This is a genomic window from Sphingobium vermicomposti (genome assembly GCF_011762025.1).
In the GTDB taxonomy this organism is placed as follows: Bacteria; Pseudomonadota; Alphaproteobacteria; order Sphingomonadales; family Sphingomonadaceae; genus Sphingobium; species Sphingobium vermicomposti.
The window spans coordinates 340,807-794,951 of sequence record NZ_JAASQR010000002.1 but is presented as its reverse complement, the minus strand read 5'-3'; the positions used below and the strand labels follow the sequence as shown (position 1 = coordinate 794,951).

Here is a 454,145-nt window from a genome sequence, read left to right as displayed (position 1 = left end):
GCGGTTGCTGGATGCGGGCAGTCCCTTTCTGGAAATTGGCCAGCTGACCGCCAACGGCATGCATCATGGCGAGGTGCCGGGCGCCGGCATCATAACGGGTATCGGTCGCGTCGAAGGGCGGCAGGTGATGATCGTCTGCAACGATGCCACGGTGAAGGGCGGCACCTATTATCCGCTGACGGTCAAGAAGCATCTTCGCGCGCAGGAGATTGCTTTGGAGAACCGGCTGCCCTGCGTCTATCTGGTCGATAGCGGGGGCGCGAACCTGCCCAATCAGGCGGACGTATTTCCCGACCGGGAGCATTTCGGGCGCATTTTCTATAATCAGGCGCAAATGTCCGCGTTAGGCATCCCGCAGATTGCCTGCGTCATGGGTAGCTGCACGGCAGGCGGGGCCTATATGCCCGCCATGTCGGACGAGACGGTGATCGTGCGCAATCAGGGGACGATCTTTCTGGCGGGGCCGCCACTGGTCCAGGCGGCAACCGGGGAGGTTATCAGCGCCGAGGATCTGGGCGGTGGCGACCTGCATGGGCGCAAGTCCGGCGTGGTGGACCATGTCGCCGAGAATGACGAACATGCACTGAGCATCGTGCGGGACATTGTATCGACGCTTCAGCCTGCGCCGACTATCGACCTTAATCTTCGCGACCCGGTGCCGCCAAGATTTGATCCGCACGACCTATATGGCGTCGTTCCGCAGGATGTGCGCGCGCCTTATGATGTTCGCGAAGTTATCGCCCGGATCGTGGATGGCAGCGAATTTCATGAGTTCAAGGCGCTGTATGGGACCACGCTGGTGTGCGGGTTCGCGCATATCTGGGGCATGCCGGTCGCGATCCTGGCGAACAATGGCGTGTTGTTCAGCGAAAGTGCGGTCAAGGGCGCGCATTTCATCGAATTGGCCTGCCAGCGGCGCATACCGCTGCTGTTCCTCCAGAACATCTCCGGCTTCATGGTTGGGGGCAAATATGAGGCGGAAGGCATTGCGAAACACGGGGCCAAGCTCGTGACGGCGGTGGCGACGGCGAGCGTTCCCAAGATTACGGTGCTGATCGGCGGCAGTTTTGGCGCGGGCAATTATGGCATGTGTGGGAGGGCCTATAGCCCGCGTTTCCTGTTCACATGGCCCAACAGCCGCATATCGGTGATGGGGGGCGAACAGGCGGCGAGCGTGTTGGCGACGGTGCATCGCGATGCCGAAAAATGGTCGGCGGAGGAAGCGGAAGCCTTCAAGGCACCCATCCGCCGGAAATATGAGGATGAAGGCAACCCCTATTACGCCACGGCGCGGCTATGGGATGACGGCGTCATCGATCCTGCCCAGACGCGCGATGTACTGGGTCTGGCCTTTGCTGCGACGTTGAATGCTCCTGTTTCCGAACGCCCGTCGTTCGGCCTGTTTCGGATGTGACCATGATCCAGTCCCTCCTCATCGCCAATCGTGGCGAGATCGCGTGCCGTATCATCAGCACTGCGCGGCGCTTGGGTATCCGCACTATTGCCGTTTATTCGGACGCGGATGCCCATGCGTTGCATGTCCGATCCGCCGACGAAGCGGTGCATATTGGGCCATCGCCAGTGCGGAAAAGCTATCTGCTGGGCGACCGCATCATCGAAGCGGCACGGCAGACGGGGGCTGAGGCGATCCATCCGGGCTATGGTTTCCTGTCGGAAAATGCGGCTTTCGCGCAGGCTGTGATCGACGCCGGGCTGGTCTGGGTTGGCCCCAATCCCGGCAGCATCACCGCGATGGGCCTGAAGGACGCGGCCAAAAAGCTGATGCAGGATGCCGGGGTGCCTACGACGCCCGGCTATCTGGGAGAGGATCAAAGTCCCGAACGGCTGCGGGCGGAGGCGGACGCGATTGGCTATCCGGTGCTGATCAAAGCGGTGGCAGGCGGCGGCGGCAAGGGGATGCGGAAGGTTGATAACGCGTCGGATTTTGCCGATGCGCTGTTGTCCTGTCAGCGGGAGGCGGCGTCTTCCTTTGGCAACGATCAGGTATTGCTGGAAAAATGGGTGACGAACCCGCGCCATATCGAGGTGCAGGTATTTGGCGACCGGCACGGCAACGTCGTCCACCTGTTCGAGCGCGACTGTTCGCTCCAGCGACGGCACCAGAAGGTCATCGAGGAAGCACCTGCGCCGGGGATGGATGCAGATACGCGGGAGGCGATCTGCCAGGCGGCAGTGCGCGCGGCCAAGGCGGTCGATTATGTCGGCGCGGGGACGATTGAGTTCATCGCCGATGGCTCCGAAGGGCTGCGGGCGGATCGTATCTGGTTCATGGAAATGAACACGCGGCTTCAGGTCGAACATCCGGTGACCGAGGAGATTACCGGGCAGGATCTGGTCGAATGGCAGTTGCGCGTGGCGTCGGGCGAGCCGTTGCCCAAGGCGCAACATGAATTGTCGATCAACGGCTGGGCAATGGAAGCGCGGCTTTATGCAGAAGATCCGGCCAAGGGATTCCTGCCATCCATAGGCAGGCTTGAGCGGTTCGACATCGGGCCAGCCTATCGTGTCGATACGGGGGTGGAGCAGGGGTCGGAGATATCGTCATTCTACGATCCGATGATTGCGAAGCTGATCGTCTGGGGGCCGGATCGCGACGCAGCGCGGTTGAGCCTGGCCGCGACGTTGGAGCGAACCGTGATATGGCCGCTCAAAACCAATGCCGGTTTTCTGGTGAAGGCGTTGCATCACTCTGACTTTGCGCAGGCGCGGCTGGATACGGGATTGATCGGGCGTGAGGGTGATGCGCTGTTGCCAGCCGCCTTGCCATCGGCAGCGGCTTTGGAGGCGGCAGCGGCCAGGCTTGCCGCGCCGGGGCCGATGGCGGGCTTTCGCCTGAATGCGGAGCCGCGGCAGGACGGCTGGTTCCTGCTGGATGGAGCGCCGGTGAAGGTTGCTTTGTCGGCTTCGGGCGAGTGTAAAGCTGGGCGCAGCGTGATCGTCGCGGAAAATGGGCAGAGCTGGCTGCTGACGCCATGGCGCGCTGGAGGGCAGGGGGGCGGCGAGGCGTCCGATGGCGCGATCCTGTCGCCGATGCCGGGGCGGATCATATCTGTGGCCGTGACGGCGGGGGATAAGGTGACGAAGGGGCAGAAGTTGCTGACGCTGGAGGCCATGAAGATGGAGCATAGCCTCGTCGCGCCATTTGACGGGACGGTCGCTGAACTGAACGGCGCGGAAGGCGGGCAGGTCAGCGAGGGCGCGCTGCTGGTCAGGATAGAGAAGGCGGTGGAAAACTAATGGCGGGCAGGTTTTTCGATCAGTGGACGGTCGGTCAGACCATCGCCCATGAAATCCGGCGCACCGTGACAGAGACGGACAACCTCCTCTTTTCCACGATGACGCATAATCCCCAGCCGTTGCACATTGATGCGGAGGCCGCGAAGGCGAGTGAGTTTGGCCAGATACTGGTCAACGGCACCTTCACCTTTGCGTTGATGATCGGGTTGTCCGTCGGCGATACGACATTGGGGACGTTGGTCGCCAATCTGGGCTATGACAAGCTGGTCATGCCCAAGCCGGTTTTCCTTGGCGACACGTTGCGTGCCGAGACCGAAGTGGTGGAATTGCGCGCCAGCAAGTCCCGGCCCGGCGCGGGTGTCGTCACCTTTTCGCATCGCATGCTGAACCAACGCGATGAGATTGTGTGCCAATGCCTGCGCATGGCTTTGATCAAGGGGAGCGGCGCGTGAGGTTGCGGTCTTTACTGTTCGTGCCGGGCGACCGCCAGGACCGTTTTGCCAAGGCGGAAGCGAGCGGCGCGGATGCGATCATCCTGGACCTTGAGGATTCGGTTTCTGCGCAGGCGAAGGCGCGCGCCAGAGAGGCTGTCGCGGCCTATCTGGCGAAGGACGCCCCTGTTCGCAGGCTGGTGAGGATCAATCCGGTCGATAGCGCCTGTTGGCAGGACGATCTGGCCTGCGCGGTTCATGCCGACGCTATTGTTCTGCCAAAGGCGCAGGGCGCGGCCACGGTGGAAATGCTGGCGGCGTATATGGCTCCGCATCTGCGCATTTTGCCGATTGCGACCGAAACGCCGCAGGCGATCTTTGAACTGGGAAGCTATGGCAGGGTCGCGGATCGGCTCTGTGGCCTGAGCTGGGGGGCGGAAGATTTGCCAGCGGCGGTCGGTGCTGTGTCCAGCCGCAACCCGGACGGGTCCTTCACCGCGCCCTATGAGATGGTGCGTTCGCTCACCCTGTTCGGCGCTCATGCGGCGGGCGTTGCGGCGATTGAGACTGTCTATCCGGCGATAGATGACCTTGCAGGGTTGAAACGCTACGCGACGCGAGGGGCCTATGATGGCTTTACCGGTATGCTGGCCCTGCATCCCGCTCAGGTGCCGGTGATCAACGCCGCCTTCACGCCTAGCCAAGCGGAAGTCGATGCCGCGCGCCGCATCGTGGATGCCTTTGCAGCTGCGCCGGAGGCCGGTGTTCTGAGGATCGACGGCAAAATGGTCGATGCCCCGCACCTTGCCCAGGCGCGGAAGATATTGATGCGTGCACGGGAGAATGAGTGTTGAACATTGATAATGTTGTCGCGGCGATCGTGACGGGCGGCGCATCGGGCCTGGGGCTGGCAACGGCGCGCAAGCTGGCCGCGGAAGGCGCGAAGGTCGCGATTTTCGACATGAATGAGGAAGCTGGGCGACGGGCGGCTGAAGAGATTGGCGGCATTTTCGTGAGCGTCAATGTGGCGGACGACGCCAGCGTGGATGCCGGATTGGCCGCCGCTCAGGAACGGCATGGGGTGGCCCGCATCCTGGTCAACTGCGCGGGCGTCGCGCCAGCCGTGAAGACGGTGGGCAAGGACAATGTGCCGCACGCGCTCGATGTTTTTGCCCGGACGATATCGGTCAATCTGGTCGGCACGTTCAACATGATATCGAAATTCGCCGCTCGTCTGGCCGCCGCTGACGAGATCGACGGCGAGCGCGGGGTCATCGTCAACACGGCGTCGGTCGCAGCCTATGACGGACAGATAGGTCAGGCGGCCTACAGCGCATCAAAAGGGGGCGTCGTGGGCATGACGTTGCCGATTGCGCGCGATCTGGCCCAGCACAAGATCCGCGTGATGACCATCGCGCCGGGCATTTTCCTTACGCCGATGCTCGAAGCTTTTCCGCAGTCCGTGCAGGACGCCCTGGGGGCAATGGTGCCGCACCCGGCCCGGTTGGGGAAGCCCGCCGAATATGCACAGCTTGTCGAAGCGATCATACGCAATCCGATGCTGAACGGCGAGGTGATCCGGCTTGACGGCGCGATCCGCATGGCACCGCGCTGATCGGCCTGTCTGGCTATAAGTTTAGCGGCCCGATTTCCGTTTGCCCGACCAATAGGTCAGGCGTTTTTTGATATCGCGTTCAAAGCCGCGCTCATTGGGTGTGTAGAGCGGGTCGGGATGAGTGTCGGCGATCTGTTCAGGATAAAATTCCTGCCCTGAAAAGGCGTCGGGATGATCATGATCATATTGATAGCCGACATGATAGCCCAGTTCCTTCATCAAGGCGGTCGGGGCATTCAGTATATGCTTGGGCGGCGGCAAAGACCCTGTCCGGCGGGCCAGTTCCATCGCGCGGTCCAGCGCCAGATAGGAGGCATTGGATTTGGGAGCGGTCGCGACATAGGTGATGGCCTGTGCCAGAAACAGCCTGCCTTCGGGGAGGCCGACCCGCTCGAACGCCTGCCAGGCCGTGATCACCTGAACCATTGCCTGCGGGTCGGCCATGCCCACATCTTCAGACGCGGCGCAGGACAGCCTTCTGAAGATTACCGCTGGATCTTCCCCGCCCACCAGCATGCGGGCCGCCCAGTAAAGCGCCGCGTCCACGTCGCTGCCGCGCAGGCTTTTGTGGAAGCAGCTGAGCAGATTGAAATGCTCTTCCTTCCCCTTGTCATAGAGCGGCGCGCGCGATTGGATGATCGACGCGAGCTGATCAGTGTCGAGCGGCGCGTCAGGCGTCAGGCTCATAAGTTCTTCGCACAGGCCGAGGAGATAGCGGGCGTCGCCATCCGCCATGGCGACGAGCGCGTCGCGCGCATTGGGGACGAGGGGCAGGGGCTTGGCGTAATGCTGTTCTGCGCGAGCGATGACGCTAGCCAGGTCTTCGGTGCCCAGGCGATTGAGGGTGAAGACTTTCGCCCGAGACAGAAGGGCGGACACGAGGCTGAAGCTGGGATTTTCGGTGGTCGCGCCGATCAGCACGAACGTGCCGTCCTCTATCGCCGGGAGCATCGCATCCTGCACGGGGCGGGAAAAGCGGTGAAGTTCGTCGATGAAGACGGCGGTGGGACGGCCTCCGCTGTCACGCAGCGCCGATGCGGCGGCTATCGCCTTGCGCAGATCGGCGATGCCTGTCGAGACGGCTGAGAGCTGGATGAATTCATATCCTGACTCCGCCGCGATCAGCCGCGCAATGGTGGTCTTGCCTACGCCGGGTGGCCCCCACAGGACGAAGGATGACAGCCGCCGGTTTCTCAGCATTCGGCCTAAGGGGCCGTCGGGAGATAGAAGATGTTCCTGCCCGATGACGTCAGCGATGGATGATGGCCGCAGGGTTTCAGCGAGCGGCTTCGACGCGCCATGGCTGAACAAGCTGCCGGTCATGGAACCGGGCTGGACCGTGGCGTCGCGCCCTGGCTGCGTTGGCGGATGACGCGGAGATAGGTGTCCACCAGCGCGTGATTTACCTGGTCCCAGCCATAGCGTTCCGTCTGGGCAATGGCGGCGGCTCCTGCCTTTTCGCGGCTATCGGCGTCGTTGCAATAGGTTGTGAGCGCGTCTGCAAAGGCACCGATGGCACCTGGTCGGATCAGTCGGCCTGTCTTGCCTTCGCTGACCAGGCTTTCGCTGCCGGTCGCGCGGGCGGCGACGGTGGGTAAGCCGCAGGCCATCGCTTCCAACGTCACATTGCCGAAGGTTTCGGTTATCGACGGGTTGAACAGCATGTCCATGCTGGCCACGGCCCGACCAAGGTCCGCGCCCTGCTGAAACCCTGTAAAGACCGCATTGGGAAGCCGGTTTTGAAACCATTCGCGCGCGGGTCCGTCGCCAACGACCAGCACCTTGTGCCGGACCTGACGCTGGGCGAGCTGGTCGATGGTATCGGAAAAGACGTCCAGTCCCTTTTCCATGACGAGCCTGCCAATAAAGCCGATGGCGGGTTCATCATCGGCGATGCCCAATGAGCGTCGCCAGGCGGGATCGCGGCGGGCGGGATGGAAAATGTCCCGGTCTATGCCGCGCGTCCAGATGCCGACATCATAGCTCATCCGCTGTTCGCGCAGCAGTTGCGCCATGGATTCCGATGGCGCGACAATCGCGTCGCAGCGCCTGTAGAAGCGGCGCAGCATGGATTCGATCGTCGATTCCAGGAAGGCGAGGCCATAATAGCGCGGGTAGGTTTCAAAGCGGGTATGGACCGACGCGACTGCGGGCAGGCCTGACTTTCGCGCCCAGCTGACAGCGCGATGACCCAGCGGGTCGGGACTGGAAACGTGAACAAGGTTGGGGCGGAATGACTGCAAGTCCCGGCGGACCTGGCGGGACATGCGGTAGGATACGCGATATTCCCGGCGGCCCGGCACGGGGAAGGACGGCGCGCTGACCAGTTCGCCAGCCGGTTCAAAGGCGGGGGTGTCGGTCGTGGGCGAGTAGACGCGGACCGCCGCTCCCTGGCGCAGCAGATAGTCGACGAAGCGATTGAGCGCCTGGTTCGCGCCGTCCCGCACATAATTGTAGTTGCCGCTGAACAGCGCGACGCGAAGGCCGGATATATTCATCTGTCGCCCCTTAACCCAGCCAAACGCAAAACCCAAGGGAACCCCGCCCGCCGCTGGGATTTTTGCAATTGCCAGTGACGACTGATGTCGTTTGTGCCGCGCAGGAGAGCAGGCGGATGACCGAAGGATTTCGAAGAGGAATGAGGGTCAAGTGGAACTGGGGACAGGGCGTCGGTCGGGGGCGTGTTGCCGAGCGGTTTGATCGGCCGGTTGAACGCACTATCGAAGGGGCGCTGATCCGGCGTAACGGGTCCAGCAGGAACCCTGCCTATCTGGTCAGTACCGATAATGAAGGCGAAGTCCTGAAGCTGGGGTCTGAACTGAGCCGCGCCTGATCGTCCGCCATCGCCAAGCGATCAGGGTCATGCCATAGGAACGCTATGGCGGATCACCTTACTATCGAGGCGCTGTTGACCGGCGCGCCGGTTCCATTTCGTGATGGCGACTATAGCGCGATTGCGAAGCAGCCGGTGACTGGTGCGGTGCGCGTCGGCTGGCTGGGGCTGGAGGGGGACAAGGTTGCTGATCCGGTCCACCATGGCGGCTGGGACAAGGCCATCCATCTTTATCCGCAGGATCATTATGACTGGTGGCAAGACCGCAAGCCTGGCCATCCGCTGCTGAACGCCCCCGGTGCCTTTGGCGAGAATATCGCATCGCGCGGCATGACGGAGGACGAGATATGCCTGGGCGATCGGTTTTCGCTGGGCAGCGCCGTCGTTGAAGTGAGCCACGGGCGGCAGCCATGTTGGAAGCTGGATCATCGCTTCGGCGAACGGGGGGTGATGGCCGCGATGGTGAAAACGGGGCGTTGCGGCCTGTATTTTCGGGTGCTGCGCGAAGGGGAGGCCGAGGCGGGAACCCAGATGCAGCTTTTGGAGCGCGTGCTGCCGGAATGGCCCGTCGCTCGTGTCTTTCGCTTGCTGATCGGTGGCGGGCATAAGGTGGAGCCTGAGGCTGTGCGCGCGTTGGCGGAAATTTCTGTCCTTGCCGAAGCGTGGCGGGAGCGCGCCCGCAAGCTATAAGGGCATGGGGCCACAGCCGATGCCCGCTCGCGTCCTGACATACTGGCATCTGGTAAGGGACGGAGCAGCCCCCTATAGCTGGATCATGGCATCAACCGAAAAGAAGAAATCATTCAAGGTCCGGCGCGCAGGCCTGCCGACCCGCGATCAGGTGATGGAGTTCATTGCTTCGTCCGACCAGCCCGCAGGCAAGCGGGAAATTGCAAAGGCTTTCGGCCTTCACGCGCAGGACAAGATCGCGCTCAAGGCGCTGCTCAAGGATATGGCGGACGAGGGGCTGATCGACGTCGGCCCTGCGCGTGCCTTTCATAAAATGGGCGGAGTGCCGAAGGTGACGGTGCTTCGCATCGTCGATGTCGATGGCTCGACGCTGATCGGTACGCCGGAACGGTGGGAAGCCGAAGGCCAGCCTGCGCCACGGCTGCGCGTGGTGGAACGCGGCAAGCGGGGGGCGCTGACCATTGGTGATCGTATCTTGGCCCGGACGGAAGAGGCTGGACGCGGTTTCGTCGCTCACCCGATGAAGAAGCTGGCCAAGGCCAGCGAGGAACTTCTGGGCGTGGTGGAAGAAGGCGATGGCGGCAAGCTCTGGCTGCGCCCCGTGGACAAGCGCATCCGCAAGGACACGCCCATCAGTGACGTCGGCAGTGCGAAACCCGGCGACCTTGTGCTGGCCGAGCCGGTCGGCAGGCCGCCGCGAATCAGCGCCCGCGTCACCGACATATTGGGCGATCCTTTTGCTCCGCGCAGTTTCAGCCTGATCGCGATCCACAAGCATGGCATTCCCCATGTTTTCCCCGAACGTGCGGAGGAAGAAGCGGTCACCGCCTCCGAGTTGCCGCTGCATGAGGACAAGCGGGAGGATCTGCGCCATCTGCCCATCGTGGCGATTGATCCGGCGGACGCGCGCGATCATGACGACGCGGTCTGGGCCGCGCCGGATGACGATCCGTCCAATCCAGGCGGCTATCGCGCAATCGTCGCCATCGCCGACGTCAGCTATTATGTCCGACCGGGCAGCGCACTCGACAAGGAAGCGCGCAAGCGGGGGAACAGCGTCTATTTTCCCGACCTCGTGGTCCCGATGCTGCCGCATCAGCTGTCGTCGGACATGTGTTCGCTTCGGGCCGAAAAGGACCGGGCCGCCATGGCGTGCCACCTGGTGGTCAATGCTTCGGGCAATGTCACGAGCTGGCGCTTTTCCCGCGCCGTCATCCGTGTCGCAGCGGTGATGGCCTATGAGGATGCACAGGCGGCAATCGATGGCGAGCAGGAGAATATTCTGCTCGAACCCGCGTTGAAGCCTTTGTGGGAATGCTGGAAATTGCTGCGCAAGGCGCGGGAGAAGCGCGAGCCGCTGGCGCTGGACCTGCCCGAAAGACGCGTGGTGCTGGACGAGCATGGCAAGATCGTCAGCGTCGCGGTGCGCGAGCGGCTCGACGCGCACATGTTGATCGAGGACTATATGATTGCCGCCAATGTTGCCGCGGCAAAGGCATTGGAGGCGAAGAAGGCCCCGATCATGTATCGGGTGCATGAACCGCCGAGCCGCGAAAAACTGGTCGCGCTCAAGGACTTTCTCGCGACCTTCGACATGGAATTTGCACTGGGTCAGGTCATCAAGCCTGCCACCTTCAATCGGTTGATCGACCGGGTGAGGGACCTGGAAGAAAAACCGCAGATCATGGAGCAGATACTGCGCAGCCAAACGCAGGCCTATTACAGCCCGCAGAATATGGGGCATTTTGGCCTGTCGCTTGGATCATATGGGCATTTCACGTCACCGATCAGGCGTTATGCGGACCTGCTGGTCCATCGCGCACTTGTTGGTGCCTATGGAATGGAGCTTCCCGCACCCAAGGGCGGCGTCATCCCAGAGAAGACGGCGCTGAGCGGCGAAGATTTCGAGAATATGGGCCGCATTGGCGAGATGATCAGCCAATATGAGCGCCGCGCGATGGAGGCGGAGCGAGAGACCATCGACCGCTATGTCGCGGCATTCCTGGCCGCGCATGTGGGCGAGTTGGTGGAAACGCGCATCACCGGCGTTCAAAGCTTCGGCTTTTTCGCCTCGGTCGAGGGGCTGGGCGGTGATGGCTTGGTGCCGGTGTCTACGCTGGGGGACGAGCGCTTCTTTTATGATGAGGCCGCTCGCGCGCTGGAGGGGGTCGAGAGTGGGGATCGTTACTCTTCGGGGCAACGCCTATCGCTGCGGCTGGTGGAGGCGGATCCGATCAACGCGGTGTTGCGCTTTGAATTGCCCGATGCCCCGCCGCAGCGGCCAAGTTTCAAGAAGGACAGGATGCGCCCGGGGATCAAGCGGGGCCGTCCGATGAACATCCGTCATGTCGGGGCAAAGCGGGGCAAGCACCGGCGGTAATTTTTGCCCTGATGGGCGTCAGCTCAGGCTGTCGATGGTTTCGGCGTCCAGGCCACCGGGGATGATCATGATCGGGCAGGGCAGCTTGCCTGCGTCCGCGCCCGCGAAGTGGGAGACCAGCGCGCCGGGCGGGCCGCTGGCCGCTGCGCCAAGGACGAGCGCGGCGACGTCGGTCATTTCTTTCAGCGTCTCGCGCACGATGGCGACCGGATCACCCTGTCGCACGGTAATGCTGGGCCGGATGCCGGATTCCTCCGTCAGCGTGCCCGCTGCGCTGGTGACCAGCGCTTCGGCACGCTGCACCGCTTCGTCTTCCATCGTTGCCTGCACGCCGCCCCATTGGACGAACTCGGCAGGCGGAATGAGCGCGAGGATGCGAATGGCACCCGCAGTCTTGGCAGCGCGACGGGCGGCGAAGCGCAATGCGGTCTCCGCTTCGGGTGATTCGTCTACGACGACCAGATATGTCCGCATGCAATGAAACCCCGGATCGGGAGCAGGCCGACCAGCGCCGCTCTTGTTTCTTGAACCGATTTGGAAAATCTTGAACCGGTCTGGTGAGATGTGGCTCATTATCGCCAGCGATGCAAGGCGTGGCCTTGACCGTTCCGTCCAAAGAGGGAAAACGGCTGACAACGCCGCCCCACGGATCGGAAAGAAGAGAGGCCTTCGCTCATGAGCAAGAAAATCCAGATGCCCGCACTGTCGCCCACGATGGAAGAAGGAACGTTGGCGAAGTGGCTGGTGAAGGAGGGCGATACCGTTTCGTCGGGTGACCTGCTGGCGGAGATCGAGACCGACAAGGCGACGATGGAGTTCGAAGCGGTGGATGAGGGCAAGATCGCCAAGATCCTGGTCAGCGAAGGTTCTGAGGGCGTGAAGGTGGGAACCGTCATCGCGATCATCGCCGAGGAAGGCGAAGATTTGGCCGAAGCCGCGCAGAATGACGCAGCCGCGCCCAAGGCCGGCGCCACGCCCAAGAAGGCTGAAGCGGCCTCGTCTGCCCCCGCCGCTGCTCCGGCTCCCAAGGCGGATGCCGTGCCTGCCAAGCAGGATGGCGCGCGTGTAAAGGCAAGCCCGCTGGCGCGTCGGATGGCGGAGCAGTCCGGCATCGACCTGGCCAGCCTTAAAGGCAGCGGCCCCAATGGGCGCGTGGTGAAGGCCGATCTGGAAGGCGCTGGAAAGAGCGCGCCCGCGACCGCTCAGGCCGCTGCGCCTGCCGCCGCTGCGCCAACGCCGGTCGCTCCGGCAGCGGCCCAGGACTTTGGCATCCCGCATGAGGTCGTCAAGTTGAGCGGCATGCGCAAAACGATTGCGCGCCGCCTGACGGAATCGAAGCAGCAGGTGCCGCACATCTACCTGACGGTGGATGTTCAACTCGATAGGTTGTTGAAGCTCCGGTCGGAGCTTAATGCCGGACTGGCGAGCCGTGGCGTCAAGCTGTCGGTCAACGATCTGCTGATCAAGGCGCTGGGCGTCGCGCTGGTGCAGGTGCCGGAATGCAATGTGCAGTTTGCAGGCGACCAGATGCTACAGTTCAAGCGCGCGGATGTTTCCGTCGCCGTGTCCATTCCCGGCGGCCTGATCACCCCGATCATTACGGAGGCGGACAGCAAGAGCGTTTCGGCTATCTCGACCGCGATGAAGGACCTGGCCAGCCGGGCCAAGGACGGCAAGCTGGCACCGCAGGAATATCAGGGCGGCACGGCGTCGCTGTCCAATATGGGCATGTTCGGCATCAAGCAGTTCGAAGCCGTCATCAATCCGCCGCAGGGCATGATCATGGCCATCGGCGCGGGTGAGAAGCGACCGTTCGTCGTGGACGACGCGCTTCAGATTGCGACTGTCATGTCGGCCACCGGCAGTTTCGACCATCGCGCCATCGATGGGGCGGACGGCGCGCGGCTGATGCAGATATTCCGGGAACTGGTTGAAAATCCGCTTGGCATGCTGGCCTGATGGCCCGGCCCGACGAGACGCCGCCTGACCTAAGTCCGGCGGTGCGGGTCATCGCCATGCCCGCCGACACCAATCCTTATGGGGATATTTTCGGCGGCTGGCTGATGAGCTTGATGGACTCCGCCGCTGGATCGGTGGCGGCCCGGCACAGTCATGGGCGCGCCGTCACCATCGCGGTGGAAGGCATGACCTTCCTGCGTCCGGTGGTGGTTGGCGACGAGGTTTCGGTATTCGCCACGCTCAAGTCGGTGGGGCGCACGTCGATGAAGATCGACGTCGAAGCGTGGCGCCGGACGCGTCATGACGACCGATCCTACAGGGTCACTCAGGCGACCTTTACCTTCGTGGCGATCGGTGAGGATCGCCAACCCCGTTCCGTGCCGCCCTTGACGCCACCGGCGGCCGCTTGATGTTCCTGCGCAAAAGGAAAGTTTACCATGGCTGAGAATTACGATCTCATCGTTCTGGGCTCCGGCCCTGGCGGCTATGTCGCCGCGATCCGCGCTGCCCAACTGGGGTTGAAGACCGCCATCGTGGAGCGTGAAAATCTGGGGGGCATCTGCCTCAACTGGGGCTGCATTCCTACCAAGGCGCTGCTGCGGTCGGCTGAAATCTACCATTATATGCAGCATGCCGGGGATTATGGCCTGGCCGCGGAAAAGATCAGTGCGGACATCGAAGCCGTGGTGAAGCGGTCGCGTGGTGTCGCCAAACAGCTTAATCAGGGTGTTACGCACCTGATGAAGAAGAACAAGATCACCGTTCACATGGGTGATGGCAAGCTGACCGGGAAGGGTAAGCTGTCCGTGACCAAGGACGGAAAGACGCAGGAACTGACGGCGAAGAACATCATCCTCGCCACAGGCGCGCGGGCGCGCGACCTGCCCGGCACCCCTGCCGATGGCAAGCGGGTGTGGACCTATCGCCATGCCATGACCCCGCCGGAAATGCCGACCAAGCTGCTGGTGATCGGGTCTGGCGCGATCGGTATTGAATTTGCCAGCTTCTACAATGACATGGGCGCGGACGTGACGGTGGTCGAGATGATGGACCGTGTCGTGCCGGTGGAGGATGCGGACGTGTCCGCCTTCCTTGAAAAGGCGCTCAAGAAACAGGGCATGACCATCTTGACCGGCGCTGGCGTCAGCGACATTCAGGTGGGTGCAAATGGCATCAAGGCGAAGCTGAAGGACAAGGCCGGCAAGGAAAGCGCCGCCGAGTTCAGCCACATGATCGTCGCGATCGGGATCGTGCCGAACACTGCCGACATCGGCCTGAAGGAACTGGGCGTCGCGGTGGACGATCGTGGATTCCTGAAAACCGACGAGATGTGCCGGACCAATGTCGAGGGGTTGTGGGCGATTGGCGACATCACCGCGCCGCCATGGTTGGCGCACAAGGCGAGCCATGAAGGCGTGATCGCCGCCGAAGCCATTGCTGGCAAACATCCCCATGCGATGGACCCGCTCAACATTCCGGGCTGCACCTACTGCCATCCGCAGATCGCCAGCGTCGGCCTGACCGAAGCCAAGGCGAAGGAAGCGGGCTATGAGGTGAAGGTTGGCATGTTCCCCTTCATCGGCAACGGCAAGGCGATTGCGCTGGGCGAGGCGGAAGGATTTACGAAGACGGTATTCGACGCCAAGACCGGCGAGTTGCTGGGCGCGCATATGGTCGGCGCGGAAGTGACGGAAATGATCCAGGGATTCACCGTCGGCAAGACATTGGAAACGACGGAGGCGGACCTGATGCACACCGTATTCCCGCACCCCACCATTTCGGAATCGATGCATGAAAGCGTGCTCGCCGCTTATGGCAGAGCTCTCCATATCTGATCGTCGCGCATGGCGAAGGGGCGGGATGGCTTTGGCCGTTTCGCTCCTTTTCGTTTTCCTGATCGCGCTGCTTCAACAATCGGGCGCGGCTGATGCGTTCAACCTTGCGGGGATGCGCGTAGCTGGCGCGGCGCGGGAGATGCAAGGCGGTGGCGTCACGACAGCAGTGATGCAGGCCGTGTCGATGGCGGGGGGAAGCGTCGGTCGTTTGTTGTTGTTCAACATCGCCCTTGTCGGGTTGCTGTGGCAAAGGCAGCGGTTTGCGGCTCTGTGGCTGACCTTCACCATGGCGGGTGGCACTTTGCTCAACCTGGGCCTCAAGCAGCTTTTCGCCGCGCCGCGCCCGGATCTGCTGCCGCATCTGGACATCGTTAACAGCTACAGCTTTCCCAGCGGACATGCGGCGGGCAACATGATCCTGTTCGGCGCGATTGCGATGCTCATCACCCGACGCGCTGCCTATATGGTGTGCGGCGTCATCATCCTGCTGATCGGGGTCAGCCGGACCTGGCTGGGCGTGCATTGGCCGACTGACGTTCTGGCAGGATGGATCGTCGGGCTGGGCTGGCTTGCTTTCTGCCGGTGCTGGCTACCAGCGGGGGGACGGGAGGAGCAGCGCGTCGCTCAAGCGGTCATGGGGGGGCATACCGTCGGTGGTGATAAAGCCGTGAACCCAGAAGCTGTCGAAGGCGCTGGCCATCGCCACGGCGAGCAGCAGTAGCGCCGCCGCTGCAAATATCGGGCGAGCACCCCGCACGGCTGTTTCGGGCATGATTGCCAGCAGCAGGAGCGGGAGGAGGGGCAGGAAATAGCGGCCCTGCGTTCCCTGTATATAGTCAGCACCCAGCGGCGTGCCGGTCAGATACATCGCTGTTTCGATGAGCAGCGCGCTGCCCCCTGCCACGGCGATCCACCAGAGGCGTTGCGCGATACCAATCTGCACACCCGATCCGCTGAGTACCCCAGCGCCGATCATCAGCGCGGCGAGAGGATAGGCGGCGAGTGGCAGCAATATGGCATTCCACCCGAAGCGCCCGACGATTTGAAGCGCATAAACGGGCGCGCGATCCACTACGCTGGAATAGAGGATGCGCACATAGGCGAACGGGTCGGCCAGGATCACAGCGAGTTGATCGGCCAGCGGCGCGGTCATGGCATGTTCGCCGGTTTTGCGCGAAGCGATGTGGTAGAGCGCCTGGCTTCCGCCCGACATTTTCATCCACGCGATGAAGGCAATCGCACCGACCGCCATCGCCGCGATCAGCAGCCATGGGCGCAGGTCACGGCGCGTTTCCGGCCAGTTCAAGCCAGCGGCCATCAGCGGCAGATAAACGCCCTTTGCAAGGGCCAGCAACGGAGCGGCGGCCAGCAGGCCGATGGATCGTGTCGGGGTGGCACCCATGAATGCGACCCGTAGCGCAAGAGCGAGGCCCAGGAAGCCCATGCCGTTGATCACCGCGTCCGGCGATAGTGATCCTGTTTGGTAGCTGAATGTCGGCAACAATGCTGTCGCGAGCATCGCGCTACGTCCGAACGGCAGCAGGGAAAGCGCTAGACTCAGCAGGGCCAGACCCGCCAACGCATTAACGATGCGTCCGGTATAGAAGCTGCCCAGTCGGGGCAGGCCCGCCGCGTCGCCCAGCATCAGCCCAACGGCACCGGGTGCATAGAGGCTGGGCGCGTAGCTGGCGACGTTGGGGAAATCGGCGAAGCTGGTTCCCGGCCGGGCACCGTCCGCTTGCCACGCCTTTGTCAGCATGTCTGGGCTAAATTGGCGAAGGGTGGCAGGCACGTCGGTCGGGAAATCCACGCCATGCAAGTCCACTGCGGCGCTGGGCAATTCCGCGCCGATCATTGCCCCACGCGTTTGCGCGAAAACGCCCCCTTCGCTGAGAAGGAGTGCCTTCATATAATGCTGGTTTTCGTCGGGGGCCTGAAATGGCGGCGTGATCAGGGCGAAGAACAGGGTCGACAGGTAGATGGCGGCCAGCAGCCATTGCTGCATGCGCGTGGCGGGCGCGGAAAAGGGCAGGTTCGCTCGTCGCGTTTCAGCCGTCGATAATCGCTCGTTTCGCAAGGATGGCGTCCCCCTGATCGCATGTTGGGCAGGGAGGTTAACGCCTAGGCCTTAATATTTCCGATGCGTTGCAAAAGATTACAGGGCTGAAGCTATTTCCGTGGCAAGCCAGGTGGGCAGGGTGGCGGGATCGATATTTTCCACACGCCGGAGTTCGATTGAGAGGCCAAGGTCGGGCAGGGCGGCTCGCTGGCGCTTTTCATCGGCCTCCGTGAGGGGAACAGCGACGAGACGGCGATTGATCTTGCTGCGATAGTGCATTCGGGCGGTGTTTTCCTGCCCGACATAGCAGCCCTTGTCATAGTCGACGCCGCCCAGTTCCTGGGCATTGGTTTCCAGCCAGAGGACCTGATCCTGCCCTAGTTCGCCGACGCCTTCGAAAATGCCGAGCGACAGGCGGTGCGCACGGAATGCGGCGGCAGCGTCGCCCGGAGTCGCCGGAGCGAGCCAGCGATGACCCAGCGCAGGGAGGCGGGGGTCGAGGGGCTTGTCGCTTTGGTCAAGGGACCAATGGACGGCGAGGTCGTCTTCACGAGCGACCGTGACTTTGCGGCGCAGGCGGTAGAGGGTCAGACGCCGGGCGAGTGCGTCTGCCTGCGCGGCTTCGCAATCTATCAGCACGTCATCGCCATCGGCCCAGAGGATGAAGTCGAACAGCGCCTTGCCCTGCGGGGTCAGCAGCCCGCCCCAGCGAGGATCATCGGCTTTCAGGGTGAGGACGTCGCGCGTCAGAAGGCCTTGAAGGAAGGTCCTTGCCTCTTCCCCTGAAATTCTGAGGATCGCGCGGTCGGTGAGGGTGGTGCCGGTCATCGGCTTTAGGTAGGACAGGTGCCGAACATATCCAAGCGGCGAGCATCCCCATGTCCCAGACTTTTGACCTGATCCTGAAGAATGGCACCGTCCATACCCCCGGCGGCGCGGAAAAAGCGGACATCGGGGTGCGCGCGGGCAAGATCGCGGCGGTCGGGACCGGACTGGGCGACGCGGGCGAGGTGATTGACTGCGCGGGCCTGGACGTGTTGCCCGGCTGCATCGATAGTCAGGTGCATTTCCGCGAGCCGGGGCTGGAGCATAAGGAAGACCTTGAATCGGGTAGCCGCGCGGCTGTGCTGGGCGGGATCACTGCGGTCTTTGAAATGCCCAACACCAATCCCAACACCGACAGCGCGGAGCGGGTGAGGGAAAAGCTGGATCGCGCGCATCATCGCATGTGGTGCGACCATGCCTTTTATGTCGGGGCGACAGCGGACAATGCCGAGGCGCTGAGGGAATTGGAGCGCATTCCCGGCACTGCGGGGGTCAAGATATTCATGGGCGCATCGACAGGCAGCCTGCTGGTCGATGATGACGACGCCCTGTCGCGGGTTCTGGCCAGCGGGACACGCCGCGTCGCCATCCATGCCGAGGATGAGGCGCGGATGAATGCGCGCAAGGACCTTCGGGTCGAGGGCGATTCGTCATCACATCCCGTCTGGCGCGACGATGAAAGCGCGATGATCGCGACCAAGCGGATCATCGGCCTTGCCCGGAAAGCACGGCGGCGCATCCACATTTTGCATGTGACCACCCCGGCGGAGCTGGAATATATTGCCGGGAACAAGGATATCGCGACATGCGAGGTGACGCCGCAGCATCTAACGCTGGCGGCGGAGGACGCCTATCCACGGCTGGGCAGCTATGCGCAGATGAACCCGCCGATCCGATCCGCGGCGCATCGCGACGGGCTGTGGCACTGGCTGGCGCAGGGGGTGCCCGATGTTCTGGGCAGCGACCATGCCCCGCACACGATTGAGGAAAAGGCAAAGCCCTATCCCACCAGCCCCAGCGGCATGCCCGGCGTGCAGACGCTGGTGCCGTTGCTGCTCAACCATGTGGCGGAAGGACGGTTGTCGCTGCGCCGCTTCATCGAGCTAACCTCTTCGGGGCCGCAGCGGGTGTTCGGGCTGGTTGGGAAGGGGCGCATCGCGCTGGGCTATGATGCCGACTTCACGGTGGTCGACCTTAAGAAGCGGTGGACCGTTGGCAGCGACTGGCTGGCTTCGCGCTGCAACTGGTCGCCCTTTGAAGGGATGGACCTGACCGGCAAGGCTGTCGGCACCATCGTGCGGGGCCATCGCGTGATGTGGGAAGACGCGCTGGCCAACGAGGCGGTCGGTGAGCCGGTCCGGTTTGAAGCGACCGAGTTTTCCTAAACTGGGGAAAGCCGGTTGCGGCGGGCGGCGGTGAAGCCGTCTCCCGCGAAGACAATGAGGCCCAGCCAGATCAGTGCGAAGCTAGCCATCTGTCCGTGCGACAGCTTTTCACCATAGAGGAAGACGCCGCACAGAAATTGCAGCGACGGCGCGAGATATTGCATCAGGCCCAGCGTCGCCATCGGCAAACGATGTGCCGCCATGGCGAAAAGGACGAGCGGAATAGTGGTGAGAGCGCCCGACGCGATTAGCAGCCACGTGACATGGGCGCTGGTGCCCAGGCTGATGCCGCCATGCCCTGATAGCCATAGCAGATAGGCCAGCGCGAAAGGCGTCAGGATCAATGTTTCCACGCCCAGGCCAGCCATTGGCGCCACCGGCGTCATCTTGCGTATCAGTCCGTAGAAGGCAAAGCTGAGCGCCAGGCCCACGCTGATCCAAAGGGTGGTGACTGCTGCGGCTGCCATGATGGCGACGCCCAGTGTTGCGATCGCGATGGCAAGGATTTGCGCGCGTCGCAGCTTTTCCTTGAGCACCAGGACGCCCAGCGCAACATTCACCAGCGGATTGAGGAAATAGCCAAGGCTGGCGGCGATCACATGGTCGCTATTGACGGACCAGACATAGATCACCCAGTTGATGCCGATGAATAATGCCGACCCCATAAGCGGGAACAGCAGCTTGCGGTTTCGAAGGGCGCTGGATAGCGGGCCAAGGCCGCGCCGTGCCGCCAGCAGGCCAAGGATCAGCACCAGCGACCAAAGGACACGTTGCGCCACGACTTCGACCGGGGCCACTTCATGCAGCAGCTTGAAGAATATGGGGAGCAATCCCCACAGGCCATAGGCACCCAGAGCCGCGAGCATCCCCGCCCGCAGTTCGGGATTATGTTCGTTCAGAAAATGCCCCCACCGGCGAAAAGCCGCAACGCACCGAAGGCGGCGACGATCAGGCAGAAGTTGCGCCCGCTGTTCCTGCTGGACGCCATGCCGATCAGCGCGCCCAGCAGGGCAAGCGGCACAAGCAGCCAGTTGAGGATCGCCACGAACGGCAAGATCGCAGGGATCATCATGACAAGGGTGGCAAGGCCGATCAGAACCGAAAGTATGTTAAGCATTATCGACACATGGCCATTCCGACGCCCAAGGGCAAGGCAGTGGTGAATGTCGGCATGCAAAGAATGGCACGGCGGAAATATTTGGCGATTTACCAAAAAGCCTAACGGAAAATTAACCTGCGTTCTTCATCCCCTGTTTACGAAGGAGTGAAGCTATGGTGCGTTTCCCAACTGCCTGTGCGGCGGCGTTTTTGTTGATCCTGCCTTTGGGAGGATGCGGCAAGGGCGACAAGGATGCCGATCTCAACGCGCTGGACGCCCAACTCACTAACGACGCCGTCGATCCTGCCTTGAAAGGCGCTCTGGCCGGGCAGATCGTGGTCGACCCCAATCTGACCAGTCAGTCGAACCGCAATGCGGTTCGTCCGGCTGACCGGCCAGCCAATGCCGCGCTGCCCGTATTGAAGGGCGACGCCGCCCAGGCGCTTGCCGAATCGGTGAAGCTGGCTGGCGGCAAGCTGCTTGCCACGCCCGCCCCGGCGACGGGCGAGGCGATGGAATCCACAACGACGCTGGCGGCGCTGGCCCGTGAACAGGCCCAGCCGGGCGGTAACGCCTATTGCCGCAAGAAACTGGTCTACGGCATGCAGTGGGCGAGCCGCTTGCCGGACCCCTTCACCGTCTATCCCGGTGCGCAATTGATGGAAGCGGCGGGCGCGGAAAAGGATGGCTGCACCCTGCGCGCCGCAACCTTCGTCACGCCGGTGCCGCGCCAGAGCGTCATGGATTTTTACTATACGCAGGCGCGCAGGTCCGGGTTTGAGGCCGAACACCGGATATTGGGCGGTGACCATGTGCTGGGTGGCACGCGCAAGGATGACGGCGGCGCGTTTCTGTTGCTGTTCACCGATGCACCGGGCGGCAAGACCAGCGTCGACATCATTGCCGACAACGGGCGCTGAACGGTAACGCCGGGGGCTGAAAGATCGCCCCATTTCCTTTGTCGCGTTTTCCCTCTAGGGCGGCGGCATGAATAATATCCTTCTCGTCATGGGTGGCGGCGCTGTGGGCGCGCTCGGGCGCTATCAGCTTGGCCGCCTGTCGGGCCATTTGCTTCCCGCCGCCCTCTGGCCATGGGGGACCTTTGCCGCCAACCTGCTGGGCGGTTTTGCCATGGGGATAGTCGTCGGTTGGCTGGCGCGGTTCCACGCCGCGCCGGGCGAATCCCTTCGCTTGCTGTTGGCGGTAGGGCTGCTCGGCGGTTTCACGACATTTTCCTCCTTCAGCCTGGAAATGGTGCTGATGATCGAACGGGGACAATTTGGCATGGCCATTGGCTATGCGGCCTTTTCAGTCGTCGGCGCGGTTGCTGCGTTGATTGGCGGCCTCAGCCTGATGAGGGCATTCGCATGAAGGGACGTCCGCCAGGCAAGCCGTCGGGACCCGCGCGAGGCGGTCGGAAGCCGGGCGGCAGCGCTGCCCCTGACAGAGCGCGGGGTGCGGCGAAGGCTGCGCGTGCGCGCAAGTCCGATGGACCCAAAGCCGCTTCGAAGGCGCCAGCCAAGTCTTTCGGGGCAAAGGCTCCGGTGGCTAAGGTGCCCGCGGCCAAGGCTCCGGTTGCAAAACCTTCTCCTGCAAAGGGCGTGTCCCTGGACGTTCGCCAGTTTCGCGTGGGCGCAGACGATGATGGCATCCGCCTTGATCGCTGGTTTCAGCGGCATTTGCCGGACATCGGCTTCAACACCGTCTCACGCTGGGCGCGTACGGGGCAGTTGCGGGTGGATGGCGCGCGGGCAGCGCCCGGCGATCGGGTTGCCGCAGGGCAGAGCATACGTGTTCCGCCCGCCGAGCCCAAGGCTGCGGAGGCGGCCAAGCCCCGTCGCGAACGACCGGGGCTGAGTGACGATCAGACTGCTTTCGCGCAGGGCATGGTCATCCATCGCGATGCGCAAGCCATTGTCATCAACAAGCCGCCGGGCCTTGCGACCCAGGGCGGGACCAAGACCGACGAACATGTCGATGGCCTGCTGGACGCGCTGGAGTTTGAGCTCGAACAACGGCCTAAATTGGTGCATCGGCTGGACAAGGATACGTCCGGCGCGCTTCTGGTCGCGCGGACGGCGCGGTCGGCAGCTTATTTTGCCAAGGCCTTTTCAAGCCGCACCGCGCGCAAGGTCTATTGGGCGATCGTGATCGGCGTGCCGTCTATCAATGACGGTATGATAGAATTGCCCATCGCCAAGCAGCCGGGCACCGGGGGCGAGAAGATGCATGTGGACGAGGAGGAGGGACTTCCTTCCCGGACGCGCTATCGTGTGATCGAGCGGGCGGGCAACCGTGCCGCCTGGGTCGAGTTGCAGCCGCATACCGGCCGCACCCATCAGCTGCGCGTGCATATGGCGGCGATCGGTCACCCCATTGTCGGCGACGGCAAATATGGCGGCAAGGACGCTTTCCTGTCTGGCACGATCAGCCGCAAGATGCACCTTCATGCCCGGCGCATCCGGGTCGATCACCCCGATGGCGGGCGCGTGGATGTGCGGGCGGATTTGCCCGAACATTTCGCGGCGAGCCTTATTTCATTGGGATTCGAGCTGTCGGCGGGCGACCTGCCGCTGGACGAGGAAGTGGAGCGCAAGCCGACGCGCGAGGATGAAAAGAAGATCGCCCGCGCTCATGCCAAGCAGGTCCGCAAAGGTCGTCGCGGTGAGCGTCGTTCGCGTGGACCAGGCGAGGAACGGGATTTTCGCAAGAGATGACCAATCGCCTGGCCGTTTTCGATTGCGACGGCACTTTGGTGGACAGCCAGCACAGTATTTGCGCCGCCATGGCCCGCGCCTTTGAAGGCGAAAAACTGACCGCACCCGATCGTGTAGCCATATTGTCAGTGGTTGGGTTGTCGCTGCCGCTTGCCATCGCGCGGCTGCTGCCCGAAGCCGAGCCGGACTTTCACGATCATCTGTCGGAACGCTATAAAAGCGCGTTCCAGCAGCTGCGCCGCGAATGCGCGGTTTCAGAGCCGCTCTATCCGGGCATGGCGGACTTGATCCGCGACCTGGATACCGACGGTTGGTTGTTGGGCGTTGCGACGGGGAAATCCGATCGCGGGCTTGGCCTGTGCCTGGAGCATCATGGCATAAGCGGGCATTTCGTGACGCTGCAAACCGCAGACCGGCATCCGTCCAAACCGCATCCTTCCATGTTGTTGACCGCCATGGCCGAGGCGGGCGCTTGTCCCGAAACGACCGTGATGATCGGGGATACCAGTTTCGACATAGAGATGGCCATTGCCGCGGGGACGCGGGCGCTGGGCGTCGGCTGGGGCTATCATGAGCCTGCGGCGCTTATGGCGGCGGGTGCCGACGGCGTGGCCATGGACAGCAGCGAATTGCATCGCCATATCCTGGCCCAATGACCGACATTCCCCCTCCGCCGCCCGTTGATCCTGAAAAAGTCGCTCGCCAGCGATTCTTTGCGCTTGGCCTTTTTCGGTTGTCCGGTGCGATCATCGTGATGTTCGGATTTCTTATCCTGATGCAGCGATTTGGCTGGGTTCAGGGCGGGAAGGCCAAGGCGATGGGGGCGATCTTCGTGATGGTCGGCCTGTTCCAATTTGTCGTCGTGCCCCGCCTGCTGCTGTCTTTGTTCAATAAGCCCGCGCCCCACCAGGCGGAGGAACCGCATCAGTGAAGCGCTTTTACAAGCAAGCTGCCATCGTCGAAGGCGAGGCGGGTTTTGGAATCCAGCTTGACGGTCGCCCAGTGCATACGCCAGCGCGCGCTCCGTTGACTTTGCCCAGTGCGCGTTTGGCCGAAGCGATTGCCAGCGAGTGGCAGGAGCAGGGAGATAGTATCGACCCGCGCTCCATGCCATTCACGGGTCTGGCCAACGGCGCGATTGACCAGATCGCCACTAATATCGAAAGCTTTGCGGCAGGGATCGCGCGCTACGGCGAGAGCGACCTGCTATGTTACCGGGCGGAGGGGCCAAGCGAACTGATCGCCCGCGAAGCAGCCGCATGGGACCCGCTGCTGGAATGGGCTGGGCGGCGTTATGACGTCACTTTCCGGGTGACGCAGGGCATCATCCCTGTTGAACAGCCCGCAGCGACGCTGGAGCGATTGGGCGCGGCCGTTGGGGCATTTGATGCGTTCACGCTAGCCGGGCTATCGACTTTGGTCACGCTGTCAGGGTCGCTGGTGTGCGGTCTGGCCATCGTGGATGGTGGCCATGATGCGGATGCCGTCTGGTCAGCGTCTGAAATTGACGAGGCCTGGGAGGTTGAGCAGTGGGGCGAGGATGCCGACGCCGCTGCCCGGTCCGCTCTGCGCCGCGCGGAGTTCAGCATGGCGCGTGCCTTTTGCGATCTGGCGCGCGGCTGATCGTCCGGATTTAGCGTCAGGCAGCGCCTGACGTCAGCTTGTTCGCGTAGAGTAATCGTCCTTGGCCCAGAAGGCCCAGAAGCTGTGGCAGCATGTGCCTAGCGACGGCGAAGCAGCCTTCGCTGCGGCCGATCTTGCCCCAACTGGCGATGTGATTTTCGCTGACATAATCGGCACCATGGATGACGATCGCGCGCATTTCGGCGTTGTTATTCTGCGGGTCAAGCCCGGTGAGCCGCATGGCCCGTCCATGTTGCCCTTCGTAAATCATGCCGGTTTTATACGCCCCCGCGCTGCTGGCGAGAGAATTGGGTTCATTGGAAAAGCTTTGCAGCCAGCCCGAATGTTCTGGATCGGACCCCCTGCCGTGGGAAACCAGGTAGGAACTGGCATGGCCTCCCACCAGATCGACGATATGGAAGCGCAACTCCCGCGAGGGGGCGTTGAAGTCAGCCAGCGCTACCCGGTCGCGAAGTTCGAACATATGCTGATGCTGATCCAGCGCCGCTTTGGCGCGCGCAAGCAGTTCTGCATAGGGTTGATTGGCCAGTGGTCCCGCGGGGCGTGGCTGGGGTCTGGGCAATGGGGGTGTCACTGGCGTTGCACGCCCGACGCTGTCGGCCAGAAACGAGAGAGCGAACCCGCTTAGTGCGAATTTCGTAAAATTACGGCGATCCATGGCATCCAATATAACAATTTCGAAGCCTTCCTCCAAGTGGAGGGGTAAACGGCTGGCCGCCCTTGCGTGGCGGGCGGCCAGCCTTTGCTTCAATTTATCGCATTGTCTGCATCATCGGTGCTGCGGTCCAGGCGCGCCGTCATGCCGGTGGCCGCGGCGTCGTCCTGTATCTGCTGAAGTTCCGAAACCGTCGGGGGTGGAGCCGGTTCGGGCGCGGTGGTGGTGTTGCTGGGCGGGGGCAGGGGTGCCTCCGGTTCCTCTATGATGACATTTTCAACCGGCGGTTCGACCATGTTATTGACGACCGGCGCCTCATCCTTTTTTCCGCAAGCGGACAGGGCAAGGGCGCCGGCAAGTGCGGCCAGGGCGATGATGCGCATGGGTTCAGTCCTTTGATGCAATGGTGGCCGACGGCGCGGCGGTGGGGTCAAGTCGACGGCTCGACGCTTCGATTTTCTGGGCGAGCAGCTTGTCCCAGCCATAGGGGTCGGAACGGAAGTTCATCGTGCCGTTGCTGCTGGCGTAAGCCGTCCAATAAAGCAGGTAGACGGCCACTTGCTGAGGCAACTGCACCCGCTGTGTCTTGCCGGTGTCGATCATGGTCTGGACCTTGCCGGCAAGGTCGGGATTGCTCGCCACCATCAGTTCGGCAAGCGGCACCGGCTTTTCCAGCCGGATGCAGCCATGGCTGGCGAGTCGGTCATAGCTGGCGAATTTGGCGCGGGCGGGCGTGTCGTGCAGATAGACGGCGAAGGGATTGTTGAAATCGAACTTCAGGCGACCGAGCGCGCTGTTCGGGCCGGCGGGCTGCACGATCCGCTCACCTGTTTCCGGCGTGCCGACGATCTTGTAGCCCTGCCGCTGCAATGCGGCGCGCCCCTTGGGCCATAATTCCTTCTTCGCAATTGATGCGGGGACGTTCCAGGGTGGATTGACGACGATCGAATGGATGCTGGATGTCAGCATGGGGGTCGCATTATCCGGGGAGCCGGTGACGGCACGCATGGAGGTGACGGGCTGATCGCCTTCGAACAGGGTCAGCACGGCGGCGGCGATGTTTACCTGCACGCGGTTGACCGGCAGTTGGCGGGGCATCCAGCGCCACCGTTCCATATTGGCCATGATGGCGGCGATGCGGTCGTCCACGGATACATTGAGCTCGCGCAGCGTGCGCGTGTCCAGCAGGCCAGTGGGGTTGAGGCCATAGCGGCGCTGGGCGCGCTGGATCACATCCACCAGCTTTTCGCCGGGCTGAACGCTTTTGTCCTCTATGGCAATACGCTGGCGAACCGTGTCAGGCGATGATTTGGCCGTGAGCGCGGGCCAGCCGCCATCATCCCGAATGCGTTCATAGGTGACCAAGCCGCGACGCAGCCCATCATAGCCCGAATAGGGGGGCGTGAGACCGGCCACCCACTGAGGCAGGCGGTCTTCGGTGACTGCGCGGATAAGTCCGGGACGCGGATCGAATGGCTCTGGGCGCAACGCCCAGACTTCCAGAAATTCAGCGGTTTCCACCCGGCCCGTGCTCAATGCCTTTGCCCGGTCAAGAACCGCGGCGACCAGCGCTTCGCCGGTCAAGCGGTTGGTGGGCCTGCTGCGGGCCATCAAGCCTTCCTTCGTGCCGCCCTTCAACCAGTCATTGAGCCAGCCTTCCTGGGCAGAGGATAGAGGCGGGATCGGGACTGACGGCGCGACCGGGACAGGTGGCGGGACCACAGGCTGGTCGGCGGCGGGGAGGGTGGGTGCCACCGCAGGAGGCTGCGCAAACAGGGGCGCGGCCGACAGGCCCAGAAGGGAAGCGGCGGATAAGCGGATCAAATTGAGACGGTTCATGCAGGACCAGATAGCGCAAAGCCCCTGTTGTTCAAACTCGGCTTTCCGAAAAATATGATCCACGCGGCCCCGCTGGGCGCAAATCACGCCGCAACGGGGCCGGACCACATCTTCAGTGCGTCGTTGTGAGGGGCGCTGTGTCGGAACTGCGGGTCATCACTTTTGCTGCAATCAGCCCTGCCGCTACTAGAGCAATGAAATCGCTGAACGCGAGGTAAAGCATATATCCCCAAGGCGCATGGTTGAAGACCGACTGTCCGATATGAACCCAGAGCACTGCGGCGATGGCGAAAAGAATGGTGGTGCGGGCACGGCTTCCAAAATCGGCGGCCACGAAGCGCAGTGCCAGCGCGATCAGAATGCCGACGACCAGCGCCAGGATGAACCCGCCGATCAGGGCGGCGCTGTCGGTAACGGGAAAGCCGCTGCTATTGTAAAAGACGGTGGCGACTGGGCCTTTGCCGTAGAGGATGGTGCCTTGAGCCGTCGCGGGATCAGGGATGATGTAAACCCCTGTGCCATTAGGATTGAGCGCCTGCGCCATGGCAGCCTGCAAGTTCGCGCTTGCCTGTTCATCGGCCCGATGAAAGGCCAGCGCGCTGAGCGGCGTGCCCCAGAATATGAAGCCGATGATATACATGGCGATGCCGCCTACGACGCCGCCTGCGATTGTTCTGACCATATGCGCTCCTGTCCCTGTTGCGTTTGACGCTGAAACCAGAACGCGGGCGCGGTCATATCTTTCCAGAGGGATGGTCAGTCGGGTTTGCGCGCGGCCTTTTCCGTGATGCCGGACACGCCTTCGCGCCGGTCCAGCTCGTCCAGTACGGCGTCGAGCGGGATATCGAGATCGCCAAGCAGGATCAGGAGATGGAACAGCAGGTCCGCACTTTCACCGACAAGGCCGTCCCGATCCGCCGCCATGGCAGCGATGACGGCTTCCACCGCTTCTTCGCCGACCTTTTGCGCGATTTTGGCACGGCCACGCCCCGTGAGTTTCGCGACATAGGATAGCGCGGGGTCGGCGGTTCGCCGTTCGCTTATGGTTTTTTCGAGGTCGAAGAGGGTTGAGCGCATGATATCCATCAAGCCTTAGGTAGCGCAGGCGTCAACTAAAAGTTGATTTCAGCCCGTGCGGACCGGGACACCGGCTGCTGCCAGCGCCTGATGTGCTTCCGCCACAGTATGCTGTCCGAAGTGGAAGATGGAGGCCGCAAGGACCGCGCTGGCATGGCCTTCGATCACGCCTTCGACCAAATGCTGGAGCGTGCCCACGCCACCGCTGGCGATGACCGGGATCGACACAGCATCGGCAATGGTGCGGGTGAGGGCTAGGTCGTAGCCCGCCTTCGTCCCGTCGCCGTCCATCGAAGTGACCAGCAATTCGCCCGCGCCCAGCTTCGCCAGGCGGATCGCATGTTCCACCGCGTCGATGCCCGTCGGCTTGCGACCGCCATGGGTGAAAATTTCCCAGCGGCCAGGAGCCACCATCCGGGCATCGACCGAACCGACGACACATTGGCTGCCAAAACGGTCGGCGATGTCGGCGACGACTTCTGGCCGAGCGACGGCGGCGCTGTTCACCGCGACCTTGTCCGCCCCGGCGAGCAGCAGGGCGCGCGCATCATCGGGGCTGCGAACGCCGCCGCCCACGGTCACGGGCATGAAGCAGACCTCTGCGGTCCGGCGAACGACGTCCAGAATCGTGCCGCGCGCTTCATGCGTTGCCGTAATGTCGAGGAAGCATAGCTCGTCGGCTCCGGCGGCGTCGTAGACGCGCGCTTGCTCCACCGGGTCGCCCGCATCGCGCAGGTCGATGAAATTGACGCCCTTGACGACGCGGCCATTTGCGACGTCGAGGCAGGGAATAACGCGGGTGCGGACGGTCATGACGTCAGGTCCATCACGCGGCGGCCCTTGCAATCGCCAGCGCGGCTTTGAGATCGAGCCGCCCGTCATAGAGCGCACGCCCAGTGATGACGCCTTCAATCCCTTCCTCCGTGTGGAGGCTGAGCACGCGAATGTCGGCAATGCCAGCCACCCCGCCGCTGGCGATGACGGGGATATTGGTCGCGCGGGCGAGATCCAGGGTCGCGTCGATATTGCACCCCTTCAGCAGACCGTCGCGGCCCACATCGGTGAAGAGAAGGCTGGCAACGCCTGCATCCTCAAAGCGGCGAGCAAGGTCAGCGACTGGCATGTCGGATTTTTCCGCCCAGCCGTCCGTCGCGACGAAGCCGTCGCGCGCGTCGACAGCAACGACGATGCCGCCGGGGAAGTCGCGGGCTGCCGCCTTTACGAATTCGGGGTCCTTCAACGCCGCCGTGCCGATGACGATGCGCGACACGCCAAGGTCAAACCAGCGCTCCACCGCTTCGCGATTGCGGATCCCGCCGCCCAGTTGAACATGGCCGGGGAAGGCGGCGACAATGCGCTCTACAGCATCGGCGTTCACGGCGCGGCCAGCGAAGCTGCCGTCGAGGTCGACGACGTGCAGATGCTGCGCGCCCGCTTCGGCGAAAAGCAGCGCCTGGGCTGCGGGATCATCGCCATAGACGGTGGCGCGGTCCATATCGCCTTCGGCGAGGCGCACGACCTGTCCGGCCTTGAGATCGATGGCGGGGAAAACGATCAGGGACATGGTTCTACCGATTGGTTGTGCCGAATACGCCCCTGCGATGGCGGGTGCGTGGATCGGGCGCTGACATTAGGCTCCTGTCGCGGGAGGAGCGCGAAATTTCACCTTTCGACCCGGCCAGAGTCACGGACGCCACTCCAGGAACCGGGACAGAAAGGACAGGCCGTAGCTCTGGCTCTTTTCCGGGTGGAATTGGCAGCCGATCACCGTATCGCGGGCGACGGCGGCAACCAATGGGCCGCCATGCACCGTCACCGCCGCGACATGCGCGGGGTCTGCGGCTTCGAAATGATAGCTGTGCAGGAAATAGGCTTCGCCGCTGACCAGAAGCGGGGGCGTCCCCTGCAGGATTACATCGTTCCAGCCCATATGCGGCACCTTGACGGTCGGATCGGCGGGTTCGATCAGCCGCACTGTGCCGGGAATCCAGCCCAACCCGTCATGCCGCCCGAATTCTTCGCCTGCATCGGCAAGCAGTTGCATGCCCACGCACACGCCCAGGAACGGCATGCCGCGACGATGAACCGCGTCGTTCATCGCATCGACCATGCCGGGAATTGCCACCAGCGCATCGCGGCACGCGCGAAATGCGCCGACGCCCGGCAGCACGATGCGATCTGCCTTGGCCACGACGTCGGGATCGCCGGTGATGACCACATCGTCCGCCCCAGCCTTGCGCAGGGCATTATAGACCGAATGAAGGTTGCCTGCGCCGTAATCGATCAGGGCGAGCGCGCTCACAGCATCCCCTTGGTAGAGGGAATGGCGTCGGCCTTGCGCGGGTCGATTTCCACTGCCTGCCGGAGCGCGCGGGCAAGCCCCTTGAAACAGCTTTCGACGATATGATGATTGTTGCTGCCGTAGAGATTTTCGACATGCAACGTGACGCCTGCGGCCTGGGCGAAGCTGTGGAACCAGTGTTCGATCATCTCGGTATCCCATTCACCGAGTCGCTGGACGGTGAAGGGTGCCTTGAACACCAGCCAGGGTCGGCCCGAAATATCGAGTGAGACGCGTGTCAGCGTTTCATCCATCGGCGCATAGGCGGTGCCGTAGCGGGAAATGCCCCGCTTGTCGCCCAACGCCTTGGCCACTGCTTCGCCAATCGCGATCGCTGTGTCTTCGGTCGTGTGATGCTGGTCGACATGCAGGTCGCCCAACGTCTTCACATCCATGTCGATGAGGGAGTGCCGCGACAGCTGCTCGATCATATGGTCGAGGAAGCCTATCCCGGTGGACACGGCATAGATGCCGGTGCCATCCAGGTTGACGGTCACGTCGATCTGCGTTTCCGCAGTGTTGCGGTGAATTTCGGCCGTGCGCATGATGCGCCCTATACCCAAGTGAGCGTGCTATGCAATGTGCCCCGCGCACTTGACCCGCCGCGCCGCGCCGTTAGGACATTGCCCCATGAGCGACGACCTGCCTGACAGCCTGATTCCCTATGATGAAATCGTCCAAGAGGCGCTGCGGGCCGTGGTGGGCCGCGTGCTGGGCGAGGTGGAGCGATCCGGCGGCCTGCCGGGCAGCCATCATTTCTACATCACCTTCAAGACGCAGGCCGTGGGAGTCGACATCCCCAAGCAGTTGGCCGAACGTTTTCCTGATGAAATGACGATCGTCCTGCAGAACAAATTCTGGGACCTGAAGGTTGGCGAGGACGCTTTCGGCGTTAGCTTGACCTTCAACCAGGTGGCTTCGCATCTTTATATTCCCTTCGCCGCGATCACCGCATTCGTCGATCCGGCTGTCAACTTCGCGCTTCAGTTCCAGGCGCAGGCGGACGAGATGCCCGAACCCCATGAGGAAGCGGAAAACGACATGCCTCAGGTCAAGGCCGAGGACGGGTCCAATGTCGTCACGGTTGATTTCGGCAAGAAGAAATAAAGGCTGGCGGAGCCGTGCTCCGCTCCCCAAATTGGTGGCGTCCCGGCTGTAACAGGGGAGCGCGCCTTGACCGATATTCGCATCGAAACCGACAGCATTGGCCCGATCGACGTGCCGACAAGCGCCTATTGGGGCGCGCAGACGCAGCGTAGTATCGAAAATTTCCCATTCGGGCCGGAAGAGCGCATGCCTGTCGGCATCGTCCACGCGCTGGCCATCGTCAAGCAAGCCGCAGCCCGCATCAACCGGACGCATGGGTTGGACCCGGCGATTGCCGATGCCATTGAGGCGGCGGCAGAGGGCATTATTCAGGGTCGGCATGACGACCAGTTCCCGCTGGTCATCTGGCAAACCGGCAGCGGCACCCAGTCGAACATGAACGTCAATGAAGTGATCGCGGGCATCGCCAATGAAGCGATAACGGGAAAGCGCGGTGGCAAGGTTCCGGTCCATCCCAACGACCATGTGAACATGAGCCAGTCGTCCAATGACAGCTTTCCGACGGCGCTCCACATCGCGGCGGCGCGGGCGGTCACGGATGCCCTGTTCCCAGCGCTGGACCGGCTGCACCAGTCGTTGGACGAGAAGGCGCAGGCATGGGCGGATATTGTGAAGATCGGCCGCACGCATCTTCAGGACGCGACGCCCATGACGCTGGGGCAGGAGTTTTCGGGGTACGCCCATCAACTTTACCGCTGCCGCAAACGGATTGAGCCCGCCGCGTTGCACGGCATGATGGCGCTGGCGCAGGGCGGCACGGCGGTCGGCACGGGGCTGAACGCGCCCGACGGGTTCGATGCGGACGTCGCTCGCGAGATCGCGACGATTACCGGCCTGCCGTTCCGCCCAGCCGACAATAAGTTCGAAGCGCTCGCGTCCAACGATCCTCTGGTGCATTTGTCCGCCACTCTCGCGACGCTGGCCGTGGCGCTCACGAAAATCGCGAACGACATTCGCCTGTTGGGCAGCGGTCCGCGATCGGGGCTGGGCGAACTGGATTTACCCGCCAATGAACCAGGCAGCTCGATCATGCCGGGGAAGGTCAATCCTACCCAGTGCGAGATGCTGACCATGGTCGCCGCTCAGGTCATTGGCAATCATCAGGCAGTGACCGTGGGGGGGATGCAGGGGCATCTTGAACTCAATGTGTTCAAGCCGATGATCGGGGCGGCGGTGCTGCGGTCCATCCATCTGTTGAGCGTTGGCATGGACAGTTTCGCTCAACGATGCGTCGAAGGGCTGGAGGCGAATGAAGGACGTATTGCCGAACTGGTAGATCGGTCGCTGATGCTGGTCACCGCCCTTGCGCCGGAGATCGGTTACGACAATGCCGCGAAGATCGCCAAACATGCTCATGCCAATGGTCTGACATTGAAGGAGGCGGGATTGGCTCTGGGCCTTGTGGATGAGCAGAGCTTTGATCGGTTGGTGCGGCCGGAAAATATGGTGTGACCATGGCGGAACCCCGCGAGGTTCGATACATTGACCCGGTATGAAGAAGAAGCCCTCCACTCAGCCGCTTGTCACCGTCCGCCCGCCGCGCAAGGCGGGCCTTTTGCGAAAGGCGGCTCGTCTTGGCGCTACCATCGTTGCCGCGCGCGTTGCGGCGGCGACCGGCAAGAAGGGCGTGGTGGGTATTGTCGCAGGCGTCGGAGCCAAGCGCGTCATCATGCGCCATCCGTTGGGCGCGCTATTCGTGACGGGCGCGTATCTGGCGGGCAAAGCCTATGAGGCTAAACGCGAGGTCGATCGTAAGCGGTCAGTGCGCGCCTTGCCGGATAAGAGCGGAGAAGCCGTACTGATCGAAGCGCCCGTCAAGGCACGGCGCGGCAAAGCCTAAAGGGCAGATTGCCAAGTCTTTATCGCTTCTATCGGCCAGCCCAGCATCAATATGTTGAGCGTCAGATTGTCGCGGATAACATAGAGGGCGATCAATTCCATCGCGACGGCGGCGAGCACGGTGACGGCAGTTGGCGCGCGCGCGGCAAAGAGGAATCCAAGCGTCATCATTCCAATGTCACTCATCGAATTGAGGATGGTGTCGCCGCTATAGCCCAGCGCGATGGTGGCGGTGCGGTAGCGGTCAATGATGATCGGTGAATTTTCGAGAATTTCCCACGCGGATTCGATGGCTACGGCCAGTGCCAGGCGCGGTCCCATCGGCTGACGGCGCATCAGCAGGCGGGCGACGGCATAAAAGAGGAAGCCGTGAATGATGTGGCTGAGGCTGTACCAGTCGGCGATATGCTGGCTGTTGCCGCTGTCGAGCGCGCCGTGCCACAATTCGACCCGGCCACAGGTGCAAATCAGCGGGCGCGCCATCAGATATAGCAGCGCGCCTGCGACGATTGCGATAATTGCGGCGGTGATAAAGCCGCGTCGGTTGCGGGCCTGTTTGCTTCTCGACAATTTTCTTCCCCCTTCGGCCTCTTGCCAAATCGCGCTTGCGGCGTCACTAGCGGCCATGGCCGACAGCATCCCCACCGAAGCGCCCGATTTCAAGCGGCGCGGCGTGCTCTTCGTACTTTCGTCGCCTTCGGGCGCGGGCAAGTCCACTATTGCGCGCAAATTGCTGGCCGCGGAGCCGGACCTTGCCATGTCCGTGTCCGCGACCACTCGTCCGATGCGACCGGGAGAGGTTGAGGGACGGGATTATCATTTCGTCGATCTGGAAGAGTTCCGGCGGATGACGACGGATCATGAGTTTCTGGAATGGGCGCATGTGTTTGGCCAGCGCTATGGCACGCCACGCGCGCCGGTCGAAGAGATGCTGAAAAGCGGGCGCGACGTCCTGTTCGACATTGATTGGCAAGGCGCTCAGCAGCTGCACCAGATTGCCGGTGGCGACGTCGTGCGGGTGTTCATCCTGCCGCCGTCGATGCAGGAATTGGAGCGGCGCCTGCGCGGGCGGGCGACGGATACTGAGGAAGTCATCGAAGGCCGGATGTCCCGCGCCGCCAACGAGATCGCGCACTGGGACGGATATGACTATGTTCTGTGCAATGTCGATGCGGATGACTGTTTCCAGCGGGTTCAGACAATCCTGCACGCCGAACGCATGAAGCGCAGTCGGCAGACGGGCCTGATCGGTTTTATCCGCAAGCTCAGCCGCTATCATCAGGACGATTGAGGCGGAGGCGCGCTGAGCGTCACGCGTCGAACCCGGCGGGGTCCACCCAATCCGGGTGGACAAAGGCCAGCACCTTGAACAGCGTTCCCATCGCGTCGTCTGCGGTCAGCCGGTGGCGGGCGGCTTCCACCTCTGCAGCGCGGGCCGGCGTGGTGCGGGAAAGCTGATCCGCCCTGGCGTCGATCCCCAACTGACGCAGGAAGCTGCCCTGGCTGACGGGCCCGAGCACGCGCAGCCCGGCCTGTCGGGCCATGTTGCCGATCATGGTGAAGTCGACATGGGTCGTAAGGTCGCTTTCGCCCGGATCGACAAAGGGATCGACGAAGCCATGTCCGCGCACGGCCTGCAACGTGTCACCGATTGCGGGGCCTTCATAGCCATAGTCGATGATGATCGCCGCGCCCCCCTGCCGTGCGATTCGGGATGCGAGTTCCAGGGCGATCGCTGCTCCCGCCATTGGCAGTTCGAGGATGGAGCCTTCCAGGGCGTCGGCCGCCATTGACGGGATGCCTGATTCCACGCGTCGATAGCCCGGCATGGGCAGGAAATGGTCGCTGTCTTCGGTGGTGGAGCGGATCACCACGCGTTCGCGCCACTCATCCCCCGCGCGGACGATCTGGCGGACGGGGAGGGCGTCGAAAAATTCGTTGGCGACGACCAGCAATGGAGCATCGCCGGGCAATCCGGCGACGTCATCGCAATGCCTGACATTAGGGATGAGTGCCCGCTGACGTTCCCGCAGGGTGGGGCTGGTTTCCACGAAGCGGACTTCAGGAGTGAAGTCGACGCTGGCCATGGCGCGCAGCGCGTCGGATGCGAGCGTGCCGCGTCCCGGACCTAGTTCAGTGTAAAGGGCGTGGGGACGGCTGCCCGAACGCATCCAGATGTCGGCCAGGCAAAGGCCCACAAGTTCCCCGAACATCTGGCTGATTTCCGGGGCTGTGGTGAAATCGCCCGCGACGCCCAGCGGATCGCGGGTGCCATAATAATGCTGGTTGGCCTCCGCCATATAATGGGCGATCGAAATCGGCCCACCGGAGTCGATCTGCCGAGCGAGCCGATCGGCCAGTTTCAGCGTGTCAGCTGACACTCGCGGTGCCCGCAATGGGTTCCACGCGCACGCGACGGCCCTTTGCCGTGACGATCAGATACAGGCCGCCCAGGATCATCGGGACGCACAGCCATTGGCCCATGTGCAGGCCAGTGCGCGCGGCGAACTCCATGAGCTGGGCGTCGGCTTCCCGGTAAAATTCGACGCCGAAGCGGAAGAGACCGTAGCCGAGCAGGAAAATGCCCACGAGCATGCCGGGCTTGTAGCGCGCTCGCGTCTTCCAGAAGGCGAACGCAAGGATCAGGAACAGCACGAGACCTTCCAGAAGGGCTTCGTAAAGCTGGCTGGGATGACGGGGGAAGGGGCCGCCGGTCGGGAAGATAATTCCCCAGGAAACGTCGGTTTCCTTGCCCCACAATTCGCCATTCACGAAATTGGCGAGGCGACCGAAGAAAAGGCCGAAGGGGACGCAGCAGGCGACATAATCGTGGATGCGCAGCCAGCTCAGCTTTTCCTTGCGCGCCATGTAGAGCACGGCCAGCGACACGCCGATGACGCCGCCATGGAAGGACATGCCGCCATTCCACAATTTGAAGATGTCGAGCGGATTGGCAAGGATTTCGGGCTGATAGAAGATCACATAGGCCAACCGCCCGCCAATGATGATGCCCAGCGTCGCATAGAAGATCATGTCGTCGGCATGTCGCCGCGCCATCGGCGATCCGGGTTGTGCCACCAGTTTCAGCAAATACCAGTAGCCGACGAGAATGCCCGCCAGATAAGCGAGGCTGTACCATTTCAGCGTGAAGAAGCCGAGATCGAGCGCGACGGGGCTGAGGCCCAGCTGGTCAAAATGGATCGCGGTGGAAGCTGCAGCGGCAATGTCTAGGATCAAGTCGGCGTACCCCGTGGCAAATGTGACCCCGCCATAGATCAGGTAGGGGGCTGTAGGAAAGGGGCAATGGCGCGGTATTCAGGTGTCAGAGATCGCGTGCCGGAAGGACGAAAAAGCGCCATTTTCTTACAATCGCTGTTTCTACTTCATGGACGTTCGTCACAGGGGGGGGCGCGCGTTGATCAGCCTATTTGGATTGAGGGCGGGATCCGGGATCAAGGTCGGGATGAGGTTGATGGGCGAGCGTCTGCCGGGCTGGTCTCGCCCGTCTCTGCCAGCCATTGCCGCGCCTCGGCTTCATCGCTGAATATCCTGATCAAAGCATTGGCCGCCACACGCTCGGCTTGAAGCTTGTTGAGCACCTGGCTGACTACGATGGCAACGCGACCCTTTGGCTGCATGATTTCGGCATCCGACATCTTGGCGAAGGCGCGCATGACTTCAGCTGATTGCGTCGGTTGGCCGCGGCTATCGTGCAGCATTGTAAAAGGCCTTCCGTCTGCATTCAGCCGGGTCAGAATGGCGGTTAGCTCACGCTCATAGCGGGCGACTTCTTCTACGTCCCAAAAGCCGCCGGTCCGCTGGATCAGCATACGCGATTTTTCGTCAAACTCGATCTTGTACACGGATTTTTCGCCCCTGCCTGTTTCGCTCCGGTTTGGATGCAGAGCTGCTATTCATATTGCTTAGGTCATCAGCAGAACGTTGATGCGCCACAAATGTTCAACAGGCAAATCGTAAATAAAAGCATCCAGAATGGACCCATCGCCGGGAACATCCGCAATCTGACCTTTACGTCCTTTTGTCCGGGCAGGATAAGGCAACAAAAAAGCCGCCCGGTGAGGGGCGGCTGTTCTGTTTGATCGCAGGAAGGAAGATCAGGCTTCTTCGGCCGGGGCTTCTTCAGCTTCCACGGCGATTTCGCCGGGTTCGGCGTTCGGGTCATAGTCTTCGGTGAAGCCAGCCTCGTCCTTTTCGAACAGGTCAGCCATCACGTTAACACCCTGTGCCTGCAGTTCGGCTTCTTCCGGCGAGCGAGCGACGTTCACCGTGATGGTGACGGCGACTTCCGGGTGAAGTGCGACCTTGACGTCGAATACGCCCAGCGTCTTGATCGGGCGTTCCAGCACGACCATTGCCTTGGTGACGTTGGTCACGCCATCGGCGTGCAGCGCTTCCACCACGTCGCGGACGGCGACCGAACCATAAAGATGGCCGGCGTTGGACGACTGGCGGATCAGGACGATCTGCTTGCCGTTGACGCCTTCGGCAGCCTGTTCAGCGTCGCCACGGCGGGCGGCGTTGTCGGCTTCGATCTTCGCGCGGTTGGCTTCGAAGACCCTTTTGTTGGCGTTGTTGGAGCGCAGCGCCTTCTTGTTGGGCAGCAGGAAGTTACGTGCGTAACCGTCCTTCACGGTGACGATGTCACCGATAGCGCCCAGCTTCTCGATCCGTTCGAGGAGAATGATTTCCATGAGTCTTACTCCCTCACTTCACGATGTAGGGCAGCAGGCCCAGATGACGGGCGCGCTTGATGGCCTGGGCCAGCTCACGCTGCTTCTTTGCGGATACCGCAGTGATGCGGCTGGGGACGATCTTGCCGCGTTCGGACACGAAGCCCTGCAGCAGACGAACGTCCTTGAAATCGATCTTCGGCGCATCCTTGGCGGCGAAGGGGCAGCTCTTGCGGCGGCGGAAAAACGGGCGTGCCATGTTTCAGTTCTCCTTATTCGCCAGCCGGGGCTTCTTCGCGATCGCGGCGCGGGCCACGGTCACCACGATCTTCACGCGGACCACGATCGCCGCGCGGGCCGCGATCACCACGTTCGGAACGCTCCTGCTTGCGCATCATGACCGACGGACCAGCTTCCAGCTCATCGACCTTGATGGTCATGTAGCGAATGATGTCTTCGTTGATCTGCGTCTGGCGTTCCAGCTCGGCAACCACGCCGGCGGGGGCGTCGATGTTCAGCATGACATAGTGCGCCTTGCGGTTCTTCGCGATCTTGTACGCGAGCGAACGCAGGCCCCAGGTTTCAACCTTGGTCACTTTGCCCTGCATATCTTCGACGATCTTGGTGGCGGTTTCCGCCAGCGCGTCCACCTGCGCCTGTGCCAGATCCTGGCGCGCAAGGAACACATGCTCATAAAGAGCCATGGTATTGCCTTCTCTGTTGGCCGATCGCTGACGCGCGCCCCATGCGCAACGCCCCTCCGGCTGTCGTCTCAAGCATTCTTTCGCAGCGATCCGAGTCACCTCGGGCCGTGCGAAGCGGCGCCTATGACGGAAACGCGGCGGGTTGGCAAGGAGGAGTTGAGCTGTTCCCGCCCACGAAAACGCCTCCGGGGGAGGAGAAACCCCGGAGGCGTTCGCCATTTGGCGGTGAGGGCAGGTCCTAGCGGATGACGCTGCCGATGACGGCACCGATGATGCCGCTGGTGATGGCTACCAGCACCGCGTCGTTGCCCGACCGGACCCAATGGTAGCCGCGCGGCGGTGCATTCAGGCGATAGTCGCGATAGTTGTTGACGACGCGATAGTTGCGGGCATCGCGGCGATCGAAACGTTGACCCTTGGCCCAGCGGCGATTGTCGTTTTTGCGGACGACATGCTTTTGTTTGTAGACGGTCTTCTGCTTGAAGGAAGCGCGGCCATGGGGGCTATGCTTCACGACGCGGGTGACTTCGCGATGGGGGGCGGCCTGGGCCTGGGTGGCCAGCAGGGGGCTGGCGACCATGGTGGTTGCGGCCAGGCTCATCAGCAGTTTCTTGATCATCTCACTTGCTCCTTGTCTTGGTCTTTTGCGCCTGTGTTGCGGCGTTGAAGACAGGTTTAGGAGAAAGTTGTCGCGAGAATGTGCCGGATGAGGCCGCTATTGTCTTGAAGTGTAACCGTCATTCATGGCGAAGCGCGTCGATGGGATTGAGCGCCGCAGCCCGTCGCGCCGGGAAATAGCCGAAGACAACGCCGATTGCCGCCGAAAAGAGGAAGGCGATGACGTTGACGCGGACGTCGAAGATGAAGGGCACCTGCATCAGCGGCGCTATGGCGACCGAAGCCGCGAGCGCCAGGAGCAGGCCGATAAGGCCGCCGAGGCAGGACAACACGATCGCTTCGACCAGAAATTGCATCAGCACTTCGCGCGCCACCGCGCCTATGGCGAGGCGGATGCCGATTTCGCGCGTGCGTTCCGTCACGGAGACCAGCATGATGTTCATGATGCCGATGCCGCCGACCAGCAGGGATATGGCCGCCACTGCAGCGACGATCTGGGTCAGGATGGTGGTGGTGCCGGTCAGGGTGTCGCTGATCTGCTTGGTGTCGAAGACGTTGAAATTATCCTCTGCGCCGGGCTTCACCTTGCGACGGTCGCGCATCAATTCTTCCAGGCTGGCCTGGACGGTGGAGGTGTCATAGGCGTCGTCGACCGCAATCATGATCTGGCTGATGTCGCGGTCGCCGGTGAAGCGGCGCTGGACGAACTTGATGGGCATGACGACGACATCGTCCTGATCGCCAAAGCCGCCCTGGCCGCGCGTCGCCAGCGCGCCGATCACCTGGCACGATACCCCTTTGATACGCAGCCGCTTACCGACCGGATCGCTGCCCTGAAAAAGGTTGGTGCGCACCGTGTTGCCGATGATGCAGACGGGCTTTCCGGCCTCCTCCTCCTCCGGCATGAAGAGGCGGCCCGTGTCCGATTTCCAGCTTTGCACTTCGAAATAGGACGCGGTGGTGCCGTAGACGGTGGTGGACCAGTTGCTGCCTTCGTAGATCGCGGTGCCGCTGGACTGGACCAGGGGGGCGACGGCGCGCACGCCAGTCAACTGGTTTTCGATCGCGGTGAGATCAGCGGGCTTGAAAGCGGGCGGGCGGGGACCGCCGCCGCCGCGGCCAAAGCCCTGACCGGGGCGAAGCTGAAGCACGTTGGCGCCGAGCGAGCTGATCTGTTCCCGCACGGCGGCGGTCGCGCCATTGCCTAGCGTCACCATGGTGACGACCGCCGCCACGCCGATGATGATGCCCAACGTCGTCAGGAAACTGCGCAGCTTGTGCCGGTTGATCGCGCGGAAGGCGAGGATGATGGTGGTGCCTAGCATCCTGATACTTTGCAGAACGCGCTGGGGTTGGGATAGTGCGGACAGAGGTTCAAGCGCTCACACCTTCTTCGATCCGCTCCACATGCCCATCCTTGAAATGGACGAGCGTGCGCGCATAGGCGGCCATGTCGGGTTCGTGCGTGACCATGATGACGGTGATGCCGACGTCGCGATTCAGGCCTCTCAGCAATTCCATGATTTCCAGCGAGCGTTCCGAATCGAGATTACCGGTAGGTTCGTCGGCCAGCAGCACGGCAGGTTGCGTCACGAGGGCGCGGGCGATGGCGACGCGCTGTTGCTGGCCGCCGGAAAGCTCTGCTGGGGTGTGGTCCCACCAGTCCTTTAGCCCGACTTTGTCGAGCGCGGCCATGCCCGCTTCATGGCGAGCCTTCCGGTCTTCCCCGCGATAGAGCAGGGGCAGTTCGACATTTTCCAGCGCGGTGGTGCGGGACAACAGGTTGAAGCCCTGGAAGACGAAGCCGAGATAACGGCGGCGCAGCAATGCGCGCTGGTCGCGGTCGAGCGTTTCGACATGGCGGCCCTTGAACAGAAATTCCCCGTCCGATGGGACGTCCAGGCATCCCAGGATATTCATCGTGGTCGACTTGCCGGAACCCGATGGCCCCATGACGGCGACGAAATCGCCCTGCTGAATGTCGAGGTCGATGCCCTTGAGCGCCTGAAAGGCAGTGGGGCCGGAGCCGTAGACCTTCGTCACGCCGCGCAGGGAAATAATGGGGTCGGCGGCCATCGGTCAGTTTCCGTTCTGGCGGCCGGTTCCGCGCGGCTCGCCCGCCGAAGGAGCTGCGGAAGCGCGGTTGCGGGCCGGGGGCTGTGCGCCCTGACGATCGTCCCGACCATTCTGATCTTCCGCTGGCGCTTCCTGCCCGGCGGCAAGCTGGCCGGTGATGACGCGCATGCCCGGTTTCAGATTGCCGCCGGTGATGGCGGTCCGAACGCCGTCGCTGGCACCGACCACGACCTGAACGGCCTTGGGCTTGCCGTCCTCTCCCACGACGTAGACGGTCTGGCTGCTACCCGCGCCGAAGCTGACCTGCCGGTTGTTGTTGCCCCGGCGGAAGCGGCGGCTTGGCACGATCTGGCTGGTGATGCCCCCGCCCTGGTCCGCATTGGTGCTGGGCTTGAAGCGCAGCGCGGCGTTGGGGACGAGCAGGGCGTCCTGAAGCTGTTGGGTAACGATGTCGGCGGTGGCGGTCATGCCGGGGCGCAGGATCTGATCCTTGTTATCGACCGCCAGGACGGCGGTGTAGGCGATCACGGTCCCGGTCGTGCTGCTGGTGCTGGCGGTGCCGCCGCTGGACGAGGTTGAGGATGCGCTGCCCGATGCGTTCGAGCCGACATTGACCCGCGTCACCCGCGCCGGAAAGCTGCGGCCGGGAAAAGCGTCGACATTGAAGGTGGCGGCCTGGCCGTCCTTCACCTGGCCGACATCGGCCTCATCGACCGACACTTCGACCTCCATCTGCGTCAGATCTTCCGCGATGGTGAAGAGGACGGGGGCGTTGAGCGATGCCGCAACGGTCTGGCCCGGTTCAATATCGCGGGACAGGACGACTCCTGTGACGGGCGAGACGATCTGCGCGATCGACAGGTTGGTCTGCGCCGTCGAAAGCTGCGCGCGCGACACGTCGACCTGGGCCTGCGCGGCGCGAAGGGAGCCGAGCGCGGATTGATAGTCGGCGCGGGCGGCGTCAATCTCTGTCTTGGCAGGGACGCGACCGCCGGAAAGCCGATAGACGTTAAGCTGGCGGTCGAGCGTCGCTTTAGACAGCGCAACCTGCGCCTGTGCCTGCGCGACGCTGGCCTGGGAGGCGGTGACCTGCGCCCGGTTCTGCGTCACGCTATCGACGAGGCGACGGGTATCGAGTTCGGCCAGCCTTTGGCCCTTTGTCACGCGGTCATTCACATCGACATAGACGGCTGTGATCTTGCCGGATTGCTCCGATCCCACATCGACCTGATTGATGGGTTTGAGGTTTCCGGTCGCGGACACGGTGACGGTCAGGTCCCCCCGGCGCACTTCCCGCGTGGCGTAATTGGGCTGGTCATCGCCGGAAAAGCAGCGAGCGACGAGCAGGACGAGGATCAGCAGCGCAAGGCCGATAGTGCCGCGCACAACCCATTTGCGCCAAGGCTTTGCGGGTTTTGCCCCCAGGAAATCATCGAGGTCCTGATCTTTGGTCACATCGTTGCTCATGCGGGCGAGTTTTCCATATTCTGCCAGCCGCCGCCCAGCGCGCTGTAAAGCTGGGCGATGGCGAGCGCTTCGGCACCTTGCGCGGCGGCAAGGCTGTTGCGCGCGTTCAAGAGGGTGGTTTCGCTGGTCGAAAGCGTCTGGAAGTCGATAAGGCCTGCTTGATACTGGCTGCGCGCCAGGATTGCGGCATTGTTGGACGCTTCGAACGCGGTGCCAAACTGCGCCTTGCGGGCGCGGGCGCTGTTGAGCGACGCGACGGCGTTTTCGACATCTTCCAGCGCAGTGAGCACATTCTGTTTATAGGCGGCGAACGCGCCTTCCGCCGCTGCGCGCTGGGAGCGCACCTGAGATGCGAGGCGGCCGCCGTCAAAGATTACCTGCGCGACATTGGCGAAGATGCCGCCAGTGATGACGTCGAACAGGCTTTTGAAGGAAGCCGCGCTGGTGCCGATATTCCCGCTGATGCCCAAGGCCGGGTAAAGCTGCGCCTGGGCGACGCCGATCCGCGCGGTGGCGGCGGCAAGGGCGCGTTCTGCCGAGCGCACGTCCGGGCGCTGGCGCAGTGTGTCGGCGGGGATGCCCGTGATCACGCTGACGGATGCAGCGGGGATGGGAGCGGGGCTTTCCAGCGTCCGGGTCGCGTCGCCGGGGGCCTGGCCCGTGAGCACGGCGATGCGGTTGAGGCTGCCGCGCAGGCTGGCTTCAAGCTGGGGGATGGCCGCCCGTGTCTGGGCCAGCTGGGCACGGGCCTGCTGTTCGTCGAGCGACGACACCAGTCCCGCCTGCAACCGCCATCCGGCGATGTCGAAATTGTCCTTCTGAATAGCCTCCGTCTCGCGGGCGATGCGCAACTGTTCCTGCGCGAGCCGGGCCTGGACATAGTTGGTCACGAGTTCGGCGATGATCGTCACGCGCACATTGGCGAGGTCGTAGCCGGATGCGGCGAGGTCTGCCCGCGCGGCTTCGGAAGAGCGGGCCAGTTCGCCGAACAGGTCGATTTGCCAACTGGCATTGGCACCCAGCGTGTAGCGATTGCTCCAGCTATCGGCACCGCCGGAAATGATGTTGCCATTGTCATCCACCCGCGTGCCGCCGCCCCGGTTGGAATAATTGCTGCCAGCACTGCCGGACGCGTTCACCTGGGGCAGGAAAGCGGCGTTCGTCTGACGCAGCGATTCCCGCGCCTGACGGAGGCGTGCCTGCGCCTGCACGATGTCGAGGTTGCTGGCGACCGCCCGGTCGATCAGCAGGTCGAGCGCCGGATCGCCGAGCCGGGTCCACCAGTTCGCAAGCGCGCCTTCATCGACGGGGGCGTTGTTCCCCTGAATATAGGTGGCTGGCACGCCCAGCGACGCGGGCTGGGGCGGCCGATAGTCGGGTCCGGCGGCGCAAGCCGATAGCGTCAGCGCGGCTGTGGCAATCCAGGCAATGCGATATCGCACCTTTTCCTAGCACTCCGTCGTCGTTAAAGGGGCCCGCAGACATTTTGCGGGGGGCTGCGGGATGACGCATCGGATAAGTGCCGAAATCAAGGTGGCGTCTCAATGCTAATAATGTCGTAAAGTGTAACGGTCTTGAAAAGTGGCGCTTTTTCGGGCGTCCTTTGGTCAAAGGGTGGATGATGAGGGCATTTGTTTTTCCGGGGCAGGGCAGCCAGTCGGTAGGCATGGGCAAGGCGCTGGCGGAAGCCAGCCCGGCGGCGAAGGAGCTGTTTCAGGAGGTCGATGACGCGCTGAACCAGCATTTGTTCCGCATCATGGTGGAAGGACCGGACAGCGACCTGACGCTTACCGAAAACGCCCAGCCCGCGATCATGGCTAATGCGCTGGCAACGTTGCGGGTGATGCAGAAGGAAGGCGGCTTTTCCCTTGGCGAAAAGGGCGATTTCGTCGCTGGGCACAGTCTGGGCGAATATAGCGCCCTGTGCGGGGTCGAGGCGTTTGACATTGCCACCACGTCCCGGCTGTTGAAGCTGCGCGGGCAGGCGATGCAGGCTGCTGTCCCGGTTGGCGAGGGTGCGATGGCGGCTTTGCTGGGCGCGGACATTGAAAAGGCGCAGGCGCTGGCCGATGCCGCTGCCCAGGGGGAAGTGTGCACCGTCGCCAATGATAATGATCCGAGCCAGGTGGTCATTTCCGGCCATCGCGGCGCGATCGAGCGCGCGGTTGCGCTGGTCAAGGATCATGGCATCAAGCGCGGCGTACTGTTGCCCGTGTCTGCGCCGTTCCACTGCCCGCTGATGCAGCCCGCCGCCGACGCCATGGCGGAAGCGCTGGGCAATGCGAAGATCAACACGCCGCTGCTGCCCGTCTATGCCAATGTGCTGGCCAGCGCGATCGCCGACCCGGACGAGATTCGCTTGCGTCTGGTAGAGCAGGTGACCGGTCGGGTGCGATGGCGTGAATCCGTCGCGGCCATGTGGGAAGCGGGCGTCACCGACTTTGTGGAACTGGGGGGCAAGGTGCTGGGGCCGATGATCAAGCGCATTGCGCCGGACGCGACCGTACGCAGCGTCGTGACCATGGACGATGTCGAAGCCGCACTTGGCGCTTTCTGAAAGATATAAGGATAAAATCATGTTCGATCTGACAGGCATGACTGCTCTGGTGACGGGCGCTTCGGGCGGGATTGGGTCCGCCATTGCAAAGGCGCTGGCGGCTCAAGGGGCCACGCTGGCGCTTTCGGGGAGCAATGAGGACAAGCTGAAAGCCTTTGCAGCGGAACTGGGGGGCGATCACAAGACGCTGGTTTGCAACCTTTCCGATCCGGCGGCTGTAGATGGGCTGGTCGGGCAGGCGGTCGAGGCTCTGGGTGGCAAGATCGACATATTGGTCAACAATGCCGGTATCACCCGCGACAATTTGATCCTGCGGATGAAGGACGATGAGTGGTCCGACGTGATCTCCGTCAATCTGGAAGCCGCATTCCGCCTGGTGCGGGCCGCTGCCAAGCCGATGATGAAGGCGCGTTTTGGCCGCATCATTTCGATCACGTCGGTCGTTGGCGTCACTGGCAATCCGGGCCAGTCCAACTATGCCGCGTCCAAGGCGGGCATTATCGGCATGTCGAAATCGCTGGGCCAGGAACTGGCGAGCCGTGGCATCACCGTGAATTGCGTGGCCCCGGGCTTTATCCGGTCGGCCATGACCGACGGACTGAACGATACGCAAAAGGGTGCGATCCTGCAGAAGATACCCGCCGGCGACCTGGGCAATGGCGAAGATATCGGCGCTGCGGTCGTATATCTGGCCAGCCGCGAGGCCGGTTATGTCACCGGCCAGACGCTGCATGTGAACGGCGGCATGGCGATGGTGTGACAGGATCGGGCGCGCGCCACCGACAAGGCAGTGCGCGTCTGGCTATTTGCATCAACGTCACATTGTGCCATCGGAACGGTTGACAGGGGGCAGAAATCATCCTTTTCGATCATCTCTTGCCTCTTGCCTCTCACGGGGCTTGGCTCTAGGGCATGCCTTAACAATTATTCATAACCTCAACGATACCCAGTAAAAAGGACCACTCATGAGTGAGACCGCGGATCGCGTTAAGAAAATCGTCGTCGAACATCTGGGCGTGGAAGCCGAAAAGGTGACCGAGGACGCAAGCTTCATCGACGATCTGGGCGCAGACAGCCTGGACATCGTTGAGCTGGTCATGGCGTTCGAAGAAGAGTTCGGCGTCGAGATTCCTGACGATGCGGCTGAAAAGATCGCCACCGTCAAGGATGCGATCGATTATATCGACAGCAAGCAGTAAGAGCGTTTGGCGGCTGGCCCGGACAGGTGCTGGCCGCAACGTTTGAAGAAAATGGCTCCCTCCTGTCCGGGAAAACCGGACCTTGGGGAGCCTTTTTGTATCTGGACCGCCGTTCACAAGCGCTTCGCAAGCCGCTAAGGAACGGCGCAAGTTCGTGAAGTTTTTCGGAGCAGATATATGCGTCGCGTCGTTGTAACCGGCCTTGGCATGGTGAGCCCTCTGGGTGGAGATGTCGAAACCACGTGGAAGAACATCATCGCGTCCAAATCCGGCGCGGCGAGGATCGAGCGTTTCGACCCCACAGAATATAAGTGCCGTATCGCCTGTGAGGTGAAGCCCGCAGACCATGAATATGGCTATGATCCGGCGCTGGACGTGGATCACAAGATTCAGCGGCAGGTCGATCCCTTCATCGTCTACGGCATTTCCGCCGCTAGCCAAGCGCTGCGCGACGCGGGCCTGGACGATATGAGCGAGGAAGAGCGGCTGCGCGCCGGTTGTTCGATCGGGTCGGGCATTGGTGGGTTGCCGGGCATCGAAAGCGAATCGCTGGTGCTCGCCAACAAGGGGCCGAGCCGCGTCAGCCCGCACTTCGTTCATGGTCGGCTGATCAACCTGATTTCGGGTCAGGTCTCGATCAAATATGGCCTGATGGGTCCGAATCACGCGGTCGTCACTGCCTGTTCGACCGGTGCCCATTCGATCGGCGACGCCGCGCGGATGATCGCGATGGACGATGCCGACGTGATGCTGGCGGGTGGTGCGGAAAGCGCGATCTGCCCCATCGGCATCGCCGGTTTCGCTCAGGCCCGCGCGCTATCGACCGCTTTCAACGACACGCCGGAAAAGGCGAGCCGTCCCTATGATGTCAACCGCGATGGCTTTGTCATGGGCGAAGGCGCGGGCGTCGTCGTGCTGGAAGAATATGAGCACGCGAAGAAGCGCGGCGCGAAAATCTACGCCGAAGTGATCGGTTATGGCCTGTCGGGCGATGCCTATCATGTGACGGCACCGCATCCCGAAGGCAGCGGCGGCTACCGCTCGATGGAAATGGCGCTCAGGAAATCGGGCCTCAGCCTGTCCGACATCGACTATGTGAACGCGCATGGCACATCGACACCGCTGGGCGACGAGTTGGAACTGGGCGCAGTCAAGCGGCTGTTCGGTGACAATCTGTCGACTATGTCGATGAGCAGCACCAAGTCGGCCATCGGCCATTTGCTGGGCGGCGCTGGCGCAGTGGAAAGCATCTTCTGCATCCTGGCCATGCGTGACCAGATCGTGCCGCCAACGCTGAACCTGGACGAGCCGAGCGAAAGCTGCGCGGGCGTCGACCTGGTCCCCCATGTCGCCAAGGAGCGGAAGGTGCGCGCCGTGCTGAACAACAGCTTCGGCTTTGGCGGCACCAATGCGTCGCTCATCATGAAGGCGATCTGAGGCCATTTTCATGCGACGGCTAGGCTTTAGCATCTTGCTGGTCGGCCTGGCCGTCGCTGCCTTTGTCGCGTTTCGGTTCATTTATGGCTGGACCGAAACGGGGCCAGCGACGAGCGACATTAATATCGTCGTGCCTGAAGGGGCGTCGATCGCCGATGCGGCGGTGCTGCTCAAGCGGAACGGGGCGGTGCGTTCCGCCGACGCCTTCCTGACGCGGACCAAGCTGTTCGGCCGGGGGAAGTCGATCAAGGCAGGCGAGTTTCTGATTCCGAAGGGCGCGAGCAATTCGGACATTTTCGCGATCCTGCAGGGCGGCAAGACGCTGACCCGGCTCGTCACCATCCCGGAAGGCATGCCTTCGATCCTGGTCTATGAGCGGCTGATGGCCAATGAGCAGTTGACCGGGACGATCAAGGTCCCTGCCGAGGGAAGCGTGCTGCCCGATAGCTATGCTTTCGACAAGGGGGAGAGCAGGGCGGCGGTCCTGAAGCGCATGCAGGATGCGATGACGCGGACGCTGGCGAAGCTGTGGGCGGACCGTGCGCCGGATGCAGTCGTGAAGACGCCGCAAGAGGCGATTATCCTGGCCAGCATCGTGGAAAAGGAAACCGCCATCCCGAAGGAGCGGCCCACGGTCGCGGGGGTTTATGGCAACCGGCTGAAAATGGGCATGATGCTGCAGGCGGACCCGACGATCATCTACCCGATTACAAAGGGAAAGCCGCTGGGCCGACGCATCAACAAGTCGGAAATCACTGCCGTCAACGATTACAACACTTATGCCATGACCGGCCTGCCCAAAGGACCGATCGCCAATCCGGGCAAGCTGTCGATCCTTGCGGTTTTGCAGCCGGCGAAAACCAAGGCGCTCTATTTCGTCGCGGATGGGAAGGGCGGCCACATCTTCGCCGAGACGCTGGAACAGCATAACCAGAATGTGCGGAAATGGTTCGACATTCGACGTGCGCGCGGGGAACTATAGGGCATCCGCGCGGACATCATGGTCGTTAGAACCTGCTTCGAAAAACGCCCTAAGCGTGTTCGGAAAAGATCAGAAATGGCAGGTCGAGCGGTTGATAGGCGAAGCCCAGCATAGAAAGGGCGGCGGTGATCTGGCCCCTGTGATGGGTAGCGTGATTGAAGACGTGAAGCAGCGCGCCTGACATCGGCAATGTCCGCATCTGCCCTGTCGTCATGGTGTAGCGAAGATCGTCGGCGAGTGCTTCTTCATCGAGGCTTGCTATATATTCGGGCCAGCGCGCTGTCGCGGCGATCAGGCGCGATGCCAAAGCGGTCCGATTGCTTTCCATCTCTGCGTCAAGCGGCAGGGTGGCCGTGCGACCCTGCGTGAATCTGGGATACCAAATCTCGCTGTCTGTCAGCAGCAGATGATTCAGGGTTCCGTGTATCGACCGGAAAAATAGCCCGCATGGCTTGTGGTAAAATTCGTTCGGGATCGGCGCTATAGATGTCAGAAGCCGATCGGTTGCCCAGACATGATATCGCGCCATCTGGGCAAGCTGGTCTTTGGCTGAGACGGCCATGAATCTCCCTCGCTGTTGCGCCGGGTAAGTGGCGTCAACGGCTCTGCCAGGCGAGGGATAGAATAGGGGCCTCTGCCAGTAAATGCATGTTTCGAAAAACGCCTAGTTTCTGTCGTTGCGGCGAGCGGTCGCTTTGGAGCGGTCGCGTTCTACGACGCTGATGATCTTGCCATAAGCGCGGGCGAGATTTTCGTGGTGCTGCCTTATGAGATCGCACGTCGCGTACGCGGCGCTGAACTGTTCCAGCCGCTGCTGGCTCTGGAGATGCGTGATTTCCGCCATCAATATTTCCTGACAGTAGCTGGCGGGTGGCGAGAAACATGGGCTGCGGAGCGTTTGACGTCGCCAGTGATGATCTTGTTCTTCAACAGCTTTCGAACCTCGTCAGCTTCCCGACCGTCAAGCAGGACCACTCGTGAACCACCAGACGCCAAGGGTTCGATTGTCGAAATGCGGAAATTGTGAGTGGCGCAGAGCTTTTCGATCTCAGCCACGCTGACCGACATGTTGATGGCCCTGCTCATGATGCGCGGCCCTCTCCGCCGAACGGATAGGGGGCGAAAGCCGTCCCGCCCTTGACCGCGCCGGACCTGTAGGGGTGGCCATGTTCACGAATGCGACGGGCATAAACGCTGGCGCGAGAGCGATGCGTGGCCCGCGCCACGGTGCAGGACGACGCCTGTTCCTTCAAAAGCTCGATCTGTTCGTTTTTCAGTAAATAGTTGAGATCTTCCATGGGCGGACTCCTGCGGCAAGCGGGAGCGCGATGGTCTCTCTGTCAATGCGAAGGCTTGCGGGCTGGTTTCGCTCGATGAAACATTCCTAGCACGATCTCTTCAGCCTGTCGCACCAATTCGCAATTTGTTTCTGTTCAATGGTTGAACTGTCACGGTGGAAATGATCTCATTCACCTCAATATGCCTTTTGCCCTGAGGTGCCGGGCGTAGGCCGTTTGCGCTACCGCGATCGCAAATATGATGGCCGGAAAAATCGCGGTCGCTGCACCCTTTACGGCTAGCAAGTCCGTGCCAAGGAAGCTGTATCCGAACTGCACGATCACCGCGATCACCGACAGCAGAAACAGGCCGACAGCCGCCGCCTTGCGCATGAGCAGCAGGGTGGCGCCCAGCGTTCCTGCGCTCACCGCAACGGCATAGGCGGCCCACGCCCAGCCGGGCATCTGGGCAAATATCTGTGCGGTATAGGGGTCGTCCTTCGCCAAGGTTGAAAGATCGGCGTCATATTGGAGGATGAAGGCGACGAGGCCCATCAGATTCCAGCCGAGCAGAATGAGGCCGAGGATATTGACGGATCGTGACGGGCGCATCTGTGTTTCCTCACCCAATGGCCGCTTGTCGCCTTGGGATGGGTGCATCATATATGCGCCTGACCTGGCGGGGAAGCGCTGCCGCGACAAGGAGATTTCATGATGCTGGGACGTGCCATACCTGAAGTAACGCTGAAAACGCGCGTGCGGGATGAGAGCGTCGGCGGCCCCAACCCGTTCCGTTGGCAGGATGTCGAAACGGGAGAGCTGTTCAAGGGCAAGCGCGCCGTTGTCTTTTCCCTGCCCGGAGCGTTCACACCGACCTGTTCGACCGAACAATGTCCCGCCTTCGAGCGATATTATGACGAGTTCAGGGCGCTGGGTGTCGATGACGTCTATTGCATATCGGTCAATGATGCGTTCGTGATGTATCAGTGGGGCAAGCATCTGGGGGTCAGGAACGTCAAGCTGCTTCCCGATGGGTCAGGTGATTTCACGCGCCGAATGGGGATGCTGATCAAAAAGAACCATCTGGGCTTTGGCGATCGCAGCTGGCGTTATGCGATGGTCGTCGATGACGGGAAGATCGTGGCCTGGTTCGAGGAGCCAGGGATCAACGATATCGGCGAGGATGACGACCCCTATGGAATGAGCAGTCCTGAGCCGGTGCTGGAATGGTTGAAGGCGCACCAGGCTGACTGAACGTCCGGCATTCGCGCCGATCGTCGTGACGGCGTTGATGGGCGCGGAGGATTTTGCCTGGGCTGACGGTTTGCGGCGGGCGCATTTCCCGCCGGATCGCAATGTCGTGCCAGCGCATATCACGCTGTTTCATCATTTGCTGCCGTCGATCCTGCCGGAACTGGCGACGCGGATAAGGCAGCTATGCGTGGGGCCGGCTCCGGTGGCGTCGCTGGCCAAAGTCATGCTGCTGGGGCGGGGGGTCGCCTATCAGGTGGAGAGCGGCGATTTGCTGGCCATGCGTGATGAACTGGCGCAGGCCTTTGCCGGGCTGTTGACGCCGCAGGACCAGGCGCGGCCCCGGCTGCACCTGACCGTACAGAACAAGGTGCCACCGGAACAGGCGCGCCAACTGGCGGCTGAACTGAGCGCAGGGTTCCGGCCGCGACGCCTGCGGATCAGTGGGCTTGCGGCGTGGTTCTATCGCGGCGGGTCGTGGGAGCTGGCCATGAAGGCGAGTTTTCGGGGGTAGGCTTGGGCAGGGATTTCCCTACAAGTGTGGAACTGGGCTCCTGCCTTCGCAGGAGCACAATTATCCTTCAGGCGAGGCCGACTTCCTTGAGCGGTATGGCGGGGTCGGCAAGCTGTACCTGATCGAGCAGCGCGCCCGACAGGACATGCGCGCGGCCCTGGACATAATCCTTGACCGCATTGACGCAATCGAGCGCGATCACCTTGCCCGCTTTCAGATACAGCACGGAAAAGCTGCGGTTTGCAGGATCGCCGCGCAGGATCGTGTGGTCATGGCCGATGGACAGGCCGACCGTCTGAAGTTTCAGGTCATATTGGTTGGACCAGAACCACGGCACGGCGTCATAGGCGTCTTCCTTGCCCATGATGTGGGCAACGGCAGTCTTTGCCTGATCATTGGCGTTCTGGACCGATTCAAGGCGGATCTGAGCGCCGCGCGCGAAGCGGTTCGCATGGGACGCGCAGTCGCCAACGGCATAGATGTCGGGCAGACTGGTGCGGCAATATTCATCCACATCGACGCCATTGCCGCCCGCCGCGCCGGCAGCGATCAGCGGGCCGGTTTCCGGGATGATGCCGATGCCGACGATGACCATGTCGGTTTCGATCCGCTCACCATCCTGCATCAGTACGGCTGTCGCCTTGCCATCTATCACTTCGATGCAGTCCATCTTTGCGCCGGTGCGCAGGTCGACGCCATGGGCGCGATGTTCCGCTTCGTAGAAACGGGACAGGTCTTCGCCCGCGACGCGAGCGAGAACGCGGTCCAGCGCTTCGAGCACAACAACCTTCTTGCCCAATTTGGTGAGGACGGCAGCGGCTTCCAGGCCGATATAGCCGCCGCCGATGACGGTGACATGTTCGATCTGGTCAAGCTTTGCCATCATCCCGTCTACATCGTCGCGACGGCGGACGGCATGGACATTGGACGCGTCGGCGCCGTTGCAGGTCAGCATGCGCGGGCTGCCGCCGGTGGCCCAGATCAGCTTGCCATAGCCGATCTGTTCGCCGCCCGCGGTCAGGATATTCGCTTGCGCATCAACGGTTTTGACCCGATGGCCCAGGAGCAGGTCAATCTTGCGTTCGGGCCAGAAACTGGCGGGGCGAATGAGGATGCGGTCGAAGCTCTTGTCGCCCGCAAAATATTCCTTCGACAAAGGAGGGCGTTCGTAAGGCGGGTCCTTTTCATCGCCGATCATCGCGACCGAACCTTCAAAGCCCAGTTGGCGCAGGGAGATTGCCGCCTGTGCACCGGCATGACCGGCGCCCACGATCACAACATCATAATGGTTCATCGGCCCCCGATCCTCTCCAAGTCTGTCCCGCGCCGTCATTGGCGCGCTTTGCCGAGGCTGGCAAGGGCTGGCGGCGAAGATTGCCGGTTTGCCGCCGCTTCGCCGGTGGCGTGGCGATGGCCAGATGTGGCATAGGGCGCGTCATAAAATAGGGGATTCGCACGCATGCCCATGCAGGAAGAATACACCGGTCAGCGCGCCGATGCTGCGCATGGGCCGCTTCCATCGCTCGCGCTGGGGGCATTGGGCGTGGTGTTTGGCGATATCGGCACGTCGCCGCTCTACGCGCTGAAGGAAAGTTTTGTAGGGCATCATCCGCTGGCGGTGGACCCGGCGCACATCTATGGTGTGCTGTCGCTGATCTTCTGGACCATGATGCTGGTCGTCACGGTCAAATATGTCTTCATCGTCCTACGGGCGGACAATGATGGCGAAGGTGGCAGCATGGCGTTGCTGGCGCTGATCGGCCGAAGGTTAGGGGACACACGATGGACGCCCGCCATCATAGCCCTGGGGGTGCTGGCGACGTCCCTATTCTATGGCGATGCGATCATCACCCCGGCGATTTCGGTGCTGTCCGCCGTGGAGGGATTAACCGTGGTCGAAGCGGGACTGACCCCGCTGGTGCTGCCGATCGCCATCGTCATCCTGATCGCGCTGTTCGTGATCCAGGGTTTCGGAACGGCCAAGGTCGGCGCGCTTTTCGGGCCGGTCATGGCGGTGTATTTCGTGACGCTGGCGGTGTTGGGGATCGCCAATATCCTGCGTCACCCGGAAATTTTCCAGATCGTGAATCCGGCCTGGGCGCTGCATTTCTTTCAGATCGACCCCCAGCTGGCGTTCCTCGCGCTAGGTTCGGTCGTGCTGGCGGTGACGGGTGCCGAAGCGCTCTATGCCGATATGGGCCATTTCGGTCGCAAGGCGATCAGCATCGCCTGGCTTTATGCGGCGTTGCCCTGTCTGATGCTCAACTATCTGGGGCAGGGGGCGTTGTTGCTGGACAATCCGGCAGCGGCTCAGAACCCATTCTTCCTGCTCGCCCCCGAATGGGCGCGGTTGCCGCTGGTGATATTGGCGACAATGGCGACGGTGATCGCGAGCCAGGCGGTTATTTCCGGTGCTTTTTCGGTTACGCGCCAAGCGGTTCAGCTGGGGTTCCTGCCCCGGCTTCGCATTCTGCACACCAGCGCTTCGGCGGCGGGGCAGATTTATGTGCCGCTGATCAACTGGGCGCTGCTGGCCTGTGTCATCATGCTGGTGCTGGGCTTTGGCAGTTCCAGCGACCTGGCGGCGGCCTATGGTATTGCGGTGACGGGCACGATGGTCATCACGACATGCATGCTGGGCGTGCTGACATTCAGCGTGTGGCGCTGGAATCCGCTGATCGCTGGGGCCGTGACCGGGTTGTTCCTGATCGTCGATGGCGCCTATTTCCTGTCCAACGCGACGAAGATACCTGACGGCGGCTGGTTCCCGCTGATGGTCGCGGCGATATCCTTCCTGGTACTGACGACATGGGCGACGGGGCGGCGGATCATGCGCAACGCGTTGCGTGAGGATGCCATGGACCTGGACCTGTTCATCCGATCGGCAGGATCTTCGCTCAAGCGCGTACCAGGCACGGCGATCTTTCTGTCTGCTTCGGGCGAAGGCGTGCCGCCCGCAATGCTCCACAATGTGAAGCACAACCGTATCTTGCACGAACGCAACATCATCCTGACAGTGCGTACCGAAGAAGTCCCGCATCTGCCGTTCGACGGGCGCACCGAAGCGCAGGATTATGGCCAGGGATTCTTCCGCCTGGTGCTGCGCCATGGCTTCATGGAGAATGTCGACGTGCCCGCCGCGATGAAAACGGTGCGCGACTGTGGAGGGCCGATCGGCGTTTCGGATACCAGCTATTTCCTGAGCCGCGAGACGCTGGTGCCTTCATCGCGGCCGGGCATGGCGATCTGGCGCGAGCGATTGTTCGCGTGGATGGTCCGCAATGCGGAAAGCCCGATGGCGTTTTTCAAGCTGCCCACGAACCGGGTCGTGGAGCTTGGATCGCAATTGGAGATATGATCGGGAAGATGTTGGTAGCGGAGGAGGGACTTGAACCCCCGACACGCGGATTATGATTCCGCTGCTCTAACCAGCTGAGCTACTCCGCCCCAAGGGCTGCGCTGGGCGGTCCAGCCCTGCGGTGAGGGCGCGCTATAAGCAGGGTGATGGGCGGGGTCAACGGGGTTTGATATGCCCCTGCAAATTCTCGCGCTGCGGATAGGGCGGCTATGGACGGGATGCGGCAATATTTTTGGCACAGTCCGGGATCGGCGCGCATTTTAGCCCTTGCAATCACGTCGGTGCATTGCACTAATGTTGCAACGCACAACCGGCGGTCGCCGCCAAGGGAGGATCGACGCCTTGCCCTTCCACGAAATGTTTGAACCCGACGGTTCGTTACGTTCCTGTTATGGGGAGGTGCAGAATTGGGTGGAACGGACGGGCATTGCCGGACTCAATCACCGGATGGACGAGGCAGAGGCGATATTTCGCCGCATAGGCATCACCTTTGCCGTCTATGGTGAGGGGGGTGACCCGGAAAGGCTGATCCCGTTCGACCTGTTGCCCCGCATTTTCACCGCGCAGGAATGGCGCGTGCTGGACCGGGGTATCCGTCAGCGGACACGGGCGCTCAATGCTTTTCTGCACGACGTCTATCATCGCGGCGAAATCGTGAAGGCGGGGATCATGCCCGCCGACATCATCTACCAGAACAGTGCCTATCTGGCGGAGATGGCGGGCTTTACGCCACCGGGCAAGGTCTACAGCCACATCGTCGGGATCGACATCGTCCGCACCGGCCCTGCGCGGTTCGAAGTGCTGGAGGATAATTGCCGCACGCCGTCGGGCGTGTCCTACATGCTGGAAAATCGGGAGATCATGACGCGCATGTTTCCTGAGCTTTTCGCGCAGGGAATCGTGGCGCCGGTCGATGATTATCCCGCCGAATTGCTCAAGAGCCTGAAGGAAGTCGCGCCGCCCGCCTGCAAGGGTGATCCGGTGGTCGTGCTGTTGACGCCGGGCGCGCTCAACAGCGCCTATTATGAACATAGTTTTCTGGCGGACCTGATGGGCATCGAACTGGTCGAGCCTGCCGACCTGTTCGTGGATCAGGACAGGGTGTGGATGAAGACCACGCTCGGGCCTAAGCAGGTGGATGTCATCTATCGCCGGATCGACGACGAATATCTCGATCCGCTGGTATTCCGGCCCGACAGCATGTTGGGCGTTCCGGGCATTTTCAACGTGTATCGCAATGGCGGAGTGACGCTGGCCTCTGCGCCCGGATCGGGCATCGCGGACGACAAGGCGGTTTACATCTATGTGCCGGAGATGATCCGTTTCTACCTGGGGGAGCAGCCCATTCTGGAGAATATCCAGACGTGGCAATGTTCCAAAGCTGACGAGTGCGCTTACGTGCTGGAGCATCTGCATGAGCTGGTCGCGAAGGAGGTTCATGGATCGGGCGGTTATGGGATGTTGATCGGTCCCAAGGCCACGCGAGACGAGGTCGCGGCCTATGCCGATCGCATCCGCGCCAATCCCGGCGGGTTCATCGCTCAGCCGACGCTGGACCTGTCGATGGTGCCAACGCTGGGACCGGCGTCGGTGGTGGGCAGGCATGCGGATTTCCGGCCCTATTGCCTAGTGGGCAAGCAGATCCGACTGGTGCCCGGCGGGCTTACCCGCGTGGCGCTGACCGAAGGGTCGCTGGTGGTCAATTCCAGCCAGGGGGGCGGGGTCAAGGACACATGGGTGTTGCAGGATTGATGGAGATGAAAGTCAGAGGCCTCTCATCTCCTTTCGGGCTGACCTTGTCGAAGCCCTTCCCATCTTTTGAAGACTGTAAAATCCTTCGACAGGCTCAGGGCGAACGGGAGAAAGGGGAGGGATCGGACCCATGCTGAGCCGGACCGCCGAAAATCTGTTCTGGATGGCGCGTTACATGGAGCGCGCCGAGGCCACGGCTCGCCTGCTGACCATGGGGCAACGGATGGCGATCCTGCCCGGTGCTCATCACCGGGACGAATGGCGGTCGGTCGTGCGCGCCACGGGCAATGGCCATAACTTTCCCGAAGGCACGCAGGTGACGGAAAGCGACGCGGTATCGCATTTGATGCTGGACCTGGACAATCCCAGCTCCATCCGATCCTGCCTGCTGAAGGCGCGGGCCAATGGCAAATCGGCACGCACCATGTTGACGCAGGACATGTGGGAGGCGCTGAACGAAGGATGGCGCAAGCTGGACAGCTATGATGTCGGTGAGGCGCGGCGGCAGCTTCCCACACTGATCGATTGGGTCAAGACACGGGTCATGACGTTTCGGGGAGCCGCGCATTCGGGGCAGCTGCGCAACGAAGGCCATGATTTCCTGCGGGTCGGTTCGGCCCTAGAGCGGGCGCAGATGACGTTGCGGCTGCTGGACGTGAAATATTATGTGCTGCTGCCAGAAACCGAAGTGATCGGCGGCAATCGCGACCATTATCAATGGACGTCGGTGTTGCACGCTTTGTCGGGATCACGGGCCTATCATCACGTCTATGGCGGGACTTACACGCCTTGGCGGATAACCGATTTCTTGATGCTCAATCGCATGTTCCCGCGGAGCGTCGCCTATTGCTACGACCAGATGGCCTACCGGCTGAACCGTCTGGCCGGGTGGCATGACAGCCGCGGTTCCTGTCACGACACGGTGCGGCGGATGGTAGCCGACCTGGAGCAGTCGGACAGCGGAGAGATTTTTCGGGTCGGATTGCATGAAACGGTGCAAAGCGGGCTGGAGATGACCGATCGGTTGGGCGGAGAAATCGCCCAGACATATCATTTTGGATGAAGGGACAGGCGGGTCATGAAGCTGATTGTCCGCCATCAGACGACCTACCATTATCAGGCTTCAGCCGGGCGCGTTGCCATGCGCCTGAAGCTGATGCCGGTCGACACGGCGATGCAGCAAGTGCTGGAATGGCAGGTCAGCGTGAACGGCGAGCCTGTCGATGGATTTCGCCGCAACAGCTTTGGCGAGATGGAGGCCATCTGGATTCGCCACGACCGGCTGGACAATGCGGTGGTCGTGGCCGAGGGTATTGTCGAAACGCACGATAAAAGCGGTGTTCTGGGACCTCAGCAGGGTAGCTTGCGCCCCGATTATTTCCTGCGCGAAACGCCGCTGACGGGCATGTCGGATGCGATCAGGGACATGGCCCTATCGCTGCCGTGCGATGGCGGGATGTTGACGCGGCTGCACGATTTGAGCGCTGCTGTCGGCAATGCGGTCGCCTATCGCAGCGGTGTGACGACGTCCAGGACGACGGCGGCCGAGGCGTTCGCGCTGGGCGCAGGGGTGTGCCAGGACCATGCCCAGATATTCATCGCGGGCGCGCGCGCCATGGGGGTGCCCGCGCGTTACGTGACGGGCTATTTGCTGGCGCAGGAGGGAATGGCGCTGCATGAGACCCACGGTTGGGTGGAGGCATGGGTGCCAGACCTTGGCTGGGTGGGTTTCGACCCGTCCAATCGTGTGTGCGTGACTGATCATTATCTGCGCCTGGCGTCCGGCCTGGACGCGGACGATGCTGCGCCCATCCGGGGCTCTGTCACGGTGGCGGGCGATATCTGGATTGACGCGGACGTCCGTATCGCGCAGGCGGAGGATGGGGTGGAGGATCGGCAGCTGCAACGGCAGCTGCAACGGCAGCAACAACAATGTGCCCAGCCATCCATCCCGCTGAGTATCAAGGCAAGATAGGAGCCCGATGGGCGATGACCTATTGTGTGGCGGTTCGCGTGGATCAGGGGCTGGTCATGCTGTCCGACACCCGCACCAATGCGGGCATGGACAATATCGCGCGTTTTCGAAAGAGCTTTACCTACAGCGTCGCAGGTGAACGCGCGATCACGCTGATGTGTTCGGGCAACCTGTCGATCACCCAAGGGGTGAAGGCGATGCTGGGCCGCGCGATCAAGGATTCGCAGCTCGATCCTGACATTGAAAGCATCCTGAATTGCGCGACCATGCACCGGGTGGCGCAGTTGGTTGGCGATGCGATGTGCGAGATGCAGCATCATTACCGCAGCACCATCGAAATGCAGGGATCGGGCGCGGACGCATCCATCCTTGTCGCGGGGCAGCGACGGGGCGGCAAGCAGCGCCTCTACCTCGTCTATTCAGCCGGCAACTTCATCGAAGCGACGGAAGACACGCCATTTTTCCAGATTGGCGAGCATAAATATGGCAAGCCGATCCTGGACCGCATCGTCCGGCGCGAGACGACGTTGGAGGATGCGACCAAGGCGGTTCTGGTTTCGATGGATTCGACCCTGCGGTCGAATCTGTCCGTAGGCATGCCGTTGGACCTCACCGTCATCGAACGGGATCAGTTTGATTTTCGGGTCCGCACTCGAATCGAGGCGGATAACGAGGAATTTCAGCTGCTCTCGCTCGGCTGGTCGGCGGCGCTGCGCAAGGGGTTTGAGGACCTTCCCAACGTGCTGGGGTGAATTGCACGCGCACAGTCCATGCGCATGGTATGAACGGGTTGGCTCAGCGCAGAAAGATTGAACTTCCCGTTCCCAAGCAAATGCATCGGGCGGTTGGGCTTGCGTGTCCGCCGTTGCAGCCTATTTCATCGCGACGAACGAATCTGAAAGCCGGGGACATTTGATGACCGCAAGCCATTCCACTCGCATGCTGATCCTGGGATCGGGACCTGCGGGCCTTTCCGCCGCCATTTACGGCGCGCGCGCTGGTCTGGCCCCCATCGTCGTGCAGGGCATGCAGCCGGGCGGGCAGCTGACCATCACCACCGATGTTGAAAATTATCCCGGCTTCCGCGACGTCATCCAGGGACCGTGGCTGATGGAGCAGATGCAGGCGCAGGCCGAGCATGTCGGCGCGAAGATGATGTACGACCAGATTGTCGAGGTTGATCTGTCCGAGCGACCGTTCCGGCTGAAGGGCGACGGCGGCACCGTCTACTATGCGGACAGTCTGGTGATTTCGACCGGCGCGCAGGCGAAATGGCTGGGTGCGGAAGGCGAGCAGTTGTTGCAGGGCAAGGGCGTATCGGCCTGCGCGACGTGCGATGGATTTTTTTATCGCGGCAAGAAGGTGGTGGTGATAGGCGGCGGCAATACCGCTGTCGAAGAAGCGCTCTACCTCACCAATCACAGCCATGACGTGACGCTGATCCACCGCCGTGATTCGCTGCGCGCGGAGAAGATTTTGCAGCAACGGCTGTTCGCTCACCCGAACATCAAGGTGCTGTGGAACCAGAAGATCGAGCGTTTCGTGGGTGGTGGCAATCCTGAAGGCTTGGTGGGCGTCGACCTGATCGACACGGTGACGGGCAAGGCGTCCCATATTGAGACAGATGGCGCATTCGTGGCGATCGGTCACCAGCCCGCAACGGAATTGTTCGCGGGCAAGCTGCCGATGGACGAAGGTTATCTGCTGGTGGAACCGGGCACGACCCGCACCAACATTCCCGGCGTCTTTGCGGCGGGTGACGTCAGCGACAAAATCTATCGCCAGGCGGTGACGGCGGCGGGCATGGGCTGCATGGCGGCGCTGGACGTGGAGAAGTTTCTGGCGGAAGCCGATTTTGAGGCGATGGCCGCGGAATAAGACGGGCGACCGGCTGGGTCGGGCCGTGCGGGCGCTGGATTCCAGCGCTTGGACTGGGTTCCTGCCTTCGCAGGAGCACGGACGGGTGTGGGGGCAAGCCGCCGCTCCCCGTTAGGCGTGTCCTGTTCCCGTCTGCGCAGGAACACGGGGTTATCGCGGTAGCTTTGCCTGAGCGAAGGCCACCAGCGTGCCGAAGGTTTCAAAGGTTTCGCCATCAATATCGTCATCCTCGATCAGGATGCCGAGGCGATCTTCCATCTCGGTGAGCAGGCTGGCTACGGCCATGGAGTCCAGTTCGGGAAGGGCACCGAAAAGCGGCGTGCCGCTGTCGAAGGCGTCGGCGCGATCCTGCGACAATGCCAGCACGTCTCGCAAAAGGGCGCGCACCACCGTTTCGATATCGCTTGTCCGGTCGACCGGCATTGTTTGTTCCGCCCGCATGATGGGCTTACCTAATCGTTCAGCCTCTAGCCGACAAGGGCGGAAATGGCGGTGCGGGCGGCGGGAAGCCAGGCCGAGGCGAAGCGGGGGTTGAAGAAGTCGAGACGGTGAAGGACTTCACGTCGGTCCATCCATTCCGCCTTATAGGCATTGTCCCCGGTGCCATAGTCGATCCGCTGAACCCCGTCAGTGTCGATGGCATGGGCGAACATAGCGTGGCTGAGCAATGTGCCGGGAGAAGCGCCATCGAACGCGCGATCATGGGCCAGTTTGTGGATCAGAGCCGTGCCATTTTCGACCGACCAGAGCTGCGTCGCGACGGGCTGGCCATGGAGGCGCGCGAACCCCAGGCGCAGGGTTCCTGCAGCGGCTTCCCGTCCCGCGAGCGACCGGAGGAAGGTGAGGCCGGGTTCGGGTTGTTTCCAGCTGCTGGCGTGAACGGTGATATAGTCGCGCCACAAGGCGTCGTTGATGTGCTGCCCGATATCGATGGTGAAGCGACTGGCGCGTGCCTTGCGCTGCAATTGGTTGCGCAGGCGGCCGGGGCGGTCAGCCCAATAGGCGGCGAAATCGCGACCGTTGAGATCCAGCAGATGGCGACCGCCCATTGGCCGACGCACGGCGAACCAGCCCGCACGGCGGAAAGCGTCGAGCAGTAGGTCGGCGTGATCGGTAACGGGATAGAGGTCGATATGCGCGCTGGCGGCGATCAGGTGCGCGGCCATGACTTCGACCAGCCGTCGCCGGGTTTCTGCGCAAGGATCACCGATGAAGACCGGCGACCAGGAAAAGCTGTACCAGTTGGCGAGCGCGCTCAAGCGCCGCTCGGTGGGGGACAGAAGGAACAGCCAGGCTTCATTGTCGCCTTCCATCGTGTGAAGGATGCGCACCGGCATTTTGCCGAAACAATGGGCGTGCAGCGATTCGAACCAGTCGATCCGGTCGAACAGCGATGGGGTGGAGGCGCGGTCCATCCGTCCTGCCAGCGCATCGCGAGCATGGGCGACCGTGCTATATTCCCTTGCGACCAGCAAACCACTATCTCCCCGTCACCCTGGCCATGTAGGTGAAAAGTCTGGAAATGGAGTTAAGCAATCGCCTGGAACGCGCACCGGTCGTCATCGATGGCGCGGAAGTGTGGCCTGTTGACCATCTGTTGTTGCGTGGCGACGTCACCCGACCGGCGCTGGACGGGCGGTCGGGGACGCAGAATTACGCAGAACTGGAAGAAACGCTGGGACGGCTGGCGGGCTGGCTCGCTGGGTTCGGGCTTGAGCGCGGGGCAAGAGTTGCCAGCTGGATGGCGAAAGGGCCGGTTGCCGCGCTGATGCCGCTTGCCGCGCCCCGCGTGGGGCTGGTCCATGTTCCGATCAATCCGTTGCTGCGGCATGCGCAGGTCGCCCATATATTGGCCGACAGCGGCGCGCGTCTGCTGATCGGGACGGCGGCCCGGATCGACACGCTGGCGGCCGTAGATGTGCCGGATGAGTGCCGCCTGCTGCGTGAGGACGACGCCGCCTGCGCGATGAGCGGAGGAGACGCGATCGGGCCGTCCGATGCCGCGCCGCAGGACCTCGCCGCCATCCTGTACACCAGCGGATCGACCGGCAGGCCCAAGGGCGTGATGCTGAGCCATGCCAATTTGTGGCTGGGCGCTGCATCGGTGGCCGATTATCTGGGGCTAAGCGCGGAGGACAGGACGCTTTGTGTGCTGCCGTTCAGTTTCGACTATGGGCAGAATCAGCTGCTTTCGACGTGGTTCGCAGGCGGATGCGTCTATCCGCTCGACTATCTGACGGCGCGTGACGTCATGAAGTCGGTAGAGCGGCGCGATATCACAACGCTGGCGGGGGTGCCGCCGTTATGGGTGCAGCTGACCGAACTGAACTGGCCATCCGAAGTCGCGGCGAAGCTGCGGCGGATCACCAATAGTGGTGGGGCGCTGACTCGCCCTCTGGTGGCGAATCTGCGCGGCCTGTTTTGCAATGCCGACATCTATCCCATGTATGGGCTGACGGAGGCGTTTCGGTCCACCTATCTGCCCCCTGCACTGGTGGACAGCCATCCCGATTCGATGGGGTCAGCGATCCCGCACGCGGAAATATTGGTGGTGCGGCCCGATGGCAACGTGTCTGCCGATAACGAACCGGGAGAGTTGGTGCATTGTGGTCCGCTGGTCGCGCAAGGCTATTGGCAAGATGCGGCGCGCACTGCCGAGCGCTTCCGCCCTGCGCCGTCTGCGTCGCGCTATGGCGGTATGGCCGTGTGGTCCGGCGATACGGTGCGGCGCGATGGCCAAGGCCTGCTGTATTTCATCGGCCGCGACGATGCGATGATCAAATCGGCGGGCAACCGCATCAGCCCCACGGAGATTGAGGAAGCGGCGGCCGCCGTGCCGGGCGTAGCGGAAGCAGTGGCGATGGGCATCAAGGACGAGCGACTAGGACAGGCGGTGCTGCTGCTGATCCGATCCGCCGACCCGCTGGCGGAGGAGCAGGTGGAGGCGCGGCTGAAGGCTGAACTGCCCAATTTCATGCATCCGCGCACGATCTTGAGGCGGGAGGAGTTTCCCCGCACGCCTAATGGAAAGATAGACCGGGTGGCATTGATGGGGGAGTTTGACCGATGAAGCCAATGGGCCCGATCCCGCCATTCTTTACCGGCGAAGGGGGCATGCTGCTGATCGGCGGCTGTGGCGCGGCCAGCCTGGTGGAGGAGGCGGGGGACACGCCGCTGTTCGTCTATGACATGGGTGTCGTTCAGCGTCAGGTGCAGGATTGGCGTGACGCCATGCCGTCGATGCTCTCGCTTCATTATGCGGTGAAGGCCAACCCTTATCCACCATTGTTGCAGCGGATGGCCGGAATGGTCGACGGCTTTGATGTGGCGTCGGGCGGCGAACTGGGGCGAGCGCTGGAGGCGGGGATGGACCCTGCGCATGTCAGCTTTGCCGGGCCGGGGAAGCGGGATGATGAGTTGATCGCGGCGATCGACTCAGGCGTCACGATCAACTTGGAATCGGAAGGGGAAGCGCGGCGCGCCATCACCATTGCCAGGCAGCGGGGGCGCACGCCCAGGCTAGCCGTTCGCGTCAATCCCGATTTCGACCTGAAAGGGTCTGGGATGCGGATGGGCGGCGGGGCCAAGCCCTTTGGCGTGGATGCCGACCGGGCGGCGGCGCTTGCCCGGTGGCTGATCGATGCGGGTGCGGACTGGCGCGGATGGCATATCTTCGCCGGGTCGCAGGCTCTGGATGCCGCAGCCTTGATCGAAACGCAGGCGGCGACGCTGGCATTGGCGGCGCGGCTGTCGGACGCGGTGGGGGCTACGCCGCCGCTGGTCAACCTGGGCGGGGGATTTGGCATTCCGCATTTCCCCGGTGACGTGCGGCTGGATATCAGGCCGATCGGCGAAGCGCTGGCGCGGGTGCTGGAAGCGCGGGCCGATATTTTGGCGGGCAGCGCGTTCGCGATGGAGCTTGGCCGCTGGCTGGTGGGCGAATGCGGGGTCTACCTGACCCGCGTGGTCGATGTGAAAGTCAGCCAAGGCGAAACATTCGTGGTGGTGGATGGCGGGCTGCATCATCAGCTTGCCGCCAGTGGCAATTTCGGCACCGTCGTCCGGCGCAATTATCCGATTGCTGTGGCCAATCGCTACGGGGAAAGTCCGGCGGAACAGCCGGTCACTGTCGTGGGCTGTCTGTGCACGCCGATGGACAAGCTGGGCGATAAGGTGGCGCTGCCGACCGTGGAGGAAGGCGACCTGATCGCGCTGTTTCTGGCAGGCGCATATGGCGCGTCGGCTAGCCCGGCGGCCTTTCTGGGGCACCCCAACCCCTTGGAACTGTTGATTGGATGACGCCGGGGACGGCTGAGGCCTAACCCAATCTTTACCCTTTGAGTGCAAGAAGAAGCCCAAAGCCCATGGCTTGATGGTCCGCCTGCCCGTGCAGCGGCCATCCCGCGCGGCTGCACGAAGAGGTGAAGATATGCGTTTCCTGTCTGTTTCCCGGGCTTTGATCGGCGCAGCGATCCCGGCGGTCGCGCTTTCAGCTTGCGCTTCGGGGGGCGGTGGGCCGCAGCTTCCGCCTGCGTCGTTCGTGTCGCAGGAAGAAGGGCCGGGCGAGCAATATGTGATCGGTCCGCTCGATGACCTGACAGTGTTCGTGTGGCGCAATCCCGAATTGGGCGCGAAGGTGCAGGTGCGGCCCGATGGCCGCATCACCACGCCGCTGGTCACCGACATGGCCGCTGTGGGCAAGACGCCCAAGCAGCTGGCCGAGGACATGAAGGTGGCGCTCACCAAATATATCGAAAATCCGTTGGTGTCGGTGATCGTCAACAATTTCTCCGGCACCTTCAGCCAGCAGGTGCGGATTGTCGGCGCGACGGAAAAGCCTGCGTCCATTCCCTATCGTGCGAACATGACGTTGCTTGACGCCATGATATCCGTCGGGGGTCTGAGCGAATATGCGGCGGGCAACCGCGCCCGGCTGGTCCGTTTCAACAAGGATGCGGGCAAGCAGCAGGAATTTAACGTCCGTATCGGCGACCTGTTGAAGCGCGGCGACAGCAAGGCGAATGTCATGCTGGCGCCCGGCGATGTCATCATCATTCCCGAAAGCATGTTCTGATATGGCGGGTCTTTACGACGAGCTGCTGATTGTCCTGCATGGCATCTGGACCCGGCGCTGGCTGGCGCTGGCGGTGGCGTGGGGCGTGTGCATGCTGGGCTGGCTAGGCGTGGCGTTGGTCCCCAACAGTTATGAAAGCAAGGCGCGGGTCTATGTGAACACCCAGTCGCTGTTGCAGGACAAGGTGGGCATCACCCAGGTCCAGTCGCAACAGGACCTGGACCGTGTGCGCCAGACGTTGGCCAGCACCGGCAATCTGGAACGGGTGGTGAAGGAAACCGACCTGAACCAGACGGTCAGCGGTCCGCGCGACGTGGCGGCGAAGATCACGACGCTGCGCGAGGGCATCACCGTGATGGCGCAGGCCGACCCCAGCATGATCGACATCAGCGCAAAGTCAGCCGACTCGGGCCTTTCCGATGGCGCCAATGCACGCATCGCGCAGCAGGTCGTCCAGAAGCTGATCGACATCTTCCAGGAAGCGAACCTGTCGTCCGACCGGGTGGAAACCAAGCAGAGCCTTGCATTTCTGGACCAGCAGATTACCGAGCGCGGCAAGCAGCTGGCCGGTGCCGAACAGCGCCGGGTCGAGTTTGAGCAGCGCTATGCGGGCGTCCTTCCGGGCGCTGGCTCAATTGGGCAGCGCATGGACGCGGCCCGGATGGAGATCAACAATATCGAGTCGCAACTGGCGCAAGCGCAAGGGGCACTGAGTGCCATGAACGGGCAGTTGGCGGGTACACCCCAGACGTTGCCGGGCACGGGTGCTTCGGGCGGTCCGTCCGCTCTGGCGCAGGCGCAGGGCGATCTGGCGGGCATGCGTGCGCGGGGATGGACCAGCAGCCACCCGGATGTGATCGCGGCCCAGCGGCAAGTCGATGCGCTGCGCAAGCAGGGCGGCGGCGGCGGCGCGGGGGGTGGCACGCCCAACCCCGCCTATCTTTCGATCAAGTCGATGCAGGCCGAGCGTGCAGCGACGGTTCAGGCGCTTCAGACCCGCAAGGGGCAGTTGCAGTCGGACCTTGCCGCCATGTCGTCGCGCCAGACCGATGAGCCGGGCCTGGCCGCCGAGCAGGAGAAGCTCGACCGCGACTATGAGGTGCTCAAGACCCAATATGACAAGCTGCTCGCCGACCGCGAGGAGATTCGCCTGCGCGGGGACGTGAAGACGGAGACGGGCGCGGTGCAGTTCCGCGTCGTCAACCCGCCAAGCGTCCCGACCGCGCCAATCGCGCCTAACCGACCGCTGTTGCTGGTCGGGGTGTTGATCCTGGGGATCGGCGCGGGCGTCGGCACGGCCTTTGCCGTGGGGCAGCTTAAAGGGAGCTTCCCGACGGCCGCGCGGCTGGAGCGGGTCATCGGCCTGCCGGTGATCGGGTCGATTACCCAGACGGTCAGCGCTGCGCAGAGAGCGGTCGAAAAACAACGGCTGAAATGGTTCGCGGGCGCGACTGGCGGATTGGCGGCGGTATGCATGCTGTTGGTCCTGGTCGAATTCATCCAGCGCGGCATGGCCTGAAAGAGAGCGGCAAGATGAATAAGCATAGCTCCCTCTCCAACGGTTCGCTGATTGAGCGAGCGACGGAGATATACGACTTTACCGCCGCATTGCGCGGCCGCGCCGCGCCGGACGTGGACGTTCCCGCCGAAGCTCTGGCGGCAACGGTTCCGGCGGTTGAGACGGCTTCGTCAATCGGTGCCGGTGCAGCTGTGCAAGCGCCGGAATGGACCGGGCCGGTCCAGCCGATCGATCGCATCGCCCTGGCGGAGGCAGGCTATTTGCTCCCCGACGGGCCTGTGAGCGCGATGAGCGAGGAATTCCGCTTGTTGAAGCGCGACCTTCTGTCCCAGTTGGCGGGTGATCCGCAGGGCAATTACATCCTCGTCTGTTCGGCCCATAGCGGAGAAGGCAAAAGCTTTTGCGCGATCAATCTGGCGCTCAGCCTGGCGGCGGAGAAGGAGCGGGAAATCCTGTTGGTCGACGCCGATTTCGGCAAGCCCGGCATTCCCGAAGCGCTGGGCCTGACCAGTGGGCCGGGCCTGATGGATGCCCTGGCCGATCCCACCATATCCGTGGAAGATTGCATCATCCGCACCGATCTGTTGTCGCTGTCTGTGCTTCCAGCCGGACGGCGGAGCAATAACGATACGGAATATCTGGCGTCCAGCCGGACGCAGGCATTGCTAAATCGACTGACGGAGGGGCGACCCGACCGTGTGATCATATTCGATTCGCCGCCGTTGCTGGCCGCTTCGGCTGGCGCAGTGCTGGCGAGCCATGCCGCCATCGCATTGCTGGTGGTGCGGGCCGACGAGACGAGCGAGAGCGCGCTGCGTGACGCGGCGGGCATGTTGAAGGGGGCGGGTCAGGTGCAGCTGTTGCTGAATGGCGTCAGCTTTTCGGGCACCGGGCGGCGCTTTGGCAGCTATTACGCCACGGAGGGCGCGGGCGAATGAAGCTGCAAGTTTTTCTGATGACCGCTGGCGTCATGGCGTTGGGCTTGGGCGCGCCTGCTCATGCGCAGGAACGCAGGGTCGAGGTCACGCCCTATCTGGGCATCGATCAGGTGGTGATGGCACCGCTGAACGGCGATGGCGAGGTTCTGACCTACACCAACGTCACGGCGGGCGCGACCGCCAGCATCAAGACGCGGCGGATGGAAGCCGTCGCCGACGTGCAATATAATCACAGCTTTGGCTGGGGTGACGCCGCGACCGATCAGGATGTGATCAGCGGCATCATTTCGGGCCAATATGGATTGGCGAGCGGCCTGACGCTGAATGCGGGCGCGCTGGCCAGCCGCATTCGCACCGACGGCTTTTCGGGCGCGGCGACGCTGAATGACAGCCAGACGAGCCAGATTTATGCAGGCTATGCCGGGCCAGCCTATGCAGCGTCATTCGGCGACATCGACGTATCCGCCTCATATCGGCTGGGCTATGCCAGGGTTGAAGAGGATGCGGGCGCGGACTTTGGCGGCGTGGGGCTGTTCAACGAATCCGTTTCGCACAGTCTTGCCGGGTCGGTCGGAGTCGCACCGGGCGTGTGGCTGCCGCTGGGGATCGTCGCCAGCGCTGGCTATGATCGCGAAGATGCCGACCAGCTGGACCAGCGGTTCGAGGATAAATGGGGTCGCCTGGACGCCACGCTGCCGGTTTCGCCCACGGTGGCCCTGGCGGGCGGGATCGGTTATGAAAATATCAAGGTCAGCCAGCGTTCGCCTGTGCTGGACAGCAATGGTTTGCCGGTCGTATCCAACGGTCGTTATGTCACGGACGACAGCTCACCGCGTCAGCTGATCTACGAATTTGACGACATCATCTGGGACGCGGGCGTGCTGTGGCGACCTAACCGCCGCACGTCGTTGGAAGCGCGCGTGGGCGAGCGTTATGGCGGCATGACCTATAGCGGCAGCTTCGTGTGGCAGGGCCGTAATAGCAGTGTCGCACTGGTGGTTTTTGATGGCATCGACAGCTTTGGTCGGATCATCACCTCCAACGTCGCCGCCGTTTCCGGCAGCAGCCTGGATGTCGTGCGCAATCCGTTCACGGGCGACTTCACCGGCTGTGCCTTTTCGGAAACGGGCGGCGGCCAGTGCTTCAACGACGCGCTGTCGGGCGTCACCAACGCCAATTTCCGCTATCGCGGCGTCGCGGCCCAATATGCCGCACGGCGCGGGCCGTGGGGGATGGGCGTCGGCGTGGGCTATTCACAGCGCAAGTTCCTGACGCCGTCGGGCCAGGGCGTGCTCGTCAGGGGATCGAAGGACCAGAACTGGTATGGCACCGGGTCGCTCACCTATGTGATCGACAGCCAATCCAGCATCGATAGCGCCGTTTACGCAAATTATTTCGATGCAAGCGGCGCACGTCTGGATGTGCTCAACCTGGGCGCGTTCACCAGTTACAACCGCCTGATCAACCGCAATCTGCAGGCATCAGCGTCGCTGGGCATAGACAGCGCCAAGGCGGATGAACTGGATGCGTTGATCACCGCGATGGGCCAGATCGGCCTGCGCTACAGCTTTTAACCCGGCCGGGTGGAGACGACGAATGTACGATCAATTCTACGGATTTGAGGGCCGCCCCTTCCAGCTGACGCCGGACCCGCATTTCTATTTTGAAAGCGCGACGCATCGCAAGGCGCTGTCCTATCTGGGTTATGGGCTGGCGCAGGGTGAAGGCTTCATCGTCATCACCGGCGACATCGGCGCGGGCAAGACGACGCTGGTCGGGCACCTGATGGCGACGATCGACCCAGCGCGGCTGACCGCCGTCAAGATTGTGTCGACGCAGGTCGGCGGCGACGACATGCTGCGACTGACGGCGCAGAGCTTTGGCCTGCCGGTCGATGGCATGCCCAAGGCGCAGATCCTGCGCCAGGTCGAATCCTACCTCCATGCGCAGGCGCGGGCAGGCCGTCGGTCGCTGCTGATCGTGGACGAGGCGCAGAACCTGTCCGTTTCCGCGATCGAGGAACTGCGGATGCTGTCCAATTTCCAGCTGGGCGGTCATTCGTTGCTGCAGATATTCCTGCTGGGCCAGCCGGAATTTCGCGACCTTATGAAATCTCCCCATCTGGAGCAGCTGCGCCAGCGCGTCATCGCGACCCATCATCTGGAACCGATGATGGAGAGCGAGGTTGAGCCGTACATCCTGCACCGCCTGTCGGTGGTCGGGTGGAACGGTGATCCATCCTTCACGCCGGATGCCTTTGCCGCCATCTATGCCGCGACCGGCGGCGTGCCGCGCCGGGTCAACGTGCTGGCCAGCCGCGTGCTGCTGCTGGGCGCGCTTGACCAGCTGTCGGAAATCGATGCCGAGGCGGTGGCTGCGGTCGTGGCCGATATGGGCGCGGACAGCGATGCCGCGATGGAGCCGGTGCGCCCGTCGGTGCTCGACTGTGTCGAAGAGGATGATGTGACGCCGGCTCCGGCCCCGCCGCAAAAGGCGGTGGAGGCGAATGAAGCCGTCGCGCTGAGGGCGGAGGTCGAGGCGTTGCGCGCTCGCCAGCCGGAACCATCGGTCACGCTGACGGATGAGATCGCGACGCTGCGGGCCGAACTGAACCGGCTTCGCGCGGGGCAGGCGGAGATTCAGGCCGTAGATCCCGAAGCGTTGAAGGATTGTTTCACCCTGATCGAAGAGCGGCTGTCGTCGCTGGAATTCCGCGTTGGTGAGCAGGATACGGCGCTGCGCCGCGTCTTGACGCTGCTGGTGGAATGGGTGGAGCGCGAACAGCGCATGGGCGATCCGCAGCACAGCGCGGCGGCCTGATCTGTTATATCACGATGATGCAGAATGCCCTTTCGGTCGATGTCGAGGATTGGTTCCACGTCGGCGCTTTTGAGCGGACGATCCGGCGCGACGATTGGGCCGGGCTGCCCCATCGGGTGGAACGCAATACCGATGCGGTGCTCGACCTGTTTGCGCAAGCCGGGGTCAACGCGACTTTCTTCACGTTAGGCTGGGTGGCGGAACGCTATCCCGCGCTGATGGAGCGTATTGCGGCGGCTGGGCATGAGGTGGCGAGCCATGGTTACGACCATGCGCGGGTTTTCACTCTATCCCCCGAAGAGTTTCGCGCCGATTTGCGCCGGTCGCGCGCGTTGTTGGAAGACGCCAGCGGGCAGGCTGTCACAGGCTATCGCGCGCCCAGCTTTTCCATCGACCAGCGGACGCCATGGGCGCACATCATATTGGCGGAGGAAGGCTATGCCTATTCCAGCAGCGTCGCGCCGATCCGGCATGACCATTATGGCTGGCCCGAATCGCCGCGCTTTGCGTGGAATCCGGTGCCGGGGTCCCCTCTGGTCGAATTGCCGGTGACGACGGCTGTCTTGGGCCGACATCGGCTGGCGGCTGGCGGCGGAGGTTTTTTCCGGCTGTTGCCCTATGCCTTTTCCCGCTGGGCGATCGGTCAGGTCAATCGGCAGGAGCAGCGGCCCGCCATCATCTATTTCCACCCTTGGGAAATTGACGTGGATCAGCCCCGGATCACCGGCGCGCCGCTGCGGTCGCGCATCCGCCACTATACCAATATTCCGGTGATGGCCGACAAGCTGCGGCGGTTGACCCGCGATTTTGCCTGGACGCGGGTGGATGCGCTGCTGCCTCAGGAAGCAGGGCGCACGACATGATCGCCGCCGATCTGGCCGTTACTACGCTGAACCTTCGCGATCCGGTTCAGGCGCAGGCCGCCGACGAATTTGTGATGGGCAGGGCGGACGGCACGCCATTCCATCGTCCCGCTTGGCTGAACGCCATCGCCAGCGCGACCGGCAACCCGGCGCATATGCTGGCGGCGGTTGCTCCATCCGGGAAGATCAGGGGGCTTCTCCCCCTCACTCATATGAAGAGCCGGCTGTTCGGTCAGGCGTTCGTGTCCTCTGGCTTTGCGGTGGATGGCGGCGTTCTGGCGGAAGATCTGCGCGCAGCCCAAGCGCTGGGCGCTGCGGCGCAGGACCTAGCGCGCCGGGGGGTGGGGTCGGTCGAATTGCGTGGAGGGGCTGCTCCGTCGGATGAGTGGGTACGGCATGAAGGGAGCCATCTGGGCTTTTCCCGCCCAATCGCGGTCGATGATGAGGCCGAACTGCTCTCCATTCCGCGCAAGCATCGGGCCGAATTGCGCAAGGCGCTCGCCAACCCGGCGCTGCGTATGGAGACCGGGCGGACCAAGCGGCTGATCCGGGACCATTATCGCGTTTTCTCTGAAAGTGTCCGCAATCTGGGCACGCCGGTATTCCCCGCGCGCCTGTTCCGCGAGGTTTTGGACCAGTTTGGCGACGATGCTGACATGCTGGTCATTTATGAAGGGGACCGTCCGGTATCCGCGGTTTTGACGCTCTACCATCGCGGACGGGTCATGCCGTTCTGGGGTGGCGGCGTCGCCGACGCCCGGCGGCTGCGGTCCAACGAGCTGATGTATTACCGCCTGATGGGCCATGGCCGGACGCGGGGCATGACGACCTTCGATTTTGGCCGGTCCAAGACAGGCAGCGGTCAGGCGGCGTGGAAGAAGAGCTTCGGCTTTGATCCGGTCCCGCTCGCCTATCACAGCTGGTCGGCGGGGGGCGAACGGCGCGACATCAATCCCAATAGCCCAGCCTATCAACGGCGGGTGGAATATTGGAAGAAGCTGCCGCTGCCGATCGCCAACCTGATTGGTCCCTGGATCGCGCGGGGGCTGGGATGAGCGGCGAAGTCCTGTTCCTGTGCCACCGTATTCCCTATCCGCCCGACCGAGGGGACAAAATCCGGTCCTATCACATGCTTCAGCGGATCGCGGAAGTCGCGCCGGTTCATGTCGGCTGCTTCGCCGATGATGAGCGCGACATGGGCTTTGCCGCCGATATGGCAGCGTTGACCGCCAGCCAGTGCGTGTTGCCGCGTGACCGATGGCGTGTCGCCGCTGGCCTGTGCGGTCTTGCCCGGCGGCAGCCCATGCTGGTGTCGCTGTTCGATCATCCGGGGCTGCATCGCTGGGTCGGCCAAGTGCTGCGTGAACGACCGATCAGCGCCGTCTTCGCCTATTCGGTCCAGATGGCGCATTTCGTCCCGCTGCTGTCGCCCGACATTCGGTTCGTCATGGACTTTGTCGATTTCGACTCCGCCAAATATGCCGCCTATGGCGCGCAAGGCGCAGGTCCGATGAGCTGGGTTCACCGCCGCGAGGGCAGGCTGCTGCTGGATTTCGAGCGCGCCACCGCCGCCCGCGCCGACATCAGCGCTTTCGTCAGCGAGGCGGAGGCGGAGCTGTTTCGCGCGGCAAGCGGGCTGGCACCAAGCCAGGTGAGGGCGATCGACAACGGCGTTGCGCTCGATTATTTCGATCCTGCGGCCAGCTTTTCTTCGGTCGAGGGAGGCGAAGGCCCCCTGATCGTCTTTACTGGCCAGATGGACTATCGCCCCAACATCGAAGCGGTGGAAGCGTTCGCGTGGGGCGCTTTCCCTATCATTCGCGCGCGCTATCCGCAGGCGCGCTTCGCCATCGTCGGCCGCAAGCCCACGGCGCAGGTGGAGGCGCTGGGCAAGCTGCCCGGTGTCACAGTGACAGGATCCGTGCCCGATGTACGCGGCTGGCTGGCGGCGGCGGATGTGGTGGTCGCGCCGCTGACGATTGCGAGGGGCGTTCAGAATAAGGTGCTGGAGGCGATGGCCATGGCGCGGCCGGTGGTCGCATCCTCCGATGCCGCCGAAGGCATAGACGCCAGCGACGGCGCGCATCTGCTGATCGCGGACGATCCTGCGGAACAAGCGGCGAAAGTCATGTCGCTGATCGCGGACCCGGTCGCGGCAATGCGGCTGGGACAGGCGGCGCGGGTGCGGATGGAACAGCGCTATCGTTGGTCGGCGACGTTGCAGGACCTGCCCGCGATGCTGTTTGGCCAGCCTGCAGATGATGCGCGCGCCGCATGACTGAACGCGCGCTTTCCCTGCACCGTTTTTCAGGTCTTCATCTTTCGGGGTGGCGTGGGCATCTGGCTGCGGTTGCTATTGTCTGGCTGGCAATTCTGGCGCTGTTCCATCGCGACGCGGGCGGGATGGTGTCGATCTGGTGGAATGCCTCCACATTCGAACATTGCCTGTTCATACCGTTCCTGATCGCCTGGCTGGTGCAGCAGCGCTTGCCCGGCCTGCGCCGGATGCAGCCGGTCGCCTGGACGCCGGGGCTGATCTGGCTGGCGTTGGGGGCGCTGGCCTGGCTGCTGGGCGCGGCGGCAGGGGTTGCGCTGTTTCGTCATGTTGCGCTGATCCTGATGATGCAGGGGGCGGTGTTGACGCTGCTGGGTCCGGCGGTTTCGCGCGCGCTGCTCTTTCCGCTGTTCTACGCATTTTTCATGGTGCCTTTTGGCGAAGAGATTGTCGCGCCGTTGCAGATAGTGACGGCGCGCCTGTGCATGTTCTTCCTCAGCCTGTCGGGCGTGCCCGCCCATATGGACGGCATCTTCATCACCACGCCCACCGGCTATTTCGAAGTGGCGGAGGCCTGTTCCGGGGCGAAGTTCGTCATTGCGATGACCGCCTATGGCGCGTTGGTGTGCAACGTCTGTTTCACCCGCTGGACCCGGCGTATCCTGTTCATTACCGGCGCATTGTCGCTGTCGGTGCTGGCTAACGGGGTTCGGGCCTATGCGACCATCCTTGTCGCTCATTTTACCAGCATCGACGCCGCCGCAGGCTTTGACCATGTGCTGTATGGCTGGGTTTTCTTTGCGATCGTCATGATCATCGTGATGGCCGCAGCATGGCCGTTTTTCGACCGAAAGCCCGGCGACCCCTGGTTCGATCCCGAACGGCTGGGCCATCCCGCCACTGGGGTGGTGTCCGCTATGGCTGCGACACTCATTGCGCTGGGCCTGATCCTTGCCGCGCCGCTGTGGCTTGCGGTCAGCGCGGCGGCCAGCGAACCGTTGCCGGGCGCGCCCGCCTTGCCGGTGGTAAAGGGATGGAGCCTCTCAAGCGAACCCGCGCGCTATCCGTGGAAACCGCGTTTCGATGGGGCCGATCACTTGGTCACCGCCCGCTACCGCAAAGCTGACGGCCAGACGGTCGACCTGGCCATCGCCAGTTTCGCCCGGCAGGACGAAGGGCGCGAGCTTGTCGGCTTTGCGCAGGGCGCAGCCGATCCTGATCAGGGTTGGACATGGTCTTCGCCCGCCAAGGCTCCCGCCGATGCGCGCGGAGAACAGATCACAGCACCCGGCCCGGTGATCCGACATGTGGTAAGCTTTTACAGGGTTGGCGACGGCGCGCTGATCGGCAGCGCGCCGCGCGTCAAACTGGCGACGATGAAGGCCCGGATGTTGGGCGGCGACCAGCGCGCGGTTGCCATTTTGGTTTCCGCCGAAGTGGGGCAGGGCATGCCCGCCGACGCCACCATTGCGCAATTCCTGTCCGATCTGGGTGATGTGAAGGAATTGGCTGACCAAAGCCTCGGCATTCGCTAAGGCCAGTTCGCATGTGCGGGATAGCGGGCATTTTTCACCTAGAGACGGCCAAGCCGGTCGACCCGGCGCGCGTGCGCGCCATGCTGGACGTGATGCCCCATCGCGGCCCGGACGGCAGCGGTATCTGGACCGCGCCCGGTGTCGGACTGGGCCATGTGCGCCTGTCCATCATCGACCTTGGCGGCGGCGCGCAGCCGATGCTGACCGAGGATGAAAGCCTGGCGGTTACGTTCAACGGCGAGATCTATAATTTCGCCGAAGTCCGCGCCGAGTTGGAGGCAAAGGGGCACATATTCCGAACAGACAGCGATACCGAAGTCATCCTGCACGGCTATCGCCAATGGGGCGAGGCCTGTGTCGAGCGGTTCAACGGCATGTTCGCCTTTGCCCTGTTCGATGCGCGGGCGCAGGCATTGTGGCTGGTGCGCGATCGGCTGGGGGTCAAGCCGCTCCATTATGCGCTGCTGTCGGACGGCAGCCTGATATTCGGTTCGGAACTCAAGGCGCTGTTGGCTCATCCTTTGCTGCGGCGGGCGCCTGACCTGTCGGCGGTGGAGGATTATATGGCCTATGGCTATGTCCCCGGCGACGCCTGCCTGGTCGCCGGAGTGCGCAAGCTGGGCGCGGGGCAGACGCTTCGCATGGTGCGTGGGCGGCCCATGCCCCAACCGCAACGTTATTGGGACGTGAGCTTTGCCGAACGCAGCAAGGCGAAGCCCGAAGCGCTGGAGGAAGAACTGGTCGCGCTGATGCGGCAGGCGGTGCGGTCGCGCATGGTCTCTGACGTGCCGCTGGGCGCTTTTCTGTCCGGTGGGGTCGATAGCAGCAGCGTCGTTGCGCTGATGGCGGAGGCATCGACCCAGGCGGTCAAGACCTGCACGATCGGGTTCGACGTCGCATCGTTGGACGAGACCGCCTATGCCGACCGGATCGCGCGGCGGTTCGCCACCGACCATCGCGAGCGCATAGTGTCCCCGGACGATTATGGCCTGATCGACACGCTCGCATTCCATTTCGATGAACCCTTTGCCGACGCATCCGCGCTGCCCACCTACCGTGTTTGCGAGCTGGCGCGGGAGAAGGTGACGGTGGCGCTGTCGGGTGATGGCGCCGATGAAGCCTTTGCCGGTTATCGCCGTCATCGTTTCCAGATGCAGGGGGAACGCATTCGCGCGCTGATCCCGCCGTCGGTGCGCCAGCCGCTGTTCAGCGCGCTGGGGCGCTGGTATCCAAAGGCCGACTGGGCACCGCGCGCGTTACGCGCCAAATCGACGTTCCTTGAATTGGCGGGGGAAGGTGGGGAGGCCTATGCGGCTTCGGTCGGCGTCACGCCCTACGCCCTGCGACAACGCCTGTTTGGGCAGGATATGCGATCGCGTCTGGCGGGCTATCGCGCCGAGGATCGCTATATCCGCGCCATGGCGGAGGCCCCGGCGCGCGATGCACTGGACCGCGCGCAATATGCCGACATCCGCATCTGGTTGCCCGGCGACATATTGACCAAGACCGACCGCATGAGCATGGCTGTGGGGCTGGAAGCGCGTGAACCGCTGCTCGACCACCGGCTGGTGGAATTCGCCGCCCGCCTGCCGGTTGCCCAGCGCATCCGGGGCAATAGCGGCAAATATATATTGAAAAAGGCGATGGAGCCTTATCTGCCGCAGGACATCCTCTACCGCCAGAAAATGGGGTTCGTGACGCCCATCAGCAATTGGTTTCGCGGGCCATTGGCGGGGGAAGCGAGCGCGATTGCGGGCGGATCGGCGCTGGCGAAGACCGGCTGGTTCGATACGAAGATGCTGGGCAAGGTGGCGGCAGATCACAAGTCCGGCGTTTCCGATCATGGTCGCCTGCTCTGGCAATTACTGATGCTGGACAAGGCGCTGGGGCGGCTGTTCGGCCTTTGAGAAGGCTGGCACAGCGGGACATCTACGCTTGCAACCCGCACGGGCCGGTGCCAACGGGTCGATCAGCTAATGGCTTTCAGGGACGATAGTGACAGTCTCCAAGGAAATAGTGCGCGCGCGCCTTTACCTCCTGTGTCTCCTGGGAGACCTGGCGGGCCTGTTCCTGTCTTTCCTGCTGGCTAATCGCCTGGCGCTGGGCGCGTTCCTGGGCGAGCCGGGCAAGCCGCATGGGCTGGTCATGTTTTCGATGATCGCGCCGCTTTACATCCTGCTGGCGGTGCAGGGCGGGGCCTATGGCATTCACATGCTGGCCAATATCCGCCGCGGGATTTTCCGGGGGCTGCTGGCGCTGGCGCAGGCGGCGCTGCTGATGCTGCTGATCGTCTATCTGGGCAAGATCGCGGAACAGCTTTCGCGGCTGACCTTCATCACCGGGCTGGGATTTTCGGCGTTGAGCGTGGCGCTGGTCCGCATCGCTATCAGCCGTTTGGGCGCGCGCCTGCTGGGTGAAGTGCCGCATCTGACCGCCGTCATCATGGATGGCGTAGAGATTGAGACCCGCCCGCATATGGAGGTGATCGACGCCGACGCCGCCAATTTGCATCCCGAACGGCATGATGCCGACATGGCCGCGCGCCTGGCTGCCGCCGTGGGCATGGCGGAGCGTGTCATCGTCGCCTGCCCGATGGAGCGGATGGCGGAGTGGTCAATAGCGTTGAAGTCGCTGTCGGCCCGTGGCGAAATCGTCGTGCCGGAATTGTTGCGCTTTGCGCCGGCGCGGGTGGATGAATTTGACGGGCAGCCGACCATCATCGTGGCGGGAGGGCCGTTCCAGTTCCGCGACCGGATCATCAAGCGTATCTTTGACATCGTGGTCGCCACCGCCGCGACGATTGCCCTGTCGCCGTTGCTGGTCGCCGCCGCGCTCGCGATCAAGCTCACCAGCCCAGGCCCCATCCTGTTCAGGCAGCCGCGCATCGGTCGGGACGCCCGGTCGTTCAACATCTACAAGTTCCGGTCGATGCGGGTGGAGGCGAGCGACAGCAAGGCCGACCGCCTGACCGCTCGCGATGATGACCGGGTAACCGCCATAGGGCGCTTCCTGCGCCGCACCAGCATCGATGAATTGCCACAGCTATTCAACGTGTTGCGCGGCGACATGAGCATCGTTGGGCCACGCCCCCACGCTGCGGCGGCGAAGGCGGGTGACAGCCTATATTGGGAGGTCGACGAACGCTATTGGGAACGTCATTGCATAAAGCCGGGCATGACCGGACTGGCGCAGGTGCGTGGGCATCGTGGGTCGACCGACCATCATCAGGACCTGATCGACCGCCTCCAGTCCGACCTGGAATATGTGACTCAATGGTCGATCTGGCGCGACCTGCGCATCATTTTCGCCACCATTGGCGTCGTAGTGCATCACAAGGCCTATTGATGCGCGGCTTTGACCTTTTCCTCTGCGCGGTCCTGCTGCTGTCCATCGTGGCGCTACTGTGGCCGTTCTTCTTCTATCCGTTGATCCTGCGACTGCTGCCGGATGACCCGGAACAGCCGGAGCAGGGGCCGCGCCCCACCGCTTCGCTGCTATTCTGCGCCTATAACGAAGCGGCGGCGATGCCGGAAAAGATAGCCAATATAGAGGCAATCAAGCAGCGGCATCCGCAATTGGAGATACTCGCCTTTGACGACGGGTCTTCAGACGACACGGCGGCGCTGATCGCGCGGCCGCCCGATCTGGTGACGCTGGTGCGTGGTCCCGGTCGCAGTGGCAAGGCGCATGGCATGAAGCGGCTGGCGGCGCAGGCGACAGGCGAGGTCCTTATCTTCACCGACGCCAACGTGCTGCTGGACGCGGACGCCATCGACAATCTGCTGGCGCGCTATGCAGACCCGGACGTGGGCGGCGTGCTGGGATCGCTCCACTATGTGGGGGAGGGAGAGAGCGCGACCGCGTCGGTCGGGTCGCTCTACTGGCGTATCGAGGAACGGTTGAAGGATGAAGAATCGCGCACCGGCAATGTGTTGGGAGCGGACGGGTCGATCTTTTCCATTCGCCGCGCGCTCTATCCCGAATTTCCTGACAGCGTGCTGGATGACCTTACCGTGTCGATGGCGGTGGTTTTCGCGGGCAAGCGGCTGGTAAAGGCGAAGGACGTGATCGCCCGCGAACGGCTGGTGACGGGCCGGGGAGATGAATATCGGCGCAAGGTGCGCATCGCCGCCCGTGCCTGGCACACCCACATCCATTTGCGACCGCAGCTTAGGCGCATGGCCGCGATCGACCGTTTCAAATATGCCTCTCGCAAGATCGTGCGCTGGTTCGGCGGCCTGTTCATCCTGACGGGTGCATTCGCCGCGGCGGTGCTGGCTTTTCGCATTTCGCCGGTGCTGGCGGTGGGTGGAGCGGTGTTGGGATTGATCCTGATCGCCATCGGGCTGCGCGCCAAAGGCGGGCTGATAGCGGCGGTCGTCGATATATTCGTCGCCTATGCTGCAACGTTACAGGGCGTGATCAAGGCTATGAGGGGGCGGACCGTCACCATATGGAATCCGGCCAAGTCGCGTTGATCCCCCTCGCCAAAACGGCGGCATATTGTATAGGCCGTCCCTGTCTGTTCATCGGAGCCGAGGCGTGATTACTTTCCAGCGGGTGGCAAAGGCCGTCGGCAAACATCTGACCCGGACCATATTGATGGCCCGCAAGGCGCTAGGCGCGCGGGCCCATCGCGCCTGTCCTGCATGCGGGCAGACGGTCGTGGGCTTTTTTCGTTATGGTGAAAATGCCGAATGGGGATGCCCCGGCTGCGGGGCCTCGCCCCGCGAGCGGTTGATGAACCATCTGATCGCCACCAATGTCCTGTCGGTCCCTTCAGCGGGCGCGATCCTGCACATGGCGCCCAACGAAGCGAGCCTTGTGCGCCGCTTTTCCGCCGCTGCCGATTATGTGCCAGCAGACCTCAATCCCGACCGGTATAGCGTCCCGGCGATGCGGCGCGTCGACCTGATGGCCCTGGCGGAAATGGATCGCTATGACCTTTTTTACGCCAGCCATGTGATGGAACATGTGCCGGATGATCATCATGTCCTGCGCAATATTCATAGTGCGCTGAAAGCCGGGGGCGAGGCCTGGTTGATCGTTCCGCTGTGGGACAAACCGACCGAGGATGGCAGTTTCGACATCCCCCCGCGTGAGCGCGAGCGCCGATTTGGCCAGTGGGACCATGTCCGCCAATATGGTCCCGATTTTGCCGATCGCATCCGCGCGGCGGGATTTGAGCTGGAGGAAATTGACGCGAGCGGCATCGATGCCGACGTGCGTCATCTGTTCGGGCTGGACGACCGGCTGTTCCGCGCGCGCAAGCCCGGCGGAACCGCATAGCCGTGGGTCAGCCCGGTGGCACGGCGGTCACCCGGTTGGAAGGGTCGGCCCGCATTCTGGCCATGGTCAAGCTGGCCAATGTCGGGTTGACGCTGATCTGGGGTTTTGCCGTCACCTATGTGTTCGTGCGCGCCCTGCCGTTGCGCGAATTTCAGTCGTTCCTGCTGCTCGTCGCGTTCGGCAATTTCACCATTTCGGCGGAGTTCGGCCTTACCAGCATCATCTATGCGCGGCTGCGGCGGCACTGGCTGGGCATCAGGGAAGAGGGGGCGGGCCAGTTCCGGCTGGAGGAAATGGGCGTGCTGTTCCTGTTCCTTGGCCTGTTGATTGCCGGGGGGCTGGCCATCCTGCTGATCGCGCTGGCATCCGGCGGGATCGACACGACGATGCCGGTGCTGTTCATCCTCTTTTTCCTGTCCGCCTGCGTCAACCTTCCCGCCTTGCTCGCCAAGCGGGCACTCGCCGCCGTGGATGGCAATTTCCTGTGGGAAGCACTGGATTTCATGCGGCGGGTGGTGACGATCACGCTGCTGCTCTTCATCTTGCAGGGGCTTGATCCGCGCGTGTCGGTGGCTTTGCAACTGGGCGTCAGCCTTTGTGTCATTGGATGGGCGATCATGCTGGTTCATGCCCGGCTGGGGATGACCGTCCGGCACTGGTTCGCCTTTCGCGAGGGCGGTGGTCATGTGCGTGCCCATTATCTGCGCGACATCGGCGCATCGGCCATGTTCACCATGTCGGAAATCATTGCGTATAATGCGCCCTATTTCACCATCGCGCTGGCGACGCAGGACGCGCGCCCGATGCTGCTGTTCGACTTTTTCTTCAAGATGTCGCGGGCGCTGTCCATGTTCGTTCGGGCAGCGGTGGAGGCTGCTCTGCCGCGCATCACGCGGGCCTTTCACGCGGACGACCGTGGCCGGTTGAGGCAACTGCTGACGCGTGCGCTGGGCGCGGGTTTTGTTTTCGCGCTAGGCGTTTCGGTCGCGCTGGGCCTGGCGGGGACCTGGATTTTCGGGAAGCTGTTTGACGGGCGGGCCGCGATTTCATCGCTGGACCTGCTGCTGGTGGACGTGGCGCTATTTGCACTGACGATCATCTGCGTTTCGGTTTACGTCCAGGCGGCGCTTGGCCGGTTCGCGCATCTGCTGGGCCGATCGCTGCCTTTCCTGGCAGGGTCGCTGCTCAGCGTTCCGCTGGCGCTGTTGCTGCGGGATCGGTTCGATATCGCCTTCCTTTCATTTTACACAGCCACTTTGGTGCTGGGTGCCATGCTCCATGCGCTGTCGCTCCGCCGGTTGTTGGATGACAAGCGGTGAAGGTCGCGATGGTCGATCCGTCGCTCTTTACCGGGCGCTATGACGACAGCCTGTGCACGGCGCTGGCAGAAGAGGGGCAGGATGTGACGCTGCTGGGCCGCCCGATGCGATCGACCGACGCGATCGTGCCGGAAGGCTATGAATATGCGCCCCGCTTCTTTCGCCACAGCGAAGCCCTGCGCGCCAAGCTGGGGGAAGGGAAAGCGTTCCGCCTTATCAAGGCGGTGGAATATGGCGCGACGGCGGCGCTGGGCGCACTTGGTGCGCTGGAACGATCGGATGTCGTTCATTTTCAATGGCTGCCACTTGCGCCCGCCGATCGGATATTGCTCCGCCGTTTGAAAGGACGAACGGCGCTGGTCCATACTGTGCACAATGCGGACGCCTATCATGCTGACGCGGGGGTGCAGGGGCGGGGCTATCGCGCGCTGCTGGATCAATTCGACGTGCTGATCGTCCATGGCGAAACGACGCGGCGTGCGCTGGAGGGCCAGGGCGTGCCCCCGGACCGCATCCATGTGACGCCGCATCCGCCGATGCGCCTGGCAAGGGCGGGGGCGCAGGATCTGGCGGCGGTGCCTGATCCGACGGTGCCGAGGTTGCTGTTTTTCGGTACGATCCGTCCCTATAAGGGCGTCGACCTGCTGATCGAAGCCTGCCTTTCACTGTGGCGGTCGGGCCTGGCCTTTGATCTGGTGCTGGCGGGCAAGCCGTTCATGGACATCAATCCGTTGATCGATAGCGTGCGCGCCGCCGGGTTCGGCGACCGGCTGATCACCGACCTTGGCTTCCTGACCGAAGGCCGACTGGACGCGCATATGGCGAAGGCTGACATCATCCTGTTCCCCTATCGGCACATCGATTCCAGCGGGGCTTTCTTGTCGGCGCTGCACCATGGCAAGGCGATCGTCACGTCCGATGCGGGCATGTTCGCCGCGCTTCCAGAGGGCGTTGCGGTGCGCACGCCTGCCGGAAATGCGCCCGCGCTCGCGCAAGCCCTCTTGCGGCTCATCGAAAGCACGGCCATCAGACAGGCGGCAGGCGCAGAGGCGCGCGCCTATGGCGAGACGATGGGCAGCTGGAAGGACATGGCGTTGACGACGATCGGCATCTATCGCTCCGTGGTGACGTCACAGGCATGAACCGCTATATCCGCGAACTGACCGACCGCACGCTGGCGCTTCGCCTCGCCGTTTCCGGGCGCATCCATCAATATCCCGAAATCCAGGCATTGCGGCGCTTTCTGTCCGCTTTTGCCATCGACTGCGTGTTCGACGTGGGCGCGAACCGCGGACAATATGCGACGATGCTACGCAAGGATGCGGGGTTTGCCGGCACGATCCTGTCCTTTGAACCAAATCCCGATATTTTCGCCGAACTGTCACGCCGCGCATCCGGGGACGCCCGATGGCATGTTTTCAACCTGGCCCTGTCCGATTTCGACGGCGCGGCTAGATTCAACATCATGGCGGCGGATCAGTTCAGCTCTCTGGAAAATCCGTCCGAGGGGCAGGATGCGATTTTTGCCGACCGCAACCGGGTGAGCCGGACGGTGGAGATGCAGTGCCGCCGGATCGATAGCCTGCTGCCCGAGCTTCAAGCGGCTCACGCCTTCACCCGACCGTTTCTGAAAATGGACACGCAGGGGCATGACCTGTCGGTATGCGAAGGGGCAGGCGACCTGCTGGCGCAGATAGCCGGGGTCCAGACCGAACTTGGCGTCCGCCCCATCTATGAAGGCGGAACCAATTATCGCGCCATGATCGATTGGTTGGCGGACAGGTCTTTCCGGCCGTCCGCATTTTTCGCGAATAATAAGGGGCATTTTCCGCTGCTGGTGGAAATGGACGGTATTTTCGTCAACCAGGCGCTGCTGCCGCAGGGCGCTTGATGGAGACCGCAGCTCGCTTTGTCGATGCCCGACGCCTGCTTCTGGCAGGGGCCATCGGCTTGACGCTCTGGCTGGGCGCGACTTTCCTTTGGCATGTGACCTACCGGCAGGGCATCAGTCTGGCAGTCATCATGTTCCTGGACCAGGATTTCCCTGCTTTGTTGGGCGGGCTGCTGCTGCTGACGCTGGCAGCGCCGTTCGCGGGGGGGATGGGCCTGCGGCTGCCAGCGCCACGCGCGCGCATCATCGTGCCGCTGATCTTGCTGTTCGGGTTGGTCGCATGGGCCGGGCATTATTGGCTGTTCCAGAATTACGCGATTTCGCGCGATGAAGAGGTTGCCCGGTTCGCCGCTGCCTATATGCGCGAAGGGCTGTTCGCCCGGCCGATTCCAGTGGAATGGGAGCCTTATCGCCGGGCAATCATGCCTGAATTCTTCTCCCCCTTTGGCGCGGCAGATTATTGGACGGCGGCCTATTTGCCGGTGAACAGTGCAATACAGGCGATGTTCTGGCAGTTGGGCGACCCGAACATGGCGGGACCAGCACTGCTGATTGCTGGGCTGTTTGCCCTGTGGCGGGTCGCGCTCCACCTGTTTCCGACGCGGCCTGACGCGGTGTGGGTGACCATGTTGCTCGCTTTGTCGTCCGCCCAGCTGTGGGTGACGGCCATGACGCCCTATGCCATGACCGGCCATTTCGCGCTCAACATGGTGTGGCTGGCGCTGGTGCTGCGTGGCGGCGTGGTCGGACATGTCAGCGCAGGTGCTGTTGCGCTGGTGGCGGCAGGGCTGCATCAATGGCATTTTCCGCCAATCTTCATCGCGCCTTTCATCCTGTGGATGCTGCTGGCCCGGCGATGGAAGGCGGCGGCCTTCCACGTCATCGTTTTGGTGGCAATTGTCGTCGTCTGGGCAAAGCTGTGGCCCGGATTTTTGGTGGAGATATTGGGGCCACCGTCCGATATCCGCCCTTCCGCAGGGGTGGCGGACAAGGTTGGCAGCTTGTTCGAACGGCTCGGCGATCGTTGGCAGCCGCTGGTGAACCTCAGCCGTTTTGCCGCCTGGAACAACATATTGATGGTGCCGCTCGCTACGCTGGGCGTGTTCGCGATGCAGTGGCGGCGCGCGATCAAGGGGCAGGAAATTGCCCTGCCGCTGGCGCTGGGCTGTTTTGCCGGATGCGTGCTGGCGTTGGCGCAGGGCTATGGCTGGGGCTTTCGCTATGCTCACGGTTTTATCGGCCCCTTCTGCCTGCTGGCGGGGCTGGGTTGGGCGCGCTTTCGTCCGGCGGCGATGCGGCCGATCTTCATCGGTGTCGCGGTCACCTTGATGGCCAGCGCCTTTCTGGTCTGGCGCACCCATGTCTTTGTCGCGCCCTACGCCGCCAGTCATCGCATGATCGACGCGTCGCAGGCCGATGTGGTGCTGGTTGACCCGCGCGGGGGGTTGTACGTAACGGATTTGGTGCGGGGCCGTGATGGCGTGCCGGGGCGGCCCATGGTCATGAACCTTGCCATGTTGACGCTGGATCAAGTCGATCAGCTTTGCGAGAAATATGTGGTCGAGCTGTTTGACCGCGCCGAGTTCCGCCCGCTGGGCGTTCCTTTGGCGCGTTGGAACCTTGGCAGGATGGACGCGCTGCGGGCGCATATGAAGGAAGTGGGCTGTGACAAACCTGTGCTGCCGCCTTTGCCCGAAACGATGGAGGATGCGTTCAACGCTTCCGGCGATGTGCTTTGACGATGGCGGAAAGGGACAGGGTCAGGGTTTAACGCCCTTCATATAAACCCGCTTTCCGCCGATCCACGTTTCCAGCACTTGCGTGGCCCGGATGTCCGCAGGACGCGAGACTGAGATATCCCGGTCGATGATCACGAAATCGGCGCGCTGCCCTGGAATCAGGCTGCCGAACCGCTTTTCCGCAAATCCCGCGAACGCTGCCTGCCGGGTATAGCTGTCCAGTGCGGCTTCGAAGCTGACGCGCTGTTGCGGCATCCATCCGCCTGCGGGCTGGCCCGTGCCGTCCTCCCGGCTCATCGCGACAGCCATGCCGATGAAAGGATTGAGCGTTCCGGTCGGCACGCCCGACCCGAAGGCTACGGGAACGCGATTGTCCAGCATAGCCTTCCACGCATAAGCGCCGTTAAGCCGGGTTTCGCCCAGCCGGGCCGTCGCCATGCGCCAGCCAGATGCCGCTTGGACAGGCTGCATAGACGCGATGATGCCGTTCTGGCCAAAGCGCGGTAGGTCCGAGGGATCGACAATCTGCGCCTGTTCGATGCGCCAGCGCCGGTCGCCCTTATAGGTCAGGCTCAGTTCGGTGATGGCGTCGAGCAGTTCGCTGTTCGCCGCATCGCCGACCGCATCGACCGCGATCTGGAAATTGTCCATCGCCGCTCGGCTCATCATGTTGCGCAGCGGGGTCGAGGGGATCAGCTCCAGCCCGCGCTGGCCGGGAGCGTCGGCATAGCCAGCCTTCAGCCATGCACCGCGCGATCCCAGTGCGCCGTCCACCGTCAAGTTGAGGCCACCCATCCGCAGATGATCGTCATACAGCCAGGGCGTGGGTTCCGGCCCGGCGATCATGACCATATTGTCCAGGCCCAGCGCGTAGGAGATGATCCGTACGCGCAGCGCACCCCGGTCGGCCGACCGGCGAAACGCCTGCCAATCCTCTATGCTGGTACCCATGTCGGCAATGGCGGTGACGCCGTTCGCCAGCAGCGCCTGCTGCGCCTTTTCCAGCGCGATGTCCCTGTCCTTGGGCGCGGGCGGCGGGGCGGCTTTCTGGATCAGCTCCATCGCCCTATCGACGAAAACGCCCGACGGCTTGCCACCCGCCATCTCAATCCGCCCGCCGGGCGGTGCCTTGGCCGTGGCGGTGATGTTGGCGGTGCGCATCGCAAGGCTGTTGGCCCAGCCTGCATGGCCATCAACATGCTCCAGCCATACAGGCACGTCGCTGACCGCAGCATCCAGGTCGGCAGCGGTAGGGAAACGGCCCAGCCCCCAGCTTTCCTGGTTCCAGCCGGTTCCGATGATCCATTTGCGGGCCGGATTGGCGGCCGCATAGGCCCGAATCTTCGCCTGCGCCTCCTCCAGTGAGCCTGTGCCCGACAGGTCCAGCGTGATGAACGCCAGGCCCATGCCCATGACATGACCATGCGCATCGATCAGGCCGGGGATCAGCGTCTTGCCCCCCGCATCCAGCTTGAAGTCGGGACCCTTGGGCCAGACTTCGCCTTTCTTCAGCTTTTTCTTGCGCGGCGGGTCCTGATAGCGGCCCGGCAGCAGTTTTTCGACCTTGCCCTCATCATCGATCAGCAGCGCACCGAAGCGCACGATCTTTCCGCTGGCGTCGAGGGCGATGCCGTTCACATTGTCGATGACGCCGGACGCCAGCGCGGGAACGGGAAGCGCGAGTGCGGCCAGCGCCGCGATCAGTCTTTGCCTCATGCGCGGGTGATCCGGCGGACCAGCGCGCTCGTGTCCTGCCGGTTACCGCCCATAGCCTGAACGTCGGCGTAGAATTGGTCGATCAGTGCGGTCACGGGCAGTGTCGATCCGTTGGCGCGCGCTTCCTCCAGCGCTAGTCCCAGATCCTTCCTCATCCAATCCACCGCAAAGCCAAAATCGAAACTGTCCTGCGCCATCGTTTTCCAGCGGTTGTCCATCTGCCAGCTTTGCGCCGCGCCGCCGGAAATGGCGTCGAATACCTTATCCTGGTCCAGATCGGCTGCCTGAGCGAAACGCAGCGCCTCCGCCAAACCCTGCACGACGCCTGCAATGCAGATCTGGTTCACCATCTTCGTCGTCTGGCCCGCGCCTGCGGTGCCGACATGGACGATCCGGGCGGCATAGGCCTGCATCACGATTTTTGCCGCATCGACGGCTGGCGCGGTGCCACCGCACATGATGGACAGCTTGCCATTTTCCGCGCCTGCCTGTCCGCCAGAGACGGGGGCATCGACGCAGTGCAGGCCCAGGCTTTCTCCCTCAACGAACAACTGCCGCGCGATCCGGGCGGAAACCGTCGTGTGATCGATGAAGAGGCCGCCCGGCTTCATGGTGCGGAACGCGCCCTCGCGGCCCAACGTGACCTGCGACAGATCATCGTCCGTGCCGACGCAGCTAACGACGATTTCGGCATCTTCCGCTGCCTTGGCCGGGCTGACCGCCACCTCGCCGCCATAGAGTTCGACCCACCGTTTCGCCTTGCCGATCGACCGGTTGTAAACGGTAAGGCTGTGCCCTGCCTGCGCCAGATGCCCAGCAATCGGGCCGCCCATGACGCCCAGGCCTATAAACGCGATATTAGCCATATGCCTCGTACAATTAGCGCCCGTCCTTTCCGCCATAAGGGCTGTTTTCCGCGAGGGCCAGTTCCTTCCGCGTTAAATTTCGGCTAGGGGGCGATCCCATGAACACCTTGAGCAAGATCGAAGGCGCGTTGCCGCTGCCCGTTACCGTCGATGACATATTGGCGGCGCGCGTGCGGATTTCGGGCGCGGTGGTGCATACGCCGACGCTGATCAGTCAGACATTGTCGACGATGCTGGGCTGCAAGGTTTATCTGAAGTTCGAAAATCTGCAGTTTACCGCTGCCTACAAGGAGCGCGGCGCACTGAACCGCCTGTTGCAGCTGGGCGAAGATGCCAAGCGAACGGGCGTGATCGCGGCGTCGGCGGGGAATCATGCGCAGGGCCTTGCCTATCATGGCCGCCGTCTGGGTGTGCCCGTGACCATCGTGATGCCAAAGACGACGCCGACGGTGAAGGTCACGCAGACGCAGGGGCACGGTGCGACGGTCGTGTTGCATGGCGAAAAGTTTGACGACGCCAACGCATATGCGCGCCAGCTGGCAAAGGATCAGGGGTTAACCTTCGTCCATCCCTTTGACGAACCCGACATCATCGCCGGGCAGGGTACCGTCGCGCTGGAAATGCTGGAGGACGCGCCGGAAATCGACACGCTGATCATCCCCATCGGCGGCGGCGGCCTGTTTTCGGGCATGGCGACGGCGGCCAAGGCGATGAAGCCGGACATCTGCGTCTATGGGGTGCAGGCGGATCTTTATCCGTCCATGTACAGCCATATCAAAGGCGCGAACCTGCCCTGCGATGGCGACACGCTGGCTGAGGGCATTGCCGTCAAGGAGCCGGGCGAACTCACCCGCCGCATCGTCGAACGTTTTGCCGACGACGTGCTGCTGGTCAGCGAGCGCGATCTGGAAGAGGCGGTGAGCCTGTTGTTGCAGATTGAAAAGACCGTCGTGGAAGGCGCTGGCGCGGCCGGGCTTGCCGCCTTGTTGACGCACAAGGAATTGTTCGCGGGGCGTAATGTCGGACTGGTCTTGACCGGCGGCAATATCGACACGCGCCTGCTGGCCAATGTGCTGCTGCGCGACCTGGCCCGTTCCGGGCGGTTGGCGCGGTTGCGCATCATCCTGCAGGACCGACCGGGCGCGCTGTTCCATGTCGCGCGCATTTTCGATCAGGAAGCGGTCAATATCCTCGAGCTGTCGCATCAGCGGATCTTCACCAACCTTCCGGCCAAGGGGTTGAGCCTGGACGTCGAATGCGAAACGCGCGACGGCGCTCATCTTGACCGGTTGCTCGCGGCACTGCGGGAAGCGGGCTACGAAGTGGCACCGATCGAGGTGGCTTGATCGACGAACTTCGGGTGATCCGATTTTCGTGGTAAATGTCCTTTTCACAGACGGCGGGGGGCGGCATAGTTGCCCCATGATTCAAGCATCACGCAGGGTCGGGACGGAGACAGTGGCTTGACCGCACCTTTTCGCTTTCCACGGTTCTTCGTGACCAATCCCAGCCCCTGCCCTTATTTGCCGGGGCGGAGCGAACGCAAGGTTTTCACCGAGCTAAACGGTGACAATGCGTCGGAGCTTAATGACGCGCTGGGCCGCATCGGATTTCGTCGTAGCCAGAATGTTGCTTACCGGCCAAGCTGCGCGGATTGTTCCGCCTGCGTTTCCGTTCGTGTTGTGGCGGATGAGTTCGAGCCTAACGCGAGTCAGCGCAAACTTATTCGCCGCAACAGCGATCTGATTGTCACCGCGTGCAAGCCCTGGTCGACCGAGGAGCAGTTCGAACTGCTGCAGCGTTATCTGCGCGCGCGTCATCCGGGCGGCGGCATGACCGAAATGGACGAGATGGATTTCGCCGACATGGTCGAACAGACCCCGGTGGAAAGCCATGTCGTCGAATATCGCGAGCCTGGCGAAAATGGCCGCCCCGGCAAACTGGTTGGCGCCTGTCTTACCGACCGGCAGGGCGATGGCCTGTCGATGATCTACAGCTTTTTCGATACAGAGCTGGAGCATCGCAAGGGCCTGGGTAATTACATCATCATGGACCACATCTTGCGGTCAGCCAAGGCGGGGCTGTCCTACGTCTATCTGGGCTATTGGGTCGAGGGATCGCAGCGGATGCAGTATAAGGTCCGCTATCACCCGCTGGAAATGTTGAGCCGCAGCGGCTGGGTCCGCTTCGATCCGCAGGCACAGGCGCAGGCGATCCGCAGTGCCGTATCGCGTGACGAGCCTCCGCTGCCCTTCGAATTGGGCGGAATTTTCAGGAAGTAGATTCCTTCACCGGGCTGCTGCTTTCTTCCCGCATCATTCCCGCAAGAGGTCGTCAACAATCAGCTGAACGATCACGTCGCCAAGATGGCGCGCCGCCTGTCGGATGGGGATGGTCTCCCTTCGACAGGCGATGCGGTCCCGCTTATTTGCAGTTACAATCCCGGTGCGCTTTTCGGTGTGCGTGGTGACGCGGAGCGGCGTTACTGGTCACATAGGTGCGGGTCGTGGTCATGACGGGTTGAACGACGATGGTCGTGGTCGTCGGGCCGGGATAATAATAGCCGTTGGCATAATAGCCGGGCGCATATGTGGTCGTGACCATGGGTTGGCCCGCGCCGCCCTGGCGGATGACTTGGGGGGCAGCCGCGTAGGGCGGAGCGTCGTAGTCGACGCCATAGTTGCTGCGCGCTTCGCCTTCGAAGCGGCCTTCATATTCGCCGCTGTAGGTCCGGCCTTTCTCATCGCGCCAGGTGCCGGTCCAGCGGCCCTCATATTCATGAGGGGGCGGCGCGTCGGACATAGTGACGTCATCGTCGTAATCCGCGCCATAAGGAGGATCGCGTCGGTCATCATTGTCCCACCGGACATCGCTACGATGGTCCCTGACCCGGCCCTGATCGTCGGTCATCACCGCGTCATCATAGTAGCGCGACCAGCGATATCCGGTCTCTGGCGCGGGCAATCCATAAGCGCCGTAATTGCCGATCCGATATGCCGGGCTGATCCAGTAGGACGGCAGCACATAGCCAACGACAGGCCGACGATATGCTGCCCAGCCGCCCGGCGCGCGCCATCCCGCAAACCAGCGGGCTTGAACGCGCGGACCCGATCGGTGAACGGTCCTGCCCGAAAAGCCGGCCTTGCCCATCATTGGCAGTGTCGCGCCAGCTGGGGCGGATTCGCCTGCCATTGCCGGAACGCTAAGCCCCAGCGCCAGTCCAGTGCTTGCCAGCATGATGCTCCAGATCCGCATGCTCAACTCCCCGTCATATCGGGCGCGCGTCAGTCCGCGCGCAGTTAACAGCTTGTTTAGCATGGTGATCCGTATCGATCCACGCGAGCCAGCGGCGCTCCTGTCCCGAATCGGGGCAAGGCACGGTCAGGCGATGCGCGGGGCGATCTGCGTTACTAGCGCTTCCAGTCCGGCCTGATCGGCAGCGTTAAAGCGCGCCATGACGGGGCTGTCCAGGTCCAGCACGGCGACCACGCATCCTTTTAGCGTCACCGGGATCACGATTTCCGAAGCGCTGGCTACATCGCAGGCGATATGTCCGGGGAAGGCGTGGACATCCTTCACCAATTGCGTTTCGCCTGACGCCGCTGCCGTGCCGCAGACGCCGCGTCCCAATGGGATGCGGATGCAGGCGGCCTTGCCCTGAAAGGGGCCAAGCACCAGCTCTTCCCCGACCATTCGATAGAATCCCGCCCAGTTGAGGTCCGGTAGAAACTGCCAGATGAGCGCCGCGACATTGGCCATGTTGGCGATGACGTCCGGTTCGTCCCGCGTGATCGCATCGGCTGCGGCGAGCAGGTCGGCATAGATCACTGCCTTGTCGGCATTGGGCGAGGGGGAGAAATCGAACATGGGTCGGATATAGAGGTTATAGCGCGCATCTGCCAAATCTAGTCGAATTTCACCCGGCCTCGGCCTTGCTTCACTGAGCTGCGTGCCTTCTTGGCATCAACCCGGCGCGCCTTGGCGGCCTTGCCGGGCTTGGTCGCCTTGCGCGCTTTAGGAACGATGGTCGCCTCACGGATCAGTTCGATCAGTCGCGCCAGCACTTCCTGCCGGTTCAAAAGCTGTGAGCGGGACCCTTCCGATCGCAAGATGAGGACCCCATCGATCGTCATCCGACGGCCGGAGATTGCGGCCAGCCGGTGCTTGACGGCTTCGGGCAGGGACGGGCTATTCGCGACGTCGAACCGAAGCTGCACCGCGCTGTCGGTGGTGTTCACATGCTGGCCACCCGCGCCCGTCGAACGTACGAAGCTTTCGAACAGTTCGTCCGCGTCGATCGATATCGAGCGGGTGATGGGGATGAGCGGCAAGGGCGCTAGACCCCTGCTTCATCCAGATATTCAGGCCCGAACCCGGCAGCGGCGAAGCTGGCGGGCAGGGGCGCAGTCGCTTCGACGGGAGGCTTTGACCCGCGAGGGATGCTGAGGAAACGGCTGTGCAGCATCATCGCCCCCGCACCGTCTCCATAGACCGGGTCACCCGCGATGCTGATACCAAGGCCGTGCAGCGCATGGCTGCGAATCTGATGCGTTCGGCCCGTCCGGGGCGTGAACAGCAGGAGCGAACGGCCATCTTTTTCCGCAAGCATTCGCCATTCCGTCAGTGCCGCCTTGCCATCGCTGGCGGCGATCATCCGCCACCCTTCGGCCGCGCTGCTGACCTTTTTCAGCGGCAGGTCGATGGTGCCGCTGGATTGATCCGGCACGCCTTCCAGCACGGCGATATAGCGTTTGGTGACGGTGCCTGCCTCAAATTCGGCGGCATAGCGTTTATGTGCCTTGGGGTTACGGGCAAGGGCTAGGCAGCCGCTCGTATCCCGGTCCAGTCGATGGACAGGCAGCGGCCAGCGCTGAAACCCGAAGGTCAACGACGACAGGTGATTTTCAAGGCTAAGCGATCCGTCACGCGGCGCATCGACCGGCAAGCCGGAGGGCTTGTCCAGGATGATGGCTTCGCCATCGATAAACAGGACTCGGTCATGAAGCAGGGTCAAGAATGATGGTCCAATAGCAAGGGATGACGATTGACGGGTCTGGGGCTTCCTATAGGGCGTGAAAGCCATGGACAATAGGGGGAGCAGCAGCGGGGCCGGAACGGCACCGTCGGAATGGGTGCCGGGCGGCGGACGACTTGAATGGGTCGACGTGGCGCGGGGCGTCGGCATCATCGCCGTAGTCGTGGGTCATGTGTGGACGCAGGGACCCGTGCGCGATGCGGTCTACAGCTTCCACATGCCGCTTTTCTTCCTGTTGTCGGGCCTGTTGTCGCGCGCGCAGCCGCCCGGAGCTTTCACTCTTCGCCAATTGGGATCGCAGATGCGGCCCTATGCCGCTTTTCTGGCGCTGTTGATCGTGGCGGATCAGATCGTCGAGCCGTTGAAGGGGCATCGCCCCATTTTCGACCAGTGGCCTCAGGACATGCTGCCGGTGTTGCTGGGCGGTTCGTGGCTGCGGGGGCCATATACCATCTTCTGGTTCGTGCCGTGCCTGATGGCTGGCCGCATCCTTTTTAACATGCTGCTGGCGCGGTGGCGCGACCCGCTCGACAGGCGGTGGGCATGGGTGATTCTACCGCTTCTGCCCATCGCCTACATATTGGGCTGGATTACCGACGCTTCGGTGCTTGGCTTGTTGAGCGTCCCCATGGCGCTTGTGCTGCTGTGGGTCGGGGCGGCCTGGCAGAAAGTGGCCTGGCGGCGATGGATGTGGTGGCCGCTGGCGGCGCTATCGCTGGGCGGGTTGTCCGGCCTGCTGCCGACCCTGAACATGAAAGCCGCGGATTATGGTGCGCCGTTGCTGTCGATCGGATCGGCGGTCGCGACGTCGCTGCTGCTGTTCCGCTTTTCGGTACGGGTCGGGCCATTCGGCGGTTGGCTGGCGGGCGTGGGCCGTGCTTCGCTCGTCATCATGTATCTGCATGTGGCGGTGATCCATTACTTTTCGCCGATACTGGGCAAGCCGTGGCTGCTGACCCTCGCCGTGGCGCTGCCGATGGGTGCCTATCACCTCATGAAGCGCAGTGCCGTAGGCCGACGCATCTTCCTGTAGCCTATCAGGCGATGATCAGCCCGAATGCGATGTGGCCGCCCGCCTCCGGGGGGAGGGGAAGGAGGCGGGCGGCCGTCGGCCCGTCGGGGTTGGACGGGCCTATTCGCTATCGACCAGGACGATTTCGGCGTCTTCCAGTGCGGTGATGGTGAAGGGCTTTCCGCCGATGATTGCCGCGCCATCGCGCGCTTCGAAAAGCTGGCCGTCAATCTCTATTCGCCCGGTTGCAGGCACCAGATAAATATGACGTCCTTGGGCGCTGTCATAGGTCACACTTTCCCCCGCCTTGATCGTGCCGCCCAGCAGGCGGGCGTCGGCGCGGATGCGGAGCGCTTCCTTGTCCTCATCATGACCGCTGGCCAGGATGACCAGCTTGCCGGATCGATCCCCCTTGGGGAACGGCTTTGCCCCCCAGCTTGGCGATCCACCTGTTGCGCTGGGGATTACCCAGATCTGGAAGAGCGTGGTCGTTTCATCTTCCAGATTATATTCGGCGTGGCGGATGCCTGTCCCGGCGCTCATGACCTGCACGTCGCCTGCTTCGGTGCGGCCCTTATTGCCCAGGCTGTCCTGATGCGTGATCGCGCCGGTGCGGACATAGGTGATGATTTCCATGTCGCGGTGAGGATGGGGCGGAAAGCCGGATTGCGCCGCGATCTCATCATCGTTCCACACCCGGATCGCGCCCCAGCCCATCCGGGCGGGATCATGATAATCCGCGAAGGAAAAATGGTGCCGGGCATTGAGCCAGCCATGATCCGCATGGCCGAGGGAGGCGAAGGGGCGGCGTTCAATGCTGTTCTGCACGATGTTGCTCATCTGCTGTGCCTTTCAATGCGCTGCCGGAGCTTCCGGCTTGCTTTCCGCCAATCTAGCGATCAGGATCGTTTCTTAAACAAGCAGCATTGAAACGGATTGTTTCCCTTATGCGTCTCCCCGATCTGGAAGCCTGGGCGATGTTCGCCGCCGTGGTAGAACATCGCAGCTTCACTGACGCCGCCAAAGCGTTGAGCGTTTCGAAGGCCACCGTGTCAAAGGCCGTGACGCGGCTGGAACAGCATCTCGACACCAGCCTGTTCGCCCGGACCAGCCGCCGTCTAGCGCTGACTGAAAGCGGTAAGCGGCTGGCCGATCACGCCGCCCGCATCCTTGCCGAAGGACAGGCGGCGGAGGAGGCGGCGCGTCAGGAGACGACCGAGTTGAGCGGGACAGTGAGGCTGGGCGCCCCCATGACCTTTGGCCTGTTGCGCGTGGCACCGCTGATTGCCGAGTTTACGAAGCTCCACCCCGGCGTGGACGTCGATCTGCACCTGTCCGATGCGCGGATCGACCTGATAGAAATGGGGCTGGATGCGACCATCCGTATCGCCGACATGCCCGATAGTTCACTGCGCGCCCGGCGGCTGGCGGACATGCATGTGCATGTTGTTGCGTCCCCGGCCTATCTCGATGAACGCGGGCGTCCAGCGCATCCGTCAGACCTTAGCGGCCATGATTGCCTTTGCTATTCCAATGCGCCTACGCCCGACGTCTGGCGCTTTGTAGGACCGGGGGAACAGAATGTGGCGGTGCAGGTCCGTTCCCGCATCACGGTCAACAGCGGGGAAGCGATGCTGCCCGCATTGCTGACCGGGGTAGGGATTGCCCGGCTGCCCGATTTCATCGTCGGCGCTGCTATTGCCGCGGGCGATCTGGAGGAAATACTGATCGACTGGCGACCGCCGCCGCTGGGTCTGCACCTGGTTACGCCGCCATCGCGATTGCGTTCCGGGCGGGTCGAAGCGTTGCTGGATTTCATCACGCGCAACCATGGCTGCTGACGGTCAGAGGGTGAAAATTGGTTCTCAGCGGCATTTGAATCAGTCTGTCATTAAAGCGTTGTAAATAGATTCAAATTCCCGCGACTCGTGGATTTCTGCGGGTTAGCGAAAAATTAACCTTTGTCCTTCAGAAGTTTTTTGGTTAATGAATTGGAGCAGACGCCGTTCTTCGGGGTTTACGGGATCTGCAAGGACAGGGGCTTCATATGCGCGTTCTGCTAATCGAAGATGAACCGACCACGGCCAAGGCGATTGAGCTGATGCTCACGACCGAAGGCTTCAACGTCTATACGACCGACCTGGGCGAGGAAGGGCTCGATCTGGGGAAGCTGTATGACTATGACATCATCTGCCTGGACCTGAACCTGCCGGATATGCACGGCTACGACGTGCTGAAGAAGCTGCGCGCGGCCAAGGTGCAGACGCCGGTGCTGATCCTTTCAGGCATTGCAGAGATGGACAGCAAGGTGCGCTCGTTCGGCTTTGGTGCCGACGATTATGTGACCAAGCCTTTCCATCGCGAAGAGCTGATCGCCCGTATTCACGCGGTCGTTCGCCGGTCGAAAGGCCATTCACAATCAGTCATCCGTACCGGCAAGCTGGCCGTCAACCTTGACGCCAAGACGGTGGAGGTGGACGGCAACCGCGTCCACCTGACGGGTAAGGAATATGCGATGCTGGAGCTTTTGTCGCTCCGCAAAGGCACGACGCTGACCAAGGAAATGTTCCTGAACCACCTATATGGCGGGATGGACGAACCGGAACTCAAGATCATCGACGTCTTTATCTGCAAGCTGCGCAAGAAATTGGCGCTGGCTTGTAGCGGCGACAATTATATCGAGACCGTCTGGGGACGCGGCTATGTGCTGCGCGACCAGGACGAAGCGCTGGACGTTGCGACTAAGGTCGCCTGATCCAGGCATCGATAGTGGAATTGAAGGCCAGCTGTCCTTGGGGCAGCTGGCCTTTTCTATGCGTTCGTCATACCGACAAAAATGGGCCGGTGACCTGATGATCACCGGCCCCCAGTCAGGCAAAGGGCGGAAATGGCTGAAAGCCGGGGGTCGTGGGACCGCCCTTAAAGGCGTTATTCGCCCGTCTGACTGGAAGAGGTTGCACCTGATGCGGCGGCATCAGCGTGACCCGACAGGTGGCCACCGGCGTCAAGCGCCGCCGCCCCGTTCAGTGCGCCCGTGGCGCTGCCGGATGCTGACTTTGCGCTGTTGGCCGCAGCGCGCGCATGATCTCCGGCGGTGTGAGCCGTAGCGTTCGCCTTGCCCTGAGTAGTGGCTGCGGCGCTGGCGGCACGATCGCGGGTGGCGCTGACGGTACCGACGGCGTGGTCGCGCGCACCACCGGCTGCTTGGGTCACATCAGCCGTGCCTATCGTGTCAGCGGTTACATTGCCATTGGCTGAGCCGGTAAGGGAACCGGATGCGCTCCCGCTCCTCGCCTTGCCCTTGCGGGTGATGGTACCGTCCGTCGAACCGTCTGCGCGGCCCTGAGCCGATCCGCCCGCGCTGACCCGACCATTTTGCAGGTCGACGGCGCGATCCACGCCAACGCCGCCCGAGCCGCCCAACGTTCCGCCCAACGAGCCGCCGACGCCGCCAAGGCCTCCGCCCAGCCCACCGCCGAGGCCGCCTCCGCCGCCCAAAAGCTGCGCCGAAGCGGGAGCCGCCGTCATCGCGGCGAGGCAGGCAGTGGCCAGAATGAACTTCGCTTTCATCGATCGTCTCCTCATTTGTTTGTCGATCCGATGGCAGAACAACGAGGGCGCCGTTGGGTTTCATCCCAGCAACTGAGAGAAATCGTGCAAGATACTGTAATTCAGTTCAAATTTCTGCACTGGCCGCAGACGATTCCACGTCCGAGGCGGCGGTCCGCCTTGTTCTTGCGCGTCGCTTCGGCGGCCAGCGCTGTCAGGCTTCCGGTCGCCAGCAGGCGGCCCGCAACCAATGGTGCGGCAAAGGACGTACCTCGCACGCGGCCCTTGCCGTCCTCGATTCGCGCCGCGTTCATGTCGGCGCCTGGGGCTGCGAAGTCGATGTGCCGCGCTCGGCCCGCTTCGGGTAGCAGACGCCCGCGCCCGTCGATCCCCGTCACGGCGACGACTTCGGGATAGGAGGCGGGGTAGGCCGGGGGGGCTGCCGGGCCGTCATTACCCACGGCTGCGACGACCGTCACGCCCTTGCTTTTGGCCAGCCGGATCGCCCCTGCCAGCAGGGGATTGTCAGGGCCGACCAAGCTGACAGTCGTCACATCGACCCCGCGCGCCGCCATCCAACCCAGCGCCCGTGCAATGGCAAATGCGCTGCCGCCCGCGGGGTCATCGCCATAGACATCAGCAACGAGCAAAGGCGCGCCGGGCGCAGCGCCCCGGATCATGCCGGTGCCGCTGATCAACGACGCGACGGCTGTGCCATGGGCGCTGGCGCGGGGTGATCCGCGCGCGAACCCCCGCTGCTCGACAGGGCCAGATAGCGATGGGTGGCGGGCGACGCCGCCATCTATCAGTCCAGCGACGCGGCCTTGGGGCGATCCACCGCCTGCCAGGGCCGCTGTCTCCATCAGCAGCACAGGTGTTCCGCTGGGAAAATAGAGATTGTCTGCGCTGGGCTGGGCTTCGGGAGCGATTGAACGGACCTGCTTGAGGGCGCGGATCAAAGTATGGCCCTGGGGGACGACCAGCCGGGTGACCGATAGGCCCAGGCCCTCGACGACTTCGCTTTCGACGCCATAACCTGCTTTCCGCAGCGCCTCGACACTGGAGGCGGTGGCACCGGTTAGCAATATCACGCCCCGACGCGCGGGTTGCCGCCTCTCGTCCAGTTCGATGCTGTCGCCGTGTTGCCTTAGCAGCGCGCGGATGCGAGCATCCCTGGATGACATCAAACGCTCTGCGAGCCGCGCGGGGGATAGCCGGTCGAGATCAGCTTGAGTCAGAGCGCCTTCGGCGCGCTCCTGCACATGTGTCAGGGCACGGTCTATTCCCAACGTGTCGCCAGCGGACGGCAGTAGCTGCGCCTTGGCACTGGGGCCTGTCAACAGCAGGATAGTGAGGATCAAGGCCCGCGTGGATTTCATGTCGCTCTCTTCAAATCTTTGCCGTTTGGACGTGGACAGCCAGGTCGTCTCGTCGTCAAAATGAGCCATCGTCCGAATATTTCCGATAAAGGAATAAGATCAGGGATGAAACGTTCGCCGCCAGCCGTTTCATCCCTGACGGCAACAGGAGAGCAGATGTCATTTGAGAGTGATCTGTTGGCGATCCTTCCCCGGCTGCGCCGCTTTGCGGCGAGCCTGTCGCGCGACCGCGCCGACGGGGATGACCTTTGCCAGGCGGCGGTCGAAAAGGCGCTGAGGGCACGGGACCAGTGGCAAGCTGGAACGAGACTGGACAACTGGATGTATCGGATCATGCGCAATCTGTGGATCGATGAAGGCCGGTCGCGGCAGCGCGCTGCCCGCACTTTCGCGCCGGAAGAGGCGGGGGAGCATGTCGGTCACGCGGGCGACCGTGATGTTGAAGCGCATATGATGCTGGGGGATGTCGATCGCGCGATGAACGCATTGCCCGACGAGCAGCGGGAAGCCATCGCTCTCGTGCTGGTAGAGGGCCTGTCCTACAAGGAAGCTGCCGATGTTCTGGGCATTCCCATGGGCACCTTGACGTCACGATTGGTGCGGGGGCGCGGCGCTCTTCTTGAATTGCTGGGGGAAGCGGCATGACGAACATTGACGAAGCGATGCTGATCGCGTGGGTGGACGGGGAATTGGATGAGGTCACCCGCAGGCGTGTGAACCGCGCCGTGGCGGACGATCCCGCGCTGGCGGCGCGTCTGGAGATGCACCGCCGTCTGCGCCACCGGCTCTCGGATCATTATGCGCCGATTGTGAGCGAGCCGGTTCCATCTGCCATGGAGGCTCCCCTGCGGGAGAGCGCGAAGGTCGTGACCATGCCCCAGCCTGGCGGATCGCGTTGGCGCAACTGGGGCATGAGTGGGGCGATCGCCGCTAGCCTGCTGTTGGGCGTCGCCGTCGGACAATGGACTAACCGTGCGGACGGTCCCGTGTTGGTAAGGGACGGGGCGATGCTGGCCGGGGGACAGCTTAAATCTGCACTGGATACGCAACTGGCTTCGGCGCAGGATGGCGCGTCCATCCGCATCGGCCTGAGCTTTCGCCGGAAGGAGGGGGGCTGGTGCCGCAGCTTTGATGGCGATGTAGTGGCAGGCGTCGCATGCCGGGAGGGAGAGGGCTGGCGGATCCAGCAACTTCTGCCGGGCGGCGATGAGCGCGCAGCCTATCGGCAGGCTGCATCTGGCGATCCCCGGATCATGGCCACGGTCGACGCTTTGATCGCGGGCGATCCTGCCGATGCGCGGCAGGAAGCGGCGGCGAGGGCTGGGGGTTGGCGCTGAACTTAATGCGATAGGAAATCAGGTCTGGAGAAACCAGCGCTCTGTCCCTTGCAGCCCCAGCGCGCTCAATTTTCCGCTTCGCCAGGCTCCCGTATCGATGCCGATGCGGTTGGACTGCTCATCCACGTCATCGGAGATGCTATGGCCGTGGACGATCATTCGCCCATGATCGCCGCCATGGGTCAAAAATTCGCCTCTGATCCAGCGCAAGTCAGCGGGACGCTGGGCATCCAGCCGCACACGCGGACGAATGCCCGCATGGACGAACAGATAATCGCCGATCGTCAGCATGTCTTCAAACTGGTCAACGAAATCGACATGGTCGCGGGGTATATGCGCCAGCATCCATTGCGCCAGTGCGCTATCGTCCATCGCTGCGCATTCCCTGACGGGTAGGCCGTAACTCGACAGTGTTTCGACGCCGCCGATGCGGCGGAAAAATCCGGCATGTTGCGCGCTGCCGCTAGAGGCGGCGATGAACAATTCCTCATGGTTACCCTTGATGAAGCTGACATTGTCCACCGATTGCGCCAGGGTCATTGCGCGGTCGATCATTTGTGCCGATTGCGGACCACGATCAATCAGGTCCCCCAACAAGATCAGTTGGCGGGGTAGGGGTGGACGGTTCGCTTCGTCCTGCGCGATCATGTCCATCAGCCGGTCGAACAGGTCCAGCCGCCCATGGATGTCGCCAATGGCATAGACCCGGACGTCGTCGCCCACGCTGGAAAGCGTGTTTCGCGGCTGTGGACGGCGGCGAAGAAAATTCAGCATGGCGGCAACCGCTCGAGCTTCATGTTGTCAGTGTCGCACGGCTTTACAGCCGAGGCAATGTCACACCCTGCTGCCCCATATATTTGCCGGCGCGATCGGCATAGCTGACTTCGCAGGGTTCATTCCCCTTCAGGAACAGAAACTGGCACGCACCTTCGTTGGCGTAGATTTTCGCGGGCAGCGGGGTGGTGTTGGAAAATTCCAGCGTCACATGACCCTCCCAGCCCGGCTCCAGCGGGGTCACATTCACGATGATGCCGCAGCGCGCATAGGTGGATTTGCCGAGGCAGATCACCAGCACGTCGCGCGGCACCCGGAAATATTCCACGGTGCGCGCCAGTGCGAAACTGTTGGGCGGAATGATGCAACAGTCGGTCTTGCGGTCGACAAAGCTGTTTGAAGCAAAATCCTTGGGATCGACCACGGCGCTATCGACGTTCGTGAAGATCTTGAACTCGTCGGCCACGCGGGCGTCATAGCCGTAGGAAGACAGGCCGTAGCTGATGCACCCATCGCGCCGCTGACTTTCGACAAAAGGCTCGATCATGTTGCTGGACAGGGCCTGTTCGCGGATCCACTTATCGGACAATATCGACATGAATATCTAGCTTTTCCTGTGAGGAGTGATGCCCAAGTCATTGGGACCAAATGCGAATGGGAGGAGGGAGGTTACGTTATGTTCCACTATCGCGTCACCATCCACTGAAGCGCAATAGATGGCGATTGGGCGGTCGGCCACCTGCTGGGCTTCGTTCAGAATCTGACGGCACCGGCCACATGGAGTGACGACATGGTTTCTAGGGGCGTCATCGGGCCAGTCGGTCGGCCCGCCAACCACGGCGATGGCGTTAACGTCGGCGAACCGTCCCCGCGCATTGGCCGCCGCCAACGCGACAGTTTCGGCGCAAAGCGACAGTCCCAGGCTCGCATTTTCAAAATTGGCACCAGCGATGATCTCTCCATCGGTCAGCCGCACAGCCGCGCCGACCGAAAAACGGCTGTAAGGCGCATAGCCATTTTTTCGGGCCGCGCGCGCCGCTTCTATCAGTCGGCTGACGTCATCCTCCATCGCGTTCATGGTGCCACAACACCCCATCTGACAGGCCCTTCGATACCGTCGATATGCCGCATGTCATTGGCTGTCCACATGACCCATTTGCGGGTCGCATAATCGGGGGGAAAGAAGTCGCCTTCCAGCCACAGCGTCCGGTTGATGCCGGACGCGATATCATAATGTTCCTCGAAATCGGGTGAGATGTTGAGCAGGGCAGGCTTACGCGCATTGCTTTCGACGAGATTTACCAGCGTATTGAGTTCCGACAGCACCGCGTCTCGTTCCGGCCGCTCTGCGCAAGCGGGGGTGAGCGTCAGGCGAATGACAGGAGGCAGGGCGGCATTGTCGCGCGGCACGGTTGTCACGAATCGGGTCGCCTGTTCTGCCGCGCGCTTGCAAAGGCTGAAGTCCAGCGAAGCGCCATAGCGCAGTCCTGCCGACCGAGCGGCTGACCAGTTGCGGGCAAAGGCGGGATCGCGGCCCTCCGCGCCTTTGGCCGCGCGAATATAGGCGAAATCGACCCCATTTGCGGCCAGCGTTCCCCAGTCGATCGGGCCATTGTCCGCGCTGACCGCGACGCCTTGCGTCGGATAGACGTCGCGGTCAGGTGCCCAATCGCGCGCATAGAGCCACAGCCCCCCCGCCAGCAGGGCGAGGACAGCGGCACCCGCCAGAATGCGGGCCAGATACCGGCCTGTGGAATGCTGACGGATGATGTCCCCCTCTAACCCTTGATATGCAGCACGCAAATCAGCGTGAACAGGCGTCTGGCCGTGTCGAAATCGACCTTTATCTTGCCGTCCAGCCGTTCAATCAGCATTTCTGCCGCGTCATTGTGGATGGCGCGCCTGGCCATGTCCACCGTTTCGATTTGCTGAGGCGAAGCATGGTTGATCGCCTGATAATAGCTGTCGCAGATGGCGAAATATTCGCGGATGGGCCTGCGGAAACGACCGAGGCTGAGGATGATCGCCTCCAGCGGTTCTTCATCATCGCGCTTGATTTCGATGACTAGCCGCCCTTCCTCCACGCGCAGCATCACGCGATAAGGCCCTGCATAACCGTCGGCATGGACACGCTGTGGAGCGAAGAAATTATCTTCCAACAGGTCGAAAATGGCTATGCGCCGTTCCTGTTCGACATCGGCGCTGCGCCACAGGATCGTCCGCTCGTCGAGCGTGATATCTATGATGCGCGGATCGGCCATGATGCCGATGGTGAGTGCGGCGGCCAGCGGGGAAAAGCAAGGCCGGATAAGTCAGAAGAGTTCTCCACAGCTTTGCCCAAGGGAACGCGGCTTCCCGCTTGCGCTGGACCTCTGCCCGCGCGATGAGGGGCGCATGGTCGAATTGGTGCAGATGAACCCCGCCGTGGAAACAGGCGTCACGGAGCTCCCCCGCAATGTGGAGGCCGAAGCCGCGCTGCTGGGCGCGCTGATGATCGACAACCGCATTGCCGAAGATGTGCAACTGAGGCTCAAGCCTGAGCATTTCTTCGAACCACTTCACGGCCGCGTCTATGAAGCCGTCATGAAGCTTGTGGAACGTGACATGGTCGCGAACCCGGTGACGCTGAAACCGATGTTGGAGCAGGACCCGGCGCTCAAGGAACTGGGGGGCGTTGGCTATCTCGCGCAGTTAACCGGCAACGGCGCGGCGCTGCTGGGCGCGCGCGATTTCGCCAGCCAGATCTATGATCTCGCTCTCTTGCGTCAGCTTGTGAATGTTGGACGTGAACTTGTTGAAAATGCTCTTGATACGAGTGAGGATGTCAATCCCCGCGAACAGATAGAGCAGGCGGAGGTCGCCCTTTATAAAGTGTCCGAAGGGGAAGGAGAGGTCGGATCGGTCAAGAGCTTTGCGACCGCCACGACCATGGCGGTGCAGGTGGCCGAGCGAGCGCTCAACAGTGGCGGCCATGTGTCGGGAATCACCACAGGTCTCAACAGCCTGAACGAAAAGATCGGTGGCCTTCACAATTCGGACCTTATGATCCTGGCGGGCCGTCCGGGTATGGGCAAGACGTCGCTCGCGACCAACATCGCCTATAATGCAGCCTCACGCTGGATGCGCGATCATGCTGACGGCATTCCGCCGGAAAAGAATATGGGCGCCAAGACCGCATTTTTCAGCCTTGAAATGTCGGCGGATCAGCTGGCGACCCGCGTTCTGGCCGAACAGTCGGGCATCAGCGGCGAAGCTTTGCGCATGGGTAAGATCAGCCGCGCCGATTTTCAGAACCTGTCCCGCGCCGCCCGTGAGCTTCAGGAATTGCCGCTATTTATCGACGATACGCCGGGCCTGACCATCGCCGCCCTGCGCACCCGCGCCCGCCGGTTGAAGCGCCGCCATGATGTCGGCCTCGTCATCGTCGATTATCTTCAACTGCTGCAGGGAACTGGAAAGAGCAGCGACAATCGCGTTCAGGAAATCTCGGAAATCTCGCGTGGTTTGAAGACGTTGGCGAAGGAACTTAACGTTCCGGTTCTGGCGCTGTCGCAGCTGAGCCGCGCGGTCGAACAACGTGAGGACAAGCGCCCGCAGCTTTCGGATCTGCGCGAATCCGGCTCGATCGAGCAGGACGCGGACATGGTCTGGTTCGTATTCCGCGAAGATTATTATGTGGCGGCCAAGGAACCAGGGAACAAGGAAGGCCCCGACCATCTGGAATGGGCGCAGGAGATGGAGCGCATCTATGGCCTGGCCGAACTGATCATCGCCAAACAGCGCCACGGTTCCACCGGGCGCATCCGCATGAAATTCGACGCCAAGATCACGCGCTTCTCGGATCTGGCCGAGGGCGGCTATATGGGCGATTACGAATGAAGCACGACGGGTTAGCCCGACACTAGCGCCTGGAATATCAGCGCCAGGCCGACCAGGCTGACTCCATAGGCGAGCGTCCTGATGACGGGCACCCCCATGCCGTACAGCGGCAGATAGGCAGCGCGCGCGCCGAGCCACAGCCAGCCACCCAGCGCCGTCGTCTCGGTCGCCTTGTCAGCGACGACCACCCCGAATAGGCAGATGATGGCGATGGGATAGGTTTCCAGGAAATTCGCTTGAGCGCGCACCAGACGGCCCGCCACTGGAGCTAACGGCGGCAAGGATTCGTCCCGCGCGCCCATGTTCCACTTGGTCCCATATTGCTTCGTCTTGAGATGCGCTGCCGCAAAGATATGCACGAGCAGGAGCGCGCAGCTCCAGGCGAGAATCTTGATCTCAATCGCCATGACAGTCCCCTTTGATTGACTGGCGCATAATAGGGGATGTTGTGGCTACGTCATCCTGCTTGTGACGGCTGGCGCATTTTGAGGCGGCAGACAGAAAATCCTCCCCGCGCGCTTAGCACAGGGAGGATTTTATATTACCAGATGAAGCCTGAGGCCTTTGAGCCTTTAGAACACAGGCTGATTGGCCGGATCGTCCGGGTCGCCCACAGGCGCGGGCAGCGGAGTTACGGGCGTATGAATTCCGCATTCTACCTTGTCCCAACCACGCCAACGACCCGCGCGCGGGTCTTCGCCCGGCAGGACCTTCGACGTGCAGGGTTCGCATCCGATCGACAGATAACCCTGTGATTCCAACGGATGGCGCGGCAGCTGGTGCTGCTCGAAATATGCTTCAAGGTCTGTCTTCGTCCAATCACCCAAGGGATTGATTTTCAGGCGACCGTCTTCGATCTCAAAGCGCGGGAGGTTTTGGCGCGTTACCGACTGGAACGCCTTCCGCCCCGAAATCCAGGCGTCGAGCCCGTCCTTCGCGCGATGCATCGGCTCCACCTTGCGGATTTCGCAGCAGCCGTCGGGATCGTAAGACCAGCGCAGGCCGGTTTCGTCCTTTGTCGCCAGCACGTCGGGCAGGGGCGTGACTGCCCGGCTGTCGGTAAAGCCGAAAGTGCTGATCAACGTGTTACGATAATCCAGGGTTTCGGAGAACATCTTGAGCGTATCGACAAAGATTACCGGTACATTCTTGTCCGCCATTGCCACCAGATGGAGCAACACAGCACTTTCCGTGCCGAAAGACGACACAACTGCGACATTGCCCGCCAGCCCTTCGGCAAAGACGGTCTTGAGCATCGACAGCGTATCGACGCCTTCGAAACGCGCGTTGAGGGCGTCGGCTTCCGCCTGGGTAAAGGCGGGCCGCGCGTCGATCACATCAAGCTGGCGGGCAGGTTCAGCCATTCACATTCTCCGGGTGCCGTTTCGCCCAAACAGGGCGGCGGCCATCGACGGTCTTTTGATAGACGTCGGCATAACGATTGAGCGCACGCTCTGCGGCGTCGTCGTCCAGCGCCTTATCGGGCCGGAAGCTGTCAAAGCCACAGCGCCGCATCGCGACAAGCTGGTCCACCAGAACGTCGCCGACGGCGCGCAGTTCACCGGCATAGCCTGCTTCCCGCAGTATACGCGCGGCCGAATAGCCGCGACCGTCGCCGAAAGCAGGGAAGTTGACTTCCACTAGTGACAGCCGATCAAGATAGGGCAGCAGTTCACGCGCATCTTCGCCCGCTTCGATCCTGACCGCCGTCGAATTGGACTGGCCGGTGAAGGATTCGACCGTCACCGCCGGTTCCTGCGTTGCTTCGCCTTCGCGGAAGGAAAGGAACTCAACCATAGATCGCCTCCTTGAAGGGCTTCATGCCAAGACGGCGATAGGTGTCGAGGAAGCGTTCGCCTTCCTCTCGCTGGGCCAGATAGAGGTCGGTCACCTTCTCGATCGCGTCGACCACACCGTCCTCGGAGAAACCCGGGCCGGTGATCTGACCGACGGCGGCGTCCTCCGCGCCCGATCCGCCAAGCGACAGCTGGAAATTCTCCACGCCTTTACGGTCCACGCCCAGCACGCCGATATGGCCTGCATGGTGGTGGCCGCAAGCATTGATGCAGCCGGAAATCTTCACCTTCAGCTCGCCCAGATCCTTCTGCTGCTCAATGCTTGCGAAGCGCTCCGACAGCTTTTGCGCCAGCGGGATCGACCGTGCATTGGCCAGGCTGCAATAGTCGAGGCCAGGGCAAGCGATGATATCGGTGATGAGGTCCAGATTGGCTTCGGCCAGACCTGCGGCATCCAGCTTCTGCCAGATGGTGTAAAGGTCCGCCTTTTTCACATGGGGTAGGACGAGGTTCTGCGCATGGGTCACGCGCAGTTCGTCGAAGGAATAGTTTTCGGCAAGCTCGGCCGCCAGCTCGATCTGCTCTGCCGACGCGTCACCCGGAATGCCGCCGCGCGGTTTCAGGCTGATGTTGACGATCGCATAGCCGGGCTGCTTGTGCGCCGCGACCTGCCGGTCCGCCCACAGCGCAAAGGCCGGGTCGGAGCGGTCGAGGTCGTCGCTCAGGCCCTGCTCATAAGCTGGGTTGGCGAAGAAAGGCCGGATGCGATTCAGCTCTTCGGTCGGCGGGTTGAGGCCGAGAATCCGCATGTGGGCGAACTCTTCCTCCACCTGCCGCTTATATTCATCGACGCCTAGTTCATGGACCAGGATCTTGATCCGCGCCTTGTACTTGTTATCGCGGCGACCGTAGCGATTGTAGACGCGCAGGCACGCTTCCAGATAAGATATAATCTCATCTTCCGGTACGAAGTCGCTGATTTGAGGCGCAACCATGGGTGTCCGGCCCATGCCGCCACCGGCATAGACCTCGGCACCGATCTGTCCGTCGCGCTTCACCAGCTTCAGACCGATATCGTGAAGCTTCATCGCGGAACGATCTTCCTCGCTCGCGATCACCGCGATCTTGAACTTGCGCGGCAGATAGGTGAATTCAGGGTGGAAGGTCGACCATTGCCGCAGCAGCTCCGCCCAGGGGCGCGGATCAGCCACTTCGTCGGCCGCTACACCGGCATATTGATCCGACGAAATGTTGCGGATGCAGTTGCCGCTGGTCTGGATCGCGTGCATCTCGACCGTCGCCAGTTCGGCCAGGATTTCCGGCGCATCGGCCAGCTTGATCCAGTTATACTGAAGATTCTGGCGCGTCGTAAAGTGGCCATAGCCCTTGTCATATTTCGCAGCGATCTCGCCCAGCTTTCGCATCTGCTTGCCCGAAAGAGTGCCATAGGGGATCGCGACGCGCAGCATATAGGCGTGCAGCTGAAGGTAGAGGCCGTTCATCAGGCGCAGCGGCTTGAACTGATCCTCGGTCAGCTGGCCCGCGAGGCGGCGCTGCGTCTGGTCGCGAAACTCTTCGACCCGCGTGTCGACGATCGACTGGTCATAGCTGTCATAACGATACATGGTTCAGATCACCCAGTTGCCGGCGTCGGCGTCATTCGGTTTTAGCGTCAGGTCGGGGCGCACGGTCGGCCCCAGAGCACGGATGCGGTCCTTAATATGTGCAGGCCGCACGCCTTCGTCCGTCACGGTGGCGTCGATCACATAGGGTGCGACGACCCGCAAAGCGGCTTCTTCCGCACCTGCCAGTTCCTCACCCTTGTCACCGACGTCCACCGAATCGGCCAGCTGGCGTGACCAGCCGTCGCCGGCCCACCAGATGACGTCGCCGGTGCCCAGGTCATTGCCCGTCAAAATCTTCACGAAAGCATCTCCGCCCCATTGTTCATTTGCGCGGCCAAACCGGCCAGCGCGTCCTGCGCCAGCGCATAGGCCGCCACGTCGCCCACGACAATCAATGCCGGGCTTTTCACCTTTTCCCGTACGACCATGTCGCCCAGGTCGGCCAGCAGTGTACGCAGCGTCCGCATGTCCGCGCGTGTGCCATTTTCCAGCACGGCAACCGGAATCGCGGGCGACACGCCGTCAGCGATCAGCTTGTCGGCGATATCCGTCGCCGTTGCCACGCCCATGTAGATGACGAGCGTTCGGCCATGTCCTGCCAGCCCGGACCAGTCCTGATCCGTCAGACCCTTGCACTGACCCGCTACAAAGGTAACGGCGCTCGCCGCTTCACGATGGGTGAGGGGCAGCTGCGCCTGCGCGGCGCAGCCGATCGCGGCGCTGATGCCGGGGACCACCTCCACCGGTACGCCTGCGGCGCGGCACGCTTCCAACTCCTCACCACCGCGTCCGAAGATGAAGGGGTCGCCCCCTTTTAACCGCACGACACCGCGCCCGGAGAGCGCAAGGTCGATCAGAAGCGCGTTTATACCTTCCTGCGGCAGGGAATGGCGGCTGCGTTGCTTGGCGACGGAAATCAACTCGGCATCCGGCGAAGCCATTGCCAATATTGCATCGGATACCAGCCCGTCATGCACGATCACCTGCGCTTCGCCGATCAATCGCGCGGCGCGCAGAGTCAGAAGGTCCGGGTCGCCTGGGCCCGCGCCGACGAGGTAAACGGTGGAAGGGGCAGCTTTAGCCATGATGGCCAGATGGCGGAAGCGCGTGGCTGTTTCAATTCAGAATGCTTTGTCCGCCACGTAGGAAAATTTGGGAGGGGCCGCAGCTTCACCCAAAAATGGGAACGAACGGCGAGCGTTCAGTCGCCCATGGCCTTGATATCGATATCCTTCAGGCCCACGCCGATAGACGCGCGCGGCTGCTCAATTTCAACGGAAGCAACGGGATAGGCGCAATAATCCGCCGCATAATAAGCGCTTGGCCGATGATTGCCGGAAATCCCCACTCCGCCAAAGGGAGCGGAGGAAGAAGCGCCATTAGTCGGGCGGTTCCAGTTGACGATCCCGGCTCGGACATTGGCCCAGAACTGGTTATATTGTTCGGGCGATCCCCCGATCAGCGAAGCGGACAGCCCATAGCGACTATTGTTGGCTTCTGCGATGGCGGCGGCGAAATCAGGCACGCGGATGACCTGCAGCAACGGTCCGAATAATTCGACATCAGGCCGCTCTTCCATCGCGGTGACGTCGATGATTGCGGGGCTGAGGAAAGGGCGATCTTCAACGGGGCGCGCCATATGCTTGATGGGGCGTCCGCCGTGGCTCATCAGATAAAGGAAGCTTTCGGTCAGCTGATCCGCGGCCCGATTGTCAATGACTGGCCCCATAAAGGGGGTTGGATCGGCGTGTGGGTGATCGACAATGAGGCGGTCGGCAATCTTTTTGACCTCACCGATCAATGCGTCGGCCAGTTCCTGCTTGACGATCAACCGGCTTGCTGCCGTGCATCGCTGGCCGCTCGACAGGAAAGCGGATTGCACCACCAGCACAGCCGCGCTCGCTATGTCGGCGGTGTCCCATACGATGACAGGATTGTTGCCGCCCATTTCCAGGGCCAGAATCTTGCCCGGATCGGTTGCGAATTGTTGGTTTATCGCGATGCCGGTATGCGCCGATCCAGTAAACAGGATTCCGTTCACATCGGGATGGGCAGCAAGCGCTTTTCCTTCGTCCGGCCCGCCCAGGACCAGCCGAAGGCTATCTTCGGGGACCCCCGCTTCATGGAAAAGTCGGACCAGCATTTCGCCAACGGCGGGCGTATGTTCAGATGGTTTGAACAGCACGCCATTGCCTGCCAGTAGGGCGGGCACGATATGCCCGTTGGGCAGATGGGCGGGGAAATTATAGGGGCCAAGCACCGCCATCACGCCATGAGGTTTATGCCGCACGGACTGACGAGCGCCCAGGGCCGCTTCCAATCGCCGCTGGCCGGTACGTTCCGAATAGGCCGCAACGGAAATATCGACCTTGTTCATCACCGCGGTGACTTCGGTTCGCGCATCCCACAACGGCTTGCCCGTTTCGCGCGCAATCAGGTCGGCCAGTTGATCTTCATTGGCGCGAACCACGTTGACGAAGCGGCGAAGCGTTTCGATGCGATAGGCGACCGGTTGCGCCGCCCAGCGCGGCCAAGCCGCGCGGACGCGAGCGACCTCCGCCTCCACATCACTCGGGGTTCCTTGCCACAGGAGAACGCCAGTGGCGGGTTCGGTTGAAGTCAGCGTTGCGGACATGCCATCGATATGGATGATATCGGGCGGTTAGGGAAGGGAGCCAGCCACCGGCAACACGCTTCCGCATCGCTTTTTATTCGTTGATGGCTCATCTCTCGGCTTGCGGGATGCTGACGGTGCGGCGATATGAAGACGGAGCCAAGCCAATGCTTGGGACAAGGAGGTCAAGGCTTTTCCTTTGAAGCCTTCAACAAGCTGAGGATGCAGGACGGGTGAGCGTATTTGCCGACGGCTATTGGTGGTCTCCTGATGGCCTGCGTCTCCATTATCGCGACTATGCTGGCGGGTCCGATGGGCGGCCGCCGCTCCTTTGCCTGCCCGGCCTGACCCGCAATTCCAGGGATTTCGAGCCGCTTGCCGAAAGGCTTGGCGGACATTGGCGTCTGATCTGTCCCGACATGCGGGGGCGCGGGGAAAGCGCGCAGGCGAAAGACCCGATGACATATGTTCCCCTGACCTATCTTCAGGATATCAGCCGACTTTTGAGCGACCTTGCAATCACCCGCTTCGTCGCCATCGGCACGTCGCTGGGCGGTCTGATCACCATGCTGATCGCCGCGACGCATCGCGAATGGCTTGCCGGAGCCGTGCTGAACGATGTGGGACCCACGCTGGAGGAAGTGGGACTTGCGCGAATCAGGGCCTATGTTGGCGTGGGGCAATCGCACCCAAGCTGGGTTCATGCGGCGCGCGCGTTGGAAGACACGAACCGCGACATCTATCCCGCCTATGGTCTTGAACAATGGCTGGCGATGGCGAAGCGTCTCTATCGGCTGAGCAATGGAGGGCGGGTGGTGCTGGACTATGACATGCGTATTGCCGAACCGCTGCGCGTCGCGGGCGGAGAAGGCGGCGTCGACATGTGGCCCGCCATGGCGTCCTTCCGCGATATCCCCACGCTGATCCTGAGAGGAGAGCGTTCGGATATTCTTGGCGTCGAAACGACTGAACGAATGGTGCGGGAAATCGGCGCTGGCGCAGCACTGGCAACCGTCCCCGGCGTGGGGCATGCGCCCGTACTGGGTGAGCCGGAGGCGGCAAGCGCCATCGACCAGTTGCTGGCGCGGGTACTTCATGGCTGATCCGTCGGGGGCGCCGCCACGGCTGCTCCATATCCATGGCAGCTTCACCCTGGGGGGCAAGGAAGCGCGCGCTGTTCGCCTGATGAACCTGTGGGGCGGGCGGGCACATCACAGCATCGTCAGTGCGGACCCCGACGCCATGGATGCGCGCGCTGCGATCGATCCCGCGATCCATGTCGACTTTCCGCCGTCTCCACCGCTCAAAGGCCGCCCCAACCCAGCGCGTTTCCGGGCTATCGGCCGGCTCCTGTCCAACTTCGACCTGGTCCTCACCTATAATTGGGGAGCGATGGACGCGGTCATGTCTCACCGCCTTTGCGCGCCATTCATGCGCCTGCCGCCGCTCATTCATCATGAGGATGGCTTCAACGCGGATGAGACGGCGGGCCTCAAGGCGCGGCGGACCCTATATCGTCGTCTGGCCTTGGGGGGTAGCTTTGCGGTTGTCGTTCCTTCGATCAGGCTTGAACATATCACGCGGCATGTCTGGCGTCAGCCTCACTGCAGGATACACCTCATCCAGAACGGCATCGACGTCGCGCGTTATGTGGCCACGCCCGCGCCGGATGCGATCCCCGGCCTCGTTCGCTCTCCCGGCAAATTGCTGGTGGGCACCCTTGCCGGCCTACGCCCGGTCAAGAACATCCCCCGCCTGATCCGCGCGATTGCGCCTCACCGGGACCGGCTTCAACTCGTTGTAGTGGGGGAGGGGCCGGAGCGGCAGGCGATTCTCGCCGAAGCGGAGCGCCATGGGATCGACGACCTCCACATGGCGGGCTTCCTGCCTGACCCATGGCGCTATGTCGGACTGTTGGATATTTTTGCGCTTTCATCCGACAGTGAGCAGTTTCCCATTTCGCTGGTGGAGGCGATGGCGGCAGGCCTGCCCGTCGCATCGATGGATGTCGGCGATGTCGCGCAGATGGTTGCCCCTGAAAATCGCGCTTATGTGGTGGCCGACGAACAGGGGCTTTCCCAGGCGCTGGAGACGCTTAGCGGCAGCGCGGAACTGCGGGCGCGGTTGGGTGCAGCGAACCGTGCGCGGGCATGCCGCGACTTTGATGAAGCCACGATGGTGGAGGCTTATGCTGCGCTTTATGGGGAGGCACTTTCCAGTCCGCATATTTTGCGGTAGGGGCGCGCGTAACTTTCGTCATCGGGTTCAAAAGCTGCTATAGCGCGACTTTCAATGGCCCGGGGACCCAGCAGTTAATGCGCGGGAGATTGCGTTGTTTAAGGGTTTGAAGCCCATCATATATGGTGGCCGCGAAGTCTGGCCGCTGGTCGAAGGTGGCAAGGGCGTGGCCGTGTCCAACCATGCCAGCTCTGGCGCGTGGGCTGCTGCGGGCGGGATCGGAACCGTGTCCGCAGTCAACGCCGACAGCTATGACAGCATGGGCAATGTCATTCCGCAAATCTATCATGGCCGCACTCGGCGGGACCGTCATGAAGAATTGGTGGCCTATGCCATCGACGGCGCAGTCGAACAGGTGAAGCGCGCTTTTGAGATTGCCGGGGGCAAGGGCGCGATCAACATCAACATACTTTGGGAAATGGGCGGCGCGCAGCGTGTGCTGCACGGCGTGCTGGAAAAGACGCGCGGCATGGTGGCGGGCGTCACCTGCGGCGCTGGCATGCCTTATAAGCTGAGCGAGATCGCGGCCTCCTATGGAGTCAGCTATCTTCCGATCGTCAGTTCCGGTCGTGCATTCCGGGCACTCTGGAAGCGCGCCTATTCCAAGGCGTCGGAATGGCTGGCGGCGGTGGTCTATGAAGATCCCTGGCTCGCTGGCGGGCATAATGGCCTTTCGAATGCGGAAGATCCGCGCGAGCCGCAGGACCCTTATCCGCGCGTGAAGGCGTTACGCGACACCATGCGCGAAGGCGGTATTTCGGACGATGTGCCGATCATCATGGCTGGCGGCGTCTGGCACCTTAAGGATTGGAACGACTGGATCGACAATCCTGAGCTTGGCAGTATCGCATTCCAGTTCGGGACGCGCCCCCTGTTGACGCAGGAAAGCCCGATCCCGCAGGAGTGGAAGCAAAGGCTGACCCAACTCGATCAGGGCGACATCCTGCTTCACCGCTTTTCGCCCACGGGCTTCTACAGCTCGGCGATCCGCAATCCGTTCCTGCGCCAGCTGGAAGCGCGTTCTGAACGGCAGATCCCGTTCAGCACCGAGCAGGCCGGGGATCATACCCACCAGCTTGACGCAGGGGTCAAAGGCAAGAATTTCTGGGTGACGCGCGGCGACCTTTTGCGCGCACGCGAATGGGTTGGGCAGGGGTTTACATCCGCTCTCAAGACGCCGGACAACACGCTGGTCTTCGTCAATGAGGAGGAAAGGGCCGAAGTCCGCAAGGATCAGACGGACTGCATGGGTTGCCTCAGCCAGTGCGCCTTTTCCAGCTGGATGGATAGCGAGACGAATTCTACAGGCCGGCTCGCCGATCCGCGCAGCTTCTGCATCCAGAAATCGCTGCAGGAAGCGGTGCATGGCGGCGACCTCGACAAAAATCTGCTGTTCGCGGGTCATGGAGCCTACAAGTTCAAGCAGGATCCATTTTATTCTAATGGGTTCGTGCCGACGGTGAAGCAGTTGGTCGATCGCATATTGACGGGCGATTGATGGCCGATATCCCAGGTCTTGCCGTGCTGCATTATCACACGCCACATTTTGATGTCGTGCGTCCAGGGCAGTTTGTGCTTTGCGCCGTTTCGGGCGAGCGGATTGATCTGGATGACCTGAAATATTGGAGCGCAGAGTTTCAGGAAGCCTATCGCGGCCCGGTGGAAGCGACGCATTCGATACTCCAGCATCGTGCGGCTTTGGTCTAACCAGTTGGTCGGGCGGACCTATGTCCGTCTTCGACAGCGTTGGGGGAAGATAATCCCGGTTTCTCGGCTTATTTCTCGACTTTGATGGTTCCTTTTCGGTTCCCGGTCGGTTATACTTTCTATCAGGCGACGTAGATTGCCTATAAGGAAGGATGCTGGACGATGTCGCGGATAGACGTTTTTGGCGATCGACTTTGTGTCGTTACCAGCCTGCTGATTGTGGGTTGGTTTATATATAGCGTCGCGTTTTGAACGTCCCGCAGCCCGTTGATGGGCCATATTTTGCGCGTAATGGGCGTTTTCCGCCTTCCTGATTGCACCAAAACATCCTGTTTTAAGCGTACCCAGTTAATGTCTCGGCCTTGCCATCAACGGTCGATAGCCATCCCTGTGTAGAGCTGCGTCAGCGAACGCTGTCCTGAGGGGTTATGCGCAACCGCTTTGCTCTCACCGCCCCGGATTAACTTCAGCGAAAAACGATAGTTTTGCCGCCATTCAAGAGCACCCGGCGGTCAGCGATCCAACCGACCGCCCGCGCCAGAACCTGAGCCTCTATATCGCGGCCGATGCGGATCATATCTTCCGCCGTGGCGCGATGGTCGACGCGCTCTACCGCTTGTTCGATGATCGGACCTTCATCCAAGTCAGCAGTTACGAAATGAGCAGTCGCGCCGATTAGCTTCACGCCTCGCTCATGGGCGCGGTGATAGGGACGTGCGCCCTTGAAGCCCGGCAGGAAGCTGTGATGAATATTGATGCAGCGGCCCGAAAGGCGCTCCACCAGATCCTCCGACAGCACCTGCATGTATCGAGCAAGGATTAGATAATCGGATCTGGTTCGGTCAAAAATATCTATTAAAGCAGACTCCTGCTCTGCCTTGTTACCATTGGGCGGCAGCTCATGATAGGGAATACCGTGCCATTCAGTGATCCGCCGCATGTCGGGATGATTGGACACAACGCCCATGATGTCGATGGCCAGCGTCCCAGTCTGCCAGCGATGGAGCAGGTCGGCCAGACAGTGTGACCCCTTCGACACGGCGATCAACATGCGCGGCCGCTCATCCGATGGCGTTAGATTCCAGTCCATGCCGAACTGTGCTCCGACCGCAGCGAATTCAGCGCTTAGCCTGTCCGTATCCGCCATCCGTTGGTCCGCCGGTTCAAACGCCACGCGCATGAAGAAGCGCCCGGCTTCCCGGTCGGCATATTGCTGGCTGTCAGTGATGAAGCCGCCACGTTCGGCGAGAAACCGGCTGACTGCGGCGACGATGCCCACGCGATCCGCGCAGACAAGGGTCAGGACCCAGGAAGGGACAACCGGATTGTTCAAGAAGCGCCTCCGCAAAGTGTCGCAAAGGCCGTTGCCCTATGCGGGCAGCATGATCAAGCCGTTACGGTCATGCCGTGCGGACTGGGTCACTGAATATTTTGGTGCCGTTTGCACACACCGAAAGTCGAGGATCATGGCGAGCGCGCCTGGCACGCCTGTTTTTACATCTTGCGGGGCATGCATTCCGCTCCAGCGGCCTTGATAGAGCCGCAAAGGCGCGCAGCTTCGGCGCTGCTGGCGAGCGGTCCAGCCTGGAGCCTGGTCACGGCACCGCCCTTGACGATATAGACCTGATAGTCGGACAGTCCACCGACCTTGGCCTTTAGCCTGGCCCACAGTGCGCGAGCGCGGCCTTCTTCGCTGAACGCACCCAACTGCACCCGCCACGGTCCATTCGCTGCCGGAGCGGGAGTTGCAGACTTGGCGGGTGCCGTTTTGGCAACTGGCGTTGGAGGGGTTGCCGTAGACGTGGCGACTGCGACCCGCGGTTTGGCCGCATCCTTGACTGGAGCGGCGGGCCGCGTCGGGGCTGGCGGGGACTTCTTCTCGCGGGCGGTAACGGGGGCCAGCGCGGCGATGTCCTTGCTTTGATCTGCCTGGGCCATGGTGGTGCCCTGCTGTCGCTGCGCTGCCGGAATATATTTGTCCATTTGCTTGAGGCTGGCGGTTGCCTGAGACAAACCCGCCGCCGAAGCGCGGGTCATCAGCGCATAGGCGCGCGCCCAGTCTTTGGCCAACAGGTCACCGTTAAAAAGCGCGGTGCCGACGATATATTGCGCGCGCGGTTCGCCCCGGTCGGCGGCGCGTTGCAGATAGGGAAGGGCGTTTGCGCGTTCGCCCTGCTGGAACATCAGCAGGCCGAGGTTATCTTCCGCCCGCTTATGTCCTTGTACAGCCGCCTTGCGATACCATTCTATCGCGCTCTTCATGTCCGTGGGCACGCCGCGCCCCAACTTGCTGGCCTGCCCCATATTGAACTGGGCGTCGGGATCGCCCGCCTGCGCCAGTGGCAACCATTCCGTCACCGCCTTGGCATAATCGCCCTGCTGCCAGGCATCGACGCCGGCTTTTACATCAGCCGCCGCTGGCTGCGCCAGAGCTAGCATCGTTCCTGCGGCCAGCGCGGCCCAGATCTGCTTCATGTATAATGCTCCCACAGGACAGCTTTGTCGCAACCTATGATCGAACAAGGTTAAGGGCAACTTAGCAACAAGGGCTAGTTGCAGGGCATATGGCGCTTGTCCTCGTTGCAGGCGAGGCCGCAAAACAGATTAACCAAATCTTAGGCGCGGTCGTGGCATTCCCTTGGGTCATTGGAAATCGGGGGGAAAATTGCGTGCGCATACTCGCATTGGCATCGCAAAAGGGTGGTTCTGGCAAGACCACATTGTCCGGCCACCTGGCCGTGCAGGCTCAGAGAGCCGGGGCCGGGCCGGTTGTCCTGATCGACATCGATCCGCAGGGTTCACTGTCCGATTGGTGGAATGAGCGCGAGGCGGAGTTTCCTGCATTCGCCCAGACCACAGTGGCCCGGCTTGCCGCCGACCTGGAAATATTGCGCCAGCAGGGGTTCAAACTGGCCGTCATCGACACGCCCCCGGCAATCACCATGGCGATTCAGAGCGTCATTTCCGTGGCAGAACTGATCGTAGTTCCCACACGACCCAGCCCGCACGACCTGCGCGCCGTCGGTGCTACCGTCGATTTGTGTGAGCGAGCGGGCAAACCGCTGATCTTCGTTGTCAACGCCGCCACCCCCAAGGCGCGGATAACATCGGAAGCCGCCGTTGCCCTGTCGCAGCACGGCACGGTCGCTCCGGTCACGCTGCATCACCGCACGGATTTCGCGGCTTCGATGATTGATGGCCGCACGGTCATGGAGGTTGATCCCAAAAGTCGTTCCGCTGGAGAGGTGGAGCAGTTGTGGACCTATGTTTCCGACCGTCTGGAAAAGAATTTCCGCCGCACTGTCTTTTCGGTGCCCAACAGCGGGGCCGGGGCTGCCGGTGCGCTTCGTCCGGCTTCCGCTGGCTTCGGCCGCCGCGTCGTTGGTCAGTAAGGGGGACGAAAGATGGCTGAACCCAAACCGCTCGCTTCCCTGACCTCCGGGCTTCTTGCCCGTAAAGGAGCTGCCCAGCCCGCCATGCGCCGTCCTGTCATGGGCTTTGGTGGCCAGGCTGCAGTAGCGATCATGCAGGATGATCTTGGCTGGAATGACATGGGCTTCGATGTGACGGAGCCTGAGCCAGCACCCGCTGAACCCAGGTCTGTAGTCGGCCTGACGCCGATGACGGCTCCGGTCGCTGCCGCCCCTGTGCCCCAGGTGATGGTGGAACGTGAAGAGCTGGCGGAGCGCGTCAAGGAATCCGTGGTCGTCAAAGCCCCTGCGCCGCGCGCCGCGCCGAGGGGGCGGAAGGCGGCATTTACCTTACGTCTGGACGAGGAACGGCACCTGCGGCTTCGGTTGGCCTGCGCTGTCGGCGGGCGGTCCGCGCAGCAGATCGTCACCGAAGCGCTCGACACGCTTCTGGCCTCGTTGCCCGACATCGACCGTCTGGCGCAGCAAGTGCCCGGCGACCGCAAGAACTGAAGAAGAGGACCACAGCATGAAACGCACGGCTTTCGCGAAAGCAGCGGCTTCGTCGCTGATCTTGGCAGTAACCATGGTGGGCTGCGCCGGATCGGCTTTCCGCCCGTCCGCCGCAGCGCCGCAGCAGAGCAGGAACGGCCACGTTGCCGCGACGGAAAAGGCTTTGGCAAAACGCGATGGAGCAATGGCGGTCAAGGCCGCGGAAGCTGCTGTTGCCGCCGATCCGCGCAACCCGGCCTATCGCCAGTTGCTGGGCCGTGCCTATGTGGCCAGTGGACGCTTCGCGTCTGCCGAAACGGCTTTGAGTGACGCCATGTCGCTGGGCAACCAGGACGCGCGAACGATCGTCAGTCTGGCGCTGGTAAAGGCTGCTTTGGGCAAGAGCGAAGCCGCACGCGACCTTTTGGCGGCTAATGCCGACATTGTGCCCGCGGGTGATTATGGTCTTGCCATGGCGATGGCAGGGGATGCCAATGAAGGCGTGCGCATCCTGTCCGCAGCGATCCACGACCCATCGGCGACGGCGCAGACGCGGCAGAATCTGGCCTATGCCTATGCACTGGCGGGCCGCTGGAAAGATGCGCGCGTGATTGCTGGATTTGATCTTGAACCGACCGCCGCCAACCAGCGTATTTCGCAATGGGCACAGAGCGCGGCTCCGATGTTCGCGACGCAGCGCATTGCTCTGTTCATGGGCGTGAATGTCGACAGCACGGATGCAGGCCAGCCGGTCGCCCTGGCCCTCGCGCCAGATCAGGCTCCGGCCACATCAGCGCCAGTCGAAATGGCCGCGAACGAAGCCGCGGTGCCGGCGCAACATATCGCGGCGGTCGAAGCAGCAGCTGAGGATGCGCCTGCCATCGATCATACTTTGCCTGACGTTGCCGCTACGCCCGTGGCGGCACCTTACGCCGCACCCAAGCCCGCGTCGCGCGTGACTGCTGCGGCGATGCGCCCGCTCCGACCGAAGGTTCGTGCTGCGGTTCCCGTCAGCAACTGGGTGGTTCAGCTCGGGGCCTATGACAACGCCGCCATCGCAAAGGAAAAATGGTTCGCTTTGGCGCGCCGCAACAGTGCGCTGGCCGAGCGGCCTGTCCTCACGAGCCAGATCACACTCAATGGAGCAACTTTCTCACGCCTGGCGGTAAGTGGTTTTGGCGATAGGGCAGAAGCGGCGGCGCTGTGCCGTTCGATCCGCGTGCAGCGTGGGCAGTGCTTTGTGCGTGAAACGGCTCCCGGCGCAACGGTCCAGCGCTGGGCGCTGTCGGCCAAAGCACGCCAGTTCGCTTCCCGTTGATGATCGGGGTCGGCCTGTTGCTCAGGTCACCCCGCATCCTCATAGAAGCTGCAATTGGGCCTGATCAAGCGGAGGACGGAACAGGTCCGTTCGCAACGTCAGGCGCTCTCCTGAAAATCCCGCGCGTTTCCGGGCCTTGTGGAAGCGCGTGCGGATCAGATCGGCCCACACACCTTGACCGCGCATCCTGGTGCCGAAACCGGGATCATTGTCACGGCCACCACGCATATCCCGAATGATGGCCATCACCTTTTCGGCCCGATCGGGATAGTGCTCCTTCAACCAGGCGCGAAAAAGCGGCGCGACTTCGTGAGGAAGGCGCACTGGAATGAACGTCGCCTCACGCGCTCCAGCAGCAGCGACTTTCGCGATGATCGATTCGATTTCATGATCCGTGATGGCGGGGATGATCGGCGAAAGGCTGGCGGTCACCGGCACGCCCGCTTCGGCCAGCTGGCGGATGGCGTCGATGCGGCGGAGTGGATGGGCGGCACGCGGTTCCAGCGTGCGAGCGACTTTGGCATCCAGCGTGGTAACGGATATCATCACCGCCACCAGCCGGTCTTTTGCCATGGCGGAAAGCAAGTCCAAGTCGCGCAGCACCCGATCGGACTTGGTCGTTATGAACAGTGGGTGACGGCATTGTGCCAGCACCTCGATACATTGCCGGGTGATATTCCATTCGCGCTCGATCGGCTGATAGGGATCGGTATTGGTTCCCATGGCGATCGGCGCGACCCGGTAGGATTTCTTCTCCAGTTCTTCGCTTAACAGCCTGGCGGCGTCAGGCTTGGCGAAGAGGTGGGTTTCAAAATCCAGGCCAGGCGACAGATCGTGATAAGCATGGGTCGGCCGCGCGAAACAGTAGATACAGCCATGCTCGCATCCGCGATAGGCATTGATCGACTGGGTAAAGGCAATGTCGGGTGACCTGTTGCGCGAGATAATCGTGCGGGGGCGCTCGACCGTCACTTGGGTGCGAAGGCGCGGTCTTTGTCTATCGACCAGATCAACCTCGTCCAGCCAGTCGCCATCAGCTATGTGCTGGACAAGATTGAACCGCTGGCTTTCGCCGTTCAACGTCGCGCCTCTGCCTTTTTCAACCGCCATGAGCGATTAGAACATATAGAGAACATGTTTGCAAGCGCTGGCGTCAGCGCTCCGTCAGGCGGGGCATGAGTTCGACGAAGTTGCAAGGGCGGAAGCGGCTGTCGAGCTGGCTCGCCAATATGCCGTCCCAGGCATCCTTCACAGCGCCAGTCGATCCGGGGAGGGCGAAGATATAGGTCCCTCTGGCGACGCAGGCGGTGGCGCGGGATTGGATGGTGGATGTGCCGATGGTCTGGAAGCTGAGCCAGCGGAACAGCTCGCCAAAGCCTGGTATCTCCTTATCCTGAACCTGCGCCAGCGCTTCCGGGGTGACATCGCGACCGGTCACGCCCGTGCCGCCGGTGGTGATCACGCAGTCGATCTGCGGGTCGTCTATCCAGGCGTGGAGATGCGCGACGATCGCGGCGCGGTCGTCCCGTTCGATCCGGCGCTCGGCCAGAATGTGGCCAGCCGTCATGATCCTGTCGGCCAGCGCGTCGCCGGATTTATCCTCTGCCGGGCCGCGTGTGTCGGACACGGTTAACAGAGCGATGCGCACCGGCACGAAAGGCCGTTGTTCATCGATCGGCATTAATTCGAACCGCTCGCCATACCAGGCGCATCGATCCCACCATTCTGGCTCAGACGCACCAACTTCACGCCTTTGGAATTGGGGAAGGTTGGCCACATGCCTTGTGCCATGCCGGTCAGGCAATCGGCGCTGCCCTTCGCCTGGATCTGATACATCCAGTAGTTGCGCATCACCGTATTCACATAGGCGCGCGTTTCATAATAAGGCAGGGATTCGATGAACAGCAGCGGGTCGCCATTGTCCTTCACTTCCCTGTTCCACCGCTCAACCGGGACCGGCCCGGCGTTATAAGCGGCCATCACCTTGGGCAGCAGCCCGCCCGTCGCGCTCATGTCGCGCAGCTTTTCCAGATAGCGCTGACCATATTCCATATTGGTGGATGGCACGAATAACTCAGCCGGGGACGATAGCCCCATGTCGCCGCCGGTGCCGGGCAGGACCTGCATTAGCCCTCTGGCTCCGGCGCTGCTGACGACATCGCTGCGGAAGCCCGATTCCTGTAGCGTATGGGCATAGATGAGCGACGGGTCGACCCGCCAGCCGCCATCGGGTCGCCATTGTGGCGTGGGGAAGCGGGCGAAGCTGTCCGGCTGTTTCCCGGCGGGACCATTATGGGCGAGCCAAAGCTGAGTCGCGGGCAGGTTAAGCGCGCCCGCCAGCCCAAGTAGCGCATCATATTGTCCTGCGCCGCCCAACTTTGCCTGATGGCGAATAAGTTCATCCGCCTTGCTACTCCGTCCCACCGCCGTCAGAGTGACGGCTGCACGGACGTTGGGACTGTCCTTTAATTGCCGCCATTCGTCCGCACCGAACCGAGTGGCGACATTCGCGTCGCCAGCGGGCATGCCCAACGTTTCCCGGGCGAGCAGGCCGTAGAAAGTTTCCTCATTGCGCGCGGCGGTCTTGAGCAGGTTTTCCACCTTTTCCGCCTGTCCGCAAACCATATAGGCCCGCGCTGCCCAATATGCTCCGGCGGCGCGCATGTCCGCATTGCCAGCCATAGCGGCGACATTAGCAAAGGCGGGGGCGGCGGTTACGCAATCATTCTGACGCCATGAAGCAAGGCCCGTGGTCCAGTAGGACTGGACCGCCCAGTCGCCGCCAGCGCGCGTTTCCAGGGCGCGGGCAGCCATGCGCCGCGCGTTGGTGTCGTCATTTTCGATGTAATAGGACCAGGCGATCCGCTGGCGCGCTTCGGTCAGGCCTTCGGGCGTCAGGCCCGCTTCACCGCTGGCGAGCAGCGTTTCGGCCCCCGCAGGGTCGTCATTCTTGATGTAGGGGAGGATTTGCCCGACGAGCGCCTGGGCGAGAAGGTCGGTTTTGACCGTGCTGATATATTGGCGACGCGGGGCCGACCCCAGCCAGACCATTTTCTGCACCTGTGGAAGGTCGGGCAACATGGTCGCACCACGCTTTTCGGCTAGGCGCGACAACTGACCGGCATCCGGCAGCCAGGACGCCTTGTTGATCAGGTCCAGCAGGTCGAACAATTCGACTCGCGGCGAATCCTTCGCCAGATATAGTTCAGCCAGCGCGACGGGGCGGATGATATCCTGGGAATCAAGCGACAGGATCATCGCCTTGGCTTCCGTCCATTTCTGGGCGGTCAGGGCCGAGAATATCGCACTATAGCGGGCCTTGTCGCCATCGCTGATATCGAACGGGGCGTGAGAAGATGTCCAGGAGGTGGACATTCCAGGAGCGGTGTCTGCTGCTGCAGGCAGTGCGGCAAAAGCGCCCATAGCGGCCAGGGCCAGGGTGGACGAACGGGCTAGGACGCGAATCACCGGTGCTTTTCCTCGATCAAGCTTTGCAACGTTCGCCAGCATTCCGCTTTCGCTGCAGGCTGCCCCAACAGCAGGCGGGGATGGAAGGTGGCGACGGCGGATACAGTGCCGCCATCCTGGTTGAGATAATGTAAACCTTGCACCCCATTCGTGTCTTGGACGGGGCGACCATCATGATCGGGAAGCAGGGTACGGATGGTGCGATCGCCCAGGATAAGCAGGCGACTGGGGGCGGCGAGTGAGACCAATGCGCGCATCCGGTCGGCGGCGGCGTTCAAGTCCGACGCTTCCACCATCCCACCGGGCGGGCGCGATAGCAGCAGCGAAGCCAGGCATATGTCGCCACGCGAAAGCCCTATGGCGGCGAGCATGGCGTCGAACAGCTTTCCTGCTCGGTCGGAAAGCAGTGTCCCGGCAGCCATGTCGGCAGGATCGGGCATGTCGGTGATCACCATCAATGGTGCCTTTGCCTTTCCCTGCGGCAGGATAGGCGTTCCGGTCCAGCGCCGCTCCGGCTGTCCTGGATCGTTGGCAATCCAGGACAGAAATGCCTCCAGCGTGGCGGGCCTGTCACGGGGGGCGGCCTGGGTCGGCGATACGACCGGTTGAGCAGGTCCAGCGGGCCGCAACCAGTCGACCGGCGCTTCGGCCGTCGCACAATCGACACCCGCCAGTTCCCACCAGGCCATATAGGCGCTGGCGGCCGCCGCTACATCAGGCTGCAATAATCCCCGCATCGATCTTCTAGGGCCAGAGGTTGACGCCGTGGTCAAGAATCTTCATCGGCAGGGATGGCAAAACGTTTGAGTAATGCGGCGACCGGACAGGCTGAGGGAACCAGCCGGAACGCCTGATGGAGGACATATGAGCGAACGGGAATCGATGCCTTATGACATCGTCATCGTCGGCGGGGGACCGGCGGGGCTGTCCGCAGCGATCCGGCTGAAGCAGCTGGCGAACGAAGCGGGGCAGGAACTGGCGGTATGCGTGCTGGAAAAAGGGTCCGAAATCGGTGCCCATATTCTGTCGGGCGCAGTCATCGATCCCAAGGCGCTGGACGAATTGCTGCCTGACTGGCGCGACATGGGCTGTTCGCTCGCGGAGACCCGGGTCAGCGACAACCAGCATTGGTTCTTGTCCAAGCGCGGCAAATTTTCCATGCCGCACATCGCCCTGCCCGGATGGATGCACAACAAGGGCACCTATACCGGTTCGCTGGGCAACCTGTGCCGCTGGCTGGCTGAGCAGGCCGAAGGGCTGGGCGTCGAAATTTTCCCCGGCTTTGCGGCTGCTGAAATCCTCTATCATGAAGATGGATCGGTGAAGGGCGTCGCCACCGGCGACATGGGCATCGATCGCGAAGGCAATCGCAAGCCCGATTATCAGCCGGGCCTTGAGCTTCACGCCAAATATACCTTCTTTGCCGAAGGTGCGCGCGGCCACCTGACCAAGATATTGAAGCGCCAATTCCACCTGGACGCCGATTGCGAGCCACAGGTCTACGGACTGGGCATGAAGGAATTGTGGGACATCGACCCTGCCAAGCATAAGCCGGGCCTGGTCATCCACACCCAGGGTTGGCCACTGAGCGACGCTTATGGCGGCGGTTTCCTGTATCATCAGGCTGGTGGTCAGGTCGCACTGGGTTTTGTGGTGGGCCTTGGATATCGCAACCCGCATCTTTATCCGTTTGAGGAATTTCAGCGCTGGAAGCAGCATCCTGAGATCCGCAAATATCTGGAGGGTGGCCGCCGTGTGTCCTACGGCGCACGCGTGATCAACGAAGGTGGCTGGCAGTCCATCCCGAAATTGGCATTCCCCGGCGGCGCGTTGATCGGCTGCTCGGCGGGCTTCGTCAATGTGCCCCGGATCAAGGGTACGCATACCGCGATGAAGTCGGGCATGCTGGCGGCTGAATCGGCCTTTGCCGCGATCAAGGCTGAACGTGGCGGCGACGTGTTGCAGGATTATGAGGATAATCTGCGGACAAGCTGGATCGCGAAGGAGCTTCAACTGGTCAAGAATGCCGAACCGCTGCTTTCAAAGTTTGGCGGCACCGTCGGCACGCTGCTGGCAGGCATCGACATGTGGATGCGGACGCTCAAGATCGGGCTGCCCTTCACGATGAAGCACAAGCCGGACAATGAGAAGATCTGGCGTAAGGAGCAATGCGCCAAGATTGATTATCCCAAGCCTGATGGCGTCATCAGTTTCGATCGCCTGTCTTCCGTGTTCCTGTCGAACACCAATCATGAGGAAGATCAGCCGGTCCACTTGCAGTTGAAGGACGCGACAATTCCGATCAGTTACAACCTGCCCCTTTATGATGAACCGGCACAACGCTATTGTCCCGCTGGCGTCTATGAAGTGGTCGGGCTGGAAGAAGGCACGCCGCGTTTCCAGATCAACGCTCAGAATTGCGTCCACTGCAAGACATGCGACATCAAGGACCCGACCCAGAATATCAACTGGGTCGTCCCGGAGGGCGGCGGAGGACCCAACTATCCCAATATGTAGGCGGCATTTCCTTTACACTCTTCCGCTGCTGATGCTGCCGGGGGTGGCCGGCGCATCAGTGGACCGGACGAGCGCGATGCATGCCTATGCGCGCGGTCGCCTTGCGGACAGTGATGGGGCAGCGGCGCTGGCGTTGGACAATTACCGCCGGGCGCTGGCCGCTGACCCCGATCAGTTGGAAATTGCCCGGCGGTCCTATTTTCATGCCCTGATCAGCGGCGACATGGCGCTGGCGATGCGGTCAGCCACGCTGCTGGATCGTGATGGCGTCCTGCCCAGGGACGGCGCGTTGCTGTTCCTGTCGGACGCTCTCAATCGCAAGGATTGGCAGGCCGCGCACCGATTGACGGATCGGATCGTCGCTGAATCCAATTTCGCTTTCCTGGGGCCGATCCTGCGCAGTTGGATCGCCTTGGGTGAGGGCAAGGCGGCTACTGTCGAAATCACAGGCACCGACCGCTTCGCATCGCTGATCAGGCGCTATGCCGATGAACATGCCGCGATGCAGGCGCTGGCGCGCGGCAATGTGGCAGAGGCAGAGCCAGCGATCCAGCGCGCGCTGCAGTTGCGTACGGTCGATCTAGCCGAATTGCGCCTTTCCTTCGCGGCGCAGCTGGCTGGTCAAGGCGCAAAGGTTCAGGCACTCACGCTGCTGCCTGCGAACCAGGCAAATTACGCCAGAGCGCGAGACCGACTGGAAAAGGGGAAAGGGGCGGGTGCAGCCGGAAAGCCCCTGACGCCCAGCCAGGGCTATGGGAGGCTTTTGACACGGCTGGCGACGGACATCAGCACCGATGAAGCGACGCGGATATTGGGCATCCGGCTCGCCAGGACCGGCAGCTTTGCCAATCCGTCCGGCGCGGACAGCCGGATCGTGCTGGCCCAGTTGCTGAGCGAGGCTGGCTATTCGCACTCCGCGCCCGCCGAAGCGCGCAAGGTTCCTGTCGATGGCTGGTTCGGGACTTTGGGCCAGGGTGCGCTGGTGGATGCGCTGACGCGATCGGGCGACAAGGGCGCGGCGATCAGCCTCGCGCGCACGCTCGCCACTGCGCCGGGAGCGGAGGCTGAACGGCATGTCCGGCTTGGCACGTTGCTGGCCGACGCCGACGATTTCAGCGGCGCTGCAAAGGCTTTTCGTGATGCGCAGGCGCGCTATGCGCCCGATGCGGTCCCGTGGGCGCTACTGCTGTTCGAGGGCAGCGCGCTGGAGCAGGGCGGGCAGTGGGACGATGCGCGCGCCGTGCTGGAACGCGCGGCCAGGATCGCGCCGGACGAGGCGCTGGTGCTCAACTATCTTGGCTATGCGCAGATTGAGCGGCGGCAGAATGTGGACGCCGCGCTGGCGCTTTTGAAGAGAGCCAGCGCGCTCAAGCCTCAGGATGCGTCGATACTGGATTCGCTGGGCTGGGCGCATTTTGTGGCGGGCAATGTGAAGGAAGCGGTGCCGGTGCTGGAGCGCGCGGCGGCGGGCGCGCCGGGCGATGCGACCATCAATGAACATCTGGGCGACGCATTATGGACGGCGGGCCGTCGCTTCGAGGCGCGCTATGCGTGGAATGCTGCGGCTGTGTTTGCTGAAGGCGATGCGGTCGCCCGGCTGGCGTCAAAGGCAAGGGAAGGATGGAAACCGGAATATGCCGCACGCTGACGCGAACCTGCTCCCCAATGCCATTTCTGATGACGGAGAATTGACCGAAATTGCTTACGCCAAGGTCAACCTGGCTCTTCATGTCCGGGCGCGGCGGGAAGATGGCTATCACGCGCTGGAAAGCCTGTTCGTATTCGCGGGTGACGGGGATGTTCTGACCGGCAAGGCAGCGGATTCGGGCGCGATCACCTTGAACATAGAGGGCCCTTTCGCCGATGGGCTCGATAGCGGCGGCGGTAATCTGGTCATGAAAGCGGCTCAGGCGCTGCGCGAATATCTGGGTGAAAGCCGAGGTGCAGCGTTAACGCTGGTCAAGAACCTGCCGGTGGCGTCCGGCATCGGCGGCGGATCGGCGGACGCAGCGGCGACGTTGCGGCTGCTGGGACGCTTGTGGAATGCGCACATCCCAGCGCCGGACCTGGAACGGATCGCCTTGTCACTGGGATCGGATGTGCCCGCTTGCCTTGCCAGCGTCACCCAGATGGTGCGTGGACGCGGTGAGGTGCTGGAAGACGTGGATCTGCCGGGCCTGGCGGGAACGCCCATGCTGCTGGTCAATCCCGGCGTCGGCATATCGACGGCGCGCGTGTTTCAGCGCTGGGATCAAGTCGACAGGGGCGCGTTGGCGGCGGAGAGCCTGGAAAGGCTGATCGACGGCGGGCGCAATGACCTGGAACCTGCTGCCGTTGCGATGGAGCCGGTGATAGCGGATGTTCTGGCCGAACTAAGGCAGAGCCCCGGCGTTCGGCTGGCCCGCATGTCCGGGTCGGGCGCGACATGCTTTGCCCTGTTCGATGATGAGGCCGATGCCGATAGCGCGGCGATCGACATTAAGGCGCGGCAAGCAGGCTGGTGGATCATGGTAACGAGGATCAGAGCGGCGTGAGCGAGGCTTTTACCCATGTCGATGGCGGGGAACTGGACCTGCTGATCATCGCTGACCACGCTTCGGCTCATGTGCCCGACGACGTCGATCTTGGCATCGATCCGGCGCTGCTTCGCGACCATATCGCAGTGGACATTGGCGTGGCGGAGGTCAGCCACCTGATTGCCGATCAACTGGGTTGCACTGCGGTTCTGGGCGGCATTTCCCGGCTTGTGATCGACCTCAATCGGGAAGATGATGCCCCCGGCCTGCTCCCGGTGATGAGCGACGGGCACGCGATTCCCGGCAACCGCCACGCGGACCTGGCCGATCGGATGATCCGTTTCCATCATCCCTATCATCATCATATTGAACGGGTGCTGGAGGCGATGAACAGTCCCTTCATCCTATCGGTGCACAGCTTCACCCCGCGCTTGGCCAGCGATCCGCATCAGGAACGGCCATGGGACATCGGGATCCTCTACAATGAAGACGACCGGGCCGCGCGCATCGCCATCCCTTTGTTGGAACAGGCGGGCCTGATCGTGGGCGACCAGCTTCCCTATTCGGGCAAGCTCCTTAACGCGACGATGAACCGCCATGCCGAAGCGAATGGCATTCCCTATCTGGGCATTGAAATGCGCCAGGACCTAATCGCGGATGTGTTGGGACAGCGCCGCTTTGCTGGCATATTGGGTCCAGTGGGGCTGGAATGCCGCAATAGCCTTGCGTGACTCGCGGCTTTTTGAAAGAGAGACGCGCGCAAGAAGGGTAGGTTTATGTCTCATACGTTCGATAAGTCGAAACTGCCGAGCCGTCATGTCTCGGTTGGTCCAGAGCGGGCACCGCATCGCAGCTATTATTATGCGATGGGCCTCACAGAGGAAGAGATTAGCCGACCCTTCGTAGGCATTGCGTCTGCAGGCAATGACAGCGCGCCGTGCAACACCACGCTGGACATGCAGGCCGACTGGTGTCGTCAGGGTGTGAACGAAGCGGGGGGGATGCCGCGCCGGTTCAACACCATCACGGTGACCGATGGCATCGCCATGGGGCATCAGGGCATGAAAAGCTCGCTCGCCAGCCGTGAGGTTATTGCGGATTCGGTGGAACTGTCGGTGCGCGGCCACTGCTATGACGCGCTCGTCACCTTTGCCGGTTGCGACAAATCCCTGCCGGGCATGATGATGGCGATGCTGCGCCTGAATGTTCCGTCGATCTTCGTTTATGGTGGGTCGATCCTGCCGGGCCGGTTCGAGAATCGCGACGTCACTGTCGTCGATGTGTTCGAAGTGGTCGGCAAATATGCGGCGGGCGCTTGTCCGCTGAAGGATGTGATTGCGCTGGAGAAGGTCGCATGTCCCGGTCACGGCGCATGCGGCGGACAGTATACCGCGAACACCATGGCATGTGTCGGCGAAGCAATCGGTTTGTCCTTGCCCAACAGCAATATGGCGCCTGCCCCTTACAAAAGCCGTGAGGACGTGGCAGTCGCGGCGGGGCGTCAGGTGATGGAACTGCTGGCGAAGAATATCCGTCCACGCGACATCTGCACCCGCGAAGCTTTTGAGAACGCGGCGCGCATCGTCGCGGCGACGGGCGGATCGACCAATGGTGCGCTGCATTTGCCCGCTATGGCGAACGAGTGCGGCATCGATTTCGACCTGTTCGACGTTGCCGCTATCTTCAAATCGACGCCTTATATCGCTGACCTGAAGCCGGGCGGCAAATATGTTGCCAAGGATATGTACGACGCGGGCGGCATCTACATGCTGATGAAGACGCTGTTCGACAACGGCTTGCTGCATGGTGACTGCATGACCGTTACCGGCAAGACGATTGCCGAGAATATCGATGAAGTGACCTGGAACCCGGAACAGAAGGTCATTTACGACGTGAAGTCGCCGATCACGCCGACCGGCGGCGTCGTGGGCCTCAAGGGATCGTTGGCGCCCAATGGCGCGATCGTGAAGGTCGCGGGCATGCACCGCCTTCAATTCGAAGGGCCTGCGCGGGTTTTCGACTGCGAAGAGGAGGCCTTCGTCGCCGTGGAATCGCGCGACATCGCCGAAGGATCGGTCATCGTCATCCGTTATGAAGGCCCCAAGGGTGGGCCGGGCATGCGTGAGATGTTGTCGACCACCGCAGCACTTTATGGCCAGGGCATGGGTGAGAAGGTGGCGCTGATCACCGACGGGCGCTTCTCCGGCGCGACGCGCGGCTTCTGCATCGGCCATGTCGGCCCGGAGGCGGCCGAAGGCGGGCCGATCGCATTGGTAGAAAATGGCGACATCATCGCCATCGATGCTGAAGCAGGCACGATCGACCTTAGGGTCGATGAGGCGGTCTTGGCGGAGCGTCGCAAGGCATGGGCGCCCCGGCAGAATGATTATCAGGCGGGTGCGCTTTGGCGCTATGCGCAGAATGTGGGGCCAGCCTACAAGGGAGCGGTGACGCATCCCGGAGCCAAGGCCGAAACCCATGTTTATGCGGATATCTAAAGCTTTGGCGGGGGCGGGGCTTCTGTGCCTCGCCTTGGCTGGCTGCGATGGTAGTGGTGGAACGGCGGCGGACCAGCAACCGACGTCCAGCTTGGCGAGCAGCACGGGTGGGATAGCTGACTGCGCCATAGGGGTGGCGGCTGACTGGAGCCGGAGCTGTCCGGTCGAGCGCACTGGCGATCTGGTGACAGTGCGTCATCCCGATGGCGGTTTCCGCCGCTTTCATGTGGTGAAGGATGGACGCGGTCTGGTTGCGGCCGATGGTGCCGAACAAGCGACAGTGACGGTGACGGGCAAGGATCAAATCGAACTCAGCGTCGGTGAAGACCGCTATCACCTGCCCGCGACGATGGCGGCGGCGCAACCGTGACACTCGCTTCGGTCCTGACCGCAGCGCAAATGCGTGACGCGGAACAGGTCGCCATGGCGGCTGGCGTGACAGAATATGCCCTGATGGAAAGGGCTGGCGCGGCGGCGGCGGAGATCATCTGGCGCGCGGGCGCTAAACGCGATCTGCTGGTGCTGTGCGGGCCGGGTAATAATGGCGGCGACGGCTTTGTCATTGCCCGGCTGCTGCGCGCTCGCGGCGTGCCAGTGCGCGTGGCGGCGCTGGGCGAAAGTCGCACCGAATCGAGCCGCACAGCGCGCGCAGCCTGGAACGGGCCGATCGAACCGCTGGCGGATGCGGCTCCAGCCACCCAGATGGTCGATGCCCTGTTCGGCACTGGCCTTTCACGCGGCCTTGATACGGCGGTAGCGGATCAACTGGCTATGCTGACCGCCCAGGCCAGCTTCAGCTATGCGATCGACCTGCCGAGCGGCGTGGAGACGGATAGCGGTGCGCTGCTGTCGCGGGTCCCGGCCTTTGGCATATGCATCGCGTTGGGAGCGCTTAAACCCGCGCATCTGCTATACCCCGCCGCCGGATGTTTTGAACGGCTGCTATGCGCCGACATCGGGACTGAAGCGCCGGACAGGATATGTCGGCTGGAGCCTCCCGCACTAGCCATACCCGCAGCCGCCGCGCATAAATATAGTCGTGGGTTGGTCGCTATTGTGGGCGGTGCGATGGCGGGAGCGAGCCGCCTCGCCAGCCATGCGGCAGCGCGATCGGGCGCGGGGATGGTGCGTCACATCGGGCTGGAATCGCCAATAGGCGGTCCCGATGCCATCGTCGCGCTTCAGGGTGACGAAGCAGATGAAGTTACTGCCCTGCTGAGCGATCAGCGGTTGGCTGCGGTCGTCGCTGGGCCGGGGTTGGGTCGGGATGATAGGGCCAGGGCCCGGCTGGCTTCGGTGCTGACTTGCGGTCGTCCGCTCGTGCTGGATGCTGACGCGCTGACGCTGCTGGGCGAGGAAAACGCCTCGGCTGTTCCTGCGGGTTCCATCTTGACCCCGCATGAGGGAGAATTTGTGCGCCTGTTCGGCGACCTGCCCGGCAGTAAGATCGACAAGGCGCTGAAAGCGGCGCGACGGTCCGGCGCGGTGATCATCTACAAGGGCGCGGACTGCGTGATTGCCGCTCCGGATGGCCGGGCCGCCGTTGCCACTGGGGCGTCATCCTGGCTTTCTACCGCAGGCACCGGCGACGTTCTGGCGGGGCTGGTGGCCGGTCGGCTGGCCGTGACCGGCGACCCATTCCGGGCAGCCTGCGAGGCGGTGTGGCTGCACGGGGATGCTGCACGGCGCGCAGGGGCCGCGTTCATCGCCGACGATCTGATCATGCAATTCCCAGCCGTTATCGCCAGTCGCTTGTGACTCCGACCGATAATGACATCATCCTCCGCATCGCCGCCAAGGGCGATGGTGTGACCGCGGATGGACGGCATGTGGCGCTGGCTGCTCCAGGAGATCGGCTGTCTCCCGACGGCGTGCTGCAGCGCGGGCCGCATCATGTTGATCCGCCTTGCATCCATTTCCCGGCCTGTGGCGGGTGCGAACTTCAGCATTTGGACGAAGCCAGCCTTGATGATTTTGTCACAGCGCGCGTCACTGGTGCGCTGGCAGGACAGGGGGTGGAACCAGCAATCGTGCTCGCGCCGCACGTCTCTCCCCCTCGCACGAGGAGGCGGGCATCGCTGCGGGCAGCACGGTTAGGCCGGAAAGTCACTATCGGTTTCGCAGAATCGGGCAGCCACACGCTGATCGACCTCAGCATGTGCGAGGTTCTGGACCCGCGGCTATTCGCATTGATCGCGCCGTTGCGGTCGCTGCTGGGACTGTTGTTGCCGGACAAGCGGGCGGCGCATGTGCGTATGTCGCTGGTCGATCAAGGCATCGACCTGTTGCTGGAGGGTGTTCGGGTTGAGGGGCTGGCCGCTGACGAGGCACTGCTGGATTTCGCGTCGTCCCATCAACTCGCGCGTCTTACGATCGACGAGGGGGAGGGCCGGCAAGCGCGCTGGGAGCCAGAGCCGGTGACGGTTCGTTTCGGCGGCGTCGCCGTAGCCTTCCCGCCTTTTGCTTTCCTTCAGGCCACGCCCGATGGCGAAGCGGCCCTGGTTGAGACGGTGCGTCAGGCATTGCCACCGCAGGACGCAATCGCCGATTTATTCTGCGGCCTCGGCACCTTTGCGCTGGCTTTGGGAGAGGCGCGTCCGGTCTATGCGGCGGAGGGTGCCCGTGATTTGGTCCTGTCGCTCAAGGCAGCCGCCAACCGGGCGCAGAGGCGACTGGCTGTAGATCATCGCGACCTGTTCCGTCGTCCGCTGTCGCCGGACGAGCTTAACCGCTTCGCTGCCATCGTTATCGATCCGCCGAGAGCGGGCGCGCGCGAGCAGGTGATGCAACTCGCCGCCTCGACCGTACCGACCATTGCCTATGTTTCATGTAATCCGGCCAGCTTCGCGCGTGATGCAGCCCACTTGGTAGCAGGGGGATACTATCTGGATAGCGTGAAGCCGGTGGGGCAGTTCCGCTGGTCGACACATGTCGAACTGGTCGGGATTTTCCGGCGCGGATAAAATTTGTCCCCCGCCGTTGTTACGGCGAGGGATAGGCACCCTCTCCAAAGGGGAGCTTGAGCCTTTTAGCCCAGCTTGATGACAGTTGCGCGACGGCGCGCGGGAACGGGGTCGGCATAGAGGCTGGCCATCGGCTCATCTTCCACCTCGACAACCGCCTCCGACGTGAAGCCGTTGAAACCGGTGCGCATTGCCGCGCCATAGGCGCCCAGCATCCCGATTTCGACATAATCACCCGCCTGCACGTCATCGGGCAGCATGAATGGGCCAACCATATGGTCCATGTCGTCGCAGGTCGGGCCGTAGAAGGAAAAGCCGGTCAGTTCCGCTTCGCTTTCATCGTGGCGCAGCAACGCCACCGGGAAACGCCAGCCGATATGCGCGGCATCGAACAGCGCGCCATAGGCACCGTCGTTGATGTAAAGCTCCCTGCCCCGGCGACGTTCGACGCGGACAATGACGGAACTATACTCTGCCGACAGCGCGCGACCGGGCTCGCACCATAGTTCTGCGGAATAGCTGATCGGCAGGCTTTCGAAGCCACGATAAATGGCGTCGAAATAAGCCTCCAGCGCTGGCGGTTCCATGCCTGGATATACCGATGGGAAGCCGCCGCCGACGTCGATGATATCCACCGTAACGGCTGCATCGACGATGGCAGCGCGGACGCGCTCGATCGCATCGCTATAAGCCTGCGGGCTCATCGCCTGGCTACCGACATGGAAGCAGATGCCGAGCGCATCCGCTGCCTGACGAGTGGCCATCAGTAATTCGCGGGTTTCGCCGAGTTCAACGCCGAACTTGGATGCGAGGCTGAGTTCCGAATGTTCGGACGAGACCCGCAAACGAACGCAGAGTTCCAGATCGGTGGCGTCACAGGTGGCGCGCAGGATCTTTTCCAGCTCATCGATCGTGTCGAGCGAGAAGGTGCGCACGCCGTGAGTGTGGTAAGCCTCCGCGATTGCTTCCTCAGCCTTCACGGGGTGCATGAAGCACAGCTTGGCGTCGGGCAGCGTTTCGGCGACGAGGCGGACCTCGGCGATCGAAGCTACATCATAATGCGTGATTCCGCTGTCCCACAAGGTCCGGAGCAAGTCCGGCGAAGGGTTAGCCTTTACGGCATAGAGCGAGCGCCCCGGAAACTTCTCAGCGAAGAATCGAGCGGCGCGGGCCGCAGCCTGCGGGCGTATCAGCGTTACCGGTGCTGCCGGTTTGAGGGCGGTCGCTACCCCCAGCGCGCTATGGTGCTTGTGCAACTCAAGGGACCTCCAGTGTAGTTCAGGGCATTAAAGCTGCCTTGCGGTGGAAGTCCCATGGGGCAGCGGAACGGCGATATATGCGTAGGGGTCCGCCCTGTAAAGCGCATGTGCAAATTTTGTTGCGCGCGCATCTGCAGGATGTGCCTCAGGAGAGACGGGACTTGAAATCCTCGTACGAAAACTGGCGGATTTGCTTGAGCTCGTCGGTTTCAGAGTTCCACAGCCAGATGTCCGGTAGTGGTACGCCGTTGAAGGTGTTGGTCTTCACCATTGAGTAGTGAGCCTGATCGAGGAAGGCGATCCGCTGTCCCGGAGTCGCGCCGCCGGGGACTCGATAGTCGCCGATGATGTCGCCTGCGAGGCAGGAGGGGCCGCCGAGTCTGGTGGCGGGGCCTTCCGTTTCTTCGTTGAGCATGGCGGGGCGGTAGGGGGCTTCGATCACGTCGGGCATGTGGCAGGTGGCGGAGATATCGGTGATGGCGACTGGCATGCCATTGTCGATGACGTCTAGGATTTCGCCGATGAGGATTCCGGCGTCGAGGGCCATGGCTTCGCCGGGTTCTAGGTAGAGTTGGAGGCCGGTTTTGGATTTGATTGCAAGAAGGAAAGCTACAATTGAATCGCGTTGGTAATCGGCGCGGGTGATGTGGTGTCCGCCGCCAAAGTTAAGCCATTTCAATGAGTTAACGTGCGGCATTATGCGTGATTCTATCGCGGCCCAGGTGCGTTCCAGGGGGAGGAAGTCCTGTTCGCACAAGGAGTGCATGTGGAGGCCGTGGATGCCCTCCAGATGTTCTGCGCGGAGTTGGTCGATGGGGAAGCCGAGGCGGCTGTGGGGCTGGCAGGGGTCGTATTTCGCGACTTCCCCTTCTGCGTGGAGGGGGTTGATGCGCAGGCCGATGTCGAAGACGTGCCCGGCGGCGCGGGCGGCTTCGATGACGCTCGCCATACGCGTGATCTGGCCGGGGCTGTTGAAGATGACATGGTCGGAGATTTTGAGGATTTCGGCCAGGTCTTCGGCTTTGTAAGCGGCGCAGTAGGTTGCGACTTCTCCGCCATATTCTTCGCGGCCCAGACGGGCTTCATAGATGCCGGAGGCGCAGACGCCGTCGAGATATTCCGCCACTACGGGGCCGAGCGACCACATGGAGAAGGCCTTGAGCGCGCCCAGCACCTTGATGCCCGCGCGGTCGCGGATGTCGGCCAAGATGGCGAGGTTGCGGCGGATCGCGGCCTCGTCCACCACGAAGGCGGGCGAGGCGACGCGGTTCAGGTCGAAATGCGCGAAGGCGGCGGGGTCGCCGGCTTTGGTTTCCATAAGTCCATCCCCGCCGCCCTGAGCCTGTATAGGTGCGGCTATACTTTGGAGAAAGTGAAGGGCTTCGACAGGCTCAGCCCGAACGGAGGTGGGGGCGCTGGGGTGGCGATCCTGGAGGGTCGTCAGAAGTCCAGCGGCTTTTCCAGTTCCTTTACCTGCCAGGGCAGGCCGTGCTTGTTCAGCATGTCCATGAAGGGGTCGGGATCGAACTGTTCGATGTTGAACACACCCTCTCCCTTCCATGCGCCGGTCAGCATCATGGCGGCGCCGATCATCGCGGGGACGCCGGTGGTGTAGCTGACCGCCTGATTGCCGGTTTCGGCATAGGCGTCTTCATGGTCGCAGACCTGATAGAGATAGACGGTCTTTTGCTGGCCGTCCTTTTCGCCGGTTGCGATGTCGCCGATGTTGGTCTTGCCCTTGGTCGTGGAGCCGAGGCTCGACGGTTCGGGGAGGACGGCTTTGAGGAACTGGAGGGGAATGATCTCCTTGCCTTCGTACATCACCGGGTCGATGCGGGTCATGCCGACATTCTGGAGCACTTCGAGATGCTTCAAATAAGCGTCGCCGAAGGTCATCCAGAAGCGGATGCGCTTGATTTCAGGGTAGAATTTGGCGAGGCTTTCCAACTCCTCATGATACATGAGGTACATGTTCTTTTCGCCGACCTGGTCGAAGTTGAACGCCTGCTTGTGCTTGAGCGCCGGGCCTTCGACCCACTTGCCGCCTTCCCAATGGCGCGAGGGGGCGGTGACTTCGCGGATGTTGATTTCCGGGTTGAAGTTGGTGGCGAAATGCTGGCCATGGTCGCCGCCATTGCAGTCGAGAATGTCGAGCGTGTCGATCCGGTCGAGCAGATGCTTCTTGATGTAGGACGCAAAGACGCTGGTGACGCCGGGGTCGAAGCCGGAGCCGAGCAGGGCCATGATGCCTGCTTCCTTGAAACGGTCCTGATAGGCCCACTGCCAGCCATATTCGAACTTGGGGGTGTCGCGCGGCTCGTAATTGGCGGTGTCGAGATAATCGACCTTGGTCGCCAGGCAGGCGTCCATGATGTTGAGGTCCTGATAGGGCAGGGCCAGATTGACGACGAGCTTGGGCTGAACCTGTTCGATCAGGGCGATGGTGGCGGCGACGTCGTCGGCATCCACCTGCGCCACGTCGATGGTGACGCCGGTGCGGGCCTTCACCGATTCGGCGACCTTTTCGCAGCTGATGAGGCGGCGGCTGGCAAGGGTGATGTGGCTGAAAATGTCAGCATTCATGGCCATCTTGTGAACCGCGACAGACCCGACGCCGCCTGCGCCGATGACCAGAACCTTGCTCAATTCCACTGCTCCATGACTATAGCGCGCGGCCCGCGCGAAAGCGCCCATATAGGGGCTGCGCGTTACAGCGCAAAGTCAGTCTGTCACCTTCCGTTCGGCCTGTGCCTGTCGAAGGGCTTCACCTCCGTTAAGAAAGGAAAGGGCTTCGACTAGCTCAGCCCGAACGGAGGTGGGGTGGTCTTGATCCATTTAGCTTGTGCTTAGAAGCTCGCGCCGTCGACCTTGTTTATGGTGAGCGCGTCGATGTCGACATCCGGCACGCAGCGCAGGTTGATGGCGCGGACTGGCCCGTCCGGGGAGTTGCCTTCCGCGAAGGATTGCGTGCCGCAGATACTGCAGAAGCGGTGCGTGATGTTGTGTTTGTGGAAATGATAGTCGGTCAACTGGTCCGCGCCGCTGTCGAGGGTGAACTGGTCGGCGGGGACGAAGGTGAGGAGGAAGCCCTTGCGGCGGCAATGGGAGCAGTTGCAGGACATGGCCTGCGTGGGGGCGTCGGCGACGACGGTGTAGGTGACTGCGCCGCAGTGGCAGCTTCCGGTATAGGGCATGGGAGTATCCTTTGGCGGTGTTGACCAGTAACTTCCGTGGCATAGCTCGGTCATTGACGCAGCAATCATAATAACGTCATTCTTGCGCCAGATCGACCTTGGGGTGTCATGCTAAAAGAACTCGACGCAATGCTCGATATGCCAATCACGCTTTTCGTCGTTTTGGCAGTCGGCGCTATAATCGGCATCGCTTTTGAAAAGGCATTCGCTGCCGCAGACCGGGAAAAGCGCCGGGCATATTGGCGTGGGCGAAATTCCGCTAAGAAAATCACCTCAAGAACCCGATTTACCTCCGTATCTTCAGTCGAAACTGCCCAATCGCGGGATTCAACTCAAGTGGCGGCGGAGCAACTGAAAGTGGTCATGAATGCAGATTTTCAATCGCGAGCGTTACTGAACAAACCGGAACGCCGTTTACTTGATTGTATTGACCAAGTGCTTGCGGACGAGTGCCCCGGATGGCGCGCAATGGGCCAGGTGTCCTTGGGCGAAATTCTTTATAGCCGGGATAAAGACGCTTTTTGGGCAATCAATGCCAAGCGAGTCGATTTGTTGATTGTTGACCGGGATTGCCGACCGTTACATGCCGTGGAGTTTCAAGGTACGGGACATCACGGGAGCCCGGAAACCGCCGCTCGCGATGCCATAAAGAAGGAAGCATTGCGTCGCGCCGGTATCGGCTATGTGGAAGTCGTTAGCGGGAACACGCCAGCGGAGGTGCGCGATATGGTTCGTAAGCTGGCCAACGTGCATAAAGTAAAACCAGCGCCGCCTGCCGCCTAGCTGCTTAATTGCCCGGCGCAACGGCCAACAGCGAGGGCAGCCAGACTAGGTCTAATGGGTTATGACCAAAGCCGTTTTTCGCTGGTTTATGGCTAAAGACATACTCCGTGATTGCAGTGCGTGCCCTGATGGCAGCGTGATAGTTTCGCCTTCTATCATGCGAAGGAGGCTGCCTTGCCAGAGGATCCCAACCAGATTTCAGGCGCGGAAGACAGGCGCGATTTCCTGAAGACTTGCGGGCGGTTCGCCGTGACCGTTCCCCCGGCTGTCACCATATTGTTGTCGACGTCGCTGTCGTCGGAAGCGATCGCCAAGTCCGCAGGCGGCGGTGGTGGCGGTGGTGGTCCGAAGGGCAATAACGGCGTGGGCAATGGTCCCGATCCACAACCGCCCGGCAACCCGCCGATCAACGATGGTCCGGGCACCGGTCCGGGCAATCCGGGCAGGCGCAACAAGATCTGAGCGCGATCATGGGGGCGGCCTGCTGAGCGGTGGAGATGATGCTGCGTCTTTCACAGGGCACATCCATTGTCTTCATCGACGGGCAGCCGCTGATCTTTTCGCCCGGCAGGCAGGCGCTTCTGGGGATGAACCAGATCGCCGGTTATATCGGCTGCCGCCTGGAAGACGGCATTCCGTTCAAGCAGCTGGCGCAGGAAGTGTTGGAACGTGGCTTTGCCGAACCAAGGGCGATGCTGCGCACCGAGTTGGCCAACTGGTCGCTGCAGGGGCTGGTCAATGCCTGTGACCCGCCGCCATCGTCGCGGCCTCTGTTTATCCAGCGCATTTCGATCGGCGGCATTGGCTTTGCCTTGCGCTATCATGCGGAGAGTCTGGCGGCGTGTGTGGCGCCGCTTTTTGCTCATCTGGAAGCGGAGGATGCGTCCGCCAGCGTCATTTATGAGCTATGGCAGGATGACGGATTGGCGTGCCTGAGCCGCAATGGCGAACCGGCATCGGTCATGCGGCCTGCGCAGGTCGGGCCTGTCATCAAGGCCAGGATTGCCGACGATATTCTGAAAGATCAGCGATGGCTGATGGCACTGCATGCCGGTTGCCTGCATCGAAACGGCAAGGCGCTGTTGATCCTGGGAGAACCGGGGGCGGGGAAGACCACCCTGACGTCATGGCTGACGGGGCAGGGATTTGCCTATGGCGGCGATGACATCACGGTCGTCAACAGCGATGGCCGGGTGCAGGGGCTGGCTTTCCTGCCGTCCGTCAAGGCGGGTGGGTGGAAGCTGCTGGAGCCGGTTTACGACGATCTGGCGCAATTGCCGGTGCATGTCCGGCCCGACCGCAGGCGCGTTCGATTTCCAAAGCCGCGCGAGATGGCGGACAGTGAGCTGGTCGAGATTGGCTGGATCATCAAGTTGCGCCGGGGGGATGCTGGCCCGGCAAGGCTGGAACCGATGGCGTCGGCAGTGGCGCTCAAGCATCTTTTGGCCGAAGCGGCTTCACAGGGTGAGGGGCTGGAACGCGGCGCGCTCGATGTGATGATACAGGCGGTTGCGGCGGCGGAGTGCCGTCAGTTGCATTATAGGCAGTTGGAAGATGCGTCCGCGCTGTTGATGCGATTGTGCGACGATGAATCGGCTTGATCGGCTGCAGGGCCTGCTGGCCTGTCTGGATGGCGACCTTCCCCAACAGGATGATTGGCCCGGCATCATCGAACTGGCCAATCATTCATTGTGCACGCCGATGGTGGCGAGCCAGCTGGAGGCGGCTGGTCGATTTCCGGCCCTTCCGCCCGATCTGCAGCGGTTCCTGCGGGAGGTCCACGTTCGTAATGGAGAGCGAAACCGGCGGCTTTTGCTGCAATTGGACGAAGCCGCCACGATCATGAATGCGGTGGGCGTGGAGCCGATATTGCTCAAGGGCACTGGCTGGCTGGCGGCAGCCAAGGAGGAACAGCGGGCTGACCGGCTGCTCACCGACCTGGACCTGATGGTGCCGCCAGAAGGATTTCATGACGTCGTCGATGCGCTGGTCCGGGCCGGGTATAGGCCGGAAACGGCGGCGGTTCGCCCTGATGTGCCGCTGGTCCTGCTGCGCCCGGAAGATGCCGGGACCATCGATCTGCATAGCGAATATGGCGGGGCGACGACGTTGCGCTTTCGTCATGCGGACCTGACCGTGGGCGGGACGCGGTGCCGCCTGCCGGGCAGTGTTGCCCACCTTCCCCCTCCGGTGGGCAGCATGGCCATTTTGCTGTTGCATGACCAGTTGAAGGGCAGGGATTATCTGAGGGGGCGGATCGACCTTCGTCACATGCTGGACATGCGGTCTTTGGCGGCGGGGTTCGGCCCTGCCGAATGGGAGAGTTTGGACCGGCTGTTTCCGCCAGGCTATGCGCGGGGCGCGGCAAGGACGCAGTTGTTGACCGCGCATAAATTGCTGGGGCTGAGCGTTCCCGATGCCATGATCCGCGACATCCGGGCGCAGCTGCAATATTGGCGGCGCATGATCCAGGTGCGTTGGCCGGTGAGCGCCCTGATGCTGACGATGCTGTCCCTGTGTGACCCGCAATATCTGGCGGCGCGTCGGCGATGGCGGCTGGCGAAGGGTGGGGGCGCGTCGAGCAGCAGGGCCACCGGACGCGCGTGGTTGCCCCGCCGGGGGAGCGTGGCGCGGTTGCTCAGTTGGAGGGAAGTGGGGAAGATTTGAGTGGTACGCGGCTTTAGCTGATGAGTTGCCGCAGCCCCTCCACCGTATCCGCCTCCGCCGCTGGTTTGTCGCGCCTGATCCGGGCGATGCGGGGGAAGCGCATGGCCAGGCCGGATTTGTGGCGCTTGCTGTCGTGGATGCTGTCGAAGGCGACTTCGAGGACCAGTGTCTTTTCTACTTCGCGCACCGGGCCGAAGCGGTTGACTGTGTTGGTGCGGACGAAGCGGTCGAGCCATTTCAGTTCCTCGTCAGTGAAGCCGCTATAGGCTTTGCCGACTGGGAGCAGTTCGCCCTCTTCCGTCCAGCAGCCGAAAGTGTAGTCCGAATAGAAGGACGAGCGTTTGCCGTGGCCGCGCTGGGCGTACATCATCACGCAGTCGGCGGTCAGGGGATCGCGTTTCCATTTATACCAGAGCGCGGCTTTGCGACCGGCGACATAGGGGCTGTCCCGGCGTTTTAGCATGACGCCTTCGATGGCGGCGTCGCGGGCGCCTGCGCGGATGTCGGCGAGGGTTTCGAAGTCGGGGGCGGTGATGAGGGCGGATATGTCGAAGCGGTCGGGGTTGAGGGTCGGGACGAGGGTTTCGAGGCGGGGGCGGCGTTGCTCCCAGGGGAGGGGGCGGAGGTCTTCGTCGGCGTGGAGGAGGATGTCGTAGAGGCGGACGAAGGCGGGATAGTCGGCCATCATCCTGGCGGTTACGGCTTTGCGGCCAAGGCGTTGCTGGAGGGCGTTGAAGCTGGCTGCAGAGCCTCCATGCTTTTCGGCGCCCTGAAGCTCGCCTTTGACGAGGAGTTCGCCGTCGAGGACCGCGTGGGCGGTGAAGGCTTGCGCGATCTCCGGGAAGCTGCCGCTGATGTCGTCTCCGGCGCGGCTGTAGAGGCGGGTTTCGGTGCCGGTGCCGACGATCTGGATGCGGATGCCGTCCCATTTCCACTCGGCGGCATAGTGGGTCAGGTCCACGCTGTCGGCTTCGAGCGGGTGGGCGAGCATGAAGGGGCGGAAGAAGGGCGTGCCAGCCGGGTCGGGGCGGCCGGACCTGCCTTCGGCCCAGTCGAACAGGGCGGTGTAGGGCGGGGAGAGGGCGTGCCAGCATTCCTCCACATCATCGACGTCGAGGTTGAAGGCCTGGGCGAAGCCGGTCTTGGCGAGGCGGGCGGAGATGCCGACGCGAAGGCCTCCGGTGGCGAGCTTCAGGAGGGCGAAGCGGCCTGAGGCGTCGAGGTGATCCATCATCTGCGCGAGGGTATCGGCGGCGGCGGCGCGGCTGACGCTGTGCAGGCGGTCGATGATGGCGGAGAGGGTGAGGGTGGCGTCGTCGATCTCCAGCGGTTGATCTTCGCGCTTGGGCCAGAGGAGGGCGACGGTTTCGGCGAGGTCGCCGACATAGTCTCGGCTCATTTCGTAGAGGACCGGGTCGGTGCGGGCGCGGATCATTTCGCCGATGGCGGAGGCTTTGACGGCTTTGATGTCGAGGTTGCCGGTGAGGGTGGCGAGGGCCCAGCCTCGGTCGGGGTCTGGGGCGGTGCGCATGTAGGCGGCGATGAGGTCCAGCTTGCCGTTGCGGGAGCGGGTGTAGACCAGGCCGTCGAGGAGTTGGGAGAATTGCCTCATAGATAAGGGAAGGGCTTCGACAGGCTCAGCCCGAACGGGGGTGGGGGTGGTGTGTTGATCATCAACCCTCGTCCTCGTCTTCGCGGCCTACCAGTTCCAGGGCGCGGGCGCGCATCTGGTGGGTCATGCACCAGTGGAGCAGGGCTTCTTCGCGGCCGTGGGTGATCCAGGTTTCGGTGGGAGCGACTTCGCGGATGGTGCTGGTCAGTTCGTCCCAGTCGGCATGGTCGGAGATGACGAGGGGTAGTTCGACGTTCTTTTGCCGGGCGCGCTGGCGGACGCGCATCCAGCCTGACGCCATGGCGGTGATTGGGTCGGGCAGGCGGCGGCTCCAGCGGTCGTTGAGGGCGGAGGGGGGCGAGACGATGATGTGGCCGCGCATTTCCTTGGTCGGGACGCCGGTGGCGGGGCGGAGTTCTCCGAGGTCGATGCCGAAGTCGGCGTAGAGCGCGCACATGCGTTCCATCGCGCCGTGGATGTAGATGGGGTCGTGGTGACCGCGCGCGCGTATTTCGCAGATGAGGCGCTGGGCCTTGCCCAGGGCATAGGCACCGACGAGGACGCTGCGGTCGGGATGGGCGTGGAGCGCGGTGAGCAGGCGATCGACTTCGCTGCCGGTGTCGGGGTGGCGGAAGACGGGGAGGCCGAAGGTCGCTTCGGTGACGAATATGTCGCAGGGGACTGGCTCGAACGGCTTGCAGGTGGGGTCGGGGCGACGCTTATAGTCGCCGGTGACGACCACCCGCTCGCCCGCATGTTCGAGCAGGATCTGCGCGGAACCCAGGACATGGCCTGCGGGGATGTAGGATATGTCCACGCCACCCATGCGGACTTGTTCTCCATAGGCGACGGGCGTGCCGCTGGCGGTGCCGTAGCGCAGCGCCATGATGGCGAGCGTTTCCTGGGTCGCCCAGACATGGCCGTGGCCGCCGCGCGCATGATCGGCATGGCCGTGGGTAACGAGCGCGCGTTCGGCGGGCTGGGATGGATCGATCCAGGCGTCCGCGGGGCGGACGTAGATCCCGGTCGGGTGTGGTTCGATCCAGTGAGGCATGTTCGTGTAGAAGATGAGAGCGGGGCTTTAGGTTCCGCGAGGGGCTTCATGAAGGCGTAACCGAACCGTCATCCCGCCGACATGGCGCGGTCCTAAACGGTCGGGAACGACTGGCAGAAGGAAGCGCGGCATATGGCATCTGCGGCACATCGGAACATCACGCGCGCCGTGCATCGGCATCGGCATTTGTCGAAACAGGGATTGCTGGAGCGGGCCTTCACCTTCGCGTTCCGGGGTCTGGTCTATGCCCAGATATGGGAAGACCCGGAGGTGGACATGAACGCGCTGGCGATTACGGCGGACTGTCATGTCGTCACCATCGCTTCGGGCGGGTGCAATGTGCTGAGCTATCTGACCGCCGATCCGGCAAAGATTACGGCGGTGGACCTGAACACGGCGCATATCGCGCTCAACCGGCTGAAGCTGGTGGCCGCACGAACATTGCCGGATCATGCGGCGTTCCATCGTTTCTTTGCCAAGGCCGATTGCCGGGACAATGTGGCGGCCTATCGCGCGCATGTCGCGCCCCATCTGGACGAAGCGACGCGGCGCTATTGGGAAGGTCGCGACCTGATCGGGCGGCGACGGATCGGGGGATTTGCGCGGGGCATATACAGGCATGGGCTGCTGGGCCGCTTCATCGGCGCGGCGCACCTGCTGGCGCGGCTGCATGGCGTCGATCCCCGGCGCATGCTGGATGCCCGGACGATCGAGGAGCAGCGCCTGATTTTCGACGCTGAAATCGCCCCGGTGTTCGACAGCGCCTTCATGCGGTGGCTGACCGGCCAACCGGCTTCGCTGTTCGGGTTGGGCATCCCACCGGCGCAATATGAGGCGCTGGCGGGCGATGAACGGATGGACGCGGTGCTCAAGGCGCGTCTGAGGAAGCTCGCCTGCGACTTTGATATCACAGACAATTATTTCGCCGTGCAGGCGTTCGGACGCGGCTATGCTGGCGGTGAAGGGCCTTTGCCGCCCTATCTGCGATCGGACAACCATGCTGCGGTGGCAGGGCGGACGGGGCGGGTGGACGTGCGGCATGCGAACTTCACCGACTTCCTCGGCTCGCAATCGGCAGGTTCGGCTGATCGCTATGTGCTGCTGGACGCGCAGGATTGGATGGACGATGCGCAGTTGAACGCGCTGTGGGCGCAGATCACGCGCACGGCGCGGCCAGGAGCGCGGGTGCTGTTCCGCACCGCCGGGGAACCGAGCATCCTGCCGGGCCGCGTCGATGACGCGCTGCTGTCGCGCTGGGACTATCGAGCGGAGGAATCGCGTGGGCACACGGCGCGCGACCGGTCGGCCATCTATGGCGGCGTGCATCTCTATGTGCTGAAGGACGCGTGATGAGCGGGGGGCATGATGGGCTGATGGACAGCGTTTACCGGCGTCAGCGCCACATTTATGACCTGTCGCGCAAATATTATCTGCTGGGGCGAGACGATCTGATTGCCGAACTAGCGCCTCCGGCTGGCGGGGCGGTGCTGGAAATCGGGTGCGGGACCGGGCGGAACCTGATCGCCGTGGGACGCGCATGGCCGCAGGCGCGGCTTTACGGCGTCGATATTTCCGAGGTGATGTTGGAAACGGCGCGAAAGGCCGTGGCGAAAGCGGGCATGGCGGACAGGGTCGTGCTGGTGCAGGGGGATGCATGCGGGTTTGACGCGGCGGCGCTGTTCGGGCGTCAGGCGTTCGAGCGGGTGTTCATCAGCTATGCGCTGTCGATGATCCCGAACTGGGAAAGCGCGCTGCGGCAAGCGGCGCAGTGCGTCGCGCATGGCGGCAGGCTGGAGGTCGTCGATTTCGGGCAGCAGGAGGGGTTGCCTGCCCTTTGGAAACAGGCGCTGTTCGGGTGGCTGGCGAAGTTTCATGTATCGCCGCGCGCGGACCTCAAACGGGTGATCGAGAGGCTGGCAGTGGATGTGGGCGGGTTCCCGCATAGTCGGGCGCTGTATCGCGGCTATGCGGTGCGCGGGGGATTGATCCGGGTTTGAGTGGATCCAGAGCGCGAGTGCTGCTGCGTGGGTATGGAGCTTAGTTCAAACCGACGGACTGGGCTCCTGCCTTCGCAGGAGCACGGCGCGGGTGGCGTCAGGCGGCCTTCTTGAGTTCCAGTTCCAGCCGGTCCCAGATTTCGACGAGGGCCTGGACCAGTTCCTGCATCATTTCGACCGTGTGGGCAGGGCCGGGGGTGAACCGCAGGCGTTCCGTGCCGCGTGGGACGGTGGGATAGTTGATCGGCTGCACATAGGCGCCATATTCGGCGAGCAATATGTCGCTGATGCGCTTTGCCTTTACCGGATCGCCGACCATCAGCGGCACGATATGCGTGACCGAAGGCATGACCGGCAGACCGGATTCCGCCATCAGCCGCTTGAGCGTTGCGGCGGCGGCCTGCTGGCCTTCGCGTTCGTCGTTAGACTGTTTGAGGTGACGGACGCTCGCCAGCACGCCTGCGACCAGCACGGGCGAAAGCGATGTGGTGAAGATGAAGCCCGGCGCATAGCTGCGGATCACGTCCACGATCATCTGGTCGGCGGCGATATAGCCGCCCATGACGCCGAACGCCTTGCCCAGCGTTCCTTCAATGATGGTCAGCCGATGCGCGACTTCATCGCGTTCGGAAATGCCGCCGCCACGGGGGCCATACATGCCGACCGCATGAACTTCGTCCAGATAGGTGAGCGCGTTATATTCGTCAGCCAGGTCGCAGATCGCGGCGATCGGCGCGACGTCGCCGTCCATCGAATAGACGCTTTCAAAGGCAATCAGCTTGGGCGCTTCGGGATCTTCCGCTTCGAGAAGTTCGCGGAGGTGATCGAGGTCATTGTGGCGGAATACGCGCTTTTCACAGCCCGAATTGCGAATGCCCGCGATCATCGAGGCGTGATTCAGTTCGTCGGAAAAGACGATGCAGCCGGGCAGCAGCTTGCCAAGTGTGGAGAGCGCCGCTTCGTTCGAGACATAGCCCGACGTGAACAGCAGTGCCGCTTCCTTGCCATGCAGATCGGCCAGTTCGCCTTCCAGATCGACATGATAATGGGTGTTGCCGCCGATGTTGCGGGTGCCGCCGGAGCCTGCGCCGACATCGTGCAGCGCCTCTTCCATGGCGGCGACGACCTTGGGATGTTGACCCATGGCCAGATAGTCGTTCGAGCACCAGACGGTGATCGGTTTTGGGCCGTTATGACCGTGGAAGCAGCGGGCATTGGGGAAGGAACCCCGGTTGCGCAGGATATCGATGAACACTCGATAACGGCCTTCTTCATGAAGCCGGTCAATCGCCTGTGCGAAGATATGCTTGTAATTCACCTGACGCCCTAGTCCCTTGTGGCCCGCATCCCCTCTAGCGGGCCGTTTACCTGCTGCGCCGCCCTATTACCAGCGATAACCGTTCGCAGCGCCAGGGAGAAATAGCTAGCATATTGATAGAGGAAGTTGGGAGTGGACCAAAGGTCCCACCCCCTAGAGTGCTTCCATCTCGTCAATTCCGAAGTCCGACAGCGCGGTGGCGAGCGTGGCGACGCTGCCGTCGAGGCGGGTGAACACGGCCTTTCCGGGCGGAGGCGATGAGGGCCAGGACTGCCCCTGCGTCAGATAGGCGATGCGCCGAGCGATGCCTTCGCCGCCATGGACAAAGCGCAGCGGACGGGGCGCGGCGGCGGCAAGTTCCGCCTCCACCAACGGGAAATGGGTGCAGGCAAGGACGACGATATCCATCCGGTCGCCGCCCGGCTGTTCCAGAAGGCCTGCGAGCGCATCTTTCGCAATGGCGGGGTCGAGCGGTTCGCCGCGCAGCTTTGCTTCGGCCAGTTGGACCAGCGCAGCCGAACCATGGCGCAGGACGGTGCAGTCGGCCCCGAATTCGGCGGCGAGCCGGTCGACATAGGGCTGGCGCACGGTGGCGTCGGTGCCGAGAACGCCGAAGACGCGGCTTTGCGACATCAGCGCGGCGGGCTTGATCGCCGGGACCGTGCCGACAACGGGAATGTTGAGCGCGGCGCGCACGGCGGATAAGGCGATGGTCGACGCGGTGTTGCAGGCGATCACCGCCAGACGGGGGCGGAAACGTTCCACCAGCCGACCCAGCAAGGCAGGCACACGGGCGGCGATTTCCGCCTCGCTCTTGGTCCCATAGGGGAAACCGGCGCTGTCGGCGGCATAGACGATCGGCGCGGTCGGCAACAATGCGCGCGCCGGGGCGAGGATGGATAGCCCACCGACGCCGGAATCGAAAAATAGCAGGGGGGCGGATGGTGCGACTTTCATTATGGGGCACATGTCGCGGGTGAGGGTGGGGCTGTCAACATTGGGTTCCTGTTCCTCCCTATGCCAGATGCGCGGGGAGGATTTGTTTCGGGGTGGGCAGCTTCACCATTGCCCCCGGCGACGGCAACGCTATGGTCGCGCCGCAATCATTTCGGCGAGATTATGAACCCTCCCTGGCTAATTCCCGCGACCGTCCTGCTGATCGGCTATCTGCTCGGTTCCATTCCCTTTGGGCTGTTGTTGACACGTATGACCGGGGCGGGCGACCTGCGGCAGATCGGGTCGGGCAATATCGGCGCCACCAACGTGCTGCGGACCGGGCGGAAAGGGTTGGCGGCGGCTACCTTGCTGCTCGACCTGATAAAGGGCGCTGCTGCCGTGCTGATCGGTGCGGCGCTGATCGATGGCGGCGGGCCGATGGCGGGCGCGATGGCCTTTATCGGCCATTGCTACCCGGTCTGGCTGCGCTTTGCCGGGGGCAAGGGGGTCGCGACGATGATGGGGGTGATCACGGCGCTCCACTGGCCCGCCGGGATCGTGTTTGCCCTGGTGTGGCTGGCGGCGCTGTTCGGCACGCGATGGTCGTCGGTAGGCGGCATGGCGGCGGCGGTCAGCGCGCCGGTCGCCATGTGGTTCATGGACCGGATCGACCTGGTCCCCGTGGCGCTGGCGCTCGCGCTGATCGTGCTGTGGCGGCACAGGGCGAACATTGCCCGCTTGGCAAAAGGCACGGAACCCAAGATCGGAGCCGCCAAGGGGTGAGCGAGCAGGAGAGGTTCGATCGCCTTCGCCTGATCCGGTCTCCACGGATCGGGCCGGTCACTTTCAGGGAGTTGATTGCGCGCTTTGGCACGGCGGCAGAGGCGCTTCGTGCGGTGCCTGAACTGGCGGCGCGTGGCGGGGGCAAGGGCAGCGTGGCCGACGCCGCAGTCGTGGAGCAGGAAATCGCGCGCAGCCGCGCTGTGGGTGGCCGCTATCTGCTGATGGGGGACGCCGATTATCCGTTTTTGCTGGACCAGATGGAAGGCGCGCCGCCTGCCCTGATCGTGCGGGGCGATGTTACGCTGGCCACGCGGCAGTGCGTGGCGATGGTGGGCGCGCGCAACGCTTCGGCGGCGGCTTGCCGGTTCGCCCGGACGCTGGCGCAGGATCTGGGGCACCGGGGTGCTGTGACGGTGTCCGGGCTGGCGCGGGGGATCGATACGGCGGCGCATCAGGGATCGGTCGCTACCGGGACGATCGGCGTCATCGCCTGCGGGATCGATGTCGTCTTTCCGCCGGAAAATGCCGCGTTGCAGGAGCAACTGGCGAATGAGGGATTATTGGTGACGGAGCATCCGCCCGGAACGCAGCCGCTCGCCCGGCACTTTCCGGCGCGCAACCGGATCATAGCAGGGCTGAGCGCCGGGACGGTGGTGGTCGAAGCGGCGCCGCGTTCCGGGTCGCTGATTACGGCGCGGCTGGCTGCTGAGGCGGGGCGTGAGGTGATGGCGGTTCCGGGATCGCCGCTCGACCCGCGTGCGCAGGGATGCAACCAGCTGATTCGCGAGGGCGCGACGTTGGTGCAGGACGGCGCTGACGTCATGGAAGCGATAGGCGGGATTGATGTGCGCATGGTGCGGCAGGGAAGCCTGAACTTCGCAGGGGAGCCTGTGTCGGCTGACGTGGCCGCCCGCGACCGCGCGGAGGTGACGGGCCTGCTGGGCCATGCGCCCGTGCCGGTCGATGAGCTTATCCGCCTGTCCGGCCTTAGCCCCGCCATCGTGCAGACGGTGCTGCTGGAACTGGAGCTGGCGGCGCGGCTGGAACGCCATGCGGGTGGCAAGGTGAGCCTGTCATGATGCTATTGACGTCGCCTGCTATCGGCTTCCAGACTCGCGCGTGTACGTGAGAGCACTTAAAAGACCGGGGCATTAATGCAGCTTGTTATCGTTGAATCGCCAGCCAAGGCGAAGACCATCGAGAAATATCTGGGCGGGGATTTCCACGTTCTCGCCAGCTATGGCCATATCCGCGACCTGCCGCCCAAGGACGGATCGGTAGACCCCGATGCGGGCTTTGCCATGAGTTGGGAGAATTATGGCGACAAGGGCAAGCAGCTCAAGGCCATTACGGACGAGGCGAAGAAGGCGACCCGATTGATCCTGGCGACTGACCCTGACCGTGAGGGGGAAGCGATCAGTTGGCATGTGCAGGAAGTGCTGCGGGCGAAGAAGGCGCTGCCTGCGACGGTGGACCGCGTGACCTTCAACGCGATTACAAAGGCTGCGGTGCTGGACGCGATGGCGAAGCCGCGCGCGCTGGATGAGGATTTGATCGACGCCTATCGGGCGCGGCGGGCGCTCGATTATCTGGTGGGCTTCACGTTGTCGCCGGTGCTGTGGCGCAAGTTGCCGGGGGCGAAGTCTGCCGGGCGGGTGCAGTCGGTCGCGTTGCGGCTGGTAGTCGAACGTGAGCGCGAGATTGAGAGCTTTGTCGCGCAGGAATATTGGTCGGTCGCGGCTGAAATGGAGCAGGGCGGGCAAGGCTTTACCGCGCGACTGGTGCGTTGGAAGGGCGAGAAGATCGACCGGCTGACCATCGGCAAGGAAGGCGACGCCATGGCCGCTAAGGCGGATGTGGAGGCCGGGCGCTTTACGGTAGAAAAGGTCGAGACCAAGCCGGTTTCGCGCAATCCTCCCGCGCCGTTCACGACTTCGACGTTGCAGCAGGAGGCCGCGCGCAAGCTGGGCTTTTCCGCCAGCCATACGATGCGGATCGCGCAGCAGCTCTATGAGGATGGCGCGATCACTTACATGCGTACCGATGGCGTGCAGATGGACGGCAGTGCCATTTCCGCCGCGCGCAAGGCGATTGCGGAGCGTTATGACGGCGGTTACCTGCCGGAAAAGCCGCGCCAATATCAGACCAAAGCCAAGAATGCGCAGGAAGCGCATGAGGCCATCCGTCCGACCGAGTTTAACCGGGACAAGGTGGGGTCGGGCGATCATGCGCGGCTGTACGACCTGATCTACAAGCGGGCGCTGGCGAGCCAGATGGCTTCGGCGCGGTTGGAGCGGACGACGATCGATCTGGTGGATGGCACGGGCCAGCATGGGCTGCGGGCGACGGGTCAGGTGGTGATCTTCCCCGGCTTCCTGGCGCTGTATGAGGAAGGCCGCGACGACAGCGAGGATGATGATTCAAAGCTGTTGCCGCGCATGGCCGAGGGGGACACCCCAGCCAAGAAGAAGGTGACGGCGGAGCAGCATTTCACCCAGCCGCCGCCGCGCTTTTCGGAAGCATCCTTGGTCAAGCGGCTGGAGGAGTTGGGGATCGGGCGTCCGTCCACCTATGCCTCGACGCTGCAGGTGCTCAAGGACCGCGACTATGTACGGGTCGAGAAGAACCGCTTTTTCGCGGAGGAGAGCGGGCGGTTGGTGACGGCGTTCCTGGAGCGATTCTTCGAACGCTATGTGTCCTATGACTTCACCGCGGGCCTTGAGGACGAGCTGGACGAGATTTCTGGGGGCCGTGCCCAGTGGCAGGAAGTGCTGGAGGCATTCTGGCGCGACTTCAAGCCCAAGACCGCCGAGGTGATGGAGCAGAAGCCGTCCGACATCACGGCGGAGCTGGACAAGTTTCTGGAGCCGATGCTGTTCCCGCCCAAGACCGACGGCAGCAACCCGCGCGCTTGCCCGATGTGCGGCGACGGGCAATTGTCGCTGCGCGGTGGCCGGTTTGGCGCGTTTATCGCCTGCTCCAATTATCCTGAGTGCAAATATACGCGCAAGTTCGGACAGCCCGGCGGTGCCGACGGGGGCGAGGACAAGGGGCCGGAGGTGCTGGGTCAGCATCCCGAAACCGGGCAAGACATCGTTCGCAAATCCGGGCGCTTTGGCCCCTATATCGAAATGGGCGAGGGGAAGGAGGCCAAGCGTGGCTCCATTCCCAAGGATCTGCCCGATGGCGAAATGACGTTGGAATGGGCGGTGAAGCTGCTGAGCCTGCCGCGTGAGGTTGGGCTGCACCCGGAAACGGGCAAGCCGATTGTTGCCAATATCGGGCGGTTTGGGCCGTATCTGCTGCATGACGGCAAATATGGGCGACTGTCATCGACGTCGGAGATTTTCGAGGTCGGGATGAACAGCGCCGTGGTGAAGCTGGCCGAGGCGGCGACGCGCGGGCCACGCAGCGCCGGGCGTGAGCCGTTGAAGGTGCTGGGCGCGCATCCGCGCACCGAGGCCGAGATCAAGCTGATGGAGGGTCGCTATGGCGCCTATGTCACTGACGGCACGACCAATGCGACGCTGCCCAAGACGATCGACAAGGATGCGTTGACGCTGGAGGAAGCGGCCCAGTTGATCGACGCGCGGGCTGCGGCGGCTCCGGCGAAGAAGGGGAAGAAGAAGGCGGCCCCTAAAAAGGCTGCGGCGAAGAAGTCGACCGCCAAGAAAGCACCGGCTAAAAAGGCAGCTGCGAAGAAGAAGGAAGCGGCGGAGTAGACGCTATCTCTGCTCGCCCTGTTTGAGCGAGACACGTGTCTCGCTCAAATGTCGAAGGGCCTTACTTTTCTTCCAAGAGAAGTGGAGGGCTTCGACAGGCTCAGCCCGAACGGGCGTTGGGTGGGCTTGAATGGGTTGGGTGGGTGTGAATGGGTTGGGGTGCGCTACTCCACCCAGTCCAGGCCGATGTCGCGATAGATGAAGCGGTCGTCTTCCCAATCTTCCTTCACCTTGACGTGGAGGTAGAGGTGGACTTTGACGCCCATCAGCTGGGCCAGCTCTGCGCGGGCCTTTGATCCGATTTCCTTGAGGCGTTGACCGCCCTTGCCCAGCACGATAGCGCGCTGGCTGGAGCGACCGACGAGGATCTGCTGGTGGATTTCGACCGAGCCGTCCTCCCGTTCCTTATATTGTTCCGTATCGACGGCGGCGGAATAGGGAAGTTCGGCGTGGAGCTGGTGATAAAGCTGCTCGCGCGTGATTTCGGCGGCCATCATTCGGTCGGTGGCGTCGGACACCTGATCTTCGGGGAAGTGCCAGGGACCTTCGGGCATGGCGGCTGCGAAGGCGGTTTTCAGTTCGGGCAGGCCGTCGCCGGTCTGGGCCGATATGAAATAGGTTTCGGCGATGTCCAGTTGTTCATAGAGCCGCTGGGTGTGAACCAGCAGCTTTTCCTTGATGGCGATATCGACCTTGTTGAGGATCAGCCATTTTTTTTCCGGGCGCGCGGCGAGAGCGGAGATGATCGGTTCCATCTTGGAACCAAGACCCGCTTTGCCATCGACGATCAGCGCGATGAGGTCCGCACCCTGCGCGCCACCCCATGCGGCCTGAACCATGGCGCGGTCGAGACGACGCTTGGGCGCGAAGATGCCCGGCGTGTCGACCAGCACCATCTGCGTATCGCCTTCGATCGCGACGCCCATCACGCGGGTGCGGGTGGTCTGCGCCTTGGGACTGGTGATCGCGACCTTTTGGCCGACGAGTGCGTTGACCAGGGTGGATTTGCCCGCGTTGGGCGCACCGACGATGGCGACGACGCCGCAGCGTTGTTGAGGTACTGAAACTTCCAAATTCTACTCCGTTCGCGCTGAGCCTGTCGAAGCGCCTTACTTTTCTTTGTTCGAGCGCGCCAACATGGAGATCAGTTTCCAATCCTCACGGATCAGCGCCAGTTTCTTGGCTCGGCTCCAGCCCTTGATTTGGCGCTCTGCTTCCAGCGCCTCCATACGGGTTCCGAACTGCTGCGACCAGACCAGTTTTAGAGGTCTTCGGTTTTCGGTGTAGCCTGGGGTGGCACCTGCTTCATGCTGGGCGATGCGGGTTTGCAGATCATCCGTGTGGCCTGTGTAGAAGCTGCGGTCGGCGCAGTGGAGCATGTAGGTCCAGAAGGGCATGAGTACGCTCAGAAAAAGGAAGGCCCTTCGACAGGCTCAGGGCGAACGGGGTGGGGGCGGCGTCTCTATGTGGAGAGCTTATCCAGCAGAGCCTGCGCTGCTGCTGTTTCTGCTTCCTGCTTGCTGCTGCCGGTCGCGCTGGCTTCGCCTGCGCCCTTGATGGAGACGGTCACGGTGAACCGCAATGCGTGATGCGGGCCTGAGCGGTCGGTCAGGGCATATTCGGGCGGTTTGCGGCGGTTTGCGGCGGCCCATTCCTGAAGCGTGGACTTGGGATGTTTGGGTGCGCTTTCCTGTGTGTCGACCCGGCTGCCCCACAGGCGGCGGACGAGGGCGCGTGCTTCGTCCAGTCCGGCTTCCAGATAGAGGGCGCCGATCAATGCTTCCATGACGTCGCCCAGCACATTGTCGCTGTCGGTGGCGCCGTCGTCGCGGGCCTGTTTGCCCAGGATGAGATGGGTCGGCACACCGGCTCCGCGCGCGACTTCGGCGCAGGTTTCGCCGGAAACGAGCGCGTTGAAGCGGCGGGAAAGCTTGCCTTCCGGTTCAGTGGGAAAGCGATCGTAAAGCCATTCGGCGATGAGCAGGCCGAGGATTCGGTCGCCCAGAAATTCCAGCCGCTCATAATTGACGGCGTTGGCGCTGCCATGGGTCAGCGCCTGGGTGAAGGCGACCGGATCTTTGGGCGCGCGCCCGATCAATCCGGCGAGCCAGCCAGCCGTGTCGGGCTTCGTCAAAAACCTTCCCCGATGCGGTTCCAGCGCGCTGCGGTGAACCAGGTCCAGGGGAGCAGCCAGTTGGCGCTGCCGTCGGTGGAGAAGACCGAGACCATCGCCTTGCCCACCAGATTTTCCTGGGGGACGAGGCCGATGCCGCCGCCTTCGACAGCGGGGAAGCGGCTGTCGGCGCTGCGATCGCGATTGTCGCCCATCATGAACAGATGGCCTTCGGGCACCAGCACAGTGTCACGATCATCGGCCACGCCATCGGGAACGAGGTCGAGCACATTGTAGCTTTTCCCACCGGGCAGCGTTTCACGATATTGCGGATAGCGGCACTGCCTGCCGCCATTGGCCGCGTCTTCCTCAAACTTTGGCCGGTAGCAGGGCGATGGGCTGCCTTCCTTTGCGGCGGCGTCCAGCATGTTGGGCGAAACCGGGATGACGAGGTCGGCGACCTTCTGTTTCGGGATGGCCTGACCATTGAGGTAGACCGTGCCGCCCCGTACCGAGATCATGTCGCCCGGCAGGCCGATCACGCGCTTGATATAATCGTTTTTCTGGCTGGGCGGTGCCTTGAACACGGCGACGTCGCCCCGTTCGGGCGTAGAGGCGAACAGGCGGCCCGGAATCAGCGGCAGGTTGAACGGCAGCGAATAGCGCGAATAGCCATAGGGCCATTTGGCGACGAGCAGATAATCCCCGATCAGCAGGCGCGGCTGCATCGATTCCGACGGAATGTTGAAGGGGGAGACGATGAAGCTGCGCAGAACGAAGACGAACACCGCCAGCTTTGCGAGAAACCAGATGAAGTCCCGCGTTTCGGATTTTGCGCTCATGCTATGTCGTCTAACCCTTCATTCCGCCTTGAAAACAGGCCGACGCGGCTTTTGCTGCCTGGGAAACCCGGCGTCAAGCGCAAGGGGCGGTGCAATGATCGACAGGCTTGGCTAAGAGGGGCAGGAATCGACGGGTGCGGCGTCGATACCGATCAACGGCAAAGAGGATTCCCTTGTCCATGTCCAGCCCTGCACTGGAGGCCATCGCGGCGCTTCCCCAGGTGGAACTCAAGTCCATTTTCACGGCGGATCCCGATCGGCTGACCAAATTCACGCTCACCCAGGGGCCGATCCGTTTCGATTGGTCCAAGACGCACCTGACCGATGAACTGCTGGACGGCTTTGTAAAGCTGGCCGGGGACAAGGGATTTGCTGCCCAGCGCGATGCGCTGTTCGCGGGCGAGCCGATCAACAATAGTGAGGGCCGCGCCGCTGAACATCCAGCGGAGCGGGGCGAGGGCAATGCGCAAAGCGTGTCCCGCGCCAAGATGTTTCATGCCCGGATGCGGGCGCTGATCGATGCGATTGAGGGGGAGGCGCTGGGGCCGATCCGTCACATCCTGCACATCGGCATCGGTGGGTCCGCACTAGGCCCGGACCTGATCATCGATGCACTGGGTGGCGATGGTGCGCGTTATGACGTGGCGATCGTGTCCAATGTCGATGGAACGGCGCTGGAGCGCGCGATTTCGCGCTTTGATCCTGAGGCCACTTTGATCGCGGTGGCTTCCAAGACCTTTACCACCACCGAAACCATGCTGAACGCGGCCAGCGCGATAAACTGGATGGTCGAAAGTGGGGTCGAGGACCCCTATGGCCGGGTCATCGCCCTGACGGCATCGCCGGAAAAGGCGATTGAATGGGGCGTGGACGAAACCCGCATCCTTCCCTTTTCCGAAAGCGTGGGGGGGCGCTATTCGCTCTGGTCATCCATCGGTTTTCCGGCGGCGCTGGCGCTGGGCTGGGATGCGTTCGAGAGTTTGCTGGAAGGCGCGGCGGCGATGGACCGGCATTTCCGCCTGTCCCCGATCCATGCCAATGCGCCGCTGATCGCGGCCTTTGTCGATCAATATTATACGCGGGTCGTGGGATGCCAGACGCGCGCGCTGTTCGCTTATGATGAGCGGCTGCGGCTGCTTCCATCTTACCTCCAGCAGCTGGAAATGGAGAGTAATGGCAAGAGCGTGACCCGCGACGGCCAGCCGGTCGATGGACCCAGTGCGCCGATCACCTGGGGCGGGGTGGGCACCGATGCGCAGCATGCGGTGTTCCAGCTGCTGCATCAGGGGACGGTGCTGACGCCGGTCGAATTCGTTGCCTCCATCGAGCCGGGCCATGCGCTGGACCCGGCGCATCACAGGGCGCTGTTGGTCAACTGTTTCGCGCAGGGCGCTGCGTTGATGCAGGGGCGGGCGAATGATGCCGATCCGGCGCGGGCCTATCCCGGCAACCGTCCGTCGACCACGATCCTGCTGGATGATGTGACGCCGGACGCGCTGGGTGCGCTGATCGCCTTTTATGAGCATCGCACCTTTGCCAATGCCGTATTGATGGGGATCAACCCGTTCGATCAGTTCGGCGTGGAGCTGGGCAAGGAAATCGCGAAGTCGATCGAGACGGACGGCCCCAAAGGGTTCGATCCATCGACGATGGCGCTGATCAATCTTGCTTTGGGTGGCGCGGCCTGAACGCGAAAGTCTTTGTAACTTCGGTGGGACGCCGCCATATCGCGGCTCATCCCAGCGGAGGCAGGCATGAGCGATTATGATTTCGACCTTTTCGTCATCGGCGCAGGTTCGGGCGGCGTCCGCGCTTCCCGCGTTGCCGCCGCGCATGGCGCGAAGGTCGCGGTGGCGGAGGAATATCGGGTCGGCGGGACCTGCGTCATCCGTGGCTGCGTGCCCAAGAAGCTGCTGATCTATGGCGCGCATTTCGCCGAGGATCTGAAGGATGCGCGCCGTTTCGGGTGGAACGTGCCGGACTGCGGCTTTGAGTGGAAAGTGCTGCGCGACAATGTGCTGGCCGAAGTCGACCGGCTGGAGGGACTCTACAAGAACACCCTGGAAAGCCACAAGGTCGAGATGATCCCGGAGCGCGCGACCATCACCGGGCCGCATTCGGTGAAGCTGTCGGGCGGGCGCGAAGTCACCGCGAAATATATCCTGATTTCCACGGGTGCCTGGCCTGTCGTGCCGGACCTGGAAGGGGCCGAGCATGGCATTACCTCCAACGAAGCCTTCCATCTGGAGGATGCACCCAAGCGGATCGTGATCGTGGGCGGCGGCTATATCGCCAATGAGTTTGCGGGGATTTTCCATCAGCTTGGCAGCCATGTGACCATCGTCAACCGGTCGTCGGTGCTGCTGCGCGGATATGATGAGCAGATCCGCGACCGGCTGCTGCAAATTTCCACGATGAAGGGTATCCAGTTCCGCTTCAATGCAGAGATGGAGCGGATAGAGAAGAATGCGGATGGCACGCTGTGCATCCATTTCAAAAGTGGCGATCCGATCCCCTGCGACACGGTGATGTTTGCGACGGGCCGCAAGCCGCATGTCGAGGGACTGGGGCTGGAAAGCGCGGATGTGGAACTGGACGACAAGGGTGCGATCAAGGTCGATGAGTATAGCCGCACCAGTTGCGAGAGCATCTATGCGGTGGGCGACGTCACTGATCGGCTGCAACTGACGCCAGTGGCCATTCGGGAAGGCCACGCCTTTGCCGACACGGTGTTCGGCGACAATCCGCGCACGGTGGATTATGCCTGCGTGCCGTCTGCCGTGTTCAGCCATCCGCCGCTGGCCGGGGTGGGGCTGACCGAAGCGCAGGCGAAGAACAAGCTGGGCACGGTCAAGGTCTATACGTCGGACTTCCGACCGATGAAGAATGTGCTGGCGGGCCGGGACGAACGGGCGCTGTACAAGATGGTGGTGGATGCGACGACCAACCGGGTCGTGGGGCTTCACATGATCGGACCTGACGCGCCGGAGATACTTCAGGCGGCGGCGATTGCGGTCAAGGCGGGGCTGACCAAGCAGCAGTTCGATGACACGGTTGCGCTGCATCCCAGCATGGCCGAGGAACTGGTGCTGTTGAAATAGACGCTATTGCGACGCGACGAAGGTTACCACCAGAGCGTCGCGCCATGCCGCCTGGGCTGGATCAATCGGGTGGATTTCGGTGACGCCGTGCAGGATACGGCGGTCGTCGATCAATATGCTATCGCCCGGCGTGGCCAGGGTGAATTCGCCGAGCGGCGTGCCATCGGGCGCGCCGATGCGGGTGACGCCTTCGCGGACGTTGCATCGTTCGACCAGCATGACGAACACCCAGTCCACGCCGTCGCGGTGCAGGCCTTCAGGTGTGGGGCGGCCGACCTGGCCTTCGCCCGTTTCGATGCGGAACTGGTGCATTTCGACATGCCAGGGCCGTTCCCCCGTCGCGCCGAAGCTGGACGCGCAAAAGGCGAAGATTGCCTGCATGACGCCATTGTCGATGGTTGCCTGCGCCACCGGATCGAACCAGCGCTGCACGTCTCCGTTCAGGACATTATAGTCGCGGCTCTGGAAATGCGGCTGATGCGGTTTGCGCGTGAAGCGGCCACTTTGACAATGGAATGCCGCATGGAGCCTGCGGCGATAGCGCCCGCCATCGGCCATGTAGAGGTCGGGGCCAAGATCATCCCAACTGCGCGCGAAGGCATGCCAGTCAGGATCGTTGACCGCCAGTTGCGTCAGCATGTTGTCGCCTGCCACGCGCGCATAGCCGTCGCGAGCGAGATCAGCCTGTAATTGCTTGCTGTGCGGATCGAGGATGAAGCCGGATGCCATGCCCTTCAGCCGATCCAGTAGGGGACGATCTGCCGATTGTCGGGATCGACGCGGATCGGGCGGTCGGCGGGAGGAAAGGCGCGCTGGTCGCAGCTTTGGCGGGCGCACAGGCGACAGGTGATGCCGATGGGGGTGGCTGCGCCCTCCATCTCCAGTTGCAGGCCATCGGCATAGACGAAGTTCGCGGCATGGGCGACCTCACACCCCAGCACGACGGCATAGCGGCGGGGCGTGCGCGAATAGCTGCCGGATGGCTTTACCAGCCCCTTGGCCATGGAGACATAACGGACGCCGTCGGGCGTTTCGCCTAGCTGCACATTGATGCGGTCGGGAATGGCTACGGCTTCATGAACGTTCCAAAGCGGGCAGGCTCCGCCGAAGCGGGCGAATTGCAGCCGGGTGGCGCTGTGCCGCTTGGTGATGTTGCCCGCCATGTCCACGCGGCAGAAAAAGAAGGGGATGCCCCGCAGGCCCGGCCGTTGCAGGGTGGACAGGCGGTGGCAGGCTTGTTCGAAGCTGACGCCGAAGCGCCCTGCCAGACGGTCGATGTCATGGCGCACTTCCCGCGCCGCCGCGCGAAACTGGGCGTAGGGCATCAAGAGCGCGCCCGCCGCATAATTGCCAAGGCCGATGGTGAGCAAGCGGTCGGCGCCTTCCACCGGCAGGGCGGCGCGGTTGACCACATCGGCGATGACCGCCTGTCCCTCCAGCATCATCAGTTGATGCGACAGCATGAACTTGCGGCTTTCGGTGGGCAGCGCCGCGTTGACGAACAGTCGCCGATCGGCTGCGGAATAGGAACGCAAGGCTGCGCCGGGCGTGTCCGCGATCAGCGTTTCGATGCCGTGGCGACGAGCCAGCGCCTCGACCAGCATGCCTTCGTCCAGAACCTGTCCAGCCGTGAAGCTGGCGGCCATGTCTTCCGCCAGACAGTCGAGGGCATGGACGTAGTTGCCCGCCTCATGAAACCAGTCGCGCGCCGCTTCCCATGGCAGGCGCGCCTGCACCTCATGATCGTTGGCAATCGCCTCCTCGATCATGTTGATGCGTTCATTGGCGCGCATATGGGCGTTGTAGAGGTCGATGTAGCGCGCGGCGAATTCGGGGAATTGCAGGTGGAGCTTTTCGACCCGCTCAGGTTCCATCAGCGGGCCGGGCAGCTCAGGATGGGCCAGGGCATAGGTAAATGCGCCCAGCAATTGTTCTTCTTCCCGGCTGTCGAAACTGGCCCAATCGGTCGGAAATGCACTGGCGACGGCGGCCTTGACCTTGGCGGTTAGGGGGCGGTCGTCATTTTCCAGCTGGCTGAGATAGGAGACCGAAATCCCCAGCGCCTGCGCCATGGTGGCCTGGTCCATGCGGTGGTCCAGCCTCAGCTGTCGCAGCCGCGGACCTGCGAAAATGCGATTGCCTCGTGCCATGTCCCGCCCATAATTTGCAAAATCGTGATTTGCAAATTGGCAAATTTGCATTTGCGAAAAAGGTGAAAGCAGGGAAAGGGGGCAATATAGCCGACCGTGCCGTCACCGGAGAGATATTCTATATGTCGAAGCTCGCCATCATCGAACAGCTGGAAGCCAAGCGCGACGCCGCTCGCCTGGGCGGTGGCCAGCGCCGCATCGACGCGCAGCATGCCAAGGGCAAGCTGACCGCGCGGGAGCGGCTGGACGTCTTGCTGGACGAAGACAGCTTTGAAGAGCTGGACATGTATGTCGAGCATAATTGCGTCGATTTCGGCATGAACGAACAGCATATTCCGGGCGACGGTGTCGTCACGGGATCGGGCACGATCAACGGTCGCCTCGTCTATGTCTTCAGCCAGGACTTCACCGTCTATGGCGGCGCAGTGTCCGAACGGCATGCGATGAAAATCTGCAAGATCATGGACATGGCGCTGAAGGTTGGCGCGCCGGTGATCGGCCTTAACGATTCCGGCGGCGCGCGCATTCAGGAAGGCGTTGCCTCGCTGGCGGGCTATGCGGAGATTTTCCAGCGTAACGTGCTGGCGTCGGGCGTGGTGCCGCAGATCAGCGTGATCATGGGCCCATGCGCGGGCGGGGCGGTCTATTCGCCTGCGATGACCGACTTCATCTTCATGGTGAAGGATTCGAGCTTCATGTTCGTGACCGGTCCCGACGTGGTGAAGACCGTGACCAACGAGGTCGTGACGCAGGAGGAACTGGGCGGGGCGGTGACGCATACGACCAAGTCCGGCGTGGCGGACGTGGCGTTCGAAAATGATATCGAGGCGCTGCTGGCGACCCGCGATTTCGTGGACTTCCTGCCTGCGTCCAACAAGGAGCCGGTGCCTGAGCGGCCTAGCGCGGACCCGTGGGACCGGATGGAAGCGAGCCTGGACACGCTGGTCCCTGCCAATGCGAACCAGCCCTATGATATGCATGAGCTGATCCGCAAGGTTGTGGACGAAGGCGACTTTTTCGAGGTTCAGCCTGCCCATGCGGGCAACATCCTCTGCGGTTTCGGGCGGATCGAAGGCAAGACGGTTGGGATCATCGCGAACCAGCCGATGGTTCTGGCAGGCGTTCTGGACATCAACTCGTCGAAGAAGGCGGGGCGGTTCGTCCGCTTCTGCGATGCGTTCGAGATTCCGATCGTGACCTTTGTCGACGTGCCGGGCTTCCTGCCGGGCACCGCGCAGGAACATTCGGGCATCATCAAGCATGGTGCAAAGCTGCTGTTCGCCTATGCCGAGGCGACCGTGCCGAAGATCACCGTCATCACGCGCAAAGCCTATGGCGGCGCTTATGACGTTATGAGCTCCAAGCATCTGCGCGGCGACCTGAACTATGCGTGGCCGACTGCGGAAATCGCGGTGATGGGCGCGAAGGGCGCGGTGGAGATCATCTTCCGTGGCAAGACGCCCGACGAGATTGCGGAAAAGACCAAGGAATATGAGGACCGCTTCGCCAATCCGTTCGTAGCGGCAGGCAAGGGCTTCATCGACGAGGTGATTCAGCCGCATTCGACCCGCAAGAGGATCGCCCTGGGCCTGCGCAAGTTGCGCAACAAGAGCCTGGAGAATCCGTGGAAGAAGCACGACAATATTCCGTTGTGACAAGTTCCCCTCCCGCAGGCGGGAGGGGTTAGGGGAGGGCGTGCCCCTCTCAACCAACGTTACCGCTGCCGGATCGGACAGGCCCTCCCCCGTCCCCTCCCGCAAGCGGGAGGGGTGATAGAAGATGAAACTCGGTCGCTTGAACCATATCGGCGTGGCGACGCCTTCGCTGGAAGCCAGCATCGCTTATTATCGCGACGTGATGGGCGCGACGATCACGCACGAGCCGTTCGACCTGCCGGCGCAGGGCGTGAAGGTTTGCTTCGTCGATACGCCGGGTGAAAATGGCACCGAAGGCACGCAGATCGAACTGATCGAACCTTTGGGTGAGAACAGCCCGATCCATGGTTTCATCGCCAAGAACCCGGCGGGCGGGCAGCATCATATGTGCTATGAGGTGCCCGACATATATGAAGCCAAGGCCTGGTTCGAAGGGCTGGGCAAGAAGGTGCTGGGCGAACCGCGTATCGGTGCGCATGGCACTTTGATCTTCTTCGTGCATCCCAAGGATATGAACGGGGTGCTGACGGAGATCATGGAGACGCCGAAAGAGGCGCATTGAATTCACCCCTCCCGCCTGCGGGAGAGGAATTGGATGGGTAGGGACAAATGACCGACAAGCCGACGCTGGATCAGTGGGCGACCGCCGCCGCCAAGGAAGTGAAGGGCAAGGATTTGAACTGGGAGACCCCGGAAGGGATCACCGTCAAGCCGCTCTATACTGCTGAGGATGTGACCGTCGAGCCGGGCCTGCCGGGTTTTGCTCCCTTCACGCGCGGGGTGCGCGCGTCCATGTATGCGGGGCGTCCCTGGACCGTCCGGCAATATGCGGGCTTTTCCACCGCCGAAGAATCCAACGCCTTTTATCGTCGCAACCTGGCTGCGGGGCAAAAAGGGCTTTCGGTCGCTTTCGATCTCGCTACCCATCGCGGTTATGACAGCGACCACCCGCGCGTCGTGGGCGACGTCGGCAAGGCGGGCGTCGCGATCGACAGCGTCGAGGATATGAAAATCCTGTTCGACGGCATCCCGCTCGACAAGATGTCGGTTTCCATGACGATGAACGGCGCGGTGATCCCGATCCTGGCCTTCTTCATCGTCGCGGGAGAGGAGCAGGGGGTCGAGCGCAAGCTGCTGGACGGGACCATTCAGAACGACATTCTGAAGGAGTTCATGGTCCGCAACACCTATATCTACCCGCCTGAGCCATCGATGCGGATCATTTCGGACATTTTTGGCTATACCAGCCGTGAGATGCCCAAGTTCAACAGCATCTCCATTTCCGGCTATCATATGCAGGAAGCTGGCGCGACGCAGGTGCAGGAGCTGGCCTTCACCATTGCGGACGGCGCGGAATATGTGCGTTACGGCGTGGCGTCGGGTCTCGATATCGACAAGTTTGCGGGGCGGCTGAGCTTCTTCTTCGCGATTGGCATGAACTTCTTCATGGAGATCGCCAAGCTGCGCGCGGCGCGCGTGTTGTGGCATCGGGTCATGACGAAGCTGGGCGCGCAGGACGAGCGTTCGAAGATGCTGCGCACCCATTGCCAGACGTCGGGCGTGTCGCTGACCGAGCAGGACCCCTATAACAACGTTATGCGCACGACCATCGAAGCGATGGCGGCGATGCTGGGTGGCACGCAGTCGCTGCACACCAATGCGCTGGACGAAGCAATCGCGCTGCCGACCGACTTTTCGGCCCGCATTGCGCGCAACACGCAGATTGTCATCCAGGAAGAGACGGGCATGTGCAATGTCGTCGATCCGCTGGGTGGCAGCTATTATGTCGAGGCGTTGACCCAGCAGCTGGTGGACGCGGCGCAGGAGATCATCGACCGCGTGGAATCCGAAGGCGGCATGGCGAAGGCCGTTGCGGCAGGATGGCCCAAGGCGATGATCGAGACGGCGGCGGCTGCCCGTCAGGCACGGGTCGACCGGGGCGAGGATGTGATCGTCGGCGTCAACAAATATCGTTTGGCGAACGAGGACCTGCTCGAAACGCTGGAGGTCGACAACAGCAAGGTTCGCGAGGCGCAGATCAACCGTATCAACCGGGTCAAGGCGGAGCGTGACGAGGCGAAGTGCCAGGCCGCGCTGGAATCACTGCGTCAGGCCGCTGCCGGTCCGCAGTCGATTGAGAACAACCTGCTTGCCCATGCGGTGGAAGCCGCGCGTGCGCGTGCGACGCTGGGCGAGATTTCCTCCGCGATGGAGGACAGCTTCGATCGCTATGGCACGGTGCCGACGCCGGTGAAGGGCGTTTATGGCAAGCCCTATGCGCAGGACAGTCGCTGGAAACAGGTTCTTGACGGCGTGCAGGCCGTCGAGCGGCGCCTCGGTCGCAAACCGAAACTCCTCATCGCCAAGATGGGACAGGACGGCCACGACCGGGGCGCCAATGTGATCGCGTCCGCTTTCGGGGACATGGGCTTCGACATCGTGTCAGGTCCCTTGTTCCAGACCCCGGAGGAAACGGTGGTTCTGGCGCTGGATAGCGGCGTGGATGTGGTGGGCGCTTCGTCGCTGGCCGCAGGGCACAAGACGTTGATCCCCGAACTCATCAGGCAGCTTCGCGAAAAGGGGCGCAACGACATCAAGGTGATCGCGGGCGGCGTCATCCCGCCGCAGGATTACGACTATCTCCGTGACGCGGGCGTGCAGGGCATTTATGGACCGGGTTCGAATGTCGTGGAATGCGCTGCGGATGTGCTGCGCCTCCTCGGCCACAACATGCCCCCCGCCGGGCTGGAGGAAGCCGCTTGACCCAGACTGCTGCCCGCACCGACTGGACCCGCGACGAGATTGCCGCGCTGTTCGACCTGCCCTTCAACGACCTGATGTTCGAAGCGCAGTCGATCCATCGCGCGAACCATCCGCGCAACGAGGTGCAGCTATCGACTCTGCTGTCGATCAAGACCGGCGGTTGCCCGGAAGATTGCGGCTATTGCAGCCAGTCGACCGAGGCGGAAAGCGGCTTGAAAGCCACCAAGCTGATGGACGTGCAGGCTGTGCTCCAGTCGGCGGCGCAGGCCAAGGACCATGGTTCGGGCCGGTTCTGCATGGGCGCGGCGTGGCGCAATCCCAAGGAACGGGACATGCCCAAGCTCATCGAAATGGTGAAGGGCGTGCGCCAGATGGGCATGGAAACCTGCATGACGCTGGGGATGCTGTCGTCGACCCAAGCGAAGCAGCTGGCCGATGCGGGGCTGGATTATTATAATCACAATATCGACACCTCGCCGGAAAATTACGCCAACGTCATCACCACCCGGACCTTTGAGGACCGGATCGAAACGCTGGAAAATGTGCGTTCGGCGGGCATCAATGTGTGCTGCGGCGGGATCGTCGGCATGGGCGAGACGCGGTCGGATCGGATCGGCTTCCTTCATGCGCTGGGCACCATGCCGCATCCCGAAAGCGTGCCGATCAACGCGCTGGTGCCGGTGGCCGGGACCGTGCTGGGCGACATGCTGAAGGACACGCCGCTCGCCAAGATCGACGAGGTGGAGTTTGTCCGCACCGTCGCCGTAGCGCGGATCGTGATGCCGCAGTCGATGGTGAGGCTTTCCGCGGGGCGCGAAAGCATGAGCGAGGCGTGTCAGGCGCTTTGCTTCATGGCGGGGGCGAACAGCATCTTCACCGGCGATAAGCTGCTGACCGCAGCCAATGCCGGGGATGACAAGGATAGCGCGCTGCTTTCCAAGCTCGGGCTGATGCCGATGATGGCGCAGCCGCATGGGCATTTGGAAGCGGCGGAATAATTCAACACCCGTTTGCCCTGTTCGAGCGAGCCACTTGTCTCGCTCGAATGTCGAGGGGCTGCACTTCTTCTTCCAAGAGGAGGAACGGGGCTTCGACAAGCTCAACCCGAACGGGGTGAGGGTAATGGAATAGGACTGGGGCAAGGACAGATAATGGCAATCACCAAGATCCTGATCGCGAACCGTGGCGAAATTGCGTGCCGCGTCATGCGCACGGCCAAGAAGATGGGCATCAAGACCGTAGCGGTCTATTCGGACGCGGACTCCCGCGCGCCTCATGTGCTGATGGCCGACGAAGCGGTGCATATCGGCCCGTCACCTGCCGCCCAGTCCTATCTGATCGCCGAAAAAATCATTCAGGCGTGCAAGGATACGGGCGCTGATGCTGTCCATCCGGGCTATGGTTTTCTGTCGGAGCGCGAGAGCTTCCGCAAGGCGCTGGACGCCGAGGGCATCATCTTCGTTGGCCCGCCCGCCAATGCCATCGCCGCGATGGGCGACAAGATTGAATCGAAGAAGCTGGCCAAGGCAGCGGGCGTCAATGTCGTGCCCGGCTATGTCGGCGTGATCGAGGATACCGAGCATGCCGTCCGCATCTCAAACGAGATCGGCTATCCGGTGATGATGAAGGCATCGGCCGGCGGCGGCGGCAAGGGCATGCGCCTTGCCTATAGCGAGCAGGATGTCCGCGAAGGCTTTGAAGCGACCAAGCGCGAGGGCCTGAACAGCTTCGGCGATGACCGCGTGTTCATCGAGAAGTTCATTGAAAGCCCGCGCCATATCGAAATCCAGGTCCTGGGCGACCAGCACGGCAACATCGTCTACCTGAACGAACGCGAGTGCTCGATCCAGCGTCGCCACCAGAAGGTGGTCGAGGAAGCGCCTTCGCCCTTCGTTTCGCCGGAAATGCGCAAGAAGATGGGCGAGCAGTGCGTGGCTCTCGCCCGCGCCGTTGGCTATTTCAGCGCGGGCACGGTCGAACTGATCGTGTCGGGCGCGGACAAGACCGGCGAGGGTTTCTACTTCCTGGAAATGAACACCCGTTTGCAGGTGGAACATCCGGTGACCGAAGAGATCACCGGCGTCGACCTGGTCGAACAGATGATCCGCGTCGCCAATGGCGAGGAACTGAGCTTCCGTCAGGAAGATGTGAAGATCAACGGCTGGTCGATTGAGAACCGCGTCTATGCCGAAGATCCCTATCGCGGCTTCCTGCCTTCGACGGGTCGCCTGATCCGTTACAATCCGCCCGAAGCCGTTGACGGGGTGCGCGTTGATGACGGCGTGGTCGAAGGCGGCGAAGTGTCGATGTTCTACGACCCGATGATCGCCAAGCTGATCACCTGGGCACCGACCCGCCTGGAAGCCATCGACAAGCAGATCACTGCGCTCGACCAGTTCGAGATTGAAGGGCCGGGCCACAATATCGATTTCGTTTCGGCGCTGATGCAGCATGAGCGGTTCCGTTCGGGCAATATCACCACCGGCTTCATCGCGGAGGAATATCCCGAAGGCTTTACCGGCGCGCCGGCGTCCGAGACGCTGCTGAAGCGCTTGTCCGCGATTGGCGCTTTTGCTGCGATGGCGCAGGCCGATCGCGCTCGCCGCATTGACGGACAGCTTGGCAAGAAGCTGCGCGCGCCGACCGGGTGGCAGGTGAAGATCGGCGATGTCGTGCATGACGTTTCCATCGATGGTGACGACGTGACCGTCGATGGCGAAGCGATTGACATGGCGCTGGAATATACCCCCGGCGACCGGCTGATCGAGGCTGAGTTCGGTGAGGACGATCTGGCGGTGAAGATCGCGCCGGTCCGCTCCGGCTTCGTGCTGACGGCCCATGGTGCCAGCCACAAGCTGCGCATTCTGCCCGCCCATGCCGCGCCCCATGCCAAGCACATGATCGAAAAGATCCCGCCTGACCTGTCGCGCTTCCTGATCTGCCCGATGCCGGGCCTGCTGGTCGCACTGAACGTCAACGAAGGTGACAAGGTCGAGGCTGGCCAGCCGCTGGCGGTAATCGAGGCGATGAAGATGGAGAACATCTTGCGCGCCCAGAAGTCCGGTGTGGTGAAGAGCGTGTCAGCGGCACAGGGTGAAAGCCTGCCGGTGGATGCGATCATCCTCGAACTGGAATAAGGTCGACGCCATAAGGTCCAGCGCGTGGGGGAAAACCCCTTCCGCGCTGGATCGCGCCCGCTCGTTCGACAAGCATTCAGCATCCGAAGGCACCTCGACGGGCCGAAGGGATAAGGCTATCGCGGCGCGATGACCGCTTTCACTGCTCCGCTGCGCCTGCGTCTGGATAGCGATGCGCTCGTGTCGAACTGGGCCTGGTTGAAGCACCGCAGCGGTGCCGCTGCCTGTGGCGCGGCGATCAAGGCAGACGGCTATGGCGCGGGCGCGGTCGAGGTCATGCGCCGCCTGATCAAAGCGGGCTGCCGCGACTTTTTTGTGTCCAACTGGGCAGAGGCCGCCATGGTCGAGCCACTGCTGGAACAGGGTATTTCGCTCGCCGTGCTGCATGGCGTGCGGGATGAGGACATGGCCGTGGCGCTGTGTTCGCGGGCGCGTCCGGTGTTGAATACGCCGGTCCAGATCGCGCGCTGGAAAGCGGCGGGCGGTGGCCCATGCGACGTGATGGTCGATACGGGGATGAACCGGCTGGGTCTCGACTGGCGCGCCGATGTCGCGGCGCATTTGGCGGGGCTGAAGGTGGAAACGCTGATGAGCCACCTTGCTTCGGCAGATGACGATACGCCGCTTACGGCCACTCAACTGATGCGCTTCAAAGAACTGACGCGGCATGTGCCTGCCGCCCGCTATAGCCTGGCGAACAGCGCGGGCATATGTCTGGGCGAAAGCTATGCGTTCGATCTGACGCGGCCCGGAATCGCCCTGTATGGCGGTATCCCTCGTTCCGAAGCCGAGGGCCTTATACGGCAGGTCGTGTTTCCGCAGGCGCAGATATTGCAACGGCGGCTGGTGCTTGCAGGCGACACAATCGGTTATAACGCCACCCATGTGGCAGCGCGCGACATGGAAATCGCCGTTCTGAACCTGGGCTATGCCGATGGATATTTAAGGGGCTTTTCCGGGTGCGGGCGGGTGTCTTTCCAAGGCGTCGGCATGCAGGTCGTGGGACGTGTGTCGATGGACCTGATCGCCGTCGATGTCAGCGAGGCATCCCATGTCGCGGAAGGTGACTGGCTGGAAATCGACTATGCCCTTCCGGCGGCTGCGGCCATTTCGAACCTGTCCCAATATGAATTGCTGACGGGTCTGGGGCCGCGATTCGACCGGGTTTGGAGCTAGAGTGGAGGAATTGCCCCGTTCGGCCTGAGGAAGGAGAGCCCATCGACAGGCTCAGGGCGAACGGGGGAAGTGATTTCGATGTAGCGCTCGTTGATTGAGAGCGCGCCGGTGAGGCCAAAAGAAAGGCCGCCGATCTCAGGGAAGAGAGCGGCGGCCTGTTTTGTTCAAGCGATCAGATCAGCGCTCAAGGCACATGGATACGCCCATGCCGCCGCCGACGCACAGGGTTGCCAGACCCTTCTTCGCGTCGCGCTTCTGCATTTCATAGAGCAGGGTGGTCAGCACGCGCGCGCCCGATGCGCCTACGGGGTGACCGATCGCGATCGCGCCGCCGTTCACATTGACCTTTTCCGGGTCCCAACCCAGTTCCTGACCGACCGCCAATGCCTGCGCCGCGAACGCCTCATTGGCTTCGATAAGGTCAAGGTCGGCGAGTGACCAGCCAGCCTTCGCCAGTGCGTTGCGCGTGGCCGGAGCCGGGCCGATGCCCATGACCGCAGGATCAACGCCGCAGGTGGCAAAGCTGGCGATTCGCGCCAGGACAGGAGCGCCACGCCGGGCCGCTTCTTCCGCGCTCATCACCACCAGCGCAGCAGCGCCGTCGTTGATGCCGCTAGCATTGCCGGCCGTTACGGTGCCGTCCTTCTTGAACGCCGGGCGCAGGGCCTGCATCGCATCGAATGTGGCCCCCGCGCGAATATACTCGTCCGCATCGACGATGGTGTCGCCCTTGCGACCCTTGACCGTGAAGGGCACGATTTCATCCTTGAACCGACCCGAAGCGCGGGCGGCTTCAGCCTTGTTCTGGCTGGAGGCGGCGAACCGGTCCTGCGCTTCGCGGCTGATCTGATATTTTTCCGCCAGATTTTCAGCGGTCACGCCCATATGGTAATTGTGAAAGGCGTCGGTCAGGCCATCATGCGTCATGGTGTCGATCAGGGTGATCGGTCCCATCTTTGCACCGGCGCGCAGATATTGGGCGTGCGGGGCCAGCGACATGCTTTCCTGACCGCCCGCGACCATGATGCGCGCATCGCCAGCCTTGATCGCCTGCGCGGCGAGAGCAACGGCGCGCAGACCGGAACCGCACAGTTGGTTAAGGCCGATGGCGGTCCGTTCGACGGGAATGCCGGCGTTCACAGCTGCCTGACGCGCGGGGTTTTGGCCCTGGCCTGCGGTCAGAATCTGGCCCAGAATGACCTCATCGACCTCTTCGGGCGATACGCCAGCCTGAGTAAGCGCGGCGATGATGGCGGCGCGGCCGAGTTCGTGGGCGGGGGTGGAGCCGAAGGCCCCCATGAAGCTACCTACAGCGGTGCGTTTGGCGGCGGTGATGACGATGTCTGACACAGTCCCAATCCTTGATCATGATCCAATTTTGGGGTCGCCTTATCATCATCCACCATGGGTGGAAACCCATTCAGACAGGGGATTCCACAACAGGGTGCGCGCCTTGCCGCCCACAATCATGCCGACATGGCCAAGGTCCAGGGTGAAGCCTCCATTCAGGGTCGGAGCGGCACTTGCAGGGACGATTCGGTCCGTGGAAGATCGGATCGAAAGCGTAGGGCAGGCAAGCGCGTCGGGGTCTACCTGGCCGCCGCCGACTCGCCATTTCAAACGGCCGGGCTGGTTCGCGCCATAGAAGTTTTCGAACAGGTCCCGACCTGCGGCGAAGCTGAGCGGTGCGCCGCCATTGGCCCAATCTTCAACGGCTAGAAACGTATGTTCCGCATCCGATCCTGCTGCCATGGACGCGAAAGCGGCATATTTCTGGATGGTGCGCGCCGGATCGAGCGCCCAGAAACCGGATTGAAGCACTTCCATCGGAACATAGCCGAGCTTTTCGCAGGTCGGCCTGGCGCTCTTCCAAAGTGACGCGATCACTTCGCGGTCAGCGGGAGGGAAGCCGTCAAACTGCCATGGTGCGGCGATTGTCGCCACCCCCTGCACCTCCATGACGGCCGCCGCGCCCAGCGCCAGGCTGCCGCCGAGGCAATAGCCCACCAAAATCGGCGGGCGAGGCAGGGCTGCGAACATGGGCAGCAGCCGATCGGTGACATGGCCGTCCAGCCCCAGATCCGTGTCGTCCTTCGTCGGGCGGCCCCATTCGACAAGATAGGCATCATGGCCTGCTGCAGCCATGTGGCGCAGCATGGATCGCCCTTCCGACAGGTCGAGCACCTGCGGCGGATTGATCAATGAGGGCACGAAAACGACCGGCGCACGGCCATTGTCGCGGCCAAAGCGCAGCAATTTTGCACTCCCCGCAGTTGCGAAAGGCTTTGGCACGGGAGGAGGGGCAGGGCGGACCGCTTCCTGATATTTGCGTAATCCCTGAAACGCCAATCGTCTCAAATCGGGATTAGCTTCAGTTTCGCGCCATAAAATACTGAGAAACAGGGGTAATGGCCGCGGCCCATGTTGCGGCGCGGCAAGGCTATGTGCTAATGCGGAAACTACAGGTGTGGGAGAGGAATCCATGGCCAAAACCAAGACCGCCAATCTATCCGATCCGGTCATTATCAAGAAATATGCGAACCGACGGCTCTATAACACGGAAACGTCGAGTTACATCACGCTTGATCTGCTGTCGCAAATGACTCGTGAGGGGCGCGAGTTCGTGGTCGTGGACGCAAAGACCGGCGAGGATATCACGCATAATGTCCTGACCCAGATCATCATGGAGGAAGAACAGCGGGGCACGAACATGCTACCGGTGAATTTCCTGCGCCAGCTGATTTCCATGTACGGCGATTCGATGCAGTCGATGGTGCCGCAATATCTGGAATCGTCGATGGACGCGTTTCGCAAGAACCAGATGCAGTTTCAGGAAGCCATGAAGGGCGCTTTTGGCGGCGGCCCCCTGGCCGAGATTGCGAAGCGCAACATGCAGATGTTCGAAGCGGCGGCGACTGCCTTTGGAAGCGCGCCTGGCATGCCGGGGGTTCCCGGTGCCGCACCTGCGCCCGCCCCAAATGCGGCGGCGTCGGAAGAGAGCAAGGATGATGAGATCGCGCTGTTGAAAGCGCAGCTCGCCGCGTTGAATGCCAAGATCGACAAGCTGAGCTGAGGCGCGCGTTCGGGGTCGACGGGACGGCGCGCTTCGCTTATGGCGCGCCATCCTTTAGAATGAAGATCAAGGTCGGTCCCCATTGAAGCACGCCCTTTCCGTTACCCGCGAACAGGATTTCGCCGCCTGGTATCAGGCCGTCATTTCTGAAGCCGACATGGCGGAGGAAAGCGGCGTGCGCGGGTGCATGGTCATTCGCCCATGGGGCTATGGCATATGGGAACGCATTCAAAAGCTGCTGGACGATCGCATCAAGGCGACCGGCCATGAAAACTGCTATTTCCCGCTCTTCATCCCGCTTTCCTATTTTGAGAAAGAGGCGGAGCATGTCGATGGCTTTGCCAAGGAAATGGCGGTCGTCACGCACCACCGCCTGATCCAGAAGGATGGCAGGCTGGTGCCCGACCCAGAGGCCAAGCTGGAAGAGCCGCTGGTCGTTCGTCCCACGTCCGAAACAGTGATCGGCGCGGCCTTTTCGCGATGGGTGCAGAGCTGGCGCGATCTGCCGGTGCTGATCAACCAGTGGGCGAATGTCGTCCGGTGGGAAATGCGCACGCGCATGTTCCTGCGCACCGCCGAATTCCTCTGGCAGGAAGGGCATACCGCTCACGCCAGCGTCGAAGAGGCGGTGGAAGAGACGATGAAGATGCTGGAAGTCTATCGCAGCTTCGCAGAAGAATGCGTGGCGATGCCGGTTATCGCGGGCGAAAAGCCGGAGAATGAGCGATTCCCCGGCGCGGTGGCGACCTATTCCATCGAAGCGATGATGCAGGATGGAAAGGCGTTGCAGGCGGGCACGTCCCATTTCCTGGGGACGACATTTTCATCGGCGCAGAACATCAAGTTCCAGAATGCCGAGGGGCAACAGGAGCTTGCTCAGACGACGAGTTGGGGCATGTCCACCCGCATGATCGGCGGGCTGATCATGGTGCATGGGGATGATGACGGGCTGCGCGTGCCGCCGCGCCTTGCCCCCTATCAGGTCGTTGTCGTCCCGATGCTGCGCGATACTGACGAAGATGCGGCGATCATCGCCTATTGCGACGATCTGGTGACCGCGCTCAACAAGCAGGATATTTTCCGCGAACCCATGCGCGCGCTGCTCGACCGGCGCCCGGCCAAGGCCGCGAACAAGCGTTGGGGCTGGGTGAAGAAGGGCGCGCCGATCGTGATCGAAGTGGGCGGCCGGGATGTTGCGGGCGGTAATGTGTCCGTCATTCGGCGCGACCGCCTCTATCGCGAGGATGGCAAGCTGGACAGCAAGATCGTGGCGAAGGACGCCTTCATCGGTCAGGCCGCATCCATGCTGGAGGAAATCCAGCAGGCGCTTTTTGCCGACGCTCAGGCACGGTTGAATGGCAGCATTGATCGGTCGATCACGTCACTCGACGCGCTCAAGGCCTATTTCGCGGCCAGCAAGAAGCAGGGCTGGGCGCTGGTGCAATGGGCAAAGCCGACCGGCCCCGCGCTCGACAAGGTCGTCGAATGGCTGAAGGGTGAAAAGCTGACGCTGCGTAACGTGCCGGTCGATGCTGAAGCTGCCGATGGCGCGTGCATCTTTACTGGTGAGAAGGCGGTGGAGCGGGTGCTGGTGGGGCGCAGTTACTGATTATTCCCTCGGACTAAGGGGTGGGGTGAGCGAAGCGAGCCTGCTGTGCAGGCTGCCCACCCCCGGCCCCTCCCGCCTGCGGGAGGGGGGCAACATGGCTGTTACAGCACATATTTGCTGAGGTCGGTGTTGCGTGCCACGTCGCCTAGCTGCTTTTCGACATAGGCGGGGTCGATCACCAGAGTTTCACCCGCGCGATCTTCGGCATCGAAGCTGACATCTTCCAGCAGTTTTTCCATGACGGTTTGAAGCCGCCGGGCACCAATATTTTCCACCTCTCCATTCACCTCGGCAGCGATCCGGGCGACGGCGCGGATGCCATCGGGCGTCAGGTCGATGGTGACGCCTTCGGTCGCCAGCAGTGCGCGATATTGCGCGACCAGGCTCGCCTTGGTGTCGGACAGGATGGCGACGAAGTCGTCTTCGGTCAGGGCCTTGAGTTCCACGCGGATCGGCAAGCGGCCCTGAAGTTCCGGCAGCAGGTCGCTGGGCTTTGCCACGTGAAATGCACCCGACGCGATGAACAGGATATGGTCGGTCTTGAGCGGGCCATATTTGGTCGAAACCGTCGTGCCTTCAATCAACGGCAGCAGGTCGCGTTGCACCCCTTCACGGCTGACGGAACCCCCGCGCACATCGCTGACGGCGATCTTGTCGATTTCGTCCAGAAACACGATGCCGTTCTGTTCGGCGCTGGCGATGGCGACGCGGGCGACATCGTCCTGATCCAGCCGCTTTTCCTGTTCTTCCTCAACCAGCTTGTCCCAGGCTTCGGCCACGCGCAGCTTGCGGCGTTTTTTCTGGGTCTGGCCAAACGCCTTGGACATCATGTCGGACAGGTTGATCATGCCGACCTGTCCGCCCATGCCGGGAATCTCCATCGGCATGGAGGGGCTGTCGGCGACCTCCACCTCTACCTCGACATCGTTCATCTGGTTGCCTTCGATCCGCTGGCGGAAGGATAGGCGGGTGGCTTCACTCGCTTCCTTGCCGGTGAGCGCGTCGAGCAGACGCGCCATGGCCGCTTCGGAGGCGGCTTCGCGCACGGCCTCGCGTCGGCGGTCCTTTTCCAGCCGTACCGCTTCCTCGACCAGGTCGCGAACAATCTGCTCCACGTCGCGGCCTACATAGCCGACTTCGGTGAACTTGGTGGCTTCCACCTTCACGAAGGGCGCGTCGGCCAGTTTGGCCAGACGGCGGCTGATTTCCGTCTTGCCGCAGCCTGTGGGGCCGATCATCAGGATGTTTTTCGGCGTCACCTCATCGCGCAGATCAGGCGAGAGTTGCAGGCGACGCCAGCGGTTGCGCAGGGCGACGGCGACGGCGCGCTTTGCATCGGCCTGCCCGATGATGTGCGCGTCCAGCGCGGCAACGATGGCTTTGGGGGTCAGGTTGTCGTTCATAATCTGTTTCAGCATCCGTTCGCCCTGAACGTGTCTAAGGGCATGTCGTGACTTGAAGAGAGAAGGAGGGCTTCGTGATTTGGACGAGACAGGCGGCTCGTTCAAACAGCCCGAACGGGAATCAGGAGGTAGAGGCCAATTCTTCGACCACCAGCTGGTCGTTGGTATAGACGCAGATTTCCGCCGCCACGGCCATCGCCTTGCGCGCCAGGGTTTCGGCATCTTCCTCATATTCCACCAGTGCGCGAGCAGCGGCGAGGGCGAAATTTCCACCGGAGCCGATCGCCGCGACGCCGCCGATCGGTTCCAGCACATCGCCATTGCCGGTCAGGATCAGCGTCACTTCCTTATCGGCGACGATCATCATCGCTTCCAGATTGCGCAGATATTTGTCGGTGCGCCAATCCTTGGCAAGTTCGACAGCGGCGCGCATGAGCTGGCCATTATGCCGCTCCAGCTTTGCCTCCAGCCGCTCGAAGAGGGTGAACGCGTCGGCGGTCGCGCCTGCGAAGCCGCCGATGACAGATCCGTCATGCAGGCGGCGGACTTTCCGGGCGTTGGGCTTCATCACGGTCTGGCCCATGGAAACCTGCCCGTCGCCCGCGACGATCACTTTTCCATTTTTTCGTACCGACATGATGGTGGTCCCGTGCCAGACGGGGAAGCTGCTGGAATGTTGGTCGTTCATGGCGCGGCATATGGTGGTGAAGGGGCCGCCGCGCAAGCGTCACGCGATACCGCGCCAGGACGTTTCATTTGGCCGATGGAAATGTGACGAGCGGTTCGGGAACCAACGCCGGTTAATTGACATTGTGCAGCGCAACACGGATCATGTCCGGCCAATGAATAGAGGTAGCATATGTCTCTCAAGACCAGAGCCAGGGAGAAGGTCGAGCGGGCGGGGATCTCCAACTATTCTTTCGACGATGACGTGCTGGTGATGTGCGGCGTCCGCTATACGCTTGCCGCATGCCGTTGCGGAGAGCCGGACTGCGATGGCGTTCGCCTGGAAAGAAACGCCGCGATGCTCAATCCTGCGCTTCAATAGAAAGGGTGGGGCGTTGGCCCCTGCCTTAATGCATCGCGTCCTTGCCCGCGCGGCCCACGGATTCAATGTCGCGCCCGGCACCCTGCACCATGTTGCAGGCCGTGACTGAGGATAGGATCAACCCGGCAAGCAGCAGGGCAATGGTCTGACGCATGGAATGGACGCTCCTTTATGACGCGCCTTCTATAGCCAGCGCTTAAACGGCGGGCAAAGCCATTTTTGGGAGCTATTCTGCTCCATGCTTGACAGGAACAGACCTGGGTGCCAATGGCCGCATCCTCCTTTCAGGGGGCGCGTAGCTCAGCGGTAGAGCACACCCTTCACACGGGTGGGGTCACAGGTTCAATCCCTGTCGCGCCCACCATGGCATCAGCGCCATGGCAGGAAATATAATTTCCCCGCATTGATCTTTTCATCCGCGCCGCGTTAATCCTTTGCGTCTCTATTATGGGCCGCCGCCGTGTGGCCAGGCGAAAGGATGACGATGTCCGCGACTATCAACAGCGGCGTTGCGATGGGGGCGCTGCTGGCGCTGACCACGGTGTCGGCACATGCGGGCGAGGCGCTGACGCTGGAGCGCGTCTTTGCCAGCCCTGACCTTTCCGGCCCACAACCCCGCGCCCTGAAGATATCGCCTGACGGCGCGCTTATCACGCTGTTAAAGCCGCGAGCGGATGAGAAGGAACGGTTGGACCTGTGGGCAATCGACAGCGCGACCGGCGCGGAACGGATGCTGGTGGATTCGAAGAAGACGGGTAGCGGAGCCGATCTGTCCGAAGCCGAAAAGATGCAGCGGGAACGTGACCGTTCGGTGGCGGGCAGCACGGGGATCGTCAGTTATGATTGGGCACCCGATGGCAAATCGATCCTGGTTCCGGTGGATGGCGATTTGTACCTGGCGGGGCTGGATGGGGATGTCACGCGTCTGACCCAAACGCCTGACGGGGAACTAAATGGCGTCGTCAGCCCCAAGGGCGGCTTTGTGTCGTTCGTGCGTGGCGGCAACCTGTTTGTCCAACCCATTGGCGGGAAAGAGCGGCAGTTAACGCAGGGTGCCAGCGACACAGTCAGTTGGGGCGTGGCGGAGTTCGTCGCGCAGGAGGAAATGGACCGCCGCACAGGCTATTGGTGGTCGCCCGACGATGGGATGATCGCCGTGGCCCGCGTCGATGAAAGCCCTGTGGGGATTGTCACTCGCACCGCCATCGGCGGCGAAGGGACCAGGGTCTACCAGCAGCGCTACCCTGCCGCCGGGTCACCCAACGCATTGGTCGAGCTGTATGTGATGAAGGCCGACGGATCGGGGCGGGTGAAGGTCGAGCTGGGCAGGGATGCCGACATTTACCTTGCCCGCGTTAACTGGTCCAAGGATGGCAGGACGCTCTATGTCCAGCGGCAGAGCCGGGATCAGAAGACGTTGGACCTGCTGGCGGTTGATCCTTTCACGGGCAAGGCCAGGACCGTGCTGACGGAAACGGCGAAGAGCTGGATCAACCTTTCCAACAATTTCCATAGCCTTGGCGACGGCAGCTTCCTCTGGTGGTCGGAAAAAAGCGGCCATGGTCATCTTTACCATGTGAAGGGGCAACGATGGACCGCGCTTACCGGTGGCGACTGGGAGGTCCGTGACCTGGTCGGCGTGGATGAGGGGAAGGGCGTCGTCTATTTTACCGGCAACAGGGAAACGCCGCTGGAGCAGCAGCTTTATGCTGCGCCGCTTAACGGCCATGGCCCCGTTCGCCAGCTGACCAGCAATGGCTGGTGGAACGACGCGGTGATGGACGGGACGGCGACGCGTCTGGTGGTGTCCCGTAGCAATAGCGATCATCCAAGGCAGCTTTACCTTGCCGACGTCGATGGGAAGCGGGTCCGCTGGCTGTCCGAAAACGCGATCACGGGGGATCATCCTTATGCGCCCTACCTCGCCAGCCATGTTCCGACCCGTTTCGGCACGGTGAAGGCGTCGGACGGATCGACGCTTTACACCCGCATCATGACGCCACCGATTGAGCCGGGGAAGCGCTATCCCGTCTTCATGATCCATTATGGCGGGCCAGGGGCGGGGCGGGTCGTTACCAACCAGTGGAACTCGCCCGTCTATCAATATCTGGTCGATCGCGGCTGGATCGTCTTTGCCATCGACAATCGCGGCACGCCCGATCGCGGCAAGGCTTTCGAGGATCATCTGTACCGGGCCATGGGCACGGTCGAGGTCGACGATCAGTTGAAGGGCGTCGAGTGGCTCAAGTCGCAGCCCTTTGTCGATCCGGCGCGGATCGCAACCTATGGCTGGTCCTATGGCGGCTATCTGTCGCTCAAATTGCTGGAAAAGGCACCGGGCGTATTTTCCGCCGCCGTCGCGGGCGCGCCCGTCACGCGGTGGGAGCTATATGACACTCACTATACCGAACGCTATCTGGGCATGCCGCAGGATGAACGCAGCGCTTATCCGGCGGCGGGCGCGGTGGACGACGCGGTGAAGATCAAAGATCCCTTGCTGGTCATCCACGGCATGTCCGACGACAATGTCGTGTTCGACAATGCAACGGCGTTGATTGCGAAGATGCAGGCCGCCGCCGTTCCGTTCGAAATGATGGCCTATCCAGGACAGACCCATCGCGTGGGCGGGCCGGGCATCAGCGTTCATCTGTGGCGCACGATAGAGGATTTCCTGGCCCGGCACGGCGCAGACCCGGCCCCGCGCACCGACTAAGAAAGACAGGCTTGGCCGGGGCAAAGCCGCTTCATGCTGGACAATTTCGGCTGCGCCGCTATGGCCCGCACTCCGCAATTTTGCATGGAGTGGAGTCTTTAGTCATGGGTTACAAGGTCGTCGTCGTCGGTGCCACGGGCAATGTGGGCCGCGAAATGCTGACCATTCTCGCTGAGCGCGAGTTCCCGATTGACGAGATCGCGGCGGTAGCTTCGTCCCGGTCGCACGGCACCGAAATCGAATTCGGTGACAGCGGCAAGATGCTCAAGTGCAAGAATATCGAACATTTCGACTTCACCGGTTGGGACATTGCGTTGTTCGCCGCTGGCTCTGGCCCGACGGCTGAATATGCGCCCAAGGCGGCTGCGGCTGGCTGTGTCGTGATCGACAACAGCTCGCTGTATCGCATGGACCCGGACGTGCCGCTGATCGTGCCGGAAGTGAATCCCGACGCGATCGACGGCTACAAGAAGAAGAACATCATCGCCAACCCCAACTGCTCGACCGCGCAGATGGTCGTGGCCCTGAAGCCGCTGCACGATGCTGCGACGATCAAGCGTGTCGTCGTCGCGACCTATCAGTCGGTTTCGGGTGCGGGCAAAGAGGGCATGGATGAGCTGTTCGAGCAATCGCGCAACATCTTTGTCGGCGATTCGGCCGTGGCCAAGAAGTTCACCAAGCAGATCGCCTTCAACGTGATCCCGCACATCGACGTGTTCCTGGACGATGGTTCGACCAAGGAAGAATGGAAGATGGTCGCGGAAACCAAGAAAATCCTCGATCCCAAGATCAAGTTGACCGCGACCTGCGTCCGCGTGCCGGTCTTCGTCGGCCATAGCGAAGCGATCAACATCGAGTTCGAAAATGAGATTTCGGCGAGCCAGGCGCAGGACATCCTGCGCGAGGCCCCCGGCATCATGCTGGTCGATAAGCGCGAGGATGGCGGCTATGTCACGCCGGTCGAGTGCGTGGGGGATTACGCCACCTTCATCAGCCGCGTGCGTGAGGATTCGACGATCGAAAACGGCCTGTCGCTGTGGTGCGTCAGCGACAACCTGCGCAAGGGCGCGGCGCTCAACGCGGTGCAGATCGCAGAGCTGTTGGGCCGCCGTCACCTCAAGAAGGGCTAAGTCCCTTTGATGATCCCCGGCGCTGTCGCAGTCTGGAAAGCAATTCCAGTCGCGCAGCGCCGGATGATCCTGCTGCTGGTCGCCGCCATCGGCGTGGCGAATATCAACCAGCCTTTTCCTGAACTGGCCCCGTTGCAACATGGGCCGACATTTGCCCTGGCGCTTGCCGCGCCGTGGCTGCTTAATCGCTGGTCACTGTCCAACGGTGCGGTCGCATATGTGTTGGCGTTCCTGCTGCTGCACACGCTGGGCGGGCGCTACATATATTCCTATGTCCCATATGACGATTGGGCGCGTGCCATCAGCGGGCATGATATTTCCACCACTCTGGGCTGGCGTCGCAACGGCTATGACCGGTTCGTCCATTTCGCCTTCGGGTTGCTGCTGACGATCCCGATTGCGCAGGTCGCCCGCCGATATGGCGGCATGCGCCCGCGTTGGAGCTTGAGCTTCGCCTTCATTGCGGTGGGCTTTATTGGTGCGCTCTACGAGATTTTCGAATGGCTGCTGACCCTGGTTGCTGCCGGAGAAACTGCTGACTGGTATAACGGCCAGCAAGGCGATGTCTGGGACCCGCAGAAGGATTTGGCTGCGGCACAGATTGGTGCGGCGCTCGCATTGCTGCTGCCCGGAGCGCGCGGCCCTCGACAAGCCGGGGGCTAATCCATATCGGATGGGGGCCAGCCAAGGGATAGCCGATGACCGACCTGCATTTTGAAAAGCATGAGATTGAAGGGCTGGGGGGGCTGCCCATCGCCGTGCACATCGCAGGCGAGGGACGGGACCTTGTGCTGATCCATGGTTATTTTTCGAACGCCGCCACCAACTGGATACGTTACGGACATGCAGCAAGGCTGGTAGAGGCGGGCTTTCGCCTGATCCTGCCCGACCTTCGCGGACATGGTGAAAGTGGAAAGCCGCATGATGCCGCTGCCTATCCACCAGATGCGCTGACCGACGACGGACTGGCGCTGGTCGATCAGTTGGGCCTGACCGACTATGATCTGGGCGGCTATTCGCTGGGCGCGCGCACGACGGTGCGCATGCTTGCCCGTGGCGCTACGCCGCGCCGCGTGATCCTGGCGGGAATGGGGCTACGTGGCCTGGTCCACACGCTGGACAATGGCGGCTATTATCGCAACGTCCTTACCAATTTGGGGAGTTTCGAACGGGGTACATCTGAATGGATGACGGAAGCCTTCCTGAAGACGACCAAGGGCGATCCGGTCGCGATGCTTCACATCCTCAACACCTTTGTGGATACGCCCGCCGAAACGGTCAGCACCTTTGCTCAGCCGACGGCAGTCATCTGCGGCACCGACGATCAGGATAATGGCGTGGCGCAGGAACTGGCCGATATTCTGCCCAAGGGCCAATATATCGAGGTTCCCGGCAATCACATGAACGCCGTCACCCGCAAGGAATTGGGGCAAGCGATGGTGGATTTCCTCACCGCCTGAGTGGCACTTTAGCGGAAGGGCGGCTCGTTGAACGCCCGCAGCTTCCGGCTGTGCAGCTTGGGTCCTTCCTGCCGCAACAGCTCGCAGGTCATCAGTCCGACGCGAAGATGCCCGGCGATCGCCTCCTCATAGAAGCGGTTGGCCTGGCCCGGCAGCTTGAGTTCACCATGGATCGGCTTGTCCGACACGCATAGCAGCGTTCCATAGGGGACGCGGAACCGGTAGCCCTGCGCCGCGATGGTTGCCGATTCCATGTCGATCCCGACCGCGCGCGACAGGCTGAAACGTAGCGCTGAGCTGGAATAACGCAGTTCCCAATTGCGGTCGTCGGTGGTGACGACGGTTCCGGTGCGCAGGCGACGCTTGAAATCTTCCTCGCCGCTTCCGCCCAGCACCGCCTGCGCGGCTTTGGCGAAGGCGACCTGGACTTCCGCGATGGCGGGCACGGGAATTTCAGGCGGAAGCATCGCGTCCAGCACCTTGTCATCGCGCAGATAGGCGTGGGCAAGGACATAGTCGCCGATCCGCTGGCTGGGCCGCAGGCCGCCGCAATGGCCGATCATCAGCCAGGCTTCGGGGCGTAGCACGGCCAGATGATCGCAGATCGTCTTGGCATTGGCGGGGCCGACGCCGATGTTGACCAATGTGATGCCGTTGCGGTTAGGCGCGATCAGATGATAGGCAGGCATCTGATGCTTGCGCCAAGCGCTGTCAGCGATCATTCGCGCCGGGTCCGCCGTTTCGCGCGTCACATAGACGCCGCCTGCGCCGGAAAGTGCGGTGTAGGGGCTGTCGTCCCGCTGCAATTCCTGGCAGGCCCAGTCCACAAATTCGTCGACATAGCGATGATAGTTGGTGAACAGGATGTAGCGCTGGACATCTTCCGCCGGGGTGCCGGTATAATGTTTGAGCCGCGCCAGGGAAAAGTCGGTGCGCAAGCCGTCGAACAGAGCGAGTGGGCGCTGTCCGTCCGCGTCGGGCATGAACAGCCCATCGGCGATCTCGTCCCCGATCTCCGCCAATTCCGTCGCCGGAAAATGGCGCGCCAGTTCGGTTGGAGGTATTCCGTCCAGCGCGGTGATGTCCAACCCGTCGAGAACGTAAGGGAAAGGGATGAGCTGGTCGCTGACCGCCGTTTCAACCTCCACGCCATAATCGCGGACCAGCAGGTCCAGCTGTTCGGCCAGATAGTCGGCGAACATGGCGGGGCGCGTGACCGTGGTCACATAGCGACCAGGCTTTGAAAGACGAGCAAAGGACCGACCTGGTGGCGGCGCATCCGTTTCCGCCTTATGGGTGATGCGCAGTTCGGGATAGCAAAACCGCCCGTCCGTCCGGGCTTCGGGCGGAGGAAGGCTGCCATCGCGGGCGTAGGCCTGCATCGCGTCGCGCAGATTTTCGATGGACGCCTGGTAGATTTGCTCAAGTTGCGCGACGATCGCGCTGCCGATGCTTTTCGTCATCGATCCTTGCTATCGCAGATAAGTGAAGGAAGAAAGACGATCGCGCGCCCAGTCGCGGCACCGTTGTTACCTGTCAAAGGGAGCGGAATGTGCCGCTCCGCCTTTTCCCGGCGACAACCCGCCATTGGCAACGGCGCGAAGGGGCGTATATTCACATCATGAACCAGCCTCGCTCCTATGTCGGTCAGTTCCTTCTCGCCCTGCCGGGTATGGAGGATAGGCGCTTCGATCATTCCGTCGTGGCGGTGTGCGTCCATGATGAAAATGGTGCATTGGGCATCGCGGTCAGCGATGAGATTGACGGGGTGGGCCTGCACGACCTGCTCGAAAGTTTCGACATTGACCCGACCAATGTGCCGGATACGCCCGTAGTGCGAGGGGGACCGGTGGAGCCGCGGCGGGGATTCGTCCTCCACTCGCTCGACTGGCAGGAACAGGACATGGTTGAGGTGGGGCCTGATTGGGGGCTTTCAGGATCGCTGGAGATATTGAAGGCCATTGCCGAAGGGCGCGGGCCGCGCCGCTACATCGTGGCGCTGGGCTATGCGGGCTGGGGAGCGGGTCAACTTGACGAGGAAATGACCGGCGAAAGCTGGTTTCCGGTGGAATGCACCGCCGACATATTGTTTGACGTGCCGCCGGAACGCAAATGGGCCGCAGCCTATGCCGCCGCCGGGGTCGATGCGTCCCATCTGGTGAGCGGCGCTGGTTCTGCCTGATGGGTGTCGCACAGTCGCGTTGATCGGCACATAAAGAAAACTTTATATCGAAGTTGCCATCATCGGCGGCGGTTGGTAAAGCGCCGACCATCGCCGCCGTCTCGTCTGGTTCGAGCGGATCCGGCACATATTAGATCGATGGAGACAGGCTCGTGGCCACCGCACCCGCCACTCAGGCGCAGGACTATGTGATCGCAGACATCAACCTTGCAGCTTTCGGCCGCAAGGAAATCGAGATCGCCGAAACCGAAATGCCCGGCCTCATGGCGCTTCGCCAGGAATTTGGCGCATCCAAGCCGTTGAAGGGCGCGCGCATCACCGGATCGCTGCACATGACGATCCAGACCGCCGTGCTGATCGAGACGCTGGCTGAACTGGGCGCGGAAATCCGCTGGGCTTCGTGCAACATCTTTTCGACGCAGGACCACGCCGCCGCCGCCATCGCCGCGTCCGGCATTCCCGTTTTCGCCATCAAGGGTGAGACGCTGGAAGAATATTGGGACTATGTCATCCGCATCTTCGATTGGGGCGACACGCCCTGCAACATGATCCTGGATGATGGCGGCGACGCCACCATGTTCGCCCTGTGGGGCGCGCGCGTCGAGGCGGGCGAGGAGTTGTTCACGCCCGGTAACGAGGAAGAAGAAATCTTCGTCGCCACGCTCAAGCGTTTCCTGGCCGACCGTCCGGGCTACCTGACCAAGACCGTCGCCGCGATCAAGGGCGTGTCGGAAGAAACGACCACCGGCGTCCACCGCCTGTATGAACTGGCCAAGAAGGGCAAGCTGCCCTTCCCGGCGATCAACGTCAATGACAGCGTCACCAAGTCGAAGTTCGACAATCTCTACGGCTGCAAGGAATCGCTGGTCGACGCGATCCGTCGCGCGACCGACGTGATGCTGGCCGGCAAGGTTGCCTGCGTTGCTGGTTTCGGCGATGTGGGCAAGGGTTCGGCAGCCTCGCTCCGCAATGGCGGCGCGCGCGTGCTGGTGACGGAAGTCGACCCGATCTGCGCGCTTCAGGCCGCGATGGAAGGCTATGAAGTCGTGACGATGGAAGAAGCGGCGACCCGCGCCGACATCTTCGTCACCGCGACCGGCAACGAAGCCGTCATCACCGTCGATCACATGCGGGCGATGAAGAATATGGCGATCGTCTGCAACATCGGCCATTTCGACAGCGAGATCGAGATTGCCGGCCTCAACAACATGCAGTGGACCGAGATCAAGCCGCAGGTGGACGAAGTGCAGTTCCCCGATGGCAAGAAGATCATCGTCCTGGCGAAGGGCCGCCTGGTGAATTTGGGTTGCGCGACCGGCCACCCCAGCTTCGTCATGTCGTCGAGCTTCACCAATCAGGTGCTGGCGCAGATCGAACTGTGGACCAAGTCGGATACCTACAAGAACGACGTCTACGTTCTGCCCAAGCATCTGGACGAAAAGGTGGCCGCGCTTCACCTGGACAAGCTGGGCGTGAAGCTGTCGAAGCTGACGCCCAAGCAGGCGGCCTATATCGGCGTGGCACCGGAAGGGCCGTTCAAGCCGGACCATTACCGCTACTAACTGGACTTGAAGGGGAGGCGAAAGCTTCCCCTTTTTCATGATGCGGCGCGTTTTCGGGATGCGAGCACCTGCCCGCGCTAAAAATCTTTCTATCTGAATGCTTCACGCTGGTTTCGACTTGGTCTAGTCCCCTGTTGATCATGACAAGGGGCATGCAGACCGGCGGGGGGATGAAACAGGCGCTATGACGTCTTTGACCCCTTTTGCCGCCATCATTCTGGGCATCGTGCTGGCCGGTTGGCTCGCCGCCGCTATCTGGGCGCTGTCCAGCGGTCAGCGGATGCGCCGCGAAGGGATGCAGGCACAGGGCAAGCTCGACCGGCTGACCAGCCTGCTCGCCTCTGCCCCCGCCGCGCCGGTCATCATCCATGCCGATGGGCGGCTTGAGGCAGCCGACAGGCTCGCCAAATGGCTGGGCAAGGACCGGGTGCCGTCATTTGTTTCTGAACTTACCGCGCCCGATGGCGGGCTGACGCAGGCAGACGCCGCTGCACTGGCGCAGGAGATTGCGGCCACGCAGCGCGCAGGGCGCAGTTTTGCATTGCCGGTGCGGGGGGAGGGTTCGTCCCGGTTGCTGTTGGTGCGCGGCGCGCCCGCCGGGCCGGTGCTGGCCGAAAGCGGCGGGGTCGTCCTGTGGATCTTTGACGCCACCGACAGCCAGTCGGAAATCCAGACGCTCAAGGCGCGGGTCGAACAATTGCGCGACGCGCTGGAGGCGCTGGCCGGGCTGGTGGAAGCCGCACCTTTCCCGATGTGGCACCGCACCCCGGACATGCGCCTGAGCCTCGTCAACGCAGCCTATGTTCGCGCCGTGGACGGCGACGGCGCGGGCGAGGTGATCGCCAACGGGACCGAGCTTGTCGAAACGGTGGCGACTTTGACGCCCCAGGCCGCAGCGGAACAGGCGTTGAGTGAAAGCCGCCCGGTCGAGCGCATCGTTCCGGCGACCATCGACGGCGAACGTCGCACCATGCGCGTGGTCGATGTGCCGCTGGGCGAAGCTGGCGTTGCGGGCTTTGCCGTGGACCAGCATGAACTGGAGCAGGCGAAGGTCGAATATCGTCGCCTGGAGGCGGCGCAACGCGATCTGCTCGACCGCCTGTCGGCTGGCGTGGCGCGATTTGGCTCCGACCGCACGCTGCGTTTCTGGAACCAGCCTTTCATGAGCCTGTTCGGCCTGGACCAGGATCATCTGGCCGACCAGCCGGTGTTCGAACGGGTGTTGGACCGCATGCGTGAGACCCGCCGCCTGCCGGAACATCGCGATTTCCCCGCATGGCGCGCTGAACGCCGCGACTGGTTCCTTTCGCCCGATCCGTTGGAGGAAAACTGGCTGCTGGCGGACGGCACCCATTTGCGGGTCTATGCCCAACCCTTGCCCGATGGCGGGCTGCTCCTGATTTTTGAGGATCGCACTGAGCAGGTTCAGCTGTCGAGCGCGCGCGATACGCTCCTGCGGGTACGAACGGCGACGTTCGACAATCTGTTTGAAGCGATCGGCGTCTTTTCGTCCGACGGACGCCTGCAGTTGTGGAACAGCCGATTCCGTTCGATCTGGGATATTTCCGATGAACTTCTGGCGAAACATCCGCGCATCGATGAGCTGATGCGCGCGGTGCAGTCCCGCCTTGCGAAGCCGCAGCAGGCCAATCTTGTCCGGGAGCTGGTGCGCGCGGCGACCGTGGAAAGGAAGCAGCGAGTCGGCCATGTGGGTTTTGCCGACGGACGCACTTTCGAATTCGCGGCCATTCCCCTGCCGGACGGCAACGCACTTTTCACCATGTTGGATGTCACCGACAGCCGCCGCGTCGAACAGGTGCTGCGCGATCGCAACGATGCGTTGGAGCAGGCGGACAAGGTCAAGACCGCGTTCGTCACCAACATGAGCTACGAACTGCGCACGCCGCTGACCACCATTGCCGGTTTCGCCGAGATGATGAGCGCTGGCTATGCGGGTGAACTGGGTGATTCCGCGCGGGACTATGTCGACGGCATCCTGCAGAGCACGAACCGGCTGGCGATGCTGATCGACAATGTTCTGGACCTGACGCAGGGCGAGGCCGGGATGCTGTCAATCGAACTCAGCCCCGTTGATCTGGCGGAACTGGCGCGGGAAAGCATGACACGGGTGAAGGGCGACGCCGCGTCCAAGGGGATCGACCTTGCCCTGTCGCTTCAGGGCTCGCTGGGAACCGTGCGGGGGGATCGGCGCAGAATTGGGCAGGCGCTGGATCATCTGTTGGAAAATGCCGTCTGCTACAGCGGAAAGGGCGCGCGCGTGCTGCTTCACGGCGATGGCAGTCCCGAAAATGCAAGGCTGGTGGTGTCCGACAACGGCCCCGGTATCAGCGCAAAGCGGCAGGCGACCATATTCGATGCCGCCGCCCGCGCCGCGCAGGCGCGTAGCGGGGAAAAGGCGGGCATCGGCCTGCCGCTCGCCAAGCAGTTCGCGCAGGCGCATGGTGGCAGCTTGCAGCTTGTATCTGAACCGGGGCAGGGCACCATGGCCATCATCGAACTGCCCCGTGGCTGAAGCGATGCTCTTGCTGAAGGATGAGCCCGCCATGCTGGCGCTGGGCCGCGCCTTGGCCGGACTGGCCCGGATTGGCGATGTGATCGCTTTGGAAGGCGGGCTGGGCGCTGGCAAGACGACGCTGGCGCGCGGGATATTGGAAGGATTGGGGCTGGAGGAAGAAGCGCCCAGCCCCAGCTTCGCCATCGTCCAGCCCTATGATGTGCCGGATGTCCGCCTGCCGGTCGCGCATGTGGACCTCTATCGGCTGGATAGCCCGGACGAAGCGGAGGAATTGGCGCTGGACGAATATCTGATGGACAGCCTGTTGATCGTCGAATGGCCGGACCGGCTGGGCGATGGGGCGTGGCCCGACGCGCTGCGGCTCCACATCGACATCGAACCCGATGGCGCTAGGCGCTTGACAGCATGCGTGCCGGACGCTTGGACGGATCGATGGTCGCAGATATGATCCCTCCCGCCGATGCCCCCGCTTTCCTCGCGCGCGCGGGGTGGGAACATGCCGCAATCCTGCCGCTTGCCGGGGATGCTTCATTCCGGCGCTATTTCCGTATCGTGGATGGCGCGCGGCGGGCCGTGCTGATGGATGCTCCGCCGCCGCATGAAGACCCGCGCCCCTTCATCCTGGTGGCGGAACATCTGCAAGGCCAGGGCTTTGCCACGCCGCATATCCTGGCGCGCGACCTTGAGCTGGGGTTGGTCCTGATCGAGGATTTCGGCGACCTGCGGGTCAAGGAGCATCTGGACGAGGCTCCCGCCGAAGAGGTTGGCGTCTATATGCGCGCCGTCGACCTGCTCGCCGATTTGCACCGCCTGCCTGCCGCCAGCAGCCTGTCGCCCTATGATCGCGCGGTCTACCAGCGTGAGGCGGGCTTGCTGACCGAATATTATTGCCCCGCTGTCGGCCTGTCCGTCGATGGGGGAGCCTATGCCCGCGCATGGGACGCGGTGCTGCCCATTGTGGAACAATCGGCCAGCCCAGCCGTGACTGTGCTGCGCGATTATCATGCCGAAAATATCATGCTGATCGATCGGCCCGAGGCGCGTGGCCTGGGGTTGCTCGACTTTCAGGATGCGCTGGCGGGGCATCCGGCTTACGATCTGGTTTCACTGTTGCAGGACGCGCGGCGCGACGTCTCCCCCGCTCTGGAAACGGCCATGCTGGACCATTATCGCGCTGTCGCCAGCCCGCCTGCCGATTTTGACGCGGCCTATGCCGTCTTGGGCGCACAGCGCAATGCGAAGATCATCGGTATCTTCACGCGCCTGTGGAAACGGGATGGCAAGCCGCGTTACCTGTCGTTTCTGCCCCGCATGTGGGGATTGCTGGAACGCGATCTGGCCCACCCAGCGCTCGCGCCGGTGGCGGAATGGTTTGCGGCGAACATTCCTGCCGATATGCGGCACGATGCGCTGAAGGACCATGTGCCCGCATGATCGACACGGCGATGCTGATGGCGGCCGGGCTGGGCAAGAGGATGCGTCCGCTGACCGCGACCCGTCCCAAGCCGCTGGTGAAGGTCGCGGGCAAGGCGCTGATGGATCATGCCCTGGACCGCCTGGTGGCTGGCGGCATCAGGAAAGTGGTGGTCAATGTCCACTATCTTGCCGACACGGTGGAAGCGCATCTGCGGGCCGATCGGCGCGGCATCGAATTTCTGGTGTCTGATGAACGGGCCAAGCTGCTGGAAACCGGCGGCGGGTTGGTGCACGCGCGGGAATTGCTGGGCGACCGGCCCTTTTTTTGCGCGAACAGCGACAATCTGTGGATCGATGGAGCGCAAGAAACGCTGGGCATGATGCAGCGCATCTGGGACCCGGATCGGATGGATGCGCTGCTGCTGCTCGTGCCGCTGGCCCGCGCCCATTGTCATAGCGGGCCGGGGGATTTTCACATGGGACCGTGCGGCCAGATCAGCCGTCGCAAGGCCGCCCATGTCGCGCCTTTCGTATTTACCGGGGTCCAGATACTGTCGCCTAGGCTGTTGGTCGATCCGCCCAGCGAGGCATTTTCCACCAACGTCTTCTGGAACCGCGCGATCGAGGCGGGGCGGCTTTATGGCGTGTCGCATCCGGGGCTTTGGTTCGATGTCGGCACCCCGCGTGCCATTCCCGTAGTGGAGGCCATGCTCGCTCATGGGTGAGCGCAGCCGACCAGCTTTGTATAGTATTCCCGCCCATCGCGCATTTTCCGATGCGTTGGTGACTGGCATCCTGGCCCAGCATGGCGGGGACGTCATCGGACTTGCGCAGGGCATGATCCTGTTGCCCAGCAATCGCGCGGTTCGTGCGATCAGCGACGCCTTCGTGCGCAAGTCGGGCGGCGGCCTGCTGCTGCCCCGCCTCGTGGCGATTGGCGACCCGGACCTGGGTGAGCAGGCTGGCGGCGCGCTCGATCCGCTGGGTGAAGGTGACGCGATCCCGCCCGCGATTGCGCCAATACGACGGCAGATGATCCTTGCGCGGATGGTCCAGCAGACGTCCAGCCACCCGGTCGATGCCGGGCAGGCGCTGAAGCTGGGTCAGGCGCTGGGCGTGGTGCTGGACCAAATGCAGGTGGAGCGGGTGCCGGTGACGGCGCTGGCTGACCTGTCCCTGCCGGACGAGCTTTCCGCCCATTGGCAAAGGTCGCTCGACCTGTTTTCCATCCTGATCCAGCGATGGCCCGATGAACTGGCGCGGTTAGGCGTGATCGACGTCGCCGATCGCCGCAATCGGTTGTTCGACCGGATTGCGGAGCGGTGGGGCAGGGATGCGCCGTCCGGTTTCGTCGTCGCCGCAGGGATTTCGTCCACGGCCCCCGCTGTCGCCAACCTGTTGCGGCGCATTGCGACCATGCGGCAAGGCAGCGTCGTCTTTGCCGGTCTCGATCAGGAGATGGATGAAGAAGCCTGGCAGGCGATTGGCCCGTTCGATCCCGATCCGGTGACGGGGCGTGTGCCTGTGGGCCATGAAAGCCATCCCCAATATGCGCTGAAGCAGCTGTTGGACCGCATGAGCGCCACGCGCGACGATGTGGCGTCATGGCGCTGGGGCAGCGAGCATGACGCGCGCGCGGTTCGTGGGCGGAATATCTCAAACGCCATGTTGCCGCCGCGTTTGACCAGCCGGTGGCGGGACCTGAAATCTGCTGACCGGTCGCTGGCCGGGGTGGAGGCATTGGAAGTCGCCACGCCCGGCGAAGAGGCGCAGGCCATTGCCCTTGCCCTGCGTGAAGCGCTGGAGGAACCGGGGCGCACCGCAGCGCTGGTCACGCCCGACCGGCAACTCGCAACCCGCGTGTCCGCGTATCTGGCGCGATGGGGGATTGAAGCGGACGATTCGGCCGGTCTGCCACTATCCCGCCTGCCGCCAGGAACGCTGCTGATCGCCATGGCGGAAGCGGTGGCTGAACGATTCGCCCCGGTAGCGCTGCTGACCTTGCTCAAGCATCCGCTGGTGATGCGGGGCGAAGGACGTGTTGCCTGGCTGGAGGGGGTGCGGTCGTTGGACCTGCTGCTGCGGGGACCAAGGCCTCCTGCAGGATTGCAGGGGATCGACATGCTGTTGGCAGCGCGGGATGAGGATCGTCAGGCTGCGTTGCGATTGGCGACCCGGCAATGGTGGCCCCAGGCCCGTGCGTTGCTGGAGCCATTGGAGCAGGTCTTCGCAGGTGCGCCGTCGTTGGCGCAGCAGTTTGCGGTCATTCGCGAACAGGCGGGTGCGCTCACTGGCGATGCCCTATGGGCGGGGCATCAGGGTCATGCCGCCGCCGACCTGTTTGCCGAAATCGAAGCATCGGCGGATGAGGGGCCGCGTGAGGCGGATGTCCGGGCGCTTCCCGCATTATTCGACCATATGCTGGGCGGTGTGGCCGTCCGGCCTCCGCAGGGCGGCCACCCGCGCATCGCGATATTGGGCCTGATCGAGGCGCAACTGGTGCAAGCTGACATCATGATATTGAGCGGGCTGAATGAAGGCACATGGCCGGGCCTGCCCGCCGCCGACCCGTGGCTGGCTCCGCGAATTCGGCGGGAACTGGGATTGCCGGGCCTGGAAACGCGCATCGGCCTTTCGGCGCATGATTTTGCGAGCGCGCTGGGTGCTCCACAAGTGCTGATCACCCGCGCGCGCCGTGGGGCTGGAGGACCGGCGGTGGCTTCCCGCTTCTGGTTGCGGTTGAAGGCCATGGCGGGTGGGCATTGGAGGACGGCGGAACGCTATGCCATCCTGGCGCAGGCGCTGGATCGTCCACCTGCGCACCGCCCGGCAAGCCGCCCCGCGCCGGTCCCGCCCGCATCGGTGCGGCCCAAGCTGATCCCCGTCACCGATGTCGATAGGTTGAAGGCTGATCCCTATGCCTTTTACGCCAAGCGCATCCTGCGGCTTGCCCGGCTCGATCCGGTCGACGCGGATGCTGGCCCGGCCTGGCGCGGAACGGCGGTTCATGAGATTTTGCAGCATTGGGCGGAGTCCCCTGCGCGTGATCCTGCTGGTCTGGAAGAACGGGCGCGCGCCATGTTCGACCGACCGGATGTTCATCCGCTGCTGAAGGCGCTCTGGCAGCCAAGGCTGATCGAAGCCGTTCGCTGGATCGCGGCAGAGGTGATGGCCGACAGTGCGGCGGGGCGATCCATATTGGCGGTGGAGGCGGACGGTCGGGCTGATATTGCAGGCGTCACCCTTACGGGCAAGGCTGACCGCATCGACCGCATGCCCGACGGATCGCTGGGGATCGTGGATTATAAGACGGGGAAGCCGCCCAGCGCGAAGCAGGTCCGGGCGGGCTATTCCCTGCAACTTGGCCTGTTGGGCCTGATCGCGGAACAAGGCGGATTTTCCGACGTCGCCCCTCCGCTGACGGCGGGCTGCTTTGAATATTGGTCGCTGGCCAAGAAAAATGATGCGTTCGGCTATCGCGACAGCCCTGTCGATCCATTGGGCAAGCGCGACAAGATCATGACCGCCGACTTTACCGATTGGGTCCATGCTCAATTCGAACAGGTCGCAGCCACATTCCTGACCGGCGACGCCCCCTTCGATGCTCAGGTAAACCCGGAAGTCGCGAGCTATGGCGATTATGACCAGCTGATGCGGCTGGAGGAATGGTATGGCCGCGACGATGGCTAGAAAAGCCAACCCCTTGCAAAAGCTGCTGGGCGACCAGGCGCGCGCGTCGCAGCCGGACGCGCATGTCTGGCTGTCCGCATCGGCGGGGACCGGCAAGACCCATGTCCTGACCGCCCGCGTTTTCCGGCTGCTGCTGCAAGGGGTCCGGCCTGAAAATATCCTTTGCCTCACCTTTACGAAGGCGGGGGCTGCGGAAATGTCCAACCGTATCCATGACCGGCTGGCGGCATGGGTGCAGATGGACGAAAAGGATCTGTTTGAGGATCTGGAGGCGCTGGGCGAGGAGTCCGGGCCGGACGCACGCGACCGGGCGCGGCGATTGTTTGCCGAAGTGCTGGAATCGACCGGCGGCGGCCTTCGCATTCAGACCATCCATGGTTTTTGCCAGCAACTGCTGACCACTTTCCCGCTGGAGGCGGAGCTGCCGCCCGGCTTTCGCCCACTCGACCAGCGTGAACAGGCGGTGCTTGCCCGGCAGACGCTGGCCGACATGGTGGTGCGGGCGCAGGAGAGAGGCGACGACGCGCTGATCGACGCGCTTCAGGCGCTCAGCCTGCGGTTGGGGGAGGGCGGAGCGGAGCAGTTTCTGCTGCGCTGTGCGTCCCGGCTTCCGGCGCTGGAACAGCTTCCCGACGACATCGGGCCTTGGTTGCGCCGTGAGTTTGGCCTGCCCGACGGCGACATTGCCGACCATATCGCGGAACAATGTGGCGACATGATTTTCGATATGCGCTCGCTGGCGTGGGTCGCTCAGGCTAATGCGGATTGGGGAACGGGCCGCGCGCTGGAACGCTGCGACAGGATCGCGCGATGGCGCGCGCTCGACCCTGCTGGTCGGGCCGCGATGCTGGGCGACTTGCATCTGTCGTGGTGCAAGTCGGACGGCTCCGTCATCTCTGCAAAAGGGTGGGTTCCGCCGGTGGAGGGCTATGCTGACGCATCGGCGCGCCTGCATGGGCGATGCGCTGAGCTGTTGGGGCTGCAGGCGATGGCATCCTATGCCCACCTGCTGGGGCAGGCACTTCAAGCCGGGCGGGCCTATGCACGCGCTTATGAAGAAGCCAAGCAACTGGCCGGATCGGTCGATTTCAACGACCTGATCGCGCGCACGGCGTCGCTGCTCGCCCAACCGGGCATCGCTGACTGGGTTCGCTACAAGTTGGACCAACGCATCGACCATATCATGGTGGACGAGGCGCAGGACACCAATGTCAGCCAATGGCAGATCGTCGATGCTCTGGCGGCGGAATTTTTCGCGGGCGAGGGAGCAAAGGGCGACCGCGTACGCACCATTTTCACCGTGGGGGACTTCAAGCAGGCGATCTTCGGTTTCCAGGGCACCAGTCCGAAAGCCTTCGCCTATGCCCAGATGATGTTCCAGCGCTATGCCGACGACGCCCAGCATCCGTTCCACGACCTGTCGCTGGAGCGCAGCTTTCGGTCGACCCCTGCCGTGCTGGATGTCGTCGATCAGACCATTGCGACGCTTAGTGCCGAGCGGTTGGGCCTGCCCTCAGGCGCGGTGCGTCATGTCAGCGCCAATCGCTTTCCCGGCGAAGTCCTGGTGTGGAAGCCGGTAGTCGCGGGGCTTTCGGATGAAGCGGAGGGCGAGGAAGATTGGGCCGCCGATCAGGAACGTGTGCTGGCCCAGAACATCGCCCGGCAGATCCGTCAGTGGATTGACGATGGCATGATGCTGGAGAGCAGGGGGCGGCCCGTGACCGCTGGCGACATCATGATCCTGGTCCGCCGTCGCAGCGAACTGGCGCGGCTGATCGTGGCGCGCCTGTATGAAGAAGGGGTAGCGGTCGCGGGTATCGACCGGCTGCGGCTGAACGCGCCGCTGGCGGTGCGCGACCTGCTCGCGGCGCTGCGTTTTGCGGTACAGCCGGAAGATGACCTGAACCTGGCGTCGCTGCTGGTTTCGCCCCTGATCGGATGGTCGCAGGATCAGCTGATGGCGCGCCTGATCGGACGGCGCACCGGGCTGTGGCGGCACCTGAATGCGACGCTTGATCAGGTCGAACTCGCACCGCTCCGCGCGCTGCTGGCACGGGCGGATTTCATTACGCCCTATCGTTATCTGGAAGCGATCCTGTCGGGACCTGCGCAGGGTCGGCGGCGTCTGGTCGAGCGGCTGGGTGCGGAGGCGCTGGACCCGATCGAGGAACTGCTGAACGCCGCCCTGACATTCGAAAGCGATGACCAGCCTTCGCTCCAGCGCTTCATCGACTGGTTCGATAGGGGAGAGGTGGAGATCGTCCGCGATGCAGCCGCGCAGGGCGATTCGCTGCGTCTGCTGACGGTTCATGGGGCCAAGGGGTTGCAGGCTCCTATCGTGATCCTGGCCGACGCCTGCCTCGATCCCGATGCAGGCGCGCGCGCAGGCTCGCTTGAATGGAACGGCATCCCCATCGTCTCGCCGCGCAAGCCGGAGCGGCAGGGGGCGATTGGCGAAGCGCTGGAACAGGCGCAAGCCGCCGAGCGGGAGGAGCATTGGCGGCTGCTCTATGTCGCATTGACGCGGGCTGAAGAACGGTTGGTTGTCACCGGATCGCTTGGCCCGCGCGCCAAGGGCGAACCGCAGCCCGAAAGCTGGTTCACCGCGGTCGAAAACGCCATGACGGCGCTTGGCACCGAATGGGATGCGGACCCGCTATGGGGTGCGCGGCGTAGTTGGCGCGGGTCGGAAATCCTGCCGCCGCGCCGCGCGGAGGCCGGTGGGGTGGTCGAGCGTGTCGCTCATGCCGAACCGCAATGGCTTCGGGAGCCTGCTCCGGCTGAGGCGCGGCCTCCTCGCCCGCTTGCCCCGTCGGCCCCGGTTGAAGACGATGTGCCATACCCGCCGCCCACGCCCGCCATGCGACAGGCGGCAGAGCGGGGCCGATGGCTCCATGCGCTGTTTGAAAAATTGCCCGATATTTGGCCGGACCAGCGCCGTTCCCGCGCTGACATCTGGCTGCAGCAGCAGGGAGTCGCCGATGGTCCTTTGCGGGATGATGTGATCGGTCAGGCGATGCGCGTGATTGATGATCCGCAGTTCGCCGGGCTGTTCGCGCCGGGGGCATTGGCCGAAGCGCCCATCGCCGCCGTGGTCGGCGACATGGTGATTGCCGGAACCGTCGACCGGCTGTGCGTCGGAGAGGATCGGGTCCAGTTGGTCGATTTCAAGACCGGACGCGTGGCCCCCATGTCGGTCGATGAAGTGCCGGACGCCCATGTGCGGCAGATGGCCGCCTACGCCGCCGCGCTGGAAGTGATCTTCCCCGGACGCCTGATCGAGGTTGGCCTGCTCTACACCAGCGCGCCGCGCCTCATCCTGCTTCCCGCTGACCTGCTAGCGCCGCACAAGCCGGGCTTTGTGCCCACGCAGGAGAATTTGCCGCATTCGACCGTTGAGACCAACGCGTCGCGGCCCTAGATACTCGTCCAACTGAAGGAGATACATAAAATGGCTACCAAGGCAGTCACCGACCTCAGCTTCAAGGCGGACGTGATCGACGCTGACAAGCCCGTGCTCGTGGATTTCTGGGCGGAATGGTGCGGTCCCTGCAAGATGATCGGCCCTGCCCTGGAAGAAATCTCGGAGGAACTGGCTGACAAGCTGATCATCGCCAAGATCAATATTGATGAGAATCCCGATGCGCCCGGTCAATATGGCGTTCGCGGTATCCCGACGATGATCCTGTTCAAGAACGGCGAAGCGGCCGCGACCAAGGTCGGTGCCGCGCCCAAGAGCGCGCTCAAAGGCTGGATCGAAAGCGTCCTCTGACGCAAACCGCCATTCTCCCTCTCCCATGGCGGGGAGGGGGAATGGCGTTACGCACGTTACAACTTACCGGAACAGCTTATCTGCCGCCAGGTCCCAAAGCCGTGGCGACGATGCGCCCAGCAGGCCCCGGCGAAGGTCCCCCACGCGATAGGCTGACCCGTCCAGCCTCTGGCAGCATCCGCCTGCTTCGTTCAGGAACAGCGTGCCCGCAGCATGATCCCACGGCAGGGTCCGCGCGAACACCGATATATCATTCTGTCCCAGCACCAGCCTGGGATATTGTTCGGCGGCGCAGCGGGGAATATCGACCAGTGCGAACTGCCCGGACGACCGCCGCTGAATATCGGCGCGTTCCTCAGGCGTCATGAAATAGACGGCCAGTGCCGCGACGGGCAGCGGGTCGCCACTTTCCCGCGCCTGCACTTTCTGACCGTCGATTTGGCTGCCCGCGCCCAGAGTAGCGTGGCATAGTCGGCCCGTCAGCGGGTCCAATATCCATCCCGCCAGCGTCGTTCCCGCGTCCGCCAGCGCGATCATGATGCCGAAAGGCGCGCGGCCAGCCGCGAAATTGCCGGTGCCATCAATCGGATCGATGATCCAGTTAAGCCCTTCGGCCGCCCGGTCCAGGATTGCGGGGTCAGCCGCGCAGGCTTCCTCGCCGATAATCCCGGCTTCGGGAAGGATGCGGCTAAGTTCCTCTGCCAGCCTGATTTCGCTTTCCTTGTCAGCGATAGTGACAAAGTCATCGACGGCCTTTTCGCTGATCTCGTCAGCGCGCAGATTCTGGTAGCGTGGCATGACCACGTCTCGCGCCACTTCGCGCATCAGCGCGACGACAGGATCGTGCAATTCGATGGGCATCAGCTGCGATAATCCGCGTTGATTGAGATATACCCATGCGTCAGGTCGCAGGTCCAAACCGTTGCGCGCCCTTCGCCCAGGCCCAGATCGACGCCGATCTGGATGTCCTGACCCTTCAGATGCGCGGCGACCGGGCCTTCGTCATAGCCTTCGACCGCAAGCCCGCCCGAAGCGACCTGCGTCGCGCCAAAACGGATCGACAGCCTGTCACGGTCAGCCGGTTCGCCCGCCTTGCCCACGGCCATGACGACGCGACCCCAATTGGCGTCTTCGCCCGCGATTGCGGTCTTCACCAAGGGGGAGTTAGCGATGGAAAGGGCGATCCGGTGGGCGCTGGCGTCACTATCCGCGCCCGCAACGCTGATCTCAATGAACTTCGACGCGCCTTCGCCGTCCCGCACGACCAGATGGGCCAGTTGGCGACACAGATCGCCAAGCGCCGCGTGAAACGCATCCGCACCCGCATCGTCCATGGATGCCAGAGGAGCATTGCCTGCCTTGCCCGTGGCGAAGGCGAGGACCGTATCGCTGGTCGATGTATCGCTATCCACTGTGATGCAGGAAAATGTCTGCCGGTTCGCGGCGGACAGCATCTGTTGCAACAGCTTCGGTTCGATCGCCGCGTCGGTGAAGATATAGCCCAGCATCGTCGCCATATCCGGCGCGATCATGCCCGACCCCTTGATGATCCCCACCAGTTCGACCCGAACGCCGCCGATCATGGCGCTGACATGCGCGCCCTTGGCATAAGTGTCGGTCGTGCCGATCGTATTAGCCGCGTCCTCCCAGTTGCAGGGGGAGGCCGCTAAGGCGGCGTCCAGTCCTGCCTCCGCCTTGTCCACTGGCAGCGGCACACCGATCACGCCAGTAGAGGAGACGAAAACGTCCGAAGGCAGGCAGCCTAGATGGTTCGCGACTTTCGCGGCGATCGCTTCCACGGCGACGCGTCCCCTGTGGCCCGTGAACGCGTTCGCATTGCCGGCATTTACCACCAGCGCGCGCGCCGAACCCAGCGGAATGGCGTCCCGACACCATTCTACTTCAGGCGAAGGACATTTGCTTTGCGTGGTGACGCCCGCAACCGCTGTTCCGTCGCACAGCTCGACATAGGTCAGGTCGCAACGGTCCCAATTTTTATAGTGCGCGCGCGCTACCCGCGTGGTGACGCCCGCAATGGGCGGAAGGGCGGGAAACGCGGCGGGAGCAAGGGGGGAGCGTTGAGTCATGTCCGTCGCTTAGCGCAATATGACAGCCGGTCAATCGTGCGAACCCACCATCCCGTCTGATTGACTAACGGACGCCTGCCCCCTAAATCGCGGCGCATGTCTGTGCGTGTCGCCTTCAGGGGCGCGCGTTCCCCTTTTGTCAGGAACTTGCATGTTCGGCGCACTCGCCAAATCCCTCTTCGGATCGTCCAATGATCGCTATGTAAAGTCGCTGGGCAAGATCGTCGAACGCATCGCCTCCTTCGAACCTGCGATTTCAGCCATGAGTGAGCAGGAACTCGCCGGACAGACGGCGCTGTTCCGTGAGCGGCTGAAGCAGGGGGAAACGCTGGACGACCTGTTGCCCGAAGCGTTTGCCACCGTTCGCGAAGCTGCAAAGCGTACGCTGGGGCAGCGCCATTATGATGTGCAGATGGTGGGCGGCATCGTCCTGCATCGGGGCGAGATCGCCGAAATGCGCACGGGCGAGGGCAAGACGCTGGTCGCGACGCTCGCCACCTATCTGAATGCGCTGGAGGGGAAGGGCGTTCACGTCGTCACGGTGAACGACTATCTGGCATCGCGCGACTGCGAGTGGATGGGCCAGGTCTATCGCTTCCTCGGCCTCACCACCGGCGTCATCGTGCCGAACCTGAGCGAGGATCAGCGCCGCGAAGCCTATAATGCCGACATCACCTATGCGACGAACAATGAACTCGGCTTCGATTATCTGCGCGACAACATGAAATATGACCGCGCATCGATGGTGCAGCGGCCTTTCAACTTCGCCATCGTCGATGAAGTGGATTCGATCCTGATCGATGAAGCGCGCACGCCGCTCATCATATCGGGTCCGACCGACGACAAGTCGGAGCTTTATGTTTCCGTCGATGCCATCGTGAAGCGGTTGGACGAAGCCGATTATGAGAAGGATGAGAAGCAGCGCACCGTCACCCTGACGGAAGACGGGACGGAAAAAATCGAGCGCATGCTGGAGGAAGCGGGCCTGTTGCAGGGCGCGAACCTGTATGATTTTGAAAATACCGCCGTCGTTCATCATGTGAACCAGGCGCTGCGCGCGAACGCCATGTTCCGGCGCGACATCGATTACATCGTCAAGGATGGCAAGGTCATCATCATCGACGAATTTACCGGTCGCATGATGGATGGCCGCCGCTGGTCGGACGGCCTGCACCAGGCGGTGGAAGCCAAGGAAGCGGTGAATATCGAGCCGGAAAACCAGACGCTCGCGTCCATCACCTTCCAGAATTACTTCCGCATGTATCCCAAGCTGGCCGGCATGACCGGCACGGCTGCCACGGAAGCGACCGAATTCTACGAAATCTATAAGATGAACGTCGTCACCATCCCGACCAACCGGCCGGTACAGCGTGTCGATGAAGAAGACAGTTTCTACAAGAATCTGGAAGACAAGTTCCGTGGCATCGCCAAGACCATCAAGGTCCATGCGGAGCAGGGGCAGCCCGTCCTGGTCGGCACAGTGTCTATCGAAAAGTCGGAAATGCTTTCCGAATTCCTGAATCAGGAAGGTGTGCCCCACGCCGTCCTCAACGCCCGCTTCCACGAAAGCGAGGCGCATATTGTCGCGCAGGCAGGCCGCAAGGGTGCCGTGACGATCGCGACCAATATGGCTGGGCGCGGCACCGACATTAAGTTGGGCGGCAACCTGGAAATGCGGGTCGAGGACGAACTGCGCGACATGCCCGAAGGACCGGAGCGCGAAGCAGCCATCGCCCGGATCGAGGCGGAGATCGAGGCGGAGAAGGCCGAAGTGCTCGCGGCAGGCGGGCTGTTCGTGCTCGCTACCGAACGTCATGAAAGCCGCCGTATCGACAATCAGTTGCGCGGACGGTCAGGGCGTCAGGGCGACCCAGGGCTTTCCCGCTTCTACCTCAGCCTTGACGATGACCTGATGCGCATCTTTGGCCCGGACACGATGTTCGCCAAGATGATCCGATCCAACCTGGAAGATGGCGAGGCGCTGCCCCCGTCCAAATGGTTGAGCAAGGCGATCGAGACCGCCCAGAAGAAGGTCGAAGCGCGGAACTACGACATCCGCAAGCAGGTCGTCGAATATGATGACGTGATGAATGACCAGCGCAAGGTCATCTACGAACAGCGCAGCGACATCATGGATGCCGACACTGTGGACGATGTCGTCACCGACATGCGGCATGAAACGGTCAACGACCTGGTCGGCGCATCATGTCCGCCGGGCACCTATCCCGAACAGTGGGATATCGACGGCCTTAAGGCTCGGACCGCTGAAATATTGGGGCTGGAGCCCGATTTCGACGCATGGCTGGCGGAAGACGCGGTCGATCCCGAATTGATCGAGGAGCGGTTGAAGGCGCTCGCGGATCAGGCTGTGGCCGACAAGGTCGGGCAGATCGATACGGAAAACTGGCACATGATCGAAAAGTCGATCCTGCTCCAGAGCCTGGATCATCATTGGAAGGAGCATCTGTCGACCCTCGATGCGCTCCGTCAGGTCGTGCACCTTCGCGCCTATGCCCAGAAGACGCCGATCAACGAATATAAGCAGGAATCCTTCGCTTTGTTCGAGCGCATGCTCGGCAATATCCGTGAGGATGTGACCGGCTCCATCGCGCGCGTCCAGTTCCGCATGGAAGAGCCGCTGCCGGAGTTTGACCTGCCCGTATTGCCGGACTTCATCACCACGCACATCGATCCCTTTTCGGGAGAGGATAATAGTGGGGACATCGATGCGGGGAGACTCGGCGGCATCACAACGACCCTGCCTCGTCCGCCGGTCGGCAATGCGGCACCCGGTGAGTTCGCCAATCTCGACATCAGCCGGAACGCGCCTTGTCCCTGTGGATCGGGCCAGAAGTACAAGCATTGCCATGGGGCGCTGTCCTGATCAGTGGTCGGAGCGGGCGGCCATTGCTGCTCCCCAGACGACGCGAAAGGACGAGGTCCCAAACTGAACGCGCCTGGACGCAGCCACTGCGTTCGGCGCGCTACCTTGTTTGGCTGCTGCGCCAATCGGCATCTATTCGCAAGTGAACCCGAAGCCCCTGACGGCTGGGTAATCTGAAAAATGGAGCAGGGCGCTGGCCTGACCGGGGCCCTGTTAGCGCCGACGCTTCTTGTCCGCCGCGTCGCCATGCAGCTTCGCCCATAGCGCCGCGGTTCCCGCTTCCTGCGCCTTGTTCACATATTGAGCGGCGATCAGCCAACCCTTGATCGGACGCAATGGCAACACGGTGGTCAGGATCAGCACCGGAATGCCGACGGCAATGTGCACCCATAGCCCTGGGCGGGCCAATATCTCCAGCATCACGATGAAGATCACGCCGGGTACGCAGGCAAACAACTGGACGAACACCGCCGGACCATCCGCCGGGTCCGCGAAGGAATAGTCGAGGCCGCAGACTTCGCAACGGTCACGCACCGTCAGGAACCCGTCGAAAATATGACCTTCGCCACATCGGGGGCAACGGCCCGCAACGCCCGTTTCAACCGCCGAACGGCGCTGCCAGCCGTCCCCGCTTTGCGACACGATCGTCTTGTTCTGATTGTCCATGCCGTTGCCTTTCGTTGCGCCCGGCTGATGTGATGGCTTTGGCACAGATTGCAATTGGGCGTTTCGTCCCATGCGGTGGTTACGCTGATGTTCTGGACCTCGAAAACTGCAATATCAGGGCCTTGCCGTAGCGGCATTGCGGGGGGCTGCATCACCTGCTAGATGGCCCGTGATTTGATTGCCCGACAGCAAACAGATCACGCCCCCGGCATTCCCTTGCCCGGGGGCGTTCATTTTCTGACGCTGCGCTTGCCCTGATCCTCCACGCCTAATGAGCGATGGTCCCGGCCCCGGCACGTCCCGACGAACTGAACTTTTCCATCGCGTCATGCAGAACCTGATCGGGCGCTGACACCGCCAGCGCCCTGACCTTGTAACGCAACGCAAGTTCGCGATGAGCGGCAATCTCCGCTGCCGAAGCGTGGCGCGCCACTGCGGCGTCTGCTTTCTCGGCTTCTTCCCGGGCGCGTCGGAAAAGATAACGCGCATCTGTATCGGTTGGCATCGCAACCTCCCATGAGAGAGCGTTGCTTTTAGCACTTGGAATGGGAACATACCTTAATGCGGGTTAAACTCGCACCGATCGCTTACTGCCAGGGTTAAGCGGCGCGAAACGCAGCGAACATAAATCGACAGACTGCGGGAAATTGGCGGACAGGGTGGGATTCGAACCCACGGTGAGCGTAAACCCACGGCGGTTTTCAAGACCGCTGCCTTAAACCACTCGGCCACCTGTCCGTTGCTGGCTTCCTAACGAACCTTGCGGCCAAGCCAAGCCTAAAATGCGAGGTTGCGTTCGCATCATGGAGCTTTGGACGGATTTGGGGATTTCATGACCTGCTGTCCCTGTGCCACAAACGGGGGAGGGAGATTCTTTAATGCGTTTTATCATTCTCTTGCTGTTCCTGGGCCTTGGCGCCGTAGTATCGGCTATCGCGACCAACGAGCCAGCCAGAGCGCAGGAGGATGTGGCCTTCCGCAGCTATCTGGAATCGCTGCGTCCCAAGGCCCGTTCGATGGGAATCCGTGATGCCACGCTGAATTCGGTGTTTCCTGGGCTGACCCCCAACCCGCGGGTGATCCAGCTCGACCAGAATCAGCCGGGCGGCGGGGCATATGCGCCGATCCCCAATTTCGAACCCTATCGGCTGCGCCATGTGGATGCCGCGCGCATCAGCAGGGGACGCGTAGCCTATCAGGCCAACCGTTCCCGGCTGGCGAGGATCGAAGCGGAAACCGGGGTTCCTGAGGAGATCATGGTCGCGATTTACGGGCATGAAACCAATTACGGGTCTTACACGGGCGACTTCGACCTTATTCGTTCCCTGGCGACGCTGGCCTATGAAGGGCGGCGGCGCACGCTGTTCGAACCGGAACTGCTTGCGACCCTCAAGATGCTGGACAATGGCGTGCCACGCAGCCGCCTGGTCGGCAGCTGGGCGGGAGCGACGGGATATCCGCAGTTCCTGCCGAGCGTCTATTTACGCCTGGGCAAGGATGGCGATGGCGATGGCCGCGTCGACATCTGGAACAGCGAAGCCGATGCACTGGCATCTATCGCCAATTATTTCGTCAATGCCGGGTGGCGGCGGGACCAGCCGTGGGGCGTCGCGGTTTCAGTGCCGTCCGGCCTTGATCGCGCAAGCCTGAGCGCTCGCACCACCCCCGCGCGCTGCCCCCGCGTTTTCAACCGACACAGCCGCTGGCTCAGCATGGCTGAATGGCGTCGCCTGGGCGTAACCAGCGCCAGCGGGAACTGGCTGCCCGACGCGGTGATGGCGACCCTGCTGGAGCCGGACGGGCCGGGCAAGACCGCCTATCTTCTCACCAGCAACTATCGGGCGATCCTGGATTATAATTGTTCGAATTTCTACGCCCTTTCGGTGGGGCTGCTGGCCGATGCCGTGAAGCGATAGCGAACTTGCGCTGGCTCCTTAGTCCTTGTGGGGCCTTGTGAATATTGCCGTCATGACTAATGACTGGCGAAGGCATCTTCACCACCCGAATCCATATAGTGCGAAGGCAGACCATATGAAAAAGTCCGTAGCCGCCATCCTTTTCGTTGGGCTGCTGGCGCAACCGCTTACCGCTGCCGCGCCGCCTTATACCAGTGAAGCGCCCATCGCTTATATGAAGGATCTGGCGTCGGGCGCGGTTCTGTACAACAAGGGTGGCCGGACGCGGATTCCGCCTGCTTCCATGGCCAAGATGATGACCGCCCATGTCGCCTTTCGTCTGATTCAGACCGGTGACCTGAAACTGGACACGAAGTTCACGGTGCGGCCCGAGACTTGGCAGAAGTGGCATGGTCCGGCGGCAGGCTCCACCATGTTCCTGTCCGCGGGGGAACAGGTGTCGGTCGAAAACCTGCTCCATGGCATCGTGACGCTGTCAGGCAATGACGCGTGCGTGGTGCTGGCCGAAGGGATTGCCGGGACGGAACAGGCATTCGTCGCCCTGATGAATGAGGAAGCCAAGCGGCTGGGCCTGAAAAACAGCAATTTCGGCAACAGTAATGGCTGGCCGGATGAGGGCGCGACATATGTGACCGCCGAAGACCTCGCCAACTTGGCCGAGGCCACGGTTGAGGAAACGCCCGACCTTTACAAGCGTTTCTATGCTGCCCGGTCGTTCACCTGGGGCAAGACCATGGGTGGGCAGGACATCCAGCAGGGCAATCGAAACCCCATCCTTGGTCGCATTGCCGGTGCAGATGGCCTGAAGACCGGGCATACGCAGGAGGCCGGGTTCGGCTTCACGGGTTCGGCAGAACAAGATGGTCGCCGCCTGGTAATGGTCGTCGCCGGCCTGTCCACATTCAACGGCCGTATTTCGGAATCCGTCCGCTTCATGGATTGGGGGTTCAAGGCGTGGAAGGCGCAGCCGTTGTTCAAGAAAGGCCAGACGGTCGAAACCGCCGAAGTGCAATTGGGCAGCGCTACCAGCGTGCCGCTGGTCGCGCCGCGGGACATCGCCGTCACCCTGCCACGCACGGCTTCCGCCAATATTTCGGTCAAGGTTGCCTATACCGGCCCCATCAAGGCACCCATCGCCAAGGGGCAGCGGATTGCCCATCTGATCGTTTCCACGCCCGACACGCCGCCGCAGATCCTGCCGCTGGTCGCCGGTGAAGCCGTATCCGAAGCCGGTATCTTCGGTCGGATGTGGAATGGGTTGAAGTCTTTCTTCGGGTGACACGCGGTCGCTTCATCACCTTGGAAGGCGGGGAGGGCGCAGGCAAGTCTACCCAGTTGAGGGCGCTTGCCATCGCACTGCGCGCGCGCGGGCTGGAGGTTGTCGAAACGCGCGAACCGGGTGGCAGCGATGGCGCGGAAGCCATTCGTTCGCTGTTGCTGACGGGTGCCGCCGACCGGTGGAACCCACGCGCCGAAGCCCTGCTTTTCGCCGCCGCCAGGTCCGACCATATCGAAAAGACCATAGCGCCGGCGCTTGAAAGAGGGGCGTGGGTCCTTTCAGACCGTTTTCTAGACAGCAGCCGCGCTTATCAGGGGATGGGCGACCTCAGCGATGCTGACATATTGACCCTTCACCGCATCGGCAGCGACGATTTCGCGCCCGACCGCACTTTTTTCCTCAACCTGCCCAATGGTGAAGCCGAACGCCGGGCGCATGCCCGCGATGGCGACGCCGCCGACCGTATTGGCGCGCGCGATCCGGCCTTTCACCAGACTGTTGCGGACTGCTTTGCCCGGATAGCGGCGCAGGAACCTGATCGCGTCCGCCGTATCGATGCATCCGGCGATCGTTCCCATGTCACCCAGCGTTTGATGGAAGCGTTGGAAGATCTTCTGCCATGACGGTGATCGTCGGCCATGAAGCTCAGGCCGCGACATTGCAGGCCGCCGCACGCAGCGGGCGCATGCATCATGGCTGGATATTGGCGGGCCCCCGCGGCATTGGCAAGGCGACATTCGCGCGCGCCATGGCGATGCACCTGCTGGCAGAGGCGGCCGGGCAACCGCTGCCCGGCGAAGGCCTTGCCGTGCCATCGGACAATCCCACCCGCAAGCTGATCGAAGCGGACGCTCATCCCGACTATGTCGAACTCTACTGCTTGGAAAAGGAAAGCGGGACCGCGCGCAACATTACGGTCGATCAGGTGCGCGGCCTTCAGCGACTGATCCAGTCCGCGCCGACCTTTTCCTCGCGTCGCATCGTGGTCATCGACAGTGCCGATGATCTGGAGCGAGGAGCGGCCAATGCGCTGCTCAAAAATCTGGAGGAGCCGCCACCGGGTATGCTGTTCCTGCTCGTCAGCCATGCGCCCGGTCGTCTTTTGCCGACGATCCGGTCGCGCTGCCGCACGCTGCGCTTAGATCCGCTAACCGATGATGCGGTTCGCGCCGTGCTCCGCGCGCAGGAGCCTGCGATCCCGCCCGATGAAATCGAACCGCTGGTAAAGGCCGGTGAGGGCGCGCCTGGGCGCGCTCTGCGCTATGCCGGGCTGGACATCGCAGAGATTGAACGCATGCTGGTTTCGATCTGTGCCGAGGGCGATCCAGGCAACCAGCAGCGCCTGGCTTTGGCCAAGGCCCTGTCCGCCAAAAGCGCCCGTCCGCGCTATGAGGCTTTTCTCGAACGTGCGCCCGCTTTCATCGCGGAAGCCGCCCGTCAACGCAGTGGCCCGGCACTGGGCGCGGCCATCGAACATTGGGAAGCAGCTCGACAACTGGCGGGGGGAGCCATCATCCTTTCGCTTGAGCCGGGATCGGTAGCCTTCGAGCTTGCCGGGCACGTTGCGGCTCTCGCCCCGCGCCATCCCTGAACGATCGAAAAGCGGGCTTTGCCTTGCGGTGAACAGCGGCTAGGGAAGGGCCATGTCGCGACCCTACACAATCACCACCGCCATCAGCTATCCCAACGGCCGTCCGCATATCGGCCATGCCTATGAAGTGGTGGCGACCGACGCGATCGCTCGTTTCCAGCGGATCATGGGCCGGGACGTTTTCTTTCAGACCGGGACGGACGAACATGGCCTGAAAATGGCCCAGGCCGCACGCGGGCGGGATATGGAACCGCGCGCGCTCGCTGACGAAATGTCGGGATATTTCAAGCAGATGAACGACATACTGAATATCAGCTATGATCGCTTCATCCGCACCAGCGAGCCAGATCATCATCGCGCCAGCCAGGCAATCTGGGAAGCGATGGAGGCCAGTGGCGACTTATATCTTGGCCGTTACGAAGGCTGGTATTCCGTCCGCGACGAAGCATTTTACGACGAAAAGGAACTGGTGGAGGGAGAGGGGGGACAAAAGCTGTCACCCCAAGCCACGCCGGTGGAATGGACAGTCGAGGAAAGCTGGTTCTTCCGGCTGTCGGCCTATCAGCAGAAACTTCTCAACCTTTACAACAGTCAGCCGGACTTCATTCAGCCCGACAGCCGCCGCAACGAGATCATGCGTTTCGTTGAAGGCGGGTTGAGTGACCTCAGCATTTCGCGAACCAGCTTCGACTGGGGAGTGAAAGTGCCGGGCAGCGAAGGCCACGTCATGTATGTGTGGGTGGACGCGCTGACCAATTATCTCACCGGCTGCGGCTATCCCGACGATGCTGAACGGATGGCGCGCTATTGGTCGGAAGGTGGCGACATCACGCACATTATCGGGAAAGATATCGTGCGTTTTCATGCGGTTTACTGGCCAGCATTCCTGATGAGTGCGAAGCTGCCTTTGCCTCGGCAGGTGTTCGGTCACGGCTTCCTCCTCAATCGGGGGGAAAAAATGTCGAAGTCGGTCGGCAATGTGGCGGACCCGATGGAGCTGGCCGATCGCTTCGGCGTCGATCAGTTACGCTATTTCCTGCTGTCCGAAGTTACGTTCGGCAATGACGGCAGCTACAGCGCCGACGCCATCGTCGCCCGGTCCAACAGCGACCTGGCGAACAGCTTCGGCAACCTTGCGCAGCGGACGCTGAGCTTTATCGCGAAGAATCTGGACGGCCGACTGCCTCAGCCTGCGGCGCAGGACGCGGACACCGAATTGCTTGCCGCCGTTCGTCAGGCCGCCGGAACATTTGAACAGGCCATGACCGACCTGGCACCATCGGTTGCTATCGAGGCGTGGATGAAGGCTGTCTTCGCTTGCAATGCCTATATCGATGCGCAGGCGCCATGGGCGCTGCGCAAGACCGATCCGGCGCGGATGGAGGCTGTGCTGGCGACGCTCTATGACGCCATCGCCAGCCTGGCCATCATGATCCAGCCGGTGATCCCGGCCAGCGCCGCTGCACTGCTCGATCAGATGGGCGTGGCCGGCGACAGGCGCGGCTATGACGTCATCGGTGCGGACTGGTACGCGGGGCTGCGCGCCGACGGCTTTATACTGAGCGCGCCCAAGCCGCTCTTTCCGCGCCTGGAACTGACAGAGGCGGACGCCTGAACCATGCTGATCGACAGCCATTGTCATCTGAATTACAAGGGCTTGATCGAGGATCAGCAGAATGTGTTGGAACGCGCCCGTGCGGCGGGTGTGGGTCTGATGCTGAACATCGCCACGCGTGAAAGCGAATGGGACGCTGTCCTTGCCACCGCTGTTCGTGAACCAGATGTGTGGGCGACGGTGGGCATTCATCCCCACGAAGCGGATGAACATCCCCATGTCGATACCGCCAAGCTGGTCGAACGCGCCGCTCATCCGCGCGTCGTTGCAATCGGGGAAACCGGCCTCGATTATTATTATGATCATAGCGACCGACAGCGGCAGCAGCGCAGTTTCCGGTCGCACATCGCCGCGTCGCGGGAAACGGGCCTGCCGTTGATCGTCCACACCCGCGATGCGGAGGAGGATACGATCGCCATCCTGCGCGAAGAAATGACGCAGGGCGCTTACAGCGGCGTCATCCATTGCTTCACGGCGAGCGGAGCCTTTGCCGACGCGGCCATGGATCTGGGTTTCTACATCAGTATTTCGGGCATCGTTACGTTCAAGAATGCGAAGGATCTGCAGGAAACGGCTGCTCGCCTGCCGCTGGATCGCCTGCTGATCGAAACGGACTCGCCATTCCTTGCCCCGGTTCCGCACCGTGGAAAGCCATGCGAACCGGCCTATGTTGCGGACACGGCCCGCTTTTTGTCCAACCTGCGCGGCGAAAGCATCGAGCAACTTGCCGAAGCGACATCGGCCAATTTCCGCACGTTGTTCAGCAAGGTCGAAGGCATTTCCTGATCCATGGGGCTGAAAGTCACCATCCTGGGTTGCGGCACATCGTCGGGGGTGCCCCGGATCGGCAATGACTGGGGAAGCTGTGATCCCGATGAACCGAAAAATCGGCGCACCCGCGTATCCATCCTGGTCGAAAGCCCGACGACACGCCTGCTGATCGACACGTCACCCGACATGCGCGCGCAACTGCTGGCGGCTGACGTTGTTCACATCGATGCTATCCTTTGGACCCATGACCATGCGGACCACTGCCACGGCATAGACGATGTGCGTCAACTCTATCATCATCGACGCAGTCCCGTTCCCGGCTATGCCCGCCGCCAGACGCTCAAGTTGTTGGGTGAACGTTTTGCCTACGCTTTTGAAGGGCGCCAGGGCTATCATGCGACGATAGAAGGCCACATTCTGCCAGACGGATTGCGCATTGGCGACATCGATATCGCCTGCACCGATCAGCCGCATGGGGAAATATATTCGACCGGCTTTCGCTTCAGCCATGACGGCTATTCCGTTGGCTATGCTACTGATTTTCATGCACTCACTGCGGAGATGATAGCCCTCTATGACGGGCTGGATATTTGGGTGGTGGATGCATTGCGGGAAAAGCCGCATCCCACCCACCCGCATCTGGGACTGACACTGGACGGCATCGCTGCATTGGCACCTCGACGGGCGGTCCTGACCCATATGGACCAGAGCATGGACTATGCCACGCTGTGCCAGACCCTTCCCGATGGCGTGGAGCCGGCCTATGACGGCATGGTGATGGAACTCGACGGCGAGGGGCGGCGCGGCTGATGGACGTGAGCGGTGATCAGGCGATGTCCAGCCTTTGGTATGTGCTGGCGCTGATCCTGGTCGGTTCCGCACTGCTGGCCAGGCGCGCGCCCATGGCCGGGCTGCTCCGCATGGCTTTGTTTTGGGTCGTCATATTCGCCGTGCTGCTGATGCTGTTCAAACTGGGTGAACGAAGCGGTCTTTTTTCCGCGCAGATGCAAAGGGAAGGGGCTTCTTCTTCCCAGCAATCCGAAAGCCCCACGCCCGCTTCTGTGCCTACCGCCCAGGTCGAAGGGCAGGCGCTGCGTATCCCAATGGCACCCGATGGTCATTTCTGGGTGGAAGGCACCGTTAACGGGACGCCAACGCGTTTTCTGATCGACAGCGGTGCCAGCATTACCGCGCTTTCAGTGCAATCCGCGCGCAACGCCGGGCTGAACTTCGACCTTAATGCGCCGGGGGTATCCATGATGACAGCGAATGGCAGGATTGCCGTCCAGCGTGCTTCGGTTTCCACACTCGCTATTGGCCCGATCCGCGCCAGTGACATCGACATTGTGGTTTCGCCGACTTTTGGGGAAGTGAATGTGATTGGCATGAACATGCTGTCGCGCCTGGACAGTTGGGGCGTCCAGAATGGCGAAATGGTGTTGACGCCATGACCGCACCGCTGGCCCATCGACCGCCGACCCAGCGTGAACGGATGAAGGCGATCATCGGCGGTTCGGCTGGCAATCTGGTCGAATGGTATGACTGGTACGCTTATGCGGCCTTCACCCTCTATTTCGCGCCGCATTTTTTTCCCAGCGATGACCGAACCGCTCAGCTATTAGGCGCGGCGGGCATTTTCGCTGTCGGTTTTCTGATGCGGCCGATTGGGGCGTGGATGATGGGGGTCTATTCCGACCGTCATGGGCGCAAGAGCGGACTCACTTTGTCCGTCGCGCTGATGTGCGCAGGTTCCTTGCTGATCGCGATCATCCCCGGATATTCGATCATCGGCATCGGCGCACCGCTGCTATTAGTCCTAGCCCGCCTGATGCAGGGATTGTCGATCGGTGGCGAATATGGTGCCAGTGCAACCTATCTGTCCGAAATGGCGGGGCGCAAACGGCGTGGTTTCTTCTCCAGCTTTCAATATGTTACGTTGATCTCTGGACAATTGGTCGCAATCTGCGTTCTGCTCATTCTACAGGCATTGCTGAGTGAACCGCAGCTTGAAGCGTGGGGATGGCGCATCCCGTTCCTGATCGGTGGAGCATTGGCAGTTGTCGTCTTCTGGCTGCGGCGAGGCCTTAGCGAAACGCAAAGCTATGTCATCGCGAAAGCGGACAATTCACCAAAGTCCGGCTTTGTTGAACTGGTCACCAAGCATCCGCGCGAAACCCTGACAGTGATGCTGCTCACCGCGGGTGGCACGATCGCGTTCTACGCCTATTCCATCTACATGCAGAAATTCCTGGTCAATACCAGCGGGTTCAGTCGAGAGGTTTCGTCCCAAATCAATGGGATAACGCTGTTCGTCTTCATGATGTTGCAGCCACTTGCAGGCATGCTATCCGACCGTATCGGCCGAAAGCCGCTGATGATAGGCTTCGGCGTCGCGGGCGTCCTTTGCACCTATCCGATCTTTGCGACATTGGCGGTGACGCGCGACCCACTTGTAGCCGGGCTTCTGGTCATGGCCGGGCTGATCATCGTCACGGGATATACGTCTATCAACGCAGTCGTGAAGGCGGAACTGTTTCCGGCGCATATCCGAGCGCTCGGCGTGGCTTTGCCTTATGCGTTGGCTAACACGCTGTTTGGCGGCACTGCCGAATTTGTCGCATTATATTTCAAGCATCTGGACATCGAGCATGCATTCTACATCTACGTCACGATCATGATCGCGATCTCTCTCATCGTGTACATTCGCATGCGTGATACACAAAAGCACAGCCGCATCCTGGAGGATTGATCCAAGGCGGCAGAAGATGCACGTATTTAACATAATATATATTATCGAATAAGTTTTGAGCGGGGCGTCTGCCCTTCAGATCGAAACGCAACCCATCCATGCCGCAGGACTGCCTATGTCTTCCAATGCTCGTCCAAGCCTCGCTGACATCATGCCCCTCGCCAAAGTCATGGCCAGGTTACGAGACCCGGAAACGGGTTGCCGATGGGACATAGACCAGAATTTTGCCAGCATCGCGCCCTACACGATCGAGGAAGCCTATGAGGTCGCCGATGCCATTGAGCGCAACGATATGGCGGCGCTGCGGGATGAACTGGGCGACTTGCTGCTCCAGGTCGTGTTTCACAGCCGCATCGCTGAACAGGCCGGACATTTCCGGCTCCAGGACGTGATCGAGGGCATCACGGAGAAAATGATCCGGCGTCATCCGCATATTTTTGGCGAAGGCACCGATCGGGAGAACGGCCACAGGCGCTGGGAAGACATTAAAGCGGCTGAACGTGCCGGGAAAGACGACGACAGCAGCGCTGTTGCCGGGGTGGCCAAGGCTCTGCCGGCACTGCTTCGCGCGGAAAAGATACAGAAGCGAGCTGCCCGCACCGGCTTCGATTGGCCGGACATGGACGGCGTCGTCGCCAAGGTCGAGGAAGAATTGCAGGAAGTCCGCGACGCCACGACGCCGGACGAGCATCAGGAAGAAATTGGCGACCTTCTCTTTTCCGTCGTTAACCTCGCACGGCATCTGAAGATAGATGCCGAAGTCGCCTTGCGTGCGGCAACGGCAAAGTTTGAGAGCCGGTTTCGTACGATGGAATCCATGGCCGGGGACGATTTTTCTGGCCTGACGCTGGATAGCAAGGAAGCGTTGTGGAAACAGGCCAAGCGCCAGGGCGCGCTTTGACGTCGGTCTTCCTGGTAACGTTCCGTTCCCCACGACCGCTCATCATTTGCAGGCCCGATCGACCTTAGGCCGTAGTCCGCCCACGCTTCATGAACCGCGCAAGGGCGGAATCGGATAAGCGAACATCGACCTGCATCTCCCCCTCCTCCGTGATGCTATCGATTACCTCGCCATGTTCGTGCAGCCAGGCCAACGCCGCTCCGTCCGATAATGGCACGCGCAGTCGATGGATTTGGGCACCTGAAGTCAGCTTGGTGCTGATCACCCGCTGCAGACCGTCAACACCCTGCCCCGTTGCCGCAGACAGCAGCACCACGTCGTCCCGGCGCGCGGCCAATTCACGAATCCGCTCCGCAGCCTCATCGTCCAGCAGGTCCAACTTGTTCCACGCTTCGATGATCGGCAGCGGTGCTTCTTCACCGCCCCCTTCCAGCGCCCCTTCGCCAGCTACGCCCAGTTCGCTCAGCACATCCATGACATCGTCACGCTGCGCTTCACTATCGGGGTGGGCGATGTCGCGGACATGGATGATGAGGTCGGCGGACAGGACTTCTTCCAGGGTGGCGCGGAACGCCGCGATCAATTGGGTGGGCAGGTCGGACACGAAACCCACCGTGTCCGACAAGATGGCCTTGTCCAATCCGGGCAAGGCAATCTGCCTCATGGTCGGGTCCAAGGTGGCGAACAGCAAGTCTTCCGCCATGACGTCAGCGCCGGTCAGCCGGTTGAACAGCGTGGACTTGCCCGCATTGGTATAGCCCACCAGCGCGATCACCGGCCACGGCGCGCGCTGCCGCCGGGCGCGGTGGAGACTGCGGGTGCGCGTGACCTGATCCAGTTCGCGGCGGATTTTGGCCATTCGGTCCCGGATCATCCGGCGGTCAGCCTCAATCTGGGTTTCGCCAGGACCGCCCAGAAAGCCGAAGCCGCCCCGCTGCCTTTCCAAGTGAGTCCAGCTACGCACCAGCCGCCCAGCTTGATAATCGAGATGCGCAAGCTCGACCTGAAGCCGCCCTTCATTGGTCGCTGCTCGCTCACCGAATATTTCCAGGATCAGACCGGTTCGGTCGATCACCTTGGTCGATGTGGCCTTTTCCAGATTGCTCTGCTGAACCGGGCTGAGTGCATTGTCGATGATGACAAGCTCTGCTTCCTCAGCTTCGGCCAGCGCCGCGATCTGGTCAACCTGCCCGCTGCCGAACAGTGTCGCGGGCTTGCGATCCCGCACGCGAAAAGCCTGAGCTGCGCGAACGTCGATACCGATCGCCAGCGCCAGGCCCTTCGCCTCTTCCAGCCGCGCGTCGCTGTCGCGCCTTTCGGCACCGTAGGTTTCCGCACGCACGACGATTGCGCGCGCGCCGCGCGAGACTTCATCATCGGAATCACGATTGAAGACAGCCATGTCCGCCCTAACGCCTCAACCGCCCGCGCGTATCATTAACGGACGGCAGAAAATCGCAAAAAGGCTCAATCGTCGTCCTCGCCTTCACCGCTCAGGTCCAGCGCCTGCAGCGGTTGAACCGTGGAAATGGCGTGTTTGTAGACCAACTGGACCATGCCGTCGCGTTCCAGCAACATGCAAAACAGGTCGAAAGCTGCGATTTCACCCTGCAGCATCACGCCATTGACCAGGAACATGGTGACCGGGCTGCCCGACTTACGCACGGCGTTCAGGAAGATTTCCTGCAGCAGCTTGCCCTTGCCGTTACCGTCCCCAATCTTGCGCAGGTCCGTCAGGTCCATGGATTGTGCGGGCATGACGGTGGAGATCGCATGCTTGTAGACCAGCTGCGATTGACCGTCGCGGCGCAGCAGCACAGAAAAATTGTCGAACCAGGTAATGATGCCCTGCAGCTTCACGCCCTTCACCAGAAACATGGTGACCGGTGTCTTGGTCTTGCGCAGGTTGTTCAGGAAAATATCCTGAAGATTGTTCATCTTATCGGCCATGGTGGTCACCAGTCCTTATTGGCGGGACGTTACCCGCTCTTGCACCCCTGGGCAGGGTGTCTTGCCTGCTTCCGCCTGTCGGAAGCGCGTGGAACCTACCGCAATTGCGAAAGGGCGTCCATGCCCCTGATGTGCAACGGCTTATCCTTATGTGTCAATTGTCCTTGCCGTCGGTAATGCCCAATAGCTTGAGCTTCCGATGCAGGGCAGACCGTTCCATCCCAATGAACGTCGCGGTGCGAGAGATGTTTCCTGAAAAGCGTCTGATCTGGATGCGCAGATATTCGCGTTCGAAACTCTCGCGCGCCTCGCGAAGAGGCGCGCCCATGATGGCGGATTGCCCAACCGCCTCCCCGCCGCCATTGTTCGTCAATTCACTAGGCAGCATGTCCAGTTCGATCCGGCCAATTCGTTCGCCCGGCGCCAGGATCATGGTTCGTTCGATGACATTACGAAGCTGGCGCACGTTGCCCGGCCATTCATTCGCCTGCAGCGCGGCCATGGCGTCGCTCGCAATTTCAGGGGCGGGGACGCGGCGGTCGGCGGCGAATCGAGCCAGATAATGTTCGACCAGAGGCGGAATGTCATCGCGCCGTTCGGCAAGTGACGGAATAACCAGCGGCACGACATTCAGGCGGTAGAACAGATCCTCGCGGAAACGTCGTTCCTCAATCTCCACAGTCAGGTCGCGAGCGGTGGAGGAAATGACGCGCACATCAACTTTGACCTGCCGCTGCCCCCCTACCCGCGTAAAGCTCTGGTCCGTTAGCACTCGCAATATCTTGCCCTGCGTCGTCAAAGGCATGTCGGCGATTTCGTCCAGATAGAGCGTACCGCCATGGGACTGTTCCAGATAGCCCGGTCGCACCAGCCCGCTTGGGTCTTCCACCCCGAATAACTCTTCCTCAACCCGGTCGGGGTCCATCCGGGCGGCCGCAACCACGATGAACGGTGCGTCAGCCCGCCCGCTCCAGCTATGGAGCATGCGCGCCGCCACTTCCTTGCCGACGCCTGCGGAGCCGGAGATGAGCACGCGGCTGCCGGTGCCCGCGACCTTTTTGATCGTTGCCCGGACGCCGTTGATCGCCGCAGACGTGCCGGTCAGTTCGTCATCCTGGCCAAAGCGAGCCCGCAGCACCTGATTTTCGCGCCGCAACCTTTCGGTCTCTGTAGCGCGGGAAACCAGATGCAGCAGGCGGTCCGCTTCGAACGGCTTTTCGATGAAATCGGCCGCCCCCTTGCGGATTGCCGCGACGGCCGTGTCTATATTGCCATGGCCGGAAATCATGAGGACCGGAATGGTGGCGTCCCGTCGCTTGATCTCGTCAAGCAGTTCCAGACCGTCCAGCTTCGACCCCTGAAGCCACACATCGAGCAACACCAGAGACGGACGCCGCGCGTCCAGCGCCTCGATAGCGCTGTCGCTGTTAGCGGCAGTACGGGTGGTAAAGCCCTCATCCTCCAGCACGCCCGCGACCAGATCGCGAATGTCTTCTTCGTCATCGACTACCAGAATATCAAGCGCCATTGGCCGTCACTTTTCCCTTAGGCATGGTCAGGACCTGCCCTTCTTCCAATTTTTCAAGCGCCCCGACGGGGAAACGAAGGGCGACACAGGTTCCGCCTCCCTCCGCATCGCCCAGTCGAATCTCGCCCATATGTTCTTCAACGATCTTCTTGACGATCGCCAGACCCAGGCCCGTACCCTTTGTGCGGGTGGTCATATAGGGTTCCAGCACCCTTTCCCGCTCCGGGGGCAGGCCTATGCCGTCATCACGAACCTCGATCAGTAGATATCCGTCCTCCCGGCCCATGGTCATGCGGACATGTCCGCGCACCTCGCCCGCCGCCGGTTCTGGTTTTGGCTCAATCGCTTCCACCGCATTTTTGACGATGTTGGTAAGCGCCTGCCCCAATTGCCGCCGGTCGCATACCAGTTCGATATCCCGTTCGTCCGTGTCGAATTCAAACTTTATGCCCGGATGCGCCACTTCATGCAGAAATAGCGCGTGGCGCGCGATGTCGCCCACCGCTTCGCGCCGAAATACTGGCTTGGGCATGCGAGCGAAGGACGAGAATTCATCCACGATACGCCGCAGGTCCCCGACCTGCCGCACGATCGTCCCGGTCAGGCGGGTAAAGGTGCTCTTGTCGCTAGTCACTTCGTCGGCATAGCGGCGCTGGAGCCGTTCAGCGGCAAGCTGGATCGGCGTCAGCGGGTTTTTGATTTCATGCGCGATACGGCGCGCAACGTCTGACCACGCCGCTCGCCGCTGATCGGAAAGCTGCTGCGTGATGTCGTCGAAGGTCAGGATGTGCCGGGACGCGTCCTGGGAAACCTTGACAGCGAGCGTACGCACTTCGCCATAGGCGCGCGTCTGCACGATGCCCGCATCTTCTTCCGACATGATGAGTGCGCCAAGTTCGGGCGAAACATCGCTTAGCGGACGGCCCACCGGGTCATCCCCTTCTCTGACCAGGATAGCGGCGGCGGAGCTGTTGAGCAGCAGGATGACACCGTCGCGGTCGACCGACAGCACGCCCGCCGACACGCCGGACAGGATCGCTTCGATAAAGGCCCGTCGTTCGTCCAGCTGACTGTTGGCAGCCACCAGTGCGCCCGTTTGAGCCTCCAGCCGCTGGGTCATTCGATTGAAAGCCGATGCCAGCGTGCCAATCTCATCGCGCGATTGCGGGCTGGTAACACGCGCCGACAGGTCGCCCGCCGTAATGCGCCGGGCCGCCGTAACCAATTCATTGACGGGTCGTACCATCCAGTCGGCAACGGCTAGCGCAATATAGACTGCTATGCCGACCAGCAGCAGCGATCCGACAAACAGCGCCACGTTGAACCGCAATTGCAGCGCGCGGGATTGCGCGGCGAATATGTCATAGTCCGCCAGTACTTTCTGCGCCCGCTCCACATTGCTGAACGCCGTGGAACCTGAATCCCGCGTGGCATAAAGATAGATTTTCGCGCCCGGATATAGCAACGTCACCGCCTCGATCTGAGTGGGCTTGGCCGCGACGACGACATTTTCCCCCGATGCCAGCCGCCGAATGACATCATCGGTGAGCATCTCAGACGCGGGGCGACTGTCCGGGTCTACGGTGGCGGCCGTGCGCGCAACGCCATCGTCACCAACCTCTATGATGGCGGACCGGTTGAGCTTGCGGGTCACGACCTGATAGATGAACCCCTCGGCAAAACGCGGGCTCGAAACCTTGGATTGGGACAGATAGTCGCGCAGGTCGCTTGCCATCGTGACGGTTTCGTCGCCGACCTCGCGCAGATTCTGCTCATAATAGCCGCGCGCCAGGTCGCTTGCATTCTGCAACATGCCTCGCGCGCTATCGGAAAACCAGAATTGCACGCCATATTGGAACAGCAGCGAAGCGAAGATCACGACCAGCAGCATCGGCACACTGGCGACCAGGGAAAAGATAGCCACCAGCCGCACGTGCAACTGCCCGTCGCTGCCGATCGCCGATTGCGCCGCGCGTCGCCGGGCGACGCGCCGTCCCAGCAACACCAGCAGTGCGATGGCGGGAACCAGGTTGCAGACCAACAGCAGCGCCACGATCGGTGGGGTCAGCAGAGTGTAGGATTGCCCCTGCCCCGACAGCAGAGAATAGGTGAGCCCAGCCGTCCCCAGAAACAGCACCAGCGTTGCCGCTTCCACCAAGGGTGCCAGCCGACGGCGCAGGAACGGCGGAACATGCTTCTTCCACGTCCGGCCCCGCCTGGGGAGAGTTACTGCGCCTTCCATAGTGGCATTGTTACAACAACGCCGTGCTCGATCAAACACAGTAATCGACCTGAGCTGTCCTCTTGCCGGACAGTCCGATCGTTTCGTCCCATACCCTCAATCCGCGACGCGCAATTGGAGAGGGTCCAGCCCATAGTCGGTCAGCTTTTTGCGAAGTGTGTTGCGATTAATCCCCAGCAGGCCCGCAGCGCGAATCTGATTGCCATCAACACTCGCCAGCGTTTCCTGCAGCAATATCGGTTCAACCAGGGCGAGCAGGTCGTCATGCAGCGCTCGATTAGGCTGGCCGAGGCCAACCCCCAATTGGCGCTTCGCCCATTCACGCACCGCCTGACCTAACTGGTCGGCGGGCGCGGCATAGTCTGCGGGCACCGTATCCAGCGGCAAGCTGTTACGCAGCATGTCCGCCGCGATGACATTTTCCCGACTCAGCACCGCCAGCCGCTGCATCAGATTCTGCAACTCTCGCACATTGCCCGGCCAGTGATAGGCCATCAGCAACTGCGCGGCATCATCGGACAGTGCTTTCCGGGGCAAACCTTCCAGCGCGGCGCGATCAAGGAAGTGCCGTGCCAGCATGATGACGTCCTCCCGCCGTTCCCGCAACGCCGGGAGGGAGATCGGGACGACGTTGAGCCGATAATAGAGGTCCTGCCGAAACCTGTTCTCATCGATCAGCGTAGGCAGGTCCTTGTTGGTCGCGGCGATGATACGGACATTGACACGAACGGGTTTTGATCCGCCGACCGTTGTCACCTCACCAGATTGCAGGACGCGCAGCAGGCGGGTCTGCGCTTCCATCGGCATGTCGCCTATTTCGTCCAGAAACAGCGTCCCGCCCTGAGCCTGCTCGAATTTACCTGCCGTGCGGGCGTGCGCGCCGGTGAACGCGCCTTTTTCATAACCGAACAGTTCAGCTTCAATCAGTTCGCGGGGAATGGCCGCCATGTTGATCGCGATGAACGGCTTAGTCCTGCGCTGGCCCAGGCTGTGAATGGCTTCCGCGACCAGTTCCTTGCCCGTACCGGACTCGCCCAGCACCAATATGCTCAGGTCGTTCGACAGGACCCGCGCGATGGTACGATAAACCTCCTGCATCGCGGGTGATCGACCGACCAGCGGGAGCCCGTCATGGGGCAAGCCCATATCCGCGCCGTCACTGTCATGCGCCTTGCCCGCGCCCAACGCATCTCCGACTGCTCGAGCCAGTTCGTTAAGGTCGAACGGCTTGGGGAGATATTCGAACGCGCCCTTTTCCGTTGCGCGGATCGCAGTGTTCAGCGTGTTCTGGGCAGACAGCACGATGACGCTAAGGTCGGGACTTCGTTCCAATATCTCCGCCACCCCATCCAGCCCGTCACCGTCAGGCAGCATGACGTCAGTGATCAACACGTCAGGCGCGAAGCTTTCCAGCAGCGCGCCGCGTTCCTTGATGGATGAAGCGGTCTTGACCTTGTGGCCTTGCCGCCGAAGCGCTTCTCCGACGACAACACAAATCGCCGGATCATCGTCCACCACCAAAATCGCGCCGGTCGCGCTCATCATCCCATCCCCATTGGCAACAGGATGCGGAAGGTCGATTCCCCTGCTTCCCGATCGCGCGAATATTGTACAAACCCGTTCATGTCGCGCACCAGCTTATCGACCAGGGCCAACCCCAGTCCCTGGCCATCGCGCTTGCCGGTGATGAAGGGATTGAACAGGTGGTCCAGAATATGGTCCGGCACGCCGGGTCCATTGTCGACGATCAATATCTCGATCGGCAGCACGGCGCTGCCCTTCCCTTCGCCCATGACGACCGACACGCCATGACGGAAGGCCGTTTCCACTCGAATCCACCCTTCATCCACATTTTCCAGCGCTTCGGCGGCGTTCTTGATCAGGTTGATCATGACCTGCACCAGTGCATCATCATTTATGATAGCGAATGGAAGAGAAGGATCATAACGCCTTATGATACGGACGTCTTTTGCAAAACCGGCAGCCGCGATATTGACCGCACGGTCGATCAGCGGATAGATATTTCCCGGCCGGCACTCCAGTGTTCGGTCGGTAGTGAAATCCTGCATCCGGTCGATCAGGGCGGCAATGCGATCGACTTCGTTGCAGATCAACTGGGTCAGCGTGGTGTCATGCCCTTCATTGCCTGACTCCAGAAGCTGCGCGGCGCCACGAATACCCGAAAGCGGGTTTTTTATCTCATGCGCCAGGATTGCCGCCGCGCCGATTGCCGAACGAGCGCCGCCAGTCGTGCCCCTGTGGCCGATCTTGCGCGCATGACTCTGCGCATGGATGGAAATGATGCGCCATCCCTCATGGTCGATGATCGGCGCGATCATCAGGTCGACTTCCATCTCGGCAGTGCGTCCGGCATGAACCTTGATGTCATAGGCGGCGATGGGTTTATTGCTATGCCAAATATCGAAGCGCGCGCCCGCTTCGGCCATTCTGATCGTGCGGGTGACGTCACTTCCTACGATGGCCGACCGTGCCATGTTGAGCAGTGTTTCGGCCCATACATTAGCGTCGAAGATGACGTTGTCCGGTGCGATGACCAGCGTCGCCACCGGCAGCGCCGTCATCAGTTCCGCCAAGGAAGGGCCGTCCGGCTGCACGTTGGGCGGCGGGATGGCGGGCACCGGTGCCGTCATGCTGCCTCGCGCGTGTCGGCTGGCCCTTCCTGCGCGATCAGTGGCTCATAGAAACGGGCAAGCATGTCCAGAACGACATCGCCGTCAGGTTCCTGATTGACAGCGTTGCGAAACTCCGCCGATCCAACAAGACCCTTGGTATACCAGCCGATATGCTTTCGGGCCATGTTGACGCCTGTCATTCTGTCATAATGGTCCAACATTGCGCGATAATGATCTGTAATTACGTTATATTGTTCAGCAAGAGAAGGATCGGCCAGCCTCTGCCCCGTGCGGAACCAGTGCATTACCTGCCCGATTAACCACGGCCGTCCATAAGCGCCGCGACCGATCATCACGCCATCGGCTCCGCTTTGCTCCAGCGCCGCGTCGGCATCCTCTATCGAACAGATGTCGCCATTGACGATGACGGGCAGCTTGACCGCCTGCTTCACGCTGCGGACGAATGCCCAATCAGCGCTGCCCTTATACATCTGGCACCGGGTCCGGCCATGCACGGTGATCATCTTCGCGCCCAGATCTTCAGCGATCCGCGCAAGTTCGGGGGCGTTCAGGCTGGCATGGTCCCAGCCCATTCGCATCTTGACCGTCACGGGGACGTTGACCGCTTTCACGGTCGCTTCGATCAGCGCCGCTGCCAAGGGCAGGTCGCGCATCAGCGCGCTGCCCGCGTCGCCATTCACGACCTTCTTCACCGGGCAGCCCATGTTGATGTCGATGATCGCCGCGCCCCGGTCGGCGTTCAGCTTTGCCGCTTCGGCCATTTCGGTGGGTGAGCATCCGGCAAGCTGCATCGAAACCGGTTCTTCCACCGGATGCCATGCCGCCTTTTGCAGCGACTGCCGGGTTTCGCGGATCATGGCGGCGGTCGCAATCATCTCCGTGACGTTGAGCCCGGAACCATAACGGCGCACCAAAGTGCGAAATGGCATGTCGGTGACGCCAGTCATGGGGGCCAGGATCACCGGCATATCGATGGTCGCCGGGCCGACCGAAATAGGGGAAAGTCTGCGCATCACCACGTCTGCCTAAAAAACAGGCAGCCCTTAGCCGAAAAGCGCATCGGCGGCAAGCGAAGCAAGCTCTGGCGAACAGCTGTCCCCTCCGCTAAATGCCGCGCCATGATGAAGAACAAGCATGGCGTCGTGGCGCTGCTGGTGGCGGCGGGCCAGGGAAGCCGGGCCGGTGGCGATCTGCCCAAGCAGTTCCGCATAGTTGCTGGCAAGCCGGTGCTGGCCCACGCGGTGGACGCACTGGTGGCGCATGGCGGAATTGACGCTATCGTGCTGGTCGTCGGCGCGGCGCAGGAACCCGCGGCTCGCGCCCTGCTGCCCGACCGTCCGGTAACGGCCTATGTCGAAGGTGCAGACACCCGCCGGGGATCGGTGCGCGCAGGCCTCGAAGCCATTGCGGCACTGGGAGGAGCCAATCGCGTCCTTATCCACGATGCGGCCCGCCCTTTCCTGCCGGGCGAAGTCGTTGACCGGCTCTTATCTGCCCTAGACCAAGGTGGAGGAGCGGTCCCCGCGCTGCCCGTCGCAGATACGCTGGTCCGAGGCGTAGGCCACCATTCCGGCGCGGTCGTGGACCGATCCGCCCTGTTCCGGGTGCAAACGCCGCAAGCCTTCCGTTTCGAAGCCATTCTTGCCGCGCACCGCAATTGGGACGCCGCCCGCGAGGCAACTGACGACGCCCAAATGCTTCGGGAACGGGGCCATGACGTCATTCTGGTCAACGGCGATGAAAGGCTGGAGAAATTGACCTACCCACAGGATTTCGCCCGGGCAGAGGCGCGGCTATCTGCGGAACGCACTGTCCGTGTCGGCATGGGGTATGACGTACACCGCCTCGCCGCCGGGGAAGAATTATGGCTTGGCGGCGTGCGTATTGAACATGACCATGGCCTCGCCGGGCATAGTGACGCAGACGTGGCGCTTCACGCCATAGTCGATGCCCTGCTGGGCGCGTTGGCGGAAGGAGATATTGGCAGCCATTTCCCGCCATCCGATCCCCAGTGGCGGGGTGCGGCGTCTTCCCGCTTTCTGGAATATGCCGCAGACCGGGTCGCGGCCCGCGGGGGACGAATAGACCATATTGACCTCACCATCATCTGCGAGGCGCCCAAGATCGGCCCGCACAGAGACGCCATCCGCGCACGCATCGGCGAGATATTGCAGGTGCCTCTGGATCGCGTGAGCGTGAAAGCGACCACGACGGAGCGGCTGGGCTTTGCCGGACGACGCGAAGGCATTGCCGCACAGGCGGTTGCCACCCTGGCCCTACCCGCGCTATCCTGACCCATCATGCCCGATAGCATCCTTCCATCGCCGCTGGTCGAACTGGCCGAGCGCGTCATCATCGCCAACCGTCGCGCTGGCCGCACCGTCGCCGTTGCGGAAAGCTGCACCGGTGGCCTCGTATCAGCAGCGCTGACTGAAATTGTCGGATCATCCGACGTGTTCGAAGCCGGTTTCATTACCTATTCCAATGAGATGAAGAATGAGCTTCTGAAAGTTTCACACGATGTGCTGGAAACTTTCGGAGCGGTTTCCATCGCGACCGCCTGGGCCATGGCGCAGGGCGCGCTGATCAAAAGCCATGCCAGCGTCGCGGTTGCTATTACCGGGATTGCAGGGCCAGGCGGCGGTTCAGAACAGAAGCCAGTGGGAACCGTAGTATTCGCCCGCGCCGAACGTGGTGCCAGCCCCGACACGGTGGTGGCGGACATGCGGCATTTTGAAGATAGCGGCCGCGGCGGCGTGCGGCTTCAGGCGGCGCTTTGCGCGCTTGAACTGCTGTTGCCCGATTCGGTGTAAAGCTCCGCCGCGCGAAGCTCGAACGCGCCGATCATCTTGCGCAGGGCTTTGTCGAACATCTGTCCTGCCAGCATTTCGAACAGGCGGTTCTTGAACTCGAACTCTACTTCGAAATCCACCAGCGTTCCGCCGTTTCCGTCATCACGAAAGCGCCATTCATTGTGCAGATGCTTCAACGGCCCGTCCAGATAATCGACGCGGACATAATCTGGTCGGTGCTTGTGGACGCGGGATGAAAAGCTTTCCTTGATGCCTTTGAACCCGACGATCATGTCGGCGACCATTTCGGACTCATCGTCGGATCGCACCCGGATCGCGCTGATCCACGGCAGAAATTCAGGGTAAGCGGCAACGTCTGAAACCAGATTGTACATCTGGTCTGGCGTGTAGGGGAGTGGCCGTGTTTCGTGATGCTTGGGCATGAAGGGTCAGCGGGCCGTCTTTGCCAGTTGCGCCGCTCGCGCCGCCCGCATTTCGGCAAAATCCTTGTCAGCATGATAGCTGGACCGTGTTAGCGGGCTTGATGCCACCTGCAGGAATCCCTTGGCCCGTGCGATAGCGGCATAGGCATTGAAGGCAGCCGGGGCGATAAATTCCATCACCTTGGCATGTTTTGGCGTGGGCTGAAGATATTGCCCCATGGTCAGGAAATCTATGTCGGCCGACCGCATGTCATCCATCACCTGGTGCACTTCCAGCCGTTCTTCACCAAGGCCCAGCATGATACCCGACTTGGTAAAGATCGACGGGTCCAACTTCTTCACCGACTCCAGAAGCCGCAGCGAGGCATAATAGCGCGCGCCTGGGCGGATTGTCGGGTAAAGCCGGGGAACCGTTTCCAGATTATGATTATAGACGTCGGGGCGGGCCGCGACGATCATTGCCACGGCACGGTCATGCTTGTTGCGGAAGTCGGGCGTCAGAATTTCGATTGTCGTGCCCGGAGTCGTCCGGCGCAGCGCATCGATCACCTTCACGAACTGCGACGCGCCGCCGTCGGGCAGGTCATCGCGATCGACCGATGTGATGACGATATGTTCCAGCCCCATTTCCGCGCAAGCATCCGCCAGATTTTGCGGTTCCTTGGGATCGACCTTGCGCGGCATCCCGGTCTTGACGTTGCAGAAGGCGCAGGCCCGCGTGCAAACGTCGCCCAGAATCATGACCGTGGCATGCTTCTTGGTCCAGCATTCTCCGATATTCGGGCAGGCCGCCTCTTCGCACACCGTGGCAAGACCCTTTTCACGCATGAGCTTGCGCGTTTCGTGATAGCCGGGGCTGGTCGGTGCCTTGACGCGGATCCAGTCCGGCTTGCGCACGCGCTCAGGCTTCAGGCCGGATTGATCGGGTCCGGCGGCAATCGGGACGACATCGTTCATCCGCCCCAGATAGCGCCGCAAGCGCGCTCTTGCCAGCCCCCACTTTGTCCGGCAGAGACTTCGTCATGACCGAATTTGCAGACATGCTTCAAGGCTATCGCCGTTTCCGCAACACCGGCTGGACTCAGCAGCGCGGACGATGGGATGAACTGAGCGAGGGGCAAAGCCCGCGCGTCATGGTGATCGCCTGCTCTGACAGCCGTGTCGATCCCGCGCAGATTTTCGATACCCTGCCAGGTGAGATATTTGTCGTGCGCAACGTGGCCGCGCTGGTCCCGCCATTTGAAACCAACCCGGGCCATCACGGCGTTTCCGCGGCGCTGGAATTTGCGGTCCAGGTCCTGAAGGTGGGCGAAATCGTGGTCATGGGCCACGGTAAATGCGGCGGCTGCAAGGCCGCGCTGAGCCAGGAACTGAAAGACGCACCTCCCGGCGAAGGCGGCTTCATCCACAATTGGATCGACATGCTGGACCAAGCGCGTGAGAATGTCATCGACCGGTTTGGCGACGACCTTGGGCGCGATGCTCATCGGGCGATGGAGCAGGAAGGCGTGAAGGTCAGCCTGGCCAACCTGCGCACCTTCCCCTGCGTGCGGACCAAGGAACGTAAGGGCGAATTGAAGCTGGTCGGCGCTTTCTTTGCGATTTCCGACGGTCAACTGCATCTGCTGGATGAACAAAGCGGGGAATTCCACCCGGCGGCGCTGGAATCGGCCTGATGTCATCGGCGATCCCCAGCGGCAATGTTGCCTTGCTGATCGACGCCGATAACGCTTCCGCCGCCCATTTCGACCCTGTGCTCACGGTTCTGGCCGAATTGGGCACGGTCAACATCCGCCGCGCATATGGCAACTGGAGCAAGCCTGCCCTTAAGGGATGGGCGCACCAGGCCGTGACCCAGGCCATCGAAACGCAGCAGCAGTTCGACCTGACCAAGGGCAAGAACGCTACCGACATGAAGATGACGATCGACGCCATGGACCTGATGGCGGGCGGGCGTGTTACCGGCTTTGGCCTTATGTCCAGCGACAGTGATTTCACGCCTCTCGTCACCCGCATTCGCCAGCAGGGGATCGCCGTCTACGGTTTCGGGTCCGACAAGACGCCGGAAGGATTTCGGCGCGCATGCACCCGCTTCATTGACGTTGCCGCGCTGGCCCGCTCGCTGTCCGCCCCGACTGCTGACATTCTTCCCGACGCCATAGACACGGTGACGGCTGTTGATCGGGGCAAATCTGACATCAAAAAGGTGGATGATGAGGTCGTGAGGCTTCTCATTGAGGCGTATGACACAGCCAAGCGTGACGAAAATGGCTTCGCTGCCTTGGGGCCTGTAGGGCAACGCGTGGGCAATCGCTCCAGTTTTGATGTGCGTAACTACGGTTTCAAGCGGCTGTCCGATCTGGTTCAGGCCATCCCGAATTTCATCGTGGAGACTCGTGAGAACGGGCAAGCTTGGATCAAGCGGGTGCACTGATGACCCTGATCGCCCGGCATCTTGTGATCATGGGAAAGGTGCAAGGCGTGTTCTACCGCAATTGGACAGTGCAAACCGCCCGCGCGCTTGGCCTTGTCGGATGGGTCCGCAATCGAACCGATGGCAGTGTCGAAGCCTGGGTTGAAGGCCTAGGGCCTCAGGTCGATGAGTTCATCAGGCTCGCCCATGACGGCCCGTCGGCCGCCAAGGTCTCACACATTGAAACCGGTGATGTTGTTCCCAAAGGAATGAGAAGCTTTCAGGAGCGCGCCACCCGGTAGGAGGGCTTTGTGCTCCTGCGAAGGCGCGTCGGTGCCAGAACATAAAAAAAGGCCGATCCCGAAGGACCGGCCGGAAAGTTTTAGGAGAGGATGCCTGAAAGGCACCCTCTATGTGCGATGCAGCATACTATTTCGCAAGTGCGGAAAGAGATGCCGCTCTTGCAAGATATGCAATCGCTGATCAGCGCGTCAGCTTTTTGTAGGCCAGGCGGGTCGGACGATCCGCCGCATCGCCCAGGCGGCGGCGCTTGTCTTCTTCATACATTGCGAAATTGCCTTCGAACCATTCGACATGGCTGTCGCCTTCGAAGGCGAGGATATGGGTCGCCAGGCGATCGAGGAAGAAGCGGTCATGGCTGATGACCACGGCGCAGCCCGCGAAATTTTCAATCGCTTCTTCCAGCGCGGCCAGCGTTTCGACGTCAAGATCGTTGGTCGGTTCGTCGAGCAGCAGGACGTTGCCGCCCTTTTTCAGCATCTTGGCGATGTGGACGCGGTTGCGTTCACCGCCCGACAGCTTGCCGACATTTTTCTGCTGGTCCTGCCCCTTGAAGTTAAACGCGCCGACATAGGCACGGGTCGACATGTCGTGGCCGTTGACCTTCACATAATCCAGGCCGTCGGACACTTCTTCCCAGACGTTCTTTGACGGGTCGAGATGATCGCGGCTCTGGTCGACATAGCCCAGGCGCACGGTCGAGCCGATGTCGACCTCACCCGAATCGGGCTGTTCCTGGCCGGTGATGATCTTGAACAGGGTCGACTTGCCCGCGCCGTTCGGCCCGATCACGCCGACGATTCCGCCCGGCGGCAACAGGAAGGAGAGGTCCTCAAAAAGCAGCTTGTCGCCATAGGCCTTGGAAATGCCCTTGAACTCAATCACCTTGCCGCCCAGCCGCTCCGGCACCTGAATGACGATCTGCGCCTTGCCGGGGGAACGGTTTTCCTGACCGGAGACCAGTTCCTCAAACTTCTTGATACGCGCCTTGGACTTGGTTTGCCGGCCTTTGACGCCAGCACGAATCCATTCCAGCTCGTCATTGATGGCCTTCTGGCGGCCAGTGGCCTCCCGGTCCTCCTGCTCCATCCGCTTGGACTTCTTTTCCAGATAGGTGGAGTAGTTGCCTTCGTAGGGAAAATATTTCCCGCGATCGAGTTCGAGGATCCAGCCGACCACATTGTCCAGGAAATAGCGGTCGTGGGTGATCATCAGCACCGCGCCCGCATATTCCTTCAGATGGTTTTCAAGCCATTCGACGCTTTCGGCATCCAGATGGTTGGTCGGTTCGTCGAGCAGCAGGATGTCCGGCTTCTGGATCAGCAGGCGGGTGAGCGCGATGCGGCGCTTTTCACCGCCCGACAGGCTGTCTACGGGCCAGTCCGAAGGCGGGCAACGCAGCGCTTCCATCGCGATTTCAAGCTGGTTGTCGAGCGTCCAGCCGTCGACCGCGTCGATCTGTTCCTGCAACGTGCCCATTTCTTCCATCAGGGCGTCGAAATCGACGTCCTCTGGCGGGTCGGCCATGATCATGCCGATTTCGTTGAAGCGTTCGAGCTTGTCGGCCGTCTCCCGTGCGCCATCCTTGACGTTTTCCAACACCGTCTTAGTCGGATCGAGCTGCGGTTCCTGCGCCAGATAACCGACGCTGATATTTTCACCCGGCCATGCTTCGCCGGTGAAATCCTTGTCGATCCCGGCCATGATCTTGATCAGCGTGGATTTACCCGCGCCGTTGGGACCGACGATGCCAATCTTGGCTCCGCGATAAAATTGCAGGTTGATGCCACTGAGCACCGGCTTCTGAGCGCCGGGAAAGCTCTTGGTCATGTTCTTCATGACGTAAGCGTATTGAGACGAGGCGGACATGGCTGAAGCAGCTCCGAAGGATAAGACAGGGGAAATCGCGCCGGAGTTAGCGAAGGCGGGGCGCATTGGCAAATGGGCGGTGCGCGGTGACGCCTTCACCCATGCAGAAAATCGGATCGTTGACGCGGCCTATGCTGTTGCCAGGATGCCGCCGCCCTGCCCCACCGCTGGCCATGCGGCGCCCAGCGATGCCGTGGAGGCGATTCGGGGACGCTTACGCGCTTCCCGTATAATCCCGTTCACCTGCGGAAGAGCCGAGGGATTTGCGTGCCGGAATCGCTGGCCAATAAGTGGACTTATATAGTAGACAACATCCGGTCGCGTGATTCCGTCACTTCACCGACACAGAAAAGCATTGATTTGTGCAGCGCACACGTTAATGCGGGTCGCTCGCGTAGGTGACGTCATAGACGTGCCGACGCGGCAATATGCTATGGGAGCCGTACAAATGAAGAAGATCGCTGTTGTTTTCGCTTCGGCCGGCCTGATGGCCCTCGCCGCTTGCGGTGAGAAGCCGGCCAACGAAACCGCGAACGCTTCGAACGCTGTTGTCGAAAACGTCGTCGAAAACGCTGCCAACGCAGCCGACAACGCTGCAAACGCAGCCGACAACGCTGCTGACAACGCCGCGAACGCTGCTGCGAACGCTGCCGAATAATCTTCGCGTCAGCGAGATTTTCGAAGGGCGGGCCGTCAAACGGTCCGCCCTTTTTCGTTGTGGCTGGTCTGTAATAACTTTTGCCGTCCATGTTCGATTGACGGCAGGCCAACTTCACCGCTAAGGCGCCCACGTCGGGGAGTAGCGCAGCCTGGTAGCGCATCTGCTTTGGGAGCAGAGGGTCGCAGGTTCGAATCCTGTCTCCCCGACCACTTTCAGAAAACTCATTCTTTTCAATTAGCTGTGTCTAAATCTGACCCGTTTGGTGGGGCAGATTCACGTAGACTGTCGGGTAAGCGCCAGGCTGTCGGGTTATTGTCGGGTTATCCCAAGTACTGTCGGTTTATCGTCGGTTTCCTGTCGTCTCAGAGTCGTGCTACTGCCGTGGTATTGTCGGGCGATGCCGACGCAGGATGCTTCCACACTCGAAGGAGATGCGGAAATGATGATCGACGCGACGAAGATGAAAAGTGCCCGAGACCGGCGAGCTATGACGCAGGAGGCGCTTGCTCACCAAGCTCGGGTAAACGTGCGAACGGTCCAACGCGCAGAGAATGGTGAGCCAGTCCGCCATGAGACGCTGGCCGATCTTGCAGCAGCCCTCGGTGTGCCTGTAGTCGGCCTTTTAAAGACCGATGCTGCAAATGATGTTGAGCCTGAGCAGGAGGTTGAACAGGCTCAGATGCAGGTGTTGAAGCGCGTCGAGTCCGCCGAAACGATAGTATCCCTGTTGGAGCGGGCGACCATGGCCTCTCTGGGCTGCACTGCACCGCCCACGCCGGAAAACATGCCATACCTTAGAGCAATCATAGGAACCATTGAAAAGCTCTTGCGAGACCCCTGGGATCAATACAATCTCCCGCCGCTCCGGTTCACCTCGCTCCTTGAGCGGCTAGAGACAATCGCGAACCTCAACGCCCAGCTGTCTGACCTCGAACGTGCCGGGTTGGCGCTATATTCAGCGGCTTCGACCCATCTTGTGAAGGTGCCATATCACAGCGACGAGGGCATGGTGACTGGTCGGAGCCAGCCGTCAGATTTCGTTACTGCTGCCCGCTTCGTAATCGCAGGGTATGAAAATGAGCGCCTCAGGGTAGCTGCGGACGCCATCTGGCCCTTGGAAGAAGAAGCTGATGAAGTGCCTTTTTGAAAAAAGCGGGGGAGCGACCGAGAATGGCCGAAGCCATCCTCCCGAACGCCCCCCTAGTCACCCTGACCAACCCAAAGGAAAGCTTTATTCATCATGCGTCCCCGTTCGCCCTGAGCCTGTCGAAGGGCTCTACTTCTTCAGGCCGAGCGTTAGAAGGAAGGAGAAGGCTTCGACAAGCTCAGCCCGAACGGGGTGGTTTCGACTAACCACACGCCGGGAATCAGGGCGTATTGCAGATACGACAACGCCGCCGCGCAGCCTCGTGGCTCCGCGACGGCGTCCCGTTTCAATTCCTAAAGTTTACAACGCGTAGTCGATCTGCGCCCAGAATTTGCGCGTGTCGGTGTCACCGACGAAGCTGGCGATGCCCTTCCGTTGATAGTCGGCATATTTCACCAATGCGCTCAGATGCTTGTTGATCTTGAGCGTCACCTGGGCGTTATATTCGTCGCCATAGTGGATCGACTGGCGGTCGCTGCTGAGGCGGTGGAAGATGAAGGACGCGACCAGCGGGCCTGCTGTGCCGATCTTGGGCACGGTGTAGGCGATGCTGGCATATTGGTCCTGGATGCCGGCGCCGGGCGTCGTCAGGAACTTGTCGGCCCAGCCGTTGAACTTGTGCAGCGTGGCAAATGGCGTCTGGAATGCGAAGCCTCCGGCGATCCCGGTTGCATCCTTGTCAGACCCCAGCAGCTCATATCCTGCCGTCAGCTTGAACGCCGCAACCTCCAGTCCCAGTTCAGCCGTCGCAAAATCGGCGGCATAGTCGACGGGATTTTTCGCATAGTCGCTCTGCCGCGCGTAGCTGGCCAGATAGCTTAGCTTCACCTTGCCCGTGATCGGCATGGCCCCGGCAAATCGCGCGCCATAGGTCTGGCTGCTGGTGCGGAGCAGCGCGGGCACGGCTTCATCCTGATCGACTAGATAGGCAAAGCCCGTCAGCGTGCCGAACTGCGTCTTGTAGGAAATATTGGCGAAGATGTTGTCGCCATCGATATTGGTCGGTCGGTTGAACGAACCGAACTTGCCGCCGTCGATCCCCCAGATGGTGCGGGCCGAAATGGCGTAGGTGACATCGACCTTCAGGTTTTTCACGCCCATATATTCGACGCGCAGGGCGTCGAAGGTCTGCTCATTCTGACGCCATGCGACCGATCCGACGAAGCGCTGGTCATCCAGGTTGATGCGCTGGCGACCGACGGTGACGATCAGCGGCTTGGTACGATATTGCAGCTGGACGCGGTTTACCTCGACCGTTTCGGGATCAGCCACGATCGGATAGAGCGCCTTGCCGTTAACGCCGCTGTTGTAATCCTCGTCGATTGCCAGCGTCCCTTCGGCCTCGGCCAGGAAGGCAAAGGGGCCTTTCGACAATTCGCCGCCTGCACGCATCCGCATGGTCACGGCATTGGCTTCGCGGTCTTTGACAAGCGGCAAGGGACCGTCCTGCTCGGCCATTTCATAGCGCAGCCGCGCATCGATGATCGGTTTGAACAGGACGTCCTGCGCCAGTGCTGGCGTGGCGGCGCTTCCCAGTGCGGATGCCGACAGTAACAAACATAATTTACGCATAATTCCCCCTCTTTGCTCCCGATGGCTTTGGGCCGATCAGGACATCCTCTCTTGTCCGGTAATCATTGGCCGCCTCGTTGGACGGCCTATATTTCAGGCGGCGAGCGTCGCCGGATTACGATAGCGTTCATGCAGGAAATGAATGACGGCGGAGCGCGCTTCGGCATATTCGGGCGTGTCGATGACTTCGAGCCGACTGCGCGGGCGGGCCGGGCGTACGGTCAGGTCTTCACCGATGCGTGCAGCCGGGCCATTGGTCATCATCACCACGCGGTCGGCCAGCAGCACGGCTTCATCGACGTCATGGGTGATCATCAGCACCGTGTTGTTGAGCCGCGCCTGAAGATCCATGACCACGTCCTGAAGCGCGGCCCGCGTCAACGCATCCAGAGCGCCGAAAGGCTCATCCATCAACAGCACGCGCGGGTTCATCGCGATGGCACGGGCGATGCCGACACGCTGTTTCATGCCGCCTGACAACTCGCCGGGACGCTTGGTAGCGGCATGGGCCATTTGCACCAGATCCAGATTGTGCATGACCCAATCCTTGCGCTCTGCCTTGTTCTTGCCGCCCGCCGTCTTGTCGACGGCCAGGCGGACATTCTCCTCCACCGTCAGCCATGGCAGCAGCGAATGATCCTGGAACACGACGGCGCGGTCCGGTCCGGGCTTATCGATCGCTTCTCCATCGAGAAGGATCACGCCCCTGGTGGGCTTGACCAAGCCTGCGACTGCGTTGAGCAGCGTCGACTTGCCGCAGCCCGAATGGCCGATCAGCGCGACGAACTGGCCCTTTTCCACTTCCAGGTCGATGCCATCCAGGGCGCAGAAGCTGCCGGCCTTGGTCGGGAATTCGACGGTGATGCCTTCCAGCGCGAGATAGCTGCGTTGTTTCATGATGCCGTCTCCTTTCAACCGGCCCGGCCGATGATGCGCCCGGCCAGGGCAACGATGCGGTCCAGCGCAAAGCCGACCATGCCGATCCAGACCAGCGCCACGATCGTGTCGGTGAGCAGCGAGCTGTTGTAACTGTCCCAGATGAAGAAGCCGACGCCGGTGCCGCCCTGCACCATCTCAGCCGCGACGATGGCCAGCCAGCTCATGCCGACGCCGATGCGCAGGCCGGTGAACATGTGCGGCACGGTCGCGGGCAGCATGATGCGGGTGAAATATTCGATGGGGTTAAGCGCCAGCACTTTCGCGACGTTGCGATAGGCGGTCGGAATGGTTTGAACCCCCGCAGCGGTGTTGAGGATGATCGGCCAGACCGCGGTGATGCAGATCAGGAAGATCGCCGAAGGATGCGCCTGTTGGAAGATGGCGAGGCTGATCGGCAACCAGGCGAGCGGCGGCACCGTTCGCAACACCTGGAACAGCGGGTCCAGCGCGCGGAAGGCAAAGACGCTTTGGCCGATCAATATGCCCAGGCCGACGCCCACCACCGCCGCGATGCTGTAGCCGAAGAGGACACGGCTGAGGCTGGTCAATATATGACCGGCAATCCCGACATCGCCCGCTGCCTGAATGCTGAAGTGGGTCAAGCCGATGTCCACGCCCTTTAGTGGGTGCATGATGACGTCATGGCTTTCCTGCCAGACCTTGAGCGGGCTGGGGAAATTCGAGTCCGGTGAACCGCATAATATCTGCCAGAACAACAGCAGTCCGCCGACCATCAATATGGTCGGCAGCACGCTGGCCGCTACCGCGCGAGCTTTGAGCACCAGGGGATGAACCGGCGTCGCTACCGGTTCGAATCTGCGGCGCGCGATCGCTTCTTCAGGATAGGGCACAATCTTCCCCAATTGCGTGACGCGACCTGCGGTTGGCGGCGGTGAAGCCATGCTCTGCTGCTTGCTCATCAGACGCGCTTGATCGCCAGGCTGGCCAGATAGGCCTTGGGATTGGCGGGGTCGAACGTCTTGCCGTCAAAGAATTTCTCGACCCCACGGCTGTCGCTGGCAGGCCCCTTGCCACCCAGCATCGCGGCCGCCTTGCGCCAGATGTCCGACCGGTTGACCTTTGCAATCGTCGCCTTGGTATTGAGCGACATGGGCAGCTTGCCCCAGCGCTGATTCTCCGTGAGGAACCAGAGGTCGTGGCTCTTGTAGGGAAAGGATGCATAGCCGTTGAAGAACTTCATCTTGAACGCGGCATTGGGAAATTTGCGTCCGTCGCCCATGGTGAAATTGCCCTGCAGGCGATCGGCAATGTCGGTTACCGGACATTTCAGATAGTCGCGTCCGGCGATGATGCTGGCCAGCTTTGCGTTATTGGCTGGATTGTCGGCCCAGCGCTGCGCCTCAATGACCGCAGCCGTGATGGCGATGGCTGCTTTGGGATTTTTCGCCACCCAGTCCGAACGCATCGCAAAGCTTTTTTCGGGGTGGTTCATCCACATCTGCCCGGTGGAAACGGCGGTATAGCCAAGGCCCTGCGCCACCAGCTGGTCGTTCCACGGTTCGCCGACGCAAAAGGCGTCCATCGTATCCGCCTTCATGTTCGCAACCATCTGCGCAGGCGGAACGGTGATTAGCTCGACATCCTTGTCGGGATCGATCCCGCCCGCAGCCATCCAGTAGCGAATCCACAGGTCGTGCGTGCCGCCTGGAAAGGTCATGGCCATGGTGATTTTCTTGCCCGCAGCCCGGCGCTGCGCGATCACGCCCTTCATCTTGCCGGAATTGGCATCGGCCTTGGCCCCCAGATATTCCTTGGAAACGGAAATCCCCTGGCCGTTGACATTCAAGCGGGCCAGGATGCTCATCGGCGTCGCCTTGCCGATCGTGCCCAGCGTCAGCATGTAGGGCATGGGCGTCAGGATGTGGGCCCCGTCGATGCCGCCGCTGCCAGCGCCCAGCACCAGATTATCCCGCGTCGCGCCCCAGCTCGCCTGCTTCACCACCTGCACATCGGGCATGCCATGCTTGGCGAAAAAGCCCATTTCCTTTGCGATGATGAGCGGCGCCGCGTCGGTCAGCGCGATGAAACCGAGCTTGGCTCCCGTCACTTCCGGGCCTGCACCGGCCGCGAATGCACCCGACGGAAAAGCCTGCTGCACTGCCGCAGCGACTGCCGCCGTGCCAGTGGTTTTCAACACTCCACGCCGACTGATGCCTTTCGGATTGTCCCCCTGCGCCATTCCCAATTCCTTCCCTGATGAAGTCGTCGCGCTGCGTCAGGCACGCAGCCAGCCATCGCCGGAAGCATGTTCCGACCCAAGATGAAGATGATGATGGAAGCTGTGGCGCGCATTCGCGTCCACCGCTGAAAACCAATAAAAAAGCCGCCAGGAGTCAGGTCTTTCGGACCTGTCCGGGCGGCGTCATTGCCAGATCGATCTTTTTCAGATCGCTGATCGACCTAACCGTCATCGGTCAGGTTCAATCTATATACCAAAGCGCCCCTGCTTCGGTGATCGCAAAGCTGTCATTGATTCGACCGAGTCGCAAGCGAAATTTTGCATTGCACAATTTGCAACTGCATTGCAGCAAACGCACACAATATCATCGGCCATTCGTTCGGCGCGTGCGGGCTGATCATTTGTGGGAAATTGGTGGGCCTGGCAGGAATCGAACCCGCAACCTAGCCGTTATGAGCGGCCAGCTCTAACCGTTGAGCTACAGGCCCCACCTGCCGTCGGATTAGGAGGCATCACGCCGCTTGGCAAGCCCGTCCGCGTCCCGGCACGGCGGCAAATAGTTGATCGAGCGTTGCCGCCCGCACGTTGCGCCGTGCAAGATGATCCAGCACCCCGTCCCACCATCGATAGAAGACCGTCAGATCATTTTCGTCGCGCACATAGGGCGTGTGTCCCGGCGCTAACGTGGGAGAATGAAAACTGAAGCCGAGCACCCTAACCCCCTCTTCGATCAGGGCATCGATGGCGCGGATCGCATCGCGCAGCGGCACGCCTTCGGGCGTCAAGGGCACGCGGCTCAACATGCCTGCGCGCGCCAGCGCTCCGCCCATGCGTCCCCTGCCCTGCATATCATGGTAAAGCCGCTCCCCACCCCGCCGCAAGAGTCCGGTGAAGGCGGTCGACAACGGCAGTTCGATCAACTGGCGCTGCGGGCCTGCCCAATAGGGATGGAGGGGCATGCCCCGGAAGTCCGGCCCATGCTGTGATCGATAATCGAAGCGGCTACGCACGGAACTGTCGAGCCTGAACCCCAATTCTTCCAACAGCCGCGCGCTGTTTGGCCCGACGCCATAACGCCCGGCTCGATAGGTAATCGGTCGCCGCCCGAACCGTTCGGCAATCCGCTGGCAGAGCATTTCCAGCTTAGCGCGCTCCAGCGCATCGGGCAGGAATCCGGCATAGCTGTTCGCGGCCGTCACATCCTCTATATGGGGCGGGTTGACCCATGGGTGCAGGTGAGCGCCGATGTCGGCAGCGTCGTCAGCCATCCAGCGGCCCATCATCGCCGCCGCGGCATCGTTGTCCACGACCGGATAATCCGTCACATAGACGGGCTTGACCCCCGCCCTCGCAAAATAGGTCTGCCCCCGCTCCATGCCCGCCAGCGCCGTAACGCCATGAGCCGACCGGCTGAACGGCGCGGACCAGTCAAATTCCTCCTCGGTATCGACGAACAGCATGAACCGCGTCCCGAACGCCGGGTCGAGCGCAATCATATCCTCGCTCGCTGGCGCGTGAAGCAGATTGCCGTCATGGAGAAGTGGACTCATTCCGGGACCCTAACCGCTAAAGGTTGCGATAGGATTGCCTGGTTCAGGCGTTGCCGGCGACGTCTTCCCTTATGCCCAGCGCAGGCATGGTCAGGAGAAAGCGATCCGGTTCGATCTGCAGCGTCCCCCCGCTCCCCGCGGCCAGGCTGCGGATCAGGCGCAGGGAAAAACCAAGCCCCAACAGCGGCCCATCCGCCCAATCGCCCTCTGCGGTATAGCCGGGGTCTAGAAGCTGCACTTCTTCCATGCCGTCAAGGCTGGCCGGGCGATCCACGCCCAGCACGACCGATCCATTGCCGCTGTCAGGTTGGAACCAGCAGGCCCCTGTCAGCGATTCGTCCGGGGCCATTACCGAAATCACGGTGCGCATCAGATGTTGCACCATACGCTCGCCCTGAACTGGATCGATTCGGACCAGCGGTAAGGCATTTGCCATGTCGATATCGACCTGCGCGCCGCTGCCTTCACCCTGTTCACGGAAACGCGCCGACACCTGGGCCACCAGCAGGACGGGATCGACGGCGCTTAGGGCTTCCGCCCCTTCGCCACGCGATACGCGGGCGGCGAGGTCCAGGTCATCGAAGGCCGCCAGCAGATGCCGTGCGTCAACGGCGATCTTGCCCGCCATTTCGCGATATTCCGGCCCGCTCGGTCCGAACAGTTCCTGTTCGATGATATCGGCAAAACCCAAAATGGCGTTGAGCGGCGTGCGCAGTTCATGGACCAGTTGGCGCAAGGAGTCCGCTGAAAGGCCCGCGACCGACACTGGTTCGGCGACCGGGGCGGCGGCGACTTCATGCAGATAGGGCCGCCGCGCTTGCCCGCGATAGCCCAGAAAGCGTCCCGACCGTGGATCGAAAAAGGGCGTGGCCGATAGTCTCCACTCCCCAGCCATTGCACCGCCCACGACGGTGAAGCGGCCATTCTGGAATCCGCTGCGGCGCATGAAGGCGCCCGCGACGCTGCCATCAGGCCCGCTTGCGCCCGGAAGCGATGTTTCGCCCAGCGACAGGCCGATCAGCGCCGCGCGCGGCCCCTGTTCGACCCAGATGATCATGCCCGCTGCGTCGGTTTCAAAGGCGAAGGTGCGCACGCTGGTTGCGTCCTGCACCTCTGTCCGCGCCACCCTGACGTCGGGGGAGCGCCGCGTGCTGGTGAAGCGTTCGATGCGGCTGACCAGATTACGGATCTGATCATCGCCGACCTGCGGCTCCCCGACCACGTCTGTTTCAAGCACTTCCTCATCAACGGGCAGGTCCGCTTCCTGGGACGGCTCCAGCGCGCCCGGAGCGACCATGTCCGGGGTCAGCAGCATGTCTTCAGCCAGGTCGGCCCGATGCCGCAAGTCGTTGGTCAGCACGAGATCGGTCGAGCCAAACGCCTCCAGCGCCTGCTGCGCTTCGGGGCCAAGGTCACGCCGCCCGCGCAATACACCGCGCGCCGTCGGCGTCAGATGGGGCAACAGCTGCGCCCAGTGATGGTCGGGCAACCGCGCGCGGGACATAGCAGCCGCCGCGATGGATGGCCGGTCATTGGCGAAAAATTCCACGAGCGTGGGCGACCGCAGCCGCGCACCCAGTTCGACCACCGTGGCGATCCGCTGAGTTTCGGAAAGCTGCGGCCGAAGCTCCATCAGCCGGTCCAGCAACGCCCTCCGCTCATCCTCCGGCAGAGACTTGCGGTCGGGCCGGTCATTCTGCGCAAGCAGGTCCACGCATTGGCGCCACAGGGTTACCGCCCCAAGGCCGCTTCTATTCTCTGCGGCGAGAACCGTCTGCATCAGATCGTTGAAGCGCACTCTATTCCCCATTCGAACCCGGCGACATGCAGAAAAGGATCGCGCGGGAATGCAGCAGGAATAAGCCTTCGCCGGGCAAAACAAAAGGGACGCGCAATGACCATTTTGGATCGTCGCATAGTGGGACAAATTGCATTGCCCTGAAATATTATTATTATGGAGAGCAAGAATCGAGAAAGGAAATAAGCAAAGCGATGGCTAGTCCCAACATTGACGACATCGACCTGCATATCCTGGGTGAATTGCAGCAGGACGGCCGGATGACCAATGTGGAGCTTGCGCGCAAGGTCGGGTTGACCGCGCCGCCATGCCTGCGCCGCGTCCGTGCGCTGGAGGAAAATGGCGCGATCAATTCATATCATGCCGTCGTCAATCCGGCGATGCTGGGCTACACGATCACCGTGTTCGCCATGGTCAGCCTGAAAAGCCAGGCCGAAGCCGATCTCAAGGCGTTCGAAGACCATATCGCCGCCCTGCCCGAAGTGCGTGAATGCCATATGCTGAACGGCGAAATCGACTTCATCCTGAAGGTGGTTGCGCGGGATTTGCAGAGTTTCCAGCAATTCCTGACGTCGAAACTGACGCCCGCGCCAAACGTGGTGAGCGTGAAAACTTCCCTTACCATTCGCACGTCAAAAACCCTGCCGGGCGTGCCGTTGCCAGTCTGACCGGCAACGGCGTCCGCCTCAACTGGCCGGAGAGGATATCGCCGGACGTTCGGCGACTTTGCGGCTCTGCTGATCGATCCACACTGTCCAGAATCCCGCGACATTGGCCCAGTTGCCGCTCACCTGCGCCAGCGCAGCCTTGCCGCCCGGCAGATCACCCGAACGCGCCAGCGCGATGCCCAGCCGCGTGTTCGCCCGGCCCTGATCGACGCCGCCCTTGCTCAAGGCCAGTCGATATTGTGCGACCGCTTGTGGAAACTGACTGAGCGAGAAATAATCGTCCGCCACCGCCAGCGCCGCTGACCCGTCCTTGGCCGACGCTGCTTTCTTGGCAGCGGCAGGCAGGGCCGCAATCTGTTTGGCTGCCTTGGGCGTCACGCTCTTCATCAGGGTCGCCGTCGCCGCCTGCGTCGATGTCAGCTTGCCCGCAGCGCGTCCGGCTTCGATGATCGCCTTTGCTTCGGCATGGTTGCCCGCCTTTTCAGCGAACTGAGCATAGGCCTGATAATCCCTTTCGCTCGCCATCGCGCCATTGGCCGCCTGCAACCGATAGAGATCAAGTTGCACCTGGGAGTCCATGCCGGGGGCCGTCAGGTAGTTGGCCAGTGCCGATCGCCATTCGCCTGCCGAGCCATAAAGGCTCAGCCGCTCGCGATAGAGTGAGCCGACTTCCGACCAGTCGCCCGCCGCATAGGCCATGGAGATCGCGCGGTCATACCAGGCGGCCGGGATCGGCTGGCCCGAGGCCCGCTGGCGGGCAAGCGCTTCCTGCACATAGGGCCGCGCTTCCTTGGGCTTGTTTTTGCGCAAATAGATGTCGGCGCGCAACAACGTCGCGTCGATTCCATCATATCCCAGCGTCTTGGCATAATCGAGCTGGGCTAGCGCATCTGCATTATTGCCGACGACATAGGACAGATAGCCCGCGATATAGCGCAGGCGGGGGGCGTCCTTCTTTGGCACGGAGCTGGTTTTGAACATGTCGGTCAGGGCGATGCGCTGCGCCTGATAATCCTGTCGCAGCACAGCCACTTCGAACCGCAGCCCTGCCGCTACATAGGCTTCAAAATCGCTCGACGGCATCAGTGCGGCGATCCGGCCCTGCGCCGAAGCTGCGTCGCCCGCCTTGATCGCGGCGTCGGCGGCATGGGCCGATGCGCGGAAGGATTCGGACATCTGGACGACCGGCCCGCTTGCAGACTGTTTCTTGGCCATGGCGGGCGTTGCCGCCGCAATCACTCCGGCAGTCGCCAGCAACCCGTAGGTGATCGTCGATAGTTGAATGCGGGCCATTTTGGGCCGTCCCCCTTTTTCTTCCCGGACGCCTGGCGCCGGTCCCTGTTTTATTGCCGCTGTCATGGCGAAGGCGCGCCCGCCACGCGGCGAGCGCGCCTGGTCAATCAAGCCTTGGTCGACAGATAGGTCAGCCAGAGGTCCGCGATCTGCTTGCGGGCGCCCGCCTGAACCGACTGCAGCGCGGTTTTGGCGGCGGCTGCATCGCCGCCCAGCGCCTTTGCAATGCCTAGCCTGGTGTTGACTTCATCCGCATCGACCCCGCCCTTCTGCTTGGCGAGTTCGAACATCGCCGCGGCTTTCACATAGTCGCCATAGCCCAGATAGGCGTCGCCCGTAGCCGCTGCGATCTTGCCGTTGGCGGCCTTGCGTGCGTCGGCTTCGGCGGAGGGAAGCGAGCTCTTGTCGCTGGCGATTTTGGGTGTGGTGGTCTGATAGACGTCGGCACCCGCAGTCCCCTTCAGCACGCCCTTTGCGCGGCCCGCATCGATTGCCGACTTCACCTCTCCATAAATGCCGGTCTTCGACGCCATTTCGGCATATTCGGTATAGTCACCGGCCACGACCAGACCGCCCGATGCCGCCATCAGGCGCAGCACGTCCAGATTTTCGCGGGGGGTGATGTTGGGATTGGACTGCTGAAACAGGCGGATCAGCGTGCGCAGATTCTCGCCGCTCGGCTGTGCCTCATAGGCGGCCTTCGCCCATATGGCGGTTTCGGGCAGACGCGCCCCGGCGGCCCGGCTAACGCCAATCTGATACCATTGCGCCGGAACCTGACCGCCCGCCGCCTTTGTGGCGTCCGCCGCTGCCTTCAGCGCGGCAAGGCCCTGCTGGTTAAGGCCACGCGCTGGTTCCGCCGATGCATTGGCGGTGCCAGCCTTGCCGAAATAGGCCTGAGCCAAGGTCACATTGACGCTTTCGGGCTTGTAGCCTGCCTGGGCCGCAGCCTTCGCCCGCGAGATGGCGAGGTCATAATTCTTCGCTTGCAAAGCCTGATCGGCGGCAATGGCGTTGAACTGGCCAAGCTGTTCGGGCGGAGTAAGGCCACTGTCCAGCATCTGCGTCAGTGCTTCGCCCTGCAGCGCATTGTCCTTTGCCGCGATGGAGGTGTTCAGTTTGACCGCGCCGATCTGATATTTGTCGTCGTTCGACTGGGCTTTGGTGTCGGCTTCCGCCAATGCCGCCTTGGCCGCGACGAAATCGTTATTCTTGCTGGCTTCCTGAGCAGCCTGCAACGATTTGATCACGTCGGCGGACACATTCAGTTTGGGCGCGCCGCCCTTCTTGTCTTCCTTCTTCGCCGCCATTGCGGGAGCGGAAACCGCGCCGCCGGTCAGCGCCAGTACCAGCGCAAGCGCCACGGGGGTAACAAAACGCATGATCATCTTCTCCTCTGCGCCTGGGGGGACAGGCGGCCTTTGGTTATGCGCCGATTAGGGGGCGACGCGTGAATGACGTTTGAACAGCGTATATGCACCACTTCCCAGCATGTCAGCCCCTTCTTGCAGCTTGTCCGTCGCGCGCGTGCGCGTACGTGCGCGAGGGGTGACAGATTTGTTTCGCTCCGCTAGTGCATGAGCAACGAAACAGTTCCATCCAAAAAGAGAATCGCATTGACCGACGAGACTGCCCTCGCCGACCCTTCGGACATCAGCCCCATCTCCATCGTGGACGAGATGAAGGCGAGCTATCTCGACTATGCCATGTCGGTGATCGTCGCCCGCGCCCTGCCCGACGTGCGCGACGGGTTGAAGCCGGTGCACCGCCGCATTCTCTTTTCAGCGCATGAATCGGGCTTTCAGCACAATAAGCCCTATCGCAAGTCGGCGCGCATCGTCGGTGACGTGATCGGTAAATATCACCCGCACGGCGACAGTTCCATCTACGAAGCCCTTGCGCGCATGACCCAGGACTGGTCGATGCGCGTGCCTCTGATCGACGGTCAGGGCAACTTCGGATCGATGGACCCCGATCCGCCAGCGGCCATGCGCTACACCGAAGCGCGTCTGGCGAAGGTGACGAGCGCGCTGCTGGAGGACCTGGACAAGGACACTGTCGATTTCCAGCCCAATTACGACGCGTCGGAAAGCGAGCCGCAGGTCCTGCCCGCGCGCTTCCCCAACCTGCTGGTCAATGGCGCGGGTGGCATCGCGGTCGGCATGGCGACCAACATCCCGCCGCACAATCTGGGCGAAGTCGTTCGCGCCTGCCTCGCCTATATCGACAACCCGGCGATCAGCGTCGATGACATCATCCAGATCGTCCCCGCGCCTGACTTTCCGACCGCGCCGCTGATCCTGGGCCAGTCCGGCGCGCGCAGCGCCTATCATACGGGCAGAGGCTCGATCATGATGCGGTCGCGCCATGTGGTCGAGGAAGGGCGCGGCGACCGCCGTTCCATCGTCCTGACCGCCATCCCCTATCAGGTCGGCAAGAACGGCCTGGTTGAAAAGATCGCCGAAGCCGCCAAGGACAAACGGATCGAGGGCATCAGCGACATTCGCGATGAATCCAACCGCGAAGGCGTGCGGATCGTCATGGACCTGAAGCGGGACGCCACGCCCGAAGTCGTGCTGAACCAGCTTTGGCGCAACACCCCCGCCCAGTCGAGCTTCCCGGCCAACATGCTCGCCATTCGCGGCGGCCGCCCTGAACTGCTCAACATCCGCGACATCATCGAAGCCTTCGTCAAGTTCCGCGAAGAGGTCATCACCCGTCGCACCAAGTTCGAGCTTAACAAGGCCCGCGACCGCGCGCATATCTTGCTGGGCCTCGTCCTCGCGGTCACGAACCTTGATGAAGTCGTCCGCATCATTCGCGGCTCATCCAGCCCCGCCGTCGCCCGTGAAACGCTGCTCGACCGCGCATGGCCGGTGGCGGAAATCGCGCCCTATCTGCGCCTTGTCGAAGCAATCGAGAGCGAAGCTGGCGGCGACACCTACAAGCTGTCGGACATTCAGGTCCGCGCGATCCTGGATCTGCGGCTGCATCGCCTGACCGCGCTTGGCCGTGACGAAATCGGCAATGAACTGGCCGGACTTGCCACCGCCATCGCCGAATATCTCGCGATCCTGGGCGACCGCAAAAAGCTCTACGCCGTCATGCGCGAAGAATTTGAGGTCATCGAACGCGACTTTGCCACCCCGCGCATTTCGGAAATCACCGCTGCCGCCGACGGCATTGAGGACGAAGACCTGATCGAGCGTGAGGAGATGGTCGTCACCGTCACCGTGCAGGGCTATATCAAGCGCACCCCGCTTGAGAGCTTCCGTGCCCAGGCGCGTGGCGGCAAGGGCCGTTCGGGCATGGCGACCAAGGATGAGGACGCCATCACCGAACTGTTCGTGACATCCACGCACACGCCGGTCCTGTTCTTCTCCACCGCTGGCAAAGTCTATCGCCTGAAAGTCTGGCGCTTGCCCGAAGGCGGCCCGGCGACGCGCGGCCGTCCGATGGTGAACCTGCTACCGCTTGGCCCTGGCGAAACGATCCAGACCGTTCTGCCGCTGCCGGAGGATGAGGACAGCTGGAAGGACCTGCACGTCATGTTCGCGACCGCGAACGGCACGGTCCGCCGCAACAGCATGGACGCCTTCGCCAATGTGCCCAGCAACGGCAAGATCGCGATGCGCTTTGACGATGACAGCAATGACCGGCTGATCGGCGTCGCCTTGCTGAACGAAGGCGACGACGTGCTGCTCGCCACCCGGCAGGGCAAGGCGATCCGCTTTGCAGGCACCGACGTGCGTGAGTTCCAGAGCCGCACTTCGACCGGCGTGCGCGGCATGACGCTGAAAAAGGATGACGAGGTGATCTCGCTCTCCATCCTCACCCGCTCCGGCGCCAATCAGGAAGAGCGCGACGATTATCTCCGCTTCGCTCCCTGGAAGCCGGAGAAGGAGGGCGACCCCGCCATGTCGCCCGAACGCTTCGCCGAATTGCAGGAAAAGGAGCAGTTCATCCTGACCGTCTGCACCAACGGTTATGGCAAGCTGTCCTCCGCCTATGACTATCGCCGCACCGGGCGCGGTGGTCAGGGCATCACGAATATCGACAATATCGGCCGCAACGGGCCGGTCGTCGCCAGCTTCCCGGCGCGCAAGGGCGATCATCTGATGCTCGTCACCGATCAGGCCAAGCTGATCCGCATGGGCCTGGACAGCCTGCGCGTCATCGGCCGTAACTCCGCGGGCGTGCGCCTGTTCAACGTGTCCGACAATGAACATGTCGTCGGCGCGGCGAAGATCGAGGAAAGCGACGAAGCCGAAGATGCAGCCGAAGTCGGATCGGATGCCGGCCCGGAATCCAGCGAGGCGTGAGCGACCTCTTCGCCTACAAGATCCTGACCAAGGACCAGTATGACCAGCTAAAGACCGACGGCGTGTTCAAGGGCGCGCCCGTCGATCTGGCCGATGGCTATATCCACATGTCCACCCGGCAGCAGGCGGCAGAAACAGCGGCGAAGCATTTCGCGGGCCAGGATCATCTGGTGATGGTCATGGTCGACCTTGCGCCTTTTGGCGAGGCGGTGAAGTGGGAAAAGTCGCGCGGTGGGGCGTTGTTCCCGCATCTATATGGCGAGTTGCCTTTGAGTGCGGTGGCCGGGAAGGTCGTGCTACGGCTGGATGAGCAGGGCAAGCATCTATTTCCTGCGGGGTTTTAGGCTCGTTTCGAGCGAAGTCGAGAAATGCTCAGCAAGGCGCGCCTCTTTCTCCTCCCGCCATTCCCGCGCCTGTGGAGATGACGACAAGACGAACTAGTGTTTTTGGAACAGCACAGTGAATGCAATTAACAATGCAAACACCGCGAAGGTCAGTCGAACAAGCCTAAAAATTCATTCGAAAGGTCGCGCCGACAAATTTCGACCGAGCCTCCACTCTTGATATTTGCAACGATCCACAAAGCTGCTCCCGTAGCGCCGCAGATGCCTCTGGGCATCACGTAGGAACCGTCAGCAGCGTAAGGCTTAATCTCTGAGCCATCGATATTAACTAATAGAATGGGGCCTGGAGCCTTTTTCGCTTGCTGGATTTCCCCTTTGGCGATTGGCATTCGCACCAAGCCCAATCTTTCTACGAGAGTGTAAATTTTGCCTTCTTTTGGTCGCCCGTGGCGCTCCCAAGTGGCTCGTATGACCTCATATGCACGCAGCACCCAACATTCGGATAGCGACATGAAAATGTCGTCTGCGAAATCGACTTCCCCTGCTTCGGCGGCTTTTAATCGCTCTAACCGTTCGAGTTCCATCACTCGAAGGAGCATGTCTAAGCGACTATCGGAAGCCACAGCTCCCATATGCGCTACTCCGCTATCCGCAGCGAGTTTATGGGTTACCCAAATCCATTTTTCATGAAGCTCGACGTCATTTGCCATGCCTGCATTGAACGCCGTTACAAGAAGTTCAGTTACTGTCATCTCCTTGGGATGATGAACTTGGACGAGTGATACAACCTATTTTCCGAGCGAAATACCAAGAGATGACTGACGATTTTCGAACACGATCACTTCACCCTCTCCATCCGCACCACCTTCCCGCGCTTCACCCAATAATCAATCCCACCCCATCTGATCCGCCTCGAACAAGCCGCCATCAACTGCATCCCAAGATGCGCCCAGCACACCGCGAACGGTGCAACCACATCCCACCAAAGCGACCGCCGAGCCGCCCGCACCTGCTTCGGCTCTAGCACGCCCGCTAAAATCCGTCGCCGCACCAGCGCCCGCGTCGCAGCCGCGCCATAGCCTACAGCCAAAGCAGCCAGTCCACCCCAGCCAATCGCCCAGACCCAGCCCAAAGCCTGCGCCGTGACCACAAGCGTAGCGACCAGCCACATTCCCATGCTGTTGGTAACGATATGCCGATACTGCCGCACCCCAAAACCAATCGCTCCCCGCGCCTCCAGCGGTGAGGCCACCAGCAAATCCCGCACTGGGCGCAACCGCAGCTTGGCTTTCCATCCGGCCAGCCCGATCGCCATGTCATCCGACAAACGTCCCGCCAGCGCCGCGTCCAGATCGAGCCGCTCCGCCACTTCCCGCGTCAGGGCCATTGCGCCGCCCCAGGGCATGGTCGCACTCGCCGCTCTGGGCAATGTCGCCAGTTGCATTTCGACCGCGCCGACCAGCGCCGCTTGCCAGTGCGCTTCTGGCAGCAGCAGCCGATAGCCGGTCACGATATCCGCCTTCCCCCGTACCAGAGGAAAGAGCAGCCGCCCGACCAGCCGTGCGGGCGGCTCTATATCCGCGTCCACGAAAACCAGATAGCGATCCTCGGCCTGCAAAGCCCGCAAGGCGGCCCGCAATTTGTGGACCTTCTGCCCCTCATCCACCGCGACACCGGCCCGGACGATCTGCACCCAATCGCCCTCTCGCGCTACCAGCGCCTCCGCCGCCGCACAGTTGCCGGAAGTCGCAATTAACAACCGGAACCGCGCCGTCTGTGCCTTCAACCGGGCGATCAGTGCCGCTCCGCCATCCCAGTCGTCCCGCACGGACAGCAGCATCACCACGCCGTCGGGCGCTTCCACTTTCCCGTTCACCGGCAGATGCCGCCAGTAGTTCAACACCCCGGCAAGGGTCAGCCCCTGCAAGGCGATCCATATTCCCAAGGCCCAATTCATCTGCAATCCAAGCCCTTTACCACCCCGACCGCTGCTGTATGACGGCAGGCGCGATGCTCTCCAACCCCTTTCTCTTCACCCTCCTCCGCATCCTCCCTGCGTCCATCGCGTCATGGTTGGGCGGATGGCTGTCGGCGAACATCGCCCGCAAGTCGATGAAGCTGCGCGACCAGCGCGCCCGCGCCAACCTGGCCATTTTGCGTCCCGACCTTGATGAAGGCGCGCGGGAGGCGATGCTGACGCGCCGCTGGTTCAACCTTGGCCGCACCATGGCGGAACTGGCGAACGTGGACCGGCTGGTAAGCGCCCGCCATGTCAGCATCACGGACGAGGCGGCGTATCGAGAAGCGCTCGGCTCGGCGCGCCCGATGATTTTCCTGACGGTTCATGTCGGTAACTGGGACGTTCTGGCGGCTCATCTGAAGGCCAACACCGATCGGCCGCCGCTTGGCGTGTATCAACCGCCCGCTGACCCGAAGCAGGCGGCGATGCTGCAACGCGCGCGGCAAAGCTATATGGGGGAAGCGATCACCGGGAGCGCGGCGGCCCGCGCGATCCTGCGGCATCTGTCCGACAAGGATCGCGCGATGCTCTACATATTGGTGGACGAACGGCGCGAACGGCAGGTCTGGTTCCCGCGATTTGGCCGCGATCTGCCGCCGTCGGGCAATCTTTCGGTGGCTCTGCGCCTGGCGCGCAAGGCAGGGGCGAGGTTCCTTCCCTTTTGCATGGTCCGCACGGAGGGGGCGAACTTCCGCATTGATTGGCATCCGCCGCTCGACCCCATCGCGCTGACCGATGATCAGATCATGGCGCAGGTGGACGCCTTCCTTGGCAAAGCGTGCGTCGATCATGCCGACCAATGGCTTGCGCTGCATGACATGGACCTGACAGCGCCAACCGCTTAAAGCCGCCCAATGTCCCGACTCGCCATCAAGATTTGTGGTCTGTCCACGCCCGAAACCGTGGGCGCAGCCATTGCTGCGGGTGCGACGCATCTGGGTTTTGTTCATTTCGCCAAAAGCCCGCGCCATGTCGAAGCGGAGCAGTTGCGGGCGCTTGCGCCGATCATACCCGCGCATGTCGAACGGGTCGCCGTCCTGGTGGAGCCGACCGACGAGATGCTGGGCGAACTCGTCGCCACCAACGCCCTCACCGCGCTGCAGCTGCACGGGCGGGAAAGCCCCGAACGCGTCGCCGCCATTCGGCAACGCTTTGGCCTGCCGGTGTGGAAGGCCATTTCCGTGAAGACCCGCGCGGATATCGACGCTGCCAAAGCCTATGCCGGGGCAGCCGACCGCCTTCTGTTCGACGCGAAGACGCCGGACGGAGCGGCCCTGCCCGGCGGCATGGGCGTGCGCTTTGACTGGACCCTGCTGCGCGGCGTCCCCATATCCATTCCATGGGGCCTGTCAGGTGGCCTGGGCATCGACAATGTCGCCGAGGCGATCCGCATCACCGGCGCGCCGATGATTGACGTTTCATCCGGCGTGGAAAGCGCGCCCGGCATCAAGAGTGTGGACAAGATCATGGCCTTCTGCAAAGCGGCTCAGCCATTATGACCATCAGCAACTCCCTCCGCTCCCAGCCCGATGCGTCGGGTCATTTCGGTGCTTTCGGCGGCCGCTACGTCGCCGAAACGCTGATGCCGATCATTTTGGAACTGGAAAAGGTCTATCGGGACGCAAAGCAGGACCCGGCGTTTGAAGCCGAGTTTGAGGAACTGTTGCGGACCTATGTCGGCCGACCCAATCCGCTTTATTATGCCAGTCGCCTGACCGAAGCGCTGCGCGCTGGGGCGGAGCCGGGCAAAGGTGCGAAGATCTACCTCAAGCGCGAGGAGCTGAACCACACCGGCGCGCACAAGATCAACAATTGCATCGGCCAGGCGCTGCTCGCCCGTCGCATGGGCAAGAAGAAGGTCATCGCCGAAACCGGCGCGGGCCAGCATGGTGTTGCTACCGCGACCGTCGCCGCGCTGTTCGGCATGGAATGCAAGATTTTCATGGGCGCGAAGGATGTCGAGCGGCAAAAGCCCAATGTCTTTCGCATGAAGTTGCTGGGTGCCGAAGTCATTCCGGTCATTTCCGGGTCGCAGACGTTGAAGGACGCCATGAACGATGCGCTGCGTCACTGGGTCTCGAATGTCCACGACACTTTCTACATCATCGGCACCGCCGCCGGCCCGCACCCCTATCCAGAGCTGGTCCGCGATTTCCAGTCGGTGATCGGCAAGGAAGCGCGCGAGCAGATCGTTGAGATTGAAGGTCGCCTGCCCGACATGCTGATCGCCCCGGTCGGAGGCGGTTCCAACGCCATCGGCCTGTTCCATCCCTTCCTGGACGATGTGGACGTGAAGATGATCGGCGTGGAAGCGGCGGGCGAAGGCCTGACGGGCAAGCATGCCGCATCCCTGGCGGGCGGCGCATCGGGCATCCTGCACGGCAACCGCACCTATTTGTTGCAGGACGAAGACGGCCAGATCACCGAAGCGCACAGCATTTCGGCTGGCCTCGACTATCCCGGCATCGGCCCTGAACATAGCTGGCTGCACGAAATCGGCCGGGTTCAATATATGCCGATCACGGATGATGAGGCACTCGCCAGCTTCCAGAAGCTCTCCGCACTCGAAGGCATCATCCCCGCGCTGGAATCCGCTCACGCCATCGCATCGGCGGAAAAGGTCGCGCCGACCATGGATGCGGACCAGATCATCGTCGTCAACCTGTCGGGTCGTGGCGACAAGGATATCTTCACGGTGGCAAGCGCGCTGGGGGTGGAGATATGATCCTTCACACCCACCCCACCCCCGTTCGGGCTGAGCTTGCCTCGACCGTTCTGACAAACCCCTCCTCCGTTCGCCCTGAGCTTGTCGAAGGGTTCCACTTTTCTTCAGAGAAGGATTGGGCTTCGACCGGCTCAGCCCGAACGGAAGTTGGTTCTAATGACTGACCGCCTCGCCGCCCGTTTCGCCGCCTGCAAAAGCGCAGGCCGCGCCGCCCTCATCACTTTCGTGACCGCAGGCGACCCCACCGTTGCCGCCACTCCTGCCATCCTTGATGCGCTGGTTTCAGGTGGCGCGGACATCATCGAACTGGGCATGCCCTTCACCGATCCGATGGCGGATGGCCCGGCGATCGAGCTGGCGAACCTGCGCAGCCTGGGTTCGGGTACGAAGACGAAGGACATCTTTCACCTCGCCACGACCTTCCGCGCGCGCCATCCGCACACGCCGCTGATCCTGATGGGTTACGCCAACCCCATGCTGGTGCGCGGATCGGAATGGTTCGCCGATCAGTGCCGTCAGGCTGGCGTGGATGGCGTCATTTGCGTCGATATTCCCCCGGAAGAAGATGCAGAACTTGGTCCCGCCCTGCGCGCGGCAGGCATCCACCTCATCCGCCTGGCCACGCCCACGACCGATGCAGCGCGGCTGCCCGCCGTGCTGAACGGTGCCAGCGGTTTCCTCTATCATGTCGCCGTCGCTGGTATCACCGGCAAGCAGCAGGCAGCGCAGGCAGCCGTCGAAGAGGCGGTCAAACGGCTCAAGGCCGCAACCGATCTGCCTATCGCCGTCGGCTTTGGCGTGCGTTCGGCAGAACAGGCTGCCGCCATCGGCCGCGTCGCTGATGGCGTGGTGGTTGGGTCCGCCATTGTTGACATTATCGGATCGCATGGCGACGCCGCCGCGCCCTTTGTTCAGGAATTCGTCGCGGCGTTACGCGGCGCACTCAACGTCAATAGCCCCCATTTCCGGGAGACCGCCGCATGACCTGGATCAATCGCGTCCGCAAGGCCATTCCCTTCATCGCGAAGAAGGAAACCACGGCGGAAACGCTGTGGCACAAATGCCCGTCCTGCACCGAGATGATCTTTATCAAGGAGTGGGAGGATAATCTGTCCGTCTGCCCGCGCTGCGATCATCATGGCCGGATCGGCCCGGCGGAGCGTTTCGGTCATATTCTGGACGCCGGTTTCATCCTGCTGCCCACGCCGCCGGTTCAGGAGGACCCGCTCAAGTTCCGCGACTCCAAACGCTATCCCGACCGGATCAAGGCTGCCCGCGCCGCGACCGGCGATCAGGACGCGCTGATCAACGCGCGCGGCGCAATTGACGATGTGCCGCTGGTCATGGGCGTGCAGAATTTCGCCTATATGGGCGGTTCCATGGGCATGGGTGTCGGCGCGGCCTTCATCCAGGGCATTAACGAAGCAATTGGCCACAAATGCCCCTATGTCATCTTCACCGCAGCGGGCGGCGCGCGCATGCAAGAAGGGATTTTGTCCCTGATGCAGATGCCGCGGTCGACCGTCGCGATCCAGAAGCTGCACGCCGCAGGCCTGCCCTATATCGTCGTCCTGACCGATCCGACGACGGGTGGCGTTACCGCCAGCTATGCGATGCTCGGCGATGTCCAGATCGCCGAACCCAACGCCCTTATCGGCTTTGCGGGGCAGCGCGTCATCGAAAGCACGATCCGCGAAAAACTGCCGGACGGTTTCCAGCGCGCCGAATATCTGCTGGAACATGGCATGTTGGACATGGTTGTCCACCGTAGCGAATTGCGCGACACGCTGGCGAGGGTGATTGGCTACCTGGCCCCACGCGCCGCCGCCTGACGCCTTCGCCGAGGACCGGGCGTATGGCCGACCACGCCGTTTCCGATGACCCAGCGGTGCAGGCGCAGCTTGACCGTCTGGCAACGCTGTCCCCCGGCGCGGACATATTGGGCCTTGAGCGCATCACGCGCCTGCTCGACCGGCTCGGCGATCCGCACCGTTCCTTGCCGCCAGTATTCCATGTCGCGGGCACCAATGGGAAAGGATCGACCTGCGCCTTTCTGCGCGCCGCGCTGGAAGCGGATGGCAGGAGCGTGCACGTCTTCACGTCGCCCCATCTCGTCCGCTTCAATGAACGGATGCGGTTGAACGACCGGTTGATCTCCAACGAGGCGCTTGCCCTGTATCTCTCCCGCGTCCTCGACGTGGCGGAGGGGATCGGTGCCAGCTTCTTCGAGGTCACGACCGCCGCCGCCTTCCTCGCCTTTGCCGAACATCCCGCCGATGCCTGTATCGTTGAAGTCGGCCTGGGTGGACGGCTCGACGCGACAAACGTCATCGCCCAACCCGCCATCTGCGGCATTGCCCAGCTCGGCATCGATCATCAGGCCTTCCTGGGGAACAGCCTGACCGCCATCGCCGCGGAAAAGGCTGGCATAGCAAAGCCGGGCGTTCCGCTGGTGACTCATCGCTATCCCGAACGGCTTACCCCGGTCATACGCGGCACGGTTGACCGGGTTGGCGCGACCTGGCTGCCGATGGGTGGCGTCTGGGACGCCGCAGCCTATCGGGATCGCCTTCACTATCGCGACGAACAGGGCCGCATCGACACGCCGCTTCCCCGTCTGCCGGGCGCGCATCAGGTACAGAATGCGGCGCTTGCTTTCGCCATGCTGCGCCATCAGGGCGCCGTCCCGATCAGCGAATCCGCGATCAAGGCGGCCCCCCTATGGGCGCATTGGCCCGCGCGGCTTCAGCATCTGGACAACGGCCCGCTCCTCGCCCCGCTGCCGCCAGGAAGCGAAGTGTGGCTGGACGGCGGTCACAATGCCGCCGCTGGAGAAGCGATCAGCGCCTTTTTCACCGCCGAACGGTTAGGCGACCAGCGGTTGCACCTGATCATCGGCATGCTCGCGAACAAGGACCTGGAGGCGTATCTCGCGCCTTTTGCTGGCCGCATTGCCCATATCCACGCCCTGCCCGTCCCCGGCCACGATCACCATTCAGCCGACCGATTCGCCACCGTGGCCGCGCAATGGGGTATTGGATGCACCGCCCATGACTCTCCCGTCCAAGCCATTGCCGCCGTCGCCACGCAATCGGCAGGCGGTGCGCCACGGTTGTTGATCGCCGGGTCACTCTACCTTGCGGGAGAAATTTTGCGTCTGAATGGACAAAATCCTGACTGAATGGACTTGCGATTCATTCTCAATAGCGTAACCTGCATCGCGACATAATAGATGAAGGTTCACGCACATGGCTCATGGAGAGACTTCGCACATCGACCTGCCCCGCCCCATTCCGGGCGGCTATGGCAATCGCCTCTTCCTCTATATCCTGCGCCGCATGGCTACGGCTGGGGTGAATGACGCCCATGCCGCCAACGCGATGATCGGTGCATTCGGACGCAGCTATCGCCGCCCCCTTATCCTCATGCGCGCCATGATGCTGGAACTGGCGCGGTCGGCCACGCGCAAGATATTGGTCGCGCCCTGCTGTTGCGCGCGCATGACCGCCGACGAAGGTGTGTTGATGCAGGCCATCGGCACGTCGCTTCAGGACCCGCGCATTGCCTATGATCAGGTTGCAACCCTGCTGGGCAACGACAATGCTCTGGGCGCGCTCACCTGCCTTCAGGCGGTCGCCCAGGCGCATAATGACCTGGGACGCCCGCTTGACCTCTACGCGGCGGGTTGATTGCCTTTATCGGTGGCTGCGCTGCCGATGCTGGCATCCACCAGTCCGGCGCGCATCATCAGCCAGAACAGAATGATGCCCGGCATCGCCAGCACCGTCGTCAGCAGGTAGAAATCGACATAGCCGAACCGCTCGATCAGCGTTCCGGCCGACGTTCCCGTCAGGAAACGGCCAACGATGCTGGCAGCGGCGGAGATCATCGCATATTGCGCCGCCGTGAAACGCAAGTCGCACAGCGCGGAGAAATAGGCGACCACGGCGACGCCCCCGATGCCGCTGGCGAAATTTTCAAAGCCGATCGCGCCCGCCATGCCCAGGTTGCTCTTGCCCGCAGCCGCCAGCGCGGCGAAACTGAAATTCGACACCGCCATCAGTACCAGGCTGATCAGCACCGACCGTTTCAACCCCAGCCGCGCGTAGAGAATGCCGCCCACGAATATGCCCGCCAGCAACGCCCAGAATCCGACGCCCACATCATAAAGCGCGATCTCATCATTGCTATAGCCAAGGTCGTTGAACAGGAGGCGGAAAGTCAGGTTCGCCAGCGTGTCGCCAATTTTATGGACGATGATGAACAGCAGCACCAGCAAAGCGCCCTGGCGTTTGAAGAAGTCGATGAACGGTCCGACGATGGCCTGGATCAGGTCGCCACCAGACTTGCGCGATGCAATCTCACGATGCCGTTCGGGTTCTCCGACGATCAACGCTGCCAGCATTGCGGGCAGCGCGAACAGGGAACAGACGATATAGGCGGCGGTCCAGTCCCAATGCTGCGCCACCACAAGGCCGAGCGCGCCTGCTGCGGCAGCGCCGATCCGCCAGCCATATTGCGACATGCCCGCGCCGACGCCCAACTGGTCGGGTCGCAGGATTTCGATGCGATAGCCATCGATGATGATGTCGAATGTCGCGCCAGCAATGCCCAGCAGGATCGCCGCTCGCACGGTCGCCATGATGTCAGACGACGGGTCCACCACCGCCAGGTTGATGACGGCGGCCATCACCAGCACCCCGGCCAGCAGCATCCAAGACACACGTTGCCCCAGGCGGTGCAGCAGGGGCAGCTTCACCCCTTCGACGACCCAGGCCCACAGCCATTTGAGATTATAGGCGAGCAGCACCAGGCTGAACGCGGTCACGCTCCTCTTGTCGATGCCGTCCTGCGCCAAGCGGGAAGCCAGGTTGGCCCCGATCATCGCGAACGGAAAGCCCGACGAAATGCCCAGGAACAGCGCGGCGAGAGGTGCCTTTTCTACATAGGGTTTGACTGCATCGACCCAGCTTCCAGTGCCCGTGGCGATGTCAGTCATGAATATGCGCGCTCCCCGATAATGCGTATCGGGCGCCACCATATGGACAAATGCTGCCGAAACAACCCGCTGGCCGCGCATTCCTGACGCCCGTGTCAGGAAAGCTGGTCGTTGCTCCCGCCCTCGCTCTGCCCAAACAGGCGTAGGCCGGTTGGCAGGTGGGTGGGCTCGATCCCGTCCAGCCTGGCTTCGATGATATTGATGGCGGCGATCAGGTCGCGCGGCAGATAGGGTTTGGAGAGGCATCCGACAGCCATGCCGACCGCGTCGACCGGGCATGCGCCGGTAACGAACAGCACTGGCAACCCTCTTGCATGCGCATGGCGCGCCACATCGATCCCGGTCTTGTCCCCGTGCAGGGCGATGTCCGCGATGACGATATCTACCTCGTCATCCTCGATCACGCTCACCGCATGATCATAATCCTCGACCGTGGCGGCGACATGATATCCCGCCTGTTCCAGCGCATGTTCATTATCGAAAGCCACCAACGGCTCATCTTCGACGATCAGCACGCTGCGGATCGTCTTCATCCGCCGACCTTGCCGCGCTTCTCCCTTTACCAGCCCGAAAAACATTTGCCGATCTGCCCCATATACGCCATTCAGCCGACAAACGCACAGCGCGTCGTGCCGGTTTCGGCCAAGCGAAGCAGCCGACCCTCGCACTGCCGAAGGCGCGGCACGATTCGTCAATTTCATGGCATTTCCGATATGGGAATGCTCACCTGCCGATAAAAGGAAGTCAGCCGTGGAACCGCCGAAAAAATCTGGACCGCCCCGCCGGGCTGGATCTGGCGGCCCCAGACGTCCGTTTGGCAGCAAGCCTGAGCCAAGCTCGCGCCCTGCTCGCCCGCCTTTCCGCAAGCCTCGGACGGGACCCGCTACGCCCGCCAACCCCCATCCGGGCCGCGCCGCCGCTGCTGCCAGCGGCCAGAGCGAACCGCAGCGCGTGGCCAAATTACTCGCCCGCGCGGGGATCGCGTCCCGGCGAGAAGTCGAACGGATGATCGAAGATGGCCGGGTGACGCTGAATGGAGAGGTCGTCAAAACGCCCGCGACCTTGCTCAGTTCGTTGCACGGCGTCGCTGTGGACGGCAAGCCGGTCGCACAGCCCGCAGCTACCCGACTGTTCCTGTTTCACAAGCCGTCGGGCTGTCTGACGACGGAGCGGGACCCGCGTGGGCGCGCGACCATCTATGACCGCCTGCCTGCCGACCTGCCGCGCGTCATGCCGATCGGTCGGCTCGACATGACGACCGAAGGGTTGCTGCTGCTCACCACCGACGGGGAGTTCAAGCGGCAGATGGAATTGCCCGCAACCGGGGTCCCCCGGACCTATCGCGCCCGCGCCTTTGGCGACATCAGCCAGGCGCAGCTGGAAGATCTGATCGACGGTATCGAGATTGACGGCATGCGCTATGGCGCGATCAATGCCAATCTGGAACGCCGCACCGGTCGCAACCAGTGGATAGAAATGACGCTGACCGAGGGCAAGAATCGCGAAGTGCGTCGCGTCCTTGAGCATCTGGGGCTGGAGGTCAGCCGCCTTATCCGCACCAGCTATGGCCCATTCAACCTGGGCCAACTGGCGCCCAGCGCGGTCGAGGAAGTCAAGGAACATGACCTCAACTTCTTCCGCAAGAGCCTGACGAACGCCAAGGGCTGACCCCCTTCACCCTCGGTTCGTCACACCGCTTCCATTCTTCTTTCAGGACCCGCACGCCATGAGAATAATCGCAGGCCAATGGCGAGGCCGCCCGCTGACAGCGCCAAAGGGCGACGCCACCCGCCCAACGGCGGACCGGACGCGCGAAACCCTGTTTTCCATGCTGCTGAGCCGCCTTGGCTCCTTTGAAGGGCTGGCCGTCGGCGATTTCTTCGCTGGATCAGGCGCGCTGGGGTTCGAAGCGCTGTCGCGCGGTGCCGCCACTTGCCTGTTCGTCGAGCAGGACAAGGCCGCGCTGGACGCGATCCGCGCCAATGGCGACCGCCTGGGCATCCGCCCGGACATTCGCCAGAGCAGCGTCCTGTCGCTCGGCACCGCGCCCCGACCACTGGACCTCATCTTCATGGACCCGCCCTATAATAGCGGCGCGGGCGCGGTTGCGCTCGACAAGCTAGCACGGCTGGGATGGACTGGCCCCGCGACCTGGATCAGCATTGAAACAGACCGGCGGGAAGACATTGATGTAAAGGGTTTCACCGCCGATACCGTGCGCGATGTCGGCAAGGCACGGTTGACGCTTCTGCGCACATCTACCTGATATTTTCGCGCGCTCAGGCGGCCTCTGCATCCTCATAGGCCTGTGCTTCCTTGCCGATCAATATGTCGGCCAGGAACCAATAAGCCTTGCCCCACGCTTCCAGCACCGCATCGGTCGCGATATCTTCGCCCAGAACGTCGCGGATCGCGGGCAACAGCGCTTCAGCAACCTTGGGATAATGTTCGGGCTTCACGCCGGTTTCGACATGCCGCTGCACCATCCGTTCGACAGCGCCGCCCAGTGCCTGCAGCTTGTCGATATTTTCCGCATATCCAAGGATTGCCGCCGCCAGCCGCTTGGGCTGTTCACCGCTTGCTTGCGCGGCCTGGTCGAACATGTCCTTGATCGACGCATCCTGAAACAGCCGGGCATACATGGCAGTGGTGATGGCAACGCCATGCTGGCGCAGTGCGGGAGCGGTCGCCTTTACGATCGCGATGGTTTCGGCGCTAAGCTGGTTCATGAAATGCACCCCTTTTGATATCGACTCGATAAAGATGCATTTACGGAACATCTTTTAACATGTAAACGTTATACATGTTCTAAAGCTGAAGTAGCCTGCCTAACGACAATCGATGCAACTGACCCGGCATACCGACTACGCTTTGCGCGTCCTTCTCCATCTGGCGGTGGTGCCCAGCGGGCGCGCGACCATCGGAGAGATTGCGGGCGCCTATGACCTTTCCCGCAATCATTTGATGAAGGTCGTCCACCAGCTTGGCTTAGGCGGGTTCATCGATACCCAGCGCGGACGTGGCGGGGGATTTACCCTGGCACGCGCGCCCGAACAGATCAGCCTAGGTGATGTCATTCGCTTTAGCGAACCGGATCTCAATATGGCCGACTGTGGCGGCTGCGTCCTGCGGACTGCGTGCGGGCTTACGTCGATATTGCGAGCCGCCGTTGCCGCTTTCCTGGCCGTGCTGGATCAGCATAGCTTGGCCGATGCGGCGCGAGACCGGGCAGGCCTGGCCGCGCTGATCGCGGCCCTACCCGTCCCCGGCCCGATGATCAGCGACGCTTGCGCATCGTCTTCTTCGCCTCGCTCGGATTGATGCAGCTGTCCTGGACCGTCCTGCTGCACAGCGGATAATCCTTTGCCTCCGTTGGCGGCGGCGTCATGTTCCCACCGACCGTCACGGGGTTGGCCGAGCTTCCGACCGGCGCGGCTGGATTTTCCGGCACTCCGGCGGGCGCTGGGACCATGCCAGTGCTGGGCGGGACGGCACCTGTCGGTTGCGACGCGTTCGGGTCTTCACTCGTGGATGGTGTCGCCGGACTGACGCTTGGATCAGCGGGATCGGTTGGCATGGTTCCCCCAGCCTCCGGGGGCTGAGCCGTCGCCGCGCCAGCGTCTTGCGCAATTGCAACGCCAGCAGTTCCAGTGGTGAACGCCAAAATGGCAATGCCTGCAAACATGATCGATCTCATCGGGCCGTCCTTTCCTTATTGTCACCCTTGATCCCTTCGGACGGGGCGAAAAACCGGATTGGCGATCCAGGCGTTCCTGTCACGGCGACGAACCGTGTCCAATGCGCCGCCAGATGAACGATTGGGGCTTCAACCCTCAGGAAATCTGTCAAATTTGGGAAGATCGTGCGCTTTCCCCATCCATGGAGCCGCGTCGGCCCATTGGACATGAATGGCGGGAGGATAGATCGACTGGTCGTCCAAAGTCGCAGTCTGCACGTCAATCATTCCCGGAAATACCGAAGGATTAGTGTAGAAAAGGCCCGTCCCGCATCTTCCGCAAAATTGCCGCGTGACATGCGCCGACGATTGATAATGCATCGGCGATCCCGTCACCCTGACCTGGTCCTCAGAAAACATCGCCCACCCAACCATCGGCGCGCCCGCGCTGCGGCGGCAGTCGCTGCAATGGCACAAAGCGCTATGATGCGGATCACCCTCGACCTCATAGCGTATGTCGCCGCACTGGCATCGTCCCGTCGCCATGACTTTCCTCCTTGCAGAATTCTCCTTTTGTTCTCATAGATCGACGCTTGCCGCAAGTCCTTGGCCTTGCCCCCATCCACTGCACCACCTAGTTGTCGGTTCATGACCCTTCCCGCCCCCTCGCCTGACGATGCCCCCTATCTTCAGGGACTGAACGCGCCCCAGCGGGAAGCCGTGCTCACCACCGAAGGGCCGGTGCTCGTCCTCGCGGGCGCGGGCACGGGAAAGACGGCAGCGCTGACCGCCCGCCTCGCCCATCTGGTCGCCACCCGCCGCGCCTATCCGTCCGAGATTCTGGCCGTCACCTTCACGAACAAGGCCGCGCGCGAAATGCGGGAACGCGTTGGCCGCATGATCGGCCCCGCAGTCGAAGGCATGCCCTGGCTGGGCACATTTCACGCCATTGCGGCCAAGATGCTCCGCCGCCATGCAGAACTGGTCGGGCTGCAATCCAACTTTACCATTTTGGATACGGACGACCAACTGCGCCTGATGAAGCAGCTTATCCAGGCTGAGGGTATCGATGAGAAACGATGGCCTGCACGGCAACTGGGCGGCCTGATCGACCAGTGGAAGAACAAGGGCCTGACGCCGGAGGAAATCGGCGCGGGCGAAAGCGAAGCCTATGCCAATGGCCGGGGGCAAAAGCTCTACGCCGCCTATCAGGCCCGCCTGCGCGCTGTGAACGCATGCGATTTTGGCGACCTGCTTCTGCATGTCCTCACCATCCTGAAACGCCACCGCGACGTGTTGGAAAGCTATCAGCAGCGTTTTCGCTACATCATGGTGGACGAATATCAGGATACGAACAGCAGCCAGTATCTCTGGCTCCGCCTGCTCGCCCAGCAGCGCAAGAATATCTGCTGCGTCGGCGACGATGATCAGTCCATCTATAGCTGGCGCGGGGCGGAGGTCGCCAACATCCTGCGTTTTGAAAAGGATTTCCCCGGCGCGAAGATCGTCCGCCTCGAACAGAATTACCGTTCGACGCCCCACATATTGGGTGCCGCATCCGGGGTGATCGCCGAAAATGGCAATCGCCTGGGCAAGACATTGTGGACCGATGTCGATGTGGGGGAAAAGGTCCGCGTCATCGGCGTCTGGGATGGACCAGAGGAGGCACGGCGGGTCGGCGATGAGATTGAAACGATCCAGCGTGGTGGGCAATCGCTCGACGATATCGCCATATTGGTTCGTGCTCAGCATCAGACCCGCGAATTTGAAGACCGCTTCATCCAGATCGGCCTGGCCTATCGCATCGTCGGCGGGTTCCGATTTTACGAGCGTGCAGAAATTCGCGATGCGCTCGCCTATCTCCGGCTCGTCAACCAACCCGCCGATGATCTGGCATTCGAACGGATCGTCAACGTCCCCAAACGTGGCCTGGGCGACAAGGCCGTCGAAAAACTTCATCGCCTGGCCCGCGCGGAGGGCATAGCGATGACGCTGGCGGCTGCCCGCATCCTCGACACTGACGAACTGACGCCGCAAGCGCGCCGTTCGCTGGGCGCATTCATCGGCGACCTTGCCCGCTGGCGTGATCGCGCGGCACAGCTGCCCCATGCGGAACTGGCCCGCCAGGTTCTAGACGAAAGCGGCTATACCGCGATGCTCCAGGCGGAACGCACCACCGAAAGCGCTGGGCGGCTCGAAAATCTGAGCGAACTTGCCCGCGCCATGGAGGAATATGAAACGCTGGGCGCGTTCCTGGAACATGTCTCGCTCGTCATGGACAATGAAGCGCAGGCGGATGAGCGCAAGGTCACGATTATGACCATCCACGCGGCCAAGGGGCTGGAGTTCGACACCGTATTCCTGGCCGGTTGGGAAGAGGGGCTGTTCCCTTCGCAACGCGCACTGGACGAAGGCGGCCTCAATTCCCTGGAGGAAGAGCGCCGCCTCGCTTATGTCGCGCTCACCCGTGCGCGAAAGCGCTGTATCGTCCTCCACGCCGCCAACCGGCGCATCTATGGCCAGTGGACCAGTTCCATCCCTTCGCGCTTCGTGGGCGAACTCCCGCCAGAACATGTTGAGGAGGAAAGCAGCATGTCCGGCGGTGCGTCGCTGTGGCGCGCCAACTGGTCGGAACGCGCCGACCCCTTCGCCAATGTCCAGCGGGGGTCCGGCCGGGGGCCCGGCTGGCAACGCGCCCAGCAGGGCGGCCAGTTCGTGAAAGAACCGGTCCGCATCGTCGAAGCGCGCGCCTCTGCGGTATCGCTGGGCAACAAGGGCCGCGACGATATGACCTTGGGCCTACGCGTCTTTCACCAGAAATTCGGTTATGGCACGGTCGCACTGATCGAAGGCAACAAGCTGGAAATCGATTTTGAAACGACAGGGCGCAAGCGGGTGATGGACAGCTTCGTCCAGCCCGCTTGATCCGACTGCCTCCTCTGGCCCTGCTCGCGTAAGCGGAACTCATCCCGGTTTAAGGCAGGAGCAATGCATCGAAGTTCGTTAGGGAGCGGCAGCTATGGGTGGGAACCGGTCTTTCGCGCTCCCACAGTCAACCAACGCAAGTTGGCCGGACGGCGATGATTCTCTGCTTCGCACTGCCGGCGAATTGTGGATATCTGCTGCTTAGATTAACTGACGTTGGGTCGGTTACGAAAGGTATGTAGTGATGACAATCGATCCCATGAAGGTCTGGGCTAACATGTCTCTAAAAACATGGCCTGAACGCTACTGGATGATCGACCTCGGGCTTGAACAGGCAAGCGCCGCAGTGGCGGCAATAATGCATTCAGAAGCTCGATATTCGTGCATTATAAGAGATCAGGCAGGGTTATCTCTTGTGGTCGATGACGAAACCTGGGTCATCCACGGTGTTAGCGTTACTGAACGGGATCGGTTTGGTCCGTTCAGAATTGTGTCCACGGATGGTGAGCTGCCCTTCAATGTAATCGGTTTTTTGCGCCCGGTATTGGAAGAATTGAATGGCGCAGGGATCAAAGCAGGACCGCAGTGCGGTGCAGTGTTTGATCACCTTTTCATTTTTGAAAAGGATATTGAACGCGCTCAGATAATACTTGAAAATTTCATAGTGCAAGCTCAAGAATTGAGCCAGCGCGGAGAGTAGCCGGTCAGAATGCGGCGATACGCCATTGAATGCTATGCTGACTAGCAATCTTTAACCGGCAAATGACCGGTTGTGGGCATAAACTACCGTCCCGTTTCCCGCGCTACAAGTGCCGATCCAGTCCACGCAAAATTCGCTCTTTCAGCCGTGCTCTCGGCGCATCGTCCGACAATCCCAGAATCAGCTCCATCGCTCGCCATCGCGAGCACGGCTTTTGGGGAGAATGCTTCCCGAACATTATGTGATCTGAAAAATTGGTGGAGCCTAGCGGGATCGAACCGCTGACCTCCTGCATGCCATGCAGGCGCTCTCCCAGCTGAGCTAAGGCCCCATCATTGCAGCATCATACCGCATCCCAATGGTTCAGGCCATGTCCGGCGCAACGCCGTCGGCCAAATGTCTGGATGTCCATCGCTGGCGCTGACTGGCCCGGCAAGATCACTTGTAACCTTACCAACCCGCGCTTGCGCCAGGGAGTTTTGCCGGAAAATCGTCCCCCGGACGACCTTTGTTCCGACAAAAATGGTGGAGCCTAGCGGGATCGAACCGCTGACCTCCTGCATGCCATGCAGGCGCTCTCCCAGCTGAGCTAAGGCCCCATCTACCATCCGCGCCGTTTGGGTCCGGCGCTTTGGAGGCGCTGCAATTATGCCGCAGCAACCCCCTTGGCAAGTGCTAAATTCGCTTAATTGTCGATGTCGTCGCCATCATTTGCGGCGGCATCCACGCCCAGATCGTCGTCGCCGCCAAGATCGACGTCATTGTCCGGCGAATCGCCGTCATCATCCACGTCCAGATCCAGATCCAGATCGTCGTCAGCCGTCTCACGCTCGCCATCGGCGGTCTCGATCACCTTCTTGGGCGCTTCCTCATAAGGCAGCGGCTGCTTGGATTTCAGGACCGGCTCGGGTTCCCATGCGGTGTTGCAATTGATGCAGGTCACCGGGTCGTTCTTGCCCAGATCATAGAAGCGCGTGGCGCATTTCGGGCAGGTACGTTTCGTACCCCATTCAGCCTTGACCATGTCCGGCCTTGTCCTTCTCGCGAATGCTCAAACAGAAATCACGCGGCACGACAACGTCGTCCGCAAAGCGTGGCGCGCCTTGCCATAGCGGAACCGCGCTGTCAAAAGCCGGGCGCAAATTTTCAGCTTTCGCAACGGATTCACGCGTGACCGCTTCTTCTGACAAACCCCGTCCGATGACTTTTTCCAGCGCGCCGCCGCTGTCCGGCCACGTAACCGTACCGGGCGACAAAAGCATTTCGCATCGATCGTTGATGCTGTCAGCCCTTGCGGTGGGCGAAAGCCGGGTGGAAGGCCTGCTGGAAGGTGAAGACGTCCTGGCCACAGCAGCCGCCATGCGCGCCATGGGTGCCGATATCCGGCGCGACGGCAACGGCGTCTGGCACATTAACGGCGTCGGCGTGGGCGGGCTTCTTCAACCGCAGACGGCGCTGGACATGGGGAACAGCGGCACATCCACCCGCTTGCTCATGGGCCTAGTCGCCAGCCACGGAATCACCGCCACCTTTATCGGTGATGCCTCGCTCAGCAAACGACCGATGGCGCGGGTGACCGAGCCGCTTTCGCGCATGGGCGCCAGCTTCATGACCAGCCCGGGCGACCGGCTGCCGCTTACCATGCGGGGTGCCTGCCCTGCCGTGCCGCTCGACTATCGCCTTCCCGTCGCTTCGGCTCAGGTAAAGTCGGCAGTCCTCCTCGCTGGCCTGAATGCCCCTGGCATCACGCGCATCCTCGAACCGATTCCCACCCGTGACCATAGCGAACGGATGCTCAAGGGTTTTGGCGCGGATCTGAGCGTGGAGATTGAGGCTGACGGAACCCGCATCATCACCCTGACTGGGGAGGCCGAGCTTCGCCCCCAAGCCATCACTGTCCCCGGCGACCCTTCTTCAGCGGCGTTCCCCATCGTCGCCGCGCTCATCACGCCCGGTTCGGAAATCACGGTGGCCAATGTCGGCATGAACCCGACCAGGGCCGGGCTGTTCGAAATCCTGTCGGCAATGGGCGCGGACCTCAGCTTCTCCAATCGTCGCGAAGTGGGCGGAGAGCCGGTCGCCGACATTACCGCCCGCTACAGCAGGCTGACCGGCATCGATGTGCCGCCCGACGTCGCGCCCAGCATGATTGATGAATTTCCGGTGTTCTTCGTCGCGGCATCTTTCGCCCAAGGCACCACGCGGACCAGCGGTCTGGACGAACTGCGGGTCAAGGAGTCCGATCGCCTGGCCCTGATGGCAGGGGGCCTCGCCCAGATTGGCGCACGAGTCGCAGAAGTTGAAGATGGCCTCGTCATCGAGGGAAGCGGCGGAGCGCCCCTACCCGGCGGCAAGTCCCCGCCTGTCATCGCAGCTTCGCTCGATCATCGAATCGCAATGAGCTTTGCGGTCGCCGGGCTGGCCACGACCGGCGGGCTGACCGTCGATGACATGCGCCCGGTCGCGACGAGCTTCCCTGGCTTCACCGCCCTGCTCCAGACGCTCGGCGCGATACCATGACGTTCGACCTTGCCAATATCGTGGGATTGGTTGGCAGCGGCTTGATGGTCGCCGCCTATGCTTACAGCAACCTGGCGCGGACCCTGAATTTCGTGCTGTTCAACCTGCTGAACTTGGTAGGAGCGCTGCTGTTGATCGCGTCGCTCACGGTCCACTTCAATATGGCGTCCATGGCGCTTGAAATCGTCTGGGCGCTGATCGCATTGATCAGCCTGGGCAAGGCATTAAGGAAAGGCAGGCGGATATGATCATCGCCGTCGACGGCCCCGCTGCTTCGGGCAAGGGCACTATCGCCCGTGCGCTGGCCGAACATTACGGCCTGCCCTGTCTCGATACAGGCCTGCTTTATCGGGCCGTTGGCCTGTCGGTATTGAAGGCAAGCGGTGACCCCGATCTTGAAGAGGACGCTCTTGCCGCCTGTGACTTTCAGGATGCGGTCCTGTCCGATCCCGCCGTGCGGACGGAGGCGGTCGGATCGCTCGCTTCTCGCGTATCCATTCACCCAAGCGTGCGGCAGGCGCTGGTTCAACGGCAGCGAGATTTTGCCGCTCAACCCGGTGGTGCCATATTGGATGGACGTGACATCGCCACCGTCATCGTTCCCGATGCCGACGCAAAGATATTTGTCACCGCCAGCGTCCATGTGCGCGCGCAACGCCGTTATGATGACGGCCTGGCTCATGGTGGGCACCCGGACATGGACAGCCTGATCGCCGACATCCAGGCACGCGACACGCGCGACATGAGCCGCGATCATGCTCCATTGCGCGTGGCCGATGGCGCGGACTTGCTCGACACCAGCAATTTGACTATAGACGCCGCCGTCCAGCAAGCCATCGCGCTGGTGGACGCACAGTTGGAACGTCGGCCTAAGGTCTGACACAGTGACGGCGCGTGGCATTTCCACGCGCCCTTTTCGCTTTTCTACTGAGCGTCGACACTCCGGTGGCTGATGGATGTGCGTGCGGCATGCGGCCGTGCGTACGTTTTGGCCTAAAGACCGCCGGATACAACCGGCAGGCCAGCAATGATGAGTGAAGGACTATTTATGGCCTCTACGGCATTCCCCTCGCGCGACGATTTCGCCGCGCTTCTCAACGAAGCTCTCGGTGGTGAAGATGGCGGCTTTGAAGGCCGCGTCGTCAAGGGCACTGTTACCGGCATCGAAAACGACATGGCGCTGATCGACGTCGGCCTGAAGTCGGAAGGCCGCGTGCCGCTGCGCGAATTCGCCGCACCGGGCCAGAAAGCTGACCTGAAGGTCGGCGACGAAGTCGAAGTCTATGTCGACCGCGTCGAAAACGCCCATGGCGAAGCCATGCTGTCGCGCGACCGCGCGCGCCGCGAAGCCGCCTGGGACAAGCTTGAAGCCGAATTCACCGAAAGCGCTCGCGTCGAAGGCGTCATCTTTGGCCGCGTCAAGGGTGGCTTCACCGTCGACCTCGACGGCGCCGTGGCGTTCCTCCCCGGATCGCAGGTCGATATTCGCCCGGTTCGCGATGTGACCCCGCTGATGGACATTCCGCAGCCTTTCCAGATCCTGAAGATGGATCGCCGCCGCGGCAACATCGTCGTGTCGCGCCGCGCCATCCTGGAAGAAACCCGCGCCGAACAGCGCAGCGGCCTCATCCAGACCCTGGCCGAAGGTCAGATCATCGAAGGCGTGGTCAAGAACATCACCGATTATGGTGCGTTCGTTGACCTGGGCGGCATCGACGGCCTGCTGCACGTCACCGACCTCAGCTACAAGCGTATCAACCACCCGAACGAGATGATCAACATTGGCGACACCGTCCGTGTCCAGATCATCCGCATCAACCGCGACACCCAGCGCATCAGCCTGGGCATGAAGCAGTTGGAAAGCGATCCGTGGGAAGGCGCTGCCGCCAAGTACCCGATCGGTGCGAAGCTGTCGGGTCGCGTCACGAACATCACCGAATATGGTGCGTTCGTCGAACTGGAAGCCGGCATCGAAGGCCTGGTCCATGTTTCGGAAATGTCCTGGACCAAGAAGAATGTTCATCCCGGCAAGATCGTTTCGACCAGCCAGGAAGTCGAAGTTCTGGTGCTGGAAGTCGATCCGGAAAAGCGCCGCATCTCGCTCGGTCTCAAGCAGGCCCAGCACAACCCCTGGGACAGCTTTGCCGAACGTCACCCGATCGGTTCGACCGTCGAAGGCGAAGTCAAGAACGCGACCGAATTCGGCCTGTTCATCGGCCTGGACGGCGACGTCGACGGCATGGTTCACATGTCGGACATCGCGTGGGGCATTTCGGGCGAAGACGCTTTGGCGCTGCACCGCAAGGGCGAGACTGTCGAGGCCGTTGTTCTGGACATCGACGTCGAGAAGGAACGCATCAGCCTGGGCATGAAGCAGCTTGAGCGTGGTGGCCCGGCCGCTGGCGGCACCTCTGCTGCTGCTGCTGGCCTGAACAAGAATGCGATCGTCACCGTGACCGTTCTGGAAGTTCGCGACGGCGGTCTGGAAGTACAGGCCGGCGAAGATGGTGCCACGGGCTTCATCAAGCGCAGCGACCTTGGCCGCGACCGCGACGAGCAGCGTTCGGAACGCTTCCAGCTCGGTCAGAAGTTCGACGCCATGGTTACCGGTTTCGACCGCGCCAAGAAGCCGACCTTCTCGGTCAAGGCGATGCAGATCGCCGAAGAGAAGCAGGCTGTGGCTCAGTATGGCTCGTCCGACAGCGGCGCGTCGCTGGGTGACATCCTGGGTGAAGCACTGAAGGCTAAGAACGAAGGTTAAAGCCTTTGATATAGCAAAAGTAATAAAGCCCGCCGGAACTTGGTTCTGGCGGGCTTTTTCTTATCCCAAAATAAGAAATGTCTACCGACAATGGCCAATTGTCAGGGGTTTGCGGATTCACTATAAACGATCTGGGAACCAGAAGGGGGAGCTGGAGGACCGATGATACGCTCAGAATTGATTCAGACGTTGGCGGAGGAAAATCCGGACCTGGGCCTTCCAGAGGTCGAGAGGATCGTGGATCTTTTCTTCAAGGAAATCGTGGAGCAGCTGTCCGGTGGGGGCCGGGTGGAGCTGCGCGGTTTCGGGGCCTTCACTACGCGTGCGCGCGACGCACGGACGGGTCGCAATCCGCGTACAGGGGAGCAGGTGCCGGTTTCGGCCAAGCGCGTGCCCTATTTCAAACCCGGCAAGGAAATGCGCGAACGGCTGAACAGCAAAGCGACTTGATCACCGCCGCGTCCTTGACGCCGAAGCGCGCAAGCGTCAGGGGGTAGAGCCACGCGGACGTGGCGAAATCGGTAGACGCAGCGGACTTAAAATCCGCCTCCCCCTGGGAATGCGGGTTCAAGTCCCGCCGTCCGCACCAGGTGGAAATTCATATAGCGAGGGTTGATCAGCTATAAGGCTGGAAATTCCGTTGGGTTGCCGCAATGATGCGGCATGGCCGGTGCGATCAATCCACAAAGTTTCAGCGATTCCCTCGTTATCCTCGGCGCGGCAGGACTGGTCATTCCAGCCTTCGCCCGATTTCGCATCAGCCCGGTGATCGGTTTCATCCTGGTGGGCCTGGCGGTGGGGCCAGCGGGCCTTGGATCGCTCGTCAGCCAATATCCGTGGCTCTATCATATCACCATTTCCAATCAGGAAGCGATAGAGCCCTTCGCGGAGCTTGGCGTCATATTGCTGCTGTTCTCGATCGGATTGGAACTCAGCTTTCGACGTTTGTGGACCATGCGGACCCAGGTGTTCGGCGTGGGTGCGACGGAACTGGTCGGCAGCGCCACGTTGATAGCCGCGGGCCTCTATGCTTTGGGGCAATCCCCGGCCGGAGCCTTTGGCCTTGGCCTTGCGCTCGCGCTGTCGTCGACCGCCGTGGTGCTCCCCATCGTGGGCACGCAGACTGCGGTCGGGCGCGCCGCCTTCTCCATGCTGTTGTTCGAAGATCTGGCGCTTGTGCCGATCATCTTCCTGCTCGGCGCTCTCGCGCCGTCAGTTGCAGTAAATCCCGACGGCGCATGGTCGGACTTGGCAAGCACGCTGTTGAAGGGGGGTGTGACCATCGCGGTCATGCTGGTGCTCGGTCGATTTTTCCTGCCCCATATTTTTCGCCAGGCGGCTCGCACGAAAAGCCCGGAAGTCTTCCTGGCGGCCAGCCTGCTCGTCGTCATTGTATCCAGCCTGGCGACGTCGATAGCGGGACTTTCCCCCATTGTGGGGGCGCTGCTTGCAGGGCTGCTGATCGCCGAAACAGACTATCATGGCGAAGTCGAGGTCATGACCGCGCCTTTCAAGGGGCTGGCGCTGGGCGTGTTCCTTATCACCGTCGGCATGAGCCTGGACGTGCGCGTCATCCTGGCCAACTGGCCGACGCTCGTTCTAGCGGTGTTGGGCGTTGTGCTTGCCAAGACCCTGGTAACGGGGGCGCTCCTCTACTTTTCCGGCGCGCGCAAGGGTGTGGCGCTGGAGGTTGGCGTGCTCATGTCCAGCCCTTCGGAAACGACACTGATCGTCCTAACGGCGGCGGCGGCGGCGCAACTCATCCTGCCTTCGACCGCCGCATTCTGGCAGATCGTGACTGCCATCGGCCTCACCATCACACCTTTGCTGGCTCGAATCGGCCATGATTTTGCCCGTCGATTGGAAATGGCGTTGGGTGAAGAGAGGTCGGACGCCGAAGAGGAAAGCACGGAAGCCGCCGCCGTTGTGATTGGCTTCGGTCGGGTCGGGCGCATGGTGTGCGACCTGCTGCGCGTCCATAACCAACGCTTCATCGTCGTGGAATCCGATGCGGATGTCGTCGCCGAAGCGCGCCGCAGTGGATATCCCATTGTTTTCGGCGACGTGTCGCGTGTCGAAATGTTGGACAAGCTGCGCCTGGGCCATGCCCGTGCGCTGATCCTGACCATGGACGATCCGGTGCTGTCCATTCGGGTCACCAAGCGGGTTCGCGGATGGGTGCCCGACCTTCCGATCATCGCTCGTGCCCGCGATACCGATCATGCCGCGCAGCTGTATCAGGCAGGGGCCAGTGACGCGGTGCCTGAGACGCTGGAAAGCTCACTCCAACTCGCTGAGACCGCGCTTGTCGATCTGGGCGTGGCGATGGGCCCGGTGATCGCGTCGATCCATCAGACGCGCGAGGACCTTCGCATGGGGATCAAGGAAGCGGCTCATATGGAAATAGCGCCGAAGCTGCGGCGGCTGCGGTCGGATGAGGTGCCCTGATCACGCCGCTGGCGACAGGAACCTAGCCCGATAGGTAACTGCAAAATGCGCGATAGCGGCTCAGCCAGTTTATCCACTTGGACAACTGCCTGAGCCACCGATCTTCGAGATAGAGGTTAGGCCAGAGCGGCCTTTACGGCGTCCAGGGCGGCCTGCGCCTTGTCGCCATCGGGACCGCCGCCCTGCGCCATGTCAGGGCGACCGCCGCCGCCCTTCCCGCCCAGCGTTTCGACGCCTGCACGGACCAGATCAACGGCGCTGATCGTCCCGACGAGGTCTTCGGTCACGCCGACCGCGATGCTGGCGCGGCCTTCGACGACGGCGAGTATGGCGGATACGCCGCTGCCCAGGGTCGCCTTGTTCTGATCGATCAGGCCGCGCAGTTCCTTGGGATCGAGACCCTCTATCACCTGGCCCATGAAGTTGATGTTCCCGACCTTTTCGGGACCGGCTGCTGGGGCACCATTGCCGCCGCCCAGGGCCAACGCCTTCTTTGCTTCGGCCAGTTCGCGTTCGAGCTTGCGGCTCTGTTCGACCAGCGCGGCGATTCGCGCCGGGACCTCCTCTGGCGTGGTCTTGAGCGTGGCAGCGGACTGACGCAGGCGCTCTTCGCGGTCAGAGAGCCACAGGCGGGCGGACTCGCCGGTCAGCGCCTCGATACGGCGAACGCCGGAAGACACGGCGCTTTCCGAGATGATCTTGAGGATCGCGATGTCGCCCGTGGCGTGAACATGGGTGCCGCCGCACAGTTCGACCGAATAGCTGTTGGCGTCACCCCTGCCCATGGACAGGACGCGGACTTCATCGCCATATTTTTCACCGAACAGGGCCATGGCCCCTGCCGCAATGGCGTCATCGGGCGTCATCAGCCGGGTTGTCACAGGTTCGTTATGGCGGATCTGTGCGTTCACATGCGATTCAATGGCGGCGATCTGGCTGTGAGTCAGCGCGTCGGGATGGGAGAAGTCGAAACGCAGGCGATCCGGCGCGACCAGGCTGCCCTTTTGCGTGACATGCGCGCCCAGTTCATTGCGCAGGGCAGCGTGCAGCAGATGCGTCGCGCTGTGATTGGCGCGAATGCGGTCGCGGCGATTGATATCGACCGTCATATGGATCGCATCGCCGACCTTGATGCTGCCAGCGCCGACCTTTGCCCGGTGGGCGTGGATGCGACCGAGCGGCTTTGAAGTGTCCTCCACATCAGCGACCAGACCGGATTGCGACGTGATGGTGCCAGCATCCCCCATCTGGCCGCCGCTTTCGCCATAAAATGGCGTCTGGTTGGCGATGATGATGACTTCATCGCCCGGCCCCGCCGCGTCGATACGCGCGCCGTCCTTGACCAACGCGAGCACTTCGCCCTCACCTTCCGTGCCGTTATAGCCGATGAACTCGGTGCTGCCGGTGGTTTCGGCAATGTCGAACCAGATTTCGTCCGACGCCTTTTCGCCAGAGCCTTTCCAGGCGGCTCGGGCAGCGGCCTTTTGTTCGGCCATCGCCTTGTCGAAGCCGTCCCGGTCAACGCCGAGGCCCCGCGCACGCAGCGCGTCTTCGGTCAGGTCATAGGGGAAGCCATAAGTGTCATAGAGCTTAAAAGCGGTTTCGCCGGGAAGCGTGCCGCCTTCTGAAAGGTCGACGGTCGCTTCGTCGAGCAGCTTCAGGCCTTTTTCCAGCGTCTGGCGGAAGCGGGTTTCTTCCCGCAGCAATGTTTCCTCGATCAGCGGTTGGGCGCGGACGAGTTCCTGATAAGCGCCGCCCATTTCGGAGACGAGGCTTGGCACCAGACGGTGCATCAAGGGTTCCTTGGCACCGATGATGTGCGCATGGCGCATGGCGCGGCGCATGATACGGCGCAGGACATAGCCGCGGCCTTCATTCGCGGGGAGCACGCCGTCCGCGATCAGGAAGCTGGTCGAGCGCAGATGGTCGGCGATGACGCGATGGCTGGCCTGATGTTCACCATCGATGGCGGTCCGGGTGAGCGCGCCCGATTCTTCGATCAGCGCCTTGAATGTGTCGGTGTCATAATTGTTATGCACGCCTTGCAGCACGGCGGCGACGCGTTCCAGCCCCATGCCGGTATCAATGCTGGGCCGGGGCAGTTCGCTTACGATCTCATTCGCTTCCTGCTCATATTGCATGAAGACGAGGTTCCAGATTTCAACGAAGCGGTCGCCATCTTCCTCCGGCGATCCCGGAGGGCCGCCCCAGATATGGTCGCCATGGTCGTAGAAAATTTCCGAACAAGGACCGCAGGGACCGCTGTCACCCATCGCCCAGAAATTATCCTTGGTCGGAATGCGGATGATGCGGTGATCGGGCAGGCCCGCAATTTTCTTCCACAGGTCGAAGGCTTCATCGTCGGTGTGATAGACCGTCGCCGTCAGTTTATCGGCGGGGAGGCCCCATTCCTTCGTCAGCAGGGTCCAGGCGTGAACAATCGCCTGTTCCTTGAAATAATCGCCGAAGCTGAAATTGCCGAGCATTTCAAAGAAGGTGTGGTGGCGCGCGGTGTAGCCGACATTGTCGAGGTCATTATGCTTACCGCCTGCGCGGACCGACTTCTGGCTGCTGGTCGCAGTTGAATAAGGCCGCGATTCCAGTCCGGTAAAGACATTCTTGAACGGCACCATGCCCGCGTTGACGAACATCAGCGTCGGGTCGTTGTGCGGCACCAGAGGCGCGGACGGAACGATGGTGTGGCCGTTCGCCCCGAAATAGTCGAGGAAGGAGCGGCGAATGTCGTTGGTCGATGTCATGCGCGCGATTTAGTGGGAAGCGTCCCGGCGCACAAGCGGGGCTTTTCATCGCAGGCGTCAGGCGGGTTTTCTTATCCGATGGGCGGGGACTGCCTTTGGTGATGCTCGCCATTGCCCCCGCGGCGAATGGTCACTAATCCCCGACGCATGGACGAAAACACACGCCGCGCCGCCCTGGACTATCACCGCCTGCCGCAGCCGGGAAAGCTGCGGATTGAGCCGACCAAGCGAATGGTCAATCAGCGCGATCTGGCGCTGGCCTATTCTCCGGGGGTCGCCGCACCATGCCTGGAAATCGCGGAAGATCCTGACAAGGCGATGGATTATACCGCGCGCGGCAATTTGGTAGCGGTCATCTCCAACGGCACGGCGGTGCTGGGCCTGGGTGCCATTGGCGCGCTGGCGTCCAAGCCGGTGATGGAGGGCAAGGCGGTCCTGTTCAAGAAGTTCGCCGACATCGACGTGTTCGACCTGGAGGTCGATACGACCGATCCTGAAAAGTTCATCGAAGCAGTTTCGCTGCTGGAACCGAGTTTCGGCGGCATCAACCTGGAAGATATCAAGGCACCGGAATGCTTCGCCATCGAGGCGGAGTTGAAGAAGCGGATGAACATCCCCGTCTTCCACGATGACCAGCATGGCACCGCCATTGTTGTCGCGGCGGCGGTGCGTAACGCGCTGGTCCTGCAAGGGAAAAGCCTGGCGGAAGCGCGGCTGGTGACGTCGGGCGCTGGCGCGGCCGCGCTCGCCTGCGTCGATCTGCTGGTGTCCATGGGGGTCCAGGTCGAAAATGTCACGCTGACGGACAAGGACGGGGTGATCCACTCCGGGCGCGAGGGCATGTTGCCCAACATGGCGCGCTATGCCCGCGATACGAACGCCCGCACATTGCCGGACGTGCTGCCGGGTGCGAACATCTTCCTGGGGCTTTCCGCGCCGGGCGTGTTGAAGCCGGAATGGTTGCCGTTGCTGGCCGACAAGCCGCTGATCTTCGCGCTTGCCAATCCTGAACCGGAAATCCGGCCAGAGGTGGCCAGGGCGGCGCGTCCCGATGCGATCATCGCGACCGGGCGATCCGACTATCCGAACCAGGTCAACAACGTCCTTTGCTTCCCCTATATTTTCAGAGGCGCGCTCGATGCACGCGCTACGGAAATCAACGAAGCGATGAAGGCGGCGGCGGCCGAGGCGATTGCCGGGCTGGCACGATTGCCCGCGCATGACAGCGTCGCGCAGGCCTATGGCGGGCGTAAGCTGGCCTTTGGACCGGACTATATCATCCCGACCCCGTTCGATCCGCGCCTGATCGCCGAGATCGCCCCCGCCGTTGCGAAGGCGGCCATGGATAGCGGCGTGGCCAAGCGCGCGCTGGATATCGAGGCTTACCGGCGATCGCTGGCGCAGCAGAATACGCGGTCGGCGCAGCTGATGCTGCCGGTGTTCGAAGCAGCGCGTGGGACATGCCGCCGCATCGCCTATGGCGAGGGCGAGGATGAACGCGTGCTCCGCGCGATTCAGGACGGGCTTGACGAAGGGATCGTGCGCCCGGTCATCGTGGCGCGCCGGAGGATATTGAAGGACAAGCTGCCCGAGCTGGGCCTGAGCCTTGAGCTGGACCACGATGTCGAAGTGATCGATCCCGAAACCGATCATGTCATCATGAACGAGCTGGTAGAGGCGTATCGGGTCATCGCGGCGCGCAAAGGCGTGCCTGCAGCCGAGGTCATTCGTCACGTCTACCGCCGCCCCACGGTGACCGCCGCCATGCTGCTCCGCACCGGGCGGGTCGATGCCGCGATCGTCGGCGGCAACAGCGAATATTGGGGCCAGGTGGAACATGTGCTGCGGATCATCGAGCGCAGGCCCGGGCATAGCCGCGTTTACGCGCTGACCGGCCTGATCCTTGACCCCGGCGCGTTGTTCATCACCGACACGCATATGGTGCCTGATCCGACACCGGAGCAGGTGGCGGAAATGGCAATGCTGGGCGCGACCGAGCTGAAGCATTTCGGCCTGTCACCCCGAGTCGCGCTGTTGTCCCATTCCAATTTCGGCGCATCGCACAGCCCTAGCGCCCGCAAGATGCGCGCCGCATTGCAGATCGTGAAAGCCGCGGCACCCGACCTCAAGGTAGATGGCGAAATGCATGCCGATGCAGCGCTCAGCCAGCCATTGCGCGAAAAGCTGATCCCCGACACCCGCTTCGAAGGGCCGGCGAACCTGTTGGTCATGCCTAACCTCGATTCGGCGAACATCACGCTGACGGCGCTTTCGGCTTCGTCCAGTTCGCCTACTGTGGGGCCGATGCTGATGGGGTTGGCTCAGCCGATCCACGTCCTGACCCCCGGAGTCACGGCCAGGGGCATATTGAACCTGACCGCCATCGCGGCGGCAGAGGTCGACCGGGAAGGCTGACCTTAACCTTTTTCCGGCAGACCGCTTAGGCGACTGTCGGAAACCGGGGCGAGCATGTGCGACTGATCACGGCATTGATGCGATTTGCAGGCCCGAAGCTGGCCGTGGGGGTAGCGGCGGGTGCCGTCCTGCTGCTCGTCACCGCCTATGTCGAACGTGGCCAGGATCTGGAACCGCGCGAGAATCTGGAGCAGACGGCCGATCCGGCTCCAAAGCCCGCCGTCCAGAATGTACCCGTCGAACGGACGCGTTCGCAGCCTGTGGCGGTCGATCCGCATACATTGGCGGTCAAGAGCGTCCTGCCCATCCATGGCCCGTTCCGCCATGGGGATTATGCCTGGGACGAAAGCCGCGCCCCTGCGGTCGGCCCAGTGATCATTACCGTCGATCTGAAGGCCCAGACATTGTCCGTGTTTCGCGCGGGGCATGAGATTGGCGCTGCCGTCATCCTTTATGGCGCGGATGACAAGCCAAGCCCGCTTGGTGCCTTTCCGATCACACAGAAGGACGCAGATCATGTGTCCAACCTCTATGACGCGCCGATGCCCTACATGCTGCGCCTGACAAATGATGGGGTGGCGATCCATGGTAGCGATGTTCAGTGGGGCAATGCGACCCATGGCTGCATCGGCGTGCCGACCGCATTCGCCCGCAAGCTGTTCGCCGTGGCGAATCTGGGCGATCTGGTGATTATCACCAACGGCAAGATGTTAAATGTCGGAGCAGCATTGTCCCGGAATTGACACGCGAAAGGCTGGCACCGTTGAGCTCATGCAGTCGGATGGTATCGGCGCTAGTCAGCATCCACCGACGTTAGCCCGTCCACCCCTACGCGCCGGAAAAAACAGGAGCGCGCGCCGGTGTGGCAGGTTGGGCCAGCGGGGGTTGCCTTCACCCACACGGCATCCTGGTCGCAATCTATGCGAATATCGCGGACCTGCAGCGTATGGCCCGACGTTTCACCCTTTTTCCATAATGACTGGCGGCTTCTGGACCAGAAATGGGCAAGACCAGTTTCGACCGTCAAGGCGAGCGCTTGGGCGTTCATATGGGCGACCATCAGCACGTCGCCTCCGTCAGCATCGGTAATGACGGCTGTGATCAGCCCGTCCCGGTCATATTTGGGGTTGAGGATCAGTCCCCTGTCGCGTGCATCATCCATCACGGCTTTATAGGAGCCTATGATCAGGATGCGAAGGGGCGAATGATTGAAGTTCGCTTTCCCTATGCCCGCCGGTCGCGACCGACCAAGGCGCGGATATCATTGATGCAGAAGGGGAAAATGGGGCGACCGAGGGGATCCGAACCCCCGACCTCTGGTACCACAAACCAGCGCTCTAACCAACTGAGCTACGATCGCCACAGGGCCATATGGCCCGAGAGAGAAGCGGCACATATGCGGGCATTTCAGCCTCGTCAAGCGCCCAGACGCGTCTCTTCACCGAAAAAGAAAGGGGGACTAGCCATCCGGCCCGTCCCCCAATCCGCCTCAAACATACAGCGTGCGATGGATTATCCACCTGCCGCGCCGCTCTCCTAAAAACTTCCCGCCAGCTGGCGGCCAGATGCCGCGAAGGGGGACAGGCTGGTCCGGTGAACCGGACAGCCGATTTAGTTCACCGAATCCTTCAGGCCCTTGCCCGCCTTGAACTTGGGCTGGGCCGAAGCCTTGATCGTCATGGTTTCGCCGGTGCGCGGGTTGCGACCCGTGGACGCCTTGCGCTGCGAAACGGAAAAAGTGCCGAAGCCGACAAGGCGAACTTCATCGCCCTTCTTCAGCGCGGCGGAAATGGATTCGAACACACCTTCGACAGCCTTGGTCGTGTCGCTCTTGCTCAGGCCGCTGATTTCAGCGACGGCGCTGATAAGATCCTGCTTATTCATGCCTTGGAACCCCCTTCTAGCTTTATGGATAAACGTCGGAATCGCGTAAGCGGCGCAATAAGGCGCAGCTTTGAATAGCTGTCAAAGGGAAAACGACAAAAGAACCGCGATCGACAAGATTTTCTGATCCAGATCAGGTCCCATCAAACCGGCTCTTAACAGCCACTTAACCCTTGTCAGTGACGCAAAGTCGCGTCCCCATCCCTGCCCTGTGCGGGGCTGGGTTGAGCGGCCAGATCATCTTCTTCGGTCCAGGCAATCGCTTCGGGTGCGGAAACCAGCGCCCGCGCCAGCACCTCATCCACATGCGCAACCGGCACGATTTCCAGCCCTTCGCGGACATTGGCCGGGATTTCCGCCAGATCCTTTTCATTTTCCGCGGGGATCAGAACCGTTTTGATCCCACCGCGCAGCGCCGCGAGCAGCTTTTCCTTTAGCCCGCCAATGGGCAGCACCCGGCCCCGCAGCGTCACCTCGCCAGTCATTGCCACATCCTTGTGAACGGGGATGCCGGTCAGGGTCGACACGATGGTCGTCACCATGCCGATGCCTGCAGAAGGTCCGTCCTTGGGCACCGCGCCTTCGGGAAGGTGAATGTGGATATCCTTGCGGATGAAGATGCTGGGCTTGATGCCATAGCCGGGGGAGCGCGCCTTCACATAGGAGAAGGCGGCCTGAACCGATTCGTTCATCACTTCGCCCAGCTTTCCGGTCGTCCTGATCTGACCCTTGCCTGGCACGGTAACGGCTTCGATCGTCAGCAACTCGCCGCCGACTTCGGTCCAGGCGAGGCCTGTGACGGCACCAATCTGGTTTTCTTCCTCGCCCATGCCATGGCGGAACTTCTGCACGCCGGCATACGCGGCGAGATTGTCGGGCGTGATCGTCACCTTGTCGAACACGCCTTCCAGGATCTTGCGCAGCGCCTTGCGTGCGAGCCGGGCTATTTCCCGTTCCAGCGTACGCACGCCCGCTTCCCGCGTGTAATGGCGGATAAGGTCGCGCACCGCTGCCTCGGTCACTTCCAGCTCGCCGTCCTTAAGGCCGTGCGCGTCGAACTGCTTGGGAAGCAGGTGGCGCTGAGCGATCTCGACCTTTTCGTCCTCGGTATAGCCTTCCAGCCGGATGATCTCCATACGGTCGAGCAATGGCTGCGGCAGGTTCAGCGAGTTGGCCGTCGTGACGAACATGATGTCCGACAGATCGACGTCGATCTCCAGATAATGGTCCTGGAACTTGCTATTCTGTTCCGGGTCCAACACCTCCAGCAGCGCCGAAGCCGGATCGCCCCGGAAATCCTGCCCCAGCTTGTCAATCTCATCCAGCAGGAAGAGCGGGTTCATGGTCCCGGCCTTCTTGAGGTTGGTGACGATCTTGCCCGGCAGCGATCCGATATAGGTCCGGCGATGACCGCGAATTTCGGCCTCGTCGCGCACGCCGCCCAGTGATTGGCGGACGAATTCGCGCCCCGTCGCCTTGGCGATGGAGCGGCCCAGCGAAGTCTTGCCAACGCCCGGAGGACCAACGAGGCACAGGATCGGGCCTTTCAGCTTGTTGGTGCGCGCCTGGACGGCAAGATATTCGATGATCCGGTCCTTGACCTTCTCCAGCGCGAAATGATCCTCGTCCAGGATCGCCTGCGCGCGCTTGAGGTCGGTCTTGACCTTGCCCTTCTTGCCCCAGGGAAGCCCCAGCAACACGTCCAGATAATTGCGGACGACGGTCGCTTCGGCGGACATGGGTTGCATGCCCTTGAGCTTTTTCAGCTCCGCGGTCGCCTTGGACCGCGCTTCCTTGCTGAGCTTGGCCTTGGCAATCTTTTCAGTCAGTTCGGCGAGTTCATCGCCTTCCTCACCCTCACCATTGCCCAGTTCACGCTGGATCGCCTTCAATTGCTCGTTCAGATAATATTCGCGCTGGGTCTTTTCCATCTGGCGCTTCACGCGGCCACGGATTTTCTTTTCGACCTGCAGCACGCCCAGCTCGCCTTCCATGAAGGCGAACACCATCTCCAGCCGCTTGACCGGATCAGCTTCGACCAGCAGCGACTGCTTGTCGGCGACCTTGACGTTGATATTGGCGGAAACGGCATCGGCCAGCCGGCCGGCGTCTTCAATCTCACGCAGTTGCACGGGCGTTTCGGCCGGCAGTTTCTTGTTGAGCTTGGCGTAATTTTCAAACTGTTCCGCGACCGACCGCATCAGTGCGGACGCTTCGGGACCTTCCGCCGCGACCTCTTCCACCGGACTGACATCAGCCACCAAATGCGTGCCGTCCGCGTCGATCGAGACGAGCTGAGCGCGGCTCTTTCCTTCGACCAGCACGCGCACGGTGCCATCGGGCAGCTTGAGCAGTTGCAGGACGACGGCGATGACGCCTGTGTCGTACAGGGAATCCCGGCTCGGATCATCCTCCGCAGGGTCAAGCTGCGATACGAGGAAGATTTCCTTATTGCCTTCCATCGCCGATTCCAGGGCAGCAACGCTTTTGTCGCGGCCCACGAACAGCGGCACGATCATCTGCGGAAAAACGACAATGTCGCGCAGTGGAAGGAGGGGATATTGCGTGTTCATTCAATCTCCGATGCCGCAGGTCTCTTGGTCCGCCATGCAGTTCATCGCTTTATGGGGACAGTCATCCCGCCATTCAATCGCGCCAGTCTATTAAAGGAACGATGAATGGCGGCTGAGGGCATGCCCGCAATTTTTCAGAAAGGCAGTTTGAAGCCGGGGGGCAGAGGCAAACCGCTCGTCATCTTGGCCATTTCTGCGGAGCTTACCTCGTCGGCTTTCTTGCGCGCGTCATTGAAAGCGGCTGCAACCAGGTCTTCCAGCATCTGCTTTTCCGAAGGCGCCAGCAGGCTGTCGTCGATCGACACGCCCACGATCCGGCCCTTGGCCGATGCGCGCACCTTGACCAGGCCGCCGCCAGCAGCGCCCTCAACCTCTATCTTGTCCAGATTGTCCTGCGCGCGTTGCAGTTCCTCCTGCACGCGGCTGGCCATACCCAGTATCTCGTTCAGATCCTTCATCGCTCTGCGCTCCATTGTTCCAGCTCATCACTGAGCTGCGCATGCGGGAAGGCCGCCATCGCCGCCTTCACCACGGGTGTTTCCAATATTTCCGCCCGCTCATCAGCGCGCCGTTGCTGATCCTGTTCCAGCAAAGACGGCGCGGCGGGGCCATCGCTGACCCGCACCTGCCAGCGAACCTTGGTCGTCTGGTACAGGGCGCCTTCCAGCGTCTTGGCAAAATTCGCGTCCAGCGGCGGAGCAAGCTGCATTTCCAGCGATTGCGGTGCGTAGCTGACCAGGCGGACGCAGTCCCTGATCTGTCCGGCGATCATGTGTCGTCCGCCATCTTCCAGCGCGACGATCATCTGTTCGAACGTTGCAGGAAGCGACGCGGCGGGACCTTCAATTGTCGATGCAGCGGGTACGCCCGAAGTCGGCGCGCCAGGGCTGGCCGCTGACCCATCGCGCAGCAGGCGGGCAATTTCGCCCGGGTCCGGCATGGTCGCGGCATGCATGACCCGTAAGAGCGCCATTTCGCAGGTTTCGATGGGAAAGGCAGCGCTCGCCACCTCATCATGTCCTTTAAGCAGCAACTGCCACAGGCGGTGCAGCGGCGCAAAGCCGATCTGCGAGGCCCAGTTGGCGAGCGCCTCCCGCTCCTCAGCCGACTGGCCGGGGCTGGCGATGTCGCGCCCAGCCTTCAACAATGTCACCGCATGGACCAGCTCCAACAGGCCGCGAATTAGCGCGAGTGGTTCGACCCCCAGCGCATATTGATCACGCACCGCGCCGAGCAGCGCGCCGGTGTCGCCTTCCAGCAGCAGGGCCAGCAGGCGGCGGACGGCACCGCGATCCGACAGGCCCAGCATGTCGCGCACCTGGGTGGCGGTGATCAACGGCGCGCCCTCACCCATTTCCGCATGGGCAATCGCCTGATCAAGGATGGACAGGCCATCGCGCGCCGATCCTTCCGCCGCCTGCGCGACCAGTGCGAGCGCGTCGCCTTCCGCAGCGACGCCCTCCGCGTCGACCACATGGGCGAAATGCGCGGCGAGCATTTCCGCCGGGATGCGCCGCAGATCAAAGCGCTGGCACCGGGACAGGACGGTCACCGGCACCTTGTTCACTTCGGTGGTGGCGAACAGGAACTTCACATGGGCGGGAGGTTCCTCCAGCGTCTTGAGAAGCGCGTTGAACGCGTTCTTCGACAGCATGTGGACTTCGTCGATGATGTAGATTTTGTAGCGCGCAGAAACGGCTGCGTAACGCACCGCCTCGATAATCTCACGCACGTCATCGACGCCGGTATGGCTGGCGGCATCCATTTCCACGACATCGATATGTCGACCTTCGGCAATCGCCTTGCACGGTTCGCACTGGCCGCAGGGGTCGATGGTGGGGCCGCCCTGTTCATCAGGGCCGACGCAATTCAGCGCCTTGGCTATCAGCCGCGCCGTTGATGTCTTACCCACGCCGCGCACGCCGGTCATCAGGAAGGCATGGGCGAGCCGCCCGCGACGGATGGCGTTACCCAGCGTCTGGACCATCGCATCCTGCCCGATCAGCTCATTGAAGTTGCGCGGGCGGTATTTCCGCGCGAGCACGCGATAGGGCTGGGGTGAATCGGACATGAGGATCAACCTAGCGGCTTAGCGGGCGGCTGTCGAAGCCGGAAAGCCGGATAAGGGTGGGAGCCGGAACGACCCGCGGCAAAATCGTTGTGGCTGCTTCCGTCAGGACCTGACCAGGTTGGCGACGACCACGTCCGCCCGACTCCCGCGGCGCATATGGCGAAAGGTCGCGCTGATGGCAAGGGCGCAAAGCAGGCGCGCCCTTACTCCAGCCCCGTGCGTTGCGCCTTGCCAATCAGCCCCAGCGCCGCTCGTGCCGCTTCGGCAATCGCGCTGTCGGCGGCCTTGGCGTCGACCGTAGGCCGATCAAGATAGATGGCGAGGACATATTCCTCGCCAGACGGTGCCTTGACCAGCGCGACATCATTGAACGCCGTGCCGCAGCTGCCCGTCTTGCCACCGGACGTCCAGCCTTCCGGCAGTCCCGCCTTGATCCGCCGATCGCCCGTGGTGCTGCCATTCAGCCATTCGCGCAGCAGCGTGGCGCTGTCCGGCTGCATGTTCTGGAAGATCAGCCGCGCCATCAGTCCGGCCATCGCCGCCGGGCTGGTCGTGTCGCGCACGTCCCCTTCCGCATTCTCGTTAAGGTCCGGCTCGTTGCGATCCAGCCTGCTGACGGCATCGCCATGCGACCGCATGAACGCCGTCAATCCTTCCGGCCCGCCGACGAAGGAAAGCAGCAGGTTCGCCGCGCTGTTGTCGCTGACTTCCACCGCCGCTTCGGCAAGCTCGGCCATCGACATGCGTCCGCGTTTCATGTTCGCCTTTACGACTGGTGCATAATCCTGAAGGTCGGCTTTCGAAAAGGCGACCTGCCCTTCCAGCCCGAACTTGCCCGCTTCCGCACCCATCAGCACGGCAGCAGCGAGAGGGGCTTTGAAGGTCGAGCACATCGCGAAGCGGTCGTCCCGGTTGAAGCCAAGCAACAGCGCGCCCTTGCTGTCGATCAGCGCAACGCCCAGCCGACCGCCGGTTTCCTTTTCAATTTCGCGAGGATTGCGCGCGGCGTCCATCGCCGATTGACTGACCATGTAGCGCGGCGCAGGCGGCAGCAGCGACTGGCGGTCCTGAGCGACGGCGCTCCCCACGGCCAAGAGCGGCGCGGCGGCAAGCAATGCGAGGATGGGAAAACGCACCTGTTACATGCCCTGCATATTGTGGGACTGGCCAGGGATGCTGACGATAAGGCCGTCGAGCGTGTCATCCAGGACGATCTGGCAGGACAGGCGACTGGTCCGCGTGGCCGCTGCTGCAAGGTCCAGCATATCCTCTTCCGCTTCACTGGCGACCGTCAGCCGGTCGAAATGCTCCCGGTCCACGATCACATGGCAGGTCGAGCAGGCCATCTGGCCTTCGCACGTCCCTTCCAAAGGCTGGCCCGCCGCCTGGGCGACATCCAGCAGGACAGACCCGGTGACGGCGTCAATTTCCTGCCGCTGTTCGCCATCGGCGCTGATGAAGGTGACCCTGACCATGTTGCGACTTCCCTTGGTTTTATGGCGCCGCTTGTGCGGCTGCCGCTTTATTTATGATTGCCGCCGCATCCTCCAGTTCGGCCAGTGTCGTATACCGGCCAAAGCCGATCCGCACCGATCCACGCGCGTCACGGTCCGGCAATCCCAGGGCGCGCAGCACATGGCTAGGACGCCCGGACCCGCTCGCGCAAGCACTGCCGAGTGAAAAAGCGACATTGCGGCAATCCGACAATAGACGCGCGCCATCGATTCCGGCGCGGCGCAGGTTGATATTTCCATGATAGCGGCAATCCGCGCTGCCGTTCAGAGTCCAATCGCCAAACAGCGTCTGCGCCCGGTCCCACAACGTTTCGATATGGGATCGGTCAGCGTCCGCCCTTTCGCGCATGATCCGGGCAGCGACGCCGAATCCCGCGCACAGGGCGGGCGACAGCGTGCCTGAACGCAGCCCGCCTTCCTGACCTCCGCCATGGATGACGGGTTGAAGCTGAACCCCGTCGCGCAGCCACAATGCGCCCACACCCTTTGGCCCGTGGATCTTGTGCGCGCTGATCGCGATCATGTCCGCATTATGGGGAAGGGCCACGCGACCATAGCCCTGTACGGCATCGCACAGGAAAAGGGCGCCTGCTTCATGCGCCATGCCCGCGAGCTGGGCAACCGGCTGAATCACCCCGATCTCATTATTGACCAGCATCGCCGCGACGAGCGCAACGCCCGGACGAATCGCGCGCGCGGCTGCATCCATATCTACCAGACCGTCGGGCCCGACCGGCAGAACAATGACTTCGCGTCCGTCGCCCTGCTGGGCCAGCGCTGTGTCCAGCACCGCCGCATGTTCCGTCGCGATGGTTACGATACCGCCAGCAGGAGCGCCCTGAATTGCCATGTTGAGCGCTTCGGTCGCGCCCGATGTGAAGAGAATCTGTCCGCCGGGCGGTAACAATGTCGCGACCTCTGCCCGCGCCTGTTCGACTTGAGCGGCGACTGCCCGGCCCAACCTGTGCGCACTATGGGGATTGGCGAACTGGTCGCGGAGCAGCGGCACCATGGCATCAAACGCTTCGGGTGCGAGCGGCGTGGTTGCCTGATAATCGAGATAGATTGTCATCGCCGTCCGTGCTCCGCCATGCTGGACCAATGGCGCAGGAATCGGTCCACATCTGCATCGTCGGTGGTAGGACCAAAGCTGACGCGTACCACTTCGGACGCGGCGACATCGTCCCAGCCCATGGCATGCAACACATGGCCGGTCTTGAGCGAGCCGGACGAGCAGGCGCTGCCGGCCGATACCGATATGCCCGCCATGTCGAATTGGATCAGCTGCGCGCGGGCCGACACGCCCGGCATGCGGTAGCTGGCGATTGCGGCGATACGTGAAGCATCTTTTGCCACCACTTCGCCCCCTGCCGCCTCTATACCACGGTCCAGCCGTGCCCGCAGGTGTTCAGCACCGGGCAGCCAGTCTCGCCGCCCCTCCAGCGCGGCCATCATGCCGAGTATGCCCGGCAGATTTTCCGTTCCCGCCCGATAGCCCTGTTCCTGCCCGCCGCTGGGACGCAGCAGAGCAAGATCCTTGACCAGCAGCGCGCCAGTTCCCGGCGGGCCGCCGAATTTATGCGCGCTGATCGCGACCATGTCAGCATCCGGCAGGGGCAGCTTTCCCGCGCTCTGGGCACAATCGGCGAAGATCAGTGCGCCCGTGCGTTCGACTTCATCCAGCGGCTGGATGACGCCCGTTTCGTTATTGACGTGCTGGACGGCAATCACGCGCGGTCGCCCGGCGGGAAGCGTCATATCGACGCGCCCGTTACGATCGACCGGCAGCCGGTGGACGCCGGGAGTGACGCGAAGGACTGAATCATGTTCGACCGGCGAAGTCGCAATAGTATCGGTCGGCGCATGGCCTAGCGCCATGGCGATGGCTTCAGTCGCGCCGGAGGTAAAGATGACATGCGCCTGCCAGCCCAGCGCTTGCGCGATCCTGCCCCGCGCATCCTCAAGCACGGCGCGCGCAGCACGCCCGTCCGCATGGGGGCTGGACGGGTTGGCCCAACGGTCCAACGCTTCGACCATTGCCGCTTTCGCTTCGGCCAGCATCGGCGTTGTCGCTGCGTGATCCAGGTAAAGACGGTCGGCGGCCACTAGGCGGCTATACTCATTGATTGCGGAAACGGCGGTGACTTCTATATAGGCGGTCTGCCGCGCAACGCCAGCAAAGGCTTGCGCCCCCGCATCCAACAGCCGTTCGCGGCCATAACCATAACAAGGTGCTATGCCCGACGTTATCTTTCCTGGCCCTGAAGGCCGCCTTGAAGGGCGTTTCAGCCCTCCGCCCCGCCCTCGCGCCCCTGTCGCGATGATCCTTCACCCCCATCCGCAAGGCGGGGGCACGATGAACGATCGCATTACGCAGGCGCTCTACAAGACGTTCGTGAGGCGCGGATTCGCGGTGTTGCGCTTCAACTTTCGCGGCGTGGGACGCAGCCAGGGCACGTTCGACAATGGTATCGGCGAACTTAGCGACGCAGCCGCTGCGCTGGATTGGGTGCAGAGCTTCCATCCCGAAGCGCAGACCACCTGGATCGCCGGATTCTCATTCGGCGCGTGGATCGGCATGCAGCTGCTGATGCGCCGCCCAGAAATTCGCGGCTTCATTTCAGTCGCGCCGCCTGCAAACATGTACGACTTTTCCTTCCTGGCGCCCTGCCCTTCGTCCGGCATCATCGTGCAGGGAACAGGAGACGAAGTGGTGACAGCCAACGCCGTGCAGAAGCTGGTCGACAAGCTGCGCACGCAAAAGGGCATCACCATTCACCATGACGAAATCCGTGGCGCGAACCACTTTTTCGAACATGAGCTGGACCAGTTGATGAAGTCCGTCGACAATTATCTCGACATGCGGCTCGCGCCCGACTCTCCGATCCGCTGATCCAGGGCTTTAGGCGCATGGACGGGGTCATGCCCTTTCCATCCGCCAGCCCGGTGGAAAGCGCAACTTGCCCGGGCGGGTGAAATTCCTGCTTGGCCTTGCGCCCCTTCGCGATTAGCCGCCACGCCTGATGACCGAACCGAAAAACGACGCCCGCCTGATTTGGAGCCGCTATTACAGCGCCTTCATACCAGCGCCACCGGGGCCGGGCTTTGTCGACCGATTGAAGGCGGCAAGCGGCGCGATCGGCGGCATCGCCATCACCGGCCTGTTGTGCGGACTCATGCTGGGGAATGGCATAGCCCATCCCTTGCTGGTCGCGCCCATGGGGGCGTCCGCTGTCCTGTTGTTCGCGGTTCCCGCAAGTCCGCTGGCACAGCCTTGGCCCGTATTCGGCGGCAATGTGATTTCGGCGATTGTCGGCATCGCTGTCGTCCGAGCGATCCCCGATCCCACTGTGGCCGCCGCGCTGGCGGTCGGATGCGCCATCGCGGCCATGTCGTTGCTGCGCTGCCTTCACCCGCCCGGAGGAGCGGTCGCGCTTTCAGCCGTGCTCGGCGCGAGCGGAGCGACCCCCAGCTTCATGTTCGCGCTGGTGCCGGTTGCCGTGAACACAGCTTTGCTGGTGGTCGTGGCCATAATCTTCCACAGGATCGCCGGGCATAGCTATCCCCACGTCGCGCCCAAGACGCCCAGCCCGCACGGAACGCAAGATAGCGCCCCGCCGCTGCGCACCCCGTCCGAGCAGGATGTGGAGGAAGCGCTGGAAGCCTATGGCGACGCCCTGGACGTGGATGCCGCCGACTTGCACGTCGTGCTGCATGACGCCGAAGTGCGCGCCGCCGAACGAGTCCACGGCGACCTTACGTGCGGAGAGATAATGTCGCGCGATGTGATCGCCATAGGCGAAGGGCAGCCGGTGTCAGAGGCGCGCAAGCTGCTTTACGCCCGGCGGCTCCTGTCATTGCCGGTGCTGGACGATGCGGGGCGCGTGCGCGGTCTGGTGGGGCCGCTCGATCTGGCGAAAGACGGCGACATGGTAAGCGACATTGCGTCCGAACCGCTGCTCGTCAATTCTGCGACCCCGGTGGCCCAGCTGTTGCGACCATTGACCAGCGGAACGCGGCGCGAGGCGATTGTGGTGGATCATGATCGCCGGCTACGCGGTCTGGTGACGCAGACCGACCTTCTGGCGGCGATAGCCCTGCATCCCTGATCAGTTGCCGTCGCCTTGGAGCATAGGAACATCAGGCCCCGGAATGGCGGAGATACCGACATTGGCGAACATGACCAATCCGGCTATGATCATCAGGACGCCGCGTTTGCGATCCCCCTTTTTGACGATCGCATAAATGCCGCCGCCGGTCAGGAACAGGCCCGCCAGCATCAGGATGGATAATATCGTACCAGTCATGATGAAGGCCATAAGGCGGCAGCTGGACTGTGGCAATTGATCAGCGCACCCCCTATGAGGCGCGGGACGAATCACCCCCATTTGATGCAGGGGACGGCATATGAAAATCGCAATCGCTTCCGATCACGCCGCCGTCGATCTGAAGGCGGAACTGACAGACTGGCTGCGTTCGCAGGGGCATGAGGTAAACGACCTTGGCCCTGCGACTGCTGACCGCGTCGATTATCCAGATTATGGCTACAAGCTTGCAGCCGTCGTGGCCGCTGGGGATGCGGATCGCGGCATTGCCCTTTGCGGATCGGGCATCGGCATTTCCATCGCCGTGAACCGCAATCCGGCCTGCCGGTGCGCTCTGGTTTCAGAGCCGCTTTCAGCTGCACTGTCGCGTGAACATAACGACGCCAACGTCATCGCCCTGGGCGCTCGCCTGACCGGCGTGGATATGGCCCAGGCCTGCGTCACCGCCTTTCTCTCCACCGAATTCGGCGGTGGCCGCCATAGTGGCCGCGTCGAAAAACTCTCCCAGCCCGCGCTTTAAGGAGCCAGCCCTATGAGCACCGCCACCCTCGCCCAGCCCAGCCTGTCCGACATCCGCGCAGAAGGCTATTTCACTCGCAGCCTGGCCGATGCCGATCCGGCGGTCTTTGCCGGCGTCGCCAATGAATTGAAGCGCGAGCAGGCCCAGATCGAACTGATTGCGTCCGAAAATATCGTGTCGAAGGCAGTGCTGGAGGCGCAAGGGTCAGTCTTCACCAACAAATATGCCGAGGGGTATCCGGGGAAGCGCTATTATCAGGGCTGCGCGCCGTCGGATGAAGTCGAACAATTGGCCATCGACCGGGCCAAGCAGATCTTCAACTGCGGCTTTGTCAACGTGCAGCCCCATTCGGGCGCGCAGGCGAACGGTGCGGTCATGCTGGCGCTGACCAAGCCGGGCGACACCATCATGGGCCTGTCGCTGGACGCTGGCGGCCACCTGACGCACGGCGCAAAGCCGGCGCTGTCGGGCAAATGGTATAACGCCGTCCAATATGGCGTGCGCGAAGATACCCATCTTATCGACTATGACGCTTTGGAAGCGCAGGCGATCGAGGCCAAGCCGACCCTCATCATCGCGGGTGGATCCGCCTATCCCCGTCACCTCGACTTTGCCCGTTTCCGGGCCATCGCTGACAAGGTCGGCGCGCTGCTGATGGTCGACATGGCGCACTTCGCCGGTCTCGTCGCCGGTGGTGCACATCCAACGCCGTTCGGTTTTGCTGACGTCGTGACCACGACCACGCACAAGACCTTGCGCGGTCCCCGCGGCGGCATGATCCTGACCAATGACGAAGCCATTGCGAAGAAGATCAATTCGGCGGTGTTCCCAGGCCTGCAGGGCGGGCCGCTGATGCACGTCATCGCTGCCAAGGCGGTTGCATTCGGTGAAGCGCTGCGGCCTGAGTTCAAGACTTATGCCCAAGCCATTGTCACCAATGCCAAGGCGCTGGCCGCGAAGCTGGAGCAGCGCGGCCTTGCCGTGGTTTCGGGCGGCACCGACACGCACCTCGCGCTGATCGACCTGCGTCCCTACGGTATTTCGGGGAAGGACGCCGACGAGGCGCTGGAACGCAGCTTCATCACCTGCAACAAGAATGGCGTGCCGGGCGATCCCCTGCCCCCGACGAAGACCAGCGGCATTCGCGTGGGCTCGCCCGCAGGCACTACGCGCGGCTTTGGCGTTGCCGAGTTCGAGGCGATTGGCGACATGATCGCAGATGTCCTGGAAGGTCTCCGCGATAACGGTGAACATGGCGACGCGGCGGTCGAAGCTAACGTCCGAGACCGCGTGTCCGCCCTTTGCGCCCGCTTCCCGATTTACGAAGGTTGATCGCCTCCGTTCGTATCCAGGGGTGGTCGAGGCGCGGCGGCTGTGTCATCCCGTGTCTCGACTCGCCTGAAACGACCGGAGCTCATCACTGAATGCGTTGCCCCTTCTGTGCACATGACGACAGTCAGGTAAAAGACAGCCGCCCCACCGAAGATGGTGCCGCCATTCGCCGCAGGCGGCAGTGTGAAGCCTGTGGGGCACGCTTCACTACATTCGAACGCATCCAGCTGCGCGACATCTGGGTGGGTAAGAGCGAGGGGCGTAAGGAAGCGTTCGACCGCGACAAGCTGGCCCGCTCCATCGACATTGCCTGCCGCAAGCGGCAGATCGACCCAAGTCGGTTGGAAAAGATGATTTCGGGCATCCAGCGCCAGCTGGAAACGAGCGGCGAAGGCGAAGTACCTGCGCGCGCGATTGGCGAAATGGTAATGGAAGGCCTCAAGCGGCTGGACAGCGTCGCCTACATTCGCTTCGCGAGCGTGTATAAGGACTTCACCGACGCGCAGGACTTTGAGGATTTTGCCGGGTCGGTGAAGGAAGTCGGGAGTGAGTGAGGTGGGTTGCCCTGCTCTTTGCCCTTATCCGTGCCCCTACCCAGGTCGAACGGAATGATTGCGACTGCCACCTCCCGCCCCGTCATCGTCCTCGTCCGTCCACAGCTGGGTGAGAATATCGGCAAGGCCGCACGCGCCATGCTGAATTTCGGCCTTACCGAAATGCGGCTGGTCAGCCCGCGTGATGGCTGGCCCAATCCTGATGCCGGTCCATCGGCGGCGGGGGCGGACATCGTGATCGACCAAGCGCAGATTTTCGGCACGCTGGCCGAGGCGGTAGCCGATTGCGCACATGTCTATGCGACGACGGTGCGCAAGCGGGGTGTGACCAAGCCGGTAGTCACACCCGAAGAGGCCGCGCGGGAAGTGCATCAGGCGGCCGGTCGCTGCGCCTATGTCTTCGGGCCGGAACGGTCGGGACTGGAAACGGAGGATGTCGCGCTTGCCCGCAAGATCCTGACCGTGCCGATCAACCCGGAATTCGGATCACTCAACCTTGCCCAGGCGGTGATCCTGTGCGCTTATGAATGGTCGAAACAGGCTGATCTGGCGCAGCCCACGCTCAACGATCTTGGCGAGCCCGCTCCGCAGGTGGAGCTGGAGGGCATGCTGGACCAGTTCGAAACGCTTCTGGAAGACGCCGGATATTTCTTCCCGCCCGACCGCGCAACCGCGACCAAGCGTACCTTGCGCAATCTGTTGACGAAGCCGGGCTGGAATCATCTTGAAGTGCGCACACTGCGCGGCGTGCTGTCCACCCTTTCCCGCCCGCGGCGACGCTAGACGCGGGTTGGTCGTCGGAAAGGGTTCTCAGGCCTTCAGCCGGTCAAACTCATTCATTTCGTAGGCGATGGATGCTTCGACCAACCTGTCCCACAGATCCGCGACAATATCCGCAGGCACGCCCAGGCGCTCCGCTTCGACGCACACGTTGGCGATGACCTGCGCCTTGCGCGCCTCGTCCCGCACGTCGGCGCGATCAGGCTTGATCCGCGCAGCCGCCCGCATATGGGCAAAACGCTGGCCTAACAGCGCAACGATCTGTCGGTCGATCGTGTCGACGCCCGCGCGGACTTGCGCCATGCTGGTGTAGTTTTCCGGGTTCATGGGCAGCTGACTAGGCCCGCATAGCGGCGGTGTCGAGGGTTGACATGCGCCTGCCCCTTCTTCATAGGCGCGCCTTCGCGATTGGTCCCGCACTCCGGTGAAGCGGTGGCCCTGCCCCTTGTTTGAGGCAAGCAGGCGACGACCGGAAACAACGTTGTTAGCATATCGAAGGAAATATCATGTCGAAGCGTTCCAGCGCCAAGCATAAACTCGACCGCCGCATGGGCGAAAACATTTGGGGTCGCCCCAAGAGCCCGGTCAACAAGCGTGAATATGGTCCCGGCCAGCACGGTCAGCGCCGCAAGGGCAAGATGTCCGACTATGGCATCCAGCTGCGCGCCAAGCAGAAGCTGAAGGGCTATTACGGCGACATTACCGAAAAGCAGTTCAAGAAGAACTATATCGAAGCCGCTCGCATGAAGGGCGATACCGGCCAGAATCTGATCGGCCTGCTTGAGCGCCGTCTGGACGCTGTCGTCTACCGCGCCAAGTTCGCGCCCACCATCTTTTCGGCGCGTCAGGTCGTTTCGCACGGTCACATCTATGTGAACGGCGTGAAGTGCAACATTGCCTCGCGCTTGGTGAAGCCCGGCGACGAAATCACCCTGGGCAAGAAGGCACAGGAAATGGCGCTGGTTCTGGAGGCGCAGAGCCTGCCCGAGCGCGACATTCCTGACTATGTCTCGCCCGATGGCGCCACCAAGGTTACCTATGTCCGCGTTCCGACGCTCGACGAGGTGCCCTATCCGGTCAAGATGGAGCCGAATCTGGTCGTCGAATTCTATTCGCGCTGATCGTTCCAAACTTTTGTAATTTCGGGAAAAGGCGGTCCTTGCGGGCCGCCTTTTCTTTTGCGCGCTCTACCTGGCCCGCCCTTGGCCGTGCTCCCGCCGCGCAGAAGCGGGGTGAAAGAAGTTTAACGCGCATTCGCAATATGACCCCTTGCCCCTACTGGACCTTAGGCGACAAGGTTCCGCGTCCTTCCCGACAGTGCCGGATGGATCGTTAAGCCGCGCATTTCCGCCAATTCGCTACCGCGCGCCCCCTACCCACCCTTCAACCATGCCCTGTCTGGCGACAGATCGGCTGCGTCCGACTGTCCCCTTTTCGTACAGATGGCAGGAGTCGTTTCCATCTTACGCTACGGAATTCATAGGTTTAACTGCTCCCGATAAAAGAAACGCGGTCGCAACGAAGGGTGGATGATCCATGGAGATCAATAACGCAGTCACGATATTGCATGTCGGCAAATTGGTCACGGCGGATAGGGAACGCTTATGCGTCGTCCACTCGCTCGCATCAAAGGAAGCGCTGATACGAACAACCCTGCCCCTGGAATCGGGGCAGAGCGTTACGCTGGTGTTACGAAATGGCTTCACCGTTGCAGCCGTGGTCGGCTTCGTTCAGGGTGAGCAGGTATTGCTGCTGTTCGAAGGGCAAATGTCCACCTCTGCCATGCTGGCGGAGCAGCGCAACGGACGGGGCGGGCGAGAGGCCATACGCCTCCACATCACCATGCCCGTTTCCGTCGCGATGCCCGGTGGCGACTGTAGCTGCATGATGCAGGACATTTCCCTGTCGGGTGTGAAGGTCGTTGATGAAACCGGATCGCTGGCGGTTGGGGCCGAGGTTCAGATCTCGATCGAAGGCCTTGGCAAACGCGACGCAACCGTGTGTTGGCACAAGGAGTATGATTTCGGACTGCAATTCCACGTCCCGTTGGGGTTCAAGCTGCTGGATCAATGGACTGCGCAGCAAGGCTGACGGGGCCACCCCACTGCATTTGCCCCCTTTCAAGCGGGCTGCGATCCTGTAGATGGCGGGGAGGACCCGTATCCTCAGGAGAAAGCCCATGACCTTCCGTATGCCTGCCGAATGGGCGCCGCATGAATGGACCTGGATCGGCTTTCCAGCAAATGCCAAAGAATGGCCGGGCGCTTTTGATGATGCGCGGCGGCAGATCGCCGATTTCGCCAACGCCCTGCATGCGGGCGGTCGTGGAGAAGAAGTCCGGCTGGTCGCCGCCAGCGAGACGGACGCGCAGGTGGCCCGATCGCTGACCGATCCTGGCGTCCAGATCGTCGTGCAGAAGCTGGGCGACGTCTGGTTGCGGGATACCGCGCCGGTTGCGGTCATGCGCGATGACGAGCGCGCGCTGGTCGATTTTGGCTTCAATGGCTGGGGCGGCAAATATCGGATGGACGGCGATGAAGATATCGGCGCGCGGCTGGCTGCCACCACCGGCCTTCCCACATCGACCCAGCTATGGGTGTTCGAAGGGGGAGCGGTCGATACGGATGGCACTGGCCTGTTCGTCACGACGGAACAATGCCTGCTCAATCCCAATCGGAACCCCGACCTTGACCGGGGCAAGATTGAAACATTGCTGGCAGGCGCGCTGGGGCTGTCAGACATGCTGTGGCTGGGCGACGGGCTGCTGAACGATCACACCGATGGCCATGTCGATAATCTGGCCCGCTTTGTGGCACCGGGCGTGCTGGCATTGCCGGAAGCAACCGCGACCGATGACCCCAACGCCGCCATTTATGCCGATGCCCTTGCCAGGGCAAAGGCGTTCGGGCTGGACGTAGCGTCCATACCCTCCCCCGGTCGGGTCGTCGTGGATGGCGAAGTCGTCCCCGCGAGCTACATGAACTTCTACATCGGCAATGCGGCGGTCATCGTTCCGCTTTATGGCTGCGCCAACGATCAGGCGGCGGTCGATGCGCTGCGTCCCTTTTTCCCTGGTCGTGACGTTTTGGGATTGCCCAGTAATGCGATCCTTTCGGGCGGAGGCAGCTTCCATTGCACGAGCCAGCAGATGCCGTCTGCCTGAATCCTTGCAGCGGCTAAATCCTACCCTATTTGCTGACCATCGCCTCTGCCGCCCAGATGGGCAATCGCCTCCAGGAACCATGAACCAATGACCAAAGTCACCGTCGCCGCGCTTCAACTCTCCTTTTCCGACGATATGGCGAGCAATATCGAAATGGTCGCCGGCCAAGTCGTGAAGGCAGCGGCGCGGGGCGCAAAGATCGTGCTGCCGCCCGAACTGTTCGAAGGCCCCTATTTCTGCAAGGTCGAGGATGAGGCCTTGTTCGCCCAGGCCCTGCCGGTCGAAGAACATCCAGCCGTTCAGGAAATGCGCAAGGTCGCCAAGGCGCATGGCGTCTACATTCCCACCAGCTTTTTCGAACGGGACGGGCAGCATTATTATAACTCCCTCGCCCTGATCGACGACGAAGGGGAGATTATGGGCGTCTATCGCAAGAGCCATATCCCGGACGGGCCTGGCTATGAGGAGAAATATTATTTCCGGCCCGGCAATTCCGGCTTCAAAGTCTGGAACACGCGGCATGGGACCATCGGCGTCGGCATCTGCTGGGACCAATGGTATCCCGAAGCCGCGCGCGTCATGGCCCTGATGGGGGCAGAAATGCTTTTCTATCCCACGGCCATCGGTTCAGAACCCTATGACGCCGACCTCGACACCAGTCGGATGTGGCGGCGCGCAATGATCGGCCATGCGGTCAGCAACTGCATGCCCGTGATTGCCGCGAACCGCATCGGTGAAGAAGAGGGGCAGAATTTCTACGGGCACAGCTTCATCACGGACGAGTGGGGTGATTTCGCCGCAGAGGCCGATGGCAAGGATAATGGCGCGCTGGTGGCGACACTGGATCTGGAACAGGCGCGCAAGCACCGCGCAGGCATGGGATTCTTCCGGGATCGGCGGCCAGAGCTTTACGGTCGTATCGCGCAGGACATTTGACCCCGAAAGGGTGGATACGCTTTGCAGCGCGTGATTGAGGCGCTAGGCGCTGCTTCCATGACCGCATCCGGCGCGCTTCACCTTTATGCACTGGCGCTAGGCTCCAACCGGGCCTTGTCAGCTGCGCGCACGCCTGCCCGCCTCGTGCAGGAAGCCGCATTGCGCATCAGCGCATTGGGATATGTCCGTGCGATGGCGCCGGTCCTGCTTACCAGTCCGCTCGGCCCGTCCGCCCGGCAATTCGCCAACAGCGCCCTGGTTGTTGAAAGCGCACTGAAGCCCGATGAAATGTTGCAAGCCCTGCAGCGGATCGAAGGGCAACTTGGCCGCCGCCGCTATCGTCGGTGGGGCGCGCGCAGCATGGATATCGACATCATCCTGTGGTCGGGGGGGCGCTGGCAAAGCCGGTCGCTCATCATCCCCCACCCCGCTTTCCACCTGCGCGAATTTGCGCTGGCCCCGCTGTGCCGGGTCGCTCCGTGCTGGCGGCACCCTGTTTCGGGCCTATCCGTTCGCCACCTTTGTGCACAACTGCGAAAAGCGGCACCAATCCCGCTTCCTAGAGGTTGACCCGCCGCATTACCGCCTTTAGGGCGTGCAGACCTCGCAGCGTGAGGGCCCTTAGCTCAGTCGGTAGAGCAACTGACTTTTAATCAGTAGGTCGCTGGTTCGAACCCAGCAGGGCTCACCACCGCAGTTTTCCGCCATTTTTAACGATTTTCGACCTACCTAATTTAGGCTCGGAAAACCACTCTAGTAATCACCGGGTAATCACACCGGCCTTTCGCGGCTCATTTCGGCGACGATCGCGCTTGCAGAATTTGGTCGAGCCGAATCGCCACTTCCTTCCACAGCACCACCCCCTCACCCTTCCCCTCGCTGGCGAGATGTCCGATCCTCTCAGTCACCACTATCGGCGCACGGCCACCCTGCTGGCGCAGCACCGCCAAGGCGATGCCTCGAAGCTCCTGATCGCGCGATTTTGATTGCCATTCCTCGCCTGGAGCATGACACAAGCCGTAATGAAGGGGAAAGAACATGCGGCATGTATTTGCATTTCTCGCGCTAGCGCTGATTGCGTCGGGGTCAGCCGAGGCAAAATCTCGTTTCCAGCCTTACGAAGGCTCCGATGCGATCATGGAGGGAAAAGGCGGAACGCGCGTCACGAAGAACGGCATCGACTATTGGAACAGTGGAATGCCACCCCGCCGCTTCAAGGTGCTCGGCCTGATCGAAGACAAGCGAGGGCTTGGTCGTTTGGCAGGAGACGCCATTGGCTCGAAGTCCGTCGCCAAGGCAGCCAAGGCGGCAGGAGGTGACGCCGTTGTTTTCTTGTCATCGAACGCGCGGGTGACTGGCGCGGTGTCTGGTGGTCAGGCCAGCGCTTATGGCAATCAGGCGTATGGCAGCGGGTGGTCTGCTGCTGTCGGAGTACAGACCGCGAAGCTGGCTGTGATCAAATATCTGGACTGACAACTGGCTGACTCGACTCCCTCTCGTTCCTCTGCCGTAATGGCCTAGCGATTCGGGAGGGAAAACATTGCCTTGGTATGTTGTGAGTTATGATCTTCGCGGCAACGAAAGCCAGGAAGCTTATATACGGGTTGGCAACGCTCTGCGATCAGCGGTCGATTGGTGCAAACCCCTGCTGTCACATTGGATTATCGAAACACCCCTTAGCGCCAATGAAGTGCTTGCCACCCTGCTGCGCGTCGGCGCGATCGATGACGATGACGGGATCGTAGTGCTGGAAACTACAATGAGGGGACAGTTCCGCCGCATCCAAAGCCCCGCAGTCGAATGGTTGCGTGAGCGCGTCCACACGGGTTAAGAGGTCAGCAGGGATCAGGTCAGCCATGGTCTTTTCCGTTTTCAAGGATGGTTCACGATAGAGAAACCGGGAGGCGGCGGCGGAACCGTGAAGCCGGGAGGCGGTGGCGGCACATCGCCGCCATTGCTCAGCAACCCTGTTTTCGCACCCTTCCGCGCAGCCCTGACGATCCGATCAACTGCGTCCTGTCGATCATCAGCAACCATCCCCGGCCACTCAGGCGAGCGGATCAGATCGCTTATGCCTGAATAGCTTTGCCCGCCAGCCTTCTCGCGGAAGCGCCCATAGTCACCAGGCGACATGCCGTTGCGACGGAAGGCTGGGACCGTGACGCCAGCATCCAACAGATTGTTGTTTACCGGATCACCGCGCCGCGTTGACTGCCAGATCGGAGAAATGATGTCTGGCCCCAACCCGCCCTCGCTTGTGACTTGGTTGCCCCAAACGTCGCGCTGCTCGGGCAGCGACTTCGACACTCCCGGAACTCGGCGGCGGATCGAATCCAGCACGCCATCAGCCTCGCGCAACGTGGGGTCCATGGTGCGCGCCACCTGAGCCACCCCGGCGGGAACGGCAAGTGAAGCGGCAGTCCGCTTCAGCCAGCTATCAGCATAACGATTGGGATCATTCACCGCGTCCACCAGATCGCCCAAGCCAGACAGCCAGGTCTTGCTGGAAAGGTTCTGCATCACGGAGGCAGTCACGAGCAGCGCCACACTTTCACGCTGTTTCTCGGTCATATGGTCCTGCAACTCTACCATCCCGGCAGCAACCCCCAGCGTCGAAGCGAACGGATCGAGCCGCTGATAACTGATGTAACGATCCCCGATCTTGATCGAATAGGGCTGCCAGCCATCGGCACGCAGCAGCGCCTTCGCCTTCTCATCCGCTGGTCCGTTGCCCGTGATGAGCCCCTGAGCCGCCAATTCCGCGACGAGGCCACCAACACCGGAGCCGACCAGCGCGCGGGCCATGGCAAGGTCACGCTTCGCACCGCCTGCGCGGAAGTCCCGCCGCCACTCGGACAGCAGGGGCGCGGCAGGGGAACGCTCCAGCGAGAATTTCAAAAGGTTCGTGGGGGTCCGAACGAAGGGAACGACCATCTTCATGACCGGACTGCTGTTGCTCAGCATCGACGCGGCGCGGCCTACCTTACCGAGAGGGCGCTGGAAGGTCAGATAGCGACCGTAGTCGAAAGCCTGCTCCAGCATTTCGTCGGAAGGATTGGCGACCAGTTCCGCCGCTCGCTGCTTGCCTTCATCGCCGCGCAGCCCTTCCGCCGCCGCCTTGCGGACTGCCAGCCCGTTAAGTTCCATGCGCCGAGCCATGGCCTTGTAAAGCTCATCTGCCGAAGACAATAGTCGTGTGGGCGTGCGGATTATTCTCCCCGCCACGCCCGGTATCGCCTCTTGCGTGCGTGCTTCGACTTTGTTGGCGAAGTCAGACCCCTCGCCCGTACGCAGCGTTCGCGCTGCCTGCCGCAACCCTTCCCTGACGCCTTGGATCAGCCCGACCGATCGTGCGCCCAATTCGGAGAACAACACACGATCGGCTACCTTGCCCCGCGCCGCCAGATTGCGAGCGCCGCCAATACCCGCCGCGATGGCATGTTCCGGGATCTGCGCCAGCGCCGTCATCGTGTTCGAAACCGCATTGACGACGTGGGTTTGCGGCCCCGACAGAAGCGAGTTGATCCAAAATTCATTGAACCTGTCGGCCATGCCCGGCTTCATCGCCAAGCGCGCGGCTTGATTAAGCCTGCCGGGGTCACCCGCACCGTCCATTATCATGTCGGCGGCTTCCTTGAGCCGGTCGCTACCGCCACCGCTCTGCGATAGCGCATCTAGCACATTCCCCCGCACGTTGCGGCTGTCCGCCATCATGCGGAATTGCGCCAGCGTCCGCCCGGCTTCTGCCGTTGCACCGGCAATCTGCTCCTGAATAGCGACGTGGCGGACCATGGCCTGCCGGAATGAAGCCAGCGCTTCCTCGCCCGGATCGTCCATCCGCTGGATACGCCGCGCCATGTTGACCAGTTCGTTCCCCGACTTGGCGAGTATCTGTCGGGCGGCCAGCGCTTCCTCTGCGTTAAACGCCTGCCCTTTGCGGCGCTTCAGCAGATCGTCGGGCGTCATGCCCAATTCGTTGGCGAGGTTCTGCGTCTCGGCCTGGCTGATCCGCCCCCGGCGGGCGGCATCGAACCCACCGGTCACTCGCTCGGCCTGCACCAGCGCCCGCTTGATGCTCTGTGGGCTGTCCAGATTCGAGAGGCGAATATTGCCTGCGAAGTTCGGAGCCTGATCGCCCCATTCCTCATAGGCTGACACAGGGGGCTGATTAGCGTCGAGATCGCCCAGCGTCACCGGCTGGCCGCGATCCTCTGCTAAAGGTGCGCCCGCGTCGCGCGCCTTCTCCACCGCATAGCGTTGCTCACGGGCCGCGTTGAAGGCGTCCACCTCCGCCAGATCATCCGAGCGGAAGGAGCGATTGAGACCTCTATGAGTGTTGTCGAGTGCGTCGAGAAATTCCGCGATGGTCGGGCGTTCGGCATGGTCGGGGAAATAGCCCGAACGCCATGCAAAATCCGCCGCCTGGTCCAGCGGCAACCCGTTCTCATCATCAATCAGCTTGCCGAAGCGCTGTTCTCCGCGCGCATGGTCCAGAACCCGCCCGACATTGGTAACGCCCATAGCGCGGAGCTCGCCGCCCTGATCAATGACCCCGCCCTGACTGCGCAGGAAAGTGATGAGGTCGGACGGGCCGCGCTTTGGCATCTGGCGCGCCGGATCATCCCCGCGCGGAAGGGTGCGGCTATCGAGCGTCGCTGCTTCGTTTGGAGCCTTGATGACCGGATATAGTCCTGCGCCGATCGATCCAGCCTCTTCCTGGCTCGCAACCACGTTGGACGGCAGCGGCAGCACGTCCGCAGGATTGACCCGCTCCGCCTGGCGCATGCGCTGCATATCGGTGGCAGGGTCAAGCATCGGACGCGCGCGATTGTTCACATCAATGCGATCGATGAGCCTGGGCGATGAAATGGACGGGACAGCAGGCACACCCTCGCGCGCCATGTTCGCAGTCACCAGATCGGCGAGCGTGCGCGGCTGCACCGTAGGAGCGGTGGGCATATCATTCAGCGCTTCATCGACGCCGAGGCCCGGCACCTGCTCCGCAGCCGTCTGCGCAGCACTCCGCCCCCTGACCCTGTTGATGGCATCGCGGGCAATCGGCCCTAGCTCTTGTGCCGCTGCGCCCGTCAAATAGCCCAGCGTGCCGCCCGTGACGCCGCCCACGGCAGCGGAAGGGAGGCGATCCACTACGCCGCCCTCACCAGAGCCGAAGCCTGCCAGCGTGCCTTCGACAGCCCCGGCGCGGGCTAGTTGGGAACGCACAGCCTGCTTTGCCGCCAGTTCGGCTGCGAAGCGCGATGATCCGGCCCTGAGCGCCTGACGCGCGGCAGCAAGGCCCACGCCTTCGACCGACGCACCGGGCAGTGCAATGCCGCTCGCGAGCTGCCCCGCAAAGCGCGAATAGGGATGGTTCGCGTCGTCATATTCAAGGATGCTGCGGTTCTGGTCGATGTTGTTCGCCAGAATGTCGCCAAAGCGGCGATCGCTGCCCCATATATTCTCCCGGCCCTGCGTCAGGCCCAGCGTGTCCACAACGGCTCCCATCTCATCCAGCATGTTGATGGGATCGGACAGGCCGCGCACACCAGCACCGATGACGCCATCGCCGGGATTGGTCATCAGCCTGGGCGGCGCAGCATAGCGCAGCGTCGGATCGGCCCCGCGCTTGGCGCGCTCGACATAGAGCTTCCGGGTAGTGTCGGGGTCGATGATGAACCCATTCGCCTTGGCATAGGCCAGCAAATCGTCGGGCGTGGACTTCGGATCGGTCCAGATTTTCTGGTAGCCCGCTGCGATCTCGGGCCGCAGCCCCTGGAAGGGTGTCGGATCATCGAAGAAAACCGCCTGGCTTCCCGCCTGCGGTTTATCGATCCATTCCGGTGTCGCCCACGGATCAGGCTTGCCAGCCCGGAAGTCCTTCGGCGTCTGGAACCGCCCTCCGAACGCGCCGCGCCGGTTGAGACGCGCGCCCCGTTCCGCCTCCATATAGTCACCCAGCCGCACAGGATCGGCCTTGAGATATTCCGGCGCGGCCAGTGCGAAGCCGCCATCGAGCAGGCCGCGCCCGGCATCATTCCTCCCGGCAGATAGTGAAACGACAGGACGGCCATAGGTCTGCGAGCCGGTCGGCGTCACCGTCGCATCGCGCTTGAGGAACGGCAGCAGGGCGCTGCGGGACTGCTGACCAAGTGGAACTAGCTGTCCACGCTGCATGCCCTGCTGGTTCAGCTCGAACGCATCCACGCCGTAGAGGCGGCCATTTTGCCCGCTGTTCAGGCGGAAGGTATCACCATCATACGCCTCTCCGGTAGGCGTCAGATTGAAGCCAGGAGGCGGCGGAGGAACGTTGCTCGCCTTGGAACGCGGCGCGGCCTGCTCGATAATCCGGAAGCCGGGAGGCGGTGGCGGACTGCTGGCCATCAGCGCACCGATACCCAGGCTTTACCGTTCCACTGAACCTTATTGCCCTTGCCGTCAGTGGCGACGGGTCCGGTGCTGGTGGATGGCGCGGCAGGCTTTCCACCGCGACCGCCCCGCCCGTACATGCCGATCACCTGCTGCTCGCCCGGTGTCAGACCCTTTCCTGCCGCGATTTTGGCAAGGATAGGCGCGTAGACATTTCCGGTCGTGCGTGGAGAGCCTCCGCCGTTACCGCCGCCAGAACGCCCGGCGGTTGGACGTGGATGCAGATTAGCGTAGGTCGGCATCCCGCGCAGTGTCATGCGGTTGCCCTGCCTCACCGCCTCAAGAGATACGCGGTTATCCTGCCGCACGCCCTCAAGGCCCTCACGGCCATCCTGTGCGGTCGGCCCGTTGGAGCGCAGCACATAATCCTGGACCGCCTCGTTATACTCGTCAGTTCCAGGCTGGAGGCCCAACACCCCGGCGTATTCCTCGAAGTCGGCAGGCGCTTCATAGACGGTCTGCGACTGCTGCGTGGTCGGGTCGAAGCGCACACGATTGCGCCCCACCGTGAAATAGTCCGGCTTACTGGCGTCAACCCGCGCACGCTCCTGCATCTCCGTTAGCCGGGCCTTGTCCTGCCGAACCTGCTCCTCAATCCCCTGGACATACGGCATGTAGGTAGGTCGCCCCCCTCCCATCGACTGCAAGGCGTCTCCAACGATGCCCATAACCTTCCACCCCACCCCATCCTTTGAAAACGCACCGGGCTTCTTGACGCCGGGCATGGTGGGCAGTTCGGGAATGCCGGGCTGATCGCCAGGCATTATCGCGTTTTTCAGTGGCTCATTCGTGAGCGGTGCCTGCAGATAGTCGGCCAAGGACATTTGCCGCTGTGGTTCCTGCATCGGCTGCTGGAGAGATTGTTGAGGCGATTGCAGCGCCGGGTTGTTCTGCATCAAGCGCGCCAGCGTGGTAGGCATTAGCGGTTGTCCCTCTCTGTTTCCCATCCCAAATGCCATCAGAGCGCACCGTAATTCACGGTCTGGAAGCCGCCAATATCAGGCCCAAGCGCCCATGGCCGAAGTTTAGCAACTTCCGATGCCATTACGCCGCGCTGGCGACCCTCCGGCATTAACGCTGCGACGTCCGCGCTCGGTGCATCGATATAGTCGTAATCATAAACGCCGAGACCGTCAGGGAACGCTCCCACCTTTTCGATATTCGACTTCAGGCGGTGATCCGACATGACAGGAGCAAGCGCCGCTGCGCTCGATCCAATGCTGCCGATCCCCTGGAGGACCCCGCCAATACCGCCGCTCTGCGTTGACTTCTGCGTGCCACCGCTAAACAGCGCCGACAATGCCGACGACAGGTTATTCGTGCCGGTATAAGGCAGTTCCGCGCCCACGCCTGCCGCCTGAAGCAGCGCCGCCAGCGATTGATTGCTGGCATCGTTTACCGCGCCCGCCGCCTGCCCCTGATAACCGCGTTCGCGATTGTAGGCGTCTGCCATGATCGCGCCATTGCTATCGGCCAATTCACGCGTTTGGGTCCCGACATGCGCGTTCGAGCCGTAGCGTCCAGCCATAGAGAACTGCGAATTAACCTGATCGGTCACATCACGCATATTGCGATCAAGGACGCTCTTGAGGCCGGGATTACTGGATGGATCTAGGAACTTCCCATCCAGCACATCGCCATAATAGTCCTGGCTCTGCCCCACCGTGGGGCTCCACCCCGAGAAGTTGGACGAGAGGCCGGGTACAGTGCCCTGAACCGTGTCGGTCAGTTTGGCGAGGCCGGGCTGGTTCTGGTTGAACACACCCATGACATTCTGCGCAGCGGGCTCCGCGATTTTCTTTGCCCAAGGTTGGGCTGACCCCGAATAGGATTTGTTGGTAGAACCGCCGCTCAAGCCCATCTTATTGCCTTTCCTCATTCTGCTCATCCCGAACGCGCGGGCGGCTGTCCCTGAATGCTTTTGCCTCGCTCGCAACGCGCGGAGGCAGTATCTCGACCAACTGATTGAGAACCTTGGCCGACAGCTCACAGCCTTCATCCGCAAGTTCGTCGGCAATAGCGACAGCCTCGACCATGACTTCAGTCGCCGCCTCCTCGCTCCCATTCTCGGAGATCGTGCGCGCCAAACCACAAAGGCACCCGGCGAGCACCTGCCGGTCCTCTGGGTAACCATGCGCTGCCGCAATCCGCGCCCAAATCAGGACGCCATTATAACCCCAGATGGGATCAACGCCGCCGCTGCCAATCATCTGCAGCCCGATTTGGACAAACGCCCGCTGCGCGGGAAGATCGCCCATCGCTGCCGAACGCAGGTGTTCTGCAGGATTGCCCATCTCGCGTTGCGCGATCATACCGCGTCCCGCACGGCATTACGGACCGCATGGCGCAACAATTCTGAAAGGCTCATCCCCTCACGCTGCGCTTTATGTGTGGCTGCGGCCAACAGGGCCTCGTTCACCCTGAACCGAACCGCAGCGTTGTGTGTATGCGCCCGCATTAACATTCTCCTTGACGGGTATCATAGTACCACTTTGGTGATACATAACCAAGCAATTTCGGCGATTCGCGCTGTGCGGGTCGCGACGTCCGCGCGAACCCTTGCATCGGAATATTGCCAAGTGTTCTCTTTATGTTCCACAATGCAGGAACAACGAATCGCTGGAGGAACCCGTGGCTGAGCACCATCAGGCACCACTGCGCGCGGCTGCGCGCGTGATCTATGAAACCGTCTATCCGTCTGAGGAGTGGACACCTGTTCCATTCGACGAGGCGGAACGACTTCAGACGGTCCATTATCGAAACGCGGTCAGCGCGGCTCGCTACTTTCAGCCGGTCGAGCAAGGAGCCCTGCTGTGAGCCGACGGAAGGGAGAACGACCCGTCCCGCAACAACTGGATCGCTGGGCACCAGATCATCCGGTTGCGCACATGGTTAAGACGGGAACACGTTGGTTCAGCGCATGGCAGATGCAGAAATGTGTCGCCACATCCAGACTGGCGAAGATGACCGGCATGTCTGAGCGCCGTTTGGAAGCGATCAGCCGGGGTGATTATCTTTCCCGCGCCGAACTGGATGCTCTGGCGATCGCCTGGGGCGTCAGCGCTGGCGACCTCATCGCATCTATGCCGTCGCCTCATCTCGTCGTGGAATAATGCGGAGCGAAGAAAAGCCCCGCCTCGCTGAAAGAGAGGCAGGGCCAGTTAGGGTCGCACTACAGGTGAAGCCTGCGCGGGTTACATGCCGCTAACGAAATGATTCGCCTTGGTTAAACCGGACATGACGCAAAAAGCCCCGCCGAAGCGAGGCTGTTGGGCAAAAGAAAACCGCGCCGGGTTAGGGCGGGGCCGGTTGGACGAGCAAGGAAGAATGCTCAGATCGTTCGCAGGTTTGCGATGAACAAGTTGAGCTGTTTCGGTGGGAGGGTGGTAGGGGGCGAAGCTTCCAAAAAAGCTATGATCTTCCACGCGAGGTCTCGCGAAATTGGACCTATATGCTTTGCATCCTCAAGCTCAAACGCTGGAAACGTTGTCGCGCGAGAGCAATCTAAAAAGCAATCATGCGTGAGGTAATGATGATCATCCTCCGACAGGGGTAGTTGTCCCTGTCCATGCCTTGCTGGCTTGGTATTAAACCAAAAGAAAAGATTGTCCGCTGCACAGACGCAAAGCGTAATCTTTTCCTTCCTGGGATTAGCCAGAACAGTTTCTATTACGTAGATATGCCCAACACTCACAAAACGCCGTATGCAGCGAACTCAGCAGCTTCTGCAAGAATTTCTTCCCGATCATCGCCATCGATCAGATCAGCGTAATCCATAGGGCCGTTCTGCGGCGCATCCATCCACGCCTTTTCCTGATGCGTGATGCCAGACAAAGAGGAAAAGGATTTGCCCCGGCAGAAGCTGATAGCCTCTTCTAGGCATTCTATGTCGCTAGGCGACAATATCTCTTGGTCAGCAGGCCGGTGGGCGTCAATCCGGGGATACGGGTCGCGTTGAATGAGGAGAGCGCGCATAATCGCGTCCGGATCGCCAGCGTGATCCAGCTTGCCCTTGATGAAGTCGTAGAGGGTAGAAGGGACTGGCCCGTTCGGCATAGCGATAAATGTGTCGCCGACTATCGGACGGCTGTAACGGTTCAAATGCTTCTTTTCAGCGAAGAAAAGCACCTTGGAGGCATAAAACGCAGTGATGCCGGACCACTTTTGCGCGATATAGGCTAGAGCCTCAACTCCCTTACTCTCGTTGAATTGGAAACGTAGAGCATGAGCCATCATGCGCTCCCTATGTCACCTCAGAGTTGAAAAGTCACTAAGGAAGTGATCCAGCAGCCTGATAGCTCCATTCGATCACACCTGGACCCTACCCCATCCCCCTACAATACACCGTCACCGCTGGGGTGATGCTGGCGAAGCAGAATGTTCGTGCGCCTTAGCCGGATGCACATCTCGTGAAGACGTCCTCCTGCTTCGTGCCCTTGGGCAATAATCAGTGCCGCGCTCACAGCCACCACCCATTTCAAGTCGAAAAAGTACGCAATCGCTAAGGGGATAGCAGCCATGAGGGGAAGCAGGTGAACGTGGTAGGCTTTGCCGATAACCCGCTCATCTTGGGCGGTGCTCTCAGGGCCTAAGGTATGTAGCGTCATCGTTGACCCCCTTGTCCACTCGAAATTCCCCTTCGATCATTCGCATCGGATCGTCACCGCCGCCTTCCAAATATTTCGTTCCCAAGTTTTGCAAAGCCGAAAATAATCGCGACTGCGAGCAGGAAGTGCGCCCCCACGAACGGCCAGCCGTAGCCCTTATCCCCAACTGAAATGGCAACAACAGCGGCTACTGACGGTATCAGTATGTAAGACGGGCGCATCAGGGGCACTCCCTCGCCAGCCTGCCACCAGTGTCCCACTTCGCCACGTAGACCGCCTGCCCGCGCCGCAACTGCTCACAAGCGACGTTACGCCCTCCGACATAGACCTGCGCAAGCGTGCGACCATAGCGATCCTGCCCCACGCGCTGGACGCTGATCTCCCCGCCCATCATAGCCTCAAGGTTGCGCTTGCTTGCCTGTCCATCGCCAGGGACACACACCCTGCCCTGTCGGCAACCGTGCATCTCAGGCGCATCGATCCCCAAGAGCCGAATGCGCTCACCATCGATGCGAATTGTGTCGCCATCTACGACGGTAACGGCAGCGGCAAACAGGATAACGGAGATCATCCCGCGCAAACTATGGAGAAAGTGCCCGAGGTCAACGAAAGAGTGGTCCACCCCTGACCCTTACGCCGCGCCTTGCCACACCCATGCGATGAGTCCTAGAAACATGGCCCCGCTGGTGAACAGCGCCGCAGGCTCCACCAACGTCCAGACACTAGCTGTCTGGTATCCCCTATCGCTGAGCGCTGATAAGCGCCGCCAGACGCGGAGCCATGCGACAGCTGCGAACAACACAGCCAGCCAGCACAGCGGGATGAAAGGGTTGGCAATCAGATCATGAACTTGAGGGTCTGCATCCATTAGATCAACCCTATCGGTTCATGCTGAGAAAACAAGCTATGTAGTCCTGTCAACGCTTGCTTGCCCTGCGTCGGCTTCAGCAACGTCGCCCTCATCTTCAGGAGCCGAGTACCGATGATACGCTTCAGACGGGATGCTGATAAAACGAAGCACATCGAGATTCACGAAGTAGGCTTCATGGTAGTCGTAAGAATCCTCAATCTGTAGAAATGAGGATGTGGGAATTTCTGAAGCAGTCAAGTCAAGGATAAAAAATCCAGCCACTTCCTCGGGAGTTTTGCAAGAAGCATACAAATCTCTACCATCTTTGAACACCAGTTGGGCGTGCGTGGCGCGTTGCGATGCAACGGACATCCCTCCTAGTTCTTCGTAATGCTCTGCTAAGGCTTCGCTCATCCTTCCTTTAACGGAGCCTTCTTCCTCCCGGTCAGTATCATCATCATATGAGAATGTGAGAAGATGTCGGTAGACCTCGGGATGCGCGTGATAGGGCGCTTCGCGCTCATCATCACTGATCAAATCAATTTCACTAAGCAACGACATCCTTGCGAACGCGATCCGATCGTCGAGAGTCCAGAAGTAGAGCCAAGGCTCTGTGCCAGGCCTATTTTCACAATCGTGAAAACTGCGTCGGGCAAGTTGGCTAAGGACTGACTCTCGCACTTTTATGCTAATCGGAAACTCAGCTTGATGGCCATCGGTAAAGGTGAGCCGCAAGGTGCCGTACAGTTCCTCGGGTTCATTGATCGCGAACGGGTAACTCCCCCACCGTTCTACTGGGCATTCCTCCCCGAGAATCGAGGCAACGCTGACGCCGTAGGTTACGGCGATCTCGCGCAGAATGTCTGGCGGAATATCCTCCCACCGACGCTCCCATTTCTTCAGCTGAGTCTCAGACACATTAATGCGAACGGCAAGATCACCGAGCGAAAGGCCGAAGCGCTTACGGAATTTTTCTAAAGGCGTAGCCACGAATTACAGATAACGCGCGCCGCAATGCGAGACAACGCCCTACCAGCTACTCTTGATGCATTCCCTTGGAGATGAGCCTGCGGATCGCCTCCGGTCGGGATGGGTGATCAGGTTGTCTGGCTACCCATCCGTCGAGAGCGGCCAAATCCGGAGGAGCCAGTTTGACCATAACACCGGTCGCGCCAACCGCCGGGCGACCGCGCCGCTTCTTTTTTCCGATATCCGCTATTGCATCACTCATAATTATTGGATATCTAAAAAGCGGGCCATAGGAAAGCGCTAACTCTCCTACAGCCCTAACCGCAACCCCTGTTGAAGAGGGATTGAAGCTATGTCCGAAGTATCAACTTCGCGCCGCAATGTCATGCGCGCTCTCGCCATCGTACCTGCCGTAATCGCCGCCCCTGCCGTCGCCACGGCGATGACAAGCGTCGCTCGCCCGGACGCGACGCCAAGCCGCGCCATCACGGATGCAATTTCCGATTACCACAAGGCAGCAAACCAGGAGAATGCGTGGCACGACAGGGCCTATGCGCCCGCCTGGAAGGCCTGCAAGGCTGAAGTGGCGAAAATCCCGCACCTCACCACAGAGACGCGGCATGAATGCGGCGGCAAGCTCGTCCAGTGGTCGACAGATTGTCAATCCAATCTCGTGGAAGCGCGCCACTGCCGCGAAGTGATCAATGAAGGCCACCGCTTAGCGAAGTCGTATCTAGCGCTGCTAGAGGAGTTTGAGGAAAAGCTGGCGTGGCGGGCCTCACAAGAACGGCGCATCCACCAGCGCCACAGCATGGACGCTCTCGACAGGGAGCAGGACCGGCTAACCGATATCAGCTGCCGCGCCATGCGCACGGTGGAGCACTTCCCCGTCACCACAGTGGCGGATCTCATAGCCAAGGTTGAGTTCATCCAGGAAACCGAAGGGCAGGTTGATAACGACGAGGTGCTGACCGACCTCCGCCGTATTGCTGGAAAGGCGTTGTCATGACCGATCGTCGCTCACTGATCGCTGGCCTTGCCTTGGCACCTATTGTCTTCGCGATGCCGCGTGCTGCTCACGCATCAACGTCAGCTTGGGACATGGCCATGTCCGAGTATCTTGTCGCCCGGAAGGCTTCGGACGCCTCCCCATTTAGCGATGAACTCTGTGACGCGATGGTCGAGGCAGAAAGCAAGCTGCTGGCATTGCCTGGGCCTCACATTCGCGCCGTGGAATGGAAGCTGTCCTGCTTGCAGGACATCGCTGAAGGATGCGTGATCACGCCTGAGGCAATCGGCAGAGTACTTGCCGATGTTCGCCGCCTCGTCGCGAGGGGCTGACCATGCACACCGCTGACATCAACCGGGGGGCTCCGGCCCCCATTGCCCCCTTTCGCCCGTTGGACCCCGCCGGATGGCTGGCCCGCTATGTCGACTTAGGCGGAGGCTACACCGTTAGACCGAATGGCGTTATCCTGCACTGGTCGCTTGGGATCACTGAGGAAGAGCGCCGCGCCCTTGTTCAACACGAGCGCCCGTTGCGCCGTGATTTGATCATGCGGGAGGCTGTTAAAGCCTATCTCGCCTCATACACGACAACTGAGGCGGACCCATGCTGATCCGCCGCCACAACACCGCCGCAGCTTTCCATCCCTCCTGTGGTGCGGCGATCATGGCCGTACCTTTCGACCAATCAGCGCAAGCCAAGGGAGGGAGGGAGCCGCAGGATGGCCGCTATGCCGCTCCGATCCTGTTGGAGATTGAGCGCTACCTTAGGCAGCACCGCATGTCTGCCAGCCGGTTCGGGCGATTGGCCGCATCCGACCCTCGGCTAGTATCCGACCTGCGGAAAGGGCGAGATCCGTCGTCTCGAACGGTTGCGCGCATTCGGTCGTATATTTCTCAGGCATCCGCTCGTAGCGCGTCCTGATCGAGCCCGGCGCGGGGCCTTTGCTGCGCGCCGGGTTTGCTGTGACTCATACTGTTATTTCCTGTAACAACAGCCGCGTCGCTCACGTATTTCCCCGTATTTACGCGATGCCGCGTGCCGCCGATCAGAACCCGCCGATGGTCGCTTTCGTTGCTGCAACGAGCCCGCGCATGATCCGGCGGGTCTCGACCATCGCCGCCGATCGCAGCCCATGCTTATAGCTATTCCGGTTTCCGCGAGGCGCGCCTGGGCTGTTTCCTCCGTGCATGCGGCATCGTCTTTTGCCCTTGATCGCTGGAGACTGGCACTCCGTTCCCTGCCGCGTCTTGGCTAAGCATCGGGGCGCTGAACGCAGGCGCATGACCCGCGAAGGGTGCGTAGGGTTGTCCGAAGGCTTTTCCATTTCCTGCCCCGTGATGATTGAATTGATCCACAACGATGGCCTGGCCCCCTTCATAGACATGGACGTGCCGCACTACCTGCTCACCGCCGCGCCGGATTTTCGCGAGCGCATCGACCTGCATCGCAAACGTCCGCATCATCTTGGTCGCCATGTTCCCATATTCCATCAGAGCAGCACGATCATTGGTGTGGCGGCACAGCGACGCCATCTCAACGGCAAGCTGGTGCGTCGCATACATCTGCACGCCCAAGGCCGCTTCCACCTCGTCGCCCGGTTCCACGCCAGACAGGAACGCCAATCCCGCGTTCACTTCTGCCGACGTCACCCCCGCAACACCACGCGCACCACCGACCTTAGCTAAATCCTTCACCGCATGGTTTACCCATGCGTCGGATGCTGAGCCGGTCGCCGCATGGAGCAAATAGCTCTCGCCCTGCTCGTCATTGTGACGGGCATCGAGAACCAGTGCACCATCCGGCCTGCACTTAGCCTCGAATGACGGACGCGCTGGCATACCATCATATGCGAGACGGGAGGCTGCGATAGCCCGCGCCTTCTTCTCGGTTGGGGCAGGCTTTTCTTTCAACGGCTTTGACCGGCATCGCTTAGCAATAGCTTGCGCCGATTCGATCCCATTTTTCATTTTCTTCGGCATCAGTCAGCCTGCCCCGCACCACCCTGAATTTGCACCACCACGTTTCGGCTGCACTGCTCTGCTACACCACACCACCCCATTATATGGGGGTGGTGGTGGTGCAGTTCAGAGCGCACCACTGCACCACCTTGCACCACCACAATTTTGGAGGTGGTGCACATCACTGCTCACCCCAGCGGCCAACCACGATGAAGGGCCGTTCCTGCCGCGTCTTATCCATGCGGCGTTCTACCTTCAGCGCGCCATTGCTGATCCACTGGCGGAGGATAGACTTGATCCGCCCCTTATCGGCCTTGTTGTCAGCATCGAGCCCCAGCACCTGTGCCACCGCGTGACCAGCCCATTGCGACGACTGTGCGTTCTCGCGCCACTCACCACCTTCGATGACGTTCTTGACCCGCTCCAGATGCTGAGCGGTCACGTCATCGAAGGGATCGGGCAGCGTCCACGGGACCGCAACGGCGATGCTGTCTCCTGGATGATGGTCCATCCCGTTGCCGAGATCGACACCGACCAGCTCATACCAGTCCGCCTTCTCAGCAGGTCCCCGGTTGTGCTTGTCGTCGGCCACGCTGACATAGCGTCCGCGCATCTCCGGCGTGATGCCCAATTCCTGCGCCTGCTCATCCGTCATCCGGTTAAGCACCAGCGTCGAACGCGCCGCATTGATGAGAGCCACCGCGCCGCGCGCGGACATGGCTGTCACATCCGCCGATCCGGCCTTGCTGGTATGATGGACAAGGACGATGACACAGTTTGCCGCCTTCGCCACCCGGCCCCACGCCTTCGCGATCTTGTCGATCTTGCTGTTGGCGTTTTCCTCCACCTCATGGGACGAGACGAACGGATCCACGATCAGCACATCTATGTGCCGCCGCTCGATCTCGGCAGTGAGCGCCTCATAGATCGGCTCCAGCAATTTGAATTGCCCATCAGCCTCAACAGCAGTGCAAAGGCCCACGCCTTCCATGCCGCTGTCGACGAACAGCCGCCCGGCGATGTCCTCCGGTTCCAGACCATGATGGACTGCGGCGGCCTGGATCGAGCGGGAAAGCTCGTCCATGTCGTCCTCAAGGTTCCAGAGCCAGACCCGCTTCGGGCCTTCCCAGACCTTCTTGCCGAGGAAGTCTTGCCCCGACGCCAGTGCGAGCGCAGTGCCCGCCAGCATGGTGGATTTGCCCGCTCCGCCCGGGGCGACGACACAGGCGACTGTGCCACGCAGGAACCAGCGCCCATATACCCACGGACGAGGCGGAATGGTCGCCGGGTCGCGCCAGGCATAGGGGGAAGCCTGCACAAGGCGCACAGGCTTGGCGGAGTGGATTGCCGCAACGATGGCGCTGTCACCTAGCTCGTCGGCAAAATCTCGGGGGGCGACTGTCATGCCGCACCTCCAGTGGGATCGAATGCGGGTCCCATGATCTCGTCAAGCGAGAGGCGCTTGCGCGGAGCGGGCCCGGCGTAGAGTTGGCGCATAACCGCTACCTCGCGCTTCGCGCGGCGATCTTGGGCTGCTCGCCAACACTCGCGGTCAAATATCTTCGCGCTCATGCCGCATCATCCTTTCGCGGCGGGATCGCAAGGCGACCGCCGACAGCAAGGGCGGCAGCGCGTGCGGCCTCCAACCCTACATTCTTCCTGATGGTCGGATGGTCGACCAGATGGGCATCATCGTCCGCGAGGATCACCAGATCAGCCTCAGGATAGGCCAAGGCCATCGCCTGCGCCGTTGCTGAGAGATTGGCAGCGGAAAACGCTACGGCGGCGGCATAGCCCGCTGCCCGGCGCGCAGCGGCACAGGTCGCAAAGCCTTCGCCCACCAGCATGACCGCACCGGGATCACCGATCAGGCAGAACAAGCCTGCCTGTCGTCCACCCGTTGCAAAGCGTTTGGAGCCATCGGGCGCGATGGCCTGCAAGTTCCAGATCACGCCGCCAGCATCAAGCATGGGCACGAGCAGGCGATTGCCGTCCTGCCTCAGTCCTTCGCCCGACACACGCTTGCGGACGAGGTAGGGATGCTGCGGGTCCGCTGACCGGCACCGCTCCCAACGAGCGCGGCACCGTGCCGCCGCTTCCTGCTGCTCATGCAGACGCATCGCTTCGCGCCGCTCCTTCTCTGCCCTGTAGCGTTCCGTCACTTCCCGCCGCTCCGCTGGGGATAGGCGCATGATGGCACCGGAACGCCATGTCTCGGACACCTGAAGCCGATAGTTGCCAAATGCACCGGCTGGGCGCTCGTCCAAATGGAGCACGGCCCAGCCGTTGCGCTTTCCCGACCCGTCGCCCTCGCAGGCGAAGCGGATCAGGTCAGAGCCGAGGCGATCGGCAATCGGCTCAGTGGGACGGACCCCGGCAGCTTCCATTGCCGCGATGAAGGCGGCGAACGCATCTTGTGTCATGGTGCCATCACTGTGCCGATCACGGCGGCTGTAGGAAAATGCCTCCACCTTCACGCGTCACCCCCTTCCATGAGGGGCGCATATTCGCGAGCGACCCACACGACAGCGCGCTTACGGCTGGAAGAATTGATGCGGCGCTTCCCGCTGTCAACGATCAGCCCCTTCGCCTTCAGTTCGGAAAAGCGTGGCTGAACGGAAACCCGGCCAATCTCGCGATTATCCGACAGCTCTTCAGGTGTGAGGCCGTATGCGCCCCGAGCATTGACCGCCTCCAGAACCAAGCGCTGGAGGTTGCCCAACTTCGGAGCGATTGCCTCGGCAGCTTCACGTCCTGTCTCAGCGGAGCCCTTGAAGCCCGCCGAATGGGGATAGACGAAGCCGGGCGCAGAATAGCCGCCGTCACGGCTGGCACGAAATTCACGGTCGAACAGATCAGTCATTTCCGTCTCCTGCAACAGGAGGAAGCCCAGCACGGTCCAGCAGAGTGGCAAGCCAGTTGGCCTGCGCGTCCGTCATGGGCGTGGGATCGACAACGAGTTGCCCGAGGAAAGAACCTGCTTTCCTCGTGAAGCGTCCGCCGCTGTTGAGCAGAGCGAGCGCCGCGCCGCTATGATCGACAAAGGGGGCGTCACTCATCGCCTGTCTCCCCGTAGATCAGGGCAGCCGCCACACGCGCGAGCACGGGTGAAACATGGTGATGATCAATCAGGAATTGCGTGCGCCAGTCAGTCCCGCTATCCTTGTGTTCGCTGCTGTTACTGAAGTTCTGGAGAAGCTGCCCCGCCACAGGGCAGCTTTTCTTTTTGGGCTTTTTCGCCGCCCCGGCGGTCACCACCGGCATCAGGCAGCCACCTCCGAAGTGCTGCCGTAGCGATTGGCGGCCTTCCATGTGTCAATGTCGGCAGGGTCATACAGCACCTTGCCGCGCCGACCGATGCTGGTCTTTATGAATTTGGGGCCGAGCCCCTTCGTCCGCCAGTTCTCCAGTGTCCCGGGCGACACCCCGATCAGCGGAGCGGCTGCGGCAGTATTCAGCAATTCGCTCATATTTTCACCACCGCCCGGCGATGCGCTTTGCATGGCCTCCTGTGGGCGTGAGTGAAGAATGGCAGCCGCTAATTTCGCACGCTAAATCTGCATATTACGCAACAAGGGATGTTGGCGGAGTTTCTTGCGGAATTTAGTCCACTCTTGGTTTCCCCACCGGCCTAATGCCGCCCCGAAACTTCCTGCGAAGTTCCCTAGCCCGATCCCGCGCTCTCGGTACCCCGAGTTCCGAAAGCCAACGTGTGTCTTCAGACTCAGTGCGCCATTCGTCCTTTTGCTGAGACCTTTCCGCCCGCTCTTTGAACAGAGCCTCAATCACGCCCCGCGTCAGGGGCACTCCCCGCCTCGCCGGAATTCCAGCGCTATTCTGAATTTCTGCAACCGTTGATTGCCCAACTTCTGACCGCTTCGAAACCTCGCCCTCATTTGCGAGTGGCGCGTCAGCTCCTGGCGACACGGTGGGCCCATTCGGCCCTCGGCCCGCCCGCACGTTATCCATGATCACCAGCGCCTGCTCCAAGCTCTGCTCAGGAACGAACAGCGGGAAGGGTGCAGTGTCCGTATATGTTCCGGCACCGAAGGCATTCAACATGTCGATGGAACAGGTCCGGATCCGACCCTCGGCCACATGCCTTTCACAATACCACGCGTGGGGGCCAACCAGATGGAAGCGCCCATGAGCAATTTCCTTGATGGCTGTCTGAACAACTCCCTCCGCAAACAGGTCATGCAGGAGCGATACCGCTTTATCTCGCTGATCCATGAAAGCGTCTGCATGTACAAAGCGGGCCTTCGCCGCCTGGTGAGCGAGGGTCCACGCGTCGCGACTAACAGGAAGGTATTCCCATCCCGCGCCCAGAATCGCCCGCACATCCGAAGAGCGAGCGGCATACGTCTCCTCGCAGACAATGTTCCCGTTTGCGTCGAATACCTGATCTGCCGACGGCGGGATCGGTTCTGCCCAGTCATAATGGAATGGCCTCAGCCAGTGCCTACCCCAAGCTCTCGCACACAACTGCTCTGCTGCTTCAGCAAGGTAAACGTAGGCCGACGGCCCGAAGGGCCAAGCCTGTGGGTTGCGCCAAATTCTCCAGTCGTCACGTTGCCAATTGGCACTTTTCATCTCGCCTCCGCTGGCGATCCCGCATGAAAATTGACGGCGCGGCGGGCTGGTGCGGAGCCAGCTCTTCGGCGGCCAAACCTAGCCGCGCCATCTGTCACGCTCGCATTGCGTCGAGCGAAACCACGTTCGTTTTATCAGGTGGGTTCAGCAGCTTTCCAATATGCTCTGCCCACGCATCAAGCGCCGACCGCTTCTCCGGTCCCCAATCATGCCGCTGATACACACCCGCCACGCCAGATTTAGCGCCACTAACATGGTTGAGGATCGCCTCTGTGACCTCGAACCGGACTCCAAGGCGTTGCATCCCGGTAGCGAGCGTCCGCCGCAGATCGTGAAGCCGCCAAGGCGCGACAGTGATCGGCTCTTCTTCCTTGGCTCCCAGCTTTGCCGCTTCCTTATCGACGCGCGCCTTCGCCCGAGAAAAGCCGCTGACAGCCGTTTCGCCCGTTGTGGTGAATACCAGCCCAGAACGAGGCCATTTGCCCTTCTTACCTTTCGACAGGGCGTCCATTTCAGCGATAGCTAAATCAGAAAGCGGCACCTGCGACGCCTCGCCGTTCTTGGCGCGGTCGGCAGGTAGCGACCACATGGCGGACGAGCGATGCAGTTCCGACCAATCCAGCCCGGCGACCTCTTCCACGCGCTGTCCGGTGATGATGAGCAGCCGGAACAGAGGAGCGAAGGGATATTCCATCTTCCCCGTCCCCTGCCAGACCAACCGCAATTCGTCATCCGACAAGAAGCGGTCGCGCTTCTGCGGCAAGGCTGGTGCCTCGACCCCATCGAGCGGCGAAGAGTGAAGGTCGCCTTCGCTCACCGCCCAGCGGAACAGGCGGCGCAGTACGGCGAACAGGTTGCGACAGGTGGCCACTTTCCGGCGCGCAGGTGCAAGAACTGCACGGATGTCGGCACGGGTGATGTCGGGCAGTGGCTTTGAGCCCAGCACCGGCTTGGCATAGAGGCGCAGCAGGCTTTCGCCATCTTTGTGCGACCGCTTCCACCGGACCTTCAGGCACTCTCCAACGAACCGATCAGCATAATCGGAAAACGCCAGGTCAATTGCTTTGCGTTGCCGCTCCTGCTTCTCCGCCTGAGGATCGATACCCTGACGCACAAGGATGTGAATGCGATCAGCCTCGCGCCGCGCCTTGTCAGGCGTGAGCGCCCCATGCTTGCCGATGGTAAAGCGCCGGGTCTTCGCCCCCCTGCCCCCGATACGATACTGGAATAGATAGATTTTCGCCCCGGCAGGAGTCACCTTCATGCCGAAGCCCTTGATCTTGTCGTCCCATAGCATCTTGTCGGTTGCGCCCGGCTGGGCCGCATCCACCGATGACTTGTTGATTGTGCCCGTTGCCATGTGCTTACTAGGTCCTGTGTCAGTAAGCACGATAACATTGACCTGCGTGAACATCAATGGAACAGCGTGGGCGAAGTGTTGCGAGTCGCGCGGCTTAGAAGGCCAAAAGTCCGCAGAACACCTGAGCCCTACCAGCTAACTTTTAATCAGTAGGTCGCTGGTTCGAACCCAGCAGGGCTCACCATATAGAACAGGCACATGCAAGTCGCGGCGGAGCCCGGCGCCTTGCACGAGTAGCGCATAGGTCCGCGCCAATTTCCTATCGCAGCATGATCAGACGTACGATTTGATCGACGCCTTTATCCCGTCGCGGAATTCGCGGCGGATGGGGTATGTGTTGGATGGAAAATGCTGCGTCATCAATATGCCGATCGTTCGTTCGGCGGGATGGATGACGAAGAAGGTGGAGAACACGCCGCCCCAAAAAAACTCACCGGTTGCCAGATCGGTGGCGAATCCCAGGCCAAAGCCCACGCCCGCATAATCCGCCTCACTGAACATGGATGAAGACAGGCTGGCGAGGTCAGCACCGCCGGGCAATTGATTGGCATGCATGATCGACAGCGTGTCTGGCCGCAACAGCCGGACGCCATCCAACTCGCCGCCGCGCAGGAGCATAAGCGCGAAACGGTGATAGTCATCCGCGCTCGAAATCAGGCCGCCGCCGCCCGATCGAAAGCGCGACGCCCGCCGCCAGCTGCTCCGTTCCCCCCGGTCGTATAAAGAAAGCCGCTCGTCCGGTCCCAACTGCCATGCATCGGTCATGCGGCCGACCCTGTCATCGGGCAGGTCGAAGAATGTGTCGTTCATGTCGAGGGGCTGAAATATCCGTTCAGCGAAGAAATCTGCCAGATCCATTCCGCTCACCCGTTCGACAACGACGCCCAGCACATCAGTCGAGATGGAATAATTCCAACGGTCGCCGGGAGCAAATTCCAACGGCAGGCTCGCCACGGTCTGGATGAAATCGTCAGAGCTTCGTTTCTGGTGAAACTCATCAAGGCCCAAGTCGCGGTAGCGCGCATCAATCAGCGTTCTCTGCTGCAATCCGTAAGTCAGGCCGGACGTGTGCCGCAGCAGATCGATCATCCGCATGGGCCGTTGAAGCGTTTGTCCGTTCAGGCCGACACGCAGACCGGCAAATTCCGGCAGCACCGCCGTGACCGGATCGTCCAGCGCCACCAGCCCTTGTTCTGCCAGCATCATGAAAGCGATGGACGTAACCGGCTTGGTCATGGAGGCTATGCGGAAAAGGGCATCATTCCGCAATGGTTCGCCGGTAGCGCGGGCTGCGCCGCTGCTATGGCTTAGCAACAGCTTTTCATCGCGCGATACCAGCAGGCGCAGGTGCGGCAGTTTGCCGGTGGCGACATAGGCACGGTCCAGCCCGTCCGCCAAGGCGCGTAGCTGCCCGGCGTCAACGCCCATTGCTTCCGCAGCCGCTTCGTCTACGTGCATTGTCGCCTGCATCCTGCGTCTGGCCGTTAAGTCTCTAGCTAGAACAACCAAATGGGGCCGATGTCCATATGGCAGCGTTTCATTGCGGCTGGATAGCAAAGTCGAAGATTCGCCAGCCTGCGACAGGCCAGGCCGAACGCCGCCTGGCAATGCACAAGCGCCCAGAAACGGGAGCGGCCCCATGCCTTCATATTCACCCCCCGTTGCCGCCGGAAGCCCCGGCTTCCAGCTTTTCAGGGATTTAGACGGCCATTGCGGGTTTCAGGCAAGCGCCTTGCGGACGAGGTCATTGACGACCTGCGGGTTGGCCTTCCCCTGCATCGCCTTCATCGTCTGACCGACGAAGAAGCCGAACAGCGCTTCCTTACCCGACTTATATTGTTCCACCTTGTCGCCATTGTCGGCCAGCACCTTGGCAACCGCTGCCTCGATGGCGCCGGTGTCCGAAGTCTGCTTCAGGCCCTTTTCGTCAACGATCTTGGGTGCGCGGTCGCCGGTTTCGAGCATGATCTCGAACACCTGCTTGGCGATGGTGCCGCTGATCGTGCCATCGGCAACAAGGGCCAGCAGCTCCGCGCCTTCCTCAGGACCCACCGGGCTATCCTCAAGGCTCTTGCCCAGGCGGTTGAGCGCACCATAAAGCTCCGAAAGCAGCCAGTTGGCGGACGCCTTGGCCACCTCCCCTTCGCTCTTCTTCTGAATACGCGCGGCTTCTGCCAGCAGCGCTTCGAACCAGCGAGCCGTATCCGCGTCAGCGGTCAGCGTGGCGGCATTATAAGCGGAAAGGCCCAGTTGCTCCTCATAACGGTGACGCTTGACGTCGGGCAATTCCGGCAGCGACTGGCGGCATTCCTCAAGAAAAGCGTCGTCCAGTTCCAGCGGCAACAGGTCCGGGTCGGGGAAATAGCGGTAATCATGCGCGTCTTCCTTGGACCGCATCGACCGCGTTTCATTCTTGTCCGGGTCATAGAGGCGCGTTTCCTGAACGATCTTGCCGCCAGCCTCCAGCACGTCGACCTGACGGCTCGCTTCATATTCAACCACGGCCATCACGAAGCGGACCGAGTTGACGTTCTTCGTTTCAGTTCGGGTGCCGAACTCATGGCCCGGTTTGCGCACGGAAACATTAACGTCGGCGCGCATCGACCCCTGATCCATATTGCCGTCGCACGATCCGACATAGCGCAGGATCGTCCGCAGCTTCGACAGATAAGCCCCTGCTTCGGCAGGAGAACGCATATCCGGCTTGGACACGATTTCCATCAGCGCCACCCCGGAACGGTTAAGATCAACATAGGATCGCGTCGGATGCTGGTCATGCATCAGCTTGCCCGCATCCTGTTCGACATGGATGCGTTCGACGCCAATGCGCTTGGTTTCCGCGTCGGGGTTCTTCTCGTCGAGGTTGATTTCGATCTCCCCCTCTCCCACCAGCGGGTGGTAGAGCTGGCTGATCTGATAGCCCTGCGGCAGATCGGCGTAGAAGTAATTCTTGCGATCGAAGCGCGACCATTTGTTGACGTTGGCATTGATCGCCATGCCGGTGCGCACCGCCTGACGAATGCACTCCCGGTTCGGTACGGGTAGCATGCCGGGCATGGCCGCATCGACCAGCGAAACCTGCGTATTCGGCTCTGCACCAAAAGCGGTGGCAGCGCCGGAAAAGAGCTTCGCCTGGCTGGTCACCTGCGCATGGACTTCCAGGCCGATCACGACCTCCCACTCGCCGGTTGCGCCCTGAATGCGATATTCACTCATAAATTTACTTCCGTTCGGGCTGAGCTTGTCGAAGCCCAGTCCTTCTTTGAAGAGAAAAACGGCCCTTTGACATTTGAGCGAGACAAGTGGCTCGCGTCAAACAGGGCGAACGGATAACGGCTTACCACCACTTGCCCGGCCGCGCCGTGAAGCCCGCACGCTCTTCGATCGCCAGGCCCGCATTGAGCACAGTCTGCTCGTCCAGTGCCCTGCCGATAATCTGCAAGCCCAACGGTAACCCCTGCCCGTCCAGCCCGCCCGGCACCGCCATGGCGGGCAACCCGGCCAGCGAGGCAGGCACGGTGAAGACGTCATTCAGATACATGGCCAGCGGGTCGGCCTGCTTCTCCCCCAGCGCGAAGGACGCGCTCGGCGCGGTCGGCGTCAGCAGCAGGTCACACTTCTCAAAAGCCTGCTCGAAATCGCGCGCGATCAGCGCCCGGACCTTCTGCGCCTGCGTATAATAGGCGTCGTAAAAGCCTGCCGACAGCACATAGGTGCCGATCATGATGCGGCGCTTGACCTCTGGCCCAAAGCCCAGGGCGCGGGTCGCGGCATACATGTCCTGCAAGCCCGCCCCATCGGGCAGGTCGCGCTGACCATAACGCACGCCATCATAGCGGGCGAGGTTCGAAGAAGCCTCAGCCGGGGCGATGATATAATAGGTCGGCAGCGCATATCTGGTGTGGGGCAGCGAAACCTCCACCACTTCCGCGCCCGCATCTTTCAGCCAGTCTATCCCGCGATCCCACATCGCGGAGATTTCCGCGTTCAGGCCGTCAGGGCGATATTCCTTGGGAATCCCGACCGTCTTGCCTTTGAGATTGCTCGACAAACCGGCTTCCCACTGCGGCACCGCCAGATCGAGCGAGGTCGAATCCTTGGGGTCAAATCCCGCCATCGTCTCCAGCAGGATCGCATTGTCGCGCACCGTCCGCGCCATCGGCCCGGCCTGATCCAGCGATGACGCGAACGCCACGATACCCCAGCGCGAGCATCGGCCATAGGTAGGCTTGATCCCCGAAATGCCGGTAAAGGCCGCAGGCTGGCGGATCGAACCGCCCGTATCGGTGCCGGTCGCCGCCGGGCACAGCCGTGCGGCGATAGCTGAAGACGAACCGCCTGAAGAACCGCCCGGCGCGAGCGCAGCAGTATCACCATCACCCCGCCGCCAGGGCGAGATCACATTGCCAAAATAGCTGGTTTCGTTTGATGATCCCATGGCGAACTGGTCAAGGTTCAGCTTCCCAAGCATCCCCGCGCCCGCATCCCACAGCTTTTTCGACACCGTGGATTCATAGGTCGGCGTGAAGCCTTCCAGCATGTGACTGGCCGCCGTCGTCTGCACGCCTTCGGTGCAGAACAGGTCCTTCATGCCGATCGGCACGCCCGAAAGCGGCTTTAACGGTTCACCCGCGGCCTTAGCCTTGTCGGCGGCGTCTGCGGCTTCCAGCGCCTTTTCCGGCGTTTCGACGATAAAGGCGTTCAGCGCCTTGGCACCGGCGACATTGGCATTGAACGCCTCCGCCACTTCGCGCGCGGAAAAGTCGCCTGCACGAAAGCCGTCGCGAATGTCGGCTACGGTAAGGTCGGTAAGATCGGTCAAACTCTTTTTCCCGTTCGGGCTGAGCTTGTCGAAGCCCAGTCCTTTCTTGAAGAGAAGTAGAGCCCTTCGACAAGCTCAGGGCGAACGGAATAACAAATGTTATTCAATGACTTTAGGCACCGCAAAGAACCCATGTTCCGCCTGGGGCGCATTGGCCAGCACCCGGTCGCGGACGTTACCGTCCGTCACCGCATCTTCACGCAGGCGCTGATGATTAGGAATGACGGCCGTCATCGGCTCCACGCCGGTCACGTCCACCTCGCCCAGTTGCTCCACCCAGCCAAGGATGTTGTTGAGTTCCGGCACCATGGCTTCCGCTTCGGCGTCGGTCACCGAAATGCGCGAGAGGCTGGCGATCTTTTTCACGGTCTGAAGGTCTATCGACATGGGCCGCCGCTACCACCCGCTTACGCCCGCTTCAAGTCCGCACTTGCGCGTCACAACCACCTGCGCCAGACAGCGCCGCGAGAAGCAGGCTATGAGGCGCTGCCAACTGATGGAGAGCAAAGCCTTGGCCCGCAAGTTTCTGTACGTCGTCGCCAGCCTGATCGTGCTGGTCCTGGCGGCGTTGCTGGCATATCGCATCTGGGGCATGCAGCTGATCCGCGCGGTCATGGTTCCGCGTGAAGCATTCGCCCCGCTCGCCCCGCTACCCGCCAACGCTTATGACGACCGCGCAATGTGGATCGCCCGCCCCGACATAGCCAAAGACAATCCGGCGCTCTGGCGGCCCGAAGGGTTGAAGGACGCTCCCGTCGCGCAGAAGGCGGCGGTCTTCTTCATCCACCCCACATCCTACATCACCACGTTCAGCGGCGCGCACTGGAACATGCGCCTGAGCGACAAGGGTTCGCTCGCGACCGCCCGGCACTTTGTTCAAGACCAGGCGAGCGCCTTCAACGCGGTCGGCGACATTTGGGTGCCGCGTTACCGCCAAGCCAATTTCGGCGCATTCCTGACTAGCGAACCGGCTGGAGATCAGGCGCTGGCCGCCGCATATGGCGATGTGGTGCAGGCCTTTGCCGCCTTCATCAAGGCCAATCCCACCGGCCCGCTGATCCTCGCCGGGCATAGCCAGGGGTCGCGTCATTTGCTCCAGTTGTTGCGGGAGCAGGTGGCAGGCAAGCCGGTCGCAGACCGGGTCGCCGCCGTCTACGCGGTCGGATGGCCCGTTTCGGTCGAGGCAGACCTTCCCGTACTGGGCCTGCCCGCCTGCGCACGTCGCAATCAGGCGCATTGCCTGGTCAGCTGGCAAAGCTATGCCGAACCTGCCGAACCGTCGCCCATGATCGAAAGCTTTGAGCGCAAGACGGGCTACGCGGGCAGCACCCGCAAGGGCACGCATATGCTGTGCACCAACCCGATCACCGGCACTTTGAACGGGGCCGCTCCGGCGCGTGCGAGCCGCGGAACTCTGGACAGCCGTGACGAAGCGGGACCGCCGCGCCTGATCAAAGGGATAGTGCCTGCCCGGTGCGACGCCCGCGGCATTTTGATGATCGGGGACCCAATCGACATGGGGCCGTTCACCTTGCCCGGCAACAACTATCACGTCTATGACTACAGCCTCTTTTGGGGCGACGTGCGGGAAGACGCGCGACAGCGGTTGGCGGCATTTCTGAGATCATGACTTTATCCCTGATTACGCATCATCGCGCCGATTTTCGCGAGGCTTTGCCGCAGGGTGGGCGGCTGCTGGGCATGGACGTGGGGACGAAGACGATCGGCCTGGCCCTCTGCGATGCTGGCTGGTCCATCGCCAGCCCGGCCCATACAGTCGCTCGCGGCAAGTTCAGCAAGGACAAGATCGCGCTGACCGCCTTTATCGAACAGCAGCAGGTGAAGGGCATTGTCATCGGCCTGCCGTTGAACCTCGACGGTGGCGAAAGTCCGCGCAGCCAGGCGAGCCGCGCCTTTGCGCGCAACATCGCCGACCTTGGCCGACCGATCCTGTTGTGGGACGAACGCTGGTCGACGCAGGCCGTCACCCGCACATTGCTGGAAGCGGACGCCAGCCGCGCCCGGCGCAGCGAACTGGTCGACAAACTTGCCGCTAGCTATATCCTGCAAGGCGCGATCGATGGGCTGATGGCGGGCTTTTGAGTTTCGCTGCGCCTCAGCACGAACCTGTCGCAATGACGGAGCAAGTGCTCAACGTGCAATCAGCCGTAATGGCTCAGGTCCGACCGCTCCTTGTTCAATCATGAACCCAGTGCGTGGAGGCTATGCCCTGGGCGTAGAGCAGCACGGAAAGGTCGCCATGGACAATCTCGGCAGCTGCGGCCTCCCTCGTCTTGGGCTTGGCATGATAGGCAACGCCCAGGCCTGCCGCCTGGATCATCGGAATGTCATTCGCGCCATCGCCGACCGCCAGCGTGAGGGTGCGGTCGATACCGCCCTCGATGGCTTTCTCCAGTTCGGCGCGCTTGCGCGCAGCGTCCACGATGGGCAGGGCCACCGTGCCGGTCAATGCGCCATCAGCTATGTCCAGCACATTGGCAACAGCGCTGTCGAAGCCGATCTCTTCGGCTACCGGCCCCGTGAAACGAGTGAAACCTCCCGAAACCAGCAACGCCCGCGCGCCGCGCGCCTTCATCGTGCGGACCAGAACTTTAGCACCGGGCATGATCTTCACGCGCTCCACCCGGCAACGGTCGATCGCGGCATCGTCAAGCCCCTTGAGCAGCGCGACCCGTTCATGCAGCGCACCGGCAAAATCCAGTTCGCCACGCATCGCCCGTTCCGTAATGTCCGCAATCTGCGGCTTTATCCCGGCATAGTCCGCCAACTCATCGATGCACTCCACGGTGATCATGGTGGAATCCATGTCGGCGATCAGCAGCTTCTTTTCACGATTAGCCACGGGCTGGACGATCGCATCGATCCCCTGCCCCAGCCCGGAAAGCGCAGCGCGCGCCGCTGTCGGCCCCGCCCCGCAGAAAATGTCGGCTGCCTTGCCTTCGTCCAGCCAGACGCTATCGCCCGGTGCGCAGCCCACTTGCGTCAGCCGACGAACCGCCTCCGCAATATCTTCCTGACTCAAGGCCGCACTTGCCACTAAGGTCGCGACGAACATGGAAACTCCCGAAACACAAATGCGCGAATCCCGCCCGCGCGTGGCGCTTATTGCCGGACCCACCGCCAGCGGCAAGAGCGCGCTCGCCATCGCGCTCGCCCGGAAAGCGAATGGGATCGTCATCAACGCCGACGCCAGCCAAGTCTATGCCGACCTTCAAATCCTGTCCGCTCGGCCCAACGCGCAGGAAATGGGTGACATTCCTCATCGCCTCTTCGGCCATATAGATGGCGCGCAGGCCTGCACCGCCGCCCGCTGGGCCGCCGAGGCGCGCGCCGAAATCCGCCAAGCCCATGACGAAGGGCGGCTTCCGATCCTGGTGGGCGGCACCGGTCTATATATTCGCACCCTGCTTGATGGAATTGCGCCGGTGCCGGACATTGACCCCGCCATCCGCGCGGAAGTGCGCGCGTTGCCCGTGGCTGAGGCGCACATTGCGCTGACCCGCGAAGATCCGCAGGCCGCCGCACGCTTGGCCGCCGCCGACACCAACCGGGTCGCCCGCGCGCTGGAGGTCGTGCGATCCACCGGTCGGACGCTCACCGACTGGCAATTGCACAAGAGCGGCGGGATCGCGGACCAGGTCAGGCTTACCCCCTTGATCCTGCTGCCCCCGCGCGACTGGCTGATCGACCGATGTGACCGCCGCTTCGAACAGATGGTGACCGGCGGCGGCGTCCAGGAAGTGGAAGCCCTCATAGCCCGTAATCTTTCCCCCGACCTTCCTGTCATGCGAGCTATCGGCGTGCCAGAGATTGCGGGCTGGCTGCGGGGAGAGATGGACCGGGCAACCATGCTGGATCGCGGCCGCATCGCCACCCGCCAATATGCCAAACGCCAATATACCTGGTTTTCCCGACAGCCCCCCACGGACTGGCAGCGTGAAATTGGGCAAATTGATGATAAAATCGTCGACCATATGGTAATTAAATTACGCTGTTAGGTGTTGACTAGCCATTTTATGTCTAATAGAGGCACCGACCTTGCCTTCGCTTCTCATCTGGAGCAGAGGGCGCAACCTGCATAGCGGAAGGATTTCATCGTGGCCGAAAAGAGCGGCGCGGACATACTGGTTGAGTGCCTGATCGACCTAGGGGTCGAAGTCGTGTTCGGCTATCCGGGCGGCGCGGTTTTGCCCATCTACGATGCACTCTTCGATCATCCAAAAATCCGCCACGTCCTCGTCCGTCACGAACAGGGCGCGACCCATATGGCGGAAGGCTATGCCCGTTCGACCGGCAAGCCCGGCGTCGTGCTCGTCACCTCTGGCCCCGGCGCGACCAACGCTGTCACCGGCATCACCGACGCGCTGATGGATTCAATCCCGATGGTCGTCATCACCGGGCAGGTCGCGACGCAGCTGATCGGCACCGACGCTTTCCAGGAAGCGGACACCATCGGCATCACGCGTCATTGTTCGAAGCATAATTATCTGGTGAAGGACCCGGCCAAGCTCGCGGGCGTCGTTCATGAGGCGTTTCATATCGCGACCACCGGCCGCCCCGGTCCCGTCGTCGTCGACATTCCCAAAAATGTTCAGGTCGCGACCGCGCGTTACGAACGGCCCGAACGGCTGGAACATGCAAGCTATCGTCCCCAGACCAAGGCGGATCCTGCCGCCATTGCAAAAGCGGTCGAATTGCTCGCGGCGGCGGAGCGCCCGGTCCTCTATACCGGCGGCGGCGTGATCAATTCCGGGCCGGAAGCGTCCACCTTGTTGCGGGAACTGGCCGCGCTGACCGGCGCGCCTGTGACCTCCACGCTGATGGGCCTGGGTGCCTACCCCGCATCCGGGCCGCAATGGCTGGGCATGTTGGGCATGCATGGCACCTATGAAGCCAATTGGGCGATGAACAAGGCCGACGTGATCCTGTGCGTCGGTGCTCGCTTCGACGACCGCGTCACCGGTCGCCTGGATGCCTTCGCGCCCCATAGTACGAAAATCCACATCGACATCGACCGCAGCTCCGTCAACAAGACGGTTGCCGTCGACCTGCCCGTCATAGCGGACGTCGGCAGCGCCCTGACCGACATGATCGCCCTGTGGAAAGAACGGGACCACAAGACGGCTGACCTGTCGGAATGGTGGGCCCGGATCGAAGGCTGGCGCGCCCGCAACAGCCTGGCCTATCCCGAAAGCCGGGAAGAGATCATGCCGCAAGAGGCGATCGCGCAGCTCTACAAGGCGTCGCGTTCGGCAGAGGATGTTATCATCACCACCGAAGTGGGCCAGCATCAGATGTGGGCGGCTCAGCATTTCGGCTTTGACGCGCCCAACAAGTGGCTGACCTCTGGCGGCCTGGGCACCATGGGCTATGGCTTCCCCGCCGCCATCGGCGCGCAGGTCGGCAACCCCGACAGCCTGGTGGTCTGCATCGCGGGCGATGCGTCGATCCAGATGAACATTCAGGAAATGGGGACGGCCAGCCAGTATCGCCTGCCGGTGAAGATATTCATCCTCAACAATGAATATATGGGCATGGTCCGCCAGTGGCAGGAACTGACCTATGAAAGCCGCTATTCCAACAGCTATTCGGACAGCTTGCCCGACTTTGTGAAGTTGGCCGAAGCCTATGGCTGGACCGGCATCCGCATCGAAGGACCGCAGGAACTGGAAGCCGGCATCCGTCAGATGATCGACACGCCCGGCCCGGTGATCGTGGACTGCCGCGTGGCGAAGCTTTCCAACTGCTTCCCGATGATCCCGTCGGGCGCGGCGCATACCGACATGCTGCTCGATCCCAGCCAGGTGGAAGGCATCATGTCCGACGAGGCGAAGGCGCTGGTGTGACGCAACATCTCAAGCTTCGCATCCATGTGAGCGAGCCATTCGATTTTGAACGGATTGCTGGGACGGCCGAACTGACGGGCTGGACCGTGGACCATATGGATTCGGAAAATGAACAGTGGGAAGTCCATCTGGATGATGGGTTCGATTTCCACGGACGCCAGATCGGTCGGCTGCTCGCTTCTCCGCGCTATGTGGGCGAACATCTCGCGCGGATGTTCGACGCGATCGCGGGCTTCCCGGTCCGCCTCGCCCATCGCGACGAGGGAAGCTGGCACTACGCCTTCACAGGCATGATTTCCGAGCGTCGCGAGCGCGACAAGGAACCGGATAACGGGGCAAGCATCTGATGCATATCCAGGAAGAATATAGCGAGCGGCACGTCCTGTCGCTGATGGTCACCAATGAAGCAGGCATCCTTGCCCGCATCGCTGGCCTGTTCACTGCGCGCGGCTATAATATCGACAGCTTGACCGTGGCGGACATCACCGCCGATCACGCGATGAGCCGCATCACCATCGTCACCAATGGCCCGCCCAAGGTTATCGACCAGATCATCGCCCAGCTCGACCGGCTGGTGCCAGTTCACAAGGTCACCGACCTTACAGAGAACGGCCCGTTCGTGGAACGCGAACTGGCGCTGGTCAAGGTCGCAGGCACTGGCGAAGACCGGATCGAAGCGCTGCGCCTGGCCGATGTCTTTCGCGCGAAGGTGGTCGATACGACGATCGAAAGCTTCATTTTCGAGATTACCGGCACGACCGAAAAGATCGACAATTTCGTTGGACTGATGCGCCAGATCGGGCTGGTCGAAGTCGGCCGCACCGGCGTCGTCGGACTGGTCCGCGGGAAGGAGCCGAACTGAAGATTATCCCTCGCCCATATTGGGTAAGGGACGTGGGATCGGGCAGTTGGCTGCCTGGATCTCAGCAGGAGAGTGGGGCAGCGCCCTTAGGGGAACAAAGCCCCTCTCCCACTCCATCTAGGCCCGGCTTGGTCGAGCCAAGATTTCGTATCCTTTCCCCATGGGGGGTGAGGACAATGGCACGGTTGAGGGAATTGGAAACATGAAAGTTTATTACGATCACGACGCCGACATCGGCCTCATCAAGGGCAAGAAGGTCGCCATCGTGGGTTATGGCAGCCAGGGTCACGCCCATGCGCAGAACCTGCGCGACAGCGGCGTGGCTGAAGTCGCCATTGCCCTGCGCGCCGGTTCGGCCAGCGCAAAGAAGGCGGAAGGCGCGGGCTTCAAAGTGCTCACCAACGCTGACGCAGCCGCCTGGGCCGATGTGCTCATGATCCTCGCCCCTGACGAGAACCAGGCCGATATCTACGCCGCCGACATTCACGCTAACTTGAAGCCCGGCGCGGCGCTCGCTTTCGCGCACGGCCTGAACGTCCATTTCGGCTTGATCGAACCGCGCGCCGACGTCGACGTGATCATGATCGCACCCAAGGGACCGGGCCACACCGTCCGCAGCGAATATCAGCGCGGCGGCGGCGTGCCTTGCCTGATCGCCATCTATCAGGACGCGACCGGCAACGCTCATGACATCGCCCTGTCCTACGCTTCGGGCGTCGGCGGCGGTCGCAGCGGCATCATCGAAACCAACTTCAAGGAAGAGTGCGAAACCGACCTGTTCGGCGAGCAGGCTGTGCTGTGCGGCGGTCTGTCGCACCTCATCATGGCTGGTTTCGAAACGTTGGTGGAAGCCGGTTATGCGCCGGAAATGGCCTATTTCGAATGCCTCCACGAAACCAAGCTGATCGTCGACCTGATGTATGAAGGCGGCATCGCCAACATGCGCTATTCGATCTCGAACACCGCGGAATATGGCGATTATCACACCGGCCCGCGCGTCATCACCGACGAGACCAAGGCTGAAATGAAGCGCGTCTTGAAGGACATTCAGGAAGGCAAGTTCGTCCAGCGCTTCATGACGGACATCAAGGCCGGCTACCCGGAAATGAAGGCAAAGCGTAAGCTTCAGGCCCAGCATCCGATTGAAAAGACCGGTGAACAGCTACGCGCCATGATGCCCTGGATCGGCGCTAACAAGCTGGTGGACAAGGAAAAGAACTAAGACAGCCGCTAATCCACCTCCCCATCGTCGATGGGGAGGTGGCAACGCTGGTTGATAAATTCGCGCAAAGGCGCAGAGAATGCAGAGATATTATCTCGGCGTCCTCTGCGCCGCTGCGCGAATATCTTTTTCTACCCGCTGTGCTGATTGGGTTCACGGGAGCCGCGCGAGCAATCCTTAGCGCATCAGCCCCTCTTTTCATTCGGACCCAAAGGCTCTCCCGGCAAACCCAACCGGCAACAGTTCGTTTCCAGTTACGGCTCTGGAACAATCGGCAGACGCAGCTATTGTGTCATCCGTCGATTGCTTCTGGAGACCCGTTCCATGCGCACCTTTCTGATTTCCGCCGCCGCCCTTGCCGCTGTCGCCGGTGGCACTGTCGTCATTGCCCAAATGCCTGCCGCGCCCGGTGCGAAAGACGCCACCCGCGTGACGGGCGGCACCTATCAGATTGATCCGGGGCATACGCAGATCGTCTTTGCCTATGATCATATGGGCTTTTCCAACAATGTCGGCGTCATATCCGAATCGACCGGCACGCTGACGCTCGACCCTAAAAATCCGGCAGCTTCCAAAGTGTCGGTGGATGTGCCCATCGCCAATATCCGCACCGGCGTCGCGAAACTGGACGAGCATCTTATGAAATCGGACTTTTTCGACGCGGCCAAATTTCCCAAGGCCACCTTCGTTTCGACAGGCGTGAAGACTGACGGCCCGACGGGCGCTGAAATCACCGGCAATCTGACGATCAAGGGCATAACAAAGCCCGTGACTCTCGACGCGGAATTTTACGGCGCGGGCAAGGCTCCGGCCATGGCTGGCGGCAAGGAAAATGTCGGTTTCGTCGCAACCGCCGCCGTCAAGCGCAGCGATTTCGGCATGGGTTATGGCGTGTCCATGGTGGGCGACACCATCGAACTGAAGATCGTGGCCGCCTTTCAGAAATAAGCGAGACTTCGGCCCCCGGCACGACGGTCTCCGCACACCAAAGGTCGCCGTCAGATCCTCCCTGCGCCGTGGGCGTGGGGAGGATGATGAGGTCCGAATTTCCCCCCATCACACCCATCGTCGCCCGCCCACCCTTCAACAAACACTGGACGCCACCCCCAAAAAAGGGTTAAGCGGTCTCCACCATGCAGCGCGCGCTTCTTTCCCTGCTACGACTTACACGCCCTTAGGCGTGCTTTTTGCGCTGCTCTTCGCTTGAATGACGCAGCGATACGCCTAAGGGCATTTCCAAGCAGATAGTCGTTTCACCGGGCGCCCCGATGTCTCCGAAATTGCGGAGCCCGTTTTGCATAAAGAAGTAGCTTCCATGATGCTGACCGATCCTTCGCAGAAATACCGCCCCTTCCCTCAGGTGGATCTGCCCAATCGCCAGTGGCCGAGCGCGGTCATCACCTCGCCTCCGCGTTGGCTGTCCACGGACATGCGCGATGGTAACCAATCGCTGATCGACCCGATGAACGCCGAGAAGAAGCGCCGCTTTTTCGACCTGCTGATCAAGGTCGGTGTGAAGGAGATCGAGGTTGGATTCCCCAGCGCGGGCGCGACCGAGTTCGACTTCATATCCGGGCTGGTGCGCGATGGGGCGATTCCTGACGATGTATTCCCCCAGGTTCTGACCCAGGCCCGCGAAGACCTGATCGCCACGACCTTTGAAAGCCTGCGCGGCGCGAAGAAGGCGATCGTCCACGTCTATAACGCCGTGTCCCCCGCCTGGCGCAACATCGTGTTCCAGATGGACCGGGCGCAGATCAAAGACATCGCGATCAACGCGGCCAAGCTGCTGCGCGATAATGCGGCCAAGCAGCCCGACACCGATTGGCATTTCGAATATTCGCCGGAAACCTTCTCCACCGCCGAGCTGGATTTCAGCCTAGAATGTTGTGAGGCTGTGATGGAAATCCTGCAGCCCACACCGGAACGGCCGCTGATCTTGAACCTGCCCGCCACGGTAGAAGCAGCGACGGCCAACATCTATGCCGACCAGATTGAATGGATGTGCCGCAATATTTCCAAGCGCGACAGCGTCGTGATTTCCCTGCACACTCATAATGATCGCGGCACCGGCGTCGCGGCGGCAGAGCTGGGCCTGATGGCGGGCGCAGATCGTGTCGAAGGCTGCCTGTTCGGCAATGGCGAGCGCACCGGCAATTGCGATCTGGTGACGGTCGCGCTGAACATGTACACGCAGGGCATCAATCCGGGGCTGGATTTTTCGGATATCGACGAGGTCATTCAGACCGTCGAATATTGCAACCAGCTGCCGGTGCACCAGCGCCATCCCTATGCGGGCGAACTGGTCTTCACCGCCTTTTCCGGCTCGCATCAGGATGCGATCAAAAAGGGCTTTGCCGCCCAGGAAACCCGCAACGACCAGATTTGGGACGTTCCCTATCTGCCGATTGATCCCAAGGATTTGGGCCGCGACTATGAAGCGGTGATCCGCGTCAATTCGCAGTCCGGCAAGGGCGGCGTCGCCTGGGTGCTGCAGCAGGACAAGGGGCTGAAACTGCCCAAGCGCATGCAGGCGGATTTTTCCCGCGTGGTGCAGGGGCTGGCCGACCAGACCAGCCGGGAACTGAACGCGTCCGACATCTGGACAGCGTTCGAAGACCATTATCGTCTGTCCGGCGACCAAGCCTACAGGCTGATCGACTATAATGAGACCGGCCATGCGGGCGACCGCATATTTACCGGAAAGATCGCGCACAAGGGCGGCGAACGCTCCATTTCCGGGCGCGGCAATGGCCTCATCTCCTCGGTGCTGGCCGCGCTGCGCGACGATCTGGGCGTCGATCTGGAGGTTGCGGACTATAGCGAACATGCGATCGGCGCAGGCACGGATGTCGCCGCCGCCGCCTATGTCGAATGCCGGACGCCCGATGGCCGTACGATATTCGGCATCGGCACCGATACCGACATCGCAACCGCGTCAGTCCAGGCTGTCCTGTCGGCGGCGAACAGCGTGGCTGCGGCCTGATCGATAAAGCGGGCAGGCGGATATGGACAAAGCAACGGATCATCAGGTGCATGTCATCGGCGGCGGCCTGGCGGGGACGGAAGCCGCCTGGCAGCTGGCGCAGGCGGGGATAAAGGTCCGCCTGTCGGAAATGCGGGGCGCTGGTGACATGACCCCGGCTCACCAGACGGATGGGCTGGCCGAACTGGTCTGCTCCAACAGCTTCCGGTCGGACGACGCGGACAAGAATGCCGTCGGCCTGCTTCATCAGGAAATGCGGCGGCTGGGTTCGCTCATCATGACGCAGGCAGAGCCAGCCAAGGTGCCAGCCGGATCGGCGCTGGCCGTCGATCGGGACGTGTTCTCGCAAGGTGTGACCCGCGCGCTCGCCGAACATCCCAATGTCGCGGTCGTGCGGGAACGGGTCGATACCCTACCCACCAGTGGCATGACGATCATCGCGACCGGTCCGCTGACCGCGCCCGCACTAGCCGCGAGCATCGGCCAGGCGGCGGGCATGGACCATCTCGCCTTCTTCGACGCTATCGCGCCGGTCCTGCATTACGACAGCATCGACATGGACAAATGCTGGATGGCCAATCGCTGGGACAAGATCGGTCCGGGCGGCGGCGAGGGCAAGGATTACATCAACTGCCCAATGAACCGCGAACAATATCAGGCCTTCGTCCAGGGGCTGATCGACGGGGAAAAGACCGAGTTCAAGGAATGGGAAACGAACACACCCTACTTCGAAGGCTGCATGCCGATCGAAGTAATGGCGTCGCGCGGCCCCGAAACATTACGGCACGGCCCGATGAAGCCGATGGGCCTGGACGACCCGCGCACGGGGCGCTGGCCCTATGCGGTGGTACAACTGCGGCAGGACAATGCGTCCGGCACATTGTGGAACATGGTCGGGTTCCAGACCAAGCTTAAGCATGGCGCACAGGTGGAGCTGTTCCGCACCATTCCGGGGCTAGAGAAGGCCGAGTTTGCGCGGCTGGGCGGCCTGCACCGCAATACCTTCATCCAAAGCCCCAAGCTGCTCGACCCGACTCTGCGCCTAAAAAGCGCGCCGCATATCCGCTTCGCCGGTCAGATGACGGGCTGCGAAGGCTATGTCGAAAGCGCGGCCATCGGATTGTTGGCGGGACGTTTCGCTGCTGCCGAACTGTTGGGACAGCCGCTGCCCGCACCGCCGCCGGAAACGGCTCTGGGCGCGCTGCTGGGGCATGTGACGGGCAATGAGGCGACGGCCGATTATCAGCCGATGAACGTCAATTTCGGTCTGTTTCCTCCATTGGAGGATGTGAAGAAGAAGCAGCGCAAGGAAGCCATGACTTCCCGCGCGCGGGCCGCACTTGGGCAATGGCTGGGTGAGCTTCAGCCCGCCTGATCGGTCACGGCTTTTCGGCGCAAGAGGAACCAGGCCCTAACATTTACATTTGGGCGCGGCCTTCCGCTTGGGCGCGGTGATCGCGAACTCGGCAGGCGTCAGCTTGCCGTCGCCGTTCGCATCCGCCTGGCCGAACCTGTCCGACGTCGCGACGGCCCACTCCTCAAATGAGAGCAGATTGTCGCCATCCTTGTCGAGCGTTTTGAACGCTTTCACCCGGCTGCCCATCATCTCGACGCGCGTGATGATCCCGTCGCGATTGCGATCATAGCGAGCGAACCGCTTTTGCTCGCGACTTTGCGGGCTGGCCTCGCCCGGCATCGGCAACGCCTTTCCCACGGCGTCAGGGTCTCCTTCTGGCAAGGAAATAATCGGAGGCGGCGGCGGCGGCCCGACCAGAGCCTGCGACACAGGTTCGCTCGTCGCGCGTCCTTGCCACCAGAACAGCCCCGCCGCCACCAACAACAGCGAACCCGCCGCACCTGCCAGAAATCGCCCCACTTAAATCCCCTACCGTCCCACCAGCCCTATGCGCATCAATCTCAGATATCGGGTCGGCGTCAATCCGACCGGAGCGTACCGACCCCGTTCCACATCATGACGCGCAAGTTGATAAGCGATACGCAAAGGGCGTGGCACCACCGACCAATCTGGATCTTTGTCGAGCAAATATTGTTGTCCAAATGCAACGGCCTCTTCCGCAATCCTCTGCTCGCTGCAATGCCCGGACAAGTCCCAGAGCGCCCATACAGCACCAGCGCGGGTCAGCCAGTCGGGGAGTTCTTCCTGGCCCGCAAGCGCACGAAACAGACCGCCCCCTCGACCGGCTGCATAGCCATGAAGGTCCATTTCACCAACGAGGCACTCCCAGCCATCAAGCCACTGGGTTAACCCAGCTAGCGGCACAACTTTCAACCGGCGTAGTTCATCGACAAGAGGCTCCCCTCGCCCCATCAGCTGATTGCTATCTGTCAGAGCATCGTTCCACCAAGCCAGCCTTATCCGGCCGATCATCGGCTCGGTGGTAGTGGTTACCAGTTGCCCAAAACGTCCGTCGAGCGCCCATATAAGCCGATGCTTCGGCGCATCAACGCCTGCATATGCTGACAGGATAAACCCAAGCGAACCCGGATTTAATGATTTTCTAACTGATTCAGACATATTCACTAGGCCAATATTAAATATGCGCAAGGAGCCTGCTCGACAGGCGGCAAATCAACGATGGTCACGAAGCCGATCAGCATCGAGAAACCAAAGCTGACACAGCTTGCACAGGACGTGCGAGGTGCTGCCATCATTGAATTTGCGTTCGTCGCCGCTCCCCTGATAGCCCTCATTTTAGCTGTATTCCAGACAAGCATCTCGCTTTTTACTCAGCAAACCCTAGAAACCGCAGCTGAAAAAGTCGGGCGCGTAGTCATGACCGGGCAGGCATCCAGCGCCAACATGACGGCAACGCAGTTTAAAAATCTGACTTGCAGCAAGTTGCCCAGCTTCATGCCATGCAGCTCGGTGATGATAGACGTCAATGCATTTACGTCGATAAGCTCCATCAGTACAAGCAAGCCAAATATAACATATGACAATAGTGGCAACGTTTCAAACAGTTGGAAATTTGACCTTGGCGATCAAGGCGACATTGTCATTATGAGAATAATGTACTTGTCTCCGAGTGCTTATGGCCCCTTAGGCTTTACATTGGCAAATCAGCCCAATGGGAAAAGACTTATGGTCTCCACGCTCGTATTCAAGAATGAGAGCATATGATACAGGGCATGTTCCGCACCATCTGGAAGTTGGTTCGCTGTCAACGTGGGCTTGCTGCAGTTGAGTTCGCTGTCAGCGCACCTGTCCTCATTCTGCTCTATCTCGGCACATTCCAGGTGACCGATGCGATGACCACCAAGCGCAAAGTGTCGATTACCACAAGAGCGATTGCGGATCTGACAACCCAATACTCATCTTTGACCACCACTGATGCTGACGCCGTCTTAGCTGCAACTACACAGATTATGGCACCTTACGATGCGTCACCGGGGCGTTATCTGATTTCGGAGATTTATATCGACGCCGGGGGTGTGGCAAAAGTGATATGGAGCCGCGCAAGGAACGGCACAGCCAGGGCCAAAGACAGTTCGATCACTGTTCCGTCAGGAATAGCGCAAAACGACAGCTACGTCATCCTTGCAGAAACCAGCTACAACTACACGACGAACTATACGGCTGGCCTGATTCCATCCGTGACGATGACAGATTCCATCTACATGTATCCCCGGCTCTCAACCCAAATACCTCTCAAATAGGCGAATCACGGTCATGGCAACCCGATTGTCTTCTTCCATCCTCGGCCTTCCGCGTAATCAACGCGGAAATGTGCTGATGATTGCTGCCTTCGCAATGATGCCGATGGCGTTCGGCACGGGCATGGTGGTGGACTATAGTCAGGCCGCTCGGCTGCAAACAAAGATGAACGCGATTGCTGACGCGGCAGCCCTCTCCGCCGTAACGACTTCATCGATGAAGAAAACTGCAGCAGAAGCAAGGGCACAGGCTCTGAATGTCTTCAAGACTCAAACATCAGGGCTGAAAAACCTAATATTTGATCCTAATACACAGCTTACCGTGACAGTGACTGACCAGGTGGGAGCTTCATCCAACCGCACCGCGGTCGTGACCTATTCCGCACGTTCCAGCAACATATTTGGAAGCGTCCTGCGCATGCCGTCAATAGCAATTGGCGGGACATCGGAATCCAGTGCCACGCAAGCGCCGAATATCGACTTTTATTTGCTCATCGACACGTCCCCATCCATGGCGATACCGGCTACCAAGACCGGAATTGCCGCAATGATCAACGCTACCAAGAGCCAAGGCGGTGGGGTAGGATGCGCCTTCGCCTGCCACCAGACCGAAACTTCATCATCCGACCCCGGCGGCACCAAGAAGGTGGGCGGCAAATATGTCGATAACTACTATATAGCGAAAACCACGCTGAACCTCACATTGCGGATGGACCTCGTGCAGAAGGCGGTCGTCAATCTCACCGACACTGCGACGGAGACTAGCACAAACACGGGGGCAGCCTATCGCTTCGCGATTTCTCAGTTCGACGTCGCTTACAATGCTGTTCAAAAAACGCCGACAAATTCAACCAATGCGAAAACAGCCGCGTCAAAACTGACGATGTTGACTGTTTGCAGAAATAATCAGGTGACTTGCGGCGTGAACAACAACGACCAAGACACTGACTTTACAACTGCGTTCGACGGTTCATTGGCGGATATGCCCCTCATCCCAGGCAATGGCACCAACCAATCAGGCGATAAGCCGCAGGCGATGCTGTTCCTCATCACCGATGGCATGCGAGACGAAAACAGAAGTGGCCGTAAATTAGGGCCAATTCCAACCAGTCAGTGTGATACGATAAAAGCACGCGGTATCCGCATAGCGGTTCTTTACACCGAATACCTATATGAGTCGGCTAATGACAGCTGGTCGATTACAAATGTTCGAAATCCCTATCTTTCATCCCCTGAAAAAATCAGCCCCGCACTTAGCAAGTGCGCATCGCCTGGCCTGTTCTACCAGGTCACGAGCGACGACGATATTTCAGCTGCTCTTGCAAAACTTTTCCAAAAAGCAATCGCAAGCGCGCATCTCACTAAGTGAGAAAGGATTAGGGATGAAGGCGATATCCCCGCCTTCATCCCCGTAATATCTTACTCTTTGTAGCAAACCTTCTTCACGGTAGCGACGACCCGATCCGCGTCGATCAGGGCCGCCTTTTCCAGGTTGGCCGCGTAGGGCAGCGGGACGTCTTCGTTCGTCACGCGCAGCACTGGAGCGTCGAGGTCGTCGAAACCCTGCTCCATCACCACCGCCGTGATTTCCGACGCGATCGAACAGACTGGCCAGCCTTCCTCGACCACCACAAGGCGGTTGGTCTTCTTCAGGCTTTCCAACACCGTCGCCGTGTCGAGCGGCCGCAGGGTGCGAAGGTCGATCACTTCGGCATCAATGCCTTCGGACGCGAGCGTTTCCGCTGCCTCCAGCGCGATGCCGACGCCGATCGAATAGCTGACCAGGGTCACGTCCTTGCCCTGCCGCACGATCCGCGCCTTGCCGATCGGCAGGACATGGTCGTCCAGCTTGGGCACGTCGAAGCTGCGACCGTAGACCAGCTCATTTTCCAGGAACACGACCGGATCTTCCGAACGGATCGCGGCCTTGAGCAGCCCCTTGGCGTCCGCCGCATCATAAGGGGCGATGACGATCAGGCCGGGAACCGCAGCATACCAGGGGCCGTAATTCTGGCTATGCTGCGCACCGACGCGGCTGGCAGCGCCGTTGGGACCACGGAACACGATCGGGCAACGCATCTGGCCCCCCGACATATAGTTGGTCTTGGCCGCGGAGTTGATGATGTGATCGATCGCCTGCATGGCGAAGTTGAACGTCATGAACTCAATCACCGGACGCAGGCCGCCCATCGCCGCACCGGCACCGATGCCTGCAAAGCCATATTCGGTAATAGGCGTGTCGATGACGCGCTTCTCGCCAAATTCGGCCAGCAGCCCCTGCGTGACCTTGTAGGCACCCTGATATTCAGCAACCTCTTCGCCCATGACGAAGACGCGCTCATCCCGACGCATCTCCTCCGCCATGGCGTCGCGTAATGCTTCACGAACAGTCGTCTTCACCATTTCGGTGCCTTCGGGCAAGTCGGGGTCCTGAACGGCTGCCCGGACTTCGGTGGTCAGCTTTGACGTACCGCTTTCCGCCTTCTTCGGCGCGCTTTCAGGTTCGGCCTCGCTTTCCTTGGCCGCCGGAGCTGCCGCTGGAGCGGCTTGCTTCCCGCCATCTTCCCCAGCCATGGTCGCGATGACAGTCCCGACCTTCACGCCTTCCGACCCTTCCGGCACGACGATCGAGCCGATCTTGCCTTCATCGACGGCTTCGAATTCCATCGTCGCCTTATCCGTCTCAATCTCGGCCAATATGTCGCCGGAACGGACTTCGTCGCCTTCCTTCACCAGCCACTTGGCCAGCGTGCCTTCCTCCATAGTCGGCGACAGCGCCGGCATCTTGATTTCGATACCCATTAATATTGCTCCACCAGCACGTCGGTATAAAGTTCCGACATTTCCGGTTCAGGGGAAGTTTCAGCGAAGTCGGCAGAGTCGCTCACGATCTTGCGGATGTCCTGATCGATTTTCTTGAGCTCGTCTTCGCCAACGCCCATTTCGGTGAGGTATTTTTTCGCGCCTTCGATGGGATCGGACTTTTCGCGCATCGCCTGCACTTCCTCGCGCGACCGGTATTTGGCCGGGTCGGACATGGAGTGACCCCGATAACGGTATGTCTTCATTTCCAGCAGGATCGGACCGTTGCCCCCCTGCACCCATTTCAGCGCTTCTTCGGTCGCGCCGCGCACGGCCAGCACGTCCATGCCATCGACCTGAAGGCCCGGGATGCGGAAGCTTTCACCGCGACGATAAAGCTGATCCTCCGCCGACGAGCGGTTGACGCTAGTGCCCATCGCATATTGGTTGTTTTCGATCACGAAGATGATCGGCAGCTTCCACAGCTCAGCCATGTTGAAGCTTTCATACACCTGACCTTGGTTCGCCGCGCCGTCACCGAAATAGGCAACGCAAACGCCACCGTCATTATTGTATTTATGCGCAAAGCCGAGACCCGCACCCAGAGACACCTGAGCGCCAACGATGCCGTGACCGCCGAAGAATTTATGTTCGACGCTGAACATGTGCATCGAACCGCCCTTGCCCCTCGAAATGCCGGCCGCGCGCCCGGTCAGTTCGGCCATGATGACATTGGGATCGATGCCATAGGCCAGCATGTGACCATGATCGCGATAGCCCGTGATCACGCTGTCCTTGCCCGGCTGAAGCGCGGATTGAATGCCGACGGCAACGGCTTCCTGCCCGATATAGAGGTGACAGAAGCCGCCGATGAGGCCCAGGCCGTAAAGCTGCCCGGCCTTTTCCTCGAACCGGCGGATGAGGACCATCTGCCGGTAGAACTCCATCAGTTCTTCCTTGGACGCCTGATAGGCAGAGGGTGTTTCAGGGCGAGGCCGGTTATGGTCGGCGCTAGCAGGGTTTGGCCCCTTTGCTTTAGCGCGCGATGGACGCGGCGTCGTAGGTTTCGCCAAGGCTCTTATCCTTTTGCGTGGACATGGATGGAAGGAACGCCGGTATAGCGGCAGAAGTCCGCCAAATGCAACGTTTGAGGACTTGGGAAAAAGGCGTGGTCCGCCTTCGGGTCAGTTCAGCGGAACGACCACTTCATCATTATGGATGACGCCCAGTTGACGCCTTATCAGCTCATCACTGAGGTCGGGGTCGACCCGCCGTGGATTGAGCAAATCTACGCGGTTCTTCAATTCAGTGCGATGCGCCGCGACCTGCGCCAGTTCCACCTTCGCGTGGTGCAGCTGCCGCGTATAATCGCCCCAGGCCAGAACCCCATTGGACCCCAGCACGACATAACCCGCAAAGAAAAGAAGAAGAAGCACCGCAATTGCCGGCCCCAGGGCGGAGAACAACAACATGCGAAGCTTAGCAATGTGCGCCATAGACAAGTTGAATCATAGCTGGACGCTGACCGCAAGGGAAATCTATTTCCCAGCGGCCAGCCCGTAACAGAATATCATCGAAAAATAGAACGACCCGCGTAAACGGCGACGTCGCCCAGTTCCTCTTCGATACGGATCAGCTGATTATATTTGGCGAGCCGGTCGGAACGGGCCAGCGATCCAGTCTTGATCTGTCCGCAATTGGTGGCGACGGCCAGGTCGGCGATGGTCGCATCCTCCGTCTCACCCGAACGGTGCGACATGACGGCGGTGTAACGCGCGCGGTGCGCCATATCCACGGCCGCCAGCGTTTCGGTCAACGTGCCGATCTGATTCACCTTCACCAGCAGCGAATTGGCCAAGCCTTTGTCGATACCCATGCGGAGGCGCTTGGGGTTGGTAACGAACAGGTCGTCGCCTACCAACTGGCACTTGTCGCCGATCTTGTCGGTCAGGATCTTCCAGCCTTCAAAGTCATCCTCACCCATGCCGTCCTCGATCGATTTGATCGGATAACGGGCGACCAGGTCGGCGAGATAATCGGCCATCTCGGCGGAGGTCAGGCTCTTGCCCTCGCCCACCATCTCATATTTTCCGTTCTTGAAAAATTCCGTGGATGCGCAGTCCAGCGCCAGCATCACGTCGTCACCCGGCTTGTACCCGGCCTTTTCAATGGAGGCGAGGATGAAGTCCAGCGCGTCCGTCGTCGACGACAGGTTGGGCGCGAAACCGCCCTCGTCGCCTACCGCCGTCGCCAGCCCCTTGTCATGCAGTCCTTTTTTGAGCGTGTGGAAAATCTCCGCCCCGACGCGCACCGCATCGGCCAGGCTTTCCGCACCGACCGGCATGATCATGAATTCCTGGAAGTCGATCGGATTGTCGGCATGTTCGCCACCGTTGATGATGTTCATCATCGGCACCGGCAGCACATGGGCGGAAACGCCGCCGACATAGCGATACAGCGGCAAGCCGCGCGCGTCCGCCGCAGCCTTCGCCGTGGCCAGGCTGACGCCCAGGATCGCATTGGCGCCAAGCCGCGCCTTATTCTCCGTCCCGTCCAACGCGATCATCGCCGCATCGACTTCGGCCTGGTCTTCCGCGTCGAAACCGATCAACTGTTCGGCAATCTCATCATTCACGGCTGCCACGGCGGCAAGCACGCCCTTGCCCAGATATTTGCTAGCGTCGCCGTCGCGCTTTTCAACGGCTTCATAGGCCCCGGTCGAAGCCCCCGACGGCACCGCCGCGCGACCAAAGCTGCCGTCCTCCAGCATCACATCGACTTCGACAGTGGGATTGCCCCGGCTGTCGAGGATCTGCCGAGCGTGGATATCTAGAATAGCGGTCATGGTCGCTCCCTGAAATACTGCATTGGGCCTGCTTTGCGCACCGCTTAGACAGCGGCTTTCAGAATGGCAATGCAGGGGCTTGCAAGGAACTGAAAAATGCCGATGCTCAAATTAGTAACGGCAACGGAACTGTGGCACGCCGCGAAGCATTAGGACGGATATCCATCCGCCCGCATCGCGACCCCACCATATCTGAGGAGACATAGGACGATGGCCGACACACCCGGAACTCCACCCGCAAAGCGCGCCAGGAAAGCACCCAATCCAAAGCCAGCCAAGGGTGCCGGAACAGCGCCAAAACCAGCCGCGCCGTTGAAGGTTGCAGCCACGACAAGTGCACCTGACACCCCGGCGGGCAAGACAGCGGCAGGCTGGACCGCCCAGATTGAACCGATCAAGGCGCAGGCTGAAAAGGTCGTCAAGACGGCTACCGAAAAGCTGAGCGCGGTTGATTGGAAAACGCATATCGACCCCTTGAAGGATCAGGCGTCAAAAACGGCCATGTCGGCTGCAGGCGCGGCCAAGGACAGGACCGGCTCAGCGATGCAGAGCTTGGCCAAGTTGATTTCCGACACAGCCGGGACCGTCGATGCGAAACTTGGCCCCCAATATGGCGACTATGCCCGGCAGGCTGCCGAAACCGTGGCCGGGGCAGCGGACAAGCTGGACAGCAAGGATGTCGATCAATTGATGACCGAAGCGCGCGATTTCGTGCGCAAAAGTCCTGCGGTCGCCATCGGTGCGGCGGCTGTCGTCGGCTTCGTGCTCATGCGCCTGGCCAAGGGATCTGATGACGAGGCATAGCGCAATTTTCATTTCATTAGCCAAGACCCCGGCCTGGGGCGGAGGGGCGTTTGACTGAAGAGCCAATCCTTGTGGCGAGCCCGGAAGCGGAGGAAGACGGAGACAGCGTTCGCGCCGCGTTCGCCCGTCTATACTCCGACGGACGCGCCTACGCCGACGCGGAGATTGAACGGCAAAAGCTGCGCGCGGGCATTGTCGGGTCCGGGGTCAAGGATGCCGTCATCTTTGGCGCGGCCGGTTTCCTGCTGGCCCTGTCCGGGCTGATTGCCTTTCTCGTCGGCCTAATCCTGACGCTCGAACCTCAGGTGGGCGCAGGATGGGCCACGGTCATCGTCTTTGGGTCATCCCTGCTGGTGGCTCTATTGCTGCTGCTGCTGGCAAGGTCGCGGATCTCACGCATGAAGAAAGCGGTCCAGTCATGACGGCGGAAGAGCAATATCAGCGTGCAACTATTGAGGTCGAACAAAAGAAAGCCGCGTTTCGGTCCAGCGCCACGGTGGCGAAGGCCCGACTGTCCCCCACCCGTTTAAAGCAGGACGTCAAGGGCAAGGTTTCGGACGGACTTCACAAGGTGAGTTCAACGGCCATGACCCAGATCAGCGAGCGCCCCGTTGCAACGAGCGCGGCTGCCGGGGCCTTGGCCATCTACCTGTTCCGCCGTCCGCTTTCGGCACTTTTCCGGCGCATATACGTTCGAATTACTAACCGCACCCCGGATCAATCGGAGAAAGACGATGGCTGACATTCGCGCCCAGATCACTCGCGTACGCGACGCCGCGAACGATATTGCAGAAACGACAACGGAAAAGCTGCGCGACACGACGGGCAAGGCGCGTGGCAGCGCCAGCGACCTAATTCAAAACAGCCGAGAACGGGCAGAAGATGCCTATAGCGATGCGCGCGAACGCACGCAGCGGGTTGCGACGCGCGCGAACGAGATCGTTCAGGAACATCCGATCGCCGCGGTAGCTGGCGCGGTTGCCGCTGGCGCCGTGATCGCATGGATGTTCCCCAAGAGCCGCGCGGCGCTCAAGGCCCTGCCCGCCCTGGCCACCACCGCAGGCAGCCGGGTCGTGGAAGCCGCCATTGCCGCGCGAGCCGCCGCAGCCGAGGGAGCGGAAAGCGTCAAGTCCAGCGCCACCGACGCGCTTCACCATGCTCGTGAAAGCGCGAGCCACGCCGCCGCATCCGCGCGGGAAACCGCTGCATCCGCCGACATCAGCGGCACTGCATCGCGCATGGCGGATAGCCTTGCGTCGCTGGTCGCGAGCAAGATCGACACGGTAAGCGAGTCGTTGAAGGCCCGATTGCCAAAACGCTGATCGCGTCACTCCTTCCGCTTGGATGCGGGCGGCCTCACTGCTAAGGCTGCCCGTTCCTTCCGAGGGAGATTACAAAATATATGAGCAAGCTCCACCTGGTCATGGGCGGTCGCGTCAAGGACCCTCAAACGCTTGAATTTGAAGATCTGGGTTCAATCGACATAGTGGGTGTTTTCCCGGACTTTGCGTCGGCGGAAAATGCGTGGCGCGGAGCGGCGCAGCGCACGGTCGACGATGCAGAGATGCGCTATGTCATCGTGCATCTGCATCGTCTGCTGGAACCTGACCTGCCCCAGACCCAATAAGATAAGCGCCAGACGGCGGCGTCAGATCAGCGGTTGCGGCCCTTTGCGAAAACGCCACCACAACAAGGGGCGCGTGAGCAGCAGGCCGACCAGAAAGCCACCGATATGCGCCGCCACTGCGATCTGCCCCAGATCGCCGATGCCGCCTGCTGTTGCCACCCCGATCATCAGCTGGATCGCGATCCATCCGGCGGCCAGCCACAGGACGCGCAGCAGATTGGCCGAAAAAGGTCCGATCCGGCGAATCGACTGCTGGCTGTAGAGCAAGGCATAGGTCGCAATCACTGCCGATATTGCGCCGCTGGCCCCGACCATGGGATTGAGCGAATCTGGCTGGATCGCCCATTGCAGGGCAGCCGCACCATAAGCACCAGCGATGTAGAGGATCAGAAAGGCGCCCTTCTGAAGCACCTGTTCGACCTGCCGACCGCAAAAGACCAGCATCAACAGATTGAAGCCGATATGCAGCCATCCCGCATGGATCAGCGCGCAGCTGAGCGGCGTCAGCCATGCTGGCACGGCCACCACGCCCGCGAAAAGGCCGGGATCACCAAACCGGGCAGGAATAAAACCACCCAAAATGGCCGCATTGTCGATCTGGCGGGCCAGCAACAGAATCACGAACGCAGCAAAGGTGATCGCCGCGATCGAGCTGGTCATGCGGCCTGCGGGCAATTTCACCTCGTTCAGATGAATTCGATCTTGTCGACGACGTAAAATTTGTCACCCGACGGCACGGAGACTTCAACCTCTTCGCCAACCTGACGCCCAATCAAAGCCCGTCCGAGCGGGCTGTTATAGCTGATCATGCCAAGCTTCGCGTCAGCCTCTGCCTGCCCGACAATCTGATAGCGGACGGGCTTGTCATCCTCATCCAGCAAGGTGACGGTCGCGCCAAAGACAACCTTGTCGCCTGACAGCGATGCAGGATCGATGATCTGCGCACGCGACAGCTTGTCTTCCAAGTCCCCGATCGTCGCTTCAACCTGTCCCTGCCGTTCCTTCGCCGCATGATATTCGGCGTTTTCCGACAGGTCACCGTGCGCGCGAGCTTCCTCGATGGCGTCCACGATCAAAGGCCGCTCGGCCTTCAATTCGCGGAGCTGCGTGTTGAGCTTGTCATAGCCCATCTGCAGCATCGGCATCTTCTCGACGGTCGCCATTATTGCAAATCCTTCGTCAAAACTTCCCTTTGGCGGCCCCAACTCAGGGCCACCCGCAGCGTGCTTCCTTGTGCAGGGGATCAGGCTTGCGACACGGGATAATAGGACTGGAGCGATCGCACTTCAAGGGCATGGCCCCGCAAAGCCTCAATCGCGTCGGCAGCCGCGACCGAAGCCGCCGCTGTGGTGAAGCTCGCAACCTTGGCCCGTAGCGCGCTGGTGCGGATCGCCTTGCTATCTTTTAGCGATTGCCAGCCTTCGGTAGTGTTGAAGATCAGGTCGATGTCGCCATCGGTAATCTTGTCCACGATATGGGGACGCCCCTCTGCCACCTTGTTCACCGATTGCACGGATATGCCCTGCTCTTCCAGATAGCGCGCCGTGCCGCCGGTGGCGACGATGGTAAAGCCCAGCACCGCCAGTTTCTGCACCGCAGGCAGGATCACCGGCTTGTCGTTGTCCTTCACCGACACGAACACCGTGCCGCTGGTCGGCAATATGGTGCCAGCACCAATCTGCGCCTTGGCGAAGGCCGTGGCAAAATTGCTGTCGATGCCCATGACTTCGCCGGTGCTCTTCATTTCCGGCGAAAGAACCGGGTCAACGCCGGGGAAGCGCGCAAAGGGGAAAACCGCTTCCTTGACCGCGACGTGCGAAATCGCGTGACGATCAATTTTCGGCAGGTCCTTCAGCTTCTCACCCGCCATGACCCGCGATGCGATCTTGGCAACCGGCGAACCGATGGCCTTGGCAACGAAGGGCACAGTCCGGCTGGCGCGCGGGTTGACCTCAATCAGGTACACGACCCCGTCCTTGACCGCGAACTGGATGTTCATCAGGCCACGGACAGACAGCGCACGGGCCAAAACGTCCGTCTGGCGCTCAATCTCCGCGATCACATCATCCGACAGGCTGTAGGGCGGCAGCGAGCAGGCGCTGTCGCCTGAATGGACGCCCGCTTCCTCAATATGCTGGAGCACACCCGCTACGACGACATCATCACCATCGCAGAGTGCGTCCACGTCCACCTCGATGGCGTCACGCAGATATTGGTCGATCAGCACGGGGGATTCGCCCGACACCTGAACGGCGGTGGCGATATATTCCTCTAGCTGCGCCTGACCATCGACAATCTCCATCGCGCGTCCGCCAAGGACGTAGGATGGGCGCATGAGGACCGGATAGCCGATGCGGTTGGCGACGGCGATCGCCTCTTCCCGGCTGCGCGCAATGCCGTTGGCAGGCTGCTTGAGCTTGAGCTTGTCGATCAGCGCGGCAAACCGCTCGCGGTCTTCGGCAAGGTCGATGGCGTCGGGCGAAGTGCCGAGGATCGGCACACCCGCATCCTCCAGCGCCTGCGCCAGCTTGAGCGGAGTCTGCCCACCGAACTGAACGATGACCCCGGCAAGCGTGCCGTTCGACATTTCGACGCTCAGGATTTCGAGAACATCCTCAGCCGTCAGCGGTTCGAAATAGAGGCGGTCGGACGTGTCATAGTCGGTGGAAACCGTTTCCGGGTTGCAGTTGACCATGATCGTTTCATAGCCCGCTTCGCTCAGCGCGAAGCAAGCGTGGACACAGCAATAGTCGAACTCGATCCCCTGCCCGATCCGGTTAGGCCCGCCGCCCAGGATGACGACTTTTTTGCGGTCGCTGGGCTGTGCCTCATTCTCCGCCTCGCCGAAGATCGGGGCTTCGTAGGTGGAATACATATACGGCGTCTTCGCCTCGAACTCGGCGGCACAGGTGTCGATGCGCTTGAATACCGGGCGCACGCCCAGCTTGTGACGCAGGCTGCGCACCTCACCCTCGGTAACACCGCCGGTCATGGCCTTGACCGCTTCGTGGATCAGGCCCGACCCGCGCGCAATGCCTCGCTCCATGCCGCGCAAATTGGCGGATTTGAGCGCCAGATGCGCAAGGCGCTTGTCCGAAAAGCCCATGGCCTTGAGGCGGCGCATGCCGTCCGCGTCCTGCGGCAAGCCATTGCTAAGCACCTCTGCTTCCGCGTCGATGATTTCCTTGATCCGTTCCAGGAACCAGGGATCGAACTTTGCGATGTTGTGGATTTCCGCGACGGTCAGCCCTTCGCGCAGCGCCTGCGCGGCGACCAGCAGGCGGTCAGGCGTCGGCTGAGCCAGAGCGGCGATGATGTCGTCCTTCGACGCGCCGACCAGATGCTCGACATTATCGAAGCCGGAAAGCCCCGTTTCCAGGCCGCGCAAGGCCTTCTGCATCGATTCATGGATGTTGCGGCCGATAGCCATCACTTCGCCCACCGACTTCATCGCGGTGCCCAACAGCGGCTCGGCCCCCTTGAACTTTTCAAAGGCGAAACGGGGGATCTTAGTCACGACATAATCGATGGTCGGTTCGAATGACGCCGGGGTCGCGCCGGTGATGTCGTTCTCGATCTCGTCCAGCGTATAACCGACCGCCAGCTTCGCCGCGACCTTCGCAATGGGGAATCCGGTCGCCTTCGACGCCAGCGCGGAAGAGCGGGACACGCGCGGGTTCATCTCGATCACGATCAGGCGGCCATCCTTCGGATTGACCGAGAACTGCACGTTGGAACCGCCTGTTTCCACGCCGATTTCACGCAGCACCGCGATGCTCGCGTTGCGCATGATCTGATATTCCTTGTCGGTCAGCGTCAGCGCTGGTGCGACGGTGATGGAGTCGCCGGTATGAACGCCCATCGGATCGATATTTTCGATCGAGCAAATGATGATGGCATTGTCGTTGCGATCCCGCACGACCTCCATCTCATATTCTTTCCAGCCGAGAAGAGATTCTTCGATCAGTACTTCGGTGGTGGGCGACGCATCCAGCCCGCCGCGCACGATGTTCATGAACTCGTCGCGATTATAGGCGATGCCCCCACCTGTGCCGCCCATGGTGAAGCTGGGCCGGATGATCGCGGGCAGACCGGTGAATTCCAGCGCCTCCATCGCCTCTTCCATGGTGTGAGCGATGCGCGAGCGGGCCGATTCCAGCCCGATCTTGTCCATGGCGTCGCGGAACTTGATCCGGTCCTCCGCCTTGTCGATGGCTTCGGCGTCCGCGCCGATCATCTGGACGCCGAACTTTTCCAGCGTGCCGTCATTGAACAGGGCGAGCGCAGTGTTGAGCGCGGTCTGGCCGCCCATCGTCGGCAGCACCGCATCGGGGCGTTCCTTCTCGATGATCTTTGCCACGATTTCGGGCGTGATCGGCTCGACATAGGTCGCGTCGGCAAATTCCGGGTCGGTCATGATGGTGGCCGGGTTGGAATTCACCAGGATGATGCGATAGCCCTCTTCCTTGAGCGCCTTCACCGCCTGCGTGCCCGAATAGTCGAACTCGCAAGCCTGGCCGATGATGATCGGGCCAGCGCCGATGATGAGGATGGAGGAGATGTCGGTGCGTTTGGGCATTATGCGGCCTCTGGCTTATAGTGGTCGGCGCCGGTGGCGACTGCTTGCGATAGAATGATCAATGCATCGCCCCCGTCCGAGCTTCGCAACCCCAGCCGTCATATTCGACGCCGCACAGGATTTCGATCTGGAGGCACTTTTTCGTCAGCGCGCGGATTGACTGTTCATCGACCGGCTGCACGCATTCGAGGAAGAGGAACAGGTCGCCATCCTCATCCTCTTCGCGGTCCAGTTCGACGAAGCCGAACTGGCTGGCGATGGTGAGGACGCGCTCGAAATCCTTTTCGCTGCCCTTGAAGCTGACATCGACCGGGCGCGAGAGGCGGGCCACGTCGCCATTTTCGGCAAGATTGGCAAGGACGGCCTTGTCCGCCTCCCACTCCTGTTCGAGGCGAGCTTCGTCGACCGGAGGAAGGTTGACGCTCACTTCAGCCCCTCAACGAAGCGCTGGAACAGGTAGAAACTGTCCTGCGGGCCGGGCGATGCTTCGGGGTGATACTGAACCGAAAACGCTTTCTTGTCAGTCAGTTCGATGCCGCAGTTGCTACCGTCGAAGAGCGACACATGGGTCGGCTTCACATTGGCGGGCAGCGTGTCGCTGTCTACCGCGAAGCCGTGGTTCATCGATGTGATCTCGACCAGACCATCCTCCAGCCGCTTGACCGGGTGGTTCGCGCCCCGATGGCCCTGATGCATCTTGATCGTCCTGGCACCGGCGGCGAGCGCCAGCATCTGATGGCCAAGGCAGATGCCAAAGACGGGCTTGTCGGCGTCCAGCACTTGCCGGATCACCGGCACCGCATATTCGCCGGTGGCGGCTGGATCGCCCGGACCGTTGGAGAGGAACACGCCGTCGGGCTTTTGCTCCATAACCTGCTCATAGGTGGCGGTGGCGGGCAACACGGTGACGCGGGCACCGGCCTTCACCAGATTGCGGAAGATGTTGTTCTTCGCCCCATAGTCGATGGCGACGACATGGGGACGCTCCTCCCCGGCCTCGTCCCTGCCGTAGCCGAAGCCAAGCTTCCACACGCCATCTTTCCAGAGGCGGCTTTCCTTTGCCGACACTTCGATGGCGAGGTCCATGCCTTCAAGGCCGGGCCAGCTTGCCGCCTTTGCGGCCAGGGCTTCAAGGTCGAACCGGCCTTCGGGGTCATGGGCGATCACCACATTGGGCGCGCCCTTCACCCGGATCAGCCTCGTCAGCGCGCGCGTGTCCACACCGGCAAGGCCGATGCGCCCCTGCTCCTTCATCCATTGGTCGAATGGTTCGACATTGCGGAAGTTGCTCGGTTCGGTCACGTCCTGGCGCACGACGCAACCCAGGGCGTGGGGCAAGTCAGCCTCCACATCGTCCAGATTGGTGCCGACATTGCCGATATGCGGGAAGGTGAAGTTGACGATCTGGCCCGCATAGCTGGGGTCGGTCATCACTTCCTGATAGCCGGTCATCGCCGTATTGAAACAGAGTTCGCCCACCGCTTCGCCGGTCGCGCCGAACCCGCGGCCAAACACAGCGGAGCCATCGGCGAAAACCAGTACCCCTGTCGCTCCTTTGGGCACAATGAGGGTCTTGGCAGCAGCCATGTTCGTAGCGTCCTTCATGCTTTTGCGGGAACCCGTTTACAGCGGGTTAAACGGCCGGTCACCTATGCCTTGCGCCCATCGCGGTCAACCACTGTCAAAAATCTCTTTTCGCATTATATCTGGCGTTTTCCCGCAGAACAGGATTCGTATCGCCATGATTCGCGAGCAGGTTAAGAGCGCTCAGGTCGAAGCCATGAAGGCCGGGGACAAGGAACGCCTTGCAGCCGTGCGCCTGATCCTTGCCAAGATCAAGGACCGCGACATCGAACTGCGCACCGCGTCGACCGTGCCGGACGATGATACGGTCGTTGTCGAAGTGCTGCAAAAGATGGTGAAGCAGCGCCGCGAATCGATTGAGATGTTCAAGAACGGCGGTCGCGACGAATTGGCCGCCAAGGAACAGGCGGAGGTGGAGGTGATCGAAAGCTTCCTGCCGCAGCAGATGAGCGAGGATGAAACCCGCGCCGTGATCGACGGGATCAAGGCGGAAGTCGGCGCGGCCAGCATCAAGGATATGGGCCGTGTGATGGCGGTGCTGAAAGAACGGCACGGGTCGGTGATCGACATGAGCAAGGCGAGCGGGCTGGTGAAGGCTGCCTTGGGGTGACGTGATTTGCGAGGGCCTGCCCCCTCACCCCGTTCGTTTCGAGCGAAGTCGAGAAACGGCAAGCGCGCACATATAGTTTCTCGACTTCGCTCGAAACGAACCGTGGGTTTGATACATAGCGTTCATCGGCTCGACATCGGGCGGCGTTAGGGCATAAACGATCAATGCCCTTCTGGACCTACATGCTCAGATGCTCTGATGGCCGCTATTACACTTGGCATACCGACGATCTGGAACATCGTATAGGCCTGCACCTGTCGGGGCAGGGTAGTCAATTCACACGCAAACGATTGCCCGTGACTCTCATATGGAGCGAAAGCTTTTCGTCTCGCATTGAAGCGCTGGAAGCAGAACGCGTCGTCGGCGGTTGGTCACGCGCGAAGAAGGAAGCGATGATATTGGGAAACTGGTCTTTAGTATCGCTCCTCGCCCGACCGCCGCGCGAACGTTTCTCGACTACGCTCGAAACGAACGGGGATAAGGAAACCCATCGCGTATGAGCCTCTCCCCCGCCTTCCTTGATGAACTGCGGATGCGAACGTCCCTCTCGACCCTGATCGGGCGGACAGTGAAGGTGCAGAAGGCGGGCCGTGAGCATAAGGCGTGCTGCCCCTTCCATAATGAAAAAACCCCCAGCTTCACGATCAACGACGAAAAGGGATTTTACCATTGCTTCGGCTGCGGGGCGCATGGGGATGCCATTCGCTGGATGACCGATCATCGCGGCTTGCCCTTCATGGAGGCGGTGAAGGAGCTTGCGGCGGCGGCGGGCATGGACGTGCCCGCGCCCGACCCACGCGCGGCGAAGCGGAACGAGCAGGCAAAGGGCCTGCATGACGTCATGTCAGCGGCGCAGAGCTTCTTTGAGGACCAGTTGGGCGGCATCGATGGGGCGGAGGCGCGCGATTATCTTCAACGCCGGGGCATCAGCGACGCGACCCGCCGTGCGTTCGGCTTTGGATATTCCCCTGATTCACGGGGCAAGCTGAAAACGGCCCTGCGCGATTTTGGCGAACCGATGCTGATCGAGGCCGGGCTGCTGATCGATCCCGATGGCGAGCGCGATTCCTATGATCGGTTCCGGGGCAGGCTGATGCTGCCGATCCGCGACATTCGTGGCCGGGCAATCGCCTTTGGCGGGCGGATATTGGGTCAGGGCGAACCGAAATATCTGAATTCGCCCGATACGCCGCTCTTCGACAAGGGGCGGACTCTCTACAATATCGACCGCGCCTCCCCCGCCAGCCGCCAAAGCGGGCGCATTATCGTGGTCGAAGGCTATATGGACGTGATCGCGCTGGCGCAGGCGGGCTTTGGTGAGGCCGTCGCGCCGCTCGGCACGGCGCTGACCGAACATCAGATCGAACGACTGTGGAAGATGGCGGATGTTCCCATCCTCTGCTTCGATGGCGATGCGGCGGGGCAAAAGGCAGCGATGCGCGCCGCCATCCGCGCCCTGCCGCTGCTTCGGCCGGGCATGAGCCTGGCCTTTGCAACCCTGCCGACCGGGAAAGACCCGGACGACCTGGTCCGGGCAGAAGGGGCGGCCGCCATGGAAGCCGTGCTCGCATCGGCCGAACCGCTGGTCGACCGGCTGTGGACCCATGAACAAAATGCCGTGCCGCTCGACACCCCGGAACAGCGGGCTGCGCTGAAACAGCGGCTATCGGCCATCACCGACGCCATCGTCCATCCCGACGTCCGCGCCCATTATGTCCAGATTTTCCGGCAGCGATATGATGCGCTGTTTTTTGCGCGCACCGCGCAGGGCGGCGGTCCCAAAGGTCAGCGTGGCGGCGGGTCGCGCCCCGGTTGGCAGCGAGATCGGCGCGGCAATTGGAAGGCGCCCCTGCCCCCCGTCGGCAGCGAGGCGCGAGCGATAGGCGTCAGCGGAATGGAGCAACGCCTGCTGCGCGCGGTCCTCGCCAGCCTGCTGCGCCATCCCGATCAGATTGCGGTGCATCGGGAGGTGCTGGCGGGCCTCTACATCGGCGACCCGATGCTGAACCAACTGGCGCGCGCGATGGTCGCCGCGTCCTTCTCGCAAGAAACAGTTGAAACTGATGGCCTCCTTACCATATTGGGCCAAGGTGAAGTGTATAATATGGCGAAGGGGATGCTCCGGGCCGACACGTTCACATTCACCTCCCACAGGACGAAGACCGACTCGGGTCGCGTTCAGCGCGATCTGGAAGAGGCTATCCGGGTGATGGCACAAGGACCGGAGTTGGAGACGGCGCTGGCGGAAGCCACCAGACGAGCAAGGGAAGACCTCAACGAGGAGAGCTTCGCCGAGCAGCAGCGGGTCCATCGAATGAAGATGGATCATGACCAGCGCTTGGCGGAACTGGCGCAGTCCGAAGATATTATTTGATAGATCATCCCCAGGCGGGATGATGGAGCTAAGGCGAATAAATGGCGAGCAAGGCGACAGGCAAGGGTGCGGGCGAGGATATGGATAGCGGCGATGCGCCGCTCCTTGATCTGAATGAGGCGTCAGTCAAAAAGCTGATCGCACGCGCGAAAAAGCGTGGTTACATCACCTATGACGAGCTGAACGATGCCCTGCCGCAGGACCAGATGTCCTCTGAGCAGATTGAGGACATCATGGCCGCGCTCAATGAAATGGGCGTGAACATCGTCGAGAATGAGGAAGCCAGCGAAGACGGCGACGAGCAGCGCGAGCGCGAACGCGAACGCGAGGATGCCGAAGACGCCGAAGATGATTCGGGTGACGACGATGGCGCACCCAAGCTGGTCACCGAAAAGAAGAAAGAAACCGTAGACCGCACCGACGACCCCGTGCGGATGTATCTGCGCGAAATGGGCGCGGTCGAACTGCTGAGCCGTGAGGGCGAGATCGCCATCGCCAAGCGGATCGAGGCCGGTCGCGACACGATGATTCTGGGCCTTTGCGAAAGCCCGACGACGTTCAACGCGATCATCGAATGGTCCACCGCCCTCAACAACGGCGAGATGCAGCTGCGCGAGATATTGGATCTCGACGCGATGCTGTCCAAGGACCCCGCTCCTGAAAATCTGGAAGAGGGCGCCGAGGATGATGACGGCGAAATCAGTGAGAAAACCGCTGGCCCCAGCTTCAAGGAAGAAGAAGAGCCGGAAGAGGAAGCCGCAGATTCCGATGAGGAAGAGGATGGCCTGACGGAACGTCGCGCGCGCCGTGTGGAAGAGGAAGAGGAAGAGGACAACACGCTCTCCCTCGCCCAGATGGAAGAAACGCTCAAGCCGATGGCGCTGGAGAAGTTCGCGACCATCACCGAAATCTTCCGTACCTTTTCCAAGGTGCAGGAATCGCGCATGGCCGCGATGGGGACCGGCGAAAGCCTCAGCCAGAAGAGCGAGGACGAATATCAGGAGCTGCGCGAAAAGCTGACCGCCGAAGTCGAAAGCGTCCAGTTCCATCAACAGAAGATCGAATATCTGGTCGATCAGCTCTACGCCTATAACCGCCGTTTGACCGCGCTGGGCGGGCAAATGCTGCGCCTCGCTGAACGGCACAAGGTCAACCGCAAGGATTTCCTCGACCGTTACGTGAACCATGAGCTGGACGATGGCTGGTTGGACCGGGCGGCTGGTATCGACAAGAAGTGGGCGGCTTTCGCGGCGGCTGAAGGCCCCGCCGTCGAACGCATCCGCAATGAAGTGAGCGAAATCGCCCAGGCGACGGGCATGTCGCTGTCTGAATTCCGCCGCATCGTGAACATGGTCCAGAAGGGCGAGCGCGAGGCGCGGATCGCGAAGAAGGAAATGGTGGAGGCAAATCTGCGCCTCGTCATCTCCATCGCTAAAAAATATACGAACCGTGGCCTGCAATTCCTTGATCTTATTCAGGAAGGCAATATCGGCCTGATGAAGGCGGTCGACAAATTCGAATATCGCCGCGGGTACAAGTTCAGCACCTATGCGACCTGGTGGATCCGTCAGGCAATCACGCGATCGATCGCTGATCAGGCGCGGACCATTCGTATTCCGGTTCATATGATCGAAACGATCAACAAGCTGGTCCGTACCAGCCGTCAGTTCCTGCATGAACAGGGCCGCGAACCAACGCCTGAGGAAATGGCCGAGCGCCTTTCCATGCCACTGGAAAAGGTTCGCAAGGTGATGAAAATCGCCAAGGAGCCAATCTCCCTCGAAACGCCGATCGGCGACGAGGAGGATTCGCACCTGGGCGATTTCATCGAGGATAAGAACGCGATCATCCCGGTGGATGCAGCGATTCAGGCTAACCTCAAAGAAACTGTTACCCGCGTTCTGGCATCGCTGACCCCCCGCGAAGAACGCGTGCTGCGCATGCGTTTTGGCATCGGCATGAACACCGATCATACGCTGGAGGAAGTGGGCCAGCAGTTCAGCGTGACCCGTGAACGCATCCGCCAGATCGAGGCGAAAGCGCTGCGCAAGCTGAAACACCCCAGCCGCAGCCGCAAAATGCGCAGCTTCCTCGACCAATAGAGGCTGGCAAGCGATAAAATGATCCGAAAGGGCGGCTTTAGAGCCGCTCTTTTTTTGTCGCGTAAACTGCTCTTTTACCTCGATTTCCTATTCTCCTGTTTCGGCGGCAAAGATTTGCGCCGCACAGGGATTGATCATGAACCAAGCAGCAGCGCGCTCAACATCGGGCGAAATCTCTCAGGTCGTGGAAGCGCTGGTCGCCGCAGACGGAACAGCGGGCCACGCCCATGCTGACAGCGTCCGCGCAGGCATTGGCCGCGACGCCGTCCTGACGCTGGCCGACCTGGCGGACGCGGCCCATTATCTCTGCCTGCTCCACGGTCGTCATCCCGGCGTCATCGATCATGCGGCGACTCGATCGGCGGACGATTCGGGCCGGGCATGGCTAGCCCAGGCGGCGGAGGCGTTCGCGCGGGAACGCGCCTATCTGACGCAGATCACCGTTGCGACTGGCCCCGCCCCCAGCACCGCCGGGCAAAGCGATTGCGAGACCGTCGTCAGCCAGCAACGCCACGCGCTCGACATGCTCGCCCAATCGGACAGGCGCGGATGCGCCGTGGGTGCCGCCATCGCGCTGGTCCTTGACTGGCGCGCAGTTCGTCACGGGTTGGACGTCGCTGCGATCCGCGTAGGGCTTGAGCCCTATGCCTGCGAACTGCCCGACCGCGCAGCCACCGTTGCACTTGCGCGCACTATTGGCGGCGATGACGCTACCGACCGGGCAATGCAGTTCGGTGCCCGGCAACTATTAACCCAGCAGCGCGGCTTGTGGGACCTGCTGAAGGCTCGGGCTCAGATGCGCCGCCATAAGCGCTAACCGGCACGTTGCTGATCAGCCAGACAAACGCATTGCGACCGCGTGCCGCTTTCCCTACGTCGGTGACGAACAGGATAAGCGGACGAACTGATGCGATTTGAAGGTACGGAAGACTATGTCGCGACCGACGATCTGAAGGTCGCGGTCAACGCTGCGGTGCTGCTGCGCCGTCCCTTGCTCGTAAAGGGGGAACCGGGCACCGGCAAGACGGTGCTGGCGCAGGAAATCGCCAAGGCGCTTGATGCGCCGTTGATCGAATGGAACGTCAAATCGACGACCAAGGCGCATCAGGGCCTGTATGAATATGATGCCGTCGCTCGCCTGCGCGACGGTCAGTTGGGCGACCCGCGCGTCCACGACATTGGCAACTATATCCGCAAGGGGAAGCTGTGGGAGGCATTCACATCCCCCACCTTGCCCGTCCTGCTGATCGACGAGATCGACAAGGCCGACATCGAATTTCCCAACGACCTGTTGCAGGAACTCGATCGCATGGCCTTCCACGTCTATGAGACGGGGGAGACGGTCGCCGCGAAGGACCGGCCAGTGGTCGTCATCACGTCAAACAATGAAAAGGAACTGCCCGACGCCTTCCTGCGCCGCTGTTTCTTCCATTACATCAAATTCCCTGACCGGGAGACGATGCAGGCCATCATTGATGTCCACTTTCCAGGTATCCAGAAGATACTAGTCAGCCGGGCGCTGGAGATATTCTACGAAATCCGCGATGTTCCGGGCCTTAAGAAAAAGCCTTCAACCAGCGAACTGCTCGACTGGCTGAAGCTGATCCTGGCGGAAGATATGCCGCTGGATGTGCTGCAGGACCGCGATCCGACCAAGGCGATCCCGCCGCTCCATGGCGCGTTGCTCAAGAATGAGCAGGATATCATGATGTTCGAACGGCTGGCCTTCATGGCGCGGCGGCAGGGTCGATAACGACTATGCGCCAATGGCGACGTCACCGTGCGGCGCGCGCGGCATAGGCAACTAAAGGCAACCGCATCGCTCGTCAGATCAGATATCCGACTTCGTAGAGGCCCCAGCGTCGCCCCCCGAACGTGAGCGGCACGAATACGCTGCGCAACGCCCGATAGCGCCCCTCGCCCAGATCCTGGCGATAGGTGAAGAGGAAAAAGTCGCCATCTCCGGTCAAGGCGCGACGGGTCTGGCCGTCCATGAAGATTTGCCGGTTGCGCGAATGTTCCATGTTCCATTGCGGCTCGCGCGGTCGCTGCGGAAGACTGCGCGCGCTGATATGCGTGGGGAGGTAACCGTTCATGTCGATGAGGCAGCAGCCGACGATAGCTTCATCCTGCGCGGTCCGGCGGTCGAGTATCGGCTGAATGAAGCGGTCCGCAAAGCCGGTGAAGCCATTTTCATATTGGACGGGATTAGAACCGGGGACCAGCCGATAGCCCGTATCGAACAGGGCCGCGGTCGTCAGTTCGCCCGCGTCTATCGCCTGCCCGATCAGCGCCGCGACCTCTTCCGCGCCTTCTTCCGCAAAGGCGATATAGCGGCTGTTGCGGGTCTGATGGCTCCCGTGCGCCGCCGCGTTCAGCATGTCGTTCGCCATGGCTTCCAGCGTCTCCAACTGGCCGCGCGCCGCTTCGACGCGAGAGGCGCTTTCGACGGCAGAACCGCTAAAGATCGTCAGCCCCTGGCGCAGGGCCGCGACATCGCCATCCGCTTCGTCGGTGCACGACATGATCGCGTCGGACCTTTCGCCAAACTGGGTAACCAGGGACGCAATGTCGGCCATCGTCCTGTTGAGCGTATCGATATGCGCGCGCACATCCCGACCGCGAAGAATATTGGCCTCCACCCCGCTGATAAGATAGCGGGCGTCCCGATCCAGCAGTCCCAGCTTATCGCCTACCGAAGCGGCTGAATCACCCGCCTGCCCGGCCAGTCGGCGGATTTCTTCGGCCACGACGGCAAAGCCCTGCGTCGCTTCTCCACCGCGCGCTGCTTCGATCGCCGCGTTGACGCCCAGCAGGCGGGTCTGGCGAGCGATCCCCGCCAGCTGGTCCGATATACCACCGACCGTTTCGATGACGCTCAAAAACTGACGCAGATGTCCTTCCAGGCCGGTGACATGTTCGACCAGGCCGCTAAGCTCCGTCAGCGAAAGGGTGATCGCCTCATGCCCCTCGGCAATGATCCGCCCGGCACGCCGCGCGGTCAGGCTGAGTTCCTGAGCGGCGGCGACGCTTTCATTCTGGCTGACCGCCAGCGTTTCCATGTTGGATTGCAGTTGGCCAAGCCGGGTCGAATCTTCCCGGATACGCAGGGTCAACTCCCCGAGAAAGCCCGCCGTCTCGCTGCATTGCAGCGCGAGGTCGCCGGACTGCTCCCCCAGCCCGATCAGTAAATCGCCGTTGTTCAATGACTTTGCACCCCGCTAATCTGGGGGATACTGCCGCATTTGTAATGCGATGCAACAATTATCGCATAGCCTGCCCACTCCAGCTTGCATCCCGTCCTGCGCTGTCAGACAAGGGCCGGGTCATGATGCTCAATTTTCTGGATGCGCTCCGCACCGCTGGCATCCCAGCTGGCATCAAGGAGCATTTGCTGTTGCTGGAGGCGCTCGATCGCGACGTGATCGCGTGGAAGCCAGAAGAATTCTATTATCTCGCCCGCGCGACCTATGTGAAAGATGAAGGGCTGCTCGACCGTTTCGACCAGGTATTTGCCCGCGTCTTCAAGGGCGTTCTGGACGCTGAAACGATCGAGGCGGACATCCCGGAAGACTGGCTGCGGCTGATCGCGGAAAAATATCTGTCGGCGCAGGAGATGGAAAAGATCAAGTCTCTGGGGTCGTGGGACGAGATCATGGACACGCTCAAAAAGCGGCTGGAGGAACAGAAGGGCCGCCATCAGGGCGGCAACAAATGGATCGGCACGGGCGGCACGTCGCCTTTCGGCCATGGCGGCTACAACCCGGAAGGCGTGCGGATCGGCGGCGAAAGTCGGCACAAACGTGCGATCAAGGTGTGGGAAAAGCGCGAGTTCCAGAATCTGGATAATGACAAGGAACTGGGCACGCGCAACATCAAGGTCGCGCTGCGTCGCCTTCGCCGCTTCGCAAGGGAAGGTGCCGCGAGTGAGTTGGACCTGGATGAAACGATCCGTGGCACAGCCCGTCAGGGATGGCTGGACATCCGCATGCGGCCAGAGCGGCACAATGCGGTCAAGCTGCTGATCTTTTTCGACGTGGGCGGGTCCATGGACCCATTCATCAGCCTGTGCGAGGAGCTGTTTTCGGCAGCCACCAGCGAATTTAAGAATATGGAATTCTTCTACTTCCACAATTGCCTTTATGAAGGCGTGTGGAAGGATAACCGCCGCCGCTTTGCGGAGCGGTTGCCCACCTGGGACATCCTCCACAAATATGGGCATGATTATAAGGTGATCCTGGTCGGAGACGCGACCATGAGCCCCTATGAGATCATGCATCCCGGCGGATCGGTGGAACATATGAATGATGAAGCTGGATCGGTCTGGATGAGCCGCCTGCTACATACCTATCCGGCGGCCGTGTGGCTGAACCCGCTTCCCCGCGCCCAATGGGATTATAGCCAGTCGAACCGGATGATACGGGAGATCATGAACGACCGCATGTATCCCCTGACGATCGAGGGTATCGACGGGGCCATGCGCGAACTGACCCGCAAACGCTGACGATCAGGCAGGCGGGAACAGAACGCCGCCCTGCAGTGGATGGGGGACGCCGGTGGTGCCGGGAAAGCTGATCGGCAATCCCTTCAGATGGCGGACAGCCATATAGGCGAAACCCTGCGCCTCCAGCGCGTCGCCATCCCAGCCCAGCTCATCCACCGACCGCACATCGATGCCGGTGCGCGTGCGCAGCATCGTCATCAGCGTCGCATTGTGACGTCCTCCCCCCGCCACATAGATGCGCCGGGGCCGTTCGGGCAGATGCTCCAGCCCTCGCGCTACCGCCGCCGCCGAAAAGGCGGTGAGCGTCGCCGCGCCATCGTCCAGTTCCAGCCCGCGAATGGATTCGATGGAAAATGCCTCACGGTCGATGCTCTTGGGCGGCGCAAGGCCGAACCAGGGATCGGCCATCAGCGTAGCAAGCCGCGCTTCATCCACCATGCCACGCGCCGCCGCCTGCCCGTCCGCGTCAAAGGCGACATCGCCATGCGTCTGCATCCAATTGTCGATCAGGCCGCTCGCCATGCCGGTGTCAAACGCCACCAGCGCGCCGTCCGGCCCGATAGCCGTGATGTTGGCGACCCCGCCCAGGTTTAGGATGGCGACGGGCTTGGGCAGCGTTCCGGCAAGCGCGCGATGATAGACCGGCATCAAAGGCGCGCCCTGCCCGCCTGCGCGGACATCATCGCTTCGCAGATCGCCTACTACCGGAATCCCGAATGCGCCCGCGAGCGCCGCACCGTCCCCGATCTGCCAGGTCCATTTCCGTTCCGGGCGATGCGCGACCGTGTGCCCATGGAAGCCGATGACGGAAATATCCTGCGCCACATGCCCGCTACGGCTGAGCAGATCGGCCACCGCATCGACGTGCAGAGCAGTCAGTTCTTCCTCCACCGCGTGAATGATCGGTTCGAAACCGGGCTTGTCCATCGCCATGGCGCGCTGGCACGCTTCGGCAAGGCGCAGGCGAAAGCCGTCGGCATAAGCCTTGGCGTGGAAGGCGACCGCTGCAACACTGGCTTCGCCGTCGGTTTCGATCAACGCAGCGTCGATACCGTCGCGCGACGTCCCCGACATCAGGCCGATTGCCAGCATCTTGGTCATTCTTCGCCCACATTCCTGCAACTTTGCCCAGTTGCTCCTTGTAGGGAGAAGTGGGCGGCTTCGACAAGCGCCGCCTGAACGGACCTTGGGCTATCGGGCCTTTTCGTGCGGTAAAGCCGATGCTAGAGGACGCGGCGTTATGACCAGCTATCAATCCGATCTGCTCCGCCTGCTCGAAACGCGCGGCTACATCCACCAGTTGACCGACGCTGGGGGGCTGGATGCGCTCGCCACAAAGCAGGTCGTGCCGGGCTATATCGGTTTTGATCCCACCGCCCCATCACTGCATGTCGGCCATCTCGTGTCGATCATGATGCTGCGGCAGTTGCAAAAGGCCGGGCACAAGCCAATCGTCCTGATGGGTGGCGGAACCGGCAAGATTGGCGACCCAAGTTTCAAGGATGAAGCACGTAAGCTGCTGACCACCGACCTGATCGCGCAGAATGTGGCGAGCATCAAAAGCGTGTTTGAACGGTTCCTGACGTTCGGCGACGGTCCGACGGACGCCATCATGCTGGACAATGCGGAATGGCTCGACCGGCTGGAATATATCCCCTTCCTGCGCGACATCGGCCAGCATTTTTCGGTCAACCGGATGCTGAGCTTTGACTCGGTCAAGATGCGGCTGGATCGCGAACAGTCGCTCAGCTTCCTTGAATTCAACTATATGATCCTACAGGCCTATGATTTTCTGGAGCTGTCGCGTCGGTCGGGCTGCCGGCTTCAGATGGGCGGGTCGGATCAGTGGGGCAATATCGTGAACGGTGTCGAGCTGGCTCGGCGCGTGGACGGAACGCAGGTTTTCGGCCTCACCACCCCGCTGCTGACCAACGCTGACGGGACCAAGATGGGCAAGACGGTGGGCGGCGCCGTGTGGCTGAACGAGGATCAGCTTTCCAGCTACGACTATTGGCAGTTCTGGCGGAATACCGCCGACGCCGACGTCGCGACCAGGCTACGTCTGTTCACCGATCTGCCGATGGATGAGATCAATCGGCTGGCCGCGCTGCAGGGCGCGGAGATCAACGAGGCAAAGAAAATCCTCGCCAATGAAGCGACGGCGCTCTGCCGGGGCATCGATGCAGCGACTGCGGCGGCGGAAACGGCGCGCAAGACATTCGAAGAAGGCGCGTCAGACGTCAATCTGCCAACCGTCAGCGTCGGCGCGGACGGGCTGAACATCGTTCAGGGCACTACCGCGCTGGGCTTTGCGACGTCCAACAAGGAAGTGCGCCGCAAACTGACCGAAGGCGCCATCCGCGTGAATGGCGAGGTTGTCAGCGATCCCGCGACGGCTCTCAAGGCAGGCGACAAGGTCAGCTTCGGGGCAAAGAAGCACGGGCTGGTAACCGCTTGAAAATATGAGTGTTAAAGCGACGTAAACTATGAACGGTAAGGAAGCGATGATCTTCCATGTCCTAGTCTGCGCCTCATGTCTTCGGTGCTCGCAAGCCTCGCCCATGTCGCCAAATCGCGCGATCCTTCCATAGATCAACGGCGAGCGCCCCGCGTTCTCGTCGATATGGTCAGCCACATCCTGGTCGGCGGCCAGTCGCACGGCGCGCGGATCATCAACATTTCGCCCCTTGGCCTTATGTGCCGGACGGAGGCAGAGTTGATGGTCGGTCAGCGATTGTCGGTCTGGCTACCCATCGTCAAGGACATGAAAACCGAAGTGCGATGGTCCGAGGACAAACGGATCGGGGTCGAGTTCCTTCAGCCGGTCGAACCGCGCATTTATGAAGCGATGCTATCGCTCATCCCGCCCCGTCAGACGGCGTGGTGAAGCAGCTTCCGTAATCCTACCCGCTCCGAAGCAAGCCCACCGCCGCGTCCCGTTCAAAAAGGTAGAGGCAGGTTCTTGCAGCTTCGCCCCTGGCTTCGCTAAGGCCGCCGTCGCGGTCGATCAGAAGATGGGCGTCGTCGCAGGCTGAATCCAGCAGCGCCGACAGATGTTCGGGACTCGCGAGTTTCAGTTGCTGCTCACCGGATTGCCGGGTCCCCAATATCTCACCCGCACCACGCAGGCGCAAATCTTCTTCCGCTATGCGGAAACCGTCATTGGTTTCCCGCATCAGCGCGAGACGGGCGCGGCTGGTTTCGGACAGAGCGCCGCCGCGAAGGAGGATGCAGACGCTGTGATTCTGCCCCCGCCCGACCCGCCCGCGCAGCTGGTGAAGCTGGGCAAGGCCGAAGCGATCCGCGCCTTCAATGATGATCAGGTTGCTGTTGGGCACATCAACGCCGACCTCGATGACCGTGGTCGCGACGAGTATCCTGGTCCGGGCCGTGGCGAATGCGTCCATCGCCGCGTCCTTGTCCGGCCCTTTCATGCGGCCATGAACAAGTCCGACAAGCTCGCCGAAACGAAGCCGCAGCATTTCCGCCCGTGCTTCGGCGGCGGCCAGGTCGCTGGTTTCACTTTCCTCGACCAGGGGGCAGACCCAATAGGCCTGGCCGCCGCCTTCGACATGGCGGGCGAGCGCTTCCACTACTTCATCAAGGCGGTTGGCGGACATGACGACGGTCTGAATCGGCTGGCGGCCCGGCGGCATTTCGTCCAGTCGCGACACGTCCATCTCGCCATAATAGGTCAGCGTCAGGGTGCGCGGGATCGGGGTAGCCGTCATCACCAGCAGATGCGGCGTGCGCTCGGCTTTGGAAGCCAGCATCATGCGCTGGGCCACGCCGAAGCGATGCTGCTCATCAATGACCGCCAGCGCGAGATTCTTGTAACGGACCGCTTCCTGGAAAATGGCGTGCGTGCCGACGAGGATGTCGATGCTGCCATCCGCCAGGCCCATCAGCGTTGACTCACGGGTCTTGCCCTTTTCCCGGCCTGTCAGGATCGCGATGGTGACGGGAAGCCCTGACACCATTTTGCGCAATGTTTCATAATGCTGGCGAGCGAGAATTTCGGTCGGGGCTAGGAGCGCGCCCTGTGCACCAGCTTCGACCGTGTTGAGAAGCGCCATCAGCGCCACCAGAGTCTTGCCCGACCCCACATCCCCCTGAAGCAGGCGGAGCATGGGGACAGGCTGCGCCATGTCGCCCTCAATCTCTCCGAAAGCGCGGCGTTGGGCGCCTGTCGGGGCGAAGGGCAATTGCAGCATCGCGCGCAAGCGGCCATCTCCAGCGATCGGCATGCCCCTGCGCTTGCGGGACGACTGGCGAACCAGCATCAGCGCGAGTTGGCCCGCGAAGATTTCATCATAGGCGAGGCGTTCCCGCGCCTGTGCATCGCTGGGATCGGCGTGAATGCGAGTCAGGGCTTCGCGCCAGACGGGCCACCCCTTGCGGGCGAGCAGGCTGGGTTCGATCCATTCAGGAAGTTCAGGCGCGCGAAGCAGGGATTGCGCCACAAGATCGCGCATGCGGTTGTTGGTCAGACCTTCGGACAGGCCATAGACTGGTTCGCGCGCGGGAATGGTGGCGGCTTCCTCCGGCGGCAGGACATAGTCGGGGTGGACGATCTGAAGATTATCGCCATAGGCTTCCAGCTTGCCGGAAATGAATTTGGGTTCGCCCAGCGGCAACAACTTGCGGGGCCAGGCGCTGTTGCGGCCAAAATAGACCAGCCCCACGCTGTTGCCGTGCCTGTCCTGTGCATGCACGCGAAAGGGCGCGCGCGCGCTGCCCGATGCCCGGTAATCGGTGGGCGTGAGGATGATGCCGACGACGCGCCCTGAATCGGACAGATGCAGTTCGTCCACCATGTGGCGATCAACAAAGCTGACCGGCAGGTGAAACGCCACATCGACGGCGCGGGCCAGCCCAAGGCGTTCCAGCGGCTTGGCCAGCGCGGGGCCTACGCCTTTGAGCGCTTCGATTTCGGCGAAGAGTGGGTTGAGGATATCTGGTCGCATGGTTATGGCCCAATGCTCTAGCCCAGCCGGGACGATGCGCAAACATCCGATCGGCAAATCTCGCATGCACGGCTAAGGAACAAATTGTGAACGAAGATCCCCGCATCCGCCGCCTGCAGTTCCGGGCCTGGCATCGTGGCATCAAGGAAGCGGACCTGGCCGTCGGCGGCTTTTTCGATTGCTATCATGCAGAGTGGAGCGAAGAGGATATCGACTGGTTCGAACGATTTATCGAGGAACAGGATGCCGACATCATGGCTTGGGCCTTGGGCACGCTGCCGCTGCCCGATGAATGGCGCGGGCCGATGTGGGATAAATTCGTGAAGATGGATTTTGTGGAGATTGGGCGGAAATAGGCGCCCTCTCTTCACGTTCGCCCTGAGCTTGTCGAAGGGCCTCACTTTTCCTCGGAAAGAAGTGCAGGGCTTCGACAAGCTCAGCCCGAACGGATGTTGCTAGTTTGACCGACCTTCAGAAAATCCTCAAAGCCTCCTTTCCTGTCACCCTGTCCGGGGTTCCCGCGGGGTTTCAGCCCTGGTTGCTGGCGGACATCGCACGCGCCGCGCCATCCCGTGCGCTGTTCGTCGCGCCCGATGAACAACTCATGCGGGCGGTGGCGGACACGGCGCATTATTTCGCGCCAGAGATAGAGATTGTCGAGATTCCGGCTTGGGATTGCCTGCCCTATGACCGGGCAAGCCCTTCGTTGCGAACGGCGTCGGCACGATTGGCGGGCCTATATGGCTTGCAAGGCACGCCCAAGGGGCCGCAGCTTGTCCTGACCACGCTCAACGCGCTGACGCAGCGGACGTTGACGCCCTTTCGTGTGCGGCAGCTCGTGGCAAAGCTCGCCCCCAAGGAACGGATCGCAATTTCGCGGCTGGCCGAGATGTTGCAGGCCAACGGCTATGTGCGGACCGATACGGTGCATGACCGGGGGGAATTCGCCATTCGCGGCGGCATTGTCGACCTGTTCCCCGGCGGCGAGGAACAGCCACTACGGCTCGATTTCTTCGGGGATGAGATTGAGACGGTGCGGCGTTTCGATCCCGCCGATCAACGGACCAGCGGCAGTGTCGACGGATTCACGCTGCTCCCGGCGTCCGAGGCGTTGCTGGATGAGGATACGATCAAGCGGTTTCGTGGACGCTATCGCGAAACCTTTGGAGCGACGGCGACCGGCGACCCGCTATATCAGGCGGTGAGCGACGGGCGGCGGTTGGCGGGGATGGAACATTGGCTGCCGTTGTTCGAGGAACGGCTGGTGCCGATGACCGACCATCTGAGCGACGATACCGTCATCGTGCTGGATCATGGCGTCGTCGGAGCGGCGGAGAGCCGGTTCGAGGCGATCCGCGACTATCACGCCAATCGGGTGCAGGCGAAATCCTCCGATCCAGGGGCATATCGGCCTTTGGAGCCATCGGCGCTCTATCTGGACGCGCAGGAATGGGACGGCGTCGTACGGGCGTGGCCGATGCACGCCACCACCCCCTTTCATGAGCCGGAAAGCGCCTCTGTCATCGATTTCGCTGTCGATGGCCCGCGCGATTTCGCGCCGGAGCGGGCGCAGAACGCGAATGTCTATGAAGCGGTGGGCAAGCATATCGCGTCGCTCCAGCGGACAAAGAAGAAGGTCGTCATCGCCAGCTATTCCGGCGGCGCGCGCGAACGGCTTTCCGGCTTGCTGGTCGATCATGGACTGAAACGGGTCGCAGCGGCGGACAGCTGGCAGGAGGCGCTGGGGATCGCCGCAGGGGGCAGCACGGTATTGACCGTCCTGCCGCTGGACCACGGCTTCACCGCGCCCGACGTGGCGGTGCTGACCGAACAGGACATGCTGGGCGACCGGCTGGTGCGCCGGGCCAAGCGGAAGAAGAGCGCCGACGCATTTCTGGCGGAACTGGCGACGCTGTCCCCCGGCGATCTGGTGGTGCATCTGGACCATGGGATCGGGCGCTATGAGGGGTTGATGCAGATCCCCGTGGCCAAGGCGGCGCATGACTGCGTGGCTTTGGAATATGCGGGCGGCGACAAGCTTTATGTGCCGGTCGAAAATCTGGAGGTCCTGTCCCGCTACGGCTCCGACAGCGAGGGCGTGAGCCTCGACAAGTTGGGCGGCGAAGCGTGGCAACGGCGCAAAGCGCGGATGAAGGAGCGCATCCGCGAAATTGCGGGCGAACTGCTCAAGACGGCGGCGGAACGCGCGCTCCGGGCGGCGACCGTGGCGGAGCCGGATAGCGCCGGTTATCCCGCTTTCGTGGACCGTTTCCCCTATCAGGAGACTGAGGATCAGGACCGCGCCATCATGGACGTGGTCGATGATCTGGGTGCCGGGCGGCCCATGGACCGGCTGGTGTGCGGCGACGTTGGATTCGGCAAGACCGAAGTCGCCCTGCGGGCCGCTTTCGTGGCGGCGATGGCGGGGATGCAGGTCGTGCTGATCTGCCCTACTACCCTGCTCGCGCGGCAGCATCATATGAACTTCGAGGAGCGCTTCCGGGGCTTTCCGGTGAAGGTCGGTCGCCTGTCGCGGCTGGTACCGGATAAGGAGGCAAAGGCGGTCAAGGCTGGCCTGGCCGATGGCACGATCGACATAGTGGTGGGCACCCATGCGCTGCTGACCAAGGGGCTGGAGTTCAAGCGGCTGGGACTGGTCATCGTTGACGAGGAACAGCGTTTCGGCGTGACACATAAGGAACGGTTGAAGTCGCTCAAGACCGACGTCCATGTGCTGACGCTGACAGCGACGCCGATCCCGCGTACCTTGCAGATGGCGATGTCGGGCCTGCGTGAATTGTCGGTTATCCAGACCCCGCCGGTGGATCGCCTGGCGGTGCGGACCTACATCATGCCCTGGGACGGGGTGGTGATCCGCGAAGCTTTGCTGCGCGAACATTATCGCGGCGGGCAGAGTTTCTTCGTCGTGCCGCGCATTGCCGACCTGACCGAAGTGGAGGAATTCCTGCGCACTGAAGTGCCGGAAGTCCGGCCCGTGGTCGCCCATGGGCAGATGAGCGCCACCGATGTCGAAGAACGCATGTCCGCCTTTTACGACAAGCGCTACGACGTGCTGCTATCGACCACCATCGTGGAAAGCGGGCTCGATATTCCTTCGGCCAACACGCTGATCATCCATCGGGCCGATCGGTTCGGACTGGCCCAGCTTTACCAGCTTCGCGGACGGGTCGGTCGGTCCAAGACGCGGGCCTATGCCTATTTCACCACGCCCGCGAACCGGGTGATCACCGACACGGCGGAAAAGCGGCTGAAGGTCCTGTCCGATCTCGATACGCTGGGGGCCGGGTTCCAGCTGGCGTCCCACGACCTCGACATTCGCGGCGCGGGCAATCTTGTCGGGGACGAGCAGTCCGGCCACATCAAGGAGGTCGGGTTCGAACTATACCAGTCGATGCTGGAGGACGCGATCCTGGAGGCGAAGGCTGGCGGCGCTGGAGTGGAGAAGCGGGACAGCTTCTCACCCCAGATCACGGTGGATGCGCCGATCCTCATCCCGGAAGATTATGTGCCGGACCTGGACTTGCGAATGGGCCTCTACCGCCGGTTGAACGAGGTCGAGGATCGGCAAGGGCTGGAGGCGTTCGCGGCAGAGTTGATCGATCGTTTTGGCAAACTACCCGCACCCACGCAGAACCTTTTCAAGATTATCGAGATCAAGCAGAATTGCGTGACGGCGAATATCTCCAAGATCGATGTAGGAGCCAAGGGCGCGCTGGTCAGCTTCTTTGAGGACCGCTTCCCGAGGCCAGAGGCCCTGATTGCATACGTCCAGCGGTTGAACGGAGTGGCGCGGCTGCGGCCCGATAGCAAGGTGGTGTTGGACCGCGCCTGGGCCGATCCGGCGGCGCGGTTGAACGGCGCGCTGCAACTGTCGAAGGGGCTGGCGAAGGCGGCGGCGGGATAGGTCGTCGCCCGGACCAAAGCGGCGGCTTCAGCATGGCTTTGTTAAAACCCGGAAAAAGGACAGCAACAGTCACTATCTACATCCAGCGCCGATGACCGTGCGCCAAAGCCCGGCATCAAGCAGGAGAATGACATGAGTTTGACCCTCATCGCCCTCGCGGCGACGGCGGCCACGCATAGCGTGCAAATTGATCATCGCGGAACGCCGGTGCAGGCCACCTACACGGCCCGGACCGAAATACAGGCCAAAACCGTGGGCGCAAAAGCCCCGACGCGCATGAGCATGCAGCGGTGCCAATGGACCGCCACGATCATCGTCGACCGAGCACTGAACAGCGGCCCCGCGCTCGCTCGCACGGTCTCCAGTGACAAGCGGTTTTCCGGGAGCGAGCATGGTGCTTGCATGCCGGGGCATCAGGCGGCGGAGCGCACCCTGGCCCGGAACGAAGCTGACATCCGCGAACATTTGATCGCGGTTGCGGAAAAGGACCACGCACCGCTATTGGCCGAGCTTGATGCGGTACGTAACCTTGCCACGAACTGAGATGCGCCTAGCGCTGGTGGCCGCAATGATATCGGCCGCCAGCGCTACCCCTGCCCTCGCCCAATATGCAGGCGGTGTGTCCGGCTCGATCGAAGTCGCCAGCGATGAGCGGAGGCGAGGATTGAGCTGGAGTGAGGGCGATCCAGTCGTGCGCGGCACGATTTCCGCACCGATCGCCGACGGGTTGAGCCTGGACGCAACGGCGGTAACGCTCTGGGGCAGCGACCGGCACGGGAATGCCGACGCGGTGATCGACGTGGGTCCAACCTTTGTCCGACAGGTCGGGGGATGGCGGCTTTCGGGCGAAGCGCGCTACCGTCTGTTTCCCGGCGCGGCGGGCCAGGGCTATGGGGAATTGGGCGCGGGCGCGGGCTTCCTGATCGGCCCCGCCAGCATCGACCTGTTCGCCAGCTATGCACCCAGCCAGTCCGCAATCGGCGGCGACAATCTTTACCTGTCCGCATCCGCGATCGCGGGCGTTCCGGGCTCCCCATTCACCCTTTCAGCCCGCATCGGCCGATCATCCGGGCAGGTCACCGACCCCTTGAGGGCAGCACGATTGCGACCCGACGGCACCTATTGGGACTATGGATTCGGCGTTGATTATCTGAAGGAGCGCTGGACCGCAGGCCTGCGCTTTGCCGACAGCGGCATAGCAGGGCCGGGCAGTCGCCATGCGGGACCCAGCCTGATCGGGCGGCTTGCGCTGGGTTTCTAACCAATCCCCAGCTACGATTGCGACGCCAGTGCTATCAGATCATCGGAGGAAACCCCCGCAGACCGCAGAAATCCTTGATAATAATCGCATCCTTCGCGGGCGAGCAACTCCAGCTGCTGCTGCGTCTCCACCCCCTCCGCGATTACGCGCAGGCCCAGCGACTTTGCCATATGGATCACGCCCCGAACGATGATGCGATCACGCGACGTCCCGGCGATGTCCTGCGCCAATCCGCTGTCGATCTTCAGATAATCGAGCGGCAGGCTTTTGAGGTAGGCTAGGCTGGAATAGCCGGTGCCAAAATCATCGACGGCGACGGCCAGTCCTTCGGCGCGCAGGGCGGTCAGCAGCGCCGTCGCTCCCTCAACATCCTCGATCAGCCCGCTTTCGGTAATCTCGACGGTCAAGCGTGACCGGGGAAAGCCGCTGCTGTCGACCAGGCTGAGGAACCGTCCCATGAATCCAGGCTGGGCGATATCTTCCGCCGTGACGTTGATTGACAGGCGAAGGGAGCCAAGAGCAGGTGGCCAGGCCGCCGCCAGCCGCAACGCTTCTGCCTGGATATGGGCGGACAGGGGCAGCATATAGTCGGATCGTTCCGCCGCCGCGAATAGCATCCCGGCGCCCAACGGCCCATATTGCGGATGATTCCAGCGGGCGAGCGCCTCTACGCCGATCATCGCTTCGCCATCGACGGGATATTGCGGCTGGAAAATGATGGCGATCTCCCCTCGATGAAGGGCCAGGCGCAAATCGGTTTCCAGCTGGTCAGCATCGACCTGACGGCTACGTTTTTCGGCGGAAAAGATACGGATACCCTCCCCCCCGCCTTGGCGCGCATCGGCCAGCGCGGTGCCAGCGCGGCGGAGCAATTGGGTGGCGTCGTCCTGTGTCCTCGACTGGGCAATGCCACAGCGAGCGGTCAACCGGATCACATGATCGCCCGCGCTGAATGGACGGCCGACCGCGCCGATCAACTGGCGCGCCAGGAATGTGGCGGGGTCACTCGCGGCGGCGTCACCTGTCAGGCCGATCAGGAATTCGGTTCCAGCAATCCGCGCGACAATCGCGCCGTCCGCGACCTCCGCGGTCATCCGTTCGATTCGCCGCGCGATGCGGCCCAGCAGGGCATCCCCCACCACCTGGCCATAGGCCGCGTTCATCCTGTCAAACTGGCTGATGGACAGCAGCAGCACCGTGGTCGCCATCCCGGCGCGATGGTCCAGCCAGTCCACCGCCGCTTGCCGGGAACGAAGGCCGGTCAGCTCGTCCCGCTCTATGGCGTCGAGCCTCTGGACATCAGTCAGCCATTCCACATCGGCGGCCAGAGCGCCGTCAAACTTGCGCAGATGATGGACCAGTCGGTCGTCACCTCCCCCAGGCGCGGCATGGGCGAAGGATTCGATCCGGCCCGAACGCATCATCGCCCTTATCGTCGCCATGACGGGTCGCCGTTCCGATCGCGGAAGATGGCGAATGAAGGAGGCTGGGCTGATCGACTGCCGATCGAGGCCAAGATGACGTGCCAGATTGTCGCTCAGGCGAATTTCGCGGCCATCCCTGTCCATTTCCCAGAACAGGGCATCGCCGCGACGGATGCGCTGGGCACGCTGGCTATGCGCCGCCCCTCCCCCCAGGCGATCGACCAGCCGCTGGGCGGAGGCCAGCGTCGCCCGAAGGTCATCCCCAGAATAGGGGGAGGTCAGGAAATGGGTCGCGCCTGCGTCCAGCAAGGAAGGCACGGTGCTTATGTCGCCACCGTCAATCAATATGATCAACGCGCCGCCCCCAGCATTCACCGCAGGGGCAATGGACGTGATCGCGCCGACATCCACATCGCCGGGTTTTCGCATGTCGATCAATGCGATCTGCGCGTCGCTGTGAAGCAGGCGGCGGGCGGCATCGCTTGTGCGGCGAGCCGCGATGGCACGCCATCCCGCCTGCCTAGCGGCCTGGGACAGGCCATCCCGGTCACCGGGCGACAATATGAAAAGACTGCGCTGCCCGTCGGCTGCAGTGTGACCGCTCACAAACGACACTCCTCGGAGCGGCCCATCGCCACCTTCTCTTCCGCAACCGTTACTCACCTGCTCGCTTCCCCGCAACCGCTGGCGCTTGCACGGGACAAGTCCATGCCCTAGCTACCGGAGCATGGACATGGTCGATCTACCGCGCGCGGCGTTGATTGACGCGCTTGGTCGCCGGATCAGCTATTTGCGGATTTCGGTGACGGATCGCTGCGACCTGCGTTGCCGCTATTGCATGGCAGATCGCATGACCTTCCTGCCCCGCGACCAGGTGCTGACTTTGGAAGAGATCGCGCTGCTGGCCGACCTGTTCATTGCGCGCGGCGTGCGAAAGATTCGGCTGACCGGCGGGGAGCCGCTGGTCAGGCGGGACATTATCGACCTGGTGCGCAGGATTGGCCGTCATGTCGGTCATGGACTGGACGAACTCACGCTGACGACCAACGGCACTAGGCTGGCGGAACATGCGAACGCTCTGTTCGATGCGGGTATCAGGCGGATCAACGTCAGCCTGGACAGCCTTGACCCCGACGGGTTCGCCTATGTCACGCGTCGTGGGAACATCCAGCCGGTGATGGATGGCCTAGCGGCGGCGCGCGCGGCGGGGTTGTCCGTCAAAATCAACATGGTCGCGCTCAAAGGCGTCAATGACGATGAGATTCTGCCGATGCTGCGGTGGTGCAGCAATCAGGGCTTCGATCTTTCTCTGATAGAAACCATGCCGCTCGGCGAAACTGGGGAAGACAGGACCGACCATTATCTGCCGCTAACTGCGGTGGTGGACCAACTGCGCCAGCATGTCGAGCTGTCGTCCATCGCCTATCGCACGGGCGGCCCGTCCCGCTATTTCGCAGTTGAAGGCATGGGCGTGCGGCTGGGCCTCATCACGCCGCTCACCAACAATTTCTGCAGCGATTGCAACCGAATGCGCATGACGTGCGAGGGCAAGATCTTCATGTGTCTGGGCCATGACGACCATGTCGACCTAAAGAGCGCCTTCCGGGAGGGCGGTCTGGCGGCGGTCCAACCGCTGATCGACCGGGCGCTGCGGTTGAAGCCGGAACGTCATGACTTCCGCATCGGCGCTGACGCTCCCTCTGCCACCGTTCAGCGGCATATGAGCGTGACCGGCGGATGAGCATCGAACCTCGGCGCGCGCTGGTCGCGTCCCCTACCCAGGCAGCCAGGGCGGCAGAAGAAAGGTTGCGCGCGGCCTATGACTTCGTGCCGGTCGGCGAAGCCGACATGGTTGTCGCTCTGGGCGGCGACGGATTCATGCTCCAGACCCTGCACGCCATGCTGGAGGGCCGTCATATCCTGCCGGTATTCGGCATCAATCTGGGGACAGTCGGTTTCCTGATGAACGAATGGCGGCTGGAACGGCTGGAACAGAGGCTGAACGCAGCCAAATCGTTCAAGGTCCATCCGCTCCGCATGACGGTGGACACCGTCGATGGGGAGCGTTTCTCCATTCCCGCAATCAACGAAGTGTCGCTGCTGCGCGAGACCCGCCAGACCGCAAAGCTGGCGGTAGAGGTCAATGACCGCACGGTGTTGCCCGAACTGGTCTGCGATGGAGTGCTCGTCGCTACCCCGGCAGGTTCGACTGCTTATAACCTGTCGGCGCACGGGCCAATCCTGCCTCTGGGTTCCAGCCTGGTCGCGTTGACGCCGATCAGCCCCTTTCGCCCGCGCCGGTGGCGTGGTGCGATCCTGCCGGACAGCACCACGATTCGCTTCACCGTGCTCGACCCGGTAAAGCGTCCTGTCAGCGCAGTGGCCGACCAAAGGGAAGTGCGCGACGTCCAACAGGTAGAGGTGCGGATCGATCGCGCTACGCCGCTGACGCTGCTTTTCGATCCCGAACACACGCTGGACGACCGCATAGCGGCGGAACAGTTCATCGCCTGAAAAAATCTGCAACTCGGCCCTTGCCATCCCAAGAATCCCACTGCTATAGGCGCGGCCTGCCCAGCGAAAGCCGGGCTGCTCCCCGATAGCTCAGCGGTAGAGCATTCGACTGTTAATCGAATGGCCGTAGGTTCGAATCCTACTCGGGGAGCCACATTATAGCTCCTAAAGGACTATATTCGCTGGATGATCCGGCGTTTCGGGCTGGTGCGATCGCCCACCCGGGCCCACACTATTCGCTGAACTAGCGCAAACAATCGCGAGCGGATTGTTCTTCTCTCGCCGCCAGCAATGCATCGACGTCTAATCTGGAGACAGTCGGTAACCGCGTTCAGCCCATATCCCGCAAGCACTGGCCATGCTGCTCGCACGTGACGGCTGAGAATATCCGTGCATTTATTGACCGGTAGGTGGGCGTGCCAGATCGCGAGGCACGCCCTTCACAGGGGTGGGGTCAAAACCGGGCGCTATCGGTGAGCGTGTGGAAGTCGTCCAGCGTCGCATCAAAATAGTGCAGCCTCGGCGCATCGAATGTTGCCATGTACAGCATCCCCTTGATCAGGGCCGCTCGCGCTTCCCCCTTACGAGGGAGATTATCAGCGTCGACATATTCGTAGGTAAAGCGAATGCCATCGCTTCCTAAGAAGCGGTCAGGGTTTGAGCCCGTGACGGAAAAAGGACCAATTCCCTTCTCTGTACGATAGGTGCCCTCCAATAGCTCAGGCAGTCCAACCAAAAGTGTTTCACGCATGAATTTCGGAAGAGGCTTCTGCTTCTTGTTCTGCTCCCGGATCAGCGGCTCACCTGGCGCAATGCCTCCGTAGAATGTGATGTCATTTAACTGCTCGCCGTCCAGGGTCCAGATTTCGGCCTTTTTGCCAGGGCGAAGGGAAAGGCTGTTCCAGTCCCGCGCTGGCGTGACCTTCATTCCCGATTTGGCAACCTGCACAGTCATATCTTTTTTGCGATACCCGTTAGCACACGCCACGGACACCGATAGTGCCGCGACAATGGCTATAGTGCTCGCCCGCGTGATTATACCCTTAGTCATTGCTTTACCCCTTCGCTGGGAACCAGCATCCTGATCATGTTGGCGTCTGATGCGTTTGGCTTCAGTTCTAGATACCGGCGCAGGGCCGATGTCCCTTCCGACCGGCGGCCCGTTTTTATCAAAGCCAAACCAAGTCCTCGCTGAGCTTCGGGCAAAGAGGCGTTCATCTCCGCGGCCTTGCCGTAGAATTCTGCCGCCATTGTCAGATCGCGTGGGTTGCCACGCGCGCGATATAGATCGCCCCGGGCGACTAACAGTGTCGGCGTCCAGCCTCGCTCCGCGAGCGAAGATATGATGAAGTCACTTGCGCCGAAGTCATTCAACTTCACCTGATCATCCAGGAGCGTCGGCAACCAGGGAGCTACGGCAGCCGCGTATCGATCGGCACCGTCGTCGCGGCTGGTGCCATCGGGGCTAGCCAAGGCTGCTAACGTGCTTGCGCGCTCCGCCTCTGGCGGGTGAGTGGAAAAGAACGCCACACGCTTGAAATTCGGCTTTTTCAACCCTTTCACCAATGCCGAAGCTTGCTGCTCCGCCATGACGTTCTGCCATACCGTCGCAGCAGCTTGGGGACGAAGACTGCTTTTGTTCAAATACCCCAATCCCAACAGGTCGGCTTCTCGTTCCTGGTCGCGATTGAACCGGAAAAGATGCCCGTAGACAGACAGCTGAATGCTATTCAGGTTCGAGTACGACTGATAGCTATTGCCCAGCGCAGCCAGGACAGCGGCCCAGCTGAGCAAATCCGTTCCTGATCGTTGAGCCTTAAAACTTGCGAGCGTGTGCCGCTGCTCAAAATGGCCGAATTCGTGCCCAAGGACTGCAGCGAGCTCCGCTTCATTCCTGACCCGCAGGAGCAGACCGCTAAACACGCGCATGGTCCCATTTGGAGACATCGTGGCATTGAACACCGGCGTTCGCAGAATATAGATGCGGGCAGCGCCACATCTGTCTTTCCCGACCGTGGCGCAAAGAACATTCCGGACGTAACGGTTCAGTGCCTCGTCCCGGATGAGGATGGCTGAATTGGCGAGCTCCCTTTCCCCTTCATCGTCCTCGCGCCAGAGGCCGATCTCGTCCACGCCTTTGGGTTGGTAAGCCCCTGCATAGGGTGGCGGCAGGGGAGCGATCTTGCTCTGCGCCGCGCCGCTTGTGGAGCAGGCGATGGCAGCGAAACCAAGAATTCCTGCGATTTTACTTCTCACGGCTGAACCGATGCCAGCTTCGGCTTCGCGCTTCCGGGAAATTCCTCAAGCAGCTGTCCAACCCGCTTTTCCGCCCCGTCGACTTCACGGACATCGCCGCCCATGGCGCCATCAGCATTGAGCCAGAGAAGATCGCCAGTTTTAAGATCCACAAGCCCAGCGTATCCGGCGTGTTCGCCGGATGTGACGCTCACGCCTCCAAGGGCAGCCGCGAACTGGAGCAGCTTTCTACCCGTCGATCCGTATGCGTCCTTGTTGTAGATAAACAAGGCGTAGTCGGCATCATTTGCGCCAGGCAACTGAGAAATACCGGTTCCCAATGACCATTCGAACACGTCCGCTTTGTTGTCGCGTTTCTTGGTAGGAAGTCGATTTCCCGGGAAGAACTGATATTGAATCACTGACTGAGATACTGCCGCGAAAAGCGCAGAATATTCCTCCACCAGCCGAGCGTCGTCGCCATAAGCTACAGGCGCTGTGACAACCTTGTTACCAAGGTTGGCTTGACGCTTGGTCAAGGCGTCATCAATGTTTTTTCGAGATTTGTCGGTCCAATCGGCGTTTGGCTCGAACATGCCACCAGTTGATTGTGCTCCGACGCGAACCGTGGGCCGGAACACCAAGATAGTTTTGCCACTCTGCGGCTCGAGCGAAAACCCTGCTTTGACCGCAGTTCGTTCCTGAGCCGCAGCAGGCGCGACAATGCACGAAACCACCAACGCGGCAACAGCCGCGCGACTTCCAACTTTCATAATCCCCCCTGCTGATTCCCCGTAGCAGGCGTTCAGTGCTAGTGTTCACGAAGAACCCTGGCAAGATGCTCGCTGGGCAGCATCTCGGTTGAATATCGGCATTTATTTGGGAATTCTCGGCTGCCCGTCGCTGCGCAGGAATGTCCTCGCCGCTAGGTTGAGCATGGCTCCATATCAGCTAGCCACCAGCCTCAGGCTCGACCGGCGGTTTTGCGCACGATAGCCATCCGCCTTTGCCTCCATCCGTTCAAAAGAATGGATCGCCAACCCCGGTAGCAACGCTATGGCATCGACCTGATCGGCACCGATCAGATAGTCGTCGCCCAGGAACAATCTCGCCGCCCGGTCACCCCGCACGGGCGCGCGCAGAAACACTTCGCTCCTGCCGCCTCGTGCTGCCGACAACAGCTGCGCCAGGGCTTCCACGGCGCTCGCATCACTGGCGTCGATCGCCAGCCTCATGCGCGACGCGCTGGCAAGCTGATGGAAGGGTTCCACGCTCCTGATCGTGACCCGGGGCGTTTCCTCACCGGGCAGGCGGTCCAACTCGACCATCAGCAGCGCGCAATCGCCGTCCCGCGCCATGTCTTCGATCGCCTTGCACGCATCCTCTTCGAAACAACTGGCCTGGAACTGCCCGCTACTGTCGGAAAATGTGGCCGCGGCATAGCGCGCCCCGCGCCGCGTTTCGCGCCAGCGGACCTCTTCCACCATGGCGGCCATCACGGCGTTGGCGCGCCCGCCTTCCGCCACTGGTTCGGTGCAGATCGCGCCATAGCTTTTGGCCCCCCGCGCTTCGGCCAGATGCCGGAAACGATCGACCGGATGGGCCGAAAAATAGAAGCCGAACGCTTCCTTTTCCTGCGCCATGCGATCGGCGGTCGACCATGTCTGGTGCGGCGGGATGCGGACGTCGGCGTGGGGCGTTTCCACGTCGCCAAACAGGCCGCCCTGCCCGCTTTCTCGCGCATCTGCGGCGCTCGCCGCGACGCTCAATATGGTGTCGGCGGCAGCATGGACGCCCGCGCGGTCGGGATGGATGCCGTCGAACGCGCCGGACGCAGCCAGGCTTTCAAGCTGACGGCGGTTCAGCAGACGCGGCTCGATCCGGTCGGCAAAATCGTCGAGCGACTTGAACAACCCAGCCGCGTCACGCTCCGCAACCAGCTGCTCCATCGCCTTTTCGCCGACGCCCTTAAGGCCACCCAGCGCATAGCGGACAGCAAAACCCAGACGCGGGTCGTCGCCTTCATGCTCGACAGGCTCAACCGTAAAGTCAGCCAGGCTGCGGTTGATGTCCGGGGCGAGGCAGGAAAGCCCCATGCGTCGCATGTCGTCCACGAACACCGTCAGCTTGTCGGTCAGATGAATATCATACGCCATCGACGCGGCATAAAATTCGGCCGGATAATGCGCCTTGAGCCATGCCGTCTGGTAGGCGAGCAAGGCATAGGCCGCAGCGTGCGACTTGTTAAAGCCATAGCCCGCGAACTTGTCGATCAAATCGAACAGCTCATTGGCCTTGGCCGCCGCGATCTCGCTTCGCGCGCAGCCTTCGACGAAACGGGCGCGCTGGGCGTCCATCTCCGCCTGGATTTTCTTGCCCATGGCGCGGCGCAGAAGGTCAGCGTCACCCAGAGAATAGCCCGCCAATATCTGCGCGGCCTGCATCACCTGTTCCTGATAAACGAAGATGCCGTAGGTTTCTTCCAGAACAGGCTTCAACAGAATGTGCGGATATATGATGTCTTCCTGGCCGTTCTTACGACGACCGAACATCGGGATATTGTCCATCGGCCCCGGCCGGTAGAGCGACACCAGCGCGATAATGTCGCCAAAATTGGTCGGACGAACCGCCGCAAGCGTCTTGCGCATGCCTTCGGATTCCAGCTGGAACACACCCACCGTGTCACCGCGCTGCAGCAGTTCATAAACGGCGGGATCATCCCAGCTTAGGCTGTCGAGGTCCACCGTGACGCCCCGCGCCGTCAGCAGCTGCACCGCCTTTTGCAGCACCGAAAGCGTTTTCAGGCCCAGGAAATCGAACTTCACCAGCCCCGCGCCCTCGACATATTTCATGTCGAACTGCGTCACGGGCATGTCGGATCGAGGGTCGCGGTAAAGCGGCACGAGCTGTGACAAGGGGCGGTCGCCGATCACCACGCCCGCCGCATGGGTGGAACTGTGACGCGGGAAACCCTCCAGCTTCATCGCATAGTCGATCAGCCGTTTGACCTGCCCGTCATTATCATATTCCGCCCGGAACTCCGCCACCCCGTTCAGCGATCGCTCCAGCGTCCATGGGTCGGTCGGGTGATTGGGCACCAGCTTGGCAAGCCGATCGACATGGCCGTAGCTCATCTGGAGCACGCGGCCTGTATCCTTGAGCACGGCGCGGGCCTTCAACTTTCCAAAGGTGATGATCTGTGCCACATGGTCGACACCATATTTCTGCTGCACATAGCGGATCACTTCGCCACGCCGCGTTTCGCAAAAGTCGATGTCGAAGTCCGGCATCGAAACACGCTCAGGATTGAGGAAGCGTTCGAACAGCAATCCCAGTTGCAGCGGATCGAGATCGGTGATGGTCAGCGCCCAGGCGACCAGCGACCCTGCGCCCGAACCACGCCCAGGCCCCACCGGAATATCCTGCCCCTTGGCCCATTGGATGAAATCGGCAACGATCAGGAAGTAGCCGGGAAAGCCCATCTGGACGATGATATCGGTTTCGAATTTCAGCCGTTCGAAATAGGGCCGCCGCGCTTCCTCATCGACGATGCCCAACTTTTCCAGCCGCGCCTCCAGGCCCGCCACCGCCTGCTCACGCAACAGCCGATCTTCCCCTTCGCGATCGCCCGCCAGACTAGGGAGAATGGGCTTGCGCTTGGGAGCAGCCACGGCGCACCGCTGCGCCACCACCAGCGTGTTGGCCAGCGCTTCGGGTAGATCCCCGAACATCCGGCTCATTTCCGCCGCTGGCTTCATCCACGCATTGCGGCAGCTTTTCCGCCGATCCGGCGTTTCGACATAAGCACCATCGGCGATGCACAGCATCACGTCATGCGCCTCATGAAAATGCGGCTCAGCAAAACAGGTGGGATTGGTCGCGACCAGGGGAATGTCGGACTCATAGGCCAGGTCGATCAGGGGCTGTTCGGCCACCTCTTCGACCGGATCGGACCGACGGCAGATTTCAATATATAGCCGGTCGGGAAACAGGGTCTTCAGATGATCCAGATAAGCGGAGGCGGCATCGGGCTGGTCCTCGGCGAACAGCCGGGCGAGCGCACCCTCGCCACCGGCGGTCAGGGCGATCAGCCCATCGGTCCGCCCGGCCAGCGCCTCCAATGTCACATGGGGCGCTTCGTCCACGGGCCGATCAAGATGGGCCATGGAAACAAGCGCGCACAAATTGTCGTAGCCTGCTTCATCCTGCGCATAGAGCGCCAGCCAGTCATGAACGGCCGGGGCGTTGGCCGGACGACCGGGGCGCAGCACGCCCAGCATGGCCCCGATGATCGGCTGGACACCTTCGCCCGCGCACGCGTCGGAAAAAGCCATCGATCCATAAAGGCCATTGCGGTCGGTGATGGCGACGGCTGGAAACCCCAGCGTGCGGGCTTGCTTGGCGATCTTCTTCGGCTCGATCGCGCCTTCCAGCATGGTGAAAGAGGAAAAGACGCGGAGGGGTACGAAACCGGCATGAGGCATGTCGCTTTGATAGCCGTGGAACATGGCTAGACGCCAGTCCCCACCGCAAGAAAAGCTGTGAGTAAAGCTGCCCTACGGCTACCCCACCCTTTCAGGCGACGCCTCGCGGCAGCGCTCCCCCTCCCCCCGGATGGAGCAATCGGTTAAGCAAGCTCAAACTTCTTGGGTCTAGAGCGCTAAGTCATGCGGTTATCCACAATCACCAATTGGGCCTATGGTGCCACCGTCGCGCTGACCCTGGCATCGGGCGCGACCATGCTCATGGCGTCGAGCGCCGAGCAGGCCGAACGCGCCGCGGTCGAACAAAGGGCGGCGCTGGACCAGATGACCAGCGCCCTGCTGGAGGACAGCTATCGGCAAACGGAACAGGCGCGGGCCTATGCCATTACGGGCGATCCGACCCATGTGATCGCCTATCGCCGGGAAAAGGCGGCCCTGCGATCGGTCGAACAGCGGATCGCGCATTTTCGCGATGTGGGGGCGGGCCAGAATGAGCTGAATGCCCTCCATCAGGCGCTGCAATTGGTGGATGGCCTGACCGAGGAACAAGAGGTCGCCATATCCGCCGCTGAATCGGGCAATGGCGAAACCGCTCGCGCGATCCTGTTCGGAAATGAATATGGGCGCGAATTGGACAATGCCGCGGCGCAGGTCGCCCGGTTCCAATATATTCTGGATCAGCGGACCGAGGCCGCTGTTCTGCGCGCCACCGAAGCCGCTCGCCAATGGCGCCGCATGTCGGAAATCATGCTGGGCGCTACGGCGCTGCTGTTCCTGTGCGTGCTCTATTTCATCCTGAAACAACGCATTCTTCGCCCGGTTGTCAGGTTGAGCGACGTGGTGACGCGACTTGCGGCCCATGACTTTGAGGCGATTCCGCCCGATTTCCCGCAGGTTGATGAGATTGGCGACATGGCGCAAGCCATCCGCATCTTCCGCGAAAATGGTCTGGAACGGCAGCGGCTGGAACAGGAACGCGACGCCGACCGGATCATGCGCGACCTGCTGTCCCGCATGACGCAGCGGCTTCAGGGGTGCGACAGCACCGGCGACCTTGTCGAAGTGGTCCGCCGTTTCGCGCCAGAAATCGCTACCGGCTTTGCAGGACGCCTCTATATCCATGACGCCCGGCGCAACGCCATGCGTCAGGCCTGCGAATGGCTGTCCCCCGCCGCATCCGCACTGGAATTTTCCCCCGGATCCTGCTGGGCGCTGCGGCGCGGGCAGATGCACAAACCGACTGGCGAGATGATCGACATTCCCTGCGAGCATCTGGGCGAGGGGTTGGCGAGGCCCACCATCTGCGTTCCCCTGTCGGTTCAGGGCGAAAGCATAGGCCTGCTCTATTTCGAAGAACCTGAAACCGTGCTGCCCGAACAGCGGGAACGGGCTGAAAAATATCTGGAAATGCTAGCGGAAAATATCGGCCTTGCCCTCGCCAATCTGCGATTGCGCGATGCCCTGCGCGAAATGGCCATGGTCGATGCGCTGACCGGCCTTGCCAACAGGCGGCGATTCGACGCGGCGCTGATCGATGAGACTGGCCGGTCCGAACGCACCAAGTCCCCTCTGGCTTGCCTGATGGTCGACATCGACCACTTCAAGCGCTTCAACGACAGCCATGGCCATGATGCCGGCGATGCGGTTCTGCGGGCCGTGGGTGGCGTGCTGAACGACGCCCTGCGCGAAGACGGATATGCCTTCCGCTTGGGTGGCGAGGAATTCGTGCTGCTGATGCCGGGGTTCAGTCTGGATCAAGCGATGGCGCGCGCGCGGCAGGTCCAGGATCATATCCGCAACCTGCGGGTCGAACACCGACGGCAGGAAGTCGGGCCGGTTACCGCATCCTTTGGGCTGGCGGTCTTTCCCGACCATGGGCGGGCGGAAACATTGGTGCAGACGGCGGACGCCGCCCTGCTCCGCGCCAAGGCACAGGGCCGCGATCAGATCGTCGTCGCGGCGGTGCGCGACCGCGCATCAGTTCCGGGCTGACCCTTCCTCCAGATATCCTTCATGCAGGCGGACGACGCGGTCCATCTTCTCCGCGAGGCGCTCATTATGCGTCGCCACCAGCGCAGCAGACCCCTCTTCGCGGACCAGGCGGAGAAATTCGGCCAGGACGATGTCGGCGGTGCGCTCATCCAGATTGCCCGTCGGCTCATCCGCCAGCACCAGCGCCGGGCGGTTGGCGAGCGCGCGGGCGACGGCGACACGCTGCTGTTCGCCCCCGGACAGCTGGCTAGGCCGATGATCGAGCCGGTGGCCAAGGCCCAGTGAGGTCAGCAGCGATTCCGCGCGCGCTCTTGCAGACGCCATATCCCGATCACGAATGACCTGCGGCAGGATGACATTTTCGGCGGCGTTGAAGTCCGGCAGCAGATGGTGAAATTGATAAACGAAGCCCAGCGCGTCTCGACGCAGCCGGGTGCGCCCGTCATTGTCCAGCTTGGCTGCTTCCTCTCCATCGATGCGGATAGATCCGTCGAACCCGCCTTCCAACAGTCCGACCGCCTGCAGCAGCGTCGATTTGCCTGACCCCGACGGCCCCAACAGCGCGACAATCTCTCCCTGGCCCACGGCCAGGTCGATGCCGCGCAGCACGTCGATGGTGACGCCGCCCTGGGTAAAGCTGCGCCTCAGCCCGGAAACCTTCAATATGTCATTCATAGCGCAGCACCTGCACAGGATCGGTATTGGCCGCCTTGAACGCCGGATAGAGCGTGGCGAGGAAACTGAAGATCAGCGCCATCAAACAGATGGTCACGATCTCCACCGGGTCGGGCTTGGCTGGCAGTTCCGTCAGGAAACGGATCGACGGGTCCCACAGATTCTGCCCCGTGACGAACTGGATGCCATTCACCACGCTCTGCCGGAAGAACAGGAATGTGAAGCCCAGCACCATGCCTGCCGCCATGCCCAGCGATCCGATGGTCACGCCCACGGTCATGAAAATCTTGACCAGCCCCACGCGGCTGGCCCCCATCGTCCGCAGGATCGCGATGTCGCGCGTCTTGGCGCGGACGAGCATGATCAGGGACGACAATATGTTGAACACCGCCACCAGCACGATGATCGAAAGCACCACGAACATGGCGACACGCTCGACCGCCAGCGCTTCGAACAGGGAAGCGTTCATCTGTCGCCAGTCAGTCACCACGGCGCGCCCTGCAACCTTCCCGGCCAGCGGCTGAAGGATTGCGCCGACCTGATCGGCGTCCACCGTCTCCACTTCGATCATGCCGACGACGTCGCCCAGCATCAGCAGCGTCTGGGCATCCTCCATCGGCATGACGACGAACGCCTTGTCATAGTCATAGACGCCCACCTCGAAAATCACCGCGACCTGATAGGCGACCTGGCGCGGCACCGTGCCGAATGGCGTCGACCGGCCCGCCGGGTTGATGATGGTCAGGCTGTCGCCCAACTGCACGCCCAGATTTTCGGCGAGGCGCGATCCGATGGCGATCTTACTGCCATTGGGGACGAGGTCATCGAAGTTGCCGGCTAGCACTTTCGCCTTGAGCGTCGAGTTGGTGCGAATATCGTTCACTGTCATGCCGCGCACCAGCACCGCTTCCACCCGCCCATCGAAACTGCCCAGCAGGGGCTGGTCGATCAGCGGCGTCGCGCTGGTGACGCCCGGCGTCGCCTTTGCCTCCTTCAGCACCGCCCGCCAGTCGGGCAGGCGCCCGCCATAGCCCTGGACCACGGCATGGCCGTTCAGGCCCACAATCTTGTCGAACAACTCCGCCCGGAATCCGTTCATCACGCTCATCACGATGATGAGCGCCGCAACCCCCAGCATCACTGCGGCCAGGCTGATGCCCGCGACCAGGAAGATGAAGCCTTCGCCTTTGCCGGGCAGCAGATAGCGCCTGGCGATCATGCGTTCATAGCGAGATAATATCATGTGGCGCGAACGGCCCTTTGTGGAAAGATGTGCCTCGTCCGTCTAGCAGGCTAACGGGTAACGGCAAGCATCACAGATTGTTGCAGTCGAGCCACAGGGGCTTGAGGAAAATCACTCATCCCGGAAATAGGCCGTGACAGCCGCTCCCTGGAGCCATAGCAACGTCATCGAAGCACAGGTAAAAAACGGCCGTGGTTCAGGGATCCTGCATCCCGCTTTGAGCTTAGGGGGCTGAAAAGCGGTAGAGGCAGACCATAGGGGGAGACGAGAAATCGTCCATCAGTGCCCGGATCGTGGAACCACGATCCGGGCACTTTTGATTCCGGGATGATAAATCCGTCGATGCCTGATTGCATCATCTTGAAACCGAAAATCACTCAACCATATCGCTATGGCTCGACCGCCAAATGGGGCCGGGCATCGTATCGCCGGATGCCATTGCAGGGTCCGGCATGATCATTTTGCTCTGATGGAGATGATGACAATGCGTAGCTTTGACCTTACCCCCTATCGCCGCTCGACCGTCGGTTTCGACCGTCTTTTCGATCTGATCGAAAATAATGCCAGGTTGCAGCAGGGCGACAACTACCCTCCGTTCAACATCGAACGCCTGTCCGAGGACCGCTATCGTGTGACGTTGGCGGTCGCGGGATTTCGCGCGGACGAAATCGACATCACCGCTCAGCAGAATCTGCTGCAAGTGGTCGGTCGAAAAGACGATTCGGTGACCGATCGCAGCAAGTTCCTGCATGTCGGCATCGCCAACCGCAGTTTTGAGCGCCGCTTTGAGCTGGCCGACTTTGTGCGGGTGGAAAAGGCCGATCTTGCCGATGGGCTGTTGACGATCGAACTTGTTCGTGAAGTCCCCGAAGCGATGAAGCCCAAGAAGATCGCCGTCAATGGCGGTCAGCTCATCGACGTCAGCAAGGACCGCGACGCCGCCTGATCAGGCAATTGAACGGAAAAGCATGGGGCGTGGCTGGCTGGCCGCGCCCCTTTTTTGCTGCTCAGATTTCGACCTGGCTTCCCAATTCTACCACCCTGTTGGTAGGCAGACGGAAAAACTCCATCGCGCTTTCCGCGTTGCGCAGCATCCAGGCAAAAATCTTTTCCCGCCACAACGGCATCCCCGGATTTGCCGACGGCAGCAACGTCTGGCGCGCCAGGAAAAAGCTGGTGTCCATCATCTTGAACGCCTGTCCACATCCCGACACATTCTTGAGCGCGGCAGGCACGTCCGGTTCCTGCATGAAGCCATATTGAAGGACCAGGCGGAAGAACCCCCGGCCCAGGTCCTCCAGCTTACAGCGCCCGTCGTCCTCCACCACCGGAACATCCCGAATTTTGACGGTCAACAGGATCACCCGCTCGTGCAACACCTTGTTATGCTTAAGGTTATGCAACAGCGCGTGAGGAACACCATTCGACGTGGATGTCATGAAGACAGCCGTGCCGGGCACCCGCACCGCGCTATTGGCGGCTGACGCAACGAATACGGGAATGGGCATCGCCGCTTCGCGCAGCCGCTCCTGCACCAGCCTGCGCCCGCGCGACCAGGTCGTCAGCAGCGTGAAGATCACAAAGCCGATCAGCAACGGGAACCAGCCGCCATCTGGCACCTTGGTGAAGTTCGCGGCGAGATAAGCGCCATCCACCACAAAGAAGACCGCCAGCAGCGGCGCGGCATAATACCAGCGCCACTTCCACAAACGATAGAGCAGTACCGTCAGCAACAGATTGTCGATGAACATCGCGCCAGTCACCGCGATGCCATAGGCGGCAGTCAGGTTGGATGATGTCTGGAACACCAGCACCAGCAGGATGACCATGACCATCAGCCCCCAGTTGATCAGGGGTATATATATCTGCCCGGCCGTGGAAGCGCTGGTATGCGCAATCCGCAGGCGCGGCATAAAGCCCAGCTGGATCGCCTGTTGGGTAACGGAAAATGCACCGGAAATGACCGCTTGGCTCGCAATGATCGCCGCCATCGTCGCCAGCCCGACGAGCGGAAGCTGCGCCCATTGCGGGGCCAGATGATAGAAGGGGCTTTCAAGCGCCGAAGCGCCTTCACGGAACAACAGGGCGCCCTGCCCCATATAATTCATCATGAGGGCGGGGAGAACGAAGATGAGCCACGACACACGGATCGGGCTGCGGCCAAAATGCCCCATGTCGGCATAGAGCGCCTCCGCCCCCGTCACGGCCAGCACCACCGCGCCCAGCGCCAGAAAGGCGGGCAGCGGGTCAGTCACGAAGAACATGACCGCCCAATAAGGATTGAACGCGTAAAGGATGCCCGGCGTCTGCGCCACGCTGATGACACCCAAGGTCGCGATCGTCACGAAATAGAGCAGCATGATCGGACCGAATAGCGTCGCCACCCGATTAGTGCCCAGCCCTTGTATCCAAAACAGTCCAAGCAGGATGACAACGGCGGCGGGCAGGATGACGGGTTCAAGGCTGCTATTATAGACCGCCAGCCCTTCGACTGCCGACAACACGGACACCGCCGGCGTGATCATGGAGTCGCCATAGAAAAGCGCTGTCGCAAACACGCCCAGCAATATGATCCCGCGCGACCATATCTGGGTCTTCGTCTGCCCGTTGATCAGCGCCAGCAGGGCCAGGCTGCCGCCTTCGCCCTTATTATCCGCCCGCATGATGATCGTGACATATTTCAGTGTCACCACCAGCATCATCGACCAGAACATCAGGCTGATGACGCCCAGAATATGGTCGGCATCCAGCGCGAGATGATGATGGCCCGCGAAGGTTTCGCGGAAAGCGTAAAGCGGACTGGTGCCGATGTCGCCAAAGACGATGCCGATGGCTCCCACCACCAGTTTCAGCGTAGCCTTTTGCTTCGTATGGCCGTGCCCGTGCTCGTCCTCTTCCCCGGGCTGCGCTGGACCGTTTACTGTCGTATCAACCATAAGGGGAACGCCGAACCGTCATAAGCTACCGACACCCGCGCGAGGAGAGCTGGCCATGACATGGACCAAGCTCGCAAAGTGGGCGCGCCCTATCATGGGTAAAATGCCCGTGCAACGTCGCACATTTGTCCCATTACTGGCCCGATGCCTTGGTCGCGAGCAGGATGTCGATGCGAGCGATGGCAAATTGCAATTCCGCCTTGATCCCCGATCCTTCCGGCGCGCTCTGCACCAACGGGGTCCAAATCTCCTTGGCCGCCTGCAACTGCCCCGCGCGCGCCAGAGCCAGGCCGTAGAAATAGCGGGGACCCGGCGCCTGTGGATCGATCCCAATCGCGCGGCGATAGGCGAAATCGGCACCGGGCGATACGACCCCGTCCGCATGAGCGACCAGTGCATTGCCCAGGCCCAGCCAGAGATTGGGGTCCTCAGGAGACTGCCTCAGCCCCGAAAGCAGGACGTTGGCCGCTTCCTTCGTCTTGCCTTGCCTGCCCAGGCCGTCTGACAGGAGCAGCCACTGGCCCGCCGGGCCATAGCGTTCCGCCAGACCGCGCCGCCGCTCTGCCATGTCCTCATCGAATTTATCGGGTGCCAGAGCGGCGGCATGACGCGGTGCCCCGGCCAGCCCAGGATTTCCCTGCCAGGCGTAGCCTGCCAGACCCAGCAGCAGAACGGCGGCAGCGATTTCCCATGTATTGCGCGGGATTCGCCCCACGACCACCAGCGCCAGCATCAGCGACAAGGCCAGCGCAAAGGCGATGATCCAGCCGGTCACTTCCGTTTCCTCCTGATACGCCCGCGCAGCAGCAGCAGGCCCAGCCCGATCAGCAGGAAGGGCGCGGCCCATAGCGGCCAGAGAATTGGGTTGGCCGTTGGTTCATAGCTCACCCAGTCGCCATAACGTTCGATCAGCCAGGCGCGGATATGCTCTGGCTCCTCTCCCACCATGATCCGCTCGCGTATCTGGGACCGCATGTCCCCGGCCATGCTGGCATCACTATCGGCGATCGATTGGCTCTGGCACGTGAGGCAGCGGATCGTTTCCATTAGCGCCTTTGCCTTGCGCTCCAGCACGGGATCGCTGATCTGCCGATTGGCGTAGGGCGCGGGGGGAAGCGCCGATTGCCCCATTACCGGCGCGGACACGCTGAACAGTATCGCGATCAGGGCAACCAAAATCCTCATCGCGCATCCTTCAGCCGCTGCAGGATCATGGGGACATCGTCCGCGCGTATGTCGCCGACATGCTGATAAACGATACGCCCCTTGCCATCGATCACGAAACTTTCGGGCACGCCGGACGATCCAAGTGCGATTTGAACGCCGCTGCGTGCGTCAAGGCCGATACGGGAATAGGGGTTGCCATAGCGGGCGAGGAAGCGGTCGACATCGGGACGCGCATCGCGGATGGCTATAGCGTCAATCTCCACCCCCTCCTGGGCGAGCGCCAGAAGCTGCGGCGCTTCGGCGGCGCACGGCAGGCACCAACTGGCGAATATGTTGAGCAGGCGGGGCTTGCCCGTCGCCAGCTCGGTGCTGACAAGGCCGGGCCTGTCGCTCGCCGCAGCAGGCAGCGAGAAGGCCGGCAGCGTCTTGCCCACCAGTTTGGACGTGATCACCCGGTCGTCAGGCTTCAGAAGGCCGCTGGCGAATAATGCGAAAAAGCCCAGGAACAGACCCAGGGGCAGCCAGATCAGGAGCTTCCTCATGCCGCCGCCCTTTCCCGCCACTTAAGCTGCCAGCCGCGCCTTTCTCGGCCGATCAGCGCCAGCGCGCCGCCCAAGGCGATCAATATGCCGCCCAGCCAGATCAAGGTGACGAACGGCTTCCACCAGATGCGCAGCTGCCAGCGGCCATCCTCAGCCTCCTGACCCAACACCACGTAAAGCTGGCCGTTCCAGCGCGTCAGCAGCGCCGCCTCCGTCGTGGTCGTGGCCGCCGATGCAAAAAAGCGGGACTGAGGATGCAGCATGACAGGCGCGCCGCCGCCACGGACGGCTTCCAGATCGGCCTGCAACGCCGTCCAATTGTCCCCGGCGATGGGCGATATCCGGTTGAACTGCAACGTCCAGTCGCCCGCCTGCACACTATCGCCGACCCGCACCGCGGCAAGCTTTTCGACGGTAAAGGCCGAATCGCAGGCCATGCCCGCCAGACTGACCGCACAGCCAAGATGCGCGATCACCATTCCATAGGTAAAAAGCGGCGTCCGACGAAGATTGCGCTTCCACAGGGGAGCGATGCTGCCCGCCCCGACAGCCAGGGCGACGACCAGGCCGAAGAACGGCAGGACGCCGATCCGCCCCCATGCTACCCACGCCAGCAGCGCGACGGCGAATATGGCTATCACCGCCGGGACGAGCAGGCGGCGAGCAACCACGCTCAACCGGTCGCGACGCCAGCGCGTCAACGGCCCGGCGGCCATGACCAGCATCAGGATCAGCGCAATGGGTCCGGCAATCCGATCGAAATAGGGCGCGCCCACCGACACCTTGTGTCCGAACGCTTCGGTCATCAGGGGATATAAGGTGCCGATCAGAACCAGCCCCAATATGACTGTCAGTAAAAGGTTGTTCACCACCAGCATGGTTTCGCGGCTGACGAGTTCGAACGGCGCGCCTTCACGCACAGCGCCCACGCGCCAACCGAACAAAGCCAGCGCGCCGCCGATGTAAAAGCCCAGCAGCACGAGGATGAAGGTCCCGCGCTCAGGATCGACGGCGAACGCATGGACGCTCGTCAATATGCCCGACCGGACGAGAAAGGTGCCGACCATCGACATGGAAAAGGCAATGACCGCCAGCATCACCGTCCACGCCCGCAGCGCATCGCGCGTTGCCAGCACCGTGACGCTGTGCAGTAGCGCCGTCGCCGCCAGCCACGGCATGAGCGACGCATTTTCCACCGGATCCCAGAACCACCATCCACCCCAGCCAAGCTCATAATAGGCCCAGTAGCTACCGGCGGTGATGCCCAGCGTCAGGAGGATCCACGCGCCCAGCACCCATGGGCGCATGGCACGAGCGAAAGCAGCATCGACCCGACGCGTCAGTAGCGCGCCGATGGCGAAGGAAAAAGCGACCGACAGCCCGACATAGCCAAGGTAAAGCGTCGGAGGGTGAAAGGCGAGGCCGGGGTCCTGCAGCAACGGGTTTAACCCCTGACCGTCAGCAGCCGGTGGATCGATGCGGGCAAAGGGATTGGAGGCGAACAGCAGAAAGGCGTAGAAACCGAGGCTGATCGCCGCCTGCCCGCCCAACGTCGCCATATGCGTGTCCCGGCGCAACGCCCGCTCGAACAAGGCCACCGCTGCACCCGCGACGCCCATCACCGTCACCCACAGCAGCATCGACCCTTCATGATTGCCCCAGGTCCCGGCAAATTTGTAAAGCCATGGCTTCATCGAATGGCTGTTGTTCACAACCAGCAATACCGACATATCCGACCGCAGGAACAGCGCGATCAACAGGGCGAAGGCGATGACGATCAGCCCTCCTTGAGCCACGGCAATCGGGCGCACAGAACCCAGCAGTTCCTGCTTCCCACCCGCCAGGCCAAAGCCCACCAGCGTGAGTTGAAGGAGCGCCAACGCGAACGCGAGCCAAAGCGCGATCAGCCCCGCCTCGGCGATCATGGGCGTTGGTCCCCGGCACCCGGCATCGCAATGGCCGCGCGCTTCCTCACTGCTCTGCCTTCATCTGATGGGTCGTTTCATTATAGTTCATGCCTTCCAGTTCGCGGGGCATGTAACGTTCGTCATGCTTGGCGAGCAGGTTGGTCGCGACGAAGGTGCCCGACCGATCGAACGCCCCCTCCGCCACGACACCAGAACCTTCGCGGAACAGGTCGGGCGCGATCCCCTTGAAGGACGCAGGCACCGTCGCCTTTCCATCCGTGACATCGAAGTGGATAGTGACCCCATCGGGAGCGTGCTTCAGGCTCCCTTTCACCACCATGCCGCCCAATCGGATGGCCTTTCCGGCTTCGACGCCTTTGGTCCGCACATCTGCGGGCGCATAGAAATAGGCAGCCTCGTCGCGAAGGGCGGACGCTGCCAAAAGCGCCGCGCCGACCAACGCCACCAGCGCGGCCAGCGCCAGGATCAACCGTTGATGCTTCGCCTTCATGGCCGCTCCGACAATTTCTGCACAGCAGCCTCGGCACGGCGCATCGCGCGCCAGCATCGCAGGCACAGCAGGAATGTGGCTGAAAAGGTCAGCGCGTAAGCGCCGATGACAAAGGCCCACTGGTTCATGATAACTATCCTCGGGCCATCCGTTGCATGCGGGCTTCGGCCTTGGCTTCTGCCAGGATGGTCCGCATCCGCATCAGCACGATCGCGGCAAACAGCAAGGTAAAGCCAACCAGCGTCAAGCCAAGCGGCCACAACAGCGCCATATCGATGCTCGACCCGCGCATGGTGATACTGGGTCCTTGATGCAGGCTGTTCCACCATACCACCGACCGGTTGATGATGGGAATGTTGACCGCGCCGACCAGCCCGAAAATCGCCGTCGTCGGGCTAACCCCGCCCTGCGCCTGCCGCGCGCTGGCATTGGCGAGCGCCATGTAACCAAGATAAAGGAAAAACAGCACGAGCATGGACGTCATGCGGCCATCCCATTCCCACCAGGTGCCCCAGGTCGGCCGTCCCCATATCGACCCGGTGATCAGGCAGATCGCCGTGAACAGCGCCCCCGGCACCGCAATGGCCCGCCCTGCGACGGCGGCCAACGGGTGGCGCCAAACCAGTTGCATGAGCGCCGCCACGGCAATCCCTCCCCAACCGGCCATGCCCAGCCATGCGGCAGGTACATGGATATAGAGGATGCGGACCGTTTCGCCCTGAAGATAGTCGGGGGGGGTCACGAACAATCCACAACCCGCCCCGGCAGCAAGCAGAATGAGACCGGGCCAGAACAGCCAACCAGTAAACGGTCGGGCGATGTTCAGAAAGCGGGCAGGATTGGCAAAGCGATGCATTTGACAGGCTCTTTAGCGCCCCCCCGGCGTCAATGCCAGTGGCGCTTTCACTGGTCCCATATCGCGCAAAACACCTCACCCAACGCCCATCGCGTGCTTTTTTGTGACAGGCAGGCGACAAATCCGTATCGAGTCACTATATGCGCGCCAGACACAGCCGCTGCGGCGGTCAGGATCGGCAATGGACCCGCTCGCACCCATGTTTACGACTAACCCGTTCGACGACGACAAGCTGCGTGAAGAATGCGGCATTTTTGGCGTTTTTCAGGCCGAAACCGCTTCGGCTATCACCGCCCTTGGACTCCACGCGCTACAGCATCGCGGGCAGGAAGCGGCTGGGATTACCAGCTGGGACGGCCATGATTTTCACACCCACCGTGCGATGGGGCATGTCGCAGGCAATTTCGACCGCGACGATGTGATTCGCAGCCTTCCGGGCGGTGCGGCCTGTGGCCATGTGCGTTATTCGACCACTGGCGAAACCTCGCTGCGCAATGTGCAGCCGCTTTATGCCGAACTCAATTCCGGCGGCTTCGCCATCGCGCATAACGGCAATATTTCCAACGCCATGAAGCTGCGCCGCGAACTCATCCGCCGCGGCTCCATCTTCCAGTCGACGTCCGACACCGAAGTCATCATCCATCTGGTTGCGACATCCACCTACAGGACGCTGCTGGACAAGTTCATCGATGCCCTGAAACAGATCGAAGGCGCCTATTCACTGATCGTGATGACGCCCGAAGGCATGATCGCCTGCCGCGATCCGCTGGGCATTCGGCCGCTTGTGATGGGCAAACTGGGTGACACCACCATCTTCGCGTCGGAAACCGTGGCGTTCGACGTGGTGGGTGCCGATTATATCCGTTCAATCGACCCAGGCGAGTTGGTCATCGTCACCCATGATGGAGAAGTGCGCAGCCACCGCCCCTTCGGCGAAACCAACCCCCGCCCCTGCATCTTCGAACATGTGTATTTCAGCCGCCCCGATTCGATCGTGGACGGTTCCAGCGTCTATTCGGTTCGAAAAGCCATCGGCGCGCAGCTCGCGATCGAGAATCCGGTCGATGCCGACTTGGTCATCCCTGTTCCCGACAGTGGCGTGCCTGCCGCCATCGGTTATGCACAGCAATCCGGCATTCCATTCGAACTGGGCATCATTCGGTCGCACTATATCGGCCGCACCTTCATCCAGCCGGGCGACAAGGTCCGTCATCTGGGCGTAAAGCTGAAGCATAACGCCAATCGGGCGCTGATCGCTGGCAAGCGCGTCGTGCTAATCGACGATTCGATCGTGCGCGGGACCACCAGCCTGAAAATCGTGCAGATGATGCGCGAAGCGGGGGCAAGTGAAGTGCATATGCGCATCGCCAGCCCGCCGACCAAACACAGCTGCTTTTACGGGGTAGATACGCCTGAGCGCACAAAGCTGCTCGCCCATCGGCTGGACATTGGCGGCATGCAGGATTTCATCCACGCCGACAGTCTGTCCTTCATTTCGATCGATGGCCTGTACAAGGCGCTGGGCGAAGCGAAGCGCGCGGACATCCAGCCGCAATATTGCGACGCCTGCTTCACCGGTGACTATCCGACGACGCTCACCGACCAGGACGAAGTCGCGGTCAAAAGCCAGTTTGAACTTCTCGCCGAACGGGTCGTCTGAACGACCGCCCCATCTAGCGGTGGCCTGGATAGCGGGCCGCTGTTTCCCACCATGATCAGGCCCCACGGCAGCCGAGGGGCAAAAGGGATGTTTCATGTCCACCCTTCCTCTTTCCGGTAAGCTTGCCCTTGTCACCGGCGCCAGCCGGGGCATTGGCGCGGCAACCGCGCAGGCGCTTGGCGCTGCGGGAGCCCATGTCATATTGACCGCGCGCACTGCCGGTGGGCTTGAGGAAGTGGAGGAGAGCATACACGCCGCCGGCGGCAGCGCGACCATCGCGCCGCTCGACCTGATTGACGGCGAAAGCATCGGTCGTCTGGCCCAGGCGATTTCCGGCCGCTGGCAGGCGCTGGACATATTGGTACTGAACGCCGCCACATTGGGAAGCCTGGCCGCCGTCCCGGCGATCGACACCAAGGAGTTTGCCAAGCAGCTCACGCTCAACATCGCAGCGCCCCAGGCGTTGATCGCGGCTTTTGACGCAATGTTGCGGGCCAGCAGCAATGCGCGGGTAATTGCGCTCACATCTTCGGTCGCCGCTGCGCCGCGCGCCTATTGGGGGGCTTATGGCGCGTCCAAGGCTGCGCTTGAAACGCTGGTGGGCGCTTATGGTGAGGAGGTGAAGAATATCTCCGCGATCCGCACCCACATCGTCGATCCGGGTGCAACCCGCACAGCCATGCGCGCGCGCGCTTTTCCTGGTGAAGATCCGGCAACGTTGAAGGGCCCCGAAGTGGTCGCACAGGCGATTGTCGACCTGGTCCTGGCCGATCATCCCAGCGGCTATCGCTGCCGCGTCGGTTGATCGTCAGACGGTTTTCACCAGCGTCACCTGCGCCACATTGATAGTGCCGCCGCGAAAACCGCCTTCGCAGTACATGAGATAATAGCGCCAAAGGGCAACGAAATGCTGGTCGAAACTGACCGGCAGCAGCCCTTGGTCGACCGCCCTGTCAAACCGTTCCCGCCAGCGCTTCAATGTTTCGGCATAATGCAGCCCGAAATAATGAACGTCGTGCCATTCCAGCCCCTGCTGCTCCGCCAATGCGCGGAACCGGCTTTCCGAAATCAGCATTCCGCCGGGGAAGATGTAGGTCTGGATAAAGTCGGCACCGCGCGCATAGCGGTCGAAAATCGCATCATCGATCAGAATATACTGGATGGCAGCCCTACCCCCCGGCTTCAACAACCGCTTGATCGCCGCCAGATAGGTGGGCCAATAACGTTGGCCCACCGCCTCCACCATTTCCACGCTGGCAATCGCATCATATCGCCCAGACGCATCGCGATAATCGGTTAGCAGGATGTTTGCCCCGGACCCCAGCCGATCACGCGCATATTCCGCCTGTTCCACTGACAAGGTCAGGCCATCATAATCGATTGCGCAACGGTCCATCGCCTGTTCGGCCAGGCCGCCCCAACCGCAACCGATTTCCAGCAACCTGGCGCCGTCCTGCAGGTTCAACCGGTCGAGAATCGCATCCACCTTGCGCTGCTGGGCTCGCTCCAAACTTTCAATTCTGTCGGCAGGGTCGCGGAACAAAGCACTGGAATAGTGCATGTTTTTGTCAAGCCACAGGCGGTAGAAATCATTGCCCAAGTCATAATGATAAGCGATGTTCTTGCGCGATCCTCTATGGCTGTTGCGTCGAGCCCAATGCACAGCCCTGCCGACCCACCGGCCCGGCCCCCTTGGCCGCGCCACATCGCCCAGCGCCCGCGCGTTGACCATGAACAGTTCAAACAAAGGCACCGGGTCGGGACTGGTCCACTCCCCCGCCGCCCACGCCTGATACCAGCCAGCCGATCCGCTCAGGGCCAGTCGCAGCAACGCTCGCCACCGGACAAGGTGCACTTCGCATACCGGGCCGGGACCACGTCCGCCCAATATCCGCACTGTGCCGTCGGGCAGGACGGCTTCCAGCCTGCCAGCCTCAAGCCCGGCGTCGATCCGGTCCAGCAATCGGTGAAACCGCGATCCGATCATGCGCGCGGCCCAGCGCCCGCGCCGCGATTCGGAAAGTTGACGGACGGACACAGCGCGCCGGCCCCGTCGTGGATCGATAACGTTCATCCCGTCACCTCTGCCCGCTGGCCGACCATTGCGCAATCACCGCTTGATGGACCGATAAGCCGCCAATGCTCGCTCGCGCGCTTCCTTGTGCCCCACGCACTTTTGAGGATAGCCCGAAGGCCGGGCGTCGTAGGAATCGGGATCATGAATGGCCTCGTCATCCAACTGCGCCAGTTCGGGCACCCATCGCCTGATATAGTCAGCCGCATCGAATTTGGGAGACTGGACGAGCGGTGCCATGATTCGGGAAAAGATATTTGCGTCCACCCCGCTACCCGCGACCCACTGCCAGTTGACGCTGTTGTTGGCATAGTCTGCGTCCACCAGTGTATCCCAAAACCAGCGCGCGCCATGACGCCAATCGATCAGCAGATGCTTGATCAGGAAGCTGGCCGCGATCATCCGCACGCGATTGTGCATCCATCCGGTCGTCCATAGCTGGCGCATTCCTGCATCAACGATGGGATAACCCGTCAGCCCCTGTTTCCAGGCAGCAAAGTCCACCCCCGCGTCACGTAAGTCGCGCCAGGGCATGCGGTCGAAATCGTCCCGCGCATTTTTCGACCCATATTCCGGCATCTGCCATATCTGGACATGGGCATAGTCACGCCAGATCAATTCCTTGAGGAAGGTCGTGGCATCTCCGTTCGCGCCGCTAATCTGGTGCCATATCCGGGCAGGCGACACTTCGCCAAAGTGCAGATGAGGCGAAAGCCGTGACGTGCCCTCGCATGACGGCAGGTTTCGCCTGCTGTCATAGTCACCTACCTCATCGCGAAAGTCGCTCAGCCGCTCGACCGCTCCCGCTTCGCCGGGCGTCCATTCCGCTCCGAATCCTGACGCCCAGTTGGGATGGGTGGGCAGCAGGCCCCAGTCCGAAAGCATTTCGCTGACCGGCCATTTTGCGGGGCCGTCGATCCGCGAAGGAGCCGGCGTAGGACTGGCAGGCGGCATATGCTCCATCAAGGCACGGAAAAAGGGCGTATAAATGCGGTAGGGCGTGCCTCCCCCAGTTTTCAGGCGGTCTGGCGGCAGGAGCAGGCCGCCATCATGAAGTTCAAGGTCCAGCTTACGCGCGACCGCCCTTTGGGCATTACGCCACCAGGGTTCAAAGTGCGACAGGGCATGGACCCGGTGAGCGCCGGTCTCACGCGTCAGCCGCTCCAGTTCCTCCGCACTGTCGCCGCGGCGCAGGATCAGGCGCGATCCGCGTTCCTTCAGATCTTGGGCAAGGCTTGCCAGGCTGTGATGCAGCCACCAGCGTTGCGCGTCTCCGATCTTCCAACCCTTGGGTGCGGCATCATCCAATATATAGACCGGGATCACCGGCCCTTCCTTCATCGCAGCAACCAGCGCGGCCTGATCGGACAGGCGCAAGTCTTGGCGAAACCAAAGTAGGACAGGGTCGGACATCCTCCCCAGATGCCACCTGCGCCGCGTAAGTCCAGTCCCCTCCCCATTTCGGCGCGAAAACCCTTCCGCACATGGCCGACGCCGATTCTGGCTATTGGAGGAATGGCCGTTCCCCGCCTATCGTCGGCGCTCAACCACATGGCGACGGATGACCTTCGCCAGAATCAGCGATCAGGGGACGTCATGGCGTCGATGCCGAACGATTCAGAATTGGGGTACAGGCCGTGCGTCGGGGTGATGCTGGTCAATATGGAAGGCAAGGTTTTCGTCGGCCAGCGGCTCGATAACAAGGTCGAAGCCTGGCAGATGCCACAAGGCGGAATTGATGACGGCGAAGATGCAAAGGCGGCTGCCCTGCGCGAACTGGGCGAAGAAACCGGCATCGACCAGGGGCATGTCGAGATCATAGCCAAGGCGCGGGATGAACATTTCTACGACTTGCCGCCTGAGTTGATCGGCAAGCTATGGGGCGGGGCGTTTCGCGGCCAGCGGCAGGTCTGGTTCCTGGCCCGCTTCCTGGGCAGCGACGATCACGTCAACATACAGACAAAACATCCCGAATTTCGCGACTGGAAATGGGTCGATCCTGAAATGCTGCCCGACATCATCGTGCCGTTCAAACGCAAACTGTACCGTGACATCCTGCAGGAATTCAGGACGTTGATCTGAGAAAGGATTGGTCTGGCGGGCCTTCCGGCTGCGCTCATTTTGTCATGCTCCGTTGTCTGATTTTGCCACTCCTGCTCGTTCCGGTTCCGGCATGGGCAAATACCCCCGCGTTGCTTCCGTCTTCGGTGCGGGAAATGCTGGAAGCCGCCATTGCCAATGGCGACGAAAGCGAAATCGCGACCATCGCCAAGGTCGCCAAGCAGACAAATCCCGCTTCGGCTGACCAGATTCAGCAGATGGTCAACAGCTGGAAGGAACGGACCAAGACGACGCACGACATGATCGTGCGCGAGGCCCGCTTTTCCGAACTGTGGACCGGGCGGGTCGAGGCGGGAGGCTTTCGATCCACAGGATCGACCAGCGAAATCGGCCTGAGCGGCAATTTGTCACTGAAGCGTACCGGCCTCCAATGGTCTCACAAGCTGAGCGCCAGCGCGGACTATCGCCGGGCCAATGGCATCACGTCGCGTGAACGCTATACCGCCAGCTACGAACCCCGGTTTGAATTCAACCCGCGCGGATTTTCCTACGGACTGGCGCAGTTCGAGCGCGACACGTCGATCGGCTATGATGAGCGCTACACGGCGTCGGTCGGCATCGGTTACAAGCTGATCGTGAGCAATCCGCTGGACCTGGCGCTGGATATCGGCCCATCAGTGCGTCATGCCAAATATATCAGCGGCGAGCGGGAAACAAAATTTGGCGCTCGTGCATCGATGGACATCGTCTGGCGACTGGCGCCCGGCCTGACCGTGAAACAGTTGGCGTCGGGTTATGCCGAAAGGGACGTCTACACGCTGAACTCGCTCACATCGATAGAGACCAAGGTGACAACACGGTGGTCCGCCGCCCTGTCCTACAATGTTCAATATGAATCCGAAACGCTGCTGTCCGCGCGCGATTTCGATACGTTGAGCCGCTTGACCCTGACTTATGATTTCTGATCGGCTCGCCTGCTGACCGGGGTGGAGGCGCAGCCTGTGGTCTGATAGGTTCTGCCAATGAAGGACCTTTCGGTGTCCGATCGTCCCCATCTTGGGCAACGGGCGCGGCTATCCGCCCTCACCGTGCTGCGCATTGCGCGGCGGCGCTTTTCCGCAGGAGAGATGGTTTGAGCTTTTTTATGCGAACCGCGCGCGCTGACGATCTGCAGACGCTTTACGAGATGGCCAAGCTGACGGGCGGAGGGTTCACCAACCTGCCCGCCGACCGTAGCGCCCTCGCCGCCAAACTTGAACGCACTGAACAGGCGCTGGCGCGCGAAAGCGACGGGGTCGAGGATGAACTGATCGTCATGGTGCTGGAAAATGGCGCGACAGGGCAGGTTCGCGGCACTTGTCAGATATTTCCGGTGGTGGGGCGCCATGGCCCCTTTTATTCCTATCGCCTGGGCGCCCTGACCCAGCATAGCCGGGAATTGTCACGCACCTTCCGTGCGGAAACGCTGTCCCTGGTCACTGATCTGGAAGGAGCCACCGAAGTCGGCGGCCTTTTCCTGCACCCGCGTGAACGAGCCGAGGGCCTGGGCCTCCTGCTGGCGCGCAGCCGCTACCTCTACATTCGCAACCACCGATCCCGCTTTGGCGACCGCATCATCGCCGAACTGCGCGGCGTGATCGACGAAGCGGGCGGATCGCCCTTTTGGGACGGGCTGGCAGGCCGCTTCTTTGGCATGAGTTTTCAGGAGGCGGACGAATTCAACGCGATCCATGGCAACCAGTTCATCGCCGACCTGATGCCGCGAGCGCCCATTTATACCGCCATGCTGAACGACGGCGCACGATCGGTCATCGGATTGCCCCACCCCAATGGCCGCGCAGCGATGCGCATGCTGGAGACTGAAGGCTTCGCCAACCCTGGCTATATCGACATTTTCGATGGCGGCCCGACTATGGTGGGAGAGATAGATTCGCTCAGGACCGTTGCAAATGCGCAGGACGTGACGCTGTCCGCCATTCACGAATCCGGCGGGGAAAAGATGTTGGTCGCCACCGGCAGGCTCGCCAGCTATCGCTGCACCTATGGCTTCATTAACAAGGGCGAGGATGGGTCAGTGTCGCTGGACCGGGTCAGCGCGGAGATATTGGGAATAGGGCCAAACGAAACTTTCACCATGGCGGCGCGAGCATGACGGTCAGGGAAATCAACTTCGACGGGGTGATCGGTCCCAGCCACAATTATGCGGGATTGAGCATCGGCAACCTCGCTTCCACCAAAAATGCAGGCGAAATATCCCGACCGCGTGCCGCCGCGTTGCAGGGCGTGGAAAAGATGCGGACGAATATTCGCCTGGGCCTGACCCAGGGCATTTTCCTGCCGCAATGGCGACCTGACGCTGGATGGCTCTCAGCGCTCGGCACCGACATCGCCAATGCCGATCCGCATATCCGCGCAGCCGCCATGTCCGCTTCGTCCATGTGGGCAGCCAATGCCGCGACCGTATCACCCGCAGCGGACACGGCCGATGGGCGAACGCATCTGACCGTCGCGAACCTCGTCACCATGCCGCACCGCAGCCATGAATGGCCACAAACGCTCAAGCAGTTGCGCGTGGCCTTTTCCGACCAGAGCGCCTTCACGGTCCACCCGCCAATTCCCCCACCCTTCGGCGATGAAGGGGCCGCCAACCATATGCGACTGAGCCAAAGCCATGACACACCGGGCGTGGAAGTGTTCGTCCACGGCCCGGCAACGGCGCGATTCCCCGCCCGTCAGCATCTGGAAGCCAGCAAGGCCATCGCGCGGCTCCATCGGCTCGATCCGGCACGAACGTTATTTGTCATGCAATCCGAAGAGGCGATCGCAGCAGGTGCCTTTCACAATGATGTCGTGGCGGTGGCCAACGAACATCTGTTGTTCGCGCACGAACTGGCCTTCGCACAGAAGGATCGCTTTTACGCCGAACTTCGCGAAGCCTTGCCGTCCGTCCAGATTATCGAAGTCCCAGCCAGCGCGGTGAGCCTGGCAGACGCCATTCGCAGCTATGTGTTCAATGCTCAGCTCGTGACGATTCCCGAAGGCGGCATGGCACTGATCCTCCCCACAGAGGCACGGGACGTCCCTGCCGTATGGAAGTGGTTGGAAGATTTGGTGGCAGGAAACGGCCCGATCCGCCGGATCATCCCCGTCGATGTGCATCAGTCCATGGCGAACGGGGGCGGGCCTGCCTGCCTTCGCCTTCGCGTCGTGGCCGACCCTGCCAATATCGATCCCCGCTTCCTAGTCAACGAATCGAAACTGGACCAGATCGCCGCGATCATCAGCGAATATTGGCCCGAAGAAATCGCGCCCGGCGATCTTGCCGATACCCGCCTGATCGCCCAGATTGAACAATCGTGGTTAGCACTTATTGACCATTTGCAACTTTCGGGCGACCTAATGCCTTAGCATTATGTTGCTCAAGCATGGCGGTTATGGACCGGATCAAACGCCTTTTCACGATCAAGACCAAGTTCGAGGCGTTTCTCGTCATCTACGCGCTTGCGCTAGGCGCGACTGAACGGGGTTTTGTCTATATGCAGCAATATCCCGGCACTGGCGGGCATCTGCTCGCGCTGGCCTGCACCGGCACCGTTTTTATGGCGGGCGGCAAGATATTGGACGCGGTCGATTTTCAGCGCCGCTATTCCGCCTGACACGCCGCAAACATCTACGCTGACCCGTTGACCCCGGCCTGCCCTCCATGCAGGAGCAGGCAATGACCGCGATCATGCTTCAGGGAACCGGATCGGACGTAGGCAAGTCGGTGCTGGTCGCGGGTCTATGCCGGGCGCTCGTGCGGCGCGGCTACAGCGTCCGCCCCTTCAAGCCGCAGAATATGTCGAACAATGCTGCGGTCACCATCGATGGCGGAGAGATTGGCAGGGCGCAGGCCTTGCAGGCGATTGCGGCAGGCGTCCCCGCGCATAGCGACATGAACCCCGTGCTCCTCAAGCCCCAGGCAGATCGCACCTCTCAGCTGGTCGTGCATGGCAAGGTGCGCGGCACCCTGGGCGCGCACAATTTCAGGGCGGCACGCGGGCAGTTGCTGGACGCCGTGCTGGAAAGTTACCGGCGGCTGCAGGCGCAATGCGACATCGTCGTGGTGGAAGGCGCGGGATCGCCCGCCGAAATCAACCTGCGCGCTGGCGACATCGCCAATATGGGCTTCGCGCGCGCTGCCAATGTCCCAGTCATCCTGATCGGCGATATCGACCGGGGCGGCGTGATAGCCGCGATTGTGGGCACCAAGGCGGTCATCGACCCGGATGACGCAGCCATGATCCGTGGCTTCCTGATCAACAAGTTTCGCGGTGACCCCGCCCTGTTTGAGGACGGCTATCGCCAGATTGAGCAGCTGTCGGGCTGGCGCGGCTTCGGTGTCATCCCCTGGCTCGGAGCAACCGCACGGCTCCCCAGTGAGGATGCCGTGGTGCTGGAACGCAAAGTCCAAGGACAGGGCCAGCGCTTGATGATCGCCTGCCCCATCCTGCCCAGGATCGCAAATTTCGACGATCTGGACCCCTTCAAGCTCGAACCGGCGGTCGACCTCGTCATGGTGCCGCCTGGTCAGCCGATCCCGGCCCAGGCCGCGCTGATCGTACTGCCCGGATCAAAAGCCACAATCGCCGACCTGCGCGCTCTTCGATCAGAAGGCTGGGATGTCGATATCCGGGCGCACCACCGGCAGGGCAAAGCTGTGCTGGGCATTTGTGGCGGCTATCAGATGATGGGGCGGCGCATCGCCGATCCCGACGGCATTGAAGGGCCGCCCGAAGAGATTGAAGGGCTGGGCCTGCTGAACGTTGAAACCCGCCTGACCGGCAGCAAGGCATTGAACCGGGTGGACGGCGTTGCGCTGGGCAAGGCATTTTCGGGCTATGAGATGCATGTCGGCGTGACAGGCGGGTCCGACTGCGCCCGCCCCTTCGCCATGCTCGACGGCGAACGCCCGGATGGCGCGATCAGCCATGACGGTCGGATATGGGGCACCTATGTCCATGGCCTGTTAGCCAGCACGGAATTGCGGGGCGCGCTGCTGACGGCCCTCGGCGTTCAATCATCGCTCGACGATTATGGCGCGTCGATCGAGCGTGCGTTGGACGAAATCGCCGATCAGCTGGAACAATATGTCGACATCGATGCCATCATCAAGCTGGCGAAAATGAACCTGTGAAGCGATATGAATGACCCCCCTCAGGCAGTGACCTGAGCAACCCCATTCATGATCAGGAAGGCGTAAACGTGCGATATAAATCGACCGCGCATCCCAAAGCCATTGCGCCGCAACGTTAAGATGCGTCGTCGGTATCAAGCAACAAGTGGCTGATTTTCCTACATAAGGAAAATGGTGCGCCCGGAACGATTCGAACGTCCGACCCTCAGATTCGTAGTCTGATGCTCTATCCAGCTGAGCTACGGGCGCGTTGTGGAGCGGCAGATAGAGGGGGGCGGATGATTGAGCAACCCCCTTTCTCACTTTTTTTATCCGCGCAGAAGGGCCGCGCATATCACGGCAACCTTTCCCCTGCCCGGCTCGTTACGATGGAGAAAGGAGGCCGGCCATGGCTTTTACGCTGAACGAGATTTTGCTCATCGTCATCGTGCTATTTTTTGGGCTGGTGCTCGGCCTGATGATCAGCGGTCGGGGCAAATATAAGCGGCTGTGGCGCGAAGAGCAGCTGCTGCACCGGCGCACGATCGAAGAGCGCGACGCGCGCATTTCCGCCGTTACGGCCCCGGCGACCGCCGACAACAACGGCGGCGGCTCTGACGACCTGATGCGGATCAGGGGAATCACGTCCCAGGACGCGGCTGCGCTGCATGAGTCGGGATATCATTCCTACCGACAGATCGCTGCCATGAATGACGAGCAGCAAGCTACACTGGAAGCGCGTTTGGGCCGGGAACCCGGAACGATCGCGCGGGAAGAGTGGCGCGTTCAAGCGAAGCTGCTCGACACCGGAAAGGTGCGCGAGCATGAGCGGCGCTATATCGAGGCAAGCTAGAGGAGGGTCAGCGCCCTCTCCAACACCTCCTCCCATAAGCAGAAGAAGGTGTTGGACTATGAAAACTTATTTGTTTGCCAGTGCCGCCTGAGCCGCCGCCAGCCGCGCAATCGGCACGCGATAGGGTGAGGCTGAAACATAATCGAGCCCGGTCTGCTCACAGAAGGTGATCGAAGCCGGATCGCCGCCATGTTCGCCGCAAATACCCAATTTGATACCGGGGCGAGCAGCCCGGCCACGCTCCGTCGCCAGTTCGATGAGCTGGCCAACGCCCTCCACATCGATGCTGACGAACGGGTCGCGAGCGAAGATGCCCTTGTCGACATATTGCGTCAGGAAACGGCCTGCGTCGTCACGGCTGATGCCGATGGTGGTTTGCGTCAGGTCGTTCGTGCCGAATGAGAAGAATTCGCCTACTTCCGCGATCTCGCCCGCCTTGAGCGCCGCGCGGGGCAGTTCGATCATGGTGCCGACGAGATATTCGACGCTGGCGCCCTGCTCCGCAAACACCTCGCTGGCGACGCGATCGACGATCGCCTTCATCAGCTCCAGTTCCTTCTTCGTCGCGACGAGCGGGATCATGATTTCGGGGATCGGCGCATCCCCCGACCGCTGTTTGACGATCAGCGCAGCTTCGAAAATGGCGCGGGCCTGCATCTCGTAAATTTCAGGATAGGTGACCCCCAAACGACAACCGCGATGACCGAGCATCGGGTTGAATTCATGCAGTTCGGCAGCGCGGCGCTTGAGCGCCTCGACACCGACGCCCGCAGCCTTGGCCACTTCCTCAAACTCCGATTCGCCATGCGGCAGGAATTCGTGCAGCGGCGGGTCGAGCAGACGGATCGTGACGGGCAGGCCCGCCATGACCATGAAGATTTGCGCGAAATCATCGCGCTGTTCGGGGAGCAGCTTGGCGAGCGCGGCACGGCGGCCCTTTTCGCTGTCGGCGAGGATCATTTCGCGGACAGCGGTGATGCGGGCGGCGTCGAAGAACATATGCTCGGTGCGGCACAGGCCCACGCCTTCCGCACCGAAATCGCGCGCGACCTGGCAGTCCTGCGGGGTTTCAGCGTTGGCGCGAACGCGCAAGCGGCGGACCTTGTCGGCCCAGGCCATCAGGATGCCGAAGTCGCCCGCCAGTTCAGGCTGCACGGTCGGGACTTCGCCCGCCATCACTTCGCCGGTCGAACCGTCGATGGTCAGGATGTCGCCTTCTTTCAGCGAACGACCGCCGATACGCAGCAATTTCGCCTTGTTGTCGATCGACAGGCTGCCCGCGCCGGAAACGCAGGGACGGCCCATGCCACGCGCGACCACGGCGGCATGTGACGTCATGCCGCCACGCGCGGTCAGGATGCCCTTGGCCGCGTGCATGCCGTGAATATCTTCCGGCGAGGTTTCCACGCGGACCAGAATGACCGACTCGCCCAGTTCATTACGACGCTCGGCAGTGTCGGCGTCGAACACGATCGCGCCGGAAGCCGCGCCCGGAGACGCAGGCAGGCCCTTGGTCAGCACGTCGCGCGGCGCCTTGGGGTCGAGCGTCGGGTGCAGAAGCTGGTCCAGCGCAGCAGGATCGACACGCGCGACGGCTTCTTCCTCGGTGATCAGGCCTTCGCTGGCCATTTCGACCGCGATCTTGAGCGCGGCCTTGGCGGTGCGCTTGCCCGAACGGGTCTGGAGCATCCACAGCTTGCCCTGCTGCACCGTGAACTCGATGTCCTGCATGTCGCGATAATGGGTTTCGAGGATCTGGAAGACCCCAGCCAGTTCGGCATAGGTTTCCGGCATCGCCTCTTCCATCGACAGCGGCTTGGCCCCTGCCCGTTCGCGCGCCTGCTTGGTCAAATATTGCGGCGTGCGGATGCCCGCCACCACATCCTCGCCCTGCGCATTGATCAGATATTCGCCATAATAGGCGTTCTCGCCGGTCGCAGGGTCGCGGGTAAAGGCAACGCCGGTGGCCGACGTATCGCCCATGTTACCGAACACCATCGCCTGCACGTTGACGGCAGTGCCCCAATCATGCGGAATGGAGTTCAGGCGGCGATAAACCTTGGCGCGGTCCGCCTGCCACGACCCGAACACGGCGCTGATCGCGCCCCATAGCTGGTCGTTCACATCCTGCGGGAAAGGCTTGTCCCAAAGCTTTGAAACCAGTGACTTATATTCGGCAACAAGCGCCTTCCAGTCGTCGGCGGTCATTTCCGTGTCGAGCGTGTAGCCCTGATCTTCCTTGGCGACTTCAAGTGCTTCCTCGAAGGCGCCATGGTCCAGTTCCAGCACGACGTCCGAATACATCTGGATGAAGCGGCGATAGCTGTCCCACGCGAAACGCTCATCCCCCGACGCTGCCGCCAGGCCGATAACCGTCTCGTCATTCAGGCCAAGGTTCAGCACCGTGTCCATCATGCCCGGCATGGAAATGCGCGCGCCGGAGCGGACCGACACCAACAGCGGATCGGCAGCATCACCGAACTTCTTGCCGGTAACGCCTTCGATATGAGCGATGCCGTTGGTGACCTCCGCCATCAGCCCATCGGGATAGACGCCGCCATCCTGATAATAGCGGGTGCACAGCTCAGTCGTGATGGTGAAACCGGGAGGCACAGGCAGGCCAATGGCCGCCATGCCGTCCAGGTTGGCGCCCTTGCCGCCCAGGAGGTTCTTGTTACCCTTGCCGCCGTCATCGACCCCGCCGCCGAAACGATAGACATAACGCGTCGCGGTGGTGCTCATGCTGGCCTCTTCCATTGTCAACATATTCGCGGCTCTCCCTGCACTGATTGCCGTCAATTGTGCGTTGCAGCAAAACTCCTGCAACAAAGGGGCGATAAACGCACCCTCTTTTACGATGATCCTGTCCCTATGTATCCATTATCCCGGCCCGATGACCGACTTTTACGAATTACCCTGCAATTTTCGAGAAGTCCGCGACCGCATGGACAGCTTCCCGCACCCGCACCAGCAGGGCGAGACGGGCTGACCGCTTTGCCGGATCAGCGTCATTGACCGTCACATTGTCGAAGAAAGTGTCGATGGGCGCGCGTAGGGTGGCGAGCGCGGCCATGGCACCTTCGAAATCCTCTGCCATGACCGCTGCCATGGCGCGCGGTTCAGCGGCATCCAGAGCGGCGATAAGGTCGGCCTCGGCAGGTTCGGGGGTGTAGGAAAGCGCTCCGTGCTCCTGCGGAGGCAGGAGCCCAGCCTTAGGTAACGCCTCGTCGCCCTGGGCTCCTGCCTTCGCAGGAGCACTTGGAGATTCGACGCCTTCCTTCTTCAGAATATTCGCCGCACGTTTGTATCCGGCGAGCAAGTTCGTGCCATCATCCGTCGCGATGAACGACTGGAGCGCCTTCACGCGGGCGAGCAAGCAAACAAGGTCGTCCTCGCCACCGAGCGCGAACACCGCGTCGATCAGGTCGTGGCGGACGCCTGCTTCCTTTTGCTGGACCTTGAGGCGGTCAATAGTAAACGCGACCAGATCATCTGTAGGATCGGCGTAGTTCAGTCCATCGGACTGATAAAGCCGCTCCCAATCGCACGCGCGATAAAGGGCGTTTAGCGACACCCGCAGGCCATTATCTACAATCAGCCTGATCAACCCAAGCGCGGCTCGGCGCAAGGCAAAGGGATCTTTAGATCCGGTGGGCTTCTGATCGATCAAAAAGAAAGAATAAAGGGTGTCAACCTTATCAGCCAGTGAAACGACCGTCCCTAAGTCGTCGGACGGCAAGTCATCACTCTGCCCAATCGGCTTATAGTGATCACGAATGGCAATTGACACAGAAAGCCCTTCAGCGTCCGCGTAATAGCTGCCCATAACCCCCTGAAGTTCGGGAAACTCACCGACCATTTCCGTAACAAGATCGGCCTTTGCCAGTTCAGCTGCCTGCCTCAAAAAAGGCTGCATTTTTCGCGCCTTTTCCTCCGGCCATCCAATCAGTTCAGGAATGCGATCGGCGGCAATTATTGCCACACGCTCAACTTTGCGCTTCACGGTCCAGAGCTTTTCGTGAAAGGTGATGCGTTCCAACTTCTTGGCGTGGTCGGCGAGGCTCGTCTTGCGATCCTGCTCCCAGAAGAAGCGGGCGTCGGACAGGCGCGCGGCCAGGACCTTGCGGTTGCCAGCAATGATCGCCTCGCCGCCATCCTTCGCCTCTATATTGGCGGTGCAGATGAAGGCAGGGGCGAGCTTGCCTTCGCCATCGCGCAGAACGAAATATTTCTGGTTGATACGGAGGGTTAGCTGAATAACTTCAGGCGGGACCTCAAGGAAGGCCGGGTCGAAATCGCCCAGCAGCGGGACCGGCCATTCGGTCAGACCGGCATTTTCCGCGATGAGGCCCTTGTCCTCGATCACCGTATAGCCCTTTGCGGCGGCGACTTCCTGTGCCTTCGCCTCGATGATGGCCTGGCGTTCCTGATGGCTGACGATCACATGGCACGCGCGCAGCTTTTCGACATAGTCGTGCGCGCCGCCGATGGTGATTTCACCGGGATGGTGAAAGCGATGGCCGAGCGTGGCGTAGCCCGACCGCGTGCCTTCGATTTCAATATCGACCAAATCTTCGCCAAGGATCGCGACGATGCCTTGCAACGGGCGAACCCACCGCAGGCTTTCGGTCGTCTGCGATGCCGTGCCCCAGCGCATTGACTTGGGCCATGGGAAGGCGCGGATGATGGCGGGGACGGTTTCGGCCAGAACCCCAGCGGTGGCACGGCCAGGCTTGTTCACCGTGGCGAACCAGACGCCGTCGCGGTCCTCCAACTGGTCCTGAGTGAGGCCGGTCTTGCGCAGGAAACCTTCCAGCGCCTGCGCGGGTGCGCTGGTGCGGGGGCCTTTGAATTCCTCGCTGACGGCCGCGGTTTCCAGCGGCAGGCTGCGCGCGATCAAAGCGAGACGGCGTGGCGTGACGAAGCTGTCGATGCTTTCGGGTTTAAGGCCAGCCTTCGCCAGTTCCTCGGTGAAGAGGCGGGCTAGGTCTTCCGATGCCTTGAGCTGCATCCGGGCCGGGATTTCTTCGCAGCGCAATTCGAGGAGGAAGTCAGTCATGCGATGATTCTTTCAACGTGCTCCTGCGAAGGCAGGAGCCCATGGTTCAAAGCGCGGTGCGTCGGACTCTGGGCTCCTGCCTTCGCAGGAGCACGGGCTGTGGCTCCCTGCCGGATCACGCGGCCCACCCGTTCACTTCCATCCACTTTTCGCAGGAGCCTTTGGCCAGGTCGCGGACGCGGCCGATGTAGCTGGCGCGTTCCTGCACCGATATGACACCGCGCGCCTGTAACAGGTTGAATACATGGGACGCCTTGATCGCCTGATCATAGGCGGCAAGCGGAACGCCCGCCTCTAGCGACGCCTTGCACTCCGCTTCGGCATCCTTGAACCAGCGGAACAGCTTGTCGGTGTCGGCAATCTCGAAATTCCATTTCGACATCTGCTGCTCATTGGCCAGGAAGACGTCGCCATAGGTGACGCCCGCATCGTTGAACTTCAGGTCATAGACGCTGTCGACGCCCTGAATATACATGGCGAGCCGTTCGAGACCGTAGGTCAGTTCACCCGCGACCGGCTTGCAGTCAAAGCCGCCCATCTGCTGGAAATAGGTGAACTGGGTGACTTCCATGCCGTCGCACCACACTTCCCAACCAAGGCCCCAGGCGCCCAGCGTCGGGCTTTCCCAGTCATCCTCGACAAAGCGAATGTCGTGGATCAGCGGGTCGATGCCGATTTCCGCAAGGCTGCCCAGATAGAGTTCCTGCAGGTTCGCCGGGGACGGCTTCATGATCACCTGATATTGGTAATAATGCTGCAGGCGATTGGGGTTCTCGCCATAGCGGCCATCGGTCGGGCGGCGGCTGGGCTGCACATAGGCGGCGTTCCATGGGTTTGGACCCAGGCTGCGCAGCGTAGTGGCGGGGTGAAAAGTGCCCGCGCCGACTTCCATGTCATAGGGCTGAAGGATCACGCAACCCTGCTTCCCCCAATAGGCATGCAGGGTCAGGATCAGGTCCTGAAAGGAAAGCACTTTGCCTGTCGCCACGGACGGTCCTTCGATTTCATGACGCATTGTTGCGGCGCGCCTTGGCGCAGGCGGGCGTAAGGGTCAAGGAAAAGAGCGGGGCCGATGGGTTAATCCGCTTGCCCTGATCCCGCTCGGCCCGCATGGATGCTGGCAAAACTAAGCGATGGATCTTCCCTGAGATGAAATGGCTTCTCCCGCGTTTCCTGACCGTTGGCCTGCTGCTGCTGAGCGGCTGCACCCAGGAACGACCCGCCGCCACCCGTCCTCCAGCGGCCCAAAGCAGCATGGTCAGCCCTGCCTTGTGGAGCGTCAGGGACGATGACACGACCATCTATCTGTTCGGCACCGTTCATGTGCTGAAACCCGGCGTGCAATGGTTCGATGGCGGCGTGAAGCGGGCCTTTGATCAGTCGGATGAATTGGTGCTTGAAATATTGGAGCCGACCGATCCGCAAGCGATGGCGGCGACCATGGCCCACGCAGCGCTGGCGCGCGACGGCGTGAAACTGTCCGACCGGCTCAGCCCCGACCTAAGGCAGCGCTATCAGGCAGCGATGACCGCCAACGACCTGCCCTGGCAGATGTTCGAAGCGTTCAACCCATGGATGGCGGGCATGGCCCTGTCGGTCCAGCCGCTGGAAAAGCTGGGTTATCGGGCCGAACTGGGCGCGGAAAAGACGCTGACGGTCGCCGCCAGGGCCGCGGGCAAGAAAGTGCGCGCGCTGGAAACGGTGGAGCAGCAGCTCGGCTATTTCGCGGGCCTGCCGATGGAACAGCAGGTCAAGTTCCTGAACGCCACGGTCGATGGACTGCCCGACATGGACAGAGAGTTCGCACGGCTTATCCGCCATTGGCAACAGGGCGATCCTGAGCGGCTGGCGCAGGAAATGAACGAGTCGCTGGAAGCCACCCCGGAATTGGCGCAGGTGCTGCTGATCCAACGCAACATCACATGGGCGCGGTGGATAAAGGGACGGCTCGAAGAACCCGGCACGGTGTTCGTGGCAGTGGGTGCGGGCCATCTGGCGGGCAAGGGCAGCGTGCAGGATCAGCTGAAACAGATCGGCATAGCCTCCGCGCGGGTTTCGCAATGAGCCACCTTCGCGCCTCGATGCGGTGGTTGGGCCTGTGCGCCCTGCTGCTGGTGGCGGCATGCGGGAAGGAAGCCCCCGCTCCGCCAGCGAACGGCGGCCCGGCGCTGTGGCGTGTCGAGGGCAAGGCGCTGGATGGATGGCTGTTCGGGACGATCCATGTCCTGCCCCCCAATGTCGCCTGGCGGACGGCGGCGATCAAGCAGGCCATGGACGAAGCCGACCGGCTGGTGCTGGAATCCGCCGAAATTCAGGACCAGGCGCTGACCACCGCTGCTTTTGAAAAGCTGGGCCGCAGCGCCAACCTGCCGCCACTGGAGGCCCGGCTGCCCGCCGAAGAACGCGATGACCTGCAACGCCTCGCGCAGGAAGGCGGCACCAGCACGCAAATGCTGTCAGGCTATGAAAGCTGGGCGGCGGCGATGCTTCTGTCGTCGGTCGCGCAGCAATCGCTGCATGTGAGCGGCGCAGACGGGGTTGAACCCGCACTGATCGCCGCGTTCAAGGATGCGGGCAAGCCGATCGACGGGCTGGAAACGGTCGCGCGGCAATTCGGCGCGTTCGATGGCCTCCCCGAGCCGGCGCAGCGCCATTTGCTGCTGCAGACGGTTCAGGAGGCGGACGGAATGCAGGCGCTTTATGATCGCATCCTCAAGGCGTGGCTGAAAGGCGACATGGCCGCCATCGCACGGGAGGATCAGGCCGGTGAGCAACCGGATCCCGCGGTCGAACAGGCCGTGCTGATTGACCGCAACCGCGACTGGGTTGGCGCGGTAGGCCAGCTTAAGGGCCGCCCCTTCATCGCGGTGGGCGCGGGGCATCTGACGGGGCCGAACAATCTGATCACGCTGCTGCAGGCTGCGGGCTACCGGGTCACGCGCTTGCAATAAGGTTGGCTTACCCTTGCCTCCTGGCGGATTTCTGCTAAAGGCCCGCCTTCCCGTGATGGTCATCCCTGGAGGCGTTGCGGGAAATTGGAACAATCTGCTTTTGGAGACACGCAATGAGCGAGCAGCTTACGCTGTCGGCCGAGGCACGCGATCGGGCAGGCAAGGGAGCCTCCCGCGCTCTCCGCCGTGAGGGCCGCGTACCCGCCGTCATCTATGGAATGAATGAAGAACCCCAGTCGATCCACGTTGAGGAAAAACTCCTCAACAAGCAGCTCGGCACCGGCCACTTCTTCAATTCGGTCATCATGGTCGAAGTCGGCGGCCAGAAGGTCCGCACGCTCGCCAAGGACGTGGCCTTCCACCCCGTGACCGATCGTCCGCTGCACGCTGATTTCCTGCGCGTTTCGGAACACGCCACCGTCAGCGTCAACGTGCCGGTGCGCTTCGAAAATGAAGATGCATCGCCTGGCCTGAAGAAGGGCGGCGTGCTGAACGTCGTCCGTCACGACATCGAACTGATCGTCGATGCCGCGGAAATCCCCGATGACGTCGTCGTCGACCTGAAGGGCTTTGACGTCGGCGACTCGATCCACATCAGCTCGGTCACGCTGCCCAAGGGCGCAAAGACCGCTATCGACGATCGCGACTTCACCATCGCCACCATCGTTGCCCCGTCCGCGCTCAAGAGCGCCGAAGGCGACAACGAAACTGCTGCGACCGAAGGCGAATAAGCCTTCACCACAGCTTCCGGGCTGGAAATTTCGATCCCGTCCGCCTACCCGGCGGGCGGGATTTTCTTTGGAGGTGACGCGCGATGCAGATCTGGGCCGGCCTGGGCAATCCGGGCACCCAATATGCGATGCACCGGCACAATGTCGGTTTCATGGCGGCGGACGTCATCGCCGACATGCATCGCTTCGCCGCGCCGAAAAAGCAGTTTCACGGATGGGTCCAGGAAGGACGCATCGGCACGGAAAAAATCATCCTCATAAAGCCTGCCACCTTCATGAATGAAAGCGGCCGGTCTGTCGGGGAAGCCATGCGCTTCTACAAGCTCGCCCCACAGGACGTCACCGTCTTTCATGACGAACTGGACCTTGCGCCAATGAAGGTGAAGGTGAAGCGTGGCGGCGGCAACGCGGGGCATAATGGCCTGCGCTCCACCGATGCGCATATCGGCCCTGATTTCCGCCGCGTGCGGATCGGCATCGGCCATCCGGGGCATAAGGACCGGGTGCACGGCTATGTGCTCGGCAATTATCACAAGAGCGAGATCGATGCCCTGGCCGACATGCTGGGCGCGATCGGCGCAGAGGCGGAATGGCTCGCCAAGGGGGACGACGCCCGCTTCATGAACGAGATCGCACTCAGGCTCACCGATTAAGCGACGGCCAGCCCCTTCGCACCGGCGAAATAAGTTTCGGGTCGATTGCGCGGCAGACAATTATCGGGCCATAGAGAGGCGGTTATTCTTCGTCTTTCATGAGGTTCCGGGTGATCCAGACCGTCCCCACCACCCCCTTCAACGACCAAAAGCCGGGAACGTCCGGGCTTCGCAAGAAGGTCAGGATATTCCAGCAGCCTCATTATGCGGCGAACTTCGTCCAGTCGGTGTTCGATTGCCTGACGGACTTTGAAGGCCAGACGCTGGTCCTGGGCGGCGACGGCCGCTACCTTAACCGGGAAGTCATCCAGATCGTCCTGGAAATGGCCGCCGCCAACGGATTTGGGCGGGTGCTGGTCGGCCAGGGCGGGATATTGTCGACGCCCGCTGCATCGCACCTAATCCGTGCATCGGGCGCATTTGGCGGGCTGGTGCTTTCCGCCAGCCATAATCCGGGGGGACCGGACGAAGATTTCGGCATCAAATATAATGTCGGCAATGGCGGGCCTGCGCCGGAAAAGGTGACGGACGCAATCCACGCGCGGACGCTCACCATTGAACAATATCGCATAGTGGAAGCAGGCGATGTCGACATCGACACGCTGGGGACAAGCCGCCTGGGGGATATGACCGTCGAAGTGGTCGATCCGGTCGCCGACTATGCCGACCTGATGGAGACGCTGTTCGACTTTCCCGCCATCCGCCGGATGATCAGCAATGGCTTCACCCTGTCGTTCGATTCCATGAGCGCGGTCACCGGCCCCTATGCGGTGGAAATCTTTGAAAGACGTCTGGGCGCGCCGAAAGGAACCGTGCGCAATGCCACGCCCCTCCCCGACTTTGGCCACCATCATCCCGATCCCAATCTGGTCCATGCGAAGGAGCTATATGATCGCATGATGGCCCAGGACGCGCCCGATTTCGGCGCGGCATCCGATGGCGATGGCGACCGCAACCTCATCATCGGGCGGCATTGTTATGTGACCCCGTCCGATTCGCTAGCGGTGCTGGCGGCGAATGCCCATCTGGCACCAGGCTATGCGAGCGGCCTCAAAGGCATTGCCCGGTCGATGCCGACAAGCTGCGCGGCGGACCGCGTGGCGGAAAAGCTGGGCATCCCGTTATATGAGACGCCCACCGGCTGGAAGTTCTTCGGCAATCTGCTGGACGCCGGCATGGCAACCATCTGCGGCGAAGAAAGCGCGGGCACCGGCTCGGACCATGTGCGGGAAAAGGACGGCATCTGGGCCGTCCTGCTATGGCTCAACATATTGGCAGCGCGGGGCCAGGGCGTCGCCGCCATCATGGCCGATCACTGGGCAAGCTATGGCCGGAACTATTATGCCCGCCACGACTATGAGGCGATCGCCACTGACCGCGCGGACGCACTGATGGCCGCATTACGGGACAACCTGCCCCGCCTGCCCGGTTCGGTGAACAGCGGCGGCACGATCCGCAGCGCCGACGATTTTGCCTATACCGATCCCACCGACCAGTCCGTCAGCCGCAATCAGGGCGTGCGCGTGATGTTCCAGGACGGATCGCGCATCGTGTTTCGCCTGTCGGGAACCGGCACGGAAGGAGCAACCCTGCGCGTCTATATTGAACGCTATGTCGATCAGGGCGGCGACCTTGGCATGGACACAGGCGAAGCCCTCGCCCCGCTGATCGCTGCCGCGCAGGAGGTTGCCGACATAGTAGGCTTCACAGGAATGGACCGGCCGAGCGTCATCACCTGACGGCAACGAAATCTTACATGCCAGATGCTGGGCGGCAAGCAGCGCCACCTAAGGACCGGCCATGTCCAGCTTACGTCATTACCGCGCCCTTCTATTCACTCCTGCCGCCCTTGCTTGCGCCTGGCCTACGTCCATATTTGCCGCCACCACAGAGGATGAGCAGGTCTGGGTGAACCTGACGGCGATGGGGCCGGTCTCCGGCGACCTCATCTACTTTGCGGAGATTCAGCCGCGCGTGGGCAACGGTGCGTCGCAGGTCGACCAGACGATCCTGCGGGGGGCAGTCGGGTGGAAATTATCGCCCAGCCTGTCCGTCTATCAGGGCTATGGGCACATCATGCAGCCGTCCCAGGGCGGCCGCGACGTCAACGAAGAACGCAGTTTCCAGCAGATCAACTGGACAATTGGCACCCCCTGGAGAGGCGAACTATCGTCCCGCACCCGGCTGGAACAGCGATGGCGGTCGGACGGCAATGGGACCGGATGGCGGCTGCGCGAGATGCTGCGTTATGAAAAGCCGCTAAAGCAGGGCAACGATGCCGTGAACGCGCTGGTCTATGCTGAGGGTTTCGCCGCGCTCAACAGCACAGATTGGGGGCAGAAGGCGGGATTCGACCAGGTGCGCAGCTTTGCAGGCGCGGAAATCAAACTGATGGGCAAGTCCACCGCTGAACTGGGATATCTCAACCAATATATTGATCAGGGGAACGGCGCGCGGCGGATGAACCACGTCGCGTCGATCACCCTGTTCTTCCGGCGCTGACCGCAGGCTGGCCTTCGCGCGCGGAACAGGCTATCGGCGCGGCCAATCATTCTGACGTGAAGGCAGGTTCATGGGTTTTCGTTGCGGTATCGTCGGGCTTCCCAATGTCGGCAAGTCCACCTTGTTCAACGCACTGACCGAAACGCAGGCGGCGCAGGCGGCGAACTACCCCTTTTGCACGATAGAACCCAATGTCGGGCAAGTCGCCGTCCCCGATGAGCGGCTGGACACCATCGCGAAGATTGGCGGATCGACCAAAATCATCGAAACGCAGCTCGCCTTCGTCGACATCGCAGGGCTGGTGCGCGGCGCGTCGAAGGGCGAAGGGCTGGGCAATCAATTCCTGGCGAACATCCGCGAAGTGGATGCCATCGTCCACGTTCTGCGCTGTTTCGAAGATGACGACATCACCCATGTCGAAGGCAAGGTGGACCCGATCGCCGATGCCGAGACGGTCGAGACCGAATTGATGCTCGCCGACCTCGACAGCCTGGAAAAGCGCGTTCCCGCCTTCGCGAAGAAGGCGGCGCAGGGCGACAAGGAAGCGAAGGCCGCCGCAGCCGTTCTGGGTCAGACGCTGGAGTTGCTCCGTGACGGCAAGCCTGCGCGGCTGACCCAGCCAAGGGATGAAGAGGAAGCGCGCATCTTCCATCAGGCGCAGCTTCTGACCGCCAAGCCGGTGCTCTATGTCTGTAATGTCGAAGAAGACAGCGCAGCCGACGGCAACGCCCATTCCGCTCGCGTGTTTGAAAAAGCCGCGGCTGAAGGCGCCAAGGCCGTGATCGTTTCGGCAGCCATCGAAGCCGAGCTCATCACCATGCCTGTGGAAGAGCGCACCGAATATCTGGAAGCGCTGGGCCTTGAGGAAGCTGGCCTGGCCCGCATCATCCGCGCCGGTTACGAACTGCTGGGCCTCATCACATTCTTCACCGTCGGCCCCAAGGAAGCGCGCGCCTGGACTGTGGCCAAGGGGTCGAAGGCCCCGCAGGCAGCGGGCGCGATCCATTCCGATTTCGAAAAGGGCTTCATCCGCGCCGAAACCATGGCCTATGCGGATTATGTCCAGTTCAATGGCGAAGCAGGTGCCAAGGAAGCGGGCAAGTGGCGGTCCGAAGGCAAGGAATATGTGACGCAGGACGGCGACATCATGCTGTTCCGTTTCAACGTCTGAGCCATGGCGCTGCGCCCCGGTCAAATGCCTGCGCAGCGCAAGTCCGCCTTTCCACCCAGCGTCGATGAAACAACGCAACTTCTGATCCTGGGCAGCCTGCCCGGTGACGCCTCGATCAAGCAGGGCGAATATTACGCCCATCGCGGCAACGCTTTCTGGGCGTTGATGGGCGACATTTTGGGAGAGGATCTGCGCGCGGCTCCCTATGCACTGCGGTTGAAGCGATTGCGCGCCAGAGGCGTCGGGCTGTGGGACGTGATCGAAAGCGCTGACCGCCCCGGCAGTCTGGACAGCGCGATACGGGGCGCGGAGCTACGCGACCTCAATAGCTTCATCGCTCGGCTCCCCGCGCTGCGGGCCATCGCCTTCAACGGCAAGGCCGCTTCGATGCATGGACGCCGCCAGATCGGCGCAGGCGCTCCAGCCCTGACCCTGATCGACCTGCCCTCCAGCAGCGGAGCCAACGCCATGTTGTCGCGCGAAATGAAGGTCGATGCCTGGCGGGTGCTGCGGAAATGGATCGCACAACCCTAACCTTGACGTAAACGTAAGGCAGCTTTAGACAGTCCGCCAACAGAGCGAGACTGAGGGCCATGGACGAAATCATCTATTTTGAGGACGTCACGGTCGGCGATACGCTGACTTTTGGCCCCCTGGCCATCAGCCGCGACGAAATCATCGCCTTCGCAGCGGAGTTCGATGCCCAGCCTTTCCATCTGTCCGATGAGGCGGCGGCGGAAACGCATTTTGGCAGCCTGTCGGCCAGCGGCTGGCACACCACCGCGCTTTTCATGAAAATGTTCGTCGCGAAAATGCAGGCTGGCGGTCATCAGGATGCCAGCTTGGGAGCCATGGGCGTGGACGAACTGCGCTGGTTAAGGCCTGTTCGCCCCGGCGACACGTTGAGCGGCACGTCGGAAGTGATCGAAAAGAAGGCGTCCCGTACCCGACCGGAAATGGGCATCGTCAAAAGCCGGGTGACGATAATGAACCAGCATGATCAGCCCGTAATGACGATGATGCCAATCGCGCTGTTCCGCACGCGTCCTGCCTGACCGGCGCGCCCGGTGCCGATCAAAATTCCGGTTCCGGCGCAGGCGGCAACGGACGATTGGCCAAGGCGTCCGCCGCCATCACACGCAATTCCCGCGCGGGCGAATCCGCGATCTGGATCAGGTGGACCCCCGCTGGCAGGTCGAACCAGACAATCTTTTCGATAGCGGAACATTCCGGGCCATGGTCATCCCCGACGGATTCGACCGGCTGACGATCCATGACGATGTCCACCCAGGCCGGGCCGGAAAGCCCGATGCCGACACGAGCCGGGGTTTTGACCGCCAATGTGAAAAGCCCGCCATGGCTTTTGGGCCGCTGTTTTTCCGGCTGGACCGCATATTGCACCTGCACCGAAGGGCGCAGCGTCGCGACCACCGGCTTACCCAAAATCAATCGGGGCGCTGAATGAGGCACACCTCCCGCTATCGCCGTGCCGCTTTGCATCCAACTGGTCCACGGTTCGGGCGGCGGCGGCGCATCCTGGCACATGTCGGGCGTGGGCGGCGCGGCTTCTGCCAAGGCGGGCAGAACGCACAAGGCGAGCAGGCAAGCGATGCGTCTCATGCTCATTTCCTTCCGAACAGCTTCTCAATGTCGCCATGGCCCAGCTTCACCCAGGTGGGACGGCCATGATTGCACTGCCCGCTGCGGGGCGTGACCTCCATCTCGCGGAGCAGGGCGTTCATTTCCGCGACGCTGAGTATGCGGCCCGCCCGCACCGATCCGTGACAGGCCATGGTGGCCGCGACCAGGTCGATCCGTTCTTTGAGCGACAGCGCGCTATCATAGGCCGCAAGATCGTCGGCAAGGTCGGACACCAACCCTTGCACATCGCCCTGCCCCAGCATGGCGGGCGTGGCGCGCACCAGTATCGCGGACGGGCCAAATCGCTCCAGCTCAAGGCCAAAGACCTTCAACTCCTCGATCCGCGCTTCCAGCCGGTCGCATGCCGGTTCGTCCAATTCCACCACTTCGGGCAGCAGCAGCGCCTGCGCGGCGACGCCCTGCCCTTCCATGCCGCGCCGCATCCGTTCCAGCGTCAGCCGTTCATGCGCCGCATGCTGGTCGACGATGACCAGCCCGTCCTCTGCCTCCGCCACGATATAGGTGCGGGCGACCTGCCCGCGCGCGACGCCCAGGGGAAAGTTTTGACCTTCAGGCGCGGGCGCGGCGGCGGGTTCGGCGCGGGCCTGCGGCGGCGGCGTCAGAAAGCTGGACCGGCGGTCAGCCAGCACTGACGAGGACGATCGATAGGATGACAATGCGTCCGCCGCTTCGAAAATCGGCATCGCGCCGATGGGCGTCGGAGAAACTGGCTCGGCCTTCCAGGCGGACAGTCCCGCCGAATCGGCCTGCTGCACCGAACGAAACCCTTCCGCATCCAGTGCCCTGCGCAGGCCCGACACGATCATGCCCCGGATCAGCGCAGGGTCGCGAAAGCGCACTTCCGTCTTGGCGGGATGGACGTTGACATCGACTTCCAGCGGCGGAACGTCAAGGAAGAGGGCAACGACCGGATGGCGGTCCCGCGCGAGCATGTCGGCATAGGCACCGCGCACCGCCCCGACCAACAGCCGGTCGCGCACCGGGCGTCCATTCACGAACAGGAACTGATGATCCCCGACGCCGCGATTATAGGTGGGGATCGACGCAACGCCCGTCAGGCGGATGCCTTCCCGTTCCAGGCTGACGATGACATGATTGTCCGCCAGCGCCCTGTCGGTCAGGGCAGCGACGCGGCCCTCCCTGCCGTCCCCTGCCTGCACGCCCAACGCCCGCCGACCGTCATGCTCCAGACTGAACGCGACGGAAGGATGCGCCATGGCCAGACGACGGACACTGTCCAGGCAGGCGGCATATTCGGCCTTGGGCGATCGCAGGAATTTGCGCCTGGCGGGCACGCGGGCGAATAGCTGCTCCACCGTCACGCGCGTGCCGGGCGGCAGCGCGGCGGGGCCTTCCGCCACCAGCGTGCCATTGTCCAGCGTGCGGTTCCATCCATCCCTACCCACAGGGCGGCTGTCGATAGACAGGCGGGCCACGCTGGCGATGGACGGCAGCGCCTCACCGCGAAAGCCCAGGGTCGCCACATTTTCAATTGCGTCGTCGGGAAGCTTCGATGTCGCATGGCGCTCGACCGCCAAAGCGATTTCCTCCGGCGTCATGCCGCAACCGTCGTCGCTCACCTCTATCCGGTCCAGCCCGCCATTGCTCAATCTGATGGCGATACGGGTCGCGCCGGCATCCAGCGCATTTTCCACGATTTCCTTGAGCGCACTGGCGGGCCTTTCGACCACTTCGCCCGCAGCGATGCGGTTGACCAGATGTTCGGGCAGACGGCGTATTGACATTGATTAGTGACTAGCCCAATCGAGCGCATTCCGCGAGCCGCTAGCCCCATTAATTTTGTCTCATGACACGGGCGGCGGAACGTGGCAGGGACCTCCGAACGCCCCGGTTCGCGTCGCCGGGATGATCGGGCTGAACAGGAACAGGCATGTCGATCTTCTCGCGACTTTTCAAACTCTCCTCCCAGGATATGGCTATCGACCTCGGCACGGCAAACACCGTTGTCTATGTGCGCGGGCGCGGCATTGTGCTTAACGAACCGTCAGTCGTGGCGGTGGAGACGCTGAACGGCGTGAAAAGGGTGAAGGCGGTCGGCAACGACGCCAAGCTCATGATGGGCAAGACGCCCGATTCGATTGAGGCTATTCGGCCCCTTCGCGACGGCGTCATTGCCGACATCGATGTCGCGGAACAGATGATCAAGCATTTCATCACCAAAGTGCACGGCGGCAAATCGCGCCCCTGGCGCTTTCCCGAAATCGTCATCTGCGTGCCTTCCGGTTCCACCAGCGTGGAACGGCGCGCGATTCGCGACGCGGCCAGCAATGCGGGCGCGAGCCAGGTCTTCCTGATTGAAGAGCCGATGGCCGCCGCGATTGGCGCTGACATGCCGGTCACCGAACCGATCGGCTCGATGGTGGTCGACATCGGTGGTGGCACCACCGAAGTCGCCGTGCTGTCGCTTCGCGGCCTTGCCTACACGACCTCGGTTCGCGTCGGCGGTGACAAGATGGACGAAGCGATCGTTTCCTTCGTGCGTCGCCACCACAATCTGCTGATCGGCGAAGCCACGGCGGAACGCATCAAAAAGCAGTTCGGTGTCGCTCAGCCGCCCGAAGACGGCGTGGGCGAAACGATCCATATCAAGGGTCGCGACCTGGTGAACGGCGTTCCCAAGGAAATTTCCATCAACCAGGGGCAGATCGCCGACGCCCTGGCCGAACCTATCAGCACCATTGTCGAAGGTGTACGGATCGCACTGGAAAATACTGCGCCCGAACTGGCGGCGGACATTGTCGATCAGGGCATCGTGCTCACTGGCGGCGGCGCGCTGCTCAAGGGGCTGGATGACGAACTGCGCGACGAAACCGGTCTGCCCGTCACCATCGCTGAAGATCCGCTGACCTGCGTCGCCATCGGCACTGGCCGAGCGATGGAAGATCCGATTTTCAGGGGCGTGTTGCAAACCGCTTAAGGCCAGGGGGAAGACAGGATGGCGCGGCCACCCAGCCGACGCCCCGGGCACAACCGGAAGGCGCAATACAGCCTCTTCGCCAGCTATGTGGTGGCGATGACTGGCGCCGCCGTCGGCCTGCTCCTGGTGGTTGTCGCGATGTTCGATCCGACGGGTTTCGCAGTGATCCGCACCGCGACGGCTGAGATTACGCGCCCGGCCTCGATCGCGATGCGCAACATGGTCAGCGGGGTCAGTTCGATCGACGAAGTTCTGACTGCCTACTGGCGCGCCGGATCGCAGAATGTCGCGCTGCGCCGCCAGGTCGAAACAGACCGCAACCGCATCATTGAAGCCAAGGCGGTGGCGCAGGAAAATGCGCGGCTCAAGAAACTGCTGAAACTGGTCGATGCAGATGAAAGCCACCTGTTGACCGCCCGGCTGATCGCGTCGTCGTCCAGCAGCACCCGGCGCTTCGCACGGCTGAACGCTGGCCGTTGGCAAGGCGTGCGAACAGGCATGCCCGTGCGCGCGCCCGAAGGACTGGTCGGTCGCATCCACAGCACGACACCGAACACGGCCGAAGTGCTGCTGCTGACCGACGGCAGCAACATCGTGCCCGTCCGCCGCGCCAATGACAGCGTGCCCGCAATTTCCACGGGCTTGGGCGACGGAACGTTGGAAATCAGGGCGCTGGCGGCAGGCCGCAATCCCTTTCATCCCGGCGACATTCTGGTGACATCGGGCGTCGGCGGCGTCTACCAGCCCAATATCCCCGTCGCCGTGATCGTGCGGATTGCGGGCGAGATCGCCTATGGCGTCCCGCTGGCAAACCCGTCCAAGGTCGATGCGGTGGTCGTCGAACGATCGTTCGAAGAAGCCGTCACGCGAACCGAGCCTACGCCACCCGTTCCCACGGACGCGGGCGCAGCGGCCAACGCCACCGCACCATGATCGATCCGCATCTTCGGCACGTATCCCGATTAGGTCGCCAACCGTCCGCCTTTCGCCTTGCCGGGACGCCGGTCATCACCGTCATGCTGGGTTCCGCGGTCACCGTCCTGCCGGTGATTGCGCAGGCTCCGGTCATGCCCCCCTTCGGCCTGCTGCTGCTGCTGTCATGGCGTCTGCTGCGACCGGAACTGTGGCGCACCTGGATCGGGGTGCCGCTGGGCCTGTTTGACGATATGATGAGCGGTCAGCCGATCGGATCGTCCATGTTCCTTTGGACGGTCATGCTGATCGGCGTCGATGCGGTCGAACATCGCATGGTCTGGCGAAGCTATCGGCAGGACTGGCTAATCGCGTCCGTGGCCATTATCTTCTGCATCGTCGGCGGGGCGTTTCTCGCGAGCGTGGCTGGCGGAGGAGACATCAATCTGTACTTGGTCGCGCCACAATTGCTTTGCACCATCCTGCTTTTTCCATTCGTGGTGCGGCAATGCGCCCAGATTGATCGCTGGCGTGTGATGGCATGAAGCTGCCCAGGTTCAAGCGGAAGACCGTCAACGAAGCTGCCCTGTCCTTCACCTTCACGCGCCGGGCGATGGTGGTCGGGGGGTTGCAGGCAGGATTCGGTGCCATGCTGGTTGGCCGGATGGGGTGGATCAGCATTGCTGAGAACGAAAAATATAACCTCCTTTCCGAAAGCAATCGTGTCAACCTGACCCTGGTTCCACCTCGGCGGGGATGGATTTTGGACCGGTACGGAAAGCCGCTGGCCAATAACCGGACCGATTTTCGCGTCGACCTGATCCCGGATCGCGTCACCGACCCAGACCACACCATCGGCAGCCTTGCGGAATTATTGTCGTTGTCGCCCGACGATGTCGAACGGATCAGGACGGAACTGGAAAAATCAGCTGGATTTCGGCCAGTGCAGGTTGCCGAAAAGCTGACCTATAATCAGTTCGCAGCGGTCAGCGTCCGACTGCCGGACCTGCCCGGCGTGGCACCCAGCCAGGGATTTTCCCGCTATTATCCTGCAGGTGCCTCGGTTGGCCAACTATTGGGTTATGTCGGGGCGGCCTCAGCCAAGGAATATGAAGAGCGCAAGAACCCGCTTCTGATCACGCCGGGGTTCAAGGTCGGCAAGGAAGGGCTGGAAAAAACGTTCGACCTGGAACTCACCGGCAAACCCGGTGCGAAGCGGGTGGAAGTGACGGCCAGGGGCAAGGTCGTCCGCGAACTGACGACCCGGCCGGACACGCCGGGCAACTCCATCACGCTGACGATCGACGCCGGGCTTCAGGAATATGCCGGGCGGCGGCTCGGCACTGAATCGGGTTCCTGCATCGTGCTTGACTGCCATACGGGGGAAATCCTCTGCATGGCGTCCATGCCCGCCTATGACCCCAATAATTTTTCCGACGGCATCAGTCATGATGAATGGAACATGCTGTCAAATGATGAGCGCCATCCCCTCATAAACAAATCGCTGAACGCCCTCTATCCACCCGGATCGACCTTTAAACCGATGGTGGCGATGGCGTTGCAGAGCGCCGGGATCGACCCCAAAGAGCGGGTGCATTGTCCGGGGGGATATCGGCTCGGCAACCGTTTCTTCCGCTGCCTGGGCCGCCACGGTTCGGTCGACATGCATCGCGCCATCGCCAAAAGCTGCAACACCTATTTCTATACGATGGGCAACCGGGTTGGCATCGACGTCATCGCCCGGATGGGCCATGCCATGGGATTCGGCGAAAAATTCGACTTGCCGGTTCTTTCACAAAGCTACGGGACCATGCCGGATACCGCGTGGAAGATGCGGCGATATGATCAGAAATGGACCGCCTCCGACACGCTCAATGCGTCCATTGGGCAGGGTTATGTCGTCGTGAACCCATTGCAGCTCGCCGTCATGGCCGGGCGGATCGCTTCGGGCCGGAATATCCAGCCTCGCCTGGTGAAAGGTCGTTATCCCCAAGCCGCTCCCATGCCCTTCCCCAAGGAGCATTTCGACGCCGTGCGAAACGGAATGTGGGAAGTGGTGAACGGCGATGGCACGGCCGGACGCAGCCGATTGGACGTTCCCGGCGTCCAGATGGGCGGCAAGACCGGCACCGCACAGGTTCGACGGATCGCGGGCAGCCAGCGCGGGCAAAGCGGCGACTGGAAATATCGCGACCATGGCCTGTTCGTCTGCTTTGCCCCCACCAGCAATCCACGCTACGCGGCCTCCGTCGTGATCGAACACGGGATGGGCGGGTCCAAGGCGGCCGCGCCGGTGGCCAAGGACGTGCTGACCTTTCTCTTCGATCCGGCCAAGGCGATGGAGAGGCTGATCGAGCTGGAAAAGGGTTGGGGCGGCCCCCCGGCTGAGCGCATGGCGCGGCAGATGGCGGCCTTCAGCCTGGCAAAGGCGATTAAAAAGCCCACGACGTCCGCCAGCAGCGCCGAAGCGGCGAATGCAACGGCAGGCAACGCCTCCTCGCCCGCCCCTGCGCAAAACTCATCCTCCCGGCCTGCCGATGATGATGCGCCGTCGCCAAGCCCGAACCCGGCCGGATCACGATGAACATCGTACCCGAACCCCTGACCCACTTCCCCTGGAAGGTGCTGGCCCTCCTGTTGGCCATCGCTGGGTTCGGCACCCTGGTCCTATACAGTTCGGCGGGCGGCAGCATCACCCCCTGGGCCATCAATCAGGCGGTGCGCTTCGTCATCTTCACCGGAATGGCCCTGGTGCTAAGCCGCATCCCGCTGGAGATATTCGCTCGCTTCGCGTTCCCGGCCTATGGCCTGGTGCTGGTGTCGCTTGTGCTGGTCGAACTGATCGGCGGCGTGGCGGGCGGCAGTCAGCGATGGATCAACCTTGGCTTCATGCAATTGCAGCCGTCGGAATTCATGAAGCCGATCATCGTCCTGGCGGTCGCGCGATTCTATGCGCTGCTGCCTGTGGGAGAGATCAGGCGATGGTCCGCCATCTGGCCCGCGCTCGTGCTGATCGGCGTGCCATGGTCACTGGTGCTGGTGCAACCCGACCTTGGCACCGCGACCATGATCGCAGCGGGGGGTGTGACCGTCATGTTCCTTGCGGGCCTGCCGCTGCGCCTCTTCATCGGATCGGGGCTGACGGTGGCGGCGATCATCCCGATCGCGTTCAGCTTCCTGCATGACTATCAGCAAAAGCGGGTGCTTATCTTCCTTGACCCGGAAAGCGACCCTCTGGGTGCAGGCTATCATATCAGCCAATCGAAAATCGCAATCGGCTCTGGCGGCCTGTGGGGCAAAGGATTCCTCAAAGGCACGCAAAGCCACCTCGATTACCTACCCGAAGGGCACACCGATTTTGTTTTCGCGACCATGGCCGAAGAATGGGGCCTGGCGGGCGGCATATTCCTGATCGGCGCGTTCCTGCTGCTGTTCAGATGGGGAATAGGCGTCTCGCTGCGCGCGCCCGACAAATATGCAAGGCTGGTCGCGGCAGGGCTGACCACCACCATCTTTTTCTATGTAGCCATCAACCTGATGATGGTGATGGGCCTGGCACCCGTCGTAGGCATTCCCCTGCCCTTCATGTCCTATGGCGGCTCTTCCATGCTGACCGTCATGCTGTGCATCGGCATCATCATGGCAATCGACAGGTCGACCCGGCGGGCCAGCCAACGGCGTGGAAACTGGGCCTGAAGACCAGCGACCCGAAAAATCTTGCTGCAACGCAAATTACTGTTTGCAAAGGCAGAGGATAATGCTAACCGCCCGGCCACGCCAAGGCGACGCCCCAATGGGGTCTGCCAGAAGCGAGTGTGGACGCATAGCTCAGTTGGTAGAGCAGCTGACTCTTAATCAGCGGGTCCTTGGTTCGAGCCCAAGTGCGTCCACCACCTTCAAAAAAGTCTTCGCTGGCACAACTTTGCATTGGCATTTGTCCAACTTAGCGTGGCATTGCCCGGTTACTGTCGGAAAGTCGTTTAAAGTGGCTCATTTTCCCATTTGAACCATTTTGATCGAGGTGTTTGGCGAATCGCCTGTAGGCCGCTGCTGGCGTTTACAAAAAGTCGCTCAACTTTTCACAACCCGCTTGCAGGGCCGCCGCCGACAGGCGCGTACGCTCTTGCATGCTCTCCGACGCCTAATAGTCGCTGGCCATCAATAGAAACACCGGCCTGTGCACCGCGGCTGCAGCCGCCGCGCTGGAGGAGGCGTTCGGCTCCCTCCAATGACGATCACAGATGAGCGACTACAAGGTCGCGGTGATGAGGATCAACGCCTTGTCTATGGGCTCTATTCTAAAGCACTTCCCGCGCAAGGTCATCGTTATGAAATTCCCCGCGCTTCGGGCTGAAGTGGCACTCCTTGGCGGCACCCCGGAAGATGACAGCAATTTCCTGGCAGCAGCCCATTTTAGTTCCATGGACCTAAGCAGGCCTCCACCGGCAAGGATGACAAGGGCGTTTCGAGATCGACGCCGCAGTCCTGGGCTTCACGGTATATTTCATATCGCGACCGCAAGGAGGCGATTACCAGCTCAGCTTCGATGTCCTGAAAGCGCGCGGCGAACGCCTTCAATTCGTTGCCAGCCGGGTCGCCATAGCCGAGAACCCGCAAGTCGGCGTTTGAATCGTCGAGCATGAAGGTAACGCTGCTCAAAGCCTGGCAGGCCAGCTTCCAGTCTGCATAGGATGAGCCTTCTTCCAAGAGGGCATAGGGCATGGTGGGTCTCCTGCGATTCGTATCTTCAGGGTAGAACGGAACAAGAACATTGAGAAGGGAGGAGGCTCCAACCGATTTGGTTGATGGTGTGCGAGCCGGTGGATGTGCCCGATTTCGGGACCTGCGGGCACGCGACCAAAGTTTGCCATTTACCTACGGTAAAATAGGCCAACTTTCAGAAATTTTACCGTGAATCACGCCGCTCGCTCCGGCATGACAGAAGCAGTGATTTCTTCCGCCAACGGATAGCGGCTCACCCCATATCGACTGTTGCGTTGCGCTGACGTCGTTCAAGGATCCGACGGACGCTTTCGGCTTCCCGCATCCAAGAATCGGCAGCGGTGAGGCAGATCGCCCGGACATTGGGCAAATCGCTCTTGTCTGCTTGAGCGAGGTGATGTTGGGCTTGAGCTGTGCAAAACTCCACAGATGGGTAGCTCATCGCTCCTGCCTTCCCGCAAGTAAAGAGGCCCACCCGGAGACAGGGCGGGCCTCAGGTTCCAGGCTGTTCTGTGAGGGGGGACAGATCAGTCTGCCGATAATCAACAATCCTGATGACCCCGGGTTCCGATCGGCACAATGGCAGCTGCGGCAGGTACTGCCTTCAACTACATACAAATGGCCTATCCATAAGCGCGCTGAGCTGTAGCTCTCCCGGGTGGTATACTGACGACGAGTTGAAGAGACTGCTTCGTCAGCCGTCTAGTTCTCCCGACGGGGAGGTGAAGTTGAACGCCGCAACACAGGAAATCCTGGACCATTTCTATTGGAAGAATGAACCCTGCTGCGCCGGCTGCGACCACTGGCGTCACCTGAGTGCGTTTGTTGGTGAATGTGAGAATAGAGCGCTTCATCCAGCGACCGCTGGGCAGCGAAGACCGGATCTTGGTGAAGTCGAGGCCACGCTAAGCGCCAGGAACGTAACCGAGCGGCATCATCGATGCGAGGCCTTTAAGGACAGCTTCCCATGGCAGGCGCTGCCGCTGCCCTACCTGGAACGAGTCGGAGCACTTTCCCGTAGGAGGAGGGCACCAAAAGCACGGGGAGTGGCTGAGCAGCGATAGGTGAAATAGCTAGCTGGGGCGACAAGGCTTGCCTTCATATTGATGGCGGCTGAGCGCATATTCCCGACCGTTCCATCGTTCGACAGGAAAGCAGAATCCTGGCCCGCCAATTTCGATGTCCGGCCAGCCGCCCACGCCTTTCGTGCGAAGAAAATTGGGGATGCCCTGACTTGCAGTTATCAGTTTCCAGTCGCCGCTGGCCTGCTTGCTCACGATGGTGAAGCCGGTGCCAGTCATGCCGAAGCAGTAGGTCCCGCCTTCCGTGATGACCGCCTCGACCTGCCCGTCGCCGTTCAGGTCGCGCACGGTCTCGATCGTTCCGGGGCTATAGCTTGGGGTGCCTGGGTCTCCACATGCCCGCCATTGGCCGCGCTCCAGCTTGAAACCACCGGCCCGAAAAGCGGCGGTGCGATCGGTGGAGGACAAGTTTGTCTGGCTGATGGCGGGCGATGCGAACGCAAAAAACGCGACTAAGATGGCGGCTGATTTCATCTCGCTCTCCCGGTTCAGATGGGACCACTATCAACTCAGCCAACGTGATCATCAAATGGACTTTTGGGGTTTACATCTTCGAAGCCGCAGTTTGGCCTTCGGGCAGGGTATAATGTCATTTTGAGGCCCATGCTTCACCCGGCAAACTACAAGCATTGACGCGCTGATGTTGATGAAGCCCTTACACTCGGCCGCCTAAACCACTCAAACGCGACGATATTTACGAACCAACGCTACGGATCTAAGCGCCTAGAATGTCCAACGTAGTCAAACTCCGCCGCCGCAAGAAGGCACCTCGATTCCCCGTAACGCTGGCGAGCCTAGCCATTCTCGCTCTCGCCGGAGGGCTGGCTTTTCTCTCGACGCCCGATCGAGCGAAAGCCCGAGACGAGGTCTCCCGCACCTTTACCTTCTGTCATACTGGCGGTGGCACCAATTGTGTTGTCGATGGCGATACAATCTGGCTCGACGGGCAGAAGATCAGAGTTGCCGATATCGATGCGCCGGAGACGCACCCGCCACGCTGCCCGACCGAGGCAGCGTTGGGCCAACGCGCGACGCAGCGGCTTCACCAATTGATCAATGCTGGACCATTCACGGTAACCGCTCTTGATCGCGATACGGACCGATATGGCAGAAAGCTGCGTGTGTTGACGCGGGGTGGCCAGTCGCTCGGTGATGTGCTGGTCAGCGAGGGGTTAGCCCGAACATGGAGCGGCAGACGGGAGCCATGGTGCTGACTGTCAGCAAACTCAGCCGCACCAACACCATCGCCTGCCCACTCAATCTTCATCAGCACGCATAGGCGCTTATGGCGACCTCAAGCCTGTGACCGCCGCCCAACCAAAAACGATGAAGTTTTCGGGCAGGGCAGCACCAAAAACATCAACGTGATGGACAAAATCGTGACACTCCTCTCACAAACCGCCGCCGCCTTCCGTACGCAAAGAGACTGCATGTCGCAACAAACGGGATGGTTCCCGTCGCGGTGATCCCTCACCTGAGCGGGGGACCGCACAGCCTGAACAGCAATGAAGCAGTCAGGCTGATTGCAGAGCAAATCAGGATCGAAATCGGCGCGTGAATGAAGGGAGCTCGACTGAATTCTGCTTGAGCTCGGCGCGACCGCATAAATCATATGTGATCCGGGCGCTCCCGAGCGTGGTGGACCGACCCATTACATGCGACACCCGACGACGTCCAAGATGATGAGGAAATGCGTACACGTCCGCTGAGGTGTCACGCTGGTTCGATATGATCGACGGCGAGCAGATCGAAACCATCTCTTGTGCCAGTGACTTTGGCCCGCATGCCCAGAAGATGCTTGTGCCGCTTTAAAATTTCCAGCCGCCATTCTCCACCGTCCTGGACGCGGAGCACTGGATAATGGCCATTCTCAAGCAAAATGCCGATCAGCTCATGACGGGTTGGCCGATGCATGAAACTTTGTGCTCCCGATGTTCATATCACAGATCGCACCACGAGGCCCACATCCCGCTAACGGAAATGCCGAACCGAATATGGATCTATTCTCCGGCGCCGGACGACATGACCACACCCGTAAACCTTGCCCCCTCGGTCCGCGGGGGGACGGCGCGTCATCGAAAAACAGACTCCGCTCGACTGTGAAAAAGCGGAGTTAGTTTGAGGAAAATAGTCGTCGCGTTCGCACCGAAAGAAAGGGACGTTCATCAGAACGCCCCTTCCTATTCACGCGATCAAGCGATCAGTAACGCCAGGAGATGCCCAGCGAGAGCTTGTTGTTGTCGACGCGGATGCCGTTGGTATCCAGACCGCGGTTCAGGCCAGCGCTGCCATAGTCCTCGATCAGATACTCAACGCGGATCGACGTCTGCGCGCCGACGCGGGTTTCCAGGCCAGCGCCATAGACCAGCGCGTCCTGCATCGTCTTCGTGCCGTAGGAGTCGACGCCGTCGAACACGCGGGTCTTGAACTTGGTCGACTGCCAGCCGCCACGCGCATAAAGAGCGGTGCTGTCGGCGATCATCGCACCCAGACGAGCGCTGAGCCCGAACGATTCGCGGGCCTTGATCTTGCCGCTGATGCTGTCGGTGCCATCATCAAGCTCAGCCGAAATGCTTGCACCCGAGAAGTTGGCGTTCGCTTCCACGCCGAAGAAGACGTTGTTCGACAGCGCATAGTCATAGCCAACATACAGGCCGCCACCGATGCCGTTGCCGCTCAGGCCATCAAGGTCGAGCGTGCCGATGCCGATATCGGTGCCTTCGGCCTTCACTTCGTAAGCGTCGCGGCTGATCTGCGCGCCGATGAACGGGCCGGAAAATGTTTCGGCATGAGCGGAAGTAGCTCCGGCGACGATCGCCAGAAGCGTCATAGAAATTTTCTTCATGGTTCCCCTGAAAGTGGTTCGCGTTGATTTTCGTTTCGGTTGCGACCTGTGGGTGCCGGTAGGCGAGCAAGGATGCCAGGTCAACCGTGCATAGATGGTTCACAGAAAAACTGTTGTTTGTTTACAACAGGTAAGCTCGTTGCGCGCTCTTGTAATGAGGCGCACGGGTGTGCATCCGCCTTCAGCCCGAGATTGAAGGCTGCTCATGACCTGGACGTGATCGGTGCAAAATGACCCGGCCGGATGGCCGGGTCAGGTAAAGGAAACCGAAAAAAGTTTCCTTCGGGTCGCGAGTTCCTGCTGGCTCATTAAGTCCGTCCTGCCTATCCGGGTTTTTCCCGGTGCCGCTCATCTAATATCAATCGACCGCGCTCCAGTCGTCTGCGCCGCAGCAGATGCCTTGAGCCGATAGTCACATTGGCTTGGAGCGTTCGATGCTCAGGGTTTTTCCCTGCTTCACGACCCTCAACGAACTGGGCAATGCAAAACGTATGATGATCCCTTTTGGCCAGATACAATATAGGAGAGGGCGGACACCGATGCCGCGGCAGCTGGTCAACCTTCTGCTGATGCTGGCCTATGGCTTAGCTTTCTGGCTGACGCTGGGGCTGGCGGCGCACTGGGGCGGCAAGGGCTTTTACTCAGTTTGGTTTCCCGCTGCCGGCCTTCGCCTCGCTTTGCTGTGGCATGCCGGGCCACGGTTTACGCCAGCCATCGCGGCCGTGGAAATATTGGTCAATTTGGCCATGGGCCGGTTCTCCATTACCTCGCCCGATTTGGCAATGACGCTATGGGGCATATTGCGGCCGGTCCTAGCCTATGGCGGCGTGGTAGCCCTCATTCGCTGGCTTTCCAGCGGCAGAAGAGCGGGCGTCATGGCCCCTCCGATGCCCTTCAGTCTAGCTGCCGTTGCGGCACCCGGCATCGCAGCGTTCAGCGCCTTGCCTGAAGCGCTCTTGCGGCCTGACAGGACGGCCGTCGAGAGTATTCAGGATGTCATGATCTCGCTCACGGCTTTTGCTGTCGGCGACCTGCTGGGCGTGCTGATCGTCGCGCCGCCGCTCCTCTGGGTGGCAGAAACGATGAGCCAGCGCCGAATCGGCATGATTGCGGCTCTCCGCGAATGCGCAATTCGAGGGAGCGCGACGCTGGAGGTCGCGCTCCTGCTGGCGGGCGGGATCGCCACGACTTGGCTGCTCAATCGCATTGGCCTGGGTTCCCAGCCCATGCCCCTCATTCTGGCGGTCGCGTGGGTAGGCCTGCGCTTTGGGCGTTTTCCTGTATGGATGGCTCTGACAATTGTCAGCATTCTCGTCCTGCCGGAGACCGCAGGCGCGTTCAGCACGACTGATCGACTGCACCTGCACCTTGACCTCGCCACTGTTGTGGTGGTCGGCTACCTTGCCGGCAGCTATTGCGACGCACAGAAGGAGGCACGCACGGACATCGAACGGCGCGACCGGCTGCTCTTCCAGGCCGAGCGATTGAAGACCCTGCGTGCGATGTCGGTGGCGGTCATTCACGAGATCAGCCAGCCGCTGTCGACTTTGGCGATCGAAGCGAAACATCTTCACCAGATCACCGGCGGTGCCGACGACGAAATCATGCGGAGCGCTGCACTCGTGGATCGCAAGGCCGCGACGCTATCCAACCTTGTGCGCCGCCTACGACGCTTCGGCGGGGCAGCGGTGGACGAGCCGAGCGCCCTGCCCGTTTCTGCGCTGATCGAAAGCGTGGCCGCAATTGCAGCTCCGGAAGCTAGGGACCAGGGTGCGTCGCTCAAGCTCGGCCCAATCGATCCCGATCTTGTCGTGTTTGCGCAGGAGGTTGAACTCACTCAGGCGCTTATGAACCTACTGCGCAACGCCATCCACGCGGCGAGTGACGGAAACGTGGAACTGTCCGGCGAGAAGGAAGAAGAGATGGTGCGGATCATGGTCACCAACCGCGTTGGCCCCAGCCATCGCGCCAAGGCAGGCATGGGAGTTGGCTCTCTGGTTGCGCAGGCCATAGTTGAAGCGCATGGCGGTCACCTGGAAAAGGCGAAGGTTCAAGACGGCGTGGCTCACGCTTCGATCATCCTGCCGCTCGCCGGGGACAATGCATGAGCATAAATGATCGCAAGGTCTACGTAGTGGATGATGACGCGGATTTAGGCGCCGCCGTGGCGCGGCTACTCGGCCGGCATGGCTTCAGCGCACAGTCTTTCCTCGACCCTGTGCAGCTTCTCGACATTTATGCACAGGCGCCTGCGGCCTGCATCGTGACAGACGTAATGATGGATGATCTCGATGGCTTCGGCTTTGCCGATCGGATCCGTGTCATGGATCCCGGTGCGGCAATCATCTTCATGACGGCTTGGCCAACGACTGCAAATGCTGTCGATTCGGTGCGGCGACATGGAGGGATTGATTACCTTGAAAAGCCGCTAGATGAGGCGCGGCTGCTTGCAGCGGTCAGCGAAGGTGTGGACTGGTCGGGCCGGAGACGGCAGCAGCTTGCCCGCACCGCCACATTGTCGCCACGCGAAAGGGAAGTGTTTGATCTTCTCGTGCAGGGGCACAGCAACAAGGTGATCGCTGGCATGCTGGCACTCAGTCCGAAGACAGTCGAGGATCATCGGGCTTCGATCATGTCCAAGACGGAGGCTAACGGCTTGGCTCAATTGATCGCTCTTGCATCGCCCGATTGATACGAACGGACTGCTCCAAATTTCGTACTCGCGTAGACTGCAACGGACCGGCGCTTCCAGCCGGACAGCCCGGCGAAAAATTCCCGGATAGGCAAATTTCCGCTGCGGCTCGACGGGAAGCATGCCAAGACCAATTCTAGGGCTGGGCACCAGGATGCGATGCGACCCCGTCGCCCGGCTTCCCGTCAGAGACACGGCAGTTCGTATTTATGCACCTCTTGGTTAGAGGCCGTTTGGAAAATCGGTGACGAGGGTTGTCGAGGGGCTCTGCGTCTGATTCAGGCTCTGAATGTGGACTCGGCAGAGCCGAGGGCGAATGGCCCAGATTGCGAAGAAGACGAAGCGCTATCCCAGTGATTTGCCCGATGAGGAATGGGATCGCCTAGCGCCCTTGATGCCTAGACCGGGGCGCCGGGGCAGTCCACGCGAGGTGGATTTCCGCGACGAGAACGGGAAGAAATCGCCGCCACAACGCCGGCTACGATCCAACGGCTTAAACAACTTGAAATCAGCGGCCGGAAATTTCTAGAGCACGCGCGATCTGAAACCGAAGAACCGCTCTTGGTCCTGAAGGGCGATGCTTAAGGCCGAATTTTTCGCCTCGCCCTACCTACAATCAGCAACCGCACCGCCGAACGGCACTCCGACCCTTCGTTGCCGCTCATCGGGTAAATCTTGTTCCTGAGGGGCCCGTCCGCTTACTTATACCGGACACCGAAAAATGGCTCAAGCACCAGCAAAACGAGTGACCTTTCCGTCTCGCCTATAACGCCAGGCTGACTTGCCTAGGCCTGCTCATTATCTCCTCTACCAAGAACAAATGCGCGGGCGGCGTCACCAACAAACCGCTCCCTGGCACCTTATAGTCCAGCCACTGCATGACCTGCCGCCGCTGGATGATCGCGCCATGCCGCTCCTGATAGCGCATCACCTCCGGGTTCGCGTCGACCGTGAGGATGCGGTAACTAACCGGCCAGTCCCCCATCGGCGGTTCCCAGATGGCGGCGAGATAGAAGAAGTTGCCATCCTCCAAGCGTACGCGAAATTTCCCGTCGCCGTTGCGGATATGAAACTCCGACGCGGGCACCAGGCAGCGATTGGTCGGGAATGTGCGTCCTTCGGAGCGGATGAATTCATAGTTGACGCCGTCACTGAAGCGCGGATTGGAACCCCAGACCGCCTCGATCATCTCAATCTCTGAGATGTTATCGGGATTGCGCCGGATGATGGCGCGGCAGCTCCCGAGCGCGTCGGCATCAAAGGGCGTTGCTTTCGAGTCCATGCTAAGAACATACAAGGAACAATTTGCAGGAGCAAGCGCGGGCAGGAAGGAGGAGCGATGTGCAACGACTATAGGCTGGAGGTCGACATCGCCTCGATCGCCGAAGATTTCGAGGATCTCAAGATCAAGATCAAGATGCCCGAGGGCAAGCCCAATGTGCCTGCGCGGGAGGACATCAAGATTACCGATGTCGCGCCGATCGTGCGATCGATCGAGGGTGAGCGGGGATCGGGCGAGCTGGTCAACCGGCGGTGGAGCTGGCCCGGTCCAAAGGGCAAGCCGGTCTATAATTTTCGCTCTGAAGGACGCGCGTTCACCTCCAACCGCTGCCTGATCCTCGCTGACGGGTTTTACGAGTTCACAGATCCCACCGAGCCAAAGCAAAAGCGGCTTGATAAATGGCTTTTCACCATGGCGGATCACCGCTGGTTCTGCATCGCCGGCATCTGGCAGGAAAGCCCTCAAGGAGAAGCCTTCACCATGCTCACCATGGACGCAGGGCCCGATGTAGCACCCTATCACCACCGGCAGATCATCCCCTTGACCCGGGATCAGTGGGCCGACTGGCTTGATCCGGCGGTGCCTGCCGCTGACATGCTGCGCTGGCTGCCGCAGGGCAGCCTGCGTGTGACCCAGGTCTTCGGAACTCCGCCAGCACAGGGAGCACTGCTCTGATGACCAGCGACGCGACCCTTGCCCGCTTCGTTGAAGCCCAGGCGAACAGCTATGCAACGGCTCTGGCCGAGATCCGCGCTGGAGCAAAGCGCTCGCACTGGATCTGGTTCATCTTCCCGCAGCTGCGCGGCCTGGGGCAGAGCGAGACCGCACATTATTACGGTATCGCTTCAATGGAAGAGGCGCGCGCCTACCTTGCGCATGATCTGCTAGGTTCTCGCTACAGGGAATGCGTCGAAGCATTGCAGCAGCTTCATACCAGCGACCCCGTTGCCGTGTTCGGCAGCGTCGATGCGATGAAGCTGCGATCCTCGCTGACCCTCTTCGAAGCGGTAGAGCCCAACGCGCTACTCGCTGCCGCGCTTGATCGCTGGTTTGACGGCGAGCGGGATGCTGCCACCCGGCAGATGCTGGCAAACTGAATGCTCCAAGGCAGCGGAAAGACGGGATTCATCCTGCTTGACGAATCTCGCGGCGCACATGAACATAAAGGGAACATCTGAGTCGATATGTTCCCATGGTCCTCCTGTCTCCCACATCTGATCAGCCCCGCGTTACGCCACTTGCTACCCTTTTGGCTGAGCTGGCGCAGGCGCGCGCGGTGCGTGGCCCAGCCTTGCCTTTCGGTATCCCCGCACTCGATGAGCGCCTCGCCGATGGCGGCCTCAGTGGGGCGTCCCTGCACGAAGTTGCAGCGGCCGCTGCCACGCTGACCGACGATGCGGCGGCCACCTTGTTCATTGCTGGCATAGCGGCGCGCTTCGCCAGCCAGGCGGACTTTACGGCGTTCTGGGCGCTGACGAGGTTCGATCTATATGCGCCGGGCCTTGAACAGGTCGGGCTTGGTCCGGACAAGGTCCTCTATGCGCAGGGCACGAGCGACAGCAGCGTTCTTGCCATGGCCGAGGATGCCCTGCGCGATGGCTCGCTTGCCTGCGTTGTCGCGGAGGTCAAATCCGCTGACCAGACGGCGACACGGAGGCTGCAGCTGGCCGCCTCTGACGGCAAGACGCCGATGCTGCTTTACCGGCGCCACCGTGTGCGTGATCGCTGCCCCTTAAGCGGGTTTTCCTCCGCCATGACCCGCTGGCGGATCGGCTGCGTGCCGTCGGAGCGCCTTCCTCATCCCGGGGTAGGCCGTCCGCGTTGGTCGGTCGAGCTTGTCCGCCAGCGCAATGGCAATCCTTTCTCCCTCCCACTGGACGCGTGCGATGATCAGGGTCGCCTCGCTCTACCTGCCGCAGCTCGCGATCGAACGGCTACGCCGAACGGAGAGCTTGGCGCAGCTAGAGCGGCCAGCCAGGCCGCCTGAGCCTGCAGGCGCGTCGCGCGCCTCTCGCCTTGCCGCGCCGATCGATGACAACCCAGGACCCTGCTCGGTCCCGCGCGGCGGCGGCTGGCGGCCCGGCGCGCGCTGGGCACGGGATGACGGGCGGCCAAGCCAAAGTGACATTGACACGCTACCGGCCCATCAGCGACCAACCATGCGCGAAATGGGCCGCCGCAGCGAATCCGCTGAACATCCCTTCAAGGCCATGCCGACTGATGAAGGCGGCGCCTGTCTTAGCTCTGCGCCTGCGCTGAGCTGGGCGACCTTGTGGGGGAAACCGACGATCCTGATAGAACGGGCCGGGCAGCGTGACCTTGTGACCGCTGCCTGCCCGGTAGCGCTTGGATTAGGCCTGCGACCCGGGATGGCCGCTACTCACGCCCGTGCGCTTGTGACTGACCTTGAAGTACGAGACGCAGAGCCTGAGGCTGATCGCGCCTGGCTCGACCGGCTTGCCCTCCATGCCGTCAGCCATTGGACGCCCACTGCATGCCCGTCAGGAGAGGATGGCCTATGGCTGGACCTAAGCGGCACGACGCATCTCTTTGGCGGCGAAGCACGTTTCTGCCGAAGGCTGTTGCGCTTTCTCGAGCGGCTGGGGTTCACCGCCAGCATCGCTACTGCAGGCACACCCGGCGCTGCCCATGCCCTGGCGCGCTATGGTGGCGAGACCATTACCCTGCTGCCGCCGGGTGCAGAGGCCCAGGCGATTGCCGACCTGCCGCTCGCCGCGCTGCGGCTTGAGCCTGAGGCACTGGCATCTGCCGCACGCTTTGATCTGGAGCGGATCGCTGATCTCTACCCCATGCCACGCGCGCCATTGGCTAAGCGCCTCGGCCTGGCTACTGTCCGCCGTCTCGACCAGGCGCGGGGATTAGTTGCCGAGCCGATAATTCCCGTCGTGCCGTTCGAAGCCCCGCACGCGGAGCGGCGGCTGCTTGAACCCATTGGCACCGCAGAAGCCATCACCCAGGTCATAGCTGACCTGATCGATGATCTGGTGATCCAACTTCGGGAGCGCGGGCTCGGCCTGCGCGCGGCCCATCTGACCTGTCTGGTCGTCGATGGCAGCGAGCAGCATGTGGCGATCGGCACGTCGCGCGCGACGCGCGAACCCAAGCACCTGAAACGCATGCTCGGCATGCGGATCGAGCGGATTGATCCCGGGCTTGGCATAGAAGCGATGACGTTGACTGCGCCACGCGTGGAGGAACTCGAAGCGCAGACGCTCGAAGCCGGGCTCGGCGCCAGCGGCAGACCGCCCGACATCGCGCCGCTGGTCGATCAGCTTGCCGCCCGGATCGAGCCTGACGCGCCGTTCCGCCTGTCTTCGCAAGAGAGCGACGTGCCCGAGCGTGCGGTCCGGCGGGTAGAAGCGCTGGCAAAACCTTCAGGCTGGCCGGCATGGAAGCGGCCCGTCCGCATGCTCAGGCGACCTGAGCTTCTCTCCCATGTCGTGGCGCTGCTCCCCGATCATCCGCCGCGGCGCTTTACCTGGCGCGGCACGGCCTATCGGGTGATGGCGGGCGATGGCCCTGAGCGGATCCACGGCGAGTGGTGGCGCACCTCCCAGGAGCTCTGGGCTGTGCGGGACTATTTTCGGGTGGAAGCAGAAGGCGGCGAGCGCTTCTGGCTGTTCCGCCGGGGCGACGGCGTCGATGAGCAGACGGGTAATCTCAGCTGGTACATGCACGGGATGTTTGGCTGATGGCCCATTATGTCGAGCTGCAGGTAACCAGCCACTTCTCCTTTCTGCGGGGCGCCTCTTCGCCGGAGCAGCTCTTCTCCGCCGCCGCCTTGCTCGGCCACAAGGCGCTTGGGCTTGCCGACTGGGGCAGCGTTGCTGGCGTCGTACGCGGATGGGAGGCGCAGAAAGCCACCCATGTCCGGATGATCGCGGGCGCGCGCGTGGCTCTAACCGATGGGCGCGCCCTGCTGCTCTATCCGACTGATCGACCTGCCTGGTCGCGCCTGACGCATCTGCTCTCGCTCGGCAAGGCGCGCGGCGGCAAGGGCTGCTGCCTGCTCGACTGGGCTGATGTTGCAAACCATGCCGACGGCATGATCGCCATTTTGGTGCCGGATCTGCCCGACGGCGGGACGCTCGCCAACCTCGCTGATCTGGCCCAGGTCTTTGGCCGCCGCGCCTATGTGGCGCTGTCCTTCCGGCGTCGCCCGGATGATTTTGCCCGTTTGCACGCGCTTGATGCGATGGCGCGGCAGGCGGGGGTGCGCAGCGTCGCCACTGGGGACATTCTCTATCATACGCCCGAGGCGCGGCCGCTACAGGATGTGATGACCGCAATCCGCGAAAGGACAACGATCGACGGCCTGGGGTTCAAGCGCGAGCGCTATATGGATCGTAATTTGAAGTCTCCGCAGGAGATGGAGCGGCGCTTTGCCGCCTTTCCTGACGCGATTCAGGCAAGCGCCGACATCGCTGCTGCATGCCGCTTCGATCTTGGCGAGATCCAGTATCAATATCCCTATGAGCAGGTGATGAAAGGCCGCACCGCGCAGGAGGCGCTCGCTGCGCTGACGCGCAAAGCTGCTGCCAGGATGTTCCCCAATGGCCTGCCCAAAGCCTATCATGAGCAAATTGCCCACGAGCTCCGGCTGATCGACCAGCTGGGTTACGCACCCTATTTCCTGACCGTGCATGCGATCGTTGCGGAGAGCCGGCGGCGCGGCATCCTCTGCCAGGGACGCGGTTCGGCGGCGAACAGCTGCGTTTGCTATATGCTTGGCATCACCTCCATCGATCCGATCAAGCATGAACTGCTTTTCGAACGCTTCGTCTCAGGCGAGCGCAAGGAGCCGCCCGACATCGACGTCGATTTCGAGCATGAGCGGCGCGAGGAGATTATCCAGTGGATTTATGAGACCTATGGCCGCACCCGCTCGGCGTTGACCGCCGTGGTCACCCGTTACCGCACCCGCGGCGCGGTGGCAGAGGTTGGCAAGGCGTTGGGCTTGCCGCGCGACCTCACCAAGATGCTGACGGGCCTTGTCTGGGGCTGGTCGATGGACGGGATCAGCCAGGAGCAGATTGAGAGCCTCAACCTCAATGCCGATGACCATCGGCTCAAACTCACGCTAGAGCTGTCGCGTCAGCTGATCGGCACCCCGCGCCATCTCTCGCAGCACCCCGGGGGGTTTGTGCTGACCCAGGATCGGCTTGACGATCTTGTGCCGATCGAGCCTGCGCGGATGGAGGATCGGCAGATCATCGAATGGGACAAGGATGATATTGATGCGCTGAAGTTCATGAAGGTCGATGTGCTGGGCCTTGGCATGCTGGGCTGCATGAACCGGGCCTTCAACCTGCTCGAGCAGCATAAGGGGATCAGGATCGGCATGGCCGATCTCCAGGATGACGACCCGGCCGTCTACGCGATGATCCAGCGTGCTGATACGCTGGGTGTCTTCCAGATCGAGAGCCGCGCGCAAATGTCGATGCTGCCGCGGATCAAGCCCAAGGAGTTCTATGACCTGGTGATCGAGGTGGCGATCGTCCGGCCGGGGCCGATCCAGGGCGACATGGTCCATCCTTATCTGCGCCGCCGCGAGGGCAAGGAACAGCCGGAATATCCCAAGGAGGAACTCAAAGCCGTGCTCAAGAAGACGCTGGGCGTGCCGCTGTTCCAGGAGCAGGCGATGAAGGTGGCGATTGTCGGCGCAGGGTTCACCCCTGCCGAGGCAGATCAGCTGCGGCGCGCGATGGCGACGTTCAAGCTGACCGGCGGGGTCAGCCATTTCTACGACAAGCTGGTGAACGGCATGGTGTCGCGCGGCTACCCGAAGGACTTTGCCGAACGGACCTTCAAGCAGATCGAGGGCTTTGGCAGCTATGGTTTTCCCGAGAGCCATGCGGCAAGCTTTGCCAAGATCGCCTATGCCTCCTCCTGGATGAAGCATCATCATCCCGACGTCTTCTGCGCTGCGCTTCTCAACGCCCAGCCGATGGGCTTCTACGCCCCGGCGCAGATTGTGCGCGACGCGCGCCAACATGGCGTGGAGGTGCGGCCGGTCTCGATCAACCACAGCCACTGGGACTGCACGCTGGAACCCGCGCGCGGCCGTTACAGGGCGGTGCGGCTTGGGCTCCGACAGGTGCGCGGGCTCGCCAATCTGCATGGCGCGGCGATCGTCGGGGCGCGAGGTCCAGCGCCGTTCGAGAGCGTTGAGGAGGTGTGGCGCCGGGCCCGGGTGCCCCGCGCGGCGATCGAGCGGCTCGCCGAAGCCGACGCCTTTGCCTGCATCGCGCAGGACCGGCGGCAGGGCCTCTGGAAGGTGAAGGGTCTTGGTGAAGCGCCCCTCCCCCTCTTCGCCGCGGCTGATGAGCGGGAGGGGAAATTCTCAGCCGAAGGTCAGGAAGCAACGGTCGACCTGCGGCCGATGAGCGAGGGGCGCGAGGTGGTGGAGGATTATCGCTCGCTCCAGCTATCGCTGCGCGCGCATCCGCTAAGCTTCCTGCGACCGCAGCTCCAAGCCATGAACATCGTCCGCTGCGTCGATCTTCGATCCATCCGCGATGGGCGCAATGTCGAGGTTGCGGGCGTGATCCTGGTGCGGCAGCGCCCAGGATCGGCCAAGGGCGTGCTGTTCGTCACCATCGAAGATGAGAGCGGCGTGGCGCAGGGCATCCTCTGGCCCAACAAGTTCGAACTCTATCGGCGTCAGGTAATGTCCGCCTCCATGATCGCCATGCGCGGCAAGCTGCAGAAGGAAGGCGAGGTCATCCACATCATCTGCGACCGGATCATCGATCATGACGAGATGTTGCGTTCGGTGGGACGTACGGATTTCAGCGTCGCGCCCGGACGCGGCGACGGCGCTAGCCATGGCGGCGGACCTGATCCGCGTGATCCTGCATTTCCGAGCGGCCGCACCCTATCCTCACCGCCGTTCAGAACCACCACAGAGCCGGAGCAGGTTCTCCCGATCCGCAGCCATGATTTCCACTGACACCATCAGTTTGCATGAGGTGAACAGCGCCGGTTGCTTTCGAAGGCCATCATGCATATCCTACGTATATGCGGGCCGGGCCCCTCTGGCGATTGCGTGAAAAGTGATCGTGATGTCGGACCGCATCGAGCGTGCTCGATGCTGGTCGATTGATATAGTGCCCGATCACTCAAAGCCGCTCGTTGTCTGGACTGGAAACGAGGAGGCCCATGTGATGCCCCAAAATCGCGACCTTATTGTCGTTGCTCAGCTGGGAGCCTCTCGGATCGCAAAGCGGCAAGCTTCCTCATCAGTCCTGCACCTGAGAAACTCGGCTAATGGGCAAAAGGATTTCTGATGATTGGAACTAAGTTTCGCACCGCCGGCGCGCTCGCCATGAGTTTGGCAGTCGGAGTCATGATCGCAAGCCCCGCCGATGCACGGCGCGGCGGCAGCGCCGGTAGCAGAGGTTCGCGAACTGCGATCGCTCCACCAGTGACGAAGACCGCGCCTAATCAGGCAGCGCCGGTACAGCGGACCATGGCCGATAAGCCTGCGCCTGGGCAAGCGAATGCGGCTGCCGCTCGTCCGGGGGCCGCGAGCACCCCGAACAAGTTCGGCAATATGGCAAAGGGTCTGATTGGCGGCCTCGTCATGGGCGGTCTTATCGGCATGTTGCTTGGCAACGGCCTGGGCGCGTTGGGTGGCAGCGGGATGCTGATGGCTTTGCTGCAGATTGCCCTGATAGGCGGGCTCGTCTGGTTCGGGCTCAAAATGTTCCGTCGTCGGTCTACCTTGGCACCTGCCGGGATGCCGGTTTCTCCCCGATATTCGGCGAATGCTTTCACCGGAGTGCCGCAACAGCCCTTTTCGGCTTCGGCCTCGACCTTTCCCGTGCGTCAGGCTGAACCCCAGACGCACGAGATCGCGATCACGAGGGAGGATCAGCAGAGCTTCCAACGTCTGCTGACGGATGTGCAGGATGCGTTCGGGCGTGAGGATTATGCGCAGCTGCGCGCCTACACCACGCCGGAACTCATGTCCTACCTTGCCGAGGAACTGAGCCAGAACGCGACCAAAGGTCAGCGGAACGAGGTTTCTGCAACCGAGCTGCTGGGCGCCGAAGTCGCAGAGGCCTGGAGCGAAGATGGCACGGACTATGCGACGATCGCGATGCGCTATCAGAGCATCGACATCATGCGTGACCGGAACAGCGGCGAGGTCGTTTCCGGTGATCCGCACCAGCCGAGCGTGACAACCGAGCTGTGGACCTTCGTCAGAGACGCCCGTACCCCCTGGCGTTTGTCGGCGATCCAAGAGGCCTGATGTGGGGGCCTGGCCTCGCAGCGATGTCGCGATGGTCAGGCCATCTCTGGCATACATGCGGTGAGTATCTGATGAGATTGCGGTCAGACTACGACGCTTTTGCTCTCGTAGCTACCATTCCTGCGACGTTACCTCCGACCCTTAGTGGCCGTTCAGCCGCCAATATTTCATTCTCAGGTGCGGCCCGTCCGCTTTCCATTTCTGGATGCCCCAACCAGGCACCTGTAGCGCTTGGACACGAGTGATCTGCCCGGCAGTGTGAATTGCTCGATCGGCGGCCCGACGAGCCAGTTTGTCATCGGGATTGTATAGATACCGCCGCCAGATGAACGATTGAAGTTCTCGACTTGTTCTCTAAAGTCATCACATGTCGGATACCGAAAATACAGCGGCGCATAAGCAGGCCTTCACCTCCACCACCGGGGTGCCCATCAGCCACCGGCTGGCGAGTGATATCCAGAAGCCAAGGGATCCCTACGCCTTTCAGCGTTACTGCGTCGTGCTCTTTCGCGACGAACTTGGCGATCCCAATACGAAGGAATATGGCCGCAACGGGCAGGCCCAAGGTGGCATAGATATTCTGGGCTACCGCGAGGGCGACCCGTCGCGGGCAGTTGGCGTGCAGTGCCGCAAAGTTGATAAGCCACTGAAGCATGGCACCATCCTGAACGACTGCCGCGCGGCGCTCGCGCTGGAGTTTGGGCTGCGCGAGATCATCTTCGCTACCACCGCTCCTGACGACACCAAGGCTGATCAAGCAGCGAAGAGCGTGGAGAGGACACTTCGGGCCGAAGGGCATGACGTTACGGTCCATGTATATGGCTGGGGTCAATTGCAGACGCTGATCGCGCTGCATGACGGCGCTTACGCAGTGTTTGTACCGGCATCAGCCGCGACCGCTCAACCAATGGATCTGGCAACAGCGCCTGTTACCGATGCAACTGCCATAGCCGCTTTGGTCGTCGAGGAGATAGAGCGGCGCGCGATCGGCATCGGCATTACACTGCCGCCCAAGTCAGCGGGCCCAGAGGGTATCGGATCGGAGAGTCCTGCCCTTCATGCTAAGATCGATGTGTTCCGTGACCTCATTCGAGACGGCGATACCACTAATGCGCCTCAGCGCCTCATCACCTTGCGGGACAGCCTCGAGGCAACTGATGCGCCCTGGGCGAGATACCGCATCGAGACCAACATCGCCGCGGCGCTGATGGAACAAGGGCGCGAAGCCGAAGCCGCAGAATGCTATGTTCGCGCCCATGCGATTCGACCTGACGATCCCGACGCAATCTGTAACCTCTCGATCGCGCGGACAATTCAGGGCGATCCCGTCGAGGGCATGCGGATCGCGCAGTCAGTCCTCGAACGCGATGACCGCGTCGATTTTGCCGTTAGCGCGCTACTGCAGGCGGCCGTTCGGTCTGACTGGGAGGGTGATCCTCGGACACTGATACCAGACGGTATGGAGGGCGGCGCCACCGTCCAACTCGCCCTTGCCGACTTCATGCGGCGGCGCTGGATGCCTGGGTGGGAGGCGCATGTCCTCGCCCTGCCCCAAGACGAGAGCAAAGACCGCGACATGGGTCGGCTCAAAGCTCTTGCGGTCCTGTCCATTGCGGTCGACAGCCGGGTTCACATTGTAGGCGCGCGCGGCACCGTATCGGATCAGCAGATCGACGAGGCGGCTACTATCATGCTCGCCTACGCGACTCACTGCCTGCACAATGGGTACGCATACCGGCATGATCTGATGGCGCACGTCAGCAACGCCGCTCTTCTCCTGCGCATCGCGAACCGCGGCACCGATGCCGAGATCCTGCTGCGCGAGGGCATCAAATCAATGCCCGATGAAGAGCAGTTGCGACGCCTTCTCGCGATGGTTCTGATCGACGCGGACCGGCGTGAGGAGATTCTGATGGTGCTCGATCCGGCTATCGAGCCAGAGACGATCCTGATGCGAATCCAGATGGAGAAGGGGCCAACAACGGCGGAACGACTGGCCCGCGTTAGGGCTATGGATGAGCCCGACGATGAGCGGGTGGCCTCGATCCGCCGCCGCCTGACCGCCGACCTAGCTCTCGCCGCCGGTGACCTCGACGCGGTCGGACATGTCATAGGCGAAATGCTTCGGCACCCTGATGACGTTGTCAGTGCTCGGCTGCTTGACGTCCAGCGGCAGCAGCAAGCGGGTCTCGACGAGGACGAGGCGAAAGGTCTGTTGCTCACGCTTGCCATGGACCTGCCGGATGACGCCGAACCAATCGATCGCTTTCTGGTCGGACAGGCTTTGCTCGACATCGGCCTCGAGGCGGATGCGGCCAAGCTAGTCGAGCCGTACATCGATCTGCAGAGCGTCCGGCCAGCGACGCTGATGTACCTGACCGCTCTCGCCGAGGCCAGGCGAGACGATGCATACCGTCAGGCACTGGAGACCGCCTCACCCGCAGTCCGCAACGATCCGGCGATGCTTTGGCTTGATGCCAGACACGCATGGAACGCGGGCGACCTCGACCGCAGCCTGCACTCGCTGGACAAGTTTCTAGAAAAAAGGCCAGGACAGCCTCCCGCCGTCCTGATGCGGCTCGAGATACTTATCAGGCTGAACCGGACGAGACAGATACTCGACGTGCTCGACGCCCCAATTGAAGATCTAGGCTGGAAAGGCGAACGGGATCCCTACCGGGTCGTGGGCCTTCTCACCCACTTCGGTTATCACGACCGGGCTGCACGCCTCGCCTACCGACTCTTCCTAGAACACCGGGACAAACCGCGCGCCTGGATGACGCTCTCCGGCATGACGATCAGGGAAGGTCAGGACAGACGCGGGAATGGATCGGACTGGGGAGCGGACACCGTGGCCGATGACGTCGCCGTTGACGTCGAATATGACGATGGCACCGCCGCTTTCTTCATCGTTGAGGCGGACCCGCACCTGCGCAAGCTGGACCCGGATTCGTGGGAACCCGAACACGTCCTCGTCAAAGCGGTCCGGGGTCTTGCGGTGAACGATCGTTTCGTGGGGCCGGACGGGCGGGCGGGACGCATCACGAAGTTGCGCCACAAGATTGTCGCGCGCTTCCATTACGTGCTCGAAAATTACGAAACCCGGTTCCCCGAAGTATTCGGCTTCAAGAGCTTCAGCATCGATCCGGATAGTCCCAACGGCCTTGACGAAATGATCGCCCAGCTGAAGAACCGGCATGACTGGGTACTGGCCGAGCAGGAGCAACACTTCGCCAGCGGCATGCCGATCGACATGCTCGCCTTCCGGCTCGGGTGCGACACTATCGACGTGGCGGGCGGCCTCGCTGAACAAGGCATCCGGCTGAAGGTCGCGGAGGGCACCGAACCGGAACGGCTGGCCTCGGCGGGAGCTATTCAAACAAACGCGAAACGCGGCTGCGTGCTGGATCTCAACGCATTCTGGTCGGCGTGGCGTCTGGGCGCCCTCGACGATGTTGCCGCGACCTGCGGCGCGGTTTCCGTTCCGCGCAGCGTCGTTGACCGGCTGCACGCGCGGCGCGAACGGTTCCACCTGTCTATGGTCGGAGGACATGGCACCCTGTCATATCACGAGGGCAAGATCCTCCACACCGAGGTTACGAGCGGCCAGATGGCTGCCCTGCGGGACGACGTTGACGCTGCGCTTGTGTGGATCGAGGTGAACGACGCTGCCAGTCCGATAGTGCTGGACGATGCCGCTCCAGCCGCTCTTCGCAATCATGTCCAGTCCAGCCAGACCGACATGCTAGACGCCACAATCCTGTCGATTACGACCGAACGAATGCTGGTCTGTGACGACCTCTCGATGCGGTCGATGCACCGGTCGCTCGGCGGGACTCGATCGACGTGGCTGCATGACGTCCTGACACATTCCCACGTCGAGGGCCGTATCGAGAGCGAGCGTTTCGCTCAACAGACAGCCGACCTCATTGGCGCGGGTCAAGACCATCTTGGGGTCACTGGCATGATGATGGCCTTAGCCGTGGAGATGGATGTGCTGGAGCACGACCGTGTAAGCGGTCGCGCGAAAGCCCTGATTGGTCGCCTTAGCGGGGAGATTGCCGAACCGCTCTCCCACCTCCATGCCGCATGCGAGGCGTTGCATCATCTGTGGCTGACTCAAAGTGTTGTGAAGGTCCGTGACACGGCGACCGGAATGATCTTGGAAAACCTGCTGAAGGGGCGACAAGGTGACTGGTCCGATCTGTTGCAGGCGATTGAACGTTTCGCGGCGCGGACGCCTGACATGAGACGATATATTCGCGACTGGGCCCGAGGACACTTCCTGCCAGGATACTGTCCGACCCGGGTCGCGTAGCAGCTGGTCGGGCTGAACCCTATTTACAGAACGCCAAATCCTGACAAATAGCGCCAAAGCCTTGCGTCTGCTCCTTTCCAATCCTGCCAATATTTGCAACTGTGATCTCCATGGCTTTATCGCCTTCAAGGGGGGACATCTTGTTTTTTCATAGTGACCGGCTGGTGCCCAAGCTTTCTCGGGCGCCATGGGATATCGAACAGATCGCTAGGCGGAACTGAGGGGTTTGTTCGAATGAATTCGGCAGTTCCCCTCCAGCGGCGCTTCACGCCTGTACCCCTAGCCTATCTCAAGGATGATATCCCGCTCGACGAGCTCTGGCCGAGTCTGAGCCGAAGCACCCGTAAAGCATGGCCTACTCTTCTAGAGCAGTATCGTGTCGTCATCCTGGCAGACGCAGGTGCCGGTAAGACCTATGAACTCAAGGCAAAGGCCGAAGAGCTTATCGGCTCCGGCCGGGCCTCCTTCTTTCTCAAGCTGGAGGATATCGACGATTCCTTCGGCACTTCCTTCGAGATCGGTTCCGCCAAGGCGTTTGACCAGTGGCTGGCCGGCAACGACGAAGCATGGTTCTTTCTGGATTCAGTGGATGAGATCCGGCTCGCCGAACCGCGCGCCTTCGAGCGTGCCGTCGAGGCCTTTGCCGCTCGTTTGCAAGGCGCCCTCCAGCGGGCCCATATCTACATATCGAGCCGGCCCTATGCCTGGCGACCAACACTCGACCAGTCGCTGATCAACGAAGTGCTGCCCTATACCGCGAGCCGCTCGGAAGCCGTCGGCGACACCGGAGAGGATGAGGATGAGAGCGCGGTTGACAGCGCTTTCGACCAGGAAGTTGATGAGGACGAACAGTCAGAGCCCAGCCCTCAGGTCTATCTTTTGGCGCCTCTGGAAGACGCCGACATTGGGACGTTCGCCCGTCATCGCGGCGTGGCCGATGCGAATGCCTTTCATGAGGCCCTCGAGCGGGGCAGCCTGCTCGCTCTGGCGCGATCGCCCTTCGATCTTCAGGACCTCATCTCGGCATGGTTGACGGACGGCGAGCTCGGAAGCCGGCTCTCGGTCCTCCAGGGCAGTGTCCGACGCTTGCTCGCACAAGCGGCAGAGGCGAGCGCGGGAGGTTTTGACGAGGTAGAGGCGATGGCCGCCGTGCAGCGTCTTGCGGTCATTGCAACCTTTACAGGCCTGTCGAACATCCGGATGCCAGGCAAGGGGAGCACGGGCGCCCTGGGCGCTGCGCAGGCGCTGGACCTTGAAGAGGAGGCCGTCGAGGGCGTGCTGGGGTCGGGCGTTTTCAGCGATCCCATTTTCGGCGAGGTCCGGTTCCGGCACCGTGAGGTCCGGGAATTGCTGTCCGCTGAATGGACCACCAGCCAGCTTGCCCGCCGAGGTGGACGGGAGGAGATCAGGCCTCATTTGTTCAAGACTTCCTATGGCGTCGCCATCACGCCGCCGCGGACGCGACCGCTGATGCCCTGGCTCATCCTGTTCGACGCCCCCATTCGCGACCGCATCCTTGCTACCAATCCGGAGATTGCGATCGAGGGTGGCGATGCCGCATCTCTGCCGCCGGACATCAGGCAAAGCCTTCTGACCACCCTGCTTGAACGCGTGGTCGAGCCTACGTCCGACCTGCGCGGTTTGGACAATAGCGAGATCGCGAAAATCGCGCATCGTGACCTGGAGCCCTCTGTCAAAGCCCTGATCGAGCGCTATCGCGACAATGACGAGGCCCTCTTCGTGTTGGGCCGCCTCGTCTGGCAAGGCGAGCTTGCCGGCTGCGTGTCGCAGATGAGCGCTGTCGCCGCAGATCCGCAAAGGGGGCTTTACGCGCGCCTTGTGGCCATCCGCGCGGTCGCCACCGTGGGTTTGATCGACGATATTCATGAGCTATGGCGATCATTCAACGTTGGAGGCGAGCCCCTCCCCCGCCGTCTGCTCGCCGAGTTTGCGGAATATGCGCCTGCCGACGCCGTGACAGTGCCGTTGCTTCTCGAATCGATCGGCCTGCTGGAACCGCGCAAGGAGTTTGAGGTCTCCGGCCTTACCCAGGCCCTGAACCAATTCATCGAGCGAGCTGCGTTGGCGGAGCCTCCTGGCCGTGCGCTGCTGTTTAGCCTGACAAAGGCGTTGGGAGAGTTTCTGGCGCGCGAACCCCATGTCGAGCGCTTCGAGTGCAGTGTCTCGGAGACATATCAGTGGTTGATGAGCCCGACCCTCTACGGCGTGGAGCAGCTGATCCTCGCCCGCTCTCTGGCTGCGCTCGACGAAGCCTGTCTGGCCATATTGGCAGCGCTGCCCGCTCTGCGCTTCTGGCGGGGCGACGATATCGACGATCGCAAAACAAAGATTCATGAAATCGTGCCGGCCTGGCCCGAGGTCAATGACGCGCTGTTCTGGTATACGGCACAGCAGTACCGGCAGTCCAAACGCGCCGAGGACGGCCGATTGGTCGACGACTGGCCGATCACATTCATTGGGCATTTCTGGTCGTTCGATGCGACGAGCTTTGCGAGGACATTGGGTTGGGTGCGATCGAAGGAAGCGGCCGACGACCGGCAGCTCGCATTGGCGCGCAGCTTCACCACGTTCGTAGAGGCTGGACGGCCCGCAGACTGGCTCGAGGAGCTGCGCGCAGCCGTTGCCGGTGACGCGGCGCTTTCCGAGACACTCGCGCTCAAGCTCGACCCGCCGCCCAGTCAGGAGAGCGAGCGCATCAAGCGCATGGACCAGAAATATAAGCGGGACCGCAAAAAACGTAAGGAAGAGGAAGAGAAAGATCGCGCCCTCTTCGTCGCCGACCTCCGGGCCGACCCCGGTAAGGTGCGTAATCCTCCCGGTGTCGGACGCGGGAAGCTCAGCACAATCCACTATCATCTGCTGAGGATGATCGAGGGCAGCGGGATGCGCCGGAGCCGCGCGCAGGGCGCCAACTGGTCAGCGCTCATCCTCGAGTTCGGCGAGGAGGTCGCG

427 protein-coding genes, 13 tRNA genes, 1 other RNA gene and 3 pseudogenes (2 of these 444 only partly in view) are annotated in these 454,145 nt (G+C 61.9%); 245 read left to right on the top strand and 199 right to left on the bottom strand.

What is annotated here, in order from left to right; genetic code table 11:
* The 5 genes in view from FHS54_RS08700 to FHS54_RS08680 are tightly spaced (at most 2 nt apart) and all read left to right on the top strand, a layout consistent with a single transcriptional unit that may run on beyond the window.
* Positions 1–1,414: the 3' portion of a carboxyl transferase domain-containing protein gene (locus FHS54_RS08700; RefSeq protein WP_167303383.1), read on the top strand. It extends 188 nt beyond the left edge of the window; 1,414 of the gene's 1,602 nt are visible here — the last part of the coding sequence; its start codon lies off the left edge, out of view; the stop codon is at positions 1,412–1,414.
* Positions 1,415–1,416: 2 nt separating this feature from the next.
* Positions 1,417–3,258, top strand: coding sequence for an acetyl/propionyl/methylcrotonyl-CoA carboxylase subunit alpha (locus FHS54_RS08695; RefSeq protein WP_167303382.1), 1,842 nt, complete (start codon positions 1,417–1,419; stop codon positions 3,256–3,258).
* A complete protein-coding gene (locus FHS54_RS08690; RefSeq protein WP_167303381.1) occupies positions 3,258–3,710 on the top strand; it encodes a MaoC family dehydratase in 453 nt (150 codons plus the stop codon). The genes FHS54_RS08695 and FHS54_RS08690 overlap by 1 nt, the downstream gene beginning before the upstream one ends.
* Complete coding sequence (locus tag FHS54_RS08685) at positions 3,707–4,543, top strand: aldolase/citrate lyase family protein (RefSeq protein WP_167303380.1); 837 nt, start codon at positions 3,707–3,709, stop codon at positions 4,541–4,543. The genes FHS54_RS08690 and FHS54_RS08685 overlap by 4 nt, the downstream gene beginning before the upstream one ends.
* A complete protein-coding gene (locus tag FHS54_RS08680) occupies positions 4,540–5,304 on the top strand; it encodes an SDR family NAD(P)-dependent oxidoreductase (RefSeq protein WP_167303379.1) in 765 nt (254 codons plus the stop codon). The genes FHS54_RS08685 and FHS54_RS08680 overlap by 4 nt, the downstream gene beginning before the upstream one ends.
* Before the next feature lie 21 nt (positions 5,305–5,325).
* On the opposite strand, the gene FHS54_RS08675 is transcribed toward FHS54_RS08680, so the two are convergent.
* Positions 5,326–6,627 carry a replication-associated recombination protein A gene (locus FHS54_RS08675; RefSeq protein ID WP_167303378.1) on the bottom strand — a complete coding sequence of 434 codons (1,302 nt, stop codon included), beginning with the start codon at positions 6,625–6,627 and terminating at the stop codon, positions 5,326–5,328.
* The gene (locus FHS54_RS08670; protein ID WP_167303377.1) at positions 6,624–7,802 is read right to left on the bottom strand and encodes a glycosyltransferase family 4 protein; all 1,179 of its coding nucleotides are present in this window, start codon (positions 7,800–7,802) and stop codon (positions 6,624–6,626) included. The genes FHS54_RS08675 and FHS54_RS08670 overlap by 4 nt, the downstream gene beginning before the upstream one ends.
* Positions 7,803–7,918: 116 nt before the next feature.
* Between FHS54_RS08670 and FHS54_RS08665 the strand changes: the two genes are divergently transcribed.
* From FHS54_RS08665 to rnr, 3 genes are all read left to right on the top strand, one after another.
* Positions 7,919–8,137 carry a hypervirulence associated TUDOR domain-containing protein gene (locus FHS54_RS08665; RefSeq protein ID WP_167303376.1) on the top strand — a complete coding sequence of 73 codons (219 nt, stop codon included), beginning with the start codon at positions 7,919–7,921 and terminating at the stop codon, positions 8,135–8,137.
* A 45-nt stretch (positions 8,138–8,182) separates the two neighbouring features.
* Positions 8,183–8,827 (top strand): MOSC domain-containing protein, encoded by a 645-nt coding sequence (locus FHS54_RS08660; RefSeq protein WP_167303375.1) that lies wholly within the window; start codon positions 8,183–8,185, stop codon positions 8,825–8,827.
* A gap of 85 nt (positions 8,828–8,912) precedes the next feature.
* Positions 8,913–11,207: a ribonuclease R gene (rnr, locus tag FHS54_RS08655; protein WP_167303621.1), complete on the top strand. Its 2,295-nt coding sequence runs from the start codon at positions 8,913–8,915 to the stop codon at positions 11,205–11,207.
* A gap of 18 nt (positions 11,208–11,225) precedes the next feature.
* Here the strand turns inward: rnr and FHS54_RS08650 are convergent, their stop codons facing one another.
* On the bottom strand, positions 11,226–11,681 hold the full coding sequence (locus tag FHS54_RS08650) for a universal stress protein (RefSeq protein WP_167303374.1): 456 nt from the start codon (positions 11,679–11,681) through the stop codon (positions 11,226–11,228).
* Between the two features lie 201 nt (positions 11,682–11,882).
* Between FHS54_RS08650 and FHS54_RS08645 the strand changes: the two genes are divergently transcribed.
* From FHS54_RS08645 to FHS54_RS16590, 4 genes and pseudogenes are all read left to right on the top strand, one after another.
* Entirely contained in the window at positions 11,883–13,166 is a 1,284-nt protein-coding gene (locus FHS54_RS08645; protein WP_167303373.1) for a pyruvate dehydrogenase complex dihydrolipoamide acetyltransferase, read from the top strand.
* A complete protein-coding gene (locus tag FHS54_RS08640) occupies positions 13,166–13,576 on the top strand; it encodes an acyl-CoA thioesterase (RefSeq protein ID WP_167303372.1) in 411 nt (136 codons plus the stop codon). Before FHS54_RS08645 ends, FHS54_RS08640 begins: the two co-directional genes overlap by 1 nt.
* 27 nt (positions 13,577–13,603) lie before the next feature.
* On the top strand, positions 13,604–15,001 hold the full coding sequence (gene lpdA, locus FHS54_RS08635; RefSeq protein WP_167303371.1) for a dihydrolipoyl dehydrogenase: 1,398 nt from the start codon (positions 13,604–13,606) through the stop codon (positions 14,999–15,001).
* Positions 14,958–15,536, top strand: a pseudogene (locus tag FHS54_RS16590) (phosphatase PAP2 family protein); the annotation flags it as partial. The gene lpdA and the pseudogene FHS54_RS16590, both read left to right, overlap by 44 nt.
* A 54-nt stretch (positions 15,537–15,590) precedes the next feature.
* Here the strand turns inward: FHS54_RS16590 and FHS54_RS08625 are convergent.
* A complete protein-coding gene (locus FHS54_RS08625; RefSeq protein ID WP_167303370.1) occupies positions 15,591–17,078 on the bottom strand; it encodes a DUF2142 domain-containing protein in 1,488 nt (495 codons plus the stop codon).
* A 78-nt stretch (positions 17,079–17,156) separates the two neighbouring features.
* On the bottom strand, positions 17,157–17,888 hold the full coding sequence (gene ygfZ, locus FHS54_RS08620) for a CAF17-like 4Fe-4S cluster assembly/insertion protein YgfZ (protein WP_167303369.1): 732 nt from the start codon (positions 17,886–17,888) through the stop codon (positions 17,157–17,159).
* Positions 17,889–17,938: 50 nt separating this feature from the next.
* Here ygfZ and FHS54_RS08615 point away from each other — a divergent pair, with 50 nt between their 5' ends.
* Positions 17,939–19,270 (top strand): dihydroorotase, encoded by a 1,332-nt coding sequence (locus FHS54_RS08615; RefSeq protein WP_167303368.1) that lies wholly within the window; start codon positions 17,939–17,941, stop codon positions 19,268–19,270.
* On the opposite strand, the gene rarD is transcribed toward FHS54_RS08615, so the two are convergent.
* Together rarD and FHS54_RS08605 are read right to left on the bottom strand one after the other, a co-directional pair.
* Complete coding sequence (gene rarD / locus FHS54_RS08610) at positions 19,267–20,136, bottom strand: EamA family transporter RarD (protein WP_167303367.1); 870 nt, start codon at positions 20,134–20,136, stop codon at positions 19,267–19,269. The genes FHS54_RS08615 and rarD overlap by 4 nt on opposite strands.
* Positions 20,137–20,165: 29 nt before the next feature.
* Complete coding sequence (locus FHS54_RS08605; protein WP_167303366.1) at positions 20,166–20,387, bottom strand: hypothetical protein; 222 nt, start codon at positions 20,385–20,387, stop codon at positions 20,166–20,168.
* 155 nt (positions 20,388–20,542) lie between these two features.
* Here FHS54_RS08605 and FHS54_RS08600 point away from each other — a divergent pair, with 155 nt between their 5' ends.
* The 6 genes from FHS54_RS08600 (at position 20,543) to FHS54_RS08575 (ending at position 24,709) form a co-directional block, all read left to right on the top strand.
* The gene (locus FHS54_RS08600) at positions 20,543–21,289 is read left to right on the top strand and encodes a hypothetical protein (protein WP_167303365.1); all 747 of its coding nucleotides are present in this window, start codon (positions 20,543–20,545) and stop codon (positions 21,287–21,289) included.
* A 67-nt stretch (positions 21,290–21,356) separates the two neighbouring features.
* Positions 21,357–21,740, top strand: a complete 384-nt coding sequence (gene crcB / locus FHS54_RS08595) for a fluoride efflux transporter CrcB (protein WP_167303364.1) — start codon at positions 21,357–21,359, stop codon at positions 21,738–21,740.
* The gene (locus FHS54_RS08590) at positions 21,737–23,086 is read left to right on the top strand and encodes an RluA family pseudouridine synthase (protein ID WP_167303363.1); all 1,350 of its coding nucleotides are present in this window, start codon (positions 21,737–21,739) and stop codon (positions 23,084–23,086) included. Before crcB ends, FHS54_RS08590 begins: the two co-directional genes overlap by 4 nt.
* Complete coding sequence (locus FHS54_RS08585) at positions 23,083–23,742, top strand: HAD-IA family hydrolase (RefSeq protein WP_167303362.1); 660 nt, start codon at positions 23,083–23,085, stop codon at positions 23,740–23,742. Before FHS54_RS08590 ends, FHS54_RS08585 begins: the two co-directional genes overlap by 4 nt.
* The gene (locus tag FHS54_RS08580; protein WP_167303361.1) at positions 23,739–24,017 is read left to right on the top strand and encodes a hypothetical protein; all 279 of its coding nucleotides are present in this window, start codon (positions 23,739–23,741) and stop codon (positions 24,015–24,017) included. The genes FHS54_RS08585 and FHS54_RS08580 overlap by 4 nt, the downstream gene beginning before the upstream one ends.
* Complete coding sequence (locus tag FHS54_RS08575; RefSeq protein WP_167303360.1) at positions 24,014–24,709, top strand: ATP12 family protein; 696 nt, start codon at positions 24,014–24,016, stop codon at positions 24,707–24,709. The genes FHS54_RS08580 and FHS54_RS08575 overlap by 4 nt, the downstream gene beginning before the upstream one ends.
* A gap of 16 nt (positions 24,710–24,725) precedes the next feature.
* Here FHS54_RS08575 and FHS54_RS08570 read toward each other — a convergent pair whose 3' ends face one another.
* The 9 genes from FHS54_RS08570 to hisB all read right to left on the bottom strand — a co-directional run bounded on the left by FHS54_RS08570 (position 24,726) and on the right by hisB (position 31,187).
* Positions 24,726–25,388, bottom strand: a complete 663-nt coding sequence (locus tag FHS54_RS08570) for a murein L,D-transpeptidase catalytic domain family protein (RefSeq protein ID WP_167303359.1) — start codon at positions 25,386–25,388, stop codon at positions 24,726–24,728.
* 89 nt (positions 25,389–25,477) lie between these two features.
* Positions 25,478–25,768: a hypothetical protein gene (locus FHS54_RS08565; protein WP_167303358.1), complete on the bottom strand. Its 291-nt coding sequence runs from the start codon at positions 25,766–25,768 to the stop codon at positions 25,478–25,480.
* Positions 25,769–25,772: 4 nt separating this feature from the next.
* The gene (locus FHS54_RS08560; protein WP_167303357.1) at positions 25,773–27,224 is read right to left on the bottom strand and encodes a L,D-transpeptidase family protein; all 1,452 of its coding nucleotides are present in this window, start codon (positions 27,222–27,224) and stop codon (positions 25,773–25,775) included.
* Between the two features lie 112 nt (positions 27,225–27,336).
* On the bottom strand, positions 27,337–27,906 hold the full coding sequence (locus tag FHS54_RS08555) for a hypothetical protein (RefSeq protein ID WP_167303356.1): 570 nt from the start codon (positions 27,904–27,906) through the stop codon (positions 27,337–27,339).
* A gap of 74 nt (positions 27,907–27,980) precedes the next feature.
* Positions 27,981–28,301, bottom strand: coding sequence for a phosphoribosyl-ATP diphosphatase (locus tag FHS54_RS08550; protein ID WP_167303355.1), 321 nt, complete (start codon positions 28,299–28,301; stop codon positions 27,981–27,983).
* Positions 28,302–28,349: 48 nt separating this feature from the next.
* Positions 28,350–29,114 (bottom strand): imidazole glycerol phosphate synthase subunit HisF, encoded by a 765-nt coding sequence (hisF, locus tag FHS54_RS08545; protein ID WP_167303354.1) that lies wholly within the window; start codon positions 29,112–29,114, stop codon positions 28,350–28,352.
* Between the two features lie 13 nt (positions 29,115–29,127).
* Positions 29,128–29,865, bottom strand: coding sequence for a 1-(5-phosphoribosyl)-5-[(5-phosphoribosylamino)methylideneamino]imidazole-4-carboxamide isomerase (hisA, locus tag FHS54_RS08540; protein ID WP_167303353.1), 738 nt, complete (start codon positions 29,863–29,865; stop codon positions 29,128–29,130).
* A gap of 120 nt (positions 29,866–29,985) precedes the next feature.
* The gene (hisH, locus tag FHS54_RS08535; RefSeq protein WP_167303352.1) at positions 29,986–30,603 is read right to left on the bottom strand and encodes an imidazole glycerol phosphate synthase subunit HisH; all 618 of its coding nucleotides are present in this window, start codon (positions 30,601–30,603) and stop codon (positions 29,986–29,988) included.
* The gene (gene hisB / locus FHS54_RS08530; RefSeq protein ID WP_167303351.1) at positions 30,600–31,187 is read right to left on the bottom strand and encodes an imidazoleglycerol-phosphate dehydratase HisB; all 588 of its coding nucleotides are present in this window, start codon (positions 31,185–31,187) and stop codon (positions 30,600–30,602) included. Before hisB ends, hisH begins: the two co-directional genes overlap by 4 nt.
* Positions 31,188–31,272: 85 nt before the next feature.
* On the opposite strand from hisB, the gene FHS54_RS08525 reads away from it, so the two are divergent.
* From FHS54_RS08525 to FHS54_RS08515, 3 genes are all read left to right on the top strand, one after another.
* Positions 31,273–31,749, top strand: a complete 477-nt coding sequence (locus tag FHS54_RS08525) for an SspB family protein (protein WP_167303350.1) — start codon at positions 31,273–31,275, stop codon at positions 31,747–31,749.
* Between the two features lie 66 nt (positions 31,750–31,815).
* The gene (gene fumC, locus FHS54_RS08520; protein WP_167303349.1) at positions 31,816–33,201 is read left to right on the top strand and encodes a class II fumarate hydratase; all 1,386 of its coding nucleotides are present in this window, start codon (positions 31,816–31,818) and stop codon (positions 33,199–33,201) included.
* Positions 33,202–33,241: 40 nt separating this feature from the next.
* The gene (locus FHS54_RS08515) at positions 33,242–33,589 is read left to right on the top strand and encodes a hypothetical protein (RefSeq protein WP_167303348.1); all 348 of its coding nucleotides are present in this window, start codon (positions 33,242–33,244) and stop codon (positions 33,587–33,589) included.
* Here FHS54_RS08515 and FHS54_RS08510 read toward each other — a convergent pair.
* Positions 33,586–34,158 carry a DUF2585 domain-containing protein gene (locus tag FHS54_RS08510; RefSeq protein ID WP_243855686.1) on the bottom strand — a complete coding sequence of 191 codons (573 nt, stop codon included), beginning with the start codon at positions 34,156–34,158 and terminating at the stop codon, positions 33,586–33,588. The genes FHS54_RS08515 and FHS54_RS08510 overlap by 4 nt on opposite strands.
* Positions 34,159–34,213: 55 nt before the next feature.
* Between FHS54_RS08510 and gmk the strand changes: the two genes are divergently transcribed.
* Positions 34,214–34,879 carry a guanylate kinase gene (gene gmk, locus FHS54_RS08505; RefSeq protein WP_167303346.1) on the top strand — a complete coding sequence of 222 codons (666 nt, stop codon included), beginning with the start codon at positions 34,214–34,216 and terminating at the stop codon, positions 34,877–34,879.
* A 19-nt stretch (positions 34,880–34,898) separates the two neighbouring features.
* Here gmk and FHS54_RS08500 read toward each other — a convergent pair whose 3' ends face one another.
* The 11 genes from FHS54_RS08500 to FHS54_RS08450 form a co-directional block, all read right to left on the bottom strand.
* Positions 34,899–35,969, bottom strand: a complete 1,071-nt coding sequence (locus tag FHS54_RS08500) for a class I SAM-dependent methyltransferase (RefSeq protein ID WP_341785954.1) — start codon at positions 35,967–35,969, stop codon at positions 34,899–34,901.
* Entirely contained in the window at positions 35,959–36,825 is an 867-nt protein-coding gene (gene lgt / locus FHS54_RS08495; protein ID WP_167303345.1) for a prolipoprotein diacylglyceryl transferase, read from the bottom strand. Before lgt ends, FHS54_RS08500 begins: the two co-directional genes overlap by 11 nt.
* Before the next feature lie 215 nt (positions 36,826–37,040).
* Positions 37,041–37,451, bottom strand: a complete 411-nt coding sequence (locus FHS54_RS08490) for a hypothetical protein (RefSeq protein ID WP_167303344.1) — start codon at positions 37,449–37,451, stop codon at positions 37,041–37,043.
* A 252-nt stretch (positions 37,452–37,703) separates the two neighbouring features.
* Positions 37,704–38,300: a 50S ribosomal protein L9 gene (rplI, locus tag FHS54_RS08485; RefSeq protein WP_167303343.1), complete on the bottom strand. Its 597-nt coding sequence runs from the start codon at positions 38,298–38,300 to the stop codon at positions 37,704–37,706.
* Between the two features lie 13 nt (positions 38,301–38,313).
* On the bottom strand, positions 38,314–38,538 hold the full coding sequence (gene rpsR / locus FHS54_RS08480; RefSeq protein WP_167303342.1) for a 30S ribosomal protein S18: 225 nt from the start codon (positions 38,536–38,538) through the stop codon (positions 38,314–38,316).
* A gap of 13 nt (positions 38,539–38,551) precedes the next feature.
* Positions 38,552–38,983 (bottom strand): 30S ribosomal protein S6, encoded by a 432-nt coding sequence (gene rpsF, locus FHS54_RS08475; protein ID WP_167303341.1) that lies wholly within the window; start codon positions 38,981–38,983, stop codon positions 38,552–38,554.
* A 238-nt stretch (positions 38,984–39,221) separates the two neighbouring features.
* Positions 39,222–39,602 (bottom strand): RcnB family protein, encoded by a 381-nt coding sequence (locus FHS54_RS08470; protein WP_167303340.1) that lies wholly within the window; start codon positions 39,600–39,602, stop codon positions 39,222–39,224.
* A gap of 118 nt (positions 39,603–39,720) precedes the next feature.
* On the bottom strand, positions 39,721–40,926 hold the full coding sequence (locus tag FHS54_RS08465; RefSeq protein WP_167303339.1) for an ABC transporter permease: 1,206 nt from the start codon (positions 40,924–40,926) through the stop codon (positions 39,721–39,723).
* A gap of 49 nt (positions 40,927–40,975) precedes the next feature.
* Positions 40,976–41,677, bottom strand: coding sequence for an ABC transporter ATP-binding protein (locus tag FHS54_RS08460; protein ID WP_167303338.1), 702 nt, complete (start codon positions 41,675–41,677; stop codon positions 40,976–40,978).
* Positions 41,678–41,680: 3 nt separating this feature from the next.
* Positions 41,681–43,144 carry an efflux RND transporter periplasmic adaptor subunit gene (locus tag FHS54_RS08455; RefSeq protein WP_167303337.1) on the bottom strand — a complete coding sequence of 488 codons (1,464 nt, stop codon included), beginning with the start codon at positions 43,142–43,144 and terminating at the stop codon, positions 41,681–41,683.
* Positions 43,141–44,586, bottom strand: a complete 1,446-nt coding sequence (locus FHS54_RS08450; RefSeq protein ID WP_167303336.1) for an efflux transporter outer membrane subunit — start codon at positions 44,584–44,586, stop codon at positions 43,141–43,143. The genes FHS54_RS08455 and FHS54_RS08450 overlap by 4 nt, the downstream gene beginning before the upstream one ends.
* 179 nt (positions 44,587–44,765) lie before the next feature.
* On the opposite strand from FHS54_RS08450, the gene fabD reads away from it, so the two are divergent.
* The 5 genes from fabD to mltG all read left to right on the top strand — a co-directional run bounded on the left by fabD (position 44,766) and on the right by mltG (position 49,319).
* On the top strand, positions 44,766–45,701 hold the full coding sequence (gene fabD / locus FHS54_RS08445; protein WP_167303619.1) for an ACP S-malonyltransferase: 936 nt from the start codon (positions 44,766–44,768) through the stop codon (positions 45,699–45,701).
* Positions 45,702–45,720: 19 nt separating this feature from the next.
* On the top strand, positions 45,721–46,461 hold the full coding sequence (gene fabG / locus FHS54_RS08440; RefSeq protein ID WP_167303335.1) for a 3-oxoacyl-[acyl-carrier-protein] reductase: 741 nt from the start codon (positions 45,721–45,723) through the stop codon (positions 46,459–46,461).
* 205 nt (positions 46,462–46,666) lie between these two features.
* Positions 46,667–46,900 (top strand): acyl carrier protein, encoded by a 234-nt coding sequence (locus FHS54_RS08435; RefSeq protein WP_007689016.1) that lies wholly within the window; start codon positions 46,667–46,669, stop codon positions 46,898–46,900.
* Positions 46,901–47,077: 177 nt separating this feature from the next.
* Complete coding sequence (fabF, locus tag FHS54_RS08430) at positions 47,078–48,337, top strand: beta-ketoacyl-ACP synthase II (protein WP_167303334.1); 1,260 nt, start codon at positions 47,078–47,080, stop codon at positions 48,335–48,337.
* Between the two features lie 10 nt (positions 48,338–48,347).
* The gene (gene mltG, locus FHS54_RS08425) at positions 48,348–49,319 is read left to right on the top strand and encodes an endolytic transglycosylase MltG (RefSeq protein WP_167303333.1); all 972 of its coding nucleotides are present in this window, start codon (positions 48,348–48,350) and stop codon (positions 49,317–49,319) included.
* A gap of 49 nt (positions 49,320–49,368) precedes the next feature.
* Here the strand turns inward: mltG and FHS54_RS08420 are convergent, their stop codons facing one another.
* The 5 genes from FHS54_RS08420 to FHS54_RS08400 form a co-directional block, all read right to left on the bottom strand.
* Positions 49,369–49,881 (bottom strand): DinB family protein, encoded by a 513-nt coding sequence (locus tag FHS54_RS08420; RefSeq protein ID WP_167303332.1) that lies wholly within the window; start codon positions 49,879–49,881, stop codon positions 49,369–49,371.
* A gap of 102 nt (positions 49,882–49,983) precedes the next feature.
* Positions 49,984–50,163: a hypothetical protein gene (locus FHS54_RS08415; protein WP_167303331.1), complete on the bottom strand. Its 180-nt coding sequence runs from the start codon at positions 50,161–50,163 to the stop codon at positions 49,984–49,986.
* Complete coding sequence (locus FHS54_RS08410; protein ID WP_167303330.1) at positions 50,163–50,405, bottom strand: hypothetical protein; 243 nt, start codon at positions 50,403–50,405, stop codon at positions 50,163–50,165. Before FHS54_RS08410 ends, FHS54_RS08415 begins: the two co-directional genes overlap by 1 nt.
* A complete protein-coding gene (locus FHS54_RS08405) occupies positions 50,402–50,617 on the bottom strand; it encodes a hypothetical protein (protein WP_167303329.1) in 216 nt (71 codons plus the stop codon). Before FHS54_RS08405 ends, FHS54_RS08410 begins: the two co-directional genes overlap by 4 nt.
* A gap of 171 nt (positions 50,618–50,788) precedes the next feature.
* Positions 50,789–51,208 carry a sugar transporter gene (locus tag FHS54_RS08400; RefSeq protein ID WP_167303618.1) on the bottom strand — a complete coding sequence of 140 codons (420 nt, stop codon included), beginning with the start codon at positions 51,206–51,208 and terminating at the stop codon, positions 50,789–50,791.
* Positions 51,209–51,310: 102 nt separating this feature from the next.
* On the opposite strand from FHS54_RS08400, the gene FHS54_RS08395 reads away from it, so the two are divergent.
* Complete coding sequence (locus FHS54_RS08395; protein WP_167303616.1) at positions 51,311–51,850, top strand: peroxiredoxin; 540 nt, start codon at positions 51,311–51,313, stop codon at positions 51,848–51,850.
* Between the two features lie 37 nt (positions 51,851–51,887).
* Positions 51,888–52,361, top strand: coding sequence for a 2'-5' RNA ligase family protein (locus tag FHS54_RS08390; protein ID WP_167303617.1), 474 nt, complete (start codon positions 51,888–51,890; stop codon positions 52,359–52,361).
* 67 nt (positions 52,362–52,428) lie between these two features.
* On the opposite strand, the gene FHS54_RS08385 is transcribed toward FHS54_RS08390, so the two are convergent.
* Positions 52,429–53,655, bottom strand: coding sequence for an NAD(P)/FAD-dependent oxidoreductase (locus FHS54_RS08385; RefSeq protein ID WP_167303328.1), 1,227 nt, complete (start codon positions 53,653–53,655; stop codon positions 52,429–52,431).
* 171 nt (positions 53,656–53,826) lie between these two features.
* Here FHS54_RS08385 and FHS54_RS08380 point away from each other — a divergent pair, with 171 nt between their 5' ends.
* A complete protein-coding gene (locus FHS54_RS08380; protein ID WP_243855715.1) occupies positions 53,827–55,719 on the top strand; it encodes a potassium transporter Kup in 1,893 nt (630 codons plus the stop codon).
* A gap of 12 nt (positions 55,720–55,731) precedes the next feature.
* Here FHS54_RS08380 and FHS54_RS08375 read toward each other — a convergent pair.
* Positions 55,732–55,808, bottom strand: a tRNA-Met gene (locus tag FHS54_RS08375).
* 253 nt (positions 55,809–56,061) lie between these two features.
* Here FHS54_RS08375 and FHS54_RS08370 point away from each other — a divergent pair.
* The 5 genes from FHS54_RS08370 to trxB all read left to right on the top strand — a co-directional run bounded on the left by FHS54_RS08370 (position 56,062) and on the right by trxB (position 61,324).
* The gene (locus tag FHS54_RS08370) at positions 56,062–57,471 is read left to right on the top strand and encodes a circularly permuted type 2 ATP-grasp protein (protein WP_167303615.1); all 1,410 of its coding nucleotides are present in this window, start codon (positions 56,062–56,064) and stop codon (positions 57,469–57,471) included.
* A 130-nt stretch (positions 57,472–57,601) separates the two neighbouring features.
* A complete protein-coding gene (locus FHS54_RS08365; RefSeq protein ID WP_167303326.1) occupies positions 57,602–58,534 on the top strand; it encodes an alpha-E domain-containing protein in 933 nt (310 codons plus the stop codon).
* A 15-nt stretch (positions 58,535–58,549) separates the two neighbouring features.
* Positions 58,550–59,446, top strand: coding sequence for a transglutaminase family protein (locus FHS54_RS08360; protein ID WP_167303325.1), 897 nt, complete (start codon positions 58,550–58,552; stop codon positions 59,444–59,446).
* Positions 59,447–59,460: 14 nt separating this feature from the next.
* On the top strand, positions 59,461–60,198 hold the full coding sequence (locus FHS54_RS08355; protein ID WP_167303324.1) for a proteasome-type protease: 738 nt from the start codon (positions 59,461–59,463) through the stop codon (positions 60,196–60,198).
* Positions 60,199–60,361: 163 nt separating this feature from the next.
* Entirely contained in the window at positions 60,362–61,324 is a 963-nt protein-coding gene (gene trxB / locus FHS54_RS08350) for a thioredoxin-disulfide reductase (RefSeq protein WP_167303323.1), read from the top strand.
* Between the two features lie 150 nt (positions 61,325–61,474).
* Here the strand turns inward: trxB and FHS54_RS08345 are convergent, their stop codons facing one another.
* The gene (locus tag FHS54_RS08345) at positions 61,475–61,765 is read right to left on the bottom strand and encodes an acyl carrier protein (RefSeq protein WP_167303322.1); all 291 of its coding nucleotides are present in this window, start codon (positions 61,763–61,765) and stop codon (positions 61,475–61,477) included.
* A 26-nt stretch (positions 61,766–61,791) separates the two neighbouring features.
* Positions 61,792–62,799: a GNAT family N-acetyltransferase gene (locus FHS54_RS08340; RefSeq protein ID WP_167303321.1), complete on the bottom strand. Its 1,008-nt coding sequence runs from the start codon at positions 62,797–62,799 to the stop codon at positions 61,792–61,794.
* A gap of 47 nt (positions 62,800–62,846) precedes the next feature.
* Between FHS54_RS08340 and FHS54_RS08335 the strand changes: the two genes are divergently transcribed.
* The 19 genes from FHS54_RS08335 to FHS54_RS08245 all read left to right on the top strand — a co-directional run bounded on the left by FHS54_RS08335 (position 62,847) and on the right by FHS54_RS08245 (position 86,586).
* The gene (locus FHS54_RS08335) at positions 62,847–64,394 is read left to right on the top strand and encodes an acyl-CoA ligase (AMP-forming), exosortase A system-associated (RefSeq protein ID WP_167303320.1); all 1,548 of its coding nucleotides are present in this window, start codon (positions 62,847–62,849) and stop codon (positions 64,392–64,394) included.
* A complete protein-coding gene (locus tag FHS54_RS08330) occupies positions 64,391–65,623 on the top strand; it encodes a pyridoxal-dependent decarboxylase, exosortase A system-associated (RefSeq protein WP_167303319.1) in 1,233 nt (410 codons plus the stop codon). Before FHS54_RS08335 ends, FHS54_RS08330 begins: the two co-directional genes overlap by 4 nt.
* A 130-nt stretch (positions 65,624–65,753) precedes the next feature.
* Positions 65,754–66,398, top strand: coding sequence for an XrtA/PEP-CTERM system exopolysaccharide export protein (locus tag FHS54_RS08325; protein ID WP_167303318.1), 645 nt, complete (start codon positions 65,754–65,756; stop codon positions 66,396–66,398).
* 1 nt (position 66,399) lies between these two features.
* Complete coding sequence (locus FHS54_RS08320; RefSeq protein WP_167303317.1) at positions 66,400–67,917, top strand: XrtA system polysaccharide chain length determinant; 1,518 nt, start codon at positions 66,400–66,402, stop codon at positions 67,915–67,917.
* Positions 67,918–67,931: 14 nt separating this feature from the next.
* Entirely contained in the window at positions 67,932–68,855 is a 924-nt protein-coding gene (locus FHS54_RS08315; RefSeq protein WP_167303316.1) for a P-loop NTPase, read from the top strand.
* Positions 68,852–70,429 (top strand): hypothetical protein, encoded by a 1,578-nt coding sequence (locus FHS54_RS08310; protein ID WP_167303315.1) that lies wholly within the window; start codon positions 68,852–68,854, stop codon positions 70,427–70,429. The genes FHS54_RS08315 and FHS54_RS08310 overlap by 4 nt, the downstream gene beginning before the upstream one ends.
* A 22-nt stretch (positions 70,430–70,451) precedes the next feature.
* Positions 70,452–71,675, top strand: a complete 1,224-nt coding sequence (locus tag FHS54_RS08305) for an XrtA/PEP-CTERM system-associated ATPase (protein ID WP_167303314.1) — start codon at positions 70,452–70,454, stop codon at positions 71,673–71,675.
* A gap of 14 nt (positions 71,676–71,689) precedes the next feature.
* Positions 71,690–72,538 (top strand): XrtA system polysaccharide deacetylase, encoded by an 849-nt coding sequence (locus FHS54_RS08300; RefSeq protein ID WP_208404823.1) that lies wholly within the window; start codon positions 71,690–71,692, stop codon positions 72,536–72,538.
* Entirely contained in the window at positions 72,535–73,593 is a 1,059-nt protein-coding gene (locus tag FHS54_RS08295) for a FemAB family XrtA/PEP-CTERM system-associated protein (RefSeq protein WP_167303313.1), read from the top strand. Before FHS54_RS08300 ends, FHS54_RS08295 begins: the two co-directional genes overlap by 4 nt.
* Positions 73,590–74,816: a TIGR03087 family PEP-CTERM/XrtA system glycosyltransferase gene (locus FHS54_RS08290; protein ID WP_167303312.1), complete on the top strand. Its 1,227-nt coding sequence runs from the start codon at positions 73,590–73,592 to the stop codon at positions 74,814–74,816. The genes FHS54_RS08295 and FHS54_RS08290 overlap by 4 nt, the downstream gene beginning before the upstream one ends.
* Positions 74,813–76,348, top strand: coding sequence for an exosortase A (gene xrtA, locus FHS54_RS08285; RefSeq protein ID WP_167303311.1), 1,536 nt, complete (start codon positions 74,813–74,815; stop codon positions 76,346–76,348). Before FHS54_RS08290 ends, xrtA begins: the two co-directional genes overlap by 4 nt.
* A gap of 11 nt (positions 76,349–76,359) precedes the next feature.
* Complete coding sequence (locus FHS54_RS08280; protein ID WP_167303310.1) at positions 76,360–78,255, top strand: XrtA/PEP-CTERM system amidotransferase; 1,896 nt, start codon at positions 76,360–76,362, stop codon at positions 78,253–78,255.
* A gap of 88 nt (positions 78,256–78,343) precedes the next feature.
* Positions 78,344–79,693 (top strand): exopolysaccharide biosynthesis polyprenyl glycosylphosphotransferase, encoded by a 1,350-nt coding sequence (locus tag FHS54_RS08275; RefSeq protein ID WP_167303309.1) that lies wholly within the window; start codon positions 78,344–78,346, stop codon positions 79,691–79,693.
* Complete coding sequence (locus tag FHS54_RS08270; RefSeq protein ID WP_167303308.1) at positions 79,693–80,826, top strand: glycosyltransferase family 2 protein; 1,134 nt, start codon at positions 79,693–79,695, stop codon at positions 80,824–80,826. Before FHS54_RS08275 ends, FHS54_RS08270 begins: the two co-directional genes overlap by 1 nt.
* Positions 80,827–80,890: 64 nt before the next feature.
* Positions 80,891–81,637 carry a methyltransferase domain-containing protein gene (locus FHS54_RS08265; RefSeq protein WP_167303307.1) on the top strand — a complete coding sequence of 249 codons (747 nt, stop codon included), beginning with the start codon at positions 80,891–80,893 and terminating at the stop codon, positions 81,635–81,637.
* Between the two features lie 62 nt (positions 81,638–81,699).
* Positions 81,700–82,956 carry a hypothetical protein gene (locus tag FHS54_RS08260; protein ID WP_208404868.1) on the top strand — a complete coding sequence of 419 codons (1,257 nt, stop codon included), beginning with the start codon at positions 81,700–81,702 and terminating at the stop codon, positions 82,954–82,956.
* Positions 82,953–84,098 (top strand): glycosyltransferase, encoded by a 1,146-nt coding sequence (locus FHS54_RS08255; protein ID WP_167303306.1) that lies wholly within the window; start codon positions 82,953–82,955, stop codon positions 84,096–84,098. The genes FHS54_RS08260 and FHS54_RS08255 overlap by 4 nt, the downstream gene beginning before the upstream one ends.
* On the top strand, positions 84,095–84,847 hold the full coding sequence (locus FHS54_RS08250) for an FkbM family methyltransferase (RefSeq protein ID WP_167303305.1): 753 nt from the start codon (positions 84,095–84,097) through the stop codon (positions 84,845–84,847). The genes FHS54_RS08255 and FHS54_RS08250 overlap by 4 nt, the downstream gene beginning before the upstream one ends.
* Positions 84,847–86,586 carry an MFS transporter gene (locus FHS54_RS08245; RefSeq protein WP_167303304.1) on the top strand — a complete coding sequence of 580 codons (1,740 nt, stop codon included), beginning with the start codon at positions 84,847–84,849 and terminating at the stop codon, positions 86,584–86,586. The genes FHS54_RS08250 and FHS54_RS08245 overlap by 1 nt, the downstream gene beginning before the upstream one ends.
* Before the next feature lie 21 nt (positions 86,587–86,607).
* Here FHS54_RS08245 and FHS54_RS08240 read toward each other — a convergent pair whose 3' ends face one another.
* Positions 86,608–88,302, bottom strand: coding sequence for an amidohydrolase (locus tag FHS54_RS08240; protein WP_208404822.1), 1,695 nt, complete (start codon positions 88,300–88,302; stop codon positions 86,608–86,610).
* Positions 88,299–89,168, bottom strand: coding sequence for an NAD(P)-dependent oxidoreductase (locus tag FHS54_RS08235; RefSeq protein WP_167303303.1), 870 nt, complete (start codon positions 89,166–89,168; stop codon positions 88,299–88,301). The genes FHS54_RS08240 and FHS54_RS08235 overlap by 4 nt, the downstream gene beginning before the upstream one ends.
* A gap of 98 nt (positions 89,169–89,266) precedes the next feature.
* Here FHS54_RS08235 and FHS54_RS08230 point away from each other — a divergent pair, with 98 nt between their 5' ends.
* Both FHS54_RS08230 and FHS54_RS08225 read left to right on the top strand, forming a co-directional pair.
* Positions 89,267–90,514 carry a threonine ammonia-lyase gene (locus tag FHS54_RS08230; protein WP_167303302.1) on the top strand — a complete coding sequence of 416 codons (1,248 nt, stop codon included), beginning with the start codon at positions 89,267–89,269 and terminating at the stop codon, positions 90,512–90,514.
* A gap of 117 nt (positions 90,515–90,631) precedes the next feature.
* Positions 90,632–91,450 carry an arginyltransferase gene (locus tag FHS54_RS08225; RefSeq protein WP_167303301.1) on the top strand — a complete coding sequence of 273 codons (819 nt, stop codon included), beginning with the start codon at positions 90,632–90,634 and terminating at the stop codon, positions 91,448–91,450.
* A 142-nt stretch (positions 91,451–91,592) separates the two neighbouring features.
* On the opposite strand, the gene FHS54_RS08220 is transcribed toward FHS54_RS08225, so the two are convergent.
* The 4 genes from FHS54_RS08220 to FHS54_RS08205 form a co-directional block, all read right to left on the bottom strand.
* Positions 91,593–92,423 (bottom strand): RcnB family protein, encoded by an 831-nt coding sequence (locus FHS54_RS08220; RefSeq protein WP_167303300.1) that lies wholly within the window; start codon positions 92,421–92,423, stop codon positions 91,593–91,595.
* A 126-nt stretch (positions 92,424–92,549) separates the two neighbouring features.
* On the bottom strand, positions 92,550–93,035 hold the full coding sequence (locus tag FHS54_RS08215) for a GAF domain-containing protein (protein WP_167303299.1): 486 nt from the start codon (positions 93,033–93,035) through the stop codon (positions 92,550–92,552).
* Between the two features lie 38 nt (positions 93,036–93,073).
* Positions 93,074–93,499: an alternative ribosome rescue aminoacyl-tRNA hydrolase ArfB gene (gene arfB, locus FHS54_RS08210; RefSeq protein WP_167303298.1), complete on the bottom strand. Its 426-nt coding sequence runs from the start codon at positions 93,497–93,499 to the stop codon at positions 93,074–93,076.
* 5 nt (positions 93,500–93,504) lie between these two features.
* Positions 93,505–94,182, bottom strand: coding sequence for an RluA family pseudouridine synthase (locus tag FHS54_RS08205; RefSeq protein ID WP_167303297.1), 678 nt, complete (start codon positions 94,180–94,182; stop codon positions 93,505–93,507).
* Between the two features lie 67 nt (positions 94,183–94,249).
* Here FHS54_RS08205 and FHS54_RS08200 point away from each other — a divergent pair, with 67 nt between their 5' ends.
* Positions 94,250–95,236, top strand: a complete 987-nt coding sequence (locus tag FHS54_RS08200; protein WP_167303296.1) for an acyltransferase family protein — start codon at positions 94,250–94,252, stop codon at positions 95,234–95,236.
* A 99-nt stretch (positions 95,237–95,335) separates the two neighbouring features.
* Here FHS54_RS08200 and FHS54_RS08195 read toward each other — a convergent pair whose 3' ends face one another.
* Positions 95,336–96,055: a pirin family protein gene (locus tag FHS54_RS08195; protein WP_167303295.1), complete on the bottom strand. Its 720-nt coding sequence runs from the start codon at positions 96,053–96,055 to the stop codon at positions 95,336–95,338.
* 107 nt (positions 96,056–96,162) lie between these two features.
* Between FHS54_RS08195 and FHS54_RS08190 the strand changes: the two genes are divergently transcribed.
* Both FHS54_RS08190 and ctrA read left to right on the top strand, forming a co-directional pair.
* Complete coding sequence (locus FHS54_RS08190; RefSeq protein WP_167303294.1) at positions 96,163–97,056, top strand: LysR family transcriptional regulator; 894 nt, start codon at positions 96,163–96,165, stop codon at positions 97,054–97,056.
* Between the two features lie 206 nt (positions 97,057–97,262).
* Positions 97,263–97,970 (top strand): response regulator transcription factor CtrA, encoded by a 708-nt coding sequence (ctrA, locus tag FHS54_RS08185; protein WP_167303293.1) that lies wholly within the window; start codon positions 97,263–97,265, stop codon positions 97,968–97,970.
* 173 nt (positions 97,971–98,143) lie between these two features.
* On the opposite strand, the gene FHS54_RS08180 is transcribed toward ctrA, so the two are convergent.
* Together FHS54_RS08180 and FHS54_RS08175 are read right to left on the bottom strand one after the other, a co-directional pair.
* Positions 98,144–98,785, bottom strand: a complete 642-nt coding sequence (locus FHS54_RS08180; RefSeq protein ID WP_167303292.1) for a hypothetical protein — start codon at positions 98,783–98,785, stop codon at positions 98,144–98,146.
* A gap of 101 nt (positions 98,786–98,886) precedes the next feature.
* Entirely contained in the window at positions 98,887–100,212 is a 1,326-nt protein-coding gene (locus FHS54_RS08175; protein ID WP_425057303.1) for a S8 family serine peptidase, read from the bottom strand.
* Positions 100,213–100,299: 87 nt separating this feature from the next.
* On the opposite strand from FHS54_RS08175, the gene FHS54_RS08170 reads away from it, so the two are divergent.
* Both FHS54_RS08170 and FHS54_RS08165 read left to right on the top strand, forming a co-directional pair.
* Positions 100,300–100,788, top strand: coding sequence for an RNA polymerase sigma factor (locus tag FHS54_RS08170; RefSeq protein ID WP_167303291.1), 489 nt, complete (start codon positions 100,300–100,302; stop codon positions 100,786–100,788).
* A complete protein-coding gene (locus tag FHS54_RS08165) occupies positions 100,785–101,480 on the top strand; it encodes an anti-sigma factor family protein (protein ID WP_167303290.1) in 696 nt (231 codons plus the stop codon). Before FHS54_RS08170 ends, FHS54_RS08165 begins: the two co-directional genes overlap by 4 nt.
* An 18-nt stretch (positions 101,481–101,498) precedes the next feature.
* Here FHS54_RS08165 and FHS54_RS08160 read toward each other — a convergent pair whose 3' ends face one another.
* From FHS54_RS08160 to FHS54_RS08140, 5 genes are read right to left on the bottom strand one after another with little or no spacing between them, the layout of a single operon-like run.
* Positions 101,499–102,254, bottom strand: a complete 756-nt coding sequence (locus FHS54_RS08160; RefSeq protein ID WP_167303289.1) for a metallophosphoesterase — start codon at positions 102,252–102,254, stop codon at positions 101,499–101,501.
* Positions 102,255–102,297: 43 nt separating this feature from the next.
* Positions 102,298–102,852 carry a dCTP deaminase gene (gene dcd / locus FHS54_RS08155; protein WP_167303288.1) on the bottom strand — a complete coding sequence of 185 codons (555 nt, stop codon included), beginning with the start codon at positions 102,850–102,852 and terminating at the stop codon, positions 102,298–102,300.
* Positions 102,853–102,858: 6 nt separating this feature from the next.
* Positions 102,859–103,332: a cytidine deaminase gene (locus tag FHS54_RS08150; RefSeq protein WP_167303287.1), complete on the bottom strand. Its 474-nt coding sequence runs from the start codon at positions 103,330–103,332 to the stop codon at positions 102,859–102,861.
* Positions 103,329–103,985 carry a GH25 family lysozyme gene (locus FHS54_RS08145; RefSeq protein WP_425057306.1) on the bottom strand — a complete coding sequence of 219 codons (657 nt, stop codon included), beginning with the start codon at positions 103,983–103,985 and terminating at the stop codon, positions 103,329–103,331. The genes FHS54_RS08150 and FHS54_RS08145 overlap by 4 nt, the downstream gene beginning before the upstream one ends.
* A gap of 47 nt (positions 103,986–104,032) precedes the next feature.
* The gene (locus FHS54_RS08140) at positions 104,033–104,515 is read right to left on the bottom strand and encodes a UPF0262 family protein (protein ID WP_167303286.1); all 483 of its coding nucleotides are present in this window, start codon (positions 104,513–104,515) and stop codon (positions 104,033–104,035) included.
* A gap of 133 nt (positions 104,516–104,648) precedes the next feature.
* On the opposite strand from FHS54_RS08140, the gene FHS54_RS08135 reads away from it, so the two are divergent.
* Positions 104,649–106,133 (top strand): replicative DNA helicase, encoded by a 1,485-nt coding sequence (locus FHS54_RS08135; protein ID WP_167303609.1) that lies wholly within the window; start codon positions 104,649–104,651, stop codon positions 106,131–106,133.
* Positions 106,134–106,144: 11 nt separating this feature from the next.
* Here FHS54_RS08135 and FHS54_RS08130 read toward each other — a convergent pair whose 3' ends face one another.
* From FHS54_RS08130 to astD, 7 genes are all read right to left on the bottom strand, one after another.
* Positions 106,145–106,540 (bottom strand): MAPEG family protein, encoded by a 396-nt coding sequence (locus FHS54_RS08130; protein WP_167303285.1) that lies wholly within the window; start codon positions 106,538–106,540, stop codon positions 106,145–106,147.
* A 165-nt stretch (positions 106,541–106,705) separates the two neighbouring features.
* Complete coding sequence (locus FHS54_RS08125; protein ID WP_167303284.1) at positions 106,706–107,497, bottom strand: phosphoadenylyl-sulfate reductase; 792 nt, start codon at positions 107,495–107,497, stop codon at positions 106,706–106,708.
* Entirely contained in the window at positions 107,490–107,930 is a 441-nt protein-coding gene (locus tag FHS54_RS08120) for a DUF934 domain-containing protein (protein WP_167303283.1), read from the bottom strand. Before FHS54_RS08120 ends, FHS54_RS08125 begins: the two co-directional genes overlap by 8 nt.
* Positions 107,923–109,554: a nitrite/sulfite reductase gene (locus FHS54_RS08115; RefSeq protein ID WP_167303282.1), complete on the bottom strand. Its 1,632-nt coding sequence runs from the start codon at positions 109,552–109,554 to the stop codon at positions 107,923–107,925. The genes FHS54_RS08120 and FHS54_RS08115 overlap by 8 nt, the downstream gene beginning before the upstream one ends.
* A gap of 3 nt (positions 109,555–109,557) precedes the next feature.
* Positions 109,558–109,854: a DUF2849 domain-containing protein gene (locus FHS54_RS08110; RefSeq protein ID WP_167303281.1), complete on the bottom strand. Its 297-nt coding sequence runs from the start codon at positions 109,852–109,854 to the stop codon at positions 109,558–109,560.
* Entirely contained in the window at positions 109,851–110,639 is a 789-nt protein-coding gene (gene cobA, locus FHS54_RS08105; protein WP_167303280.1) for a uroporphyrinogen-III C-methyltransferase, read from the bottom strand. The genes FHS54_RS08110 and cobA overlap by 4 nt, the downstream gene beginning before the upstream one ends.
* A 116-nt stretch (positions 110,640–110,755) precedes the next feature.
* Complete coding sequence (gene astD, locus FHS54_RS08100) at positions 110,756–112,189, bottom strand: succinylglutamate-semialdehyde dehydrogenase (protein WP_167303279.1); 1,434 nt, start codon at positions 112,187–112,189, stop codon at positions 110,756–110,758.
* Positions 112,190–112,401: 212 nt separating this feature from the next.
* Here astD and FHS54_RS08095 point away from each other — a divergent pair, with 212 nt between their 5' ends.
* From FHS54_RS08095 to FHS54_RS08080, 4 genes are all read left to right on the top strand, one after another.
* Positions 112,402–113,271: an alpha/beta fold hydrolase gene (locus FHS54_RS08095; protein ID WP_167303278.1), complete on the top strand. Its 870-nt coding sequence runs from the start codon at positions 112,402–112,404 to the stop codon at positions 113,269–113,271.
* Positions 113,264–114,406 (top strand): glycosyltransferase, encoded by a 1,143-nt coding sequence (locus FHS54_RS08090; protein WP_167303277.1) that lies wholly within the window; start codon positions 113,264–113,266, stop codon positions 114,404–114,406. The genes FHS54_RS08095 and FHS54_RS08090 overlap by 8 nt, the downstream gene beginning before the upstream one ends.
* Positions 114,407–114,500: 94 nt before the next feature.
* Positions 114,501–115,904, top strand: coding sequence for an NAD(P)H-dependent flavin oxidoreductase (locus tag FHS54_RS08085; protein WP_167303276.1), 1,404 nt, complete (start codon positions 114,501–114,503; stop codon positions 115,902–115,904).
* Positions 115,904–116,113 (top strand): DUF2093 domain-containing protein, encoded by a 210-nt coding sequence (locus FHS54_RS08080; RefSeq protein WP_167303275.1) that lies wholly within the window; start codon positions 115,904–115,906, stop codon positions 116,111–116,113. Before FHS54_RS08085 ends, FHS54_RS08080 begins: the two co-directional genes overlap by 1 nt.
* Before the next feature lie 466 nt (positions 116,114–116,579).
* Here FHS54_RS08080 and purU read toward each other — a convergent pair whose 3' ends face one another.
* Both purU and FHS54_RS08070 read right to left on the bottom strand, forming a co-directional pair.
* The gene (gene purU, locus FHS54_RS08075; RefSeq protein ID WP_167303274.1) at positions 116,580–117,446 is read right to left on the bottom strand and encodes a formyltetrahydrofolate deformylase; all 867 of its coding nucleotides are present in this window, start codon (positions 117,444–117,446) and stop codon (positions 116,580–116,582) included.
* A gap of 161 nt (positions 117,447–117,607) precedes the next feature.
* Entirely contained in the window at positions 117,608–118,588 is a 981-nt protein-coding gene (locus tag FHS54_RS08070; RefSeq protein ID WP_167303273.1) for an SPOR domain-containing protein, read from the bottom strand.
* 194 nt (positions 118,589–118,782) lie between these two features.
* On the opposite strand from FHS54_RS08070, the gene FHS54_RS08065 reads away from it, so the two are divergent.
* The 3 genes from FHS54_RS08065 to FHS54_RS08055 are packed head-to-tail and all read left to right on the top strand — an operon-like array spanning position 118,783 to position 121,333.
* Complete coding sequence (locus FHS54_RS08065; RefSeq protein ID WP_167303272.1) at positions 118,783–119,505, top strand: AAA family ATPase; 723 nt, start codon at positions 118,783–118,785, stop codon at positions 119,503–119,505.
* 12 nt (positions 119,506–119,517) lie between these two features.
* Positions 119,518–120,036: a hypothetical protein gene (locus FHS54_RS08060; protein WP_167303271.1), complete on the top strand. Its 519-nt coding sequence runs from the start codon at positions 119,518–119,520 to the stop codon at positions 120,034–120,036.
* A gap of 16 nt (positions 120,037–120,052) precedes the next feature.
* The gene (locus FHS54_RS08055; RefSeq protein ID WP_167303270.1) at positions 120,053–121,333 is read left to right on the top strand and encodes an SPOR domain-containing protein; all 1,281 of its coding nucleotides are present in this window, start codon (positions 120,053–120,055) and stop codon (positions 121,331–121,333) included.
* A gap of 39 nt (positions 121,334–121,372) precedes the next feature.
* On the opposite strand, the gene FHS54_RS08050 is transcribed toward FHS54_RS08055, so the two are convergent.
* From FHS54_RS08050 to FHS54_RS08035, 4 genes are read right to left on the bottom strand one after another with little or no spacing between them, the layout of a single operon-like run.
* Positions 121,373–122,443: a PA0069 family radical SAM protein gene (locus FHS54_RS08050; RefSeq protein WP_167303269.1), complete on the bottom strand. Its 1,071-nt coding sequence runs from the start codon at positions 122,441–122,443 to the stop codon at positions 121,373–121,375.
* 43 nt (positions 122,444–122,486) lie between these two features.
* Positions 122,487–123,014: a molybdenum cofactor biosynthesis protein B gene (gene moaB, locus FHS54_RS08045; protein WP_167303268.1), complete on the bottom strand. Its 528-nt coding sequence runs from the start codon at positions 123,012–123,014 to the stop codon at positions 122,487–122,489.
* The gene (locus tag FHS54_RS08040) at positions 123,014–124,801 is read right to left on the bottom strand and encodes a transglycosylase SLT domain-containing protein (protein WP_167303267.1); all 1,788 of its coding nucleotides are present in this window, start codon (positions 124,799–124,801) and stop codon (positions 123,014–123,016) included. Before FHS54_RS08040 ends, moaB begins: the two co-directional genes overlap by 1 nt.
* The gene (locus FHS54_RS08035; protein ID WP_208404820.1) at positions 124,798–125,538 is read right to left on the bottom strand and encodes a uracil-DNA glycosylase family protein; all 741 of its coding nucleotides are present in this window, start codon (positions 125,536–125,538) and stop codon (positions 124,798–124,800) included. The genes FHS54_RS08040 and FHS54_RS08035 overlap by 4 nt, the downstream gene beginning before the upstream one ends.
* A gap of 127 nt (positions 125,539–125,665) precedes the next feature.
* Here FHS54_RS08035 and FHS54_RS08030 point away from each other — a divergent pair, with 127 nt between their 5' ends.
* The 8 genes from FHS54_RS08030 to FHS54_RS07995 are packed head-to-tail and all read left to right on the top strand — an operon-like array spanning position 125,666 to position 135,295.
* Entirely contained in the window at positions 125,666–127,318 is a 1,653-nt protein-coding gene (locus FHS54_RS08030) for an electron transfer flavoprotein-ubiquinone oxidoreductase (RefSeq protein WP_167303266.1), read from the top strand.
* A gap of 31 nt (positions 127,319–127,349) precedes the next feature.
* Positions 127,350–128,966 (top strand): tetratricopeptide repeat protein, encoded by a 1,617-nt coding sequence (locus tag FHS54_RS08025; RefSeq protein ID WP_167303265.1) that lies wholly within the window; start codon positions 127,350–127,352, stop codon positions 128,964–128,966.
* Entirely contained in the window at positions 128,953–129,852 is a 900-nt protein-coding gene (locus tag FHS54_RS08020) for a 4-(cytidine 5'-diphospho)-2-C-methyl-D-erythritol kinase (RefSeq protein ID WP_167303264.1), read from the top strand. The genes FHS54_RS08025 and FHS54_RS08020 overlap by 14 nt, the downstream gene beginning before the upstream one ends.
* Positions 129,849–130,565, top strand: a complete 717-nt coding sequence (locus tag FHS54_RS08015) for an N-formylglutamate amidohydrolase (protein WP_167303263.1) — start codon at positions 129,849–129,851, stop codon at positions 130,563–130,565. The genes FHS54_RS08020 and FHS54_RS08015 overlap by 4 nt, the downstream gene beginning before the upstream one ends.
* A 45-nt stretch (positions 130,566–130,610) precedes the next feature.
* Positions 130,611–132,332, top strand: coding sequence for a dihydroxy-acid dehydratase (gene ilvD, locus FHS54_RS08010; RefSeq protein WP_167303262.1), 1,722 nt, complete (start codon positions 130,611–130,613; stop codon positions 132,330–132,332).
* Positions 132,313–132,702, top strand: a complete 390-nt coding sequence (locus tag FHS54_RS08005; protein ID WP_167303261.1) for a hypothetical protein — start codon at positions 132,313–132,315, stop codon at positions 132,700–132,702. The genes ilvD and FHS54_RS08005 overlap by 20 nt, the downstream gene beginning before the upstream one ends.
* Entirely contained in the window at positions 132,699–134,090 is a 1,392-nt protein-coding gene (locus FHS54_RS08000; protein WP_167303260.1) for an NAD(P)H-hydrate dehydratase, read from the top strand. Before FHS54_RS08005 ends, FHS54_RS08000 begins: the two co-directional genes overlap by 4 nt.
* Positions 134,087–135,295: a class I SAM-dependent RNA methyltransferase gene (locus FHS54_RS07995; protein ID WP_167303259.1), complete on the top strand. Its 1,209-nt coding sequence runs from the start codon at positions 134,087–134,089 to the stop codon at positions 135,293–135,295. The genes FHS54_RS08000 and FHS54_RS07995 overlap by 4 nt, the downstream gene beginning before the upstream one ends.
* A gap of 65 nt (positions 135,296–135,360) precedes the next feature.
* Here FHS54_RS07995 and FHS54_RS07990 read toward each other — a convergent pair whose 3' ends face one another.
* The 4 genes from FHS54_RS07990 to FHS54_RS07975 all read right to left on the bottom strand — a co-directional run bounded on the left by FHS54_RS07990 (position 135,361) and on the right by FHS54_RS07975 (position 139,748).
* Positions 135,361–136,551 (bottom strand): type III PLP-dependent enzyme, encoded by a 1,191-nt coding sequence (locus tag FHS54_RS07990; RefSeq protein WP_167303258.1) that lies wholly within the window; start codon positions 136,549–136,551, stop codon positions 135,361–135,363.
* Between the two features lie 148 nt (positions 136,552–136,699).
* Positions 136,700–137,872, bottom strand: a complete 1,173-nt coding sequence (locus FHS54_RS07985; protein ID WP_167303257.1) for a carboxynorspermidine decarboxylase — start codon at positions 137,870–137,872, stop codon at positions 136,700–136,702.
* Between the two features lie 122 nt (positions 137,873–137,994).
* A complete protein-coding gene (locus tag FHS54_RS07980) occupies positions 137,995–139,200 on the bottom strand; it encodes a saccharopine dehydrogenase family protein (RefSeq protein WP_167303256.1) in 1,206 nt (401 codons plus the stop codon).
* 200 nt (positions 139,201–139,400) lie between these two features.
* Entirely contained in the window at positions 139,401–139,748 is a 348-nt protein-coding gene (locus tag FHS54_RS07975) for a GFA family protein (RefSeq protein WP_167303255.1), read from the bottom strand.
* 108 nt (positions 139,749–139,856) lie between these two features.
* Here FHS54_RS07975 and FHS54_RS07970 point away from each other — a divergent pair, with 108 nt between their 5' ends.
* The 4 genes from FHS54_RS07970 (at position 139,857) to FHS54_RS07955 (ending at position 143,198) form a co-directional block, all read left to right on the top strand.
* Positions 139,857–140,531, top strand: coding sequence for a DUF2726 domain-containing protein (locus FHS54_RS07970; RefSeq protein WP_167303254.1), 675 nt, complete (start codon positions 139,857–139,859; stop codon positions 140,529–140,531).
* A 174-nt stretch (positions 140,532–140,705) separates the two neighbouring features.
* The gene (locus tag FHS54_RS07965; RefSeq protein ID WP_167303253.1) at positions 140,706–140,993 is read left to right on the top strand and encodes a hypothetical protein; all 288 of its coding nucleotides are present in this window, start codon (positions 140,706–140,708) and stop codon (positions 140,991–140,993) included.
* A 35-nt stretch (positions 140,994–141,028) separates the two neighbouring features.
* Positions 141,029–142,132, top strand: a complete 1,104-nt coding sequence (locus tag FHS54_RS07960; RefSeq protein ID WP_167303252.1) for a phosphoenolpyruvate carboxykinase (ATP) — start codon at positions 141,029–141,031, stop codon at positions 142,130–142,132.
* Positions 142,119–143,198, top strand: a complete 1,080-nt coding sequence (locus tag FHS54_RS07955) for a nucleotidyltransferase family protein (RefSeq protein WP_167303251.1) — start codon at positions 142,119–142,121, stop codon at positions 143,196–143,198. Before FHS54_RS07960 ends, FHS54_RS07955 begins: the two co-directional genes overlap by 14 nt.
* 13 nt (positions 143,199–143,211) lie before the next feature.
* On the opposite strand, the gene FHS54_RS07950 is transcribed toward FHS54_RS07955, so the two are convergent.
* The gene (locus FHS54_RS07950; protein ID WP_167303250.1) at positions 143,212–144,810 is read right to left on the bottom strand and encodes a cisplatin damage response ATP-dependent DNA ligase; all 1,599 of its coding nucleotides are present in this window, start codon (positions 144,808–144,810) and stop codon (positions 143,212–143,214) included.
* A gap of 61 nt (positions 144,811–144,871) precedes the next feature.
* Positions 144,872–145,864 carry a ligase-associated DNA damage response exonuclease gene (locus FHS54_RS07945; protein ID WP_167303249.1) on the bottom strand — a complete coding sequence of 331 codons (993 nt, stop codon included), beginning with the start codon at positions 145,862–145,864 and terminating at the stop codon, positions 144,872–144,874.
* A gap of 132 nt (positions 145,865–145,996) precedes the next feature.
* Here FHS54_RS07945 and FHS54_RS07940 point away from each other — a divergent pair, with 132 nt between their 5' ends.
* The gene (locus FHS54_RS07940) at positions 145,997–147,214 is read left to right on the top strand and encodes a BtaA family protein (RefSeq protein ID WP_167303248.1); all 1,218 of its coding nucleotides are present in this window, start codon (positions 145,997–145,999) and stop codon (positions 147,212–147,214) included.
* Positions 147,214–147,861, top strand: a complete 648-nt coding sequence (locus FHS54_RS07935; RefSeq protein ID WP_167303247.1) for a class I SAM-dependent methyltransferase — start codon at positions 147,214–147,216, stop codon at positions 147,859–147,861. The genes FHS54_RS07940 and FHS54_RS07935 overlap by 1 nt, the downstream gene beginning before the upstream one ends.
* Positions 147,862–147,958: 97 nt before the next feature.
* Here the strand turns inward: FHS54_RS07935 and hemA are convergent, their stop codons facing one another.
* A complete protein-coding gene (gene hemA, locus FHS54_RS07930) occupies positions 147,959–149,179 on the bottom strand; it encodes a 5-aminolevulinate synthase (protein ID WP_167303246.1) in 1,221 nt (406 codons plus the stop codon).
* A gap of 153 nt (positions 149,180–149,332) precedes the next feature.
* Positions 149,333–150,136 carry a glutamate racemase gene (gene murI, locus FHS54_RS07925; RefSeq protein ID WP_167303245.1) on the bottom strand — a complete coding sequence of 268 codons (804 nt, stop codon included), beginning with the start codon at positions 150,134–150,136 and terminating at the stop codon, positions 149,333–149,335.
* A 162-nt stretch (positions 150,137–150,298) separates the two neighbouring features.
* On the opposite strand from murI, the gene plsY reads away from it, so the two are divergent.
* The 3 genes from plsY (at position 150,299) to topA (ending at position 154,620) form a co-directional block, all read left to right on the top strand.
* Positions 150,299–150,898, top strand: coding sequence for a glycerol-3-phosphate 1-O-acyltransferase PlsY (plsY, locus tag FHS54_RS07920; protein WP_167303244.1), 600 nt, complete (start codon positions 150,299–150,301; stop codon positions 150,896–150,898).
* Complete coding sequence (dprA, locus tag FHS54_RS07915) at positions 150,895–151,977, top strand: DNA-processing protein DprA (RefSeq protein ID WP_167303243.1); 1,083 nt, start codon at positions 150,895–150,897, stop codon at positions 151,975–151,977. The genes plsY and dprA overlap by 4 nt, the downstream gene beginning before the upstream one ends.
* 75 nt (positions 151,978–152,052) lie before the next feature.
* Entirely contained in the window at positions 152,053–154,620 is a 2,568-nt protein-coding gene (gene topA, locus FHS54_RS07910) for a type I DNA topoisomerase (RefSeq protein ID WP_167303242.1), read from the top strand.
* Positions 154,621–154,784: 164 nt separating this feature from the next.
* On the opposite strand, the gene era is transcribed toward topA, so the two are convergent.
* From era to lepB, 4 genes are all read right to left on the bottom strand, one after another.
* Positions 154,785–155,693, bottom strand: a complete 909-nt coding sequence (era, locus tag FHS54_RS07905; RefSeq protein WP_167303241.1) for a GTPase Era — start codon at positions 155,691–155,693, stop codon at positions 154,785–154,787.
* Between the two features lie 36 nt (positions 155,694–155,729).
* Complete coding sequence (locus tag FHS54_RS07900; RefSeq protein WP_167303240.1) at positions 155,730–156,017, bottom strand: GIY-YIG nuclease family protein; 288 nt, start codon at positions 156,015–156,017, stop codon at positions 155,730–155,732.
* A gap of 65 nt (positions 156,018–156,082) precedes the next feature.
* Positions 156,083–156,754, bottom strand: coding sequence for a ribonuclease III (gene rnc / locus FHS54_RS07895; RefSeq protein ID WP_167303239.1), 672 nt, complete (start codon positions 156,752–156,754; stop codon positions 156,083–156,085).
* Positions 156,751–157,575 (bottom strand): signal peptidase I, encoded by an 825-nt coding sequence (lepB, locus tag FHS54_RS07890; RefSeq protein ID WP_167303238.1) that lies wholly within the window; start codon positions 157,573–157,575, stop codon positions 156,751–156,753. The genes rnc and lepB overlap by 4 nt, the downstream gene beginning before the upstream one ends.
* Positions 157,576–157,754: 179 nt before the next feature.
* Between lepB and pgi the strand changes: the two genes are divergently transcribed.
* Positions 157,755–159,263: a glucose-6-phosphate isomerase gene (gene pgi, locus FHS54_RS07885; protein ID WP_167303237.1), complete on the top strand. Its 1,509-nt coding sequence runs from the start codon at positions 157,755–157,757 to the stop codon at positions 159,261–159,263.
* A gap of 66 nt (positions 159,264–159,329) precedes the next feature.
* Positions 159,330–160,676: a glutathione-disulfide reductase gene (gene gor / locus FHS54_RS07880; protein WP_167303236.1), complete on the top strand. Its 1,347-nt coding sequence runs from the start codon at positions 159,330–159,332 to the stop codon at positions 160,674–160,676.
* A 3-nt stretch (positions 160,677–160,679) separates the two neighbouring features.
* On the opposite strand, the gene FHS54_RS07875 is transcribed toward gor, so the two are convergent.
* Positions 160,680–161,405, bottom strand: a complete 726-nt coding sequence (locus FHS54_RS07875; protein WP_167303235.1) for a 2OG-Fe dioxygenase family protein — start codon at positions 161,403–161,405, stop codon at positions 160,680–160,682.
* A 5-nt stretch (positions 161,406–161,410) separates the two neighbouring features.
* Positions 161,411–162,826: a helix-turn-helix domain-containing protein gene (locus FHS54_RS07870; protein WP_167303234.1), complete on the bottom strand. Its 1,416-nt coding sequence runs from the start codon at positions 162,824–162,826 to the stop codon at positions 161,411–161,413.
* Between the two features lie 122 nt (positions 162,827–162,948).
* Between FHS54_RS07870 and FHS54_RS07865 the strand changes: the two genes are divergently transcribed.
* From FHS54_RS07865 to alr, 6 genes are all read left to right on the top strand, one after another.
* Entirely contained in the window at positions 162,949–164,481 is a 1,533-nt protein-coding gene (locus FHS54_RS07865; RefSeq protein ID WP_167303607.1) for an acyl-CoA carboxylase subunit beta, read from the top strand.
* A gap of 124 nt (positions 164,482–164,605) precedes the next feature.
* Positions 164,606–165,043 carry a methylmalonyl-CoA epimerase gene (gene mce / locus FHS54_RS07860; RefSeq protein ID WP_167303233.1) on the top strand — a complete coding sequence of 146 codons (438 nt, stop codon included), beginning with the start codon at positions 164,606–164,608 and terminating at the stop codon, positions 165,041–165,043.
* Between the two features lie 47 nt (positions 165,044–165,090).
* Positions 165,091–167,244: a methylmalonyl-CoA mutase gene (gene scpA, locus FHS54_RS07855; protein ID WP_167303232.1), complete on the top strand. Its 2,154-nt coding sequence runs from the start codon at positions 165,091–165,093 to the stop codon at positions 167,242–167,244.
* Complete coding sequence (gene bioB, locus FHS54_RS07850; RefSeq protein ID WP_167303231.1) at positions 167,241–168,242, top strand: biotin synthase BioB; 1,002 nt, start codon at positions 167,241–167,243, stop codon at positions 168,240–168,242. The genes scpA and bioB overlap by 4 nt, the downstream gene beginning before the upstream one ends.
* A 153-nt stretch (positions 168,243–168,395) precedes the next feature.
* Positions 168,396–170,381, top strand: coding sequence for an acetyl-CoA carboxylase biotin carboxylase subunit (locus FHS54_RS07845; RefSeq protein WP_167303230.1), 1,986 nt, complete (start codon positions 168,396–168,398; stop codon positions 170,379–170,381).
* Between the two features lie 129 nt (positions 170,382–170,510).
* Entirely contained in the window at positions 170,511–171,557 is a 1,047-nt protein-coding gene (gene alr, locus FHS54_RS07840) for an alanine racemase (protein WP_167303229.1), read from the top strand.
* Positions 171,558–171,734: 177 nt separating this feature from the next.
* Here alr and FHS54_RS07835 read toward each other — a convergent pair whose 3' ends face one another.
* Both FHS54_RS07835 and FHS54_RS07830 read right to left on the bottom strand, forming a co-directional pair.
* The gene (locus FHS54_RS07835) at positions 171,735–172,907 is read right to left on the bottom strand and encodes an acetyl-CoA C-acyltransferase (protein WP_167303228.1); all 1,173 of its coding nucleotides are present in this window, start codon (positions 172,905–172,907) and stop codon (positions 171,735–171,737) included.
* A 45-nt stretch (positions 172,908–172,952) separates the two neighbouring features.
* Positions 172,953–174,041, bottom strand: a complete 1,089-nt coding sequence (locus FHS54_RS07830) for an alpha/beta hydrolase (RefSeq protein ID WP_243855685.1) — start codon at positions 174,039–174,041, stop codon at positions 172,953–172,955.
* Here FHS54_RS07830 and phaR point away from each other — a divergent pair.
* Together phaR and proS are read left to right on the top strand one after the other, a co-directional pair.
* Positions 174,040–174,630, top strand: coding sequence for a polyhydroxyalkanoate synthesis repressor PhaR (gene phaR, locus FHS54_RS07825; protein WP_167303226.1), 591 nt, complete (start codon positions 174,040–174,042; stop codon positions 174,628–174,630). The two genes, FHS54_RS07830 and phaR, sit on opposite strands and share 2 nt — an antisense overlap.
* A gap of 82 nt (positions 174,631–174,712) precedes the next feature.
* Complete coding sequence (gene proS, locus FHS54_RS07820; protein ID WP_167303225.1) at positions 174,713–176,239, top strand: proline--tRNA ligase; 1,527 nt, start codon at positions 174,713–174,715, stop codon at positions 176,237–176,239.
* A 101-nt stretch (positions 176,240–176,340) separates the two neighbouring features.
* On the opposite strand, the gene hslU is transcribed toward proS, so the two are convergent.
* Together hslU and hslV are read right to left on the bottom strand one after the other, a co-directional pair.
* Positions 176,341–177,642, bottom strand: a complete 1,302-nt coding sequence (hslU, locus tag FHS54_RS07815; protein WP_167303606.1) for an ATP-dependent protease ATPase subunit HslU — start codon at positions 177,640–177,642, stop codon at positions 176,341–176,343.
* Positions 177,643–177,763: 121 nt separating this feature from the next.
* Positions 177,764–178,330 (bottom strand): ATP-dependent protease subunit HslV, encoded by a 567-nt coding sequence (gene hslV, locus FHS54_RS07810; protein WP_167303224.1) that lies wholly within the window; start codon positions 178,328–178,330, stop codon positions 177,764–177,766.
* A gap of 171 nt (positions 178,331–178,501) precedes the next feature.
* Here hslV and FHS54_RS07805 point away from each other — a divergent pair, with 171 nt between their 5' ends.
* Positions 178,502–178,690, top strand: a complete 189-nt coding sequence (locus FHS54_RS07805) for a hypothetical protein (RefSeq protein WP_167303223.1) — start codon at positions 178,502–178,504, stop codon at positions 178,688–178,690.
* Positions 178,691–178,715: 25 nt separating this feature from the next.
* Here the strand turns inward: FHS54_RS07805 and FHS54_RS07800 are convergent, their stop codons facing one another.
* Positions 178,716–178,844 carry an entericidin A/B family lipoprotein gene (locus FHS54_RS07800; protein WP_167303222.1) on the bottom strand — a complete coding sequence of 43 codons (129 nt, stop codon included), beginning with the start codon at positions 178,842–178,844 and terminating at the stop codon, positions 178,716–178,718.
* A gap of 135 nt (positions 178,845–178,979) precedes the next feature.
* Here FHS54_RS07800 and FHS54_RS07795 point away from each other — a divergent pair.
* The 5 genes from FHS54_RS07795 (at position 178,980) to FHS54_RS07775 (ending at position 183,993) form a co-directional block, all read left to right on the top strand.
* Positions 178,980–179,054, top strand: a tRNA-Val gene (locus FHS54_RS07795).
* 120 nt (positions 179,055–179,174) lie between these two features.
* A complete protein-coding gene (locus tag FHS54_RS07790) occupies positions 179,175–181,403 on the top strand; it encodes a S9 family peptidase (RefSeq protein WP_167303221.1) in 2,229 nt (742 codons plus the stop codon).
* Between the two features lie 104 nt (positions 181,404–181,507).
* Positions 181,508–182,533 carry an aspartate-semialdehyde dehydrogenase gene (locus tag FHS54_RS07785; protein ID WP_167303220.1) on the top strand — a complete coding sequence of 342 codons (1,026 nt, stop codon included), beginning with the start codon at positions 181,508–181,510 and terminating at the stop codon, positions 182,531–182,533.
* 9 nt (positions 182,534–182,542) lie between these two features.
* Positions 182,543–183,196 (top strand): DUF2238 domain-containing protein, encoded by a 654-nt coding sequence (locus FHS54_RS07780; protein ID WP_167303219.1) that lies wholly within the window; start codon positions 182,543–182,545, stop codon positions 183,194–183,196.
* 35 nt (positions 183,197–183,231) lie between these two features.
* Positions 183,232–183,993, top strand: coding sequence for an alpha/beta fold hydrolase (locus tag FHS54_RS07775; protein ID WP_167303218.1), 762 nt, complete (start codon positions 183,232–183,234; stop codon positions 183,991–183,993).
* 8 nt (positions 183,994–184,001) lie between these two features.
* On the opposite strand, the gene FHS54_RS07770 is transcribed toward FHS54_RS07775, so the two are convergent.
* Positions 184,002–185,456, bottom strand: coding sequence for an AMP nucleosidase (locus FHS54_RS07770; protein WP_167303217.1), 1,455 nt, complete (start codon positions 185,454–185,456; stop codon positions 184,002–184,004).
* 158 nt (positions 185,457–185,614) lie between these two features.
* Between FHS54_RS07770 and FHS54_RS07765 the strand changes: the two genes are divergently transcribed.
* The 9 genes from FHS54_RS07765 to trxA all read left to right on the top strand — a co-directional run bounded on the left by FHS54_RS07765 (position 185,615) and on the right by trxA (position 199,151).
* Entirely contained in the window at positions 185,615–186,175 is a 561-nt protein-coding gene (locus FHS54_RS07765; RefSeq protein ID WP_167303216.1) for a YqgE/AlgH family protein, read from the top strand.
* 152 nt (positions 186,176–186,327) lie between these two features.
* Positions 186,328–187,737, top strand: coding sequence for an adenosylhomocysteinase (ahcY, locus tag FHS54_RS07760; protein ID WP_167303215.1), 1,410 nt, complete (start codon positions 186,328–186,330; stop codon positions 187,735–187,737).
* Positions 187,738–187,921: 184 nt separating this feature from the next.
* On the top strand, positions 187,922–190,270 hold the full coding sequence (locus tag FHS54_RS07755; protein WP_167303214.1) for a PAS domain-containing sensor histidine kinase: 2,349 nt from the start codon (positions 187,922–187,924) through the stop codon (positions 190,268–190,270).
* A gap of 4 nt (positions 190,271–190,274) precedes the next feature.
* Positions 190,275–190,721 carry a tRNA (adenosine(37)-N6)-threonylcarbamoyltransferase complex ATPase subunit type 1 TsaE gene (gene tsaE, locus FHS54_RS07750; protein WP_208404858.1) on the top strand — a complete coding sequence of 149 codons (447 nt, stop codon included), beginning with the start codon at positions 190,275–190,277 and terminating at the stop codon, positions 190,719–190,721.
* Positions 190,718–191,707 (top strand): aminoglycoside phosphotransferase family protein, encoded by a 990-nt coding sequence (locus FHS54_RS07745; RefSeq protein WP_167303212.1) that lies wholly within the window; start codon positions 190,718–190,720, stop codon positions 191,705–191,707. Before tsaE ends, FHS54_RS07745 begins: the two co-directional genes overlap by 4 nt.
* The gene (locus FHS54_RS07740) at positions 191,704–192,414 is read left to right on the top strand and encodes a nucleotidyltransferase family protein (RefSeq protein WP_167303211.1); all 711 of its coding nucleotides are present in this window, start codon (positions 191,704–191,706) and stop codon (positions 192,412–192,414) included. Before FHS54_RS07745 ends, FHS54_RS07740 begins: the two co-directional genes overlap by 4 nt.
* On the top strand, positions 192,407–195,379 hold the full coding sequence (addB, locus tag FHS54_RS07735) for a double-strand break repair protein AddB (RefSeq protein WP_167303210.1): 2,973 nt from the start codon (positions 192,407–192,409) through the stop codon (positions 195,377–195,379). The genes FHS54_RS07740 and addB overlap by 8 nt, the downstream gene beginning before the upstream one ends.
* Positions 195,360–198,800, top strand: a complete 3,441-nt coding sequence (gene addA / locus FHS54_RS07730; RefSeq protein WP_167303209.1) for a double-strand break repair helicase AddA — start codon at positions 195,360–195,362, stop codon at positions 198,798–198,800. Before addB ends, addA begins: the two co-directional genes overlap by 20 nt.
* A gap of 30 nt (positions 198,801–198,830) precedes the next feature.
* Complete coding sequence (gene trxA, locus FHS54_RS07725) at positions 198,831–199,151, top strand: thioredoxin TrxA (protein ID WP_167303208.1); 321 nt, start codon at positions 198,831–198,833, stop codon at positions 199,149–199,151.
* Positions 199,152–199,214: 63 nt separating this feature from the next.
* Here the strand turns inward: trxA and FHS54_RS07720 are convergent, their stop codons facing one another.
* Both FHS54_RS07720 and argJ read right to left on the bottom strand, forming a co-directional pair.
* Entirely contained in the window at positions 199,215–200,012 is a 798-nt protein-coding gene (locus FHS54_RS07720) for an inositol monophosphatase family protein (protein WP_167303207.1), read from the bottom strand.
* Entirely contained in the window at positions 200,012–201,238 is a 1,227-nt protein-coding gene (gene argJ, locus FHS54_RS07715) for a bifunctional glutamate N-acetyltransferase/amino-acid acetyltransferase ArgJ (protein WP_167303206.1), read from the bottom strand. Before argJ ends, FHS54_RS07720 begins: the two co-directional genes overlap by 1 nt.
* A gap of 151 nt (positions 201,239–201,389) precedes the next feature.
* Between argJ and secA the strand changes: the two genes are divergently transcribed.
* Entirely contained in the window at positions 201,390–204,122 is a 2,733-nt protein-coding gene (gene secA, locus FHS54_RS07710) for a preprotein translocase subunit SecA (RefSeq protein WP_167303205.1), read from the top strand.
* Between the two features lie 213 nt (positions 204,123–204,335).
* On the opposite strand, the gene FHS54_RS07705 is transcribed toward secA, so the two are convergent.
* The 3 genes from FHS54_RS07705 to FHS54_RS07695 form a co-directional block, all read right to left on the bottom strand.
* Positions 204,336–204,788, bottom strand: a complete 453-nt coding sequence (locus FHS54_RS07705; RefSeq protein ID WP_167303204.1) for a DUF983 domain-containing protein — start codon at positions 204,786–204,788, stop codon at positions 204,336–204,338.
* A gap of 268 nt (positions 204,789–205,056) precedes the next feature.
* A complete protein-coding gene (locus FHS54_RS07700; RefSeq protein WP_167303203.1) occupies positions 205,057–205,293 on the bottom strand; it encodes a hypothetical protein in 237 nt (78 codons plus the stop codon).
* A gap of 143 nt (positions 205,294–205,436) precedes the next feature.
* Positions 205,437–205,526: transfer RNA gene (locus FHS54_RS07695), tRNA-Ser, on the bottom strand.
* Positions 205,527–205,666: 140 nt separating this feature from the next.
* Here FHS54_RS07695 and FHS54_RS07690 point away from each other — a divergent pair.
* The 10 genes from FHS54_RS07690 (at position 205,667) to mazG (ending at position 215,610) form a co-directional block, all read left to right on the top strand.
* Positions 205,667–206,704, top strand: coding sequence for a lytic murein transglycosylase (locus tag FHS54_RS07690; RefSeq protein ID WP_167303202.1), 1,038 nt, complete (start codon positions 205,667–205,669; stop codon positions 206,702–206,704).
* A 115-nt stretch (positions 206,705–206,819) separates the two neighbouring features.
* Positions 206,820–207,983: a D-alanyl-D-alanine carboxypeptidase family protein gene (locus FHS54_RS07685; protein WP_167303201.1), complete on the top strand. Its 1,164-nt coding sequence runs from the start codon at positions 206,820–206,822 to the stop codon at positions 207,981–207,983.
* Positions 207,980–208,606, top strand: a complete 627-nt coding sequence (tmk, locus tag FHS54_RS07680; RefSeq protein ID WP_167303200.1) for a dTMP kinase — start codon at positions 207,980–207,982, stop codon at positions 208,604–208,606. Before FHS54_RS07685 ends, tmk begins: the two co-directional genes overlap by 4 nt.
* Entirely contained in the window at positions 208,603–209,574 is a 972-nt protein-coding gene (locus FHS54_RS07675; protein WP_167303199.1) for an AAA family ATPase, read from the top strand. Before tmk ends, FHS54_RS07675 begins: the two co-directional genes overlap by 4 nt.
* Positions 209,575–209,626: 52 nt before the next feature.
* A complete protein-coding gene (gene metG, locus FHS54_RS07670) occupies positions 209,627–211,189 on the top strand; it encodes a methionine--tRNA ligase (protein WP_167303198.1) in 1,563 nt (520 codons plus the stop codon).
* Positions 211,190–211,192: 3 nt separating this feature from the next.
* A complete protein-coding gene (locus tag FHS54_RS07665) occupies positions 211,193–211,975 on the top strand; it encodes a TatD family hydrolase (RefSeq protein ID WP_167303197.1) in 783 nt (260 codons plus the stop codon).
* Positions 211,976–211,978: 3 nt separating this feature from the next.
* Positions 211,979–212,770 (top strand): MBL fold metallo-hydrolase, encoded by a 792-nt coding sequence (locus FHS54_RS07660; protein WP_167303196.1) that lies wholly within the window; start codon positions 211,979–211,981, stop codon positions 212,768–212,770.
* Positions 212,770–213,411 (top strand): retropepsin-like aspartic protease family protein, encoded by a 642-nt coding sequence (locus FHS54_RS07655; RefSeq protein WP_167303195.1) that lies wholly within the window; start codon positions 212,770–212,772, stop codon positions 213,409–213,411. The genes FHS54_RS07660 and FHS54_RS07655 overlap by 1 nt, the downstream gene beginning before the upstream one ends.
* On the top strand, positions 213,408–214,709 hold the full coding sequence (locus FHS54_RS07650) for an MFS transporter (RefSeq protein WP_167303194.1): 1,302 nt from the start codon (positions 213,408–213,410) through the stop codon (positions 214,707–214,709). The genes FHS54_RS07655 and FHS54_RS07650 overlap by 4 nt, the downstream gene beginning before the upstream one ends.
* 115 nt (positions 214,710–214,824) lie before the next feature.
* Positions 214,825–215,610, top strand: a complete 786-nt coding sequence (gene mazG / locus FHS54_RS07645) for a nucleoside triphosphate pyrophosphohydrolase (protein ID WP_167303193.1) — start codon at positions 214,825–214,827, stop codon at positions 215,608–215,610.
* Between the two features lie 64 nt (positions 215,611–215,674).
* On the opposite strand, the gene hflX is transcribed toward mazG, so the two are convergent.
* The 7 genes from hflX to dusB form a co-directional block, all read right to left on the bottom strand.
* The gene (gene hflX, locus FHS54_RS07640; protein WP_167303192.1) at positions 215,675–217,012 is read right to left on the bottom strand and encodes a GTPase HflX; all 1,338 of its coding nucleotides are present in this window, start codon (positions 217,010–217,012) and stop codon (positions 215,675–215,677) included.
* Positions 217,013–217,077: 65 nt separating this feature from the next.
* Positions 217,078–217,560: an RNA chaperone Hfq gene (hfq, locus tag FHS54_RS07635; protein WP_167303191.1), complete on the bottom strand. Its 483-nt coding sequence runs from the start codon at positions 217,558–217,560 to the stop codon at positions 217,078–217,080.
* Positions 217,561–217,714: 154 nt separating this feature from the next.
* Positions 217,715–219,088 carry a nitrogen assimilation response regulator NtrX gene (gene ntrX, locus FHS54_RS07630; RefSeq protein ID WP_167303190.1) on the bottom strand — a complete coding sequence of 458 codons (1,374 nt, stop codon included), beginning with the start codon at positions 219,086–219,088 and terminating at the stop codon, positions 217,715–217,717.
* Positions 219,078–221,330, bottom strand: a complete 2,253-nt coding sequence (locus FHS54_RS07625; protein WP_167303189.1) for a sensor histidine kinase — start codon at positions 221,328–221,330, stop codon at positions 219,078–219,080. Before FHS54_RS07625 ends, ntrX begins: the two co-directional genes overlap by 11 nt.
* Before the next feature lie 96 nt (positions 221,331–221,426).
* Positions 221,427–222,872, bottom strand: coding sequence for a nitrogen regulation protein NR(I) (ntrC, locus tag FHS54_RS07620; RefSeq protein ID WP_167303605.1), 1,446 nt, complete (start codon positions 222,870–222,872; stop codon positions 221,427–221,429).
* Positions 222,872–223,981 (bottom strand): two-component system sensor histidine kinase NtrB, encoded by a 1,110-nt coding sequence (locus FHS54_RS07615; RefSeq protein WP_167303188.1) that lies wholly within the window; start codon positions 223,979–223,981, stop codon positions 222,872–222,874. The genes ntrC and FHS54_RS07615 overlap by 1 nt, the downstream gene beginning before the upstream one ends.
* Positions 223,978–224,997 carry a tRNA dihydrouridine synthase DusB gene (dusB, locus tag FHS54_RS07610; RefSeq protein WP_167303187.1) on the bottom strand — a complete coding sequence of 340 codons (1,020 nt, stop codon included), beginning with the start codon at positions 224,995–224,997 and terminating at the stop codon, positions 223,978–223,980. The genes FHS54_RS07615 and dusB overlap by 4 nt, the downstream gene beginning before the upstream one ends.
* A gap of 105 nt (positions 224,998–225,102) precedes the next feature.
* On the opposite strand from dusB, the gene FHS54_RS07605 reads away from it, so the two are divergent.
* A complete protein-coding gene (locus FHS54_RS07605) occupies positions 225,103–226,278 on the top strand; it encodes a bifunctional 2-C-methyl-D-erythritol 4-phosphate cytidylyltransferase/2-C-methyl-D-erythritol 2,4-cyclodiphosphate synthase (RefSeq protein ID WP_167303186.1) in 1,176 nt (391 codons plus the stop codon).
* A 6-nt stretch (positions 226,279–226,284) separates the two neighbouring features.
* The gene (locus tag FHS54_RS07600) at positions 226,285–226,797 is read left to right on the top strand and encodes a CinA family protein (RefSeq protein ID WP_167303185.1); all 513 of its coding nucleotides are present in this window, start codon (positions 226,285–226,287) and stop codon (positions 226,795–226,797) included.
* On the opposite strand, the gene FHS54_RS07595 is transcribed toward FHS54_RS07600, so the two are convergent.
* The gene (locus FHS54_RS07595; RefSeq protein ID WP_167303184.1) at positions 226,749–227,219 is read right to left on the bottom strand and encodes a type II toxin-antitoxin system RatA family toxin; all 471 of its coding nucleotides are present in this window, start codon (positions 227,217–227,219) and stop codon (positions 226,749–226,751) included. The two genes, FHS54_RS07600 and FHS54_RS07595, sit on opposite strands and share 49 nt — an antisense overlap.
* Before the next feature lie 6 nt (positions 227,220–227,225).
* The gene (lipA, locus tag FHS54_RS07590) at positions 227,226–228,176 is read right to left on the bottom strand and encodes a lipoyl synthase (RefSeq protein WP_167303604.1); all 951 of its coding nucleotides are present in this window, start codon (positions 228,174–228,176) and stop codon (positions 227,226–227,228) included.
* Between the two features lie 65 nt (positions 228,177–228,241).
* On the opposite strand from lipA, the gene FHS54_RS07585 reads away from it, so the two are divergent.
* The 3 genes from FHS54_RS07585 to FHS54_RS07575 are packed head-to-tail and all read left to right on the top strand — an operon-like array spanning position 228,242 to position 229,934.
* Positions 228,242–228,895 carry a carbonic anhydrase gene (locus FHS54_RS07585; RefSeq protein WP_167303183.1) on the top strand — a complete coding sequence of 218 codons (654 nt, stop codon included), beginning with the start codon at positions 228,242–228,244 and terminating at the stop codon, positions 228,893–228,895.
* A complete protein-coding gene (locus FHS54_RS07580; protein ID WP_167303182.1) occupies positions 228,895–229,653 on the top strand; it encodes an NYN domain-containing protein in 759 nt (252 codons plus the stop codon). Before FHS54_RS07585 ends, FHS54_RS07580 begins: the two co-directional genes overlap by 1 nt.
* Positions 229,653–229,934, top strand: coding sequence for an acylphosphatase (locus FHS54_RS07575; protein ID WP_167303181.1), 282 nt, complete (start codon positions 229,653–229,655; stop codon positions 229,932–229,934). The genes FHS54_RS07580 and FHS54_RS07575 overlap by 1 nt, the downstream gene beginning before the upstream one ends.
* Positions 229,935–230,115: 181 nt before the next feature.
* Here the strand turns inward: FHS54_RS07575 and ettA are convergent, their stop codons facing one another.
* The gene (gene ettA / locus FHS54_RS07570; protein WP_167303180.1) at positions 230,116–231,801 is read right to left on the bottom strand and encodes an energy-dependent translational throttle protein EttA; all 1,686 of its coding nucleotides are present in this window, start codon (positions 231,799–231,801) and stop codon (positions 230,116–230,118) included.
* 448 nt (positions 231,802–232,249) lie between these two features.
* Here ettA and FHS54_RS07565 point away from each other — a divergent pair, with 448 nt between their 5' ends.
* From FHS54_RS07565 to FHS54_RS07555, 3 genes are all read left to right on the top strand, one after another.
* Positions 232,250–232,459: a hypothetical protein gene (locus tag FHS54_RS07565; protein ID WP_167303179.1), complete on the top strand. Its 210-nt coding sequence runs from the start codon at positions 232,250–232,252 to the stop codon at positions 232,457–232,459.
* 135 nt (positions 232,460–232,594) lie between these two features.
* Positions 232,595–232,671, top strand: a tRNA-Pro gene (locus FHS54_RS07560).
* A gap of 230 nt (positions 232,672–232,901) precedes the next feature.
* Complete coding sequence (locus FHS54_RS07555) at positions 232,902–233,609, top strand: helix-turn-helix domain-containing protein (protein ID WP_167303178.1); 708 nt, start codon at positions 232,902–232,904, stop codon at positions 233,607–233,609.
* 300 nt (positions 233,610–233,909) lie between these two features.
* Here the strand turns inward: FHS54_RS07555 and FHS54_RS07550 are convergent, their stop codons facing one another.
* The 7 genes from FHS54_RS07550 to FHS54_RS07520 form a co-directional block, all read right to left on the bottom strand.
* On the bottom strand, positions 233,910–235,181 hold the full coding sequence (locus tag FHS54_RS07550) for an alginate export family protein (RefSeq protein WP_167303177.1): 1,272 nt from the start codon (positions 235,179–235,181) through the stop codon (positions 233,910–233,912).
* Between the two features lie 93 nt (positions 235,182–235,274).
* Positions 235,275–236,078 carry an ABC transporter ATP-binding protein gene (locus FHS54_RS07545; protein ID WP_167303176.1) on the bottom strand — a complete coding sequence of 268 codons (804 nt, stop codon included), beginning with the start codon at positions 236,076–236,078 and terminating at the stop codon, positions 235,275–235,277.
* Between the two features lie 14 nt (positions 236,079–236,092).
* On the bottom strand, positions 236,093–237,040 hold the full coding sequence (ntrB, locus tag FHS54_RS07540) for a nitrate ABC transporter permease (RefSeq protein ID WP_167303175.1): 948 nt from the start codon (positions 237,038–237,040) through the stop codon (positions 236,093–236,095).
* On the bottom strand, positions 237,040–238,320 hold the full coding sequence (locus tag FHS54_RS07535) for a CmpA/NrtA family ABC transporter substrate-binding protein (protein ID WP_167303174.1): 1,281 nt from the start codon (positions 238,318–238,320) through the stop codon (positions 237,040–237,042). Before FHS54_RS07535 ends, ntrB begins: the two co-directional genes overlap by 1 nt.
* Before the next feature lie 412 nt (positions 238,321–238,732).
* Positions 238,733–238,808: transfer RNA gene (locus tag FHS54_RS07530), tRNA-Ile, on the bottom strand.
* 24 nt (positions 238,809–238,832) lie between these two features.
* A complete protein-coding gene (locus tag FHS54_RS07525) occupies positions 238,833–239,870 on the bottom strand; it encodes a polysaccharide deacetylase family protein (protein WP_167303173.1) in 1,038 nt (345 codons plus the stop codon).
* A gap of 43 nt (positions 239,871–239,913) precedes the next feature.
* Positions 239,914–241,680: a sensor histidine kinase gene (locus FHS54_RS07520; RefSeq protein ID WP_167303172.1), complete on the bottom strand. Its 1,767-nt coding sequence runs from the start codon at positions 241,678–241,680 to the stop codon at positions 239,914–239,916.
* Positions 241,681–241,862: 182 nt separating this feature from the next.
* Between FHS54_RS07520 and FHS54_RS07515 the strand changes: the two genes are divergently transcribed.
* Entirely contained in the window at positions 241,863–242,336 is a 474-nt protein-coding gene (locus tag FHS54_RS07515; RefSeq protein ID WP_167303171.1) for an Lrp/AsnC family transcriptional regulator, read from the top strand.
* An 18-nt stretch (positions 242,337–242,354) separates the two neighbouring features.
* Here the strand turns inward: FHS54_RS07515 and FHS54_RS07510 are convergent, their stop codons facing one another.
* Together FHS54_RS07510 and FHS54_RS07505 are read right to left on the bottom strand one after the other, a co-directional pair.
* A complete protein-coding gene (locus FHS54_RS07510) occupies positions 242,355–243,629 on the bottom strand; it encodes a tetratricopeptide repeat protein (RefSeq protein ID WP_167303170.1) in 1,275 nt (424 codons plus the stop codon).
* 107 nt (positions 243,630–243,736) lie between these two features.
* The gene (locus tag FHS54_RS07505) at positions 243,737–245,011 is read right to left on the bottom strand and encodes a hypothetical protein (protein WP_208404818.1); all 1,275 of its coding nucleotides are present in this window, start codon (positions 245,009–245,011) and stop codon (positions 243,737–243,739) included.
* 234 nt (positions 245,012–245,245) lie between these two features.
* On the opposite strand from FHS54_RS07505, the gene gyrA reads away from it, so the two are divergent.
* A complete protein-coding gene (gene gyrA / locus FHS54_RS07500; RefSeq protein WP_167303168.1) occupies positions 245,246–247,951 on the top strand; it encodes a DNA gyrase subunit A in 2,706 nt (901 codons plus the stop codon).
* Complete coding sequence (locus FHS54_RS07495) at positions 247,948–248,295, top strand: DUF952 domain-containing protein (RefSeq protein WP_167303167.1); 348 nt, start codon at positions 247,948–247,950, stop codon at positions 248,293–248,295. The genes gyrA and FHS54_RS07495 overlap by 4 nt, the downstream gene beginning before the upstream one ends.
* A 149-nt stretch (positions 248,296–248,444) precedes the next feature.
* On the opposite strand, the gene FHS54_RS07490 is transcribed toward FHS54_RS07495, so the two are convergent.
* Both FHS54_RS07490 and FHS54_RS07485 read right to left on the bottom strand, forming a co-directional pair.
* Positions 248,445–249,047, bottom strand: a complete 603-nt coding sequence (locus FHS54_RS07490; RefSeq protein WP_167303166.1) for a hypothetical protein — start codon at positions 249,045–249,047, stop codon at positions 248,445–248,447.
* Positions 249,048–249,133: 86 nt separating this feature from the next.
* Positions 249,134–250,252: a glycosyltransferase gene (locus FHS54_RS07485; protein WP_167303165.1), complete on the bottom strand. Its 1,119-nt coding sequence runs from the start codon at positions 250,250–250,252 to the stop codon at positions 249,134–249,136.
* Positions 250,253–250,305: 53 nt separating this feature from the next.
* Here FHS54_RS07485 and FHS54_RS07480 point away from each other — a divergent pair, with 53 nt between their 5' ends.
* The 7 genes from FHS54_RS07480 to FHS54_RS07450 all read left to right on the top strand — a co-directional run bounded on the left by FHS54_RS07480 (position 250,306) and on the right by FHS54_RS07450 (position 256,729).
* Complete coding sequence (locus tag FHS54_RS07480) at positions 250,306–251,160, top strand: lysophospholipid acyltransferase family protein (RefSeq protein ID WP_167303164.1); 855 nt, start codon at positions 250,306–250,308, stop codon at positions 251,158–251,160.
* A 9-nt stretch (positions 251,161–251,169) separates the two neighbouring features.
* Positions 251,170–251,814, top strand: a complete 645-nt coding sequence (locus FHS54_RS07475; protein WP_167303163.1) for a phosphoribosylanthranilate isomerase — start codon at positions 251,170–251,172, stop codon at positions 251,812–251,814.
* Positions 251,811–253,040 carry a tryptophan synthase subunit beta gene (gene trpB, locus FHS54_RS07470; RefSeq protein ID WP_167303162.1) on the top strand — a complete coding sequence of 410 codons (1,230 nt, stop codon included), beginning with the start codon at positions 251,811–251,813 and terminating at the stop codon, positions 253,038–253,040. The genes FHS54_RS07475 and trpB overlap by 4 nt, the downstream gene beginning before the upstream one ends.
* Positions 253,041–253,196: 156 nt before the next feature.
* A complete protein-coding gene (gene trpA / locus FHS54_RS07465) occupies positions 253,197–254,024 on the top strand; it encodes a tryptophan synthase subunit alpha (protein ID WP_167303161.1) in 828 nt (275 codons plus the stop codon).
* The gene (accD, locus tag FHS54_RS07460; RefSeq protein WP_167303160.1) at positions 254,021–254,872 is read left to right on the top strand and encodes an acetyl-CoA carboxylase, carboxyltransferase subunit beta; all 852 of its coding nucleotides are present in this window, start codon (positions 254,021–254,023) and stop codon (positions 254,870–254,872) included. Before trpA ends, accD begins: the two co-directional genes overlap by 4 nt.
* Positions 254,873–254,895: 23 nt before the next feature.
* Entirely contained in the window at positions 254,896–256,221 is a 1,326-nt protein-coding gene (locus FHS54_RS07455) for a bifunctional folylpolyglutamate synthase/dihydrofolate synthase (protein WP_167303159.1), read from the top strand.
* A gap of 67 nt (positions 256,222–256,288) precedes the next feature.
* Positions 256,289–256,729, top strand: a complete 441-nt coding sequence (locus FHS54_RS07450) for a DUF6628 family protein (RefSeq protein WP_167303158.1) — start codon at positions 256,289–256,291, stop codon at positions 256,727–256,729.
* Here FHS54_RS07450 and FHS54_RS07445 read toward each other — a convergent pair.
* Both FHS54_RS07445 and FHS54_RS07440 read right to left on the bottom strand, forming a co-directional pair.
* The gene (locus FHS54_RS07445; RefSeq protein WP_167303157.1) at positions 256,714–258,039 is read right to left on the bottom strand and encodes an AmpG family muropeptide MFS transporter; all 1,326 of its coding nucleotides are present in this window, start codon (positions 258,037–258,039) and stop codon (positions 256,714–256,716) included. The genes FHS54_RS07450 and FHS54_RS07445 overlap by 16 nt on opposite strands.
* 95 nt (positions 258,040–258,134) lie before the next feature.
* A complete protein-coding gene (locus FHS54_RS07440) occupies positions 258,135–258,617 on the bottom strand; it encodes a response regulator (protein WP_167303156.1) in 483 nt (160 codons plus the stop codon).
* A gap of 172 nt (positions 258,618–258,789) precedes the next feature.
* Between FHS54_RS07440 and FHS54_RS07435 the strand changes: the two genes are divergently transcribed.
* Positions 258,790–259,707: a pseudouridine synthase gene (locus tag FHS54_RS07435; protein ID WP_167303155.1), complete on the top strand. Its 918-nt coding sequence runs from the start codon at positions 258,790–258,792 to the stop codon at positions 259,705–259,707.
* Positions 259,708–259,765: 58 nt separating this feature from the next.
* The gene (gene rsmD / locus FHS54_RS07430; RefSeq protein WP_167303154.1) at positions 259,766–260,305 is read left to right on the top strand and encodes a 16S rRNA (guanine(966)-N(2))-methyltransferase RsmD; all 540 of its coding nucleotides are present in this window, start codon (positions 259,766–259,768) and stop codon (positions 260,303–260,305) included.
* Between the two features lie 13 nt (positions 260,306–260,318).
* Here rsmD and FHS54_RS07425 read toward each other — a convergent pair whose 3' ends face one another.
* Positions 260,319–260,768, bottom strand: a complete 450-nt coding sequence (locus FHS54_RS07425) for a globin domain-containing protein (RefSeq protein ID WP_167303153.1) — start codon at positions 260,766–260,768, stop codon at positions 260,319–260,321.
* A gap of 112 nt (positions 260,769–260,880) precedes the next feature.
* Between FHS54_RS07425 and FHS54_RS07420 the strand changes: the two genes are divergently transcribed.
* A complete protein-coding gene (locus FHS54_RS07420) occupies positions 260,881–261,360 on the top strand; it encodes an RrF2 family transcriptional regulator (RefSeq protein ID WP_167303152.1) in 480 nt (159 codons plus the stop codon).
* Here the strand turns inward: FHS54_RS07420 and FHS54_RS07415 are convergent.
* Positions 261,317–261,736 (bottom strand): Fe-S oxidoreductase, encoded by a 420-nt coding sequence (locus FHS54_RS07415; protein ID WP_167303151.1) that lies wholly within the window; start codon positions 261,734–261,736, stop codon positions 261,317–261,319. The genes FHS54_RS07420 and FHS54_RS07415 overlap by 44 nt on opposite strands.
* 129 nt (positions 261,737–261,865) lie before the next feature.
* Positions 261,866–262,261, bottom strand: coding sequence for a GFA family protein (locus tag FHS54_RS07410; protein WP_167303150.1), 396 nt, complete (start codon positions 262,259–262,261; stop codon positions 261,866–261,868).
* A 102-nt stretch (positions 262,262–262,363) separates the two neighbouring features.
* Between FHS54_RS07410 and FHS54_RS07405 the strand changes: the two genes are divergently transcribed.
* Positions 262,364–264,640 (top strand): ATP-dependent helicase, encoded by a 2,277-nt coding sequence (locus FHS54_RS07405; RefSeq protein WP_167303149.1) that lies wholly within the window; start codon positions 262,364–262,366, stop codon positions 264,638–264,640.
* A gap of 244 nt (positions 264,641–264,884) precedes the next feature.
* The gene (locus tag FHS54_RS07400; RefSeq protein ID WP_208404816.1) at positions 264,885–265,340 is read left to right on the top strand and encodes a hypothetical protein; all 456 of its coding nucleotides are present in this window, start codon (positions 264,885–264,887) and stop codon (positions 265,338–265,340) included.
* Positions 265,341–265,595: 255 nt separating this feature from the next.
* Here the strand turns inward: FHS54_RS07400 and FHS54_RS07395 are convergent.
* From FHS54_RS07395 to FHS54_RS07380, 4 genes are all read right to left on the bottom strand, one after another.
* Positions 265,596–265,671: transfer RNA gene (locus FHS54_RS07395), tRNA-Ala, on the bottom strand.
* 192 nt (positions 265,672–265,863) lie between these two features.
* Positions 265,864–265,939 (bottom strand) — tRNA-Ala (locus tag FHS54_RS07390).
* Between the two features lie 86 nt (positions 265,940–266,025).
* Entirely contained in the window at positions 266,026–266,364 is a 339-nt protein-coding gene (locus tag FHS54_RS07385) for a TIGR02300 family protein (protein ID WP_167303148.1), read from the bottom strand.
* A complete protein-coding gene (locus FHS54_RS07380) occupies positions 266,351–266,602 on the bottom strand; it encodes a hypothetical protein (RefSeq protein ID WP_167302714.1) in 252 nt (83 codons plus the stop codon). Before FHS54_RS07380 ends, FHS54_RS07385 begins: the two co-directional genes overlap by 14 nt.
* Between FHS54_RS07380 and aroA the strand changes: the two genes are divergently transcribed.
* The 7 genes from aroA (at position 266,541) to FHS54_RS07345 (ending at position 273,069) form a co-directional block, all read left to right on the top strand.
* Positions 266,541–267,860, top strand: a complete 1,320-nt coding sequence (gene aroA, locus FHS54_RS07375; protein ID WP_208404855.1) for a 3-phosphoshikimate 1-carboxyvinyltransferase — start codon at positions 266,541–266,543, stop codon at positions 267,858–267,860. The genes FHS54_RS07380 and aroA overlap by 62 nt on opposite strands.
* Positions 267,857–268,108, top strand: coding sequence for a CBU_0592 family membrane protein (locus tag FHS54_RS07370; RefSeq protein ID WP_167303146.1), 252 nt, complete (start codon positions 267,857–267,859; stop codon positions 268,106–268,108). The genes aroA and FHS54_RS07370 overlap by 4 nt, the downstream gene beginning before the upstream one ends.
* Positions 268,105–268,740, top strand: coding sequence for a (d)CMP kinase (gene cmk, locus FHS54_RS07365; protein ID WP_167303145.1), 636 nt, complete (start codon positions 268,105–268,107; stop codon positions 268,738–268,740). Before FHS54_RS07370 ends, cmk begins: the two co-directional genes overlap by 4 nt.
* A gap of 168 nt (positions 268,741–268,908) precedes the next feature.
* Complete coding sequence (gene rpsA, locus FHS54_RS07360; RefSeq protein WP_167303144.1) at positions 268,909–270,621, top strand: 30S ribosomal protein S1; 1,713 nt, start codon at positions 268,909–268,911, stop codon at positions 270,619–270,621.
* Positions 270,622–270,783: 162 nt separating this feature from the next.
* On the top strand, positions 270,784–271,071 hold the full coding sequence (locus FHS54_RS07355) for an integration host factor subunit beta (RefSeq protein WP_167303143.1): 288 nt from the start codon (positions 270,784–270,786) through the stop codon (positions 271,069–271,071).
* A gap of 53 nt (positions 271,072–271,124) precedes the next feature.
* Positions 271,125–271,210 (top strand) — tRNA-Leu (locus FHS54_RS07350).
* Between the two features lie 74 nt (positions 271,211–271,284).
* Positions 271,285–273,069, top strand: coding sequence for a cation:proton antiporter domain-containing protein (locus FHS54_RS07345; protein WP_167303142.1), 1,785 nt, complete (start codon positions 271,285–271,287; stop codon positions 273,067–273,069).
* A 116-nt stretch (positions 273,070–273,185) separates the two neighbouring features.
* Here the strand turns inward: FHS54_RS07345 and alaS are convergent, their stop codons facing one another.
* Positions 273,186–275,828 (bottom strand): alanine--tRNA ligase, encoded by a 2,643-nt coding sequence (gene alaS / locus FHS54_RS07340; RefSeq protein WP_167303141.1) that lies wholly within the window; start codon positions 275,826–275,828, stop codon positions 273,186–273,188.
* A gap of 147 nt (positions 275,829–275,975) precedes the next feature.
* On the opposite strand from alaS, the gene FHS54_RS07335 reads away from it, so the two are divergent.
* Together FHS54_RS07335 and FHS54_RS07330 are read left to right on the top strand one after the other, a co-directional pair.
* Entirely contained in the window at positions 275,976–278,243 is a 2,268-nt protein-coding gene (locus FHS54_RS07335) for an NADP-dependent malic enzyme (RefSeq protein WP_167303140.1), read from the top strand.
* 77 nt (positions 278,244–278,320) lie between these two features.
* Positions 278,321–278,986: a L,D-transpeptidase family protein gene (locus FHS54_RS07330; RefSeq protein WP_167303603.1), complete on the top strand. Its 666-nt coding sequence runs from the start codon at positions 278,321–278,323 to the stop codon at positions 278,984–278,986.
* A gap of 50 nt (positions 278,987–279,036) precedes the next feature.
* Here FHS54_RS07330 and hisI read toward each other — a convergent pair whose 3' ends face one another.
* From hisI to FHS54_RS07275, 11 genes are all read right to left on the bottom strand, one after another.
* Positions 279,037–279,405, bottom strand: coding sequence for a phosphoribosyl-AMP cyclohydrolase (hisI, locus tag FHS54_RS07325; protein WP_167303602.1), 369 nt, complete (start codon positions 279,403–279,405; stop codon positions 279,037–279,039).
* A 121-nt stretch (positions 279,406–279,526) separates the two neighbouring features.
* Positions 279,527–279,603, bottom strand: a tRNA-His gene (locus tag FHS54_RS07320).
* Positions 279,604–279,854: 251 nt separating this feature from the next.
* Positions 279,855–280,127, bottom strand: coding sequence for an HU family DNA-binding protein (locus FHS54_RS07315; RefSeq protein ID WP_167303139.1), 273 nt, complete (start codon positions 280,125–280,127; stop codon positions 279,855–279,857).
* A gap of 176 nt (positions 280,128–280,303) precedes the next feature.
* A complete protein-coding gene (lon, locus tag FHS54_RS07310) occupies positions 280,304–282,700 on the bottom strand; it encodes an endopeptidase La (protein WP_167303138.1) in 2,397 nt (798 codons plus the stop codon).
* Positions 282,701–282,834: 134 nt separating this feature from the next.
* Entirely contained in the window at positions 282,835–283,158 is a 324-nt protein-coding gene (locus tag FHS54_RS07305) for a YbaB/EbfC family nucleoid-associated protein (RefSeq protein ID WP_167303137.1), read from the bottom strand.
* Positions 283,155–284,771 carry a DNA polymerase III subunit gamma/tau gene (locus FHS54_RS07300; RefSeq protein ID WP_167303136.1) on the bottom strand — a complete coding sequence of 539 codons (1,617 nt, stop codon included), beginning with the start codon at positions 284,769–284,771 and terminating at the stop codon, positions 283,155–283,157. Before FHS54_RS07300 ends, FHS54_RS07305 begins: the two co-directional genes overlap by 4 nt.
* Positions 284,772–284,823: 52 nt before the next feature.
* An RNA gene (gene ffs / locus FHS54_RS07295) (signal recognition particle sRNA small type) lies at positions 284,824–284,921 on the bottom strand.
* A 53-nt stretch (positions 284,922–284,974) separates the two neighbouring features.
* Positions 284,975–285,907: an SGM family class A beta-lactamase gene (gene blaSGM, locus FHS54_RS07290; protein WP_425057302.1), complete on the bottom strand. Its 933-nt coding sequence runs from the start codon at positions 285,905–285,907 to the stop codon at positions 284,975–284,977.
* 3 nt (positions 285,908–285,910) lie between these two features.
* On the bottom strand, positions 285,911–286,246 hold the full coding sequence (locus tag FHS54_RS07285; RefSeq protein ID WP_167303135.1) for a 2Fe-2S iron-sulfur cluster-binding protein: 336 nt from the start codon (positions 286,244–286,246) through the stop codon (positions 285,911–285,913).
* 19 nt (positions 286,247–286,265) lie between these two features.
* A complete protein-coding gene (locus tag FHS54_RS07280; protein WP_167303134.1) occupies positions 286,266–287,357 on the bottom strand; it encodes a cysteine desulfurase family protein in 1,092 nt (363 codons plus the stop codon).
* Positions 287,354–288,391 (bottom strand): aminotransferase class V-fold PLP-dependent enzyme, encoded by a 1,038-nt coding sequence (locus FHS54_RS07275; protein WP_167303600.1) that lies wholly within the window; start codon positions 288,389–288,391, stop codon positions 287,354–287,356. Before FHS54_RS07275 ends, FHS54_RS07280 begins: the two co-directional genes overlap by 4 nt.
* Positions 288,392–288,521: 130 nt before the next feature.
* Between FHS54_RS07275 and FHS54_RS07270 the strand changes: the two genes are divergently transcribed.
* Together FHS54_RS07270 and FHS54_RS07265 are read left to right on the top strand one after the other, a co-directional pair.
* Positions 288,522–289,178 (top strand): alpha/beta hydrolase, encoded by a 657-nt coding sequence (locus tag FHS54_RS07270; RefSeq protein ID WP_167303133.1) that lies wholly within the window; start codon positions 288,522–288,524, stop codon positions 289,176–289,178.
* Between the two features lie 130 nt (positions 289,179–289,308).
* Complete coding sequence (locus FHS54_RS07265; protein ID WP_167303132.1) at positions 289,309–290,394, top strand: HPP family protein; 1,086 nt, start codon at positions 289,309–289,311, stop codon at positions 290,392–290,394.
* Here the strand turns inward: FHS54_RS07265 and FHS54_RS07260 are convergent, their stop codons facing one another.
* Positions 290,395–290,592 (bottom strand): hypothetical protein, encoded by a 198-nt coding sequence (locus FHS54_RS07260; protein WP_167303131.1) that lies wholly within the window; start codon positions 290,590–290,592, stop codon positions 290,395–290,397. It abuts the gene before it with no gap.
* Positions 290,593–290,692: 100 nt separating this feature from the next.
* On the opposite strand from FHS54_RS07260, the gene rpiB reads away from it, so the two are divergent.
* From rpiB to FHS54_RS07240, 4 genes and pseudogenes are all read left to right on the top strand, one after another.
* Positions 290,693–291,130 (top strand): ribose 5-phosphate isomerase B, encoded by a 438-nt coding sequence (rpiB, locus tag FHS54_RS07255; RefSeq protein WP_167303130.1) that lies wholly within the window; start codon positions 290,693–290,695, stop codon positions 291,128–291,130.
* A gap of 12 nt (positions 291,131–291,142) precedes the next feature.
* Complete coding sequence (gene glyA, locus FHS54_RS07250) at positions 291,143–292,462, top strand: serine hydroxymethyltransferase (protein WP_167303129.1); 1,320 nt, start codon at positions 291,143–291,145, stop codon at positions 292,460–292,462.
* A gap of 92 nt (positions 292,463–292,554) precedes the next feature.
* Positions 292,555–293,016 carry a transcriptional regulator NrdR gene (gene nrdR, locus FHS54_RS07245; protein WP_167303128.1) on the top strand — a complete coding sequence of 154 codons (462 nt, stop codon included), beginning with the start codon at positions 292,555–292,557 and terminating at the stop codon, positions 293,014–293,016.
* A 33-nt stretch (positions 293,017–293,049) separates the two neighbouring features.
* A pseudogene (locus tag FHS54_RS07240) lies at positions 293,050–293,799 on the top strand (RNA methyltransferase); the annotation flags it as partial.
* A gap of 27 nt (positions 293,800–293,826) precedes the next feature.
* Here the strand turns inward: FHS54_RS07240 and FHS54_RS07235 are convergent.
* Entirely contained in the window at positions 293,827–294,123 is a 297-nt protein-coding gene (locus FHS54_RS07235; RefSeq protein WP_167303126.1) for a chorismate mutase, read from the bottom strand.
* A 179-nt stretch (positions 294,124–294,302) separates the two neighbouring features.
* Between FHS54_RS07235 and rpsD the strand changes: the two genes are divergently transcribed.
* From rpsD to FHS54_RS07205, 6 genes are all read left to right on the top strand, one after another.
* Positions 294,303–294,917, top strand: coding sequence for a 30S ribosomal protein S4 (gene rpsD, locus FHS54_RS07230; RefSeq protein ID WP_167303125.1), 615 nt, complete (start codon positions 294,303–294,305; stop codon positions 294,915–294,917).
* Positions 294,918–295,332: 415 nt separating this feature from the next.
* Positions 295,333–295,887, top strand: a complete 555-nt coding sequence (locus tag FHS54_RS07225; protein WP_167303124.1) for a PilZ domain-containing protein — start codon at positions 295,333–295,335, stop codon at positions 295,885–295,887.
* An 88-nt stretch (positions 295,888–295,975) separates the two neighbouring features.
* The gene (locus tag FHS54_RS07220; RefSeq protein WP_167303123.1) at positions 295,976–296,959 is read left to right on the top strand and encodes an agmatine deiminase family protein; all 984 of its coding nucleotides are present in this window, start codon (positions 295,976–295,978) and stop codon (positions 296,957–296,959) included.
* 87 nt (positions 296,960–297,046) lie between these two features.
* Entirely contained in the window at positions 297,047–297,895 is an 849-nt protein-coding gene (gene aguB, locus FHS54_RS07215; RefSeq protein WP_167303122.1) for an N-carbamoylputrescine amidase, read from the top strand.
* Between the two features lie 57 nt (positions 297,896–297,952).
* On the top strand, positions 297,953–298,465 hold the full coding sequence (folK, locus tag FHS54_RS07210) for a 2-amino-4-hydroxy-6-hydroxymethyldihydropteridine diphosphokinase (RefSeq protein WP_167303121.1): 513 nt from the start codon (positions 297,953–297,955) through the stop codon (positions 298,463–298,465).
* 45 nt (positions 298,466–298,510) lie between these two features.
* Positions 298,511–298,586: transfer RNA gene (locus FHS54_RS07205), tRNA-Lys, on the top strand.
* Positions 298,587–298,686: 100 nt separating this feature from the next.
* Here FHS54_RS07205 and FHS54_RS07200 read toward each other — a convergent pair.
* The gene (locus tag FHS54_RS07200; protein ID WP_167303120.1) at positions 298,687–298,935 is read right to left on the bottom strand and encodes a DUF6961 family protein; all 249 of its coding nucleotides are present in this window, start codon (positions 298,933–298,935) and stop codon (positions 298,687–298,689) included.
* Between FHS54_RS07200 and FHS54_RS07195 the strand changes: the two genes are divergently transcribed.
* The gene (locus tag FHS54_RS07195; protein ID WP_167303119.1) at positions 298,934–299,368 is read left to right on the top strand and encodes a hypothetical protein; all 435 of its coding nucleotides are present in this window, start codon (positions 298,934–298,936) and stop codon (positions 299,366–299,368) included. The two genes, FHS54_RS07200 and FHS54_RS07195, sit on opposite strands and share 2 nt — an antisense overlap.
* Positions 299,369–299,546: 178 nt before the next feature.
* Here the strand turns inward: FHS54_RS07195 and FHS54_RS07190 are convergent, their stop codons facing one another.
* From FHS54_RS07190 to FHS54_RS16660, 6 genes are all read right to left on the bottom strand, one after another.
* Entirely contained in the window at positions 299,547–299,753 is a 207-nt protein-coding gene (locus FHS54_RS07190; protein ID WP_167303118.1) for a hypothetical protein, read from the bottom strand.
* Positions 299,754–299,767: 14 nt separating this feature from the next.
* On the bottom strand, positions 299,768–304,276 hold the full coding sequence (locus FHS54_RS07185) for a thermonuclease family protein (protein WP_167303117.1): 4,509 nt from the start codon (positions 304,274–304,276) through the stop codon (positions 299,768–299,770).
* On the bottom strand, positions 304,276–305,241 hold the full coding sequence (locus FHS54_RS07180) for a hypothetical protein (protein WP_167303116.1): 966 nt from the start codon (positions 305,239–305,241) through the stop codon (positions 304,276–304,278). The genes FHS54_RS07185 and FHS54_RS07180 overlap by 1 nt, the downstream gene beginning before the upstream one ends.
* A 38-nt stretch (positions 305,242–305,279) precedes the next feature.
* The gene (locus FHS54_RS07175; RefSeq protein ID WP_167303115.1) at positions 305,280–306,089 is read right to left on the bottom strand and encodes a tail fiber domain-containing protein; all 810 of its coding nucleotides are present in this window, start codon (positions 306,087–306,089) and stop codon (positions 305,280–305,282) included.
* A gap of 94 nt (positions 306,090–306,183) precedes the next feature.
* Positions 306,184–306,633: a hypothetical protein gene (locus FHS54_RS07170; protein ID WP_167303114.1), complete on the bottom strand. Its 450-nt coding sequence runs from the start codon at positions 306,631–306,633 to the stop codon at positions 306,184–306,186.
* Complete coding sequence (locus FHS54_RS16660) at positions 306,630–306,779, bottom strand: ribbon-helix-helix protein, CopG family (protein WP_167303113.1); 150 nt, start codon at positions 306,777–306,779, stop codon at positions 306,630–306,632. Before FHS54_RS16660 ends, FHS54_RS07170 begins: the two co-directional genes overlap by 4 nt.
* Before the next feature lie 173 nt (positions 306,780–306,952).
* Between FHS54_RS16660 and FHS54_RS07160 the strand changes: the two genes are divergently transcribed.
* Together FHS54_RS07160 and FHS54_RS07155 are read left to right on the top strand one after the other, a co-directional pair.
* Entirely contained in the window at positions 306,953–307,138 is a 186-nt protein-coding gene (locus FHS54_RS07160; protein ID WP_167303112.1) for a hypothetical protein, read from the top strand.
* A 155-nt stretch (positions 307,139–307,293) separates the two neighbouring features.
* Positions 307,294–307,434, top strand: a complete 141-nt coding sequence (locus FHS54_RS07155; RefSeq protein ID WP_167303111.1) for a hypothetical protein — start codon at positions 307,294–307,296, stop codon at positions 307,432–307,434.
* 577 nt (positions 307,435–308,011) lie between these two features.
* Here FHS54_RS07155 and FHS54_RS07150 read toward each other — a convergent pair.
* The 4 genes from FHS54_RS07150 to FHS54_RS07135 all read right to left on the bottom strand — a co-directional run bounded on the left by FHS54_RS07150 (position 308,012) and on the right by FHS54_RS07135 (position 310,768).
* Complete coding sequence (locus FHS54_RS07150; RefSeq protein WP_167303110.1) at positions 308,012–308,557, bottom strand: Panacea domain-containing protein; 546 nt, start codon at positions 308,555–308,557, stop codon at positions 308,012–308,014.
* 98 nt (positions 308,558–308,655) lie between these two features.
* The gene (locus FHS54_RS07145; protein WP_167303109.1) at positions 308,656–308,928 is read right to left on the bottom strand and encodes a hypothetical protein; all 273 of its coding nucleotides are present in this window, start codon (positions 308,926–308,928) and stop codon (positions 308,656–308,658) included.
* 220 nt (positions 308,929–309,148) lie between these two features.
* A complete protein-coding gene (locus tag FHS54_RS07140) occupies positions 309,149–309,499 on the bottom strand; it encodes a thermonuclease family protein (RefSeq protein WP_167303108.1) in 351 nt (116 codons plus the stop codon).
* Positions 309,500–309,832: 333 nt separating this feature from the next.
* Positions 309,833–310,768: a helix-turn-helix domain-containing protein gene (locus FHS54_RS07135; RefSeq protein ID WP_167303107.1), complete on the bottom strand. Its 936-nt coding sequence runs from the start codon at positions 310,766–310,768 to the stop codon at positions 309,833–309,835.
* Positions 310,769–311,099: 331 nt separating this feature from the next.
* Here FHS54_RS07135 and FHS54_RS07130 point away from each other — a divergent pair, with 331 nt between their 5' ends.
* Both FHS54_RS07130 and FHS54_RS07125 read left to right on the top strand, forming a co-directional pair.
* Positions 311,100–311,756: a hypothetical protein gene (locus tag FHS54_RS07130; RefSeq protein WP_167303106.1), complete on the top strand. Its 657-nt coding sequence runs from the start codon at positions 311,100–311,102 to the stop codon at positions 311,754–311,756.
* Complete coding sequence (locus FHS54_RS07125) at positions 311,753–312,088, top strand: hypothetical protein (RefSeq protein ID WP_167303105.1); 336 nt, start codon at positions 311,753–311,755, stop codon at positions 312,086–312,088. Before FHS54_RS07130 ends, FHS54_RS07125 begins: the two co-directional genes overlap by 4 nt.
* Positions 312,089–312,801: 713 nt before the next feature.
* On the opposite strand, the gene FHS54_RS16655 is transcribed toward FHS54_RS07125, so the two are convergent.
* Complete coding sequence (locus FHS54_RS16655; protein ID WP_425057301.1) at positions 312,802–313,038, bottom strand: HGGxSTG domain-containing protein; 237 nt, start codon at positions 313,036–313,038, stop codon at positions 312,802–312,804.
* 22 nt (positions 313,039–313,060) lie between these two features.
* On the opposite strand from FHS54_RS16655, the gene FHS54_RS07120 reads away from it, so the two are divergent.
* Complete coding sequence (locus tag FHS54_RS07120; protein ID WP_167303104.1) at positions 313,061–313,441, top strand: hypothetical protein; 381 nt, start codon at positions 313,061–313,063, stop codon at positions 313,439–313,441.
* A 454-nt stretch (positions 313,442–313,895) separates the two neighbouring features.
* On the opposite strand, the gene FHS54_RS07115 is transcribed toward FHS54_RS07120, so the two are convergent.
* The 11 genes from FHS54_RS07115 to gatC form a co-directional block, all read right to left on the bottom strand.
* A complete protein-coding gene (locus FHS54_RS07115; RefSeq protein ID WP_167303103.1) occupies positions 313,896–315,119 on the bottom strand; it encodes an AAA family ATPase in 1,224 nt (407 codons plus the stop codon).
* A 163-nt stretch (positions 315,120–315,282) separates the two neighbouring features.
* Positions 315,283–316,191: a primase/helicase family protein gene (locus tag FHS54_RS07110; protein ID WP_341785953.1), complete on the bottom strand. Its 909-nt coding sequence runs from the start codon at positions 316,189–316,191 to the stop codon at positions 315,283–315,285.
* Positions 316,188–316,577, bottom strand: a complete 390-nt coding sequence (locus tag FHS54_RS07105; protein ID WP_243855684.1) for a hypothetical protein — start codon at positions 316,575–316,577, stop codon at positions 316,188–316,190. Before FHS54_RS07105 ends, FHS54_RS07110 begins: the two co-directional genes overlap by 4 nt.
* Positions 316,570–316,773 (bottom strand): hypothetical protein, encoded by a 204-nt coding sequence (locus tag FHS54_RS07100; protein WP_167303102.1) that lies wholly within the window; start codon positions 316,771–316,773, stop codon positions 316,570–316,572. The genes FHS54_RS07105 and FHS54_RS07100 overlap by 8 nt, the downstream gene beginning before the upstream one ends.
* On the bottom strand, positions 316,766–316,978 hold the full coding sequence (locus FHS54_RS07095) for a hypothetical protein (RefSeq protein WP_167303101.1): 213 nt from the start codon (positions 316,976–316,978) through the stop codon (positions 316,766–316,768). The genes FHS54_RS07100 and FHS54_RS07095 overlap by 8 nt, the downstream gene beginning before the upstream one ends.
* Complete coding sequence (locus FHS54_RS07090; RefSeq protein WP_208404815.1) at positions 316,978–317,217, bottom strand: helix-turn-helix transcriptional regulator; 240 nt, start codon at positions 317,215–317,217, stop codon at positions 316,978–316,980. Before FHS54_RS07090 ends, FHS54_RS07095 begins: the two co-directional genes overlap by 1 nt.
* A gap of 1,184 nt (positions 317,218–318,401) precedes the next feature.
* Entirely contained in the window at positions 318,402–319,667 is a 1,266-nt protein-coding gene (locus FHS54_RS07085; protein ID WP_167303100.1) for a tyrosine-type recombinase/integrase, read from the bottom strand.
* A gap of 273 nt (positions 319,668–319,940) precedes the next feature.
* On the bottom strand, positions 319,941–321,137 hold the full coding sequence (locus FHS54_RS07080; protein ID WP_167303099.1) for a serine hydrolase domain-containing protein: 1,197 nt from the start codon (positions 321,135–321,137) through the stop codon (positions 319,941–319,943).
* A 249-nt stretch (positions 321,138–321,386) separates the two neighbouring features.
* A complete protein-coding gene (gene gatB, locus FHS54_RS07075; protein WP_167303098.1) occupies positions 321,387–322,883 on the bottom strand; it encodes an Asp-tRNA(Asn)/Glu-tRNA(Gln) amidotransferase subunit GatB in 1,497 nt (498 codons plus the stop codon).
* Between the two features lie 121 nt (positions 322,884–323,004).
* On the bottom strand, positions 323,005–324,489 hold the full coding sequence (gene gatA / locus FHS54_RS07070; protein WP_167303097.1) for an Asp-tRNA(Asn)/Glu-tRNA(Gln) amidotransferase subunit GatA: 1,485 nt from the start codon (positions 324,487–324,489) through the stop codon (positions 323,005–323,007).
* A gap of 99 nt (positions 324,490–324,588) precedes the next feature.
* Positions 324,589–324,876, bottom strand: coding sequence for an Asp-tRNA(Asn)/Glu-tRNA(Gln) amidotransferase subunit GatC (gatC, locus tag FHS54_RS07065; RefSeq protein ID WP_167303096.1), 288 nt, complete (start codon positions 324,874–324,876; stop codon positions 324,589–324,591).
* A 124-nt stretch (positions 324,877–325,000) separates the two neighbouring features.
* Between gatC and FHS54_RS07060 the strand changes: the two genes are divergently transcribed.
* Positions 325,001–326,119: a DUF3089 domain-containing protein gene (locus FHS54_RS07060; protein ID WP_167303596.1), complete on the top strand. Its 1,119-nt coding sequence runs from the start codon at positions 325,001–325,003 to the stop codon at positions 326,117–326,119.
* Positions 326,116–326,592 (top strand): Holliday junction resolvase RuvX, encoded by a 477-nt coding sequence (ruvX, locus tag FHS54_RS07055; protein WP_167303095.1) that lies wholly within the window; start codon positions 326,116–326,118, stop codon positions 326,590–326,592. Before FHS54_RS07060 ends, ruvX begins: the two co-directional genes overlap by 4 nt.
* Positions 326,593–326,686: 94 nt before the next feature.
* Here the strand turns inward: ruvX and serB are convergent, their stop codons facing one another.
* On the bottom strand, positions 326,687–327,565 hold the full coding sequence (gene serB / locus FHS54_RS07050; RefSeq protein ID WP_167303094.1) for a phosphoserine phosphatase SerB: 879 nt from the start codon (positions 327,563–327,565) through the stop codon (positions 326,687–326,689).
* Between serB and miaA the strand changes: the two genes are divergently transcribed.
* The 8 genes from miaA (at position 327,564) to trmFO (ending at position 336,801) form a co-directional block, all read left to right on the top strand.
* Positions 327,564–328,508 (top strand): tRNA (adenosine(37)-N6)-dimethylallyltransferase MiaA, encoded by a 945-nt coding sequence (gene miaA, locus FHS54_RS07045; protein WP_167303093.1) that lies wholly within the window; start codon positions 327,564–327,566, stop codon positions 328,506–328,508. The two genes, serB and miaA, sit on opposite strands and share 2 nt — an antisense overlap.
* A gap of 99 nt (positions 328,509–328,607) precedes the next feature.
* Positions 328,608–330,356 carry an acetolactate synthase 3 large subunit gene (locus tag FHS54_RS07040; protein WP_167303092.1) on the top strand — a complete coding sequence of 583 codons (1,749 nt, stop codon included), beginning with the start codon at positions 328,608–328,610 and terminating at the stop codon, positions 330,354–330,356.
* Complete coding sequence (locus FHS54_RS07035; protein WP_167303091.1) at positions 330,353–330,703, top strand: hypothetical protein; 351 nt, start codon at positions 330,353–330,355, stop codon at positions 330,701–330,703. Before FHS54_RS07040 ends, FHS54_RS07035 begins: the two co-directional genes overlap by 4 nt.
* Positions 330,703–331,218, top strand: coding sequence for an acetolactate synthase small subunit (ilvN, locus tag FHS54_RS07030; RefSeq protein ID WP_167303090.1), 516 nt, complete (start codon positions 330,703–330,705; stop codon positions 331,216–331,218). The genes FHS54_RS07035 and ilvN overlap by 1 nt, the downstream gene beginning before the upstream one ends.
* A gap of 202 nt (positions 331,219–331,420) precedes the next feature.
* Positions 331,421–332,440 (top strand): ketol-acid reductoisomerase, encoded by a 1,020-nt coding sequence (gene ilvC / locus FHS54_RS07025; protein ID WP_167303089.1) that lies wholly within the window; start codon positions 331,421–331,423, stop codon positions 332,438–332,440.
* A gap of 324 nt (positions 332,441–332,764) precedes the next feature.
* The gene (locus FHS54_RS07020) at positions 332,765–333,388 is read left to right on the top strand and encodes a YceI family protein (protein WP_167303088.1); all 624 of its coding nucleotides are present in this window, start codon (positions 332,765–332,767) and stop codon (positions 333,386–333,388) included.
* Between the two features lie 367 nt (positions 333,389–333,755).
* Positions 333,756–335,426, top strand: a complete 1,671-nt coding sequence (leuA, locus tag FHS54_RS07015; protein WP_167303087.1) for a 2-isopropylmalate synthase — start codon at positions 333,756–333,758, stop codon at positions 335,424–335,426.
* A gap of 22 nt (positions 335,427–335,448) precedes the next feature.
* Positions 335,449–336,801 (top strand): methylenetetrahydrofolate--tRNA-(uracil(54)-C(5))-methyltransferase (FADH(2)-oxidizing) TrmFO, encoded by a 1,353-nt coding sequence (trmFO, locus tag FHS54_RS07010; protein WP_167303086.1) that lies wholly within the window; start codon positions 335,449–335,451, stop codon positions 336,799–336,801.
* Between the two features lie 36 nt (positions 336,802–336,837).
* Here the strand turns inward: trmFO and FHS54_RS07005 are convergent, their stop codons facing one another.
* On the bottom strand, positions 336,838–337,302 hold the full coding sequence (locus FHS54_RS07005) for an EF-hand domain-containing protein (RefSeq protein ID WP_167303085.1): 465 nt from the start codon (positions 337,300–337,302) through the stop codon (positions 336,838–336,840).
* Positions 337,303–337,311: 9 nt separating this feature from the next.
* Positions 337,312–337,962, bottom strand: a complete 651-nt coding sequence (locus tag FHS54_RS07000) for a hypothetical protein (RefSeq protein WP_167303595.1) — start codon at positions 337,960–337,962, stop codon at positions 337,312–337,314.
* A 60-nt stretch (positions 337,963–338,022) separates the two neighbouring features.
* On the opposite strand from FHS54_RS07000, the gene FHS54_RS06995 reads away from it, so the two are divergent.
* The 3 genes from FHS54_RS06995 to FHS54_RS06985 are packed head-to-tail and all read left to right on the top strand — an operon-like array spanning position 338,023 to position 340,470.
* Entirely contained in the window at positions 338,023–338,568 is a 546-nt protein-coding gene (locus FHS54_RS06995; protein WP_167303084.1) for a TadE/TadG family type IV pilus assembly protein, read from the top strand.
* Positions 338,569–338,576: 8 nt separating this feature from the next.
* Entirely contained in the window at positions 338,577–339,104 is a 528-nt protein-coding gene (locus FHS54_RS06990; RefSeq protein ID WP_167303083.1) for a TadE/TadG family type IV pilus assembly protein, read from the top strand.
* 13 nt (positions 339,105–339,117) lie between these two features.
* Positions 339,118–340,470, top strand: a complete 1,353-nt coding sequence (locus FHS54_RS06985) for a TadE/TadG family type IV pilus assembly protein (protein ID WP_167303082.1) — start codon at positions 339,118–339,120, stop codon at positions 340,468–340,470.
* Positions 340,471–340,520: 50 nt separating this feature from the next.
* On the opposite strand, the gene FHS54_RS06980 is transcribed toward FHS54_RS06985, so the two are convergent.
* From FHS54_RS06980 to eno, 4 genes are all read right to left on the bottom strand, one after another.
* A complete protein-coding gene (locus FHS54_RS06980; protein WP_167303081.1) occupies positions 340,521–341,903 on the bottom strand; it encodes a pyruvate dehydrogenase complex E1 component subunit beta in 1,383 nt (460 codons plus the stop codon).
* Complete coding sequence (gene pdhA / locus FHS54_RS06975; protein ID WP_167303080.1) at positions 341,903–342,976, bottom strand: pyruvate dehydrogenase (acetyl-transferring) E1 component subunit alpha; 1,074 nt, start codon at positions 342,974–342,976, stop codon at positions 341,903–341,905. The genes FHS54_RS06980 and pdhA overlap by 1 nt, the downstream gene beginning before the upstream one ends.
* 111 nt (positions 342,977–343,087) lie before the next feature.
* Entirely contained in the window at positions 343,088–343,399 is a 312-nt protein-coding gene (locus FHS54_RS06970; RefSeq protein ID WP_167303079.1) for an FtsB family cell division protein, read from the bottom strand.
* A gap of 74 nt (positions 343,400–343,473) precedes the next feature.
* Entirely contained in the window at positions 343,474–344,748 is a 1,275-nt protein-coding gene (eno, locus tag FHS54_RS06965; RefSeq protein ID WP_167303078.1) for a phosphopyruvate hydratase, read from the bottom strand.
* Between the two features lie 210 nt (positions 344,749–344,958).
* On the opposite strand from eno, the gene FHS54_RS06960 reads away from it, so the two are divergent.
* The 5 genes from FHS54_RS06960 (at position 344,959) to FHS54_RS06940 (ending at position 347,179) form a co-directional block, all read left to right on the top strand.
* A complete protein-coding gene (locus FHS54_RS06960) occupies positions 344,959–345,552 on the top strand; it encodes a hypothetical protein (RefSeq protein ID WP_167303077.1) in 594 nt (197 codons plus the stop codon).
* A 50-nt stretch (positions 345,553–345,602) separates the two neighbouring features.
* Positions 345,603–345,974, top strand: a complete 372-nt coding sequence (locus tag FHS54_RS06955; RefSeq protein ID WP_167303076.1) for a phage holin family protein — start codon at positions 345,603–345,605, stop codon at positions 345,972–345,974.
* Positions 345,971–346,294: a hypothetical protein gene (locus tag FHS54_RS06950; protein ID WP_167303075.1), complete on the top strand. Its 324-nt coding sequence runs from the start codon at positions 345,971–345,973 to the stop codon at positions 346,292–346,294. The genes FHS54_RS06955 and FHS54_RS06950 overlap by 4 nt, the downstream gene beginning before the upstream one ends.
* A complete protein-coding gene (locus FHS54_RS06945; RefSeq protein ID WP_167303074.1) occupies positions 346,287–346,874 on the top strand; it encodes a DUF883 family protein in 588 nt (195 codons plus the stop codon). The genes FHS54_RS06950 and FHS54_RS06945 overlap by 8 nt, the downstream gene beginning before the upstream one ends.
* An 80-nt stretch (positions 346,875–346,954) precedes the next feature.
* Positions 346,955–347,179: a DUF4170 domain-containing protein gene (locus FHS54_RS06940; protein WP_167303073.1), complete on the top strand. Its 225-nt coding sequence runs from the start codon at positions 346,955–346,957 to the stop codon at positions 347,177–347,179.
* Between the two features lie 21 nt (positions 347,180–347,200).
* On the opposite strand, the gene FHS54_RS06935 is transcribed toward FHS54_RS06940, so the two are convergent.
* From FHS54_RS06935 to carA, 5 genes are all read right to left on the bottom strand, one after another.
* Complete coding sequence (locus tag FHS54_RS06935; protein ID WP_167303072.1) at positions 347,201–347,839, bottom strand: rhomboid family intramembrane serine protease; 639 nt, start codon at positions 347,837–347,839, stop codon at positions 347,201–347,203.
* Between the two features lie 26 nt (positions 347,840–347,865).
* Positions 347,866–348,342 (bottom strand): transcription elongation factor GreA, encoded by a 477-nt coding sequence (gene greA, locus FHS54_RS06930; protein ID WP_167303071.1) that lies wholly within the window; start codon positions 348,340–348,342, stop codon positions 347,866–347,868.
* Positions 348,343–348,422: 80 nt separating this feature from the next.
* Positions 348,423–351,758, bottom strand: coding sequence for a carbamoyl-phosphate synthase large subunit (carB, locus tag FHS54_RS06925; RefSeq protein WP_167303070.1), 3,336 nt, complete (start codon positions 351,756–351,758; stop codon positions 348,423–348,425).
* 58 nt (positions 351,759–351,816) lie between these two features.
* Complete coding sequence (locus tag FHS54_RS06920) at positions 351,817–352,185, bottom strand: ribonuclease E inhibitor RraB (protein WP_167303069.1); 369 nt, start codon at positions 352,183–352,185, stop codon at positions 351,817–351,819.
* Positions 352,182–353,345 carry a glutamine-hydrolyzing carbamoyl-phosphate synthase small subunit gene (gene carA / locus FHS54_RS06915; RefSeq protein ID WP_167303068.1) on the bottom strand — a complete coding sequence of 388 codons (1,164 nt, stop codon included), beginning with the start codon at positions 353,343–353,345 and terminating at the stop codon, positions 352,182–352,184. The genes FHS54_RS06920 and carA overlap by 4 nt, the downstream gene beginning before the upstream one ends.
* A gap of 154 nt (positions 353,346–353,499) precedes the next feature.
* Here carA and FHS54_RS06910 point away from each other — a divergent pair, with 154 nt between their 5' ends.
* The 6 genes from FHS54_RS06910 to FHS54_RS06885 all read left to right on the top strand — a co-directional run bounded on the left by FHS54_RS06910 (position 353,500) and on the right by FHS54_RS06885 (position 360,181).
* Positions 353,500–353,952, top strand: coding sequence for a GatB/YqeY domain-containing protein (locus tag FHS54_RS06910; protein ID WP_167303067.1), 453 nt, complete (start codon positions 353,500–353,502; stop codon positions 353,950–353,952).
* Positions 353,953–354,116: 164 nt separating this feature from the next.
* Complete coding sequence (locus FHS54_RS06905) at positions 354,117–354,452, top strand: GIY-YIG nuclease family protein (protein WP_167303066.1); 336 nt, start codon at positions 354,117–354,119, stop codon at positions 354,450–354,452.
* Positions 354,449–356,326 carry a DNA primase gene (gene dnaG / locus FHS54_RS06900; RefSeq protein ID WP_167303065.1) on the top strand — a complete coding sequence of 626 codons (1,878 nt, stop codon included), beginning with the start codon at positions 354,449–354,451 and terminating at the stop codon, positions 356,324–356,326. The genes FHS54_RS06905 and dnaG overlap by 4 nt, the downstream gene beginning before the upstream one ends.
* 41 nt (positions 356,327–356,367) lie before the next feature.
* On the top strand, positions 356,368–358,428 hold the full coding sequence (gene rpoD / locus FHS54_RS06895; protein WP_167303064.1) for an RNA polymerase sigma factor RpoD: 2,061 nt from the start codon (positions 356,368–356,370) through the stop codon (positions 358,426–358,428).
* A gap of 136 nt (positions 358,429–358,564) precedes the next feature.
* Positions 358,565–359,245 carry a DUF6975 family protein gene (locus FHS54_RS06890; protein ID WP_167303063.1) on the top strand — a complete coding sequence of 227 codons (681 nt, stop codon included), beginning with the start codon at positions 358,565–358,567 and terminating at the stop codon, positions 359,243–359,245.
* A 90-nt stretch (positions 359,246–359,335) separates the two neighbouring features.
* Positions 359,336–360,181, top strand: a complete 846-nt coding sequence (locus FHS54_RS06885) for an AAA family ATPase (RefSeq protein ID WP_167303062.1) — start codon at positions 359,336–359,338, stop codon at positions 360,179–360,181.
* A 73-nt stretch (positions 360,182–360,254) separates the two neighbouring features.
* On the opposite strand, the gene FHS54_RS06880 is transcribed toward FHS54_RS06885, so the two are convergent.
* A complete protein-coding gene (locus FHS54_RS06880) occupies positions 360,255–361,634 on the bottom strand; it encodes a methyl-accepting chemotaxis protein (protein WP_167303061.1) in 1,380 nt (459 codons plus the stop codon).
* A 122-nt stretch (positions 361,635–361,756) separates the two neighbouring features.
* On the opposite strand from FHS54_RS06880, the gene FHS54_RS06875 reads away from it, so the two are divergent.
* Entirely contained in the window at positions 361,757–362,932 is a 1,176-nt protein-coding gene (locus FHS54_RS06875) for a vWA domain-containing protein (protein WP_167303060.1), read from the top strand.
* A 3-nt stretch (positions 362,933–362,935) separates the two neighbouring features.
* On the opposite strand, the gene FHS54_RS06870 is transcribed toward FHS54_RS06875, so the two are convergent.
* Positions 362,936–364,024, bottom strand: coding sequence for an anhydro-N-acetylmuramic acid kinase (locus tag FHS54_RS06870; RefSeq protein WP_167303594.1), 1,089 nt, complete (start codon positions 364,022–364,024; stop codon positions 362,936–362,938).
* A 148-nt stretch (positions 364,025–364,172) separates the two neighbouring features.
* Between FHS54_RS06870 and tyrS the strand changes: the two genes are divergently transcribed.
* Both tyrS and FHS54_RS06860 read left to right on the top strand, forming a co-directional pair.
* The gene (gene tyrS / locus FHS54_RS06865) at positions 364,173–365,390 is read left to right on the top strand and encodes a tyrosine--tRNA ligase (protein ID WP_167303059.1); all 1,218 of its coding nucleotides are present in this window, start codon (positions 364,173–364,175) and stop codon (positions 365,388–365,390) included.
* 75 nt (positions 365,391–365,465) lie between these two features.
* Entirely contained in the window at positions 365,466–365,819 is a 354-nt protein-coding gene (locus FHS54_RS06860) for a PilZ domain-containing protein (RefSeq protein ID WP_167303058.1), read from the top strand.
* 16 nt (positions 365,820–365,835) lie between these two features.
* Here the strand turns inward: FHS54_RS06860 and recG are convergent, their stop codons facing one another.
* Complete coding sequence (recG, locus tag FHS54_RS06855; RefSeq protein ID WP_167303057.1) at positions 365,836–367,899, bottom strand: ATP-dependent DNA helicase RecG; 2,064 nt, start codon at positions 367,897–367,899, stop codon at positions 365,836–365,838.
* An 86-nt stretch (positions 367,900–367,985) separates the two neighbouring features.
* Between recG and FHS54_RS06850 the strand changes: the two genes are divergently transcribed.
* The 4 genes from FHS54_RS06850 (at position 367,986) to FHS54_RS06835 (ending at position 373,085) form a co-directional block, all read left to right on the top strand.
* Positions 367,986–368,255, top strand: coding sequence for a succinate dehydrogenase assembly factor 2 (locus tag FHS54_RS06850; RefSeq protein WP_167303056.1), 270 nt, complete (start codon positions 367,986–367,988; stop codon positions 368,253–368,255).
* A 104-nt stretch (positions 368,256–368,359) separates the two neighbouring features.
* Positions 368,360–371,824 carry a transcription-repair coupling factor gene (gene mfd / locus FHS54_RS06845; protein ID WP_167303055.1) on the top strand — a complete coding sequence of 1,155 codons (3,465 nt, stop codon included), beginning with the start codon at positions 368,360–368,362 and terminating at the stop codon, positions 371,822–371,824.
* Between the two features lie 132 nt (positions 371,825–371,956).
* Positions 371,957–372,367, top strand: a complete 411-nt coding sequence (locus FHS54_RS06840; protein ID WP_167303054.1) for a hypothetical protein — start codon at positions 371,957–371,959, stop codon at positions 372,365–372,367.
* Between the two features lie 25 nt (positions 372,368–372,392).
* A complete protein-coding gene (locus FHS54_RS06835) occupies positions 372,393–373,085 on the top strand; it encodes a TorF family putative porin (RefSeq protein WP_243855683.1) in 693 nt (230 codons plus the stop codon).
* Positions 373,086–373,096: 11 nt separating this feature from the next.
* On the opposite strand, the gene FHS54_RS06830 is transcribed toward FHS54_RS06835, so the two are convergent.
* Positions 373,097–375,115: an EAL domain-containing protein gene (locus tag FHS54_RS06830; protein WP_167303052.1), complete on the bottom strand. Its 2,019-nt coding sequence runs from the start codon at positions 375,113–375,115 to the stop codon at positions 373,097–373,099.
* A gap of 121 nt (positions 375,116–375,236) precedes the next feature.
* On the opposite strand from FHS54_RS06830, the gene moaA reads away from it, so the two are divergent.
* The 3 genes from moaA to FHS54_RS06815 all read left to right on the top strand — a co-directional run bounded on the left by moaA (position 375,237) and on the right by FHS54_RS06815 (position 377,177).
* Positions 375,237–376,250, top strand: coding sequence for a GTP 3',8-cyclase MoaA (gene moaA, locus FHS54_RS06825; RefSeq protein ID WP_167303051.1), 1,014 nt, complete (start codon positions 375,237–375,239; stop codon positions 376,248–376,250).
* Positions 376,247–377,023: an NAD kinase gene (locus tag FHS54_RS06820; protein WP_167303050.1), complete on the top strand. Its 777-nt coding sequence runs from the start codon at positions 376,247–376,249 to the stop codon at positions 377,021–377,023. Before moaA ends, FHS54_RS06820 begins: the two co-directional genes overlap by 4 nt.
* A gap of 79 nt (positions 377,024–377,102) precedes the next feature.
* A tRNA-Asn gene (locus FHS54_RS06815) sits at positions 377,103–377,177 on the top strand.
* A 300-nt stretch (positions 377,178–377,477) separates the two neighbouring features.
* Here the strand turns inward: FHS54_RS06815 and FHS54_RS06810 are convergent.
* The 4 genes from FHS54_RS06810 to dnaE all read right to left on the bottom strand — a co-directional run bounded on the left by FHS54_RS06810 (position 377,478) and on the right by dnaE (position 383,742).
* Positions 377,478–378,074 (bottom strand): hypothetical protein, encoded by a 597-nt coding sequence (locus FHS54_RS06810; protein WP_167303049.1) that lies wholly within the window; start codon positions 378,072–378,074, stop codon positions 377,478–377,480.
* Complete coding sequence (locus tag FHS54_RS06805; protein ID WP_341785951.1) at positions 378,071–379,279, bottom strand: M48 family metallopeptidase; 1,209 nt, start codon at positions 379,277–379,279, stop codon at positions 378,071–378,073. The genes FHS54_RS06810 and FHS54_RS06805 overlap by 4 nt, the downstream gene beginning before the upstream one ends.
* Positions 379,276–380,031 (bottom strand): hypothetical protein, encoded by a 756-nt coding sequence (locus FHS54_RS06800; RefSeq protein ID WP_167303048.1) that lies wholly within the window; start codon positions 380,029–380,031, stop codon positions 379,276–379,278. The genes FHS54_RS06805 and FHS54_RS06800 overlap by 4 nt, the downstream gene beginning before the upstream one ends.
* 174 nt (positions 380,032–380,205) lie before the next feature.
* Entirely contained in the window at positions 380,206–383,742 is a 3,537-nt protein-coding gene (gene dnaE / locus FHS54_RS06795) for a DNA polymerase III subunit alpha (RefSeq protein WP_167303592.1), read from the bottom strand.
* Positions 383,743–383,925: 183 nt separating this feature from the next.
* Between dnaE and FHS54_RS06790 the strand changes: the two genes are divergently transcribed.
* Positions 383,926–385,734 carry a sensor domain-containing diguanylate cyclase gene (locus FHS54_RS06790; RefSeq protein WP_167303047.1) on the top strand — a complete coding sequence of 603 codons (1,809 nt, stop codon included), beginning with the start codon at positions 383,926–383,928 and terminating at the stop codon, positions 385,732–385,734.
* Here FHS54_RS06790 and FHS54_RS06785 read toward each other — a convergent pair.
* Together FHS54_RS06785 and FHS54_RS06780 are read right to left on the bottom strand one after the other, a co-directional pair.
* Positions 385,720–386,409, bottom strand: a complete 690-nt coding sequence (locus FHS54_RS06785) for an ABC transporter ATP-binding protein (protein WP_167303046.1) — start codon at positions 386,407–386,409, stop codon at positions 385,720–385,722. The two genes, FHS54_RS06790 and FHS54_RS06785, sit on opposite strands and share 15 nt — an antisense overlap.
* A complete protein-coding gene (locus FHS54_RS06780) occupies positions 386,402–387,652 on the bottom strand; it encodes a lipoprotein-releasing ABC transporter permease subunit (protein ID WP_167303045.1) in 1,251 nt (416 codons plus the stop codon). The genes FHS54_RS06785 and FHS54_RS06780 overlap by 8 nt, the downstream gene beginning before the upstream one ends.
* Before the next feature lie 484 nt (positions 387,653–388,136).
* Here FHS54_RS06780 and FHS54_RS06775 point away from each other — a divergent pair, with 484 nt between their 5' ends.
* Positions 388,137–388,598: an Hsp20 family protein gene (locus FHS54_RS06775; protein ID WP_167303044.1), complete on the top strand. Its 462-nt coding sequence runs from the start codon at positions 388,137–388,139 to the stop codon at positions 388,596–388,598.
* A 61-nt stretch (positions 388,599–388,659) separates the two neighbouring features.
* On the opposite strand, the gene FHS54_RS06770 is transcribed toward FHS54_RS06775, so the two are convergent.
* From FHS54_RS06770 to ccmC, 8 genes are all read right to left on the bottom strand, one after another.
* Positions 388,660–390,588: a potassium transporter Kup gene (locus FHS54_RS06770; RefSeq protein ID WP_167303043.1), complete on the bottom strand. Its 1,929-nt coding sequence runs from the start codon at positions 390,586–390,588 to the stop codon at positions 388,660–388,662.
* Positions 390,589–390,721: 133 nt separating this feature from the next.
* Positions 390,722–391,363 carry a tetratricopeptide repeat protein gene (locus FHS54_RS06765; RefSeq protein WP_167303042.1) on the bottom strand — a complete coding sequence of 214 codons (642 nt, stop codon included), beginning with the start codon at positions 391,361–391,363 and terminating at the stop codon, positions 390,722–390,724.
* A complete protein-coding gene (locus FHS54_RS06760) occupies positions 391,360–391,773 on the bottom strand; it encodes a cytochrome c-type biogenesis protein (protein WP_167303041.1) in 414 nt (137 codons plus the stop codon). Before FHS54_RS06760 ends, FHS54_RS06765 begins: the two co-directional genes overlap by 4 nt.
* Positions 391,770–392,297, bottom strand: coding sequence for a redoxin family protein (locus tag FHS54_RS06755; RefSeq protein WP_167303040.1), 528 nt, complete (start codon positions 392,295–392,297; stop codon positions 391,770–391,772). The genes FHS54_RS06760 and FHS54_RS06755 overlap by 4 nt, the downstream gene beginning before the upstream one ends.
* Positions 392,294–394,222 carry a heme lyase CcmF/NrfE family subunit gene (locus FHS54_RS06750; protein WP_167303039.1) on the bottom strand — a complete coding sequence of 643 codons (1,929 nt, stop codon included), beginning with the start codon at positions 394,220–394,222 and terminating at the stop codon, positions 392,294–392,296. Before FHS54_RS06750 ends, FHS54_RS06755 begins: the two co-directional genes overlap by 4 nt.
* Before the next feature lie 46 nt (positions 394,223–394,268).
* A complete protein-coding gene (gene ccmE / locus FHS54_RS06745; protein WP_167303038.1) occupies positions 394,269–394,715 on the bottom strand; it encodes a cytochrome c maturation protein CcmE in 447 nt (148 codons plus the stop codon).
* Positions 394,712–394,843: a hypothetical protein gene (locus tag FHS54_RS16540; RefSeq protein WP_279589131.1), complete on the bottom strand. Its 132-nt coding sequence runs from the start codon at positions 394,841–394,843 to the stop codon at positions 394,712–394,714. The genes ccmE and FHS54_RS16540 overlap by 4 nt, the downstream gene beginning before the upstream one ends.
* Positions 394,844–394,848: 5 nt before the next feature.
* Positions 394,849–395,571, bottom strand: coding sequence for a heme ABC transporter permease CcmC (gene ccmC, locus FHS54_RS06740; protein ID WP_167303037.1), 723 nt, complete (start codon positions 395,569–395,571; stop codon positions 394,849–394,851).
* A gap of 181 nt (positions 395,572–395,752) precedes the next feature.
* Between ccmC and purF the strand changes: the two genes are divergently transcribed.
* Complete coding sequence (purF, locus tag FHS54_RS06735) at positions 395,753–397,231, top strand: amidophosphoribosyltransferase (protein WP_167303036.1); 1,479 nt, start codon at positions 395,753–395,755, stop codon at positions 397,229–397,231.
* Between the two features lie 94 nt (positions 397,232–397,325).
* Positions 397,326–398,036, top strand: coding sequence for an SDR family NAD(P)-dependent oxidoreductase (locus FHS54_RS06730; protein WP_167303035.1), 711 nt, complete (start codon positions 397,326–397,328; stop codon positions 398,034–398,036).
* 3 nt (positions 398,037–398,039) lie between these two features.
* Here FHS54_RS06730 and FHS54_RS06725 read toward each other — a convergent pair whose 3' ends face one another.
* Together FHS54_RS06725 and FHS54_RS06720 are read right to left on the bottom strand one after the other, a co-directional pair.
* Positions 398,040–399,305, bottom strand: coding sequence for an SAM-dependent methyltransferase (locus tag FHS54_RS06725; protein WP_167303034.1), 1,266 nt, complete (start codon positions 399,303–399,305; stop codon positions 398,040–398,042).
* Positions 399,306–399,341: 36 nt separating this feature from the next.
* The gene (locus FHS54_RS06720; protein WP_167303033.1) at positions 399,342–400,718 is read right to left on the bottom strand and encodes a cryptochrome/photolyase family protein; all 1,377 of its coding nucleotides are present in this window, start codon (positions 400,716–400,718) and stop codon (positions 399,342–399,344) included.
* Positions 400,719–400,901: 183 nt separating this feature from the next.
* Between FHS54_RS06720 and FHS54_RS06715 the strand changes: the two genes are divergently transcribed.
* The 6 genes from FHS54_RS06715 (at position 400,902) to FHS54_RS06690 (ending at position 406,542) form a co-directional block, all read left to right on the top strand.
* Positions 400,902–401,387: an RNA pyrophosphohydrolase gene (locus FHS54_RS06715; protein ID WP_167303591.1), complete on the top strand. Its 486-nt coding sequence runs from the start codon at positions 400,902–400,904 to the stop codon at positions 401,385–401,387.
* A gap of 44 nt (positions 401,388–401,431) precedes the next feature.
* A complete protein-coding gene (locus FHS54_RS06710; RefSeq protein WP_167303032.1) occupies positions 401,432–402,331 on the top strand; it encodes a DUF481 domain-containing protein in 900 nt (299 codons plus the stop codon).
* A 167-nt stretch (positions 402,332–402,498) separates the two neighbouring features.
* The gene (locus FHS54_RS06705; RefSeq protein WP_167303031.1) at positions 402,499–403,518 is read left to right on the top strand and encodes an arginine N-succinyltransferase; all 1,020 of its coding nucleotides are present in this window, start codon (positions 402,499–402,501) and stop codon (positions 403,516–403,518) included.
* A complete protein-coding gene (locus FHS54_RS06700) occupies positions 403,515–404,774 on the top strand; it encodes an N-succinylarginine dihydrolase (protein ID WP_167303030.1) in 1,260 nt (419 codons plus the stop codon). The genes FHS54_RS06705 and FHS54_RS06700 overlap by 4 nt, the downstream gene beginning before the upstream one ends.
* Before the next feature lie 26 nt (positions 404,775–404,800).
* Entirely contained in the window at positions 404,801–405,022 is a 222-nt protein-coding gene (locus FHS54_RS06695) for a hypothetical protein (RefSeq protein ID WP_167303029.1), read from the top strand.
* Between the two features lie 62 nt (positions 405,023–405,084).
* Positions 405,085–406,542, top strand: a complete 1,458-nt coding sequence (locus FHS54_RS06690) for a cobyric acid synthase (protein ID WP_167303028.1) — start codon at positions 405,085–405,087, stop codon at positions 406,540–406,542.
* A gap of 172 nt (positions 406,543–406,714) precedes the next feature.
* Here FHS54_RS06690 and FHS54_RS06685 read toward each other — a convergent pair.
* A tRNA-Arg gene (locus FHS54_RS06685) sits at positions 406,715–406,791 on the bottom strand.
* 139 nt (positions 406,792–406,930) lie between these two features.
* Between FHS54_RS06685 and FHS54_RS06680 the strand changes: the two genes are divergently transcribed.
* The gene (locus FHS54_RS06680; protein WP_167303027.1) at positions 406,931–407,374 is read left to right on the top strand and encodes a hypothetical protein; all 444 of its coding nucleotides are present in this window, start codon (positions 406,931–406,933) and stop codon (positions 407,372–407,374) included.
* Between the two features lie 66 nt (positions 407,375–407,440).
* Here FHS54_RS06680 and ppdK read toward each other — a convergent pair whose 3' ends face one another.
* From ppdK to FHS54_RS06665, 3 genes are all read right to left on the bottom strand, one after another.
* The gene (gene ppdK / locus FHS54_RS06675; protein WP_167303026.1) at positions 407,441–410,140 is read right to left on the bottom strand and encodes a pyruvate, phosphate dikinase; all 2,700 of its coding nucleotides are present in this window, start codon (positions 410,138–410,140) and stop codon (positions 407,441–407,443) included.
* 145 nt (positions 410,141–410,285) lie between these two features.
* Entirely contained in the window at positions 410,286–412,433 is a 2,148-nt protein-coding gene (gene glyS, locus FHS54_RS06670; RefSeq protein ID WP_167303025.1) for a glycine--tRNA ligase subunit beta, read from the bottom strand.
* A gap of 115 nt (positions 412,434–412,548) precedes the next feature.
* On the bottom strand, positions 412,549–413,421 hold the full coding sequence (locus FHS54_RS06665; RefSeq protein ID WP_167303590.1) for a glycine--tRNA ligase subunit alpha: 873 nt from the start codon (positions 413,419–413,421) through the stop codon (positions 412,549–412,551).
* Positions 413,422–413,582: 161 nt separating this feature from the next.
* Between FHS54_RS06665 and FHS54_RS06660 the strand changes: the two genes are divergently transcribed.
* The 9 genes from FHS54_RS06660 to FHS54_RS06620 all read left to right on the top strand — a co-directional run bounded on the left by FHS54_RS06660 (position 413,583) and on the right by FHS54_RS06620 (position 421,496).
* On the top strand, positions 413,583–414,497 hold the full coding sequence (locus tag FHS54_RS06660; protein WP_167303024.1) for a TraB/GumN family protein: 915 nt from the start codon (positions 413,583–413,585) through the stop codon (positions 414,495–414,497).
* Positions 414,494–415,384 (top strand): TraB/GumN family protein, encoded by an 891-nt coding sequence (locus FHS54_RS06655; RefSeq protein ID WP_167303023.1) that lies wholly within the window; start codon positions 414,494–414,496, stop codon positions 415,382–415,384. Before FHS54_RS06660 ends, FHS54_RS06655 begins: the two co-directional genes overlap by 4 nt.
* 113 nt (positions 415,385–415,497) lie before the next feature.
* A complete protein-coding gene (locus FHS54_RS06650) occupies positions 415,498–416,115 on the top strand; it encodes a 50S ribosomal protein L25/general stress protein Ctc (protein ID WP_167303022.1) in 618 nt (205 codons plus the stop codon).
* A gap of 83 nt (positions 416,116–416,198) precedes the next feature.
* Positions 416,199–416,768 (top strand): aminoacyl-tRNA hydrolase, encoded by a 570-nt coding sequence (gene pth / locus FHS54_RS06645; protein WP_167303021.1) that lies wholly within the window; start codon positions 416,199–416,201, stop codon positions 416,766–416,768.
* 110 nt (positions 416,769–416,878) lie between these two features.
* Positions 416,879–418,507, top strand: coding sequence for an alpha-D-glucose phosphate-specific phosphoglucomutase (locus FHS54_RS06640; RefSeq protein ID WP_167303020.1), 1,629 nt, complete (start codon positions 416,879–416,881; stop codon positions 418,505–418,507).
* Between the two features lie 61 nt (positions 418,508–418,568).
* Complete coding sequence (locus tag FHS54_RS06635) at positions 418,569–419,270, top strand: DUF2490 domain-containing protein (RefSeq protein WP_167303019.1); 702 nt, start codon at positions 418,569–418,571, stop codon at positions 419,268–419,270.
* Between the two features lie 70 nt (positions 419,271–419,340).
* Positions 419,341–420,441, top strand: coding sequence for a redox-regulated ATPase YchF (ychF, locus tag FHS54_RS06630; protein WP_167303018.1), 1,101 nt, complete (start codon positions 419,341–419,343; stop codon positions 420,439–420,441).
* A 3-nt stretch (positions 420,442–420,444) separates the two neighbouring features.
* Complete coding sequence (locus FHS54_RS06625) at positions 420,445–420,975, top strand: DNA-deoxyinosine glycosylase (RefSeq protein WP_167303017.1); 531 nt, start codon at positions 420,445–420,447, stop codon at positions 420,973–420,975.
* Between the two features lie 59 nt (positions 420,976–421,034).
* Entirely contained in the window at positions 421,035–421,496 is a 462-nt protein-coding gene (locus FHS54_RS06620; protein WP_167303016.1) for a MaoC family dehydratase, read from the top strand.
* A gap of 19 nt (positions 421,497–421,515) precedes the next feature.
* On the opposite strand, the gene FHS54_RS06615 is transcribed toward FHS54_RS06620, so the two are convergent.
* Entirely contained in the window at positions 421,516–422,061 is a 546-nt protein-coding gene (locus tag FHS54_RS06615) for a hypothetical protein (protein ID WP_167303015.1), read from the bottom strand.
* A gap of 2 nt (positions 422,062–422,063) precedes the next feature.
* Positions 422,064–423,848 (bottom strand): DNA mismatch repair endonuclease MutL, encoded by a 1,785-nt coding sequence (gene mutL / locus FHS54_RS06610; protein WP_167303014.1) that lies wholly within the window; start codon positions 423,846–423,848, stop codon positions 422,064–422,066.
* A gap of 146 nt (positions 423,849–423,994) precedes the next feature.
* Here mutL and FHS54_RS06605 point away from each other — a divergent pair, with 146 nt between their 5' ends.
* The 6 genes from FHS54_RS06605 (at position 423,995) to FHS54_RS06580 (ending at position 429,846) form a co-directional block, all read left to right on the top strand.
* Positions 423,995–425,041: a rod shape-determining protein gene (locus FHS54_RS06605; protein ID WP_167303013.1), complete on the top strand. Its 1,047-nt coding sequence runs from the start codon at positions 423,995–423,997 to the stop codon at positions 425,039–425,041.
* A gap of 18 nt (positions 425,042–425,059) precedes the next feature.
* Positions 425,060–425,974 carry a rod shape-determining protein MreC gene (gene mreC, locus FHS54_RS06600; protein WP_167303012.1) on the top strand — a complete coding sequence of 305 codons (915 nt, stop codon included), beginning with the start codon at positions 425,060–425,062 and terminating at the stop codon, positions 425,972–425,974.
* Complete coding sequence (mreD, locus tag FHS54_RS06595; protein WP_167303011.1) at positions 425,971–426,498, top strand: rod shape-determining protein MreD; 528 nt, start codon at positions 425,971–425,973, stop codon at positions 426,496–426,498. The genes mreC and mreD overlap by 4 nt, the downstream gene beginning before the upstream one ends.
* Entirely contained in the window at positions 426,495–428,537 is a 2,043-nt protein-coding gene (gene mrdA, locus FHS54_RS06590) for a penicillin-binding protein 2 (RefSeq protein ID WP_167303010.1), read from the top strand. Before mreD ends, mrdA begins: the two co-directional genes overlap by 4 nt.
* Positions 428,534–429,649 carry a rod shape-determining protein RodA gene (gene rodA, locus FHS54_RS06585; protein ID WP_167303009.1) on the top strand — a complete coding sequence of 372 codons (1,116 nt, stop codon included), beginning with the start codon at positions 428,534–428,536 and terminating at the stop codon, positions 429,647–429,649. Before mrdA ends, rodA begins: the two co-directional genes overlap by 4 nt.
* A gap of 121 nt (positions 429,650–429,770) precedes the next feature.
* A tRNA-Lys gene (locus FHS54_RS06580) sits at positions 429,771–429,846 on the top strand.
* Between the two features lie 520 nt (positions 429,847–430,366).
* Here FHS54_RS06580 and FHS54_RS06575 read toward each other — a convergent pair.
* Positions 430,367–430,675 (bottom strand): hypothetical protein, encoded by a 309-nt coding sequence (locus FHS54_RS06575; RefSeq protein WP_167303008.1) that lies wholly within the window; start codon positions 430,673–430,675, stop codon positions 430,367–430,369.
* Between the two features lie 1,073 nt (positions 430,676–431,748).
* Complete coding sequence (locus FHS54_RS06570) at positions 431,749–432,231, bottom strand: hypothetical protein (RefSeq protein ID WP_167303007.1); 483 nt, start codon at positions 432,229–432,231, stop codon at positions 431,749–431,751.
* Positions 432,232–432,485: 254 nt separating this feature from the next.
* Here FHS54_RS06570 and FHS54_RS06565 point away from each other — a divergent pair, with 254 nt between their 5' ends.
* The gene (locus FHS54_RS06565) at positions 432,486–432,971 is read left to right on the top strand and encodes a thermonuclease family protein (RefSeq protein WP_208404811.1); all 486 of its coding nucleotides are present in this window, start codon (positions 432,486–432,488) and stop codon (positions 432,969–432,971) included.
* Positions 432,972–433,470: 499 nt separating this feature from the next.
* Here the strand turns inward: FHS54_RS06565 and FHS54_RS06560 are convergent, their stop codons facing one another.
* On the bottom strand, positions 433,471–433,671 hold the full coding sequence (locus FHS54_RS06560; protein ID WP_167303006.1) for a DUF5818 domain-containing protein: 201 nt from the start codon (positions 433,669–433,671) through the stop codon (positions 433,471–433,473).
* Between the two features lie 286 nt (positions 433,672–433,957).
* Positions 433,958–434,602 (bottom strand): outer membrane protein, encoded by a 645-nt coding sequence (locus tag FHS54_RS06555; RefSeq protein ID WP_167303005.1) that lies wholly within the window; start codon positions 434,600–434,602, stop codon positions 433,958–433,960.
* 539 nt (positions 434,603–435,141) lie between these two features.
* Here FHS54_RS06555 and FHS54_RS06550 point away from each other — a divergent pair.
* From FHS54_RS06550 to FHS54_RS16425, 3 genes and pseudogenes are all read left to right on the top strand, one after another.
* Positions 435,142–436,710, top strand: coding sequence for an ATP-binding protein (locus FHS54_RS06550; RefSeq protein ID WP_243855681.1), 1,569 nt, complete (start codon positions 435,142–435,144; stop codon positions 436,708–436,710).
* Positions 436,707–437,294, top strand: a complete 588-nt coding sequence (locus FHS54_RS06545; RefSeq protein WP_167303004.1) for a response regulator transcription factor — start codon at positions 436,707–436,709, stop codon at positions 437,292–437,294. The genes FHS54_RS06550 and FHS54_RS06545 overlap by 4 nt, the downstream gene beginning before the upstream one ends.
* 289 nt (positions 437,295–437,583) lie before the next feature.
* Positions 437,584–437,739, top strand: a pseudogene (locus tag FHS54_RS16425) (transposase); the annotation flags it as partial.
* 318 nt (positions 437,740–438,057) lie between these two features.
* Here the strand turns inward: FHS54_RS16425 and FHS54_RS06535 are convergent.
* The gene (locus FHS54_RS06535) at positions 438,058–438,483 is read right to left on the bottom strand and encodes an SOS response-associated peptidase family protein (protein WP_167303003.1); all 426 of its coding nucleotides are present in this window, start codon (positions 438,481–438,483) and stop codon (positions 438,058–438,060) included.
* Between the two features lie 150 nt (positions 438,484–438,633).
* Here FHS54_RS06535 and FHS54_RS06530 point away from each other — a divergent pair, with 150 nt between their 5' ends.
* From FHS54_RS06530 to FHS54_RS06495, 8 genes are all read left to right on the top strand, one after another.
* Positions 438,634–439,251 carry an SOS response-associated peptidase gene (locus tag FHS54_RS06530; protein WP_167303002.1) on the top strand — a complete coding sequence of 206 codons (618 nt, stop codon included), beginning with the start codon at positions 438,634–438,636 and terminating at the stop codon, positions 439,249–439,251.
* Positions 439,251–439,673: a DUF1810 domain-containing protein gene (locus tag FHS54_RS06525; protein WP_167303001.1), complete on the top strand. Its 423-nt coding sequence runs from the start codon at positions 439,251–439,253 to the stop codon at positions 439,671–439,673. The genes FHS54_RS06530 and FHS54_RS06525 overlap by 1 nt, the downstream gene beginning before the upstream one ends.
* A gap of 95 nt (positions 439,674–439,768) precedes the next feature.
* Positions 439,769–440,563, top strand: coding sequence for an ImuA family protein (locus FHS54_RS06520; protein WP_167303000.1), 795 nt, complete (start codon positions 439,769–439,771; stop codon positions 440,561–440,563).
* Positions 440,463–442,289 carry a DUF6504 family protein gene (locus FHS54_RS06515; RefSeq protein ID WP_167302999.1) on the top strand — a complete coding sequence of 609 codons (1,827 nt, stop codon included), beginning with the start codon at positions 440,463–440,465 and terminating at the stop codon, positions 442,287–442,289. Before FHS54_RS06520 ends, FHS54_RS06515 begins: the two co-directional genes overlap by 101 nt.
* Positions 442,289–445,549: an error-prone DNA polymerase gene (locus tag FHS54_RS06510; RefSeq protein WP_167302998.1), complete on the top strand. Its 3,261-nt coding sequence runs from the start codon at positions 442,289–442,291 to the stop codon at positions 445,547–445,549. The genes FHS54_RS06515 and FHS54_RS06510 overlap by 1 nt, the downstream gene beginning before the upstream one ends.
* 633 nt (positions 445,550–446,182) lie before the next feature.
* The gene (locus FHS54_RS06505; RefSeq protein ID WP_243855680.1) at positions 446,183–446,854 is read left to right on the top strand and encodes a Tim44 domain-containing protein; all 672 of its coding nucleotides are present in this window, start codon (positions 446,183–446,185) and stop codon (positions 446,852–446,854) included.
* A gap of 367 nt (positions 446,855–447,221) precedes the next feature.
* Positions 447,222–451,172, top strand: coding sequence for a tetratricopeptide repeat protein (locus FHS54_RS06500; protein ID WP_167302996.1), 3,951 nt, complete (start codon positions 447,222–447,224; stop codon positions 451,170–451,172).
* A 234-nt stretch (positions 451,173–451,406) separates the two neighbouring features.
* Positions 451,407–454,145, top strand: partial view of an NACHT domain-containing protein gene (locus tag FHS54_RS06495; RefSeq protein WP_167302995.1) — the 5' portion only. Its footprint extends 1,059 nt past the window's final position; the window shows 2,739 of its 3,798 coding nt (coding positions 1–2,739); the start codon lies at positions 451,407–451,409; the stop codon falls past the right edge of the window.

What these genes read in the sequence shown, in the direction of transcription:
- FHS54_RS08695 (WP_167303382.1), top strand. Translation starts at nt 1,417, where the DNA reads ATGATCCAGTCCCTCCTCATCGCCAATCGTGGCGAGATCGCGTGCCGT.
- FHS54_RS08690 (WP_167303381.1), top strand. Translation starts at nt 3,258, where the DNA reads ATGGCGGGCAGGTTTTTCGATCAGTGGACGGTCGGTCAGACCATCGCC.
- FHS54_RS08675 (WP_167303378.1), bottom strand. Translation starts at nt 6,627, where the DNA reads ATGACCGGCAGCTTGTTCAGCCATGGCGCGTCGAAGCCGCTCGCTGAA.
- FHS54_RS08670 (WP_167303377.1), bottom strand. Translation starts at nt 7,802, where the DNA reads ATGAATATATCCGGCCTTCGCGTCGCGCTGTTCAGCGGCAACTACAAT.
- FHS54_RS08665 (WP_167303376.1), top strand. Translation starts at nt 7,919, where the DNA reads ATGACCGAAGGATTTCGAAGAGGAATGAGGGTCAAGTGGAACTGGGGA.
- FHS54_RS08660 (WP_167303375.1), top strand. Translation starts at nt 8,183, where the DNA reads ATGGCGGATCACCTTACTATCGAGGCGCTGTTGACCGGCGCGCCGGTT.
- rnr (WP_167303621.1), top strand. Translation starts at nt 8,913, where the DNA reads ATGGCATCAACCGAAAAGAAGAAATCATTCAAGGTCCGGCGCGCAGGC.
- FHS54_RS08650 (WP_167303374.1), bottom strand. Translation starts at nt 11,681, where the DNA reads ATGCGGACATATCTGGTCGTCGTAGACGAATCACCCGAAGCGGAGACC.
- FHS54_RS08645 (WP_167303373.1), top strand. Translation starts at nt 11,883, where the DNA reads ATGAGCAAGAAAATCCAGATGCCCGCACTGTCGCCCACGATGGAAGAA.
- FHS54_RS08640 (WP_167303372.1), top strand. Translation starts at nt 13,166, where the DNA reads ATGGCCCGGCCCGACGAGACGCCGCCTGACCTAAGTCCGGCGGTGCGG.
- lpdA (WP_167303371.1), top strand. Translation starts at nt 13,604, where the DNA reads ATGGCTGAGAATTACGATCTCATCGTTCTGGGCTCCGGCCCTGGCGGC.
- ygfZ (WP_167303369.1), bottom strand. Translation starts at nt 17,888, where the DNA reads ATGACCGGCACCACCCTCACCGACCGCGCGATCCTCAGAATTTCAGGG.
- FHS54_RS08615 (WP_167303368.1), top strand. Translation starts at nt 17,939, where the DNA reads ATGTCCCAGACTTTTGACCTGATCCTGAAGAATGGCACCGTCCATACC.
- rarD (WP_167303367.1), bottom strand. Translation starts at nt 20,136, where the DNA reads ATGCTCGCGGCTCTGGGTGCCTATGGCCTGTGGGGATTGCTCCCCATA.
- FHS54_RS08605 (WP_167303366.1), bottom strand. Translation starts at nt 20,387, where the DNA reads ATGCTTAACATACTTTCGGTTCTGATCGGCCTTGCCACCCTTGTCATG.
- FHS54_RS08600 (WP_167303365.1), top strand. Translation starts at nt 20,543, where the DNA reads ATGGTGCGTTTCCCAACTGCCTGTGCGGCGGCGTTTTTGTTGATCCTG.
- crcB (WP_167303364.1), top strand. Translation starts at nt 21,357, where the DNA reads ATGAATAATATCCTTCTCGTCATGGGTGGCGGCGCTGTGGGCGCGCTC.
- FHS54_RS08590 (WP_167303363.1), top strand. Translation starts at nt 21,737, where the DNA reads ATGAAGGGACGTCCGCCAGGCAAGCCGTCGGGACCCGCGCGAGGCGGT.
- FHS54_RS08585 (WP_167303362.1), top strand. Translation starts at nt 23,083, where the DNA reads ATGACCAATCGCCTGGCCGTTTTCGATTGCGACGGCACTTTGGTGGAC.
- FHS54_RS08580 (WP_167303361.1), top strand. Translation starts at nt 23,739, where the DNA reads ATGACCGACATTCCCCCTCCGCCGCCCGTTGATCCTGAAAAAGTCGCT.
- FHS54_RS08570 (WP_167303359.1), bottom strand. Translation starts at nt 25,388, where the DNA reads ATGGATCGCCGTAATTTTACGAAATTCGCACTAAGCGGGTTCGCTCTC.
- FHS54_RS08565 (WP_167303358.1), bottom strand. Translation starts at nt 25,768, where the DNA reads ATGCGCATCATCGCCCTGGCCGCACTTGCCGGCGCCCTTGCCCTGTCC.
- FHS54_RS08560 (WP_167303357.1), bottom strand. Translation starts at nt 27,224, where the DNA reads ATGAACCGTCTCAATTTGATCCGCTTATCCGCCGCTTCCCTTCTGGGC.
- FHS54_RS08555 (WP_167303356.1), bottom strand. Translation starts at nt 27,906, where the DNA reads ATGGTCAGAACAATCGCAGGCGGCGTCGTAGGCGGCATCGCCATGTAT.
- FHS54_RS08550 (WP_167303355.1), bottom strand. Translation starts at nt 28,301, where the DNA reads ATGCGCTCAACCCTCTTCGACCTCGAAAAAACCATAAGCGAACGGCGA.
- hisF (WP_167303354.1), bottom strand. Translation starts at nt 29,114, where the DNA reads ATGACCGTCCGCACCCGCGTTATTCCCTGCCTCGACGTCGCAAATGGC.
- hisA (WP_167303353.1), bottom strand. Translation starts at nt 29,865, where the DNA reads ATGTCCCTGATCGTTTTCCCCGCCATCGATCTCAAGGCCGGACAGGTC.
- hisB (WP_167303351.1), bottom strand. Translation starts at nt 31,187, where the DNA reads ATGCGCACGGCCGAAATTCACCGCAACACTGCGGAAACGCAGATCGAC.
- FHS54_RS08525 (WP_167303350.1), top strand. Translation starts at nt 31,273, where the DNA reads ATGAGCGACGACCTGCCTGACAGCCTGATTCCCTATGATGAAATCGTC.
- FHS54_RS08515 (WP_167303348.1), top strand. Translation starts at nt 33,242, where the DNA reads ATGAAGAAGAAGCCCTCCACTCAGCCGCTTGTCACCGTCCGCCCGCCG.
- gmk (WP_167303346.1), top strand. Translation starts at nt 34,214, where the DNA reads ATGGCCGACAGCATCCCCACCGAAGCGCCCGATTTCAAGCGGCGCGGC.
- rplI (WP_167303343.1), bottom strand. Translation starts at nt 38,300, where the DNA reads ATGGAAATCATTCTCCTCGAACGGATCGAGAAGCTGGGCGCTATCGGT.
- rpsR (WP_167303342.1), bottom strand. Translation starts at nt 38,538, where the DNA reads ATGGCACGCCCGTTTTTCCGCCGCCGCAAGAGCTGCCCCTTCGCCGCC.
- rpsF (WP_167303341.1), bottom strand. Translation starts at nt 38,983, where the DNA reads ATGGCTCTTTATGAGCATGTGTTCCTTGCGCGCCAGGATCTGGCACAG.
- FHS54_RS08470 (WP_167303340.1), bottom strand. Translation starts at nt 39,602, where the DNA reads ATGATCAAGAAACTGCTGATGAGCCTGGCCGCAACCACCATGGTCGCC.
- FHS54_RS08465 (WP_167303339.1), bottom strand. Translation starts at nt 40,926, where the DNA reads ATGCTAGGCACCACCATCATCCTCGCCTTCCGCGCGATCAACCGGCAC.
- FHS54_RS08460 (WP_167303338.1), bottom strand. Translation starts at nt 41,677, where the DNA reads ATGGCCGCCGACCCCATTATTTCCCTGCGCGGCGTGACGAAGGTCTAC.
- FHS54_RS08455 (WP_167303337.1), bottom strand. Translation starts at nt 43,144, where the DNA reads ATGAGCAACGATGTGACCAAAGATCAGGACCTCGATGATTTCCTGGGG.
- fabD (WP_167303619.1), top strand. Translation starts at nt 44,766, where the DNA reads ATGAGGGCATTTGTTTTTCCGGGGCAGGGCAGCCAGTCGGTAGGCATG.
- fabG (WP_167303335.1), top strand. Translation starts at nt 45,721, where the DNA reads ATGTTCGATCTGACAGGCATGACTGCTCTGGTGACGGGCGCTTCGGGC.
- FHS54_RS08435 (WP_007689016.1), top strand. Translation starts at nt 46,667, where the DNA reads ATGAGTGAGACCGCGGATCGCGTTAAGAAAATCGTCGTCGAACATCTG.
- fabF (WP_167303334.1), top strand. Translation starts at nt 47,078, where the DNA reads ATGCGTCGCGTCGTTGTAACCGGCCTTGGCATGGTGAGCCCTCTGGGT.
- mltG (WP_167303333.1), top strand. Translation starts at nt 48,348, where the DNA reads ATGCGACGGCTAGGCTTTAGCATCTTGCTGGTCGGCCTGGCCGTCGCT.
- FHS54_RS08420 (WP_167303332.1), bottom strand. Translation starts at nt 49,881, where the DNA reads ATGGCCGTCTCAGCCAAAGACCAGCTTGCCCAGATGGCGCGATATCAT.
- FHS54_RS08415 (WP_167303331.1), bottom strand. Translation starts at nt 50,163, where the DNA reads ATGGCGGAAATCACGCATCTCCAGAGCCAGCAGCGGCTGGAACAGTTC.
- FHS54_RS08410 (WP_167303330.1), bottom strand. Translation starts at nt 50,405, where the DNA reads ATGAGCAGGGCCATCAACATGTCGGTCAGCGTGGCTGAGATCGAAAAG.
- FHS54_RS08405 (WP_167303329.1), bottom strand. Translation starts at nt 50,617, where the DNA reads ATGGAAGATCTCAACTATTTACTGAAAAACGAACAGATCGAGCTTTTG.
- FHS54_RS08400 (WP_167303618.1), bottom strand. Translation starts at nt 51,208, where the DNA reads ATGCGCCCGTCACGATCCGTCAATATCCTCGGCCTCATTCTGCTCGGC.
- FHS54_RS08395 (WP_167303616.1), top strand. Translation starts at nt 51,311, where the DNA reads ATGCTGGGACGTGCCATACCTGAAGTAACGCTGAAAACGCGCGTGCGG.
- FHS54_RS08390 (WP_167303617.1), top strand. Translation starts at nt 51,888, where the DNA reads ATGGGCGCGGAGGATTTTGCCTGGGCTGACGGTTTGCGGCGGGCGCAT.
- FHS54_RS08385 (WP_167303328.1), bottom strand. Translation starts at nt 53,655, where the DNA reads ATGAACCATTATGATGTTGTGATCGTGGGCGCCGGTCATGCCGGTGCA.
- FHS54_RS08380 (WP_243855715.1), top strand. Translation starts at nt 53,827, where the DNA reads ATGCAGGAAGAATACACCGGTCAGCGCGCCGATGCTGCGCATGGGCCG.
- FHS54_RS08365 (WP_167303326.1), top strand. Translation starts at nt 57,602, where the DNA reads ATGCTGAGCCGGACCGCCGAAAATCTGTTCTGGATGGCGCGTTACATG.
- FHS54_RS08360 (WP_167303325.1), top strand. Translation starts at nt 58,550, where the DNA reads ATGAAGCTGATTGTCCGCCATCAGACGACCTACCATTATCAGGCTTCA.
- FHS54_RS08355 (WP_167303324.1), top strand. Translation starts at nt 59,461, where the DNA reads ATGACCTATTGTGTGGCGGTTCGCGTGGATCAGGGGCTGGTCATGCTG.
- trxB (WP_167303323.1), top strand. Translation starts at nt 60,362, where the DNA reads ATGACCGCAAGCCATTCCACTCGCATGCTGATCCTGGGATCGGGACCT.
- FHS54_RS08345 (WP_167303322.1), bottom strand. Translation starts at nt 61,765, where the DNA reads ATGCGGGCGGAACAAACAATGCCGGTCGACCGGACAAGCGATATCGAA.
- FHS54_RS08335 (WP_167303320.1), top strand. Translation starts at nt 62,847, where the DNA reads ATGGAGTTAAGCAATCGCCTGGAACGCGCACCGGTCGTCATCGATGGC.
- FHS54_RS08330 (WP_167303319.1), top strand. Translation starts at nt 64,391, where the DNA reads ATGAAGCCAATGGGCCCGATCCCGCCATTCTTTACCGGCGAAGGGGGC.
- FHS54_RS08325 (WP_167303318.1), top strand. Translation starts at nt 65,754, where the DNA reads ATGCGTTTCCTGTCTGTTTCCCGGGCTTTGATCGGCGCAGCGATCCCG.
- FHS54_RS08320 (WP_167303317.1), top strand. Translation starts at nt 66,400, where the DNA reads ATGGCGGGTCTTTACGACGAGCTGCTGATTGTCCTGCATGGCATCTGG.
- FHS54_RS08315 (WP_167303316.1), top strand. Translation starts at nt 67,932, where the DNA reads ATGAATAAGCATAGCTCCCTCTCCAACGGTTCGCTGATTGAGCGAGCG.
- FHS54_RS08310 (WP_167303315.1), top strand. Translation starts at nt 68,852, where the DNA reads ATGAAGCTGCAAGTTTTTCTGATGACCGCTGGCGTCATGGCGTTGGGC.
- FHS54_RS08305 (WP_167303314.1), top strand. Translation starts at nt 70,452, where the DNA reads ATGTACGATCAATTCTACGGATTTGAGGGCCGCCCCTTCCAGCTGACG.
- FHS54_RS08300 (WP_208404823.1), top strand. Translation starts at nt 71,690, where the DNA reads ATGATGCAGAATGCCCTTTCGGTCGATGTCGAGGATTGGTTCCACGTC.
- FHS54_RS08295 (WP_167303313.1), top strand. Translation starts at nt 72,535, where the DNA reads ATGATCGCCGCCGATCTGGCCGTTACTACGCTGAACCTTCGCGATCCG.
- FHS54_RS08290 (WP_167303312.1), top strand. Translation starts at nt 73,590, where the DNA reads ATGAGCGGCGAAGTCCTGTTCCTGTGCCACCGTATTCCCTATCCGCCC.
- xrtA (WP_167303311.1), top strand. Translation starts at nt 74,813, where the DNA reads ATGACTGAACGCGCGCTTTCCCTGCACCGTTTTTCAGGTCTTCATCTT.
- FHS54_RS08280 (WP_167303310.1), top strand. Translation starts at nt 76,360, where the DNA reads ATGTGCGGGATAGCGGGCATTTTTCACCTAGAGACGGCCAAGCCGGTC.
- FHS54_RS08270 (WP_167303308.1), top strand. Translation starts at nt 79,693, where the DNA reads ATGCGCGGCTTTGACCTTTTCCTCTGCGCGGTCCTGCTGCTGTCCATC.
- FHS54_RS08260 (WP_208404868.1), top strand. Translation starts at nt 81,700, where the DNA reads ATGGTCAAGCTGGCCAATGTCGGGTTGACGCTGATCTGGGGTTTTGCC.
- FHS54_RS08250 (WP_167303305.1), top strand. Translation starts at nt 84,095, where the DNA reads ATGAACCGCTATATCCGCGAACTGACCGACCGCACGCTGGCGCTTCGC.
- FHS54_RS08245 (WP_167303304.1), top strand. Translation starts at nt 84,847, where the DNA reads ATGGAGACCGCAGCTCGCTTTGTCGATGCCCGACGCCTGCTTCTGGCA.
- FHS54_RS08240 (WP_208404822.1), bottom strand. Translation starts at nt 88,302, where the DNA reads ATGAGGCAAAGACTGATCGCGGCGCTGGCCGCACTCGCGCTTCCCGTT.
- FHS54_RS08235 (WP_167303303.1), bottom strand. Translation starts at nt 89,168, where the DNA reads ATGGCTAATATCGCGTTTATAGGCCTGGGCGTCATGGGCGGCCCGATT.
- FHS54_RS08230 (WP_167303302.1), top strand. Translation starts at nt 89,267, where the DNA reads ATGAACACCTTGAGCAAGATCGAAGGCGCGTTGCCGCTGCCCGTTACC.
- FHS54_RS08220 (WP_167303300.1), bottom strand. Translation starts at nt 92,423, where the DNA reads ATGCGGATCTGGAGCATCATGCTGGCAAGCACTGGACTGGCGCTGGGG.
- FHS54_RS08215 (WP_167303299.1), bottom strand. Translation starts at nt 93,035, where the DNA reads ATGTTCGATTTCTCCCCCTCGCCCAATGCCGACAAGGCAGTGATCTAT.
- FHS54_RS08200 (WP_167303296.1), top strand. Translation starts at nt 94,250, where the DNA reads ATGGACAATAGGGGGAGCAGCAGCGGGGCCGGAACGGCACCGTCGGAA.
- FHS54_RS08195 (WP_167303295.1), bottom strand. Translation starts at nt 96,055, where the DNA reads ATGAGCAACATCGTGCAGAACAGCATTGAACGCCGCCCCTTCGCCTCC.
- FHS54_RS08190 (WP_167303294.1), top strand. Translation starts at nt 96,163, where the DNA reads ATGCGTCTCCCCGATCTGGAAGCCTGGGCGATGTTCGCCGCCGTGGTA.
- ctrA (WP_167303293.1), top strand. Translation starts at nt 97,263, where the DNA reads ATGCGCGTTCTGCTAATCGAAGATGAACCGACCACGGCCAAGGCGATT.
- FHS54_RS08180 (WP_167303292.1), bottom strand. Translation starts at nt 98,785, where the DNA reads ATGAAAGCGAAGTTCATTCTGGCCACTGCCTGCCTCGCCGCGATGACG.
- FHS54_RS08175 (WP_425057303.1), bottom strand. Translation starts at nt 100,212, where the DNA reads ATGGCTCATTTTGACGACGAGACGACCTGGCTGTCCACGTCCAAACGG.
- FHS54_RS08170 (WP_167303291.1), top strand. Translation starts at nt 100,300, where the DNA reads ATGTCATTTGAGAGTGATCTGTTGGCGATCCTTCCCCGGCTGCGCCGC.
- FHS54_RS08165 (WP_167303290.1), top strand. Translation starts at nt 100,785, where the DNA reads ATGACGAACATTGACGAAGCGATGCTGATCGCGTGGGTGGACGGGGAA.
- FHS54_RS08160 (WP_167303289.1), bottom strand. Translation starts at nt 102,254, where the DNA reads ATGCTGAATTTTCTTCGCCGCCGTCCACAGCCGCGAAACACGCTTTCC.
- dcd (WP_167303288.1), bottom strand. Translation starts at nt 102,852, where the DNA reads ATGTCGATATTGTCCGATAAGTGGATCCGCGAACAGGCCCTGTCCAGC.
- FHS54_RS08150 (WP_167303287.1), bottom strand. Translation starts at nt 103,332, where the DNA reads ATGAACGCGATGGAGGATGACGTCAGCCGACTGATAGAAGCGGCGCGC.
- FHS54_RS08140 (WP_167303286.1), bottom strand. Translation starts at nt 104,515, where the DNA reads ATGGCCGATCCGCGCATCATAGATATCACGCTCGACGAGCGGACGATC.
- FHS54_RS08135 (WP_167303609.1), top strand. Translation starts at nt 104,649, where the DNA reads ATGGTCGAATTGGTGCAGATGAACCCCGCCGTGGAAACAGGCGTCACG.
- FHS54_RS08130 (WP_167303285.1), bottom strand. Translation starts at nt 106,540, where the DNA reads ATGGCGATTGAGATCAAGATTCTCGCCTGGAGCTGCGCGCTCCTGCTC.
- FHS54_RS08125 (WP_167303284.1), bottom strand. Translation starts at nt 107,497, where the DNA reads ATGGCTGAACCTGCCCGCCAGCTTGATGTGATCGACGCGCGGCCCGCC.
- FHS54_RS08120 (WP_167303283.1), bottom strand. Translation starts at nt 107,930, where the DNA reads ATGGTTGAGTTCCTTTCCTTCCGCGAAGGCGAAGCAACGCAGGAACCG.
- FHS54_RS08115 (WP_167303282.1), bottom strand. Translation starts at nt 109,554, where the DNA reads ATGTATCGTTATGACAGCTATGACCAGTCGATCGTCGACACGCGGGTC.
- cobA (WP_167303280.1), bottom strand. Translation starts at nt 110,639, where the DNA reads ATGGCTAAAGCTGCCCCTTCCACCGTTTACCTCGTCGGCGCGGGCCCA.
- astD (WP_167303279.1), bottom strand. Translation starts at nt 112,189, where the DNA reads ATGTCCGCAACGCTGACTTCAACCGAACCCGCCACTGGCGTTCTCCTG.
- FHS54_RS08090 (WP_167303277.1), top strand. Translation starts at nt 113,264, where the DNA reads ATGGCTGATCCGTCGGGGGCGCCGCCACGGCTGCTCCATATCCATGGC.
- FHS54_RS08080 (WP_167303275.1), top strand. Translation starts at nt 115,904, where the DNA reads ATGGCCGATATCCCAGGTCTTGCCGTGCTGCATTATCACACGCCACAT.
- FHS54_RS08070 (WP_167303273.1), bottom strand. Translation starts at nt 118,588, where the DNA reads ATGAAGCAGATCTGGGCCGCGCTGGCCGCAGGAACGATGCTAGCTCTG.
- FHS54_RS08060 (WP_167303271.1), top strand. Translation starts at nt 119,518, where the DNA reads ATGGCTGAACCCAAACCGCTCGCTTCCCTGACCTCCGGGCTTCTTGCC.
- FHS54_RS08055 (WP_167303270.1), top strand. Translation starts at nt 120,053, where the DNA reads ATGAAACGCACGGCTTTCGCGAAAGCAGCGGCTTCGTCGCTGATCTTG.
- FHS54_RS08050 (WP_167303269.1), bottom strand. Translation starts at nt 122,443, where the DNA reads ATGGCGGTTGAAAAAGGCAGAGGCGCGACGTTGAACGGCGAAAGCCAG.
- moaB (WP_167303268.1), bottom strand. Translation starts at nt 123,014, where the DNA reads ATGCCGATCGATGAACAACGGCCTTTCGTGCCGGTGCGCATCGCTCTG.
- FHS54_RS08035 (WP_208404820.1), bottom strand. Translation starts at nt 125,538, where the DNA reads ATGCGGGGATTATTGCAGCCTGATGTAGCGGCGGCCGCCAGCGCCTAT.
- FHS54_RS08030 (WP_167303266.1), top strand. Translation starts at nt 125,666, where the DNA reads ATGAGCGAACGGGAATCGATGCCTTATGACATCGTCATCGTCGGCGGG.
- FHS54_RS08025 (WP_167303265.1), top strand. Translation starts at nt 127,350, where the DNA reads ATGCTGCCGGGGGTGGCCGGCGCATCAGTGGACCGGACGAGCGCGATG.
- FHS54_RS08020 (WP_167303264.1), top strand. Translation starts at nt 128,953, where the DNA reads ATGCCGCACGCTGACGCGAACCTGCTCCCCAATGCCATTTCTGATGAC.
- ilvD (WP_167303262.1), top strand. Translation starts at nt 130,611, where the DNA reads ATGTCTCATACGTTCGATAAGTCGAAACTGCCGAGCCGTCATGTCTCG.
- FHS54_RS08005 (WP_167303261.1), top strand. Translation starts at nt 132,313, where the DNA reads ATGTTTATGCGGATATCTAAAGCTTTGGCGGGGGCGGGGCTTCTGTGC.
- FHS54_RS07985 (WP_167303257.1), bottom strand. Translation starts at nt 137,872, where the DNA reads ATGGAAACCAAAGCCGGCGACCCCGCCGCCTTCGCGCATTTCGACCTG.
- FHS54_RS07975 (WP_167303255.1), bottom strand. Translation starts at nt 139,748, where the DNA reads ATGCCCTATACCGGAAGCTGCCACTGCGGCGCAGTCACCTACACCGTC.
- FHS54_RS07970 (WP_167303254.1), top strand. Translation starts at nt 139,857, where the DNA reads ATGCTAAAAGAACTCGACGCAATGCTCGATATGCCAATCACGCTTTTC.
- FHS54_RS07960 (WP_167303252.1), top strand. Translation starts at nt 141,029, where the DNA reads ATGATGCTGCGTCTTTCACAGGGCACATCCATTGTCTTCATCGACGGG.
- FHS54_RS07955 (WP_167303251.1), top strand. Translation starts at nt 142,119, where the DNA reads ATGAATCGGCTTGATCGGCTGCAGGGCCTGCTGGCCTGTCTGGATGGC.
- FHS54_RS07950 (WP_167303250.1), bottom strand. Translation starts at nt 144,810, where the DNA reads ATGAGGCAATTCTCCCAACTCCTCGACGGCCTGGTCTACACCCGCTCC.
- FHS54_RS07945 (WP_167303249.1), bottom strand. Translation starts at nt 145,864, where the DNA reads ATGCCTCACTGGATCGAACCACACCCGACCGGGATCTACGTCCGCCCC.
- FHS54_RS07940 (WP_167303248.1), top strand. Translation starts at nt 145,997, where the DNA reads ATGGCATCTGCGGCACATCGGAACATCACGCGCGCCGTGCATCGGCAT.
- FHS54_RS07935 (WP_167303247.1), top strand. Translation starts at nt 147,214, where the DNA reads ATGAGCGGGGGGCATGATGGGCTGATGGACAGCGTTTACCGGCGTCAG.
- murI (WP_167303245.1), bottom strand. Translation starts at nt 150,136, where the DNA reads ATGAAAGTCGCACCATCCGCCCCCCTGCTATTTTTCGATTCCGGCGTC.
- plsY (WP_167303244.1), top strand. Translation starts at nt 150,299, where the DNA reads ATGAACCCTCCCTGGCTAATTCCCGCGACCGTCCTGCTGATCGGCTAT.
- topA (WP_167303242.1), top strand. Translation starts at nt 152,053, where the DNA reads ATGCAGCTTGTTATCGTTGAATCGCCAGCCAAGGCGAAGACCATCGAG.
- FHS54_RS07900 (WP_167303240.1), bottom strand. Translation starts at nt 156,017, where the DNA reads ATGCCCTTCTGGACCTACATGCTCCACTGCGCCGACCGCAGCTTCTAC.
- lepB (WP_167303238.1), bottom strand. Translation starts at nt 157,575, where the DNA reads ATGAGCGCAAAATCCGAAACGCGGGACTTCATCTGGTTTCTCGCAAAG.
- pgi (WP_167303237.1), top strand. Translation starts at nt 157,755, where the DNA reads ATGTCCAGCCCTGCACTGGAGGCCATCGCGGCGCTTCCCCAGGTGGAA.
- gor (WP_167303236.1), top strand. Translation starts at nt 159,330, where the DNA reads ATGAGCGATTATGATTTCGACCTTTTCGTCATCGGCGCAGGTTCGGGC.
- FHS54_RS07875 (WP_167303235.1), bottom strand. Translation starts at nt 161,405, where the DNA reads ATGGCATCCGGCTTCATCCTCGATCCGCACAGCAAGCAATTACAGGCT.
- FHS54_RS07870 (WP_167303234.1), bottom strand. Translation starts at nt 162,826, where the DNA reads ATGGCACGAGGCAATCGCATTTTCGCAGGTCCGCGGCTGCGACAGCTG.
- FHS54_RS07865 (WP_167303607.1), top strand. Translation starts at nt 162,949, where the DNA reads ATGTCGAAGCTCGCCATCATCGAACAGCTGGAAGCCAAGCGCGACGCC.
- mce (WP_167303233.1), top strand. Translation starts at nt 164,606, where the DNA reads ATGAAACTCGGTCGCTTGAACCATATCGGCGTGGCGACGCCTTCGCTG.
- scpA (WP_167303232.1), top strand. Translation starts at nt 165,091, where the DNA reads ATGACCGACAAGCCGACGCTGGATCAGTGGGCGACCGCCGCCGCCAAG.
- FHS54_RS07845 (WP_167303230.1), top strand. Translation starts at nt 168,396, where the DNA reads ATGGCAATCACCAAGATCCTGATCGCGAACCGTGGCGAAATTGCGTGC.
- alr (WP_167303229.1), top strand. Translation starts at nt 170,511, where the DNA reads ATGACCGCTTTCACTGCTCCGCTGCGCCTGCGTCTGGATAGCGATGCG.
- phaR (WP_167303226.1), top strand. Translation starts at nt 174,040, where the DNA reads ATGGCCAAAACCAAGACCGCCAATCTATCCGATCCGGTCATTATCAAG.
- FHS54_RS07830 (WP_243855685.1), bottom strand. Translation starts at nt 174,041, where the DNA reads ATGGATTCCTCTCCCACACCTGTAGTTTCCGCATTAGCACATAGCCTT.
- hslU (WP_167303606.1), bottom strand. Translation starts at nt 177,642, where the DNA reads ATGAACGACAACCTGACCCCCAAAGCCATCGTTGCCGCGCTGGACGCG.
- hslV (WP_167303224.1), bottom strand. Translation starts at nt 178,330, where the DNA reads ATGAACGACCAACATTCCAGCAGCTTCCCCGTCTGGCACGGGACCACC.
- FHS54_RS07805 (WP_167303223.1), top strand. Translation starts at nt 178,502, where the DNA reads ATGTCTCTCAAGACCAGAGCCAGGGAGAAGGTCGAGCGGGCGGGGATC.
- FHS54_RS07800 (WP_167303222.1), bottom strand. Translation starts at nt 178,844, where the DNA reads ATGCGTCAGACCATTGCCCTGCTGCTTGCCGGGTTGATCCTATCCTCA.
- FHS54_RS07790 (WP_167303221.1), top strand. Translation starts at nt 179,175, where the DNA reads ATGTCCGCGACTATCAACAGCGGCGTTGCGATGGGGGCGCTGCTGGCG.
- FHS54_RS07785 (WP_167303220.1), top strand. Translation starts at nt 181,508, where the DNA reads ATGGGTTACAAGGTCGTCGTCGTCGGTGCCACGGGCAATGTGGGCCGC.
- FHS54_RS07780 (WP_167303219.1), top strand. Translation starts at nt 182,543, where the DNA reads ATGATCCCCGGCGCTGTCGCAGTCTGGAAAGCAATTCCAGTCGCGCAG.
- FHS54_RS07775 (WP_167303218.1), top strand. Translation starts at nt 183,232, where the DNA reads ATGACCGACCTGCATTTTGAAAAGCATGAGATTGAAGGGCTGGGGGGG.
- FHS54_RS07770 (WP_167303217.1), bottom strand. Translation starts at nt 185,456, where the DNA reads ATGACGAAAAGCATCGGCAGCGCGATCGTCGCGCAACTTGAGCAAATC.
- FHS54_RS07765 (WP_167303216.1), top strand. Translation starts at nt 185,615, where the DNA reads ATGAACCAGCCTCGCTCCTATGTCGGTCAGTTCCTTCTCGCCCTGCCG.
- FHS54_RS07755 (WP_167303214.1), top strand. Translation starts at nt 187,922, where the DNA reads ATGACGTCTTTGACCCCTTTTGCCGCCATCATTCTGGGCATCGTGCTG.
- tsaE (WP_208404858.1), top strand. Translation starts at nt 190,275, where the DNA reads ATGCTCTTGCTGAAGGATGAGCCCGCCATGCTGGCGCTGGGCCGCGCC.
- FHS54_RS07745 (WP_167303212.1), top strand. Translation starts at nt 190,718, where the DNA reads ATGATCCCTCCCGCCGATGCCCCCGCTTTCCTCGCGCGCGCGGGGTGG.
- FHS54_RS07740 (WP_167303211.1), top strand. Translation starts at nt 191,704, where the DNA reads ATGATCGACACGGCGATGCTGATGGCGGCCGGGCTGGGCAAGAGGATG.
- addB (WP_167303210.1), top strand. Translation starts at nt 192,407, where the DNA reads ATGGGTGAGCGCAGCCGACCAGCTTTGTATAGTATTCCCGCCCATCGC.
- addA (WP_167303209.1), top strand. Translation starts at nt 195,360, where the DNA reads ATGGCCGCGACGATGGCTAGAAAAGCCAACCCCTTGCAAAAGCTGCTG.
- trxA (WP_167303208.1), top strand. Translation starts at nt 198,831, where the DNA reads ATGGCTACCAAGGCAGTCACCGACCTCAGCTTCAAGGCGGACGTGATC.
- FHS54_RS07720 (WP_167303207.1), bottom strand. Translation starts at nt 200,012, where the DNA reads ATGCCCATCGAATTGCACGATCCTGTCGTCGCGCTGATGCGCGAAGTG.
- argJ (WP_167303206.1), bottom strand. Translation starts at nt 201,238, where the DNA reads ATGACTCAACGCTCCCCCCTTGCTCCCGCCGCGTTTCCCGCCCTTCCG.
- secA (WP_167303205.1), top strand. Translation starts at nt 201,390, where the DNA reads ATGTTCGGCGCACTCGCCAAATCCCTCTTCGGATCGTCCAATGATCGC.
- FHS54_RS07705 (WP_167303204.1), bottom strand. Translation starts at nt 204,788, where the DNA reads ATGGACAATCAGAACAAGACGATCGTGTCGCAAAGCGGGGACGGCTGG.
- FHS54_RS07700 (WP_167303203.1), bottom strand. Translation starts at nt 205,293, where the DNA reads ATGCCAACCGATACAGATGCGCGTTATCTTTTCCGACGCGCCCGGGAA.
- FHS54_RS07690 (WP_167303202.1), top strand. Translation starts at nt 205,667, where the DNA reads ATGCGTTTTATCATTCTCTTGCTGTTCCTGGGCCTTGGCGCCGTAGTA.
- FHS54_RS07685 (WP_167303201.1), top strand. Translation starts at nt 206,820, where the DNA reads ATGAAAAAGTCCGTAGCCGCCATCCTTTTCGTTGGGCTGCTGGCGCAA.
- FHS54_RS07675 (WP_167303199.1), top strand. Translation starts at nt 208,603, where the DNA reads ATGACGGTGATCGTCGGCCATGAAGCTCAGGCCGCGACATTGCAGGCC.
- metG (WP_167303198.1), top strand. Translation starts at nt 209,627, where the DNA reads ATGTCGCGACCCTACACAATCACCACCGCCATCAGCTATCCCAACGGC.
- FHS54_RS07665 (WP_167303197.1), top strand. Translation starts at nt 211,193, where the DNA reads ATGCTGATCGACAGCCATTGTCATCTGAATTACAAGGGCTTGATCGAG.
- FHS54_RS07660 (WP_167303196.1), top strand. Translation starts at nt 211,979, where the DNA reads ATGGGGCTGAAAGTCACCATCCTGGGTTGCGGCACATCGTCGGGGGTG.
- FHS54_RS07655 (WP_167303195.1), top strand. Translation starts at nt 212,770, where the DNA reads ATGGACGTGAGCGGTGATCAGGCGATGTCCAGCCTTTGGTATGTGCTG.
- FHS54_RS07650 (WP_167303194.1), top strand. Translation starts at nt 213,408, where the DNA reads ATGACCGCACCGCTGGCCCATCGACCGCCGACCCAGCGTGAACGGATG.
- mazG (WP_167303193.1), top strand. Translation starts at nt 214,825, where the DNA reads ATGTCTTCCAATGCTCGTCCAAGCCTCGCTGACATCATGCCCCTCGCC.
- hflX (WP_167303192.1), bottom strand. Translation starts at nt 217,012, where the DNA reads ATGGCTGTCTTCAATCGTGATTCCGATGATGAAGTCTCGCGCGGCGCG.
- hfq (WP_167303191.1), bottom strand. Translation starts at nt 217,560, where the DNA reads ATGGCCGATAAGATGAACAATCTTCAGGATATTTTCCTGAACAACCTG.
- ntrX (WP_167303190.1), bottom strand. Translation starts at nt 219,088, where the DNA reads ATGGCGCTTGATATTCTGGTAGTCGATGACGAAGAAGACATTCGCGAT.
- FHS54_RS07625 (WP_167303189.1), bottom strand. Translation starts at nt 221,330, where the DNA reads ATGGAAGGCGCAGTAACTCTCCCCAGGCGGGGCCGGACGTGGAAGAAG.
- ntrC (WP_167303605.1), bottom strand. Translation starts at nt 222,872, where the DNA reads ATGAGCGCGACCGGCGCGATTTTGGTGGTGGACGATGATCCGGCGATT.
- FHS54_RS07615 (WP_167303188.1), bottom strand. Translation starts at nt 223,981, where the DNA reads ATGACGGCACCGGTGCCCGCCATCCCGCCGCCCAACGTGCAGCCGGAC.
- dusB (WP_167303187.1), bottom strand. Translation starts at nt 224,997, where the DNA reads ATGCGCAGACTTTCCCCTATTTCGGTCGGCCCGGCGACCATCGATATG.
- FHS54_RS07605 (WP_167303186.1), top strand. Translation starts at nt 225,103, where the DNA reads ATGATGAAGAACAAGCATGGCGTCGTGGCGCTGCTGGTGGCGGCGGGC.
- FHS54_RS07600 (WP_167303185.1), top strand. Translation starts at nt 226,285, where the DNA reads ATGCCCGATAGCATCCTTCCATCGCCGCTGGTCGAACTGGCCGAGCGC.
- FHS54_RS07595 (WP_167303184.1), bottom strand. Translation starts at nt 227,219, where the DNA reads ATGCCCAAGCATCACGAAACACGGCCACTCCCCTACACGCCAGACCAG.
- lipA (WP_167303604.1), bottom strand. Translation starts at nt 228,176, where the DNA reads ATGAACGATGTCGTCCCGATTGCCGCCGGACCCGATCAATCCGGCCTG.
- FHS54_RS07585 (WP_167303183.1), top strand. Translation starts at nt 228,242, where the DNA reads ATGACCGAATTTGCAGACATGCTTCAAGGCTATCGCCGTTTCCGCAAC.
- FHS54_RS07580 (WP_167303182.1), top strand. Translation starts at nt 228,895, where the DNA reads ATGTCATCGGCGATCCCCAGCGGCAATGTTGCCTTGCTGATCGACGCC.
- FHS54_RS07575 (WP_167303181.1), top strand. Translation starts at nt 229,653, where the DNA reads ATGACCCTGATCGCCCGGCATCTTGTGATCATGGGAAAGGTGCAAGGC.
- ettA (WP_167303180.1), bottom strand. Translation starts at nt 231,801, where the DNA reads ATGTCCGCCTCGTCTCAATACGCTTACGTCATGAAGAACATGACCAAG.
- FHS54_RS07565 (WP_167303179.1), top strand. Translation starts at nt 232,250, where the DNA reads ATGAAGAAGATCGCTGTTGTTTTCGCTTCGGCCGGCCTGATGGCCCTC.
- FHS54_RS07555 (WP_167303178.1), top strand. Translation starts at nt 232,902, where the DNA reads ATGATGATCGACGCGACGAAGATGAAAAGTGCCCGAGACCGGCGAGCT.
- FHS54_RS07550 (WP_167303177.1), bottom strand. Translation starts at nt 235,181, where the DNA reads ATGCGTAAATTATGTTTGTTACTGTCGGCATCCGCACTGGGAAGCGCC.
- FHS54_RS07545 (WP_167303176.1), bottom strand. Translation starts at nt 236,078, where the DNA reads ATGAAACAACGCAGCTATCTCGCGCTGGAAGGCATCACCGTCGAATTC.
- ntrB (WP_167303175.1), bottom strand. Translation starts at nt 237,040, where the DNA reads ATGAGCAAGCAGCAGAGCATGGCTTCACCGCCGCCAACCGCAGGTCGC.
- FHS54_RS07535 (WP_167303174.1), bottom strand. Translation starts at nt 238,320, where the DNA reads ATGGCGCAGGGGGACAATCCGAAAGGCATCAGTCGGCGTGGAGTGTTG.
- FHS54_RS07525 (WP_167303173.1), bottom strand. Translation starts at nt 239,870, where the DNA reads ATGAGTCCACTTCTCCATGACGGCAATCTGCTTCACGCGCCAGCGAGC.
- FHS54_RS07520 (WP_167303172.1), bottom strand. Translation starts at nt 241,680, where the DNA reads ATGGGGAATAGAGTGCGCTTCAACGATCTGATGCAGACGGTTCTCGCC.
- FHS54_RS07515 (WP_167303171.1), top strand. Translation starts at nt 241,863, where the DNA reads ATGGCTAGTCCCAACATTGACGACATCGACCTGCATATCCTGGGTGAA.
- FHS54_RS07510 (WP_167303170.1), bottom strand. Translation starts at nt 243,629, where the DNA reads ATGGCCCGCATTCAACTATCGACGATCACCTACGGGTTGCTGGCGACT.
- FHS54_RS07505 (WP_208404818.1), bottom strand. Translation starts at nt 245,011, where the DNA reads ATGCGTTTTGTTACCCCCGTGGCGCTTGCGCTGGTACTGGCGCTGACC.
- FHS54_RS07490 (WP_167303166.1), bottom strand. Translation starts at nt 249,047, where the DNA reads ATGACAGTAACTGAACTTCTTGTAACGGCGTTCAATGCAGGCATGGCA.
- FHS54_RS07485 (WP_167303165.1), bottom strand. Translation starts at nt 250,252, where the DNA reads ATGAATTGGGCCTTGGGAATATGGATCGCCTTGCAGGGGCTGACCCTT.
- FHS54_RS07480 (WP_167303164.1), top strand. Translation starts at nt 250,306, where the DNA reads ATGCTCTCCAACCCCTTTCTCTTCACCCTCCTCCGCATCCTCCCTGCG.
- FHS54_RS07475 (WP_167303163.1), top strand. Translation starts at nt 251,170, where the DNA reads ATGTCCCGACTCGCCATCAAGATTTGTGGTCTGTCCACGCCCGAAACC.
- trpB (WP_167303162.1), top strand. Translation starts at nt 251,811, where the DNA reads ATGACCATCAGCAACTCCCTCCGCTCCCAGCCCGATGCGTCGGGTCAT.
- trpA (WP_167303161.1), top strand. Translation starts at nt 253,197, where the DNA reads ATGACTGACCGCCTCGCCGCCCGTTTCGCCGCCTGCAAAAGCGCAGGC.
- accD (WP_167303160.1), top strand. Translation starts at nt 254,021, where the DNA reads ATGACCTGGATCAATCGCGTCCGCAAGGCCATTCCCTTCATCGCGAAG.
- FHS54_RS07455 (WP_167303159.1), top strand. Translation starts at nt 254,896, where the DNA reads ATGGCCGACCACGCCGTTTCCGATGACCCAGCGGTGCAGGCGCAGCTT.
- FHS54_RS07450 (WP_167303158.1), top strand. Translation starts at nt 256,289, where the DNA reads ATGGCTCATGGAGAGACTTCGCACATCGACCTGCCCCGCCCCATTCCG.
- FHS54_RS07445 (WP_167303157.1), bottom strand. Translation starts at nt 258,039, where the DNA reads ATGACTGACATCGCCACGGGCACTGGAAGCTGGGTCGATGCAGTCAAA.
- FHS54_RS07440 (WP_167303156.1), bottom strand. Translation starts at nt 258,617, where the DNA reads ATGTTTTTCGGGCTGGTAAAGGGAGAAGCGCGGCAAGGTCGGCGGATG.
- rsmD (WP_167303154.1), top strand. Translation starts at nt 259,766, where the DNA reads ATGAGAATAATCGCAGGCCAATGGCGAGGCCGCCCGCTGACAGCGCCA.
- FHS54_RS07425 (WP_167303153.1), bottom strand. Translation starts at nt 260,768, where the DNA reads ATGAACCAGCTTAGCGCCGAAACCATCGCGATCGTAAAGGCGACCGCT.
- FHS54_RS07420 (WP_167303152.1), top strand. Translation starts at nt 260,881, where the DNA reads ATGCAACTGACCCGGCATACCGACTACGCTTTGCGCGTCCTTCTCCAT.
- FHS54_RS07415 (WP_167303151.1), bottom strand. Translation starts at nt 261,736, where the DNA reads ATGAGATCGATCATGTTTGCAGGCATTGCCATTTTGGCGTTCACCACT.
- FHS54_RS07410 (WP_167303150.1), bottom strand. Translation starts at nt 262,261, where the DNA reads ATGGCGACGGGACGATGCCAGTGCGGCGACATACGCTATGAGGTCGAG.
- FHS54_RS07405 (WP_167303149.1), top strand. Translation starts at nt 262,364, where the DNA reads ATGACCCTTCCCGCCCCCTCGCCTGACGATGCCCCCTATCTTCAGGGA.
- FHS54_RS07400 (WP_208404816.1), top strand. Translation starts at nt 264,885, where the DNA reads ATGACAATCGATCCCATGAAGGTCTGGGCTAACATGTCTCTAAAAACA.
- FHS54_RS07385 (WP_167303148.1), bottom strand. Translation starts at nt 266,364, where the DNA reads ATGGTCAAGGCTGAATGGGGTACGAAACGTACCTGCCCGAAATGCGCC.
- aroA (WP_208404855.1), top strand. Translation starts at nt 266,541, where the DNA reads ATGACTTTTTCCAGCGCGCCGCCGCTGTCCGGCCACGTAACCGTACCG.
- FHS54_RS07380 (WP_167302714.1), bottom strand. Translation starts at nt 266,602, where the DNA reads ATGCTTTTGTCGCCCGGTACGGTTACGTGGCCGGACAGCGGCGGCGCG.
- FHS54_RS07370 (WP_167303146.1), top strand. Translation starts at nt 267,857, where the DNA reads ATGACGTTCGACCTTGCCAATATCGTGGGATTGGTTGGCAGCGGCTTG.
- cmk (WP_167303145.1), top strand. Translation starts at nt 268,105, where the DNA reads ATGATCATCGCCGTCGACGGCCCCGCTGCTTCGGGCAAGGGCACTATC.
- rpsA (WP_167303144.1), top strand. Translation starts at nt 268,909, where the DNA reads ATGGCCTCTACGGCATTCCCCTCGCGCGACGATTTCGCCGCGCTTCTC.
- FHS54_RS07355 (WP_167303143.1), top strand. Translation starts at nt 270,784, where the DNA reads ATGATACGCTCAGAATTGATTCAGACGTTGGCGGAGGAAAATCCGGAC.
- FHS54_RS07345 (WP_167303142.1), top strand. Translation starts at nt 271,285, where the DNA reads ATGGCCGGTGCGATCAATCCACAAAGTTTCAGCGATTCCCTCGTTATC.
- alaS (WP_167303141.1), bottom strand. Translation starts at nt 275,828, where the DNA reads ATGACATCGACCAACGACATTCGCCGCTCCTTCCTCGACTATTTCGGG.
- FHS54_RS07335 (WP_167303140.1), top strand. Translation starts at nt 275,976, where the DNA reads ATGGACGAAAACACACGCCGCGCCGCCCTGGACTATCACCGCCTGCCG.
- FHS54_RS07330 (WP_167303603.1), top strand. Translation starts at nt 278,321, where the DNA reads ATGCGATTTGCAGGCCCGAAGCTGGCCGTGGGGGTAGCGGCGGGTGCC.
- hisI (WP_167303602.1), bottom strand. Translation starts at nt 279,405, where the DNA reads ATGGATGATGCACGCGACAGGGGACTGATCCTCAACCCCAAATATGAC.
- FHS54_RS07315 (WP_167303139.1), bottom strand. Translation starts at nt 280,127, where the DNA reads ATGAATAAGCAGGATCTTATCAGCGCCGTCGCTGAAATCAGCGGCCTG.
- lon (WP_167303138.1), bottom strand. Translation starts at nt 282,700, where the DNA reads ATGAACACGCAATATCCCCTCCTTCCACTGCGCGACATTGTCGTTTTT.
- FHS54_RS07305 (WP_167303137.1), bottom strand. Translation starts at nt 283,158, where the DNA reads ATGAAGGATCTGAACGAGATACTGGGTATGGCCAGCCGCGTGCAGGAG.
- FHS54_RS07300 (WP_167303136.1), bottom strand. Translation starts at nt 284,771, where the DNA reads ATGTCCGATTCACCCCAGCCCTATCGCGTGCTCGCGCGGAAATACCGC.
- FHS54_RS07285 (WP_167303135.1), bottom strand. Translation starts at nt 286,246, where the DNA reads ATGGTCAGGGTCACCTTCATCAGCGCCGATGGCGAACAGCGGCAGGAA.
- FHS54_RS07280 (WP_167303134.1), bottom strand. Translation starts at nt 287,357, where the DNA reads ATGACAATCTATCTCGATTATCAGGCAACCACGCCGCTCGCACCCGAA.
- FHS54_RS07270 (WP_167303133.1), top strand. Translation starts at nt 288,522, where the DNA reads ATGCCCGACGTTATCTTTCCTGGCCCTGAAGGCCGCCTTGAAGGGCGT.
- FHS54_RS07265 (WP_167303132.1), top strand. Translation starts at nt 289,309, where the DNA reads ATGACCGAACCGAAAAACGACGCCCGCCTGATTTGGAGCCGCTATTAC.
- FHS54_RS07260 (WP_167303131.1), bottom strand. Translation starts at nt 290,592, where the DNA reads ATGACTGGTACGATATTATCCATCCTGATGCTGGCGGGCCTGTTCCTG.
- rpiB (WP_167303130.1), top strand. Translation starts at nt 290,693, where the DNA reads ATGAAAATCGCAATCGCTTCCGATCACGCCGCCGTCGATCTGAAGGCG.
- glyA (WP_167303129.1), top strand. Translation starts at nt 291,143, where the DNA reads ATGAGCACCGCCACCCTCGCCCAGCCCAGCCTGTCCGACATCCGCGCA.
- nrdR (WP_167303128.1), top strand. Translation starts at nt 292,555, where the DNA reads ATGCGTTGCCCCTTCTGTGCACATGACGACAGTCAGGTAAAAGACAGC.
- FHS54_RS07235 (WP_167303126.1), bottom strand. Translation starts at nt 294,123, where the DNA reads ATGAACCCGGAAAACTACACCAGCATGGCGCAAGTCCGCGCGGGCGTC.
- rpsD (WP_167303125.1), top strand. Translation starts at nt 294,303, where the DNA reads ATGTCGAAGCGTTCCAGCGCCAAGCATAAACTCGACCGCCGCATGGGC.
- FHS54_RS07225 (WP_167303124.1), top strand. Translation starts at nt 295,333, where the DNA reads ATGGAGATCAATAACGCAGTCACGATATTGCATGTCGGCAAATTGGTC.
- FHS54_RS07220 (WP_167303123.1), top strand. Translation starts at nt 295,976, where the DNA reads ATGACCTTCCGTATGCCTGCCGAATGGGCGCCGCATGAATGGACCTGG.
- aguB (WP_167303122.1), top strand. Translation starts at nt 297,047, where the DNA reads ATGACCAAAGTCACCGTCGCCGCGCTTCAACTCTCCTTTTCCGACGAT.
- folK (WP_167303121.1), top strand. Translation starts at nt 297,953, where the DNA reads ATGACCGCATCCGGCGCGCTTCACCTTTATGCACTGGCGCTAGGCTCC.
- FHS54_RS07195 (WP_167303119.1), top strand. Translation starts at nt 298,934, where the DNA reads ATGCGGCATGTATTTGCATTTCTCGCGCTAGCGCTGATTGCGTCGGGG.
- FHS54_RS07200 (WP_167303120.1), bottom strand. Translation starts at nt 298,935, where the DNA reads ATGTTCTTTCCCCTTCATTACGGCTTGTGTCATGCTCCAGGCGAGGAA.
- FHS54_RS07190 (WP_167303118.1), bottom strand. Translation starts at nt 299,753, where the DNA reads ATGGCTGACCTGATCCCTGCTGACCTCTTAACCCGTGTGGACGCGCTC.
- FHS54_RS07185 (WP_167303117.1), bottom strand. Translation starts at nt 304,276, where the DNA reads ATGGCCAGCAGTCCGCCACCGCCTCCCGGCTTCCGGATTATCGAGCAG.
- FHS54_RS07180 (WP_167303116.1), bottom strand. Translation starts at nt 305,241, where the DNA reads ATGCCTACCACGCTGGCGCGCTTGATGCAGAACAACCCGGCGCTGCAA.
- FHS54_RS07175 (WP_167303115.1), bottom strand. Translation starts at nt 306,089, where the DNA reads ATGGGTGTGTTCAACCAGAACCAGCCCGGCCTCGCCAAACTGACCGAC.
- FHS54_RS07170 (WP_167303114.1), bottom strand. Translation starts at nt 306,633, where the DNA reads ATGATCGCGCAACGCGAGATGGGCAATCCTGCAGAACACCTGCGTTCG.
- FHS54_RS16660 (WP_167303113.1), bottom strand. Translation starts at nt 306,779, where the DNA reads ATGCGGGCGCATACACACAACGCTGCGGTTCGGTTCAGGGTGAACGAG.
- FHS54_RS07155 (WP_167303111.1), top strand. Translation starts at nt 307,294, where the DNA reads ATGTCTGAGCGCCGTTTGGAAGCGATCAGCCGGGGTGATTATCTTTCC.
- FHS54_RS07150 (WP_167303110.1), bottom strand. Translation starts at nt 308,557, where the DNA reads ATGATGGCTCATGCTCTACGTTTCCAATTCAACGAGAGTAAGGGAGTT.
- FHS54_RS07145 (WP_167303109.1), bottom strand. Translation starts at nt 308,928, where the DNA reads ATGACGCTACATACCTTAGGCCCTGAGAGCACCGCCCAAGATGAGCGG.
- FHS54_RS07140 (WP_167303108.1), bottom strand. Translation starts at nt 309,499, where the DNA reads ATGATCTCCGTTATCCTGTTTGCCGCTGCCGTTACCGTCGTAGATGGC.
- FHS54_RS07130 (WP_167303106.1), top strand. Translation starts at nt 311,100, where the DNA reads ATGTCCGAAGTATCAACTTCGCGCCGCAATGTCATGCGCGCTCTCGCC.
- FHS54_RS07125 (WP_167303105.1), top strand. Translation starts at nt 311,753, where the DNA reads ATGACCGATCGTCGCTCACTGATCGCTGGCCTTGCCTTGGCACCTATT.
- FHS54_RS16655 (WP_425057301.1), bottom strand. Translation starts at nt 313,038, where the DNA reads ATGCGCCTGCGTTCAGCGCCCCGATGCTTAGCCAAGACGCGGCAGGGA.
- FHS54_RS07115 (WP_167303103.1), bottom strand. Translation starts at nt 315,119, where the DNA reads ATGACAGTCGCCCCCCGAGATTTTGCCGACGAGCTAGGTGACAGCGCC.
- FHS54_RS07105 (WP_243855684.1), bottom strand. Translation starts at nt 316,577, where the DNA reads ATGACTGATCTGTTCGACCGTGAATTTCGTGCCAGCCGTGACGGCGGC.
- FHS54_RS07100 (WP_167303102.1), bottom strand. Translation starts at nt 316,773, where the DNA reads ATGAGTGACGCCCCCTTTGTCGATCATAGCGGCGCGGCGCTCGCTCTG.
- FHS54_RS07095 (WP_167303101.1), bottom strand. Translation starts at nt 316,978, where the DNA reads ATGCCGGTGGTGACCGCCGGGGCGGCGAAAAAGCCCAAAAAGAAAAGC.
- FHS54_RS07090 (WP_208404815.1), bottom strand. Translation starts at nt 317,217, where the DNA reads ATGCAAAGCGCATCGCCGGGCGGTGGTGAAAATATGAGCGAATTGCTG.
- FHS54_RS07085 (WP_167303100.1), bottom strand. Translation starts at nt 319,667, where the DNA reads ATGGCAACGGGCACAATCAACAAGTCATCGGTGGATGCGGCCCAGCCG.
- FHS54_RS07080 (WP_167303099.1), bottom strand. Translation starts at nt 321,137, where the DNA reads ATGCAGGCGACAATGCACGTAGACGAAGCGGCTGCGGAAGCAATGGGC.
- gatB (WP_167303098.1), bottom strand. Translation starts at nt 322,883, where the DNA reads ATGAGTGAATATCGCATTCAGGGCGCAACCGGCGAGTGGGAGGTCGTG.
- gatC (WP_167303096.1), bottom strand. Translation starts at nt 324,876, where the DNA reads ATGTCGATAGACCTTCAGACCGTGAAAAAGATCGCCAGCCTCTCGCGC.
- ruvX (WP_167303095.1), top strand. Translation starts at nt 326,116, where the DNA reads ATGACTTTATCCCTGATTACGCATCATCGCGCCGATTTTCGCGAGGCT.
- miaA (WP_167303093.1), top strand. Translation starts at nt 327,564, where the DNA reads ATGGAAACTCCCGAAACACAAATGCGCGAATCCCGCCCGCGCGTGGCG.
- serB (WP_167303094.1), bottom strand. Translation starts at nt 327,565, where the DNA reads ATGTTCGTCGCGACCTTAGTGGCAAGTGCGGCCTTGAGTCAGGAAGAT.
- ilvN (WP_167303090.1), top strand. Translation starts at nt 330,703, where the DNA reads ATGCATATCCAGGAAGAATATAGCGAGCGGCACGTCCTGTCGCTGATG.
- ilvC (WP_167303089.1), top strand. Translation starts at nt 331,421, where the DNA reads ATGAAAGTTTATTACGATCACGACGCCGACATCGGCCTCATCAAGGGC.
- FHS54_RS07020 (WP_167303088.1), top strand. Translation starts at nt 332,765, where the DNA reads ATGCGCACCTTTCTGATTTCCGCCGCCGCCCTTGCCGCTGTCGCCGGT.
- leuA (WP_167303087.1), top strand. Translation starts at nt 333,756, where the DNA reads ATGATGCTGACCGATCCTTCGCAGAAATACCGCCCCTTCCCTCAGGTG.
- trmFO (WP_167303086.1), top strand. Translation starts at nt 335,449, where the DNA reads ATGGACAAAGCAACGGATCATCAGGTGCATGTCATCGGCGGCGGCCTG.
- FHS54_RS07000 (WP_167303595.1), bottom strand. Translation starts at nt 337,962, where the DNA reads ATGTCTGAATCAGTTAGAAAATCATTAAATCCGGGTTCGCTTGGGTTT.
- FHS54_RS06995 (WP_167303084.1), top strand. Translation starts at nt 338,023, where the DNA reads ATGGTCACGAAGCCGATCAGCATCGAGAAACCAAAGCTGACACAGCTT.
- FHS54_RS06990 (WP_167303083.1), top strand. Translation starts at nt 338,577, where the DNA reads ATGTTCCGCACCATCTGGAAGTTGGTTCGCTGTCAACGTGGGCTTGCT.
- FHS54_RS06985 (WP_167303082.1), top strand. Translation starts at nt 339,118, where the DNA reads ATGGCAACCCGATTGTCTTCTTCCATCCTCGGCCTTCCGCGTAATCAA.
- FHS54_RS06980 (WP_167303081.1), bottom strand. Translation starts at nt 341,903, where the DNA reads ATGGGTATCGAAATCAAGATGCCGGCGCTGTCGCCGACTATGGAGGAA.
- FHS54_RS06970 (WP_167303079.1), bottom strand. Translation starts at nt 343,399, where the DNA reads ATGGCGCACATTGCTAAGCTTCGCATGTTGTTGTTCTCCGCCCTGGGG.
- eno (WP_167303078.1), bottom strand. Translation starts at nt 344,748, where the DNA reads ATGACCGCTATTCTAGATATCCACGCTCGGCAGATCCTCGACAGCCGG.
- FHS54_RS06960 (WP_167303077.1), top strand. Translation starts at nt 344,959, where the DNA reads ATGGCCGACACACCCGGAACTCCACCCGCAAAGCGCGCCAGGAAAGCA.
- FHS54_RS06950 (WP_167303075.1), top strand. Translation starts at nt 345,971, where the DNA reads ATGACGGCGGAAGAGCAATATCAGCGTGCAACTATTGAGGTCGAACAA.
- FHS54_RS06945 (WP_167303074.1), top strand. Translation starts at nt 346,287, where the DNA reads ATGGCTGACATTCGCGCCCAGATCACTCGCGTACGCGACGCCGCGAAC.
- FHS54_RS06940 (WP_167303073.1), top strand. Translation starts at nt 346,955, where the DNA reads ATGAGCAAGCTCCACCTGGTCATGGGCGGTCGCGTCAAGGACCCTCAA.
- FHS54_RS06935 (WP_167303072.1), bottom strand. Translation starts at nt 347,839, where the DNA reads ATGACCAGCTCGATCGCGGCGATCACCTTTGCTGCGTTCGTGATTCTG.
- greA (WP_167303071.1), bottom strand. Translation starts at nt 348,342, where the DNA reads ATGGCGACCGTCGAGAAGATGCCGATGCTGCAGATGGGCTATGACAAG.
- carB (WP_167303070.1), bottom strand. Translation starts at nt 351,758, where the DNA reads ATGCCCAAACGCACCGACATCTCCTCCATCCTCATCATCGGCGCTGGC.
- carA (WP_167303068.1), bottom strand. Translation starts at nt 353,345, where the DNA reads ATGGCTGCTGCCAAGACCCTCATTGTGCCCAAAGGAGCGACAGGGGTA.
- FHS54_RS06910 (WP_167303067.1), top strand. Translation starts at nt 353,500, where the DNA reads ATGATTCGCGAGCAGGTTAAGAGCGCTCAGGTCGAAGCCATGAAGGCC.
- FHS54_RS06905 (WP_167303066.1), top strand. Translation starts at nt 354,117, where the DNA reads ATGCCCTTCTGGACCTACATGCTCAGATGCTCTGATGGCCGCTATTAC.
- dnaG (WP_167303065.1), top strand. Translation starts at nt 354,449, where the DNA reads ATGAGCCTCTCCCCCGCCTTCCTTGATGAACTGCGGATGCGAACGTCC.
- rpoD (WP_167303064.1), top strand. Translation starts at nt 356,368, where the DNA reads ATGGCGAGCAAGGCGACAGGCAAGGGTGCGGGCGAGGATATGGATAGC.
- FHS54_RS06890 (WP_167303063.1), top strand. Translation starts at nt 358,565, where the DNA reads ATGAACCAAGCAGCAGCGCGCTCAACATCGGGCGAAATCTCTCAGGTC.
- FHS54_RS06885 (WP_167303062.1), top strand. Translation starts at nt 359,336, where the DNA reads ATGCGATTTGAAGGTACGGAAGACTATGTCGCGACCGACGATCTGAAG.
- FHS54_RS06875 (WP_167303060.1), top strand. Translation starts at nt 361,757, where the DNA reads ATGATGCTCAATTTTCTGGATGCGCTCCGCACCGCTGGCATCCCAGCT.
- FHS54_RS06870 (WP_167303594.1), bottom strand. Translation starts at nt 364,024, where the DNA reads ATGCTGGCAATCGGCCTGATGTCGGGGACGTCGCGCGACGGTATCGAC.
- tyrS (WP_167303059.1), top strand. Translation starts at nt 364,173, where the DNA reads ATGACCAGCTATCAATCCGATCTGCTCCGCCTGCTCGAAACGCGCGGC.
- FHS54_RS06860 (WP_167303058.1), top strand. Translation starts at nt 365,466, where the DNA reads ATGTCTTCGGTGCTCGCAAGCCTCGCCCATGTCGCCAAATCGCGCGAT.
- recG (WP_167303057.1), bottom strand. Translation starts at nt 367,899, where the DNA reads ATGCGACCAGATATCCTCAACCCACTCTTCGCCGAAATCGAAGCGCTC.
- FHS54_RS06840 (WP_167303054.1), top strand. Translation starts at nt 371,957, where the DNA reads ATGAGTTTGACCCTCATCGCCCTCGCGGCGACGGCGGCCACGCATAGC.
- FHS54_RS06835 (WP_243855683.1), top strand. Translation starts at nt 372,393, where the DNA reads ATGATATCGGCCGCCAGCGCTACCCCTGCCCTCGCCCAATATGCAGGC.
- moaA (WP_167303051.1), top strand. Translation starts at nt 375,237, where the DNA reads ATGGACATGGTCGATCTACCGCGCGCGGCGTTGATTGACGCGCTTGGT.
- FHS54_RS06820 (WP_167303050.1), top strand. Translation starts at nt 376,247, where the DNA reads ATGAGCATCGAACCTCGGCGCGCGCTGGTCGCGTCCCCTACCCAGGCA.
- FHS54_RS06810 (WP_167303049.1), bottom strand. Translation starts at nt 378,074, where the DNA reads ATGACTAAGGGTATAATCACGCGGGCGAGCACTATAGCCATTGTCGCG.
- FHS54_RS06800 (WP_167303048.1), bottom strand. Translation starts at nt 380,031, where the DNA reads ATGAAAGTTGGAAGTCGCGCGGCTGTTGCCGCGTTGGTGGTTTCGTGC.
- dnaE (WP_167303592.1), bottom strand. Translation starts at nt 383,742, where the DNA reads ATGCCTCATGCCGGTTTCGTACCCCTCCGCGTCTTTTCCTCTTTCACC.
- FHS54_RS06790 (WP_167303047.1), top strand. Translation starts at nt 383,926, where the DNA reads ATGCGGTTATCCACAATCACCAATTGGGCCTATGGTGCCACCGTCGCG.
- FHS54_RS06785 (WP_167303046.1), bottom strand. Translation starts at nt 386,409, where the DNA reads ATGAATGACATATTGAAGGTTTCCGGGCTGAGGCGCAGCTTTACCCAG.
- FHS54_RS06780 (WP_167303045.1), bottom strand. Translation starts at nt 387,652, where the DNA reads ATGATATTATCTCGCTATGAACGCATGATCGCCAGGCGCTATCTGCTG.
- FHS54_RS06775 (WP_167303044.1), top strand. Translation starts at nt 388,137, where the DNA reads ATGCGTAGCTTTGACCTTACCCCCTATCGCCGCTCGACCGTCGGTTTC.
- FHS54_RS06770 (WP_167303043.1), bottom strand. Translation starts at nt 390,588, where the DNA reads ATGGTTGATACGACAGTAAACGGTCCAGCGCAGCCCGGGGAAGAGGAC.
- FHS54_RS06760 (WP_167303041.1), bottom strand. Translation starts at nt 391,773, where the DNA reads ATGAGGATTTTGGTTGCCCTGATCGCGATACTGTTCAGCGTGTCCGCG.
- FHS54_RS06755 (WP_167303040.1), bottom strand. Translation starts at nt 392,297, where the DNA reads ATGAGGAAGCTCCTGATCTGGCTGCCCCTGGGTCTGTTCCTGGGCTTT.
- FHS54_RS06750 (WP_167303039.1), bottom strand. Translation starts at nt 394,222, where the DNA reads ATGATCGCCGAGGCGGGGCTGATCGCGCTTTGGCTCGCGTTCGCGTTG.
- ccmE (WP_167303038.1), bottom strand. Translation starts at nt 394,715, where the DNA reads ATGAAGGCGAAGCATCAACGGTTGATCCTGGCGCTGGCCGCGCTGGTG.
- FHS54_RS16540 (WP_279589131.1), bottom strand. Translation starts at nt 394,843, where the DNA reads ATGAACCAGTGGGCCTTTGTCATCGGCGCTTACGCGCTGACCTTTTCA.
- ccmC (WP_167303037.1), bottom strand. Translation starts at nt 395,571, where the DNA reads ATGCATCGCTTTGCCAATCCTGCCCGCTTTCTGAACATCGCCCGACCG.
- purF (WP_167303036.1), top strand. Translation starts at nt 395,753, where the DNA reads ATGGACCCGCTCGCACCCATGTTTACGACTAACCCGTTCGACGACGAC.
- FHS54_RS06730 (WP_167303035.1), top strand. Translation starts at nt 397,326, where the DNA reads ATGTCCACCCTTCCTCTTTCCGGTAAGCTTGCCCTTGTCACCGGCGCC.
- FHS54_RS06725 (WP_167303034.1), bottom strand. Translation starts at nt 399,305, where the DNA reads ATGAACGTTATCGATCCACGACGGGGCCGGCGCGCTGTGTCCGTCCGT.
- FHS54_RS06720 (WP_167303033.1), bottom strand. Translation starts at nt 400,718, where the DNA reads ATGTCCGACCCTGTCCTACTTTGGTTTCGCCAAGACTTGCGCCTGTCC.
- FHS54_RS06715 (WP_167303591.1), top strand. Translation starts at nt 400,902, where the DNA reads ATGGCGTCGATGCCGAACGATTCAGAATTGGGGTACAGGCCGTGCGTC.
- FHS54_RS06710 (WP_167303032.1), top strand. Translation starts at nt 401,432, where the DNA reads ATGCTCCGTTGTCTGATTTTGCCACTCCTGCTCGTTCCGGTTCCGGCA.
- FHS54_RS06700 (WP_167303030.1), top strand. Translation starts at nt 403,515, where the DNA reads ATGACGGTCAGGGAAATCAACTTCGACGGGGTGATCGGTCCCAGCCAC.
- FHS54_RS06695 (WP_167303029.1), top strand. Translation starts at nt 404,801, where the DNA reads ATGGACCGGATCAAACGCCTTTTCACGATCAAGACCAAGTTCGAGGCG.
- FHS54_RS06690 (WP_167303028.1), top strand. Translation starts at nt 405,085, where the DNA reads ATGACCGCGATCATGCTTCAGGGAACCGGATCGGACGTAGGCAAGTCG.
- FHS54_RS06680 (WP_167303027.1), top strand. Translation starts at nt 406,931, where the DNA reads ATGGCTTTTACGCTGAACGAGATTTTGCTCATCGTCATCGTGCTATTT.
- ppdK (WP_167303026.1), bottom strand. Translation starts at nt 410,140, where the DNA reads ATGTTGACAATGGAAGAGGCCAGCATGAGCACCACCGCGACGCGTTAT.
- glyS (WP_167303025.1), bottom strand. Translation starts at nt 412,433, where the DNA reads ATGACTGACTTCCTCCTCGAATTGCGCTGCGAAGAAATCCCGGCCCGG.
- FHS54_RS06660 (WP_167303024.1), top strand. Translation starts at nt 413,583, where the DNA reads ATGAAATGGCTTCTCCCGCGTTTCCTGACCGTTGGCCTGCTGCTGCTG.
- FHS54_RS06655 (WP_167303023.1), top strand. Translation starts at nt 414,494, where the DNA reads ATGAGCCACCTTCGCGCCTCGATGCGGTGGTTGGGCCTGTGCGCCCTG.
- FHS54_RS06650 (WP_167303022.1), top strand. Translation starts at nt 415,498, where the DNA reads ATGAGCGAGCAGCTTACGCTGTCGGCCGAGGCACGCGATCGGGCAGGC.
- pth (WP_167303021.1), top strand. Translation starts at nt 416,199, where the DNA reads ATGCAGATCTGGGCCGGCCTGGGCAATCCGGGCACCCAATATGCGATG.
- FHS54_RS06635 (WP_167303019.1), top strand. Translation starts at nt 418,569, where the DNA reads ATGTCCAGCTTACGTCATTACCGCGCCCTTCTATTCACTCCTGCCGCC.
- ychF (WP_167303018.1), top strand. Translation starts at nt 419,341, where the DNA reads ATGGGTTTTCGTTGCGGTATCGTCGGGCTTCCCAATGTCGGCAAGTCC.
- FHS54_RS06625 (WP_167303017.1), top strand. Translation starts at nt 420,445, where the DNA reads ATGGCGCTGCGCCCCGGTCAAATGCCTGCGCAGCGCAAGTCCGCCTTT.
- FHS54_RS06620 (WP_167303016.1), top strand. Translation starts at nt 421,035, where the DNA reads ATGGACGAAATCATCTATTTTGAGGACGTCACGGTCGGCGATACGCTG.
- FHS54_RS06615 (WP_167303015.1), bottom strand. Translation starts at nt 422,061, where the DNA reads ATGAGACGCATCGCTTGCCTGCTCGCCTTGTGCGTTCTGCCCGCCTTG.
- mutL (WP_167303014.1), bottom strand. Translation starts at nt 423,848, where the DNA reads ATGTCAATACGCCGTCTGCCCGAACATCTGGTCAACCGCATCGCTGCG.
- FHS54_RS06605 (WP_167303013.1), top strand. Translation starts at nt 423,995, where the DNA reads ATGTCGATCTTCTCGCGACTTTTCAAACTCTCCTCCCAGGATATGGCT.
- mreC (WP_167303012.1), top strand. Translation starts at nt 425,060, where the DNA reads ATGGCGCGGCCACCCAGCCGACGCCCCGGGCACAACCGGAAGGCGCAA.
- mreD (WP_167303011.1), top strand. Translation starts at nt 425,971, where the DNA reads ATGATCGATCCGCATCTTCGGCACGTATCCCGATTAGGTCGCCAACCG.
- mrdA (WP_167303010.1), top strand. Translation starts at nt 426,495, where the DNA reads ATGAAGCTGCCCAGGTTCAAGCGGAAGACCGTCAACGAAGCTGCCCTG.
- rodA (WP_167303009.1), top strand. Translation starts at nt 428,534, where the DNA reads ATGAACATCGTACCCGAACCCCTGACCCACTTCCCCTGGAAGGTGCTG.
- FHS54_RS06575 (WP_167303008.1), bottom strand. Translation starts at nt 430,675, where the DNA reads ATGCCCTATGCCCTCTTGGAAGAAGGCTCATCCTATGCAGACTGGAAG.
- FHS54_RS06570 (WP_167303007.1), bottom strand. Translation starts at nt 432,231, where the DNA reads ATGAAATCAGCCGCCATCTTAGTCGCGTTTTTTGCGTTCGCATCGCCC.
- FHS54_RS06565 (WP_208404811.1), top strand. Translation starts at nt 432,486, where the DNA reads ATGTCCAACGTAGTCAAACTCCGCCGCCGCAAGAAGGCACCTCGATTC.
- FHS54_RS06560 (WP_167303006.1), bottom strand. Translation starts at nt 433,671, where the DNA reads ATGCATCGGCCAACCCGTCATGAGCTGATCGGCATTTTGCTTGAGAAT.
- FHS54_RS06555 (WP_167303005.1), bottom strand. Translation starts at nt 434,602, where the DNA reads ATGAAGAAAATTTCTATGACGCTTCTGGCGATCGTCGCCGGAGCTACT.
- FHS54_RS06550 (WP_243855681.1), top strand. Translation starts at nt 435,142, where the DNA reads ATGCCGCGGCAGCTGGTCAACCTTCTGCTGATGCTGGCCTATGGCTTA.
- FHS54_RS06545 (WP_167303004.1), top strand. Translation starts at nt 436,707, where the DNA reads ATGAGCATAAATGATCGCAAGGTCTACGTAGTGGATGATGACGCGGAT.
- FHS54_RS06535 (WP_167303003.1), bottom strand. Translation starts at nt 438,483, where the DNA reads ATGATCGAGGCGGTCTGGGGTTCCAATCCGCGCTTCAGTGACGGCGTC.
- FHS54_RS06530 (WP_167303002.1), top strand. Translation starts at nt 438,634, where the DNA reads ATGTGCAACGACTATAGGCTGGAGGTCGACATCGCCTCGATCGCCGAA.
- FHS54_RS06525 (WP_167303001.1), top strand. Translation starts at nt 439,251, where the DNA reads ATGACCAGCGACGCGACCCTTGCCCGCTTCGTTGAAGCCCAGGCGAAC.
- FHS54_RS06520 (WP_167303000.1), top strand. Translation starts at nt 439,769, where the DNA reads ATGGTCCTCCTGTCTCCCACATCTGATCAGCCCCGCGTTACGCCACTT.
- FHS54_RS06515 (WP_167302999.1), top strand. Translation starts at nt 440,463, where the DNA reads ATGATCAGGGTCGCCTCGCTCTACCTGCCGCAGCTCGCGATCGAACGG.
- FHS54_RS06510 (WP_167302998.1), top strand. Translation starts at nt 442,289, where the DNA reads ATGGCCCATTATGTCGAGCTGCAGGTAACCAGCCACTTCTCCTTTCTG.
- FHS54_RS06505 (WP_243855680.1), top strand. Translation starts at nt 446,183, where the DNA reads ATGGGCGGTCTTATCGGCATGTTGCTTGGCAACGGCCTGGGCGCGTTG.
- FHS54_RS06500 (WP_167302996.1), top strand. Translation starts at nt 447,222, where the DNA reads ATGTCGGATACCGAAAATACAGCGGCGCATAAGCAGGCCTTCACCTCC.